Source organism: Bradyrhizobium sp. BR 1432, from assembly GCF_051547705.1.
Classification (GTDB): Bacteria; Pseudomonadota; Alphaproteobacteria; order Rhizobiales; family Xanthobacteraceae; genus Bradyrhizobium; species Bradyrhizobium zhanjiangense.
In genome coordinates, this window is sequence record NZ_JBPUGF010000003.1 from 8,105,656 (window position 1) to 8,496,748 (window position 391,093).

The 391,093-nt window shown below is 64.2% G+C and carries 313 protein-coding genes and 37 pseudogenes (1 of these 350 cut by a window edge); 129 read left to right on the forward strand and 221 right to left on the reverse strand.

What is annotated here, in order from left to right; translation table 11 throughout:
* The 3 genes from ACSKB8_RS39280 to ACSKB8_RS39290 form a co-directional block, all read right to left on the reverse strand.
* A protein-coding gene (locus tag ACSKB8_RS39280) for an efflux RND transporter permease subunit (RefSeq protein ID WP_438109828.1) crosses the window boundary here: on the reverse strand, nt 1-1,096 show its 5' end (the start). The gene continues 2,021 nt to the left of window position 1, outside the view; 1,096 of the gene's 3,117 nt are visible here — the first part of the coding sequence; its start codon is at nt 1,094-1,096; its stop codon lies beyond the left edge, outside the window.
* 28 nt (nt 1,097-1,124) lie between these two features.
* Nucleotides 1,125-2,369 (reverse strand): efflux RND transporter periplasmic adaptor subunit, encoded by a 1,245-nt coding sequence (locus tag ACSKB8_RS39285; protein WP_091890789.1) that lies wholly within the window; start codon nt 2,367-2,369, stop codon nt 1,125-1,127.
* A gap of 145 nt (nt 2,370-2,514) precedes the next feature.
* Nucleotides 2,515-3,927 carry a CoA transferase gene (locus tag ACSKB8_RS39290; protein WP_438109830.1) on the reverse strand — a complete coding sequence of 471 codons (1,413 nt, stop codon included), beginning with the start codon at nt 3,925-3,927 and terminating at the stop codon, nt 2,515-2,517.
* Between the two features lie 57 nt (nt 3,928-3,984).
* Between ACSKB8_RS39290 and ACSKB8_RS39295 the strand changes: the two genes are divergently transcribed.
* Nucleotides 3,985-4,272 (forward strand): hypothetical protein, encoded by a 288-nt coding sequence (locus ACSKB8_RS39295; protein ID WP_091890782.1) that lies wholly within the window; start codon nt 3,985-3,987, stop codon nt 4,270-4,272.
* Between the two features lie 159 nt (nt 4,273-4,431).
* Nucleotides 4,432-5,202 carry an SDR family NAD(P)-dependent oxidoreductase gene (locus ACSKB8_RS39300; protein ID WP_438109832.1) on the forward strand — a complete coding sequence of 257 codons (771 nt, stop codon included), beginning with the start codon at nt 4,432-4,434 and terminating at the stop codon, nt 5,200-5,202.
* 182 nt (nt 5,203-5,384) lie between these two features.
* On the opposite strand, the gene ACSKB8_RS39305 is transcribed toward ACSKB8_RS39300, so the two are convergent.
* Genes ACSKB8_RS39305 through ACSKB8_RS39320 form a run of 4 tightly spaced genes read right to left on the reverse strand, consistent with a single transcriptional unit; the run spans nt 5,385 to nt 11,178 of the window.
* On the reverse strand, nt 5,385-7,274 hold the full coding sequence (locus ACSKB8_RS39305) for an OB-fold nucleic acid binding domain-containing protein (RefSeq protein WP_438109834.1): 1,890 nt from the start codon (nt 7,272-7,274) through the stop codon (nt 5,385-5,387).
* Nucleotides 7,174-8,904 (reverse strand): PHP domain-containing protein, encoded by a 1,731-nt coding sequence (locus tag ACSKB8_RS39310; RefSeq protein WP_438109835.1) that lies wholly within the window; start codon nt 8,902-8,904, stop codon nt 7,174-7,176. The genes ACSKB8_RS39305 and ACSKB8_RS39310 overlap by 101 nt, the downstream gene beginning before the upstream one ends.
* The gene (locus tag ACSKB8_RS39315) at nt 8,901-10,493 is read right to left on the reverse strand and encodes a Y-family DNA polymerase (protein WP_438109837.1); all 1,593 of its coding nucleotides are present in this window, start codon (nt 10,491-10,493) and stop codon (nt 8,901-8,903) included. The genes ACSKB8_RS39310 and ACSKB8_RS39315 overlap by 4 nt, the downstream gene beginning before the upstream one ends.
* On the reverse strand, nt 10,390-11,178 hold the full coding sequence (locus ACSKB8_RS39320) for an ImuA family protein (RefSeq protein WP_438109839.1): 789 nt from the start codon (nt 11,176-11,178) through the stop codon (nt 10,390-10,392). Before ACSKB8_RS39320 ends, ACSKB8_RS39315 begins: the two co-directional genes overlap by 104 nt.
* A 165-nt stretch (nt 11,179-11,343) precedes the next feature.
* Here ACSKB8_RS39320 and ACSKB8_RS39325 point away from each other — a divergent pair, with 165 nt between their 5' ends.
* Both ACSKB8_RS39325 and ACSKB8_RS39330 read left to right on the forward strand, forming a co-directional pair.
* Nucleotides 11,344-12,738 (forward strand): UdgX family uracil-DNA binding protein, encoded by a 1,395-nt coding sequence (locus tag ACSKB8_RS39325; RefSeq protein ID WP_438109841.1) that lies wholly within the window; start codon nt 11,344-11,346, stop codon nt 12,736-12,738.
* A gap of 98 nt (nt 12,739-12,836) precedes the next feature.
* Nucleotides 12,837-14,465 carry an inorganic phosphate transporter gene (locus ACSKB8_RS39330; protein ID WP_128944816.1) on the forward strand — a complete coding sequence of 543 codons (1,629 nt, stop codon included), beginning with the start codon at nt 12,837-12,839 and terminating at the stop codon, nt 14,463-14,465.
* Nucleotides 14,466-14,640: 175 nt separating this feature from the next.
* Here ACSKB8_RS39330 and ACSKB8_RS39335 read toward each other — a convergent pair whose 3' ends face one another.
* Nucleotides 14,641-15,813 carry a M20 aminoacylase family protein gene (locus tag ACSKB8_RS39335; protein ID WP_438109843.1) on the reverse strand — a complete coding sequence of 391 codons (1,173 nt, stop codon included), beginning with the start codon at nt 15,811-15,813 and terminating at the stop codon, nt 14,641-14,643.
* Nucleotides 15,814-16,025: 212 nt separating this feature from the next.
* Here ACSKB8_RS39335 and ACSKB8_RS39340 point away from each other — a divergent pair, with 212 nt between their 5' ends.
* Nucleotides 16,026-17,645 (forward strand): GMC family oxidoreductase, encoded by a 1,620-nt coding sequence (locus tag ACSKB8_RS39340; RefSeq protein ID WP_438109845.1) that lies wholly within the window; start codon nt 16,026-16,028, stop codon nt 17,643-17,645.
* A 12-nt stretch (nt 17,646-17,657) separates the two neighbouring features.
* Nucleotides 17,658-18,545 carry an alpha/beta fold hydrolase gene (locus ACSKB8_RS39345; protein WP_438109847.1) on the forward strand — a complete coding sequence of 296 codons (888 nt, stop codon included), beginning with the start codon at nt 17,658-17,660 and terminating at the stop codon, nt 18,543-18,545.
* A gap of 2 nt (nt 18,546-18,547) precedes the next feature.
* On the opposite strand, the gene ACSKB8_RS39350 is transcribed toward ACSKB8_RS39345, so the two are convergent.
* Nucleotides 18,548-18,781, reverse strand: coding sequence for an L-2-amino-thiazoline-4-carboxylic acid hydrolase (locus tag ACSKB8_RS39350; protein ID WP_438109849.1), 234 nt, complete (start codon nt 18,779-18,781; stop codon nt 18,548-18,550).
* Between ACSKB8_RS39350 and ACSKB8_RS39355 the strand changes: the two genes are divergently transcribed.
* A complete protein-coding gene (locus ACSKB8_RS39355; RefSeq protein WP_438109850.1) occupies nt 18,780-19,100 on the forward strand; it encodes a hypothetical protein in 321 nt (106 codons plus the stop codon). The genes ACSKB8_RS39350 and ACSKB8_RS39355 overlap by 2 nt on opposite strands.
* A 120-nt stretch (nt 19,101-19,220) precedes the next feature.
* Here the strand turns inward: ACSKB8_RS39355 and ACSKB8_RS39360 are convergent, their stop codons facing one another.
* From ACSKB8_RS39360 to ACSKB8_RS39375, 4 genes and pseudogenes are all read right to left on the reverse strand, one after another.
* Complete coding sequence (locus ACSKB8_RS39360; RefSeq protein WP_438109852.1) at nt 19,221-20,732, reverse strand: ABC transporter permease; 1,512 nt, start codon at nt 20,730-20,732, stop codon at nt 19,221-19,223.
* A 43-nt stretch (nt 20,733-20,775) separates the two neighbouring features.
* A pseudogene (locus ACSKB8_RS39365) lies at nt 20,776-21,174 on the reverse strand (ABC transporter ATP-binding protein); the annotation flags it as partial.
* A complete protein-coding gene (locus ACSKB8_RS39370) occupies nt 21,171-22,343 on the reverse strand; it encodes an efflux RND transporter periplasmic adaptor subunit (protein ID WP_438109854.1) in 1,173 nt (390 codons plus the stop codon). The pseudogene ACSKB8_RS39365 and the gene ACSKB8_RS39370, both read right to left, overlap by 4 nt.
* A 188-nt stretch (nt 22,344-22,531) precedes the next feature.
* Nucleotides 22,532-22,915, reverse strand: coding sequence for a hypothetical protein (locus ACSKB8_RS39375; protein ID WP_438109856.1), 384 nt, complete (start codon nt 22,913-22,915; stop codon nt 22,532-22,534).
* Between the two features lie 377 nt (nt 22,916-23,292).
* Here ACSKB8_RS39375 and ACSKB8_RS39380 point away from each other — a divergent pair, with 377 nt between their 5' ends.
* The 4 genes from ACSKB8_RS39380 to ACSKB8_RS39395 all read left to right on the forward strand — a co-directional run bounded on the left by ACSKB8_RS39380 (nt 23,293) and on the right by ACSKB8_RS39395 (nt 26,012).
* Entirely contained in the window at nt 23,293-24,237 is a 945-nt protein-coding gene (locus tag ACSKB8_RS39380; protein WP_438109858.1) for a metallophosphoesterase family protein, read from the forward strand.
* A gap of 14 nt (nt 24,238-24,251) precedes the next feature.
* Nucleotides 24,252-24,587, forward strand: a complete 336-nt coding sequence (locus ACSKB8_RS39385; RefSeq protein WP_438109859.1) for a cupredoxin domain-containing protein — start codon at nt 24,252-24,254, stop codon at nt 24,585-24,587.
* Nucleotides 24,588-24,702: 115 nt separating this feature from the next.
* A complete protein-coding gene (locus ACSKB8_RS39390; protein WP_164939366.1) occupies nt 24,703-25,251 on the forward strand; it encodes a sigma-70 family RNA polymerase sigma factor in 549 nt (182 codons plus the stop codon).
* Nucleotides 25,248-26,012: an anti-sigma factor family protein gene (locus ACSKB8_RS39395; protein WP_438109861.1), complete on the forward strand. Its 765-nt coding sequence runs from the start codon at nt 25,248-25,250 to the stop codon at nt 26,010-26,012. Before ACSKB8_RS39390 ends, ACSKB8_RS39395 begins: the two co-directional genes overlap by 4 nt.
* 124 nt (nt 26,013-26,136) lie before the next feature.
* Here ACSKB8_RS39395 and hpnO read toward each other — a convergent pair whose 3' ends face one another.
* A complete protein-coding gene (gene hpnO / locus ACSKB8_RS39400; RefSeq protein ID WP_091890735.1) occupies nt 26,137-27,528 on the reverse strand; it encodes an aminobacteriohopanetriol synthase HpnO in 1,392 nt (463 codons plus the stop codon).
* A gap of 140 nt (nt 27,529-27,668) precedes the next feature.
* On the opposite strand from hpnO, the pseudogene ACSKB8_RS39405 reads away from it, so the two are divergent.
* Nucleotides 27,669-28,294, forward strand: a pseudogene (locus ACSKB8_RS39405) (DUF2147 domain-containing protein).
* Here ACSKB8_RS39405 and ACSKB8_RS39410 read toward each other — a convergent pair.
* Nucleotides 28,262-30,849 (reverse strand): annotated as a pseudogene (locus ACSKB8_RS39410) (MMPL family transporter). The pseudogenes ACSKB8_RS39405 and ACSKB8_RS39410 overlap by 33 nt on opposite strands.
* A gap of 462 nt (nt 30,850-31,311) precedes the next feature.
* Here ACSKB8_RS39410 and ispH point away from each other — a divergent pair.
* Nucleotides 31,312-32,238, forward strand: coding sequence for a 4-hydroxy-3-methylbut-2-enyl diphosphate reductase (gene ispH, locus ACSKB8_RS39415; protein WP_091890726.1), 927 nt, complete (start codon nt 31,312-31,314; stop codon nt 32,236-32,238).
* A gap of 35 nt (nt 32,239-32,273) precedes the next feature.
* On the forward strand, nt 32,274-33,434 hold the full coding sequence (gene hpnH / locus ACSKB8_RS39420; RefSeq protein WP_091890723.1) for an adenosyl-hopene transferase HpnH: 1,161 nt from the start codon (nt 32,274-32,276) through the stop codon (nt 33,432-33,434).
* Nucleotides 33,435-34,010: 576 nt separating this feature from the next.
* On the opposite strand, the gene ACSKB8_RS39425 is transcribed toward hpnH, so the two are convergent.
* From ACSKB8_RS39425 to ACSKB8_RS39455, 7 genes are all read right to left on the reverse strand, one after another.
* Complete coding sequence (locus ACSKB8_RS39425) at nt 34,011-34,820, reverse strand: hypothetical protein (RefSeq protein ID WP_438109864.1); 810 nt, start codon at nt 34,818-34,820, stop codon at nt 34,011-34,013.
* 168 nt (nt 34,821-34,988) lie between these two features.
* Complete coding sequence (locus ACSKB8_RS39430) at nt 34,989-35,672, reverse strand: phosphorylase (RefSeq protein ID WP_438109866.1); 684 nt, start codon at nt 35,670-35,672, stop codon at nt 34,989-34,991.
* Nucleotides 35,673-35,733: 61 nt separating this feature from the next.
* Nucleotides 35,734-37,701, reverse strand: a complete 1,968-nt coding sequence (shc, locus tag ACSKB8_RS39435) for a squalene--hopene cyclase (protein WP_438109867.1) — start codon at nt 37,699-37,701, stop codon at nt 35,734-35,736.
* Nucleotides 37,702-37,752: 51 nt separating this feature from the next.
* Complete coding sequence (gene hpnE, locus ACSKB8_RS39440; RefSeq protein ID WP_438109869.1) at nt 37,753-39,021, reverse strand: hydroxysqualene dehydroxylase HpnE; 1,269 nt, start codon at nt 39,019-39,021, stop codon at nt 37,753-37,755.
* Nucleotides 39,021-39,860: a presqualene diphosphate synthase HpnD gene (hpnD, locus tag ACSKB8_RS39445; protein WP_370985212.1), complete on the reverse strand. Its 840-nt coding sequence runs from the start codon at nt 39,858-39,860 to the stop codon at nt 39,021-39,023. Before hpnD ends, hpnE begins: the two co-directional genes overlap by 1 nt.
* Complete coding sequence (gene hpnC / locus ACSKB8_RS39450) at nt 39,850-40,734, reverse strand: squalene synthase HpnC (protein WP_438109871.1); 885 nt, start codon at nt 40,732-40,734, stop codon at nt 39,850-39,852. The genes hpnD and hpnC overlap by 11 nt, the downstream gene beginning before the upstream one ends.
* Nucleotides 40,735-40,926: 192 nt before the next feature.
* Nucleotides 40,927-41,160 carry a hypothetical protein gene (locus tag ACSKB8_RS39455; RefSeq protein WP_128935013.1) on the reverse strand — a complete coding sequence of 78 codons (234 nt, stop codon included), beginning with the start codon at nt 41,158-41,160 and terminating at the stop codon, nt 40,927-40,929.
* A gap of 461 nt (nt 41,161-41,621) precedes the next feature.
* Here ACSKB8_RS39455 and ACSKB8_RS39460 point away from each other — a divergent pair, with 461 nt between their 5' ends.
* Nucleotides 41,622-42,119 carry a hypothetical protein gene (locus tag ACSKB8_RS39460; protein ID WP_438109874.1) on the forward strand — a complete coding sequence of 166 codons (498 nt, stop codon included), beginning with the start codon at nt 41,622-41,624 and terminating at the stop codon, nt 42,117-42,119.
* Between the two features lie 77 nt (nt 42,120-42,196).
* Here the strand turns inward: ACSKB8_RS39460 and ACSKB8_RS39465 are convergent, their stop codons facing one another.
* From ACSKB8_RS39465 to ACSKB8_RS39480, 4 genes are all read right to left on the reverse strand, one after another.
* Nucleotides 42,197-44,563, reverse strand: coding sequence for an efflux RND transporter permease subunit (locus tag ACSKB8_RS39465; protein ID WP_438109876.1), 2,367 nt, complete (start codon nt 44,561-44,563; stop codon nt 42,197-42,199).
* 215 nt (nt 44,564-44,778) lie between these two features.
* Nucleotides 44,779-45,564, reverse strand: a complete 786-nt coding sequence (gene eutC, locus ACSKB8_RS39470; protein ID WP_438109878.1) for an ethanolamine ammonia-lyase subunit EutC — start codon at nt 45,562-45,564, stop codon at nt 44,779-44,781.
* Between the two features lie 6 nt (nt 45,565-45,570).
* Nucleotides 45,571-47,157, reverse strand: a complete 1,587-nt coding sequence (locus tag ACSKB8_RS39475; RefSeq protein WP_438109879.1) for a B12-binding domain-containing radical SAM protein — start codon at nt 47,155-47,157, stop codon at nt 45,571-45,573.
* Nucleotides 47,158-47,308: 151 nt separating this feature from the next.
* A complete protein-coding gene (locus ACSKB8_RS39480) occupies nt 47,309-48,691 on the reverse strand; it encodes an ethanolamine ammonia-lyase subunit EutB (RefSeq protein ID WP_438109881.1) in 1,383 nt (460 codons plus the stop codon).
* A gap of 322 nt (nt 48,692-49,013) precedes the next feature.
* Between ACSKB8_RS39480 and ACSKB8_RS39485 the strand changes: the two are divergent.
* Nucleotides 49,014-50,754, forward strand: a pseudogene (locus ACSKB8_RS39485) (methyl-accepting chemotaxis protein).
* A 47-nt stretch (nt 50,755-50,801) separates the two neighbouring features.
* Here ACSKB8_RS39485 and ACSKB8_RS39490 read toward each other — a convergent pair.
* The 16 genes and pseudogenes from ACSKB8_RS39490 to hpaR all read right to left on the reverse strand — a co-directional run bounded on the left by ACSKB8_RS39490 (nt 50,802) and on the right by hpaR (nt 72,542).
* Nucleotides 50,802-52,280: a hypothetical protein gene (locus ACSKB8_RS39490; protein ID WP_438109883.1), complete on the reverse strand. Its 1,479-nt coding sequence runs from the start codon at nt 52,278-52,280 to the stop codon at nt 50,802-50,804.
* 106 nt (nt 52,281-52,386) lie between these two features.
* Nucleotides 52,387-53,619, reverse strand: coding sequence for an acyl-CoA dehydrogenase family protein (locus ACSKB8_RS39495; RefSeq protein WP_438109885.1), 1,233 nt, complete (start codon nt 53,617-53,619; stop codon nt 52,387-52,389).
* Between the two features lie 243 nt (nt 53,620-53,862).
* Nucleotides 53,863-55,071: an ABC transporter substrate-binding protein gene (locus ACSKB8_RS39500; RefSeq protein WP_438109887.1), complete on the reverse strand. Its 1,209-nt coding sequence runs from the start codon at nt 55,069-55,071 to the stop codon at nt 53,863-53,865.
* A gap of 127 nt (nt 55,072-55,198) precedes the next feature.
* On the reverse strand, nt 55,199-55,774 hold the full coding sequence (locus tag ACSKB8_RS39505) for an HdeD family acid-resistance protein (protein WP_128939008.1): 576 nt from the start codon (nt 55,772-55,774) through the stop codon (nt 55,199-55,201).
* Between the two features lie 128 nt (nt 55,775-55,902).
* On the reverse strand, nt 55,903-57,426 hold the full coding sequence (locus tag ACSKB8_RS39510) for an FAD-dependent oxidoreductase (RefSeq protein WP_438109889.1): 1,524 nt from the start codon (nt 57,424-57,426) through the stop codon (nt 55,903-55,905).
* 31 nt (nt 57,427-57,457) lie between these two features.
* Complete coding sequence (folE, locus tag ACSKB8_RS39515; protein ID WP_370985202.1) at nt 57,458-58,084, reverse strand: GTP cyclohydrolase I FolE; 627 nt, start codon at nt 58,082-58,084, stop codon at nt 57,458-57,460.
* A gap of 135 nt (nt 58,085-58,219) precedes the next feature.
* Nucleotides 58,220-59,111, reverse strand: a pseudogene (locus ACSKB8_RS39520) (alpha/beta fold hydrolase).
* A 125-nt stretch (nt 59,112-59,236) separates the two neighbouring features.
* Nucleotides 59,237-60,065: pseudogene (locus tag ACSKB8_RS39525) on the reverse strand (metal-dependent phosphohydrolase).
* A 213-nt stretch (nt 60,066-60,278) separates the two neighbouring features.
* Entirely contained in the window at nt 60,279-61,157 is an 879-nt protein-coding gene (locus ACSKB8_RS39530; RefSeq protein WP_438109891.1) for a transglutaminase family protein, read from the reverse strand.
* Nucleotides 61,154-63,680, reverse strand: a pseudogene (locus ACSKB8_RS39535) (circularly permuted type 2 ATP-grasp protein). Before ACSKB8_RS39535 ends, ACSKB8_RS39530 begins: the two are co-directional and overlap by 4 nt.
* Nucleotides 63,681-63,707: 27 nt before the next feature.
* Nucleotides 63,708-66,977, reverse strand: coding sequence for a DUF2126 domain-containing protein (locus tag ACSKB8_RS39540; protein WP_438109893.1), 3,270 nt, complete (start codon nt 66,975-66,977; stop codon nt 63,708-63,710).
* A gap of 311 nt (nt 66,978-67,288) precedes the next feature.
* On the reverse strand, nt 67,289-68,596 hold the full coding sequence (locus tag ACSKB8_RS39545) for a methyl-accepting chemotaxis protein (protein ID WP_438109894.1): 1,308 nt from the start codon (nt 68,594-68,596) through the stop codon (nt 67,289-67,291).
* Nucleotides 68,574-69,095, reverse strand: a complete 522-nt coding sequence (locus ACSKB8_RS39550) for a PAS domain-containing protein (protein WP_438109896.1) — start codon at nt 69,093-69,095, stop codon at nt 68,574-68,576. Before ACSKB8_RS39550 ends, ACSKB8_RS39545 begins: the two co-directional genes overlap by 23 nt.
* A gap of 186 nt (nt 69,096-69,281) precedes the next feature.
* Nucleotides 69,282-70,805 (reverse strand): UxaA family hydrolase, encoded by a 1,524-nt coding sequence (locus tag ACSKB8_RS39555; RefSeq protein ID WP_091897425.1) that lies wholly within the window; start codon nt 70,803-70,805, stop codon nt 69,282-69,284.
* Between the two features lie 200 nt (nt 70,806-71,005).
* Nucleotides 71,006-71,782 (reverse strand): HpcH/HpaI aldolase family protein, encoded by a 777-nt coding sequence (locus ACSKB8_RS39560; RefSeq protein ID WP_438109898.1) that lies wholly within the window; start codon nt 71,780-71,782, stop codon nt 71,006-71,008.
* Between the two features lie 241 nt (nt 71,783-72,023).
* Nucleotides 72,024-72,542 carry a homoprotocatechuate degradation operon regulator HpaR gene (hpaR, locus tag ACSKB8_RS39565; RefSeq protein WP_438109900.1) on the reverse strand — a complete coding sequence of 173 codons (519 nt, stop codon included), beginning with the start codon at nt 72,540-72,542 and terminating at the stop codon, nt 72,024-72,026.
* A gap of 111 nt (nt 72,543-72,653) precedes the next feature.
* Here hpaR and hpaH point away from each other — a divergent pair, with 111 nt between their 5' ends.
* The 3 genes from hpaH to ACSKB8_RS39580 all read left to right on the forward strand — a co-directional run bounded on the left by hpaH (nt 72,654) and on the right by ACSKB8_RS39580 (nt 75,667).
* Nucleotides 72,654-73,460, forward strand: coding sequence for a 2-oxo-hept-4-ene-1,7-dioate hydratase (hpaH, locus tag ACSKB8_RS39570; RefSeq protein WP_438109902.1), 807 nt, complete (start codon nt 72,654-72,656; stop codon nt 73,458-73,460).
* Between the two features lie 30 nt (nt 73,461-73,490).
* Nucleotides 73,491-73,889, forward strand: a complete 399-nt coding sequence (locus ACSKB8_RS39575; RefSeq protein WP_438109904.1) for a 5-carboxymethyl-2-hydroxymuconate Delta-isomerase — start codon at nt 73,491-73,493, stop codon at nt 73,887-73,889.
* A 149-nt stretch (nt 73,890-74,038) separates the two neighbouring features.
* A complete protein-coding gene (locus tag ACSKB8_RS39580) occupies nt 74,039-75,667 on the forward strand; it encodes a thiamine pyrophosphate-dependent enzyme (protein WP_438109905.1) in 1,629 nt (542 codons plus the stop codon).
* A gap of 52 nt (nt 75,668-75,719) precedes the next feature.
* Here the strand turns inward: ACSKB8_RS39580 and alkB are convergent, their stop codons facing one another.
* The 4 genes from alkB to ACSKB8_RS39600 all read right to left on the reverse strand — a co-directional run bounded on the left by alkB (nt 75,720) and on the right by ACSKB8_RS39600 (nt 79,314).
* Nucleotides 75,720-76,373, reverse strand: a complete 654-nt coding sequence (alkB, locus tag ACSKB8_RS39585; protein ID WP_438109907.1) for a DNA oxidative demethylase AlkB — start codon at nt 76,371-76,373, stop codon at nt 75,720-75,722.
* A gap of 9 nt (nt 76,374-76,382) precedes the next feature.
* On the reverse strand, nt 76,383-77,129 hold the full coding sequence (locus tag ACSKB8_RS39590) for a 2OG-Fe(II) oxygenase (RefSeq protein WP_438109909.1): 747 nt from the start codon (nt 77,127-77,129) through the stop codon (nt 76,383-76,385).
* A gap of 156 nt (nt 77,130-77,285) precedes the next feature.
* Nucleotides 77,286-77,972 carry a DUF2848 domain-containing protein gene (locus ACSKB8_RS39595; protein ID WP_370985187.1) on the reverse strand — a complete coding sequence of 229 codons (687 nt, stop codon included), beginning with the start codon at nt 77,970-77,972 and terminating at the stop codon, nt 77,286-77,288.
* Nucleotides 77,965-79,314 (reverse strand): amidase, encoded by a 1,350-nt coding sequence (locus tag ACSKB8_RS39600; protein WP_438109911.1) that lies wholly within the window; start codon nt 79,312-79,314, stop codon nt 77,965-77,967. The genes ACSKB8_RS39595 and ACSKB8_RS39600 overlap by 8 nt, the downstream gene beginning before the upstream one ends.
* A gap of 178 nt (nt 79,315-79,492) precedes the next feature.
* On the opposite strand from ACSKB8_RS39600, the gene ACSKB8_RS39605 reads away from it, so the two are divergent.
* The 4 genes from ACSKB8_RS39605 to ACSKB8_RS39620 all read left to right on the forward strand — a co-directional run bounded on the left by ACSKB8_RS39605 (nt 79,493) and on the right by ACSKB8_RS39620 (nt 83,145).
* On the forward strand, nt 79,493-79,906 hold the full coding sequence (locus tag ACSKB8_RS39605; RefSeq protein ID WP_091897396.1) for a Zn-ribbon domain-containing OB-fold protein: 414 nt from the start codon (nt 79,493-79,495) through the stop codon (nt 79,904-79,906).
* A 3-nt stretch (nt 79,907-79,909) separates the two neighbouring features.
* Nucleotides 79,910-81,049: a thiolase C-terminal domain-containing protein gene (locus ACSKB8_RS39610; RefSeq protein ID WP_438109914.1), complete on the forward strand. Its 1,140-nt coding sequence runs from the start codon at nt 79,910-79,912 to the stop codon at nt 81,047-81,049.
* Nucleotides 81,050-81,054: 5 nt separating this feature from the next.
* Nucleotides 81,055-81,969 carry an SDR family oxidoreductase gene (locus tag ACSKB8_RS39615; RefSeq protein ID WP_438109916.1) on the forward strand — a complete coding sequence of 305 codons (915 nt, stop codon included), beginning with the start codon at nt 81,055-81,057 and terminating at the stop codon, nt 81,967-81,969.
* Between the two features lie 114 nt (nt 81,970-82,083).
* The gene (locus tag ACSKB8_RS39620; protein ID WP_438109918.1) at nt 82,084-83,145 is read left to right on the forward strand and encodes an SMP-30/gluconolactonase/LRE family protein; all 1,062 of its coding nucleotides are present in this window, start codon (nt 82,084-82,086) and stop codon (nt 83,143-83,145) included.
* Nucleotides 83,146-83,328: 183 nt separating this feature from the next.
* Here ACSKB8_RS39620 and ppc read toward each other — a convergent pair whose 3' ends face one another.
* The 6 genes from ppc to ACSKB8_RS39650 all read right to left on the reverse strand — a co-directional run bounded on the left by ppc (nt 83,329) and on the right by ACSKB8_RS39650 (nt 91,508).
* Entirely contained in the window at nt 83,329-86,127 is a 2,799-nt protein-coding gene (gene ppc, locus ACSKB8_RS39625; RefSeq protein ID WP_438109920.1) for a phosphoenolpyruvate carboxylase, read from the reverse strand.
* An 816-nt stretch (nt 86,128-86,943) separates the two neighbouring features.
* Complete coding sequence (locus ACSKB8_RS39630; protein WP_438109921.1) at nt 86,944-87,303, reverse strand: hypothetical protein; 360 nt, start codon at nt 87,301-87,303, stop codon at nt 86,944-86,946.
* Between the two features lie 327 nt (nt 87,304-87,630).
* Nucleotides 87,631-87,918: a hypothetical protein gene (locus tag ACSKB8_RS39635; RefSeq protein ID WP_438109923.1), complete on the reverse strand. Its 288-nt coding sequence runs from the start codon at nt 87,916-87,918 to the stop codon at nt 87,631-87,633.
* Nucleotides 87,919-88,345: 427 nt separating this feature from the next.
* Nucleotides 88,346-88,750 (reverse strand): YccF domain-containing protein, encoded by a 405-nt coding sequence (locus ACSKB8_RS39640; RefSeq protein WP_370985179.1) that lies wholly within the window; start codon nt 88,748-88,750, stop codon nt 88,346-88,348.
* A gap of 241 nt (nt 88,751-88,991) precedes the next feature.
* The gene (locus tag ACSKB8_RS39645; protein WP_438109925.1) at nt 88,992-90,536 is read right to left on the reverse strand and encodes an acyl-CoA synthetase; all 1,545 of its coding nucleotides are present in this window, start codon (nt 90,534-90,536) and stop codon (nt 88,992-88,994) included.
* 162 nt (nt 90,537-90,698) lie between these two features.
* Nucleotides 90,699-91,508, reverse strand: coding sequence for a crotonase/enoyl-CoA hydratase family protein (locus tag ACSKB8_RS39650; RefSeq protein ID WP_438109927.1), 810 nt, complete (start codon nt 91,506-91,508; stop codon nt 90,699-90,701).
* A 105-nt stretch (nt 91,509-91,613) separates the two neighbouring features.
* Between ACSKB8_RS39650 and ACSKB8_RS39655 the strand changes: the two genes are divergently transcribed.
* The 3 genes from ACSKB8_RS39655 to ACSKB8_RS39665 all read left to right on the forward strand — a co-directional run bounded on the left by ACSKB8_RS39655 (nt 91,614) and on the right by ACSKB8_RS39665 (nt 96,002).
* Nucleotides 91,614-92,486 carry an SDR family oxidoreductase gene (locus ACSKB8_RS39655; protein ID WP_128942983.1) on the forward strand — a complete coding sequence of 291 codons (873 nt, stop codon included), beginning with the start codon at nt 91,614-91,616 and terminating at the stop codon, nt 92,484-92,486.
* 414 nt (nt 92,487-92,900) lie between these two features.
* On the forward strand, nt 92,901-94,478 hold the full coding sequence (locus tag ACSKB8_RS39660) for a fatty acid--CoA ligase (RefSeq protein ID WP_438109929.1): 1,578 nt from the start codon (nt 92,901-92,903) through the stop codon (nt 94,476-94,478).
* 234 nt (nt 94,479-94,712) lie between these two features.
* Nucleotides 94,713-96,002, forward strand: a complete 1,290-nt coding sequence (locus tag ACSKB8_RS39665) for an IS4 family transposase (RefSeq protein WP_438103448.1) — start codon at nt 94,713-94,715, stop codon at nt 96,000-96,002.
* A gap of 138 nt (nt 96,003-96,140) precedes the next feature.
* Here the strand turns inward: ACSKB8_RS39665 and ACSKB8_RS39670 are convergent, their stop codons facing one another.
* Complete coding sequence (locus tag ACSKB8_RS39670) at nt 96,141-97,415, reverse strand: acyl-CoA dehydrogenase family protein (protein WP_438109931.1); 1,275 nt, start codon at nt 97,413-97,415, stop codon at nt 96,141-96,143.
* A 211-nt stretch (nt 97,416-97,626) separates the two neighbouring features.
* On the opposite strand from ACSKB8_RS39670, the gene ACSKB8_RS39675 reads away from it, so the two are divergent.
* Nucleotides 97,627-98,406: an enoyl-CoA hydratase-related protein gene (locus ACSKB8_RS39675; RefSeq protein WP_438109933.1), complete on the forward strand. Its 780-nt coding sequence runs from the start codon at nt 97,627-97,629 to the stop codon at nt 98,404-98,406.
* 341 nt (nt 98,407-98,747) lie between these two features.
* Here ACSKB8_RS39675 and ACSKB8_RS39680 read toward each other — a convergent pair whose 3' ends face one another.
* From ACSKB8_RS39680 to ACSKB8_RS39690, 3 genes are read right to left on the reverse strand one after another with little or no spacing between them, the layout of a single operon-like run.
* Nucleotides 98,748-99,125, reverse strand: coding sequence for a DUF6285 domain-containing protein (locus tag ACSKB8_RS39680; protein WP_438109935.1), 378 nt, complete (start codon nt 99,123-99,125; stop codon nt 98,748-98,750).
* A gap of 2 nt (nt 99,126-99,127) precedes the next feature.
* A complete protein-coding gene (locus ACSKB8_RS39685; RefSeq protein ID WP_438109936.1) occupies nt 99,128-100,114 on the reverse strand; it encodes a phosphotransferase family protein in 987 nt (328 codons plus the stop codon).
* Nucleotides 100,111-100,899 carry an enoyl-CoA hydratase/isomerase gene (locus ACSKB8_RS39690; RefSeq protein WP_438109938.1) on the reverse strand — a complete coding sequence of 263 codons (789 nt, stop codon included), beginning with the start codon at nt 100,897-100,899 and terminating at the stop codon, nt 100,111-100,113. The genes ACSKB8_RS39685 and ACSKB8_RS39690 overlap by 4 nt, the downstream gene beginning before the upstream one ends.
* Before the next feature lie 180 nt (nt 100,900-101,079).
* On the opposite strand from ACSKB8_RS39690, the gene ACSKB8_RS39695 reads away from it, so the two are divergent.
* The 3 genes from ACSKB8_RS39695 (at nt 101,080) to ACSKB8_RS39705 (ending at nt 103,929) form a co-directional block, all read left to right on the forward strand.
* Nucleotides 101,080-101,859 carry an SDR family NAD(P)-dependent oxidoreductase gene (locus tag ACSKB8_RS39695; protein ID WP_438109939.1) on the forward strand — a complete coding sequence of 260 codons (780 nt, stop codon included), beginning with the start codon at nt 101,080-101,082 and terminating at the stop codon, nt 101,857-101,859.
* A 113-nt stretch (nt 101,860-101,972) separates the two neighbouring features.
* Nucleotides 101,973-102,353 (forward strand): VOC family protein, encoded by a 381-nt coding sequence (locus ACSKB8_RS39700; protein WP_091895255.1) that lies wholly within the window; start codon nt 101,973-101,975, stop codon nt 102,351-102,353.
* Nucleotides 102,354-102,651: 298 nt separating this feature from the next.
* Nucleotides 102,652-103,929: an acyl-CoA dehydrogenase family protein gene (locus ACSKB8_RS39705; protein ID WP_176945975.1), complete on the forward strand. Its 1,278-nt coding sequence runs from the start codon at nt 102,652-102,654 to the stop codon at nt 103,927-103,929.
* A gap of 199 nt (nt 103,930-104,128) precedes the next feature.
* Here ACSKB8_RS39705 and yghU read toward each other — a convergent pair whose 3' ends face one another.
* On the reverse strand, nt 104,129-105,001 hold the full coding sequence (gene yghU / locus ACSKB8_RS39710; protein ID WP_438109941.1) for a glutathione-dependent disulfide-bond oxidoreductase: 873 nt from the start codon (nt 104,999-105,001) through the stop codon (nt 104,129-104,131).
* 269 nt (nt 105,002-105,270) lie between these two features.
* On the opposite strand from yghU, the pseudogene ACSKB8_RS39715 reads away from it, so the two are divergent.
* Together ACSKB8_RS39715 and ACSKB8_RS39720 are read left to right on the forward strand one after the other, a co-directional pair.
* A pseudogene (locus ACSKB8_RS39715) lies at nt 105,271-106,405 on the forward strand (nitronate monooxygenase).
* Nucleotides 106,406-106,519: 114 nt separating this feature from the next.
* Nucleotides 106,520-108,037, forward strand: coding sequence for an acetyl-CoA acetyltransferase (locus ACSKB8_RS39720; RefSeq protein ID WP_438109943.1), 1,518 nt, complete (start codon nt 106,520-106,522; stop codon nt 108,035-108,037).
* 105 nt (nt 108,038-108,142) lie between these two features.
* Here the strand turns inward: ACSKB8_RS39720 and ACSKB8_RS39725 are convergent.
* From ACSKB8_RS39725 to ltnD, 7 genes and pseudogenes are all read right to left on the reverse strand, one after another.
* Nucleotides 108,143-109,338 (reverse strand): annotated as a pseudogene (locus ACSKB8_RS39725) (efflux RND transporter periplasmic adaptor subunit).
* Entirely contained in the window at nt 109,325-112,504 is a 3,180-nt protein-coding gene (locus ACSKB8_RS39730) for an efflux RND transporter permease subunit (RefSeq protein WP_438109945.1), read from the reverse strand. Before ACSKB8_RS39730 ends, ACSKB8_RS39725 begins: the two are co-directional and overlap by 14 nt.
* 169 nt (nt 112,505-112,673) lie before the next feature.
* Nucleotides 112,674-114,368 carry a methyl-accepting chemotaxis protein gene (locus tag ACSKB8_RS39735; protein ID WP_438109947.1) on the reverse strand — a complete coding sequence of 565 codons (1,695 nt, stop codon included), beginning with the start codon at nt 114,366-114,368 and terminating at the stop codon, nt 112,674-112,676.
* A gap of 234 nt (nt 114,369-114,602) precedes the next feature.
* Complete coding sequence (locus tag ACSKB8_RS39740; protein WP_438109949.1) at nt 114,603-116,294, reverse strand: methyl-accepting chemotaxis protein; 1,692 nt, start codon at nt 116,292-116,294, stop codon at nt 114,603-114,605.
* A gap of 167 nt (nt 116,295-116,461) precedes the next feature.
* On the reverse strand, nt 116,462-117,739 hold the full coding sequence (gene otnK, locus ACSKB8_RS39745) for a 3-oxo-tetronate kinase (protein ID WP_438109951.1): 1,278 nt from the start codon (nt 117,737-117,739) through the stop codon (nt 116,462-116,464).
* A complete protein-coding gene (gene otnI / locus ACSKB8_RS39750; RefSeq protein ID WP_091895286.1) occupies nt 117,736-118,518 on the reverse strand; it encodes a 2-oxo-tetronate isomerase in 783 nt (260 codons plus the stop codon). Before otnI ends, otnK begins: the two co-directional genes overlap by 4 nt.
* A gap of 15 nt (nt 118,519-118,533) precedes the next feature.
* Nucleotides 118,534-119,451, reverse strand: a complete 918-nt coding sequence (gene ltnD / locus ACSKB8_RS39755) for an L-threonate dehydrogenase (RefSeq protein WP_438109953.1) — start codon at nt 119,449-119,451, stop codon at nt 118,534-118,536.
* A 114-nt stretch (nt 119,452-119,565) separates the two neighbouring features.
* On the opposite strand from ltnD, the gene otnC reads away from it, so the two are divergent.
* Together otnC and ACSKB8_RS39765 are read left to right on the forward strand one after the other, a co-directional pair.
* Nucleotides 119,566-120,231: a 3-oxo-tetronate 4-phosphate decarboxylase gene (otnC, locus tag ACSKB8_RS39760; RefSeq protein ID WP_438109955.1), complete on the forward strand. Its 666-nt coding sequence runs from the start codon at nt 119,566-119,568 to the stop codon at nt 120,229-120,231.
* A gap of 199 nt (nt 120,232-120,430) precedes the next feature.
* Nucleotides 120,431-120,874 carry a hypothetical protein gene (locus tag ACSKB8_RS39765; RefSeq protein ID WP_245471085.1) on the forward strand — a complete coding sequence of 148 codons (444 nt, stop codon included), beginning with the start codon at nt 120,431-120,433 and terminating at the stop codon, nt 120,872-120,874.
* 16 nt (nt 120,875-120,890) lie between these two features.
* On the opposite strand, the gene ACSKB8_RS39770 is transcribed toward ACSKB8_RS39765, so the two are convergent.
* The 6 genes from ACSKB8_RS39770 to ACSKB8_RS39795 all read right to left on the reverse strand — a co-directional run bounded on the left by ACSKB8_RS39770 (nt 120,891) and on the right by ACSKB8_RS39795 (nt 126,547).
* Nucleotides 120,891-121,595 (reverse strand): ABC transporter ATP-binding protein, encoded by a 705-nt coding sequence (locus ACSKB8_RS39770; RefSeq protein WP_438109957.1) that lies wholly within the window; start codon nt 121,593-121,595, stop codon nt 120,891-120,893.
* On the reverse strand, nt 121,579-122,310 hold the full coding sequence (locus ACSKB8_RS39775) for an ABC transporter ATP-binding protein (RefSeq protein WP_438109959.1): 732 nt from the start codon (nt 122,308-122,310) through the stop codon (nt 121,579-121,581). The genes ACSKB8_RS39770 and ACSKB8_RS39775 overlap by 17 nt, the downstream gene beginning before the upstream one ends.
* Nucleotides 122,307-123,290, reverse strand: a complete 984-nt coding sequence (locus ACSKB8_RS39780) for a branched-chain amino acid ABC transporter permease (protein WP_438109961.1) — start codon at nt 123,288-123,290, stop codon at nt 122,307-122,309. Before ACSKB8_RS39780 ends, ACSKB8_RS39775 begins: the two co-directional genes overlap by 4 nt.
* The gene (locus ACSKB8_RS39785) at nt 123,290-124,168 is read right to left on the reverse strand and encodes a branched-chain amino acid ABC transporter permease (RefSeq protein ID WP_438109963.1); all 879 of its coding nucleotides are present in this window, start codon (nt 124,166-124,168) and stop codon (nt 123,290-123,292) included. The genes ACSKB8_RS39780 and ACSKB8_RS39785 overlap by 1 nt, the downstream gene beginning before the upstream one ends.
* A gap of 229 nt (nt 124,169-124,397) precedes the next feature.
* Nucleotides 124,398-125,642 carry an ABC transporter substrate-binding protein gene (locus tag ACSKB8_RS39790; protein ID WP_128935071.1) on the reverse strand — a complete coding sequence of 415 codons (1,245 nt, stop codon included), beginning with the start codon at nt 125,640-125,642 and terminating at the stop codon, nt 124,398-124,400.
* 89 nt (nt 125,643-125,731) lie between these two features.
* A complete protein-coding gene (locus tag ACSKB8_RS39795; protein ID WP_438109965.1) occupies nt 125,732-126,547 on the reverse strand; it encodes a putative hydro-lyase in 816 nt (271 codons plus the stop codon).
* 120 nt (nt 126,548-126,667) lie between these two features.
* Here ACSKB8_RS39795 and ACSKB8_RS39800 point away from each other — a divergent pair, with 120 nt between their 5' ends.
* The 4 genes from ACSKB8_RS39800 (at nt 126,668) to ACSKB8_RS39815 (ending at nt 130,989) form a co-directional block, all read left to right on the forward strand.
* Nucleotides 126,668-127,585 (forward strand): LysR family transcriptional regulator, encoded by a 918-nt coding sequence (locus tag ACSKB8_RS39800; protein ID WP_438109967.1) that lies wholly within the window; start codon nt 126,668-126,670, stop codon nt 127,583-127,585.
* Nucleotides 127,586-127,617: 32 nt separating this feature from the next.
* Nucleotides 127,618-128,868, forward strand: a complete 1,251-nt coding sequence (locus ACSKB8_RS39805) for a Zn-dependent hydrolase (RefSeq protein ID WP_438109969.1) — start codon at nt 127,618-127,620, stop codon at nt 128,866-128,868.
* Nucleotides 128,869-128,880: 12 nt separating this feature from the next.
* Nucleotides 128,881-129,792 carry an NAD(P)-dependent oxidoreductase gene (locus tag ACSKB8_RS39810; protein ID WP_438109971.1) on the forward strand — a complete coding sequence of 304 codons (912 nt, stop codon included), beginning with the start codon at nt 128,881-128,883 and terminating at the stop codon, nt 129,790-129,792.
* 123 nt (nt 129,793-129,915) lie between these two features.
* The gene (locus ACSKB8_RS39815) at nt 129,916-130,989 is read left to right on the forward strand and encodes a malate/lactate/ureidoglycolate dehydrogenase (protein ID WP_438109973.1); all 1,074 of its coding nucleotides are present in this window, start codon (nt 129,916-129,918) and stop codon (nt 130,987-130,989) included.
* 267 nt (nt 130,990-131,256) lie between these two features.
* Here the strand turns inward: ACSKB8_RS39815 and ACSKB8_RS39820 are convergent, their stop codons facing one another.
* Nucleotides 131,257-132,330, reverse strand: a complete 1,074-nt coding sequence (locus tag ACSKB8_RS39820) for a tartrate dehydrogenase (RefSeq protein ID WP_128944873.1) — start codon at nt 132,328-132,330, stop codon at nt 131,257-131,259.
* Here ACSKB8_RS39820 and ACSKB8_RS39825 point away from each other — a divergent pair.
* From ACSKB8_RS39825 to ACSKB8_RS39835, 3 genes are all read left to right on the forward strand, one after another.
* Complete coding sequence (locus tag ACSKB8_RS39825) at nt 132,323-132,457, forward strand: hypothetical protein (RefSeq protein WP_276484778.1); 135 nt, start codon at nt 132,323-132,325, stop codon at nt 132,455-132,457. The two genes, ACSKB8_RS39820 and ACSKB8_RS39825, sit on opposite strands and share 8 nt — an antisense overlap.
* Before the next feature lie 28 nt (nt 132,458-132,485).
* Nucleotides 132,486-133,262 (forward strand): SDR family oxidoreductase, encoded by a 777-nt coding sequence (locus tag ACSKB8_RS39830; RefSeq protein ID WP_438109975.1) that lies wholly within the window; start codon nt 132,486-132,488, stop codon nt 133,260-133,262.
* 121 nt (nt 133,263-133,383) lie between these two features.
* The gene (locus ACSKB8_RS39835) at nt 133,384-134,814 is read left to right on the forward strand and encodes an amidase (RefSeq protein WP_438109977.1); all 1,431 of its coding nucleotides are present in this window, start codon (nt 133,384-133,386) and stop codon (nt 134,812-134,814) included.
* A 216-nt stretch (nt 134,815-135,030) separates the two neighbouring features.
* Here ACSKB8_RS39835 and ACSKB8_RS39840 read toward each other — a convergent pair whose 3' ends face one another.
* Both ACSKB8_RS39840 and ACSKB8_RS39845 read right to left on the reverse strand, forming a co-directional pair.
* Nucleotides 135,031-136,137, reverse strand: coding sequence for an amino acid ABC transporter permease (locus tag ACSKB8_RS39840; RefSeq protein ID WP_438109979.1), 1,107 nt, complete (start codon nt 136,135-136,137; stop codon nt 135,031-135,033).
* 2 nt (nt 136,138-136,139) lie between these two features.
* Nucleotides 136,140-137,327: an amino acid ABC transporter permease gene (locus tag ACSKB8_RS39845; RefSeq protein ID WP_438109980.1), complete on the reverse strand. Its 1,188-nt coding sequence runs from the start codon at nt 137,325-137,327 to the stop codon at nt 136,140-136,142.
* 88 nt (nt 137,328-137,415) lie between these two features.
* On the opposite strand from ACSKB8_RS39845, the gene ACSKB8_RS39850 reads away from it, so the two are divergent.
* The 4 genes from ACSKB8_RS39850 (at nt 137,416) to ACSKB8_RS39865 (ending at nt 141,462) form a co-directional block, all read left to right on the forward strand.
* The gene (locus ACSKB8_RS39850; RefSeq protein ID WP_438109981.1) at nt 137,416-138,288 is read left to right on the forward strand and encodes a MurR/RpiR family transcriptional regulator; all 873 of its coding nucleotides are present in this window, start codon (nt 137,416-137,418) and stop codon (nt 138,286-138,288) included.
* Between the two features lie 3 nt (nt 138,289-138,291).
* Nucleotides 138,292-139,641: an aspartate aminotransferase family protein gene (locus tag ACSKB8_RS39855; RefSeq protein ID WP_438109983.1), complete on the forward strand. Its 1,350-nt coding sequence runs from the start codon at nt 138,292-138,294 to the stop codon at nt 139,639-139,641.
* Between the two features lie 12 nt (nt 139,642-139,653).
* Nucleotides 139,654-140,667: an amino acid ABC transporter substrate-binding protein gene (locus tag ACSKB8_RS39860; RefSeq protein WP_438109985.1), complete on the forward strand. Its 1,014-nt coding sequence runs from the start codon at nt 139,654-139,656 to the stop codon at nt 140,665-140,667.
* A 156-nt stretch (nt 140,668-140,823) separates the two neighbouring features.
* Nucleotides 140,824-141,462 (forward strand): aspartate/glutamate racemase family protein, encoded by a 639-nt coding sequence (locus ACSKB8_RS39865; protein ID WP_438109987.1) that lies wholly within the window; start codon nt 140,824-140,826, stop codon nt 141,460-141,462.
* Here ACSKB8_RS39865 and ACSKB8_RS39870 read toward each other — a convergent pair.
* Nucleotides 141,404-142,102, reverse strand: a complete 699-nt coding sequence (locus tag ACSKB8_RS39870) for a TetR/AcrR family transcriptional regulator (protein ID WP_438109989.1) — start codon at nt 142,100-142,102, stop codon at nt 141,404-141,406. The genes ACSKB8_RS39865 and ACSKB8_RS39870 overlap by 59 nt on opposite strands.
* 133 nt (nt 142,103-142,235) lie before the next feature.
* On the opposite strand from ACSKB8_RS39870, the gene ACSKB8_RS39875 reads away from it, so the two are divergent.
* The 5 genes from ACSKB8_RS39875 to ACSKB8_RS39895 are packed head-to-tail and all read left to right on the forward strand — an operon-like array spanning nt 142,236 to nt 146,994.
* Complete coding sequence (locus ACSKB8_RS39875) at nt 142,236-142,445, forward strand: ferredoxin (protein WP_018648108.1); 210 nt, start codon at nt 142,236-142,238, stop codon at nt 142,443-142,445.
* 56 nt (nt 142,446-142,501) lie between these two features.
* A complete protein-coding gene (locus ACSKB8_RS39880; protein ID WP_438109991.1) occupies nt 142,502-143,722 on the forward strand; it encodes a cytochrome P450 in 1,221 nt (406 codons plus the stop codon).
* A 33-nt stretch (nt 143,723-143,755) separates the two neighbouring features.
* Nucleotides 143,756-145,078, forward strand: a complete 1,323-nt coding sequence (locus ACSKB8_RS39885; protein ID WP_438109993.1) for an MFS transporter — start codon at nt 143,756-143,758, stop codon at nt 145,076-145,078.
* A gap of 3 nt (nt 145,079-145,081) precedes the next feature.
* Nucleotides 145,082-145,744: a sulfite oxidase-like oxidoreductase gene (locus ACSKB8_RS39890; RefSeq protein ID WP_438109995.1), complete on the forward strand. Its 663-nt coding sequence runs from the start codon at nt 145,082-145,084 to the stop codon at nt 145,742-145,744.
* 26 nt (nt 145,745-145,770) lie between these two features.
* Nucleotides 145,771-146,994, forward strand: a complete 1,224-nt coding sequence (locus ACSKB8_RS39895) for a bifunctional alpha/beta hydrolase/OsmC family protein (RefSeq protein ID WP_438109997.1) — start codon at nt 145,771-145,773, stop codon at nt 146,992-146,994.
* A 1-nt stretch (nt 146,995) separates the two neighbouring features.
* On the opposite strand, the gene ACSKB8_RS39900 is transcribed toward ACSKB8_RS39895, so the two are convergent.
* The 16 genes and pseudogenes from ACSKB8_RS39900 to ACSKB8_RS39975 form a co-directional block, all read right to left on the reverse strand.
* The gene (locus ACSKB8_RS39900; protein ID WP_438109998.1) at nt 146,996-148,075 is read right to left on the reverse strand and encodes a YeeE/YedE family protein; all 1,080 of its coding nucleotides are present in this window, start codon (nt 148,073-148,075) and stop codon (nt 146,996-146,998) included.
* Between the two features lie 115 nt (nt 148,076-148,190).
* On the reverse strand, nt 148,191-149,195 hold the full coding sequence (locus tag ACSKB8_RS39905) for a quinone oxidoreductase family protein (protein ID WP_438110000.1): 1,005 nt from the start codon (nt 149,193-149,195) through the stop codon (nt 148,191-148,193).
* Nucleotides 149,196-149,259: 64 nt separating this feature from the next.
* On the reverse strand, nt 149,260-150,591 hold the full coding sequence (gene paaK / locus ACSKB8_RS39910; protein WP_438110002.1) for a phenylacetate--CoA ligase PaaK: 1,332 nt from the start codon (nt 150,589-150,591) through the stop codon (nt 149,260-149,262).
* 42 nt (nt 150,592-150,633) lie between these two features.
* Nucleotides 150,634-151,083 (reverse strand): hydroxyphenylacetyl-CoA thioesterase PaaI, encoded by a 450-nt coding sequence (gene paaI / locus ACSKB8_RS39915; RefSeq protein WP_438110004.1) that lies wholly within the window; start codon nt 151,081-151,083, stop codon nt 150,634-150,636.
* Nucleotides 151,084-151,138: 55 nt separating this feature from the next.
* Entirely contained in the window at nt 151,139-152,221 is a 1,083-nt protein-coding gene (paaE, locus tag ACSKB8_RS39920; RefSeq protein WP_438110005.1) for a 1,2-phenylacetyl-CoA epoxidase subunit PaaE, read from the reverse strand.
* 2 nt (nt 152,222-152,223) lie between these two features.
* The gene (paaD, locus tag ACSKB8_RS39925) at nt 152,224-152,727 is read right to left on the reverse strand and encodes a 1,2-phenylacetyl-CoA epoxidase subunit PaaD (RefSeq protein WP_370985131.1); all 504 of its coding nucleotides are present in this window, start codon (nt 152,725-152,727) and stop codon (nt 152,224-152,226) included.
* Nucleotides 152,721-153,497 carry a 1,2-phenylacetyl-CoA epoxidase subunit PaaC gene (paaC, locus tag ACSKB8_RS39930; protein WP_438110007.1) on the reverse strand — a complete coding sequence of 259 codons (777 nt, stop codon included), beginning with the start codon at nt 153,495-153,497 and terminating at the stop codon, nt 152,721-152,723. Before paaC ends, paaD begins: the two co-directional genes overlap by 7 nt.
* Complete coding sequence (gene paaB, locus ACSKB8_RS39935) at nt 153,497-153,784, reverse strand: 1,2-phenylacetyl-CoA epoxidase subunit PaaB (RefSeq protein ID WP_370985129.1); 288 nt, start codon at nt 153,782-153,784, stop codon at nt 153,497-153,499. The genes paaC and paaB overlap by 1 nt, the downstream gene beginning before the upstream one ends.
* Nucleotides 153,785-153,794: 10 nt before the next feature.
* A pseudogene (paaA, locus tag ACSKB8_RS39940) lies at nt 153,795-154,788 on the reverse strand (1,2-phenylacetyl-CoA epoxidase subunit PaaA).
* Nucleotides 154,789-154,864: 76 nt separating this feature from the next.
* Nucleotides 154,865-155,731 carry a phenylacetic acid degradation operon negative regulatory protein PaaX gene (gene paaX / locus ACSKB8_RS39945; RefSeq protein ID WP_370985127.1) on the reverse strand — a complete coding sequence of 289 codons (867 nt, stop codon included), beginning with the start codon at nt 155,729-155,731 and terminating at the stop codon, nt 154,865-154,867.
* Between the two features lie 244 nt (nt 155,732-155,975).
* Nucleotides 155,976-156,746, reverse strand: a complete 771-nt coding sequence (locus tag ACSKB8_RS39950) for an esterase/lipase family protein (RefSeq protein WP_370985125.1) — start codon at nt 156,744-156,746, stop codon at nt 155,976-155,978.
* A gap of 202 nt (nt 156,747-156,948) precedes the next feature.
* Nucleotides 156,949-158,235 carry a DUF445 domain-containing protein gene (locus tag ACSKB8_RS39955; RefSeq protein ID WP_370985124.1) on the reverse strand — a complete coding sequence of 429 codons (1,287 nt, stop codon included), beginning with the start codon at nt 158,233-158,235 and terminating at the stop codon, nt 156,949-156,951.
* 171 nt (nt 158,236-158,406) lie between these two features.
* Entirely contained in the window at nt 158,407-158,862 is a 456-nt protein-coding gene (locus ACSKB8_RS39960; protein WP_438110010.1) for a phasin, read from the reverse strand.
* Nucleotides 158,863-159,076: 214 nt separating this feature from the next.
* Complete coding sequence (locus tag ACSKB8_RS39965; RefSeq protein WP_176945755.1) at nt 159,077-159,670, reverse strand: GNAT family N-acetyltransferase; 594 nt, start codon at nt 159,668-159,670, stop codon at nt 159,077-159,079.
* Nucleotides 159,667-160,748: pseudogene (locus ACSKB8_RS39970) on the reverse strand (PHA/PHB synthase family protein). Before ACSKB8_RS39970 ends, ACSKB8_RS39965 begins: the two are co-directional and overlap by 4 nt.
* Nucleotides 160,745-161,128 (reverse strand): hypothetical protein, encoded by a 384-nt coding sequence (locus ACSKB8_RS39975; protein ID WP_438110012.1) that lies wholly within the window; start codon nt 161,126-161,128, stop codon nt 160,745-160,747. The pseudogene ACSKB8_RS39970 and the gene ACSKB8_RS39975 overlap by 4 nt, the downstream one beginning before the upstream one ends.
* Nucleotides 161,129-161,292: 164 nt before the next feature.
* Between ACSKB8_RS39975 and ACSKB8_RS39980 the strand changes: the two genes are divergently transcribed.
* Nucleotides 161,293-162,207, forward strand: a complete 915-nt coding sequence (locus ACSKB8_RS39980) for an alpha/beta fold hydrolase (RefSeq protein ID WP_438110014.1) — start codon at nt 161,293-161,295, stop codon at nt 162,205-162,207.
* A gap of 119 nt (nt 162,208-162,326) precedes the next feature.
* Nucleotides 162,327-162,791 carry a nuclear transport factor 2 family protein gene (locus ACSKB8_RS39985; RefSeq protein ID WP_438110016.1) on the forward strand — a complete coding sequence of 155 codons (465 nt, stop codon included), beginning with the start codon at nt 162,327-162,329 and terminating at the stop codon, nt 162,789-162,791.
* A gap of 27 nt (nt 162,792-162,818) precedes the next feature.
* On the opposite strand, the gene ACSKB8_RS39990 is transcribed toward ACSKB8_RS39985, so the two are convergent.
* The 6 genes from ACSKB8_RS39990 to ACSKB8_RS40015 form a co-directional block, all read right to left on the reverse strand.
* A complete protein-coding gene (locus tag ACSKB8_RS39990) occupies nt 162,819-163,493 on the reverse strand; it encodes a spermidine synthase (protein ID WP_438110018.1) in 675 nt (224 codons plus the stop codon).
* A gap of 41 nt (nt 163,494-163,534) precedes the next feature.
* Nucleotides 163,535-166,771 carry a bifunctional cytochrome P450/NADPH--P450 reductase gene (locus ACSKB8_RS39995; protein ID WP_438110020.1) on the reverse strand — a complete coding sequence of 1,079 codons (3,237 nt, stop codon included), beginning with the start codon at nt 166,769-166,771 and terminating at the stop codon, nt 163,535-163,537.
* A gap of 117 nt (nt 166,772-166,888) precedes the next feature.
* On the reverse strand, nt 166,889-167,884 hold the full coding sequence (locus tag ACSKB8_RS40000) for an alpha/beta fold hydrolase (RefSeq protein WP_438110022.1): 996 nt from the start codon (nt 167,882-167,884) through the stop codon (nt 166,889-166,891).
* A 10-nt stretch (nt 167,885-167,894) separates the two neighbouring features.
* Nucleotides 167,895-169,445, reverse strand: coding sequence for a WS/DGAT/MGAT family O-acyltransferase (locus tag ACSKB8_RS40005; RefSeq protein ID WP_438110024.1), 1,551 nt, complete (start codon nt 169,443-169,445; stop codon nt 167,895-167,897).
* 48 nt (nt 169,446-169,493) lie between these two features.
* Nucleotides 169,494-170,294, reverse strand: coding sequence for an esterase/lipase family protein (locus tag ACSKB8_RS40010; RefSeq protein WP_438110026.1), 801 nt, complete (start codon nt 170,292-170,294; stop codon nt 169,494-169,496).
* Nucleotides 170,294-170,551: a DUF6489 family protein gene (locus ACSKB8_RS40015; RefSeq protein WP_438110028.1), complete on the reverse strand. Its 258-nt coding sequence runs from the start codon at nt 170,549-170,551 to the stop codon at nt 170,294-170,296. The genes ACSKB8_RS40010 and ACSKB8_RS40015 overlap by 1 nt, the downstream gene beginning before the upstream one ends.
* Before the next feature lie 307 nt (nt 170,552-170,858).
* Here ACSKB8_RS40015 and ACSKB8_RS40020 point away from each other — a divergent pair, with 307 nt between their 5' ends.
* The 12 genes and pseudogenes from ACSKB8_RS40020 to ACSKB8_RS40075 all read left to right on the forward strand — a co-directional run bounded on the left by ACSKB8_RS40020 (nt 170,859) and on the right by ACSKB8_RS40075 (nt 184,573).
* Nucleotides 170,859-172,454 carry an ABC transporter substrate-binding protein gene (locus ACSKB8_RS40020; RefSeq protein ID WP_438110030.1) on the forward strand — a complete coding sequence of 532 codons (1,596 nt, stop codon included), beginning with the start codon at nt 170,859-170,861 and terminating at the stop codon, nt 172,452-172,454.
* Nucleotides 172,455-172,557: 103 nt separating this feature from the next.
* Entirely contained in the window at nt 172,558-173,538 is a 981-nt protein-coding gene (locus ACSKB8_RS40025; protein ID WP_438110032.1) for an ABC transporter permease, read from the forward strand.
* Nucleotides 173,539-173,548: 10 nt separating this feature from the next.
* Nucleotides 173,549-174,520 carry an ABC transporter permease gene (locus ACSKB8_RS40030; RefSeq protein ID WP_438110034.1) on the forward strand — a complete coding sequence of 324 codons (972 nt, stop codon included), beginning with the start codon at nt 173,549-173,551 and terminating at the stop codon, nt 174,518-174,520.
* Nucleotides 174,521-174,533: 13 nt separating this feature from the next.
* Entirely contained in the window at nt 174,534-175,520 is a 987-nt protein-coding gene (locus tag ACSKB8_RS40035; protein WP_438110036.1) for an ABC transporter ATP-binding protein, read from the forward strand.
* Nucleotides 175,517-176,505: pseudogene (locus tag ACSKB8_RS40040) on the forward strand (ABC transporter ATP-binding protein). Before ACSKB8_RS40035 ends, ACSKB8_RS40040 begins: the two are co-directional and overlap by 4 nt.
* 81 nt (nt 176,506-176,586) lie before the next feature.
* Nucleotides 176,587-178,389 carry a gamma-glutamyltransferase family protein gene (locus ACSKB8_RS40045; protein WP_438110038.1) on the forward strand — a complete coding sequence of 601 codons (1,803 nt, stop codon included), beginning with the start codon at nt 176,587-176,589 and terminating at the stop codon, nt 178,387-178,389.
* Between the two features lie 10 nt (nt 178,390-178,399).
* Nucleotides 178,400-179,108: pseudogene (locus ACSKB8_RS40050) on the forward strand (DUF1028 domain-containing protein).
* Nucleotides 179,105-180,094, forward strand: coding sequence for an ABC transporter ATP-binding protein (locus ACSKB8_RS40055; RefSeq protein WP_438110040.1), 990 nt, complete (start codon nt 179,105-179,107; stop codon nt 180,092-180,094). The pseudogene ACSKB8_RS40050 and the gene ACSKB8_RS40055 overlap by 4 nt, the downstream one beginning before the upstream one ends.
* Nucleotides 180,094-181,200, forward strand: coding sequence for an ABC transporter ATP-binding protein (locus ACSKB8_RS40060; protein ID WP_438110042.1), 1,107 nt, complete (start codon nt 180,094-180,096; stop codon nt 181,198-181,200). The genes ACSKB8_RS40055 and ACSKB8_RS40060 overlap by 1 nt, the downstream gene beginning before the upstream one ends.
* A 22-nt stretch (nt 181,201-181,222) precedes the next feature.
* Complete coding sequence (locus tag ACSKB8_RS40065) at nt 181,223-182,731, forward strand: ABC transporter substrate-binding protein (protein WP_438110043.1); 1,509 nt, start codon at nt 181,223-181,225, stop codon at nt 182,729-182,731.
* 10 nt (nt 182,732-182,741) lie between these two features.
* A complete protein-coding gene (locus ACSKB8_RS40070; RefSeq protein WP_128935124.1) occupies nt 182,742-183,683 on the forward strand; it encodes an ABC transporter permease in 942 nt (313 codons plus the stop codon).
* A 4-nt stretch (nt 183,684-183,687) separates the two neighbouring features.
* Nucleotides 183,688-184,573: pseudogene (locus tag ACSKB8_RS40075) on the forward strand (ABC transporter permease).
* A gap of 201 nt (nt 184,574-184,774) precedes the next feature.
* Here ACSKB8_RS40075 and cnbZ read toward each other — a convergent pair.
* The 10 genes and pseudogenes from cnbZ to ACSKB8_RS40125 all read right to left on the reverse strand — a co-directional run bounded on the left by cnbZ (nt 184,775) and on the right by ACSKB8_RS40125 (nt 196,199).
* Nucleotides 184,775-185,520: pseudogene (cnbZ, locus tag ACSKB8_RS40080) on the reverse strand (2-amino-5-chloromuconate deaminase CnbZ).
* A 9-nt stretch (nt 185,521-185,529) separates the two neighbouring features.
* Nucleotides 185,530-186,779: pseudogene (locus ACSKB8_RS40085) on the reverse strand (adenylate/guanylate cyclase domain-containing protein).
* Complete coding sequence (locus ACSKB8_RS40090; protein WP_018315558.1) at nt 186,776-187,165, reverse strand: response regulator; 390 nt, start codon at nt 187,163-187,165, stop codon at nt 186,776-186,778. Before ACSKB8_RS40090 ends, ACSKB8_RS40085 begins: the two are co-directional and overlap by 4 nt.
* Complete coding sequence (locus ACSKB8_RS40095; RefSeq protein ID WP_438110046.1) at nt 187,162-189,372, reverse strand: ATP-binding protein; 2,211 nt, start codon at nt 189,370-189,372, stop codon at nt 187,162-187,164. The genes ACSKB8_RS40090 and ACSKB8_RS40095 overlap by 4 nt, the downstream gene beginning before the upstream one ends.
* Nucleotides 189,297-189,743, reverse strand: a complete 447-nt coding sequence (locus tag ACSKB8_RS40100; RefSeq protein ID WP_438110048.1) for a hypothetical protein — start codon at nt 189,741-189,743, stop codon at nt 189,297-189,299. Before ACSKB8_RS40100 ends, ACSKB8_RS40095 begins: the two co-directional genes overlap by 76 nt.
* A 136-nt stretch (nt 189,744-189,879) precedes the next feature.
* Nucleotides 189,880-192,979, reverse strand: a pseudogene (locus ACSKB8_RS40105) (MexW/MexI family multidrug efflux RND transporter permease subunit).
* A 69-nt stretch (nt 192,980-193,048) separates the two neighbouring features.
* The gene (locus ACSKB8_RS40110; protein WP_438110050.1) at nt 193,049-194,239 is read right to left on the reverse strand and encodes an efflux RND transporter periplasmic adaptor subunit; all 1,191 of its coding nucleotides are present in this window, start codon (nt 194,237-194,239) and stop codon (nt 193,049-193,051) included.
* A 1-nt stretch (nt 194,240) separates the two neighbouring features.
* Nucleotides 194,241-194,942: a TetR/AcrR family transcriptional regulator gene (locus tag ACSKB8_RS40115; protein WP_438110856.1), complete on the reverse strand. Its 702-nt coding sequence runs from the start codon at nt 194,940-194,942 to the stop codon at nt 194,241-194,243.
* 127 nt (nt 194,943-195,069) lie between these two features.
* Entirely contained in the window at nt 195,070-195,660 is a 591-nt protein-coding gene (locus ACSKB8_RS40120; RefSeq protein ID WP_438110052.1) for a thiamine pyrophosphate-dependent enzyme, read from the reverse strand.
* Nucleotides 195,657-196,199: a phosphonopyruvate decarboxylase gene (locus ACSKB8_RS40125; RefSeq protein WP_438110054.1), complete on the reverse strand. Its 543-nt coding sequence runs from the start codon at nt 196,197-196,199 to the stop codon at nt 195,657-195,659. Before ACSKB8_RS40125 ends, ACSKB8_RS40120 begins: the two co-directional genes overlap by 4 nt.
* A 106-nt stretch (nt 196,200-196,305) precedes the next feature.
* Between ACSKB8_RS40125 and ACSKB8_RS40130 the strand changes: the two are divergent.
* Both ACSKB8_RS40130 and rocD read left to right on the forward strand, forming a co-directional pair.
* A pseudogene (locus ACSKB8_RS40130) lies at nt 196,306-197,539 on the forward strand (cytochrome P450).
* A gap of 228 nt (nt 197,540-197,767) precedes the next feature.
* Nucleotides 197,768-198,982, forward strand: a complete 1,215-nt coding sequence (rocD, locus tag ACSKB8_RS40135) for an ornithine--oxo-acid transaminase (protein ID WP_438110056.1) — start codon at nt 197,768-197,770, stop codon at nt 198,980-198,982.
* 569 nt (nt 198,983-199,551) lie between these two features.
* Here the strand turns inward: rocD and ACSKB8_RS40140 are convergent.
* The gene (locus ACSKB8_RS40140) at nt 199,552-199,986 is read right to left on the reverse strand and encodes a hypothetical protein (RefSeq protein ID WP_438110058.1); all 435 of its coding nucleotides are present in this window, start codon (nt 199,984-199,986) and stop codon (nt 199,552-199,554) included.
* Between the two features lie 90 nt (nt 199,987-200,076).
* On the opposite strand from ACSKB8_RS40140, the gene ACSKB8_RS40145 reads away from it, so the two are divergent.
* On the forward strand, nt 200,077-200,979 hold the full coding sequence (locus ACSKB8_RS40145; protein WP_438110059.1) for a Spy/CpxP family protein refolding chaperone: 903 nt from the start codon (nt 200,077-200,079) through the stop codon (nt 200,977-200,979).
* 121 nt (nt 200,980-201,100) lie between these two features.
* Here the strand turns inward: ACSKB8_RS40145 and ACSKB8_RS40150 are convergent, their stop codons facing one another.
* The 9 genes and pseudogenes from ACSKB8_RS40150 to ACSKB8_RS40190 all read right to left on the reverse strand — a co-directional run bounded on the left by ACSKB8_RS40150 (nt 201,101) and on the right by ACSKB8_RS40190 (nt 211,099).
* Nucleotides 201,101-201,964 (reverse strand): sugar phosphate isomerase/epimerase family protein, encoded by an 864-nt coding sequence (locus ACSKB8_RS40150; RefSeq protein ID WP_438110061.1) that lies wholly within the window; start codon nt 201,962-201,964, stop codon nt 201,101-201,103.
* Nucleotides 201,964-203,169, reverse strand: coding sequence for a dihydrodipicolinate synthase family protein (locus tag ACSKB8_RS40155; protein WP_438110063.1), 1,206 nt, complete (start codon nt 203,167-203,169; stop codon nt 201,964-201,966). The genes ACSKB8_RS40150 and ACSKB8_RS40155 overlap by 1 nt, the downstream gene beginning before the upstream one ends.
* Nucleotides 203,170-203,334: 165 nt before the next feature.
* On the reverse strand, nt 203,335-204,486 hold the full coding sequence (locus ACSKB8_RS40160; protein WP_438110065.1) for a Gfo/Idh/MocA family protein: 1,152 nt from the start codon (nt 204,484-204,486) through the stop codon (nt 203,335-203,337).
* A pseudogene (locus ACSKB8_RS40165) lies at nt 204,483-205,880 on the reverse strand (hypothetical protein). The gene ACSKB8_RS40160 and the pseudogene ACSKB8_RS40165 overlap by 4 nt, the downstream one beginning before the upstream one ends.
* A 205-nt stretch (nt 205,881-206,085) precedes the next feature.
* Nucleotides 206,086-206,916 (reverse strand): ABC transporter ATP-binding protein, encoded by an 831-nt coding sequence (locus ACSKB8_RS40170; protein WP_128937502.1) that lies wholly within the window; start codon nt 206,914-206,916, stop codon nt 206,086-206,088.
* A gap of 14 nt (nt 206,917-206,930) precedes the next feature.
* The gene (locus ACSKB8_RS40175; protein ID WP_438110067.1) at nt 206,931-207,923 is read right to left on the reverse strand and encodes an ABC transporter substrate-binding protein; all 993 of its coding nucleotides are present in this window, start codon (nt 207,921-207,923) and stop codon (nt 206,931-206,933) included.
* A 74-nt stretch (nt 207,924-207,997) separates the two neighbouring features.
* Nucleotides 207,998-208,808: pseudogene (locus ACSKB8_RS40180) on the reverse strand (ABC transporter permease).
* A gap of 487 nt (nt 208,809-209,295) precedes the next feature.
* The gene (locus tag ACSKB8_RS40185) at nt 209,296-210,003 is read right to left on the reverse strand and encodes a TetR/AcrR family transcriptional regulator (RefSeq protein ID WP_438110069.1); all 708 of its coding nucleotides are present in this window, start codon (nt 210,001-210,003) and stop codon (nt 209,296-209,298) included.
* Between the two features lie 247 nt (nt 210,004-210,250).
* The gene (locus ACSKB8_RS40190; RefSeq protein WP_438110070.1) at nt 210,251-211,099 is read right to left on the reverse strand and encodes a VOC family protein; all 849 of its coding nucleotides are present in this window, start codon (nt 211,097-211,099) and stop codon (nt 210,251-210,253) included.
* 219 nt (nt 211,100-211,318) lie between these two features.
* On the opposite strand from ACSKB8_RS40190, the gene ACSKB8_RS40195 reads away from it, so the two are divergent.
* Together ACSKB8_RS40195 and rbsK are read left to right on the forward strand one after the other, a co-directional pair.
* Nucleotides 211,319-212,212 (forward strand): sugar kinase, encoded by an 894-nt coding sequence (locus ACSKB8_RS40195; RefSeq protein ID WP_438110072.1) that lies wholly within the window; start codon nt 211,319-211,321, stop codon nt 212,210-212,212.
* Between the two features lie 14 nt (nt 212,213-212,226).
* On the forward strand, nt 212,227-213,135 hold the full coding sequence (rbsK, locus tag ACSKB8_RS40200) for a ribokinase (RefSeq protein WP_438110074.1): 909 nt from the start codon (nt 212,227-212,229) through the stop codon (nt 213,133-213,135).
* Nucleotides 213,136-213,303: 168 nt separating this feature from the next.
* Here the strand turns inward: rbsK and ACSKB8_RS40205 are convergent, their stop codons facing one another.
* The gene (locus ACSKB8_RS40205) at nt 213,304-214,524 is read right to left on the reverse strand and encodes an NAD(P)/FAD-dependent oxidoreductase (RefSeq protein WP_438110076.1); all 1,221 of its coding nucleotides are present in this window, start codon (nt 214,522-214,524) and stop codon (nt 213,304-213,306) included.
* A gap of 228 nt (nt 214,525-214,752) precedes the next feature.
* Between ACSKB8_RS40205 and ACSKB8_RS40210 the strand changes: the two genes are divergently transcribed.
* Nucleotides 214,753-215,547: an enoyl-CoA hydratase/isomerase family protein gene (locus ACSKB8_RS40210; RefSeq protein WP_438110078.1), complete on the forward strand. Its 795-nt coding sequence runs from the start codon at nt 214,753-214,755 to the stop codon at nt 215,545-215,547.
* Nucleotides 215,548-215,563: 16 nt separating this feature from the next.
* Here the strand turns inward: ACSKB8_RS40210 and ACSKB8_RS40215 are convergent, their stop codons facing one another.
* The 4 genes from ACSKB8_RS40215 to ACSKB8_RS40230 form a co-directional block, all read right to left on the reverse strand.
* Nucleotides 215,564-216,904 (reverse strand): TRAP transporter large permease, encoded by a 1,341-nt coding sequence (locus ACSKB8_RS40215; RefSeq protein ID WP_438110079.1) that lies wholly within the window; start codon nt 216,902-216,904, stop codon nt 215,564-215,566.
* A complete protein-coding gene (locus ACSKB8_RS40220) occupies nt 216,901-217,479 on the reverse strand; it encodes a TRAP transporter small permease (RefSeq protein WP_438110081.1) in 579 nt (192 codons plus the stop codon). Before ACSKB8_RS40220 ends, ACSKB8_RS40215 begins: the two co-directional genes overlap by 4 nt.
* A 210-nt stretch (nt 217,480-217,689) precedes the next feature.
* Nucleotides 217,690-218,697, reverse strand: coding sequence for a TRAP transporter substrate-binding protein (locus ACSKB8_RS40225; RefSeq protein ID WP_438110083.1), 1,008 nt, complete (start codon nt 218,695-218,697; stop codon nt 217,690-217,692).
* 61 nt (nt 218,698-218,758) lie between these two features.
* On the reverse strand, nt 218,759-220,477 hold the full coding sequence (locus ACSKB8_RS40230; protein ID WP_438110085.1) for an IlvD/Edd family dehydratase: 1,719 nt from the start codon (nt 220,475-220,477) through the stop codon (nt 218,759-218,761).
* Nucleotides 220,478-220,653: 176 nt separating this feature from the next.
* Here ACSKB8_RS40230 and ACSKB8_RS40235 point away from each other — a divergent pair, with 176 nt between their 5' ends.
* The 3 genes from ACSKB8_RS40235 to ACSKB8_RS40245 all read left to right on the forward strand — a co-directional run bounded on the left by ACSKB8_RS40235 (nt 220,654) and on the right by ACSKB8_RS40245 (nt 223,308).
* On the forward strand, nt 220,654-221,340 hold the full coding sequence (locus ACSKB8_RS40235; RefSeq protein WP_438110087.1) for a GntR family transcriptional regulator: 687 nt from the start codon (nt 220,654-220,656) through the stop codon (nt 221,338-221,340).
* Nucleotides 221,341-221,524: 184 nt separating this feature from the next.
* Nucleotides 221,525-222,697: a TAXI family TRAP transporter solute-binding subunit gene (locus tag ACSKB8_RS40240; RefSeq protein WP_091891678.1), complete on the forward strand. Its 1,173-nt coding sequence runs from the start codon at nt 221,525-221,527 to the stop codon at nt 222,695-222,697.
* Nucleotides 222,698-222,732: 35 nt separating this feature from the next.
* The gene (locus tag ACSKB8_RS40245) at nt 222,733-223,308 is read left to right on the forward strand and encodes a hypothetical protein (protein WP_438110089.1); all 576 of its coding nucleotides are present in this window, start codon (nt 222,733-222,735) and stop codon (nt 223,306-223,308) included.
* Nucleotides 223,309-223,498: 190 nt separating this feature from the next.
* Here the strand turns inward: ACSKB8_RS40245 and ACSKB8_RS40250 are convergent, their stop codons facing one another.
* From ACSKB8_RS40250 to ACSKB8_RS40260, 3 genes are read right to left on the reverse strand one after another with little or no spacing between them, the layout of a single operon-like run.
* Nucleotides 223,499-224,041, reverse strand: coding sequence for a 4-hydroxylaminobenzoate lyase (locus ACSKB8_RS40250; protein WP_091891737.1), 543 nt, complete (start codon nt 224,039-224,041; stop codon nt 223,499-223,501).
* A 24-nt stretch (nt 224,042-224,065) separates the two neighbouring features.
* Nucleotides 224,066-224,794, reverse strand: a complete 729-nt coding sequence (locus tag ACSKB8_RS40255) for a nitroreductase (protein WP_438110091.1) — start codon at nt 224,792-224,794, stop codon at nt 224,066-224,068.
* Nucleotides 224,770-225,990, reverse strand: coding sequence for an ABC transporter substrate-binding protein (locus tag ACSKB8_RS40260; protein WP_438110093.1), 1,221 nt, complete (start codon nt 225,988-225,990; stop codon nt 224,770-224,772). Before ACSKB8_RS40260 ends, ACSKB8_RS40255 begins: the two co-directional genes overlap by 25 nt.
* A 240-nt stretch (nt 225,991-226,230) precedes the next feature.
* Here ACSKB8_RS40260 and ACSKB8_RS40265 point away from each other — a divergent pair, with 240 nt between their 5' ends.
* Nucleotides 226,231-227,178, forward strand: coding sequence for a LysR family transcriptional regulator (locus ACSKB8_RS40265; protein ID WP_438110858.1), 948 nt, complete (start codon nt 226,231-226,233; stop codon nt 227,176-227,178).
* Between the two features lie 43 nt (nt 227,179-227,221).
* Here ACSKB8_RS40265 and ACSKB8_RS40270 read toward each other — a convergent pair whose 3' ends face one another.
* Complete coding sequence (locus tag ACSKB8_RS40270; protein ID WP_438110095.1) at nt 227,222-228,046, reverse strand: NAD-dependent epimerase/dehydratase family protein; 825 nt, start codon at nt 228,044-228,046, stop codon at nt 227,222-227,224.
* 90 nt (nt 228,047-228,136) lie between these two features.
* Between ACSKB8_RS40270 and ACSKB8_RS40275 the strand changes: the two genes are divergently transcribed.
* Nucleotides 228,137-229,117: an SMP-30/gluconolactonase/LRE family protein gene (locus ACSKB8_RS40275; protein WP_438110096.1), complete on the forward strand. Its 981-nt coding sequence runs from the start codon at nt 228,137-228,139 to the stop codon at nt 229,115-229,117.
* A gap of 159 nt (nt 229,118-229,276) precedes the next feature.
* Here the strand turns inward: ACSKB8_RS40275 and ACSKB8_RS40280 are convergent, their stop codons facing one another.
* Both ACSKB8_RS40280 and ACSKB8_RS40285 read right to left on the reverse strand, forming a co-directional pair.
* The gene (locus tag ACSKB8_RS40280) at nt 229,277-230,707 is read right to left on the reverse strand and encodes an aldehyde dehydrogenase family protein (protein ID WP_438110098.1); all 1,431 of its coding nucleotides are present in this window, start codon (nt 230,705-230,707) and stop codon (nt 229,277-229,279) included.
* A 189-nt stretch (nt 230,708-230,896) separates the two neighbouring features.
* Nucleotides 230,897-233,260: a transketolase gene (locus tag ACSKB8_RS40285; RefSeq protein WP_438110100.1), complete on the reverse strand. Its 2,364-nt coding sequence runs from the start codon at nt 233,258-233,260 to the stop codon at nt 230,897-230,899.
* Nucleotides 233,261-233,395: 135 nt separating this feature from the next.
* Between ACSKB8_RS40285 and ACSKB8_RS40290 the strand changes: the two genes are divergently transcribed.
* Entirely contained in the window at nt 233,396-233,857 is a 462-nt protein-coding gene (locus ACSKB8_RS40290; RefSeq protein ID WP_438110101.1) for an Lrp/AsnC family transcriptional regulator, read from the forward strand.
* Nucleotides 233,858-234,097: 240 nt separating this feature from the next.
* On the opposite strand, the gene ACSKB8_RS40295 is transcribed toward ACSKB8_RS40290, so the two are convergent.
* The 12 genes and pseudogenes from ACSKB8_RS40295 to ACSKB8_RS40350 form a co-directional block, all read right to left on the reverse strand.
* Nucleotides 234,098-235,177, reverse strand: coding sequence for a zinc-binding dehydrogenase (locus ACSKB8_RS40295; protein ID WP_438110103.1), 1,080 nt, complete (start codon nt 235,175-235,177; stop codon nt 234,098-234,100).
* Between the two features lie 59 nt (nt 235,178-235,236).
* On the reverse strand, nt 235,237-236,178 hold the full coding sequence (locus ACSKB8_RS40300; protein ID WP_438110860.1) for a DMT family transporter: 942 nt from the start codon (nt 236,176-236,178) through the stop codon (nt 235,237-235,239).
* Between the two features lie 188 nt (nt 236,179-236,366).
* Nucleotides 236,367-237,206 carry an aldo/keto reductase gene (locus ACSKB8_RS40305; protein WP_438110105.1) on the reverse strand — a complete coding sequence of 280 codons (840 nt, stop codon included), beginning with the start codon at nt 237,204-237,206 and terminating at the stop codon, nt 236,367-236,369.
* Between the two features lie 178 nt (nt 237,207-237,384).
* Nucleotides 237,385-238,281, reverse strand: coding sequence for an SMP-30/gluconolactonase/LRE family protein (locus ACSKB8_RS40310; protein ID WP_438110862.1), 897 nt, complete (start codon nt 238,279-238,281; stop codon nt 237,385-237,387).
* Between the two features lie 264 nt (nt 238,282-238,545).
* Nucleotides 238,546-241,248, reverse strand: a complete 2,703-nt coding sequence (locus ACSKB8_RS40315) for a nitrate reductase (RefSeq protein WP_438110107.1) — start codon at nt 241,246-241,248, stop codon at nt 238,546-238,548.
* Between the two features lie 27 nt (nt 241,249-241,275).
* Nucleotides 241,276-242,493: an NAD(P)/FAD-dependent oxidoreductase gene (locus tag ACSKB8_RS40320; protein ID WP_438110109.1), complete on the reverse strand. Its 1,218-nt coding sequence runs from the start codon at nt 242,491-242,493 to the stop codon at nt 241,276-241,278.
* A 10-nt stretch (nt 242,494-242,503) separates the two neighbouring features.
* Entirely contained in the window at nt 242,504-242,932 is a 429-nt protein-coding gene (locus ACSKB8_RS40325; RefSeq protein ID WP_370985068.1) for a globin family protein, read from the reverse strand.
* Nucleotides 242,933-243,054: 122 nt separating this feature from the next.
* The gene (locus tag ACSKB8_RS40330; RefSeq protein WP_370985067.1) at nt 243,055-244,434 is read right to left on the reverse strand and encodes an MFS transporter; all 1,380 of its coding nucleotides are present in this window, start codon (nt 244,432-244,434) and stop codon (nt 243,055-243,057) included.
* 337 nt (nt 244,435-244,771) lie between these two features.
* Nucleotides 244,772-245,566: pseudogene (locus tag ACSKB8_RS40335) on the reverse strand (ABC transporter ATP-binding protein).
* 12 nt (nt 245,567-245,578) lie between these two features.
* Entirely contained in the window at nt 245,579-246,475 is an 897-nt protein-coding gene (gene ntrB, locus ACSKB8_RS40340) for a nitrate ABC transporter permease (protein WP_438110112.1), read from the reverse strand.
* A 60-nt stretch (nt 246,476-246,535) separates the two neighbouring features.
* A pseudogene (locus tag ACSKB8_RS40345) lies at nt 246,536-247,856 on the reverse strand (ABC transporter substrate-binding protein).
* A gap of 238 nt (nt 247,857-248,094) precedes the next feature.
* Nucleotides 248,095-248,289 (reverse strand): hypothetical protein, encoded by a 195-nt coding sequence (locus tag ACSKB8_RS40350; RefSeq protein ID WP_438110114.1) that lies wholly within the window; start codon nt 248,287-248,289, stop codon nt 248,095-248,097.
* Between the two features lie 239 nt (nt 248,290-248,528).
* On the opposite strand from ACSKB8_RS40350, the pseudogene ACSKB8_RS40355 reads away from it, so the two are divergent.
* Nucleotides 248,529-249,369: pseudogene (locus ACSKB8_RS40355) on the forward strand (formate/nitrite transporter family protein).
* A gap of 60 nt (nt 249,370-249,429) precedes the next feature.
* Nucleotides 249,430-251,165 (forward strand): annotated as a pseudogene (locus ACSKB8_RS40360) (protein kinase domain-containing protein).
* A 129-nt stretch (nt 251,166-251,294) separates the two neighbouring features.
* On the opposite strand, the gene ACSKB8_RS40365 reads toward ACSKB8_RS40360, so the two are convergent.
* Nucleotides 251,295-252,212: an intradiol ring-cleavage dioxygenase gene (locus tag ACSKB8_RS40365; RefSeq protein WP_091892781.1), complete on the reverse strand. Its 918-nt coding sequence runs from the start codon at nt 252,210-252,212 to the stop codon at nt 251,295-251,297.
* Nucleotides 252,213-252,389: 177 nt separating this feature from the next.
* On the opposite strand from ACSKB8_RS40365, the gene ACSKB8_RS40370 reads away from it, so the two are divergent.
* Nucleotides 252,390-253,664, forward strand: coding sequence for a serine hydrolase domain-containing protein (locus ACSKB8_RS40370; protein ID WP_438110116.1), 1,275 nt, complete (start codon nt 252,390-252,392; stop codon nt 253,662-253,664).
* A gap of 65 nt (nt 253,665-253,729) precedes the next feature.
* On the opposite strand, the gene ACSKB8_RS40375 is transcribed toward ACSKB8_RS40370, so the two are convergent.
* The 4 genes from ACSKB8_RS40375 to ACSKB8_RS40390 form a co-directional block, all read right to left on the reverse strand.
* Complete coding sequence (locus ACSKB8_RS40375; protein WP_438110118.1) at nt 253,730-255,049, reverse strand: TRAP transporter large permease; 1,320 nt, start codon at nt 255,047-255,049, stop codon at nt 253,730-253,732.
* A complete protein-coding gene (locus ACSKB8_RS40380) occupies nt 255,046-255,561 on the reverse strand; it encodes a TRAP transporter small permease (RefSeq protein WP_438110120.1) in 516 nt (171 codons plus the stop codon). The genes ACSKB8_RS40375 and ACSKB8_RS40380 overlap by 4 nt, the downstream gene beginning before the upstream one ends.
* Nucleotides 255,562-255,642: 81 nt before the next feature.
* Nucleotides 255,643-256,641 (reverse strand): TRAP transporter substrate-binding protein, encoded by a 999-nt coding sequence (locus tag ACSKB8_RS40385; protein WP_438110122.1) that lies wholly within the window; start codon nt 256,639-256,641, stop codon nt 255,643-255,645.
* A gap of 403 nt (nt 256,642-257,044) precedes the next feature.
* Nucleotides 257,045-257,248 carry a hypothetical protein gene (locus ACSKB8_RS40390; protein WP_438110124.1) on the reverse strand — a complete coding sequence of 68 codons (204 nt, stop codon included), beginning with the start codon at nt 257,246-257,248 and terminating at the stop codon, nt 257,045-257,047.
* Nucleotides 257,249-257,416: 168 nt separating this feature from the next.
* On the opposite strand from ACSKB8_RS40390, the gene ACSKB8_RS40395 reads away from it, so the two are divergent.
* Both ACSKB8_RS40395 and ACSKB8_RS40400 read left to right on the forward strand, forming a co-directional pair.
* Nucleotides 257,417-257,761 carry a DUF1236 domain-containing protein gene (locus ACSKB8_RS40395; protein ID WP_370985059.1) on the forward strand — a complete coding sequence of 115 codons (345 nt, stop codon included), beginning with the start codon at nt 257,417-257,419 and terminating at the stop codon, nt 257,759-257,761.
* 341 nt (nt 257,762-258,102) lie between these two features.
* Nucleotides 258,103-258,291: pseudogene (locus tag ACSKB8_RS40400) on the forward strand (sensor histidine kinase); the annotation flags it as partial.
* Nucleotides 258,292-258,438: 147 nt separating this feature from the next.
* Here the strand turns inward: ACSKB8_RS40400 and ACSKB8_RS40405 are convergent.
* The 3 genes from ACSKB8_RS40405 to ACSKB8_RS40415 form a co-directional block, all read right to left on the reverse strand.
* Nucleotides 258,439-258,903: a DoxX family protein gene (locus tag ACSKB8_RS40405; protein ID WP_438110125.1), complete on the reverse strand. Its 465-nt coding sequence runs from the start codon at nt 258,901-258,903 to the stop codon at nt 258,439-258,441.
* Between the two features lie 67 nt (nt 258,904-258,970).
* On the reverse strand, nt 258,971-260,329 hold the full coding sequence (locus tag ACSKB8_RS40410) for an MFS transporter (protein ID WP_438110127.1): 1,359 nt from the start codon (nt 260,327-260,329) through the stop codon (nt 258,971-258,973).
* Nucleotides 260,298-261,365, reverse strand: a complete 1,068-nt coding sequence (locus tag ACSKB8_RS40415) for an amidohydrolase family protein (RefSeq protein WP_438110129.1) — start codon at nt 261,363-261,365, stop codon at nt 260,298-260,300. Before ACSKB8_RS40415 ends, ACSKB8_RS40410 begins: the two co-directional genes overlap by 32 nt.
* Before the next feature lie 159 nt (nt 261,366-261,524).
* Between ACSKB8_RS40415 and ACSKB8_RS40420 the strand changes: the two genes are divergently transcribed.
* Nucleotides 261,525-262,079: a MarR family winged helix-turn-helix transcriptional regulator gene (locus ACSKB8_RS40420; RefSeq protein WP_438110131.1), complete on the forward strand. Its 555-nt coding sequence runs from the start codon at nt 261,525-261,527 to the stop codon at nt 262,077-262,079.
* A 20-nt stretch (nt 262,080-262,099) separates the two neighbouring features.
* Nucleotides 262,100-263,314, forward strand: coding sequence for a 3-hydroxybenzoate 6-monooxygenase (locus ACSKB8_RS40425; protein WP_438110133.1), 1,215 nt, complete (start codon nt 262,100-262,102; stop codon nt 263,312-263,314).
* 25 nt (nt 263,315-263,339) lie between these two features.
* Here ACSKB8_RS40425 and ACSKB8_RS40430 read toward each other — a convergent pair whose 3' ends face one another.
* The gene (locus ACSKB8_RS40430) at nt 263,340-264,071 is read right to left on the reverse strand and encodes a cytochrome c biogenesis CcdA family protein (RefSeq protein ID WP_091892757.1); all 732 of its coding nucleotides are present in this window, start codon (nt 264,069-264,071) and stop codon (nt 263,340-263,342) included.
* Nucleotides 264,072-264,274: 203 nt separating this feature from the next.
* The gene (locus ACSKB8_RS40435; protein ID WP_244551239.1) at nt 264,275-264,511 is read right to left on the reverse strand and encodes a hypothetical protein; all 237 of its coding nucleotides are present in this window, start codon (nt 264,509-264,511) and stop codon (nt 264,275-264,277) included.
* Between the two features lie 511 nt (nt 264,512-265,022).
* On the opposite strand from ACSKB8_RS40435, the gene ACSKB8_RS40440 reads away from it, so the two are divergent.
* The 4 genes and pseudogenes from ACSKB8_RS40440 (at nt 265,023) to ACSKB8_RS40455 (ending at nt 267,978) form a co-directional block, all read left to right on the forward strand.
* Nucleotides 265,023-266,072, forward strand: a complete 1,050-nt coding sequence (locus ACSKB8_RS40440) for a LysR family transcriptional regulator (protein ID WP_438110135.1) — start codon at nt 265,023-265,025, stop codon at nt 266,070-266,072.
* Nucleotides 266,073-266,098: 26 nt separating this feature from the next.
* Nucleotides 266,099-266,470, forward strand: a complete 372-nt coding sequence (locus ACSKB8_RS40445) for a helix-turn-helix domain-containing protein (protein ID WP_020608151.1) — start codon at nt 266,099-266,101, stop codon at nt 266,468-266,470.
* 348 nt (nt 266,471-266,818) lie between these two features.
* Nucleotides 266,819-267,585: pseudogene (locus tag ACSKB8_RS40450) on the forward strand (enoyl-CoA hydratase).
* 105 nt (nt 267,586-267,690) lie between these two features.
* On the forward strand, nt 267,691-267,978 hold the full coding sequence (locus ACSKB8_RS40455) for a hypothetical protein (protein WP_130213122.1): 288 nt from the start codon (nt 267,691-267,693) through the stop codon (nt 267,976-267,978).
* A gap of 34 nt (nt 267,979-268,012) precedes the next feature.
* Here the strand turns inward: ACSKB8_RS40455 and ACSKB8_RS40460 are convergent, their stop codons facing one another.
* From ACSKB8_RS40460 to ACSKB8_RS40500, 9 genes and pseudogenes are all read right to left on the reverse strand, one after another.
* A complete protein-coding gene (locus ACSKB8_RS40460) occupies nt 268,013-269,092 on the reverse strand; it encodes an isocitrate/isopropylmalate dehydrogenase family protein (RefSeq protein ID WP_438110139.1) in 1,080 nt (359 codons plus the stop codon).
* A gap of 131 nt (nt 269,093-269,223) precedes the next feature.
* Nucleotides 269,224-270,291 carry an alcohol dehydrogenase gene (locus ACSKB8_RS40465; RefSeq protein WP_438110141.1) on the reverse strand — a complete coding sequence of 356 codons (1,068 nt, stop codon included), beginning with the start codon at nt 270,289-270,291 and terminating at the stop codon, nt 269,224-269,226.
* 80 nt (nt 270,292-270,371) lie between these two features.
* The gene (locus tag ACSKB8_RS40470) at nt 270,372-271,343 is read right to left on the reverse strand and encodes an ABC transporter ATP-binding protein (RefSeq protein WP_438110143.1); all 972 of its coding nucleotides are present in this window, start codon (nt 271,341-271,343) and stop codon (nt 270,372-270,374) included.
* Nucleotides 271,340-272,332, reverse strand: a complete 993-nt coding sequence (locus tag ACSKB8_RS40475) for an ABC transporter ATP-binding protein (protein ID WP_438110145.1) — start codon at nt 272,330-272,332, stop codon at nt 271,340-271,342. The genes ACSKB8_RS40470 and ACSKB8_RS40475 overlap by 4 nt, the downstream gene beginning before the upstream one ends.
* Nucleotides 272,329-273,201, reverse strand: coding sequence for an ABC transporter permease (locus ACSKB8_RS40480; RefSeq protein ID WP_438110147.1), 873 nt, complete (start codon nt 273,199-273,201; stop codon nt 272,329-272,331). The genes ACSKB8_RS40475 and ACSKB8_RS40480 overlap by 4 nt, the downstream gene beginning before the upstream one ends.
* Nucleotides 273,188-274,138, reverse strand: coding sequence for an ABC transporter permease (locus ACSKB8_RS40485; protein ID WP_438110149.1), 951 nt, complete (start codon nt 274,136-274,138; stop codon nt 273,188-273,190). The genes ACSKB8_RS40480 and ACSKB8_RS40485 overlap by 14 nt, the downstream gene beginning before the upstream one ends.
* 7 nt (nt 274,139-274,145) lie before the next feature.
* Complete coding sequence (locus ACSKB8_RS40490) at nt 274,146-275,681, reverse strand: ABC transporter substrate-binding protein (protein ID WP_438110151.1); 1,536 nt, start codon at nt 275,679-275,681, stop codon at nt 274,146-274,148.
* A 133-nt stretch (nt 275,682-275,814) separates the two neighbouring features.
* On the reverse strand, nt 275,815-276,960 hold the full coding sequence (locus tag ACSKB8_RS40495; protein ID WP_438110864.1) for a CaiB/BaiF CoA transferase family protein: 1,146 nt from the start codon (nt 276,958-276,960) through the stop codon (nt 275,815-275,817).
* A gap of 61 nt (nt 276,961-277,021) precedes the next feature.
* Nucleotides 277,022-277,757: pseudogene (locus ACSKB8_RS40500) on the reverse strand (IS5 family transposase).
* Between the two features lie 285 nt (nt 277,758-278,042).
* On the opposite strand from ACSKB8_RS40500, the gene glgA reads away from it, so the two are divergent.
* On the forward strand, nt 278,043-279,458 hold the full coding sequence (gene glgA, locus ACSKB8_RS40505; RefSeq protein WP_438110153.1) for a glycogen synthase GlgA: 1,416 nt from the start codon (nt 278,043-278,045) through the stop codon (nt 279,456-279,458).
* A 170-nt stretch (nt 279,459-279,628) separates the two neighbouring features.
* On the opposite strand, the gene ACSKB8_RS40510 is transcribed toward glgA, so the two are convergent.
* From ACSKB8_RS40510 to ACSKB8_RS40520, 3 genes are all read right to left on the reverse strand, one after another.
* A complete protein-coding gene (locus tag ACSKB8_RS40510; protein ID WP_438110154.1) occupies nt 279,629-280,579 on the reverse strand; it encodes an oxygenase MpaB family protein in 951 nt (316 codons plus the stop codon).
* A 91-nt stretch (nt 280,580-280,670) separates the two neighbouring features.
* Entirely contained in the window at nt 280,671-281,819 is a 1,149-nt protein-coding gene (locus ACSKB8_RS40515; RefSeq protein WP_091892815.1) for a patatin-like phospholipase family protein, read from the reverse strand.
* A 70-nt stretch (nt 281,820-281,889) separates the two neighbouring features.
* Nucleotides 281,890-282,714, reverse strand: a complete 825-nt coding sequence (locus ACSKB8_RS40520; protein WP_438110156.1) for a 3-hydroxybutyrate dehydrogenase — start codon at nt 282,712-282,714, stop codon at nt 281,890-281,892.
* Between the two features lie 193 nt (nt 282,715-282,907).
* On the opposite strand from ACSKB8_RS40520, the gene ACSKB8_RS40525 reads away from it, so the two are divergent.
* Nucleotides 282,908-283,795, forward strand: a complete 888-nt coding sequence (locus ACSKB8_RS40525) for a LysR family transcriptional regulator (protein ID WP_091892731.1) — start codon at nt 282,908-282,910, stop codon at nt 283,793-283,795.
* Nucleotides 283,796-283,876: 81 nt separating this feature from the next.
* Nucleotides 283,877-284,612, forward strand: a pseudogene (locus ACSKB8_RS40530) (IS5 family transposase).
* 199 nt (nt 284,613-284,811) lie between these two features.
* On the opposite strand, the gene ACSKB8_RS40535 reads toward ACSKB8_RS40530, so the two are convergent.
* Both ACSKB8_RS40535 and ACSKB8_RS40540 read right to left on the reverse strand, forming a co-directional pair.
* The gene (locus ACSKB8_RS40535) at nt 284,812-285,540 is read right to left on the reverse strand and encodes a peroxiredoxin-like family protein (RefSeq protein ID WP_128943981.1); all 729 of its coding nucleotides are present in this window, start codon (nt 285,538-285,540) and stop codon (nt 284,812-284,814) included.
* 81 nt (nt 285,541-285,621) lie between these two features.
* On the reverse strand, nt 285,622-285,906 hold the full coding sequence (locus tag ACSKB8_RS40540) for a hypothetical protein (protein WP_438110158.1): 285 nt from the start codon (nt 285,904-285,906) through the stop codon (nt 285,622-285,624).
* A gap of 237 nt (nt 285,907-286,143) precedes the next feature.
* On the opposite strand from ACSKB8_RS40540, the gene ACSKB8_RS40545 reads away from it, so the two are divergent.
* Together ACSKB8_RS40545 and ACSKB8_RS40550 are read left to right on the forward strand one after the other, a co-directional pair.
* Nucleotides 286,144-286,623, forward strand: coding sequence for a cupin domain-containing protein (locus ACSKB8_RS40545; protein WP_438110159.1), 480 nt, complete (start codon nt 286,144-286,146; stop codon nt 286,621-286,623).
* An 82-nt stretch (nt 286,624-286,705) separates the two neighbouring features.
* Nucleotides 286,706-287,908 (forward strand): MFS transporter, encoded by a 1,203-nt coding sequence (locus tag ACSKB8_RS40550; protein ID WP_438110160.1) that lies wholly within the window; start codon nt 286,706-286,708, stop codon nt 287,906-287,908.
* Here ACSKB8_RS40550 and ccoS read toward each other — a convergent pair.
* The 10 genes and pseudogenes from ccoS to ACSKB8_RS40600 form a co-directional block, all read right to left on the reverse strand.
* Entirely contained in the window at nt 287,886-288,071 is a 186-nt protein-coding gene (gene ccoS, locus ACSKB8_RS40555) for a cbb3-type cytochrome oxidase assembly protein CcoS (RefSeq protein ID WP_091892724.1), read from the reverse strand. The genes ACSKB8_RS40550 and ccoS overlap by 23 nt on opposite strands.
* Nucleotides 288,071-290,260 (reverse strand): cation-translocating P-type ATPase, encoded by a 2,190-nt coding sequence (locus tag ACSKB8_RS40560; RefSeq protein WP_438110162.1) that lies wholly within the window; start codon nt 290,258-290,260, stop codon nt 288,071-288,073. Before ACSKB8_RS40560 ends, ccoS begins: the two co-directional genes overlap by 1 nt.
* A gap of 12 nt (nt 290,261-290,272) precedes the next feature.
* Nucleotides 290,273-290,758, reverse strand: coding sequence for a FixH family protein (locus tag ACSKB8_RS40565; protein ID WP_438110164.1), 486 nt, complete (start codon nt 290,756-290,758; stop codon nt 290,273-290,275).
* A gap of 16 nt (nt 290,759-290,774) precedes the next feature.
* Nucleotides 290,775-292,242 (reverse strand): annotated as a pseudogene (gene ccoG / locus ACSKB8_RS40570) (cytochrome c oxidase accessory protein CcoG).
* 120 nt (nt 292,243-292,362) lie between these two features.
* Nucleotides 292,363-293,235 (reverse strand): cytochrome-c oxidase, cbb3-type subunit III, encoded by an 873-nt coding sequence (ccoP, locus tag ACSKB8_RS40575; RefSeq protein ID WP_438110166.1) that lies wholly within the window; start codon nt 293,233-293,235, stop codon nt 292,363-292,365.
* Nucleotides 293,236-293,241: 6 nt separating this feature from the next.
* Complete coding sequence (locus ACSKB8_RS40580; protein ID WP_063691463.1) at nt 293,242-293,406, reverse strand: CcoQ/FixQ family Cbb3-type cytochrome c oxidase assembly chaperone; 165 nt, start codon at nt 293,404-293,406, stop codon at nt 293,242-293,244.
* Nucleotides 293,407-293,419: 13 nt separating this feature from the next.
* Entirely contained in the window at nt 293,420-294,154 is a 735-nt protein-coding gene (gene ccoO, locus ACSKB8_RS40585) for a cytochrome-c oxidase, cbb3-type subunit II (protein WP_128943989.1), read from the reverse strand.
* Nucleotides 294,155-294,166: 12 nt separating this feature from the next.
* Nucleotides 294,167-295,816: a cytochrome-c oxidase, cbb3-type subunit I gene (gene ccoN / locus ACSKB8_RS40590; RefSeq protein ID WP_128935213.1), complete on the reverse strand. Its 1,650-nt coding sequence runs from the start codon at nt 295,814-295,816 to the stop codon at nt 294,167-294,169.
* Nucleotides 295,817-296,122: 306 nt separating this feature from the next.
* Nucleotides 296,123-296,549 (reverse strand): annotated as a pseudogene (locus ACSKB8_RS40595) (CBS domain-containing protein).
* Between the two features lie 42 nt (nt 296,550-296,591).
* Nucleotides 296,592-297,425: a universal stress protein gene (locus tag ACSKB8_RS40600; RefSeq protein WP_438110168.1), complete on the reverse strand. Its 834-nt coding sequence runs from the start codon at nt 297,423-297,425 to the stop codon at nt 296,592-296,594.
* A 204-nt stretch (nt 297,426-297,629) separates the two neighbouring features.
* On the opposite strand from ACSKB8_RS40600, the gene fixL reads away from it, so the two are divergent.
* From fixL to ACSKB8_RS40620, 4 genes and pseudogenes are all read left to right on the forward strand, one after another.
* On the forward strand, nt 297,630-299,147 hold the full coding sequence (gene fixL / locus ACSKB8_RS40605) for a sensor protein FixL (protein ID WP_438110170.1): 1,518 nt from the start codon (nt 297,630-297,632) through the stop codon (nt 299,145-299,147).
* Between the two features lie 3 nt (nt 299,148-299,150).
* Nucleotides 299,151-299,769: pseudogene (fixJ, locus tag ACSKB8_RS40610) on the forward strand (response regulator FixJ).
* A gap of 58 nt (nt 299,770-299,827) precedes the next feature.
* The gene (locus tag ACSKB8_RS40615; protein ID WP_438110172.1) at nt 299,828-300,244 is read left to right on the forward strand and encodes a response regulator; all 417 of its coding nucleotides are present in this window, start codon (nt 299,828-299,830) and stop codon (nt 300,242-300,244) included.
* A 103-nt stretch (nt 300,245-300,347) separates the two neighbouring features.
* Nucleotides 300,348-301,046 carry a helix-turn-helix domain-containing protein gene (locus tag ACSKB8_RS40620; protein ID WP_176945822.1) on the forward strand — a complete coding sequence of 233 codons (699 nt, stop codon included), beginning with the start codon at nt 300,348-300,350 and terminating at the stop codon, nt 301,044-301,046.
* A gap of 53 nt (nt 301,047-301,099) precedes the next feature.
* Here the strand turns inward: ACSKB8_RS40620 and ACSKB8_RS40625 are convergent, their stop codons facing one another.
* Genes ACSKB8_RS40625 through ACSKB8_RS40640 form a run of 4 tightly spaced genes read right to left on the reverse strand, consistent with a single transcriptional unit; the run spans nt 301,100 to nt 307,006 of the window.
* The gene (locus ACSKB8_RS40625) at nt 301,100-302,413 is read right to left on the reverse strand and encodes an MFS transporter (RefSeq protein WP_438110174.1); all 1,314 of its coding nucleotides are present in this window, start codon (nt 302,411-302,413) and stop codon (nt 301,100-301,102) included.
* 23 nt (nt 302,414-302,436) lie between these two features.
* Nucleotides 302,437-302,958, reverse strand: a complete 522-nt coding sequence (locus ACSKB8_RS40630; protein WP_165405311.1) for a PRC-barrel domain-containing protein — start codon at nt 302,956-302,958, stop codon at nt 302,437-302,439.
* A 23-nt stretch (nt 302,959-302,981) separates the two neighbouring features.
* Nucleotides 302,982-305,186, reverse strand: coding sequence for an amylo-alpha-1,6-glucosidase (locus ACSKB8_RS40635; protein ID WP_438110176.1), 2,205 nt, complete (start codon nt 305,184-305,186; stop codon nt 302,982-302,984).
* A 56-nt stretch (nt 305,187-305,242) separates the two neighbouring features.
* Nucleotides 305,243-307,006: an ABC transporter ATP-binding protein gene (locus ACSKB8_RS40640; RefSeq protein WP_438110178.1), complete on the reverse strand. Its 1,764-nt coding sequence runs from the start codon at nt 307,004-307,006 to the stop codon at nt 305,243-305,245.
* On the opposite strand from ACSKB8_RS40640, the gene ACSKB8_RS40645 reads away from it, so the two are divergent.
* Entirely contained in the window at nt 306,929-307,126 is a 198-nt protein-coding gene (locus tag ACSKB8_RS40645; RefSeq protein WP_438110927.1) for a hypothetical protein, read from the forward strand. The two genes, ACSKB8_RS40640 and ACSKB8_RS40645, sit on opposite strands and share 78 nt — an antisense overlap.
* Nucleotides 307,127-307,285: 159 nt before the next feature.
* A complete protein-coding gene (locus tag ACSKB8_RS40650; protein WP_091892693.1) occupies nt 307,286-308,356 on the forward strand; it encodes a glycosyltransferase family 4 protein in 1,071 nt (356 codons plus the stop codon).
* A 192-nt stretch (nt 308,357-308,548) separates the two neighbouring features.
* Here ACSKB8_RS40650 and ACSKB8_RS40655 read toward each other — a convergent pair whose 3' ends face one another.
* The 5 genes and pseudogenes from ACSKB8_RS40655 to ACSKB8_RS40675 all read right to left on the reverse strand — a co-directional run bounded on the left by ACSKB8_RS40655 (nt 308,549) and on the right by ACSKB8_RS40675 (nt 314,778).
* Nucleotides 308,549-310,477 (reverse strand): alkyl/aryl-sulfatase, encoded by a 1,929-nt coding sequence (locus ACSKB8_RS40655; RefSeq protein WP_438110180.1) that lies wholly within the window; start codon nt 310,475-310,477, stop codon nt 308,549-308,551.
* 198 nt (nt 310,478-310,675) lie between these two features.
* Entirely contained in the window at nt 310,676-311,956 is a 1,281-nt protein-coding gene (locus tag ACSKB8_RS40660; protein WP_245471180.1) for a TRAP transporter large permease, read from the reverse strand.
* A gap of 219 nt (nt 311,957-312,175) precedes the next feature.
* Nucleotides 312,176-312,652, reverse strand: a pseudogene (locus ACSKB8_RS40665) (TRAP transporter small permease); the annotation flags it as partial.
* Between the two features lie 155 nt (nt 312,653-312,807).
* The gene (locus ACSKB8_RS40670; protein ID WP_438110182.1) at nt 312,808-313,809 is read right to left on the reverse strand and encodes a DctP family TRAP transporter solute-binding subunit; all 1,002 of its coding nucleotides are present in this window, start codon (nt 313,807-313,809) and stop codon (nt 312,808-312,810) included.
* Nucleotides 313,810-314,007: 198 nt separating this feature from the next.
* Nucleotides 314,008-314,778: a methyltransferase domain-containing protein gene (locus ACSKB8_RS40675; RefSeq protein WP_438110184.1), complete on the reverse strand. Its 771-nt coding sequence runs from the start codon at nt 314,776-314,778 to the stop codon at nt 314,008-314,010.
* 143 nt (nt 314,779-314,921) lie between these two features.
* Here ACSKB8_RS40675 and ACSKB8_RS40680 point away from each other — a divergent pair, with 143 nt between their 5' ends.
* The gene (locus tag ACSKB8_RS40680; protein ID WP_438110186.1) at nt 314,922-315,665 is read left to right on the forward strand and encodes an SDR family NAD(P)-dependent oxidoreductase; all 744 of its coding nucleotides are present in this window, start codon (nt 314,922-314,924) and stop codon (nt 315,663-315,665) included.
* Between the two features lie 287 nt (nt 315,666-315,952).
* Here ACSKB8_RS40680 and ACSKB8_RS40685 read toward each other — a convergent pair whose 3' ends face one another.
* The 4 genes from ACSKB8_RS40685 to ACSKB8_RS40700 form a co-directional block, all read right to left on the reverse strand.
* Nucleotides 315,953-316,567, reverse strand: a complete 615-nt coding sequence (locus ACSKB8_RS40685) for a DsrE family protein (protein WP_438110188.1) — start codon at nt 316,565-316,567, stop codon at nt 315,953-315,955.
* Between the two features lie 26 nt (nt 316,568-316,593).
* Complete coding sequence (locus ACSKB8_RS40690; RefSeq protein ID WP_370985022.1) at nt 316,594-317,223, reverse strand: hypothetical protein; 630 nt, start codon at nt 317,221-317,223, stop codon at nt 316,594-316,596.
* Nucleotides 317,220-318,263 carry a TAXI family TRAP transporter solute-binding subunit gene (locus ACSKB8_RS40695; RefSeq protein ID WP_438110190.1) on the reverse strand — a complete coding sequence of 348 codons (1,044 nt, stop codon included), beginning with the start codon at nt 318,261-318,263 and terminating at the stop codon, nt 317,220-317,222. Before ACSKB8_RS40695 ends, ACSKB8_RS40690 begins: the two co-directional genes overlap by 4 nt.
* A gap of 63 nt (nt 318,264-318,326) precedes the next feature.
* On the reverse strand, nt 318,327-319,910 hold the full coding sequence (locus ACSKB8_RS40700; RefSeq protein WP_438110192.1) for a hypothetical protein: 1,584 nt from the start codon (nt 319,908-319,910) through the stop codon (nt 318,327-318,329).
* A 1,014-nt stretch (nt 319,911-320,924) separates the two neighbouring features.
* Here ACSKB8_RS40700 and ACSKB8_RS40705 point away from each other — a divergent pair.
* Entirely contained in the window at nt 320,925-322,313 is a 1,389-nt protein-coding gene (locus ACSKB8_RS40705; RefSeq protein WP_438110194.1) for an MFS transporter, read from the forward strand.
* 16 nt (nt 322,314-322,329) lie between these two features.
* Here ACSKB8_RS40705 and ACSKB8_RS40710 read toward each other — a convergent pair whose 3' ends face one another.
* Entirely contained in the window at nt 322,330-323,934 is a 1,605-nt protein-coding gene (locus ACSKB8_RS40710; protein WP_438110195.1) for a B12-binding domain-containing radical SAM protein, read from the reverse strand.
* Nucleotides 323,935-324,274: 340 nt separating this feature from the next.
* Between ACSKB8_RS40710 and ACSKB8_RS40715 the strand changes: the two genes are divergently transcribed.
* The 7 genes and pseudogenes from ACSKB8_RS40715 (at nt 324,275) to soxA (ending at nt 330,455) form a co-directional block, all read left to right on the forward strand.
* Nucleotides 324,275-324,724, forward strand: coding sequence for a (2Fe-2S)-binding protein (locus tag ACSKB8_RS40715; protein WP_128935233.1), 450 nt, complete (start codon nt 324,275-324,277; stop codon nt 324,722-324,724).
* 11 nt (nt 324,725-324,735) lie between these two features.
* Nucleotides 324,736-326,923 (forward strand): annotated as a pseudogene (locus ACSKB8_RS40720) (molybdopterin cofactor-binding domain-containing protein).
* A gap of 54 nt (nt 326,924-326,977) precedes the next feature.
* Nucleotides 326,978-328,249, forward strand: coding sequence for an FCSD flavin-binding domain-containing protein (locus ACSKB8_RS40725; protein ID WP_438110197.1), 1,272 nt, complete (start codon nt 326,978-326,980; stop codon nt 328,247-328,249).
* Between the two features lie 199 nt (nt 328,250-328,448).
* Complete coding sequence (soxX, locus tag ACSKB8_RS40730) at nt 328,449-328,886, forward strand: sulfur oxidation c-type cytochrome SoxX (RefSeq protein ID WP_438110199.1); 438 nt, start codon at nt 328,449-328,451, stop codon at nt 328,884-328,886.
* Nucleotides 328,887-328,894: 8 nt separating this feature from the next.
* On the forward strand, nt 328,895-329,362 hold the full coding sequence (locus ACSKB8_RS40735) for a SoxY-related AACIE arm protein (protein ID WP_370985015.1): 468 nt from the start codon (nt 328,895-328,897) through the stop codon (nt 329,360-329,362).
* Nucleotides 329,362-329,679: a thiosulfate oxidation carrier complex protein SoxZ gene (soxZ, locus tag ACSKB8_RS40740; RefSeq protein WP_438110201.1), complete on the forward strand. Its 318-nt coding sequence runs from the start codon at nt 329,362-329,364 to the stop codon at nt 329,677-329,679. Before ACSKB8_RS40735 ends, soxZ begins: the two co-directional genes overlap by 1 nt.
* On the forward strand, nt 329,676-330,455 hold the full coding sequence (soxA, locus tag ACSKB8_RS40745; RefSeq protein WP_438110203.1) for a sulfur oxidation c-type cytochrome SoxA: 780 nt from the start codon (nt 329,676-329,678) through the stop codon (nt 330,453-330,455). The genes soxZ and soxA overlap by 4 nt, the downstream gene beginning before the upstream one ends.
* Nucleotides 330,456-330,482: 27 nt before the next feature.
* Here soxA and ACSKB8_RS40750 read toward each other — a convergent pair whose 3' ends face one another.
* Both ACSKB8_RS40750 and ACSKB8_RS40755 read right to left on the reverse strand, forming a co-directional pair.
* Nucleotides 330,483-331,181 carry a cysteine hydrolase family protein gene (locus ACSKB8_RS40750; protein WP_438110205.1) on the reverse strand — a complete coding sequence of 233 codons (699 nt, stop codon included), beginning with the start codon at nt 331,179-331,181 and terminating at the stop codon, nt 330,483-330,485.
* A gap of 65 nt (nt 331,182-331,246) precedes the next feature.
* Nucleotides 331,247-332,200 carry a hypothetical protein gene (locus ACSKB8_RS40755; RefSeq protein WP_438110206.1) on the reverse strand — a complete coding sequence of 318 codons (954 nt, stop codon included), beginning with the start codon at nt 332,198-332,200 and terminating at the stop codon, nt 331,247-331,249.
* A gap of 165 nt (nt 332,201-332,365) precedes the next feature.
* On the opposite strand from ACSKB8_RS40755, the gene ACSKB8_RS40760 reads away from it, so the two are divergent.
* Nucleotides 332,366-335,842, forward strand: a complete 3,477-nt coding sequence (locus tag ACSKB8_RS40760; protein WP_438110208.1) for an indolepyruvate ferredoxin oxidoreductase family protein — start codon at nt 332,366-332,368, stop codon at nt 335,840-335,842.
* 256 nt (nt 335,843-336,098) lie between these two features.
* Here ACSKB8_RS40760 and ACSKB8_RS40765 read toward each other — a convergent pair whose 3' ends face one another.
* The 4 genes from ACSKB8_RS40765 to ACSKB8_RS40780 all read right to left on the reverse strand — a co-directional run bounded on the left by ACSKB8_RS40765 (nt 336,099) and on the right by ACSKB8_RS40780 (nt 341,245).
* The gene (locus ACSKB8_RS40765) at nt 336,099-337,829 is read right to left on the reverse strand and encodes an FAD-dependent oxidoreductase (protein WP_438110210.1); all 1,731 of its coding nucleotides are present in this window, start codon (nt 337,827-337,829) and stop codon (nt 336,099-336,101) included.
* Between the two features lie 58 nt (nt 337,830-337,887).
* Complete coding sequence (locus ACSKB8_RS40770; RefSeq protein ID WP_370985009.1) at nt 337,888-338,907, reverse strand: S1C family serine protease; 1,020 nt, start codon at nt 338,905-338,907, stop codon at nt 337,888-337,890.
* Between the two features lie 82 nt (nt 338,908-338,989).
* On the reverse strand, nt 338,990-339,439 hold the full coding sequence (locus ACSKB8_RS40775; protein WP_438110211.1) for a hypothetical protein: 450 nt from the start codon (nt 339,437-339,439) through the stop codon (nt 338,990-338,992).
* Nucleotides 339,440-339,646: 207 nt separating this feature from the next.
* Complete coding sequence (locus ACSKB8_RS40780) at nt 339,647-341,245, reverse strand: GMC family oxidoreductase (protein WP_438110213.1); 1,599 nt, start codon at nt 341,243-341,245, stop codon at nt 339,647-339,649.
* A 198-nt stretch (nt 341,246-341,443) separates the two neighbouring features.
* Here ACSKB8_RS40780 and ACSKB8_RS40785 point away from each other — a divergent pair, with 198 nt between their 5' ends.
* Nucleotides 341,444-342,232: a thermonuclease family protein gene (locus tag ACSKB8_RS40785; protein WP_438110214.1), complete on the forward strand. Its 789-nt coding sequence runs from the start codon at nt 341,444-341,446 to the stop codon at nt 342,230-342,232.
* Between the two features lie 333 nt (nt 342,233-342,565).
* On the opposite strand, the gene cyoD is transcribed toward ACSKB8_RS40785, so the two are convergent.
* The 4 genes from cyoD to ACSKB8_RS40805 are packed head-to-tail and all read right to left on the reverse strand — an operon-like array spanning nt 342,566 to nt 346,416.
* Nucleotides 342,566-342,955 (reverse strand): cytochrome o ubiquinol oxidase subunit IV, encoded by a 390-nt coding sequence (gene cyoD / locus ACSKB8_RS40790; protein WP_091893731.1) that lies wholly within the window; start codon nt 342,953-342,955, stop codon nt 342,566-342,568.
* A complete protein-coding gene (locus ACSKB8_RS40795) occupies nt 342,952-343,593 on the reverse strand; it encodes a cytochrome (ubi)quinol oxidase subunit III (RefSeq protein ID WP_438110216.1) in 642 nt (213 codons plus the stop codon). Before ACSKB8_RS40795 ends, cyoD begins: the two co-directional genes overlap by 4 nt.
* Nucleotides 343,593-345,593, reverse strand: coding sequence for a cytochrome o ubiquinol oxidase subunit I (cyoB, locus tag ACSKB8_RS40800; protein WP_438110218.1), 2,001 nt, complete (start codon nt 345,591-345,593; stop codon nt 343,593-343,595). The genes ACSKB8_RS40795 and cyoB overlap by 1 nt, the downstream gene beginning before the upstream one ends.
* Nucleotides 345,583-346,416, reverse strand: coding sequence for a cytochrome ubiquinol oxidase subunit II (locus ACSKB8_RS40805; protein ID WP_438110220.1), 834 nt, complete (start codon nt 346,414-346,416; stop codon nt 345,583-345,585). The genes cyoB and ACSKB8_RS40805 overlap by 11 nt, the downstream gene beginning before the upstream one ends.
* Nucleotides 346,417-346,669: 253 nt before the next feature.
* Between ACSKB8_RS40805 and ACSKB8_RS40810 the strand changes: the two genes are divergently transcribed.
* On the forward strand, nt 346,670-347,470 hold the full coding sequence (locus ACSKB8_RS40810; protein ID WP_438110222.1) for an SDR family NAD(P)-dependent oxidoreductase: 801 nt from the start codon (nt 346,670-346,672) through the stop codon (nt 347,468-347,470).
* 185 nt (nt 347,471-347,655) lie between these two features.
* On the opposite strand, the gene ACSKB8_RS40815 is transcribed toward ACSKB8_RS40810, so the two are convergent.
* Entirely contained in the window at nt 347,656-348,993 is a 1,338-nt protein-coding gene (locus ACSKB8_RS40815; protein WP_438110224.1) for a PQQ-dependent sugar dehydrogenase, read from the reverse strand.
* A 225-nt stretch (nt 348,994-349,218) separates the two neighbouring features.
* Between ACSKB8_RS40815 and ACSKB8_RS40820 the strand changes: the two genes are divergently transcribed.
* From ACSKB8_RS40820 to ACSKB8_RS40830, 3 genes are all read left to right on the forward strand, one after another.
* Entirely contained in the window at nt 349,219-350,445 is a 1,227-nt protein-coding gene (locus ACSKB8_RS40820; RefSeq protein ID WP_438110226.1) for a urate hydroxylase PuuD, read from the forward strand.
* A gap of 147 nt (nt 350,446-350,592) precedes the next feature.
* Complete coding sequence (locus tag ACSKB8_RS40825) at nt 350,593-351,450, forward strand: VOC family protein (protein WP_438110227.1); 858 nt, start codon at nt 350,593-350,595, stop codon at nt 351,448-351,450.
* 78 nt (nt 351,451-351,528) lie between these two features.
* Nucleotides 351,529-351,804 (forward strand): hypothetical protein, encoded by a 276-nt coding sequence (locus tag ACSKB8_RS40830; protein ID WP_128935257.1) that lies wholly within the window; start codon nt 351,529-351,531, stop codon nt 351,802-351,804.
* On the opposite strand, the gene ACSKB8_RS40835 is transcribed toward ACSKB8_RS40830, so the two are convergent.
* The gene (locus tag ACSKB8_RS40835) at nt 351,801-352,835 is read right to left on the reverse strand and encodes a L,D-transpeptidase family protein (RefSeq protein WP_438110229.1); all 1,035 of its coding nucleotides are present in this window, start codon (nt 352,833-352,835) and stop codon (nt 351,801-351,803) included. The genes ACSKB8_RS40830 and ACSKB8_RS40835 overlap by 4 nt on opposite strands.
* 182 nt (nt 352,836-353,017) lie before the next feature.
* On the opposite strand from ACSKB8_RS40835, the gene ACSKB8_RS40840 reads away from it, so the two are divergent.
* Both ACSKB8_RS40840 and ACSKB8_RS40845 read left to right on the forward strand, forming a co-directional pair.
* On the forward strand, nt 353,018-353,980 hold the full coding sequence (locus tag ACSKB8_RS40840; RefSeq protein WP_438110231.1) for a transglycosylase SLT domain-containing protein: 963 nt from the start codon (nt 353,018-353,020) through the stop codon (nt 353,978-353,980).
* A gap of 82 nt (nt 353,981-354,062) precedes the next feature.
* Nucleotides 354,063-354,524 (forward strand): NUDIX domain-containing protein, encoded by a 462-nt coding sequence (locus ACSKB8_RS40845; RefSeq protein WP_438110233.1) that lies wholly within the window; start codon nt 354,063-354,065, stop codon nt 354,522-354,524.
* A gap of 41 nt (nt 354,525-354,565) precedes the next feature.
* On the opposite strand, the gene ACSKB8_RS40850 is transcribed toward ACSKB8_RS40845, so the two are convergent.
* Nucleotides 354,566-355,540 carry a Bug family tripartite tricarboxylate transporter substrate binding protein gene (locus tag ACSKB8_RS40850; RefSeq protein ID WP_438110235.1) on the reverse strand — a complete coding sequence of 325 codons (975 nt, stop codon included), beginning with the start codon at nt 355,538-355,540 and terminating at the stop codon, nt 354,566-354,568.
* Nucleotides 355,541-355,985: 445 nt separating this feature from the next.
* On the opposite strand from ACSKB8_RS40850, the gene ACSKB8_RS40855 reads away from it, so the two are divergent.
* The 4 genes from ACSKB8_RS40855 to ACSKB8_RS40870 all read left to right on the forward strand — a co-directional run bounded on the left by ACSKB8_RS40855 (nt 355,986) and on the right by ACSKB8_RS40870 (nt 358,923).
* On the forward strand, nt 355,986-356,648 hold the full coding sequence (locus ACSKB8_RS40855; RefSeq protein WP_438110237.1) for a hypothetical protein: 663 nt from the start codon (nt 355,986-355,988) through the stop codon (nt 356,646-356,648).
* Nucleotides 356,645-356,920, forward strand: a complete 276-nt coding sequence (locus tag ACSKB8_RS40860) for an HGGxSTG domain-containing protein (RefSeq protein WP_438110239.1) — start codon at nt 356,645-356,647, stop codon at nt 356,918-356,920. Before ACSKB8_RS40855 ends, ACSKB8_RS40860 begins: the two co-directional genes overlap by 4 nt.
* 79 nt (nt 356,921-356,999) lie before the next feature.
* Complete coding sequence (locus tag ACSKB8_RS40865) at nt 357,000-358,520, forward strand: CYTH and CHAD domain-containing protein (RefSeq protein ID WP_438110241.1); 1,521 nt, start codon at nt 357,000-357,002, stop codon at nt 358,518-358,520.
* A 10-nt stretch (nt 358,521-358,530) separates the two neighbouring features.
* On the forward strand, nt 358,531-358,923 hold the full coding sequence (locus tag ACSKB8_RS40870) for an avidin/streptavidin family protein (RefSeq protein ID WP_438110243.1): 393 nt from the start codon (nt 358,531-358,533) through the stop codon (nt 358,921-358,923).
* 79 nt (nt 358,924-359,002) lie between these two features.
* Here ACSKB8_RS40870 and ACSKB8_RS40875 read toward each other — a convergent pair whose 3' ends face one another.
* From ACSKB8_RS40875 to ACSKB8_RS40890, 4 genes are all read right to left on the reverse strand, one after another.
* On the reverse strand, nt 359,003-360,910 hold the full coding sequence (locus ACSKB8_RS40875; RefSeq protein ID WP_438110244.1) for an outer membrane protein assembly factor BamB family protein: 1,908 nt from the start codon (nt 360,908-360,910) through the stop codon (nt 359,003-359,005).
* A gap of 324 nt (nt 360,911-361,234) precedes the next feature.
* On the reverse strand, nt 361,235-361,414 hold the full coding sequence (locus ACSKB8_RS40880; protein ID WP_091893701.1) for a hypothetical protein: 180 nt from the start codon (nt 361,412-361,414) through the stop codon (nt 361,235-361,237).
* A gap of 175 nt (nt 361,415-361,589) precedes the next feature.
* The gene (locus tag ACSKB8_RS40885) at nt 361,590-361,814 is read right to left on the reverse strand and encodes a hypothetical protein (RefSeq protein WP_091893699.1); all 225 of its coding nucleotides are present in this window, start codon (nt 361,812-361,814) and stop codon (nt 361,590-361,592) included.
* Between the two features lie 155 nt (nt 361,815-361,969).
* Nucleotides 361,970-363,400: a TAXI family TRAP transporter solute-binding subunit gene (locus ACSKB8_RS40890; protein ID WP_438110246.1), complete on the reverse strand. Its 1,431-nt coding sequence runs from the start codon at nt 363,398-363,400 to the stop codon at nt 361,970-361,972.
* A 306-nt stretch (nt 363,401-363,706) separates the two neighbouring features.
* Between ACSKB8_RS40890 and ACSKB8_RS40895 the strand changes: the two genes are divergently transcribed.
* The 4 genes from ACSKB8_RS40895 to ACSKB8_RS40910 all read left to right on the forward strand — a co-directional run bounded on the left by ACSKB8_RS40895 (nt 363,707) and on the right by ACSKB8_RS40910 (nt 368,879).
* Nucleotides 363,707-364,954: an MFS transporter gene (locus ACSKB8_RS40895; protein ID WP_438110248.1), complete on the forward strand. Its 1,248-nt coding sequence runs from the start codon at nt 363,707-363,709 to the stop codon at nt 364,952-364,954.
* 136 nt (nt 364,955-365,090) lie between these two features.
* Nucleotides 365,091-366,284, forward strand: coding sequence for a M20/M25/M40 family metallo-hydrolase (locus ACSKB8_RS40900; RefSeq protein ID WP_438110250.1), 1,194 nt, complete (start codon nt 365,091-365,093; stop codon nt 366,282-366,284).
* 74 nt (nt 366,285-366,358) lie between these two features.
* Nucleotides 366,359-367,447 carry a mandelate racemase/muconate lactonizing enzyme family protein gene (locus tag ACSKB8_RS40905; RefSeq protein ID WP_438110251.1) on the forward strand — a complete coding sequence of 363 codons (1,089 nt, stop codon included), beginning with the start codon at nt 366,359-366,361 and terminating at the stop codon, nt 367,445-367,447.
* Nucleotides 367,448-367,730: 283 nt separating this feature from the next.
* Complete coding sequence (locus ACSKB8_RS40910) at nt 367,731-368,879, forward strand: amidohydrolase (RefSeq protein ID WP_438110253.1); 1,149 nt, start codon at nt 367,731-367,733, stop codon at nt 368,877-368,879.
* A gap of 6 nt (nt 368,880-368,885) precedes the next feature.
* On the opposite strand, the gene ACSKB8_RS40915 is transcribed toward ACSKB8_RS40910, so the two are convergent.
* The gene (locus ACSKB8_RS40915) at nt 368,886-369,101 is read right to left on the reverse strand and encodes a hypothetical protein (RefSeq protein ID WP_438110255.1); all 216 of its coding nucleotides are present in this window, start codon (nt 369,099-369,101) and stop codon (nt 368,886-368,888) included.
* A gap of 115 nt (nt 369,102-369,216) precedes the next feature.
* Between ACSKB8_RS40915 and ACSKB8_RS40920 the strand changes: the two genes are divergently transcribed.
* From ACSKB8_RS40920 to ACSKB8_RS40935, 4 genes and pseudogenes are all read left to right on the forward strand, one after another.
* Nucleotides 369,217-369,939 (forward strand): DUF72 domain-containing protein, encoded by a 723-nt coding sequence (locus tag ACSKB8_RS40920; protein WP_438110257.1) that lies wholly within the window; start codon nt 369,217-369,219, stop codon nt 369,937-369,939.
* A 235-nt stretch (nt 369,940-370,174) separates the two neighbouring features.
* The gene (locus ACSKB8_RS40925; RefSeq protein WP_438110258.1) at nt 370,175-371,611 is read left to right on the forward strand and encodes a sodium:solute symporter family protein; all 1,437 of its coding nucleotides are present in this window, start codon (nt 370,175-370,177) and stop codon (nt 371,609-371,611) included.
* Nucleotides 371,608-372,802: pseudogene (locus tag ACSKB8_RS40930) on the forward strand (sialidase family protein). Before ACSKB8_RS40925 ends, ACSKB8_RS40930 begins: the two are co-directional and overlap by 4 nt.
* 4 nt (nt 372,803-372,806) lie before the next feature.
* Nucleotides 372,807-373,487, forward strand: coding sequence for an SDR family NAD(P)-dependent oxidoreductase (locus tag ACSKB8_RS40935; protein ID WP_438110260.1), 681 nt, complete (start codon nt 372,807-372,809; stop codon nt 373,485-373,487).
* Nucleotides 373,488-373,521: 34 nt separating this feature from the next.
* On the opposite strand, the gene ACSKB8_RS40940 is transcribed toward ACSKB8_RS40935, so the two are convergent.
* Nucleotides 373,522-374,709, reverse strand: a complete 1,188-nt coding sequence (locus tag ACSKB8_RS40940) for a CaiB/BaiF CoA transferase family protein (protein WP_438110262.1) — start codon at nt 374,707-374,709, stop codon at nt 373,522-373,524.
* A 166-nt stretch (nt 374,710-374,875) separates the two neighbouring features.
* Here ACSKB8_RS40940 and ACSKB8_RS40945 point away from each other — a divergent pair, with 166 nt between their 5' ends.
* Complete coding sequence (locus ACSKB8_RS40945) at nt 374,876-375,763, forward strand: VOC family protein (protein ID WP_438110264.1); 888 nt, start codon at nt 374,876-374,878, stop codon at nt 375,761-375,763.
* 224 nt (nt 375,764-375,987) lie between these two features.
* Here ACSKB8_RS40945 and ACSKB8_RS40950 read toward each other — a convergent pair whose 3' ends face one another.
* The 14 genes and pseudogenes from ACSKB8_RS40950 to ACSKB8_RS41015 form a co-directional block, all read right to left on the reverse strand.
* Complete coding sequence (locus ACSKB8_RS40950; RefSeq protein WP_438110266.1) at nt 375,988-376,365, reverse strand: PRC-barrel domain-containing protein; 378 nt, start codon at nt 376,363-376,365, stop codon at nt 375,988-375,990.
* A gap of 1,397 nt (nt 376,366-377,762) precedes the next feature.
* Nucleotides 377,763-380,171, reverse strand: coding sequence for a non-ribosomal peptide synthetase (locus ACSKB8_RS40955; protein WP_438110866.1), 2,409 nt, complete (start codon nt 380,169-380,171; stop codon nt 377,763-377,765).
* Nucleotides 380,172-380,238: 67 nt separating this feature from the next.
* Nucleotides 380,239-381,144, reverse strand: a pseudogene (locus tag ACSKB8_RS40960) (condensation domain-containing protein); the annotation flags it as partial.
* A complete protein-coding gene (locus tag ACSKB8_RS40965) occupies nt 381,039-381,746 on the reverse strand; it encodes a condensation domain-containing protein (RefSeq protein ID WP_438110268.1) in 708 nt (235 codons plus the stop codon). The pseudogene ACSKB8_RS40960 and the gene ACSKB8_RS40965, both read right to left, overlap by 106 nt.
* A 45-nt stretch (nt 381,747-381,791) precedes the next feature.
* Nucleotides 381,792-382,052, reverse strand: coding sequence for a phosphopantetheine-binding protein (locus tag ACSKB8_RS40970; protein WP_438110269.1), 261 nt, complete (start codon nt 382,050-382,052; stop codon nt 381,792-381,794).
* Nucleotides 382,049-382,300: a hypothetical protein gene (locus ACSKB8_RS40975; protein ID WP_438110271.1), complete on the reverse strand. Its 252-nt coding sequence runs from the start codon at nt 382,298-382,300 to the stop codon at nt 382,049-382,051. The genes ACSKB8_RS40970 and ACSKB8_RS40975 overlap by 4 nt, the downstream gene beginning before the upstream one ends.
* Nucleotides 382,293-382,457 (reverse strand): hypothetical protein, encoded by a 165-nt coding sequence (locus ACSKB8_RS40980; RefSeq protein ID WP_438110273.1) that lies wholly within the window; start codon nt 382,455-382,457, stop codon nt 382,293-382,295. Before ACSKB8_RS40980 ends, ACSKB8_RS40975 begins: the two co-directional genes overlap by 8 nt.
* Nucleotides 382,458-382,486: 29 nt before the next feature.
* Nucleotides 382,487-383,086 carry a hypothetical protein gene (locus tag ACSKB8_RS40985; RefSeq protein WP_438110275.1) on the reverse strand — a complete coding sequence of 200 codons (600 nt, stop codon included), beginning with the start codon at nt 383,084-383,086 and terminating at the stop codon, nt 382,487-382,489.
* Nucleotides 383,083-383,232 (reverse strand): AMP-binding protein, encoded by a 150-nt coding sequence (locus ACSKB8_RS40990; protein WP_438110277.1) that lies wholly within the window; start codon nt 383,230-383,232, stop codon nt 383,083-383,085. Before ACSKB8_RS40990 ends, ACSKB8_RS40985 begins: the two co-directional genes overlap by 4 nt.
* Before the next feature lie 146 nt (nt 383,233-383,378).
* Nucleotides 383,379-386,135: pseudogene (locus tag ACSKB8_RS40995) on the reverse strand (condensation domain-containing protein); the annotation flags it as partial.
* Nucleotides 386,071-386,409, reverse strand: a complete 339-nt coding sequence (locus ACSKB8_RS41000) for a hypothetical protein (protein ID WP_438110279.1) — start codon at nt 386,407-386,409, stop codon at nt 386,071-386,073. The pseudogene ACSKB8_RS40995 and the gene ACSKB8_RS41000, both read right to left, overlap by 65 nt.
* A gap of 39 nt (nt 386,410-386,448) precedes the next feature.
* Nucleotides 386,449-386,727 carry an AMP-binding protein gene (locus tag ACSKB8_RS41005; RefSeq protein WP_438110280.1) on the reverse strand — a complete coding sequence of 93 codons (279 nt, stop codon included), beginning with the start codon at nt 386,725-386,727 and terminating at the stop codon, nt 386,449-386,451.
* 109 nt (nt 386,728-386,836) lie between these two features.
* Nucleotides 386,837-387,703 (reverse strand): annotated as a pseudogene (locus ACSKB8_RS41010) (hypothetical protein); the annotation flags it as partial.
* A gap of 310 nt (nt 387,704-388,013) precedes the next feature.
* Nucleotides 388,014-388,589 carry a formyltransferase family protein gene (locus ACSKB8_RS41015; protein ID WP_438110282.1) on the reverse strand — a complete coding sequence of 192 codons (576 nt, stop codon included), beginning with the start codon at nt 388,587-388,589 and terminating at the stop codon, nt 388,014-388,016.
* A 909-nt stretch (nt 388,590-389,498) separates the two neighbouring features.
* Between ACSKB8_RS41015 and ACSKB8_RS41020 the strand changes: the two genes are divergently transcribed.
* The gene (locus ACSKB8_RS41020; RefSeq protein ID WP_438110284.1) at nt 389,499-390,365 is read left to right on the forward strand and encodes a hypothetical protein; all 867 of its coding nucleotides are present in this window, start codon (nt 389,499-389,501) and stop codon (nt 390,363-390,365) included.
* Between the two features lie 171 nt (nt 390,366-390,536).
* On the opposite strand, the gene ACSKB8_RS41025 is transcribed toward ACSKB8_RS41020, so the two are convergent.
* Complete coding sequence (locus ACSKB8_RS41025) at nt 390,537-390,953, reverse strand: hypothetical protein (RefSeq protein ID WP_438110286.1); 417 nt, start codon at nt 390,951-390,953, stop codon at nt 390,537-390,539.
* Between the last annotated feature and the right edge of the window lie 140 nt (nt 390,954-391,093).

Here is a 391,093-nt window from a genome sequence, read left to right on the forward strand (position 1 = left end):
TGGCGCCGACGATCAGCGCGCTGCGCAAGTCGCCGAGGAAGATCCACTGCAGCAGCACGATGAGCAGAATGCCGACCACCATGTTGTGCAGCACGGTGTGGGTGGTGAGCTCAATCAGGTCCCCGCGGTCGTAGATGCGCTCGATGCGCACGCCGGGCGGCAGGATGCTGGAGTTGTTGATGGTTTGAACGAGTTGGTGGACGCGCTTGATGGTTGGCGAGCTCTGCTCGCCGCGGCGCATCAGGACGATGCCCTGCACGATGTCGTCGGCCTCGTCGATACCGGCAATGCCGAGCCGGGGCTTCTGACCGACGGTTACGGTGGCGACGTCCTTGACCAGCACCGGATTGCCGCCGGACTGTGCCACCATGGTGTTGGCGAGGTCGTCGATCGACCGGATCAGGCCGACGCCGCGCACCACGGCCGATTGCTGGCCGATATTGACGGTGTTGCCGCCGACATTGACGTTGGAATTGCCGACCGCCTGGAGCAATTGCGGCAGCGTCAGGCCGTTGGCGACCAGCTTGTTGAAATCGACCTGGAGCTCGTAGGTCTTGCTCCTGCCGCCCCAGCCGGTGACGTCGATGACGCCGGGTACGGCGCGGAAGCGGCGCTGCAGGATCCAGTCCTGGATGGTCTTGAGGTCGAGCACGCTGTAGTTCGGCGGACCCACCAGACGATACCTGAAGATTTCGCCGATCGGGCTGAGCGGCGAGATCTGCGGCTGCACGTTGCCGGGCAGCGGCGCGAGCTGCGCCAGGCGGTTCAGCACTTGCTGCAGCGCCTCGTCATAGGTGTAGGCGAAGGAGAACTGGAGTTTGATGTCGGAGAGGCCGTAGAGCGAGATGGTGCGGATGGTCGTGAGGTTCTTCAGGCCCGCGACCTGGGTCTCGATCGGGATCGTGATGTAGCGCTCGATCTCCTCGGCCGACAGGCCCGGACTCTGCGTCACGATGTCGACCATCGGCGGGGTCGGATCGGGATAGGCTTCGATGTTGAGCTGGTTGAACGCGATCAGGCCGCCGATCAGGACGGCGACGAACATGCCGACCATTAGGAAGCGCCGGTTGACGGCAAGAGCAACGAGACGATCCATCAGGTCTTCAGTTTTCTTGGGTCGTCGATCAGCTGCCGGACGCCGCGCGGTCGATGAACAGGCTGCCCTTGGTGACGATCTGCTCGCCGGGTTTCAGATTGCCGGTGACCTCGACGAGGTTGCCGTTGATGAGGCCGATCTTGATCTGGCGCAGCTCGACCGATTTGTCTTCGCGAGCGACCCAGATGCGGACCTTGTCGGCTTCATAGATCAAAGCCTGTTTCGGCACCGCCGGCGCGGCACGGTCGCCGGCCGAGTAGATCGTGACGTTGGCAAACATCTCCGGCTTGAGCAGGCCGTCCTTGTTGTCGATGGTGGCGCGGACCAGGAGGCGGCGGGTGTTGGGGTCGATCGCGGCGGCGACGTAGTTGATCCTGGCGGTCAGCGGCCGACCCGGCAGGGCCATCACGTTGACGGTGATGTCCTGACCGATGCACACCGCGGCCGCATCGCTCTCGCGCACGAACGCGGTGAGCCAGACCGTGGAGAGGTCCCCGATCACGAAGACCGGATCGCTGGCACCGGAACTGACATACTGGCCAGGGCCGATCTTGCGCTGCACGACAGTGCCCGCGATCGGCGAATAGATCGTGATTTCCGGATTGATCGCGCCCTTCTCCTGGAACGCCTTGATGGTCTCGTCGGTGAAACCGAGGATGCGCAGCTTGTTGCGCGCGGCTTCCAGCGCCGTCCCCGAGGAGCGCATGTCGTTCTGCGCCTGGACCTGGGTCGCTTCCGCCTGCTGATAGTCCTTCAGCGGAATGGCATGGCCTTCATAGAGGTCCTTGGCGCGCTTGAATTGGATGTCCGAGAGCTCGAGCGCCGACCTCGCCTTGTTCTGCGACGTCATCGCCGCGACGAAATCGTTCTGAGCCTGCACGGTGTCGGCGGCTTCGATCGTGAACAGCGGTTGGCCTTGCTTCAGGGTCTCGCCCGGCTTGGCGAGCAGCTTGGTGACCCGGCCTGCATAGGGCGAGAACACCGGCGTCGAGCGATCCTCGTCCACCGCGACCTTGCCCTCGGTGACATACTCGGCTCGGAAGCTCTTGGCCTTGACCGGCTCGATCGTCAGCGTCGCCCATTCGGACGGTGTCGGCGTGAAGGTCTGCGCATTCCTGCGCGATTGGCTGGAGATGTCGGAGTGCTTCTTTTCCTTGGGCCCCGCCTGGAGGAAGCCGTAGGCCCCGGCACCGACGAGAGCTAGTAAAACTACGGAGGTGATCACCCGTGGTTTTGTAAGCACCTGCAATCGCTTGGTATTTTCAACTACCATTGAGCCCGGTCGTGTCTGCGACGATCTCGGCAAATGACTGCCTCATCGGTCGCGCTAATAGTGCTGAATTCAGATTTCAGACAACCTAAAAAACGCTGGGCGCCTCTTGGTTGGCGTTAAAAATTTGCGACGTGTCAGCTTCATGTCAGCTTCGCGCCGGCCACTGTGCCGGATGACTGCCCAGCGGCATCGCCGGACGGCTCCATTGTGCCGGCGTTGTCGATAGCACCGCCGAATGACGCACCGCCTTCAACGTGCCGAAGCCAGATGACATGCTCTCGATGAACGCAGCATGTACAGCGTCCCCCGTAAGATCCGGGGTGTTCAGTCCGCCGTCAAGGCGGCCGAGATTCCATAGCCAGCGTCCGGTCTGCGCCAGCGATACGCGCACGTGCCAGCTGCCGCCTTCGCGGGCCTGGCGCGCCTTGGCCACCATGGTGCCGAACGCCATCAGATAACCGGTGGCGTGGTCGAGCATCTGCGCCGGCAATTCCTTGGGACCGTCGATGCCGGCGGCCTGCCCCTCCGCCTGGTTGAAGCCGGTCGTGGTCTGCACCAGTGAATCGAAGCCGCGCCGCTCCGCCCAGGGGCCGGCATGGCCATAGGCCGACAGCGTGACATAGACGATGCCGGGACTAATTTGCGCTGCGTCCTCCGGCGCGAAGCCGAGGGCGGCGAGCGCGCGCGGACGATAGCCTTGCGAGAAGACATCGGCGTCTTTCAACAGCGCGCGCAATCGCGCCCTGCCCGCTTCGCTCTTCAGTTCGATGAAGGTCGTGAGCTTGCCGCGGCCGGTGTCGATGGTGAGCCAGGGGATGGCGGGTAGCTCCGGTCCTGAGACGAGCAGCACGTCCGCGCCGTGCGCAGCGAGCGTGCGGCCCGCGACAGGGCCTGCGATGACGCGGGAGAGATCGAGCACGCGGAGGCCCGCGAGCGGACGATCGCTGTTCGACAATCCTTGGGGCCACGGTTTCGCCGGGGCCTCGCCGATCTTCTCGATCGAGACCAGTTGCAGTTCGGCGAGCGCACGCGCCTGCGGCAGCGCCGACCATTCGTCGTAGCTGCGCATCAGGGCGACGACGCCGCCCGCAGCGTAAGCCGCAGTTTCGAAATCCTCGCCTTTCCATTGTATCAGCACCGCCTGCACCTTCTCGCGCTCGGGCAGGCAGCCGAGCACGTTGCAGACGGCGTCGCGGTGATGCGGGAAATTGGTGTGGCAGCGGACGAAGCGGCCATCGCCGGTCCTGTAGACGCCGGCGACGGCGTCCCAGGCCGGGGGCGGCGGCTTGTCGTCGACGCGCAAATAGCGCTCGGATCGGCATTCGACGACCGCGTGACGCATATCGACGGAGACGTCCTGCGCCTCGCCGCTGCGCAGTCGCCAGATTTCGGCGGCGGCGAGGCCGGCGGCAGCGATCGTCGTCTGGCCGGCGACGGCGACGCGAAACGAGGATGGGATCTGCGGCTCCTCGCCCGTCAGCTGCACGCGGCCGAGGGCAGCCGGATCGCCGCCGGCGGAGGTCCAGATGCACTTGAGAATGTCGGCGGAGCTTTGCATGGCCGCTTCTCTCCCTTTAGTTTTCGCGACCATCCCACGTTCAGAGAAAGGATTGCAATGGCCGCCATCGATCCCCTCACCGCGGGCGCCGTGTTCGTCGCAACGGCGGCCACCGACGCGGTCTATGTGATGTTCACTTCGGCCGTGGTCGCGCGCAAGCGCGTACCGGCCGCGACCTGGAGCGCGATCTGGTACCTGCTCTCCTCCTACGCCGTGATCAGCTACACCGAGAACGCCTTCTATGTCGCCTTCGCCGCGATCGGCTCCTGGGCCGGCGCCTACGTCTCGCTGACCTTCCTGCATCGCCCACCCGGCGGCCCGCCGGTGGGGGCGGCGCCGGAGTGAAGATCGTCATTGCGAGCGCAGCGAAGCAATCCAGAATCTTGCCGCAGATGCGGTCTGGATTGCTTCGTCGCAAGAGCTTCTCGCAATGACGATGTGGAGGCTTCTGGGCGTCTCTCGAAACCGCTACACTCGCGACGACCAACAAAAAGGAGCCAAACAATGGATCTCGGTCTCAAAGGCAAGAACGCCATCGTGCTCGGCGGCACGCGCGGCATCGGGCGGGCGATTGCGGTGACCCTCGCCGGTGAAGGCGCCAATGTCGCGGTATGCGCGCGCAACGCCGATCAGGTTGCGGCCACCGTCACTGAACTGAAGGCAAGCGGTGTCAGCGCCATCGGCAGCCCGGTCGACGTCACCGACGGCGCGGCGCTGAAAGCCTGGATCGAGAATGTCGCAAAAGAACTCGGCGGCATCGATTTGCTGTTCTCCAATGCCGGCGCGATGGCGCAGGGCCAGGATGCCGCGTCATGGGAGCAGAATTTTCGGCTCGACGTGCTCGGCGCCGTGCATGCGTTCGATGCCGCGCGGCCATTCCTCGAAGCCAGCGGCGAGAGAAGCGGCGATGCGGCCTTCGTCATCATCTCCTCGATCTCGGCCGCACAGGCTGACCTCGCCAGCTCCTACGGCCCGATCAAGGCGGCGCTGATCCACATGGCCAAGGGACTGGCGCGGCAATATGCGAAGAAGAAGATCCGCGTCAACGTGGTGTCGCCCGGCACCGTCTATTTCAAGGGCGGCGTCTGGAACATGATCGAGCAGAACATGCCCGAGCGCTACAAGGATGCGATGAGCCGCAATCCGACCGGCCGCATGGCCACGCCGCAGGAAATCGCGAGCGCGGCGGTGTTCTTGGCAAGCCCGGTGTCGTCGTTCACGACCGGGTCCAATCTCGTCGTGGACGGCGCGATTTCGAACCGGGTGAATTTTTAGGGGCGACAAGGTTCGTAACCGCCCCGTCATCCTGAGGTGCGAAGCTTGCGATGCAAAGCATCGCAGGCTGAGCCTCGAAGGATGAACGGCCACGATGCAGCCGGGCCGTCGCCCTTCGAGGGCCGCTGAAGAAGCGGCCGCCTCAGGGTGACGGTGAGAGATTGCGCGAGCTGAACAAAACCTCAATGAAAATCCCGCGACGGCGGCAGGATGCGGACGTTGCGGGGATGGCGGATTTTTTGCGCGGGGGTATCGGCATGAGCGCGGGGGTCGTCGTTCAGCGACTCGATCAGATCGGCGCCTGACGGCACCGGATGCTTGCGGCTTAAGGCATCGTTGGCCAATCCGATCAGATCGTGCGAGCGATCGATCATGCGCTGGGCGATGAGATGCGTCACCTTCTCGGGGCTGCTCTGGATATAGCCTTCGACCAGGATGAGGCGCGCGCCCATCACCTCCTTGCGGTATTGCTCCATGATCTTGGGCCACACCACGACATTGGCGATGCCGGTTTCGTCCTCCAGCGTCATGAACACGACGCCGCTGGCGCTACCCGGCCGCTGCCGCACCAGCACGACGCCGGCGCAGCGAACGCGGCGCCGCTCGTTCTCATGGCTGACGTCCTTGCAGGCGATGACGCGCTCGCGCGAGAACATCTCGCGGAGGAACTCCATCGGATGTCCCTTCAGCGACAACCGGATGGTCTGATAGTCGGCGACCACCTGCTCGGCGCGCGGCATCACCGGCAATGGCTGTGCGTGCTCGTCCGGCTGCTCGCGCGCGGTGGCCGCCTCGAACAGTGGCAGCGGCACGTCGTCGGGCAGCCGTCGCACCTGCCATAGCGCCTCGCGGCGGTCGAGTCCGAGCGAGCGGAACGCGTCGGCATCCGCCAGCAGGATCAGCGCGCGCTTGGGCAGGCCGGTATCGCGCGCAAAATCTTCCAGCGAGGTGAAGGGACGGCGGTTGCGGGCGGCGACGATGCGGTCGGCCCAGTCCTGGGCTCTCTCCGTATTGTTCTGAGCTACCTCTCCTTCATCATTCCGGGGCGCGCCACTTGGCGCGAGCCCGGAATCCATTCCTCCTCCAGGCGTACGCGGCCCCATGGATTCCGGGTTCGCGTTTCCGCCTTCGCTCTCAGAGCTTCGGCGGACAAGCCGCGCCCCCCGGAATGACAACTGGGAGCGTTTCAAGCGCTCCTCATCCTCGTCCAACCAGTGGAAGCCATCGATCTGGCGGAAACCGAGGCGCACGGCGCAATATTTGTCTCTTCCCTGCTCCAGCGTGTTCTGCGCAAAGCTGTAGGACACGTCGATGTCGCGCACCTCGACGCCGTTCTTGCGGGCATCGCCGACGATCTGTGCCGGAGCATAAAAGCCCATCGGCTGCGAGTTCAAGAGGCCGCAGCAGAAGGCGTCGGGATGGTAATGCTTCAGCCATGAAGAGATATAGACGAGCTGCGCGAAGCTCGCGGCGTGGCTCTCGGGGAAACCGTAGGAGCCAAAGCCCTTAATCTGGTCGAAGCAGCTTCTGGCGAAGTCGGCATCGTAGCCGCGCGCGACCATGTTGCCGATCAGCTTGTCCTCATATTTACCGATGGTGCCGACATTGCGGAAGGTCGCCATCGAGCGGCGCAGGCCATTGGCTTCCTCGGAGGTGAATTTTGCCGCCTCGATCGCGATGCGCATCGCCTGCTCCTGGAACAGAGGCACGCCCTTGGTCTTATGCAGCACCTTGTAGAGCTCGTCCGCAGGACCATGCTCGGGCGACGGCGAGGGATAACGCACCTCCTCCTGACCGTTCCGCCGTCGTAAATAAGGATGCACCATATCGCCCTGGATCGGCCCCGGACGTACGATCGCGACTTCGATGACGAGATCGTAAAACGTCCGCGGCTTCAGGCGCGGCAACATGTTCATCTGCGCACGGCTTTCGACCTGGAACACGCCGAGCGATTTCCCGTCGCAAAGCATGTCATAGACTTTGGGATCGTCCTGCGGAACGCTCGCCAGCACCCAGCGCTCGCCCTTGTGCTCCGCGATCAAATCGAAACATTTGCGGATACAGGTCAGCATGCCCAGCGCCAGCACGTTCGACCTTCATCATGCTGAGCGCATCGACGTCATCCTTGTCCCATTCGATGAAGGTGCGGTCGTCCATCGCGGCATTGCCGATCGGCACATAAGTGTCGAGCCGGTCCTGCGTCAGCACATAGCCGCCGACATGCTGGGAGAGGTGGCGCGGGAATTCGATCAGCTCGGTTGCGAGCTCGACCGCGAGATTGATCATGGGATTGTTGGGATCGAGTCCGGCCTGCCTGACCTGCATGTCGTTGAGGCCCTTGCCCCAGCTTCCCCAGACGGTATCGGCGAGCGCGGCAGTGACGTCCTCGGTCAGGCCCAGCGCCTTGCCGACGTCGCGAATGGCGCTGCGCGGGCGGTAATGGATGACGGTGGCGATGATCGCGGCGCGGTGGCGGCCGTAGCGGCGGTAGACATATTGCATCACCTCCTCGCGCCGCGAATGCTCGAAATCGACGTCGATGTCAGGCGGTTCCAATCGCTCCTTGGAGATGAAGCGCTCGAACAACAGATCGACCTTGGTCGGATCGACCGAGGTGATGCCGAGCACGTAACACACGGCCGAGTTCGCCGCCGATCCCCGCCCCTGGCACAGGATATTCTGGCTGCGCGCGTAGCGCACGATGTCGTGCACGGTGAGAAAGTAATGTGCGTATTTCAACTCGGCGATCAGCGCGAGCTCCTTGTTCAGGGTCGCGCGCAACTTGTCGTCGATCTTGCCGCCAAAATATTTGTCGACACCCGCCCAGGTCAGGTCCTCCAGATGCCCTTGCGCGGTCTTGCCTGGCGGCACCGGCTCGTCCGGATATTGGTATTTGAGCTGATCGAGCGAGAAGTCGATTGCGTCTGCAAAGCGCATGGTCTCCGTGATCGCCTCGGGGAAATCGCGGAACAGCCGCGACATCTCCCTGGGCGCCTTCAAGAACCGCTCGGCATTGGCTTCCAGCTTCCGTCCGACCGACTCGATCGTGGTCTTTTCCCGGATGCAGGTCAGCACGTCCTGCAAGGGACGACGCGCCGGATGATGATAGAGCACCTCGTTGGTCGCGAGCAGCGGCACTCGTGCTTCTGCCGCGAGATCATCGAGCCGCGCCAGCCGGCGCCGGTCATCGCCACGATAGATCAGGCTCGCCGCCAGCCACACGCCCTCGGCGCGGCTGTCCTTGAGTTTTGCAAGAACATCCAGCGCCTGCGCGGATTCGAAACGATGCGGCAGCGTCGGGACCAGGAGCTGACCTTGCGAAAACGCGAGGAGATCGGCGAAGGTGAGACGGCATTCCCCCTTCTCGATCCGCGTGATGTCGTCGCCGCGCTTACCTTTGGTGAGAAGCTGGCACAGCCGGCCATAGGCCGCGCGGTCGCGCGGATAGACCAGAATATCCGGCGTGCCGTCGACGAAGACGATGCGCGCGCCGATCAGGAGCTTCGGCTTGTGCAGCACCTCGGCATTGTCGAGCTCCTTGTAGGCGCGCACCACGCCGGCGAGCGTGTTATGATCGGCGATGCCGATCGCGGGGATGCCGAGGATGCTGGCCTGATGCACATAGGCGCGCGGATCCGAGCCGCCGCGCAGGAAGGAAAAATTGGTGGTGATGCCAATCTCGGCATAGGCAGGCGTGTTCATGCGAAGAGACCGTGCACATACCAGCTGGGAGGAACGGGCTTGCCGTCGTCATCGAAGCACTCCCCCTCATAAAGACCGTCGCGAAAGATCCAGAAGCGCAGGCCTTCGGCATCCTCGATGCGGAAATAATCTCGCGTGAGCTGCTTGCCGTCCTGCCGCCACCATTCCATGGCGATGCGCTCGGGTCCCTCCACCCGCACCACCGCATGTAGCGCGCGGCGCCAGGTGAACTGATGTGGCGGACCGTCCGGCACGGTCGCGAACGGCACCTTGATCGGCTCCGGCTTGTCGAACAGCCGCAAGGGGCGCAGCGGCGGCTCGCTCTCGGCACGTGCCGGCCATTCGGCCTGCATGGCAGCGGCGAGATGATGCTGCGCCGGCGCGGCCAGCACCGCGCATTCAGGGATATGGGTATCCTGCGGCAGGTGCACGACGACACGCTTGCCGCCGATGCGCGCGGCAATGCGGTCGATCAGTGCGGCGAGCTCGTCATTGTCGTGGACATGAGCGTCGAGATCGCGCTGCTCCTGCACCACGATCTCGGTGCGGCTCGCCGACAGCCGCACCATGTCGAAGCCGAAGCCGGGATCGAGCGGATCAGCGAGTGCGTCGAGGCGCTCGCGAAACAACCGGTCGATGACCGCGCTTCGCGTCACAGGACGCCCGGTCTCGACCGTGATCGCGCGCACCACGCCGTCGGTGCGGAAAAAGGCAGCCTCCAGGCGCCGCGCGCCCTTGCCCTGCTTCTCCATGGACGCGATCAACGTGTCGGCGAGCCGCGACAGCGTCATCGCGATCATTGTGTCGGTCGCGATCGGCTCGGCAAAGCGCTTTTCCACGATGTAGTCGGGCAGCGGCTTGCGCGGGTTGATCGGCGCATCGCCCTGCCCCAGCGCATGCGCCAGCAGCGTGGAGAACCGCGCGCCGAACCGCGCCGTGATCTCGCTCGGCGTGCGCGAGGCGACATCGCCGATGGTCTTCAGCCCCGCGCGGCGCAGGCCGGTGGTGATGATCTCGCCTGCGCCGAGCGCGGATATCGGCAACCGGCTGATCGCCTCCGCCTCCTCGCCATCGGCCACGATGGTGCCCGTGGCCTGCCGCGTCAGCGTGCGCGCGCAGACCGAGGTGCCGGCGATCGCCGCGCTGACGGCAAACCCCTGCCGGGCCAATGCGCGGACCAACGTCCGCAACAACGCGGCCTCACCACCAAACAGATGCGCGCAGCCGGTGATGTCGAGGAACAGCCCGTGCGGCGGATCGAGCGCCACCAGCGGCGTGAAGCGGTCGCACCAGTCCGCGACATCGCTGAGCGTCTTCGCATCGGCCACGACATCGGCGTCGAACACACGCAGGTCCGGACACATCGCCCGCGCATTCGCCAGCGGCTGACCGATATACAGGCCGAGGCGCTCGGCGGCCTCGTCCAGCGCATGGATCACCAGCGCATTGTTGTCCTTGATGACGACGATGCTTGGATCATTGCTCTTATGCAGTCCGACGTTGCCAAAGAACCGCTGAATCCGGTCGATTGGCAGGCGCGGCAGCCACAGGCTGAGGACACGTCGACGGCTCACTGAACTGGCACTCATCACATTTCCATTCCATGATCCACCGGCCACATGGGCCATGACGATTGCGCAAGAGCTCGGCATCGAAGCGCGGCGCCCCCCAGGCACTCCACATCGGGCCCGGCGGTGAATGCGCCGCGCGCAGCATCCATCGTGTTTCCGCGGTCGAGGGCATCGGTTGCGCGGCCATGCGCAGCAAGAGCCCGGTGACGCCGGAAGATTGCGCGGCCAGCGTCAGCTTGCGGCTCGCCACGAGATCGAACTGCCTGATCTCGCCCCAGAGCTCGAGCACCACGGCCCCCAGCGCATCGCAGGCGAGCGCGTCGGCTGAGGTGCGTAGTGCGCTCTCGACATCGACGGCGCGCACCATCACCACGCGGCGCGGGTCGAGGCCGAGTTCGGCGAGCCCGCTCATCGACAGCGCGCCGGTTTCGAGCTCCGAAAAATCCTGCCGCACCCACAGCAGCGGTTTGCGTGCCGTCACGCGGCCCGCAAGCCCCATGACGAAGCCCGTCGCGGCCGTCCCCTGCCGGCCCTCGCAAAACACCTCATGGATCGCCGCGCGCGCGAGCCCGCCCTTCAGCGCGGTATCCGCCTCGCTGTGGCCGAGCGCGACGCGATCGCGATGATGCACGACCTCCGCCGTCTCGATGCGCTCGATTTGGCTGCGCAAGGTCGCAAGCGCGCTGATGCGTGCGCCGCTCATGCTCGCCGCTCCTTCAGAGATTGATGCCGTGGTCCTCAAAAGAAGAACCAACGGCTGGCTCATTTGTTCATGATATGTTCTAATATAAAGCTAACAGCGCCCCGCGAGTCAATCGAATTGGCGCTCAGTCGGATTCATGAGCAGAATCAAGAGGATTCAAGTGCCATGTACCTCATCACTCTCGACAGCCAGACCGATTTCGAGAGCTGGCGCAAAACCGCCCGCGCGCTCGCACTGCATCAGATCGCGCCGGCCGACGTGACCTGGAGCGTGCAGGGCCGCGCGAAAGAGGCGGTGCCGGCCGGTCTATGCGAAGCGCCAGGCCTTCCGCCGATCGAAACCGACGGCACCTTCAGCGTGCCGGCCAATTTCATCGAGCTCGCCCGCATCGCGGCCCTGCACCGCGACGGTGAACGCTTTGCACTGCTCTATCGCCTGCTGTGGCGGTTGCGGACCGACCACGATCTGCTCGAGACCAGAGCCGATCCGGACGTCGCGCAGGCGACAGCGATGGCCGTCAGCGTGCATCGCGACATGCAGCGGATGCGCGATGTCATTCGCTTCCGCGAGATCGGACGCGAGCACAACGCACATTACGCGGCCTGGTTCGTGCCGGAGCATCACATCGTCGAATTCACCGCCCCCTTCTTCGCGCGCCGTTACGCCGACATGCCCTGGTCGATCCTCACGCCCGACATTTGCGCCCATTGGGATGGCCACGCGATCTCATTCACCCCGGGCATCAGCCAGACGGAGATGCCCGCCCCCAACCGGTTGGAGGAAACCTGGCGCCGCCACTTTCCAGACCACCCGATCACGCCGGAAGCGCCGAAGAAGAGTCACAGGAACCTGTCGAAAGCCTCGATACTTGAACCGCTGCTCGCCGATGCCGAACGCTGGACCGGCGGGTGGATCACCCCGCGGCCGGAGGCTCCGATGAAACGCAAGCTAGCTGCCGATGATCTCGACGCGCTCCGTAAGGAGGCCGCGCATTGCCGCGCCTGTCATCTCTACAAGGATGCAACCCAGACCGTGTTCGGCGAAGGCCCGAAGTCCGCCAACATCATGCTGGTCGGCGAGCAGCCCGGCGACAAGGAAGACCTTGCCGGCCATCCCTTCGTCGGCCCGGCCGGCCAGATGCTCGACCGCGCACTGGAGGAGGCCGGCGTCGATCGCAAGAAGGTCTATGTCACCAACGCGGTCAAACACTTCAAATTCGTGCCACGCGGAAAGGTCCGCCTGCACCAGAAGCCGAATACGCCGGAGATCCGGGCGTGCCGGCAATGGTATGAGCGGGAAGTTTCGGCAATCCAACCCGATCTCATCGTGGCGATGGGCGCCACTGCCGCGCAAAGCGTGTTCGGCAAGATCACGCCCATTGGCAAAAACCGAGGCCGGCTGATCGACCTACCCGACGGGCGCAAGGCTTTGGTGACGGTGCATCCGTCTTATCTGCTGCGGCTGCCCGATCCGGAAACCAAGGTGCTGGAATATCAGCGCTTTGTCGACGATTTGAAGATCGCGGCCGGCTTGCAGAAGAAGGCTGCACGGGCTGCCTAATACTGGCAGCAAAAACGGCCTTCACGCCTTAGTTGTCATCCGGCCTTCAAATCCATCGCGGACAATACCCTTACTTGAAAGTTAAGGGGCGTCCAGACATGACCGATGTTGCATTTGACCGCGCGGTAACAGATCCCGCGCCCGTCCAGCCGGCCTCGCGGCCAAATCTCGACAAGGGCTTCAATCCGCTGACGTTGATCCTGTTCTTCGGCATCCTCGCCGCCGGCCTGCTGTTCGTCGCTTACAGCATCTATGTCGACATCAACGCGACCGGCACGCGGGTGACGACCTACCTGCCCTACATCCTCCTGTTCGTCGCGCTCCTGATCGCGCTCGGCTTCGAATTCGTCAACGGCTTCCACGACACCGCCAATGCGGTGGCGACCGTGATCTATACCCATTCGCTGCCAGCCGAAGTCGCGGTGATGTGGTCGGGCTTCTTCAACTTCCTCGGCGTGCTCTTGTCCTCCGGCGCGGTCGCGTTCGGCATCGTCTCGCTGCTGCCGGTCGAGCTGATCCTCCAGGTCGGCTCCAGCGCCGGCTTCGCCATGGTGTTCGCGCTTCTGATCGCCGCGATCCTGTGGAATCTCGGCACCTGGTTCTTCGGCCTGCCGGCCTCCTCCTCGCACACGCTGATCGGCTCGATCATCGGCGTCGGCGTCGCCAACGCCGTCATGCGCGGCCGCGACGGCACCTCGGGCGTGGATTGGAGCAAGGCGACCGAGATCGGCTACGCGCTGCTGTTGTCGCCGCTGTTCGGATTCATCTGCGCCGCCGTGCTGTTGCTGCTGCTCAAGTTCATCGTGCGCAACCCGGCGCTTTATGCCGCGCCCGAAGGCAACAAGGCGCCGCCGCTGTGGATCCGCGGCCTGCTGATCGCAACCTGCACCGGCGTCAGCTTCGCGCACGGCTCGAACGACGGCCAAAAGGGCATGGGCCTGATCATGCTGATCCTGATCGGCACCGTGCCGACGGCTTACGCTCTCAACCGCGCGCTGCCGGAATCCCAGGTCGCCCAGTTCCAGAAGACCTCCGAGGCCGCCTCCAAGGTGATCTCGGCCAAAGGCGCGGGCCACAGCATCATCGGCGATCCTCGTCCGGCGGTGACGCAGTACATCGCCCTGCACGAGCTCAACGACGGTACCTATCCCTCGCTCGCCGTGCTGGTGAAGGACGTCGGCGATCAGGTTGCCCGATACGGCACGCTGAGCAAGGTACCCGCCGAAGCCGTCGGCAACACCCGCAACGACATGTACCTGACGTCGGAAGCGATCCGTTTCCTGATGAAGGACAAGGCGAACGATCTCAACAAGGATGAGATCGCGGTGCTCAACACCTACAAGGGCTCGCTCGATGCCGCCACGAAGTTCATCCCGAACTGGGTGAAGATCGCGGTCGCCATCGCGCTCGGCCTCGGCACCATGATCGGCTGGAAGCGCATCGTCATCACCGTGGGCGAGAAGATCGGCAAGAGCCATCTCACCTACGCGCAGGGCGCCTCGGCCGAGCTCGTGGCTGCCGCCACGATCGGTGCCGCCGACGTGTTCGGCCTGCCGGTCTCGACCACCCACGTGCTGTCGTCCGGCGTCGCCGGTACCATGGCGGCGAACGGTTCGGGCCTGCAATGGTCGACGATCCGCAACCTGCTGATGGCCTGGGTGCTGACCCTGCCCTGCGCGATCATGCTGTCGGCCACGCTCTACGTGATCTTCTCGCGGATGTTCTAAACTTCTTTCCCTCTCCCCGTTCTTACGGGGAGAGGGTTAGGGTGAGGGGCTGCATCCACAATCACGGAGAGGGATGGACTCGCGGAGAGTCCCCTCACCCGATCGCTTACGCGATCGACCTCTCCCCGCATCCGCCTTCGCCGAGGCTTCGGCGGACAAGAGCGGGCGAGGTGAACTACGACGCAGCCAGCGATTCCTCGACCAGCTTGACCCAATAGGACGTGCCGTAGACAATCGCCTCGTCGTTGAAATTATAAGCGGGGTGATGCAGGCCGGCGCTGTCGCCATTGCCACAGAAGATGAAGGCGCCGGGCCGCGCTTCCAGCATGTAGGCGAAATCCTCGCCACCCATCAGCGGCGGCATCTCGTGCACGTTGGCGTCCCCTGCGACCTGCTTGGCGATGCGCCTTGCCACCTCGGTCTCCGCAGCGTGGTTGTTCACCACCGGATAGTTGCGCTTGTAGCGCAGATCGATCTTGGCACCCGTGATCTGCGCCACGCCTGCCACAACCTCGTGCACGCGCTTCTCGACCAGCTTGCGCACCTCCGGCGACAACGTGCGGATGGTGCCCCTCAGCGTCGCCGTCTGCGGAATGACGTTGCGGGCATTGCCGGCGTGGAATTCACAGATCGAGATCACCGCCGATTCCAAGGGATCGACGCTGCGCGCGACGATCGACTGCAAGGCGGTGATCACTTGCGCGCCGACCAGCACGGAGTCCACGCATTTGTGCGGACGCGCGGCATGGCCGCCGACGCCCTCGATCATGATGTCGACCTCGTCGGTCGCCGCCATGATCGGACCCGGCCGGATTGCGAACGAGCCGATGGGGATGCCCGGGCCGTTATGCATGCCGTAGACCTGCTCGATGCCGAAGCGCTCCATCAGCCCGTCCTTGACCATAGCCGCACCGCCCGCGCCGCCCTCCTCGGCCGGCTGGAAGATCACCACGGCATCGCCGGCGAAATTGCGGGTCTCGGCGAGGTAGCGCGCCGCGCCCAGCAGCATCGCGGTGTGGCCGTCATGGCCGCAGGCGTGCATCTTGCCCGGGGTCTTGGAGGCGTAAGGCAGGTTGGTCTGCTCCTCGACCGGCAGCGCGTCCATGTCGGCGCGCAGGCCGATCACCTTGAGCCCCTCGCCGGCCCGCTTGCTGCCCTTGATTACGCCGACCACGCCGGTCTGGCCAAGGCCAGTCACGACCTCATCGCAGCCGAACTCGCGCAAACGCTCCGCAACGAATGCTGCGGTGCGGTGAACGTCGTACAGCAGCTCCGGATGCTGATGGATGTCCCGGCGCCAGGCCTGAATATCGGGTTGGAGGTCGGCGACGCGGTTCACGATGGGCATGGAGGGTCTCAAGCTTTGTTGGGAATACAGGACTGTCTACCATGCAAGCGCCGGTCCACCTAACTGCCGCGGATCGAGGGTAGCCCTGTCCTCTCGTCATGGCCGGGCTTGTAGCGAGCTTGTCTTCGCCATCCACGTCCGACTATTAGGACAGAAAGCGCTGGAGCCCCGGGACAAGCCCCGGGCATGACGCCTGTTTGGGTGGACGCAGAATGCCAAGACGGCTCGAAGGTGAGTTTGACTACATTGTCGTCGGGGCCGGCACGGCGGGCTGTATCCTCGCGAACCGGCTCTCGGCCGATCCGAAGAACCGTGTCCTCATTCTCGAGGCCGGCGGCGACGACAACTGGATCTGGTTCCACATCCCGGTCGGCTATCTCTTTGCCATCGGCAATCCGCGCTCGGATTGGATGTTCAAGACCGAGGCCGAGCCGGGCCTGAACGGCCGCGCGCTCGCCTATCCCCGCGGCAAGGTGATCGGCGGCTGCTCGTCGATCAACGCCATGATCTCGATGCGCGGACAGGCCGCCGACTACGATCACTGGCGCCAGCTTGGCATGACCGGCTGGGGTTATGACGACGTGCTGCCGCTGTTCAAGCGGCTGGAAGATCACTTCCTGGGCGCGAGCGAGCATCACGGCGCCGGCGGCGGCTGGCGCATCGAGGCACCGCGGTTGTCATGGGCGATTCTGGACGCGGTGGGCGACGCCGCCGAGGAGATGGGCATCAAGCGCATCCCGGATTTCAACACCGGCGACAACGAAGGCACCAGCTATTTCCACGTCAACCAGAAGCGTGGCCGGCGCTGGTCATCGGCGCGCGGCTTCCTCAAGCCCGCGCTGAACCGCCCCAATCTGCGGCTCGAGAAGCATGTGCTGGTCGAGCGTGTCATCATCGAGCAGGGCCGCGCCGTCGGCGTGCGCTTCATCCAGAATGGCGAGATCATCGAGGCACGGGCTAAGCGCGAGGTGATCCTCTCGGCCGGCTCGATCGGCTCGGTGCAAGTGCTGCACCGCTCCGGCATCGGCCCCGCCGACTGGCTGTCGCCGCTCGGCATCGACGTCGTCATGGACAAGTCCGGTGTGGGGCGCAACTTACAGGACCATCTGCAGCAGCGCGCGATCTACAAGGTCGAGGGCGTGCGCACGCTGAACGAGACCTATTACAACCTGTTCCGTCGCGGCCTGATGGGCCTCGACTACGCCTTCCGCCGTCGCGGGCCGCTGACCATGGCGCCGTCACAGCTCGGCATCTTCACGCGCTCGGATGCAACGCGCGCACGCGCCAACATTCAGTTCCACGTGCAGCCGCTATCGCTCGACAAGTTCGGCGATCCGCTGCACCGCTTTCCCGCGATCACGGTGAGCGCGTGCAATCTCCAGCCGACCTCGCGCGGCACCGTGCGCCTCCGTTCGGCGAGCCCGGACGAGAAGCCGATCATCGCGCCGAACTATCTGTCGACCGATGACGACCGCCAGGTCGCCGCCGACGCAATCCGCACCACGCGCCGTCTGATGCAGCAGAAGGCACTGGCAAAGTACCGCCCGCGCGAATATCTGCCCGGTCCCTCGATCGGCAACGACGATGCCTCGCTCGCGAAGGCTGCCGGCGATATCGGCACCACCATCTTCCATCCCGTCGGCACCGCGAAGATGGGCGCGGCGAACGATCCGACGGCGGTGGTCGACGAGCGCCTGCGCTTCTACGGCCTCGGCGGTCTTCGCATCGTCGATGCCTCGATCATGCCGACCATCACCTCGGGTAACACCAATACGCCGACCGCGATGATCGCCGAGAAAGGCGCGACGATGATCTTGGAGGATGCGAAGTAGCATCTTGCCACAATGATCGATCCGCACCGCTTTTCCATCGGCCCGGCCGGCTCCGAGATCGCCATGCTGCAGTGGGGCGAGCGCGGCAAACCGCCCGCCCTCCTTCTGCACGGCACCGGTTTCGTCGCCGACGTCTGGGACGAGGTCGCGCGTGAGCTTGCATCGACCTACACCGTCTATGCGCTCGACCGCCGCGGCCACGGCGCCAGCCACAAGCCCGGCGCATATCACTTCCTCGATTACGCCGACGACGTCTGCCGGGTGATCGATGCGCTGGAGTTGCGCGACATCTACGGCATCGGCCACAGCGCCGGTGCGACGGATTTATTGCTCGCAGCGAAACTTCGGCCCGGCCGTTTCACGCGCCTGTTCGTGATGGAGCCGACCGTGATGGATCCGCGCAAGGCACGCGATGCGTCGGCGGGATTGAGCGAATGGGCCATCGCCGGCATGCAAGGCGTGCTGCGGCGCCAGGCCGAGTTCGACAGTTTTGAGGCGGTCTTCAAGCGCTACCGCGCCGCGCCGGCGTTCGCGGATTGGACCGAGACCTCGCTGTGGGCCTATGTGAAGCACGGCTTCGCGCCTCTGGACAATGGCCGGGTGCGGCTCTGCTGCACGCCAGAGATCGAGTCAGCGATCCTGCGGCCGATCTTCGAGGCAATGGACCAGATCTACACCGGCGACGCCCGCGGAAACCCGTTCGCGTGGCTCATCGAGATCGATTGCCAAGTGCGCGTGACGACCGCCGCGACCTCGGGCGCGATCTACAAGGAGATGGCCCTGCGCGCCGTGTCACTCATTCCGCGCGTCAGCACGCAGGCCTTCGCCGGCATCGGCCATTGCGTTGCGCAGGAAGCGCCGGCCGTCGTGGTGCGGGCTGTGCGGGAATTTTCGGCGTAGCGCTACGACCGCTTGCGAAACCTGAAATCGCAGCAGGCTCCGCCCTCCATGATCGTCTGGCTTCGGGACAGTTCGAGTTCGTCGTTGAAGCCGGCCAGCATGGCATGGTCACGATTGCAGTGGACGCGAATGCCGAGATCAGCGAGACCCAGCTCCTTGTAGAACGCGGCGTATTGGCAGCGCGTAACATTGAAATCGAGGTGATCGTCGGACTCCGAGACCACCTCGACGTCCATGCTGCCGCCGCCCGCCCAGGAGCTCCTGCGCCACGGTTCGCAGCGACGCAGTCGTCTTGCCGTAGGTTGCTGCCCATCTCGCGCCGTCCTCGGCGGCGAGCCTGCGTATCGTTTCGTCAACGACTTCGCGCATTGCGCTTTGACCGAACCGGTCACGCAATACCTGAATGAACGGGATCAGCACGCGCCCTTCGATCTTCCGGCGCTGCAGGTGACTGATAGCAACTTCGCTCGCATCAACCATTGTCGCTCACCTGTTTCATGGTTCGGTGGGAGCTTGTTTCACGCCGCCATCCCCGGATCAAACCAGATCTTCTGACGCGTTGACTTAGATTTTCTATGCCATGAAGATTGGCTGGAGTTTGACAGCCGACCCGAATAACCCGGACGAGATCCCCATCGCACCAGCCCGCCAAGAGGGACGAGGAAACTCGTCTCCCTAACCGGACCTTAGTAACGCCGCCGGATCCAAGCGCGCAGCCCGCTCGGCCGGCAGAAGACCGAAGATAATGCCGATGAGACTGGAGCAGGCGACGGCGACCAGCGCCATCCCTGCGTTGAACTCGACGGGCCAGCCCAACGCGGAGGGCACAACGCGCGTGCAGGCGTAGCCGACAACGAGACCCGACAGGCCGCCGATGGTGCAGAGGAGCACCGCTTCCATCAGAAATTGTTTCCGAATATCTTGTGGCCGGGCGCCAAACGCAAGGCGAATGCCGATCTCATTGAACCGTTCGGTCACCGATACGAGCATGATGTTCATCACGCCGATGCCGCCGACCAGGAGCGAGATTCCCGCAAGCGCGGATACCAGCAACGTGAACTGGCGATAGGTCCGATCGCGCGTCTGGGCGATCTGGATCAGGTTCTGAATCCGGAAATCGTCGTCCTTATTTCCCATGATCTTGTGACGCTGCCGCAGGACGCGGGCAATCGCACCTCCCACCGCTGTCATTGACTGGGTGGAATTGGTCTTCACCAGAATTGTATGCACGGCATCCGGATTGGCCTGACTCCGTCCGGTGGCGAAGATTCTTGCGGACGACAGGGGAATGAAGATGACGTCGTCCTGGTCGCGGCCGGTGAAGTCCTGCCCCTTCTCGGCAAGCACCCCAATCACGACATATGAAGTGCGGTCGATACGGATGAAGCGGCCGAGCGGATCGCTATCGCGGAACAGTTCGCGCGCGACCGTACCTCCGATCACCGCGATCTTTGCGACTGATGCAACCTGATCCTGATTGAATAGTTGCCCCTCCCCTATTCGCCACCCACGGGCTTCAAAAAACTCCGGGGTCACGCCGGCAACAAGGGTTGACCAATTCAAGTCTCTCGCGATGACCGTCTTTTGTCCGCCCACGAATGGCGCCGCAATGACAACGTCGGATACCTCGCGAGCAACCGCGAGCGCATCGGTTGTCGTCAGCGACAGGACGGTGCCCGCCTGCTGTCGCACGCCTTGCGCGTTTTGCGCACCGGGCTGCACCAGCAATAGATTCGATCCAAGCGAATTGATCTGTCTCGAAATCTCGGCACGCGCCCCTTCCGCCACGGCGACCACGATCAGCACGGCGGCAATGCCGATGACAATGCCCGTTATCGCGAGAACAGAGCGCAATATGTGCGCACGTATCGACTGAAACGCCAGATAGACGTAGCCGAGCGATCGCATCAAACCTCCGCGATGATCGAAGTTGAGGACGTGCCGAGAGATATCGAGTTCGCCGACGATTGCGCCGTCCCGGAGCCTGATCGTGCGCTGCGCGCGCCCCGCGACTTCGGCGTCGTGGGTTACAAGCATGACCGTGAGGCCGCCACGCCGGAGTTCGGCAAGTATCGAGAGGATAGTATCGCGTGTGCTCGTATCGAGTGCCCCGGTCGGCTCGTCGGCCAAGAGAAGGTCGGGTTCGTTGACGATCGCACGCGCGACGGCGAACTCGCTGCTGCTCACCGCCCGAGAGCTGGCCAGGCATATGCTGCATCCTACTGCCGAGACCGACCCGCTCGAGCGCAACGCGTGCCCTTGCGATCGGATTGCGCAGCCCGTCACGCCGATAGAATAACGGCAACCCTACATTCTCGAGGGCGGTCAGGCGTGGCAACAGATTGAAGTTCTGAAACACAAAGCCGAAGCGCCGGTTTCGCAGTTCGCTCAACCGCCGCCTTGACTGCGCAAGTACATCCTGACCGTGAAGGAAGTATCCTCCGGAGGAGGGTCGATCGAGGCAGCCTATGATCGAAAGCAAGGTGGATTTTCCCGATCCGGACGGGCCCACGACGGCAACGAACTCTCCCGGATCGATTTGCATGGTTATGTCCGACAGCGCGTGAACGCTTTGGCTGCCGAGCCGGTGCCGCTTGTGGATATGGTCCAGGATGACGAGCGATGTCATGGCTTGCTACGATAACCGATGGCGACCCGCTGACCTATTTGGACGTCGTCCGACAGGATCTGGGTCAGAGAGTCGCTGGTGGCGCCCAATGAGACCGAGGCTGGGTCCAGATGGCCGGACTTCGTACGGACCCAGATCACTCCCTGTCCGGGGCCGCGATCGGTTGCGCCGTCCCGCACCGGCCGAAAGCTGAGTGCGGCATTGGGAACAACCATCACATCGTGTTGCTCCTGAACCACGATGCGAACATCAGCCGTCATCCCGGGAAGCAGCAGATCTTCTGGATTGGGCGCCGAAATCATCACGGTGTAGGTCACCACGTTTTGTACCATCCGTGCTGCCTTTCGGACCTCGAGTACGCGGCCCTCGAAGGTCCGTCCCGGATAGGAATCGACACTGAACAGCGCACGCTGGCCGGTTCGCACCGCGCCGATGTCGGCCTCGCTGACGGACGCACTGACGCGCATGTCCGACAGATCCCGCGCGATGGTAAAGAGGGTCGGCGCCTGGAGGCTTGCAGCCACTGTCTGGCCAAGCTCGACGCTGCGCCGGATGACTATTCCATCGATCGGCGACTTGACGGTGCTTCGTTCGAGATCAAGTCGAGCCCGTTCGAGGGAGGCACGCGCAACCATCGCACCGGCCGCGCGTACCTGCACGCGCGCCTGCGCCGCAGACAATTCAGCGCCGAGCGAGCGAGCCGTCATCTGCGCTCGCTCGGCGTCGCGTTGCGAAACACTGCCGTTCTTGCTGAGTGAGCTCTTGACCTGAAGATCGCGCAACGCGTCATCGTAGTGCGCCTGCGCGCCATCGACGGCTGCCTTGGCCTCCTCGTGTTGTGCGAGCGCGACGGTGAGCGCGGCTTCTGCTTCCTTGACCAAGACTTCGAAAGTGGCGCTGTCGAGTGCAGCAAGGGGCTCGCCGGCCCGAACGATGGAATTGTGGTCGGCCATCAGCTTGGCGACCTGCCCCGAAAGCTGCGAGCTGACCTCGACGGTATCAACGGCTTCGAGCGTTCCGGCAGCGGTGATGTTCTGAATGACGTTGTCGCGGGCAATGCTAACATAGCGCAGATCATCATGGTCGCCGCCGGCAGCTGTGAGCGAGCTGTCCGGAGCCCACAAGGGATAGGCAGCGGCAACCACGCAGCCCCCCAATGCTGCGCGCATCAGAAGGCTTCGGGGCGATGTCAATTGATTATCCGTGCGAATGATAATTTCGCCGCATTAGCTCTTGCGGCGCTCCACGCTGAACGTTGCCCCTCGTTGACGATGCCGCAGGCGGCGTGATCAGACCAGAAGAGCTGAGACTGAACGCGCCGCTTCTGGCCCGCCCCGAAGCGATCGCAGTGGCTGGATTAGGGCACCGAAGGGCTGCCCGTCGGCACAGTCTTCGTCCCGCTCTGCGCTGGCGGAGGCGTTTTAAGCAGCTTTACCCCGGTCGTCGTATCCGTTGCCGGGACGGTATGGTCCTCGCCCTGAAATACGCTGCCTTGACCTGGGACTTCGTCACCCGGTCGACCCGGATTGTTGAGTTCATTCAGGAATGGTTGGCTTTCTTGGCCGGGGGTGTTCGACAGTCCGCCCGCAGCCACGGCGGTGAACAGATGGTCTGCTGCATAGCTCGGGCAAGAGACTGCAAGCAGTGATGCGCCTGCCGCAAGGATCGCAAGTGTTCTCATCATCATCAACTCCTCTTCAGTTGCGTTCGCCAAGGCGTCAAACTCGGCAGCCTGCGTCATTGGCGAACCTTGAATGCAGTTGATCTCCAGCTGTTCCTATTCTTGCGATGCGAGCTCACCTTCGAACGAGTTAGTTTCTGACACCGAAGTCAGTCTCGTCGATTCGCGGATGATTGCTGCGACTGAACGCTGCATCCTGATCGTTGCGTAAGCACCAAGAAACGACGGCCCGGCAACGGCTTCCACAGCGCGAGATGGTTGCTCAGCTGCGCCACCATTGGCGTCCGCGGTGCGGAGACCACCTGTTTCGGGGTAAACCGGTTCTCGGAAACGTGATTAGCCGGTCCCGATCCATTTTATCTGGAGTCCGGGAATAAACCCGCCCCTCTCCCGATCACCTCCCGGCAAGCCCAATTCCGGGCCAGAGGAGATGCGCGATGAGCGGACACGACCATGGCGAAGACGGCGTCAGCCGCCGCAAGGTGCTGGAATGCATGACCTGGGCCGGCACCGGGGTGCTCTGGACCATCACCGGCGGGGTGCCGCGCTCGCTGGGCATCATCGATTCGGCGCAAGCCGCGACCGCGGCTGCGCCCGGCATGATCTTCCTCCAGATCAGCGACAGCCATGTCGGCTTCGACAAGCCGGCCAATCCCAACGCGCTCGGCACGCTGGAGGAAGCCGTGGGTAAGATCAACGCAATGCCGGCCAAGCCGTCCTTCATGATCCACACCGGCGACATCACCCATTTGTCGAAGGTCACCGAGTTCGATGACGCCGAGCGCATCATCTCGCAGACCAAGCTCGACGTGCACTACGTGCCGGGTGAGCACGACTTCATCGACGAGGAGGTAAAGCTCTATCGCGAACGCTACGGCCGCGGCACCAAGGGGCACGGCTGGTATTCCTTCGACGCCGGCGGCGTGCACTTCATCGGCCTCGTCAATGTCGTCGACCTCAAGGCTGGCGGCCTCGGCAATCTCGGCGCCGAGCAGCTCGCCTGGCTCGAAGACGATCTGCGCGGCAAGTCGAAATCGACGCCGATCGTGCTGTTCGCCCACATCCCGCTTTGGACCGTCTACCCGCAATGGGGCTGGGGCACCGAGGATGGTGGCCGCGCACTGGAATATGTCAAGGGTTTTGGCTCGGTCACCGTGCTCAACGGGCACATCCATCAGGTGATGCAGAAGGTCGAGGGCAACGTCACCTTCCACACCGCGCGCTCGACCGCCTTCCCGCAGCCGGCGCCGGGGGCCGCTCCCTCGCCCGGGCCGATGAAGGTCGAGGACGCTCGACTCCGGTCCATGCTCGGCGTTGCTAGCATCAACTTCAAGCAGAACGAGCAGCGCCTCGCCATCATCGATACGCCGCTCCAGGGCTGAGAGAAAGGCTGATCATGAAGACACTTAATCGCCGCGACTTCGGTATCGACTTCGGTCTCGCTTTGGTCGCGGCCATCCTGCTGCCCGCAACGGCTGCCCGCGCTGACGAGACGGAGGTGCACATCGACAATTTCGTCTTCCAGCCGGCCGAGCTCAAGATCAAGGTCGGCACCACCGTGACCTGGACCAACCGGGACGACATTCCGCACACCATCGTGTCGGCCGGCAAGTTCAGGTCCAAGACCCTGGACACCGACGACAAGTTCTCGTTCACCTTCACCAATGCGGGCGATTACAAATATTTTTGTTCGTTGCATCCGCACATGACGGGGATGATCAAGGTTGAGTAACATCTCGAGCCGAGACATCAACGTCTTGCCCGGCCGGTGGTCCCACGCCGGCCGGGCTCGGACGTCTTCGATCACGGCAAAAGAAGAAGCAAAGCAAGAGGCAAAGCGAGGAGCGATGCCCGCGACCGACGATTTGCAGAAGGCGCAGCGCTTCCGCGAAGCGGCACTGCCCCATCTTGACGACGTCTACACGCTCGCGCGCTACCTCCTGCGCGATGCCTCCGACGCCGAGGATGCGGTGCAGGAGTGCTATCTGCGCGCGCTGAAGCACTTTGACAGTTATCGCGGACCGGCGATGAAACCCTGGCTGTTCGCGATCCTGCGCAACGTCTGCAACGCAGAATATGCGCGGCGGGCGCACAGGCCCAGCGCGATCGAGGATACACCCGGCGCCGCGGAGCAGACGCCGATCTGGCAGGAGAGCGAGGCAAGCCCGGAAACCGAAGTGCTGCGCAGCCGCGATGCCGGCGCGATCCGCAAGCTGATCGACACGCTCGCCGAACCGTTCAAGGAGACCTTCGTGCTGCGGGAGATCAACAACCTGTCCTATCGTGAAATCGCCGAGACGGTCGGTGCGCCCATCGGCACCGTGATGTCCCGCCTCGCCCGCGCGCGCGCGATGCTGCGGGCGGCCTGGACGGCGGAAGAGGAGCAAGCAAGATGACCTGCGACGAAGCAAGAATCCTGCTTCACGCGCTGCTCGACAATGAGCTCGACGCCGGCCACGCGCGCGAGGTCGAAGCGCACATCGCCAGCTGCCCGACCTGCGCCGCCGAGCTCGCCGCGCAGCGCGAGATGCAGCACGTGCTCGCCGACACCGATTTGCGCTACACCGCGCCCGCGAGCCTCCGCGCTCGGATCGAGGCGTCACTGCCGCAAGCACAGCACCAACCAACTCGCCGCTCCTTGCTGCGCGGCTTTGCAATGGGCTCGGCCGTCTCCGCGCTCGCCGCCTCAGGCGTCGTCGCATTGGTGCTGCGCCAGGACGACCAGCAGCGCATCCTGTCGGAGGTCGTCTCCGCGCATCTGCGCTCGCTCCAGGCCGGCCACCTCACCGACGTGATTTCGACCGACCAGCACACGGTCAAGCCGTGGTTCAACGGCAAGCTCGACGTCGCCCCGCCCGTGATCGATCTCACCGCGCAGGGTTTTACGCTGGTCGGCGGCCGGCTCGACTACATCGACGCGCGCGCCATCGGTGCGGTCGTCTACCGGCGCCGGCAGCACGTCATCAACCTGTTCGTATCGCAGACATCGAACGTGGAATATCGCGCGCCGAAGACCGAGACCATGCAAGGCTTCAACTGCCGCCGCTGGGGCAATCGCGGCCTGAATTTCTGGGCCGTCAGCGATATCGCCGCCGACGAGCTCGCCGAGTTCGTCGACAAGTTCGAGGCGGCGATGAAGGCGAATGCGGAGGGGTAGATTCACCCCGCACCGTCATTGCGAGGAGCGAAGCGACGAAGCAATCCAGACTGCCTCCGCCGAGATAGTCTGGATTGCTTCGCTTCGCTCGCAATGACGAATGCCGAGATGGCTCGGCCAAAAATCAGGCCGACCGTCTCACCGCGTTGTCGACCAGGGTCTTGCCAAGCGACCAGATCGCACCGGGGACCTTGTGGCTGCCGGCGATGACATCATCGAAGGCGCGCTCGATCCAGCTGCAGTCTTCCTCGGTGATGGTGAGCGGCGGCAGCAGCTTGATGGTGTGACTGCCATGGCCGGCGACCTGGGTCAGGATCTTGTGATCCTTGAACAGCGGCACCGTGATGAGCTGGCAGAACAGGCCCTTGTTGGCGGTCTCCAGCACGTTCCAGGAGGCGCGCAGGCGCAGCGATTTCGGCGGGCCGAACTCGATGCCGATCATCAGACCCTTGCCGCGGACTTCCTTCAACAGTTCGTAGCCGGGCACCATGCGCGTCAGCGCCAGGCGCAGCTCGGCGCCGCGCTTGGCGGCGGACTCGATCAGCTTCTCGGACTCCATCACGTCGAGCGTGGCGATGCCCGCAGCCATCGCGAGGTCATTCTTGGAGAAGGTGGAGCCGTGCACCACCGCACGGTCCATCTGGTTGAAGATCTTGTCGAAGATGGCCTTGCGCGTCAGCACCGCGCCAACCGGCACGTGGCCGCCGGACAGCGACTTCGACAGCAGCACAATGTCGGGCTCGACGTTCCAGTGCTCGACCGCAAGGAAGCGGCCGGTGCGGCCCATACCGGTCTGGATCTCGTCGGCGACGAACAGCGTGCCGTATTTCTTGCAGAGCGCTGCCGCGCCGGGCAGGAACTCGTCGGTGGGCATGTTGACGCCCTTGCCCTGGATCGGCTCGACGACGAAGGCCGCGACCTCGCGTGAGGCCAGCGCCTTTTCCAACGCGGCCAGATCGTTGAACGGGATCGGGGTGCAGCCCGGCAGCAACGGCTCGAAACCGGTGCGGAAGTTCGAATCGCCCGTGAGCGACAGCGCACCATAGGTCAGACCGTGATAGCCGTGGGCGCAATAGACGATGCCGGGACGGCCGGTCGCGCCGCGCGCGAATTTGATCGCTGCCTCGACGCATTCAGCGCCGGAATTGGCGAAGAACGCCTTGTCGAGATAGGGGACGTATTTCAGAAGGCGCTCGGCGAGCACGCCGGCGAGCGTCGAGACGTCGAACTGGACGAGGTTCGGCAGGTCGGCATCGAGTACGCTCTTGAGCGCCTCGCGCATAACGGGATGATTTCGCCCGATCGCAAACACGCCGAATCCGGACAACAGGTCGAGATAGCGCGCGCCCTCGCGGTCGTAGAGGTACTGCCCCTGCCCCTTCTGGAAGCCGACATCGTAGCCGATGGTCTTGAGAACCCGAACGAACTGCTCGTTCAGATACCGATTATGCAGGGCGCTGCGCTGGGCCTGACGGTCCGCGAAGAGCTCAGACATGTCTGGATTTGGACTGTGCATCCGCTACATACTTCGGTTGAGGGCCGTCTAGTCAACTGAAAACGGACCGCTATCGAAACGGTCTGTGCGGCCTTTTGCCCTTTTTCGGACCATCTTCGCAAGCACAGCTTTAAACCATGTTGCACTGCCAAGGAACTATCATGCGTTTAGCCCTTTACACCGGAATAATACTGGCTGGCGGTTACACCTGTCTGACCCCCGCGCTCGCCACAGACCCGACCGGCGACTGGCGGGTCGCCGACGGCGTCGCCAACATCCGTGTCGCCCAATGCAGTGGCAGCATGTGGGGTGCCGTCTCTGGGAAAAGCAGCCCGGAGGCCGCGACGAGAATAACCCGGATGTGTCAAAAAAGAACAGGCCGACGCTGGGCATGCCGACCCTGATCGACATGAAGAAGAAGCCCGGCGCCGATCAGTGGGAAGGACAGGTCTACAACGCCAAGGACGGCCAGCTCTACAGCGCGACCATCACGCCGGCCGGGACCGACCAGCTCGAAATCAAGGGCTGTGTGATGGGCTTCCTCTGCGGGGGCGAGACCTGGACCCGGGTTGGTCCGCCGATCCCCTTGAGCTCCGCCAACGCCATGGCCAAGAGCGCGCCGAAGTCCACCGGCGCGGCGCCGAAAGCCCAGGGCACGACGGGCGCCACGGCAGCTGCCCCCGCAGCCCCGAAGGCCGCCGGCGCAGCCAAGCCCGGTCAGAAGGGCGCCGCCGACCCGGTGGGCGACATCTGCCTACTCCCTGAGATTGCGGGGTTTGCCCATTAGGGCCGGCTGGAACAGCAATACGGCGGCAAGCGTCGTCACCAGCGAGAGTGCGAGCAACTTGCCCATGCTGGACGTGCCGGGATGGCTGGACAGCCACAGGCTGCCGAACGCAGTCGCCGTCGTCAGCGCGCTGAAAAAGATCGCGCGTGTCAGGCTGGTCTGGAGCAGATTCGTCCTGCCCGAGCGCCACGCCACGACATAATAGATCTTGAAGGCGACGCCGACGCCGAGCAGCAGCGGAAACGCGACGATGTTGGCGAAGTTGAGCGGCAGGCCGACCAACACGCAGATCTCGAGCGTCACCGCGCCGGCAACCAGGAGCGGCACCAGCGTCATCAGCACGTCGACGAACCGCCGCAACGTGATCCACAGGAGCAGGCCGATCACCAGCAGTGCATAGACGCCGGCATGGATGAACGCCTTCACCACGGTGTCCCCGGATTTCAGGATCGAGACCGGCCCGCCGATCGCGGTCGGCTCAGCCGCGAGCACGGCCGCGGCAAACTTGCGCAACGTGTCGTTGTCATTGGGATCGCCCTTGGGCAGCGCCTCGACGCGGATGACGCCGTCCTTGCTCTTCCAGGCGCTGACGAGATCCGGCGGCAGTGACTTCAGGGTCACCGGCTCGGCCTGCAGCGCGTTTTTGAGCTGGTCGAACACGATCTTCATCGGTGTGACGAACACGTCCTGCGCCTTGTTGCGCGTGGCCTCGTCGGAATTAGCGAGCTTCTCGAGCGCGTCGGCCAGCCGGCGCGAGGCGAGCGCACCCGGTCCCTTCGCATCGCCCGCGGTCCTGCGCAGATTGTCGACCGAGGATTTCAGCGCTTCGACGTTTTCCTGGTCCGACGGCGCCGCGTCGATCTGGTCGGGATTGAGCGCGGATTCAAGACCTTAGCGCCCTGCGCGAGCAGCTTCAGCTTCGGCGGCTGGTCCTGCGGCACGAAGCTGTCGAGTGACATCACCCGCAATACCTCCGGCACCTTCTCCAGCTTCGCCTCGACCTGCTTTGCCTGCTCTTCCGACGTCGTCATCACGTTGATGGCATTGGCGCCGGTGTTGGGATCCTTGCGCAGGTCGAGGAAGGTCGCGATCGATTCGGCATGCGGATTGCGCAGGTTCATCGGGTTGAAGTCGAACTTCATGAAGTAGAGCAGCGGCAGGCCGCCGAGCGCCAGCAGCAGCGTGCCGCCGACGATCAGCACGCGGTGCTTTTCAAGGAAGTGATCGAGCGGCGCCAGGAAGGCGTAACCGACGGGCTCCGGCTCGCCGGGCGGGTTCAACAGCTTCAACAGCGCCGGCAGCACGGTGATCGACGAGAGGAACGCGACCAGCATGCCGACGCCGGCGATCTGGCCGAGCTCGGAGATGCCCTTGTAGTCGGTCGGCATGAAGCAGAGGAAGCCCGCGGCCGTTGCCATCGCCGCGAGCGACAGCGGCACCGCCGAGCGCTTGGCCGCCAGCACCAGCGCGCCCGAGAGATCGTCGTGCTTGTAGCGCTCGGAGCGGTAGCGGACGCTGTACTGGATGCCGAAATCGACGCCGAGGCCGACGAACAGCACCGCAAACGCGATCGACAGCAAATTGAGCGAGCCGACCATCATCAGACCGGCCGCGGTCGTGATCGCAAGACCCACGAAGAGATTGACGAACACCGCGAAGATGATCTTCGCCGAATGCAGCGCCAGCCACAGGATCAGCAGCACGACGAGAACCGTGCCGATGCCGTTGACGACCGCGCCTTCCTGGACGGTCGCGTATTCCTCGTTGGCGATCGGGACTGGGCCGGTCAGCCGCACACGCGCCTGGTATTTGGTCGGAAAATCCAGATCGGCTGCGGCCTTGCGGATCGCGTCGGTGGCGCCCTTGCCCGGCTCCAGCGCGTTGTAGTCGAGGACCGGCTTGAACTCGATGAAGGCGCGCTTGTCCGAATCCTTCAGCGGCTCGTCGCTGACGAGCTCGCGCCAGGAGAAGCTGGCATTGCCCTTGTTGAGCACGGTCTCGACCGTCTGCGCGATCAGGTTGAAAGGCCGCTCCGTGTTGTCGAGCTTGACCTGGCCGCGCTTGACGCCGGCAAGTCCGGTCTCGAGCGCGCCGGTCAGGCCGCGGATCGAGGGGTCGCCCGCCATGATCTCGATCAGGGGCGCTGCCGATTCGAATTGACCGGTAATCTTGCCGACCTCCTCGGTCGGCAAGAACAATAGGCCGTTCTTCTCGAAGAACTCGCCGCTGCCGAGCTGCTGCATCGATTGGAAGTTGGTCTTGTCGTCCTTGAGCTTGGCAAAGAGCGCGTCCGCTGCCGCGCTCGCCATCTCGGGCGTTTTGGCCTCGACGACCGCCGTGATGGTCGCGTCGCGGTCGAAGGCGCGGTCGAACTGCTGGTCGCGCTGGCGCCAGTCCAAATTCTGGGCAATCAGCGAATTGATGTCGGTGTTGATGGCGAAGTGACGCGCAGCGTAATAGCCCGCTCCCACCGACAGCAGGAGCCCGAAAATGACGACGAGGGAGGCAAACCGGGTACAGGCCCTGACGATGGCAACAACGACGCTTTGCAGCACTTCTTTTCTTTCTGCGGTTAACAGCTTGCCGGAAACGCCCGCTGTTTATCGGAGTTCCCGGGCGAAACCTATTGCTGTTTGAGTGGTTCTCGCCGCGACAAGGTTCGAGGTAAACGGCGGAGGACCCATGGCAAAATCATGCGGGGCGGTCGGTATAGCCGGGGAGTTGAGGCGGGAAAGTGACGAAAGAGTGAGCCAAATGTCGCCATGTTGCTCACCGGGCACGACCTACCAAAATACCATCGAACTGCCTTTGTTTGGGAACCCAAGGGTCGTTCGACTTCCCTTGCTGCCGATTTTTTGACACAAAGTATTGCGCCTCCATGCGCCGGAGCCCAAACGGGGGTGGGTGGCTACCGCTGCGCGAGACCAATGGTGCGGATATTGCACCTCATTGGTCGGTATCGAGGTGCTGCCGGGAACTTTGAAGCGGATTGATGCAACTTGCGTGATGGGCGTCCAATGGAAGTTTATCTGGCGCAGCCACGCGGCTTCTGCGCGGGCGTGGTGCGCGCGATCGAGATCGTGGAACGGGCCCTGGAGAAGTACGGCCCGCCCGTCTACGTGCGCCATGAGATCGTGCACAACAAATACGTGGTCGAGAGCCTGAAGAACAAGGGCGCGATCTTCGTCGAGGAATTGTCCGAAGTGCCGCCGAAGGCGGTGACCGTTTTCAGCGCCCATGGCGTCGCCCGCAGCGTCGAGGAAGAGGCCGCCGCGCGCGATCTTCCGGTGCTGAACGCCACCTGCCCCCTGGTCACGAAAGTTCACAATCAGGGGAAGCGCTACATCACCAAGGGCCGCACGCTGATTCTGATCGGCCATGCCGGCCACCCCGAGGTCGAGGGCACGATGGGCCAGGTCCCGGGGCCAGTGCAGCTTGTTCAAAGCGTTGAAGAGGTTAACGCCCTGACGCTGCCGGCGGATACGCCAATGGCCTACATCACCCAGACCACCCTGTCGGTCGACGACACCAAGGACATCATCGCGGCCCTCCAGGCCCGCTTTACAGATATTCAAGGTCCGGATATCCGGGATATCTGCTATGCGACACAGAACCGCCAAACTGCGGTAAGGGATTTGAGCAAGCTGGTCGACGTGATCCTGGTGGTGGGCGCTGCCAACAGCTCGAACTCGAACCGGCTCCGCGAAATCGGCACCGAAGCCGGCGTCGCGAGTTATTTGATTGCCGACGGCAGCGAGCTCAATCCGGCGTGGTTGAAGGATGCCAGGACCGTCGGCGTCACGGCCGGCGCTTCGGCGCCCGAGGTACTCGTGGATGACGTGATTGAAGCGATGCGGCGGATCGGACCAGTGAAGGTCTCGGTGTTGCCGGGCCGCGAGGAAAACATCGAATTCCGGCTTCCGGCCCAATTGGCTGCGAGCTGACTCACCCGAATTCAAAGCCCAGAAAGAAACTTGTAATGGCTATCCCGTTCTTCAAGGAAATGCGTATCGGCGGCTATTTGCTCAAGCAGAAACTGCTTGGCCGCAAACGCTATCCGCTCGTGCTGATGCTGGAGCCGCTGTTTCGCTGCAACCTCGCCTGCGTCGGCTGCGGCAAGATCGATTATCCCGACGCGATCCTCAACCGCCGCATGACGGCGCAGGAGTGCTGGGACGCCGCCGACGAATGCGGCGCGCCGATGGTCGCGATTCCCGGCGGCGAGCCGCTGATCCACAAGGAGATCGGCGAGATCGTGCGCGGCCTCGTCGCGCGCAAGAAGTTCGTCTCGCTCTGCACCAACGCGCTGCTGCTCGAGAAGAAGCTCGATCTGTTCGAGCCCTCGCCCTACCTGTTCTTCTCGGTGCATCTCGACGGCCTGCGTGATCATCACGACAAGGCGGTGTCGCAGAAGGGCGTGTTCGACCGCGCCGTCTCCGCGATCAAGGCGGCCAAGGCGCGCGGCTTCACTGTCAACGTCAACGCCACCATCTTCGACGGCCATCCGGCCGAGGAGATCGCGAAATTCCTCGACCTCACCGTCGAGCTCGGCGTCGGCGTCTCGATGTCGCCGGGCTACGCCTATGAGCGCGCCCCGGACCAGGAGCACTTCCTCAACCGCACCAAGACCAAGAAGCTGTTCCGCGACGTCTTCGCGATGGGCAAGGGCAAGAAGTGGAATTTCATGCATTCCGGCCTGTTCCTGGACTTCCTCGCCGGCAACCAGGAATACGAGTGCACGCCATGGGGCATGCCCGCGCGCAACATTTTTGGCTGGCAGAAGCCCTGCTACCTGCTCGGTGAAGGCTACGCGAAAACCTTCAAGGAGCTGATGGACACTACCGACTGGGACAGCTACGGCACCGGCAAATACGAGAAGTGCGCCGACTGTATGGCCCATTGCGGCTACGAGCCGACGGCGGCCACCGCTGCCCTCCACAACCCGCTGAAGGCGATGTGGGTGTCGCTGCGCGGCATCAAGACCTCTGGTCCCATGGCGCCGGAGATCGACATGTCCAAGCAGCGCCCGGCGCAGTACATCTTCTCGGAGCAGGTCCAGAAGAAGCTCTCGGAGATCCGCAAGGACGAGGCTGCTGCCGCGCAGGCGAAGGCCGCGCAGAAGGCTTCGACCGCCGCGTAAGCGCGCTGGTTGGCACCAACGAAAAAAGGCCCGGTCGCGAATGGCGACCGGGCCTTTTCTTTTGTTCAGCTCAGGCGCCTGGGAAAGAACAGCGCGGTGCGTAGACTGCGCTGCCTCCCCTCGTCACTTGGCCGCCCGGGAGCCCTCCTGCAAAAAAGTGAAAAACAAGCCCATGCACAGTAGAAACGCGGCCGCCGAACGGCACATCGTGTATTCGGCTAAGCCATTGCCGCGCCGAGGAAATCAGCGGCAAAAGGGTGAAGATCGCAGCATTTTGCGACGAGGAGCGATCTTCGCAAAAGCGACGACAGACGATGGCCAATTGGACCAACGCGCAGAAATCGCTCGGGATTACAATTCAAGGCCAGTGCGGATTTCGAATTTTACGAATATTGTTTGACCCGCCGGGCAAAACAGTGGCACTATTCTGGCCCCGTTCGAAAAGCGGCACCAACTAGTCGCCTCTTGCGGCTACAGGTTATCCTCAAGGTGCCCGTCAGAGGAATTGTCGTGTCTCACTTCAGGGGTGCAGTCCAGCAATGTCACCGTAATTACTACGGATGATTGTCTCAGGAGTTATCGCGTCTCGCAATTTCGTAGTGATCCCGCAATGACGTCAAACAGTTCAATGAATGTCTTAGCTCCAAGCAAGAGGTCGTCGCTGTCGAATGTTCGTTTGTATTCGACGACTCCCGGAATCAATCGATCGAAAGTTTCCAAATTTGTGATCTCAAAGGCGAGCTTCGGATCATTCTCACAGTAGATCTTGAAGATTACCGGCGGCCCAATGCAGAAATGATTTCCTCCGGTATCGAGCCCGACTTCAAAAGTCAGGGCGTCATCAGAGTCTGCAACTGTCTTCAGCCATCGATTGCGGCGGCGCGTGAAGCCAAGCGCCCTACAGAACTCATCTGCAAAAGGAGCAAAATCGCGCTTCTTTCCGGACCACGTGACTGGTTTGATACCCAGACGCTCTCTTTCAGGTTCACGTAGACTTCGGAAAAAGGCAGTCTCACCTTCACGAAATGCTGCGTCGAAGTAGATTTTCTTGTAGCGCTCAAACAAGCACGGGACCAACGGTGGCGCTCGAAAGGGTTCTTCAACGACCCTCTTGAGAAAAAGTTCGTCCAGAAGGCGCGAGCGATACCGCGGCTGGACAACGAACTTCCTCGTATCGGGGTCGCCCCGTCCGAGCGATTGCATCGTTTCCAGAGCGACGTCATCCCAATATCGATTGAGAATATCCGTCTGGTCCTCGCCGCAGGAAGCAATGACCCTTTGTTGCCAGGCCCGATGGAGCGAATAACCGCGTGCCTCGAAGGCAAGCTGTGTCGGACGCCGGCCGGACCAGGTTTCCATTCTTCGCAGAAGCCGATGCTCTTCCATGGGCCGGTGTTCCTCCCATTACTCATCTAAATTGGAGGCTCATGGCCGCTCGCGCGATGGTGCGATCGCCGCCGAACAGAACCTCGACCACCGCATGAGTACAAAAGAAAAAAGGCCCGGTTGCTATCGCGACCGGGCCTTTTTCTTTTCTCAGCTCTCCGTCCCCGCTCAGGCCGCCTCGGAGACCAGCGCCTCGCTGCCGACCAGCTCGGTGCCGATCAGGTAGTCGCGGCAGCCGCGAAGCGAGCGCAGGGCGCGGTTGAAGTCGAGGCCGGTCGAGACCAGCGCATGCAGCGTTGCCGGATTGCGCACGATGCCGCGCAGCACGGCCGCAAGGTCGATCTGGCCGTTCGGCTTGATGGCGGCGCGAGCGAGTGCCGGCAGCGCGCGATGGGCGGGGTCGCTGATGACGCGAACCGCGGCAAAGGGCAGCCCGGCCTCGGCGGCGTAGGCGGCCGCGATGTGGCTTTCCATGTCGACGGCAGCTGCCCCGGTCTCCGAATGCAGCGCCGCCTTGCAGGAGCGCCCGGTGACCACTTCCTCGGCACCGGCGAGGCTGCCGCGCACCACACGGCGGCGTCCCGAGGTCAGGCGATCGATCAGGTCGTCGCCGAGCGACAGCCCGGCGGCCCAGCGGGTGTCGCCGGACAGCACCTCGGTCGCCAGCACGACGTCGCCGGAACGCAGCGTCGGGTCGAGCCCGCCGGCCACACCGAACGAGATTACGCCGCGAATCGTCTCGGGATCCACCACCGTCAGCAGCGCCCGCAACTGGGTCGGGCTGCTGGATGAACAGATGACCGCCATTCCCGGCCCGGCTGCAATGCGGGCCTCCTGAACCAGTCCAGTCACGATCAGTATCGGCCGCGGGTCGATGGCATTACCCGCGGTAAAATAGTCCCCGTCCCCAAAGTCACATTCCGACCCCTACCACCCTGCTGTTGGTGTTCCGTAAGTTCCGATACCGCGCCAGCGCCCACAGCGGGAAGAACTTTGGGTAACCATGATACCGTAGATAGAACACGCGGGGGAAGCCTGTGGCGGTGTACCGCTGCTCGTCCCACAGTCCTTTTTTGTTTTGTGTTGCAATCAGGTACTCCACCCCGCGGGCGACGGCCGGGTGATCAACCTCGCCTGCCGCCATCAGGGCAAGCAAAGCCCATGCCGTTTGCGAGGCGGTCGAGGGCGCGGCCTCCCAGCCCTTGTAATCCAGGCGGTAGCTGACGGCGTCCTCGCCCCAGCCGCCGTCCTCGTTCTGGATCGAGGCCAGCCAGGCCGCGGCTTTGCGAATCATGGGGTCCTTGTGATCGACGCCGGCCATGTTGAGCGCACAGAGCACCGACCAGGTGCCATAGATGAAGTTCATGCCCCAGCGGCCGTACCAGGACCCCTCCGGGTGCTGGGTCTTGCGGAGATAGGCAACGCCATCGGCCACGTGCTTGCTGGACTTCTCGGTCTCGCCGAGTTGGGCCAGCATCGAGATGCAGCGCGCGGTGACGTCCTCGGTCGGCGGGTCGAGCAGCGCGCCGTGGTCAGAGAACGGAATGTTGTTCAGGTAATATTCGAGGTTGTTCACGTCGAAGGCGGCCCAGCCGCCGTCGTCGCTCTGCATGCCCTCGATCCACTCCCGCCCGCGGTCGATCGCGGCGTCATAGCCGGTCACCCCGTGCTCCCGGCGCATGCGGTCCATCGACATCACCACGACAGCGGTGTCGTCGAGATCGGGATAATAGGCATTGTTGTACTGGAAGGCCCAGCCGCCCGGACGCACGTCGGGCCGCTTCGCCGCCCAGTCGCCCTTTACCTCGAGCTCCTGCTTCGGGATCAGCCAGTCGAGACCACGCTTGGCGGCCGGCACGGCTTGCGCGTTGCCAGCTTCCAGCAGCGCATGCGCAGTCAACGTCGTATCCCACACCGGCGAAACGCAGGGCTGGCAATAGGCTTCGTCGTCTCTGATTACGAGCAGCTTGTCGATGCCCCGGCGCGTGATCGCGCGCGGCGGATAATTCTCGTCCTTGCCGAGCGCGTCATACATCATCACGATGTTGGCCATGGGCGGATAGATCGCGCCCATGCCGTCCTCGCCGTTGAGCCGCTCCTCGATGAAGGCGAGCGCCGCATCGATCGCGCGCTTGCGCAGGCTCTTGGGAAACATCGGCTCGATCACGCGCAGAATCGCATCGAGCGAGCGAAAGAGCAGGAACCAGGCCATGCTCTGGTGTGGCGCCTTCGCGGTCATGCCGATCGAACGCGGATCCTGCAGGAATAGCTCGTCGATGCCGATCCCTTTCGGATTCTTCGCGCGCGGCTTCAGCGCGGCGATCACCATCAGGGGCACCATCGTGGTGCGTGCCCAATAGGAGATCTTGTTGAGGTGGAACGGCGACCAGAACGGCAGCAGCACGATCTCGATCGGCAGCACCGGCACCGCGCTCCAAGTCACCACGCCGAATGTCGCGAGCAGGAAGCGGGTGAAGACGTTGCTATAAATCGCACCGCCGCGGGCATGAATGGCCTCGCGCGCACGCACCATGTGCGGGGCATCGATGGAATCGCCGATCATCTTCAGCGCGAAATAGGCCTTTACGCTGGCGCTCATGTCGAACTCGCCGTCATGCACCAGCGGCCAGCCGCCATGAGCACCCTGGACGCGGCGCAGATAGTTGCCGATCTTGGCCTCGAGCACCGTGTCGACGGGCTCGGCGAGATAATGGCGCAGCAGGATGTACTCGGCCGGAATCGTGCAGTCGGCCTCGAGCTCGAACACCCAATGGCCGTCCGATTGCTGGAATCCGAGGACACCTTGCGTTGCCGATGCAATGCTCGATTCCAAGCTGCTCGGATCCAGGGCTTCGCGGCTGGTCGCGTTCACGGAATCCATGTCGCTCGATTGCTCCGATAGTCGATTGAAAGTGACCGGGACATTTGCCCGTCAGAGCCGCTGTGCGGCGAGAATCAGATCGGCGGCGCGATCGCCCGATCGGACCGATCCCTCGATGGTTGCAGGCAATCCCGTAGCAGTCCAATCCCCGGCAAGGAACAGGTTTTTCAGCGCAGTGACCGGCGCCGGACGCAAGGCATTCTGCGCCGGCGTCGCGGCAAAAGTGGCGCGGCGCTCACGCACGATCTGCCACGGAGGCAATTGAGGGGGCAGCTCACCGGAGAGGCCGCCGGCCTTGCAGACGTCGTCCCAGATCGCCTGCGCGAGCTCCTCGCGCGGCATGTCGACCAGGCGGTCGCCGTTGCTGATGGTGACGGAAAGCCGGTTCGGAAACGCGAACAGCCATTCCACCACGCCGCCGATCACGCCGAGGATCGGCGCAGAGCCCGGCGGCGGCTCAAAGCGGAAATGCGCGTTCACGATGGCGCGGAATTCGGTCGGCGTCTTCAGGCCGGGCAGCAAGCTCGCGGCAGCGCGCGGCGGCACCGCCATCACGATGACGTCGCCCTCGCTGAGCTGGATCACGTCCTCGCCGCCGAAATTCAGCGCACCAACCTTGCCGTCGCTGGTTGCAAACGAACGCAGCTCATGGCCAAGCTGAACCGTGTGGCCGCGCTCAGCCAAAAATTTCACGGCAGGCTCGATCAGCACGGCGCTGAGGCCGTCGCGCGCGATCAGGGGACGGCAGGCCTGCCCGCCCGCGAGCAGCGTCTCGCGCACGATCGCGCCGGCGAGGCCGGCCGAGCCCTCGGGCGGATCGACGTTGAGCGCCGCGAGCAGCAGCGGCTGCACCAAACGCTGATAGAGGATGCCCTCGCAAGGAATCGACTTGCCGACCAGCGTCTCCTCCGACGCCCAGACCAGCGGCGCCAGCTTGAGATAATCGGTGAGGCCGGTGTCGGGCACGCGGCGGCTTTCGTCGAGAACCCAGGTCGGCAGCCGGCCATCGCCGAGGTCGATCTGCCAGCGCTGCCCGGTCTTGATGTCGACGAAGGGAAACTGCGCGCGCTCGGGGCCGACAAGGCCGGCTTCGGTGCCGATCGCGCGCGCATAGGCGCGCGCATGGCTGTTGCCCGACAGCAGCAGATGATTGCCATTGTCGATGGTGAGATTGGTGGCGCCGTCGAAATAGGACCGGCAGCGGCCGCCGGCCTGATGTGTCGCCTCGTGCACGGCGACCTTGAAGCCGGCATTGGCGAGCCGCACGGCGGCGGAGAGGCCGGAAATTCCAGCACCGATGATGTGAGCTGTCTTTTGCATCAGATGAAAGCGTAACGGAGCAGGATCAGGATGCGTGTGATCTTCGACACACGCACCGGCTCGCGCGGCGCGTTGAAGCCGCGCGCGATCAGGAGGTCCAGAATGGAATGATAATATTTCGACATGATCCGCGGCGCGCGCACGGTGCGGCGCTTGTTGCGGTTCATGATCTCGTCCGACTTCTCGAAATGCGATTTCGCACGCTGCGTCAGCGGCAGGCAGACCTTCGGCAGCGCGCGCTCGGTGATGACGCGGCTGGGATCGTTGGAGGTGATGCCGGCATGCAGCAGCGCCTCGCGCGGCAGATAGAGCCGGCCGAGGCCGGCGTCCTCGTCGATGTCGCGCAGGATGTTGGTGAGCTGGAGCGCGCGGCCGAGATGATGTGCGAGCAGGATGCCGTCTTCTTCCGGCAGGCCGAACACCCGCACCGACAGGCGCCCCACGGCACTGGCGACGCGATCGCAGTAGAGATCGAGCGTCGCCATGTCGGGCGCGCGGATGTCCTGCGGCACGTCCATCTCCATGCCGTCGACGATGGCGAGGAAGTCCTCGCGCTTCAGCCCGAAGGTCTTCACCGAGGCGACATAGTCCTTCAGCCGCGGCGGCGGATTGCCCTGATAGAGCGCATCGATGTCGTTGCGCCACTGCTGAAGCGCGGCGAGCCGCTCCTCGCGCGGGCCGTCGGAATCGGCGATGTCGTCGACCTGGCGGCAGAAGCTGTAGATCTGGAACATGGCTTCGCGCTGGTCATGCGGCAGGATGCGCATCGCGGCGTAGAACGAGCTGCCGGATGCGGTCGAGCCATAATTGGCGCCGGGCGAGGTCGCCTCAAGCGTCATGTGCAGTCCCCGGTCTGGAAATGGCCTTGCGTCCGATCGCGCGGCGGCCGACTTCGCCGATCATGCCGGCGAGGCTGAAGGTGAGCAGCTCGAGCTTGTTCAGATGCACGCGCTCGCGCAGGGGATCGCGTACCTTGAGCAGGCGCACGATGCGATCGGCATAGGCCTGGATCACCGAAATGTCGACGCCGAGACGGAAGTCCCTCACCTCCGCGCTGAGCGACTTGCTCTCGTTCAGCAGCGCTTCGTTGCGCACGGCGAGCGCCTGAAGGCAGGCCAGCATCGCCGGCGGCGACTGCGTCAGCCCGAGCTGTTCGACCGAGGCGCCGCTCGCAGCCAGCGCATCGCGCGGCAGATAGACGCGGTTGAGCTCGCGAAAATCCTTGCCGCAATCCTGGAGGTGATTGTTGATCTGGAGCGCCGCGCAAAGCGCATCCGAGGCAGCCCAGGTCGACGTGCTCTCGCCATGGACATCGAGCATGAAGCGGCCGACCGGCATCGCCGAGTAGCGGCAATAGTGGATGACTTCGTCCCAATTCTCGTAGCGGAGCTTGGTCACGTCCATGCGGAAGGCGATGAGCACGTCGAGCGCATGGCGCGGCGCCATGCCGCGCTCGGCGAGCGCATGGCGCAGGGTGACGGCCTCAGTCTGGGTCTCGCCCTTGCCGAGCAGTTCCGCCTCGAGCAGGTCGAGATAAGCGAGCTTCTCGTCGGGCGGCAGCGTCGCGTGGTCGGCAATGTCGTCGGCGGTGCGGACGAAATTGTAATACGCCAGAATCAGCGCGCGATGACGCGGATGAATGATCCAGGACGCGACGGGAAAATTCTCGTCGCGGTCACCCTTGCCGGATCGCAATTCGCTCGCAGAGGTCATCGAGGGCTGGTTTACAATCGTTTGGACAGGAAGGGCTTTTTCACTCGCGCGGGCTCATGCCGGCAGTGCCGCCGCGGCCCCCATATAGGGGAATACGGCCGCAAAACCAATCCTGTCTCTCGATGGCTGCCCTTCGCGGATCGCACCCGAAAAGGCGGCCCGGGAGCCGCCTTTGTGGGCCAGCGGCCGAGCTTACTGGTTGTGGTTCTTCAGGACCTGGTCGCAGGCCTGCGAGATCTTGGCCCGGTTCTCCTTGAGGCAGGCCAGGACGGTGAAATCGCCCTGGTCGATGACCGGACGGCAGAACTTCTGCACATCGCGCGTGCAGGCCTTCTGCTCGGCGTCCGTGCCACGCCCTTGCTGAGCGAGCGCAGCCGTTGAAAGGGAGGCCGACAGCAGGGTGAGAGCGACGAGAAGCTTACGCATTGTATTCCTTCATTCTGACGACAGAATCGCACCGATCCCGGGCTGCACAGGGCGGATGGCCGGAACGGATCGTTCTGATGGCAAGTCGCCGCGGGAGGTGCGGCCTCAGAGAAGGCACAAGCACTGGCAAATGCGGCCAAATTGGCGCCACACCCACCAAATCAGGTCTTCCCCGCGCCTTCATTGGCAGATGTAAGGGCTTGATACTACGTCATAATTCAGGAACGCCGCATTTTACTGCACGGCTGTTGCAGAGCTGCATCTCTCCGCCCACCGTTTCTGCCAGAAACACACCGAAACACAGGAAATTGCAGGGTCGCACCACGGTGCGAGGACCGGGTGGGACCGCCATCTGAGGCAGTCAGGCGTTGAACCTGACAGGGGCTGGGAACACTAAACTTTCGATGTGGCGAGACGTTCTCAATCGTAAGCGGGCGTCGTTCCAAAACGGGATATTTGAGATGACATTCTTTGGGCGATCTGGACTGGCAATCAAGGCGGCGGGCATCGGGGCTGCGCTGCTCTTCTCGGTGTCGACAAGCCATGCTCAATCGTCCGGACCATTTGCCGGTTTCGACGGCGCGTGGACCGGCACCGGCACGGTGTCGCTGTCCGACGGCTCCACCGAGCGCATCCGCTGCAAGGCCGATTACAAGGTCGCCGGCAGCGGCCTCAGCCTTAAGCAGGCGCTGCACTGCGCGTCCGACAGCTACAAGTTCGACCTCACCAGCGACGTGACGAGCCAGGGCGACCGCATCTCCGGCAACTGGAGCGAGGCCAGCCGCAACATCTTCGGCAACCTCCAGGGCACCGCCGGCGGCGGCCAGATCGAGGTGTTCGTCGAGGCCAACGGCTTTGCCGCCAATTTGTCGCTGCGCACCAACGGCACCAAGCAGACGGTACAAATCTCTTCCAAGGGCGAGATCCGCGGCGTCAACATCACGATGACGAAGGGCTGACGCCCTTTCCGCTCAAGAACAACAAAGCCCCCGGCTCTCGCGAGCCGGGGGCTTTTGCTGTAGCGCTCCCTGCGCGCTCAGATCGCCGGCTTGTCGGGCCCTTGAAGCCTGGCGTGCAGATTGATCAGCCACATCGCCGTTGGCCTGAGAATGAAGAGGTCGGCGACGAGGGCCATCACCATCGAGAAGGCGCTGAGCCAGCCGAACAGCCGCAGCGACGGCAGGTCGGAGAACACGGTGACGACGAGGCCGCAGGCCAGCACCACCGTGGTCAGGATCAGCGCCGGACCGACCAGCACGGTCGCCCGCTCCACCGCCAGCCCCGAGCCGACGCCCGGCTTGCTCTCGAGCCTGAGGCGGTTGAGGAAGTGGATGGTGGCGCTCAAGCCCAGACCGAACGAGACGGTGAGCGCGACGACGCTGGCGAATTGCAGGCCCTCGCCCATCGCCCACAGCACCGTCCCCGACATCACCACCGGGAAGATGCCCGGCAGGATGCAGGCGAACATCACCACCCAGGAGCGGAAGGCGAGGCCGATGAAGATCGCGACCAGCGCGAATTCGACGGTGAGACCGCGGTTCAACTTCTCGATCATGCTGGCCGAGTTGCGCGCGGCAATCGCAGCGAGGCCCGTCACCGCAATCTCGTAGCCCGGATGCTTCTTGCGGATGGTGTCGAGCTCGGTATCGAGCTTGTCGACGATTGGCAGGAGCTGGCTGGAATCCTTGTCCGGCACGCGGCCGGCCACCACGACCGCGTCCTGCTCGGCGTCGATGAAGCGTCGCACCAGATGCTCGGGGATGACGTTGACATATTCCTTGAGCGTCGCGACGTCGGCGCTGCCGGCCTTTTCCGCGAGCCAGCGGCGCAGGGTCTCGAGCGACCAGACGTTGCCGACACCGGCCGCCTTCTCCACGGTCGCATGCACGTCGGCGATGGTCTGGAGCGTCTCCGGCGAATAGAGCGATTCGCCCTTGGGGAACGCGATCAGAACGTTGACCGGATTGGCGCCGGTCAGCTTGGCGTCGAGTCGGTCGCTGGCGGCGACCGCCTGGCGCTTGTCCGGCACCTGGTCGGCAAGGCGGTAGCGCGGCTCCAGATTGGCGTAGATGACGCCGAGGCTGCCGACGAACAGCACCGCGATCAGGCTGAACAGCCCGGGCCGGCCGACCATGCGCACCGCGATCCAGTAGCAGAAATTGCGCAGCGCCTGGACGCCGGCATCGGCGCCCTGGAACTTGACCGCAAAGACCCTCTCATTGCGCACGAACAGCACGCCGAACACCGGCACCAGCGACAGCACCGCGACCAGCGCGATGATAGTGGCGGCGAGCCCCGCCTCGCCGAACTTGCGGATCAGGTCGGAGTCGGAGAATTGCAGGGCGATGAAGGAAATGCCGGCGGTGCCGTGCGTCAGCACGCAGGCCGGGCCCACCACCAGCACCGCGTTCTTGAATGCGGTGAACTTGTCCTGGCCCGCGATCAGCCGGTCGCGCGCGGCGAAGGTGAGCTGCATCGAGTCCGAGAAGCTGATGACCATGATGAGCGGCGTCATCACGTTCAGGAACATGTTGAGATTGAAATTGGCCCAGCCGAGCACACCGAGCGCCAGCAGGATCGCGATCATCGGCGGGAATGCCGCCGCGACCATGAACGAGATCTTGCGGAAGAAGATGATGGCGATGATACAGCCGGCGAGGATGCCGAGGACGTTGTAGGTGAGCCCGTCGCGCTCGACCGCGTTGCGGATCTCGAGCTGCATCACCGGCACGCCGGAGAGCTGCACGTTGAGCCCGGTGTCGCCGAGGTCCTCCTTCATCAAGGCGCGGATGTCGGCGACGGTCTTGGTCAGCTTGCTGGAGGCGACCACTTCCGGATCCAGCGACAGCACAACCAACGCAAGTGTCCCGTCCTCCGACAACAGCTTGCCGCGGATGATCTCGTTGTTCTTGACGGTCTCGATGAACTTGTCATAGGCCGCGCCCTCGGGCAGCTCGGGCGGGAACAGTGCCGCCGGCAGCTTGCCCGGCGCCGGCGCCTGGCGCGCTGAGAACAGCGAAACCAGTCCGCGGGTGCCTTCGACGAGCTGCATATCGGTGATGAAGTCGCGCAGCTTCTCAAGGTTGTCCCGCGCCAGCAGATTCTTGCCCTCAACCACGACGAGAACGTCGAACTCCTCGGCCGGGAACTTCTTGGTCACCTCTTCGTACTGGCGGAATTCGCGGGTGTTGGAGCGGAACAGCTGCGACAGGGAATCATCGATCTTGATCCGCTGGATGCCGAACAGGGCGCCGACGATCAGCGCGAGCAGGACGATGCAGGACACGATCGGGGTCCGGACGGCGATCAGCCCGAGCCGCTCCAGCCCGAAGGCGATCGAGGACGCAGGCCCCTGCTCGACCTTGTCGACGTGAACCTCATTCTCGCTGTGCTTTTCGAGCATGCCTTGTCCAGTTCCTAAATCGTCCTAAATCGGCTCGGTCTTGAGAGCTTATTGCGCGCCGCGAACGGCTTGAAAACGCCATACCAATGGGAGGCTTGCCCGTTGAAAATGCGCGGAAAATCGCCGCGAGGGTTTAGCAGGTCAATCACCCCTCTCGCAAGCCGGCGAAATGTGGCCAAATCGATCAAGATGCGGCGATTTTGCCGGAACGCCCGTCATTCGGGCCAAGCCGTGCCAATTCGACGTGGCGCACGGTCCGCGCTCTCGTCCTTCAGCGCCACGCCGGTAACCTTTCGTGCAAGCCCCTCGCGCACCAGCCAGGCGATCTTAAAGGCTGCCTCGTCATAGCTCAACCCAGCGTGGTGGATGTTGGACACGCAATTGCGCTCGGCATCGGTGCGCCCGGGCTTCGGCGCGAAGGTCAGATAGGCGCCGAGACTGTCAGGCGCCGACAGGCCCGGCCGCTCGCCGATCAGCATCGCGACCATGCGCGCGCCGAGAATCGCCCCGATCTCGTCGCCGAGCGCGACGCGCGCGCCTGAGGCGACGACGACATGGCCGATCGCGACGGCGCCGTCGGCCGCGAGCAGCGGCAGCAGACGTGTCAGCAGCGCCACCGCATGGGCGCGGACCGCTGCTGCCGACAGGCCGTCGCCGATCACGACCGCCAGCTGGCACGGCGCCGACGCACCTCGTGCTAGAAGCTCCGCTGATCCGGCATCAAGCTGTCGTCCGAGGTCCGGCCGCCGCAGATAGTCGCTGCGCTCGACCGCCCGGCTCCTCACCTCGGTCACGACCGGGCCAAGCGCACTGAGATCGGCGACCAGAGCCGGCACATCGAAGGCGGCATGCACGGCATCGCGGGCGCGGGCATGGTCCAGCGTGAAGTCGAGCAGCGCTCTTGTCGGCACGCTTGCGCCGCTGCGGCCCAGCGCAACGCGCGCGGGGGTGAACGCCCGCAGATCGAGCGTCGGACGGCGCGGCGGGGCCGGATCAGACATGTCGCATCATTCGGCGGGAACGGCGGCCTCGCGCAAGCGGATCGAGTAGTTCGAGGCGTTCTGCTTGCCGCTCGAAGCCGCGCGCGCGAAGGTGATGAGGTGATGCGCGATCGTGGCGCAGCCGATCAGGCCTTCGAGATCGCCGCGCCGGATTCGCCCCAAGGCGAACTTCCAGAACACGCGCCTGTAGTCGCCGAGTACCCCGATCTGCCAGAAGATGTTGCGCAGCATGATCAGGCCGCGCTTGATGTTGGGCCAGGTCTTCATCTCCGGTGCCACCGGCACGTTGAGGCGGTTGGCATAGGTGTAGTCGCACTGATGCTGATAGCGCGCATAGACCTTCTCGGGCGCGTAGGCGACCTCCATGCAGTGCTTCCAGGACGAGACGACCTCGTCATAAGGCAGCAGGAATTCGACGTTGGAATCGCGGCCCTCATCGTGGACCAGACGGCCCTCACGCTCCAGCCGGTCCCACAGCGGCGTCTTCGGCAGCGCCTGGAGCAAATTGATGGTGAGCAGCGGAATCTGCAATTCCTCGACGAAAGCGAGCAGCGCGTCCGACGTGTTCGGCTTGTCGGTGTCCAGCCCCATGATGATGCCCGAGACGACCTCCATGCCGTAGGAGTTGATGGTGCGCACGCCCTCCAGGATCGGGACCATCATGTTGTGGTCCTTGTGCATCGCATGCAATGCATCCGGATCCGGCGTCTCGATGCCGCAGAAGATGGTGATGAAAAAGGCCTCGCGCATCTTCTCCAGGATCTCGGGGCGCTTGGCGATGTTGAGCGTCGCCTCGCAGGCGAGCCGCACCACGTAGCCAGTCCGCTTCTGCCACTCGATCAGATGCGGCAACAGGTCCATCGCCGCCTTGCGGTTGCCGATGAAATTGTCGTCGACGAAATAGACCGTGTCGGTCATGCCGCATTCGCGCAGGCGGTCGAGCTCGGCGATGATCTGCTCCGGCGTCTTGATGCGGGGATTGCGCCCGTAGAGGCCGGGGATGTCGCAAAACTCGCACTGATAGGGGCAGCCGCTGGAATATTGGATGCTGCCGAGGAAGTATTTCTTGACGTCGGCAAGCTCGTAGGCCGGGATCGGAAACTCCGTCATCGGCACGCGGTCATTGGTGGCCAGCACCACCTGCTGCTCCGGCCGCGAGGTGTCGCGCGACAAAATCTCGATCAGCTGATTGGTGGCGTCGCCGAGCTCGCCGACATGGAGATAATCGAAGGTCGGATAATAGTCCGGGCAGGCGCTGACCGAGGGACCGCCGAGCGCGACGGGCAGATCGAATTCATGGGCGCGACGGCAGATGTCGTTCATCTGCTGGCGCTGGATGTGCATGCCGCTGACGAAGACCACCTCCGCCCATTCGAATTCTTCCCTGGTCGTGCTGCGAAGGTTCTCGTCGACGAATTTGACCTGCCACTCTTTCGGAAGATAGGCGGAAATCAGCAGCAGCCCCTGCGGCGGCATGAAGGCGCGGACGCCGTCGGTCAGGGGATAGGAATATTCGAACGTCCCGAATGACGAGGTGTAGCGCGGAAACACACAGAGAATCCGCCGGGACGTTCCGTTACTTTCAGCTCGCATCTAAGCTCCCCGCCACGCTCGACCGATGGTGCGGAAATTGCCAGCCAGACACATACCGTAACGCTGCTGCCGGAATTTCTCAATATTGTGGCGTCCACTCAATTCGCGAGGGGCGCCAATAGTTTCCTGGGGAGCTGGCGTTTCCGCCGCCTCACGCGATCAGCCGTGAGGCAAAATCGGGCAATAGGCCTGCATCGCCGGCAAGGCGGAAGTCGGCGCCCGCAATACCGGCCTGCACCAGCCAATCGTCGAATTCCGGCGCGCGGCGCAGGGAGAAGACGTCACGGACATAGAGCGCGTCATGAAAGGACGTCGACTGATAGTTCAGCATGACGTCATCGGCGCCGGGGACGCCCATGATGAAGGTGACGCCGGCGGCGGCGAGCAGCGTCAGGAGATTGTCCATGTCGTCCTGGTCCGCCTCCGCGTGGTTAGTGTAGCAGATGTCGACCCCGAGCGGCAGGCCGAGCAGCTTGCCGCAGAAATGATCCTCCAGCCCGGCCCGGATGATTTCCTTGCCGTCGTAGAGATATTCCGGGCCGATGAAGCCGACCACGCTGTTGACCAGCAGCGGGGCGAAGGCGCGGGCGACCGCATAGGCGCGCGCCTCGCAGGTCTGCTGGTCGACGCCGTGGTGGGCGCCCGCCGACAATGCCGAGCCCTGGCCGGTCTCGAAATACATCACGTTCTGCCCCACCGTGCCGCGCTTCAGCGACAGCCCGGCCTCTTGGGCTTCCCTTAGAAGCGCGAGGTCGACGCCAAAGCTGCGGTTGGCGGCTTCGGTGCCGGCAACCGACTGGAAGACGAGATCGACCGGCACGCCCTGCCCGATCAGCGACAGCGTCGTCGTGACATGGGTGAGCACGCAGCCCTGCGTCGGGATCTTCAGTCGCGCGATGATCTCATCGAGCAGGCGCAGCAATTGCGCGATGACGGCGGGATCGTCGCTGGCCGGGTTGATGCCGATGCAGGCGTCGCCGGCCCCTAACAGGATGCCGTCGAGAATCGAGGCGGTGATGCCCCTGGCATCGTCGAACGGATGGTTGGGCTGGAGCCGCGTGCTCATCCGGCCCTTCAGCCCGATGGTATTGCGGAAAGCGGTGGTGACCTCGCATTTCCGCGCCGCCAGGATCAGGTCCTGGTTGCGCATCAGCTTCGAGACCGCGGCCGCCATTTCCGGTGTGATGCCGGGCGCGAGCATTTTCAATGCCTCGGGCGTGGCGGCGTCCGACAGCAGCCAGTCGCGGAAGGCTCCGACCGTGAGCGAGGCCACCGGCGCAAAGGCCCTTGCGTCGTGGCTGTCGATGACGAGGCGGGTGACCTCGTCGGCCTCATAGGGGATGACGGCTTCCTGGAGGAACTGAGCAAGCGGGACATCGGCGAGCGCCATCCGGGCCGCGATCATCTGCTCGGCGCTGGCGGCGGCGATCCCGGCCAGCCGGTCGCCGGAGCGCGGCGGCGTCGCCTTGGCGAGGAGGTCGCGCAGGTCCGGGAACGTATAGGTCGTGGCGTCGATGGTGTGGCGGTAGACCAAGGGCCTCTCCAGGGGTCATCGGCCAGTGGCCGAGTCCAAACTCAATCTCGAGCGCGATCCCGACGACAAGGGAATACGCTCTTGGCAGCCCCAGTGCACGCCTATGTTTGGGGGCGTCGCGCCGGACCCCGGGCACGATCTGCCGGAGATCGATGAGGCATCCCCAACCAGCTGAAACATTTCGTATTTCCGCCGACCGGCCGGCTCTTCATGGGGCTGCGGCGTTAACGCCGCATCCATCTTCGTTCTGCATAATTTTGCATCAAATTCAAACGACCGCGCTCACCGGCCGCTTCAGGCCATCTCGGGCTCCTTGAACACCATGACATCAGACCGATCTGGGAATGCCGCCGGCCTCGCCGGCCGCTTCACGCTTGCCACCAAGCTCTACGCGATCTTCGCGCTGTTTGCGCTGCTCACGGCGGCGATCGCGATGTTGTCCGACTACAACAGCCGCCGCAGCGCGGAACTGACGAGCGCGATCGAGACGGCCAACGCCGCCGCTCAGAACGTCGAGCGCGTCAACTCGCTGGTCTATGCGGTCGTGATGGAATCGCGCGGCGTCTACATGTCGACCGAGCCCGCCGTGGTGAAGAAATACGGCGAGGGCCTGCTCAAGTTCAACGCGCAGATCCTCGACGTCGTGAAGCGCTGGGAGACCATCGTCAAGGCCGACGATGCCGAGCAGTTTTCCACCTTCAAGAAGCGCATCGAGCAGTTCGTCGAGTTCCGCAAGGAGCTGGTGCGCCGCGGCATCGAGATCAATGCGGCCGCGGGCCGCGAATGGGGCGACAACGATGCCAATCGCAGCGTGCGCTCGGCGCTGAACAAGGATCTCGAAGCGCTCTCCAAGGTCTATGCCGAACGCGCCAGGCAAATCGCCCAGCAGACCGAGACCAATCGTACGCTGTCTTTCGTCCTGACCTGCCTCGGCGGCGTGGCGCTGGCCCTGGTCGTGATCGGCATCGTCATCATCGCCCGCTCGATCGCACGGCCCCTCTCGGCCATCACCGCGACCATCAAGCAGGTCGCAGACGGGACCGAGAACGTCGTGGTGCCATACAGCCGCCGCGCCGACGAGATCGGCGCGCTGGCACGCGCGATCGAGGTCTTCCAGGAGGCGATGGGCCGCAACCGCAATCTCGCCTCCCAGGTCTCGCACAACTCCGCCGCGCGCGAGGAGCGCGCCCGCCATATCGAAAAATCCGTCGAGGCATTTCGCGAAGCGATCGGCGCCATCATGCGCGGCCTCAGCGACAACGCGTCCACCATGCGCGAGACCGCGCAGACCATCACACGCGTCACTGCGGATGCGAATAGTCGCGCCGGCACGGCGGCGAACGCCACCGAGCAGGCTTCGCACAACGTCTCGGCGGTGGCGAGTGCCGCCGAGGAGCTGTCGGCCTCGGTGGAAGAGATCGGCCGCCAGGTGCGGCAATCCGCCGGCGCGGTCGAGCAGACCGGCCAGCGCACCGAGAAGTCGATCTCCGAGATCGAGAAGTCTCGCCGCCGCCACGCAACGCATCGACGGCGTGCTCAACCTGATCCAGGCGATCGCCGAACAGACCAATCTGCTCGCGCTCAACGCCACCATCGAGGCCGCCCGCGCCGGCGATGCCGGCCGCGGCTTTGCCGTCGTCGCCCATGAGGTGAAGGCGCTCGCGGGCCAGACCGCCAAGGCCACCGCCGAGATCGGCGAGAACGTCTCGATGATCCAGGCCTCCACCCGCAATGCGGTCGACGCCGTCCGCGAGATCGGCGGCGCGGTGCGCGAGATCAACGAGGTCACCTCGGCGATCGCCGGCGCCATCGGCCAGCAGGACGCCGCGACACGCGAGATCTCCTCCAACGCGCAAAGCGCCGCGCAGGGCAACGAGACCCTGGTCGCCAACATCACCTCGCTGCGCGATGCCATCGGCGAAACCGACACGGCGGCGACCTCCGTGCTGACGGCGGCGAGCAGCCTGACGGAGACGGCGGACACGCTGTCGCGCGAGGTGGAGAAATTCTTCCAGAACCTGCGCTCAGGCGCAGCGGACAGCCGTATCGCCAAGGCCGGGTGAACGAACGGCAAGTCCCGTTCGCGAAAAAAGTCGAAAACGAGAGCGGACTATCGTTGCAGTGATTGATCGACGAAGATGCGAACGCGGCCGACGTCCCCGACCTCGCGGTAGTGACTGAGCTCCTTTTGCAGTTCGGGATCCGAATTGGCCCAGGCCAACCAGTCAAACTCGAACGTGCTCAGCAAATAGGTATCCACGAGAATGACATTTGGGCGGCCGTTTCGCAGATCCGCCAGCAAATGCCGTCGTTCGAAATTGATGATGCCTTCCAATTTCGCCCGCTCCTCTTCGGTCGGTTGCGAGCTGTTCTCGCGCAGTATTGCGCCGGCCGCCAAAAGCTGCGCACACGAGCTGCCTACCCAAGTGCCGCCGATCTGACGGACGAGCGGATGCCCCAGACCGATGTGGTCGGTGATCGTAAGCAGTCGCGGCTGCTTCACGACGGCCTGGACACGCTCCTGCAGCGGCGGAAACCCCGGAGCCGGTGAGGACAAATAGAGCCCGAGAGCCACAATGGTAGCGAGGCCACCGATCACGATGGGCATTCGCACCGTCTTCGTGCAAACCTGTAGCAACGGCGCCGCAATCGCAAACAGGCAAAGCGCGAAAGCCGTATATGGCCAACCCTTGCCCTGAACAAGGAAACCCGCGGCTCCGCCGATCGCTGCGCCCAGCCAAGGGATTGCACCGCTGCGCATTTCGAGCGTTTCACGGCCAAACAGCCACAGGAAGCCGATGGAAGCGCCTATCACGGCAATTGGAATGGGGAGCAGGCTACCAAATTCCCTTCTGATCGGCAGATAGGCCTCGGCGACCATCGGGGCATAGGTGGAGAGATAGGCGGGGAAGAGCGCTACGACCACCGCCCCGTAGCCGATGACGACAGCGCCGGCCGTGCATGCTTCCGAGGTGAACACAGGCCTGAAAGAGCGCTGGCGGAGCGCGCCAAGGAGGATCGGGAGGCCTGCCACCAGAGCAAAGAAGGGCTTGATACTCATGGCCAGCCCCGCCGCCGCTCCGGCGACGATCGCGACCCATCCAGGATCGAGCCCACGCCAGCGCAGTGCGGTGATGGCGACAAACGGGGTCAGTGCGATGACCGCGATGTGTTCACGCTGTCCGAATATGGCACCCGGTAGAATTGCGAGCAGGAGCGCAAACGACCACGTTGAAATACTTCGCTCCCGGGCTCCCAGCTTTGCGGCCGCAGCTGCTCGGTCCAGCATCAGAAGCGCACCGGCGATCTCGATAATCACGAGGACGATGACGATGAATTCGGGTGCAACGCCGGTCATTCGCGACAGGATCACCGCCGGCATGTACATGTAGACCGACAGGGGCGGGTTGGACTCGAAGAGGTCGATCCCAAGCTTCCGGCCGTCCAGGATTTTTTCGTTTGCAGTCAGGAGCCAGCCCAAATCCGCGTTGAGAACGAGCGGGATTTGAGTGACCAGCGCCGCCAGGAGGATCGCAGCCACGACAATCCAACGTCGTTTTGCGCTGAATTTGTCATCTAGCAGACCCACGGCGCGACCTTCTCTTTCAGAGCAGCCCGTGGAGCCTTAAGCGGACGTCCGAATCCATCGGGCATCTGCGTCTTTAGCGTACGCGCCCTAAAAGAGGGTAACAGCCCTACCCCGCCATCACCCCGCCCCGCCGGATCAGTTCCTTGCCGACCGCGGCCAGATGCACCTGGTCCGGCCCGTCGCCGATGCGGATGAAGCGGGCGTAGACGTAAGCGCGGGCGAGGAACGTGTCCTGCGAGACGCCGGCCGCGCCGTGGATCTGAATGGCGCGGTCGATGACGCGGGCGGCCATGCTGGGCACCACGATCTTGGCGGCCGCGATCAGGTCGCGCGCTATCTTGTTGCCGTCACGGTCCATCTTGTCGGCGGCTTGCAGCGTGAGCAGCCGCGCCTGCGCGATCTCGCAGAAGGAGTGCGCGATGTCCTCGCGCACCGAGCCCTGCTCGGCCAGCGGCTTGCCGAAGGCTGTGCGGGAAACCGCGCGCTGGCACATCAATTCCAGCGCACGCTGGGCGCAGCCAATCAGCCGCATGCAATGGTGGATGCGGCCGGGGCCGAGCCGACCTTGCGCGATCTCGAAGCCGCGGCCCTCGCCGAGCAGGATGTTCTCGGCGGGCACACGGACGTTGTCGTAGACGATCTCGGGATGGCCGACCGGCGCGTCATCGTAGCCGTAGGTCAGCATATCGCGGACGATGCGCACGCCGGGCGTTGCCTTCGGCACCAGGATCATGGATTGCTGGCGATGACGATCGGGATGGTCGGGCGCGGTCTTGCCCATCACGATCAGAATCTCGCAATCCTCGTTCATCGCGCCTGACGTGAACCACTTCCGTCCGTTGATGATGTAGTCGCCGCCGTCGCGCCTGATCTCGCACTGAATGTTGGTGGCGTCGCTAGAGGCAACCTGCGGCTCCGTCATCGAGAAGCCGGAGCGGATACGTCCCTCCAAGAGCGGCTTCAGCCAGCGCTCCTGCTGCGCCGGCGTGCCGTAGTTTGCCAGCACCTCCATGTTGCCGACATCAGGGGCCGAGCAGTTGAAAACTTCGGGCGCCCAGAGGATGCGGCCCATGATCTCCTTCACGGGGGCATATTCGAGATTGGTCAGGCTTGAGTTGGGAAGATCTGGGCCGTGCTCGCCGGAGAGAAACAGGTTCCAGAGCCCCTGCTCCCGCGCCAGCCGCTTCAGGTCCTGAAGCACAGGCGGCGTCTTGTAGCGCGCAGCCTCCGGCTTCACCTGCTCGTAATAGAGCTCCTCGACGGGCTCGACATGCGTCCGCATGAATTGGCGGACGCGGTCCTGGAGCTCGAGCGAACGGGGAGTGTGTTGAAAGTCCATGGTGGCCTCCTCTTCCCTTCTCCCCTTGCGGGAGAAGGTGGCATAGGCGGCCTTCGGCCGCCGTCCTTGAGAACGCCGATGCTCCGCATCGGCTATGGCGCCGGATGAGGGGTATCTCTCCTTGCGTCCAAATAAGAGTTGGACCCGCGGAGACATACCCCTCACCCGGCTCGCCGCTTCGCGGCGATCCACCCTCTCCCGCAAGGGGAGAGGGTGCACCGTCTCTGTGGCGTTCGCCACCGCTCACGTGCCGCGCAGCAGCTCGCTTGCCACGACCCAGTCGTTGCCGTCGAACTGGAGCATGTAGCCGTCCTTGATCGGGCGGAAATCCTGCGGCGTGGTGTTGAGGGTGATGCCGGGCATCAGCAGCGACAGCGGCACGTTCTTCATGTGCGATGCCTGCGCCATGATGTTCTCGCGCGTCAGATTGTCCTTGCACTGCTTCAGCAGCACCACCAGCGCCTCGGCGACGGTGTAGCCGTAGAGGCCGGCGACGTTGTTGACGTCGGCATTGGGCAGGCGTTTCTTCATGAAATCGATATAGGCGGACATCGCCGGATCGTCCTTCGGCTGCTCGACGAAAGGCTTGAGCGCGCCGAGCGACAGCACGCCCTTGCCGGCATCGACGCCCGCCGGCACCATCACGGTCGCCTTGTTGGCGCAGCCGGAGGCGAGGAAGCGCGTCGGCTGCCAGCCGACCTCATGGGCCTTGCGGATCGCCTGCGCGCAGGCGCGCGGCGTCACCGAATAGATCATGAAGACATCGGCCTTGGTATTGGCGAGCGTCAGCACCTGGGAATCGACGGTGGGATCGGCGACCTCGAAGCTCGAGGCCATCGCGATCGCCTTGTCGGCATCGGCACCGAGCGCTTCCTTGACGCCGCGCAGATATTCCTTCCCGGCGTCGTCGTTCTGATAGAGCACCGCAAAGCGCGCATTCGGGTTCTTGGCGCGGGCATAGGCGACATCGATCGCGGCTTCGCTGGTGTAGTTCGGCGCCCAGGGCAGCGCCATCGACCAGGGCATGTTGGCGGGATCGTTCCACTTCGAGGCCGAACTGATCAAGAACAGCTGCGGCACCTTGTTGCTGTTCAGGTATTTTGCGATCGCCGAGCTCGGCGCGGTGCCCATGGTCGCGAAGATGAAGGCGACGCCCTCGCCCTCGACCAGCCGCCGCGCCGCTTCCATGGTCTTCGGCGGGGAGAACGCATCATCGAGCGAGACGAGATTGAGCTTGCGTCCGTTGACACCGCCCTTCTCGTTGACTTCGTCGAAATAGGCCGCGATCACCCTGCCGGTGATGCTGAGCGGAGAAGCCGGCCCGCTATAGGGCATGGTGTTGCCGATCTTGATCTCGGTGTCGCTGACGCCGGGACCGTAGGATTTTTGCGCGGCGGCGGGCGTGGACAGACAGGCAGCCAGCGCTGCGGCCAGGACCAAAGCGGCTTTCATGGTTTCTCCCCGATGATGATCGTCCGCGCGAGGCGGGCGCGCGGCGTGCTGCTGCTTGTCAGCGCGCCAGCTCAGCGGAGTTCCGCAAGATGGTCTTGCGTCGAGTTGCTGATGGCCTCTTCCACAGCTAGCGGCGCCGCTTCAAGCTGAAGCCGAGGCTGATCCAGCCGGCCCCCGCCATGATCAGGTCGATGCCGAGGAACAGGCCGAGGATGTAGACGCTGTTCACCGGCCAGCGCGCCACGATCAAGAGGCCGAGCAGCAGCGTGATGGCACCCGACAGCGCTACCCAAACCCAGGGGCTTTCGCGCTTCATGCTGAAAGCGAGAAACAGCCGGACGACGCCCGAGGCGACCAGCGATGCGCCCAGGAACAGCGTCAGCAGGACTGCCGCGAACAGCGGGTTCTCGAAGGTTAGGAAGCCCGCGATGACATAGAGCACGCCGAGCAAGGCCCAGACCAAAAACTTGCCCCAGCTCTTCATCTGAAATGCGCCGATGATCTCGGCCGCGCCGGCGACGATCATCATAGCGCCGACCACGATCACGCTCGCCACCGTCGCCATCACCACGCTGCCGAGCGCGACGAAGCCGGCGACGAGGTAGATGACACCGAGCGCGACGATCCAGCCCCATTTGGCATGCAGCGCCGCGATGCCCGAGCCAAGGCCAAGACGATGGGAGGTATCCGATGCACTTGTCATGACGCCACTCCTGCATGCGAAGCCCGGAGACACTCGCCAGGATAGCACAGGTCGATCCGGGACGACAGCCAGCAGAGCAGCCGCTGACGGCAACAACATTGACGCAAATCAAGATCGAATGCGGCGCGTCAGGCGCGCGACCGCTCCATCTCGAGCTCGGCCTTGAGGTTGTCGAGGTCGCGGTAAATCGAAGCGACCGCCAGCACCCGGCCGCCCCTGCGGTACTTCAGCAGGCAGTCCCTGCCTTCGATGCTGCCGTCGATCGCGATGTCGTCGAAGCTCTCGGCGTGGCCGACATAGTTGATCGGCACGTCGTAGTGCTGGGACCAGAAGAACGGCACGGCATCGAAGCGTTCGCGCCTGCCAAGCATGTTGCGCGCCGCGGTCTGGCCCTGGCGCTCGGCCACCACCCAATGCTCGACGCGGATGGTTTGCCGGGAATGCGGATCGGGCCAGCGCGCGATGTCGCCGGCGGCGAAAATCCCGGACACGCTGGTTTCGAGATATTCGCTCACGCTCACACCGCGATCGGCGGCAAGGCCCGCCTGCTCGGCGAGCGCGAGGCGCGGCTTGACGCCGATGCCGACCACGACGAGATCGGCCTCGATCACCGCGCCGCTCTTCAGCGTCGCGCGCTTGCCATCGAGCTTTTCCACCGTATCCTTCAAGTGGAAGATCACGCCGTTCTCTTCATGCAGTGACCGGACGAAATCGCCCATCTCGGCGCCGAGCACCTTCTGCATCGGCCGCTCTTCCGGCGCGACCACATGGACTTCCAGCTTGCGCGCGCGCAAGGAAGCCGCGACCTCGAGACCAATGAAGCTCGCGCCGATCACGAGCGCGCGTTTTGCGCTGCCCGCCGCCGTGATGATGGCGCGGCTGTCGGCGACGGATCGCAAGGTGTGGACATGCGGCTGGTCGGCTCCGGGGATCTGGAGCTTCACCGGCTCGGCCCCGGTCGCAAGCAGAAGCCGGTCGAACGGCAGCCTGTCACCATTGCCCAGCGTGACGCTGCGAGATTTGGGATCGATCGCAGAAACATTCGTGTTGAGCCTGAGATCGATACCGGCGTCCCGATAGTAATCCTCGGGCCGTAACGGCAGCCAGTCCTCCGGCGCGTTGCCGGCAAGATAGTCTTTGGAGAGGTTCGGCCGGTCGACCGGCATCGCGCCGTCACTGCTCAGCATGGTGATGGCGCCGGCAAAGCCCTCGCGTCGGAGCGTCTCGGCGGCAGCAAAGCCGGCGGCGCCGCCGCCGACGATCACGAATTTCTCCGGCGTCGGCGCGCTGCGGTGTGCTGCCGACGGTTTCGGTGCCTCGCGCTTGCGCCGAACGACGATGTTGTCCCGATCGCGCGTGACCTCCCACACCGCCAGCGCGTTCAGCGCCGGCGGGCGGGTGGCTTCGCCTGTGCGCAGGGAGAAACAGGCGTGATGCCAGGGACAGCGGATCGTGTCGCCGACCACCAGGCCCTCGGCGAGCGGGCCGTGGTAGTGGCTGCAGGCCGGCTCGATCGCAAAGATCTCGCTGCCGGCCTGCACCAGCAGGACGTCTTCCTCGCCGACATGGCCGAGCAATTTGCCGTCCTTGAAATCGGCAGGCGACACGCCCCTGGTCAGATCGGGTCCGCTCGGCTTGTTGTCCTCGGTCATGGCACCGTCTCCTTGGCTCGCGCCGCGTGGCTCACGTGTCCGAATTGGCTAACCCCAACAACTCCTGTCGTGTCAGCGCATTGTCACGGAACACCCCCAGCATGCGACTGGTGACGAGATCGGTCCCGGGCTTGTACGCGCCGCGCGTGGTCATGCAGTGATGCGTCGCCTTGATGATGACGCCGACGCCTTGAGGCTCCAGCACATCGTTGATGGTGTTGGCGATCTGCGCAGTCATCTTCTCCTGGATCTGGAGGCGCTTGGCATAGATGTCCACGACCCGCGCCAGCTTGGAGATGCCGACCACGCGCCCTTGCGGGATATAGGCGACCCAGGCGCGACCGACGATCGGCGCAATATGGTGCTCGCAATGGCTTTCGAAGCGAACCCCGCGCAGGACGATCATCTCGTCATAGCCTTCGATCTCCTCGAAGGTCTTTTGCAGGATTTCGGTCGGATCCAGCGCATAGCCGGAAAAATATTCTTCGAAGGCACGCGTAACCCGATCCGGCGTGTCGCGCAGACCATCGCGCGCGGGATCATCGCCCGCCCAGCGGATCATGGTCCGGACCGCCTGCTCGACCTCCGCCCGATCAGGCCGTTCGCTTGGCCTCTGCGCCACCGCGACACGTTCCAGCTTGCGCACTTGTGACTTCATCTAGATCCTCCCTGCAACGAGCCGCAGCACAGACGCGGCCCCACAGCTTGGACGGCTGCAATCGCAAAAGGTTCCCAGGATCAGGAAAAATCGGAAGGACGACAGACAAGCCAGCCGCGAGACCAGAAACGGGCTCTATGAGGCCGCTATCCGGACGTCGAGCACGACCTGCGCCCATTCGGCCGGCCGCTCCTGCGGCAGATTATGACCGGCATCGGTGAAGACGCGGCGCTCGAAAAATCCCTCGAACTTGCGGGCGTGATGGGCAGTGCCGGGATTGATGCCGTCGCTATCGCCGTCGATCGCAATGGTCGGGACGCGGATCTGCGGCTGGCCCGCAAGCTTCGCCTCGATTGCCGCATAGGCCGGATCGCCTTCCACCAGCGCGTAGCGGTGGCGGTAGGAGTGGATCACGACATCGACGAAATCAGGATTGTCGAAGGACACCGCGCTTTTCTCGAACGTCGCATCGTCGAACGCCCATTTCGGCGACCACATCGCCCAGAGCTGGCGGGCAAAGCCGCGCCGGTTGCGCTCCAGCGCGCGGCGGCCGCGCTCGTTGTGGAAGAGATATTGATACCAGAGCGCGGCCTCCTCCGGCGGCGAGGCCGGCTCCATGGATCGGGCGATGTTCTGGATGTTGTAGGACTTCTCCGGAGACGAGACCGATCACGCGCTCCGGATGGAGCGCGGCGACGACGCAGGCCGCGCGCCCGCCCCAGTCATAGCCGCAGACGACCGCGCGCTGGATGCCGAGCGCATCCATGAAGGCCAACAGATCGGCGCCAAGCGCCGCCTGCTCGCCGGAGCGCAGCGTCTCGGCCGCACGAAACCGCGTCGGCCCGTAGCCGCGCAGCCAGGGCACCAGCACCCGTGCGCCGGCTTGTGCGATCAACGGCGCGGTTTCCGCGTAGGCGTTCACATCGTAGGGAAAGCCGTGGCCCATGATGCAGGGCCAGCCATCGGGCGCGCCGTAGTCGAGATAGGCGATGTCGAGGATATCGGTGGTGATGGTTTTTTGTTGCATGATTTGCTCACCGATTGACGCGATGTCGTAGCCACTATGGAGCGCAGCGGAATACGGGATTCGTGGACGCAGGCATCCCGCATTCCGCTTCGCTCCATGCGGGCTACAAGAGACGACGAGCCGATCTATCTCTGCGGACCTGACAGCGAGATGTCGCGTTCGGCGCGGAACACGTTGCTATAGAGATTGGCGATCCACTGCCGGCCGATTTCGGTCTTGTTGAGATAGCCGATCTCGGTCTGGATATGCGGTGCGACGCTGTTCCAGTAGAACTGCGGATAGCGGTTGACGATGTCGGCGGGCGAGTTGTAGCCGAGCTGGCGGTTGATGCCGACCTCTTCGAACTCGTAATAGAGCGCGTTGGCCTTGCGCAGATAGTTGGGATCGCCGAGCTGGCCGATGAAATCGGCGGCGCGCAGGATCGAGGCTTCGTCGTCGTACTCCTGGCCCTCGCGGGCCGGAAAGCGCGTGCCCTCGATGGCGCGGGCGATGCGGTCAGGGTCGACTTCGAGGAATATGTCGCAGCCGGCGCGTCACATAAAGCTTCGACCGATCGACGTGATACATCATCAAGCTGGCGTCAGATGCACCGCGCGGCAGGGAGATCTTGGTGTCGGCCGCATCGATCACGAATCCGTCGCCATCATCCTCCTCGAACAGGCCTCGCACATAGCCGATGTCGTGGGCGAGGCAGGCGACCAGGACATGGACGTAATCTTCGGCCGACAGATGGGTATGAAGACTTCGGCCGCTGAGGATCGCCTGGGCTGCCAGCGTCACCAGCATCGTATGCTCGATATTGTGGTAGAGCGCATCGCTGTTGCCGATGCATTCCATCGCGGTGCGCGTGGCGCTCTCGACGATACTGGCAGACGTCTCATCGTACCGGCGGCGCATGAACCTACCGAGCAACTTCTCCAGGGTCTCGGCCGCCAGTCGCGGTAACGTCATCATGGATGCAGCCCCGTCTGTCGATGGTATTCCACGCCAACTCCCGACGTTTCATTCTTGTCCTCGGCGCACCAGTCAGCATAGCCCATCTTGGGCCGAGGGACCAAATCCCGGAACGAGAACGCGAAAATATATTGCAGTTGCGCTCCGCCATATCGCGGTTGCAGCGATGGGGCGACACATCCTAGAGGGGCCGGCGTCCAGACAAGATTGCGGTTATTCGACCGGCAGCACGTCGACGGCGACGCCGAGCTTCTGTTTCGGCGAGCCGACGATGACGCCGTCGACAGGCGAGACGTCGGAAAAGTCGCGTCCGACCGCGAGCACGATGTGGTCGTTGGCGATCAGGAGATCGTTGGTCGGATCGAAATCGACCCAGCCGAGCTCAGCCCCGCACCACAGCGACACCCAGGCGTGGGTGGCATCCGCCCCTTGCAGGCGCGGCTGGCCCGGCGGCGGAATGGTACGTAAGTAGCCGCTGACATAGGCCGCGGGCAGACCGAGCCCGCGCAGCCCTGCGATCATCACATGGGCAAAATCCTGGCAAACGCCGTGACGCTTATCGAAGACCTCGCCGAGCGGCGTCGAAATTACCGTCGCCTTGGGATCGTAGCGAAATTCGCTGCGGATGCGATGCATGAGATCGACCACGCCTTTGAGGATGCCCGCGCCGGGCGCAAAGCTCACCGCCGCATAGGCGCTGACCGGACGCAGCACCGGCACCAGTGGGCTCGCAAAGACATAGCCGACCGGCGAGGACGGCCCGAGGCTCGTCGCCTCGAAGGCCACGTCGCGAATGGTCTCCCAGGGAGGGCTAGCGGCATCGCGCGCCGGCGGCTGTCGCGAGACGGACACACGCGAACGTGAATCGATCCTTAAGTTGCGGTGCGCAGCTTCGATCACCACGCTCTCGGTGAGCGTGCCGAAGAAATCGCGGCGGACATTGCGCTCGGCCGGACGCGGACGGATCTCCACGCTGTGCGAGATCAGCTCCTGGCCATTGCCGCTTCTCGGCTCCAGCCGCAGCGTGCAGCGGGCGAAGTTGACCGGATTCTCATATTCGTAAGTCGTGACGTGGCGGATGTCGTAGATCACGCCAGCCCCGTCAGCTTTTCCGGCCGGCCGGCATTGGGGCCGTGCGGGAAGTAATGCTGCCCGAACGCCTCGGCGAGGCTGAGCAGATCCTGCTCCAGCGCAAACAGCATCTTGACCTCGAGCTTCTCGGCCTCCGCGGTCGCAAGCATCGCCTGCATCGCCACCGCAAGCCGCTGCGGCTGCTCGATCAGGCCGTGCTCCTTCAGGCTTGGCAGCGCGGCGATGTGCTCGTTCAGCGTCGTCACCTGGAACGCCACCGAACGCGGATTGTAGGGATCGAGCACGGCGAGGTCGCGCACCGGCGCCAGGATCGGCGCCAGCAGATAGCGCGAGCGATAGGTGATCTGGCAATCCACCAGCGTCAGCAGGATATCGAGATCCTCGTCGCCGGCCTCGTCATAGGCAAATTGGCGCGTGAAGCGCGTGGTGTTGATGGCGCGCTCGACGCGGCGGCCAACGTCGAGGAAGCGCCAGCCGGCGGCGCGGTTCATGTTCTCCTGCGCGAGGCCTGCGAAGCTCGCAAGCTCCTGCAAGGTCAGCTCGGCCGCGCTCAAGACGCTGTCGTCGTCCTCGACTTCGTAGGCGAGCCGCTCGGTCATCTCGGTGATGACCTGCCAGGCATCGGGCGACAGGCGCTCGCGCAACGAGGTCGCGGTGCGCTGGGCCGCGCGGACCAGCGACAATGCCGAGCCGAAACGCGCCTCGCTCTGCAACGCTTCGGCGACGATAGGTCCGGGCGCCGCGCGCGAGGTCTGCGAGATCGCGCCCCAGGCCACCAGCAGGCGCTGGATGCGTTCGGCCGATTGCAGCGAGGCCGCGGTGCCCTTGTTGGGCCCGCTCGGCGAGCCCAGCGCGCGCACCAGGCGCAGCGTCGCCTCGGCGCGTTCCAGATAACGGCCGAGCCAGAACAGATTGTCGGCGGCGCGGCTCGGCAGCACGCCGGCGATGCGGCGGATGCGCACCTTGTCGGTCGCCGGCAGCAGCGTCGCGGTCGGGACCTGCTTGTCCGAGACGACCCAGACGTCGGCGGCGCGGGCGCCGTCGCCCATCGACACCGCGCGCGCATCGGGCTGCTCGGCGATCCGGCAGAAGCCGCCGGGCATGATCACCCAGCCGTCGGGCGTGGCGGCGGCGAACACGCGCAGCACGAAGGGCCGCGGCGTGAGCTGCCCGTGCTCCCACACCGGCATGGTCGAAAGCCGCACCACCTCCTGGCCGACATAGTCCATGCCGCGCGCGGTGATGGCATCGATCAGGCGCTGGCGGTCGCTCGCATCCAACTCGCTCGCGAGCACCGGCCCCGTGCTGTCGAAGCCGGGAACGCCGCGCCGGTAGGCGCCCTCGATCGCGACCTCGTCGAGCCGCGCCAGCACCTCATCGCGCGCCGCGCGCTGGCCGCACCACCAGGTGGCGATGTGCGGCATCTTCAGCTCCTCGCCGAGCAGGCGGCGGCTCAGCGCCGGCAGGAAGCCGAGCAGCGCCCGCGCTTCCGGCACGCCCGAGCCCGGCATGTTGGCGACGACGACGCCGTCCTTGCGCAGCACGTCGATCAGGCCGGGAACTCCTAACCGCGAGGAGGCATCAAGCTCGAGCGGATCGAGCGAGTTGGAATCGACCCGGCGGAGCAGCACGTCGAGCCGCTTCAGGCCAGCGACGGTGCGGATGTGGATACGGCCGTCGCTGACGGCGAGATCGTCGCCCTCGACCAGGAGGAAGCCGAGATAGCGCGCCAGCGTCGCGTGCTCGAAATAGGTTTCGCTGAAACTACCCGGGGTGAGCACGCCGATGCGCGGCTCGTCGCGGTCGGCGCGCGCGCGCAGAGAGTCGCGAAACGCCTCGAAGAACGGCGCGACGCGCGGCACGTTCATCGACTTGTAGAGGTCGGAGAAAGCGCGCGAGAGCACCAGGCGGTTCTCCAGCGCGTAGCCCGCGCCCGAGGGCGCCTGGGTGCGGTCGCCGAGCACCCACCAGCGGCCGTCGGGCCCGCGGCCGACATCGGCGGCGTAGATCGAGAGATAGCGCCCGCCGGGCGGCGGCACGCCGCAGAGGGGACGGAGATATTCGGGACTGCCGGCGATCGCGGCCGCCGGCAGCGCGCCCTCGGCGACGAGACGGCCTGCGCCATAGATGTCGCGCAGCACGAGCTCGAGCAGCTCGGCGCGCTGGATGATGCCGGCGGAGCAGCTGCTGCCAGTCGGCCTCGTCGATCAAGAGCGGCAGATGGCTGATCGACCACGGCCGGTCGGCACTATCGCCTGGGGCACGATAGGTGACGCCGGCCTCGCGGAGATGGCGGTCGGCCATGCCGAAGCGACGCTCGACCTCGTCCGGCGCGAGCGCGCCGAAGGCGTCGAAGAAGCGGCTCCAGACCGCGCGCGGGGCGCCGTCGGGTCCCAGGAACTCGTCGGGAATGCCGGGCAGGCGGCTATAGTCGCGGACCCATTGCGCCAGGCGGCGCTGGCCGTCACGCTGACCTTGCGCCCTGCCCGCTTGGTCGTCCTGTTCGGCTGCGCCCTCGCCCATGCGCCTCTCCCTGCCCCACCATCATACTCATTGCAGGAGCGGGGTCCGCAAGTCGAGGGTCAGCGGAAACTCATTTGTGCGTTCCTCCGGCGGCGGCTGGACCGGGCCCGGCGTATGGCCGTGGTCCTGGAAGCGCGCCAGCCGCCGCGCCTCGGCCTCATAGGTGTTGACCGGCTTGGTGTCGTAGTTGCGCCCGCCGGGATGGGCGACGTGATAGACGCAGCCGCCGAGCGAGCGGCCGTTCCAGGTGTCGATCAGGTCGAAGGTCAGGGGTGCGTGGACCGGAATGGTCGGGTGCAGGCCGGAGGCCGGCTGCCAGGCCTTGAAGCGGACGCCGGCCACGGCTTCAGTCGAGCGGCCGGTCGATGTCATCGGCAGCCGGCGGCCGTTGCAGGTGACGATGTGGCGGCCCTCGATGAATCCCTCGGCCTTGACCTGAAGCCGCTCGACCGACGAGTCCACATAGCGCACCGTGCCGCCGGCCGAGCCCTCCTCGCCGAGCACGTGCCAAGGCTCCAGCGCCTGCCGCAACTCCAGCGTGACGCCGCCATGATGGACGCGGCCGAAGGCGGGGAAGCGGAATTCGAGCTGGGCCAGATACCATTCCGGCTCGAAGGGATAACCGAACTGCTTCAGCTCGGTGAGCACGTCCTGAAAATCCTCCCAGATGAAATGCGGCAGCATGAAGCGGTCATGCAGCGCGGTGCCCCAGCGCACGAACTTGCCGGCCTGCGGCTCGCGCCAGAATTTTGCGATCAGCGCGCGGATCAGGAGCTGCTGCGCCAGCGACATGCGCGGATCGGGCGGCATTTCGAGCGCGCGGAATTCGACGAGGCCGAGGCGGCCGGTGGGGCCTTCCGGCGAATAGAGCTTGTCGATGCAGATCTCGGCGCGGTGGGTGTTGCCGGTGATGTCGACGAGCAGATGCCGGAACAGCCGGTCCACCAGCCACAGCGGCGTCTGGGTGCCCGGCGGCGGTACATGCGAGAGCGCGATCTCGAGCTCGTAGATGCTGTCGTGCCTGGCTTCGTCGATGCGCGGCGCCTGGCTGGTCGGGCCGATGAACAGGCCGGAGAAGAAATAGGACAGCGCCGGATGGCGTTGCCAATACAGCACGAGGCTCTTCAAGAGATCGGGCCGCCGCAGGAACGGCGAATCCTGCGGTGAGGAGCCGCCGACCACGACGTGATTGCCGCCGCCGGTGCCGGTGTGGCGGCCGTCGACCAGGAAGCGGTTGGCGCCCAGCCGCACCTTCGCAGCATCGTCGTAGAGACCGGTGGTGATCTCGACCGCATCGCGCCAGCTCTTCGCCGGCTGGATGTTGATCTCGACGACACCGGGATCGGGCGTCACCTTGATCACCTCGATGCGCGGATCGAACGGCGGCGGGTAGCCTTCGACATGGACCTGGAGCTGCATCTCCTCGGCGGTGTCTTCCAGCGCCGAGATCAATTCGAGATAGTCTTCGATGCGCTCGACCGGCGGCATGAAGGCGCAGAGCACACCGTCGCGGATTTCCACGGCCATCGCGGTACGCACGGGAATCGCCGTGTTGAGATGCTCGGGGGCGGTCCGCGGCGGCGATGGCGGTCGCGCCATGCGGGTGAACACCGGCAGTCTGTCCCGCGGCTCCATCGGGTCCTGCTCGACGATGTAGGGATATTGGTTCGGCGGGACGTAGCCGAGCGAGCCCATCGGCAGGCGCAGGCCCAAAGGTGAATCACCCGGCGACAGGAACAGGTGATTGCGCCGGAGCGGCCAGCGCTCGCTGCGCCAGCGCGGCGGCGCATTCCAACGCTGGATCGGCAGTACGAAGCCGCGCGGCGTGGTAAGGCCTTGGTCGAACACGCGCGCCATCCGCGCGCGCGCTTCGGGATCGGACAATTTGGAATCGGTGGGGTCGACGTTGATTGGAAGCTCGGCTTCCTTCTGCAGCCAATAGGCGGGGTCCTCATAGGCCGGCATGATGTAGCCGAGATCGAGCCCGAGCCGCGCGGCGGTGCCTTCCATGAAGGCTTCGGCGTCTCTCACTTCCGGGCGCGTGGGATTCTCGATCCTGGCGATGAGATCGGCGTTCTTCCAGATCGACACGCCGTCCTTGCGCCAGTACAGACCAAAGGCCCAGCGCGGCAGGCTCTCGCCCGGATACCATTTGCCCTGGCCGTAATGCAGCAGCCCGCCCGGCGCAAAGCGCGTGCGCAGGCGGCGGATCAAATCGTCGGCGAGCACGCGCTTGGTGGGGCCGACGGCTTCCGTATTCCACTCGCCTGCCTCGAGATCGTCTACCGAGACGAAGGTCGGCTCGCCGCCCATGGTGAGCCGCACGTCCTGCGCGGCGAGGTCACCGTCGACCTCCTCGCCGAGATCGTTGAGCCGCGTCCAGGCTTCGTCGGAGAAAGGCTTTGTGATGCGCGGCGCCTCGCGGATGCGCTTCACGCTCATGTCGAAAGCGAATTCGACCTCGGCAAAGCCGGCGCCGCCGGAGATCGGCGCGGCCGAGCGATAGTGCGGCGTCGCCGCAACCGGGATGTGCCCCTCGCCTGCGAGCATGCCGGAGGTCGCGTCAAAACCGATCCAGCCCGCGCCCGGCAGGTAAACCTCGGCCCAGGCGTGCAGATCGGTGAAGTCGTTCTCCACCTCCGGCGGTCCCTCGATCGGATCGATGTCAGGACGGATCTGAATGAGATAGCCGGAGACGAAGCGCGCGGCGAGCCCGAGATGGCGCAGCGTCTGGATCAAGAGCCAGGCGGAGTCGCGGCACGAGCCGGCGCCGGAGGCGAGCGTCTCCTCCGGCGTCTGCACGCCCGGCTCCATGCGGATAATGTAGCGGATCTTCTTCTGCAGCTCGCGATTGAGCTCGATCAGGAAGTTGACGGTGTTCGGCGCTTCGTGCGGGATCGTATCGAGATATTTCGCAAACAGGCGATCGGGTTTGATGGTCTCGAGATACGGCGCAAGCTCCGTCTTCAGGTCCTTCGGATAGTCGAACGGAAAACTGTCGGCATAGGGCTCGACGAAGAAGTCGAACGGATTGACCACGGTCATCTGCGTCGTGAAATTGACCTCGAATTTCAGCTCGGTCGTCTTCTCCGGAAAGACATAGCGGGCGAGCCAGTTGCCTTGCGGATCCTGCTGCCAGTTCACGAAATGATTGGATGGTGTGACCTTGAGCGAATAGCTCAGGATCGGTGTGCGCGTATGCGGCGCCGGGCGCAGGCGGATGGTCTGCGGGCCGAGATCGATCGGGCGGTCGTATTGGTAGTGCGTGACGTGGTGTAATGCGACGTAGATCGACACGGGGTGCGGTGCTCCGGCAGCTTTTTTGAGCAGAACACCTGATGTCAATGCGATCAAGCACTAACAACGGGCAGACCGTGCCTAGGTAAGGTGCGGAGCGAGTGTTTGTGGGGCGCTATTCGGTACGTCGGCGGCGCCTTCCCTTCTCCCCTTGTGGGAGAAGGTGGCGCGAAGCGCCGGATGAGGGGTATGTCTCCGCTCGCAAGGCCGTTCGTGAGGATAGAAACCCCTCACCCGTCTCGCCGCTTTGCGGCGAGCCACCCTCTCCCACAAGGGGAGAGGGAAAGAGAGCACGTCCTCTTCGAAAATCCCTACGCCGCCGACATCAGCCGCTGCAGGAACTGCGTCACCTCGCGCCGGAGCGTCTCGACCTCGCCATGGACGCGTTCGGAGGCACTGTTGACGCGGCTCGCGACGCGGCCGGTATCGGCGGCGGCTTCGTTGATGCCGGTGACGTTGGAGGACACCTGCGTCGTGCTGGACGAGGCCTCCTGGACGTTGCGGGCGATCTCGCGCGTCGCGGCACCCTGCTGCTCGATCGAAGCAGCAATGCTGGCGGTGATCCCGTCGATCTCTGCGATAGTTTGCGCAATCGCCTCGACCGCCGCGACCGAGTTGGTCGTCGATTGCTGCATCTCGCCGACCTTGGCGCTGATCTCCTCGGTCGCCTTCGCAGTCTGGTTGGCGAGGCTTTTCACCTCGGACGCCACCACCGCGAAGCCGCGGCCGGCTTCGCCCGCCCGCGCCGCCTCGATCGTGGCGTTGAGCGCCAAGAGGTTGGTCTGCTCGGCGATCTCGCTGATCAGCTTGACGACGTCGCCGATCCGCAGCGCCGCGTCCGCGAGCGTGCGGATCTCGCTGCCGGCGCGATTGGCTTCGTTCACCGCCCGCCCCGTGCTCGTGGTCGAGCCGGCCACTTGGCGGCTGATCTCGGCGATCGAGGACGCGAGCTGTTCCGCTGCGCTCGCCACCGTCGCGACGTTGTTCGAGGCTTGGTCGGACGCGCTGCGCATCCCGGACGTCTGGCGGCTGGTCGTCTCGGCCGCCGCGGCCATCTGGCCGGCGTCGGCCTCGAGATCGGTCGCGGCGCTCATCAGGCCGCCGGCGACCTGGTCGAGATGCGTACCGAACTGCTTTGCGAGCTCTGAGATCTCTACGACGCGGCGGCCGAGGCTGTCGGTGCCGGAATTGATCACGGAAGCCGAACGGCGGAACGAGCCGGGCAATCCGCGCGCCAGGATCTTGCGAAAATGCTTGCCGCGGCTCGCATAGTCCATCGACGCCGAAGCTTCGCGGACGAAGGCATCGGTGACGTCGAGCATGTCGTTGACCGATTTCTGAATCATTCCGATGCGGCCGGGTTGCCGATCGCCGAACGCGCGCGCCTCGAGGTCGCCATGGGCGGCCTTGCGGCACACCTCCGCGGCTTCATCGATCGCGGCCAGCGAACGGCGCTGATTCCAGAGCGTGTAGCCGAGCAGCAGCACGATGGCGCCGAGCAGCGCAGCGGCCGGAGCAGCGGTCAATGCGCCCGCGATCGACGATGCGAGGGCAACGACGGCGAGCAGGCAGGCAAGGCCAGCAGCGGCTTGCGCCTTAGAGAGAGAGCACAAATTCATCGTAGGCGACACCGTTTTGCTTGAGCAGGCCGACCATCATCTCGAAGCTCGCGCGCATGCCGTTCTTGGCATTGGCGTGGCGCGCCTCTTCGGCGCACAGCGCCTTGTAGATCGGCTTGATGCGCTCGATCTGCGCAGGATCGGGTTTGCGGCGGTTGGAGTGGTAGCCGATGATATTGCCGCGATCGTCCAGCGTCGGGGTGACGTGAGCAAACACCCAATAATGGCTGCCGTCTTTGGCGAGATTGACGACGTAGGCGAAGATTTCCTGCTTGGCCTCGAGTGTATCCCACAACAGCTTGAAGACGCAGCGCGGCATGTCGGGGTGGCGGATCAGACTATGGGGAGCGCCCATCAGCTCGGCATAGCTGTACTTCGCCATGCGGATGAAAATGTCGTTGGCGTAGGTGATGCGGCCCTTGAGATCAGTCTTCGATACGATCAGCTCCTCCTCCCCGAGGAGATTTTCCACGCCGGTCGGCCGTATCGCACGCGTCATCGTTGACGAATCCTCACGAAGGGCGAATGCCCCGAGTGAGTGGAGCTCGCATTTCTCCAGAACTACGGCGAGAGATGTTAATCAGGCGTGACCACGGGAACCCGCGCGATCACTTGACGCCTCCGTATCATTACCTAGGTGCGTCGCCGTGCAGTGTTTAGCTACCGCCGGCGCACGATGATGGGATTACATCGTCGCCCCTAGCACCCACGGCGCGAACTCGGCGCCGCCGAAATCGAAGCTTTCGCTCTTGGTCGGCTGTCCCGAGGCGGTCTTGAGAATGAGTTCGAAGATGCGCTGGCCGCAACTCTCGACGCTCTCCTCGCCTTCGAGGATGGTGCCGCAATTGACGTCCATGTCCTCTTCCATGCGCTTGTACATGGGCGTGTTGGTGGCGAGCTTGATCGATGGCGCCGGCTTGCAGCCGAACACGCTGCCGCGGCCCGTGGTGAAGCAGACGAGATTGGCGCCGCCTGCCACTTGGCCAGTCGCTGCGACCGGATCGTAGCCGGGCGTGTCCATGAAGACGAAACCCTTCTTGGTGACGGGCTCGGCGTAGCGCAGCACCTCGACGAGATTGGTGGTGCCGGCCTTCGCCATCGCGCCGAGCGACTTTTCCAGGATGGTGGTGAGGCCGCCGGCCTTGTTGCCGGGGCTTGGATTGGCGTTCATCTCCGCGCCTTCGCGCTCGGTGTACGCGTCCCACCAGCGCATGAGATCGACCAGCTTCTCGCCGACCTCGCGGCTGACGGCGCGGCGCGTGAGCAGATGCTCGGCGCCGTAGGTCTCGGGCGTCTCCGAGAGGATCACGGTGCCGCCGTGACGAACGATGAGATCGCTGGCAGCACCGAGCGCGGGATTGGCGGATACGCCGGAATAGCCGTCCGAGCCGCCGCATTGCAGGGCCACGGTGAGCTCGCTTGCCGGTACCGTTTCGCGCTTGACCTTGTTGGCATCACCGAGCGCCTCGCGCACGAAGGCGATGCCCGCCTCCACCGTCTTGCGGGTACCGCCGACCTCCTGGATGTCCATCGCGCGCAAGCGGCCGGCGAGCTTCTGTTCTTCCATCAGGCCGCCGATCTGGTTCACCTCGCAGCCGAGGCCCAGCACGATGACGTGAGAGAAATTGACGTGCCGCGCATAGCCGCCGAGCGTGCGGCGCAGCAGCGCCAGAGGCTCGTTCTGCGTCATGCCACAGCCGGTCTTGTGGGTCAGCGCGACCACGCCATCGACATTGGGGAAGTCAGCGAGCGGGTTGTCGCCGGTGAAGGGATTCTTCTTGAAGACGTCGGCGACGAGGCTAGCGACATGCGCGCTGCAATTCACCGAGGTGAGGATGCCGATATAGTTGCGCGTGGCGACGCGGCCATCGGGGCGGCGGATGCCCTCGAAGGTCGCGGGCAGGTCGAAGTTCGGCGTCGGCTTGACGTCGGCACAATAGGCATAGTCCTTGGCGAAATCGCCCATGCCGCAGTTTTGCGTGTGCACGTGCTGGCCCGGCGCGATGGCTTGGGTGGCAAAGCCGATGATCTGGCCGTAGCGTTTGACCGGTTCGCCCAACGCGATCGGCTTGATCGCGACCTTATGGCCGGAGGGAATGCGGTCGACCGTGGTCACGCCGTCGGCGACCACCGTTCCGGGCGGCAGGCTCGCGCGCGCGATCACCACGCCATCATCGGGATGCAGGCGGATGACGGGGCTGATGGTCATGGGTATCTCCTTCGGTCTTACTTCACCTCTCCCCGCTCTTGCGGGAGAGGTCGGATCGCGTTTGGCGATGCGAAGCATCGTCCAATGCGATCCGGGTGAGGGGCGAGCTGCGCGCTCGATCGTTAGATTAGTCCGTGTTGAGAGAGGCCCCTCACCCTAACCCTCTCCCCGTAAGAACGGGGAGAGGGAAAGGAGAGAGATCAGGCCTTGCCGCCCGACTCCTTGCGGGTCGCATTCACCTGCATCTTGGCGTAGGTCGTCATCAGGCCGACCTCGTTCGAGAGCGTCACCAGCTTGAAGCCCATGTTGATGGCGCGCGCTGCGCCTTCGGCGCCGCTGCAATGGATGCCCGGGTTGAGGCCGCGCTTGCCGCACTCCTTGATGATCTTCTCGTAGATCGCGAGGATCTCCGGCTCGCTGCGGTCGAGCTTGGGCTCGAGGCCGTAGGAGAAGCCGAGATCGGACGGGCCGATATAGACGCCGTCGATGCCTTCGACGTCGAGGATCGCTTCCATGTTCTCGACCGCGGTCCTCGTCTCCATCATCGGCAGCAGCACGATCTCGTCGTTGGCCGTCTTCTGGTAGGAGCCCGCGGTGCCGTACATGCCGGCGCGGATCGGACCGTTGGAGCGAACGCCCTTCGGCGGATACTTCGAATACGAGACGAGGTTCCTGGCTTCCTGCGGCGTGTTGACCATGGGGCAGATCACGCCATAGGCGCCGCCGTCGAGCACCTTGCCGATGATGCCGGGCTCGTTCCAGGGCACGCGGACCATCGGCGTGATCGGATGCTTGTCCATGGCCTGGAAGCACTGGACCATCGACAGATAGTCCTGCACGCCGTGCTGCATGTCGACGGTGACGCTGTCGAAGCCGCATTGCGCGATCATCTCGGCCGAGAAGCCGGAGGGAATCGCGAGCCACGCGTTGACCACGGCCTTGCCCGACTTCCAGATCTCTTTGACTTTGTTCGTCACGTTGCCTTCCTTCTTTGTTGTTTGGACCGTCGTCACCATGACGAGTGCCGCGACAAGGCGATGCCGTTATTACCGCGAACTCGATCGCCGCGCTACGCTCGCGATAACGCAAGATGTCATCCGACAAGAGGGGCGCCATCCGTCCCGGCGCCGACTTTCCAGCGATCGGCTTGGGGGCACTTTGAGCGAAAAAACGCGGCTATGTCCATGGCTGTTGCCGCGCGCTCGCGCATATCTGCTTTCACTCCTCGGCACTTGCCTCATCGCCGGCGCCGAGGCTTGCAAGACTTTGCTCGAGCTCGCCGAGCATGTCCTGCAACTCGGCGAGCTTGCGCGCGCCAAAGCGTCGCGTGATCTCGGTATAGATCGCCTCCGACGTCGGCGCCACGGAGGCCATCAGCTTCACGCCCTCTTTCGAGATCGAGACCATGCTGCGGCGCTGGTCCGCCTTCGCGGTCTTGCGCTCGATCAGATTGCGGGCCTCGAGGTCGCGCAGGATGCGTGACAGGCTCGGCCCGAGCAGGAACGCCGTGCGCGCGAGTTCCGTGACCTCGACCGTCTCGATAGCTGCGAGCGCGCGCAGGATGCGCCATTGCTGCTCGGTCAAGCCGTGCTCGCGCAGCGAAGGGCGGAATTGCCGCATCACCGCCTCCCGCGCCCGTAGCAATGACATCGGCAGCGAGCGCGAGAAGTCGCGCATCGGCACCTGCCGCGCGGCAGGCGCGCTTCCGTTGGCGGGATCAGCGGATTTCTTCGTCATGACGCCCTTTCAAGCCGCAAAATGTTTGCAGTGCAGCAAGCCCGATTTGTGTTTGACGCATTCACTTAACATGTTAAGCATCTCCGGGCACCACGATTTGTAAGATCACAAATGGCGCTTTCCAACGACGATATCCAAGCTTGCGCGAGGCGTCTGCACCAGGCGGAGAAGACCCGCACGCAGATCCGGCAGCTCTCGCAGGATTTCCCTGACATCACCATCGCTGACGCTTACGCGATTCAGAAGGCTTGGGTCGACCTCAAGACCGCCGAGGGGCGCGTCGTCAAGGGCCACAAGATCGGCCTGACCTCGAAGGCGATGCAGAGCGCACTCAATATCGACGAGCCGGATTCCGGCGTGCTGCTCGACGACATGTTCTTTGCTGACGGCGGCCTCGTACCGACCGAGCGCTTCATCGCGACGCGCGTCGAGGCCGAGCTCGCCTTCGTCATGAGCAAGCGCCTTTCAGGACCCGACTGCACGATGTTCGACGCGCTCAACGCCACCGACTTCGTGGTGCCGGCGCTGGAGATTTTGGACACGCGCATCGAGCGCATCGATGCCAAGACCAAGGCGACGCGAAAGATTTTCGACACCATCGCCGACAATGCGGCCAATGCCGGCATCGTGCTCGGTGGACGCCCGATCCGGCCGCTGGAGGCCGATTTGCGTTGGATCGGCGCGCTCTGCTTCAAGAACGGCCAGCTCGAGGAAACCGGCCTTGCCGCCGGCGTGCTCAACCATCCCGCAACTGCGGTGGCCTGGCTCGCCAACAAGATCGCGCCACTTGGGCTAGCGCTGGAGCCCGGACAGGTGGTGCTCGCCGGCTCCTTCATCCGTCCGATCGAGACCCGCAAGGGCGACACAATTCAGGCCGACTATGGCGCCTACGGCTCGGTCAGCTGCTACTTCGCTTAGGCGAACAAGAAGACAGGGAGTGAAACCGCGATGCCGCATTTCACGATCGAATATTCGGCCAATCTCGATGGCCACCTCGACATGGGCCTGGTATGCGAAATCGTGCGCAAGGCGGCGGTCGAGACCGGCATCTTCCCGCTCGGCGGCATCCGCGTTCGCGCGATCAGGTGCGAGCATTACGCGATCGCGGACGCGCGGCAGGAGTACGGCTTCCTCGACATGGTGCTGCGCATCGGCGAGGGCCGCGATCTCAAGACGCGTCAGAAAGCCGGCGAGCACGTCTTCCAGGCGCTCTCAAGACATCTCGATCCCGTCTTCGCGGCCAGCAAGTTTGCCTTGTCGTTCGACATGCAGATCAACGACAAGGAAACGAGCTGGAAGCGCAACAACATCCATGACGCCCTGAAAGCGGGGGCGCAGCCCGGCTGACGTTCCCATTCCCTGCCCTGGCAGCGACATCTCGACCTTTGCCGCACTCGCATTTGGGAAGGTGATCGACGTCGAAGCTGAGGGCATCGGAAGCATGCGCAACTGCCTCGTCGATGAAGCCTGGACAACACTCGAAGTGGAATAGCACCATGACCACCCTCACCGGCGGCGAAGCGATCGTAAACGGGCTCGTTGCTCACGGAGTCGACACCGTATTCGGCCTACCCGGCGCGCAGGTCTACGGCCTCTTCGACGCTTTCCATCAGGCCCAGCTCAAGGTGATCGGCGCGCGGCACGAGCAGGCCTGCGGCTACATGGCCTTCGGCTATGCGCGCTCCAGCGGCAGGCCCGGCGTGTTCAGCGTGGTGCCCGGCCCCGGCGTGCTCAACGCCAGCGCGGCGTTGCTCACCGCCTTCGGCTGCAACGAGCCGGTGCTTTGCGTCACCGGCCAGGTGCCGACGCCATTTTTGGGCAAGGGCCGCGGCCATCTGCACGAGATGCCGGACCAGCTCGCGACCTTGCGCAGCTATGTGAAATGGGCCGATCGCATCGAATATCCCGGCAACGCCCCGACGGTCGTCGCGCGCGCCTTCCAGGAGATGATGTCCGGCCGGCGCGGGCCTGCTTCGGTCGAGATGCCCTGGGACGTCTTCACCCAGCCCGCCGACACCGCGGCTGCACAGCGGCTGGAACCGCTGCCGGCGCCGCAGCCCGATCCTGACCTGATCAAGCAGGCCGCCGCGCTAATCAAGACCAGCAAGGCGCCGATGATCTTCGTCGGCAGCGGCGCGATCGAGGCGCGCGAGGAGATCCTCGAACTCGCCGAGATGATCGATGCGCCCGTCGTTGCCTTCCGCAGCGGCCGCGGCATCGTCTCAAATGCGCACGAGCTCGGGCTCACCATGGCTGCCGCCTACAAGCTGTGGCCCACGACCGATTTGATGATCGCAATCGGCACCCGCGCGGAGCTGCCGGCCTCGGGCTTTCGCTGGCCCTATCAGCCGAAGGGACTGAAATCTGTCAGGATCGACATCGATCCGGCCGAGATGCGCCGGCTCGCTTCCGATACAGCTATTGTCGCCGACGCGAAGGCCGGCACGGCCGATCTCGTCGCGGCCGTGAAGAAGGCCGGCTATGCGAGAAGCCGCGGACGGCGCGGAGACATCCGCGAGGCCACCGCAACCGCGCAAGCGGAGATCCAGCGCATCCAGCCGCAGATGGCCTATCTCAACATCCTGCGCGAGGTGCTGCCGGCGAATGCGATCGTGACAGATGAATTGTCGCAGTTCGGCTTCGCCTCCTGGTACGGCTTTCCGGTCTATGAGCCGCGCACCTTCATCACGTCAGGCTATCAGGGCACGCTCGGCTCCGGCTTTCCGACCGCGCTCGGCGCCAAGGTCGCCAACCCCGACAAGCCGGTGGTGGCGATCACCGGCGACGGCGGCTTCATGTTCGGCGTGCAGGAGCTCTCGACCGCCGTGCAGTTCAACATCGGCGTGGTGACGCTGGTGTTCAACAACAACGCCTACGGCAATGTGCGCCGCGACCAGCGCGAACGCTTTGACGGCCGCGTGGTGGCCTCCGATCTCGTCAATCCGGATTTCGTCAAGCTCGCGGAGTCCTTTGGCGTGGCAGCTGCGCGCGTCACCGCGCCGGACCAGTTCAAGGCGGCGATGGAGAAGGCGCTCGCCCATGGCGGGCCCTATCTGATCTCGGTCGAGGTGACGCGGGACTCCGAAGTCAGTCCGTGGGCGTTCATTCACCCGCCGAAGCCGTAAACGAAGCATCATCGTTTCTGCTTTCCCTTCTCCCCTTGCGGGAGAAGGAAGATTAGCGCGTCCTGCGGAAGGTCAAATTGATCCGCTTCCGTCCGAGCAGCGCATGTTCGCCGTCGGCGAGCGGCGCGACGCCGTGATAGGTGAGCCTGCTAGCGCCGCCCCAGACCACGACGTCGCCATGCACCAGGCGGAAGCGGCGCGGCTTGTCGCTGCGCGCCAGGCCGCCGAACAGGAAGGTCGCGGGCAGGCCGAGCGAGACCGAGACGATCGGGGCCGAATAGTCGAGCTCGTCCTTGTCCTGATGCAGCGACAGCCGCGTGCCGGGCTCGTAGCGATTGACGAGGCAGGCATCGGGCGCAAATCCAGCGAAACCACCCTGCGCCGCCGCGCGGCGGGCGAGAGCCTGAAACACGGGCGGCATCGCCGGCCAGGGTGCGCCGGTTCGCGGATCGATCGGATCATAGCGATAACCGGTGTGATCGGTGATCCAGCCGCGCTCGCCGCAATTGGTCATGGCCACCGACATCTGGTAGCCGCCGGGCGTCGTCATGCGCCGGAACGGCGATTGCGCTACGATGGTGCGCACGGCTTCGATCAGCTCGCTCTCGATCGGCTTGACGAAGCCGCGCAGCAACACGGCGCCGTCGGCGATCTCCTCGCGCGATGGCTGCGCCTCGGCGACGCTGTCGAACAGATCACCCATCAATCGCAGCGCTCATTTGGCATCATGAAAAATCACACCCAGCGTGTGGCGCTGGCCGGACCTGATACGGCTGACGCCGTGACGCAGGTTAACGCGGTAGGTGCCGCGTGTCCCCTGCACCGGTCGGTGACGCACGGCGAAGGCGACGGCGTCGCCCTGCGCCAGCGGCACCACCTCGGCGCGGGACTGCATGCGCGGCCGCTGCTCGGTCAGCACGAACTCGCCGCCGGTGAAATCGCGCCCAGGCTCTGACAGCAGGATCGCGACCTGGATCGGGAACACGTGCTCGCCATAGAGGTCCTGATGCAGGCAATTGTAGTCGCCAGCCTCATATTGCAGCAGTAGCGGCGTCGGCCGGCTCTGGCCGGCCTCGTGGCAGCGCTTCAGGAAAGCTGCGTGCGCGGCGGGATAGCGGATGTCGATCCCCATCGCCTCGTTCCAGCGGTTGGCGACACCCTGAAGATGCGCATAGAGCGCCGGACGCATCTGCGCGATCAAGTCGGGGAGCGGATAGGAGAAATATTTGTACTCGCCGCGGCCAAAGCCGTGGCGGCCCATGACGATGCGGCTGCGGAAGTGCGTGTCGTCGGGATAGAGCGCGGCGACGGCGCGGCATTGGTCCGGCGTGAGCAGGTTCTTCAGGACGGCGCAGCCGTGGCTGTCGAGTTCGTTGGTGATCTGGGGCCAGTCGAGGATGTCGACGTGGCAGGCAATGTCGACGGATAGCTTAGGGGCTGATTTGCGTGCTGTTGCTGTCATGGCTACGACTCTCGCAATATGCCGCCCTCCGCCGCCACCCGATTTCCGACTATCTCCCCGTCATTGCGAGGAGCCCTTGCGACGAAGCAATCCAGAGTCCCACCACGGAACCAGTCTGGATTGCTTCGCTTCGCTCGCAATGACGATGGAGAGCTATCAGCCCCTCACCGGCAACGTCACCACGTCGTAGCCGTGCTTGATCGTGCGCTTCAGCACCGGATCTTCCAGCTCGAATTCGAACCGGCCGGCGGGGCGGATGCCGCCCTTGGCGGCGAAGGTGCCGCCGAACATGGCGCAGCCGTCGGGCAGCTTCCCGCCCGGAAAGCCGCGCGTGATGAGGTCAGGGACCGGGAGCATCGCATCGAGCGTGCCCTCCTGGTAGAGCACGCGCTCGCCCTTGATCCAGGCGTAGGAACGCAAAATCATCCTATCCCAATGGCCGATGACGTCCTCGAGCTCCCACAGTGTGGAGGCGATCGGCTTGTCGCACATCTGCTTTGAGACCGTGACGCTATAGGCCTCGACCTTGCGGTCGGTGTGATCGGAGCCGCAGCCGACGAAGATGCGTCCCTGCCAGCCGATCAGCACGAACTCGACCTCGCCGGACGACTCGCCGCCGGTACATTCGATGCGGTCTTCCATCGTCAGCCGCCGCGCCGAGGCGCGGTAGTAGATCGGCGTCGAGGCTGGCGGGGCGATGCCCATCTCTTGCAGCTCGGCGATGTGCTTGTCGCGCGCGACAGGATCGCGGCCGGTCCAGCCGGCGATGACGACCTGGTCGATCGCCAGCGTCAGCGGCGTCGTGGTGTCCTGGGCGTCGACGGTGAAGGTCAGGTCAAACACGGATCACGGCCTCCATGCCGGCAGCAAGCTCGAAGATACGGCGGTCGGATCCGCCCGCTCCGGCCAGCATCAGACCGACGGGAACGGCGCCCTGACGATGCGCAGGCAGCGAGATGGCGCAGCCGTCGATCATGTTGATCAGGGTGCAATTGCGCAGGGCACGCAGGTTCTGGGTGGTGAACGCCTTGTCGTCGGCGAGATCGGCAATCTTCGGCGGTGTGTTGGCGGTGGTCGGCAGCACCAGGGCGTCATAGGGCGCGATGCGTGCATTGACGCGGGCGATCAGCGAGCGGCGCTCGTTGAGCAGATCGATGTAGTCGGCCGCGCTCTGCGCCTCGCCGCGCATGATGCGGACAGCGACGCGTGGATCGTAGACATCGCCCTTGGACGTGATGAGATAGCGGTGCCAGGCATAGCTCTCGGCCGCGGCAAAGCCGCCCTTGGCGTTCATCGGGCCGATGTCGTGGAATTCTGCCATCTCGATGCGCTCGATGATGGCGCCGTGATCGGCGAGCGCCTTCAGCGCGCGCTCAAACGTCTCGGAGACTTGCACATCGAGGTCGTCGAGCGCGATCGTGGTCGGCACCGCGAGCCGCATGCCCTTTACGGGGCGCGGCTTCACCGCGGTGATCGGCTCGTTGGCGAGCACCGCATCGAGTATGGCACAGCAGCTGACCGATCGCGCCAGCGGGCCGATGCTGTCGAGCGAGAACGACAGCGGCACCGAGCCGTCGAGCGGCACACGGCGCTGCGTCGGCTTGTAGCCGACGATGCCGTTGAAGGCGGCCGGAATCCGACAGGAACCGCCAGTGTCGGTGCCGAGCGCGCCATGCGCCATGCCATCGAGCACGGACACCGCCGCGCCCGAGGACGAGCCGCCGGGCACGTGGCCTTCCGCCCGGTTCCAGACGCCCTTCGGGGTGCCGAAATGCGGATTGATGCCAATGCCGGAATAGGCGAACTCGGTCATGTTGGTGCGCCCGATCACGACGAAGCCGGCGCCGCGCAGCCGCGCAACCGCCGCCGCATCGTGTTCCGCCGGATCGGAATTGTCGAGCGCACGGGAGCCGGCGCGCGTCGTCTGCCCCTTGATGTCGAAGAGATCCTTGATCGAGATCGGAATACCGGCATAGCGCGATGGCGCGGCCTTGACCTTGCGCAAGCCGTCCATCGCGTCCGCCGCTGCGAGCGCGGCGTCCTTGTCGACATGGATGAAGGCGCGCTGGCCCTCGCCGGCGGGATCGGCGATCCTGGCGATGCAAGCCTCGACCAGCTTGCGGGAGGTGGTGCGGCCGCTTTCGAGGTCTTCGGCGAGCTTCGCCAGCGTCGGAAAATCGGGCATGTCTGTCTCACGGAATATTGGCGCGCGCAATCTATAGCGCTGGCTCAGTTCGACACAAGCATTGTGCGCATGATGGCATGCATGCGCATTGCTGGACCGTTGACGCACTATAGTCGATTGTCGCATCAAGATCGAAACAGGCGGGCGCGAAGCCTGTCTCTTGGGAGGAGCTGCCCATATGGCCGAACCGCAGCGCGCGCGACCGAAACCAACGCCGGAAACCCAGCATTTCTGGGACGGCACGAAAGTCGGCGAATTGCGCCTGCAGCGCTGCGACGCCTGCGCGCATGTCTACTTCCCGCCGCGCCCGTTCTGCCCTTCCTGCGCCTCGCGCAAGGTCTCGGTGTTCAAGGCGAGCGGCAAGGGCTTTCTTTACAGCTACGTGATCAACCATCGTCCCGCTGCGCCCGGATTCACGCCGCCGTACGCGATCGCGGTGGTCGAGCTCGCCGAGGGGCCGCGGATGATGAGCAACATCATCGACTGCCCGCAGACGCCGGAGGCACTCGAGCTCGACATGAAGCTCGAGGTCGCCTTTGAGAAACTCGACGACAAGATCACCCTCCCCGTTTTCCGTCCGGCGAAGGGGTAAGCCATGCGCAAGAACCAGGTTGCCGTCGTCGGCGCGGCCGAGACCACCGAGCTCGGTGTCATCCCCAACGCCTCGCAGCTCCAGCTCCACGCCGACGCAGCGCTCAATGCCATCGCCGATGCCGGGCTGAAACTCTCCGACATCGACGGCTTTGCCACCGCGGTCGAAACGCCGCAGCAGGTCTGCCATTATCTCGGCATCAAGCCGACCTGGGTGGACGGCACTTCGGTAGGCGGCTGCTCCTTCATGCTGCACGTCCGCCACGCGGCCGCGGCGATCGAGGCCGGCTTGTGCAATACCGTGCTGATTACCCATGCCGAGAGCGGCAAGTCGATGATCGGCAAATTGCCGCGCTCGACACCGGCAGACAGCCTCAACGGCCAGTTCGAGGCGCCCTATGGGGTCTACGGCCCGCCCAGCATGTTCCCGATCCCCGTGCTGCGCTTCATGAAGACCTATGGCATCACGCATGAACAGCTGGCTTCGGTCGCAGTGGTGCAGCGGGAATGGGCGGCGAAGAATCCGCGCGCGATGATGAAGGACCCGATCACGGTCGCCGATGTCCTCAACTCGCGCATGATCGCCTATCCGTTCCGCCTGCTCCAATGCTGCCTGGTCACCGATGGCGGCGGCGCGCTGATCCTGACCTCGGCGGATCGGGCCAGGGACTTTCCGCGCAAGCCCGTCTACATCATGGGCACCGGCGAGAGCGTGGAAACACCGATGGTCAGCCAGATGGAGACCTTCAACTTCTCGCGCGCGTTCAAGACCGCGGGGCCGCTGGCATTCAAGGAAGCCGGCATCGTGCACGGGGACGTCGACCATCTCATGATCTACGACGCGTTCGCACATCTGCCGCTGTTTGGTCTCGGCGATCTCGGCTTCATGCCCTATGAGGAGACCGGACAGTTCATCGCGGACGGCAACACGCGGCCGGGGGCCAAGCTGCCGCTCAACACCAATGGCGGCGGATTGAGTTACATGCACTCCGGCATGTACGGCATGTACGCGCTTCAGGAGAGCGTGCGCCAGATGCGCGGCATCGCGCCAGCGCAGGTCGCTGGCGCGAAGATTTCGGTGTGTCACGGCGTCGGCGGCATGTTCGCGGCATCAGGCACGATCGTGTTTACGAACGAGAGGTAGTTCACATGAGCAAATCACTGCAGGACAAGGTCATCATCGTCACCGGCGCAGGCCGCGGCATCGGGCGGGAGATCGCGCTGCTGTGCGCCGCGGAAGGTGCCAAGGTCGTCGTCAACGACCCCGGCGGCGCCGCCGACGGCGCCGGCTCGAACGCGGCGCCCGCTGAAGAAGTGGTCGAGGAGATCAAGAAGCGCGGCGGCGCTGCGGTTGCGAACTTCGAGTTGGTGGCCGAAGCGATCCCCGCCAGCAAGATCGTGAAGACCGCGACCGATCATTTCGGCCGGCTCGACGGCGTCGTCAACAATGCCGGCATCTTGCGCGACATGATTTTCCACAAGATGAGCGTGGAAGCGTTCGAGGCCGTCATCAAGGTGCATTTGATGGGCTCGTTCTACGTCTCGCATGCCGCGGCGCGGATCTTCCGCGAGCAGGAGTCGGGCTCCTTCGTGCACTTCACCTCGACCTCCGGCCTCATCGGCAACTTTGGACAAGCCAATTACGCCGCCGCCAAGCTCGGCATCGTCGGGCTTTCCAAATCGATCGCGCTCGACATGGGCCGCTTCAACGTCCGCTCCAACTGCGTCTCGCCGTTCGCCTGGACCCGCATGATCGGCACCATTCCGACCGAGACCGAAGCCGAGAAGGCGCGCGTCGAGAAGATCAAGCAGATGGGGCCGGAGAAGATCGCCCCGCTCTGCGGCTATCTGCTCTCAGATCCCGCCAAGGACGTCACTGGGCAGATCTTTGGCGTGCGCATGAACGAGATCTTCCTGTTCAGCCAGAACCGTCCGATCCGCTCGGTGCAGCGGAGCGAAGGCTGGACGCCGCAGTCGATCGCGGAACACGGCATGCCGGCGCTGAAGGGATCGTTCTACAAGCTCGACCGCTCCGCCGACATCTTCACCTGGGATCCCGTCTAGCGCGTTTCCGGCATCCCTGCCCTGCGATCTCTGGCTGCCTCGGCCAGAGATCGCCCCGTTTTACGCCCGAATGCGGGCGGATGGTGCCCTCCCAACAAACTTTGGGAGGAAACCATGACAAGAATACTGACCAACCCCGACATCTTTGCCACCGGCGGCCTCGGACGCCGCACTCTCCTCAAAGGCACGGCGGCTCTCGCCGCCTCCGCCGTCCTCGCCTCGCGGGCCGACGCGCGCGACTTCGGCGCCAATGCCGAGCCGCAGCGCTATCCCGACCCCGACATCGTCGTCATCGACCCCAAGCGCTTCAAGGCGAAGGTCGGCAACACCGCGATCAAGCGGCTCTACACCGGCTGCCTGTGGGCGGAGGGACCGGCGTGGAATGCGCAGGGGCAATACCTCGTCTGGAGCGACATCCCAGCCAACCGCCAGCTTCGCTATCTCGACGACGACGGTCACATCTCCGAGCAGTTCCACAAGCCGTCGAACGAAGCCAACGGCAACTCGTTCGACACCGAAGGACGCCAGATCAGCGCCGAACGCACCCGCCTCGTCCGCTACGAACACGACGGTTCGGTAACGGCGCTGGCCGAGCAGGCAGGCGGCAAGCCGCTCAACGGCCCGAACGACATGGTGGTGCATCCCAACGACAAGGCGATCTGGTTCACCGATCCCGGTTATGGCGCGATCAGCATCTACGAAGGCAAGCTTGCCAATACCGGATCGCTGCAACCTCATCAAAAGGAAGCCGTCTATCGCTTGGACACGCAGACCGGGCAGGTCGCGAAGGTTGCCGACGAGCCGTTCAAGCCGAACGGCATCGCCTTCAGCCACGACTACAAGAAGCTCTATGTCTGCGACACCGGCATCACGCATTACCCGCAGGCTGAGAACGTGGTGTGGTCCTACGACATCGACGGCGCCAAGCTGTCGAACCCGAAGAAGCTGATCGACATGAAGCTCGACAGCAAGTCAGGCTTCCCTGACGGCTTGCGCGTCGACACCGAAGGCAACATCTGGGTCGGCGCCGGCTGGGTCGGACCCGGCTATGACGGCGTGCAGGTGTTCGCGCCGACCGATGGTGCGCGCATCGGCCAGATCCTGCTGCCCGAGACCTGCGCCAATGTCTGCTTCGGCGGCAAGAAGCGCAACCGCCTGTTCATGACCGCGAGTTAGTCGCTCTATGCGGTGTATGTGGAGACGCAGGGCGCGCATTTCTGTTGATGCGCTCCGCACTCTCACCACGCGTCATGGCCGGGCTTGTCCCGGCCATCCACGCACTGCCGCAAGTGAGGAAAGACGTGGATGCCCGGGTCAAGCCCGGGCATGACGAGCGAGGGTGTGGCGGCTGCGTCGCCCCTATCCCGTGTTCCTCAGCCCCGCCGAGATGCCGTTGATCGTGAGCTGGATCCCGCGCAGCACCTGCTCGTCCGGGTTCTGCGCGCGGTGCTCCTTCAACAGCTCGACCTGCACATGATTGAGCGGGTCGAGATAGGGGAAGCGGTGGCGCACGGAGCGCTCCAGCAGCGGATTGCTCTGAAGCAATCGATCCTGGCCCATGATGTCGAGCAACGTCTCGATGCAGGAATGCCACTCGCGACGGATGCGGCCAAAAATCTTTTCGCGCAGGGCTTCGTCCGGCACGAGCTCGGCATAGCGCGAGGCGATGGCGATCGAGCTTTTCGCCAGCACCATGTCCATGTTCGAGAGCAGCATGCGGAAGAACGGCCATTCCCTGTAGAGCTCTTTCAGGAACGGCATGCCCTGGTCGGGATGATCAGCGATCCACTGCTCGACCGCGCTGCCAAAGCCGTACCAGCCCGGCAGCATCAGGCGGCATTGCGCCCATGAGAACACCCAGGGGATCGCACGCAGATCCTCGATCGCGCGGGTCTTCTTGCGCGAGGCCGGGCGGCTGCCGATGTTGAGCGTTGCGATCTCGTTGATGACGGTGGAGGCCCAGAAATAATCGACGAAGCCGTCGGTCTCGTAGACGAGGCCGCGATAAGCCCTGAAGGCGAGGTTCGACAATTCGTCCATTGCGGTCAGATATTCGCGGCGCGGCGCGCTCTGGCGCGGATTCAGAAGACTCGCCTCCAGCGTCGCCGCGGCGAGGATCTCCAGATTGTTGCGGCCGACCTCGGCGTTGGAATATTTCGACGAGATGATCTCGCCCTGCTCGGTGATGCGGATCTGGCCGTTCACAGCACCGCCGGGCTGCGCGATGATGGCATCATAGCTCGGGCCGCCGCCGCGGCCGACCGAGCCGCCACGGCCGTGGAATAGGCGTAGGCGGACGTGATGCCGCTCGAACACCTCGACGAGCCCGATCTCGGCCTTGTAGAGCTCCCAGCCCGAGGTGACGAAGCCGCCATCCTTGTTGCTGTCGGAATAGCCGAGCATGACCTCCTGCACGCTGCCGCGGCTATCGACGAGCCGGCGGTAATCGTGCAGCGACAGCATGCGGTCCATGATGCCGGCGGAGGCCTGCAAATCCTCGATGGTCTCGAACAGCGGCACGATGTTGATGGCGCTGCGCCCGGAGGGATGGACGAGACCGACCTCCTTCAAGAGCACCGCGACCTCGAGCATGTCCGACATGCCCTTGCACATCGAGATGATGCATTGGGGAATGGCGTCCGAACCGAACTTTGCATGCGCTTCCGCGGCGGCATGGAACACGTTGAGCTCGCCCATCGTCTCGTCGCTGTACTTGACGAAGGGCGACACCAGCGCGCGCGTTGAGCGCAATTCGTTGGTGAGTAGCGAAATGCGGGCATCCTCGCCGAGCGCGAGATAGGACATGCCGGGGTTTGCAGCGTCCATCAGCTCGGCGATGGTGCGCTCATGCACGGCAGAGTTCTGGCGGATGTCGAGCCGCGCCAGATGGAAGCCGAAGCAGTCCACCGCGCGCCGCAAGCGCCGCAACCGGCCGCGGGCGATGACGCGGGCATTGTTGGAAATCAGCGAGCGGTGCAGCACGTCGAGATCGGCTTGCAGCTCCCTGACGCTCTCGTAAGGCTTGCCCTTTCCGACCGGCCGGCGGGTGATCTCGACCTCGAGCTTTTCGGCGGTCGCGGTGAGGCGCGCATAGATGCCGGAAACCGCGAGGCGATAAGGCTCGCCGCTTCGGTGCGGCGAGGTGTCCGGCGAGCGCTCCGCCAGCGTGCGCAGCTCCTCGGAGACATCGGCGAGATGCGCGGCGATCGACAGCTCGGAGCCGAGCACGTGCAGCTCGTTGAGATAGAACTGCATCACGCGGCTCGACTGCAGCCGCAGCGTGCCGCGCATGACGTCGGCGGTGACGAAGGGATTGCCGTCGCGATCGCCGCCGATCCAGCTACCCATGCGCAGGAACGAGGCGAGCTCGCTTGCCGCCTGCTCGCCGCCCTCCTCCAGCCGGTCTTCCAACGCGTTGACCAGGCGCGGCACCTCGCGCAGGAAGGTGTAGTCGTAGAACGACAGGCCATTGGAGACCTCGTCGAGCACGGTGAGCTTGGTCCGGCGCAAGAGATTGGTCTGCCACAGCGTCAGCACCTCGCGGCGGAGCTGCTCGTCACTGGCGGCGGCCTCCTCCGTGGTCAGCGCGACGCGCTCGCGGCGATCGAGCAGGGCTGCAATCTCCATCTCGCGGTCCATGGTGCTCTTGCGGCGGACCTCGGTCGGGTGCGCGGTCAGCACCGGGCTGACCAGCGCGGACTTGAAGAAGTTGCGCAGCGCGTCGGGGCCGATGCCTGCCGCCTTGGCGTGGGCGAGCGTTTCCGCCAGCACGCCGGAGCCGCCGTTTTTGCCCGCGCCGCGGGCGCGCATCTGGCGGATGTTGTTCTGGTCCTCGGCGATGTTGGCGAGGTGGGAGAAATAGCTGAAGGCGCGGACGATCCGCACCGTCTCGGAGGTCGACATGCCGTCGAGGATCTGCTCGAGCTCGCGGCGGGCGAGCCGGTCCTCGTCGCGATGGAACCGGATCGAGGTCTGGCGGATGCGCTCGACCAGGTCGAACACGTCAGCGCCCTCCTGGTCGCGCACGGTATCGCCCAGAATGCGCCCGAGCAGGCGGATGTCATCGCGCAGGCGCGCATCCGCTTCCATCGCCTGGACGTCCTCCGGGCGGTTGGGGCGATGCTCAGTGGCGTCGGATGATATGGTCTGGAGGGACATGGCTCGCTCCCCTTTAAGAGCTCCCTGGCTCCTCGGTCCGGAGGAGTGTGCGATATTTTTCTGCCGCAGTGCAAGATGAACTTGGTGGCGGCGCGGCAGAACGCCGTGCACACGTCCTCGGTCTCGCGGCGCAGGCGCCCGAGCTTTGCTGTCGGTTTCGCCCTCATCGAGAAGAAAGGGCGCAGGGAAGGCCGGGCGCCGGCTGGCACCCAGGGTCCGCACGCGAGAAACGCACGCGGGGTGACCACAGGTGACGCCGGGACATCCCGGCCTTCCCTGCGCAATGGTTTTACGGCTTATGGCGCGCTCTCCCCGGGGAGCGATGCACTATTGCCCCCGTCGCCTTGCGGATGACTGATGCGCGCACCCGGTCGGGCCGCTTCACCACCGCAAGCCTTGACGCACAGACCCCGGGCGTCAGGACCACACGCTTTTGCCGCCGCGGACGTCCCTCCCAAACGTTCGGAAGCTCGCGCGTGCTCGCCCCCGAAGCCGAAAGGAAACGCTGTGACCGCGCCGTGTCGATCGCGCGGATCGCGATGGCTCACAGGCGTAGCCCGCCCTGCCACCCCGTCACGCGCCGGCGCTACCGCGTCCATCGCATCCCGGCCTACGTATCGTGACGATCGCGAAACGTCCCTTTGACGGACCGGGATGCCTTGCGGTTTAACCGAAGGCGTGAATTCGGTCAATCAGAATAATTCGCGCCGGGTCGCTTGACCTTCATGTGGCGTGTTTTGCCCGACGGTAACGCGAGGAATTGGGGGCGAAAGGCGGCGCTCCCTGCGGGCGACCTCCGGCCTTGGCTCAGCGCCTTCAATTGCGCTGTGCGGTCCAGTAGCCTGAACAGCGCGCGTTTCCTGAATGGCCGCTCCACGTCCCGCGGCCAAAATTGCCCGAGAGCCTGCCTGAGCCGGAGGCGAATTTGTCCTGAACTGTCACCGACGCCCGGACTGCGCCGGAACGCGCCACATAGCCTCTGAACCTGACTAAATTCGGATGTGTAACTATTCCGTTGGTGATGTTGACGGTGAAATTATAGGTCGCATCGCAAGGTCCTCTTTGCGTCACGAAAACGAGGTCCCAGGCGCCGTCGAATGCAGAGCGGGCTTGCGCGACGGAGTGGAAGGCGATCAGGCAGCCCACGGTCGCCACACAGGTGAAAAGCTTCTTCATTGTCTGCTCCAAGCTGTCTCCCACACATGGCGAGCGGAGCTGGCGAGTTCAATGCGGCTCGCCGGTGGGCCGGAGAAGTAATGTCGGCTGCGGGTCCGAATGCGAAGAACTCAACCTGAGCAAATCTAATCCGCGATGACTTCCTCAGCGAGCCTTAAGGGGGTGCGCCGCTACTTCGCTGATCGGCCAGAAGCGGACTAGATTAATGCTCTGCATTTCGAGGTTGCGGCGCCAGCGGACGTTTAGGCCGATATGATCTAGCCGCAAAGGAAGACCGACTCGACTTGGCCACGCGCTTTCCAATAGGCTCCTGCTTTCCAATTACAACTAGCGGGCAGCGAAATGGCTGAAAGAATTGATGTCGAGGTTACCGGCAAATCGCAGTTTGAAGTCGCCTACGAAATGGCGAGATTCATTCTCATCAATATGGAAGGTCGTCAGGTGAAAAGCATAAAGCGGCAAGAGTTCTTGCATTTGGTAGCTGACTGCATCGAGGCCTTGCGCGGCATCAAGGCCAAGGAGATTATCAGCTAAAGGCTTGCACTCCTGCAGCGACCGTCCACCCGCATTCTGCAACGCCCGCCGCAAATTTTTGTGGGAGGTCTTGGAGAGCACGGAGGATGGGTTGAGCCCTTGCGAAACCCATCATGCTTCGTCACAGGCGGAGGGATTGATGGGTTTCGCTGGCGCTCTACTCATCGGGCTGCGACCGTGTTCAACGTGTCAAGCCTGTTCAACGAAAGTCCGCCCTGGTCATAAGCCGCCAGTGATGGGCGATTTCCGCTCTGCCGGCGAAGAGCCCGCGTTTGTGGCAGGGCTATCGCATATGCCTTTCGAGCGATCTGAGTGCACGCCTCGTCCTTCGAGACGACCGCTTCGCGGTCCCTCAGGATGAGGCTGAACGGCATCGGCTCCCGCAGAAACTGCTGCCACACACTCCGCCCTCATCCTGAGGGTCCGCCAGGGGCGGGCGTCTCGAAGGATGCGCCGCGGGAAGACCGCCTGAAATGCGATAGTCCTGATCTTTCTGGGTACGCGCGTCCTAAGCCGGCACGATCACCTTGCCGATCGGCCAGAGCGCGATGCCGGCGAGCTTCAGATGGGCCCAGGCGAAGGGGATGCCGATGATGGTGACCGCGAGCACCAGCGCGGTCACGAGGTGACCGAGCGCCAGCCACCAGCCGGCCAGCACGAACCAGATGATGTTGCCGATCACCCCGAGCGGGCCGGTGCCGATATCCTCGACACCCGTGACCTCGTAGCGGCTGACCGCCTTCGAGCCGAACGGCAGCAGCGTGTAGACGGCGATGTTGAACGCCGCCCGCGCCCAGGGCAGGCCTATGATGGTGACGGCCATGATGATCGCAGCGATCAGCCAGCCGAACGCCATCCAGGCGCCGCCGATCAGGATCCAGAGCAGGTTGAGCAGGATGGAAACGGGAGCCATGGGATGATCCGGAAGTGGATGACCACGTCTATATAGGCTCGAAATCTGTCGCCGCTAAGACTGTCCGATCGGCGCAACCGGCTACCGCCCCTCGAATTTCCGGTCGCGCTTCCAATGTTTCCCCATCCGTTATCTCGTAGGGTGGGCAAAGGCGCGTTTGCGCCGTGCCCACGATCAATACCTGCGACCGTCCTGGTGGGCACGCTCCGCTTTGCCCACCCTACGGCACTACCGACTGCGGCTAGATCTTCCGTCCTGCCTGCTCCCAATAGGGATCGCGCAGGCGGCGCTTGAAGATTTTTCCGGAGTCTTCGCGCGGCAATCCCGAGCGGATCTCGATGTGCTTGGGCACCTTGTAATCGGCGAGCGAGGTCTTCAGCCGCGCACGGACGGAAGCTTCATCGAGCGTGACGCCGGATTGCGGCTCGATCACCGCCATCAGCGCCTCACCAAACTCGGCATCGGGGATGCCGAACACCGCGCAATCGTGCACGCCGGGCACCGCGTGCAGCACGGATTCGATCTCGGCCGGGTAGATGTTGACGCCCCCCGAGATCACCATGTCCCGCTTGCGGTCGCAGATGAAGACGTAACCCTCCTCATCGATATAACCGACGTCGCCGGAGGTGATGAAGCCGTCGCGATCGATCTCGGCGCGCTTCTCCGGCTTGTTGTGATAGGTGAAATCGGCCATCCCGGCCATGCGGGAATAGATCTCGCCGATCTCGCCGACGCCGAGCACGCGGCCGTCCTCGCCGAGGAAGCGCAGCTCGGCGCCGGGCGAGATCTTGCCGACCGTGCCGGGCTTCTTCAGCGCGTCCTCGGAGGTTGCGAAGGTGACGGCGCCGGATTCGGTCGAGCCGTAGAATTCGTAGATCACCGGCCCCCACCATTCGATCATGGCGCGCTTGACGTCGGCCGGACATGGCGCGGCGGCATGGATGACGTGGCGCAGCGAGGAGACGTCGTATTTCTTGCGCACCTGCTCCGGCAGCTTCATCAGGCGGATGAACATGGTCGGCACCATGAAGATGGTGTCGATTTTGTAGCGCTCGATCAGCTGCAAAAACTCCTCGGCCTCGAAGCGCGGCAGCAGCACCAGCGCGCCGCCGAGCTTGCCGGCACGGATGCCGAATGAATTCGGTGCGGAGTGATAGAGCGGGCCCGGCAACAGCGCGCGGGCGCCGGGCTTGAGCCCATAGATCATCGCGCGCATGCGTTCGCCGGCGGCCTGCTGCTCAGGCGTCGGCGCAGTGCGGCGTACGCCCTTGGGATGGCCAGTTGTTCCGGAGGTGTAGATCATGTTCATCGGCTGTGGCACGACCGGGCCATCATAAGGCTGGTGCTGCGCGAGCCAGGACTCGAAATCGATCGCAAAGTCCGGCGTCGCCAACTGATCGGGATCAATCCTGTAGTTGGACAGGATCTCCGGCGGCGTCGGCACGCTGAGCACGGTGACGCCGCTTGGGATCGCATCGCGCAAGGCGTGCAGCATGTCGGCATGTCCGATCAGCACGGACGTGCCGGTATCTCCGAGGATGTAGCTGATCTCCTCCGGCTTGAAATGCCAGTTGATCGGCACGCCATAGGCGCCGAGCCGCATCGCGGCATAGGCGGCCTCCAGGAAGACGATGTCGTTGCGCATCAGCATGCAGACGCAATCGCCTGGCTTGACGCCGAGCTTGGCGAGGCCGGAGGCGATGCGGTCGGCACGACTGGCGATTTCGGCGTGGGACCGACGACGGTTGCCGGAGACGATGCCGAGGAATTGGGACGTTTCGCTCATTTTTGTTTTCCGATCTTTCGTCGGGTTAAGAAATGTGGAGGCCACCAGCTCGTCATTCCGGGACGATGCGAAGCATCGAGCCCGGAATCCATTTCACCTCAGAAAATGCGGCTCGATGGATTCCGGGCCTGCGCCTACGGCGCATCCCGGAATGACAAGTTGCTAATCCGCAAACTTCGGCGCGCGCTTCTCCAGATTGGCGCGCACCGCCTCGGTCTGGTTCGCGCTGCCGATCAGCTTCTGCTGCTCGACGGATTCGGCGAGCAGCGCGGGGCCGGGATCGGCCGAGAGATTGTTGAGCAAACGCTTGGCGGCACGGATGGCATCGGAACTCTTGCCGGCGATCTCGCGCGCGATCTCGAATGCGGCGGCACGCGGGTCGTCGCAGATGCGCGTGGCGAGGCCGTAGGTCATCGCCTCCTGCGCCGAGAAGATGCGCCCGGTGTAAGTAAGCTCGCGCAAGATATCGTCGCGCACGAGCGAAGCCAGGATCGGCGTGCCCGCCATATCAGGGACGAGGCCCCATTTGATCTCCATCACCGACATCCGCGCATCCGCCGAGAGAAACCGCATGTCGGCGCCGAGCGCGAGCTGGAAGCCGCCGCCGAAAGCGACGCCGTGCACGGCCGCAATCACCGGCACCGCCAGCTGGCGCCAGCCCCACACCGCCTGTTGCGGGAAGTTCGCCTGGCCATGGGTGCGCTTGGTGAGGTCACGATTTTCGCCACCCGGAATTCCGTTGCCACCCTTCTCCTTCATGGCGGCAAAGCGCCCCATGTCGAGGCCGGCGCAGAAGGCGCGCCCCTCGCCGGACAGCACGACGACGCGTACGCTCTTGTCCTTCGAAAGCCGCTCGGTTGCGGCGACAAGGGCCTCGAACATAGCCTGATCCAGCGCATTCATCTTGTCGGCGCGCATCAGGCGCACGTCGGCGATGCCTTCCGAGATCGAGATCGAGACGCGCTCTTCCATGGATGAATTCTCCCCTGTTCTTGTTCGGTGCCGCTTTACAGGAAGCCGGCGGCCGGATTTAGTCAATCGACCAATTAACTGACAATCCGTACGGGAGAAACAGCCATGTTCAAGGAAAATCTTCTGGCCGGACGGCGCATTCTCGTCACCGGCGGCGGCACTGGGCTTGGCAAGTCGATGGCGGCGCGGTTCCTCCAGCTCGGCGCCGAGGTGCACATCTGCGGCCGGCGCAAGATCGTGTGCGACGAGACCGCGACGGAGCTGATGGATCTCTATGGCGGCCGCGTCACCAGCCACGGCGTCGACATCCGCAACGCGCTCGCGGTCGAGGAGATGATCGAGACCATCTTTCGCGACGGTCCCCTCACCGACCTCATCAACAACGCCGCCGGCAATTTCATCTCGCGCAGCGAGGAGCTCTCGCCGCGCGGCTTCGATGCCGTCGCCAACATCGTCATGCACGGCACGTTCTACGTCACCCATGCGATCGGCAAGCGCTGGATCGCCTTGAAGCAGCCCGGCAACGTCGTCTCGATCACCGTGACCTGGGTGCGCAACGGCTCGCCCTACGTGGTGCCATCGGCGATGAGCAAGTCGGCGATCCACGCCATGACGATGTCGCTCGCAACCGAATGGGGCCGCTACGGCATCCGGCTGAACACGATCGCGCCGGGCGAAATCCCGACCGAAGGCATGAGCAAGCGCATCAAGCCCGGTGATGAAGCCGGTGCGCGGACCAAGGCGATGAACCCGATGGGGCGCGTCGGCACCATGGAGGAACTGCAGAACCTCGCAGTGTTCCTGATCTCCGGCGGCTGCGACTGGATCAACGGCGAGACCATCGCCATGGATGGCGCGCAGGCGCTCGCGATGGGCGGCAATTTCTATCAGCTCCGCGACTGGAGCGACGACGACTGGAAAGCCGCGCGCGAGAGCATCATGGCGCAGAACGAGAAGGACCGGGCGAAGCGGGGGTAGTTATCGTCGTCCCGGCCTAGTGCGCAATTGCGCACGGGGGCCGGGACCCATAGCCACCGAATTGGATTTGGCGAAGATTGGTCATGACCTGTCTTCGCCAAATTGCGCTCGATGGCAATGGGTCCTGGATCGGCGCTCCGCTTCGCTGCGCTTGTCCAGGACAACGAGAATTTTCGATGGTCGTCCCGGCGAAGGCCGGGACCCATACGCACTGAATTTTGCTTGGCGAAGATTGGTCACGACCAGTCTTCGTCAAATTGCGTTCAGTGGTTATGGGTCCCGGCCTTCGTGCGCAATTGCGCACTAGGCCGGGACGACGGCGTTGAGAGAGTTGCGCACTCTCCCTCCACCTTGTCTTCACCCGCGGATGACGCCACACTTCCCCGCATAAAAACAAGACGCGACGGGAGAAACATGACCACACAGCCATTGGCCAATCTCGCCGACATGGTGCGCGAGCGCGCGAGAAGCCGCGGCAACGCCATCGCCTACGAGTTCGAGGGCCGCCTCACCAGCTTTGCAGAGTTCGATATCAAGACGAACCAAGTCGCCAACGCACTGATCGCGATGGGCGTGAAGAAGGGCGACCGCATCGCCTATCTCGGCAAGAACAGCGACTTCTATTTCGAGCTGTTGATGGGCGCGATGAAGGCCGGCGTGGTGATGGCGCCGGTAAATTGGCGGCTCGCGGGACCCGAGGTCGCATTCATCGTGGAGGACTGCAAGGCGCCGGTGCTGTTCGTCGGGCCGGAGTTCATCACGCTCGTCCGCCGGATCAAGGACAAGCTACCGAGCGTACGGACAATCATCACCACCGAGGGCGGCGCGCCGGAATGGCCGGATTTTGCGGCCTGGCGCGATGCGCAGAGCGGTGACGACCCGAAGGTGCCGATCGATGCCAAGGACATCGCGATCCAGCTCTACACGTCGGGCACGACAGGCAAGCCGAAGGGCGCGATGCTGTCGCACGCAAATTTCCTCAACCTGGTGCAATCAGGCAATGCCGAAGACAAACCGGAGTGGAACCGGTGGTCGACCGACGACGTCTCGCTGGTGGCGATGCCGGTCTTCCACATCGGCGGTTCGGGCTGGGGCGTGATGGGGCTCTATCACGGCGCCCGCGGCGTGATCGCGCGCGAGTTCGATCCGGCAAAAGTGCTGGATTTCTTCGAGCAGTCGGGGATCACAAAGCTGTTCATGGTGCCGGCGGCGATGCAGTTCGTGGTGCGGCAGCCACGCGCCAGGACGGTCGATTTCTCGCGACTGAAATACATGCTCTATGGCGCCTCGCCGATACCAGCGGCGCTGCTGAAGGAGTGCATCGAGGTTTTCAAATGCGGCTTCGTGCAGCTATACGGCATGACCGAGACCACGGGCACGATCGTCGCCCTGCCGCCGGAAGACCATGTCGAGGGTCTGGAGCGGATGCGCTCGGCCGGCAAGGCGCTACCGGGCGTCGAAATCGCGATCCTGGACGTGGCCGGCAAGCCACTGCCGCCGCGTGAGGTCGGCGAGATCGCGACGCGCTCCGGCTCGAACATGGCCGGCTATTGGAACCTGCCCGAGGCGACCGCCGCGACGCTTCGTTCCGACGGCTGGCTGCGCACCGGCGATGCCGGCTACATGGACGAGGATGGCTATCTCTACATCCACGACCGCATCAAGGACATGATCATCTCCGGCGGCGAGAACATCTACCCGGCCGAGGTCGAGAGTGCGTTGTGCAATCATCCCGATGTCGCCGAGGCCGCCGTGATCGGCGTGCCCGACGACAAATGGGGCGAGGCGGTGAAGGCCGTGGTGGTGATGAAGCCGGGGAAGCAAGCCACGGCCACAGACATCATCAACTTCACCCGCGAGCGCATCGCCGGCTACAAGACGCCGAAGAGCGTGGAGTTTCTGCCGGCGCTGCCGCGCAATCCATCAGGCAAGATTTTGCGGCGGCAATTGCGCGAGCCGCATTGGGCGGGGAAGGACCGAAGGGTGAATTAGCCACGGCTCTCTCCTATCGTCGTCCCGGCGAAGGCCCTAGGGCATGCACATATCTGGTGCGGCGGATTGACTCGGATCGGCCTGGGAGGATTCCAGAATCAGAGTTCTGTGTGATTCGTATTGCGGCACTCCATGATTTGGACGGGGTGCCGCGATGTTGTCACGGATTGACTGGACGCTGGGCCGGTTCGGGGATCGTCGTCTCGATAAAGGGGGGCGGCGTTCGTCGAACGCATGGTTGTGGGCAAAACTGTCTGCCTTCGGCAGCTCTCCAGGGGGAACCGCGCGCTGGAAGTGCGGTTCAACCGCTTTCTTGGCCATGACAAGGTGACGGTGGAGCGGATCATCGAAAGCTGGAGCGAAAGCACGGTCGCTGCGGTAGAGGGCCGCCACGTGCTGGCCATCCAGGACACCAGCGAGATCCACTTCAACACCACACCGCAACGCCGGCGCGGGCTCGGAGAAATCGGCAAAGGCAATAACCACGGCGTGCTGCTGCATCCGCTGCTGGCTGTGGATGCCGATGACGGCAACTGTCTTGGACTTTTGAGCGGGCAGATATGGACGCGCACAGGTCGCCGCACGACCTCGCACGACGATCGGGAGTTATCGGACAAGGAATCGCAGCGCTGGATATCCACTGCCATGGCGGCCAAGCCGCTCCTCACCAAGGCCACAGCGGTGACGGTGCTGGGTGACCGCGAGAGCGATATTTTTGCCCTTTATGCCAGCTCGGCCGAGCAACACTTCCACGTCATCGCGCGCAGCATGCATGATCGCAAGCTTGCCGACCGCAGCGGCTTGTATGAGGTCAGCGATGCCATGGCCGCGGTGGATCGGCGTGCGATCCAATTGCCTGCGCGCGCCGCGCGGCCCGCCCGCCTGGCTCACCTCGAACTTCGCTTTGGCGCAATCGAGCTCGCCCGCCCACAGAGTAAGTTCCTGCGCCATCTGCCGGAAAGCTTGCCATTGGCGGTGGTCGATGTGCGCGAGATCAATGCCGAAACCGGGGTAGAGCCGCTGCACTGGCGGCTTCTCACCTCTCACGAGGTTACCGGCATCGAGGACGCCTGGCGCATCGTCCAATGGTACAAGCAACGCTGGATCATCGAGCAGTTCTTCCGCATCCTGAAGACACAAGGCTTCAAGCTCGAAGACAGCCAGATCGGAACCGCCGATCGCCTTCTCAAGCTGGTCGCGATTGCCGCTAAGGCGGCCGTCATCACAATCCAACTTCTGCAGGCCCGCAATGGCAGTCGCCAACCCATTCTCGCTGCCTTCGACAACGGCCAAATTAACGTGCTCACCGCCCTCAACCGTCAACTCGAAGCCGGGAGCAAGCGATTAAAGAACCCACATCCGCCCGATAGCCTCGCTTGGGCCGCCTGGATCATTGGTCGCCTCGGCGGCTGGGACGGCTACCCATCGTCCAAGCCGCCGGGCCCGATCACCTTCAAGAACGGCCTCGAATACTTCCACGCCGTCGCAGCAGGATGGAGCCTCAGAGATATGTGCATGCCCTAGGGCGAAGGCCGGGACCCATACCCACCGAACGTGGTTTGGCGAAGACCGGCGGTTGCAATCTCGCCTCAAACTGCGTCCTGGGGTATGGGTCCCGGCCTTCGCCGGGACGACGTTGGAGAGAGAGAGCGCCGCAGGAAGCTAATGCTTCCCCGGCCCCATATAGCCGAACAAAAACCCCGCCACCTTGCGCATTTGAATCTCCTCGCTGCCCTCGGTGATCCGATAGCGCCGGTGGTGGCGGTAGATGTGCTCGAACGGCTTGTGGCGTGAGTAGCCCATGCCGCCGTGAACCTGCATGGCGCGGTCGGCGGATTCGCAGCAGAGGCGGTTTGCCCAGTAGTTGCACATCGAGACGCGATCGGAGAGCGTGCGCTCGATCTGCTCCTCGGTGAGCTGGTCCATCTCCCAGGCGGTCTTGCGGATCAGAAGACGCAGCATCTCGGCTTGCGTGGCGAGCTCAACCAGCGGGAACTGGATCGCCTGGTTTTCGGCGAGCGCCTTGCCGAACGGCTTTCGCTCGCGCGCATACTTCACACTCTCGTTGATGCAGTAGACGGCAGCGCCCAGCGAGCTCGCGGCCTGCCGGATACGGTTCTGATGCACGAAGCACTGCGCCAGCGACAGGCCGCGGCCGACCTCGCCGAACAGCGCATCCTCAGGCACGAACACGTCGGTAAAACTGACGCGGGGATGATCGGTCGGCATGTTGAAGGTCCACATGTATTCCTCGACCTTGACGCCGCGGCTCTTCGCCGGCACCAGGAAACAGGTGATGCCGCGCGCATCGCCGTCATTGCCGCCCGTGCGCGCAAACAGCGCGCAATGCGTGGCGACATGCATGCCGGTGGTCCACATCTTCTCGCCGTTGATGATCCAGCCCTTGACGTTATCGCGGGTCGCCGGCACCGCACGCGTCTCCATATGGGTCGCGTCCGAGCCATGATGCGGCTCGGTCAAGCCAAAGGTGATGCGGTACTTGCCTTTGATCGAGCCGTCGATCATCGCCTTCTGGTCGTCACGGCCGTAGCGATCGAGCATGGTGACGACGGGGAAATTGCCGACGATGGAATGCTCGTTCTGGAGGTCGTTGTGCAGGCCGAGACCCTTTGCGGCAAAGTGCTCGCGGATCACGGCCATCCAGAGGTTGGAGCCGTCCTTGCCGCCATATTGCTTCGGCACCGGAAAGCGCAGGTGGCCGGCAGCGTCCGCAAGGTCCTTGGCCTTGCGCAGCAACGTCTCCCATTCGTGGCGTGGCAGGCCGCCATTCTCGAAATCGGTGCGCGCCCATTCGCGGCGGTGATCGAAGAAGCGGATGTTGTCGTCGGCCTCTTCCAGCGGCTTGATCTCGCGTTCGATGAAACGGTCGAGCTCCCCGAGATAGGCGACGAGATCGGCAGGCAATGAGAAATCCAAGGGCTCTCTCCCGGAATGATTTTTCGTTTTGCGTTAAGGCGCTACGCGCATTCTTGCTTGGCATGATTAAGCGGAGAAGAGCGCATCCAAGTCAAGCAAGCCGAGACGTGTGAGGCGCGCAAGGCGCGCTTGCGCAATTCGATGGTGCTCAGGCGCACCCGCGCGCTACTATGCCGGCAATATTCCTTCACGAGAAAATGCGGGAGCGATCATGGAGCTGAAATTTTCGAAGGTGGAACGCAAGGGCCCGATCACGATCGTCACGCTGTCGCGCCCCGAGGTCTACAACGCGCTGCACACCGATGCGCATTTCGAGCTCAACAAGGTGTTCGACGACTTCTCCGCCGATCCCGAGCAATGGATCGCAATCGTCACGGGTAGTGGCGACAAGGCGTTTTGCGCCGGCAACGATCTGAAGTGGCAGGCGGCTGGCGGCAAGCGCGGCTGGGACAAGGGCGGCTTTGCCGGCCTGACCTCGCGGTTCGACTGCGATAAGCCGATCATCGCAGCGGTGAATGGCGTCGCGATGGGCGGCGGCTTCGAGATCGCGCTGGCCTGCGATCTCGTCATCGCCTCGGAGAATGCCACCTTCGCGCTGCCCGAGCCGCGCGTCGGACTAGCCGCACTCGCCGGCGGCCTGCACCGGCTGCCGCGGCAGATCGGGCTCAAGCGCGCCATGGGCATGATCCTGACCGCACGTCATGTCAGCGCCAAGGAAGGCTATGACCTCGGCTTCGTCAACGAGGTGGTGCCGCAGAGCGAGGCGCTTAGCGCTGCGTTGCGCTGGGCTGAGATGATCACCAAGAATTCGCCGATGTCGATCCGCGCCTCGAAGCAGGCGATCCAGAAGGGGCTTGGCGTCTCGCTGGAACAAGCGATCGAGGAGCAGCGCGAATACCCGGCGGTGAAGGAGATGGCGGCTTCGCAGGATTACATCGAGGGCCCGAAGGCGTTCTCGGAGAAGCGGCCGCCGAAATGGGTGGGGAAGTAGCCCCGCTCGGCGCCGTCATTCCGCGCGCCCTAACATCACCGGTGTCATGCCCCGGCTTGACCGGGGCATCCAGTACGCCGCAGCTTCTCTGTATGTCACTGCCGTCTCTGGAATACTGGATCGCCCGCCTGCGCGGGCGATGACAGCTGAGAGCTTGGATGGCGAGTACCACCGTCATTGCGAGCCAACGGGTCCGCGCGAAGCGCGGCCCGATGACAGGCTCCGCGAAGCAATCCAAGCTGCCTCCGCGGAAGCAGTCTGGATTGCTTCGTCGCATCAGCGCAAAATTGCTCCGCAATTTTGTCGCGGGCTCCTCGCAATGACGGAGCAGGTGGCTACGCCTACCCGCCCCTCGACAGCTCCCGCTTGTATGACGCGTAATTCGGCTGATCGACTGCGAGCTTGTCCATCGTGGTCGCCCAGAGGTGCTCGGCAAGGCCCGGCGTCGCGAGGTCCACCTCGCCCTTGGCGATGCGATCGGCGAGCGTGCGGTTAAGATCAATCAATGAACCTTCCATGCCCAGCAGCGCGCGCAGACGCTCCACCTCCCTTGCATCGCTGCCCTCCTCCCGCGTCAATTGCCGCGTCACGAGGTCGAGGATGTTGATGGCGACGCGCAGCTTGAAGGCCTGGTGGCCGGAGATCAGCAGCGTGATGTCGTTGCGCAAGAAATCTGCGACCGACTTGGTCAGCTCGATCGGTGTGGGTTCGTCCTGCATGGTCAACTCCCGCGCGGCGCGAGCAGCCGCAACAGATCGATCTCGGTCTCGGAGGCACGGCGGCCGATCATGGCGCGCTCCATAGAATGGTCGGGCCCCTCGCGGAACCGCTGCATCATGCCGCCGCACATGATGCCCCAGCGCAGCGTGCCCATGACTTCCCAGAATTTGACGCGCGCGGGATCGACCTTGCGGCCCGCGGCCTCATAACCTGCGAACAGCTCCTCGCGCGAACCAAAGCCGCCGACCGGCTTGTCGATCTCGCCAAAACGCCAGGAGTTGACGCAGACCCAGCCGAGATCCTCCATGGGATCGCCGAGATGGGCGAGTTCCCAATCGAGGACCGCACGGACACCGTCGGCGCCGATGATGAGATTGCCGTTGCGGAAATCGCCATGCACCAGCGTCTCCACGGCCGAGGGGCCGGGATCGCGATCGCGCAGCCAGCGCAGCGCCAGCTCGAACACCGGCTTTGGCCAGTTCAGGCTGCGATAGTCGCGCTCGAACTCGCCGATCTCCTTCGCCGCGGTCATGAGGCGCAGCTCGGGCAGCTTGTCCAGCGGCAGATTGTGCAGCCCGGCGAGCACGCCGCCGATCTGCCGCGGCAGCAGCGGCCGTGCGGCCGCGAACTCGTCATCGCGAAGGATCTTGCGGGCGATGGTCTCGCCCTCGACCCGCTGCATGATGAAGCCGGTGCCGAGATCGTCCTCCGGAGTGAGCACATGCATCACCCGCGGCGACGGCACGCCGGCCTCATAGGCGAGCTGCATCAGCTGCGCTTCAGCGGCAAGACCGGCCGCACGCGTTGGCGCAGCGCCATAGCCCTTCGGCGAGCGGCGCAGGATCGCGCCGATCGGACCATCGGGATGCACGATGTCGAAGCGCCAGGTTTCCTGGCTGGCGCCGCCCGAGAGCTTTGCCGCGCCGGTGACGCCGGTCGCGCCCGGGCACCAGCGCTGGACGCTGCGTGAAAGCTCCGCCTCGATCATTTGCCTTTGAACTGCGCGGACCGCTTCTCCAGGAACGCGCCGACGCCCTCGCGAAAATCCTGGGTGTCGCCGGCGCGGAGCTGGCACTGGAATTCAAGGTTGAGCTGATCCTCGAAGGAATTTTCCGGGCTGTCCCAATAGAGCTTGCGGATCAGCGACAGCGCGACCGTCGGGCCGCTGGCGAGCTCGCGCGCGAGCTTCATCGCCTCCTCCATCAGTACGCTGTCGTCGTAGACGCGGTTGACGAGGCCCCATTCGAGCGCCTTCTCGGCCGGCAGCCGCTCGCCCATCAGCGACAATTCGATCGAGCGCGCCCGGCCGACCAGGCGCGGCAACAGCCAGGTCGAGCCGCAATCCGGCACGAGGCCGATGCGGCGGAAGGCTTGCAGAAAATAGGACGAGCGCGCGCACAGGATCATATCGCCGAGCAGTGCGAAGCTCATGCCGGCGCCGGCGGCCGGGCCGTTGACCGCGGTGATGATCGGACAATGAAGGTTGCGGATGCGGCGCAGGAAGGGATGAAAGCCGGTCTCGAGCGTCAGGCCGGCCTTGGTCTTCTTCGACTGATTGTTGCGGCCCTGGAGATTCGCGCCGGTGCAGAACGCCCGCCCCGCGCCGGTCAGCACGACGCAGCGCACCTCGTCCCTCTTCTCCTCGATGGTATCAAGCGCTTCGGCAAGACCGCCCAGCATGTCCAAGGAGACTGCGTTCATCACCTCCTGATGGTCGAGCTTGAGGATCGCGACCGCGCCATCGAAATCGAGCGTGACGTGTTTGAACTGCATGGTTTCCTCGTCAGTTGCCGGCCTGCGTCAGTTTCGCAGACCGGAATTTATCTTGCCGGGGCGCATATTTGATTTTTGGCGCGGTCTTGTCCATGGTGATCAGAGCATAGCAAGCAATCTTGCGCGCAGCGGCTGATGCGCTGCATGCCAAGATGCCTTGCCCAAAACAGGAAACGCGCCATGGACCTTTTCGACCTCACCGGCCGCGTCGCCGTGATCACCGGCGGCAATGGCGGCATCGGGCTCGGCATCGCGCACGCGCTCGCCGGCCAGGGCTGCAACGTCTCGATCTGGGGCCGCAATCCTGACAAGAACAGCAGCGCTGCCGCGAGCCTGGCCGGCCTTGCCGGCAAGGTCGACACCCGCGTCTGCGACGTCACCGATCCGGCCTCGGTCAATGCCGCGATGAAGGCGACGCTCGACACGTTCGGCCGGGTCGACGGCTGCTTTGCCAATGCCGGTATCGGCGGCGGCGGCCGGCGCTCCTTCATCGAGCGCACCGAGGAGGAATGGCGCACGATGTTTGCGACCAATCTCGACGGCGTGTTTCATGCGTTCCAGGCCGCGGCAAAGCACATGACCGAGCGCGCCAATGCCGGCGATCCCTTCGGCCGGCTGGTTGCCACCTCGAGCCTCGCCTCGATCTTCGGCACCGCGCGCAACGAGCACTATGCGGCGACCAAGGCCGCCATCAACGCGCTGGTGCGCGCGCTCGGCGTCGAGCTGGCGCGTTACGGCGTCACCGCGAACGCGATCCTGCCCGGCTGGATCAAGAGCGACATGACCGCCGGCATCATGGCGAACGAAAAATTCGTCGCCAATGTGATGCCGCGCATTCCGGTGCGGCGCTTCGGCGAGGCATCCGATTTCGGCGGCATCGCCGTGTATCTGATGAGCAAGGCGTCGTCGTATCACACCGCCGATACGTTCGTGATCGACGGCGGCTATACGGCGTTCTGATTTTTCTTTCTCGTAGCCCGGATGGAGCGAAGCGCAATCCGGGACGGCCAAAAGCAAGCAAGACCCGGATTTCGCTACGCTCCATCCGGGCTACAAACTCTGAGGGAGGCAAAATGTTCTCGCACGTCATGATCGGCACCAACGACTTGGACAAGGCCAAGGCGTTCTACGACAAGCTGCTCGGCACGCTCGAGGTGCGGCCGGCCAGGGTCGACGGCCACCGCATCTTCTACATCACCAAGACCGGTGTGTTCTCGGTGTCGAAGCCGATCAACGGCGAACCGGCGACCTGCGCGAATGGCGGCACGATCGGCTTTGCTTGCAATTCGCCGGAGCAGGTCGAGGCTTGGCACGCGGCCGGAGTCGCCGCCGGTGCAAAATCGATCGAGGATCCGCCCGGCATCCGCCAGGGCCCTGGCGGCAAGCTCTACCTCGCCTATTTGCGCGACCTCGACGGCAACAAGATCTGCGCCATGCATCGGATGCCGGCGTGAGCTAGCTACCCCCACCGCTGTCATTCCCCGCGAAAGCGGGGAATCCAGTACGCCGCAGCTTCTCGATTCAATCACTGCGGTCTCTGGAATACTGGATCGCCCGGTCTTCGCCGGGCGATGACAGCGGAGAGTGAGGCGCGCGCCTGCCGCCTCCCGCCCAGCACCATTCAAACAACGTTTCAAACGCCCTTGCGAAATTCCATCGCATGGCATGGCGCGCGCGAAAAATGCGCGCTCGCACTTTGGCCACGCTGCGACTATTCTCCGCCTCAGCAGTCTCAACGATCCGGGAGGAACAATGACAAAACACACCTACATTCCCCGCACCACCAACTACACCCTCAATCCCGGCGACGAGCTCAACGACCTCAGGATGTCGGACCAGGTCCGGCCGCTCTATGATCACGTCAAGAAATTCATCCGCGATACCGTCGAGCCGATGTCGATCGAGTTTGCCAAGGCCGGCGAGAGCAAGGAGGATCGCTGGAGCTTTACGCCGAAGCAGCTCGAGGTGCTGGAGAAGGCCAAGAACAAGGCCAAGCAGGAAGGCCTCTGGAACTTCTTCCTGCCCGATGACGAGACCGGCCAGGGCCTGAAGAATCTCGACTACGCCTATATCGCAGCCGAGCTCGGCAAGAGCCCGCTGGCTTCGGAAACCATGAACTGCTCGGCGCCCGACACCGGCAACATGGAGGTGCTGGAGCGCGTCGGCACCAAGGAGCAGAAGGAGAAATGGCTGAAGCCGCTGCTCAACGGCGAGATCCGCTCGGCCTATGTCATGACCGAGCCGAACGTCGCCTCCTCCGACGCCAAGAACATCTCGACGACGGCCAAGCTCGTCGGCGACGAATGGGTCATCAACGGCGAGAAGTACTACATCTCAGGTCTCGGCGATCCCCGCTGCAAGATCCTCATCGTGATGGTGAAGACCAATCCGGATGCGGCGCCGAGCAAGCAGCAGTCGCAGATCCTGGTGCCGCGCGACACGCCCGGCGTCGAGGTGCTCGGCCCCATGTACGTGTTCGGCCAGGACCACGCCCCGCGCGGTCACATGCATATGCGCTTCAACAATGTGCGGGTGCCAAAGGAGAACATGCTGCTCGGTGAAGGCCGCGGCTTCGAGATCTCGCAGCTCCGCCTCGGCCCCGGCCGCATCCATCATTGCATGCGCACCATCGGCAAGGCCGAGAAGGCGCTCGACCTCATGGTGCAGCGTGGCCTCACCCGCGAGGCCTTCGGCAAGAAGATCGCCCATCTCGGCGGCAACATGCAGATCATCGCGCAGGCGCGCTGCGAGATCGAGGCGATGCGGCTGATGGTGCTGAAGGCGGCGAAGGCGATGGATGTGCTCGGCAACAAGGAAGCCCGCGTCTGGGTCTCCATGGTCAAGGCCATGGTGCCGGAGCGCGCCTGCAAGATCATCGATCAGGCGATCCAGATGCACGGCGCCACCGGCATCTCGCACTGGACCCCGCTGGCCGAGATGTACCAGGACGTCCGTCACCTCCGCTTCGCCGACGGTCCGGACGAGGTGCACTGGATGGTGGTGGGGCGCCACGAGCTGAGCATGGCGTGAGTCCCCTCCCTCTCTTTTTCCCCTCTCCCCGCTTGCGGGGCCGCGACGAGCTTCGCTCGCGCTGAGAGGATCAGGGTGAGGGGGAGCCTCCGCAAGGACGGTGTCAGTCGGACTCGCGGAGAGTCCCCTCACCCGAATTCGATCTACGATCGAATTCGACCTCTCCCCGCAGGCGGGGAGAGGTGAAGGGAGCACCGCCCTACGTCACCGGCGCGAGCTTGTCCTGCGTCTTGGTCTCGAAGTCGCTCGCGTCGTGGCGCTCGTGGAGCTGGCTGGCGGGATCGCCGGAGACGCGGTTGACCATGCGGCCGCGCTTCACGGCCGGGCGCTTGGCGATCTGGTCGGTCCAGCGCTGCACATTCTTGTAGTCCTGCACCGAGAGGAATTCGCCGGCGCCATAGACCAGCCCCTTGGCGAGCGCGCCGTACCAGGGCCACACCGCCATGTCGGCGATAGTGTACTCGCTGCCCGCGAGATATTCGCTGTCGGCGAGCCGCCGATCGAGCACGTCGAGCTGGCGCTTGGTCTCCATCGCGAAGCGATCGATGGCGTATTCGATCTTGGTCGGCGCGTAGGCGTAGAAATGGCCGAAGCCGCCGCCGAGATAGGGCGCGCTGCCCATCTGCCAGAACAGCCAGGACATCGCCTCGGTGCGGGTCTTGACGTCCTTCGGCAGGAAGGCGCCGAACTTCTCGGCGAGATAGAACAGGATCGAGCCGGACTCGAACACGCGGATCGGCTCGGGCCCGGAGCGGTCCATCAGCGCCGGGATCTTGGAGTTCGGATTGATGTCGACAAAGCCGCTGCCGAACTGATCGCCGTTGCCGATCCTGATCAACCAGGCGTCGTATTCGGCGCCCTTCTGGCCGAGCGCCAGAAGCTCCTCCAGCATCACCGTGACCTTCACCCCGTTCGGCGTCGCCAGCGAGTAGAGCTGGAGCGGGTGGCGACCGACCGGCAGCTCCTTGTCGTGGGTGGGCCCGGCGATCGGGCGGTTGATGTTGGCGAACTGCCCGCCATTTTCCTTGTCCCAGGTCCAGACTTTGGGCGGTACGTAGGGGGTGTCGGTCATGAAAATGCTCCGGCGCGGAAGGGCGCGTGCAACGTTAGCTAGCGAGACCGGTAAAATTGACAAGGGCGCCGACATGCATTGCCGGGCGGGGCCGCTCTCCATTTCGTCATGGCACTCGTCCCTGCAACCCGTCCTGCACGTGGCGCCTGCACGCAAGATGCGCCTCAGAATCCGGCGTGGCATCGCCGGTGGTGATGGGCTAGCGTCGGGATGCCTTCGCCCGAGGAAAGCAACAAGAGCAAGCGATGGCCCGCCGCCGGGAGAGAGCCATGAAATCGCCGATCTGCGACATGCTGGGCATCGAGTTCCCGCTGCTCGCCTTCAGCCATTGCCGCGACGTCGTTGCCGCCGTCAGCCGCGCCGGCGGCTTCGGCGTGCTGGGCGCCACTGTGCACACGCCGGATACGCTCGAACGCGAACTGAAGTGGATCGACGATCACGTCGACGGCAAGCCCTACGGCATCGAACGTGCTGATCCCCGAAAACATCTCCACCGCGGGCGAGAAGGACGTCACCTGGAAGAGCCTGGAAGCGCGCGTGCCGCAAGAGCACCGCAACTACACGCGCGACCTCCTGAAGAAATACGATATCGAGCTGACGACCACTGAAGTGGCAGACAATCAGCCGCAGCCGTTCGACGGGAAGACCGCGCTTCAATTGCTCGAGGTCTCCTTCGATCATCCGATTCGCTTGATCGCAAATGCGCTGGGCGTGCCGCCGAAGGCGATGATCGAGATGGGCAAGAAGCATGGCGTGCCCGTTGCCGCGCTTGTCGGCGCCAAGGAGCACGCACTGCGCCAAGTCGCGGCCGGCGTCGACATCCTCGTCGTGCAGGGCACCGAGGCCGGTGGCCATTGCGGCGAGGTCTCGACCATGGTGCTGGTGCCGGAGGTGATCAAGGCGATCAAAAAGATCCGGGACGTGCCGGTGCTGGCGGCCGGCGGCATCATGACCGGACGGCAGATGGCGGCCTGCATGGCGATGGGCGCGGCCGGCGCCTGGACCGGATCGGTGTGGCTGGCCACCGTCGAGGCCGAGACCACGGAGATCTTCCGCGAGAAGATGATCGCGGCGTCCTCGCGCGACGCGGTGCGCTCGAAGGGCCGCACCGGCAAGCCGGCACGTCAGCTCCGCTCGGTCTGGACCGATGCCTGGGACCGCGCGCCGGACAGCCCGGGCGCGCTGCCGATGCCGCTGCAAAGCATCATCAGCCGCGACGCTTTCAACTCCATCGACCGCGCGGCGGCGAGCGGCAACGCCAAGGCGCGCGATCTTGTCAGCTATTTCGTCGGCCAGGGCGTCGGGCTGATCGACAGCGTGAAATCGGCCGGCGCCGTGGTGCAGGAGTTCAAGGAAGAGTTCGCCGAGGCCGTTGAGCACATGAATGCGCTGGTGGCGGAGTAGGCCCTACTCGTCATTGCGAGCGCAGCGAAGCAATCCAGAATCTTTCCGCGGCGGCAGTCTGGATTGCTTCGCTGCGCTCGCAATGACGAAACAACTGACATCGTGAATTGAAGCATGACAGATAAGAACAATATCCCCGAAGACCGCATCCCCGTCATCGTCGGCATCGGCGAGATCGTCGACCGTCCCAAGGAGATCACCGAAGGCCTCGAGCCGCTCGATCTCCTGGAACAGGCGCTGCGGCGCGCGGAAGCAGACGCCGGCGCAAAGCTGCTTGGCGAGGTGCAGTCGCTCGACGTCGTCAACTTCCTGAGTTGGCGCTATCGCGATCCGGAGAGGCTTTTGGCGCAACGGCTCGGCATTTCGCCGTCGCATTGCTACTACGGCCCGGTCGGCGGCGAGAGCCCGATCCGCTACATCCACGAGGCGGCAAAGCGCATCGCGCGCGGTGAATGCACCGTGGCAGCAATCTGCGGCGCCGAGGCGCAATCGACCGCAACCAAGGCTGAGCGCGCCGGCGTCAAGCTGCCGTGGACGCCGTTCGCGCACGACGTTGAGGAGCCCAAGCGCGGCGCAGCGTTCCAGAAGCCGCTCGCTGTGAAGCTTGGCGTGTTCCGGCCCGTCACCGTCTATCCGTTCTATGAGGCGGCCTCCTCCGCGCATTGGGGCCAGACGCCGCGCGAGGCGATGGCGGAATCAGGCACGCTGTGGTCGCGCTATTCGGAAGCTGCCGCGCAGAATCCCAACGCCTGGCTGAAGCGGCGCTATGCGCCTGACGAAATCACGACGCCGACCGCCGACAATCGCCTGATCGCGTGGCCCTACAACAAGCTGATGGTCGCCAATCCCAGCGTCAACATGGGCGGCGCGCTGCTGCTCACGAGCCTCGCCAAGGCGCGGGCGGCCGGGATTGCCGAGGACAGACTGATCTATCCGCTCGGCGGCGCCTCGGCGGAGGAGCCGCGCGACTATCTCCTGCGCGACCAGTTCTACGAGAGCCATCCGCAGAACGCGGTGCTGAAGGCGGTGATGGATCTTGCCGGCGGCGACGGCAAACAGTTCGACGCCATCGAGCTCTACAGCTGCTTCCCGTGCGTGCCCAAGATGGCACGGCGGACGCTGGGCCTGGGCGCCGATGTGCAACCGACCGTGACCGGCGGCCTCACCTTCTTCGGCGCCCCGCTCAACACCTACATGACGCACGCGGCCTGCGCGATGGTCCGCCGTGTGCGCGACGGCGCCAAGCTCGGCCTGCTCTACGGCCAGGGCGGCTTCGTCACCAAGCACCATGCGCTGGTGGTGTCGAAAACGCCGCCGCGCGAGGCGCTGGTGCAGGACACGAGCGTGCAGGCGGTGGCGGACCGCAACAAACGCGCGGTACCGGAATTCGTCACGGAGGCAACTGGCGGGGGCAAGGTCGAGAGCTTTACCGTGCTCTACGGCCGCGGCGGCGATGTCGAGCACGGCGTGGTGATGCTGCGCACGGAGGATGACCGGCGCACGCTGGCGCGGATTCCGGCGAGCGACAGCGCGACGCTAGCGCATCTGCTCAACATGGATCGCACGCCGGTAGGCTCGCGCGGCGAGATCACGATGGCTGCCGACGGGGTGCCGGAGTGGCGGGTGGCGTAGCTCTCGTAGGGTGGGCAAAGCGGAGCGTGCCCACCATCTTGCCACGATGGCGGACGTAATGGTGGGCACGGCGCAAGAGCGCCTTTGCCCACCCTACGAGACTGCCTAGCTCCTTGGCGCCTGCTTCTCCGAAGCCGTCGCCGGCTTGGCCTTGGCGCCAACCACGCGTACCGCATCCCCATCCGACAAGCCGTCCGGCGGTGCCGTGATGACGCGATCATCGGGCGCAATGCCCGAGGCCAGCTCGATCTCGCGGCCGAGGTCACGGGCGATGGTGACGGTCTTGAACAGCACCTTGTCGTCGGGACCGACGGTCGCAACGCGCAGGCCGCTGCCGTTGAAGATCAGCGCGCTGGCGGGGATGCTGAGCGGCGCGGCATCGCGCTGGAGGTTCAGCTTCACGCTGGCATACCCGCCGGGCATCAGCTCGCCCGAGGAATTGTCGAGCCCGAGCTGCATGCGCGTGGTGCCGGAGGCGACGTCGACGGCCTGGAGGAGGCTTCCACTGTCACCTGGAAGGTTCGGTTCGGATATTCCGGCAGGGTGATGGTGGCCTTGGCGCCGATCTTGATCGCCGGCACATAGTTCTGGGGCACGTTGACGTAGACGCGCAGCTTGGTGATGTCGGAGACCACGAACATCGCCGGGCCTGCCCCGCCGCCGGCATTGATCAGCGCGCCGACGTCGGTGTCGCGCGCGGTGACGACGCCATCGAACGGCGCGGTGATCTTCTTGTAGCCGGCCAGCGCTTCCAACCGCTCCACATTGGCCTGGCCCGAATGCACGGCGGCGTTCTTGTTGGAGAGATCGGCGGTGCGCTCGTCGATCTCCTGCGCGGAAACGAAGTTCGAGGCGACCAGAGTCCTGCGCCGGTTCAGCGTTGCCTCCGACAGCCTGGCGCTGGCCTGCTGGCTGGCGAGGTCGGCTCGGGCCTGCAACAGCTGCTGGTCGAGGTCCGGCGCCTCGATCTCGGCAATCACCTGCCCTGCCTTGACGCGGGCGCCGATGTCGGCGTTCCAGCTCTTCAGATAGCCCGACACGCGCGCGAAGATCGGCGCGCGGTAGTAGGCTTCCAGCCGGCCCGGCAGATCGATGGTGGCGTTGAGGACCTTGGCGTTGGGCTGGGTCACCGCAACGCTGGGAACGGCCTGATCATCGGTCCATTCCTTCAGCTTGGAGCCCTGCTCCTCGCGGGCACGGATGCCGGTGCCCACGACGAGGCCAGCCGCGATCAGCGCCACCACGCCGAAGATGCCCAATTTCCGGTGCGACACCGGGGAGCGGGGTTCAGTGGGCGACATGCGGGGTCTCCAATGAGGCGGCGGCTTTGGCGCCTTGTTTCTTGTGTACCATGCTGAACACCACAGGAACAAACATCAGCGTTGCGAAGGTTGCAAAGATCAGGCCGCCGATCACGGCGCGGCCGAGCGGCGCATTCTGCTCGCCGCCCTCGCCGAGCCCCAGGGCCATCGGCGCCATGCCGATGATCATGGCGAGCGCGGTCATCAGCACCGGGCGGAACCGGACGAAGCCGGCTTCGAGCGCAGCGGCGACGGGATCGCCCAGCTCCGCGTAGCGCTCGCGCGCGAAGGAGATCACGAGCACGCTGTTGGCGGTGGCAACGCCCATGCACATGATGGCGCCGGTGAGCGCCGGCACCGACAGCGTCGTCTCCGTCATGAACAGCATCCAGACGATGCCGGCGAGCGCGGCCGGCAGCGCCGTGATGATGACGAAGGGATCGGACCAGGACTGGAAGTTCACGACGATCAGGAAATAGATCAGCACGACGGCGCCAAGCAGGCCGAACAGGAGACCAGTAAAGGCGCTGTTCATGGTCTGCACCTGACCGAGCAGCACCACGGAGGACCCCTTCGGCACCTCCTTGGCGGTGTCGGCAATCAGCTGACGGATATCGGCGGCGACCGCGCCGAGATCGCGGCCCGACGTGGTCGCGAAGATCTGCACCATCGACTGGATGTCGTATTGCGAGACCACGGCGCTCGAGGTCGAGCGCTTGATGTCGGCGATGCCGCCGAGGATCGGCGACTGCGCATTGCCGGCGGCGGTGATCGGCAGCGTCTGCAACGCGCTGAGCGAGTCGATCTGGTATTGTGGCGTCTGCATCACGATCGAGTAGGACACACCGTTGTCGGGGTTGAGGTAGTAGGTCGGCGCCACCTGCGAGGAGCCGGCGAGGTTGACCACGAGGCTGTTGGTGACGTCGCGCTCGGTCAGGCCGACATATTGCGCGCGGGTGCGATCGACATCGATGTTGAAGGTCGGATTGTTCGGCGACTGCTGGATGCGCGCATCGGCAACACCGGGAATCCTGCGGACCTTTGCCAGCAGATTGTTCGCGTAAGCGAAGTTGGCGCTGAGATTGGCGCCGCGGATCTGCAGGTCGATCGGCGCGGGCGCGCCGAAATTCAGGATCTGGCTGACGATATCGGCGGGCAGGAACGCGAAGCTGACGCCGGGGAACAATCGCGGCAGCTGCTCACGCAGCACGCGCACATGTTCTTCGGTCGGCTTGTGGCCTTCTTTCAGCTTGATCTGGATATCGCCGTCCTGCGGGCCGATGACGCCGGTGTTGTTGTAGGTCATGTTGATGCCAGAGATCGGCATGCCGATGTTGTCGGTCATGGTCTCGATCTCGCCCGGGATCAGCTTGCGAACGGCCTTCTGCACGTCGGCGAGCTGGTTGGCGGTCTCCTCGACGCGGGTACCGACCTGGGTGCGGACATGCATCAGGATGTTGCCGGCGTCGACCGCGGGAAAGAAGTTGCGCCCGAGGAACGGCACCAGCGCGAAGGACGCGCCGACGACGCAGAGGAAGCCGATCACGAATACCGCGCGGTGCGCCAGCGCGAGGCCGAGCAAACCACGATAGCCACCGCGAATGCGCTCGAACCCCGCTTCGAAGCCGCGCTGGAGCCAGACGAAGGGATTGCGCGACTTCGGCGGCCCGCCCTCGTGGTGAACATGCGCCTGCAGCAGGTAGTTCGCCATGGTCGGCACCAGCGTACGCGACAGGATGAACGACCAGATCATCGCGAACATCACGGCTTCCGCCATCGGCACGAACAGGAAGCGCGCGACGCCGGTCAGGAAGAACATCGGCACGAACACGATGCAGATGCAGAGCAGCGACACGAAGGCCGGCGTCACGATCTGATTGGCGCCGTCGAGGATCGACTGCTCGACCGGCTTGCCCTGCTCCAGATGGTAATTGATGTTCTCGATCGTCACGGTGGCGTCGTCGACGAGGATGCCGACGGCGAGCGCGAGGCCGCCGAGCGTCATGATGTTGAGCGTCTCGCCGATCGCCGACAGCATGATGATGGCGCCCAGCACCGACAGCGGGATCGAGACCGCGATGATGATGGTCGAGCGCCAGCTGCCGAGGAACAGGAGGATCATGACGCTGGTGAGCAGCGCCGCGATCACGCCCTCGAAGGCGACGCCCTGGATCGCGCCACGGACGAACACCGACTGGTCGCCGATGAAGCCGATCTTCAGCGCGTCAGGCAGCTGGTCCTTGACGTCGATCACCTTCTGCTTGATGCCGGCGATAATATCGAGCGTCGAGGTCGCGCCCGCCTTCAGCACCATCATCAGCACCGAGCGGTTGCCGTCGACATGGACGATATTGGTCTGCGGTGGGTTGCCGTCGCGCACGCTTGCGACGTCGCGCACATAGACCATGGCGCCGTTGACGGTCCTGATCGGCAGATTGCCGAGCTCGTCGATCCGGAGCGGCGAGTTGTTGAGCTGGATGTTGTATTCGAACTGGCCGATCTTCTGGGTGCCGACCGGCGTGATCAGGTTCTGGGCGGCCAGCGCATTGGCGACGTCCTGGCCCGAGAGGCCGCGGGCCTGCAGCGCGGTCGGATCGAGATCGATCTGGACCTGGCGCTGCTTGCCGCCGAACGGGTACGGGATCGCCGCGCCGGGTACTGTGACCAGCGGCGTGCGCAGCTGATTGATGCCGATATCGGCAAGGTTCTGCTCGGTGAGCCCCTCGCCCGACAGTGCCACCTGGATGATCGGAACGGTGGAGGCGGAGTAGTTCAGGATCAAGGGCGGCGTCGCGCCCGGCGGCATCTGCTTCAGCAGCGTCTGCGAGATCGCGGTGACCTGCGCGTTGGCGGTGCGGATATCGACGTTGGGCTGGAAGAAGATCTTGATGATGCCAAAGCCGTTATAGGAATTGGCAGTGATGTGCTCGATGTCGTTGACCGTCGTCGTCAGCGCGCGCTGGAACGGCGTCGTGATGCGGCCGGACATCTGGTCGGGCGGCAGGCCGGTGTACTGCCAGACCACGCCGATCACGGGAATGCGAATGTCCGGGAAGATGTCGGTTGGGGTCCGCAGTGCCGCGAGCGGTCCGATGATCAGCAGCAGCAGCGCGAGCACGACGAAAGTATAGGGCCGGCTCAGGGCAATACGGACCAGAGCAATCATGCGCCAGACAATTCCAGGTCAAACGAGGATGTGGAATCCGCCCCCGGGCGATCCCCATTCCCCCTTTACCCGAGCACCGCCGGAAACGCTAACCTCCGGCGGCCTTCGCGCATTCACTTCCCTGCTACCGCACTGCGAAATCTACATTGCAGCCATGCGGCTGCGTGCTTCACGCGGCGCGGACCGTGTCCAGGAACTTGCCGACCTCGAGCTTGAGGCGGTTGGAGTCGCGCGACAGCATCTGCGCCGCCGACAGCACCTGCGACGAGGCCGAGCCGGTTTCGGAGGCGCCGCGCTGGACGTCGCCGACATTGGACGAGACTTGCTGGGTGCCGTGGGCGGCCTGCTGCACGTTGCGGGCGATCTCCTGGGTTGCCGCGCCCTGCTGCTCCACAGCCGCCGCAATCGCCGAAGCGATCTCCGACAGGCGCGCGATAGTGCCGCTGATCTCGCCGATGGCGCTGACCGAATCCTGCGTCGCCGCCTGGATGCCGCCGACCTGCTGGCCGATCTCGCCGGTGGCCTTCGCCGTCTGCTCGGCGAGCGCCTTGACCTCGGAAGCCACCACCGCGAAGCCGCGACCGGCCTCGCCCGCCCGCGCCGCCTCGATCGTGGCGTTGAGCGCCAGGAGATTGGTCTGGCCGGCGATGGCGTTGATGAGTTCGACGACGTCGCCGATCCGCGATGCCGCTCGCGACAATTCGCTGACACGCTCGGTGGTGGCATGCGCCTGGCTGACCGCCTCGCTCGCGATCCTGGTGGAATCCTGCACCTGGCGGCCGATCTCGCGGACCGAGGATGACATCTCCTCGGCCGCCGTTGCCACCGAATGGACGTTGCTGGAGGCCGCCTCCGAGCCGGATGCGACCGCCGTGGCCAATTCCTGCGCCCGGCCGGCAGTCGAGGACAGGGTCGAAGCCGAAGCCTCGAGCTCGGTCGCGGCCGACGACACGGTCTCGACGATCTCTCCGATCGCGGCCTCGAAGCCGTCGGCGAGTTTGGTCATATCTGTCTTGCGCTGCGCCTCGGCACGGCGCTGCACCGCCTGCACCTCGTCGCGGCTGAAGCGGATGATGGTCTGCACAGTCTGGAGATTGCGAAGCGCCTCGCCGATCTCGTCGTCGCGCTCGATGACGATGCGATTGTCCAGCTTGTCCTGGACGAGGTTGACCAAGGTATCGTTGAGGTGCTGCATCGGCCCCTGGATCGTGCGCATGGTCGCAAATCCAGCGAAGCCGACGACGGTAGCGCCGACCAAAGCCAGCAGCGACAGGACCAGACTGGTCGAACCGCCGGTCGACAGCGCGCCGCTAATGCCGAGCGCAAGAATGAACAGAACCTGGAGCGCCATCGTCGTGACGAGGCGTGCTTTCAGCGTCCCGGTGAAGACGCTGAAGCGGTCGAGCAGCGAGCGACGGCGGATGATGCCGGCATCGATGCGATAGCCATGCGGCTTCTTCTCACGGATCGCGGCGTAAACCTCTTCCGCGAGCCTGCGCTGGTCGGCCGGCAATTTTGTGCGGATCGAGGTGTACCCCGTGACCTGGCCATTTTCCCGGATCGGCGAGGCAGTCGCCAGCACCCAGTAGAAGTCGCCGTTCTTGCGGCGGTTCTTCACCGCGCCGAGCCACGGCTTACCCGCCTTCAGCGTGTCCCAGAGATTGTCGAACGCCTCCGGCGGCATGTCGGGGTGGCGGACGATGTTGTGCGGCTGGCCCATCAGTTCCGCCGACGTGAAGCCGGCGGCGGCGAGGAAGTCCTCGTTGAAATAGGTGAGCTTGCCCTTGAGGTCGGTCCTGGAAACGATCAGCGTCTCGTCGCTGACGGGATATTCGACATCGGTGACGGGAAAATTCTTGCGCATCGGGGCCCCAACGAATTGAAAATGCATTCTTTCCAAACAGGACGCCCCGCTGTTCGAGGCGTCTCCCGCAATTCTCGTAAGGCGAATTTAACTATCGATAAAATGGGCGCCCCGTACGTTTACGGTCAACTCCCCATAATGCTACCTGCAAGCGAGATCATGCTACCGGCGACAAAAGAAAACGAGCGGCGCTTGGCGCCGCTCGTTTCCTGGAGCGATGGACTTTGCGAGGGACTACGCCGCGCGGACGTTGGTCAGGAACTTGCTGACCTCGTTCTTGAGCCGGGTCGAGTCGTTCGACAGCATCTGCGCCGCCGACAGCACCTGCGAGGAGGCCGTGCCGGTCTCGGTCGCGCCGCGCTGCACGTCGGCGATATTGGAGGAGACCTGCTGGGTGCCTTGCGCGGCCTGCTGCACGTTGCGGGCGATCTCCTGGGTCGCTGCGCCCTGCTCTTCCACGGCCGCTGCGATCGCCGAGGAGATTTCCGACAGGCGCTCGATGGTCGAGGAGATCTCCTTGATCGCACCGACCGAATCGTTGGTTGCCGCCTGGATGCCGGAAATCTGCTGACCGATCTCGCCAGTCGCCTTCGCGGTCTGCTCGGCGAGCGCCTTCACCTCGGAGGCGACCACAGCAAAGCCGCGGCCGGCCTCGCCGGCCCGCGCCGCCTCAATGGTCGCGTTCAGCGCCAGCAGGTTGGTCTGGCCGGCGATGGTGTTGATCAGCTCGACGACGTCGCCGATGCGCGAGGCGGCCTTGGAGAGCTCGCTGACGCGCTCGGTGGTGGCCCGCGCCTGGCCGACGGCGTCGCCCGCCATCCGCGCCGATTCCTGCACCTGACGGCTGATCTCGCCGACCGACGAGGCCATCTCCTCGGTCGCAGACGCCACCGACTGCACGTTGGTCGAGGCTTCCTCCGAAGCGCCGGCAACGGTGGTCGCCAGCCGCTGAGAGCGGTCGGCGGTCGACGTCAGCGTCGAGGCGGAGGCTTCGAGCTGGGAAGAGGCCGACGACACGGTCTGGACGATCTCGCCGATCATGGTTTCGAATTCGCGGGTGATGTTGTCGACGCGACGGCCGCGCTCGATCTTGGCTTCGGCGTCGGCCGCGGCGGCTTCGTCCGCGGCCTTCTTGGCAATCAGCGCCTCCTTGAAGATCTGGAGCACGTCGGCCATGGCGCCGATCTCCGTCTTCTCGCCGCGATGCGGGACTTCGGCCGAAAGGTCACCTTTGCCCAGCGCCTGCATCGGTTCGGTGATGGAATTGATACCGTTGGAGACGTCACGGACGAGATAGAAGCTGAGAATAATGCCGATCACGACAGCGGTGCCGAGAATGACCGAAACCAGCATGAAGGCGAAGGAATAGCTGTCGGCCGCGTCCTGAGCAGCCTTGTCGCCGCCCTTGGTGTTGAACTCGATATCCTTGGCCAGGACCTCGTCGGATTTCAGGCCGATCTTGTTGACCGTCTTGGTGTTCAGCTCATGCGCCGCGTGCGGAACCTTGCCTGCCGACATGCGCGACAGCTCCATGACCTCTTCCGCGCCCTTCTGATACTCGCTCCACAGTTTCGACCACTCGGTATAGAGAGCCCGCTCCTCCGGCGAGGTGATCATCGGCTCATAGTCCTTCCGGGACTTGGCCAGCATTTCGGTCACGGCCGCCGCAGTCTTTTCGGCCTCCAACTTGTCGTCCAGCGTCTCGGACAGCATGTGCTCGCGAACCACGTTGCGATAAGTGATGACGGCAGCGCGAAGATCGCCCAGCACACGAACACTCGGCATCCAGCTCGTCGCGATGTCGACGGTGCTGGCGTTGACCGACCGCATCTTTGTGACGGCGAGGAGACCCATGCCGGTCATCGCAACCAGCAGGAACGCCACGACACTGATGATCTTGGCGCGGATGGAGATAGTGGCGAGCATAATCGGGTCTCTTTGTGCTGGAGCCGGCGCGCGTCCGGAATTACGAATCAAGCAAAGGGAGCAGCGCCGACATCCCACACCAGAGCACCTGAGCGGGCGTTAACTACGACTCCGTACGAGTACGGAAGCCAGAAAGAAATGAACGGGCGACTAAGAATGCTCTGCGCTCAGCGCATGAGCCCAAACGCGTCGGAGAAAAACTCCGGACCGCCAAAATTCCCGGATTTCAGAGCGAGCAACATCTCGCCTGCCTGCGCACCGACCGCACGCAGCACCGGGACACCCGCGGCGATTTCCACGCCCACGAGAAACCCGGGAATCCTCAAGCGGTCGACCACGGCGCCGGATGTCTCGCCGCCCGCGACGATCAGGCGCCGGACGCCCGCGTGCACCAGCCCCTCAGCGATGTCGGCCATCGCCTGCTCGATGGCATGCCCGGCCGCGTCGCGGCCGTGACGCGCCTGAACGGCGGCAACGGCCTCCGGTGTCGCACTCGAGGCGATCAGAACAGGACCGTCCGCCAGGCGCGGCCGCGCCCAGGCCAGCGCGCGCTGCGCTTCGCCAGAACCTGTAACGATCTGCTCGGGATCAAGATGTAACACCGGCATGACACGCTCCGCGCTGGCGATCTGCTGAAGCGTCGCCTGCGAGCAGCTCCCGGCAAGGCAGGCCGCCGGGCCACCAACCGCCGCACCAGCGTCGCTGCCCGCCGCGCTCGACCGCACCTTTCCGGTCGACACCAGCGCCCGCGCCAGGCCAAGGCCGATGCCGGAGGCGCCGACCGACAGCCGATGCTCGGCGGCAACGAGGCCGATGGTCTCGAGGTCGCGGTCGAACACGGCGTCGATGATCGCGGCACCGATGCCCTTGCCCGCGAGTTCGGCCAGCCGCGCCCGCACCGCATCTGCCCCGCGCGTGACGGTGGCGAGATCGACGAGGCCGATTTGCGTCCTGCTCTGGCGCGCCAAGACGCGCACCAGGTCGGAATCCCGCATCGGGTTGAGCGGATGGTCCTTCAGCGGGCTCTCGTTCAGCGGCACGGCGCCGACGAAGAGGTTGCCCTGATAGACGGTGCGGCCGGTCTCCGGGAAGGCCGGCGTCACCAGAACGACGCCTTCGCCGCAGTCGGCGCGGAGCGCGTCCATGACGGGGCCGATATTCCCAGCGTCGGTGGAATCGAAGGTCGAGCAGATCTTGAACAGCACGTGGCCCGCGCCGCGTCCGCGCAACCATGCCTCCGCCGCGCGCGAGCGGGACACAGCAAGGCCGGACTCGATCGAGCGGCTCTTCAGTGACACAACGACGGCATCGACCTCGGGCAACGCCAGATCATCGGCAGGCACGCCGATGGTCTGCACGGTGCGCAAGCCGGCGCGCGTCAGCGTGTTGGCGAGATCGGAGGCGCCGGTGTAGTCGTCGGCGATGCAGCCCAACGCAAGTGTCACGGCTTCACTCCAGCGTAAGGCTTGAACCAGGCGAGCCCATCCGTTGTCTTGCCGCGCGGATTGTATTCGCAGCCGACGAAGCCGGCATAGCCGAGCCGGTCGAGCTCTTCGAACAGGAACGGATAGTTCAGCTCCTCGCCGTCGGGCTCGTTGCGCGAGGGAATGCTGGCGATCTGGATGTGGCCGATGATCGGCATCATCTCCCGCAGCCGCATGGTGACGTCGCCATGGATGATCTGACAGTGATAGATGTCGAACTGGAGTTTTAGGTTCGGAAGTCGCAATTCCTGGATCAGGTCGCGGGCGAAACCGAAATCGTTGAGGAAGTAGCCGGGCACGTTGCGTGCATTGATCGGCTCGATCACGATGTCGATGCCGTGCGGTGCGAAGAACTCCGCGGCCCACGCCACTGACTTGTAGAACGCCTCGATCGCGACGCGCTCGCCGCGGTTGGCGATACCAGCCATCAGGTGCAGGCGCTTGACGCCGGTCGCCTTGGCATACGGCAGCGCCGTCTCCAGGCTGGCCTTGAGATCGGAGAAGCGCGCTGGCAACGCCGCAAAACCTTTCTCGCCGGCGTTCCAGTCGCCCGGCGGCAGATTAAACAGCGCCTGGGTCAGCCCGTTACGCTTGAGGCGCTCGCCGACCGCCTCGGCCGGATGCTCGTAGGGAAAGAGAAACTCGACGGCGGTGAAGCCGGCTTGCGCGGCGGCATCGAAGCGGTCGAGGAACGGCACCTCGGTGAACATCATCGAGAGGTTGGCGGCAAAACGGGGCATCGGAATCCTCTCAGTTTACTTGTCGCCGGGCAGCTTGACGCCGGTGACCTGCGCATACATCCGCGCCACCGACGCATCATCGTCGCGGCCCATGCCGGCAGCTGATGTCATCAGAAACATCTGAAGTGCGGCGGCGGAGACCGGCACCGGGAATCTGGCGCTGCGCGCCATGTCCTGGATGATGCCGAGGTCCTTGACGAAGATCTCGACCGCGCTACGCGGCGCGTAGTCGCCGTCGAGCACATGCGGCATCCGGTTCTCGAACATCCAGGAATTGCCGGCGGAGGCCGTGATCACCTCATAGACCTTGCGGATGTCGAGGCCCTGCTTGGCCGCGAACGCCATCGCTTCCGAAGCCGCGGCGATGTGCACACCGGCGAGGAGCTGATTGATCATCTTGAAGGCAGCGCCCTGCCCCGCGGCGTCACCGAGCTCATAGAGCTTTGCGGCCATGGCGTCGAGCGCTGGGCGCGCGCTGACAAAAGCGGCGGAGCTGCCGGAAGCGAGGATGGTCAGCTCACCTTGCGCGGCGCGCTGGGCTCCGCCGGAGATCGGCGCATCCAGATAATGCCGGCCGGTGGCCTCCAACTGCTTGGCAAGGCGCCGCGCGATATCCGGGTCCATGGTCGCCGAGGATATGAAGACGCTGCCCTTCGGCATGGTCTCTGCGGCGCCGTCCTTGCCGAACAGGATGGTTTCGGTCTGGGCGGCGTTGACCACGACGCTGACGACGATATCGGCGTCCTTGGCCGCCTCGGCCGGCGTCCTGGCGCCTGCGCCGCCGTCCTTCACGAAGCGCGCCACCGCATCGGCCGAGACGTCGCAGCCGGTCACGGTATGGCCGGCACGCCTCAGCGAGGTCGCCATGCCAAAGCCCATCGAGCCGAGCCCGATCACGGCGATGCGCTGATTTTGTGACGTGGAGGCGGACATGCAACTAACCCTTGCGAAACGTTTCCCGGACGGCCGCCCTTTGCAGCGGCTCGGCGCACCGATAACACGGCTTGGCCGCGCTGCCAAAGCGTGAGACAAGCAGGCATGACGGCCATGAACAACGAGACACGGCTGCGTGAGGAAATCTGCCGCTTCGGGCGGTCGCTGTTCGAGCGCGGGCTGACACCGGGCTCCTCCGGCAATATCAGCGTCAAGCTGGACGATGACGGCTGGCTGGTGACGCCGACCAACGCCTCGCTCGGCTTTCTCGATCCGGCGCGGCTGTCGCGGCTGGATAGAAGGGGACGGCTGGTTTCCGGCGATGCGCCGACCAAGGAAGTTCCGCTGCACACCGCGCTGTACGACACGCGCGGGAGCGCGCGCGCGATCGTGCACCTCCACTCGACCCATTCGGTCGCGCTCTCGATGCTGCCCGAGATCGACCCGCGCGCCGCGCTGCCGCCGATGACGGCCTACTACCTGATGAAATGCGGCGCCACCGCGCTCGTGCCCTATTACCGCCCGGGCGACCCCGCGGTCGCGGACGCGATCAAGGGCCTGGCGGGGAAATATTCATCGGTGCTGCTCGCCAATCACGGCCCGGTGGTCGCCGGCGATACGCTGGAAGCCGCGGTGTTCGCGACGGAGGAGCTGGAGGAAACGGCCAAGCTGTACCTGCTGCTGCGCGGCATGAACCCGCGGTATCTGTCGCCTGACCAGGTGGCCGATCTGGTGAAGGTGTTCGGGGTGACGTTGCCGGAGCATGGGGATGGGCATTAGCCCGGCTCTAACCCGTCATTGCGAGCGTAGCGAAGCAATCCAGAATCCCTCCGCGGGAAGACTTGGATTGCTTCGCTGCGCTCGCAATGACGGAGGATGTGGTGACGACAGTAGCCCGCATGAGCGGAGCGATATGCGGGACCAGCGGACCGGAATTGATTTGCATCATCGGGATCGCGAGCAGATGATCCCCCTGTAATTGACTGAAGGAGTTGTTTCATCGATCGCTAGGAGAATTGTCATGGATTTCAAAATATCCTGCGCCCTCCTCTCTGCCGCCTGCTTTATTGCCCTGCCACTTTCCGCAAACGCCCAGACGTCCGCGCGCGGCGGCGTCCCCGATCTCAAGGTCGAGGCCAATTGCAAGGCAACTCAGGAGATCGACAAGTCGCTGACCGAGCCGCAGTCCTACGAGGCCTGCATGAGCGACGAGCAAACCGCACAGCAACAGCTCGGGTCCATCTGGACGACAACGCCGGAGACAATTCGCACCCAATGCTACGCCGAGGCCTCCGCCGGTGGCATCGAAAGCTATGTCGACCTTCTCTCCTGCATCCAGATGAATGGCTTCGGGCAACCCTCGGCACCCGCGTCAACGCTGCGCGGCGCAAGCAAGAACCGGAACAAGAAGCAATCAGGATAGGGATCGTAGCGAGCGGCTACAATCCGAGGTACGCCTTCCTGACGTCCGGATTGCCCTTGATCTCCGCAGACGGGCCCTGCATCAGCACGCGACCGGTTTGCAGGATGTAGGCGCGATCGGCGATCTCGAGGCACTCGGCCATGCGCTGCTCGACGATCAGCACGGTCATGCCGGCGTCGCGGATGCGCTTCACCGCCTGAAAAATCTCGTCGACGAGCTTCGGCATGATGCCCTGCGAGGGCTCGTCCAGCATCAACAGCCGCGGGCGTGTCATCAGCGCGCGGCCGATCGCGAGCATCTGCTGCTCACCGCCGCTTAGCGTCTCCGCGCGTTGCTCGAGACGTTCGGACAGACGCGGAAACAGCTGGAAGACGAGATCCAGCGGCCCCTCGCGGTTCGCCTCGCCCCGGTAGAGATAGCTGCCGAGGCGGAGATTGTCGCGCACTGACAGGCGGGGGAACAACCGGCGGTTCTCCGGCACATAGGCGATGCCGGTTGCGGTGATGTGGTGCTGCGCCATGCCGTCGAGGCGCTTGCCGTCGAACGTCACGGAGCCCGAACGCGGGCGCTCGGCGCCGGCGATGGATTTGAGCAGCGTCGACTTGCCCGCACCGTTGGCGCCGGCGACGCAGACGATCTCGCCCTTCTGAACCTCGATCGAGACCGCGGAGATCGCGACCAGGCCCTGATAGGCCGTCGTGACTTCACGCACCGACAGCATGACGATCTCCCAGATATGCGCTGATCACCTCGGGATCGCGGACGACCTCGGTGGGCTTGCCCTCGACCAGCACCTTGCCGAGGTCGAGCACGATGGCGCGATCGACCAGCGGCATCACGATCTCCATGACATGCTCGACCATTAGCACGGTGATGCCGGCATCGCGCACCTTGCGCACCAGCGCCACGCCGGTCTGCGCCTCGGTCGGCGTCAGGCCGGTGAGGACCTCATCGAGCAGCAACAGCTTTGGCTCAGTTGCCAGCGCACGGGCGACTTCGAGGCGGCGCTTCTCGGCCGGCACCAGGTCGCTTGCGAGCACGTCGGCGCGCGCGGCAAGGCCGGTGAACTCCAGCACCTCATGCGCCTTGCGGCGCGCCTCGCGCATCACGGTGTTACGAACCAAAGCGCCGACAATGACGTTGTCGACAACCGTCATGGTCTCAAAGCTCTTGACCACCTGGAAGGTGCGCCCGATGCCGCGCTGGCAGCGCTCGGCCGCCGGCATATGGGTGACATCCTCGCCGTCGAACCAGATCGAGCCTTGCGTCGGCGGCAAGACGCCGGCGATGAGGTTGAACAGCGTCGACTTGCCGGCGCCGTTCGGGCCGATCAGGCCGACGATCTCGCCGCGGCCAACCGAGATCGAGACGTCGCTGTTGGCGACGAGGCCACCAAAACGCTGCCAGACGCCACGGGTTTCAAGGAGCGCGGTCATCGTGTGGCCCCCTTAGCTTTTGCGCGTGAGAAAAGGCTCACCAGACCCTGCGGCAACGCCAGCGAGATCAGAACGATCAGGGCGCCGTAGACGATGAGGTCGACGCCGCGCCCGGAGCCGCCGATATAGGAGCGCGTCAGCTCGGTCATCGGGATCAGGATGGCAGCCCCTAACACCGGCCCCCAGAGGGTACCGATGCCGCCGAGCACGGCCGGCAGCGCCATCAGCAGCGAGAACTGGAAGCCCATCACGCTCTCGGGATCGATATAGGCGAGAAACTGCGCATAGAAGGCGCCGCCGATGGCGACGAGGAAGGCGGAGACGGCTGCCGCGCCCATCTTGGAGTTGAACACGACGACGCCGAGGCTTTCGGCCGCCTCCGGATTGTCCTTCACCGCACGCCACCAAAAGCCCCATTTGGAGTTTTCCAGCCACCAGGTGACGAACCAGGCGAGGCAGCAGAGCGCCAGCGCGAAATAGAAGTACGGCAGCTTGGTGCGCAGGAACTGGAATTTCAGCCAGCTGTCACCCCGGATCGGAATGGTGATGCCCATCGCAGCTCCCGCCCACTCCCAGTTCTGGAACAGCAGCAGACCGATTTCGGCGATGACGATGGTCGCGATCACGAAGTAATGGCCGCGCAGGCGGAAGAAGGGATAGCCGAGGCCCATCGCGATCAGGGCGGCAACCACGCCACCGCCGAGCATGCCGAACCAGGGCAGCACGCCGAACTTGGTGAACAAGAGCTCGGTGGTGTAGGCGCCGATGCCGAAATAGAGCGCGTGGCCCAGCGAGATCTGTCCGCAATAGCCGGAGAGGATGTTCCAGCTCTGCGACAGCGCCGCATACATCAAGGTCAGGATCAGGATGTTCTGGACGTAGACATCCTTGATGAACAGCGGCGCCAGCGCTGCGAGCCCGGCCAGCACCGCGGCGATGATGAGGTCGCGGCGGCGCCGCGCGGCGAAATTCTTGTCCATCACATCGACCCGAACAGGCCACGCGGCCGGATGAAGACGACGAGCAGGTAGACGGCGTAGATGCCGACCGACTTCAGCGACGGCGGCAGCACCAAGGCGGTGACCGCTTCGACGAGACCGACGATGATGCCGCCGGCAAAGGCGCCGAACACGCTGCCGAAGCCGCCCAGCGCCACCGTGACATAAGCGATCAGCGCAAAGGACGCGCCGACATCGGGATAGATGTAGAAGAAGACCGCCATGATGGCGCCGGCCAGACCGACCAGCGCTGCGCCAAGGCCCCAGCCCAGCGCGAACACGCGGTTCTTGTCGATGCCGACGAGAGCCACCGCGCCGGGATCCTCACGCGTCGCTTCCAACGCACGGCCGAAATCGGTGCGATGGATGAAGAAGTAGAGACCGGCAAAGGCGAGAATCGAGACCAGCGCGCCGATCAGCTGCGGCTCCGGCAGGAAGACGCCGGCGACCGAGATGGTTTTGCCGCCGAGCCATGACTGCGGAATGCTGCGATAATCCGGCGTGAAGAAGAACTGCGCCAGGCCGCGCATCACGATGGCGAGGCCAAAGGTGGAGAAGATCTGCACCATGCCGGCATTGGCCTTGGCTCGCACGGCGAACCGTACAATGAGTAGGTAGACCACCGCTCCGAACACGAACAGCGCCGCGGCAACCAATGGCGCCGACAGCAAGGGATCGATGGCGAAGAACGCGAACAGGAAGAAGCTCGCATACATCGCGATCATCAGGAACTCGCCATGGGCGAAGTTCACGACGTCCATCAGGCCGAAGATCAGCGCGAGGCCGACCGCAATCAGTCCGTAGAGCAGACCCATGAGCAGGCCGCTCGCGAGACTCTGGATAATGGCTTGGGCTGTCACTGCTTTGCCTCCACCAGAAAAACGTCACGGTAGGGCTCCGTCATTGCGAGGAGCTCGGGACAAAATTGCGAAGCAATTTTGTGCTGATGCGACGAAGCAATCCAGATTGTCTCCGCGGATGCATTCCTGGATTGCTTCGCTTCGCTCGCAATGACGGAGAATGCGGTTAGCGGCTCGATCTTCTCGGCTCTCACAGTGCTTGATTCCCTGCCCCGGCGCTGCGTCCCGCTTACTTCATCGGCCAGATCGCCTCGGCGATCGCGGCCTGCGGCGGGAAGATGGTGACGAACTTGCCGCCGACATATTGCAGCAGCACCGGATCGGCGTCGTTGTTCTGGCCCGCCTCGTCGAACTTGACGCGCTTCCAGGGCATGATGGTCTGCTCGCCGGGAATGTCGGTCGCGGCCAGCGCGTCGCGGATCTTCTCGCCGTCGGTCGACTTGGCGCGGCTGATGGCGTCGGCGAGGATGATCAGGCCCATGAACTGGCGCGAGGTGAGGTCGTTGAAGTCCTTGCCCGACCGCGCCTTGAACATCGCGTTGATCTTGCCGACCATCGGGCGCTTCTGCGCGAGGTCGAGCGAGAAGGTGCCGCGCGAGATCACGCCTTCGAGCTTGTCGCCGACGGCGTCATAGAGCGCCTTCTCCGAGAAGCCGGCGTCCTGCGCCACGATCGCGTTCGGCTTGTAACCGAGCTCAGCCATGGTCTTGACCAGGAGGATGCCGTCGGTGGTGTAGCTCGAGGGCATCAGCACGTCGGCATTGGCGGTCTTGAGCTGCTGCACCTCGGCGGAGAGCGACGGCGAGTTGGCGCGATACTTGATGTCGGTAACGATCTTGTAGCCGCGCTCGCCGGCGATCTTGGCCTGGGCGTTGCCGGAATCGGTGCCGAAGATGGTGTCCTCGTGGAACAGCGACAGCGTCTCGATCTTGGTGCCCTTCTTCTTCATGGCATCGAAGAAATCGAACATCGCGGCCGAGTACATCTCGTCATGCGGGGCGGCGCGGAAGTAATATTTGAGGCCGCGGCGATGCAGGCTCGGCGAGGAATTGTCGGCGGAGACGAACGGGATCTGGTAGCGCTCGCAGATCTGGCTGACGGTGACGGCGACCGCGCTCTGATAGGTGCCGATGATGGCGGCGACCTTCTCCTGCGTGATCAGGCGCTCGGCCTCGGCGCGGCCCTTCTGCGGATCGGCCTGGTGGTCGGCGAACACGAGGCGCACCTTGGCGCCGCCGAGGCCCGGCAGGCCCTCACCTTTCGCCAGCGGCAGGTCGAAATCGGTGTCCTTGTTGATGACTTCGAGCGCGGTCTCATAGGCTTTCTGGGCATCGACGCCCTGCTGCGCGCTGCCGCCGGAGAACGGATAGATCACGCCGATCACGACTTCCGAAGTCTGTGCGCGCGCGGCCAGCGGCACCAGCGCGGCTGTAGCGGTAGCTCCCAACAACACGTCGCGGCGAGAGATCGTCATGGCAAAGTCCCCTGTTACTGAATTTCGGCTGATCGAATGAAGTGATTGATGGCTGCGGTAAAGCCCGAACAAGCAGCAAACGCTGCCTGCTAAATCACGGCCATGGTCCTGTTCTTGATATCCGTCACCAGCATCAGCCCGGGCGAATGCGTGATCGCGAACGGCAGCTTCGCGGCGTTGATGACGGATTGCGGCGTGACGCCACAGGCCCAGAACACCGGAATCTCATCATCGGCGACCGGCACGGGATCGCCGTAGTCGGGCTTGGCAATGTCCTTGATGCCGATCAGATGCGGATGGCCGAGATGTACGGGCGCGCCGTGCACGGCCGGATAGCGCGAGGTGATCTGCACCGCGCGGATCGCATCCGCCGGCTTGAACGGACGCATCGACACCACCATCGGGCCGGCAAACGGTCCGGCCTCGCCGCAGGCGATGTTGGTGCGATACATCGGCACGCGCACGTTCTTCTCGATGTGGCGGATCGGCATTCCCTCCTCGAGCAGGGCCTCTTCGAACGAGAAGGAGCAGCCGAGCACAAAGGTGACGAGATCGTCGCGCCAATACGACGTCACGTCGGTCGGTTCGTCCACGACCTCGCCGTCGCGCCAGACTCGATAGCGCGGAACGTCGGTGCGGATGTCGAGATCGGCGCCGAGCGAAGGGATGTAAGGGCTGCCGACGTCGGACATGCCGATGATCGGGCACGGCTTGGGATTGAGCTGGCAGAAGCGGTGAAAGGCGCCGGCATATTCCGCCGGCAGGATCGCCAGATTGCCCTGAACGAATCCTGGGGCGACGCCGGCGGTGGAGGCGACCAGCCCGTTGCGATAGGCGAGCCGGGCCTTGCGGCTCGGGAGCATGTCGGGCGTTTCAGTTTGCTGCGCTGCCACCAAAACAGTCATGGGATCGACCTGCCTATAAACTCGACAAAGACAAGCCAACACCAAGCGTGCTATAAAGTCTAATCGTCGTTTCTAATCAATCTCGATAAATCTTATTTATCGACTGGGAAAATCCTTCCAATGCTGGACTTCAGGTCGATCGAGACATTCCTCTGGGTTGTGAAGCTCGGCAGCTTTCGGGGCGCCGCACAACGGCTCAACACCACCCAGCCGGCGATCTCCCAGCGCATCGCCCAGCTCGAGCGCGAGATGGGCGTGAAGCTCCTCAATCGCGATCATCGCGTGGCCTCGCCGACACCGAGCGGCCGGCAGATGATGGTCTATGCGGAGAAGCTGATCGGCCTGCGCGCCGCGATGATGGCGGAGATCGGCGATCGCTCGGCGATGCGCGGCGTCATGCGGCTCGGCGTCGCCGAGACCATCGTGCACACTTGGCTGCCGCGCCTGGTGAAGAGCGTGAACGAGGTCTATCCGAACCTGTCGCTGGAGATCGAGGTCGACATCACGCCGAACCTCACCGCGCGCCTGCTCGCGCAGGAGATCGAGCTTGCGTTTGTGGTGGGACCGCTGTCCACTTCCGGCGTGCACAATCGCGTGCTCGCCGATTATCCGATCGGCTTCCTCGCAAGCCCCTCGCTCGGCCTCGGCCAGGGTCCGGTGACGCCGGCTGAGCTCGCACGATTTCCGATCATCACCTTTCCGCGCAAGACCAAGCCTTACGAGGTCGTGCGCGAAGTGTTCGACCGGCCTGAGCTGCCGCCGATCCGGCTGCACGCCTCCGCCTCGCTGGCCACCGTCATCCACATGGCGGTCGAAGGACTCGGCATCGCCGTGATCCCCGACGCCATCGTCGAGAACGAGCTTGCCGACGGGCGGCTGCAACTGCTCGACACCGATCTCGCGATCGCGCCGCTGACCTTCACCGCGAGCTGGCTCGCCTCGCCCGACGTCGTGGCAGTCGAGCGCGTCGCGGACCTGGCACGGCAAATTGCGCAGAGCAGCCTCGCGGTTGACGCGCCCGCGCTGGCGCGTCATTGAAAAAGGCGCCGGACAATTGAGAGACTGACCGCATGAGCCGAGCCGCCACCAACCTGCAGATCGATTCCGCCCGCCTCTGGGGCTCCATCCACGACACCGCGCAGTTCGGCGCGACGGCCAAGGGTGGCGTGCGGCGGCTGACACTGAGCTCCGAGGACAAGCAGGTCCGCGACTGGTTCCGCAAGGCCTGCGAAGACGCGGGCCTGGAGGTGCATGTCGATGCGCTCGGCTCGATGTTCGGCCTGCGCAAGGGCCGCGACATGTCGAAGCCGCCCGTCGGCATCGGCTCGCATCTCGACACGCAGCCGACCGGCGGCAAGTATGACGGCATTCTGGGTACGCTCGGCGCACTCGAAGTGATCCGCACGCTGAACGATGCCGGCATCGAAACCGAAGCGCCGATCTGCGTCGTCAACTGGACCAACGAGGAAGGCTCGCGCTTCGCACCGGCGATGATGGCCTCCGCGGCTTATGTCGGCGACTTCACCACCGACGACATTTTGTCGCGCAAGGACGCCGAGGGTACGACCGTCGGCCAGGCCCTCGACGGCATCGGCTATCGCGGCGACAAGCCGGTCGGTTTCCAGAAGCTCGGCTGCTTCGTCGAGCTGCACATCGAGCAGGGCCCGATCCTTGAGGCCGAAGGCAAGACCATCGGCGTGGTCGATTCCGGTCAGGGCGTGCTGTGGTACGACGGCAAGATTTCCGGCTTCGAGAGCCATGCGGGATCGACGCCGATGCCGCTGCGGCGTGATGCGCTGGCGACGCTGTCCGAGATCGTGCTGGCAATGGAGGCGATCGCAAAAAGGCACGGACCGAACGCGGTCGGCACCATCGGCGAGGCCGTGATCGCAAACCCCTCACGCAACGTCATTCCCGGCGAGATCGCTTTCACCATGGATTGCCGCAGCGCCGATGGCGCCATCATGGACGCGCTCGATCGCGATTTGCGCGCCGCGATTGCCGAGATCGCCGCGCGCCGCAAGGTCGAGGTCAAGATCGACCTGGTCTGGCGCAAGCCGCCGACGCATTTCGATCCCAAGCTGATTGCGGCGGTCGAGAATGCGGCGAAGACGCTGGGCTATTCGTCTCGCCGCATCACCTCCGGTGCTGGCCACGACGCCTGCAACCTCAACACCATCATGCCGGCGGCGATGGTGTTCGTGCCCTGCAAGGACGGCATCAGCCACAACGAGCTGGAGGACGCCACGCAGCCAGACTGCGCCGCGGGCACCAACGTTCTCATGCATACCGTGCTGGCGATCGCCGGCGTCGCATCCTGACCGGAGAGAACCATGCGCGGAGTTTTCGTCGACGCCAATGAAACGCTTGCCCTGATCATGGAGCGGCTGGAGAAGCTAGGCGATCCCAAGGTCAAGATCCACAAGGACCCCGATATCAAGCCCGAGCAGTACCCTGATATTCTCGACGGCGCCGAGATCGCCATCGTCGATCACACTGCGCTGCCGACCGAGGTCGCGAAGAAGTGCGCCGGGCTGAAGCACGTCGTGTTCCTCGGCACCGGCGCGCGCAGCTACATGAATCCGGAGGAACTGGCCGAACTCGGCATCTCCGTGCATCTGATCAAGGGCTACGGCGACACGGCGGTGGCGGAATCCGCGATCGCGCTGATGTGGGCCTCTGCCCGCGTCATCGCGATGATGGATCGCGAGATGCGCGGCGGCAACTGGCTGCGCGAGGACGGCATGCAGCTCACCGGCAAGACGCTCGGGCTGATCGGCTTCGGCGGTATCGCCGCGGAAGTTGCACGCATTGCGTCCGGCAGCGGCATGAAGGTGATCGCCTGGAACCGCTCGCCAAAGAGCTGTCCTGGCGTGGAATTCACCGATCTCGACACCGTGCTGGCAAGGAGCGACGTCGTGTCGCTGCATCTGCTGCTCAACGATGAGACGCGCGGCATGATCACGCGCGAGAAGATCCTTGCGATGAAGCGCGGCGTCATCCTCATCAACACCGCTCGCGCCGCGATCGTCGACGAAGCCGCGATGATCGACGCGCTGAAGTCGGGCCACATCCGCCATGCCGGTCTCGACGTCTTCAACATCGAGCCGCTGCCCGGCGATCATCCGCTGACAAAATTGCCGAATGTGACACTGTCGGCGCATTCCGCCTTCCGCACCCCGGAAGCGAGCGAAAACCTGATTGAAGCGGCGTGGGAGCACTGCCGCCGAATCGTAAGTTCGTAGGGTGGGTTAGCGAAGCGTAACCCACCACTGTCTATTTCCGCTGGGACAGAAGAGGTGGGTTACGGCTTCGCCTAACCCACCCTACGCCCCCCGCCGGATCGTAAGAGGATAAGAGCAACAACAATGGCCGACTATCGCACCATCAAGGCAGAGCCGCTCACCAACGCCATCCACGCCATCGTCAAGGCCGGCGGCTCCTCGGACCGCGAGGCCGAGCTCGTGTCCACCAACCTCGTCGAGGCCAATCTGAAGGGACATGACTCCCACGGCGTCGGCATGATCCCGCGCTATGTTCAGAGCGTCACGACAGGCGGACTCGCCGTGAACCAGCACGTCAAGATCGTGCTCGACACCGGTCCGCTGCTCACCCTCGACGGCCTGACCGGCTACGGCCAGGTGATCGGCCATGAGGCGATGGAGTTGGCGGCCGAGCGCGCCAAGAAAAATGGCGTGTGCCTCGTCGGCCTCTCGAACTCGCACCATATCGGCCGCATCGGCCACTGGGCCGAGCAATGCATCGACCACGGGCTGGTCTCGATCCACTTCGTCAACGTGATCTCGCGCCCGATCGTGGCGCCCTGGGGCGGCAGCGATGCGCGCCACGGCACCAATCCGTTCTGCGTCGGCATCCCGCGCCGGGGCAAGGACCCCATCGTGCTCGACTTCGCCACCAGCAGGATCGCGCAGGGCAAGACCCGCGTCGCCCACAACAAGGGCGTCGAGCTCGAGCCCAGCACCATCATCGACGATGAAGGCAAGCCCACGGTCAATCCGCGCTACACCGTGATCCCGCCATACGGCGCGATCCTGCCGTTCGGCGAGCACAAGGGTTCGGGGCTCGCGCTGGTGTGCGAAATCCTCGGCGGCGCGCTCTCCGGCGGGCAGGTGGTCAAGGGCCCGTCCGACGGCAAGTACAACGTCCTCAACGGCATGCTCTCGATCGTCATCGACCCTGGCAAGCTCGGCACCGGCGAGAACCTCGCGCGCGAAGTCGAGAGTTTCGTTGCCTGGCACACCGGCTCGCCGCCCGGCCCCGGCGTCGACAAGGTCAGAATCGCCGGCGAGCCCGAGCGCGAGACCAAGAAGAAGCGGCTGGCCGAAGGCATTCCTGTCGATCCGACCACCTGGCAGGAAATTCTGGATGCCGGGAAGCGGTTCGGGCTGGATCAGGCCGCGATCGAGAAGATCGTGGGGTGAGTAATCTGCTGCGCGGGAATGGAAGAGTCACTTTCCGTGCTGCCCTCCCTTTTCCCCTTGTGGGAGAAGGTGGCATAGGCGGCCTTCGGCCGCCGTTCTTGGGAACGCCGATGCTTCGCATCGGCTATGGCGCCGGATGAGGGGTTCGCTCCACGAGCTGTCCTTCAAATGAGAGGCCTGTCTCCGCGGATAGAGACCCCTCACCCGGCCTCGATGCTGCGCATCGAAGCCACCCTCTCCCACAAGGGGAGAGGGTGAAGCACCGAGCTAGTCCACCATCTCCGCGACGGCCTTGCCGCAGGCCGTCGTGTCGGCATTACCGCCGAGGTCCTTGGTCCGGAGCGTGCGTTCGGCGAGCGTGCGCTCGATCGCGTCGACGATCGACTTGCCGGCTTCCTTCTCGCCGAGATGTTCCAACATCATCGCGCCCGACCAGATCATGCCGATCGGGTTGGCGATGCCCTGCCCCGCGATGTCAGGCGCCGAGCCGTGTACCGGCTCGAACACCGAGGGGAAATCGCCCTCGGGATTGATGTTGCCTGACGGCGCGATGCCGATGGTGCCGGTGCAGGCCGGGCCGAGATCGGAGAGGATGTCGCCGAACAGATTGGAGCCGACCACGACGTCGAACCAGTCCGGATGCAGCACGAAGTTCGCGGTCAGGATATCGATGTGGTACTTGTCCCACTTCACGCCCGGGAACTTCTTGGCCATCGCCTCCACGCGTTCGTCCCAATAGGGCATCGTGATGGAGATGCCGTTCGATTTCGTCGCCGACGTCAGGTGCTTCTTCGGCCGCGACTGGGCGAGCTCGAAGGCGAACTTCAGGATGCGGTCGACGCCGATGCGGGTCATCACCGTCTGCTGCGTCACGAATTCACGGTCGGTGTCCGGGAACATGCGGCCGCCGACGGAGGAATATTCGCCTTCGGTGTTCTCGCGCACCACCCAGAAATCGATGTCGCCGGGCTTGCGGTTCGCCAGCGGCGACGGCACGCCGGGCATCAGCCGCACCGGGCGCAGGTTCACATACTGGTCGAACTCGCGGCGAAACTTGATCAACGAGCCCCACAGCGAGACGTGGTCCGGAATCTTGGCCGGCCAACCGACCGCACCGAAATAGATCGCATCGTGCTTGCCGATCTTTTCCTTCCAGTCATCCGGCATCATCTGGCCGTGCTTCTCGTAATAGTCCCAGGACGAGAAGTCGAAATGGTCGAATTGCAGGGACACCCCGTGCTTCTTCGCCGCCGCCTCCAGAACGCGCTGGCCCTCAGGCATCACTTCCTTGCCGATGCCGTCGCCGGGAATGACTGCGATCCGGTATTGTTTCTTGCTCATCGAGAACGTCCTTGATTGGTTCGGCAGCCGCCGCCTTTTGATCGCACTGCAATGGACCAAACGCGGCGGCAGTGCAACGCTGCACTGCAATGTTGACCATGGCGCGACCGAGCGCCTACTGATTTGATCCTGTTCCTATCCTGCGAGTCCCCTTCATGGATCTGCATCTGCGTGGCAAGCGCGTCCTGATCACGGGCGCATCCAAGGGCATCGGCGCGGCCGCCGCCGAGGCGTTTGCCGAGGAAGGCGCGCATCTGCTGCTCGCTGCCCGCAGCGGCGAGCAGCTCAAGGCGCTGGCCGAGCGGTTGCGCTCCGCGCACCAGGTCGATGCCGCGACGAGTGTCGTCGATCTACGCAAATCCGAGGACATCGCGCGGCTCGCCAAGGAAGCTGCGGACATCGACATCCTCGTCAACAACGCCGGCGACATCCCTGGCGGGTCCATCGACAAGATCGACGAGGCGACCTGGCGGCACGCCTGGGAATTGAAAGTGTTCGGCTACATCAACCTCACGCGGCAGATCTATGCGCAGATGAAGGCCAAGGGTGGCGGCGTGATTGTCAACGACATCGGCGCGGCGGGCGAGAAGTTCGATGCTAATTACATCTGCGGCAGCGCCGGCAACGCCGCGCTGATGGCCTTCACCCGCGCGCTCGGTGGAAAAAGTCTCGCCGACAACATCCGCGTGGTCGGCATCAATCCCGGACCTGTCGGCACCGACCGCCACGTCACCCTGCTCAAGACGCGGGCAAAGCACCAGTTCGGTGACGAGACCCGCTACAAGGAATTCCAGAAGAGCCTGCCGCTCGGGCGCCCTGCGCATGCGCGCGAGATCGGCGACCTCATGGCGTTCCTGGCGTCGGACCGCTCGGGCTACACGTCAGGGGTGATCTACACCGTTGATGGCGGCATCAGCGCCGGGTGGGGCTAACTCTATCCCCGTCATTGTGAGCGAAGCGAAGCAATCCAGAAATGCCCCCGCGGTGAAAAGACTGGATTGCTTCGCTTCGCTCGCAATGACGGCACCAAGTACAAGCATAGGAGTAAAATAGTTGTCTCAAGAGCTGATCCGCGAAACCGCGTGCGCCGTCGTCGACAAATTGCGGTCTGGCGACGTCTCGCCGCTTGAACTGCTGGATGTGGTGGAGAAGCGCATCAGCGAAGTCGATGGCAGGGTCAACGCGCTGCCGACGCTGTGCTTCGATCGCGCCCGGGATAACGCCAAGGCGCTGATGCAGAAGCCGGCCGGCGCGCGCGGGCTGCTCGCGGGCCTGCCGGTGCCGATCAAGGATCTGACCGACGTTGCGGGCGTGCTGAACACGCAGGGCTCGCCGATCTTCAAGGACAACATCCCCGCGAAATCCGACCTCATGGTCGAGAACCTCGAGGCCAATGGTGCGGTGGTCTACGCCAAATCCAACACGCCGGAATTCGGCGCCGGCGCCAACACCTTCAACGAGGTGTTCGGTGCGACCCTCAATCCCTGGGATACTTCGAAATCTGCCGCCGGCTCCTCCGGCGGCGCGGCAGTGGCGCTGGCCACCGGCATGGCCTGGCTCGCGCAGGGCTCCGACATGGGCGGCAGCCTGCGCAGTCCGGCAAGTTTCTGCGGCATCGTCGGCATGCGGCCGAGCATCGGCCGCGTCGCGCATACGCCCAAGGCGGGCATCGACCGCAATCTCGGCGTGCAGGGCCCGATGGCCCGCAACGTCGAGGATCTCGCACTGCTGCTGGATGCCATGAGCGGCGACTATGCCGCCGATCCGCTGTCGCTGCCGGCGCCGCTGACGTCGTTCCTGTCGGCTGCCCAGTCCGGCAAGAAGCCGAGGCGTATCGCCTATTCGCCCGATCTCGGCATCACGCCGGTCGATCCCGAGGTCAAGGCGATCACACGCAAGGCGGCTGAACGCTTCGCCGAGGCCGGCGTCACCGTCGAGGAGGCGCATCCGGACTGGCGCGAGGCGCATGAATGCTTCCACGTGCTGCGCGCTTTCGACTTCGCGATCAGCAAGGCGCAACTTCTTCGCACCAAGCGTGACCTGCTCAAGCCGGAGGTGATCTGGAACATCGAGGAAGGCCTCAAGCTCACCGTCGAGCAGCTCGAACGTGCCGAGGCCCAGCGCGTCGGCATGACCGCGCGCGCGGTCGAGTTCTTTAGGACCTACGATCTCCTGCTGGTGCCGACCACGATCGTGCCGCCCTTCCCGGTCGAAAATCGCTATGTCGCCGAATGCGCGGGCAAGCGATTTGACAATTACGTCGAATGGCTCGGCATCGTCTACGCCATCACGCTCGCATGCTGCCCGTCACTGTCGCTGCCCTGCGGTTTCACGGCGTCAGGCCTGCCGGTCGGCGTGCAGGTGGTCGGCGCACCACGTGCGGATGCGCAAGTGATCGCAGGCGCGAAAGTGCTGGAGGATATATTGGGCCTGCGCGGCACGACACCGATCGATCCGAGGGTGAAGCAACAGCGCAATCCATGATGCTAGCGCAGTACCCCTCTCCCCTTGCGGGAGAGGGTGGATCGCCGCATAGCGGCGAGACGGGTGAGGGGTATCTCTCCGCGCGCAAATCTCGTCATGGGAGTTCGCTGAAGCAAACCCCTCATCCGGCGCCATAGCCGATGCGAAGCATCGGCGTTCCCAAGAACGGCGGCCGAAGGCCGCCCATGCCACCTTCCCACAAGGGGAGAAGGAAGATCACCTTCCGCTCGTCGCCTCCAGACTCCGGCTGTAGCGCGACATCGCAAAGCAAAAGACAAAATAGATTGCGGCGACGAAGATATAGACCTCGACGGAAAACTGCTGCCAGGCGGGATCGATGATCGCGGTCTTCGCCGTCGTCAGCAGGTCGAAGATGCCGATGATCAGCACGAGACTGGTGTCCTTGAAGAAGGCGATGAAGGTGTTGACCAGCGGCGGGATGACGTGGCGGATCGCCTGCGGCAGGATGATCAGCCGGTTCTTGCGCCAGTAGGACAGCCCGAGCGCGTCGGCAGCCTCATATTGACCACGCGGCACGGCCTGAAGGCCACCGCGGATGACTTCGGCAAGGTAGGCGCCCGCGAACAGGATGATCGCGATCTGTGCGCGCAGGAGCTTGTCGATGTTGAACCCACTAGGCATGAACAGCGGAAACATCACGCTGGCCATGAACAAGAGGCTCACCAGCGGCACGCCGCGGATCAGCTCGACATAGAGCACACTGAGCGAACGGATCGCTGGAAGCTTTGAACGCCTGCCGAGCGCGACAAGGATGCCGAGTGGAAAGCCGAACGCGAGTCCAAACGTCGCCAGGATCAGTGTCACCGGCAATCCGCCCCAGCGATCCTGCGAGACGAAAGAGAGTCCCAGCACCCCGCCCCACATCAGCACGCTGATTAGCGCGAGCGCACCGATCCAGATGAAAACGAGCTCGCGCCGCCACAGGGCGCGGCGGGTCGAGAGATAGAACAGCGCGATGAACAGCACGACCGACAGCGCCGGCCGCCACTGCTCGTCGAACGGATAGGTGCCGAACAGGATGAAGCGGTACTTTTCAGGAATGACCGCCCAGCAGGCGCCGATGCCGCGCACCGCGCGGCAAGCGCTGGAATCATTCACCGGCGTAAGCCAGACCGCACTAGCAATGCCCCATTGCACGAAGCTGATCACGCCCTTCGCGAGCACCGCCAGCAGCACGATCGTCAGGATGCCGTTCGGGATCGACGAGAACAAGTTGCTGCGCAGCCAGCGCAGCATCGGATTTCCAACCTGTGGGCGGCGAGCGGCACGCGGCACGTCCGGCATATCGCTGATCGCCGTCATTCTCAGCGCTCCACCAGCGCGATGCGCGCATTGTACCAATTCATGAAAAAGCTGATGCCGAGACTGATGGTCAGGAACACCGCCATGATCAACGCGATCGCCTCGATCGCCTGGCCTGTCTGGTTGAGCGTGGTGTTCGCGATCGAGACGACATCCTGGTAGCCGATCGCGACCGCGAGCGAGGAGTTTTTTGTCAGATTGAGATACTGGCTCGTCATCGGCGGCACGATCACGCGTAGCGCCTGCGGCAAGATGATCTGCCGCAGCATGAAGCTGCGGCGCAGACCGAGCGCGTTGGCGGCGTCCCACTGTCCCCGCGGCACGGATTGGATGCCGCTACGCACGATCTCGGCGATGAAGGCCGAGGTGTAGGTGACGAGCGCGATCAGCAGCGCGAAATATTCGGGCGCCAGCGTCAGCCCGCCGACGAAGTTGAAGCCGCGCAGCTGGGGCCATTCGATCCGCCAGGATACGCCGAGCAGCACGGACGCCAGCGCCGGCAACGCAATCATCAGCGCAACCGCAAAGGGCCAAGCTGGCCGTGGCTTGCCATCGCGCATCTGCTGCGCGATCAGCCATCGCCGGACGACATAGAACACCGCGCAACCCAGCACCGCGGTGCCGAGGACCGCCAGCTGGGGCGGGCCGAACGGGATCGCCGGCAGGATCAAGCCGCGATTGGAGAGGAACACACCCTCGACAGGTCGCCACGCGGCGCGTGCAGCCGGCAGTGCCTGCATCAGCACGTACCAGAACAGGAGCTGAAGCAGCAGCGGGATATCGCGAAGCGTCTCGACATAGACCGCGGCGAGCCGTGACAGCAGCCAGTTCGCCGACAATCGCGAGATGCCGATTAGCGTGCCCAAGATCGTCGCGAGCACGATCCCGATCACGGCAACGCGCAAGGTGTTGGCGACGCCGACAACGAACGCCCAGAGGTAAGTGTCTCTCGGACTATAGGCGAGCAGACTGTCGGCGATGGGCATGCCGGCCTCGCGGCCGAGGAAGGCAAAACCGGTGGTGATGCGGCGGGCCGAGAGGTTGGTGACGGTGTTGGACCAGAGGAACGCGATGACCGCAACCGCGATGCCGACGACCAGGACCTGCCAGAACAGGCCCTTCAGCTCGCGGCGCCCGAAGGCGCCGAAGAAGCGGCGGCGCGGCGGCGGTCTCGGTGCATCTGAGGTCACGGCACAAAAATCCTTCTCAAGGGGCAGCGATTTCCGGCAGCGCACGTCAACTGTTGCACCAAACTTCAATTCATGCAACAAATGTTTCATGGCCGAGCCCGCGAAATCCTCGCCGTTGAGCGAGCTGCGTATTGCATTGCCATCGCTCCCGATGCGCTTGCAGGAGGTCGGACGCTTCGTCGCCGCCAACGATTACGACGCCACCACCCGTTCGATGCGCGATCTCGCGGCGGAAGCCGGCGCCGATCCTGCCGCGTTCACGCGGCTTGCGAAGGCGATCGGCTATTCGGGCTGGGAGGAGTTGCGCGCGGCGCTGACCGAGGCGCGGCGGCCGTCGCAGACCGCGCCCTTCTCCGGCCGCGCAAGAGGCCGTCGCCACGGGCCGAACGCCGATGTCGCGCTCGTCACCAACAAGCTTGCGGCCGAGGCCGCCGGCCTTCCGCGGATCCCGGCACACCCGATCGCGGAAGCTGCCCGCGCGCTGCACGATGCCAAGCGGATCTGGATCGCCGGCTATCGCAGCTGCCGCAGCGTCGCGGAATTGCTAAACTACGAGCTGCGACTGTTTCGGCCCGAGCAGGTCCAGCTCGTCGGTGCTTCCGGCCCCGACGACCTCGATCTCGGCGCGTTCCGGCCCGGGGAAGCCGTTATCGTCGTCGGCTTCCTGCCCTACACGCATGCAAGCGTCCGTGTCGCGCAGGCGGCCTATCGCGCCGGCGCGACACTGGTCGCCATCGCGGATAGTCTCTCGGCACCGATGGCCGAGGGCGCCGACCACGTGCTGCTGTTCGAGGCGGCGTCCTCTCCGGGCTTCTTTCCGAGCCTCACCGGCGCGATTGCGATCGCGCAGTCGCTCGCGGCGGTCACGTTCTCGCTCGGCGGCGTTGCCGCGAAGAAGCGTCTGGAAAGTACCGAGGCGCGACTCGCTGCGACCTCCACTTACGTCCCAGAGAAAGGTTGACCCATGGCCGCTCGCACCAGCCGCGTGCTGCACCGCTCGTTGCGCGAAACGCCGCCCAAGGCGATCGGCGGTGAAGGCGTCTATCTCTTTGCCGAGGACGGCCGGCGCATCATCGACGCCTCCGGTGGCGCGGCGGTCTCCTGCCTCGGGCACCAGCACCCGCGCGTGATCGCGGCGATGACAAAGCAGGCTGCGACGCTTGCCTATGCTCATACCGCGTTCTTCTCCTCCGAGCCGGCCGAGGCACTGGCTGAGCTGCTGGTCGGCCATGAGCCCGGCGGTCTCGCCTACGCCTATTTCGTCAGCGGCGGATCGGAGGCGATCGAGGCCAGCATCAAGCTCGCCCGGCAATATTTCATCGAGCGCGGCGAGCCGCAGCGGCAACACTTCATCGCGCGGCGGCAGAGCTATCACGGCAACACGCTCGGCGCGCTTGCCGCCGGCGGCAATGCCTGGCGGCGCGCACCCTATGCACCGCTACTCTCGGCGGCATTCAGCCACGTGACGCCGGCCTTCGCCTATCACGAGAAGCGCGAGGGCGAGTCGGATGCGCAGTTCGTCGCGCGCCTTGCCGCCGAGCTCGAAGCCGAGTTTCAGCGGCTTGGCCCCGACAGCGTGGCGGCGTTCCTCGCCGAGCCCGTCGTCGGCGCCACCGCCGGCGCCGTGACCGCACCGGAGGGCTACTTCAAGGCGGTACGCGAGATCTGCGACCGGCACGGCGCGCTGCTGATCCTCGACGAGGTCATGTGCGGCATGGGCCGCACCGGCACCGCGCATGCCTGGGAGCAGGAAGGTATCGCGCCCGACATCCAGGCCATCGCGAAGGGTCTCGGTGGCGGCTATCAGCCGATCGGCGCGATGCTCGCGAGCGGCAAGATCGTCGACACGATCCGCGCCGGCTCCGGCGCGTTCCAGCACGGTCACACCTATCTGGCGCATCCCCTCGCCTGCGCGGCCGCGCTCACGGTGCAAAACGTGATCCGCGAGGACGGCCTGCTCGATCAAGTCAGAGAGCGCGGGCGGCAACTCGAGCAACGGCTGACCGAACGCTTCGGCAATCACCGCCATGTCGGCGACATCAGGGGTCGCGGGCTGTTCTGGGCTATCGAGCTCGTCGCCGATCGCGCCAGCCGCACCTCGTTCGACCCGGCGCTCAAGCTGCACCAGAAGATCAAGGCGGAGGCGCTCGCCAACGGGCTCGGCTGCTATCCCGGCGGCGGCACCGTAGACGGGGTGCGCGGCGACCACGTGCTGCTGGCGCCGCCCTATATCGCTTCCGCAGACGAGATCGACCTGATCGTCGACAGGCTCGGCACGGCCGTCGACAACGTGTTGCGTAGTGTCAATCACTGAGGGGAGAGTAGCATGATGAGGAAAGTGGTTATCGCAGCGGGCGTGCTCGCAGCATCGACGGTCGTCGCGTCGGCCGCGACGCTCGACACGGTGAAGAGCCGCGGCACGCTGGTGTGCGGCGTCAGCGCCGGCTTTGCCGGCTTCTCCGCGCCGGATTCGCAAGGCAACTACAAGGGTCTCGACGTCGACTATTGCCGCGCCCTCGCGGCCGGCGTGCTCGGTGATCCCAACAAGGTGCGTTACGTCTCGCTGACCGCGCAGAACCGCTTCACCGCGCTGCAATCGGGCGAGATCGACGTGCTCTACCGCAATTCGACCCAGACATACTTGCGCGGCGTAACACTGGGCCTGCGGCAAGGTCCGATCAACTTCTACGACGGCCAGGGTTTTGTCGTGAGGAAAGACCTCGGCGTGAAGGAGCTGAAGGACCTCAAGGGCGCCACCGTCTGCGTGGCTCAAGGCACCACGCATGAGGTCACGCTGGGTGATTACGGCCGCGCCAACGGCATCGACTGGAAGCCGCTGGTGTTCGACCGCATCGACACCATGTACCAGACCTTCTTCGGCGGCCGCTGCGATGCCATGACCCAGGACGCCTCTGCGCTCGCGGGTGCCGTGACGACCGCGGCGCCGAACCCGGTCGACTACGTCGTGCTGTCGCAGACCATCAGCAAGGAGCCACTCGGCCCCTTCACCCGCAACGGCGACGAGGTCTGGAGCGACATCATCACCTGGCTGCATTACGGTCTGATAGAGGCCGAAGAACTCGGCGTCACCCAAGCCAATGTCGACGAGATGGCGAAGTCGCAGACGCCTGCGATCCAGCGGCTCCTCGGTGCCTCCGGCGACCTCGGCTCGCGGCTTGGGCTCGACAACAAATGGCTGGTCACGGCGATCAAGGCCACCGGCAATTATGGCGAGATCTATGAGCGCAACGTCGGCAAGGCCAGCACGCTCAAGCTCGATCGCGGCCTCAACGGCCTCTGGAGCAAGGGCGGCTTGATGTACGCGCTGCCGTTCAAGTAGACGGTGCTTCACCTCTCCCCGCCTGCGGGGAGAGGTCGACCGCGCAGCGGTCGGGTGAGGGGGAGCTTCCGCAAGTCCAACTCTCACCGTCCCCGCGGAGACTTCCCCTCACCCCACCCTCTCCCCGCAAGCGGGGCGAGGGAGACGAGACATCCCATGCGCATCGCCCTCATCCACGCCCTCAAGCATTCCATCGCGCCGATCGAGGCGGCGTTCGCGCAGGCGTGGCCCGAGGCGCGGCTGATGAACCTGCTCGACGACAGCCTATCGGCGGATCTGGCGCGCGACGGTGCGCTTACCGACACGATGACCGAGCGCTTCCTGGCGCTCGGCGATTACGCGGCGGCAACAGGGGCGGACGGGATCTTGTTCACCTGTTCGGCCTTCGGTCCCTGCATCGAGGCGGTCGCGCGGGCGCATGCGCCGATGCCGGTGCTGAAGCCGAACGAGGCGATGATCGAACGTGCCGTGACCATGGGTAAGCGCATCGGCCTGCTCTCGACCTTCCCGCCGACCCTGGTCTCGATGCCGCCGGAATTTCCTGCTTCCGTCCAAATCGTGCCGAAACTTGCCGAGGGCGCGCTGGCTGCGCTCGATCGCGGCGACCGCGCCACGCACAACCGGCTGATTACGGAGGCCTCACGCGATTTGCGCGATTGCGATGTCATCGCGCTCGCGCAGTTCAGCATCGCGGCAACGGCGCCGCTGGTTGCGGAAGCCACCGGCCGCCCTGTCGTCACCACACCGGACAGCGCGGTCGACAAGCTGATGAGCCTGCTGAAGGCGAAGACTTAAGCGCCGTTCTTTTTCGCCGGGCATCCTTGATCGCGACCGCGAGCGCGGCCTTCGTTTCGCTCACGAAATCCTGGACGAGATCCTCGCGCGTGGCATGAGCGGCCTCGCCGGTGAACAGGCCCTGCTCCGCCAGCATCACCACGCCGTGCAGCGCCGCCCAGATCTTGAGGGCCTGTCGTTCGCGCAAATAGCCGACGGCAGACACCTCCAGGGCCTCGATCACGAGCGCAAACGTCTCGCGCGTGGCCTCATGCAGCTCGCTGCCCTTGGCGGCGCGGGACACTGTGCGGGACGCGAACATCAGGCGATAGATGCCGTTGCGGCGCAATCCGAAGTCGAGCATTGCCTGCGCCAGCCGCGACAGCTTCGACTGCTCCGACGGTTTCGCCATCGCCGCCCGAAAGGTTGCACTGAGCTGCCGGAACGCCTCTGCCGTCACCGTCGCAAGCAAGGCGTCGCGGTCGGCAAAATGCCGGTATGGCGCCGGCTGCGAGACGCCGAGCTGCTTGGCCAGCGCCTTGATGCTGATCGCCTCGGCGCCGCCGCGTTCCGCTTCGCGCAGCGCGGCCTTGATCAAGGCATCGCGAAGATCGCCATGGTGGTAGGTCTTCTCGGGCTTGCGGGCGAGTTGTGAGCGCATGTCGCGGCGAGACTATAAGTTTGCGCTTGACAGGGGAAGCCTGTCGCGAATGTAATAGGATATAACTTATAGAACGCAGATGAGGAAACGCGCCGCCTTCGGGCCTCGCGCGCACACGACCGAGGAAGCCGCAATGGCAGAGCGACTGAAGGTTCACGTCGATCCCGACAAATGCCAGGGCCACGCCCGCTGCAAGGCGCTCGCGCCGGAGCTGTTCGAGCTCGACGAATACGGCAACGCCCATGAAGCCGGAGACGGCACCGTCCCGCCGGGACTGGAAGACAAAGCCTGGCTTGCCAAGTCCAATTGTCCGGAGATCGCAATCGATGTGATCGAGGAGTAGCGTGCTTTCCGCGTTGTGGGTGCCTTCCGCGAACACGAGCCCCTGGGGATTCCGAGATGTCCGACGTCAGCCAACCCGCCGCTCATCCGCCCGTGACCGACTGGGTCCATGATTTCGACCACACCGATCCGCAATGGACGGACGATCCCTTCCCGATCTGGGACGAACTGCGCGCCGCAAGCCCGGTCGTGCACACAGAACGCTTCCTTGGCTGCTATCTGCCGACGACCTATGCAGCCGTGCGCGAGATCGCCAACGACACCGAGCATTTCTCCTCCCGCCGCATCATCGTCCGCGACGTGCGCCCGGAGATCGCCAGGAATGCGGCCCCGCCGATCACCTCCGATCCGCCCGTGCACAAGCCGGCCAAGCAATTGCTGCTGCCGCCGTTCACGCCGGACGCGATGAAGAAGCTCGAGCCAAGGGTCCGCGCCATCTGCAACGAGCTGATCGACGACTTCATCGCCGAGAAGAGCGTGGACGCCGCGGCGCGCTACACGAAGCACATTCCGGTGCGCGCGATCGCGCACATGCTCGGCATTCCCGAAAGCGACAGCGACCTCTTCGTCAACTGGATCCACATGATCCTGGAGCTCGGCATCAAGGACGAGAGCAAGCTGCTCCAGGCCGTCCAGGAGATGAGCGCCTATTTCAGCAGTCATATCGAGGCGCGCAAGACGAAGCCGACCGACGACCTGATCTCCTACCTGATGAACGCCAGGGACAAGGACGGCAATCCGCTCGAGGACTCCCACGTGCTGGGCTCGCTGCGCCTGCTCCTGATCGCCGGCATCGACACCACTTGGAGCGCGATCGGCTCCTCGCTCTGGCATCTTGCGAAAACGCCGACCGATCGCGAACGGCTGATCGCCGAGCCAGGGTTGATTCCAACCGCGGTGGAAGAACTGCTGCGCGCCTATTCCCCGGTGACGATGGCGCGCGAGGTGGTCAAGGACACATCAATTTCGGGCTGCCCGGTGAAAGCAGGCAACATGGTGCTGCTGTCCTTCCCCGCCGCGAACCGCGATCCCAAGATGTTTCCGGACGCTGACAAAGTCGTGATCGACCGTCGCGAGAACCGCCATGCTGCCTTCGGCCTCGGCATCCATCGCTGCGTCGGTTCCAACCTTGCGCGCATGGAAATGCAGGTTGCACTGGAGGAATGGCTGAAGCGGATTCCGGATTTTGCTCTTGACCCGGCAGGCACCGTGACCTGGTCGCAAGGCACGGTGAGAGGGCCCCGCCAGTTGCCATTTCTGCTTGGAAAGGCGATGTAGGCCTCTCCAAACAACGATACGGAGAGGCCGGACGTGACAGAGCAAGCAACCAACCCGGCCTCTGCGTATTTTGACCTCGCCGACGCCGAGCGGCGGATCAAGGCGATCTTCATCGGCTCGATCGGCAATCTCGTCGAGTGGTACGATTTCTACGCCTATACGGCGTTTGCGCTCTACTTCGCTCCCGCGTTCTTCCCCGGTAACGACCCCGTCGTCCAGCAATTGAACGTCGCCGTCGTATTCGCGGCGACCTTCCTGATGCGGCCTCTCGGCGGCTGGTTCTTCGGCTATATCGCCGACCATTTCGGCCGCCGCATCTCGCTCACTCTGTCTGTCGTCTTCATGTGCTTCGGCTCGCTGATCATTGCGCTGACGCCGACCTATGCCACGATCGGCTTTGCGGCGCCGGTGATCCTGGCGCTCGCCCGCGTCATCGAGGGCTTGAGCCTCGGCGGCGAATATGGCGCCAGTGCCACTTACCTCAGCGAAGTCGCCGACCCCAAGCACCGCGGCTTCTATTCCAGCTTTCAGTACGTGACGCTGATCGGCGGCCAGCTCACCGCAATCATCGTGCTGCTGCTCCTGCAAAAGGTCTTCCTCACGCCGGCGGAGCTGAAGGACTGGGGTTGGCGTATCCCCTTTGCGATCGGCGCGGCGCTTGCGATCTTTGCCGCGGTGATGCGGCGTGGCCTGCACGAGACCGAGGCGTTCGAGGAGGCCAAGAAGGTGGTGAAGCCGACCGGATCGATCACCAACCTGCTGCGTTATCCGCGCGAGCTCTTGCTGGTCGTCGGCCTCACCGCCGGCGGCACCGCCGCTTTCTACACGTTCACCACCTACATGCAGACCTTCGTCAAGCTTTCGGTCGGGCTGACCGAGGACCAGACCACTTTCGTGATCTTCGGCACTTTGATTTTCGCGACCATCCTCCAGCCGATCTACGGCGCGATCTCCGACAGGATCGGACGCAAGCCGCTGCTGATCTTCTTCGGCGTCGCCGGCACGCTCGCGACCGTGCCGCTGCTGATGACGCTGAAGGAGACCAAGTCGCCCTTCATCGCGTTCATCCTGATCTGCGCCGCTTGGCTGTTCGTCGCCGGCTACACCTCGATCAATGCGGTGGTGAAGGCCGAGTTGTTCCCGACCAATGTCCGCGCGCTCGGCGTCGGTCTGCCCTATGCCATTACGGTCTCGATCTTCGGCGGCACGGCGCCGGCGATCGCGCTCTATTTCAAGAGCATCGGGCACGAGGAATGGTTCTATTTCTATCTTGCCAGCATCATCTGCCTGTCGCTGATCATCTATGCTACCATGCGCGACACCAAGCACGCCTCCGCAATGCATCGGCACGAGTAAGCCATGGCTGACGACAACGAGCCGCCCGACAGCAAGCTGACGCGCACCAAGGAGAAATGGGCGCGCGAGGGCCGCTTCCTCACCGGGAAGATCACGCGGCCGGAGGACCAAAGGCTGCCGCCCGGCCAGCACCTCACCAAGGATTGGCCGGTGCTCGATCTCGGCGTCGTGCCGCCTGTGTCGCGCGAGCGCTGGCGGCTCGACGTCTATGGCGCGGTCGATGCCCCCGTGTTCTGGACCTTTGCCGAATTCACCGCGCAGAAGCAGGCGCGGTTCACCTCCGACATTCACTGCGTGACGACCTGGTCGCGCTATGACAATGAGTGGAACGGGCTCGCGACGCGTGAGCTGCTCGCGGCCTGCCAGCCGCGCGAGGATGCTCGCTTCGTCGTGCTGCATTCCTATGATGGCTATACCACCAATCTCGCGCTGGAAGACTTCGCCGCCGAGGACGCTCTGCTCGCCCATAGCTGGTCGGGTCAGCCGCTGTCGGCCGAGCATGGCGGACCAGTGCGGCTGGTCGTGCCGCATCTGTACTTTTGGAAGAGTGCCAAATGGCTCCAGGCCATCGAATTCCGGACTGAGGACGCGCCGGGCTTCTGGGAAGTCCGCGGCTATCACAACCGCGGCGATCCCTGGGCCGAGCAGCGCTATTCAGGCGATTAGGTTCAACAAAGGACGGGGGAAGTCCAATGCCGACGGAACGCTTTCAATTCACCGGTGAAGGCGGCCATCAGCTTTCGGCCGCGCTCGAGCTGCCGGACGGTGAGCCCGCAGCTTTCGCGCTGTTCGCGCATTGCTTCACCTGCGGCAAGGATACGCTGGCCGCCAAGCGCATCTCCGTTGCGCTCGCGGCCAAGGGCATTGCAGTGCTGCGGTTCGACTTCACCGGGCTCGGCTCCAGCGAGGGCGATTTCGCCAACTCCACGTTCTCCTCCAATGTGACCGATCTCGTGCGCGCCGCCGATCATCTGCGCGCAACGCGCAAGGCGCCGTCCGTCCTGATCGGCCATAGCCTCGGCGGTGCCGCGATCCTCGCGGCAGCAGGACATATCCCTGAAGCCAAGGCGGTTGCGACCATCGCGGCGCCGTCCGATCCCGCCCACGTCACCGGGCTATTCAAAGAGCACATCAATAACATCCGCGCGCAGGGCGAAGTGGAAGTCTCGCTGGCGGGCCGCCCGTTTCGGATCAGACGTGAATTCCTCGACGACATCATCGAGCATGAGTTGATGAAGGACGTCACCGGCCTGCACAAGGCGCTTCTGGTGATGCACTCCCCGGTCGACGACACCGTCGGCATCGACAATGCGACCAAGATCTTCGTGTCGGCGAAGCACTCCAAGAGCTTCGTCTCCCTCGACCACGCCGACCATCTGCTGACGGCGCCTGCTGACGCTCTCTACGCGGCCGATGTGATCGCGGCCTGGGCCAGCCGCTACATCGACACCGCAAAGCCCGCGAAGGCGATGGATCTCCCCGAGACGCCGCGCCAGGTCGTGGTGCAGGAGACCCGCAAGAGCAAGTTCAACCAGATCATCTCGGTCGGTCCGCACCGTCTGGTGGCGGACGAGCCTGTGGCTGCCGGCGGCGAGGACGCTGGTCCCGGGCCCTATGATTTCCTGCTCGCAGGCCTCGGCGCCTGCACCTCCATGACCATGCGCCTCTATGCCGACCGCAAATCGTTGCCGCTCGACCGCGTCACCGTCACGCTGAAGCATTCCAAGATCTACGCCAAGGACTGTGCGGAGTGCGAGACGCGCGAGGGCATGCTCGACCAGATCGAGCGCGACATTGCGATCGAGGGCGCGCTCGATGCCGAGCAGCGCAAGAGGCTGATGGAGATCGCCGACAAGTGCCCGGTGCACCGGACGCTGACATCGGAGATTCGCATCGTGACGAAGGCCGTGGAGTAATTCAAGCGGCCGGCGAACCTACCCCGGTTGCCGCCTCGAAGGGTTGGACCCGCAGCGCACCGCGCAGACCCGCCGTCGTGCCAAGCAGAATGCCGGCAACAGCGATGAACGAGCCCAGCGCCAGCGTCGACATGCCGGTGAGCCCCTGCCCTATCGAGCAGCCGAACGCCATTACGCCGCCGATCCCCATCAGCGCCGCGCCGGTGCCCGAGCGCAGCATGTGGCGCGGCGAAGAATAGCCTTCGAGCTTGAAGCGCCCCGTGACGAGCGCAGTGACCAGGCTCCCGGCGAAGACGCCCGCGACCGTCGCGATGCCGAAATTGAGGGTCAGGCCGGTCGAGAGCATGGCGTATTGCAGGCTATCAGCAATCGGCGCGATGAAAGTGAGCGAAGTCACCGGCACCGGATTGAAATCGTCGGCGCCGAGAGAGCCGGTAGCGAACCAGCCGGCGGCGACGAGCAGGCCGACGACGACGCCCGCGGCGATTTGGCCCGGCGAGCGACGAAATGCCGGATGCGCGAATGCAAACAGGATCAGCCCGACGACGAGCGCGGCAGCGGCCAGCGCGCGCGAAAGAGCTTCAGCCGGGCCAAGCGTTGCCAGCAGCGCCGGCAGCGAATTGGCGTTGACGGTGGTTTGAGAAGCCTGAACCAGCGCGATACGCGCCGGTGCAATCAGGCCCTTGAGCGTCATCTGCGCGGCAATCGCAAGCACGATCACGACGACGAAGGAACGGAGATTACCGCGGCCGAGCAGCACTAGCGCCCGCGAGCCACAGCCGTTCGACAGCACCATGCCGTAGCCGAACAGCAGGCCGCCGAGGAACAGCACCGGCACCGAAAACGTCTGTTGCAGATAGATCGACTTGCCGAGATCGACCATGCCACTACCGGCGAAGAACTGGCTGGTGGCAATCGCAACGGCAATCGCCAGCGCATAGGTGCGCACCAGCCGCCCGTCGCCCCGCGCCAGAAAACCGCGCATGCTGCTCATCAGGCAGAAGCCGCTGAGCAGGCCGACGGCGCCATAAATCAGGCCGATGACGAGGCCGGCGAGGATGACGAGTTGCGTGGATTCCATCGGTTGTTCTCAGAACTCTCGCCAATCTCCGTCATTGCGAGCGCAGCGAAGCAATCCAGTCTGTCTCCGCGGGTGCATTTCTGGATTGCTTCGCTGCGCTCGCAATGACGGTGTGTTACGGCTTCAGGATCACTCGGTCGCGCGACGAGCCAGCGACAGCGACATAAGCATCCCTGGCGCGCTCCAGCGGATAGACGGCGCTCGCCTTGATCGGGAACGGTTTCAGATGCCCACTCGCAAAGCCCGGACCGAGATCACGAAGCACCGCACCGGTCGCCGCCGACGAAAGGCCGAGCGTGTCGATACCGACATAGGTATGCTGGCCCCGGTAGAACTCCAGAATGTTGAACTGGACGATGCGGTCGATCGCGGCGATCAGGATCTGGCGGCCGCGCAGAGCAAGTGACTTGTGCGCCGCCGGGAAGTAGGGGTCGCCGACCGTGTTGAAGACGATGTCCGCGCCTTTGCCGCCGGTCAAATCGCGCACGCGCGTGGCGACATCGGTCGTGGAAGCATCGATCAGCTCGACCGGCGCGTTGGTGTGGCCTTCATAGGTCTCCGCCTTGCGCACCACGCCGATCACGCGCGCGCCCTGCCAAGTCGCGATCTGCACGGCGGCCTGGCCGACCTTGCCGTTGACGCCGAAGACCAGCACCATTTCGCCGGGCTTCGGCACGCCGGCGCGACGAAAGCCTTCCATGGCCGTGACGAAGGGCACGCCGATGCCGGCGGCTTCCTCCCAGGACACCGTCTTCGGCTTCTCCACCACGGCATCGGCTTCGACCACGAGATGGGTTGCGTGAGTGCCGTCGCGGCGGATGCCGAGATCGCCGGAGGAGCCAAACACCTCGCGACCGACCGTCCCAGCCGGCCCGTCGATCACCACGCCTGCGTAGTCCCGGCCGGGCGTACGCGGAAAGACGGCATAAGGCATCAACCCCGTTGCGGCCTTGACGTCGGATGGATTGACCGCGGCAGCTTTCACCTCGATCAGGAGATCGTTCGGACCAGGCCTGAGCGTCTGAGGCTCGATCACCGGCGCAAGTGCCGCGGCGTTCTCCGCCTTGGCATTGAGGCGGACGCAACGCGCTTCGACGGTTTTGGTATCGGCTGGCGACATCGAAAGACCCGTGATTTCTTGCGGGCCTTGTCGCCTTTGGGGCCGGTCAAGTCAATCCGTCAAGTCAGTCCTTGGGCCGCTTGTCGTAGAGCCGCTTGGCCTTGCCGAGCGAGCGCTCCAGCGTGGCCGGCGCGACCACCTGAACCTTGGAGCTGATCCCGATCGTGTTCTTGATGTGGGTCGATACCCTGTCGGCGTGATCGACGAGACCGCGGCCGTCCCAGCTTTCGGGACGCGCTTCGGCGATGATCGTCAGCTCGTCCATCCGGCCTTCGCGGGTGAGTTCCAGGATGAAGTGGCCGCCGCACCAATCGGTCGCGAGCAACACCTCCTCGATCTGGGTCGGGAACAGATTGACCCCGCGCAGGATGATCATGTCATCCGAGCGCCCCGTTACCTTCTCCATGCGCCGCATGCCCGGCCGCGCCGTGCCCGGCAACAGCCGCGTCAGGTCGCGGGTGCGATAGCGGATCACCGGAAACGCCTCTTTGGTCAGCGAGGTGAAGACCAATTCGCCCTTCTCGCCGTCGGGCAGCACTGCGCCGGTCTCGGGGTCGATCACTTCAGGGTAGAAATGATCCTCCCAAATATGGAGCCCGTCCTTGGTCTCGATGCATTCCTGCGCCACGCCGGGACCGATCACCTCGGAGAGACCATAGATGTCGGTCGCATCCATGTCGAAGGCGTCCTCGATCTCGCCGCGCATGGCGTTGGTCCAGGGCTCGGCGCCGAAGATGCCGACCTTGAGCGAGCATTGGCGCGGATCGAGCTTCTGACGCTTGAACTCGTCGAGGATCGCCAGCATGTAGCTCGGCGTCACCGTGATGATATCGGGCCGGAAATCGTTGATGAGCTGCACCTGCCGTTCGGTCATGCCGCCGGAGATCGGCACCACGGTGCAGCCGAGCTTCTCGGCGCCGTAGTGCACACCGAGGCCGCCGGTGAAGAGACCATAGCCGTAGGCATTGTGAATGATCATGCCGGTGCGACCACCGGCGGCACGGATCGAGCGCGCCATCACGTCCGACCAGGTGCCGATGTCGCGTTGGGTATAACCGACTACGATCGGCTTGCCCGTCGTGCCGGAGGAGGCATGCACCCGCACCAGTTTTTCACGCGGCACGGCGAACATGTTGAAAGGATAATTGTCGCGGAGGTCCGTCTTCACGGTGAACGGGAATTTGGCGAGATCGGACAGCTCGCGAAAATCGGACGGATGCACGCCGGCCTTGTCGAAGGCGTTGCGATAATGCGCGACGTTGTCGTAGGCGTGCTTCAACGACCAGGCCAGCCGCTGCTTTTGCAGCGCCATGATCTCGTCGCGCGAGGCGCGCTCCTGCGCGTCCATCTCGGCGCTATAGGTGTTGCCACCTTCCTTGCGTCTCGTCAGAGCCATCCTCGTTTCCCCACATTGTCGTTTGTTCTTTTCTTTGGTCTCTTATTGATCCTGCGCCGGCAGCCACGTGCCGGGAATGACACGCGAATGCCCGCGGAATTCCGCGATGACGGTATCGCCTACAGTGACACGCACGTCGTAGATGCCGGAGCGGCCGCCACGGGTGATCTCTCTTGCCATCGCAACCAGGCGATCGCCAAGCTTGCCCGGCCTGATGAACGAGATCTGCCCCTGCGTCGCAACGACGCGCTCATTGTGCGAGTTGCAGGCAAATGCGAAGGCGGAATCGGCGAGCGTGAAGATGAAGCCGCCGTGGGCGATACGCTGGCCATTGACCATGTCCGGCCGCACCAACATCGCCAGCGTCGCAAAGCCCGGGCCGATCTCGACGATCTCCATGCCGAGTCCCTTGGAGGCATCGTCCTCCGCCCACATTGCATCGGCGCAGGCCCGCGCGATATCCTCGGGCGACAAGGTGGCTTTGACGTTCACGCGCTTCTCCCGGGCAAATGTCTATCCATCATGCTCTGCTGCTTGGCCAAAACTGTCAAACATGGTCGTAATCGACCATGACCCGCTCCGACGACGGCTTCGCCTGACAGGTCAGGATAAAGCCGGCCTTCAGCTCCCAGGGTTCCAGAGAGTAATTGATGTCCATCGGCGCCTCGCCCTCGACCAGCTTGGCACGGCAGGTCGAGCACATGCCGCCCTTGCAGGCGAAGGGCAGATCGACGCCGGCGCGCAGCGCGGCATCGAGTATCGCCTCGTCCTCGGCAACAGGCACGTCGCGGCGCTTGCCGTCGATGATCAGGGACGCGACCGCCTTCGGCGGCGCGTCGGGCGCAACGGCTTTCTTCGGCCGCGGCTTGCCGCCGAATTCGGAGACAAAGCGCTCGACATGGATACGCTCTTCCGCAATCCCGAGGTCGCGGCAGGTCGCCTCGATGTCTTCGCTCATGCCTGATGGACCGCAGATGAAGACATGATCGACGCTCTCCGCCGGCACTAGTGAACGCAAGAGCACCCTCACCTTGTCGCCGTCGAGCCGGCCATGCAGGATCGGGATATCCTGTTCCTCACCGGAGATGACGTGGAAGATCGAGAGGCGGTCGATGAAGCGGTCCTTCAGCTCCTCCAGCTCTTCGAGAAACATGATGTTGTCGGTGGCGCGGTTGCCGTAGAACAGAAAGAAGCGACTGTCGGGCTCGCGCACGAGCGTGCCTTTCACGATCGAGAGAATGGGCGTGATGCCGGAGCCCGCGGCAAAGCCGACATGGATACGGCCGGTCTCCGCTGATGGGACCAGGCCGAAGCGCCCCGTCGGCGTCATCACGTCGAGCTCGTCGCCGCATTTCAGCTCGTCCGCCGCCCAGCTCGAAAACGCGCCGCCGTCGACCTTCTTCACGGCGATGCGGATCTCGCCGTCGTCGGGTCCGGAACAGATGGAATAGGAACGGCGCACTTCTTCGCCATCGAGAGTGGTGCGGAGCGTCAGGTATTGGCCGGGCGTGAAGGCATAATCACTGGCGAGTTCGCCGGGAATGGCGAAGGTCATCGAGATGGCATCCGAGGCCTCGCGGCGGAGGTCGTTGACGGCCAAGCGATGGAAGCGCGGTGCGACTGCTGACATGATCAATGACACTTGAAATAATCGAAGGGTTCACGGCAGGCCTTGCACCGCCAGAGCGCCTTGCAGGAGGTCGAGCCGAATTCGGACAAGAGTTCGGTCTTGTCAGAGCCGCATTGCGGACACGCGACGGCCTGTCCGCCGAATAGCGCGCGGCGCGAGCTTGAGGCCTGCGGCGGCGCGATGCCGTAGGCGCGCAGCTTCCGGCGGCCCTCCTCGCTCATCCAGTCGGTGGTCCAGGCCGGCGACAACACCGTGCGCACCTCCGGACGACGGAAGCCGGCGCGCTCCAGTGCAAGCTCGATCTCGAGTGCAATCATGTTCATGGCCGGGCAGCCCGAATAGGTCGGCGTGATCGCGACCTCGACGCGATCGCCGTCCAGAACGACGTCACGGAGCACGCCGAGATCGGCGATGGTCAGCACCGGAATCTCGGGATCGACCACGCTCGCCGCGGCATCCCAGGCCCGCCGGCGTAGCTCGCTATCGCGCTCCAGCACCGTCACCATGTCGACCCCGGGAAGGTGCGCTGCATCGATTGCAGCTCGGACAGGAGATGGCCGAGATGCTCGCTGTGCCGGCCAGAGCGGCCACTCTGCTGCATCCAGTCGTTCTGCGGCAGCTCAAGTGTCGCCTCTCTGACAATATCAGACAACGTCGTCAACCAACGACCGCGCAAGCTCGCCGGATCGATGGCAATATCGGCATGGATCAGGGCGCGCTCGGCTTCGTCCACGGCAAACATCTCACCGGTGAACGCCCAGAGATGATCGATCGCGGCCTGCGCGCGGGCCCTGCTTTCGTCCGTGCCGTCGCCGAGCCGGATGATCCACTCGGAGGCATGGCGCAGATGATAGGCGCTCTCTTTCTCCGACTTGGCCGCAATGGCGGCAAGCGTCGTATCGCGCGAGGTCATCATCGCGCGCCAATAGAGGTCGGCGAAGGCGGAATAGAAGAACTGCCGCACCAGCGTCTGGGCGAAATCGCCGTTCGGCTGTTCGACCAGCAGAAGGTTACGGTATTGCCTGACGTCGCGCAGATAGGCGAGTTTGTCCTCGTCGTTGTCGTTGCCTTCGACCTTGGCGGCGTAAGTGTAGAGCTCGCGCGCCTGGCCGATCAGGTCGAGCGCGATGTTGGACAGCGCCATGTCCTCTTCCAGCATCGGCGAGTGACCGCACCATTCCGACAACCGGTGGCCGAGGATCAGCGCGTCATCGGCGCGGCGCAGCGCGTACAGCACTAGCGGCGTTTCGGAGACCTGGATGTTGGCGACCGGCATCACATGTGCCCCACTTCTTCGGGCACCTCATAAAAGGTCGGGTGCCGATAGATCTTCGATTCCGCCGGTTCGAACATCATGCCCTTGTCGGCCGGATCGCTCGCGGTGATCGCGATGGAGGGCACGACCCAGATCGACAGGCCCTCGCCGCGACGGGTGTAAATGTCCCGAGCAGCTTGCAGCGCCATCGTCGCGTCGCTCGCATGCAGCGAGCCGACATGTTTGTGCGCAAGCCCGTTGCGGCTGCGAATGAAGACTTCCCACAGCGGCGTGTTCGGCGTGGCCATCGTGATCTCCCTATTCCGCGGCTTGTGCGGTCTGACGCTGCGCGCGCTTTGCCGCGTAAGCGGCTGCCGCCTCACGCACCCAGGCGCCCTCCTCGTGCGCCTTGCGGCGCGCGGCCATGCGATCGCGATTGCACGGGCCGTTGCCGGCGAGCACCTGCTTGAATTCGGTCCAGTCGATCTCGCTGTAGCGCCAGTGCCCGTCCACATCCTGCGTCATGGCAGGATCTGGAATGGTGAGGCCGAGATATTGCGCCTGCGGCACCGTCAGCATCGACGAATTTCTGGCGCAGCTCGTCATTGGAGAAGCGCTTGATCTTCCACTTCGTCGAGGTGTCGCTGTGCTGGCTCGTCGCATCCGGCGGGCCGAACATCATCAGCACCGGCCACCACCAGCGGTTCAACGCATCCTGCGCCATCGCCTTCTGCTCCTCCGAGCCGCGGCACAGCGTCAGCATGATCTCGTAGCCCTGGCGCTGGTGAAATGACTCCTCCTTGCAGACGCGGATCATCGCGCGCGCATAGGGGCCATAGGAGCAGCGGCACAGTGGGATCTGGTTCATGATCGCGGCGCCGTCGACCAGCCAGCCGATGGTGCCGATGTCGGCCCAGGTCAGCGTCGGATAATTGAAGATCGAGGAATATTTGGCTTTGCCCGCGAGCATCGCGTCGACCAGTTCTTCGCGCGAGGTCCCTAACGTCTCGGCGGCGGCATAGAGATAGAGCCCGTGGCCGCATTCGTCCTGCACCTTGGCGAGCAGCGCGGCCTTGCGGCGCAGCGTCGGCGCGCGCGTGATCCAGTTGCCCTCGGGCAGCATGCCGACGATCTCGGAATGGGCGTGCTGGGAGATCTGGCGGGTGAGCGTCTTGCGGTAGGCCGCCGGCATCCAGTCGTTCGGCTCGATGCGCTCCTCGGCATCGATGCGGCCCTGGAATTGCGCAGCCCTGGCCGCGTCCTCAAGACCGCGATCGTCGGTCTCGGCCGTGTTCAGCGCCTGGGTGTACATGCGCATCCTCCCGATTTGTTGGGAGGAAATATATAACAGAATTTAGTTCATGCAAGATATTTCTGTAACATATAGATCAAACGCCGAACCTCCGTTCCAGAAGCTTCCGCGCCGCGGGCAAGGGTCCCCTCTCGTTGGTTCCATGGCTGTCGAGCCATTGTTCCGACGGAGCCAGCAGTGCGCGATAAATCTCGCCGCAAAGCGCACGCGCCGCCCTGCCCGGCCAATCCGACGGCAACAGGCTTTCGGGCAACAGCGGATCGCGCAGCACCACGCGGCGGTAATAGTGGATCAGGAGGATGCGCGCGGTGAAGGCGTCAGCCTCGGATAAATCCGTGCCGCGCGCGATCGCGGCACGGAGCGGCTCGAACGTCTTCATGAATTTCAGATACGCATCCGCAGTGCGGTCCAGCGGCCAGCTCGCGCTGAGCAGGCGGCGGCCGCTGTCATCCTCCGCCGAGACTTCGAGACGGATCGCGCCCACGGCCTCGTCGGGCACCGGTACGCCCGACGGCGCGACCCATACGCCCGGCAGCGGACTGCCGAAGCCGGCATTGCGGAGTGCCTCGCGCGAGGCGTCGCGGTCCTCGCCGTTGCCGATCAGGAGCAGCTCGAAGCGACCGGTCCAGTCGGACGGCGGCGGATCGTAGATGTGGCGCGTCGCGGCCTCGAAAGTCTGGCGTCCCTTTTCGGCCAGCCGATAGAAGCTGTTGCGGCCGACCTTTTCGCGGGTCAGCCAGCCATCGGCCGCAAGGCGCGACATCGCGGTGCGCACCACGCCACTGTCGATGTCGAGGCTTTCGAAGAATTCCAACAGCGTGCCGAGCCACACCACACCGCCGCGCGGCACGATGGCGTCACCGAACACGGTGATGACGATGGAGCCGGTGCGCGACGGCTCGCGCTTGAGCTGGTCGATGATACGGGACAACGGATGCGCCATCCGCGAGGCATAGCGCGTTTGGTGCGGGCGCGACAATGGACGGGAGCGACGAGGCGAGAGCCAGGCTCGATCCTTCGAGACGGCGCGTCCTCTTCTCCCTCTCCCCGTTCCTACGGGGAGAGGGTTGGGGTGAGGGGCTGTATCAGCAAACTCAGTAGCAGACGGACTCGCGGAGATTCCCCCTCACCCGCCACGCTCCGCGTGTCGGCCTCTCCCCGCAAGCGGGGAGAGGCGAAGGAAGCAATCACCTGTGCGGATCGGGATAGGCCAGGCTGCGCCAGCCGCTGCGATCGAACGGCCGCCACTGGCCTTCTTTCTGCGCGAGGCGGTCGGCCACGGCATAGACCACGGCGGGATGATGACCCATGCCGCAATGGCTGCTTTCGACCTCGATGCTCTCGGTCTGCGCTCCCGATTTCTCCATGCAGCCCTGCCAGGCGCAGACGCCGTCGGTGCGGCTGAAGATGGCGGTGGTCGGCACCGGCGGCGGGAGGGCTAGCTCGCCGCCGAAACGCGGATCGACCTCGTCGGCCTTGCGCCCGCTCGCCCATTCATAGACGCGCCAGGCGTTGGTCGAGCGCGGATCGCCGGCAAAGGGGCTGCCGAGCGTGATCACCTGGCGTACGCGCTCCGGCATCATCTTGGCGAGCTGGCGCGCATAGAGGCCGCCGAGGCTCCAGCCGACCAGGCTGATCTTGCGGCCATGCGTGTCGCTGAGCTCCTGGACCAGATCGACCATCGCGTGCTGGACGCCGGGACGCAGTCCGTAGTTGCGACCCTGGCGCCAGCCGCTCACCGCATAGCCTTTGCTGGCCAGAAACGCGCGCAGCGCGCGCGTGGACGTATCGGAGGCCACGAGGCCCGGCAGTACCAGCACCGGATGCCCATCGCCGCGGGGCGCAAGGCTCAGCAGCGGCAGCGCGCCGAGGAATGCGCCGAACTCATGAATCGCACGCCCCTCCAGAAACATCAGGGTGCGGGACGGCGGACGCAGCGTCTGGGCAGTTGCGGTCATCAATTTTTCCCCTGGGACGAATTCCTGGAAAGGCCGCCGGCTGCGATGCCGGCAAACGGGCGTGAATTCCAATACGCCGGCTTCTTGATCGTTCCGCAGCGCAACATGAATCAGCTAGGCGGCCGGTTCCCGACATTCAAGCGGGAGAGGCGCAAGGCGACAATAGGCCCACGCGTTAATGCTAACGGCCGTGACGCAAAAGTCACAGCAATCGGAGCAGGAATTCTACGGAGTAGAGCGCAAGTCCCGCGAGGCCGCCGATCAACGAACCGTTGAAGCGGATGTATTGCAGGTCGCGTCCGATGTTGATTTCGATCAGCGAAATCAACTGCGTCATATTCCACGCCTTGACCTGGTCGGAGATGAAGGTCGAGACGCCGCCCTTCTGATCGGCGACGACGCTGCGCAGCACGGTCACCAAGCCCTTGTTGATCTCCCCGCGCAGTTCGGCATCGCCGGCGAGCGCTTCGCCCGCGGCGACGAACATGCCGGCGAGATGATGCTGGAGCACTTGCGTCTCGCCGCTTGCGCTGCGCTCGATGAAGGAGCGCGTGTTGGCCCAGACGGTGCGGGCGAGATCGGCAAGCTCCGGCCGCGCCAGCAGATCGCGCTTCAGGCCGTCGATGCGGTCGATATAGGCCCGATCGGTGCCGAGCTGGTCGACGAAGTTCAACACCATGCGATCGAACTCGCCGCGGAACGGATGTTTGGGGTCGCTGCGCACTTCATTGAAGAAAGCGGTGGCGGACGCCACGATCTTGTTCACCAGAAACTTGTCGGCGCGATAGAGCCGCAGCAACGTCGGCAATTCCGCGCGCACCTTCTCGCGGATCATCGCCATCGTCTCCTTCTGATTCAGCGTGTCGTGCATCACGCGCAGGAGATCGTCGAACAGAATCTGGTGCCGCCCTTCCGCGACGAAGCCGCGCAGCGTGCCCGCGGCGAGCGGCGCAAGGTCGATCGCCTGGAGCTGGGAAGACATGCGGCGGATGATGAAGGTCATCAGGCCCGAGCTTTCCGTCGCTGAGAACGCCTCCGGCAGCAGGCGCAGCGCAAAGCGCGCGAGATCGTCGCTGCGCTTGCGGTCACGCAGCCAGTCGGCGACGAAGGAGCCGAAATCGATTTCCTTCAGCTTGGCCTCGACGGGACCGGTCTCGAGGAAATGCACCTGGATGAATTCGCCGAGCTTGTCGGCGATGCGGGCCTGGTTGCTCTGGATGATCGCGGTATGCGGGATCGGCAGGCCGAGCGGCCGTTTGAAGAGCGCGACCACGGCATACCAGTCGGCGAGCCCGCCGATGGTCGCGGCTTCCGCGAAGGCCGCGATGAAGCCGAACACGGGATGCACGTTCAGCAGGAGTTTTGCGACAGTGAACAGAGCGAGCGTCGAGGCCAACACCAGCGTCGCCAGCGCTTTCACGCGCCGCAGCTCCGCCGCGCGTTCGGCGTCGCCGGGGGTGTCGAAGGAAAAGGTGGCGGGTGCGTTCATGACTGCATCACCCTACCCGTCATTGCGAGCGAAGCGAAGCAATCCAGTCTGCCTCCGTGGAAAGACTCTGGATTGCTTCGTCGCTTCGCTCCTCGCAACGACGACTGCGGCAGCGCAAAACAAAGGCCCGCCGAAGCGGGCCTCAAATTCAGTTGCTACTCAGGCGCCAAATCAGGCGGTCTTGTTGTAGACCTTGGCAAAGTTGTCCTGAGCGGACTTCGCACCGTTGGCGGCGAGCTTGCCGAGATAGTCGGCGGTCGCCTTTGCACGCGAGACGAACGCTTCGCCGCGGGCGCGGAGCAGGCTCGACTGGATCTCGACGGCCTCGCTGATCGACTTGGCGGACGCGAGCTTGTCGATGCCCGAGAAGAACGCCTCGGCGTCCTCATAGATCGCCTGCTGGATATTGCGGCTGATCTTGCCGGCCTCGGCGACGGATTCGGTCACCGCGTTCTCGACGGCGGCGGTCACCCGCTCGGAGCCGGCGAAAGCTTCGGCGGCACGGTCCTTGGCGGTGTTGGCGGTCTTCTTGACGAACTCGCGGGCGGCCTCGGGAACTTCCAGATTCTGGATGTTCTTGAAAGCGTCCTTGAAGCCCTCGAAAGCGGTGTTGGTTTCAGTGGTCATGGGGTTCTCTCCATCCTCATTGGTCTGAGCTATGGCTCACCCCGTCCGCATTGGCCCGGGGCATGGCTTATATGGCGTAGTAAATTGTGCGATGCAATATTCGTATTGCAGTGCGATATCACGAAATCGTGAACAGCCTTAACACAAGGCGCCACAGTGCCCTAGTTGGAGGCCGTCTCGGACGAATTAGGTCCGTACCGGCCCGATCTTCGGCTTAATGCTGGACGGCGCCTGGCAATCCATAGGCCTCCATCTGCGCCTGAACCTGCGCGATGTTGTGCCCCAGCACGACAATGTCATGGGTCTTGCCATCGATATCCCGCACGTGGTCGCGCAGCAGCGCCTCGGCCTTGAACCCGAGGCCTTCGAAAAGCGCGATCGCCGCCTGCTGGTCGACCGTCATCTGCACCGAGAGCTTTTCCAGGCCAGCCCCGAGCGCAAGTGCAAAGGTCTCCTGTGAGAGCGCCTTCCCCACACCCTGCCCGCGCACGTCGGACGAGACCACCATGCGGATCTCGCCGACATGAGGCGACCAGGAATGCGGATCACGCACCAGCGTGCCGCAGCCGACGACCTTGCCGTCCCTCACCGCGAGCAGGCTCGTGATTGCGCCGCGCTCGATCTCCTTGACCCAGGCGGAGAGCACCTTCGGCTCGCTGATATTGCGTGGCAGGAACAACAGATCGTGGGACGGAAGACCTTGGCCGAAGGCGAGCACCGCGGCTTCGTCTCCGGGCGACATCAGGCGGATCTCGATATCACCAGCATCGGTCTTGATGTGACGCGGATAGGAACGCTGCTCACTCATGTCGATCTCTTTCCCAGCCAGGAGTCCAATTTTGGCCACAGCCGCTTCACCGCGTTGGCACCGGCGACGAGGGAGACGTGGCCGCCCTTCAACATCACCTCTTCCTTGTCCTCGGAGCCGATCTTCGCGATCAGGTGCTTTGCGGCGTCATAAGGCACGATGTGATCGTGCTCGGCGACGGCATGAAGGATCGGCACCTTGATGTTTTCGAGCTTCGCCGCGCGGCCGCCGACCGACATGGTGTCGTTGAATAGCTTGTTGTCCCACATCAGGTCCTTGGTGATGGTGCGGAAATACTCGCCCGCCAGCGGCAGCGTGTCGGTCGCCCAGCGGTCGAACATGCGGTAAGACTTGACGAACTCGTCGTTCCAGATGTTTTCCCAGAGCTGGATTTGGCTCACCGTGCGCGAGGCCGGACGCAGCATCTCGAACGAGGACAGGATCATCTCCGGCGGCACGTTGCCGACGCTGTCGACGAGATGGTCGACATCGAAATAGCGGCGGTCGGAGAAATTCGAGAACAGCTTCATCTCGCGGAAGTCGATCGGCGTGGTGAAGCAGATCAGATTCTTCATCGGCCCGTCCTTGTGGATCGAGCCGTAGAGCAGCGACAGCACGCCGCCGAAGCAATAGCCGATGACGGAAACGTCCTGCTCGCCGGAATCGGCTTGCACGCGGCGGACGCAATCCGGGATGAAGTCGAGGACATAGTCCTCCATCCGCAGGCTCTTCTCCTCCGGCCTCGGCGCGCTCCAGTCGAGCATATAGACGTCGTAACCGCGCTTGAGCAGGAACTCGATGAAGCTCTGGCCGGGGACGAGGTCGAGAATGTAGCCGCGATTGGTCGTCGCCATCACGATCAGCACCGGGATGCGGTAGATCTCGTCCGACATCGGCCGGTAGTGGTAGAGGCTCATCGTGCCGCGCGAATGCAGCACGTCCTTCGGTGTCGAGCCGAGCGTGGGGCCGGAGGTCGAGAATATTCGACACCCTTGATGCTGCGCTGGATCGCGCGCTGCACCTCGGTCTGGATGCGCTCCGGGATAGATGCGAAATCAAGTCCCGTCGGCGCATTCATTTCTGCTCTCCGTTTTCGGAGGGCGGACGCTTCGTCCGCGGCGGCCGTGGCGTCCCATCGGAGCCTTGCGAGATGCCCGAGCTCGCCGCCATTTGGCTCAGTATCGACTTCATCTCGTCGAGCTGGACTTCAATGGACTGGAGCCGCTCCGCAAGACCCGTGACCTGCTCGCGGCTCGGCAGGTTCATTGCGACGAGGTATTTCTCCACGAGCTCGCCGAGCTGCTTCTGAGCACCTGCAGCAACTCCTCCCGCACGGTTCATCGCCTGTGAAAACTCGGGCGATGACATGGCCTGGTTGGCGAAGGAGTTGAACCCCTTCTCCATCTCGCCCACCATCTTCTGCCATAAGGCGACGGGGTCGTTGGTCTTGTCGGTCATCGGCGTCCTCCTGGTATCGAGAGCTTCGACGCCCTTCTTTTTGGCCATACCACACCGTTGCGAGGGGCCGGTCAACCGGCAAGCGACCCGGTGCCGCACACACGGCTTCTTTGCCGCGGGAAACCGTGCAATACAGCATTGGTCAGCAGCAAGGGAAAGCGACCGTGACCGTCCATCAGCCGCCCCAGACCGTCCGCGCCAATGGCATCGACATCTGTTACGAGATTTTCGGCAACGGCAACGCTGAGCCGCTGCTGCTGATCATGGGGCTCGGGGCGCAGATGATCCATTGGGACGATGCGTTCTGCGAGCAGCTCGCCGCGCGCGGCTTTCGCGTGATCCGCTTCGACAATCGCGATATCGGCAAGTCGAGCCATCTGACGGGCGGCAAGCGGCTAACGCCGCTCGAGCTGTTGAAGCTGCGCTTCCTCAGGATTCCCGTGGCAGCGACCTACAAGCTGATCGACATGGCCAGGGACACGGTCGGGCTGATGGACGCGCTCGGCATCAAGTCGGCGCATCTGGTCGGCGCCTCGATGGGCGGCATGATCGCGCAGGAAGTGACGCTGTCGTTCCCCGAGCGCGTGCGTTCGCTGACCTCGATCATGTCAACGACAGGCAATCCGCGCGTGCCGCCGCCGACACGCGAGGCGGCCGCCATGCTGATGGCGCCGCCGCCGCGCAGCAAGGAGGAATTCATGGTCCGCTTCGGCCAGACCTGGAAGGTGCTGCGCGTCGGGCATTTTCCCGAGGAGGAAGCGCTCGACCCCGGTCGTGCCGAGCGGGTGTTCGCGCGCGGACTTAATCCGGCCGGTGTCGGCCGGCAGCTCCGCGCCGTGCTCGCCTCCGGCAGCCGCAAGGAACGGCTTCATGGCATGAGGACGCCGACGCTGGTCATTCACGGCACCGTCGATCCCCTGGTCCATCCCGAGGGTGGCAAGGACACGGCAGCGTCAATTCCAGGCGCCAAGCTATTGATGATCGAGGGCATGGGCCACGCGCTGCCGATGCGGTTCTGGCCGGAGATCATCGGCGCGATCGACAAGCACGCGCATGGGGCGGCGGCGCAGGCGGCGTAGACCGCCGGTCTCCTTACGGTGACCATGTGAGTGGCTGGTTACTCTCTTAACGAAAGCCGGCGCGAAAGCTATACAGGCCTTCCTCAATCGCAAAGAAGCTGCGGCCTCTCGGAGCTCACATGCATTCGATCGTCCGACCAGGCGCAATGATCACTGCTGCAATTCTCATGCTCTCGCTCGCCAGTAGCGCTGCGATGGCCGGTAGCGCGCAAGAAGAAGCCAATCGCAAAACCTTACTGGCCTTCTACGAGAAGGGTCTCAATCAGAAGGACGCTGATGCGGCGCTTACCCATGTCGGCGACCGCTACGTCCAGCACAATCCAAACGCGGCCGATGGACCGGATGGCTTCCGAAAATTCATCGGCTTCCTGCGCGAAAAGTTTCCGAACTCGCATAGCGAGATCAAGCGCAGCTTCGTGGATGGCGACTTTGTGATCCTACACGTTCACTCCGTTCGCGAGCCCGGCAGCAAGGGGCGCGCAATCGTGGATATCTTCAAGCTGGAAAACGGCAAGATCGTCGAACACTGGGACGTCGTTCAGGACATTCCTGAAAATCCCGCAAACGGCAACACGATGTTCTGACGGATAGAACAGCGGCTGAGGAACGGCCTAACTTTTCCGCGCAATCCAGATCACGTGGCGCGCGCCGCCGCCTCTGCCGGTGGCACGGACGTTGACTTCATTGACATCGAAGCCGGCACGGCCGAGGCGCTTGGTGAAGGCGGGGTTGGGTCCTGAAGACCAGACAGCGAGCACGCCGCCCGGCCGCAGCGCCATCTTCGCCGCCGTGAGCCCGCGCGCATCGTAGAGCGCGTCGTTGCCCTTCCGGGTCAGCCCTTCCGGCCCGTTGTCGACGTCGAGGAGAATGGCGTCGAAGGCGGACCGCTGCGCCCGGATGATTTCGCCAACGTCGGTCTGCCGGATGCTCACCCTGGGATCATCGAGGCTGTCGCCGAAGACCTGCGCCATCGGGCCGCGCGCCCAGGCCGCCACCGCAGGCACGAGTTCGGCGACCACGATCCTCGCGTTGCTTCCGAGCACGGCAAGCGCCGCACGCAGCGTAAAGCCCATGCCGAGGCCACCGATGAGGACGACGGGCTTTAAGACATTCTCGATCTGCTTTGCCGCCAGCGTCGCAAGCGCCGCCTCCGAGCCCGACAAGCGGCTGTTCATCAGCTCGTTGCTGCCGAGCTTGATGGAGAACTCGTTGCCGCGCCGCATCAGGCGCAGCTCACCGTCGGAACCGGGGATTTGCGCGGTGTCGATCTTTTCCCAGGGAATCATGCCTGACGTTTAGCACGATTAGCCCGGATGGAGCGCCCGCCCTATCCGCCCGCCCAGACGTCCAGCACATAGCGGTTCTTCGCGCCCATCTCCTCGATCCAGCATGCGCTGGCCGCGGCATCGCTGCCGCTCTTCTCGCGGTGGATCGCGACGAGCGCGGCCTTCACGTCGGGCTCCATCTTGCCGCCGTCGCCGCAGACATAGATGATGGCGCCTTGCTGGATCAGCGGCCAGACCTTGTCCTTCTGCGCGGCAAGTACGTGCTGCACATAGGTCTTGGGTCCGTCCGCGCGCGAGAACGCCGTGAAGAGCTCGGCGATGCCGCTTGCCGCCAGCGCCTTCAATTCGTCCGCGTAGAGAAAGTCCTGGTCGGGGTGGCGGCAGCCGAAGAACAGCATGGCCGGACCGAGCGTGGCCCCCTTCGCCTTGCGCGCGGCGCGCTCCTGAAGGAAGCCGCGGAATGGGGCAAGTCCCGTGCCCGGCCCGATCATGATGATCGGCACCGATGAATCATCGGGAAGCCGGAAACCGGCCTTGGTCTCGCGCACCGTCGCGTAGATCGCATCGCCCGCGCGACGGTTGGCGAGATAATTCGAGCAGATGCCTTTATAGGTGCCGCTACCGGAGGCTGCCGGACCTTCGACCACGCCGACGGTGACGCTGCATCGCGCCGAGTCGACCGACGGCGAGGACGAGATCGAGTAGTAGCGCGGCGCCAACAGCGAGAGCATTTCCAGATAGACGTGAAACGGCAATTCGCAGGCCGGATATTCGAGCAGCAGGTCGAACACCGATTTGCGCTTGGCCAGGATCTCGCTGCGGTAGCGCTCGGCCGGCTCTGCTTCCTCGCCGACGAAGGCCAACAGCTTCGGTTTGGTGACCGGACAGCGGGTGTGCTCGGCCATGATCTGGATTTGCTTGCGCGTCGCCACCTGCTGCAGCTCGACGAACTCGCTGAGCAGGCGGCCGACCGATACGGCCTCGCCAACCGGCAATTGCGCGCGCCGGCCTTCGGCCACCTGAAGCCTGATCTGGTCGGCCGGCAGGAAGCCGAAACGGCGGGCGACCGAGTCCACCAGCGTTGGATCGTTGCGCGGGACGACGCTTGAGTGATCCCCGACGCGGTAGGTGATGTTGGACGGCAGCTGCACCTCGATGTGGCGCGTCGAACGCTCCGAGGGATTTGACCCTTCCTTGTTCTGGAGCTCGTCATTGACCAGCACCTTCATCGCCACCGCGCCGCCCTGGGCGACGATGGTGTTGACGGCGGTCACCGCGACGGGCTCGATCGCGTAAAGCGGATCGTCCTCCGCGGTGCGGGTGAAATTCCAGTCGATGCCGAATTCCTTGGTCGCGACCTGGGCAGCCGCCGGGAACCATTTCTGAAACTGGCCGTCGAGATCGCTGCGCGCATCGCCTTCGCCGCGCGGGAAGACGGCGCGCCCGCCATGCGCCGACAATTGCTCGTCGATGAAGCGCGGCACCGACTGATAGGTCGCCGCCCAGTCGCTGTTGCCGCAGCCGAACACGGCGTAGCGCACATTGGCAAAGGCATCCGTCGGCAAGTCGCTGCCGAGCCATTTGACGAACTGCGTCGCGTTATCAGGCGCCGCACCGTTATAGGAGGCGCAGATGATGAGCACGCCGCCCTCCTGCGGCAGCTTGCCGACGTAATCGTCGAGCGGGCCAAGGTGAACGGCGAAACCGTTGATCTCGGCGAGATCGGCCATGCGCGTCGCCAGTTCCTCGGCGGTGCCGAGATTGGAGCCGTACAGCACCAGCATCGGTGTGTTGTGGCCGGGCCGCGCGGTCGGCTGGCGTGGCGCCCTCGGTGCCGAGGCCACAGCCGCGATGGGACCGCCATAGGCACCGCGCTCGCGGTCGGCACGCGGGCGCACCTTGATCTTGAAGCCTTCCGGCTTCATCGTCAGCGTTTCCTTCAGGTGCATTTGATAGCGCTGGTGATCGATCAGCTTGAAGCGCTGCAGGATCATGCCGAGCGCAAGCGCAGCCTCGTGCATGGCAAAGCCGCGGCCGATGCAGGCGCGCTGGCCGTTGCCGAACGGCTTCCAGGCATTGATCGGCCGCTTGGCTTCCGCTTCGCGGCTGAAATTCTCGGGATCGAACGCATCCGGGTTCGGTCCCCAGACGCTGGGATCGCGATGCAACGCCGTCACTAAGATGGTCGTGAACGTGCCCTTCCTGAGTTTGTACTTGCCACCGCCAATGGTCTCGTCGTTGAGCGGCGAGATGCCGTAGGCCGGCGCCGGCGGCCACAGCCGCAGTGCCTCTTTCAGGATTTGCGTGATGTAGGTGAGCTGCGTCACCTGCTGATAGGTCGGTTTCGCATTGACGTCGGGGCCGAAGACGCGGTCGACCTCGTCATAGGCCTTCTTGAGAATGTCCGGATGCTTGAGCAGCGCATAGAGCGTGTAGGACAACAGGCCGCTGGTGGTCTCGTGACCCGCGATCAGGAAGGTGTTGATCTGGTAGCGAATGTTGACGTCATCGAGCTGCTCGCCGGTCGGGCGGTCGACGCCGGTCATCATCGCGGCCAGCATGTCCTTCTTGTCGTCGATCCCGTCCGCACTCTTGCGGCGCTCCGCGATGATCTCGTCGACCATCTTGTTCATGAAGGCGACGTCTTCGGCCAAGGTCTTGCGCCGCTTCTGCATCCAGAGCTGCTCGAACGGCAAGCCGCGCGTCATCATGATGGTTTCGAGCGAGCGCACCAGCGACTCGACGAAGGGGTGGTAGTCGCGCCGGTAGAACGAGTTGAAGCGATAATCGAAGCCGCACAGGCCGATCGTATCAAGCGTTAGCGCGGTCATGTCGTGGACGACGTCGATCTCGTCGTCGGCGTTGAGCCGCTCCCATTTGTGGACGAGTTGCTCGGCGATATCGACCATGCTCGGATGATAGGACTGCATGGCGCGGTTGCCGAACGGCTGGAGCAGAATGTTGTGCGCCTTGCTCCAGTTCGGCTCCTTGGTATCGGCCGTGAACAGGCCATCACCGCCAACCGCACGCACACGCCGCAGCGCGCCCCGCACCGTCTTGTCGAAGCGCTTCTCGTTGGAGAGTTCGTCGACGAGATCGTGGCCGGAGACGACGACGATCGGCGAGCCCATCATGTCGAGCCAGAAAATCGGACCGAGCTCCTTGGCAAGCCGCGTCAGGTGCTGCACGGGGGCGGCCGAGTCCAGCGACAACATGTTGCCGACCACCGGCTTGGTCGGCGGATGCGGGATCGGGTCGAGTCGGTTCTTGGCTGACATGAAAAGCGTTTCCCCCTCAGTAACCCTCGTCATTGCGAGGAGCTCTTGCGACGACGCAATCCAGAGTCTCTCCGCGGATACATTCCTGGATTGCTTCGCTTCGCTCGCAATGACGGCCTAGCCAAACCGCCTTCTACGCCATTCGATCAGCTTGGCGCTGACCTCCTCCGGCTTCTCCTGCTGCGTCCAATGGCCGCTATCCTTGACGAGATACTTCTCGAGATCGGGAATCAGCTTGTCCATGCCATCAGCGGAGGATGGCGGCAACACCGCGTCATTCTCGGCCATGATCATCAGCGACGGTACGCGGACCGTATGATCGAGCCCTTCGGCACGCGTCCAGTTGCGCGACATGTTGCGGTACCAGTTGATGCCGCCGGTGAAGCCGGTTCTGGTGAAGGCATCGACGAAGACTTTCTTCTCTTCCGGCGACAGGATCGGCGTACGCGGATCGTGCTTCGCGTCATAGGCGGCAATCATCTGCGGAAATGCCAGATTGAGCCGCGGCGAAGCACCGACACCGGCAACCACCTCCTCCGGCGGCGCGTCGGCCGGGCGCGGCACCGGCTTACGCATGAACGCATCGAAGGTCTGTTCGACACGGCTGCCGAAAATCCTGTCCGGCTCGCGCGCCGGATCCTGGAACTGCACGATGTACATCTTGTCGCCGAAGCGTGCGCGCAACAGCTCGATCGGATCGGCCCAGGCGCGATTGGTGTGGGGCGTGTTGATGCCGACCACGCCGGCGACCCGGTCGATATGCCGCAACGGCATCTGCCAGACGACGAAGCCGCCCCAGTCGTGACCGACGAAGATCGCCTGGTCGATCTGCAGATGATCGAGCAGTCCGACGAGATCGCCGGTCAGGTTCTCGATGTCGTAGGCCTCGACCGGCTCGGGCCGGTCGGTCGCACCGTAGCCGCGCTGGTCCGGCGCGATCACGCGGATGCCGGCCTCGCTCAACGCCTTGATCTGGTGCCGCCAAGAAAAGGCGAGCTCGGGCCAGCCGTGGCACAGCACGACCGGCGGCTTGTCATCGGCCGGGCCAGCCTCGTAATAGCCCATGCGGATTCCGTTCGTCGTCGCGAACTTGAGCGGTGGCATTTCAATCATGGCGAACTTCCTACTCCGCAGCACCCTTGATATCGGCCGCGGGCGGCGCATAGGCCGCCTCTAGTGCGGTGAACTCTTCCGGCAGCATGTCGCACATCACCTGCACATGCGGAATGATGTTGGCGCCGACGATGAAGCCGAAATCGAGCTGGTCCCGATAGCTCTGCACGGTGATGTTGAGCGCCTGCCCATGCGTCGCGATCGACACCGGGAAGATGTGCAGAAGCTCGGCCCCTGCGGCATAGAGCGTCTGTCGCGGTCCGGGCACGTTGGATACCGTGATGTTGGCGGCCGGCGGCAGCACGTCCGACAGGTTGGAGCGGCTGTAGAGCAGCGCCAGGATCTGCACCATGATCGGTGCGCCCAGCATCGAGATATTGGAGACCTGCGGCATCAGTGCCCGCAGCGGATGCGACATCTCCTTGGACTTGGTCGATTGCGCGATGATCGCTTCGAGCCGCGCCTTTGGATCGGCGATGTTGGTCGCGATCGAGCAGATCATGCCGAACACCTGGTTGTTGGCCTCGGTGTTGCCCTCCTCGCGCAGCGAGATCGGCACGGCGGCGGTGAGGGATTTCGCCGGCAGCGTGCCATATTGCTGCAGATAGCGGCGGACCACGCCTGAGGCGAGCGCCAGCACCACGTCGTTGAGCTTGCCGCCGGCCTGCTTGGCCAGCGCCTTCGCCCGTGACAGTGAAATCGATACGCCGGCGAAACTGCGCTCCGACGAGATGGTCTTGTTGAGCATGGTCGGCGGCGACACCATGCTGGCGAGGCTCTCGCGCGACTTCGGATCGGCGACCTTACCGAGCACGTCGGAGACGCTCTTGAGCACGGTCGGGATGTTGCCAGCGAAGCGTACCGCACTCTCGATCTGGTACATCGCATTGTCGAACAGGATCGAACCGATGTCACTCTTGCCGGTGCGCGGCAATTGAAGGTTCTTCGCGGCCGCCGATGCATCGAGCGGCTGGCTGAAGAGCTGCTGATAGGAATCGAGCAGGTTGGCGGCGATGTCGCGCGGCTCCTGTCCGGGCTTGGCCCCTGCCGTCGGAGGATCGACCTTCCGCGGGATCGGCGAGATGTCGTAGATCATGTTGGTCAGGGCCGCACCGGCGCCGCCGTCGATGGCGGCATGATGCATCTTGGAATAAAGCCCGACCTCGTTGTCCTTCATGCCCTCGAACACGTAGAACTCCCAGAGCGGACGGGCCCGGTTCAGGAGCTTGGCATGCATCCAGCCGACGATGCGTTCGAGCGTGGCGCGGTCGCGCGGCTGCGGCAGGCTGGCGCGGAAAATGTGGCGGTCGATGTCGAACTGGTCGTCCTCGACCCAGGAGGGGTGATCAATGTCGAGCGGCGCCTTCTCCAGCCGCGCCTTCAGGATCGGCGCGATGTGCAGGCGCGAGACGATCATCGCCTTGAAGTCTTCGAAGAAGTCGCCCTTGTAATCGTCAGGCAGGCGAAAGATAGCCATGCTGCCGACATGCATCGGCATTTCCGGCGTTTCCAGATAGAGAAACGACGCGTCCAGCGACGACAGCTTCTTACCGTCAGCCATAGTTCCCTCCCGCAAGATTTCGACGGGCGCCTTGGTCTGCGCTTCTCGTCAGGCCGATACTGCCTGTTCCGGCGGGGCATATGCAATGGCAAACGGCCCGGCCCGGTCAAATGGCCAGAATTCCCCCTCCGGTTGCGCCAGGCGGTCCGCCACGGCCCATAGCGCCGCGGGGTTGACCCCGAGCCCGATATGGCTCGCCAGGTGCACCTCGATGTTTTCGGCACGGTCGGAAGGACGCAGCAGACAGGTCCGCCAGTTCACGACACCGTCGGCGCGCGAATAGATCGAGCTCGTGGGCACCGGCAGATCGCCGGCGATCGCCTCGCGCTGTTCGGCAAAATCCTCGACCCGCTCGCCGGACAGCGCCTCGTACAGCCGCGTGGCGTTGGTCGCCCGCACGTCGTTGGCAAAAGGGCTGCCGAGCGTGACGACATAGCGGACCATTTCCGGCGCCTGAAGTGCGAGATCACGGGCATAGACGCCGCCGAGGCTCCATCCGACCAGGCTGACCTTGCGTCCGGACGCGGCATGGATTTCGCCCAGACGAACGCGCAAGGCGTCCCGCATCCGTCCGAGCCCGCCGAGATTGCGGCCCATCCGCCAGGCATGTGCCTCATAACCGAGCTCGCTGAGATAGCGCCGCATCGGCGCCATCGAGAGATCGCTGGCGAGGAAGCCCGGCAGCGCCAGCACCGGATGGCCGTCGCCCCTCGGCGCGCGCATCAGCAGCGGCGACAGCAGCAGGCTCGCATTGAGTTCGAACAGGCCCCGAGCCTCGGCAAGCAGCAGTCCGACACCCGGCGGACGAAGCCGGCCTGAATCCAGCGTCCCGTCCGGCCCTGACGCCACTATTTCTTCTTGTCGCTACTGCGCGTGCCGCCGAGGCCGGCCATCGCGACGAACATATCCTGAAACCGCTCGGCGAGCTTGGGATCGTACGTAAACCAGCTCTGGACCAACGATTCGGGCGAGACCTTGTCGATGCTGCTCAAGACCTGCTGCTGTAGCTTGTCCATCACCGCCGTCTGCATCGGCGACACATCGGGCAATCCAAAGAACTGGCGGGCCTCGAGGGGGGTGCAGTCGATTTCGATGTTAACTTTCATATCCCCTCCTGATGAGATTCGAGCGGCCTGCCGGCAGTATCGCCGCGAGTTGTGGTGCGACGCAAGCGACCTGATGTCGGCGGCGGGACGCCGGCTTCCGCCATCGGCGGGTATGGTCAATCAAATTGCTCGCACCCGCGTCCATCCGCCGGCCAATGCTGGTCAGCATTGCTGCACAGCGGTGCAAGTTGGCGCGTTCCTTGCTGGAATGACGCTTGCACGGGTCGAGAACTCTGGGCAACATGGATTGATCGGCCGGCCGAACAAATCAAAAATCACCGGCACGGCGGTGTGGAGAGGGTCAAGAATGTCAGTAGGTCGAAGTCTGTTTGCGGTGGCGCTCGCCGGTACGGTTGCGTTGACGGTCTCGCCGGCGTTGAGCCAGACGTTGCGCTATGCCAACCAGGGCGACCTGAAGTCGCTTGATCCCTATACCCTCAACGAGAGCACCACCCATGCCCATCTCGGTCACGTCTATCAAGGCCTGACTGCGCGGGACAAGGACCTCAAGATCATTCCGGCACTGGCGGAAAGCTGGGAAACTCCGGAGCCGACCCGCTGGCGCTTCCATTTGCGCAAGGGCGTGAAGTTCCACAACGGCGATCCCTTCACCGCCGACGATGTGCTGTTCTCCGCCGATCGGGTCCGCAAGAAGGGGTCCAATATGCAGACCCGCCTTGCGGCCGACGTCAAGGTCGTGAAGGTCGACGACTACACCGTCGATTTCGTTCTGCCCTCGCCCAATCCCATCCTGCATTCGTCGTGGGATGTCTGGTACATCATGGACAAGAAATGGGCCGAGGAGAACAATGTCGTCGATCCGACGCCGGTGGCGGCGACCACGCCGAGCTACGCCTCGCTGCACGAGAATGGCACCGGCCCCTTCATCATCGAAAGCCACCAGCCCGGCGTGAAGACGGTGTTCAAAGCCAACCCCAATTACTGGGGCAAGATGGAAGGTAACCTGAAGGAGATCATCTTCACCCCGATCGCCTCCGATGCCACCCGCGTCGCCGCGCTGCTCTCGGGCGAAGTCGATGTCATCGAGCCGGTGCCGATCCAGGACATTTCCCGCGTCGATTCCAGCCCGAATGCACAGGTGCTGAAAGGGCCGGAGCTACGCACCATCTTCATCGGCTTCGACCAGACCCGTGACGAGCTGCTCTACTCCAACATCAAGGGCAAGAACCCGTTCAAGGACGTCCGTGTCCGCGAGGCCTTCTACAAGGCGATTGATATCGAGCTCATCAAGACGCGCGTCATGCGTGGACTGTCGACGCCGTCAGCTCTGATGATTGCGCCGGAATTGTTTGTGCTGTCCAAGGAGTTCACGCGGCCGAAATTCGACCCTGATGGCGCCAAGAAGCTTCTGACCGCGGCCGGTTACCCCGATGGCTTCGAGGTCACCATGGATTGCCCGAACGATCGTTACGTCAACGACGCCGCGATCTGCCAGGCCGTCGTCGGCATGCTCGCCCGCATCGGCGTCAAGATCAATCTCCTGGCGCAGCCGAAGGCGCAGTACTTCGCCAAGGTGCTCAAGCAAGGCGGCTACCAGACCTCGTTCTACCTCCTGGGCTGGACGCCGAGCACGATGGATTCCCACAACGTGCTCTATGACATCATGGGTTGCCGCGACGATGCGAAATCCTCGCGCGGTGAGGCCAATCTCGGCGGCTACTGCAACAAGGAGTTCGACGCCATCACCGACAAGGTGCTGGTCGAAACCGACACTGCCAAGCGCAACCAGCTGATCAAGCAGGCCTACGAAATCGCCAACAAGGACTGGGCCTACATCCCGCTGCACCAGCAGGCTCTGGCCTGGGGCGTATCGAAAAAGGTCAACCTGCCGCAGCGTGCCGACAATCTCGTCATGTTCCACTGGGCAACCAAGAAGGAATAGCGTCAGTTGAACACGAGGTCCCGGCAGCGTCAGACTTCCGGGACCTTTCCTTTCCGGCCGACAAGGACGTCGGCCGTACGCACACCCAAGGAAAGTGGAAGGCATGCTCGCTTTCACGCTTCGCCGCGCCGTTCAGGCCATCGGCGTCATGTTCGCCGTCGGCATCATCGCCTTCTCGATGTTCCGCTTCGCCGGCGACCCCGTCAACCAGATCGTCTCGATCGACACGTCGGCGGCCGAACGCGAGGTCGTGCGCAAGTCGCTCGGCCTGGACGATCCCGTGCCGTTGCAATTCGTGCGCTATTTCGCCGATGCCGCGCAGTTCAAGTTCGGCGTCTCCTATCAGTTCCGCCAGCCGGTCTCGACGCTGTTGATGGAGCGCATGCCCGCGACGCTGGAACTTGCGATCTGCGCGACCGTCTTTGCAATGGTGCTCGGCATCCTGATGGGCGTCTATTCGGCGCTCAGGCGGGATACCGTGCTCGCCAAATTATTCCAGGCGGTTTCGCTGATCGGCATCTCGCTGCCAACTTTCCTGATCGGCATTCTTCTGATCTATCTGTTCGCGGTGACATTGGGCTGGCTGCCCTCCTTCGGCCGCGGCGAGGTGGTCAAGCTCGGCTGGTGGACCACGGGCCTGCTCACGCTGTCGGGCCTGAAGGCGCTGATCATGCCCGCGATCACGCTCGGCCTGTTCCAGATGACCCTGATCATGCGGCTGGTGCGCGCGGAGATGCTGGAAGTGCTGCGGACTGACTATATCCGCTTCGCCCGCGCGAGGGGGCTGACCACCCGTGCCATTCATTTCGGCCACGCGCTGAAGAACACGCTGATTCCCGTGATCACGGTCGCCGGACTTCAGTTTGGCTCGGTTATTGCCTTTTCGATCATCACCGAAACCGTGTTCCAATGGCCGGGCATGGGACTTCTGTTCGTGCAGGCCGTGCAAAATGTCGATATCCCGATCATGGCCGCCTACCTGCTGATGGTCTCGCTGATTTTCGTCACTATCAATTTGGTGGTCGACATCCTCTACACCGTGGTCGATCCGCGCTTGCGCGCGACCGTCGGCCGCGCCGCATAAGGCAGCCTGCATGTCCGACGCAGTCGTCTCCAATTCCGACAAGCAGAGCGCGCAGCCGACGCATGCCGCCCACAGCTGGTTCAGCCGCGCGCTCGACAGCGACCTCTTTTATTCGTTCCGGCGCTCCAAGCTCACCATGGTGGCGGCGGCCATCACGGTCTTGTTCTTCCTGCTTGCGATCTTTGCCTCCTGGCTCGCGGTGCAGAACCCGTTCGATCCGGCGCAACTGCAATTGATGAATTCGCGGATTTCGCCGCTGTGGACCGCAGACGGCCAGAGTCCGTTCCTGCTCGGCACCGACGAGCAGGGCCGCGACGTGTTCTCCGCCATTCTCTACGGGATGCGCATCTCGCTCGCCGTCGGCGTGGCCGGCGTGATCTTCGCCGGCGCGCTCGGCATCGCGCTCGGCCTGATCGCCGGCTATTTCGGCGGCGCGGTTGACGGCGTGATCATGCGGATCGCCGACGTGCAGCTCACCTTCCCCGCCATCCTGATCGCGCTGCTGGTCAATGGCATCGCGAAATCGATCCTGGGCAACCGCCTGGATGCCAACAGCATGCTGGTGGTGCTGGTGATCTCGATCGGCCTGAGCTTCTGGGTGGGCTATGCCCGCACGGTGCGCGGTTCCGTCATGGTCGAGAAGAACAAGGACTATGTGGCTGCGGCGCAGCTGATCGGCCTGCCCGCACCAAAGATCATGCTGCGGCATGTGCTGCCGAACACGATGGGCCCGATCCTGGTCATCGCCACCATCAACCTCGCGCTGGCCATCATCACCGAGGCGACGCTGTCCTTCCTCGGCGTCGGCCTGCCCGACACCATGCCCTCGCTGGGGACGCTGATCCGGATCGGCAACAACTACCTGTTCGCCGGCGAATGGTGGATCGTCGCCTTCCCCGGGCTTGCGCTGGCAGCGCTGATCCTCTCGATCAATCTGCTCGGCGACTGGCTGCGCAACGCGCTGAACCCGAAGCTCAGATGAGTACGGCTCGCCCATGACCGAACCTGTTCTCTCCGTGCGTAATCTTCATGTGGAGTTCGCCTCCCGCCGCGGCACGCTGCGCGCCATCGACGGCGTGTCCTTCGACATCGCCAAGGGCGAGGTGCTCGGCGTGGTCGGCAAATCCGGCGCCGGCAAGTCCGTCACCGGCCTCTCGGTGATCGGCTTGATCGATCCGCCCGGCCGCATCGCCGGCGGCGAGATTCATCTCGCGGGCCTGCGCATCGACAATCTGCCACCGGAGGAGATGCGCCGCATCCGGGGCAAGCGCATCGGCATGATCTTCCAGGATCCCCTCACCTCGCTCAATCCGCTCTACCGGGTCGGCGACCAGATCGTGGAGACGATCCGGACCCACCTCAATCTCTCCGAACAAGCGGCGCGCCGCCGCGCCATCGACCTCTTGGCCGAAGTCGGCATTCCCGCGCCGGAAAAGCGCATCGACGGCTATCCCCACGAATTCTCCGGCGGCATGCGCCAGCGCGTGGTCATTGCGCTGGCGATCTGCGCCGAGCCGGAACTGATCATCGCCGACGAGCCGACCACCGCGCTCGATGTCTCCGTGCAGGCGCAGATCATCTCGCTGATCAAACGGCTCGGACGCGACCACGGCACGGCGGTGATGCTGGTGACGCACGACATGGGCGTGATCGCGGAGACGTCGGACCGGGTCGCGGTAATGTATGCCGGCCGCATCGCCGAGATCGGGCCGGTACAGGATGTCGTGAAGAATCCGCTGCACCCCTACGCCAGGGGGCTGATGGGCGCGATCCCGACGCTGGCCGGAGACGACAAGCGTCTCGTGCAGATTCCCGGATCCATGCCGCGCCTGTCGGCGATTCCGCCGGGCTGCTCGTTCAATCCGCGCTGCGCGTTCGCCTTCGACCGCTGCCGGGTGGACCGGCCGGAGCCGCTCCCACGTGGCGCGCAGTCGGTTGCCTGCCACCTCTATGACAATGTGCCCGCGGAGAGCGCGGCATGAGCGCTCCCTTCGTCCAGGCTACAAATCTACGCCGCGTCTTCGACGTCTCGAAGCCATGGCTCAACCGCGTGCTCGAAGGTGGGCATCTCGAATACCTCAAGGCGGTCGATCACGTTAGCTTCGAGATCAGGAAGGGCGAGACGTTCGCCCTGGTCGGCGAATCCGGTTCCGGCAAGACCACGGTGGCGCGCATGGTCGTCGGCCTGTTGCCGCCGAGTTCTGGCGATGTGCTGATCGACGGCGTGTCGATGACCGATCCGCGACAGGCGTCGGCGCGGCGGAAGCTGCGCCGCCGTATCCAGATGATCTTCCAGGACCCCTATGCCAGCCTGAACCCTCGCTTCCGGGTCGATGCCATCATCTCCGAGCCGATCCGCGCCTTCGACCTGATCCAGGGCGAGCGTGATATCCAGGCCCGCGTCGGCGAGCTGCTCAGCCTCGTCGGCCTGCATCCAGACGACCGGCTGAAATTTCCGCACGAATTCTCCGGCGGCCAGCGCCAGCGCATCGCGATCGCGCGCGCGCTCGCATCGGACGCCGAGTTCATCGTCTGCGACGAGCCGACCTCGGCCCTCGACGTCTCCGTGCAGGCCCAGATCCTGAATCTGATGCGCGATCTCCAGGACAAGTTCGGCCTGACCTACATGTTCATCAGCCACAACCTCGCCGTGGTCCGCCACATGGCGAGCCGGGTCGGCGTGATGTATCTCGGTCGCATCGTCGAGATCGCGGAAGGACGCGAGCTGTTCGCCCGTCCGCGCATGCCCTACACCAAGATGCTGCTGGGTGCCGTGCCAGATCTCGCCATGAGCGGCCGCCAACGCATTCCGGTCAAGGGCGAGATCCCGAACCCGATCCATCCCCCTCCGGCTGCGCCTTCAACCCGCGCTGTCCGCTGGCGTTCGATCTCTGTCGCAAGGACACGCCGGAACTGATCGACGGCGTCGCCTGCCACGCGGTCAACACCGCGCCGGTCCCGGCGTGACGCGCGCGTGCCATGCAGCCTGCGCATTTGGCGGCGGCGTGGCCCTGTGATCAATTGCGCGCGTCGCAAATGAGGTAGCCCATGGCCAGCAAAATCAATCCCGATCCGTTCACGACGAGGCCGGAGATCGAAGGCACCTTCGGGGTCGTCGCCACCACGCATTGGATTGCGACCGCCGTTGGCATGGGCATTCTGGAGAAGGGCGGCAACGCCTTCGACGCCGGTGTCGCCACCGCCTTCACGCTCCAGGTGGTCGAGCCGCATCTGAACGGCCCCGGCGGCGACGTGCCTGTCATCGTCCATGACGTCAAGCGCGGCCGCACCGAAGTGATCTGCGGTCAAGGCCCGGCACCGGCACGCGCCACCATCGCGCACTACAAGAGCGAAGGCCTCGACATGGTGCCCGGCACCGGCCTGCTCGCCGCCTGCGTTCCCGGGACCTTCGAATCCTGGATGATGCTGCTGCGCGACTACGGCACGATGCGTGTGCGCGATGTGCTGGAGCCCGCGATCTCCTATGCGCGCGACGGCTATCCGCTGGTCGAGCGCGCCTGCGCCACGATCCAGACCGTCGAGCAGCTGTTCCGCAAGCATTGGCCGACCTCGGCCGCCGTCTACCTGCCGAATGGCGAGGTGCCGAGGCCCGGAACGCTGTTCACCAACAAGACGCTGGCTGCGACCTATACCCGCATTCTCAGCGAGGCCGAGAGCGGCGGCGGCCGCGACGCCGAGATCGAGCGCGCGCGAAAAGCCTGGTCGCAAGGCTTCGTTGCGGAAGCCATCGACAAATTCTGCCGCACCCAGGAGGTCATGGACGTCAGCGGTACGCCGCATCGCGGCGTCCTCTCGGCCGACGACATGGCGCGCTGGCAGCCGACGATCGAGGCGCCGCTCACCTACGATTATGGCCGCTACACCGTCTGCAAGGCCGGCGTCTGGAGCCAAGGCCCGGTGACGCTCCAGCAGCTCGCTCTGTTGAAAGGCTTTGCGCTCGACGGGCTCGATCCGACCGGGCCGGAGTTCATCCATCTCCAGATCGAATGCGCCAAACTGGCATTCGCCGACCGCGAAAAGTTCTACGGCGACCCCAAATTCAACGAGATCCCGATCGCGACGTTGCTGTCGGATGCCTATAATGACGAGCGCCGCAAGCTCGTCACCGACAAGGCCTCGCTCGACTTCCGCCCCGGCTCGGTCGAGGGCTTTGGCGGCGTGGTCAAGCTTCGCCGCGCCGAGGGCCAGCGCGAGGCGGTCGGCGCGCTCGGGGCCGGCGAGCCGACCGTGGGCCGCTTCGGCGAAGTGCGCGGCGACACCGTGCATTTCGACATCATCGACAAGGCCGGCAACATGGTGTCCTCGACGCCGTCGGGCGGATGGCTGCAATCCTCGCCGATCATTCCCGAGCTCGGCTTTTGTCTCGGCAGCCGCGCGCAGATGTTCTGGCTCGAGGAGGACCATCCTGCCGCGCTCGCGCCGGGCAAGCGGCCACGCACCACGCTGTCGCCGACCATGGCGCTGCGCGATGGCGAGCCGTACTTAGCCTGGGGCTCGCCCGGCGGCGATCAGCAGGACCAGTGGATCACGCAGTTCTTCCTGCGCCACGTCCATTGCAACCTCAATCTCCAGGAGGCGATCGACGCGCCGGCCTGGCACTCCGAACACTTCCCGATCTCGTTCTGGCCGCGCACCGCGCGACCGGGCGTGCTCGTGGTCGAGAACCGCGTGCCGAAGGCCACGATCGAGAACCTTCGCGAGCGCGGGCACGTCGTCGAGGTCGGTCCCGACTGGTCGGAAGGCCGCCTCACCGCGGCCTCGCGCGTCGGCGTGCGCCGGCGCGCTGCCGCAAATCCCCGCGGCATGCAGGGCTACGCCGTAGGACGCTGATGGGCAGAAAATGACCTGGTCGATCATCGCGCGAGATCCTGCCACCGGCCAGTTCGGCATTGCCGTTGCGACGCGTTTCTTCGCGGTCGGCGCGCGTGTCCCGTACATTGCCGCTGGAACTCGGGGCAATCGCCACGCAGGCCTTGGTCAATCCCTATTACGGCATCGACGGCGTCAAGCTTCTGCGCGAAGGCCTCAATGCACACGACGTGCTTGCCGCGCTGCTCGCTGCCGACGACGGCCGCGAAAGCCGCCAGATCCACATCATGGACGCGAGCGGCGAGATCGCCGCGCATACCGGGCGCGATTGTATCGACTGGTGCGGACACATCGCGGGCAGCGGCTTCTCCATCGCCGGCAACATGCTTGCGGGCGCCGACGTGCTCGACGAGACCGCAAAGACCTACATCGCCAATGATAGCCTGCCCTTCCCGCGCCGTCTGCTCGCGGCCATGCGCGCAGGCGAAGCCGCCGGCGGTGACAAGCGCGGCAAGCAGTCGGCGGCGCTGCTGATCCATGGTGAGGAGGAATGGCCGGCGTTGGACATTCGCGCCGACGATCATCCCGATCCGCTCGGGGAGCTCGAACGGCTCGAGCGGGTCAGCCAGGAGCTCTGGGTGCACTTCCGCGCCTCCATGCCGACGCGGCAGAACCCGGCCGGCAATACCGATCGCAGCGTCATCGACGCCAGCATCGCCGCAGCCCGAAGACGGTCATGAGCGCGAACTCTCTCATCGAGATCGAAGATTTGCGCATCCGCTTTCACGGCGACGATGGCCGTATCACCCATGCGGTCGACAGCGTCGATCTCAGCGTCGCCAATGGCGCCACGCTCGGCCTCGTCGGCGAATCCGGCTGCGGCAAGAGCGTGACGTCGCTGGCGATCATGGGCCTGCTGCCGAAGCAGAGCGCGGAGATATCGGGCACGATCCGCTTCGAGGGCCTCGACCTGTTGCAGACGCCGGACCAGACCCTGCGCGACCTGCGCGGCAACCGTCTGGCGATGATCTTCCAGGAGCCGATGACCTCGCTCAACCCGAGCCTGACCATCGGCGACCAGATCATCGAAACCATCCTGCGCCATCGCGGCGGTTCGCAGCGCAATGCGCGCGAGCGGGCGATCGAGCTCCTGCGCCGCGTCCACATCCCCTCACCCGAGCGACGGATCGACGAATATCCGCACAAGCTCTCCGGCGGAATGCGCCAGCGCGTGATGATCGCCATGGCGCTGGCCTGCGATCCGCGCCTCTTGATTGCTGACGAGCCGACCACGGCGCTCGATGTCACCTTGCAAGCCCAGATTCTGGAGCTGATGCGGGAGTTGAAGGCGGCGAGCGGTGCCGCCATCATCCTGATCACGCATGATCTCGGCGTCGTCGCCGAGGTCTGCGACGATGTCGCGGTGATGTATGCCGGTGAGATCGTCGAGCGCGCGCCGGTGGATGAATTGTTCTCGGCACCGCAGCATCCCTACACCGTTGGCCTGCTCGGCTCGATCCCGCGGCTCGACCATCGCGCCGAGCGACTTGCCACGATCGAAGGCATGGTGCCGAACATGGCGCAACCGCCCGCCGGCTGTCGCTTCGCCGCGCGCTGTCCGTTCGTGCTGGATGCCTGCACCAAGGCGCCGCCGCCATTGATCGAAGTCAGCCCCGGTCACCTCTCGCGCTGCATCCGCGCGCCGCTCGAACGTCTGGTGTCGTGATGGCACTGCTCGAGGTCGAAGGCCTGGTCAAGCATTTCGTCGCCGAACGCTCGCTGTTCGGCCGCGCTCGGGCGCATGTCAAGGCGGTCGATGGCGTCAGCTTCTCGCTCGAAGCCGGCAAGACGCTGGCCCTGGTCGGCGAATCCGGTTGCGGCAAATCCACCGTCAGCCGTCTGGTGCTGCGGCTGATCGAGCCGGATGCGGGTACGGTGCGCTTTGACGGCCGTGATCTTCTCTCCCTCGACGCCAATGCACTCCGCGCCTTCCGCCGCGAAGCCCAAATCATCTTCCAGGACCCCTACGCCTCGCTCAACCCGCGCATGACGGTCGGCCAGATCCTGACCGAGCCGCTGGCGCTACACGATCTGGTACGGCCGAAGCAACGGCGCGAGCGGGTCGCCGAACTGCTGCGGCTGGTCGGATTGGAGCCGCGGCTGGCGCAGCGCTATCCGCATGAATTCTCCGGCGGTCAGCGCCAGCGCATTGCCATCGCCCGTGCGCTCGCGGTCGAGCCGAAGCTGATCATCTGCGACGAGCCGGTCTCCGCGCTGGACGTCTCGATCCGCTCGCAGATCCTTAATCTGCTGCGCGAGCTCCAGGACCGGCTCGGCCTCGCCTACATCTTCGTCTCGCATGACCTCGCCGTGGTCAAGCACATCGCCGACCACGTGGCGGTGATGAATCTCGGCCAGATCGTCGAGACCGCGGAGGCCGACGCGCTCTTCGCAGCACCGCGACATCCCTATAGCCGGGCGCTGTTGTCCGCGATCCCCCTGCCCCAGCCGAAAGCGAAGCGAACGGCGGTCCTATTGACGGGCGAGATCCCGAGCGCGCTCAACCCGCCGGCCGGCTGCCGCTTCCACACCCGCTGCCCCTTCGTTATCGAGCGCTGTCGCACCGAGGCGCCGGAGCTCGTGGCCGACCGCGCGGGCCACGCCGCCGCCTGTCACCGCGTGAGCGAGCTGCCGTCTGCCGACGCCATCCTGCCGGCGGCCGGCGGGTTTTCGCCGGCACTTGCAAAATTGGTCGCGGCCTTCAGCCGAAAGACGGAAGGCGAAGCCGTCTCCGGGGTTGGTATACAAGACACCGCACCCACAACGACGTAGTCGAAGCAATGGGGACTGTCCGATGAAGATGTTTCGCCTGGCCGCAACGGCCACTGCCTTCCTGCTGTCGGTGGTAACAGCGCAAGCCCAGACCACGCTGCACATCGGTCTTGCCGAGGATCCCGACATCCTCGATCCCTCGATGGCACGCACCTATGTCGGCCGCATCGTGTTCTCCGCGTTCTGCGACAAGCTGTTCGACGTCGACGAGAAGCTCAACATCGTGCCGCAGCTCGCGCTGTCCAGCGAAACGGCCGATGACGGCAAAGCGCTCGTCATCAAGCTCCGCCCCGGCGTGAAATTCCACGACGGCGAGCCGTTCGATGCCGAGGCCGCAAAATTCTCGCTGGAGCGCCACCTGACCTTCCCGGGCTCCTTCCGCAAGCCGGAGCTGGCCTCGGTCGACCACATCGATGTCGTCGATCCCCTCACCATCAAGCTGGTGCTGAAGTCGCCGTTCTCGCCGCTGCTCGCGCAGCTCACCGATCGTGCCGGCATGATGATGTCGCCGAAGGCGGCGAAGGAAGCCGGCGATAAGTTCGGCCTGCGTCCGGTCTGCGCCGGCCCCTACAAATTCGTCGAGCGCGTGCAGCAGGACCGCATCGTGTTCGAGAGGTTCGCCGACTATTGGAACAAGGACAACGTCTTCATCGACCGCATCGTGTTCCAGCCGATCGTCGATGCCACGGTGCGGCTCGCGAACCTGAAGTCCGGCGGACTCGACCTGATCGAGCGGGTGCTCGCCACCGACCTCAAGGAGGTTCGCGCGGATTCGCGGCTGAAGGTCGCGACCGCCGTCGAGCTGGGCTATCAGGGGGTCACCCTCAACATCGGCAAGGACAAGGCCAAAGGGCCGCTCAGCCAGTCCGCCAAGGTGCGACAGGCGCTCGATCTCGCCATCGACCGCGAGGCGATCAACCAGGTCGTGTTCAACGGCGAGTTTCAGGTTGGCAATCAATGGGTCAATCCTGATCATCCCGATTATCAGAAATCCCTTCCGGTCCGTCCCCGCAATGTCGAGAAAGCCAAGGCGCTGCTGAAGGAAGCCGGTGTGACGCCGCCGGTCAGCGTCGACTTCCTGGTGCCGAAAGGCGCCGAGACGGAGACGCCGGCGCAGGTGATCCAGTCGATGGCGGCCGAGGCCGGCTTCGACATGAAGATCCGCCTCACCGAATTCGCGACCGGGCTGAAGCAGGCCGAGGCCGGCGACTACCAGGCCTACATGCTCGCCTGGAGCGGCCGCGTCGATCCCGACGGCAACACCTACGTCTTCCTACACAGCGGCGCGCCGCAGAATTACGGCGCGTGGAACAATGCACAGGCCGACAAGGCGCTGGAGGATGCGCGAGCGGTGACCGATCCCACCAAGCGCAAGGCCAGTTACGAAGCTCTGGCGAAACTGGTCCAGGAGGAAGAGCCCCTCCTTTACCTCTATCATCGCCGCATCATCATCGCGCACACGACCAAGCTCGAAGGCTACAGGCAGATGCCCGACGGCCTCGTGCGCGTGATCGGCCTCAAGCTGAAGTGACGCCGAAGGGATGCTGAACTTTCTCGCCCGCCGCCTTGTGCAGATCGTGCCGACGCTGTTCTTCGTGTCGGTGCTGATCTTCTCGCTGCAGCAATTGCTGCCGGGCGATCCGGCGCTGGTGATGGCGGGCGAAGAGCGCGATCCTGCGGTGATCGAGCAGATTCGGCATCAGTACCGGCTCGATCAGCCGGTTCCCGTGCAGTATGCCTACTGGATCAAGGGCGTCCTGTCGGGCGACTTTGGCGAGTCGCTGCGCAACAAGATGCCGGTGCGCGAGCTGATCGCGCAGAAGCTGCCGGTGACGCTGCAGCTCGGTTCCATGGCGATCCTGATCGCATTCTGCATCGGCATTCCCGCCGGCATCGTCGCGGCCGTGAAGAAAGGCACCGCCTGGGACTACGGCGCCAATTTCTTCGCGCTGTGGGGCATCTCCACGCCGAATTTCTGGCTCGGCATCATGTTGATCTTCCTGTTCTCGATCGAGCTCGGCTGGCTGCCGGCCTCGGGCTATGTGCCGCTCACCGAAAACTGGCGCGCGAGCCTGGCGGCCACCATCATGCCGGCCTTCGTGCTGGGCAACGCGATTGCCGCGATCCTGATGCGGCATACGCGCAGTGCCATGCTGCAGGTGCTGGAGAGCGACTATGTCCGCACCGCGCGCGCCAAGGGACTGTCGGAACGCTCGGTCATCCTCAAGCACGCGATGCGTAACGCACTGACGCCCATCATCACGCTCGGCGCGCTTGAGCTTGGCACACTGCTGTCGGGCGCGGTGCTGACCGAGCAGATCTTCTCCATCCCCGGCTTCGGCAAGCTGATCGTGGATGCCGTGTTCAACCGCGACTATGCGGTCGTGCAGGGCGTGGTGCTGGTGACGGCCACGGTCTACATCACGCTGAATCTCATTGCGGACGTCGCCTATATCCTCGTCAATCCGCGGCTACGGGGCTAGTGCCATGACCGACACGGCGCTCGCCAGCCCCGTCACGCAAGCTCACGAGCCGGACAGCCCGGCACGCCGCGCGCGGCGGCGTCTGTTCAAGCGCAAGGCCGCTGTATTTGGCCTCATCGTGATCATCGCGTTCATTCTTCTTGCGGTGCTTGCACCGATCGTCGTTCCCTATGATCCCGTCGCGAACGAGCTGGAGCCTGGTGCGCAAGCCGCCGACCGCCGCGCACTGGTTCGGCACCGACGAGCTCGGCCGCGACATCCTGAGCCGCGTCATCTACGGCGCGCGAGCCTCGCTGCTCGCAGGCTTGATCTCGGTCGCGATCGCGCTCGGCATCGGCCTGCCGCTGGGCCTGCTCGCCGGCTATCGCGGCGGCTTCACCGATGCGCTGATCAGCCGGATCACCGACGCAATGCTCGCCTGCCCGTTCCTGATCCTGGCGATTGCGCTGGCGGCATTCCTCGGTCCGAGCCTCGGCAATGCCATGATCGCGATCGGCATCTCGGCGACCCCGATCTTCATCCGCCTGACCCGCGGCCAGGTTCTCAGCGTCAAGGCCGAAGACTATGTCGAGGCCGCGCGCGCGCTCGGTAATCCGCCGTGGCGGATCGCGTTCTCGCATATCCTGCCGAACATCCTGCCGGCGCTGCTGGTGCAGGCGACGCTATCGATCGCGGCGGCCATCATCGCCGAAGCCGCGTTGTCCTTCCTCGGCCTCGGCCAGCAGCCGCCGGCGCCATCATGGGGCAGCATGCTCAATGCCGCACAGCGCTTCCTGACCCAGGCGCCCTGGATGGCGATCTGGCCGGGCCTTGCGATCTTCCTGGTGGTGCTGTCGCTGAACCTGCTCGGCGACGGCCTGCGCGACGCACTCGACCCGCGCCAGCGCTGAGTTTGGATCAACGTTGCCGCCCTACACCTCTCCCCTTCGGGGAGAGGTCGGATTGCGCCTGGCGATGCAAAGCATCGTCCAGTGCAATCCGGGTGAGGGGCCGCAGCATTCAGTGAGACTGAAACCCCTCACCCGGATCGCATCTTTGATGCGATCCGACCTCTCCCTACGGGAGAGGTGAAGATCACCAGCCGATAGACCTCAAATCACCACCTCCCGCATCACGCGGCGGCAATCCATCTCATATTCGAGATCGACCACGGGAGGCCGGGCAAAATGCCAGGTCAGGCCGGAGCGCAGCGCGCCGCGACGGACCAGCTCGTCGACCAGCGCGTGGTGGAAGTCGTGCACCGAATAAGCCTGCACGCCGGTCGTGTCCTTCCAGCCGAAGCCGAAGGCCCCCATCCGGTTCTCCATCTGCGACGTCGTGGTGAAGCGCACCTTCTCCCGCAGCCCTTCCGGGCTGAGATCGCGGTAGCGCACGGTGCGCTCGACATAGGTCCCGCTGCCCTCGCGTGCCTCGGCGCCGCCGGCGATCACGAAGCTCGGCGCTGTCGAGCGGGTTGGGCGCGTGAAGGAGAACGCGTAGAATGACGGCTCGGACGGCGGATCGATCTCGGGCAGACATTGCTGCGTGCCACCGGATTGGTGGTGCCGTCGAAGATGCCCCATTCCGACAGCGTCTTCACATAGTGCAGGTTGAACGCCCGAAAACCTTCCTCGCTGAAAGCCGCCGGCGAGCGCAATTCGCAGGCACAGAATGCCGTCAGCGGGCGCCCGGCCTGCTGGATGAACTTCGCCGCCAGCGCAAATCCTTCCGCAAGCGGCACCAGGCGGTCGAACCGAACGCGCTCGATCTCGTAGCCATCATCTGCGGCGGCACCCGCCGAGTACTGGAACACGGACGGAATGAAACGATAATTGCCGGCAGAGAACTCACGGATCATGACGGACTCCTATTCCAGTTGCATGCGAATGCCCTTGGCGCCGTTGAGCAGGCGTCTTAGGTGAAAGCCGGCCAGGGGATCGTCGGCGTGCATGCCGACCAGCGCAGCAAAGGCAGGCATGGCGGCGGCATCGCCGGCCTCCATCTTGGCAAACGCCTCCGAATATAGCGCCGTTTCCGGCGCTTCGAATTTGGCCTGCGGCAGCGGTTCGAACGCGCGCAGCGGCTCGCTGCGTCCGCGCAGCATCAGCTCGCCTATGGGGCGGCCTTGGAAGTTTTCGGCCGACTTGGCGACGCTGGCGCTGACGCAAATGCGCGTTCCCAGATGCTTGTTGGCAGCCTCCAGCCGCGCCGCGATATTGATCGTGTCGCCGTAGGCGGTGTAGTCGAAGAAGCGATTGCCGCCGAAATTGCCGACCAGCGCCGGGCCCGCATGCACGCCGATCCGGGTCGTCCCGAAATTCACGCCTCTCGCCCTCCAACGCGCCGAGAAACCCTCCGCCCAGGCGTCGAGATCATGGGCGCAGGCGACCGCACGCGTCGCATAATCCGGCTGGTCCCCGGCGCGTTGAAGAGCACCTGGATCGCATCGCCGATGATTTTCGTGACCGTTCCCTCATGCGCGAAGACGATCTCGGTCATGCCGCCGACATATTCATTGAGGAGCTCGCCGAGCATCTGGGGCGCCGCGCTCTCCACCAGCGACGTGAAGCCGGTGATGTCGGTGAAGATGGTCGCGACCTCGCGCCACTGCACCTCCATGCCGTCGCCGGCGACATCCGCCGCCAGGCGCCTGGCGATCTCCGGCGAGAAGAAGCGCGACAGCGAGGCGTGGGCGCGCTCGGCCTCCAGCTGGCGCCGCCGCACCTCGCGCAGCATCTCGACGTGGCGAATGGTTTTATCGATCGTGGCCTCCAGGTCGGCGAAATCGATCGGCTTGGTCAGGAAGTCGAATGCGCCGCGATTCATGGCGGTGCGGATGTTGCTCATGTCGCCATAGGCGGAGACGATAATGGTCGACTTCTTGTCCTCGGCCTCCTGGAGCTTCGCGAGCAGCGACAGTCCGTCCATCCTCGGCATGTTGATGTCGGAGACCACCATGTCGACATGCGGATTCTGCTCGAGCGATTGCAGCGCCTCGAGGCCGTCGCGCGCGAACATGATATCGATGCGCCCCTCCCGGATCTGCCTGCGGAATTTTTGCAGGATCAGCGCCTCGAGATCCGGCTCGTCATCGACGAAGAGGATGGTCGCAGTCATGCGGCTTGCTCGAGCCTCGTGTCGATCTCCTGCCGCAGCAGTGCAAAGTCGATCGGCTTGGTCAGGAGCCCGACGGCGCCGCGCTCGATCGCCTTGCGGCGCGTTTCGGCGTCGCCATAGGCAGTGATCATGATGACGGGAACGTCCGGATGCGCGGCACGTACCTTCGGCAGCATGTCGAGCCCGCTCATGCCGGGCATGTTGATGTCCGATAGAATCAGGATCAGCGAGGGATCGCGAACCTCGGCGGCGCGCTTGAGTGCATCGGGCGCAGAGGACGCAAATTCCATCTGGAAGCGTCCCGCGCGCAGCTCCCGCCGGAACTGCTGCCGGAACAGCGCCTCGACGTCGGGCTCGTCATCGACGACCAGGATGTAAACGTTCAAGTCTCGTCTCCAGTAGTTCCGCCTGCCGCCATCGTGCGCGGCAGCGTGATGATGAATTCGGTGAATACACCGGGCTCGGTGTTCACGTCGATCGTGCCGCCGTGCTGCTTCACGACGATGTCATGGCTCATGGAAAGGCCGAGCCCTGTACCCTCGCCGGCCGGCTTGGTGGTGAAGAAGGGATTGAACATCTTCTGCTTCACCTCGGGCGGAATCCCAGTGCCGTTGTCGCGGATCCGGATCTCGACCCTGTCGCCGAGGTTCTTCGTTGCCGCGCGCAAGGTCGGCTCGAACGCCTCGCCCGCGCTGTCCTTGCGCTTGGCAGTGGCATAGAAGCCGTTGGAGATCAGGTTGAGGAAGACGCGCGTGATCTCCTGCGGATAGATATCGACCATACCGGCGGCCGGATCGAGCTCGCGCTGGAGTGTGACGTTGAAGGCCGGCCTTTCGGCGCGCGCGCCGTGGTAGGCCAGATTGAGGCTCTCCTCCACGACTGCATTGATATCCACCGCGCGATGCTCGCCGGAGCCCTCGCGCGAATGCAGCAGCATGTTCCTGACGATGGAATCGGCGCGTTTGCCGTGCTGCACCACCTTCTCGAGATTGGCCCTGAGCATGCCGGTCAGCTCGTCGACCTCCTCCTTCGTCTTGCCATCGAGCGCGGTCGACTGCAGGGTCTCCTTGAGCTCGTCGATCAGCTCGGTCGACACCGCGGAGAAGTTGTTGACGAAATTGAGCGGGTTCTTGATCTCATGGGCGATGCCCGCCGTGAGCTGGCCGAGGGACGCGAGCTTCTCGGTCTGGATCAGGCGGTCCTGGGCAGCGCGCAGGTCGTCGAGCGACTGCGACAACTCTCTGGTACGTTCCTGGACCTCCTCGAACAATCGGACATTCTCGATCGCGATAAGGGCCTGGTCTGCGAAGGTCGTGGCGAGTTCGATCTGCTTCGCGCTGAACGGCCGCACCTCGTGTCGCGTCAGAACGAATACCCCGATAGGTGCCCCCTCTCGAAGCAGGGGCACACCCAGCATCGTACGCACGTTGGCGCGCCTTCGGGCGGACGAGGGCGCATATTCCGGGTCGGCCTGCACATCCGGGACATGAACCGTCTTGCCATCGAGCAGCGTGCGGCCGACCATACTTCCCCGTTCAGGTACAGAGGCGAATGTCCGAAGCTTGTTTTCCTGTTCCGCGTCGAGTCCGCAGCTTGCCGCCAAATAGAAAACGCCGTCGTTGGGCCGGAAAATCGTCCCCTCGTCCGCGTCACACAGGCGAGCTGCCGAGCCAACAAGCGTGTTCAGCACGGCTTGCAGGTCGAACGCCGAACGGCTGATGACTTTCAACACGTCGGCGGTCGCAGTCTGCTGCTGCAGGGACTCGCTCAATTCCGCTGTGCGCCGTTCGACCTTGTTTTCGAGGTCGGCATAAGATTCCTGCAAGCGCGCGCCCATCTCGTTGAACTGGTTGGCGAGACCTTCGAGCTCGTCGCCGGTTTTGATCGAGATGCGCTGGGAGAAGTCGCCGCCGCCGATCCGCTCTGCGCCGCTGCGCAGCGCCTGGATCGGCCCGACCATGCGGCGCGCGAGAAAGATCCCCGCAAGCACCGCGAAGATCGAAGCCGCCAGCAGCACGATCGCGAGCCGCTGCAACGAGGCATAAAGCGCGGCATAGGCCTCCTCGACAGGAAGCTCTACGAACATGGTCCAGCCCAGCGGCGCGATCGGGGCCGATGCGGTCAACACCTTCTGCCCCTGGATATTGCGCGCTTCGGGAAGCGCGTCGGAGGTGGGGCCACTGCCGGCCTGCGCGGCGCGCACTTGTGCGAGACCCGACATGTCGGTGTTGCGTAGGACCAGGCTGATATCGGGATGCGCGATCAGGCGCCCCTCGGGGCCAACCACATAGGCGTGTCCGCGCTCGCCGACCTTGATTTGCGACACGACGTCCCAGATCAGCTTGAGATTGACCTCCGCGATGCTGACGCCGGCATCTTTGCGCGCGCCGCCTAGCGCCAACGTCATGTAGGGCTCGGACTCCCGGCGGAAATAGACCGGCCCGTAATAGATCTTGTGTGCGAGTGCCTCGGTGAATTTCGGATCGTTCGACAGGTCGATCCCGCTGTCGATCGCATTCATCGCCAGCCGCGAGACCCGCAGCCGCTCCTTGCCGGTCGAATCAACCTGGGCGAGCTCGGTGACGGCAGGCACTTGGCGGAGCAGCCGCAGCGCGTCGAAGCGGCGCTGCTCGATCGAGCCCCCGACCAGGGCAGTTGCGTGGTCCAGCCGAGCTGGCTCTCGATCTCCTTGACGAACTGGCCGATCTTTGCCGCGGCTGCCTCGGCCTGCTCGTGCTGGACCCGGATCAGCGAGGCCTTGTGCTCACGATAATAGAAGAAGACCTCGAACAGGCCGTTGGCGAGCAGCGCGACGGCGACCACGGCCACGAACAGCGCGACATATTTGGTGAACAGCCGGATCCTGATCCCGCGGCCCGCCGCTTCGCCGGACGCGCCCTCCCCCGGCGCCGCGCTCGGCAGCGTCCTGGCTTGCGGGGTGTCGGGATGGAGGGAAAGGCTCATCCCTCGGAACCTAGCAAGAAGACCGGACCTTGTCTCTCGCAAGCGCGGGAACGGACTCTTTGCTGGAGCCGAGAACGAAAAAGGGCGGCAATGGAGGTTAACCCATTGCCGCCCTCTGGATTCGCTCGGATGGGCCTCAGGTCGGCCGCAGGGCCTTGTCGGAGCCGAGGTCGAGATCGGCCACCTGCTTGTTCCGCTCCGAATCGGCCGCCGCGCGATGGTCGGTCGCCAGCACCACATAGACCGCCGGCAGCACGAACAGCGTGAACAGCGTGCCGATCGACATGCCGGCGACGACGACCAGACCGATCGAGAAGCGGCTGGCCGCGCCCGCGCCGGTCGCGGTCAGGAGCGGGATCAGGCCCGTCACCATCGCTGCCGTGGTCATCAGGATCGGCCGCAGGCGGATGCGGGCCGACATCTCGATGGCCGAGCGGCGGTCGAGCCGCTCGTTGACCTGGAGCTCATTGGCGAACTCCACCATCAGGATGCCGTGCTTGGTGATCAGGCCGACCAGGGTGAGCAGACCGACCTGGGTGTAGATGTTCATCGTCGCCGCGCCGAAGAACAGCGGGATCAGCGCACCGACGATCGCCATCGGCACCGAGATCATGATCACCAGCGGGTCGCGCAAACTCTCGAACTGCGCCGCCAGCACCAGGAAGATGATGATCAGCGCGAAGCCGAAGGTGATGGCGAGTTGGTTGCCTTCCTGCACGTATTGCCTGCTATCGGCCAAATAGTCGTGGCTAAAACCTTGCGGCAGCTTCTTGGCCTCGCCTTCGAGGAAGTCGACCGCCGCACCAACGGTCACGCCGGGCATCGGCACGGCCGAGAACGTCGCCGAATTGAGCTGGTTATAGTGCGTCAGCGAATTCGGGTCGGTCTTGGTCTCGATCGACACCACCGTCGACAGCGGGAGCTGCTGACCGGTGTTGGTCGTCACATAGTAGCCGCCGAGCGATTCCGGCGACAGACGCTTGCCGCGCGGCACCTGCGGGATCACCTGGTAGGAGCGGCCCTCGAGGTTGAAGCGGTTGATGTAATTGCCGCCAAGCAGCACCGCGAGCGTAGAGCCGAGGTTCTGCATGTTGACGCCGAGGTCCTGCGCCTTGGTGCGGTCGATCGTGACTTTCACGTTCGGCTGGTTGTAGGCGAGGTCGCTGTCGGAGACGATGAACATGCCGCTCTTGCGCGCGGCGTCCTTCAGCTTCTCCATCTGCTCATAGACCGTCTGGAACCCGGCGGTGGAGTTGATCACCATCTGGATCGGAAGACCACCCGGTCCGCCCGGCAGCGGCGGCAGGTTGAAGGCGAAAGCCTGCACGCCCTCGATCTTGGAGAGCTCGGCCTGCACCAGCGGCTTGAGCTGGATCGACGAACGCTTGCGCTCGTCCCAGGGCTTCAAGAGCATGCCGGCGATGCCGCCCTGCGGGCCGTTGATGCCGTTCAGCACGAAACGCAGGTCGGTCTCGGGGAATTTCTGGAATTCCTTGTCGAGCTTCTCGCCATAGAAATCGACATAGTCGATGTTGGCGTATTTCGGCGCCTTGGTCACCGCGAACACGATGCCCTGGTCTTCCTCAGGCGCCAGCTCCTTCGAGGTGTGCATGTAAAGGAAGCCGACCAGGCCGAGGATCGTCACCGCGAACAGGCCGGTGATCGCCTTGTAGTCCAGCGAGCGATCGAGCTTGCGCCCGTACCACCGCGTGATCGCACCGAACACCCGGTTCACGAGCTTGGCGAAGCGGCCCTCTTCGGTGTTCTTCAGCAGCACCGAGCACATCATCGGCGACAGCGTCAGCGCGATTACGCCCGACACGATCACCGAGCCCGCGAGGGTGAACGCGAATTCGCGGAACAGCGAACCGGTGAGACCGCCAAGGAAGCCGATCGGAGCGTACACGGCGGCGAGCGTGATGGTCATCGAGATGACGGGGCCGACGATTTCGCGCGCGCCTTGTAGCGACGCCTGAACCGGCGTCTTGCCCTCCTCAAGGTGGCGGTGGATGTTCTCCACCACGACGATGGCGTCGTCAACCACGAGGCCGATCGCGAGCACCATCGCGAGCAGGGTCAGGAGGTTGAAGCTGAAGCCCAGCGCCAGCATCAGGGTGCAGACGCCGATCATCGACAGCGGGATGGTGACGACGGGAATGATGACCGAGCGGAGCGAGGCGAGGAACAGGAAGATGACCACGATCACGATGATCACGGCTTCGCCCAACGTCTTCTCCACCTCGTCGATCGAGGATTGGATGAACTTGGTCGAGTCGTAGGCGACCTTCATCTTCATCGACGGAGGCAGATTGCGTTCGAGCTCGGGGAACAGCGCGCGCACGCCCTTGACCAGCGTCAGCGGATTGCCCTGCGGCGTCGCCTGCACGCCGATGAAGATCGCGTGCTCGCCGTTGAAGGCAACGCTCGCGTCGGTGCTTTGGGCCGCAAGTTCGACGGTGGCGATGTCCTCCATCCGCACGAAGCCGCCGTCCTTGGCCTTGACGATCATCTTCTTGAACTGGTTGACGTCAGTCAGGCCCGTATTCGTCGAGACGTTCGAGACGATGAGATAGCCCTTGGCCTGGCCCGCCGCAGACTGGAAGTTGTTGGCAGTGATCGCGGCGGCGACGTCGGCCGGCGACACGTTGCGGCCGGCCATCTTCACGGGATCAAGCCACAGCCGCATCGCAAAGGTCTGACCGCCCAAAATGTCGGCCGAGGCCACGCCGTCGACGGTCGACAGCACCGGCTGCACCACGCGCGTCAGATAATCCGAAATCGCCGAGCCCGATAGCTCCTCGGACGAGAAGCCGAGATACATCACGGCCGTGGTCTGGCCCGTGGTCTTGGTGACGATCGGGTCGTTCGAATTCCTTCGGGATCAGGTATTTGACCGAGTTGGTCTTGGCCAGCACCTCGGTGAGCGCCTGGTTCGGATCGAAGTTCAGCTTGATGTAGACCTGGATCGTCGAGGTGCCGAGCACCGAGGACGAGGTGATGTAGTCGACGCCCTCGGCGGAAGCGACCGCCTGCTCGATCGGCGTCGTGATGAAGCCCTGGATCAGGTCCGCGGATGCGCCGGGATAGACGGTCGTGATGTTGATGACCGTGTTCGACAGCTTGGGATATTGCCGGATCGGCAGCACCATCGCCGCGCGCAAGCCGATCAGCAGGATCAGCAGGCTAACGACGACCGACAGGACCGGTCGCTTGATGAAAATGTCGGTAAAGGCCATCGCGGCGATCTCGATTTCTATGTCTCAAGAAGCGTGATCCGGCCGAGCCGGATCACGTGAATGTATTTGTCAGTAGCGCGGCGGCTGCGCCGGGATTGCCGGGGCCGGATCGGTCGAGATCGACACCGGCGCGCCCGATTGCAGCTTGAGCTGGCCCACGGCGACGACCTTGTCGCCCGGCTTCAGGCCCTTGACGATCTCGACGCGGCCTTCGACCCGATTGCCGGTCTGCACGAAGGTGCGCACCGCGGAGAGGCTGGTCTTGCCGTCCTCTTCCTTCTTCTCGGTGATCACGAACACCGAGTCGCCGTACAGCGTGTAGTCGACCGCCGTCTCCGGCACGGTGATCACGGCCGGCTTGTCCGGCAGCACCACCGTGGTGGTCACGAACATGCCCGGCTTCAGGATCCTCTCCGGATTGGCAATCGTCGCCTGCACGCGGATGTTGCGGGTGTCGGTCGAGATTTGCGGCTCGATCGTGGTGATCTTGCCCTCGAAGGTGCGCCCCGGATAGGCGTCGACCTTCAACCGCACGGCCTGTCCAACCTTGAGGCTGCCGGAATCCTTTTCCGTCACCGTGAAGTTGGCCCACAGCTCTGACAGATCGGTCAGCGACACGATGGCGGTGCCGGCCGTCAGATATTGGCCAACCTCGACCTTGCGCATGCCGAGATCGCCGGAAAACGGCGCGCGCACCAGCTTCTGCGAGATCAGCGCCTCGGTCTTGGCGATGCCCGCCTGCGCCTGGTCGTAGGCGGCCTGCGCCTGGTCGACGGTCGCCTGCGGCCCGAACTGACGCGAGGCCAGCTGCTTGGCGCGGTCGAGCGACAGCTGAGCGACAGTCGCCTGCGCCTTGTAGTTGGCGAGATCGCCCTGCTCGGGCGTGTCGAACAGCTGCACCAGCGGCGTGCCGGCCTCGACACGCGTACCCGGCTCGAACTTGATCTCGGTGACGCGACCGTTGACGTCGGCGGAGACGTCGACCTGGTGCACGGCGGCAAGGCCGCCGACCGCGGTGAGCAGGTTCGGCACCACCTCCGACTTCGCCTCGGCGGCGCTGACGGCGACCGGCGGCGGCTTGTTGTTGGCGAAGAACTGCTTGATCATCTGGCCGCGGAAATAATTGAACCAGACGAGACCACCGACGAGCACGGCCAGAAGCATGCCGACGATGATGAACCAACGCACCGGCCTGACCGGACGCTTCGGCGCTTTGTCGATCGGTTCGCCCGAAATCTTGTGTTCGGCTACGATGTTCATGTCATGCACTTTCTGCAATTGCCGTCTTGCCGGCACCGGCCGCCTGATTGCGGCCCAGATGCGAAGCAATTGCGGCGTCGTTAAGTCCGATACCCCTCAGGAGAAATTCACAGAGCTGCCGCTCCAGATCGTTTGCCTTGCCGTAAACGAGACAGGGCGCGGCCGGCAGCCTGGTCAGCGCCGCGGTCATCACCGAATGATGCGAGAACCAGAACAGGTTGAGCGGATCGCCAGTGCACGGCCGCGCGTCCCCGGCCGCAATCGCGCGCTCGAGCGACGTGACGAAGACAGCCCCGATCAGCGTCTCGATCTTGGCATATAGCAAACGGGCGAATTCGCCATCATCCAAATGGCTCGTGGCCATCAGCCGTAGGCGCTGCGCCTCTTCCTGGTCGGGCCCGTCCGCGATCGCGAGGAAATGCTGGACCATGCCGCGGATCAGCTCGACCAGGGTAGCCGTCGACGGCTCCCGTTCGAGCAGATCCATCAGGGCCGGATCGGCCTCGCATTCGTCGCTCAGGATCTCGGCGTAGAGCGCCGCCTTGGACGGGAAATGCTTGAACAGCAGCGCCTCGGAAATGGCAGCGGCGGCCGCCACGCTCTTGGTCGTGGTGCCGTTATAGCCGTGTCGGGCAAAGCAGCGTTTCGCGGCACCGAGGATCAACTGACGCCTCAGGTCGCTCGTCATACGCAATGAGCTCATGCTAGTGAGTAAGCACTCACCCACGCAGAAGTCAAGCAATATGTTGCATCGCAACCTCTGGATTCAGTAGAAACTGGCTAGAGTACACGGCGCACGAGCAGGATGGGGGGGCCGGGCAAGGCTGGCCCTAGATCGGCTGGAAGCCCAGGTCGCCACGGATCCGGTTGACGATGTAGGTCCCATCCCGGGTCGGCAAGATCCGCTCGACGCTGGCGCTGTCGATCTTCACATTGGCAAAGCGGGGGCCCCCGGGGACGTCGTGGACGGCCTTTGCGAGGGCCTCGACCTCGGCCATGGTCGTGACGGCCCGGCTGTCCTCGATGCCGCAGGCCCTGGCGATGCCGACGAGGTCGGCGGCCGCGGAGGTGTGGCTGGTCTGACCGCCGGTCTCGCCATAGGCCTCGTTGTCGAGCACGACGATGGAGAGATTGGCCGGCTTTTGCAGGCCGATGGTGGCGAGGCTGCCCATCCCCATCAGCATCTCGCCATCGCCGGTGATGACCAGCACCGGCAGCTTTGGCTGCGCCAGTGCGAGCCCGAGCCCGATCATCGCAGCGCCACCCATGCCGCCCCAGAGATAGAAGTTGCGCGCGTGGTCGCCGGCCGCGCACATGTCGTTGGTGGAGGCACCTAAGCCGCCGATCGCAACGACGTCCTTGCGGTCCGCGAGCAGCGTGGACACCACCTGGCGGCGGTCGAGGAGATTGGCCTTGCTCATTTGGTGAAAACCTTGGCGCCGATCAGGCGCTGCGACAACAGGACGGCGGTGGGGGTGAGCGCGTTGTAGGCCTGCGCTGCAGCCGCCTCCAACACAGCCGGCACCTCGGCCGCGTTCGAGGCGCGCAGCACCTTGACGCCGGAGAGCTCGAACACGCCCTGCGTGGTCGATCCCATCGGCACCTGCCACGGATTGAACTCGCCCCACTCGCCGCGCATGGTGACGAGCGTGAGGAAGGGAAAGCGCAGGATCGGGATCAGCGACAGCATGTTGATGCAATTGCCGACGCCGCTCGACTGCATCAGCAACACGCCGCGCTGTCCGCCCGCCCAAGCGCCAGCGAGAAGTGCCACGCCCTCCTCCTCCGTCGTCAGCGCAATGCCGCGCATCGTGGAGGAGGCCAGCACGCGCTGGATCAGCTTCGAGTGACCGGCATCGGGCACGTACGGCACCTGCCGGACGTCGAAGCGCTGCAAGGTCGCGAAAATATCGTCGGGCCAATTCGGGGCCGTATCGGGAACGTCAGCGCGCGCGTGCATTTTCCTGTCCGGTCGGCTAGCAAAGACGGCGCGACTGTAGACGCATGCGTGCGTCGATCAGAACAACAAAAACGGCATATCGGCTTTAACCGGCGAGTATAACGGGATGAACGCAGATGCGAAGGAGCTGGCGGCAAGCTTCGATCTCGAGAAGCTGACGCCTGAGTTCTATGACAACCCCTATCCGACCTATCGTGCACTGCGGGAGAACGAGCCGGTCAAGCGCCTGCCGAACGGCACCGTGTTCCTGACCCGCTATGACGATCTCGTCACCACCTACAAGAACACCAAATCGTTCAGCTCGGACAAGAAGCGCGAGTTCGCGCCGAAATACGGCGACAGCCTGCTCTACGAGCACCACACCACGAGCCTCGTCTTCAACGATCCGCCCTCCCACACCCGCGTGCGCCGCCTGATCATGGGCGCGCTGTCGCCGCGCGCCATCGCCGGAATGGAGGGCGACCTCATCAAGCTGGTCGACGGGCTGCTCGACGCCATCGCTGCCAAAGGGGCTTGCGAGCTGATCGAGGACTTTGCCGCCTCCATTCCGATCGAGGTGATCGGCAATCTGCTCGACGTGCCTCACGAGGAACGCGCGCCGCTGCGCGACTGGTCGCTGGCGATCCTGGGCGCGCTTGAACCGGTGGTGACGCCCGAAGCGGCTGCGCGCGGCAACAAGGCGGTACAGGACTTCCTCGCCTATCTCGAGACGCTGGTCGCGCGCCGGCGCCAAAAGCCCGGCAATCCCGAGCGCGAACGTGCTGACGCGCCTGATCCAAGGAGAAGGGAGCGGCGAGGAGAACGGCGAGCGGCTGACCGAGAAGGAGCTGCTGCACAATTGCATCTTCCTGCTCAATGCCGGTCACGAGACCACCACCAACCTGATCGGCAACGGCCTCGTCGCGCTGCATCGGAACCCGGATCAGAAGCAGCGCCTGATCGACAACCCCGACATGATCAAGACCGCCGTGGAGGAGATGCTGCGCTACGAGAGCTCCAATCAGCTCGGCAACCGCATGACAACCGAACGGGTCGAGCTCGGCGGCGTCGTGCTCGCGGCCGGCACGTCGGTGACGCTGTGTATTGGGGCGGCCAACCGCGACCCCGCGCAGTTTCCGGACCCCGAACGCTTCGACATCGCGCGCACGCCGAACCGGCACCTCGCCTTCGCCACCGGCGCGCATCAATGCGCCGGCATGGCGCTGGCGCGGCTGGAAGGCGCGATCGCGATCTCGCGCTTCCTGGCGCGATTCCCGAATTATGCCGTGAGCGGGCAGCCGGTGCGGGGCGGACGGGTCCGGTTTCGCGGCTTTTTGAGCGTGCCCTGCACGATCGGGTGAGTCCTCCAAACAAAAATGACGAAAACAACCCCATGCACAGTAGAGCCTGGGTCGGCGAACCATGCCCTGATGCTCCGCAGAACTACCTGACATTTCAGGAAAATCAGGCAGCGGCACGCAATCGGCCGCACGAAGGCTTCCAAGGCGGCAGTCCGATCCCCAGATCAAGCTGAAGGCCGCCGGTGCAGTCGGTTGACGCCCCCGCGCGCAGCAATGGAGTGACGGCAGATGAGCGCGTCGGTCATTGATTTCATCGCAACGGAAGCACGCTTTGGGGCCCGTAATTACGAGCCGATCGGGGTCGTCCTGTCGCGCGGCGAGGGTGTCTGGGTCTGGGATACCGAAGGCAACCGTTATCTCGATTGCCTGTCGGCCTATTCGGCTGTCAGCCAGGGCCACTGCCACCCCAAGATCCTGGCGGCGATGGTCGAACAGGCACACAGGCTGACGCTCACCTCGCGCGCCTTCCACAACGACCAGCTCGCCTTGTTCTACGAGGAGATCGCGGCGCTCACCGGCTCCCACAAGGTGCTGCCGATGAACAGCGGCGCCGAGGCGGTCGAAAGCGCGATCAAGTCGGTCCGCAAATGGGGCTATGAGGTGAAGGGCGTGCCGGACGGCCAGGCCGAAATCATCGTCTGTGCCAACAATTTCCACGGACGCACGCTGGGCATCGTCGGCTTTTCAACCGACCCCGAGACGCGCACACACTTCGGTCCGTTCGCGCCTGGCTTCAGGATCATCCCGTTCGGCGACGCCGCGGCGCTGGAAGGGGCCATCACGCCAAACACCGTCGCCTTCCTGGTCGAGCCGATCCAGGGCGAAGCCGGTGTCGTCATTCCTCCAGCCGGCTATTTCACTGAGGTGCGGGAGCTCTGCACCGCCAATAACGTGATGCTGGTGCTCGACGAGATCCAGACCGGGCTCGGCCGCACCGGCAAGCTGCTCGCCGAAGAGCACGAGGGAATCGAGGCGGACGTGACGCTGCTCGGCAAGGCCTTGTCCGGCGGCTTCTATCCGGTGTCGGCCGTGCTCTCGAACAACGACGTGCTCGGCACATTGAGACCCGGGCAGCATGGCTCGACCTTTGGTGGCAACCCGCTTGCCTGCGCGGTGGCGCGCGCGGCGATCCGCGTGCTGGTCGAGGAAGGCATGATCGACAACGCGGCCAGGCAGGGCGCGCGCTTTCTGGAAGGCTTGAAGGACATTCGTGCCAACACAATCCGCGAGGTGCGCGGACGCGGCTTGATGCTGGCGGTCGAGCTGCATCCCGAGGCCGGCCGCGCACGCCGCTACTGCGAGGCGCTTCAGGCCAAGGGCATCCTTGCCAAGGATACCCACGAGCAGACGATCCGCATCGCCCCGCCGCTGGTGATCACCAGCGACCAGGTCGACTGGGCGCTGGAGCGGCTCGCCACCACCCTGACGCAGGATTTCTCTTGAGGCTGCCTGCGTCGGAAGATCGCAATGCCTGAAGCGGCCAACAACGAACAATTCCGCCAGCTGCGCGTTGAAACGTCGTGGGCGATTACGAGCTGGGAGCTACAATCATGCTTCCGCGTGGCGTTTGCCTTTCGGCTGTTTTAGTTGGTGTCTCGATCTTGTCGGCGAGCCTCAGTGCGTTCGCCCAAGGACCCGGCCAGGGACACGGAAGGGGCGGACCACCCGGTGCAGGCGCAGCGCCGGCAGCTCGGCCGGCAGCACCACCGGCCATGGCCCGTCCGGCGGCGCCGCCAGCCATGGCGCGTCCCGCCGCGCCGGCATTCCATCCCCCGGCCATGTCGCAACGACCGGCCATGCCGCAACATTCGGCGCCGCATATCGCCTCACCGCCATCGCGCCCGACCCCGCATTTCGCTGCACCGCCGTCCCGCCCGACACCACATTTCGCTGCACCTCCGTCGCGGGCGGCCCCGCACGTGGCGGCTCCGCGGCCTGAAATTCATCGGGCGCCGGCAGCAATGCAGCGTCCGGCCATGGCACCCCAGCGGACGCCGCATATCGCAGCCCCCTCACGCCCCAGCGCGCCGCCGGCCGCGAGCGAGCGGCTGTCGCGGCGGGATCAGATTGAACAGCGCGGGCAGCAGCGCCAGCAGCAGATCCAGCAGCGCCAGCAGATGGTGCAGCAGCGGCAGCGCGAGATGCTGTCGCGCCAGAGCACAGAACGGCAGAGCCGCATCGATCGCATGCAGCAGCGCGTCCAGCAACTGCAGTCGCAGAAGCCGGAAGGCCTGCGGGCGCAACGCGCGCAGGAGCGGACGCTGCAGACGCAGAACCGGCTGCTGCAGCGCGAACAGCGCTTGCAGCAAAGTGATCAGGCGCGCCTGCAGCGGTTGGGACCTGAGCCGACGACAGTTGGGCGAGCCGCCACGGCCGCCGCTGTGCAGGCCGCCGAGCGCGGGCGGTTTGCGGAGCGCTTCCGTGAGCAGGCCGCTCCGCAGACCCAAGCCGCCCTCCTCACTCGCCAGAGCGGCTGGGCTCCCCGGCAGGCCTGGCGTCACCGTCATCCCGCGGTGTTCGTGGCGTGGCTTGGGCCGGTGTTTTGGCCATACGCTTACTCCGACATTTTTGACTACACGTTCTGGTCCTATGCTTATGAGCCCGGCTATTGGGCGTACGCGTATGACGACTTCGTCGACACCGTGTTCTGGGGCGGTGACGGCCCCTATTCCGCCTTTGCCAGCACCAACCCGTATGACTATCCGCAAGCCGGCGGCGGCGGCCGCGCGCGTCCGCGCGCCAGCGTGAGCCCGCAGACGCTACAGCAATTGTGCGGCACGCCGGACAAGGGCGTCACCGCTTGGCCGCTTGCCGATATCGCGAAAGCAGTGCAGCCCACGCCGGAGCAACGCGCGCTGCTCGACGAGTTGAAGACTGCGGCGGCCGACGCTGCCGGTGTGTTCAAGGATTCCTGCGCGGAGACTTATGCCCTGACGCCGCCCGGCCGCTTGCGCGCGATGATGAACCGCATCAGCGCGACGCTGGAAGCCGTCAAGATCGTGCGACCGGCCCTGGAGAAGTTCTACAACTCGCTCAGTGACGAACAGCAGGCCCGCTTCAACGCGCTCGGCCCCAATGTCGGCGACCGCTCGTCACAGCAGCAGCAAGCCAGTGCCGAGGGCTGCGGTGATCCCAAGTCCAGCCTGACCCAGTTGCCGATCCAGAGGATCGAGGCCGTGCTTCACCCCGCAGGCAAGCAGAAGGACGCGCTCGACCGCCTCGGCGAAGCGACGGCGAAGGGCGTTCAGGACTTGCAGGCGGCCTGCCCGAACGATGTGCCGCTGACGCCGGTCGGACGGCTGGAGGCGATGCAGCGCCGGCTCGAGGCCATGCTGACGGCCGCCAAGCTGGTCGAACCTGCGCTGGACGAGTTCTACGCCACGCTGAGCAGCGAGCAGAAGGCGCGCTTCAACACGCTACAACAGGTCGCAAGCCCGTGAGGTCAGCGCGCGCGTGACCTAGAGCACTATCGGTTCTGATTGAATCAGAACCGACGCTCTAGATTTTTGTTTTGACGCGTTTTCTTCACGCGAACCGGTATCCACTTCGCTCGAAAACGCTTTACACCACCGTCTTATGCCGCGCGATGCAGGTGCGCAGTACCTCGTCCATCGGCTTGGCCCACCAGTCATTGGAGAAGATTTCGATCTCCGAATAGCCGGCAAAGCCCTGCGCTTCGACCGCTTGACGCACCGATTTGATGTCGATGACGCCGTCGCCCATCATGCCGCGGTCGTTGAGGATGTCCTTGGTCGGCACCATCCAATCGCAGACGTGGAAGGCGAGCAGGCGATCTTGGCCGGCGCGCGCGATCTGCCCCATCAGCTCCGGGTCCCACCAGATGTGATAGACGTCGAGCGCGACGCCGAGCATGCCGCTGCGGCCGGGGTCGAGCCGGTCGCAGATGTCGAGCGCCTGCTTCGTGGTGTTCACGCAGGCGCGGTCGGCTGCATAGGCCGGATGCAACGGCTCGATCGCCAGCGGCAGGTCTGCCTGTCTGGCGTAGTCGAGCATCTCGGTGAGCGCTTCCTCGACCTGCCCCCGCGCTGCAGCGATGTCCTTCGACGCCTCGCTGCCCGGCCGCGAATATTGCGGCAGGCCGCCGACGACAAGCACGATGCAGGGCGCGCCGAGCGCCTTGGCCTCGTCCACACAGCGCCGGTTGTCGTCGCGCACTTCGCTCCGGCGCGACGCATCCGAAGTGAACATACCGCCGCGGCAATAGCCCGACAGATCAAGGCCGGCATCGCGCACCGCGCGTGCGGCACGGTCGAGACCGACGGCGGCGACCTGGTCGCGCCAGGGATCGATGGCGCGAATGCCGTGACGCGCACAGGCCTCGATGATCTCGACGAGGTCACCCTGCTTGCGGACCGTCGCCGTGTTCAGCGACAGCCAGCGGTGGTCGGACGAGAAATCACGCATCAGGATTCGATCCCGTGGGTGGCGAGGACGGTCTTCATCCGCTGCGTCGCGAGTTCAGGGTTGGCGAGCAGGCCGGCCTTGTCGGCCAGACGGAACAACTCGGCCAAGTGCAGCGTGGAGCGCGTACTCTCCTGGCCGCCGACCATGGTGAAGTGGTCCTGGTGGCCGTTGAGATACGCCATGAACACCACGCCGGTCTTATAGAACCGCGTCGGCGCCTTGAAGATGTGGCGCGACAGCGGCACCGTCGGTCCAAGCACGTCGTGGAAGCCGGCGTCGTCGCCGGCCGCCAGCCGCGACAGCGCGTAGGAGGCTGCCGGCGCGATCGCATCGAAGATGCCGAGCAGCGCATGGGAAAAGCCTTGGCTATCGCCGGCGATCAGCTCCGCATAGTTGAAATCGTCGCCGGTGTACATCTTGATGCGCTTGTCGAGCCGGCGGCGCATGTCGATCTCACGCTGCTTGTCGAGCAGCGAGACCTTGACGCCGTCAACCTTGGCGGCGTTGCCGTTGATGATGGCAACCGCGGTATCCATCGCCTTGTCGAGATCCCCGGTGCCCCAATATCCCGTCAGCGCCGGATCGAACATGTCGCCGAGCCAGTGGATGATCACGGGCTCGCGGACCTGCGACAGCACACGGTCGTAGACTTTTGCGTAATCGTCGGCGTTGCGGCCGAGTTTGGCGAGCGCCCGCGACGCCATCAGGATGATGCGGCCGCCGATCTTCTCGACCGCCGAGATCTGCTCCTCATAGGCGCGGATCACGTCGTCGATGGTCTTGGCATCCTCGACCGCGAGATGGTCCGTGCCGGCTCCCGAGAACACCAGCGCGTTGCGGCGCTTGGCGGCACCGACCGAGCGCGTGATCAGCTCCAGCGAGGTCGGCCAGTCCAGCCCCATGCCGCGCTGCGCGGTATCCATCGCTTCGGCGACGCCAAGGCCGAGGTCCCAGACGTGCTCGCGGAAGGCGATGGTCTTGTCCCAGTCGACAGCGACCGAAAGCCAGGGATCATTGTCCGCGAAGGGATCGGCCACCGTATGCACGGCCGAGAAGGCGATGCGGTTCAGCGGCCCTTCGAGCTTCGCCGGAAAGGTGCGTGAAGCCGCGAGCCGGTAGGTCTCGATCGAGCGATCGGCCTTCGGCAGTTTTAGCGACAATGACGACATTGAAGGGACAGGCTTGGGCTGTACGGGCTTGTTCATGACTTCGAACCTCTCCTCGTCATTGCGAGCGAAGCGAAGCAATCCAGGATGCCTCCGCGGCAACAGTCTGGATTGCTTCGTCGCCAGCGCAAAATTGCTTCGCAATTTTGTCGCGGGCTCCTCGCAATGACGGCTTAGTAGACATCGGGGCTTATCCAATAGACGTCAGGCCTTGATCGGGGCGACGTCGATCCAGCGCCGCTCCTTCCAGCTCTTCAGCGCGCATTCGGCGAGCTGCACGCCCTTGGCGCCTTCGAGCAGCGTGAACTTGTAGGGCGCATCCTCATAGACGTGCCGGATGAACATCTCCCACTGCTCCTTGAAACCGTTGTCGTAGGAGACGTTGTCGGGCATCTTCTGCCAGTCGCCGTAAAAATCGTGCAGCCGCTTCTCGTCGGGATTCCACACCGGACGGGGCGTCGCCTGCCGCGCCTGGATCATGCAGTCGGAGAGCCCTGCGACCGCCGAGCCCAGCGTGCCGTCGACCTGGAAGGTGACGAGGTCGTCGCGATAGACCCGCGTTACCCAGGACATGTTGATGTGAGCGATGACACCGCCCTTGAGCTGGAACGTCGCGTAAGCCGAGTCGTCCGCGGTCGCCTTGTACTTCTTGCCCTGCTCGTCGTAGCGCTCGGGGATGTCGGTGTTGCCGATGCAGCTCACGCTCTCGACTTCTCCGAACAGGTTGTCGAGCACGTAGCGCCAGTGGCAGACCATGTCCAAAATGATGCCGCCGCCGTCCTCGTCGCGGTAGTTCCAGGACGGCCGCTGCGCCTCCTGCCAGCCGCCTTCGAACACCCAATAGCCGAACTCGCCGCGCACCGAGAGGATGCGGCCGAAGAAGCCGGAGTCGCGCAGGAAGGCGATCTTCTTCAGGCCGGGCAGGAACAGCTTGTCCTGCACCGTGCCGTGCTTGACGCTCTTGGCATTGGCGAGCTTCACGACCTCGACAGCCTCCTCGAAATTCGTCGCGATCGGCTTCTCGCAATAGACGTGCTTGCCGGCATTGATGGCCTGGGTCAGGAGGCCGGGGCGGGCCTGCGTGGTCGCGGCATCGAAGAACATGGTGTCGTTCTTGTCGGCAAGCGCGGCATCCAGATCAGTGGTCCAGCGCGTGATGTTGTAGCGCTTGGCGAGGGCCTCGATCTTCTCGGCGCTGCGCCCGACCAGGATGGGATCTGGCATCACGCGGTCGCCGTTCTTCAGGCGGACGCCGCCCTGGTCGCGGATCGCGACGATCGAGCGGATCAGATGCTGGTTGAGCCCCATGCGGCCGGTGATGCCGTTCATGATGAGGCCGAGGCGCTGGGTGGTCATGGCAATTGCTCCTGAAGTGATTTTGGCTGTTCGAGCGGGCGGAGCGCCGACCAATCCGGATGGACCGAGGTGGCGAAGCCCGCAGCATGAAGCGATTCCGTCAAGAGATCGCCGTCGTGGATGGAGAGGCGAATACCTTGCCCGGCATCGGCATAGAGATCGGGATGCGCGGCCGCGAAGGCCGCCGCTTCGGCAGCCGGCGTCTCGCCAAAACCGTCGACATAGTGATGGCCGTTGCGCTCCGCGTGGGTGACGCCAACCAGGGCACCGAGCGCGAGGTCCTGCTGCACGGCAAGCCCGGCCTGACAGGTCAAATCCTCGCCGGTCACGAAGAAGGTCTCGCCTTCCGCGCTCCATTTCGCCGCGCGCGTGGCATTGACGATGGACTTGTAGAGGCCCTTGCAGGATTTCGATGAGATGCCGCGATAGCCGAGCGCCCGCGCTGCCGGGAAGGCGTCATAGGAATCATCCGCTTCGTCGATGATGAAGCCACGTGTGGCCAGCGAGCCCAGCGGCGACTGCCTTGTGATGTCGCGCGGCATCGGCTGCTCGACATAGAGCAGGCGCGTGGCGATCGGCCGCAACGCTGCATCATGATCGAGCCGAGCCATCAGCGCCTGCAACGCGGCGAGATCGGCGTATTGCTCGTTGGCGTCGAGCGTCACCTTGTAATCCTGTCCCAGCCTATCGAGCTCCTTGCCGATCTGCGCCAGCCGCGCCGCATCGGCCGCGGGATTGCCCGACAGCTTGAGCTTGAAATAGCGAGCACCGGCGTTCTCGCGTGGATCGGCAACACCGCCCTCGCCTTCCACCGCATCATCGAGGCCGACGGTGTGCCTGATGGCAACACGCTCCAGCCGCGTCCGGCCGGAGAGAACGTCCTGATGTCCCTTTCGCTCAGGTCAGGCGAAAGCCGCGCATCGATGCCGGCAATGTTGCCGGCCATCCCATCGAAAAAGCTGGTCTCGGCGGCGCGGAGCAGCGCATCGAGGATCGCCTTGTCGATCTCGGCTGGACCGTAAGCCGCTGCAAGCGCCGGAATGTTCTTCTTCGCACAGGTCGCAACCTGGGCGCCGATGCACGCGGCATGCAGATCGAACGCCGTCAGATATCCAGTCCGCGCCAGGTAAAGACCGCGTGCGATCTGGAGCGAGCGGCGTAGGCCGTCGACCGTCTGCGCCGGCGACAGCTCCGGCCGCTTGTCGAACCACTTTCGGCACCAGCAGCTCGGCACTGGCGCCGACCGCAACGCCCCTGCCCTCGACCTCGATCTCGACGCGCACGAACAGCTGGGGCGTCACGTTGATGGTAATCGCGCCAAAGCGGAACGGCCGCGCGAAATGTACGGGACGTTCGAAGAAGGCGATGTCTCGCAGCTTCAGGCGCGGCGCCATGGTGCTACTTGGCTCCGGAGGTGTGGCCGCAGGCGCGGTGCACCTCTCCCGCTTGCGGGAGAGGTCGGCGCGCAGCGTCGGGTGAGGGTTCTCTCCTCTTTGGGGTTTCCCACTGCGGAGACACCCTCTCCCCAACCCTTCCCCGCAGGCGGGGGAGGGAGCGCACCGTCGCCGCGGTTACAGCCCGAACTCAATCGCATTGCCCTTAGTCCAATGCACCTTGCGAGAAGAAATGCTTGCGGATGCGCTGCACGAGCTCGGTGAAGACAGGGTCAGCCATCACGTCGAGCGAGCGCGGGCGCGGCAGCGGCACGTCGTAGATCGCGGCGACCGCACCGGGGCGCTCGGTCATGACCAGCACGCGGTCGGCGAGGAACACGGCCTCCGGAATCGAATGCGTGATCAGCAGCACCGTCTTCTTCGTCTCGCGCTGGATCCGCATCAGCTCGACGTTCATGCGTTCGCGCGTCAGCGCATCGAGTGCGCCGAACGGCTCATCCATCAGCATGATCTTGGGATCGTGCACCAGCGCGCGGCAGATCGAGGCGCGCTGCTGCATGCCGCCGGAGAGCTGCCAAGGCAGCTTCTTCTCGAAGCCTTCGAGCCCGACCAGCTTCAGCAGCGACTTGGCGCGATCGAGATATTGCTGCCGCGGCAGCCGCTTCATGTCGATCGGCAGCATCACGTTGTTGAGGATGTTGCGCCAGGGCAGCAGCAACGCGTTCTGGAACACGATGCCGACATTGCCATGCGGCTTCGTCACCTTCTCGCCCTCGACCAGGACCTCGCCCGTGGTCGGCGGCAGCAATCCCGAGATCAGCTTGAGCAGCGTGGACTTGCCGCAGCCGCTTGGGCCGACCACGACGAAGAACTCGCCGTCATTGATGTGGAAGTCGAGCGGCCGCAGCGACGGCACATCGCCGTCGCGCGTCCGGTAGGTCTTGGACACGCCGGACAGTTTGATGCCCGACGCATCGCCGGCAGCCCGGTCGCTCACCAGTCTCAGATGCGCGGCCGGCTGGACGGTTTCGCTCATTACTGTCGCAGATTTCACGAGCCACTCTTCGGCAGATAGTCGTTGGTGTAGAACGCCTTCGGGTTCTCCTTGGCCTTGGCGTCGAGGCCGCCATATTCGACCAGCAGATTGACGGTCTCGGTCATGTTCTGATCGGTGACCTGGAACGGCCGCTTGCTCTTGGTCTCCGCGGCCCGGTAGAGCGGGATGGTCAGCTCAAAACCCTGGGTCAGCGTATCGATCTTGCCGCCCTTCGGGTTGGCATCGAGGATCGACTGCGCCGCGGCCTTCGGCTCCTTCTCGGCCGCTTCGACCGCCTTGGTCGTCGCCGACATGAAGCGGCGGACCAGATCGGCATTGGCCTTCACATAGTCGGTGTTGGCGATGATGCCTGACGAAACCATGTTGATGCCGTAGTCGGCGAACTTGATCGGATAGACGTCCTTGCCGGTGGCGTCCTTGATCTTCATCGACTGGTCCATGACGTAGCCGAGCAGGAGATCAGCCTGGCCATTGATGACGGCGTTGAGCTTGGTCTGGCCGTCTCCGGCGACTGTTTTGAAGTCGCTCTCCTTCAAGCCGGTCTTCTTCAGGAACAGCGGCCAGATCTGGGTCATGGAATTGGCTGGCGTGATCGCTACCGTCTTGCCCTTGATGTCCTCGGGCTTCTTGATGTTCTTGTCGATGAAGCCCATGGCGGACATCGGGCTGGTCTGGAGCAGCACGCCGGTCGCAACCACAGGCGCGCCCTTGATCGCGGCACGCATCATGGTGGGAACGTCGACATAGCCGAAATCCGCAGTCTTAGCGGCGACGGCCTGCGTGGTCGCAGCCGAGCCGCGGCCTTCCTGGATCTCGAGGTCGATGCCCTCGGCTGCGTAAATGCCCTTGGCCTTGCCGTAATAGAACGGCGCGTGCTCGCCATAGACGTACCAGTTCAGCATCAGCACGACCTTGTCGGCCGCCTGCGCCGGCATCGCCGCAAACACCATCAGCGCCGCCGAGACGACTCCTATCCACCGCTTCATTGCCACTCTCCCTTGCCCTTATTGCGTCGACCGTTGGCGGCCGCTCGTTGCTTCACTTCAGAACCTGAAAATACTTAAGAGGCGAAAATCACGTCTTCGCGCTGGCTGACATGCCAGGGGATGATCAGCTTCTCGATGCGGTCCACGACCCAGAACAGGACCACGCCGAGCAGCGCCAGGATCACGAGGGCCGCGAACATCGTCGGCAGATCGAAGGTGCCGATCGAGCGCTGCATGACATAGCCGATGCCGGAATTGGAGCCGACGAACTCGCCGACGACGGCGCCGACCACGGCAAGGGTCACCGAGACTTTGAGACCGGAGAAGATCGCGGGCAGCGCATGCGGCAGGTTCACCGCTCGGAACACCTGGAAGCGGCTGCCCTGCATGGCGCGGGCGAGATCGACCATATCAGGATCGACCGACTTGAAGCCCTGCACGGCAGACACCACCACCGGGAAGAAGCCGAGCAGGAAGGCCGAGATCACTTTCGGGATGATGCCGAAGCCGAACCACACCACGAACAGCGGTGCGATCGCGATCTTCGGCACGGACTGCGAGAACACCAACAGCGGATAGACATAGCTCTCCACCGTCTTCGACCCCGCGATCAGCATCGCGACGGGAATGCCGAACAACGCCGACAGCAGGAAGCCGCACACGGTCGCATAAGTGGTCGGCCACGACTGGCGCAGCAGTTCCGGCCATTCAGTGCGCAGCACGGCGACGACATCGGCCGGCGACGGAATCTGGTAGGCGGGAAATCTTGAACAGCCGGATCGCGAGATCCCAGGCAACCACGATGAAGACCAGGAACAAAAACGGCCGAACCCAGGCCGCATTCAGCATCTTGGACACCGCACTCTGCGGCTTCAACTCAGCCACGTCTCACTCCCGGCATTCTTCTTCGTTGCGGAGAGAAATTAACCCGTTGGATAAATACTGTCCAGCCCTTTCCCTGTGACGTTTTGCGGCGGGTTCCGGGCGTTTGGGATCATGCAGCTCGCCAAACCAACAGTGTCGTCCCGGCCTAGTGCGCAATTGCGCACGGGGGCCGGGACCCATAGCCACAGGGGGAAATTTGGCGAAAGCTGGTCCTTCGGGATTGGCACTAAACACAGCCGAGAGTTCACGCGGTATGGGTCCCGGCCTTCGCCGGGACGACGATGAGGAGGCACATTCGCGCCGCACTCTCGGTGTCATTCCCGGGAAAGCGGGGAATCCAGTACGCCGCGGCTTATCGATTCAATCTCAACCGCCTCTGGAATACTGGATTGCCCGCCCCAGTGCGCAACAGCGCACAAGGCGGGCAATGACGGCGGAGATTGAGGAAACAGCGGGCGCGACGTCGACCAGCGCGCGAACCGCAGCGCTAAATCGTCTGCACCACGCTCGCGCGCGACTTCGGCGCCTTGGCGAGCTCGAACAGCGCGGCGGACTGCCCCGTCAGGGCGGCGAGCACGAGGCCGACCATGTGCGCGAGGCGCTCGTCCTTGGCGTCCTTGGCGAGCAGATCGCGGCCGAAGATCACGCTGAGCGTCGCCGAGTTGGAGAGGTAGAAGAAGCAGAGCCCCGCGATCGAGATGTAGAGCTGCACCGGATCGACCGCGACCTGGAAGTCGCCGCTGTCGACGCCGCGGCGCACCACGGTGCGGATCATCTCGACGAAGGGCGAGTGCATCGACTTGACCTTGGTCGAGCGCTTCAGGTGCTTTGCACGCGCGAGGTTCTCGGTCTGCAGCAGCGACAGGAATTCTGGATTGCGCAGGAAGTAATTCCAGGTGAACTCGATCAGGCGGCGGATCGCCTCGGGCGGATCGAGATGTTCGAGGTCGAGCCCCCGCTCCTCGCTGCGGATCTTGTCGTAGGCGCCTTCGAGCACGGTGAGATAGAGCTCGTCCTTGTTGCCGACGTGGTAGTACAGCATGCGCTTGTTGGCGCCGGCCTTGGCGGCGATGCGGTCGACGCGCGCGCCGGCGAGGCCATGGGCGGAGAATTCCTGCTTGGCGGCTTCGAGAATGCGCAGCCGCATCCCCTCGGGGTCGCGCTGCCATTTCAGAGTTCGTTTCGCCTTCGCCAAACCGGTTGCTCGCTGGGTGCTGAAGGTATGCATGTAACACGCGGGCGGCCCGCCGCATAGTTTCGTCATTGCGAGTGAAGAGCGACGGCGAAAGCGAAGCAGGCCAGCTTCGTAGGGTGGGCAAAGGCGCGTTTGCGCCGTGCCCACGTCTTCTCATCAAGTCACCAAAACGTGGGCACGCTTCGCTTTGCCCACCCTACGGAAGTCTTCGTCGCATCCGCACAATGACGACGGAAAGATCGCCGCCCTACTCCACCGGCTTCGGCGAACGCTCCAGCAGCACGGTCTGGATGCCGCAGGTGCCGTTCCGCACCGTCATCACTCTCGTGCCCGGCTTGCGGCCGTTGCGGACCTCGGAGACGTCGAGGCCGCCAGCGATCAGGCGGGCGCGGGTGGCGTCGATGTCGGCGACGCGCCAGCTCAGGCCCCAGAGCCGGTCATGCGCGGGATCGCCGCCCGCCACCGGGCGGCGCACCACCTCGACGATGAGATCGCCGCAGCGGAAGAACATCAGCTGGCCCCAATCCTGGTGGGAGCGGTCGAGCGCCAGATCGAGCCCGAGCCGCGCGCCATAGAGCGCGGCGGCGCGCTCGGAATCCTCCGTCGTGATCACGACGTGATCGAGCGCGTCGATCGGTGCGATGTCGGTCGCAACCGACTTGGGACGCTCGTCGGCGAGCTCTAGGAAGAACATGCGCACGCCGCGCGTGAGCTCCGTGGCGGCACGCGTGCGCTTCCAGTGCAGCACCGCATCGGATGCGGCATCGCTGCTTTCGACCTCCGCGACCGGATCCGGCCTCAACGCCACCCGCTCCAGCCGGCGGCGCATCTTGCCCATGTCTGCGACACGAAAGCACAGGCTGGCGAGCATGCCCTCCTGGTCATCGAGCAGCGCGCGCATGCGGTCGGCGCTGACGCTGAAGCCGCTCGGCGCCATCAATTCGATCGTCATGTTGTCGAGGGTGAACAGCACCCGGTCAGCGCCCTCGCCGGAATTCTGCCAGGCCGGCGCGCGTCCCAAGAGCGTCTGATAGGCCGCCTTGGCCGCACCGATATCTCTGACCAGAGCGACGACATGATCGAGGCCGGTGATCATCTTCCCCCTTTTTGACCGCCCCTTGTCGACCCGGAACCAAGGGCCGAAAAACGGCGTTTGTCCGGGCTTGGCATTTCCCTGTCATGGTCGTATTCCCCCACCATGCTGACCTCAAGCGCTTCGGGCGGCAGTCTTGCGAATATTTTCAGCGATCCCTCGGCGGAACCGGTGTTAGAGTAGGCGTGCCGGCCGGGACCACAAGCGCATCACGGACAAGCAATGCAGGCTCTCTTCATCGGACAGACCTATATCGACGTCGTCTTCATCACCGACCACATGCCGACCGGCGACGAGAAGCACGTGGCTTCGGACTACGCGGTTTCCTTCGGCGGCAACGCGGTGACGGCGGCGTTCTGCTGCGCCAAGCTCGGCATCGTGCCCGACCTCATCGCCACCGCCGCCAATGACTGGCTGGGGCGGATGTTCCAGGACATGTGTGCAAAATACGCGATCTCGCTGCATGCGCGGAAGGTGAAGCAATCTTCGCTCTCCTTCATCATGCCGAAGGACGGCAAGCGTGCCATCGTCCGTTGCCGCGACGACGAGCACATTCATCCGTTCCCGATGCTCAATCTCGGCGGCTGCCGCGCGCTGCACGTCGACGGCCACCAGCCGGATGCGGCGATCCACTATGCCAAGGTCTGCCGCGAGGCCGGCATTTTGACCTCGCTCGACGGCGGCGGCCTGCGCACCAACACTCACGAGCTGCTGGAATATATCGACGTCGCCATCGTCGCCGAGCGGCTGTGCGAGCAGATGGATCTGACGCCGGAGAAAATGCTCGATTACCTCAAGAGCCGCGGCTGCAAGATCGGCGGCGTCACCATGGGCGAGAAGGGCCTGCTCTGGTACGACGAGACCGGGACGGTGCAGGTGATGCCGGCGATGCCGATCCCGCGCGAGCGCGTGATCGACACCAACGGCGCCGGCGACGTCTTTCACGGCGCCTATGTCTATTCCTACCTCGCCCATCCCGGCAAAAGCTGGCGCGAGCATTTTGATTTTGCCCGCGCCGCATCGACTTACAAGATCCAGCGCCTCGGCAACGAGGCCGGCCTGCCGACGCTCGTCGACATCGCCAAGGTCAGGCACGAATTCGAGGTCAGGGTCTAGCGGAAGGGTGTGTCATGGGGCGCGTGTTCGTCGCCGGCAGCATCAACATGGATGTGGTGGCGACGGCCGATCGCCATCCCAAGGTCGGCGAGACCGTCGCCGGCCGCCAGGTGCTGTATTTCCCGGGCGGCAAGGGCGCGAACCAGGCGGTGGCGGCGTCGCGGCTCGGCGCCAGGACCACGCTGATCGGGCGGCTGGGGAAGGACTCCTTCGGAGCTGAGCTTAAGGTTTTCCTGCGCAGTCAGGGGATCGATCTCGGCTATCTCCAGGAGGCGACTGACGCGCACACCGGCACGGCCATCATCACGGTGGCGGAGGCCGACAACACCATCGTCGTCATCCCCGGCGCCAACGCGTTGGTCGACGCCGATGACGTCAGCGTCGTGCCGCTGCTGGAGGGCGACGTCGCGGTCAGCCAGTTCGAAATTCCGCTGCCGGCGATTGCCGCGTTCTTCCAGCGCGCACGCGCCGCCGGAGCCACGACGCTGCTCAACCCGGCGCCGGCGCAAAGCATGCCCGGCGAGCTGCTCGCGCTGGTCGACATCCTCGTGCTGAACGAGACCGAGCTCGGCTTCCTCGCCGGCACCGAGCTCTCCGACGGCGACGAGGCCGCGCGGATCATCGAGGTGGCACGGCAGCTTCAGGCGCGGCCGGATCAGACCATCTGCGTCACGCTCGGCAGGCGCGGCGTGCTCGCGCTGGCAGGGCGCGAGGAGATTTCGGTGCCGGGGCGCGCGGTGCAGGCGGTCGACACCACCGGCGCCGGCGACTGCTTCGTCGGCGCGCTCGCGGCGCGCCTCGCCGATGGCACGGCCTTGCACGACGCGCTCACCTTTGCCAACGCCGCCGCTTCGATCAGCGTGCAGCGCATGGGCGCCGGGCCGTCGATGCCGACGGCAAAGGAAGTGGCTGCGGTCTTGTAAGACGGAGCGCTTTCTTCACCTCGCCCCGCTTGCGGGGAGAGGTCGGATTGCATGGAAGATGCAATCCGGGTGAGGGGGAATCTCCGCGAGCCCCGGCTATCACCGTCCCCGCGGAAAGTCCCCCTCACCCCGACCCTCTCCCCGCAAGCGGGGCGAGGGAGAAGAGACTCAAGCCAGCGCGCTCTTTAGGTCAAAGCTCTCGTCGGCGGCCTGCTCCGGCGTGATCGAGCGATCCATCGCCTGCAAGCGGCGGCCGAACATGTGGTCGCCGGCGCGGTTGATCGATTCGATGCCGAGCAGCTTGTCGCCGTGGTAGCAGAACGCCGAGAACGCCTTCTTGGCGGGATCGCCGCGCAGCACGACGCGGTCGTAGCCGGTGGTGAGGCCCGCAATCTGGAGCTTGTCCTCGCCCTGGTCGCTCCAGAACCAGGGATGGCCGTCATAGGGCGTTCGGTCGCCGGTCAACCGCGCCGCGAGGCAGCGGGCGTGATCGGTGGCGTTTTGCACCGATTCCAGCCGCAGCGAGCCGCCGAAGCGCGGGCTTGCGAACAGCGCGCAATCACCGATCGCGGAGATATTGGGATCAGCCGTCACAAGATATTCGTCGACGATGATGCCGGCGGCAACCGGCAGCCCCGCTTCCGCGGCAAGCTCGATGTTCGGCAGCACGCCGACGCCGACCACGACGAGATCGGCGGGCAGATGCCGTCCGTCGCTCAAGGAGACGCCGGTGACCTTGCCGCCCTCCGCCTCGATGCTGGTTGCCTGCACACCGAGGTGAATGCGGATGCCGGCCTCGCGATGCCGCGCCTGAAAATACTCCGAGACCTCCGCCGTCACCGCGCGCGCCATGACGCGCGGGGCGAGCTCGAGCACGTCGACCTCGAGGCCCTTGATCCGCGCGGTGGCGGCGAATTCGAGGCCGATGAAGCCGGCGCCGATCACCACGACGCGCGTCTTCGAAGGGATGATCTGGCGCAGCGCCTCGCTCTCGTCGAGGATGCGCAAGTATTTCACGTCGGGCAGATTGGCGTTGGGCAGGTCGAGCAGGCGGTTGCGCGCGCCCGTGGCCAGCACGAGGTGGCCGTAAGGCAGTGTCTCGCCCGAGGCGAGATGCAGCTTGCGGCCGGCGCGGTCGATCGACACCGCGCGGCCAGCGATCAGCTCGATGGTCTGGTCGTGGTAAAACTTCTCGGGGCGGAACATCAGGCTCTCCGGCCCGGCCGAGCCCTTGATGTAGGCCTTGGACAGCGGCGGCCGCTGATACGGCAGATGCGCCTCGTCATTGATCAGGCAGATGCGCTGCGAAAAGCCCGCCTGGCGCAGGGATGCCGCAACCTGGTAGCCGCCATGGCCGGCACCGACAATGATCACCGGACCATCCGTCATTGCAACAGCCCACTTCCGGAGACACGAGCGTGACCCATGTCGTCTCCTCTCTCGCTGATTTTGATTTGCTGGCCTTACGAGGAGCCGGCGCTCGTGTCCGTCCCTTGGCGAAGGCGGGCCCATTTGAGCCTATCGTTCCGCCCAGCGCAAGAGCGGCGGACGGGGATTGTCACCCCTCGCCTTCTGCGATTTAGTTGCAGCAACGAACCTCTTGCCGGGGATTTCAAGATGCCAGCTCCCGTCTCCCAGCCCGATGATCCTGCCCTGCTGCGGATCGATGGCCCGATCGCGACCATCACACTCAACCGCCCCGCCGCGTTCAATTCCATCAACCTCGCCATCGCGCAGAGGCTCGAACAGCTCGCGTCCCAAATCGAAGACGACGCCAGCATCCGCGTCGTCGTCCTCGAAGGTGAAGGCCGTGCCTTCAGCGCCGGCGGCGATTTGCAGACGATCGGTGCTGCCGCCGAAGCGGGCACGGTGACACCCGTGGTCGGCGAACTGCTCAAGCATTATCATGCCTTCATCGAGATCCTCCGCCGTATGCCAAAGATCTCGCTGTCGAGCGTCCACGGTTCGGCCGCCGGCGCCGGCATGGGCCTCGCTTTCGTCACCGATCTCTGCATCGCCGCAGACGACGCCAAGTTCACGCCGGCCTATGCCAAGATCGGGGTGTCGCCGGACGGCGGCTCGACGGTCGGCATCGTCGGCACGGTCGGCTCCCGCCGCGCGCTGCAAATCTTCCTGGCCGAGGATAATTTTACCGCGCAGCAGGCCCACGACTGGGGTCTGGTCGCCAAGATCGTTCCTGCCGCGGAGCTGAAGGCGGCGACGCGGCAACTCGCCGAGCGGCTGGCGCAGAACCCGCCGGCGGCGATCGCCGGCACAAAGTCCCTGGTCTACCAGGCCGCGACCACGCCGGTGAAGCAGCAGTTAGATGCCGAGGAGCACAAGATCATCATGGCGATGAACACGGAGGCGTTCCGCACCGCCGTGAAGAAGTTCACCAGCAAGAGCAAGTAGCGCTCACTCAAGAGGCCTACTGCGGACAGATATAGCCCGTGCCGCCGGGCGATTTGAAGCAGCCGACCGACTCGGGGAGCACGTGCCGCGGCAGCCACAGCACCACGCTCGGGAAATAGATCGCAAACGCGATGGTCGCCAGGAACACCAGATAGATCGGCAACGCCGCCCGCAAGGCCTTGGCAAAACTGATGCCGACGAATTTCGACGCCATCAGCAGCACCAGCCCATAAGGCGGCGTGATCAGGCCGAAGGCGAGCGTCGCGATCAGCACCACACCCATATGCACGGCGTTGATCTCGCCGGCCTCCGTCAGCGCATTGACCAGCGGCATGAAGATGATGATGGTCGGCACCGGCTCGATGAAGTCCCCGACGATGGTGAAGAGCAGCACCATCAACAGCATGATTAAATGCGGATCGTTCCCGGCGATCGAGGTGATCCACTCGGCGATGTAGGTCGCCCCGCGCAAATAGGCCAGCATCCAGCCGAAGGCGTTGGCAGCGCCGATCGTGATCAGCGGCAGCGAGAAGATCAGGCCGGCCAGGCAGAAATCGTAGGGGATTTTCCTGAAGTGCCCGCGGTTGAGCGCGGGGATCACGACCAGGACGATCCAGACCACGGCGACGACGCCGGCTTCCGTCGGCGTGAACCAGCCGGTCAGGATGCCGCCGAGCAGGATCACGGGGATCATCAGCGGCAAGGCGGCATCGCCGGCGGCGAACACCACCTGTCGCAGCGGCGCACGCGGCTTGCGCAGGCCGGAGGGGCCGAAGAAGTAGCAGTAGATCATCAGGCCAAAGCCAATCGTCAGGCCCGGCACCACGCCCGCCATGAACAGGCCGGCGATCGAGACGTTGCCAACCGCGCCATAGACCACCGCGGTGATGCTCGGCGGCACTAAGGCGGCGATAGTCGAGGCAGAGGCAATGATGGCGGCGATGAAGGCGGGCTCATAGCCCTCGCGTTTCATCGGCCCACCCAGCGCGCGGCTCATCACGGCGACGTCGGCCGTGGTCGAGCCCGACATCTCCGAGAAGAACATGCTGAAGACCACCACGACTTGCGACAGCCCACCCCTGATATGCCCGACCAGCGACACCGAAAGATTGGCTATTCGCACCACCACATTGGCCGAGCTCATGAGCTCGCCGACCAGCAGGAAGAACGGGATCGCCAGCAGCGCCTCGGAATCGACGCCGTCAAAGATCTTCTGGATGATCGCGGCGAGCGACACGTCCGACAGGAGCGCGCCGATGAAGACGCCGGCCATCAGCGAGAACGGCACCGGCACGCCGAGATAGCCGAAGGACAGAAAGCAGACCGTCATCAAGGCCAGGACGATGGGTGCGCTCACGGCTGCGCCCTCATCTGTGCGGCAGCGGCGATCGGCTCCGCATCCTCATCCGGCGGCTCGGGGTGATCGAAGCCGTTGCGCAGGCCATTGACGAGCTGCTCGATGGTAAACAGGCCGATCAGCACGCCCGACAGTGGAATGATCGCATAGAGCGAGGCGATCGGCGTGCCCGACGGCAGACGAAAGCTGCCGAAGCCGCGCAGATAATTCTGGTAGCCGTACCAGATCAGGCAGAAGGCGACGCCGAGCACGACGAGGCGGATGATCACCTCGACGATGAGCCGCGAGGTGCCGTGCATCGCCTCGGAGATCGCAGTGAGATAGAGGTGGTCGTTGCGCCGGGTCGCAGCCGCCGTGCCGATGAAGATCGCGTAGATGAACAGCGTCGACGTCACCTCCTGCAGCCACAGCCAGGGATGTCCGATGGTGCGGGTGATGATGTCGGCGGTCACCGACAGCGAGAAGCCGAAGCACAGCAGGCCGCAGAGGATCATCAGCGCAAGCTCGAGCCAGTCGAGCCCGCGCCATTTCAGGTGGCGTTGGCGTTGAACGAGCAGTTTGTCGGCGATAGCCATTCAATGTCCCCCGTCGTTCCGACGTGGTCCGGAATGATTTAGTTGAGTCGGTGGCTGTGGGTTGTCTGAACCTCTCCCGCTTGCGGGAGAGGTCGGCGCGGAGCGCCGGGTGAGGGCTCTCGCCTCATTGGGAGTCTCTCCGAGGAGACACCCTCTCCCCTACCCTCTCCCGCAAGCGGGAGAGGGAGCGCACCGTCTTCCGGCACCACATCAATTAATCGACCGGATCAAATCCTTGATCTTCTCGGCATGCGGGCCGAGCTCCTTGGCGAGCTTGTCGAGATAGGGATCGGCGACCGCCGTAAAGCTCTTCTTGTCGACGTCCTGGACGAGCTTGACGCCCATCTTCTTCAGCTTCTCAGCCGCGGTTCGCTCAAGCTCGAACGCTTTCGCCGGCTCCTTGGTGCTGATCTCGTTGGCCGCCGTCTGCACCCACCCCTTCTGCTCGGCCGACAGGCTCTGCCAGAGCTTGTCGGAGACGAACACCAGCGCGTTGTTGGCCTCGTGCTCGGTGATGTTGAGGACGGGCGCGACCTCGTAATGCTTGTTGACGAGGTAGACGTTGATGCTGTTCTCGGCGGCGTCGACCACGCCGGTTTGCAAGCTCGTGTAGACGCTGCCGAACGGCATGTGCACGGTCTGGGCGCCATAGGCGGGGAACATGGTGTCCTCGGTCGCGGTGGCCTGCACCCGGACCTTCAGGTTCTTGACGTCGCCGACGTTGTGGATCTCTTTCTTGGAGTACATATGGCGCACACCCTGCGATCCCGTCGCGATGACGTGCAGGCCCTGCGTGGTCTCGTCGATCATGGCCCTGAGCGCTTCGAACACGCGGGGATCGGCCAGCCCCTTGATCACGTGCTTCTCGTCGCGGAATAAATAATGCAGCGACATCACGCCGGCCTGCGGCGAGATCGTCGCGGTGTTGGCCGAGGAGATGATCGAGAATTCGACGTCTCCGGCCTTCACGAGCTGGAGCACCTGCGGCTCCTGCCCGAGCTGGGCGCCCGGATATTGATCGATGATCATGGTGCCTTTGCTCGATTCCTTGAGCTTCTCGGCAAAGAGGTCGCCCGCGATGGAATAGCCGGTGTTGCGGGGCTGGTCATAGGCGAAGCGATAATGCTTCACCTCCTGTGCCCCGGCCCCCGTGACGAACAGCACGGCGGCCATGGCCGCCAACCCATGTAAGAATCTTGGCATGGATCGCGCAATCATCGTTTCCCCCCTGTTTTATCGCCCGCCGCTTGTGCGGTCTGAGCGCTCGTTCGAGTCTTGATCAGCCCTTCTCGGTCTTCTTCCCAGTCCTTTGCATGAAATCGAAGTCGCAGCCCTCGTCGGCCTGCATGATGGTCTCGTTGAACAGCCAGGCGTAGCCGCGCCTTGCCTCTTCCGGCGCTGCGGCCGGCTTCAACGCGGCGCGGCGCCGCTCCAGCTCGGCCGCATCGACCAGCAGCTCGATGCTGCGCTTGGCCACATCGAGGCGGATCATGTCGCCGTTCTGCACCAGCGCCAGCGGCCCGCCGACGGCGGATTCGGGTGTGATGTGCAGCACGATGGTGCCGAACGCGGTGCCGCTCATGCGCGCATCCGAAATGCGCACCATGTCCTTGGTGCCGCCGCGCGCCAGCTTCTTCGGGATCGGCAGATAGCCCGCCTCGGGCATGCCCGGCGCACCCTTGGGGCCGGCATTGCGCAGCACCAGCACGTCGTCGGAGTTCACGTCGAGATCGGGATCGTCGACGCGCAGGGTCATGTCCTCGACGGATTCGAACACCACCGCGCGCCCGGTATGCTGCAGCAGTTTTGGACTGGCGGCCGACTGCTTGATCACTGCACCGCGCGGCGCGAGATTGCCGTGCAGGACGGCAAGGCCGCCCTCTTTCTTGATCGGATTGTCGCGCGGACGGATCGCGTCCTGGCCGGGCACATCCTCCGCATTCGCCGCGATATCGCGCAGCGTCTGGCCGGTGATTGTCCTGGCGTCGAGATCGACGAGATCGCCAAGCTGGGCCAGCAATTTCGGCACGCCACCGGCGTGATGGAAATGCTCCATGTAATGTTCGCCGGACGGCTTGAGATCGACCAGCACCGGCACCTCGCGGCCGATCTGGTCGAACACTTCGAGATCGAGCCGGTGCGGCGAGCGATGCGCCATCGCGGTCAGATGGATCAGGCCGTTGGTCGAGCCGCCGATCGCCTGAAGCACGACCTGCGCGTTCCTGAAGGACGCCGGCGTCAGCAACTCGCTCGGCTTCGGCCCCTTGGTCTTCGCCATCTCGGCGGCCACCTTGCCGCTCGCCTCCGCCAGACGGAAACGCTCGGCATGCGGCGCCGGAATCGTCGCGCTCATCGGCAACGACAAGCCCATCGCCTCGATCATGCAGGCCATGGTCGAGGCCGTGCCCATCACCATGCAGGTGCCGACCGACGGCGCGAGGCGCCCGTTCACCGCCTCGATCTCGGCATCGTCCATGTCGCCGGCGCGATATTTTGCCCACAGCCGGCGGCAGTCGGTGCAGGCGCCCAGCACTTCACCCCTGTGATGGCCGACCACCATGGGGCCGACCGGAATGACCACCGTCGGCAAATCGGCGCTGATCGCCGCCATCACCTGCGCTGGCAGCGTCTTGTCGCAGCCGCCGATCACGATGACCGCATCCATCGGCTGGGCGCGGATCATCTCCTCGGTGTCCATCGCCATCAGATTGCGCAAGTACATCGAGGTCGGATGCGCAAAGCTCTCGGCAATCGAGATGGTGGGGAATACGAATGGCATCGCGCCCGACAGCATCACGCCGCGCTTGGCGGCTTCGATGATCTGCGGGACGTTGCCGTGGCAGGGATTGTAGTCGCTATAGGTGTTGGTGATGCCGACGATCGGGCGCTCCAGCGCGTCGTCGGAATAGCCCATGGCCTTGATGAACGCCTTGCGCAGGAACAGCGAGAAGCCGGCATCGCCATAGCTCGTCAGACCCTTGCGCAAACCACTCGTCATCGTGCCGCTCCATTCACCTTGCCATTGTGGTACAGGCTGCCCCTCGATTGTCAATAAGATTGGCCAATACTGTCGCACTTTCTGGCTTTTCGCATCGCTTGCGGCACAAATTATTGACAATCCAGGCTTCCCCTGCTCCACAGGGCGAACCGGCCAACCGCCGGGAGGCCGAGGGCATGTCCGACATTCGCACTGCAGACAGCATGCCGGTCCGGCGCGACGATCCGGACGACGTCGTCGCGCGCCTGGAGGAGGACATCATCTTCGGCCGCCTCGCACCGGGCGCGCGCCTCACCGAGGACGCGCTGATGTCGCGCTACGGCACCTCCAGGCACTTCGTGCGCCAGGCGCTGGTGGATGCCGAGCGGCGCGGCATCGTCCGCCGCGAGAAGAACGTCGGCGCCACCGTAAGGTTCTACTCGGCGGAGGAAGTCCGGCAGATCTACGAGGTGCGGGAGATGCTGACGCGGCAGGCCGCGCTGATGATCCCCCTGCCCGCACCGAAATCCCTGATCGACGAACTCTCCGCGCTGCAACGGCAATATTGCGCGAAGGCGGATGTGCAGGATCTGCGCGGCATTCACGAAGCCAACGACGCCTTCCACCTTGCGCTGTTCTCGGCCTGCGGCAATCCGTATCTGGTGCGCTCACTCCAGGACTACATGAACCTGACGCTACCGATGCGCGCAAAGAATCTCGCCGACCGCGACGGCCTCGCTCAATCGCGCCGCCAGCACGAGCTGATGATCGAGCTGCTCAAGGGCCGCGACAGCTGGGCGTTGGCGCAGCTGTGTGTCGACCACATGCAGTTCAGCAAGTCGGATTATCTCAAGCGCATCGCTGAGGATAAGGCCGGGCTCTAGGTGAGGGCTTCCCGCCACGAAACGAGCCTTATTCGCTCCCCGGAACGTCGCAAGCCCCGGCGCGTTGGAAGGCTCGAGCGAGCTTCATTCGCCCGTCATGCTTTGGACGTGGCCGGGTGACGATCGATCAGCATGTTGGCCCAAGGGAGGGCCGGCTATTTGAACAATGAGGGTCTGCGGAGCGATGCGGGCCGGTTTGTTCATCGCTTTGATTGCAGCGGCCTGGCTCGGCGGACAGGTCCAGGAGTCCCTCGCACAAAAGCGGCTGCCCGCGTCTCCGAGCGAAACCGGGAAAGCTCTGCGAAAAGAAAGCACCCCGCGGAAGGAAACGGGACGATCTGCGGACCCGTATACGGTGGGATTCGTAACCGGTACACCGCAATGCACTGAATTCGCGATCGCTCAGGACATTGCAACCACGCTCGCCGGCGGCCAAGAGACCGGCCCTCGTGGCGAGGTCGCCTTGCGGGTCCTGCCCATCGTGGGAAACGGCGGTATCCGCAACGTCCTTGATGTGCTCACCCTCGCAGGCGCCGACGTGGCGATCGCGCCCGTCGTCCTGGTCGACCGGCTCCGGGAGACAAGGACCTTCGGAGATATCTCTGACAAGCTGACCTACATTGCCCCGCTCCATATCGAAGAGTTCCATCTTCTCGCGCGGCTGGAGATCAGAAGTCTGTCGGAGCTGTCGGGAAAGAGGGTCAATCTCGGGGACGACGGCAGTGCCGGCGCCATACTCGGCCGCGAAGTGTTGAACCGTCTGGGCGTCAAGGTCAGCGAGTCGAACTTGGGACCGGAGGCCGCGCTGGATGGTCTGAGGAAGGGAGATCTCTCCGCCGCTCTGTTGGTCTCAGGAAAACCGGTCAACTTCCTGACGCAGGTCTCGCAGCTCGATGATATTCACCTCCTGCCCATCCCCTACTCCAAAGAGCTACTGCAACAAGACTATCTACCATCGACGCTTCGCCATCAGGACTACCCGAACATCATCGCGGCCGAAGCAAGTGTCGACACGATCGCGATCAAATCCGCTCTCTTCGCCTACAACTGGCCAAGCGGCAACGAGCGATTTCGGTTGCTGGAATTCTTCGTCCAGACATTGTTCGCGCGCTTTCCCGAATTTCTCGGCGACGCACATCACCCAAAATGGCGCGAGGTGAACCTGGCCGCGCTGCTCCCGGGATGGCAACGATTCCGACCGGCAGAGCGCTGGCTCCAGCAGCAATCCGGGGGCGAGGCCGCGCTTCGCAAGGCGTTCGGCCGGTTCCTCGAGGGAAAGCCAACCGCCAATCCGCCAGACCGCGAAGAATTGTTCCGGGACTTCCTGCGCTGGCGAGAACGCAATCCGGATAAGTGAGCAAAATTTGGCAGGCAAATCCGGGGGAGGTGTCGATGCGCAACGCGCTTATGAAGGCAGCCCTGGTTGCGTTGCTCGCCTTGATCGCCGACGTAAGGCGTCCTGCCGCCCAATTTGCTCCCTTCTTTCCGCCAGCGCCGCAGACGCTCGCGCCAGCCACCGCGCCGCCGGCCGCCAAGGTCGATCAAACCAGGACAGCCCCTCACCGAGGCAGCAAGGCGCACAGGAAGCACGAAGAGAAGCCCGAAGTCGTTCGTCGGCCGCCAAATCAGCGGAAGGTCGCCGAAAAAAACGGATATAAGCGGGTCAGCGATCTCGTGAACTTCCCGAAATTCTTTCCGGGCCTCGGCATCATCTTCGTCAAGCCCGACACTTTGCCGCTGGGGCCGTTCCTGTGCTTCGATCGCAGGGATCGCTTGGTGGCGACCGTGTACATGGTCCCGAACAAGGACATCGACGATCACAAGTCATTGGAGGGGGCTGGGTCCGCGGCACCAGTTGACCACGTCAGCCTCTACTTCAACGCGGGTCATCCCGGCGTGGATGTACCGCATTACCATGTGGTGCTCTGGCATGTGACCAAGAAACAGGAAGCGCGCGTTGCAAAATGACGTGCGACAGCTCGTGCGATCAAAGGGGCCCGCTTGTTCGAACACGTCACGGACGATCTGCGCGCGGCGCTCGCGGAGATGCGGTGATCGACGACAATTGCCCGGCTTGAGCCGCAAGCCGGGCGCTTGCCCGGCCGCAGCAATTGTCAGGAATTGACGAGAGCGCACCCGAGCGCTTCGCGTCGCGCAATCATCCGGCCGGCGCCTTGAAATCGTATGAGATGCGCCCAGCCGGCAGATAGAACAGTGCAATGACCGCGCCGCCCCTGACTTCAGGATAGTGCCTGCTGCCTGGATCAGGCGCCGTCCAGCCGGCTCCCTGCCACCCCTGTAATCCCTTCAACTCCGCGCCCTTGTTCAAGGGCACCACAAGGTTGAGCTCGCCGTAGGGATGGCCGTGATATTGTCCCCGCAACACGTCGTGATCGTCCTCGTCCTTGAAGCGGCGCGGATCGGCGCTGTTCATGTACACAGCAGTGATGCTGAACTGGAACGTGTCAGCCGTCGGCTCCAGGATGCGGCTGCGCCGGTAGTTTGGGCCGTCCACCTCCTGGTTTGCGGCCCATCCTTCCTCGACCCCAACCTTGATCAGGCGAGCGAGATCCTGATAGAGCGCGCTCTCTTCCCCATATGTCTCGTTGAGCCAACGCTCCATCTCAGCTCCTGGGGTCATGTCCTTGACCTCCCGAAGAAACGGAATGCTGCACTGGATCAGTTCTTCTCGGCTTTGCATCGTGATCTCCTCTTCGACCAACCTTCAATCTTCGAAACCAAGGAACGTCGCGAACTCATCGATGTCCGCCCGAGGCATCAATCTGTCCTGCCCCTGAAGCTTGGCCTTGCCGACCGAGATGCCGCACACCACCATCTGCTCCGCCGGAATCGACAGCAGCGGGCGCAACACCCGGTGGTATTTTGCGAACGTTTCTTGCGGGCACGATTGAAGCCCGTGTCCTGCCGCCGCGAGCATTATGTTCTGCACGAACATGCCGAGGTCGAGCCAGCTACCGACTTCCAGGCGACGGTCGATGGTCACGATCAATCCCACGGGCGCGCCGAAGAATGTGTAGTTCTTCGCGGTCTGTCTGCTCCTCCCCTCGGAATCGGCTTGATGAATGCCGAGCGAGCCATAGAACAGCCGGCCGAACTCCTGCCGCCGTTTGAGATACAGACCGGGTAAATCACTGGCGTAGTATTTGTACTCTGAGACGTGTTCGTCACGAGAGGTCTCGTGCGCCTCCAGCAGCGCCGCCGACACCTTGCCCTTGACCTCGCCCGTCAGCACGTAGACATGCCAGGGCTGGATGTTCGCACCGCTGGGCGCGAATCGCGCGACACGGAGGATCTGCTCGATCGTTGGTCGGGCGACGGGAGCGTTGCAGAACTCGCGGCATGCAAACCGGCCGGTCAGGATCGCGTCGATGGGGCTCTGCGCAACGACACGCGCCTCATCTCCGGCCATCACGGCTTCTTCAGGAGCGGGCATCCTCCGTCCTCCATCGGCCTGAAGGCCTCTTCTCCGGGAATGGTCGCGAGCAGCTCATAGTAGTCGAACTTATGTTTCGATTCCTGCGGTGACTTGACCCGGAAGAGATACATGTCCCGGATCAATCTGCCGTCTTGGCGGATCCGGCCATTCTTCGTCATGAAATCATTCACCGGCATCTCGCGCATCTTGGCGGCAACGGCAGGTCCATCGAGCGTGCCCGCCGCTTCGGCCGCCTTGAGATAGTGCATCACCGCGCCGTAAGTGCCGGCATGGATCATGGTCGGGACCTTCTGGGTCTTCTCGATGAAGCGCTTCGCCCATGCACGCGTGTCGTCGTTCATATCCCAGTAGAATGCCGAGCTGAGCATCAAGCCTTGAGCACTCTGCAATCCCAGACTGTGAATGTCCGCGATGAAAACGATCAGACCGGCAAGCTTTTGCCCGCGCGTGATCCCGAACTCGCCGGCCTGCTTGACCGCATTGATGAAATCACCGCCAGCATCGGCCAGTGCGATCACATCCGCCTTCGAAGATTGCGCCTGCAGCAGGAAGGAGGAGAAATCCGGCGTGTTGATCGGGTGCTTGACCGCGCCCACGACCTTGCCACCGGTCGCGCCGATGACCCGGCGGCTATCGGCCTCGAGCTGTGCGCCGAGCGAATAATCAGCGGAGAGGAAGAACCAAGTCTTTGCGCCAAGGCGGGCGATCGCTTTGGTTGTGCCCTGCGACAAAGCAAAGGTATCGTAGGTCCAGTGAATGCCGGTCAGCGAGCATTCGTCGCCGGTGAGACGCGAAGTGGCGGCGCCAGTGGCGAGAAACAGCTTCTTCTTGTCACGGGCAATGCCTTGTACAGCCAACGCGACGGCCGAATTGGGGACATCGAGAATCACCTCGACACCCTCGTTCTCGATCCAGCGCCGTACAATCACCGATCCTACGTCAGCCTTGTTCTGGTGGTCGCCGGCAATGATCTGGACGGGACGCCCCAAAACCCTGCCCTTGAAATCGTCAACGGCCATTTGCGCCGCGACCACTGACCCTTGCCCGCCATTGTCGGCATAAAGCGAGGACATGTCGGTCAGCACCCCGAGCTTGATCGGTGCCTCGTCGGCAATCGCGGCGGTCGTGAGCATCAGCGAAATCAACGTCGCAACAACCGCCTTACCGGTACCTGTCGTCGCGGTCGATCGCATCGCTCACCTCCTCCGAACACAGCGATTGAATAATGCCGGGATCGGTCTCTTGCGGAAGTGAAACTCTTGCAGATTGATCCTGAACCGCCTTCAGTTTGCCCGGGACTCAAGGCTTGGTTCGATCGTTTGCACCGGTTGCATCTACGGCGCCCCTGACCTTAACTGGTCGCCGTCGCGGCGCGCCGTCAGCCATCAACTGGATCCTCATCGTGTCGGTTTCATTCAAGACATTGGACCTGAATCTGCTCAAAGTGTTCGACGCCGTCATGGAGGAAAGGAGCGTATTGCGCGCCAGCCAGAAAGTTCGCACTCAGCCAGTCCGCCGTAAGCCACTCGCTCGCCCGGCTTCGAGAGATGCTGGAAGACGAACTGTTCGTGCGCACGGCCGCGGGCATGCAACCGACGGCGCGGGCCTTGACGATGGCCCCCCAAATTCGCGAGGCGCTACGCGTGCTCGAGGCAGCTGTGGAACTGCCGACCTTCGTTCCTGCGACGTCAACCAAGCAGTTTACGCTGGCTGCCAATGACTTCGCCACGATGGTGCTGGCGTCGCCTCTCTTGAAGATACTCGGGCGCGAGGCGCCCCACATTGACCTGACGATCAAGCCGGTCACGCGGATCGACCTTGCCGAGCAGATCGACCTCGGTCGCATCGACGTTGCGATCGGCGTCTTCTCGCTCCCGCCGAGCCGTTTCCGCACGTCGCTGCTATTCGAATATGACGACGTGCTGATTGTCGGCAAAAAGCGCAAGCTTGGCCGGCTGGACAAGGCGATGCTTGCACGGCTGCCGCTGGTGGTGGTCTCCTTCGGTGGAGAGCAGGAGGGCGCGATCGGCGGCTTCATCTCCGAACGCGGCCTGGCGCGGCGCTCGGAAATGTACGACCGCGATGCGCTCGAGCGGGCACTCGCCGAGAGCGACCAGCCGCCGCGAATGGCGGTGTCATTGCCGCATTTTCTTGCCGTCCCAGCGCTGCTTCGGGATTCCGAACTGGCAGCCATCGTCCCGCGCCCGCTCGCGCAAGCACTGGAGCAGAACTATCCGATCGCGATCTACGAGCTTCCCTACACAGCGACTCCGCTGGAGGTCCGGCTGCTATGGCACGAGCGTGTCGACGGCGAGCCCTCGCACGAATGGCTCCATGACGTCCTTAGACGCGCTGCCGAGAACCTCAGACGCGGAGGCTAGGACGGCGAGCTTACGGAAGTACTGAACAAGATTATCAACATCCCTACCGCTTATTCCAGTCGATGATGCGGCTCGCATCACCGTCGAACTCGCTGCTGCAGAAGGCGCCGCCCTGGTAGTGGTCGCCGATCGGATCGGGCATGAGCTTGGCCTGCTCGGCCATGGCGTGCGCCACATGATCCTCGGAGCGGCCGGTGGGGCGGTAGCCGAGCTCGTAGGCACGGTGGTTGTCCCACCAGGCGCGGTCGTTCAGGGACACGCCGTAGAAGATCTCGAAATGGATGTCGGGATGCTCGAGCCCGATCTGGCAGAGCTGCACGAGGTCGTCGGGCTTGAGCCAGATCGCGAGCCGGCGCTGGTCGAGCGGCATGTCGCCGAAATTGCCGATGCGCAGGCAAGTCACCTTCAGCCCATGCTTGTCGGCGTAGAGCGCGCCGACGGCCTCGCCGAACACCTTGCTGACGCCATAGCGGCCGTCGGGGCGCGGGGTGACGTCGGTGCCGATCTTGTGGTGGCGCGGATAGAAGCCGACGGCGTGGTTCGACGAGGCGAACACCACGCGCTTGACGCCCTTGCGGTACGCGGCCTCGAACAGATTGTAGCAGCCGATGATGTTGGCCTGAAGGATGTCGTCCCAGGGGCCTTCGACCGAATAGCCGCCGAAATGGATGATGCCGTCGACGCCCTCGCAGATCGCCTCGACCTGCGCCATGTCGGACAGGTCCGCCGCTTTGAACTGCTCGTCAGGGCCGAGATCAGCCGGCTTGCGGATGTCGCTCAGCAGCAGGTCCGGATAGATCGGAGGCAGCAGTTTCCGCAGGCGCGTTCCAATTCCGCCCGAAGCTCCCGTCATCAAGATGCGCGGCATGTCTTTCCTCATAAGTAGCGACCGATTTGCGGCCGTAGATATCTGATGCTAGCAGACTTGCACAGAGGGAACGCAACAACGAGACTGCACATGAACGATGCATCGTCCCACACCCAAGAACGGCCGCAAGGCTGGCGGCCGGCGACCTGTTACCCCGATCCGGCGATACGTGCACTCGATCCCCGCTTCGAAAAATACTGGCTGAAACTGTCGGCGGTGGAGCGGCTGACGACCGGCCTGCGCTGGGCCGAGGGGCCGGTGTGGTTCGGCGACGGGCGCTATCTGCTGTGCAGCGACATCCCGAACCAGCGCATCATCAAGTGGGAGGAGGAAACCGGCGCCGTCAGCGTGTTCCGCAAGCCGTCGAATTTCGCCAACGGCAACACCAGGGATCGCCATGGCCGGCTCGTCACCTGCGAGCATGGCGGCCGGCGCGTGGTGCGCACCGAATATGACGGCAGCATCACCGTGCTGATGGATCAATTCAACGGCAAGAGGTTGAACTCACCGAACGATGTCGTTGTTAAATCGGACGGCTCGATCTGGTTCACCGATCCGACCTTCGGCCTGCTCGGCAATTACGAGGGCTACAAGGCCGAGCCCGAGATCGAGCCGAACGTCTACCGGCTCGATCCCGCGACCGGCAAGGCGACGATCGTCGCAGAAGGCGTGTTAGGGCCGAACGGGCTGTGCTTCTCGCCGGACGAGAAGATTCTGTACGTCGTGGAATCGCGTGGGCAACCGAACCGAAAGATCCTCGCCTATGATGTCTCGCCTGATGGCACCACGATCTCGGGCAAGCGCGTACACATCGATGCAGGTCCCGGCACGCCGGACGGCATGCGCTGCGACATCGATGGCAATCTCTGGTGCGGCTGGGGCATGGGCGATCCCGAGCTTGACGGCGTCGTGGTGTTCGCGCCCGACGGCGTCATGATCGGCCGCATCGCGCTGCCCGAGCGCTGCGCCAATCTCTGCTTCGGCGGCGTCAAGCGCAACCGCCTGTTCATGGCGGCGAGCCAGTCGATCTACGCGCTGTATGTGAATACGCAAGGCGCGGTTGGGGGATGAGGTCTCTCCACCGTCATTGCGAGGAGCACTTGCGACGAAGCAATCCAGACTATCTCCGCGGAACGATGCTGGATTGCTTCGCTTCGCTCGCAATGACGAAAACAAAAAACGCCGGAGCGGTTTCCCGCTCCGGCGTCGTGTTCATTCAGACGATAAAGCTTACGCCGCGTTGAAGCCGGCGACGGCCTTCACTTCGAGGAAGTCCTCGAGGCCGTACTTGCCCCACTCACGGCCGTTGCCGGACTGCTTGTAGCCGCCGAACGGCGCGGTGCGGTCGTTGGGCGCGCCCTGGAGGTTGACGTTGCCGGCGCGGATCTGGCGGGCAACGCGCTTGGCGCTTTCCACCGTGTCGGCCGAAACGTAGCCGGCAAGACCATACGGCGTGTCGTTGGCGATCTTCACCGCGTCGGCCTCGTCCTTGGCGCCGATGATGGTCAGCACCGGTCCGAAGATTTCCTCACGGGCGATCGTCATGTCAGGGGTGACGTCGGCGAAGATGGTCGGGCGGACATAGAAGCCCTTGTTGACGCCTTCGGGCAGGCCCGGGCCGCCGGCGACGAGCGTTGCGCCCTCGTCGATGCCCTTCTTGATCAGCGCCTGGATCTTGTCCCACTGGCCGCGGTTGACGACCGGGCCGATGGTGGTGCCTTCGCCGCGGGGATCACCGGCCTTGGTCTTGTCGGCGACGGCCTTCGCGATCGCGGCGACTTCCTTCATCTTCGAGGCCGGCACGATCATGCGCGAGGGCGCGTTGCAGGACTGGCCGGAGTTGTTGAACATGTGCATCACGCCCCCGGTCACCGCCTTCGTGAGGTCGGCGCCTTCCAGGATGACGTTCGGCGACTTGCCGCCGAGCTCCTGGCTGACGCGCTTCACGGTCGGCGCCGCGCGCTTCGCCACGTCGATGCCGGCACGGGTCGAGCCGGTGAAGGAGATCATGTCGATATCGGGGTGCTCGCTCATGGCCGCGCCGACCTCGGGGCCGAGGCCGTTGACGAGGTTGAACACGCCCTTCGGCACGCCGGCGTCATGGAGGATTTCCGCGAAGATCAGCGCCGAGGTCGGCGTGAACTCCGACGGCTTCAGGATCATGGTGCAGCCGGCGGCGAGCGCGGGCGCGACCTTGCAGGCGATCTGGTTGAGCGGCCAGTTCCAGGGCGTGATCATGCCGACCACCCCGATCGGCTCGCGCAGCACCATGGCGGTGCCAACCGGCTCCTCGAAATGATAGCTCTTGAGCACGTCGAGCGTGGTCATGAGATGGCCGAGGCCGGCGCCGGCCTGGAGCTTCTCCGCCATCGGCAGCGGCGCGCCCATCTCATCGGAGACGGCAGCGCCGATCTCCTTGAGCCGGCCCTTGTAGATCTCGATGATCTTGGAGAACAGCGCGACGCGCTCTTCGCGGCTGGTCTGGGAGAACGTCGCAAAGGCGCGCTTGGCAGCGGCCACGGCCTTGTCCACGTCGGCCTTGGAGCCCAGCGCAACCTCGTACATCGCCTCTTCCGTCGCCGGATTGACCACGGCGGTGGACTTCTTGACGGCGGGATCGACCCAGGCGCCGTCGATGTAGAATTGCATGCGATTGACCATCGTTAACCTCTTCTTGGGGGCTTGGAGGGGGCGTTTCGGCAGGCATCCTTGCACGAAAGCGCCAGCAATTGAACCCGCCATATGCGGGGCCAGCGTTGCGGCGGACGGAGATTATATGAGCCGGCGGCGGGAGCGAGGCAAGGTCTCAACTGCGGTCGTCCTGGCGAAGGCCAGGACGACGACGGAGACTTACACCGCCATCTTCCGATGCAGCACCGGCGCACCGGTGGTGAGGCTTTCGGCCGCATCGATGATGGCGTTGGCATCCAGGCCGTAGTAACGGTGGAGGTCCGCTATCGTGCCGGTCTGGCCGAACTGCTCGACGCCGAGCGCCTCGACGCGGTGGCCACGGACGCTGCCGAGCCAGCCGAGCGCGGAGGGATGGCCGTCGATCACGGTCACGATGCCGCAGTCGCGCGGCAACGGCGCCAGCAGTTTTTCGATGGGGCTGAGGTGCTGCAGGCCGCGGCGGTCGCGGCGCAATTTTCGCGCGGCAGTCCAGCCTGCGTGGAGGCGGTCGGCCGAGGTGATCGCGAGCAGGCCGACGTCGCGGCGGCTCTCGCCGATGAAGCCGGTCGCCTCGATCGCCTCCGGCGCGACCGCGCCGGTATAGGCGATCACGACTTCGGCATTCGGCCCCGGCTTGCGCAGCCAATAGGCGCCGTCGGTGATGCCCTGCCTCAGCTCCGGCGTCATGATGCGCTGCGCCTGCTCAATGCTGCGCGTGGAAAGCCTTAAGTAAACCGAGCCGCCCTCGCCGGCTTCGCGCTGCATGTGCTCGAAACCGAAAGCCATGATCACGGCGAGCTCGTCGACGAAGGCCGGCTCGAACGAGGCCAGGCCATCCTGCGCCATGCCGATCAACGGCGTTGCGATCGACTGGTGCGCGCCGCCTTCGGGCGCGAGCGTGATGCCCGATGGCGTCGCCGCCACCATGAAGCGCGCGTCCTGGTAGCAGGCATAGTTCAGCGCATCGAGCCCGCGCTCGATGAAGGGATCGTAGAGCGTGCCGACCGGCAGCAGCCGCTCGCCGTTGATCTGGTGCGACAGGCCGAGCGCCGAGAGCATGATGAACAGGTTCATCTCGGCGATGCCGAGCTCGAGATGCTGCCCCTTGGGGGAAGCATCCCAATTGTAGGTCGAGGGAATTTTCTCGCTGCGGAATAAGTCCGCCTTCTCGGCGCGCGCGAACAGGCCGCGGCGATTGACCCAGGGGCCGAGATTGGTCGAGACGGTGACATCAGGCGAGGTCGTGACGATGCGCCTCGCGAGCTCGCTGTCGCTGCGTGCGATCTCGTTCAGCACGAGACCAAAACCCTGCTGGGTCGACATCTGCGGCGACGGCTTGAACGCGAGCTGCTGCGGCACCTCGACGACAGGCGCGCTCAACCGGCGGCCGTCCTGGTTGAACGGCACGCGCGCGAGGAAAGCCTCGAGCTCGGCCGCATCCTGCACGAGGCCCTCGAACTTGTCCCATTCGTGCCCGGGACGGATGTTCTGGCTGTCGCGATATTTCTCCATCTGCGCGACGGTCATCAGGCCGGCGTGGTTGTCCTTGTGGCCCTGGAACGGCAGGCCGACGCCTTTGATGGTGTAGGCGATGAAGCAGACCGGGCGATCGTGGTCGATGGACTCGAACGCCTCCAGCATGCTCGCCATGTCGTGGCCGCCGAGATTCGACATCAGCGCCAGCAGCTCGTCGTCGTTGCGCTTGTCGATCAGTTTGGTGATCGGGCCCTGATCGCCGATCTCGTCATGCAGATGCTTGCGAAACGCCGCACCGCCCTGGAAGCACAGCGCGGCGTAGAGCGCGTTCGGACAATTGTCGATCCAGCGCTTCAGCGCCTCGCCGCCGGGCTCGGCAAAGGCCTCGCGCATCAGCCGGCCGTATTTCACGATCACCACGTCCCAGCCGAAATTGCGGAACATGGTCTCGAACTTTTCCCAGAGCCCTTCGCGCACGACGGCGTCGAGCGACTGGCGGTTGTAGTCGACTACCCACCAGGTGTTGCGCAGGCCGTGCTTCCAGCCTTCTGCAAGGGCTTCGAAGATGTTGCCCTCGTCCATCTCGGCGTCGCCGACGAGTGCAATCATCCGCCCCTCGCGGCGATCCTTCATCCAGCCATGCGCCTTGACGTAGTCCTGCACGAGCGAAGAGAACAGCGTCTGCGCGACGCCGAGGCCGACCGAGCCGGTGGAGAAATCGACGTCGTCGACGTCCTTGGTGCGCGAGGGATAGGACTGCGCGCCCTTGAAGCCGCGAAAATTCTCCAGCTTCTCGCGGGTCTGCCGGCCGAACAGATATTGGATGGCATGGAACACCGGGCTCGCATGCGGCTTCACCGCGACGCGATCCTCAGGGCGCAACACATGGAAGTACAGCGCCGACATGATCGTGGCGAGCGAGGCGGATGAGGCCTGATGGCCGCCGACCTTGAGCCCGTCCGCATTGGCGCGGATGTGGTTGGCGTGGTGGATGGTCCAGGACGACAGCCACAGCGCCTTGCGGCTAAGAGCGGTCAATGTGTCAAGACGAGCGGAATCAACGGGCATGGCAATGCTCCCGGGAAACAGACGCTGCGATGATACGCCTGCGGGCGGCGCCAAACTTCTCAATTTTTCGCGCCATACCTCCAGATATTGGGATATTTTACCAAGGTAGCCCGACTAAGGACAGGTTCCATTCCAATGCCCGAGCTCGACGCCATCGACCGCAAGATCCTCGCTTTGCTCCAGACCGACAGCCGCATGACCATGCAGGAACTCGCCGACAAGGTCGGGCTCTCGGTCTCGCCCTGCCATCGCCGCGTCAAGCTCCTGGAAGATCGTGGCGTCATCTCGCGCTACGTTGCGACCGTCGACCAGAAGGCGCTTGGCCTGCATGTCAGCGTCTTCATCTCGATCAAGCTGGCGCGGCAGAAGGAGGAGGACCTCAACCGCTTCGCCCGCGCGATCTCGAAATGGGACGAGGTGCTGGAATGCTATCTGATGACCGGCAACCGCGACTATCTGCTGCGCGTCGTGGCGGCCGACCTCGCCTCCTATGAGACGTTTCTCAAGACCAAGCTGACCCGGCTCGACGGCATCGCCTCGATCGAGTCCAGCTTCGCGCTGAGTCAGGTGAAGTATTCAATCGCGCTGCCGGTGTGATGGTTGTGGCCACCTCTCCCGCTCCTGTCCGCCGAAGCCTTGGCGGAGGCGGATGCGGGAGAGGCGTAGGCCGCCTCCGGCGGCCGTCATCTCAAAAGACGCCGAGGCAAAGCCTCGGCTATGGCGCAGCGCCGGGTGAGGGTTCTTTCCTCTAGGGGGTTGTCCCGATGCGGATGCACCCTCTCCCCAACCCTCCCCCGCAGGCGGGGGAGGGAGCGCACTGCCGTCGCGGCTAGATGGTCACCGCCACGGCTGCACGATGATCTTGGTGTGCGCCTCCGGATTGGCGAGATCGGCGAAGGCCTTTGCGACGCCGTCGATACCCACCTCCGCAGTCACCATCGCCGCGGCATCCACCCGCCCTTCCGCGATCAGGCGCAACGACGCTGCGAATTCGTCCGGCGTGTAGCCGAGCACATACTGGACATTGAGCTCCTTCATGATGCCCAGCATCGGCTCGCTTGTGTCGGTTTCCATGCAGACACCGACCACGACAATGCGCGCGTCACGCGGCGCGCCTTCGAACACCTGCTGCAACAGGCCAGGCACGCCGACACATTCGAAGATGATCGCAGGCTTCAACGCCGGCAGCATGGCCTGGAACGGCGGCCGCGCCGCTTTCTCCGCGCCCGACATCTGTGCGTGCGCGGCCCAGGCCGTATAAGGCTGCGACACCTTGGGGTCGACGACGATATCGGCGCCGAGCCTCGCCGCAAGCGCACGCCGCGCCGGCGAATAGTCGGCGGCGACAATCGGATGCAAGCCCTTGAGCTTCAGCGCTGCGATCACCGCGAGGCCGACCGGGCCGCAGCCGATCACGAGCGGCACCTCGTCACCACGGATATTGGCTTTTGCGACGGCGTGAACCCCGACCGCGAGCGGTTCAGTCAGCGCGGCATGTTCCGGCGCAAGACCGTTGGGCACCTCGAGCAGCAGCGCTTCGCTGAGCAGCATCGCCTCGGAATAACCGCCGATATTGTCATTGGAATAGCCGATGCCTTCGATTCCCGCAGGCGTCACCAGCGCCGGCAGCGAGCAGACGCGCGTGCCCGGCTTGAGCTTGCGCGCGGTGCCTGGACCGTAGTCGACGATCTCGCAGCAGAACTCATGACCGAACACGACGTCGCGGCTGAGGTCCATCGGCTTGCGCCCGGTCTTCCGCGCCATCTCCACCATGCGGTGGGCGTGCTGGCGCGCGTGCAGATCGGAACCGCAAATGCCGCAGGCGAGCGTCTTGACCAGAACCTGACCGGGACCCGGCGTCGGCTCCGCCATCCGGTCGACGACAATCTCACCGTTCCTGAAAATCGCAGCGCGCATCCGGCTCCTCCCCTGGTGTTGGAGCCGTTGATAGCACGACGCGGGACGCCGATCTTGCGTCAGGGGTTCGGGGAACGCTCTTCCAGCACCAGGAGCTGGGCGCGGCGCACCCGCTCGCGATGGGCGATGTAGAGGCCGCTCGCGACGATGAAGGCCGCGCCGATGATGGTCCAGAGATCAGGCACCTCACCAAAGATGAAGAAGCCCAAAATGCTGACCCAGAGCAGCTGGGTGTAGGAGAACGGCGCCAGCACCGAGGCATCGCCGTAGCGGTAGGCGAGCACGATGATCCACTGGCCGACGGTGGAGGCAACGCCGATCACAATGCCGAGCCCGATCGCGGTCCAGTTCGGCGTGACCCAGACGAACGGCACCATCACGGAAAGGATCGCAACGCCCGTCAGCGCGGAATAGGCCATGGTGGTGAGCACGGCCTCGCGACCGCTCATCATACGCGTCAGGATCAGCGCGGCAGCCCAGCAGAACGCCGAGATGATCGGGAAGAACGCGGCGGCATGAAACGCGCTGGAGCCGGGGCGCAGGATGATCATCACGCCGGTCAGACCGATCGCGGTGGCGATCCAGCGGCGCAGGCCGACCTTTTCGCTCAGGAAGATAATCGACAGCGCGGTGACGAACAGCGGCGAGACGAAGCCGGTGGCAGAGGCTTCCGCAATGGGGAGGAACCGCAGACCGGTGATGAAGAACAGCGAGGAGCCAAGCAGCGCGGCGCCGCGCATTAGCTGCAGGCCGATCCGCTCGGTGCGCATCGCATGCAGCGGTGAGCCCGGCAGCATCACCGGCGTGAACATCAGCGCGAAGGTGACGAAGCGGATCCAGGTGATCTCGATCGAAGGCAGACTGGTCGAGAGATATTTCGCGGTCACGTCGGAGGTGCCGAGAAACACCGTCGACAGCAGCACCAGCGCAATGCCCTTGAAGGGATGATCGACGCGCGCGGGCGCACGGCGAGCCGCCTGCTTCTTCTCCGGCACGGGCATGGGAATATTGTCGAGCCTTGCGGCTGCGGCGGGCGGCGGTGTCACGGCTGGAACCCGGAAATAATGCGAATCGAGAACGCTCGTAAAAAACGACAAATGCGCCGCGTTCACAACTTCCGAAAACAGGATGCCGATATGCGCTGACGTCCGCGCGCGTCAATATTCCATTAATAATGGGTGTTTTTGTACTACAACATGGGCAGGCTGCGCGGCTTCGGCCCGCGCGGAAACGCCGCATCGAGCGCCGCAATCTCCTCTTTCGTCAGCACGAGATCGCCGGCGGCCGCATTTTCGGCGGCATGTTCCGCGCATGAGGCTTTCGGAATCGCGAACACCGTAGTTGCACGGGTGAGGAAGCTCAGCACGACCTGACGCGGTGTCGCGCGACGCGTCTCCGCGATCTTCACCAGCACGGCGCCGCCCTTGCTGCGCACATCCGGAAAATCATCGTGACCGAACGGCGAATAGGCGACCACGGCGACACCATGCCGCTCACACCAGGGAATCACGGCATGCTCGATCGCGCGTTCCTTGAGATGATAGAGCACCTGATTGCATGCGATCCGTCCCTCGCCCGCAACGTCGAGAATGTCGTCGAGATCGTCGGCATCGAAGTTGGAGACGCCCCAGGACTTGATCTTGCCCGCTTTCACCAGCTCCTCGAACGCAGCGACGGTGTCCTCGAGCGGATAGGAGCCGCGCCAGTGCAACAGATAGCAGTCGAGCCGATCGGTCTTCAGCCGCTGCAGCGAACGCTCACACGCCGTGATCGTGCCGCGGCGCGAGGCGTTGCTCGGCAGCACTTTTGAAACTAGGAACACCTCATCGCGCCGGCCGGCAATCGCATCCGCAATGACGAGCTCGGCGTCACCGTACATCTCCGCGGTGTCGATGTGGGTCATGCCGAGATCGAGCCCACGCTGAAGCGCGGCAATGGCGCGCTTGCGGTCGCCGTGGTCGAGGTACCAGGTGCCCTGCCCGATGACGGAGACGTTGGCGCCGGTCTTGCCGAAAGGGTTTGTGTTCATGTTCTTTTCCGATCTCCGCTCTGTTCTCTCCCTCTCCCCGTTCTTACGGGGAGAGGGTTGGGGTGAGGGGCTGCCTCCGCCAATTCGCTAGCAGTTGGACTCGCGAGACTTCCCCTCACCCGCCGCGCTTCGCGCGTCGGCCTCTCCCCGCAAGCGGGGCGAGGCGAAGAGCCACGCGCTACAGACCGCTGATGTCAGCGACTAGTACGCTCCCGGTCGAGGACTCCGTGATATAGAGACGATCCTTCCTTTCGCCACCGATCGCGACATTCGTGCAATTCGGCCCCGCGCACGACTTGATCCGCGCAATCAATTCGCCGTTGGGCGCGAATACGAAGACGTGACCGAGCGAAGCGTGGCCGACGAACAGGCGACCTTTGGCATCCATGGTCAGGCCATCGGGGCCGCTGGTGCCGAACAGCGAGCAGAAGCGGCCGACCTTCGACACGCTGCCATCCTTCATGAACGGCAGCCGCCACACCGCATTATCGCGCGTCATTGCGACGAACAGGACGGTCTCGGTCGGATCGAGCACGAGGCCGTTCGGGCTGATGCCGGTGTTGATCAGGCAGTCGAGCCGGCCACTCGATGCCAGCCGATAGACCCGACCACTCGGATCGTGCAGGCCGGTCTGGCCCTGATCGGTGAAATAGATGTCACCGTTGGACGCGAGATGCAGATCGTTGCAGCCGCGAAACGATTTTGAATTGCGCGCGGTCAGGACCGGCGTGACGCGGCCGGCTTTGGCATCGAGCTCCATGATGCCATGCATGTAATCGGCAATCAGGATGCGGCCGTCGGATGCGATCTTCAGCCCGTTCGGCCAGCCCTCATATTCGGCGACCTGCGACCACGCGCCGTCAGGCGCAATACGGAAGATGCGGCCGAAGGGAATATCGACGATGTAGAGATTGCCTTCCTTGTCGAAGGATGGCCCCTCGATGAAGCTATCGGTCGGCACGCCCGGACGGTTGGCGTCGGCCCAATCCGTCCGCACGCCCTTGCGGCGGAACTTGTCAGGCATGGTGGAGAAGATTCTTGTTTCGATCAGGCGCGGCGGCGTTTCCAGGTACATCATTGTTGTTGTGTGTGTCGAGCTGGCGGGATGCGGAGCAGCATAGGGCACAACGACAGGGCCGTCGATTGGAGCGCACGTCGTCGTGCCGCTGGCACAACCGGCCACTCACACTCCGCCGTCGTCCCGGCGAAGGCCGGGACCCACAGCCACAGGGAGATATTTGGCGAAGACTGGTCGTCCGGTACTGCCACCGGCTACGACGGACAGATCCCGCGGTATGGGTCCCGGCCTTCGCCAGGACGACATTTGAGAGTGCCGAAACTACCCCGCCGCGCCCGCGAGCTTGGCCTGCTTCGCCGGCGCTTCCGTCGTCGCGATCAGCCGCTTCAGTTCGGGGATGCAGGAGCCGCAATTGGTGCCGGCCTTGAGCTTGGCGCCGATCTCGGCCGCGGTGCGTGCGCCAGCGGCGATGGTGTCGCAGATGGTGCCGCGGCCGACACCGAAGCAGGCGCAGACGATTGGCCCGGTCGAGGCCGTTCCCTCCGTCGACTTGCCTGACAGCAGCACGCGGCGCTGCTCGTCGGTGACGTGATCGGCCGCAAAGGCAGTTCTGATCACTTCCCAATCGCCGGCGTCATGCCCGGGGCCGACGAACAGACAGGCCTCGATGCGATCGCCAGCGAACGAGGCAGCGCGATAGATGCCGCCGCCGAAATCGCGATATTCGGCGATGTCCTCGCCGACAACGCCGTCGAGCCAAGCCGGCCAGCGCGACAGATCCGCGTTGTCGGCGAACAGATAGCCGAAACCGCCGGCAACCGTGACGCGGGTCCACAACAGGTTCGACGGCAGATCGAGCTGCTGTCGCGACAGCGCAAAACCGCGGAAGACGAATTCGTAAGGCGCGATCGCGGCCGGCGTCGCCTTGGACTCGGGCTGGCCCGAGAACGGATCGGTAAACGACTGCACCAGCGCCCCGACGCGGCCATGCGAGGCGTTCATCGCGCTCCAGTGGATCGGCGCGAACAGCGTGCCGCGCTGCTGGCGCTCGCTGACGACGACTTTCAGGATGCACTGGCCGTAATCGGTGGTGATGCGGGCATAGCCGTCGTGAGCGAGGCCGTATTTGCTGGCGTCATCGGGATGGATCTCGACGAAAGGCTCGGGCAGATGTGCGCCGAGCCGCTGGCTAAGGCCCGTGCGCGTCATGGTGTGCCACTGGTCGCGGATGCGTCCGGTATTGAGCCTGAGGGGGCGCGAGGCGCCGGTCTCGCTGCGCAACGACGGCACTTCCGGCGCGACGAAGCGGCCCTTGCCGTCATTGGTGAAGAAACCGCCTTCCGCAAAGAAGCGCGCGCGAGGCGCCTCGCCTTGGCGCGCCGGCCACTGCACCGGCTTGAGCGCATCGAAGGCTTCGTTCGACAGCGAGGTCAGCGCGCCGATGTCGAAATCACGGCTGCCGTCGTTCTCGAAGGCCGAGAGCGCCGCGTGCTCGCGAAAAATCTCGGCGGCCGATTTGTAGTTGAAGCTGTCGCCGAAGCCGAGACGTTTTGCGGTCTCGCTTAGGATCCACCAATCGGGGCGCGCCTCGCCCGGCGCCGGCAGGAACGAGCGCTGGCGCGAGATGCGGCGTTCGGAGTTGGTCACCGTGCCCGACTTCTCGCCCCAGGCGAGCGCCGGCAGCAGCACATGCGGCCCGGCCGCGACCGTGTCGTTGGAGAGCACGTTCTCGGACACCACGAACAGCTCGAGCTTCTTCAGCGCCTCGCGCACCAAGTCGGCATCGGGCAGCGACACCGCCGGGTTGGTCCCCATCACCCAGAGCGCTTTGACCTCACCGCGGTTGATCGCCTCGAACAACTGCACCGCCTTCAATCCCTCATGGGTGGCGATGCGCGGTGCCTTCCAGAACCGCTTGACGCGATCGATGTCGGGCGGCGTGAAGCCCATGTGGGCGGCAAGCATATTGGCGAGGCCGCCGACCTCGCGACCGCCCATCGCGTTGGGCTGGCCGGTGAGCGAGAACGGCGAGGCGCCCGGCTTGCCGATGCGCCCGGTGGCGAGATGGCAGTTCAGGATCGCATTGACCTTGTCGGTGCCCTGCGCCGACTGGTTGACGCCCTGCGAATAGAGCGTGACGACGCGCGGCGTGTCGCGGAACATCTGGAAGAAGGTCGCAACGTCCCGCTCAGACAGGCCCGTGGCCAGCGCGGTCGCGCTGACGCTGCCGGCAATGTTGCGCGCGCGAGCCAGCGCGTCGTCGAAGCCGGACGTGTTGTTCGCGACGTAGTCCTTGTCCAACGCTCCGCTATCGACGAGATCAACGAAGAGCCCGGAGAACAGCGCGGTGTCGGTGCCGGGCTTGAGCCCGAGGAACAGATCGACGTCATCAGCGGTGTCGGTGCGGCGCGGATCGATCACGATCATGCGTGCGCCACGCTCCTGCCGATTCCTGAGCATACGCTGGAACAGAATGGGATGGCACCAGGCGGCGTTCGAGCCGACGAAGACCAGCAGATCCGCCTGGTCGAGATCCTCATAGCAGCCGGGCACGGTGTCGGCGCCGAAGGCGCGGCGGTGGCCGGCGACCGAGGACGACATGCAGAGTCGTGAATTGGTGTCGACATTGGCAGTGCCGACAAAGCCCTTCATCAGCTTGTTGGCGACGTAATAATCCTCGGTCAGCAGCTGACCGGAGAGATAGAATGCAACCGCGTCGGCGCCATCGCGTGCCACGATATGCTGCATGCGATGGGCGACATGATCGAGCGCATCGCTCCAGGCGACGCGCTCCAGCACGCCCTTGCAGCGGATCATCGGATAGAGCAGACGGCCTTCGAGCCCGACGGTCTCGCCGAGCGCCGAGCCTTTCGAGCACAGCCGGCCGAAATTGGCGGGATGATCAGGGTCGCCCGCGATCGCCGCGCCACCCTTGCCGTCGGGTGTCGCCAGCACGCCGCAGCCGACGCCGCAATAGGGACAGGTCGTCTTGGTGGCGCGGAGCGTGGGGTCGATCGCCGTCATATCGAGCTGCCTTATCAAGCTGTCTGGTCAAGCCGCCTTGGAGGGATACGCCAGCGCGCGGCCGAACATCATGTCGGTGCGGATCGCCGCCACCTTGTCGCCATTGCGGATCAGCTCGAGGTACCAGAGCGCATCGACGGTATCGCCGATCAGCACGGCGCCGGTGAGCCGGCCGTCGGCGATCACGAGCTTCTTGTAGGTGCCGCGCCTGCGGTCGGTGAGAACGAGGCTCTCGCTGCCCTCGCCGCCCATGAAGTCGCCGGCCGAGAACACGCTGACGCCGGAGACCTTCAGATTGGTCGAGACCACGCTGCCCTGATAGGCGGCGGGACGGCCGGCCAGATGCCGCGCCAGCACCCGCGCCTGCTCATAGGCCGGCTCGACCAGGCCATAGCAGGTGCCGCGATGCTCGGCGCATTCGCCGAGGGCGAAGATGTCGGGCGAAGCCGTCTGCATCACGTCGTTGACGACGACGCCGCGGTTCACCGCGATGCCGGCCTCTTTGGCCAGCGTCACGTTGGGCCTGATGCCGGCGGCAAAAATCACGGCGTCGGCCTCGATGCGGCTGCCGTCGGCAAGCTCGACGGCCTCGACGTGACCCTCGCCATGAATGCGGGTGGTGGAGGCATTGAGCAGGATGCGGATGCCCTTGCGCTCGACCAGCATCTTGAGCAGATCGGCGGCCGGTCCGTCGAGCTGACGCTCCATCAGTCGGTCCATCAGATGCAGCAGCGTCACCGGCGCGCCGGCCTTGGCGAGTCCATACGCCGCTTCGAGACCGAGCAGGCCGCCGCCGACCACGACGACGCGCTTCTTCGCCGCAGCCAGCGTCAGCAGCAGATCGACGTCGCGGGTGTCGCGGAAGGTGTGCACGCCGGCGAGATCGGCGCCCGGCACGTTGAGCCGCAGCGGCGTCGAGCCGGTGGCGAGCACCAGCTTGGAATATTCCATGCTCTCTTCGCCGGCGATCTTGAGCTCGCGGCGGCCGGTGTCGATCTCGGTGACGCGATAGCCGTAGCGCACGGTGACGCCGCGATGGCGCCACCAGTCGGCCGGCCGGAGCTCGATCTCGTGCGAGCCGGTCTCGCCGGCCAGTACGGATGAGAGCAGCACGCGGTTGTAAGCGAGCCGCGGCTCTTCGCCGATCACGGCGACCGCGTAGCGGCCGAGCGCGGTCTTGGCGAGCTCGTCGACCAGACGCGCGGCCGCCATACCGTTACCGACGATGACCAGCGGTTCACTCACGAGGCATCTCCTATTCAGCGGCCTGCGGCCGGGCGCCGTAGGCTTCGGACATCATGTAGCCGGACAGCACGCCATAGGCGTCGGTCCAGGCTTTTGCCAGTTCGGGCGTCCATGCTTCGCCAAGACCCTTCTCCAGGGTCCACAGCAGGGTCGCGCCGACCACGGGATAGTGCTCGGCCATCGCACCGTAAGCGACGTGACGCTTGGCGAGCGCGGAGGCCGCGGGAAGAATTGAGTCCAGGTTCGACAGGCCGCCGACGACGGCAGCGAGCATGCCCATCAGCTTCTTGCGCTGCTCGGTCATGTCCTCAGGAAACATCGCGCGCACGGACGGCGCCACCTCGAACAGACGATCGTAGAACAGCACCGCGGCCTGCTCCGATATCGGCGCGACCTTGGCGAAGCTCTGTTGGATGAGAGTGATCTGTTCGGGCGTCATGTGGTTCTCCTGTCTGTTTCAGTTTGCCTTGGTGCGCGCCGTTGCGAACAAGGTTCATGGGTCAAACGTCATCAGAGAGTTCTCTCCCCGCGTACGGGGAGAAGCGAGATTCGTACCAAGTATTAGACCCTTGCTTCGGCGAGGCTTGCCGCGCCTTCGCCCTGCGGGCTGCGACGCAGGTAGAACCACCAGGTCAAAGCGAGGCAGGAGGCGTAGAAGGCGAGATAGATCGCGAGCGCGAGCTGCGGCCCACCGGTCATGGCAATCGACTTGCCGAAGCCGGTCGGGATCAGATAGCCGCCGACAGCGCCGATCGCGCCGATGAAGCCGACCGCCGCGCCGCTCTCGATGCTCGCCGTCTTCAACGCGAGCGCGCGCGCCGCATCGCCCTTGCCTCGCACCTTGAACAGGTTCTCCTCGCGGAAGATCGAGGGGATCATGCGATAGGTCGAGCCGTTGCCGATGCCCGTCGTCACGAACAGGATCAGGAACATCGACAGGAAGCCGATGAAATCCTTCTGTCCGACGAAGTAGAGCACGCCAACCGTGGCGCCCGCCATCGCGATGAAATTCCAGAAGGTGATGATCGAGCCGCCGAGCCTGTCGGCCAGCCAGCCGCCGAGCGGACGCGAGAGCGAGCCGACCAGCGGTCCCAGGAACGCGATCGAGATCGTCACGGCCGGGAATTGCGTCTTGATCAGCAGCGGAAACGCGGCGGAGTAGCCGATGAAAGATCCGAACGTGCCGATATAGAGGTACGCCATGATCCAGGTGTGCTTGCGCTTGACGATCGCGAGCTGGTTCTTCACCGACGATTTCGCCGAGGTGAGGTTATTCATGAAGAACACCGCGCCGAACACCGCGATCGCGATCGGCAGCACCCACATCAAGCCGGCATTCTGCAGGAAGATGCCGTCGACGGCCGTGGCCTGGAACAGGTTGAAGACTGCGAGCGTCATCAGGATCGGGGTCAAGAGCTGCACGCTGGAGACGCCGATATTGCCGCCGGCGGCGTTCAACCCCAGCGCCCATCCCTTCATCCGATCGGGGAAGAAGAAGGAGATGTTGGTCATGCTGGAGGCGAAATTGCCGCCGCCGAGACCCGCGGTCGAGGCGACCAGCAGCATCAGCCAGAACGGCGTGTCGGGATGGCTCACGAAATAGGCAAGCGACAGCGTCGGAATGAACAGGATCGCCGCACTGAAGATCGTCCAGTTGCGGCCGCCAAACGTCGTCACTGCGAAGGTGTAGGGAAAACGGATCAAAGCGCCGATCAGGCCCGGCACGGCAATCAGCTGGAACAACTGATCGGTGGTGTAGTGGAAGCCTGCCTGCGGCAGCTTGGTGGTGACGATGCTCCAGATCAGCCAGACCGAGAAGCCGATATGCTCGGCCACGATCGACCAGATCAGGTTGCGTCGCGCGATAGTCTTGCCAGTCGCATTCCAGAACGCCTCATCTTCGGGGCGCCAGTCTGAAATCCAAGTAGGATTTTTCGTCATTGAGTATCCCTTCCAGGCTCACCGCTGCGTCGTTGCAGGCTCAGCCTCCGACCACGGAGGCACGCTCCAAGGCTTCACCCCGGTGGCGAGTCACGATGCTGATTGATGATGTTGAGGGACGTCGTCGTTGGCGTCGCGCAAAGACACTTCAATTTCCGTGCCAGTTGCGCGCATGCTGGAAATATAGGGATTTCAGCACGTTATTCGTATTACCCGAATTTCCTGCAGGCTTTTTCGCACGCTAAATTTGCGATTCGCTCAATCCTTGTGCGGCGCACAAGGATTGAGCGGGATGTCGATTATTTAGGCGCGGACGTTTCGCGCATTAACCTTTGGTTTATGCGGCTTCTACGAAGCGATGACGCTCGTAGAGAAATTCGAGCACGCGCTGCCGGCACTTCAAGTATGTGGCGCTGGTCGCAAGCTCGAGCCGCTTGCGCGGGCGCGCCAGCGGCACCTCCAGCACCTCGCCGATGCGCGCGGAGGGCCCGTTGGTCATCATCACGATGCGGTCGGACAAGAGCACGGCCTCGTCGACGTCGTGAGTGATCATCAAAATGGTGTTGCCGAGCTTCTGATGCAGCGCCATCACGGAATCCTGGAGATGCGCTCGGGCTCAGCGCGTTGAGCGCGCCAAACGGCTCATCCAGCAGCAGCACCTTCGGCTCCATCGCCAGCGCTCGCGCGATGCCGACGCGCTGCTTCATGCCGCCGGAGATTTCGGAAGGACGCTTGTCCCTGGCGTGAGCCATCTGCACCAGGTTGAGATTGTGCATCACCCAGGCGTCGCGTTCGGCACGGGACTTGGTCCTGGAGAAGACCTTGTCGACGCCGAGCCTGACGTTCTCGTACACGGTCAGCCACGGCAGCAGGCTGTGGTTCTGGAACACCACGGCGCGATCGGTTCCGGCGAGTTGACCTCGCGGTTCTCCAGCAGCACGCCGCCGATGGTGGCATTGGTCAGGCCCGCGATGATGTTGAGCAGGGTCGACTTGCCGCAGCCGGAATGGCCGATGATCGAGACGTATTCGCCTTTCTCGATCGTAAGATTGATGTCCTTCAGCACCTCCGTGGTGGCGGCGCCGCGGGTGAAGATCTTGTCGATGTGGTCGAGCTTCAGATAGGCGGTCATGTGCCCCTCCTCTCAATTCTGCGCGGTGCCGCGGGTGACGAACTTGCCGAGGCCCGCGATCAGGCGGTCCAGCACGAAGCCGACGATGCCAACATAGAACAGCGCCAGGATGATCTCGCTGATATGCGAGGAGTTCCAGGCGTCCCAGATGAAGAAGCCGATACCGACGCCGCCGATCAGCATTTCGGCGGCGACGATCGCGAGCCACGACAGGCCGATGCCGATGCGCAAGCCCGTGAAGATGTAGGGCGCTGCCGCCGGGATCATGATCTTGGAGAAGAATTCGAGCGGATTGAGCTGCACCACCGCGGCGACGTTGCGATAGTCCTGCGGGATGTTGCGGATGCCGACCGCGGTGTTGATGATGATCGGCCAGATCGAGGTGATGAAGATAACGAAGATCGCCGAGGGCTGGCCGTCGCGAAACGCGGCGAGCGAGAGCGGCAACCAGGCCAGCGGCGGGATGGTGCGCAGCACCTGGAACAGCGGATCGAGCCCGCGCATCGCCCAGACCGACTGTCCGACCAGAACGCCGAGCGCGATGCCGGCGACCGCGGACAGCGAATAGCCGAACGCAACGCGCTGGAGACTGGCGGACAGATGCCAGAACAGACCTTTGTCGATGCCGCCATGGTCGAAGAACGGATCGAGGATCAGCTCCTTTGTGTCATTGAACACTTTTGACGGTGGCGGCAGCGCCGAGCCGGCACGGCGGCAGACCAGCTCCCACACCAGCGTCAGCAGCGCGATCACGACCAGCGGCGGGATCACGCGCACGGCCGTCTCCCGTGCCATGCGTGCGTAAGCTTCGGTGCGCGGGGGACGCTTTGGCGTCATCGCGACGACGGGCGCGGCGGTGATCGCAGGCGTCGCGGTCTCAATATCAATCTTGGCGGCAGACATATTCATTGCAATCTCTCTCGGGCTTCAAAAGACGATGCGGCCGCCCGAAGGCGGCCGCTGGCTCCATCAGACTTCGACACGCTTGATCGCGAGCGACTTCAGATAGGCAGCCGGATTTTCCGGATCGAACACCTTGCCGTCGAAGAAGGTCTCCTTGCCGCGCGAGGTGGAGACCGGGATCTCGGAGGCCGCGACACCGAGCGTCTTGGCAGCGTCGCGCCACAGATCCTCGCGGTTGACCTTGGCGACCAGCGCCTTGGTGTCGAAATTCGCCTCGTATTTGCCCCAGCGGATGTCCTCGGTGAGGAACCAGAGATCGTGGCTCTGGAAGGGGTAAGAGGCGAAGTCGCGCCAGTACTTCATGATGTGTGGGGAATTCTCGACCACCTTGCCGGGGATGCCGTAGTCGAACTTGCCGGCGGTGCGGTCGAGCACGTCCTCGACCGGGCAATTCATCCACTGCCGCTTGCCCATGATGGCGGCGAGCTCGGCCTTGTTCTCGGCCTTGTCGGACCACTGCTGGGCTTCCATCACGGCCATCAGCAGCGCCTTTGCCGCCTTCGGATATTTGTCGACGAAGGCCGCGCGCATGCCGAAGGATTTCTCCGGATGCTTGTTCCAGAGTTCGCCGGTGGTGACGGCGGTATAGCCAATCTTCTGGTGGATGAGCTGCAGGTTCCAGGGCTCGCCGACGCAGAAGCAGTCCATGGTACCGACCTTCATGTTGGCCACCATCTGCGGCGGCGGCACCACGATGGTCTCGATGTCCTTGTCGGGATCGATGCCGCCGGCGGCGAGCCAATAGCGGATCCAGAGGTCGTGGGTGCCGCCGGGGAAGGTCATCGCGGCCTTCACGGCCTTGCCGGAGGCCTTCTTCTTCTCCAGCGCCGCCTTGAAGGGCGATGGCATCGACGCCGAGCTTGAGGTCGGCGTATTCGTTCGCGACGGAGATGCACTGGCTGTCGAGATTGAGCCGGGCCAGGATGTACATCGGCGTCGGCTGGTTGTTTTGCGTCACCTTGCCGGCCGAGATCAGATACGGCATCGGGGTGAGGATATGCGCGCCGTCGATGCCGTTGCCTTCGGAGCCGAGCACGAGATTGTCGCGCGTCGTGCCCCAGGAGGCCTGCTTCTGTACATCGGTGTCGGGCATGCCATATTTGGCGAACAGGCCCTTGTCCTTGGCGACGAAGAGCGGCCCGGCGTCGCTGAGCGCGATGAAGCCGAGCTTGGCGCCCTTGACCTCGGGGCCCGCCTCCTGCGCGAAGGCGCCGGCGGGGAAATTCAGCTTTGCGGCGGCGAGGAGTGCGGCGGTAGAGCCTGCGGCCTTCAACAATTGGCGGCGGCTGAGCCCGTTATCCGAGGGCCGGCGGGTGCGCTTCGTCATAGGCAGTGTCGTCCTTTGCGTCGTTGCAGAATTGATTGGCGTCAGTGCACACGAGCAGCCCGTCCGTCCGGTGGCGCCGTCTTTGGCGCGTGCGAACGCACGACGGGGAGACCCCCGTCTGGTGGCGTCAGCAAATCGGATGAGAAGTCTCGCGGGACGGCTTCAATGGCGTCGGCCTGGAACTATTCAAGCTTCATGCCAAGCCCGACGACTTAGAAAGGATTGAATAATCAATATGTTATGGAGGTCGCGACAGGCCGCCGCAGGACCGCTCCGCATGTGAAACTTGCGGGCTGCTCGAATCCTTGAGCGCCGCACAAAGTTTGTGCAACAGCTCAAGCACAATGCCGGCGGCGCGGTTGGAGAGAATCAGGAAGCAGACTATCGTATTGATGTTGCTTTCATTTTCCTGACGCACCCAGACGGCACGCAACTTGCTTATCCCTAAGCGTCAACGAAGACTGCGGCTTGCCGCATTGTTGCAGCCTCTGGCGGCTGCATTCCGGAAGCTCAACTGCTTCGCGGCCCTCTGGGCCGTCGTGACGCGATTCCCAAGGCTTCCAATCTCCATAGCCCTCGTGCGCGGCAGGCCAGCCCGCACGGCCCAAGACGTTCAGCCGCGCTCTCCAAAAGGGTGTGTCGATCTCACTTACGAAGCAAAAGGAACCATTGATGTCGTATCTCGCGCCTTCGGAATTCGTCACCAAGATGGTGGATGCAGGCGAAGTCCAAGATCTTCATGTCCACCCGGGATACCATCATCCGCGCCTACATGGCCGGCGCGATCCTCACGCTCGCCGCATGGTTCGCCGTCACGATCAACGTGAACACGGGCCAGCCGCTGCTCGGTGCGCTGCTGTTTCCGGTCGGATTCGTCATGCTCTATCTGCTGGGCTTCGACCTCCTGACCGGCGTATTCGTGCTCTCGCCGCTTGCGCTGATCGACAAGCGCCCGGGCGTCACTCTTGGCGGTGTGCTCCGCAACTGGGGCCTGGTCTTCGTCGGCAATTTCGCCGGCGCCTTCACCGTGGCCTTCATGATGGCCTTCGTGACAACGTTCGGCTTCACGCAGGCCCCCGACAAGGTCGGCGCCGCCATCGGCATCATCGGCGAAAGCCGGACGCTCGGCTACGCCGCGCATGGTGCGGCCGGCATGGCGACGCTGTTCATGCGCGGCATGCTCTGCAACTGGATGGTCTCGACCGGCGTCGTCGGTGCCATGATCTCGACCTCGGTCCCCGGCAAGGTCATCGCGATGTGGATGCCGATCCTGGTGTTCTTCTACATGGTGTTCGAACATTCCGTCGTGAACATGTTCCTGTTCCCGTCCGGGCTGCTGCTCGGCGCAAAATTCTCGATCCTGGACTATCTGATCTGGAACGAGATCCCGACCGTGCTCGGCAATCTCGTCGGCGGCCTCGCCTTCACCGGCATGACCCTCTATGCCACGCACGTCATGACCCTGCCGAAGCGCCAGGCCGACAAGGCCATAAAGCCCCGCGTCGCGGCCTGATCAAAGCGACTTCGACAGGAGAGCCTCACCCGCGCAGGGTGAGGCTCCCCTCTTCCGGTGATGACGATGACCCCCGGTCTCCTGATTTCGGTCGGCCAGCATTCCGACAAGGGTCGCAAGCCCATCAACCAGGATTTCACGGCGTCCTGATTCCGGAGGAGCCGCTCCTCAGCCTGAAGGGCATCGCCGCCGTCCTCGCCGACGGCATCTCGAGCAGCACGGTGAGCCAGATCGCCAGCGAGTTGGCGGTCAAGAGCTTCCTGATGGACTATTACTGCACGTCGGAATCCTGGACGGTGAAGACGTCCGCCCGCCGCGTGCTGGACGCCACCAATTCCTGGCTGCATGCGCAGACGCGCAAGAGCCAATACGCCTATGACCGCGACAAGGGCTATGTCTGCACGCTGAGCGCCATGGTCATCAAGGCGACCACCGCGCACATCTTCCATGTCGGCGATTGTCGCATCTACCGCGTGGCCGGCAAGGCGCTCGAGCAGCTGACCGACGATCACCGCATCATCGTGTCGTCGGAGCAGACCTATCTCGGCCGCGCGCTCGGCATCAACCCGCAACTCGAGATTGACTATCAGGCCTTCGAGATCGAAGCGGGCGACACCTTTCTGCTGGCGACCGACGGCGCCTACGAATTCGTCGACGCGCGCTTCGTCACGAGCGCGCTGAACGAGCATGCAGGCGAGCTCGACGGGGCGGCGAAGGCCATCGTCGAGGAAGCCTACCGGCGCGGCAGCGACGACAACATCACGGTTCAGATCCTGCGCATCGACGCAGTGCCCCAGCGTGAGCCGTCCGGCATCTTCAATCAGACCTCACAGCTGCCGCTGCCTCCGCTGCCGGAGCCACGCGCGCTCTTCGACGGCTACAGGATCGTCCGCGAGATTCACGGCAGCAGCCGCAGTCATATCTATCTTGCCGTCGACACCGAGACCGAGGAGCCGGTCGCGCTCAAGCTGCCGTCAGTCGACCTGCGCGACAATGCTGCCTATCTCAAGCGCTTCCTGATGGAGGAATGGATCGCGCGCCGGATCGACAGCCCGCACGTGCTGAAGCCGCTGTCACAGTCGAGACGGCGCAGCTATCTCTACGTCGCGACCGAATTCGTCGAAGGCCAGACCTTGAAGCAGTGGATGACCGACAATCCGCGCCCCGATCTCGAAACCGTCCGTGGCCTCATCGAGCAGATCGCCGCCGGCCTGCGCGCCTTCCACCGCATGGAGATGCTGCATCAGGACCTCAGGCCGGACAACGTCCTGATCGACAAGACCGGCACCGCGAAGATCATCGACTTTGGGTCAGTCAGGGTCGCCGGCGTCGCGGAAGCCGCGCCGCCGGACGAAGCCGACGAAATCCTGGGAACGGTCCAGTACACGGCACCGGAGTATTTTCTTGGGCAGGGCGGCTCGCCGCGCTCCGACATGTTTTCGCTGGCCGTGATCTGCTACCAGATGCTGACGGGAAAGCTTCCCTATGGCGCTCAGGTCGCCAAGATCCGGCGCAAGGCGGACGTGCGGAGACTTCAGTATCGCCCAGCCGACGACGATCGCAACGTGCCGGCCTGGGTCGACGGCGCGCTCAGGCGCGCGCTGCATCCCGACCCGTACAAGCGGCACGAGGATCTGTCCGAATTCGTCTTCGAGCTTCGCACGCCCAATCCGGCCTATCTCAACACGCGGATCACGCCCCTGTTGGAGCGCAGCCCGCTGATGTTCTGGAAATTGACCTCGGCGGCGCTCGCCTGCGCGGTCGTCGTGCTGCTGGCACTGCTACACGCGCGTTAGAGCATGATCCGGACCCGAAGGGCCGCGTTAGCGCAAAGTGTGCAGCGGTTTTCCGAAAAGATCATGCTCAAACAATAACTAACCTAAAGCGCGATGACGATTCATCCTAATCTCATCGCGCGCTAGTCGTCAGGCCGGCTGGGCCGCCTTCGTCCCCAGCGGCTTCGGCGCCATGCCGCCGCCGGGCTTGAGGTGGAATTCGTAGCTCATCAGGTGCCACTTCCCATTCGCCTTACTGCCGTCGGGCATTGCCGGATCGTTGCGCGGCTCGACCTTGGCGATGAGGTCGTCTTTCACGCCGAACACGACGTCGGTATCCAGATATTTGTCGCCGTCCATGAAAACATGGGTGATCAGCGGCTCATAACCCTTCGCATTGACCAGGAAATGCACATGCGCCGGCCGCATCGGATGACGCTTGGTCTGCGTAATCATCTCGCCGACCGGGCCGTCGGTCGGAATCGGGTAGCTGCACGGCAGGATGGTGCGGAAGAAGAAGCGGCCGTCGTCGTCGGTGATGAAGCGCGCCCGCGCCGAGGCGCCGACCTCGTCATAGTTGGCCTTTTGTGAATCGTAGAAGCCGTCATCATCGGCATGCCAGACGTCGACGGGGACGTTCGCGAGCGGCTTGCCCTTCAGATCCGTGACTCGGCTCTGCACGAACATCCGCTCGCCGGTCTGGTTGTTGGGGGAGATATCGGTGCCGTGCGCGGTGACCTTGTGCTCGCCGACATAGAACGGACCGAGCACGGTGGTCTCCGTCGCGCCCTCGCGGTCACGGTGGTTGACGGCATCGACCAGCATGGAAACGCCGAGCACGTCGGACAGGAGAATGAACTCCTGGCGGGTGTCGGTGCACTTCTGGCCGGTGCGGGTCAGGAAGTCGATGGCATATTCCCATTCCGCGAAGGTGAGATCGGTCTTGCTCACGTAATCGTGCAGGGACTTCACCAATTCCTGGAGCAGGAATTTCGCACGCGGGTTCGGTGTGCTGTCGAAGCTCCTGACGACGGCTTCGGTGAGTTCGGTCTCGTTGAACTGGGTCATGGTGAGTTTTGCCCTGGGTTTTTCTCGTTGGCCCCCTGAGAGGCCCTTGGGGCTCCCTGGAGGCGTTCCAGGCTGCAGCCTACACCAGCAGGCCTGCTCCCGTTAAGCGCGCCGCCCTTGGAATGAGGCCGGCATTTCGGCTATCAACTGACGGACAAAACTGCCCCGGAGGAACTGATGCTCGCGCCCACCCCTGCCTCGCCCGAATCCGTCGGCATGTCCAAGACTGCACTCGACCGCGTGGATGCGCATCTGAAGAGCCGGTACATCGATGCCGGCCGGTTCCCGGGCGCGCATCTTCTCGTCTTCCGCCGTGGCAAGGTCGCACACAGCTCGGTTCAGGGCCTTGCCGACGTCGAGCGCAAGCTGCCGGTCAAGGACGACACCATCTACCGCATCTATTCCATGACCAAGCCGCTCACCAGCGTCGCCTTCATGATGCTGGTCGAGGCCGGCCTCGTCGCCATCGACGAACCCGTCGCCAAATACATTCCGGAATGGAAGGATCTCGGCGTGTTCGTCGCCGGCACCTATCCGGCCTTCCTGACCCGGCCGCCGTCCCGGCCGATGCTGATCGTCGACCTCCTGCGTCATACCTCCGGCCTCACCTATGGCTTCCAGCAGCGCTCCAATGTCGATGCCGCCTATCGCGCCGAGAAGATCGGCGAGGTCGAGAAGTCTGGCACGCTCCAGACCATGATCGAGGGCCTGGCAAAGATCCCGCTGGAGTTCTCGCCGGGCGAGGCCTGGAACTACTCGGTCGCGACCGACGTGCTCGGCTATCTCGTTGGCAAGATCTCAGGCATGCCGTTCGAACAGTTTCTGAAGGCACGCATCCTCGATCCGCTCGGCATGAGCGACACCGATTTCCATGTGCCGGCCTCGAAGGCCCATCGTTTCGCCGCCTGCTACTCGGCAGACCCCGGCGGCGGCATGACCTTCCATGCCGGCCAGCGGCGCGAGGGCCTGACGCTCCAGGACGATCCGGCAACCAGCTCGTTCTTGTCGCCGCCCTCCTTCATCTCCGGCGGCGGCGGGCTGTGCTCGACGGTCGCCGATTATCTCACCTTCTGCCGCGCGTTGCTCAATGGTGGCGAGCTCGGCGGCGTCAGGCTGATCGGGCCCAAGACGCTGGCGCTGATGGCCACCAATCACATTCCGGGCGGACGATTCCTGCCCGAGGTGTCACGCTCGCTGTTCTCGGAAGCCGCCTATAACGGCATCGGCTTCGGTCTCGGTTTCGCCGTGACCATGCGCCCGGCGGAAACACTGATCGCCGGCAGCCCCGGCGAATATAATTGGGGCGGCGCGGCCACGACCTCGTTCTGGATCGATCCGGCCGAAGAACTGATCACCATCTTCATGACGCAGGTGTTGCCGTCGAGCGCCTACCCGATCCGGCGCGAGCTGCGGAGCATGGTCTACGCCGCGATCACCGAGAGCAATCTGTAGCCATTGAATCGATCCCGCGGCCGTCGGCCGCGGGACTGCACTCTCAGAAGCTCATTTGCAGACGCTCATCTGAGCATCTCCGGCACGATCAGGCGCGGCAGGAACAGCGACACGCTCGGCCAAATGATGACTGCCGCCAGTACGAGCAGCATCGGAACCAGCATGATCACCGTATCCTTCAGAGCATAGCGCAGCCGTACACCGGCGATCGAACAGGCGATCATCAGGCATAAGCCATAGGGTGGCGTCACCAGTCCGAAGGCCAGCGATACGATGGAAATGATCGCGAACTGGACCGGATGGAGATCGACGGACTTTGCCAGCGGCTCCAGCACCGTGCCGACGATGATGATGGCCGGAATGGCGTCGAGGAAGCAGCCCACCACCAGAAAGCAGAAGGAAATGAAGAAGCCGGCGGTGACGGTGCCCATGCCCCATGTCGAGACATTGGCCAGCAGCTCTTGCGGAATCCTATAGTAGGCGAGCAGCCAGCCAAACGCACTTGCGGTGCCGACACAAAACAGCGCCACGCCGGCAAGGCGCCCGGTGTCGAGCAAGGCCTTGTACAATTCGCGTGGACCTGTCTCGCGGTAGAAGAACGCCGAGAGCGCGATAGAATAGAGCACCGCGACGCAGGCAGACTCGGTCGCGGTGAACCACCCGAGCAGAATGCCGCCAACGATGATGAGCGGCGTCATCAGCGCCGGTAACGACTGCCAAATGGCGCATCGCATCTCGACCCAGGTCGCCTTCGGATAGGTCGGGTAGCCGCGGCGCACCGCATAGACGTGCACCGTCGCCATCTGCGCGCCGGCAATCAGCAGGCCCGGCACGATGCCGGCCAGATACATCGCCGCAATCGAGGTCGAGATCAGCCCGCCCCACACGATCATAAGGATCGACGGCGGGATGATGACCGCTAGCACTGCCGACACCGCCGTGATGGCGATCGAAAATGAGAGATCGTAGCCCTCCTTGGTCTGTGCATCGATGAAGATCTTGGACTGGCTCGCCGCATCGGCCGTGGAGGAGCCTGAGATGCCGGCAAAGAACACCGACAGCACGACGTTGATCTGCGCCAGCGATCCCGGCCAGTGCCCGACCATCGAGCGCGACAGCGCCACCAGGCGGTCGGTGATGCCGCCGATGCTCATCAGGTTCGCCGTCAACAGGAAGAACGGCACCGCCAGCAGGATGAATGAATTGTATGCATTGAAGGTCTCCTGCGCGAGCGTCATCAGCGACAGACGCGGCTCGATCAGCAGGATCGGCACGCAGGCAAGGCCGAGCGCGAAAGCGACCGGCACGCGCACGATGAGCAGGCCGATGAAAACCCCGAACAGCACCATCGCGGACTGTCCGGCAGAGAGCACATTGCCGCTCATCGCCCTGCCCCAACCAGAACGCGCATCTCATCAACGATCTGTTCACCGGCAAAGACGATCCACGTCGCGCCGGTCACAGGCCAGGCAACGTGAATCAGCCAAAGCGGCAGATCTGCCAGTTCCGAAGTTCTGTTCCAGCCAAAGCGGGTGAACTCCATGCCGGCCGATACGAACACCAGCGCCAGAGCCAGTACGCCGAGACGCGCAAGGATCCGCACCGCGGCCTCCGATCGCCGCGACAGATTGGGCCACACGTCGACCTCGAAATGCTGCGCTTCCCGCACACCGACCATGGCACCGATCATGATCGTCCAGATGAACAGGAACCGCGCCATTTCCTCCGTCCAGATGTAGGAGGGAATGAAGGGCGTGTAGCGCGAGATGATTTGCAGCGTGACCGGAACAATCAGGACGCCGACACAGGCGGCCAACAGGAACTCCAGCAACTTCGCATAGGCCGCGGTGACGCGACGCCACAGCGACCGTGTGGACAAGTCGGGCGTTTCAGACATTGGGGCTCCGTGCGGCAGCTCATCCGCCTTCCGGGCAAGAAGCGGGGCCTGCCCGGACTATTGTCGGCGGACGCAGCGACCTCAGACGACGTTGATCTTCTCGAAAATGCCTTCCGCGCCAATTTCCTTGGCGTAGGTGGCCATCACGGGATCGGCGAGCTTCTTCATCGCGTCCCGCTCCTCGAAGGGAACGCGCTTGAGCTTGCCGGCTTTCTCGAGCGTGTCGAGCTTCACGACCTCTTCGCTCGATTCGAGCTGACGGCCGTAGTCGCCTGCCTCCTTGCCGGCCTTCATGATCGCGTCCTGCAAATCCTTCGGCAAGGTCTTCAGCGTCTTCACCGAGAAGCAGATCGGCCGGATCGACACGGCGTGCTGGGTCAGGCTGAGATGCGGGGCCACTTCGTAGAACTTCATCGCCTCGACGCCGGCCGCCTCGTTTTCGCCGGCCGAGATCACCCCGTTCTGGATCGCGTTGTAGATTTCGTTATAGGCGATCACCGTCGGGCTCATGCCGACTGCCGCAAAGGTCTTCGACCAGATCGGCGCTCCCTGCACGCGAACCTTGAGACCCCTGAGATCGGCGAGATTCTCGAGCGGCTTGTTCGCGAAGATGTTGCGGATGCCACCGCCGGCATAACCGATCAGAACGACCTCGGCCTTCGCCGCGACCTCGTCGGCGATCGGCGCCAGGATATTGGCCTCGACGACCTTGTTCATGTGCTCGATGCCCTTGAACACGAAGGGCGCATCGATGAACGGGGCCGCCTTGGCGAAGGTTGACATATGGGCCGGCGAGACGATGCCGTAATCGACCGCCTTGCCCTGCGACATGTACTCGAAATACTGCTTTTCGAGGCCGAGCGAGGAGTTCTTGTGCAGCGTGAAATTGACGGGCTTGCCGTAGTACTTCTTCACCAGCTCCTCGAACCGGATCAGCGCGCGGTTGAAGGCATGGTCGTCGTTGAACTGGACCGCGCCGTTCAGCGTGATCGGCGCTTGCGCCCTGAGGATCGACGGCATGCCAATCGCAGCTGCCGCAGTGGTCGCACCGATACCGGCGAGAAATGATCTTCGCTTCATCGTCTCCCCTCCCATTGATGCCCCGCCCCTGTCGCCGGGGCGTGAGCGCAGCCGGTTAACGGCCAGCGTTCGGGGAGCGTATGAAAAACGACGGCGGGACGGAAGTCATTTCGCGTAACCTGGAGGCACTCTTCGTCGCAGAGCGACACCTCCACGACCTGTTGCACTGCAACTCGCACTCCTGCTGGCGTGCGGGGCCGCATGGGCGACCTCCCGCTCTCGTAGAAACGGCAGACTTGCGGACCTTTGCGCTGCACGCAGAGGCCCGCTCGCCTCCCTCGACAGGCCTAGTGCATGTGACCAATCAGATAGATGCCGCCGCCGATCACAATGATCGCTGGCACGGCCCAGAGAATAAATACGGGGATCACGGGCATCACATTCTTCCTAATTGGATGTCTTCCTAATTGGATGTGCAGACCTTGACGGTCTTCATGCCGCTCTCAGCCTCGGTGAGCGTCTTGTAGATCGTGCCCGACGGGCTGACCACGGTCATGGAGGCGTCTGTCGGCTTCTTGTCGACGATGGTGCACTTCTTGGTCTTGACGTCCTGGACCACGTAGAACTCGTCGGCCGCGAACGCCGGCAAGGACAATGCAGCAACCATCAGCGCTGCACTCGCTATTCTCAGCGTCCCTTTCTTCTCCTCAATTTCCCGAGCTTCCGGGCCCGGTCGATTCAGAAACGGGAAAAAATAGCAATTTGTTCCTACGCGGGAGGAACGCGGCGCATGGTGAGATGTTGTTGCGGCGCATATTCCTGTGAGGAGGACAAGATGAAAAAGCTGTTCCTGCTGTCCGCCGCAGCCGTCCTGATTTCGACCGGCGCGTTCGCGCAGTCCACCGTGGTGACCACCACTGGAACCGGTCATGCGGCGGCAGTTCAGATCGAGCCGGAGTACCGCACCAAGATCAAATCCTACATCACCGAGCACCGCGTTCGTCCGGTGGTGACGAAGGAAAAGATCATCGTCGGTGCGACGGTGCCGACCGACGTCGAGCTTGAGGCCGTTCCGGCGGATTGGGGCCCGTCACTGACGAAGTATCGCTACGTTTATTCCAGCGATCGCGTGATGCTGGTGGATCCGGGCTCGCGCGTGGTCATTCAGGAAATCGATTGATCGCGACGCGACCTCCGGGCGGCTGCTCCCCAACGGCGGCCGCCGACCTGGAGTTGAGCGTATGAAATCGCATCGAGAGGCCCGGATCGTCGGGCTCAGTCTGGCGGCTGTCTACGCCACGTGTCTGCTATTGACCGCGATCACGATGATCTGACCCGGCCCCCGACTGCATCGCAAAATCTTCTCCCCGCTCGCAGATGCGAAAATCGTGGCGCCGGGCAAGTGCTGCCCTTATGGTCTTGCCAAAACCATAATCCGGTGCCGCTGCGCCGGAATCGGGACGCCCGCGCTTGTCAAAGCTTACGCTGCCGGTCCGGCTCGCTCTCCTGGTCGCTGGAACGATGTTGCCGCTGATCATCTTCGCGGTCGGCATCGCTGTCTACAATTACAAGCAGGATCGAAGTGACGCGACCAGCCGCGTGCTGGAGAACGTGCGCAGTATGCGCCTTGTGCTGGACTCCGAAGTGCAGCGGATGACCGGCGGCCTGCAGGTTCTGGCGCTGACGAACTCGCTGCGCAACGGCGACTTCCTGCCGCGCGGCGTCGTCTGCACAGTGACGTGCGTACTGGACGAGACGCGTTGAACGGACGAAAAGGATATCGGCGATGAAGATCACTCATGTGGACCGCAAGGCGCTGGCGCGCTTCGCGGTCAGCTCATCGGCGTAGCTAAAGGATCACGAGAGCTCGGGAGCACCTTTGGAGCCGGGCTTGATGGCCGCTTGCACGGCATGGGCGCCCGGCCCGTAAGAGGCGATGAGCGCAAGGGCGCCCAGCAGGCCGAGATTCTTCAGGAAGTTGATGGTCTGCATCACGACCTGCGCTTCGGGCGCGGCCCAGAAATTGTGAAACATCAGCGTGGCGGCGATGGTGAACGGGATCAGGACCGCCGCCGCCGGGCGCGCAAACAGGCCTAGCAGCAGGGCCGTGCCGCCTCCGAGTTCGACTGCAATCGCGCCAGCGGCCAGCACCGCGCCGAATCCCTCGGCGCCGCCGGGAAGCCGGCCCGCGGTCGTGGCAAATGCCATCACCTTTCCGATGCCGCTGTAGAGAAATAGCGGCGCAATCGCGACGCGTGCGAACAGAAGTACCCAGGCGTCGAGCGGCCCTGCGGTCGCAGCGGAACGAGTGGATGTGGACATTTCGGATCTCCTTTGGTGAAGCTGGCCAGTCAAGGCGCGGCCGGTGATTGTCGATCGGCCCGCCTCATCACTCCGCGGGTGCGATATCGGCGCGCGGCAGACGATTTGCTGCGGCAGCACTGAGCGATCCGATCGCCAGCGCACCGACCATGGACGCGCCGCCGATCGCCCAGAACACGGCGTCGGGGCCTCCGGTCGCCTGCTGCAACAGACCGATGACATAGGGGCCGAGGATCGCTCCCACCCGGCCGATGCCCAATTCCATTCCGACGCCGCTGGCGCGGAAACAGGTCTCGTATGACCCGGCGGTGAAATTGTTGAGCACGTGCTGGGCGCCGATGATGCAGAAGCCCGCAACGGCGACGATGGCGAGATTGACGCCATGACCGCTGACGAAGACGAGCGCCAGCACGGCAATGCCGCCGGTCAGCCACCAGGTCGCGAGATAACGTGGCGTCAGCAAGAAATTGCGATCGGCCAGCATTGCGAGCGTGAGGCCGCCGATGAACGACATCGCCTGCATCAAGGCACCGAAGCCGAATGATGCCGCGAAGGTCTCGCCGCGCTTGAGCATGACCGTCGGAATCCACCCGGTGAGACCGAAGATCGCGAACAGGCTGAGAAACGCCGTGATCCAGATGGTCAGCGAAACGCGGCGATAGCGCGGGCTCAGCAACGCTCCAATCGTGCTCTGCGGCCGCGTACCGTCATCCGATGCGAACGTCGCATTCTGGTAGACGGCGGCCCGCTCGGGCCGCAGCCGTGCCAGCAGCGCACGCAACTCCGGGATCCGCGATCGGGTCGCCAGGAATTGCGGACTTTCCGGCAGGATGGCGTGTGCCACGAAAGTCAGCGGGATCGACAGCGCGCCAACGTAGTAGAGGATCTGCCAACCGTGCTGCGGCGTCAGGAATACGCCGACGAGACCGGCGCAGACGCCGCCGAGCGACCAGCCCAGCGTCACGCCCCACAGCGAAAACGTGTTGCTGACACGCTTGGGCGCGAGCTCGTTGATGAAGGTCGTGCCGAGCGGCAGCAGCACGCCGAGACCGAGCCCGGTGACGAAGCGAAGAGCGCAGTAGCTCCAGAAATCGTACGCCAGCACGGCGGTCAGCAATGTGAAGACGTTGACGACCCACAATCCTGCGAGCAGCGTGCCACGCCGGCCGAAACGGTCGGCTACGCTGCCGTGACCAATCGCGCCGAACAGAAAGCCGACGAGACCCGAGCTCACCAGAAACCCCGCTTGGCTTGGCTGGAGTCCCCAGGGCTGGACCACGTAGTGGATGACATAGGCGGGATTGAAGGTGTCATAGCCGTCGAACAGCGTGATGAGCGTGATCAGGATGCCGAGCAGCTTGTGGAACGGGCCGATCGGAGCGCCGGACAATTCCTCATGCACGTCGATTTCGGACGAGATGCTCACGGGTTTCCTCCATTGAGATTGCTGACACGTTCTGCTCTGCGGCAGATTGGGTCGTTGCTTTGCCGAGCCCGAACAGGGCACGCGCATTGTCGCGGCCGATCTTGATGCGATCGCCTTCGGAAATCGCCGCGCTATCGAACCAGTCGGCGGCATGATCGATGTTCTCGAACGGCCAGTCGGCCGAGAAGAGAATGCGGTCGGCACCGATCTCCAGGATTGCGTCGATCAGCGCCTGGGTGCGGAAGTTGCCCGACGTGGTGATGTAGAAATTCTCTCGGAAATAGTCGGCGATCTTGCGCCGCGCGGGATAGGCATTCTGGCTCCGCATCCACTTGTTGTGGTTGTCGACCCGCCACATCGAGTACGGCAGCCCCTCCCCCATGTGCCCGAGAATGATCTGGAGCCGCGGATGCGCGTCGAACAGTCCGGAGCCCATCAGGCGCAGGGCATGGACCGCAGTCTCCTGCCCAAACGCCCAGGTCGGTCCCAGCAGCCAGCGATGCCCTTCATAGATCGCCGAGTTCTTCGGCAGCGGATTGCGTGGGTGCAGATAGAAGGGAACGCCGAGGCGTTCGACTTCCGACCAGAACGGCCAGAACTCCTTGCGGTCATAGTAAATCGCATGATCGGTGCCGGCGAGCTCGCTGAAGCCGTTGACGAGCGCCCCGCGAAATCCAAGCGTGCCGACGCTGCGATCGAGCTCGCGCGCGGCCGCGTCGGGATCCTGCATCGGCAGCGCTGCAAGGCCCTGGAAGCGATCCGGCCGCTTGGCGACCTGCTCGGCGAGGAAGTCGTTGGCACGGCGCGACAGCTCCAGTGCACGGCTGCGGTCGGGAATGGCCTGGACGGCCGGCGCGTTCAGCGACAGCAGCATCATCTCGATTCCGTGACCGTCCATCTCCGCGAGGCGGCGGTCGTGAATGTCGAGCAGCCGCGCTTCCAGCTCGCGCCAGTCGTCGGTCGGCGCGAAGCCCGCGCTGTCCTGAACAGTCTCCCGAAGCGCGAAGTGCTCCTCGAGCGCGATCTTTTCCTGCATGGCGTCGTCCCTTCAACTCTGGCGTTGACAAAGCAAAGCACCGGGCGCAAATAGTTGTCAATGATAAAGTTGCAAATGCAAATGATTGAAACGCAAATATTGCACGTGCGAAGGTTGACCCTTATTCCGGGCGGAGTTCTCCCGCCAGGATCCAAGTCCATGTATCGATTTTCGAATTCGCTGCCCTATCTGCTCGCCCGGCTCGGCGTTCGCATGGGCGACCTTTTCGCGCGCGTGATCCGTCACGAGAAGTTGACGCTTCCGATGTACCGCGTGCTGGCCGCACTGTCAGAGCAGGGCCATCCGTTGCGCCTTGGAGAGATCGCCGAACTGACGTCGGCCGACGTGTCTACCCTGTCGCGCATCGTCGCGGAGATGAGCCGCGCCGGCCTCTTGACGCGCGACCGGCCTGAGAACGATCAGCGCAGCCTCCAGGTCGTCTTGACGCCCAAAGGTGCTGAGCTGGCAGGGCGGCTCATGCCGCTCGCCGCCTATTATGAAGAAGTCGCAACCGGCAGCATGTCCGCCAAGGAAGCGGCGGAGCTCAAGCGCGTGCTGGTCGAGCTCTACAAGAATATCGATCGGCTCGAGCAGGAAGTCGAAGCCGGATTGATCAAGGTGCCTCCGCCGGCGCGGCCGCAGGACGTTCTTGACGAGCAGCCGGAGGCACGCAGCAAGGCGAGGCAGCCGCGTACCAGGACATCGAGAAAATAGCAAACCACCGAGGAGAGGACATGCGACAGGATCCCATCATCATTGTCGGCGGCGGCATCGGCGGACTTGCGGCCGCGATCGCGCTGGCACGGAAGGGTTTTCAGGTCACCGTCCTGGAACGCGCGCCGCGCTATCAGGAGATCGGCGCCGGCATCCAGCTTGGTCCCAACGCATTCCACGCCTTCGACCGACTCGCACTCGGTGATGTCGCACGATCGATCGCCGTCTTCATCGACCAGCTCCGGCTAATGGACGCGATCTCGGCGGAAGAGATCACCAGCATCGATCTGACCAGCTATTTCCGGCAACGCTTTGGCAATCCCTATGCCGTGGTCCATCGCGGCGATCTTCACGGCATCTTCGTGCGCGCCTGCGAGGCGCACCCCCACGTCACGCTGCGGTCCGATTGCGATGTCGTCGGCTACGAGCAGAACGATGCTTCGGCAACGGCACTGCTCAAGTCTGGTGAGCGTGTCACCGGGTGCCTCGTGGTTGGCGCGGACGGACTTCGCTCCCGCATTCGCCAGCAGATGGTCGCCGACGGCGCGCCGCGGGTCGCGGGCCACACCACCTATCGTTCAGTCATCCCGACCGAGCAGATGCCGGAGGATCTGCGCTGGAACGCCGCGACATTGTGGGCCGGCGCCAAGTGCCATCTAGTGCATTATCCGCTCTCGGGCTGGAAGGTGTTCAATCTCGCAATCACCTGCCATAACGATCCCGTCGAGGCGTTTGCGGCAAGGCCCGTGACCCACGAGGAGGTGCTCGAAGGTTTTCAGGACGTGCACCCTCGCGCCAAGGCGATCATCCATCATGGAAGGGACTGGAAGGCGTGGGTGACCTGCGATCGCGATCCGACCGATCGCTGGATCGACCGGCGCGTCGTTCTCCTGGGCGATGCCGCGCATCCGATGCTGCAATATTTCGCGCAAGGGGCCTGCATGGCGCTGGAAGATGCCGTCTGTCTCGCGGACGAACTCGACGAGACGGAAGGCGATGTCGCCCACGCGCTGGACCAATACAGGAATGCCCGGATGCTGCGTACTGCGCGGGTCCAGCTTCAGGCCCGGGAACTCGGCGATCACGTCTATCATCCGGCCGGAGTCCACGCGCTGCTGCGCAATCAGCTGATACGCGAGACAAGCCTGGAGCGCTTCTGCGAGAATCTCGCCTGGCTTTATCAATCCCCGTTCCCGGAACGGCGCCGGCTGAGTGAAAGACCCGGGCGGTTCTGAGCCGGTGCAGCTCGCCGATTCCGCCCTACCCGATCGTCTGCAACGCCGGAAACGTCTCCAGCAGCCAGATGCTCACATTCGAGACCGCGCCGGTGAGGAAGCCGATGCCGGTGATCACCATCAACACGCCCATGGCGCGCTCGACGTTGACGAGCTGGCCCTTCATCCGCGCGAACAGCGCGGAGAACTGCTCGATCATCAGGGCGGCGATCAGGAAGGGAATGCCGAGGCCCGCGGAATAGACGGCGAGCAGGCCCGCGCCCTTGGTGACCGTCGCTTCCGCTGCGGCGATCGACAGGATCGCGGCGAGGATCGGGCCGATGCAGGGCGTCCAGCCGAACGCAAAGGCAAGCCCCATGATGTAGGCGCCCCAGAGCCCGACGGGCTTGGGGATCGGCAGCCGGCCCTCGCGCATCAACAGACCGATCCGGGTCAGTCCCAGGAAGTGCAGGCCCATGATGATGATGACGATGCCGGCGAGGATCGACAGCTCGGCCGACCAGGCGCGGATCAGGCCGCCGATCAGCGAGGCACTGGCGCCGAGCGCCACGAACACGGTGGAGAAGCCGAGCACGAACAAGAGCGCCGACATCAAGATCGCGCGCTTGGAGGCCGCGGCCGGCTCGTCGCTCTCGACATGCTCGATCGTGGCCCCTGTGAGGTAGATCAGATAGGGCGGAACCAAAGGCAGGACGCAGGGCGAGAGGAAGCTGACGAGGCCGGCAATCAGCGCCGCCGGGATCGAAACATTTTGCATGATGCAATCGGAGCCATCTCAGGCCCGACACGACGCGCGGGGAGCGCGCGGACCGGAGCCGAACCGGCTCTGGTGTAACCGATGGCTCGGAATGCGCAACAGAGGCGCGCGAAACCAGGGCTCCTCCCGATGCCGTCCGTGATCACAGATGCGGCATCGGGACGCGCACAAATCTCGCCAAAAAGCGAGACTCGGCGGCGCGGCTACTTCACCACGCGGAGCAGCGGACGCCGGGGCTGGTCCTGCGTCTGCTTGGAAGGGGACCGCGGTTCGCTCGCAGCGCTCCGCAGCATTTCGTCGCACAATGCCTTGAGATCGGCATCGTCAATTCCTTTGAGCTTCATCCTGACGTCGAGGATGACCATGGACAGCAGCTCGGCCGAGTCGCGGCTGTTGCTCGCATTGAGAACCCTGCGGCACTCCTCGAGCGTTTCCAGCACCGACTGCAACTGTTCGTCTGAATGCGACACAAGCGTTCTTTCCGTTAATTCGGCCTGCGAGAATTGTCTGTGACGACCCCTGCGGCCCCCGTGGAGCGCCAAAGATAGCACGAGGCCGCTGAGCCTCTGAACATGATTTCAGTGTGTTTCTGCGATGAAACCGCGGTTCCCGCCAACATCGTGCCACGACGCCACTGGCAATCGTCGGAGCGATTCGGGACAAGACGCTTCGTGCGCTGCGATTGCTCCATCCGGGACCACGGCAACCGCTGTTGCGCAGGAATGTCCACTGCGGACAGCGCCGACAATCCCGCAGCCATCTCGAGGCTTGCAACGGAACTCACGCGATACCCCTCAAACGGGCAACAGGCTGCCCGATCCCAGCCCTGGCAGCACTCAAATACCGCTCGCGCCGCAGTAAGGATGACGTTCAAAACTCATCACCCCCGCAACCCGCCGTGGTTGTAGTTTGCGCCAGATTCTGCCAGTTTAGCAAACCAAAGGGAATTGTATGCACTCCTTGGCGGAAAGGGGCGTTCCGTTGGAAGAACGCCCGAAGATAAATATCAGCGGCCTCTCCGATTGGGACGCGGCCCGCATATTCCTGGAAGTCGTCCGATGTGGAAGTTTCCGCTCGGCGGCCGAACGTCTGTCCCTGTCGATCAACGCCGTCCGTCGCCGGATCGATGATTTCGAGCGTCAGACCGGCACCACCCTGTTCACCCGCGACGTCCACGGCACTTATCTGACCGATGAAGGCGCGATCGTGGTCTCTGCCGTCGAGCGCATGGAGGCGGCGGCCTTCGACGTGATGCGGACCAGCGATTCGACGGTCAACGCCCTGTCCGGCGAAGTCCGCGTCGCCGTCACCGAGGGACTTGGGACGTTCTGGCTTGCCCCGCGGCTGGTCGAATTCCAGCAAGCCTATCCGAAGATCCTGGTCGACCTGCATTGCGCGATGCGCTCGGCCGATGTCTCCCGCCACGAGGCCGACGTCGCTATCCATCTGTCACGTCCCTCGGCGCTCGACGTCAAGCTGGTGCGGCTCGGCCGCATGCATCTGATGTTCTGGGCCTCGGAGAAATACATCGCAAAACATGGCGCGCCGCGCTCGGCAGCGGAATTGATCAAGCATCGCCTGGTGCTGCAATTCGCCGACCAGCTCGCCGCCAAGGAATCTTTCGAGAGCTTCTTCCCGGGCGTTTCGGAACGTGACCTTCTGGTCATGAAAACCAACGTCTCGAGCGCCAACTACTGGGCGGTCGCGAATGGCGCCGGAATCGGCGTATTCCCGAGCTACGCCATTGCGCTTGGCGGGAAGTTGATTCCACTGGAGGTCGAGCTGAACCGACCGCTGGATATCTGGCTGTCCTACCATCCCGGTAGCGGACGGATTCCGCGCGTGCGGCACATGATTGACTGGCTGATCGAGGCTTTCAATCCGGCTCGCTTCCCGTGGTTTAAGGAGGAGTTCGTGCATCCGCATGAATTCAAGGACTCGTATATGGGCGAACCCCTGACCCAGCTCTTCGGGGGATTTTCAACCGAAGAACAACGGTGAGAAGTATGAAAGCAGCGGCGAAGAGAATGAAGCAGCGCAGTGCCGGCAAGCCGGACATTGAGCTTGGCAAGCGGATTCGTTTGCGGCGGGTCGAGATGAAGATCTCGCAGGCCGAACTGGGCGAGAAGCTGGGCGTCAGCTTCCAGCAGGTGCAGAAATACGAGAAGGGCGTCAATCGCGTCGGCGCGGCCAGGCTTCAGCAGATCGCCTCCGCCCTCGATGTGCCTGTGACCTTCTTCTATGACGGCGACAACAAGGCGCGCGAAGTGGAGAGCCTGCTCTTCCTCGACAGCGCCTTCAGCCTCCGTCTGCTGCGCGCCTACAGCAAGATCAAGGACCAGACGGTGCAGCGTCAGCTCGTCTCGCTGATGGAATCGATTGCAGCGAACGAAAGCTGAGATCGATCGACGGTCCGGCCTTTGCGGCCGACGTTCAATCCGCCGCGTCGCGGGGGCGCGGCCGGATTGGACGAGACCGGACGAGAAGATATGTCTGCGCCGGCGCGCTTGCGCGCGGTCTTTCTCGGGGCGGTCTAGTCGCCCCTTTTCTTGGCGGTCTGCTGCCATGCGCCGAACTTCGCGCGCGCCATGCAATCGCAGCACAGGCGGATGCAAGCTCGCCTACCCCGGCCCCGGTTGACCGCGGTGGCGCCCGCGCCGCACATTGCCTCGCCAACGATCAGCGAGCGCGCGATGTCCGATATGTCCAGCACGACCGAAACGGCTTACGCCGACGGCAATATCCTCATGCACGCGGCCGGCGGCGTCGGCGTGATCACCTTCAACAATCCCGACAAGCGCAACGCGATGTCGCTGGAGATGTGGGAGGGATTTGGCGAGGCACTGATCAGCCTGCGCGACGACGAGACGGTGCGGGTCGTAATCCTGCGCGGCGCCGGCGGCAAGGCGTTCGTCTCGGGCGCCGACATCAGCCAGTTCGCGAAGGTCAGGCACAATGCAGCGGCGTCCGAGGAGTACGCCAAGCGCAGCGCCGCCCAGCGCGCGCTGCTCGCCGACTATCCCAAGCCGACCATCGCCTGCATCCAGGGTTTTTGCCTCGGCGGCGGCATGCAAGTCGCGATGCTTGCCGACATCCGCATCGCTTCGCACGACAGCCAGTTCGGCATTCCCGCCGCCAGGCTCGGCATCGCCTATGGCTATGACGGCTTGCGTCATCTGGTGTCGCTGGTCGGCCCGTCCTGGGCGCGCCTGTTGATGTACACGGGCATGCGCATCGATTCCTCTGAGGCGCTGCGCATTGGCCTCGTTGAGCGCGTGATCCCCGACGATCAACTCTGGGCGAGACCATGGGAATCGCGCAAACCATTTCCGAAAACGCGCCGCTCGCCATCAAGGCCGCCAAGATCACCATCGCGCAGGTTCTGAAGGACGAGAGCCAGCGCGACATGGACACGATCAAGGCGATCGGCAACGCCTGCATGGACTCTCAGGATTTCCGCGAGGGCCGGCAGGCCTTCATGGAAAAGCGCAGACCCAAGTTCCAGGGGCGCTGAAACTGAACCTTCGTTCAGGAAGATTAAATTTCCCGCGCGCACGCACCGCGATAGCAACCAGTTGATCTGTCGAAAGTTCTCTCGCCACCAACGAGGGAGATTGCGATGAAACTCAAATTTGCTGTTCTCGGTCTGGCTGCCTTGGGCGGTGCGGCGCTCGCCTCGGGTCCCGCTCTCGCGGCAATGCCGAACGGCATCCCGCAGGCGGACAAGATTGCAGGCGGTCCCGCCGCCGATGTCGATCAGGTGCGCTGGGTCTGTAACCCCTGGGGCCGCTGCTGGTGGCGTCCGAACTACTACGGCGCCTACGGCTATTATGGCGGCCCGCGACGCTTCTACGGCCCGCGTCCGTGGGGCTGGGGTCACCGCTACCACCACTGGCGCCGCTGGTGAACGACAGGGGGCCTGCGGGCCCCTTTTTCCTTGACTACAGCGCCGCGAGCACCGCTTTCGTGATGTCCGCCGTGCCGTTGTTGCCGCCGAACTCCATCGGCTTGATGCCGCCGGCGTAGACCTTGTCTACCGCACGCTCGATCGTCTCGCCGGCCTCCGTCGCGCTCTCGACGCCATGCTTGTCGGCGAGCCAGTCCAGCATCAGCGCCGCCGACAGGATCATGCCGGTGGGATTGGCCTTGCCCTGCCCCATGATGTCGGGCGCGGTGCCGTGGCACGGCTGAAACACCGCATACTTGTCGCCAATGTCGGCCGACGGCGCCATGCCGAGGCCGCCGATCAGGCTCGCGGTGATGTCGGAGACGATATCGCCGAACATGTTCTCCATCACCATCACGTCGAAATCCCAGGGCCGCTTCACCAGCATCGCCGAGCAGGCATCGACATAGAGCCAGTTGGTCTTCACCTCCGGATGCTTTTTGGCGATCTCGTCGAAGATGCCGCGGAAGAAGGCGAAGGCCTTGAACACGTTCGCCTTGTCGACGCAGGTGAGCGCACCGGGCTTGCCGCGCGCCTTGCGCCGCTCGGCAAGGCGAAACGAGAACTCGAACAGGCGCTCGGACGTGTTGCGCGTGATCACCATGGTCTCGCGCGCATCCTCATGGGTGACGACGCCCTTGCCCATCGAGGCGAACAGGCCTTCGGTGGACTCCCTGATCACGACAAGATCGATGCCGCGCCGGTCGGCGCCGACGATCGGGCTCGGCACGCCCGGAATGAGCCGCGCCGGACGCACGCCGGCATAGAGATCGAAGATGAAGCGCAGTTCGATCTGCGGCGCGATCTCGGTGTTGTCGGGGTAGCGCACCGAAGGCAGGCCGCAGGCACCTAACAGGATCGCATCCGCCTCCTCGCATAGCTTGATCGTGGTATCAGGCATCGACTTGCCGGTGGCGAGATAATTGTTGGCGCCGGCCGGGGCCTCGGTGAAGCGGAAGCGCAAATCCGATTTCTGTTCGATCTTGCGCAGCACCTCGATCGCCGGCGCCATGACTTCGGGACCGATGCCGTCACCGGCGAGCACGGCAATGTGGAAGGCGTTATTTGCGGACATAAGAGCCTCAAGGAAGGAGTTAGCCAAGTCGTCATTGCGAGCGAAGCGAAGCAATCCAGGATCTTTCCGCTGAGGCGGTCTGGATTGCTTCGCCGCTTTGCTTCTCGCAATGACGGAGGAGAGAGCGTTCGTTACGGCGTCAGCACGGTGCGTCCGACCACCGCGCCCTGCTGCAACTGCAGCAGCGCGTCGTTGGCCCTGGCGAGCGGTACCGTCGTCACCGGGATCGGCGGCACCTTCTTCGCTCGCACCAGATCGAGCAATTCCTGCGTCTCACGCAAATTGCCGACATAGCTGCCCTGGATCGTCACGGCCTTGATCGGAATCAGCGGCAGCGCCCAGGTCGCACCGCCGCCAAACAGGCCGACGATGACGAGCTTGCCGCCCTTGGTCAGGCAGTCGAAACCGAGCTGCGTCGTCGCGGCATTGCCGACGAGGTCGATCACGGCGCGGATCGGCCCGCCCGCCTTCTTCGCGAGCTGCTCCAGCGCATCCGGCGCCTTGGGATCGACCGTCGCGAGTGCGCCGGCCTTATCCGCCGCTTCGCGCTTCTTCGCATCGATATCGACCATGATCGCGCCCTTGCCGCCCATCGCTTTCAGCAGCGACAGCGCCATCAGGCCGAGGCCGCCCGCGCCGAACATCACGATCGGCGTGTCGAAATGCTGCTCGACCTTTTTCAGCGCGCTGTAGGTGGTGACGCCCGAGCAGGCGTAAGGCGCGGTCGTCGCGGGATCGAGCCCTCTCAGATTGAGCAGATAGCGCGGATGCGGCACCAGCATGTGGTCGGCATAACCGCCGTCGCAATAGACGCCGAGCGAGCGCGGCGTCAGGCACATGTTCTCGTCGCCGCCAAGACATGTGGCGCATTTGCCGCAGCCGATCCAGGGATAGACCAGGCCGACATCGCCGAGCTTGAGGTCGCCCTGGTCGGTCGGCTTCACGTCGGGACCGAAGGCGAGGACTTCGCCGACCGTCTCGTGGCCCATGGTCAGCGGCAAATTGATGCCGCGGTCCTTCAGCGACAGCGGCTTGCGGCCGTGACCGAGATCGTAGCCGCCTTCCCAGATGTGGAGGTCGCTGTGGCAGACGCCAGCCGCCTTCACCTTGATCAGAACCTGGGTGCCCGAGGGCTGCGGCGTGGCCTCGTCGACCTCCTGCAGCGGCGCCTTGAAATCGGCGACCTTGAAGCTCTTCATCGACATCCTCCCGGCATGTTCTTGTTGTCGCGCCAGCATGCCACGACCGGCGAGGCGAGACAAACCCCGACCGTCTTAGTTTAGGCCAGCGGATAATGGCAAGCCGCGAACTGGCCGGGCGCGATTTCACGCAACTCCGGTATCTCCGCGCTGCATCGCTGATCGGCCCGCGGACAGCGGGTGCGGAAGCGGCAGCCGGACGGCGGCGCAATCGGCGATGGCGGCTCGCCGGTCGCTACACTCTCTACGGGACGCACATCCGGATCGGGCACCGGGATCGCCTGCAACAGTAACCCGGTATAGGGATGCGCCGGCTTTGCGAACAATTGCTCCGACGGCCCGACCTCGCAGAGCCGGCCGAGATACATCACCGCGACGCGGTCGCTGACCGCTTTGACCACCGCGAGATCATGCGCGATGAACAGCAGCGTCAGGCCGAAGCGCGCCTTCATCTCCTCGAGCAGATTGAGAATCTGCGCGCGGATGGAGACGTCGAGCGCCGACACCGGCTCGTCGCAGACGATGAACTCAGGATTGAGCACCAGCGAACGCGCGATGCAGATGCGCTGGCACTGCCCGCCGGAGAATTCATGTGGCAGACGACCCGCCACGATATCAGGGTCGAGCCCGACCGCGGAAAGCACCTCGTGAACCCGCCGCTTGCGCTCGGCGGCGTCCTTGACGCCGGCGATGATCAGCGGCTCGGCGACGATATCGCCGATGCGCCGGCGCGGATTGAGCGAGGCGATCGGATCCTGGAAGATCAGCTGCACGCGGCGGCGCATCTTGCGCAGCGCCTCGCCCTCCATCGCTGTCAAATCCTCGCCGTCGAACATCACCCGCCCGGATTTGGCGCGGCGCAACTGCAGGACCGCGCGCCCCAGCGTCGACTTGCCGCAGCCGGATTCGCCGACCAGCCCCAGCGTCTCGCCGCGTGCGACCTGAAGGCTGACACCGGAGACGGCATGCACTGTCTTGTTGCCGAGACCATATTCGACGACGAGATTGTCGACATTCAGCAGCGGCTCGGGGCGCACGGCAAGCTGCATCATGCGCCGATCCCCTCGGCCATCTGGATCGGATGGAAGCAGGCATAGAGATGCCTCGGCACCTCCGCGCTCTTCAGCTCGGGCTTGGCCTCGTGACAGCGCCCCGCGGCATAGCGGCAGCGCGGCGCAAAGGAGCAGCCACGCAGCGGCCGCGTCGGATCGGGCGGGCGGCCGGAGATCGCAGGCAGCGGCGTATGCGGCGCGGTCTCAAGCTTCGGGATCGCCGCCAGCAGCGCCTCGGTGTAAGGCATGTGCATGCGCTTGAACAGCGCCGGCGTCGGCGCGCGCTCGACCACCCTGCCCGCATACATCACGGCGACCTCGTCGGCGCGGCCGGCGACGACGCCGAGATCATGGGTGATGATGATCATCGCCATGTGGCGGCGCCGCTGCTCGCGCGCCAGGAGATCGAGAATCTGCGCCTGGATGGTGACGTCGAGCGCCGTCGTCGGCTCGTCCGCGATCAGCAGTTTCGGCTCGCAGGACAGCGCGATCGCGATCGCGATGCGCTGGCGCATGCCGCCGGAGCATTGATGCGGGTATTGTGCGAGCCGCTGCTCTGGTGCCGGAATGCCAACGGCCGCCAGCAGCCCGATGCTGCGCTTCCTGGCCGCCGGGGCATCCAGCTCGAGATGCTCCTGGATCGTCTCCGTCAATTGGGTGCCGATGGTGAGCACGGGATTGAGCGAGGTCATGGGATCCTGGAACACGACCGCGAGATCGCGCCCGCGCAGGCGCCGCAGCCGTCCCGCATCGAGCCGCACCAGATCCTCGCCGTCGAACATCACCCGGCCCGTCAGCTTCGCCTTCTTCGGCAGGAGCTGAAGCACTGCGCGCGACAGCATGGTCTTGCCGCAGCCGGATTCGCCGACGATGCCGAGTGTGCGGCCGGCCGCCAGCGACAGGTCGACGTGATCCACCGCGCGCAAATTGCCGCGCGGTGTCGGCAGCTCGACCGCAACGTCTTCGATGGTCAAGAGCGGCGCGCTCACAATGCCCCCTGACGCGGGTCGGTCAGCGCCCGCAAGGTATCGCCGACCAGGTTGAAGGCCAGCACGGTCAGGAACAGCGCCGCCGCCGGCAGGAAGGCGAGCCGCGGCGCGACGTCGAGGCTCTCACGTCCCTCGCCGATCATACTGCCCCAGCTCGCCATCGGCGGCGGCACGCCGAGACCGAGAAAGGACAGCGCCCCCTCGACCACGATGGTGACGGCGACGCCGAGCAGGAAGAAGGCGAGCAGCGGCAGGATCACGTTCGGCAGCAGTTCGCGCAAGATGATGCGCGCATGGCTGGCGCCGAGCGCCTCGGCGGCAATCACGAATTCCCGCCGCGCCAGCGTCAGCGTCGCCGCACGCGCCACCCGCATGAAGGCGGGAATGCCGAGCACGCCGAGGATCAAGGTCAGATTGGGGACGGATTGGCCGAGATAGGCAGTCACGGCGAGCGCGAAGATCAGCGGCGGAAAGGCCAGCAGCACGTCCATGCTGCCGACCACCAGGGTCTCGAACCGGCCGCGGAAATAGCCGGCGAGCAGGCCGAGTGCGCCACCGAAAACGAGGCTGATCATCGGCGCGATCAGCCCGACCGTCAGCGACACCCGCGCGCCGAAAATCAGGCGGGCGAGTTCGTCGCGGCCGAGCCCGTCGGTGCCGAGCCAGTGCTCTCCAGAGAATGCCGCGCGGCGTTCCAGCATGTCCATGTCGGTCGGGTTCTGCAGCGGCAACACCGGCGCCAGGATTGCGAGCGCGAGAATGATGGCAAGCCAGCCGCTTGCGAGCCAGAACAGCAGGCCGAGCTTGCGCCTGCCGCGAACGGGCGCGACCGCCGCCTCATCCTGAATCGAGAGCTCAAGCGTGGCCATGGCGGATCCTGGGGTCGAGCACGGCATAGAGCATGTCGACGATGAAGTTGACGAGCACGAAGCCGCAGGCGACCAGCAGCACCACGCCCTGCAGGATGACGAGGTCGCGGGTGTAGATCGCGCCGACCAGCAGCCGGCCGATCCCGGGCAGTGCAAAGATCGATTCCACGATCAGCGTGCCGCCGAGCAGGCGGCCGATATTGATCCCGGTCACCGTCACCAGGGTCAGCGACGAGGGCTTGAGCGCATGCACGAACAGGATGCGCGCCGGCTTGAGGCCCTTGGCCTTGGCGAGCGCGATATAATCCTCCTGCAAGGTGGCGATCATGTCGGAGCGCAGCACCCGCATGATGCCCGGCCATTCCGCCAGCGCCAATGTCAGCGCCGGCAGCACGAAGAAGCGCAGATTGGCCAGCGGCGCCTCGGTGAACGGCACATAGCCGGTCGCGGGCAGCCAGTGCAGCTCGACCGCGAACAGATAGATCAGGAGGATCGCGGTCAGGAAGGACGGCATCGACAGCATGGCGAAAGCGCTGCCGGTCATGAAGCGGTCGAAGGCGCCGCCGGCGCGCGCGGCGCAGGCGATCGCAAGCGGCACGCCGATCACGAGCCCGATGAACTCGGCCATCAGCATCAGCTGGAGCGAGACCGGAATGCGCTCGGCCACCGCCTGGAGCACCGTCTGCCCGGTGCGGAAGGAGCGGCCGAGATCGCCCTGCAGGACATGGCCGAGCCAGCTCAGGTAACGCCACCACAGCGGATGGTCGAGCCCCATGTCACGGCGCAGCGCTGCGACATTATCCGGCGTTGCCTGGTCGCCGAGGATGACCAAGGCGAGATCGCCCGGCAGCAGCGAGGCAATCAGGAAGGTCAGCAGCGAAACGGCCAGCAGGACCGGCAGGATGGCAAGGAGCCGCCGAACGACGAAGTTCAGCATCGCGCTTTCATTCCAGCCAGGTGTTCGAGACGTCGATCACACCGTTGTAGATTTTCGGAAAGCCCTTCAGCTTGGCGCTCGACAGCGCGTAATAGGTGTTCTGGAAGGTCCAGAACCAGATCGCCTGCTTGTTGATCAGGCGGCTGATCGCGCAATAATCCTCGGTCCGTTGGCCGAGGTCGGCCGTGACGCGGGCATGGTCGAGCAGCCGGTCGAGCTCCGGATCGGCGTAGTTGGACAGCGCGAGCGGGCTGCCGCTGCGGAAGTTCGCATACATCTGTGGATCGGGATCGGCGAGATCGACGATACGCCACGGCGTCAACTGGAACTGGCGGGTGAAGGCGCGCGACGGGATGGTGGCCTGATCGACCTGCTCGATCTCCATGTTGCCGCCGACGCGCTTCCAGAACTGCTGGAGCACCTGGCCGATCATGCGGCCACGCGGCGTCGCGGTCACCAGCATCTTAAACTCGACCGGCTTGCCGTAATCCTTGATCAGCGCCTTGGCCTTGTCGATGTCGAACGGCCGCGCGCCGTCGTCCTTGCACTTGACCCAGGAGCCGTCGCCGTACGGATTGGTCGCGGGCCGGCTCAGGCCGTTGCTGATCGCCTGCGACATTTTTGGACGGTCGATCGCCATCACCAGCGCCTGCCGCACGCGAACGTCGTCGAACGGCGCGACCTTGGTGTTGAAGGCGTAGACCTGCGCGCCCGAGCCCTTGTAGGTGTGCACGGTGAGCTTGGAGTCCTTCTGCGCCCTCATGATGTTGTCGGCGTCGTTCTCGTCGTCCCAGATGATATCGGCCTCGCCCGATTGCAGCGAGGCAAAGCGCGACTGCGCGTCGGGCAGCGGCTTTAAGATGATGCGGTCGAGATGGGGACGGCCCTTGTCCCAGTAGTCCGGGTTCTTCTCCAGCACCATGCGGTCGCCCGCAGTCCAGGATTTCAGAATGTAGGGGCCGGTGCCGACGGGATTGCGATTATAGTCGTCGCCCTTGGTCTTCCAGGCCGTCGGCGAATGAATGGCGTTGTTGGAGCTCTGGATGGTGATCACCGCCGGCAGGTTCACGGAGGGATCGGTGAGATTGTAGACGATGGTGTATTCGTCCGGCGCCAGCACCTCCTTGACGTTGGTGATGTAGAAGGCGCAGCGGCACTTGTTGGCGGGATCCTTCTGCCGGTCAAAGTTTTCCTTGAAAGCCTGCGCGTTGAACGGCGTGCCGTCGTGGAATTTCACGCCCTCGCGCAGCTTGAATGTCCAGCTCATGTAGTCGTCGGAATGGGTCCAGGACACTGCGAGTTTTGGCGCCGCCTCGCCTTTCTCGTCGAGCGTCGTCAGCGTGTCGAAGATCGCAGCGGCGGCGGTGAAGGTGGAGGTGTCGTAGACGCCGACCTTGAGCGGATCGAAACCTACAATCTCCAGCTCCTGACCGACGGTGATGCTGCCGCCCGATTTCTGCGCCTGCGCCGGCGCTGCCAGTGCAAATGCCGCAACAAGGAAAATCGGCACGCACTTGCGTGCCACGGCAGCCGCATTCGTCATGGTTCCTCCCGGGGTCCCTCGTCCGATGTTTCGGATCGTTGAATGACTCGGGGAGCGAGATTGGCGACAAATGTCCGCCACGGCAAGAGGAACGCACGAGGGTTCGAGCGCCGCATACCGCGGCGCGATGCGTTCAGCGCGTCGCGGCCGTTTTGCCTGACGGAATTGGCGCCTCGTCCGCAAGACCGATCTCATCGCGTAGCGCATCCGTGTGTTCGCCGAGCACGGCCATCGTCTTGGCCGGCGTGGTGTCGGCGCCCGACATTCGGAACGGCAGATTGAGGACCTGGAATGAACCGCCTCCGTCCCGCACCTCGGACAGCGCCTGCCGGTGCGCGAGCTGCGGATCGGCCAGCGCTTCTGACACGGTGCGATAGGCCGAGGCCGGGACGCCGGCTCCGCCGAGCGCGGCAAGGCATGCATCGGTCGAGAGCTGCCGTGACCAGGCTTCGACCCCGTCCATCATGTCGGCCCAGTTCTCGCGACGCGCGGCGTAAGTCGAGAAGCGCGGATCGGAGATCCATGCGGGGCGCCCGATCACCCCCATCAAACCCTGAAACGTCTTCTCGCTGGCGATTGTGATCATGACATAGCCGTTTTCCGTCTCGGTCGGCCCGAACATCGGGCGCGGCGGCGGCTTCACGGCGAATTGCGAGCTCTGCAACTCGGTCAGCGTCAGCGACAGCATGGTTTCGAGCATGGAGACGTCGATGTGCTGGCCAAGGCCTGTCACGGTGCGCTGATAGAGCGCGGACGCGATCGCGCCGAAGCCGTAGGTGCCGGTGACGACGTCGGCATGATAGATGCCGCAATAGTCGGGGCGGTGACGGCCGGGCTGATAGGCGAGATGCGCCATGTCGTAGCCCGAGGCCGCATGGATCACCGGGGCATAGGCCGGCAGCTCGGCCGAGGGGCCGGTCTGGCCGTAGCCCGAGATCGAGCAGTAGATCAGCTTTTGGTTGACCTGACGCATGCTGTCGTAGTCGAGCCGCAGCCGGTGCATCACCCCCGGGCGGAAGTTCTCGACCAGGATGTCTGATGTCGCGGCCAGCCGGCGCACCGCCTCCAGGCCGTCCTCGGATTTGAGGTCGAGCACCACGCTCTTCTTGCCGACATTGAGCTGGCCGAACGTGGTGCTGCACCCCTTGCGCAGCGGCGGCCGGGTCCGCATCGTCTCGCCGCCGTCGGTCTCGATCTTGATCACCTCGGCGCCCATGTCGGCGAGCATGCGCGTGCAGTGGGGACCGGCAATCGTGGTCGAAAAATCCAGGACCCGCAGGCCGGCGAAGGCCTTTGTCGTCGTCCCCTCATGCTTATCTGCTAAGGCCTGTTTACAGTCGCTAGTTTGCGAGGAAAGCCGCGACGAGATTGAGGAGGCCGGCAAAGCAGGCGTCTGTCTTTTCGTAGCGAGTTGCGATGCGGCGGAATGCCTTGAGCTGGCAGAAGAAGTTCTCGACCAGGTGGCGCCATTTGTACATTTCGGCGTCGTGCGGGATGCGCCCGGCGCGGTCGGCCTTGGACGGGATGACCGCTGCGGCGCCGCGTTGGTTCAGATTGGCGCGCAGCCAGTTATTATCGAAGGCCTTGTCGCCGATCAGCGCTTCAAAATCGAGGCCAGTGATCAAAGGCTCGACGCCAATGCTGTCGTGACGCTGGCCGGGCAGCAGGACGAAGCGAATGAGATTGCCGAGTGCGTCGACCAGAGCCATGATTTTGGTAGTCAGGCCACCACGCGAGCGGCCTATGGCCTGATTTTGAGTCCCCCTTTGCCCCGGTGCCATGTTGGTGGACCCGGACGAGTGTGCCGTCGATCAGGACATATTCGAAATCGGGATCGTCACAGAGAGCTTTGAAGACCCGCTCCCAGACCCCCTTCTGCGCCCAGCGCCAGAAGCGCGTATACACTGTGAACCACTTGCCGAACGCTTCCGGCAGATCTCGCCACGGCGAGCCCGTGCGCGCAATCCAAAGAACTGCTTCGATAAAGAGCCGGTTGTTACGCCCGGTGCCGCCGGGATCACCGGCTTTGCCAGACAATTCCGGCGCAATCCGCTCCCACTGCGCATCGCTCAACATCAATCGAATCAAGGCTGATCTCCAATTTTCAGCCTTGAATCAATTTTCTACTGATTTGGGAATCCTGTCTGTAAACAGGCCTTAGCTGCATGCCTGCCCACGTCCTTGGGTGTCTTAGGAACTTATCGAAGTTCTCTGTTGTTGATGCGGCGACCCTAGAGGGCGGCGGCTGAGTAGGAAAGTGTTTACCGAACCGACGCGCCGCATGGGCGGGCTTGGGAATTCCGGAACAACTGGACCCGTTCTTGCATAGCAGCGAACGGGATCGGCAGAGGGCGGCTGTTCTTGAGGGTCTTGTTCGTCACGACAGAGATGGACGACTTCGTCCGCGTCGGCGGACTTGGAGCCGTTTCTGCCGCCCTTCCCCGCGCCCTTCGCTCCTTTGCCGATATCCGGATCATGCTGCCCGGCTATCGCGACATCATCGAACAACTCACGCACATTCAAATCGTTGGCCGCTGTCCGGCATTCGCGGAGATGCCAGCCTGCTCGCTCGGGCGGGCCGCGACCAAGGACGGCCTGCCGGTCTACGTGCTGTTGTGCTCACAGCTCTATGACCGGCCCGGCAATCCCTATGGCGACGAATCCGGGCGCGATTGGCCGGACAACGACATCCGCTTCGCACGCCTTGCCTCGGCCGCCGCTGAGCTGGCCATGGGCACGCTGGACAAGAATTGGGCAGCAGACCTGATCCATGCCAATGACTGGCAGGCCTCGCTCGTGCCGGCCTATCTCGCCTGGCGCGGCGCCAAGCTGCCGTCGATCCTGACCATCCACAACCTCGCCTATCAGGGCCTCTTCCCAAAGGAATCGCTGCGGCGGATCGGCGCGCCGGAGAGCTCGTTCCATATCGACGGCGTCGAATTCTACGACCAGGTCTCCTTCCTCAAGGCCGGGCTGGTGTATGCCTCGCACCTCACCACGGTCAGCGGCACCTATGCGCGCGAGATCACGACAACCGAATTCGGCTGCGGCCTCGAAGGCCTGCTTCGCGTCCGCTCCGACGCGGCCGAGCTCACCGGCATCCTCAACGGGATCGACGAGAGCTGGGATCCACGCTCCTGCGCACAGCTCGCCCAGCAATTCGGCGCCGGCGACTGGGTCGGCAAGAAAGCGAATGCGGACTACGTGCGCAAGCAGTTCGGGCTTGCGGTGTCACGCGGGCCGATGTTCGGCATCGTTGCCCGCCTCGTGCACCAGAAGGGCATCGACCTCGTGCTGTCGGCCGCCGACGAGATCGTCGATGCCGGCGGCCAGATCGTGATCACCGGTTCCGGCGAGCCGGCGCTCGAGCAGGCCGTGATCGATGCGCATCGCCGCCGCCCCGATGCCATCGGGGTCGTGATCGGCTTCAACGACGCCCAGGCGCGCCGCATTTTCGCCGGCAGCGATTTCACCCTGATGCCCTCGCGCTTCGAACCGTGCGGGCTCAGCCAGATGTACGCCCAGCGCTTCGGCTCGCTGCCGATCGGACACCAGACCGGCGGCCTTGCCGAGACCATCACCGACGGCGAGACCGGCTTCCTGTTCGCAAGACCCTCGCGCGAATCCTTCATCGGCGGCGTCCGCCGCGCGTTCGAGGCGTTCATGGCGCAGGACCAGCTCGATACCATGCGCCGCAGTGCGATGGGACGATCATTCTCCTGGAGCATCTCTGCCGGCTGCTACAGCGCGCTGTACCGGAAGCTGGCGTCGGTGTGAGCCTGAGGCGTTTCCTCACATCCGTCATTGCGAGCCAACGGGTCCGCGCGAAGCGCGGCCCGATGACAGGCTCCGCGAAGCAATCCAGACTATCTACGCGGAGGCAGTCTGGATTGCTTCGTCGCAAGGGCTCCTCGCAATGACGGAAGCTGTGGCAGCAGCGGAGGACTTCACCCCTTCCCGCGCACGTCCATCTGCGGCCGCCCGATCCAGGCGCGGTTGAGGCACCGGATCATCCAGTCGGGCTGCGGCTCGCCCCGCAGGCGCGCCTGCGCCTCCTGATAGGGGCCGACATAGCGCAGCCGGTCAGGCAGTTTCGGATAGACGCGCCTGATCCAGGTCAGCGCATTGTCGGCAGCTCTGATGTCGCGCGCGTCAAGCACAAGGCCGAACCCGGCGCGCAGTCGCTCCGGCAGCATCCGCGCCGCGAGCGCGCGGTACCATCGCGGTGGCCGCAACCAGGGGCGGGCGCCGCTGAAAATCTGCTCGGCGATCTCGCGCGCCGCCGGGCTGACGGTCAGCGTATCCGACTGCGCCATCGCCGCATTGTAGGCTGCGAAGCCCGACCAGTCCGCCGGCAAATCATCCCCCGTCAGTCCGAACAGGGCGCCGTACAGCCGGGCCTCGCTCCAATAGCGCTCGCGCTCCTCCGCCGAGAGCGGCGGCAGCACCAGATCATGCACCATCAGCGCGGTCTCGACCAGCGTCGCATGGACCCAGCGCAGCGAGGGAATGTCGTTGGCGCAGTAGCGCGAGCCGGCCGCGAACGGACCGACGGTCTCAGGCATCTCGCCAATGATCATGCTGTGGCGCCGGTACAGTTGCCGGGACGACAGCAGCGCTCGGTCCAGCGAGCCGAACACCATGGTAAAGACGATGTCGAACGTGCGATGGAAGCGGCCGATCGGGTCGGCAAGGGTACTCGAATGCTCGGCGATCGCCGCCGCCACCCATGGGTGCGCCAGTTGCAGCAACAGCGCACGGCCGGCGCCGAGGAAGATCACGGCCTCCCGGTCGATCCGCCAGGTCAGCGAGGACGGACCGAACACGCCGGCGACCGGTCCCGCCGCGTTCGCACGCAGCGTTTCGAGCGATGCCTCCAGATCTTTCTCACCGACCAATTGCAAGCCTCGCGACGAAGACACGGCGACAATACCCCGGACCGCGCCCCTGCGAAATCATCATCACGTAAAACAATGACGAACAAGGCCCTCACTCCGCCGCAATCGGCAGCACGTCCATATGCTCGTGCAGCACCACGCCGGCGAGCGGATCGAATTCACCGATCCACGGCTTTCGCGCAAGCACGGATCTCGTGTGGGCATAGCCTGCATCCCAGCGCTGCATGATGCCTGACGGACTGAAATCGATATCCTTGGTGTGACTCTCGCGGTCCAGCTGCGGGGCGAGCAGGCGCACGACGTGCATGCGCGTCGGGCAGCCATGGCTCGTGAGCTCACGCACCGCCGGATCGCTGCGCTCGCGCTCGGGCAGTCGCGCGGCGAGCTGGTTGATGACGTGGCGCAGGCGATGGGCCTGCTGCTGGCGCGCGATCTGGCTGGCGATCCGGCTGGAATATTGCACGTCCTTGTGACGGTTCAGCACCTCCGCCATCGTGGTCGGCTCGGCTCCGACCGGATTCCACAGATGCACCGCGAAGATCAGCGAGTCCTTGCGCGGATTGTCGTCGAACACCGCCTCTGTCGGCGTGTTGGACAGGATGCCGCCGTCCCAATAGAGCTCACCGTCGATGCGCACCGCCGGGAAAGCCGGCGGCAGCGCGCCCGAGGCCATGACGTGCTTCACCGTGAGATCACCGTCGCGGCTGTCGAAATAACGCATCTGGCTGGTGCGGACATGAGCCGCGCCGACCGTCAGGCGCGGCGAGCAGCGGTTGACGAGGCTGAAATCAACGAGTTCGAGCAGCGTCTTCTCCAGCGGCGCAGTCGAATAGAAGCCGGCGTGGTCGGCGCCGAGCGGAAAGGAATCCCCCGCATGCGCCAGCGGATTGGGCCGGAAGAAGCCGGGAATGCCGTTGGTGACCGTCGACCAATAGGTCAGCTTCTCGTTGAACCCGGGGAACGCGGTGCGCAAATTCCAGATCGGATTCTGCTCCATCCGTTTCCAGAACTCCCTCAGACGCGCGAGTCGCTGCCGAGGCGCGTTGCCCGCAATGAGGCTCGCATTGATGGCGCCGATCGAGGTGCCGATGATCCAGTCAGGTTCGATGCCGGCCTCGTGCAGCGCCTGGTACACGCCGGCCTGATAGGACCCGAGTGCGCCGCCGCCCTGAAGCACCAGGACGACCTGGCCCGGCAGGTCCGTACCATTGTTCTGCGCGTTGTCCTGCATGCCGTTCATGTCTCGCTCCTCATGCGCTTGCGCCGATCGAATGTTCGCAGTCCGCCGCAGCTTGTTGCGCCGACCCATGTCAATGCGCGGTCCAGCCGCCATCGACCGGAAGTGCAATGCCGGTGATGGAAGCGGCCGCTTCCGTCGCCAGGAAGACCGTGAGCGCACCAAGCTCCTCGACCGTGGCAAAACGCTTGTTCGGCTGCTGCGCGAGCAGCACGTCGCGGATCACCTGATCGCGGGAGACGCCGTGCGCCTTGGCCTGTCCGTCGATCTGCGCCTCGACCAGCGGTGTGTAGACGTAGCCCGGGCAGACGGCATTACACGTGATGTCCTCCTCCGCGGTCTCGAGCGCCGTCACCTTGGTGAGACCGACGATCCCATGCTTGGCGGCGACATAGGCCGCCTTGAACGGCGAGCCGACCAGACCATGCGCAGAGGCGATGTTGATGATCCGGCCAAAACCGTTCCGGCGCATCGCCGGTAGCGCGAGCCGCGTGGTGTGGAAGGCCGACGTCAGATTGATCGCGAGGATCTGGTCCCATTTCTCGACTGGAAACTGGTCGAGCGGCGCGACATGCTGGATGCCGGCATTGTTGACGAGGATGTCGAGCCGGCCGGATTGGGCGATGGTGGCCGCGATCATCTCGGCGATCGATTTGGGCCTCGTCATGTCTGCGGCCGAGTAGCTCGCCTTGATGCCGAACTCGGCGGCGATGTGCTCGCGCGTCCGGCCAATCTCGCTCGCGACACCGAGGCCATTGAGCACGATGTCGGCACCCGCGGCGGCCAGCGCCCGTGCGATGCCGAGCCCAATGCCGCTGGTCGAGCCCGTGACCAGCGCAACCTTTCCGGCCAGCGCGCGCGCAGGTTGAGACGTCTGTGGCTTCAGCGATATGTTCATGCGAGATCCTCCATTGGCGATCGCTGGGCTTGGCCCCGGCGCCCGCTTTCGCAGGACCATGAGGCGGCGCCGGCCCGAATGGAAATGCCGCCTGGCTTCCGAAACCATACGCGCCCGCTATTGCGGCCGGGATGTCATTCCCTGCCCCGATCGGCTAGAGTTTTGCTGCCCGATCCTGCTGGGGAGCCGATCCATGGAAATGCATCAGGTCCGCTATTTCCTCGCGGTGGCGCAGCTGTTGAACTTCACGCGTGCCGCCGAGGAGTGCAACGTGACGCAGCCGTCGTTGACGCGCGCGATCAAGCAGCTCGAGGCCGAGCTCGGCGGCGACCTGTTTCGTCGCGAGCGGCCCGCTGCGCAGCTGACCGAGCTCGGCCAGCGCATGCATCCGCTCTTGAAGCAGTGCTATGACGCCGCCGTCGGCGCGCGTTCCCTCGCCTCCTCCTTCAAGAGCGGCGAGATCGGCGCGCTCCGCATTGCGCTGACACATTCGATCGATCTGTCGCTGCTCATTCCCCATCTCAACCAGATCAGGCGGCAGTTCAATCGGCTCGAATTCCGCTTCCTGCGCGGGACGAGCCGCGAGGTCGGCGAATTCCTGAAGAAGGGCGAGGCCGAGCTCGGGATTGCCGCCGAGATCGACGAGGCCTGGGAGCGGCTCGACGTCTGGCCCCTCTTCACGGAAACTTTTGAGCTCGTCGTCGGCGATGGCCATCGGCTGGCCGGCCGCAGCTCGGTCGAACTGGAGGACTTGCGATCGGAGCAGCTTCTGAGCCGGACGTTCTGCGAGCATTCCGGCCGGATCTCTGCGAGCCTACGCGAACACGGCATCGACATCGAACATGGCCACGAAGTCTCGAACGAGCGCGATCTGATCGAGCTGGTCGAAGCCGACATGGGCATCGCCATGCTGCCGCACACCTCGCCCGTGCCGGAACGGCTGACACGCGCCGCCGTGACGGGGCTGGACGCCCGCCGTACTGTCAGCCTTTACGGGGTGGCCGGCCGGCAGCGCACGGCAGTGGGCAATGCCGTGATGCGCATGCTGCGCGGCGCGGACTGGCGAGAGCTGGCGGGCTAAGGCCTGTTTACAGACAGGATTCCCAAATCAGTAGAAAATTGATTCAAGGCTGAAAATTGGAGATCAGCCTTGATTCGATTGATGTTGAGCGATGCGCAGTGGGAGCGGATTGCGCCGGAATTGTCTGGCAAAGCCGGTGATCCCGGCGGCACCGGGCGTAACAACCGGCTCTTTATCGAAGCAGTTCTTTGGATTGCGCGCACGGGCTCGCCGTGGCGAGATCTGCCGGAAGCGTTCGGCAAGTGGTTCACAGTGTATACGCGCTTCTGGCGCTGGGCGCAGAAGGGGGTCTGGGAGCGGGTCTTCAAAGCTCTCTGTGACGATCCCGATTTCGAATATGTCCTGATCGACGGCACACTCGTCCGGGTCCACCAACATGGCACCGGGGCAAAAGGGGACTCAAAATCAGGCCATAGGCCGCTCGCGTGGTGGCCTGACTACCAAAATCATGGCTCTGGTCGACGCACTCGGCAATCTCATTCGCTTCACCCTGCTGCCCGGCCAGCGTCACGACAGCATTGGCGTCGAGCCTTTGATCACTGGCCTCGATTTTGAAGCGCTGATCGGCGACAAGGCCTTCGATAATAACTGGCTGCGCGCCAATCTGAACCAACGCGGCGCCGCAGCGGTCATCCCGTCCAAGGCCGACCGCGCCGGGCGCATCCCGCACGACGCCGAAATGTACAAATGGCGCCACCTGGTCGAGAACTTCTTCTGCCAGCTCAAGGCATTCCGCCGCATCGCAACTCGCTACGAAAAGACAGACGCCTGCTTTGCCGGCCTCCTCAATCTCGTCGCGGCTTTCCTCGCAAACTAGCGACTGTAAACAGGCCTTAGTGCGGACGCTCTTTCTTCCCCTCTCCCCTTGCGGGAGAGGGTGGCTCGCCGCGACAGCGGCGAGACGGGTGAGGGGTTGTCTCAGCGCGCTAGTCTTTTGCATCGAGGGCGCAGAGAGAACCCCTCATCCGGCGCTTCGCGCCACCTTCTCCCACAAGGGGAGAAGGGAAGAAAGCGCGTTATGCGAAGCTCAGCTTTCCCCTGCGTGCATCCTCCAGCGCGGCCAAGAGATCATCGATCTCCATGCGCTTGCGGAAATCGGGATCGACGAAGCGGGCCTTCACGAGGCCGTCGCGTCCGACCACGAACACGGCCGGGATCGGCAGCACCCAGCCGTCATTGCCGTGGAATTTCGCCATGTCCTGATAGGACAATAGATGCTGGATCTCGGCGCCGAGCCAGATCGCGAGATTGAGCGAGAGCGCGTAGCCGTTGTCGAGATCAGTCAAGATTGGAAACGGCGCACCGGCATCTGACTTGAGCTGCCGCGTATATTCCTGAGTCTCCGGCACGATTGCGACGACCTGTGCCCCTATCGCCTTGATGCGGCCGAGTGCCTGGACTACCGCGCGGACATTGAGCCGGCAATACGGGCACCAATGACCGCGGAAGAACATCACCGCAACCGGGCCGCTCTCCAACAGCGCATTCAGCGCGACGAGACGTCCACTCTCGTCGGGCAGCATGAACGGCGGCATCGCATCGCCCGGACGCGGCGCCGTCTCACCACCCCCGTTTCCGTTTAACCGCGCGACCAGGCGATCGACCGCCTCGCCATAGGCGGGGAACACCTTGCGGCTGGCGTCGGCATAGGCGCGGAGTTGGTCGTTCAGCGTACCATCCATGTCACGGCAGCGCTGGAAGGCAAGCCTGAGCTGTTCGGCGTCGGCGGGCGAGAGAGACGTCATCTTCTGCTCCGGCGTTCAGGGGACGAATATTAGTTGCGTGGTCGGGCCGCCCGCAAGGGGGCGGCCGTCCTGCGCACGTGATCAGTTCACGTAGAAATTGCCGGTCGGATCCAGCCGCCCCGATGTGGAGTACAGCGTACCCTTGTCCGTGAAGAAGACGGTATTGTCGGGAACCTTCTTCGCGTTCTTCATCATGGCGTCGTGGTTCTTCTCGGCCGGCGCCATGGCCATCGCCGACATCTTGCCAGGTCCGCCATAGACGTAAGCCATGCCAGCCTTGAAGTCCCAGGCGGCCTCCGAGAAAGCCGACGTGGCGATCACCGCGAAGGCCGCGGTAAAGATCAGGGTTTTGGACACTTTCGTCATGAGATGCTCCTCCGGATTGACGTGAACGCCCGCCAATCGGGCGCCCTGTCATCGGACGCCAGATCCCCCGGAGGCGGAAATGCCGATGCCCAATCGGTTCGATAGCCGCGGCGCATCAACATAGCGCCGGGCTATCGCATCGAAAGCGAGCCGGCATTTCAACATCGACGCGGTCTCGACGAAGCTCCTGCCATAGCCGGCGACCACCACGGTTGCGGCCAACACAGGAGAGTTCCCATGTCTAGGCATCACATCGTGTCGCGCGTGGTTTGGACAGGCGTTGCCGTTCTCGGGGCGCTGACATTTGCGACACCGGTTTTCGCCGGCGCGTGCCCCGCCGACAAGATCAAGCCGAACGCCCAGCAGATGGTCGACTACAAGCCGGTCGGCGTCACCGACGTCACGCTCGGCGCGATCGACCTCGGCAAGCAGCCGGCCCATATCGAGGGCCGCGAGCTTCGCTTCCGCAAGCTGACGATCGCGCCCGGCGGCATCGTGCCCTGGCACAGCCATGACGACCGCCCCGCTTTGATCTTCGTGCAGCAGGGCGAGATCGTCGAATACGCCTCCAACTGCGCCGATCCGATCGTGCACAAGGCCGGCGACATCCGTCCCGAAGTCTTCGGCACCTCGCACTGGTGGAAGAACCTCGGCAAGGAGACCGTCATTCTCTATGTCGGCGACGTCCGCAAGGACCCGAACGACCACCACATGTAGCTCGGCCCCCGGCGCATTCGTCACCCGATGTGGTGCCCGGATCTCATGCCGGGCGCCACGTCCCTCACAGGACAAGCGTGCCATGATCGATCTTTCCACCCCGATCAAACCGGGCGCGGTGCCCATGGATGGGCTTTCCGCAGATCTCGCGCTGCGTTCGCTCGTTATCGGCCTCACCGCATTCCTGACCGTCGTCGACCTGTTCGCGACGCAAGCGATCCTACCCTCGCTGACGCGCCACTATGGCGTCACGCCGGCGGCGATGGGCTTCGCGGTCAATGCCAGCACCTTCGGCATGGCCGTCGCGAGCCTCGTCGTTGGCTTCTTCAGCCCACATATCAATCGTCGGAACGGCATCCTGCTCAGCCTGGCACTTCTTGCGATTCCGACGAGCCTCCTGGCGTCCGCACCCAATCTTGCCGTCTTTACCGCCTTACGCGTTGCTCAGGGCCTCTGCATGGCATCCGCCTTCGCGTTGACGCTCGCCTATCTCGGCGAGCAATGCAGCGCGATGGACGCCGGCGGCGCGTTTGCCGCCTATATCACCGGAAACGTCGCCAGCAATCTCGTCGGCCGGCTGATCTCGGCGGCCGTCGCCGATGGCCTCGGCCTCGCGTGGAATTTCTACGTTTTCGCTGCCCTCAATCTCGCCGGCGCGGCGCTGGTCTATTTCACCATCAAGCACGTCCAGCCGATGCATGCGATGAGCGCGACGGAATCGCCGCTCGCCGCGATGTTCGCACATTGGCGCGACCCGCGATTGCGCGCCGCCTACGGCATCGGCTTCTGCATCCTGTTCGCCTTCATCGGCACCTTCACTTTCGTCAATTTCGTTCTGGTGCGGCCGCCGCTATCGCTCGGCATGATGGGTCTGGGCTTCGTCTATGTCGTCTTCCTGCCCTCGGTGCTCACGACATTGCTAGCGGGCAGAATAGCATCGCGCCTCGGACCACGGCCCACGATCTGGGGCTCGCTCGCCGTCGCCGGGATAGGTTTGCCGTTGATGCTGACGCCGCATCTGAGCGCGGTGCTCGCGGGGATGGTCCTGGTCGGCGTCGGCACGTTCTTCGCGCAAGCGACCGCCACCGGGTTCGTCGGACAGGCGGCCACCGACGGCCGCGGCATCGCCAGCGGCACCTATCTCGCCTGCTATTTCTGCGGCGGGCTCGTCGGCACGGCCGTGCTCGGACGGCTGTTCGACGCCTTCGGCTGGCAGGCTTGCGTGGCCGGCGTGGGTCTGGCTCTCGCGGCCGCAGCTCTGCTTACGATTGACTTGAAGCGCTAGCGCTAGTCGGCGCCTGCTGCGGAGGCTCGTCGTCGGCAATCGCGCGCCAGGCAGCGCCGTCGAGATCGTCGTATTGGCCGCTCCGCAGCGACCAGAGGAAAGCTATGAGACCGGCACCGCCGAGGGCCAGCGCCAGCGGGACCAGAATGACCAGGATCTCCATCACACGATCTCCCGCGAGGCGCTGCGCGCCCGCAACGAATTGAGCATCACCAGGATCGACGATCCGCTCATGGCGGCCGCCGCGATCAGGGGGGTCACGACACCGCTGATCGCAACCGGAACAGCAAGCACATTGTATCCGATCGCAAGCCAGAGGTTCTGCCGCATCAAATGCAGCGCCTTGCGCGCGGAGTCGATGGCGGCGACGACTGGAGCGAGCGGCCGGCCGAGGAAGACGAGATCGGCGGTGGCTTGGCTCAGATGCGCGGCGGAGATCGGCGACATCGAGACATGGGCCGCCGCCAGCGACGGCGCATCATTCATGCCGTCGCCGACCATCAGCACTTTTGCGCCGCGCCGCTTCAACTCCTCGATCCGCGCGATCTTGTCGGCCGGCGTGACGCCGGCGCGCCATTCGGGAATGCCGAGCGCGTGCGCCGCCGCCTTCACCGCTGGCTCACGGTCGCCGGAAAGGATCTCGATGCCGATGTTGCGCGCCTTCAGCGCCGTGATCACGCCTTGCGCGTCGGGGCGCAGGCCCTGGCGGACGGAAAGGATGAACTTTTCGTTGCCCTTGCTGAATGCCACGATCGAGGCTTCGGGATCGAGCGTGGCGCCGCCGACCAGCGTCTCGGCACCGCAGAACGACGGACGGCCAAGGCGAAGCTCGACGCCGTCGACGGTCGCGCGGACGCCCTGACCGGATTCCTCGACAGCGCCGACGATCGGAGACTTCGCACCGGCAGCCTGCGCAACTGCGGCTGCGACCGGATGATGGCTCGACAGCGCGAGGCGGCCGGCGAGCGCGAAGATATCGGCAGGGATGTCGGCGGCATTCATGACTTCGAGATCGGGCAGCGTCAGCGTGCCGGTCTTGTCGAAGATGACATGGTCGGCTTCGGCCAGCCGCTCGATTGCGTCGCCCGCATTGAGCAGCACCCCCGCCTTGAACATCGCGCCCGAGGCCACCGTCTGCACCGTCGGGATCGCGAGCCCGAGCGCGCAGGGACAGGTGATGATCAGCACGGCGACGCCGGTCACGATCGCATCATGCCAGCTCGCGCCGGCGATGACCCAGCCGAGGATGGTCAGGAGCGCAGTCGCATGCACGACAGGCGCGTAGAGGCGCGAGGCGCGGTCGGCGAGCCGCATGTAGCGCGAGCGCGCCTGGAGCGCGTTGTCGAGCAGCCGCGTGATCTCGGCGAGCAGCGTCGCCTCCGACGCCGCCGAGACCCGCACCCGCAGCGTGCCGGAGATGTTCATCGACCCCGCATAGACCGGCGTGCCCTGCTCGGCCGTGACATAGAGCGTCTCGCCGGTGATCAGGCTCTGGTCGATCTCGGAACGCCCCTCGATCACGGTGCCGTCGACCGCGCAGCGTTCGCCGGGCCGCAAGAGCACGATGTCGCCGGGATGGATCGCGGCGACCGGCACCTGCGAGATCTCGTCGGGACCAATGAACTTCGCGGCTGTCTCCGCCTTCAGCGCCGCGAGATTGCCGGCGACCGCACGGGTCCGCCGCCGCATGTTCTGGTCGAGGAAACGGCCGACCAGGAGGAACGTCAGCAGCATGATCGCGGCGTCGAAATAGGCGTGCTCGGCGTGGTGGACGGTCTCGACCACGGACATGCCGAGCGCGAGGATCACGCCGATCGAGATCGGCACGTCCATGTTGGTGGTCTTCGCTGCAAGCGCCCGCCAGGCCGAACGGAAGAACGGCTGACCGGCATAGGCCGCCGCCGGCAAGGCGATCAGCGCCGAGAGCCAGTGGAAGAAGTCGCGCTGCTCGGGCAGCATGTCGGAGACGTTGCCCGACCATACCGGGATCGACAGCATCATCACGTTCATGGTGGCGAACGCGGCGACGCCGAGGCAGCGCAGCAGGAAGCGAGATTCGGCGACCTCGGTTGCCTCCGCGCTCTCGGTCTCGAACGGATAGGCCTTGTAGCCGAGCTCTTCGAGCCGATCGATGAATCGGCCAGGATCGAGCGTGCCGGCCTTCCATTCCAGCGCGACGCGGCGGTCGGTGAGGTTCACCCGCGCCAGGGTGACATCAGGGATGGCGGACAGCCCGCGCTCGATCTTGGCCATGCAGCCGGCGCAATGGACGCCTTCAACGGCGAGATCGATGTGCTGGAGGCCCTCGCCCGCGGTCCGGACGTAGTGCGAAAAATCCCGCGTGACCTGCATGACGAAATCCCTTCAGTTCAGGATCACGCGGTTGCGCGACAGGAACACACGTGCCCCCCGCGCCTCGCCCTCGATCACCAGATCCCACTGGCCGGGCGCGACGGCGGCGGCATGGCCGCGATAGATGCCGATGCCGGCTTCCGTGAGCTCGACGGCGAGATCGGCGCGCTTGTCGGTCGGCCGCTCCAGGCGGCCGCCGAACTTCAGTCCGGCGATCGGCTGGCCGCCCGCATCGCGTGCTTCGACCTGAAGCACGGCGCCGCCGTCGCTGCGGCGCTCGATATGGGCGTTGACCTTCCATTTGCGCAGCGCCTGGTCCTGCGCCGCCGAGATCTCGCGGTCATAGGTGAGGCCCGCGGCATAGGGGCTGTCGACGTCGGTGCCGGGCAGCGTCGCGATCGCGAGCTTCATCATGGTCACGTTGACGCCGATCACGAGACCGAAGAAGGCGACCAACATCAGGAACACCTTGGTTCCGGTCAGCGGCTTGGAAGCCATGGCTGTCTCCTGATCCTTAAGGCGAGACGAAATTGTCGGTGGCGCTCGCGGCGACGCCCAGTCCGATGTCCATGACGTGGAAGCGGACCGGAATCGACTTCTCCGGATTATTTTCGGCCGGTGCGGTGACGAGCAGCCGCAGCTCGCTGGTGGAGTCGCGCGGAATCACGATGATCGGGCGGTCCGGCGTCACCGAATCGACGCCGACGACGTGCATCGTCGGGTTGACTGGCCCCTCCACGTCGATGGCGATGACGCGGTCGTAGCCGCTCTTGTTCAGCAGCCGCACCGTGTAGGCGTTACGGATCGAGCCGTCGCTGAGCTTGACCGCGACCGGATTGCGGTCGTGCAGGACGTTGACGTCGAGCAGGCTGCGGGTCGCGAGCGTATAGATCATGATGCCGCCGACCGCCGCGATGATCGCGCTGTAGACGACCGTGCGGGCACGGACGATGCGGTAGATCGGCGCCTTGCCTTCCTGACGGCGCTGGATGTTGATGTCGTTGTCGTAGCCGATCAGCCGCTTCGGCCGGCCGATCTTGGTCATCACGTTGTCGCAGGCGTCGATGCAGAGCCCGCACTGGATGCATTCGAGCTGCGGCCCGTTGCGGATATCGATGCCGGTCGGACAAACCGCGACGCATTGATAGCAGTCGACGCAGTCGCCGACTTGCTGGCCGAGGGCGCGCAGCTCGGCGGCCTTCTTCACCGAGGTGCGCTTCTCGCCGCGGTCGTAGCGATAGGTGACGTTGAGCGCCCATTCGTCGGTCAGCGCCGCCTGGATCCGCGGCCAGGGGCACATATAGGTGCAGACCTGCTCGCGCATGAAGCCGGCGAGGACATAGGTCGATGCGGTGAGGATGCCGATCCAGACATAGGCGATCATCGGCGCCTGGAAGGTGACGAGCTCTTTGACCAGCGTCGGCGCGTCGTTGAAATAGAGCACCCAGGCGCCGCCGGTCCACCAAGCGATCAGCAGCCAGATCGAGTGCTTGAGCACGATCTCGGAGATGCGCTCAAGCTTCAGCGGGTTCGGACGATTTGTCCTTCCTCATCCGCTCGCGCCGGTCGCCCTCGACGAGACGCTCGACGGCATAGAACAGGTCGGTCCACACCGTCTGCGGACAGAGGTAGCCGCACCAGATCCGGCCGCCGATGGAGTTCATCAGGAACAGCGCGACCGCGGCGACGATCAACAGGCCGGTGAAGTAGTAGACCTCCTGCGGCCACAGCTCGATGAAGAAGAAGTAGAAGCGGCTGTTGGGGAGATCGATCAGCACGGCCTGGCTGGGGGCGCCGAGGCCGCGGTTCCAGCGCACGAACGGAAGGAGATAATAGACGCCGAGGCAGAACGCCATCAGGCCCCATTTGATCCGGCGGAATGTGCCGGAGACGCTCTGGGGATAGACTTTCTTGCGGGCTGCATAGAGCGGCGCGTTGTCGTCGGCCGGCTTGAGTTCGTTCGGATTGACGGTCTTGTTCATCGCGGAATCTTCTCAAGAGGTGCGATCAAACCTAAACTCGGCGCCGGCACGTCCCTTGATCCAACGCAAACGGGGGCGCTTTTCTTCGCCCCCGCCGGAAGTCGTTGGCCGTGGATCGGCTTATTTGCCGCCGCCGAGCGAATGAACGTAGACCGCCATCGCCTTGATGGTGGCGGGATCGAGCCGCCCTTCCCAGGCCGGCATGACGCCGGCGCGGCCCTGGCTGATGGTCTCGATCAGGCTCGCCTCGTCCGAGCCGTAAAGCCAGATCTTGTCGGTCAGGTTCGGTGCGCCCATCTCCTGGTTGCCCTTGCCGCCGTCGCCGTGGCAGGCGACGCAATTCTCCGCGAAGATCTTCTCGCCTTTGGCGGCATCAAAGCCCTTGCGGGTCGAGAGGCCCGACAGCGACCGCACATAGTTGGCGACCGTGACGATCTCGTCGCCCTTCAGCACGCCGTCCTTGCCGAAGGCGAGCATCTGGCCTTCATGCGTCTTGGCATGGCCGGAACGCGCGCCGTACTGGATAGTCTGCATGATCTGATCGAGCGTGCCGCCCCACAGCCAGTCGTCGTCGTTCAGGTTCGGGAAGCCCTTGGCGCCGGCGCCGCCGGAGCCGTGGCACGGCGCGCAATTGTCGCCGAACACGGTTTTGCCCTTGGCACGGGCGAGCGCGAGCAGCGCGGGGTCCTTCTCGATGTCGGCCAGCGAGGCGGCGCCCAGCGCCAACATCTTGTCACCGCGGATCTTCTCGAGATTGGCGAGCTCGACCGCGACGTCGGCGCGCGACGAATAGCCGAACACGCCCGTGGTGTTGCTGGCGATCAGCGGCCAGGCCGGATAGACGATCCAGTAGCCGATCGCCCAGACGATGGTGAGATAGAAGGCGATCACCCACCAGCGCGGCAGCGGCGTGTTGAGCTCCTTGATGCCGTCCCATTCGTGTCCTGTCGTGGACTTGCCGGTGACGGTATCGACTTCGCTATGATCGGTCATGGTCTCTCACTCCTCCCGCAACGGCAGGTGTGCTGCTTCGTCGAACGCAGCCTTGTTACGGGGCCAAAATGCGTAGGCGATGATCGCGAGAAAGATCGCGACGAACACCGGCGTCCAGATCGTCGTCACCAGCTCGGACGCGAGATTATGGACTGTCAGGATAGCTTTCATCGTTGATGCCTTCTCAGCGAAGATTGGCTTTCTCGTTGTAGAGCTTGAAGTCGACCAGCGTGCCGAGCATCTGCAAGTAGGCGATCAGCGCGTCCATTTCGGTCGGCGTGCCGGTCTTGCCGTCGAAGTTGCGCACGACGGCCTTGGCGTAGCGCTTGCTGAAGGCATCGCCGCCGGCATTGTCCGGATCGGCCTGGGCCTTCAGGTCGGCGCCTGCGCTCGCGATCTGGTCGTCGGTGTAGGGCACGCCCACGGCCTTCAAGGTGCGCATGTGGTCGGCGATCGTGTCCGGATCGACCTCGGTGTGGCTCAGGAACGGATAGCCCGGCATCACCGATTGCGGCACGATGGCGCGCGGGTTGGTCAGATGGGTGACGTGCCAGTCGTCGGAATATTTCGCTCCGACACGGGCAAGGTCGGGACCGGTGCGCTTCGAGCCCCACTGGAACGGATGGTCGAACATGCTCTCGGCGGCGAGCGAGAAGTGGCCGTAGCGCTCGACCTCGTCACGCAAGGGGCGGATCATCTGCGAATGGCAGAGATAGCAGCCTTCGCGGACGTAGACGTTGCGCCCCGCCAATTCCAGCGGCGTGTAAGGCCTGACGCCGTCGACCGCCTCGATCGTGCTCTTGAGGTAGAACAGCGGAGTGATCTCGACGAGACCGCCGATCGCAACCACGAGCAGAATGCCGACGACCAGGATGATCGAGTTCTTTTCAAAGACTTGATGGCGTGTCCAGAATGACATTGCTTGAGCTCCTCATTCCGCCGGCTGAAGAGCGACGGGCATCTGGACTTCCTGCTCGCCGACGCGGACGGTCATCCAGAGATTGTAGGCCATGATCAGCGCGCCGATCAGGAACAGGCCGCCGCCGGCGGCGCGGATGATGTAGAAGGGATGCATCGCCTCGACGGTCTCGATGAAGGAATATTCGAGGAAGCCGAGCGAGGTGTAGGCGCGCCACATCAGGCCCTGGAGGATGCCGGACACCCACATCGCCGAGATGTAGAGAACGATGCCGAGGGTGGCGATCCAGAAGTGCCAGTTGACGAGCTTCAGGCTGTAGAGGCCCTTGCGATTCCAGGCCCACGGCACCAGGCAGTAGAGCGCGCCGAAGGAGACGAAGCCGACCCAGCCGAGCGCGCCGGAATGCACGTGGCCGATGGTCCAGTCGGTGTAGTGGCTGAGCGAGTTGACCACCTTGATCGACATCATCGGACCTTCGAAGGTCGACATGCCGTAAAAGGCGACGGAGACCACGAGCATGCGCAGCACGGGATCGGTGCGCAGCTTGTCCCAGGCGCCCGACAGCGTCATCAGGCCGTTGATCATGCCGCCCCAGGAGGGCATCCACAGCATGATCGAGAAGGTCATGCCGAGCGTCTGCGTCCAGTCCGGCAGTGCCGTGTAGTGCAGGTGGTGGGGACCTGCCCAGATGTAGAGGAAGATCAGCGCCCAGAAGTGGATGATCGACAGCCGGTAGGAATAGACCGGCCGCTCGGCGCGCTTCGGAATGAAGTAGTACATGATGGCGAGGAAGCCGGCGGTCAGGAAGAAGCCGACCGCGTTATGGCCGTACCACCATTGGAACATGGCGTCCTGGATGCCGCCCCAGGCGACATAGGACTTCGAGCCGAACACCGAGACCGGGAGCGCCGGATTGTTGCCGAGATGCAGGACCGCGATCGTCACGATGAAGGCGAGATAGAACCAGTTCGCGACGAAGATGTGCGGCTCCTTGCGCTTGAAGATGGTGGCGAGGAAGACCAGCAGGTAGGCGACCCAGACGATGGTCAGCCAGAGGTCGGCATACCATTCCGGCTCGGCATATTCCTTCGACTGGGTGACACCGAGCAGATAGCCGGTGCCGGCGATCAGGATGAAGAAGTTGTAGCCGATCACGACGAACCAGGGCGCGAGATCGCCGGCCAGGCGCGCGCGGCAGGACTTCTGCACGACGTAGAACGACGTGCCGATCAGCACGTTGCCGCCGAAGGCGAAGATCACCGCGGAGGTGTGCAGCGGCCGCAGACGGCCGAAGCTGGTCCAGGGCAGGTCGAAATTCAGCGCGGGCCAGGCCAGCTGCGAGGCGATGATGAGGCCGACGAGGAAGCCCGCGATGCCCCAGAACATCGCCATGAAGGCGGTGAACTTGATCGGCCCCATGTTGTAGTTGGGCCGGCCATTGATCTCCGCCGGCGGCAGCGTGGCCGGCCGTTCGAAATAGCGGTTCACGATAAAGAACACCGCAGCCAGGCTCGCCGCCGCGCTGAGCGCAGCATGGAAGGCAAAGGGCGCATCGAGCGCCTTGGCCGCAGCGATCACGCAGAGGAAGGCGGCGACTGCAAACACGACAGACAGGCCGCTTTCGCCGATGGTCATGGATTTGGAGATGGAGGGCTGGCTCATGCGGATTCTCTCGAAAGAACACGATGCCAGAAACCACATTCACCCTCGCGGGGAATTGATTGAAATCAAGATGGCCTTGGAGGTTAGCCGTAGCCGACGAATATTTTCTGGGTTCCTCCGTATTTTTTCGGTACGGCCAGTTGAAGTGCCCTCTCCCCTTGTGGGAGAGGGCAGCGAGGACAGCGCGGCAAACTCGCTTGGGTGAGGGGTTGGTGCGGCGGGGAACGGTGTCTCTGTGGAGACATACCCCTCATCCGGCGCTTCGCGCCACCTTCTCCCACAGGGGAGAAGGGGAAAGGCATCGCGTCAGTCCCGCGCCGTCGCCTTGAGCGCCGCGATGACGTCCTCGCGGGCGATAATTCCGGCCAGATTCTGCGCGCCGTCGAGCACGATGATGCTCCTGATGCGATGCTCGACCATGATCTGGAGCACGCGCGTCAGCCGCGTCTCGGGGCCGACATAGATGAACTCGGGTGTCATGACGTCGCCGATCTTGCGAACTCATCAAGTCGGGATAGCGCGGCAGCATCTGGCTCGGCGTGAAGGCGAAGCACTTCAGGATGTCGAACTTGGTGACGATGCCGACCACCTGGCCGTCATCCACGACCGGATACGAGTTGAAGTCGTCGGTCTCGAACATCTCGCTGAGCTCGAGCAAGTCGCGGTCGCGCTGCACCGTTTTTACGTTGCGTGTCATGTAGCGGTCGACGGTTTGTTCGAGAAATCTGTACATGGCGCGTCCTCCTCGAGTCGCTACTGGCCGGGCGGCCGGCCCTCAGTGCGACAGCAGCACGCTGCGGGCAGATTGTGTGACCAGATACTGGGTGACGCCGCCCAGGATCAGTTCACGAAATCTCGAATGACCATAGGCGCCCGCAACGATCAGGCCGGCGCCAACATCGCCGGCGACCTTGTCCAATTGCGCGGCAGCGCTTTCGTTCCGCCCCGCCTCCGAGACGCGCGCTGTCGCGGTGACCCCGTGACGGGCGAGCCAGGCGGCCACGTCGCTGACGCCGGCCATCACGACCGAGCGGTTGTCGCCCTGCTCCGGAATTTCGACGATGGTGACGTCCCTCGCCTTGCGCAGCATCGGCAACGCGTCGACGACTGCCCGCCGCGCCTCCGGCGTGTCCTTCCACGCCACCAGCACGCTGCGCAGATCGAGCCAATTGGCGTTATCGGGAACGACCAAAAGCGGCCTGCCAGCCTGCATCACCAGGTCCTTGGCGCTTGCGAGCGCAAAGGCGTCAGAGAAGGCGGGGCTCTGTCCGCCGCTGATGACGATGTCGGCGCAGCGCGCCTGCTCCAGGACAAAACGCGTCGGAAAATCCATGGCGCTGCGCCACTCCGCGTGTCCGCCGCGATTCCTGGTGGCGGCGCGGAACTGCGCCTCGAGACCGGCGAGCCGCCGCTTGACGGAGGCTTCGCCATCCTCGATCAGCACTTGTGCTTCAGCGCCGTCGGCGAAATAAAGCGGCGGCGCGAACTGAGCCGCGGCAACGCCGACGATGGCCGCCTCGAATCGCTCGGCGAGCTCGCCCGCGACCTGAAGGCGCGCCTCGTTGGACTGATCGAGCGCCAGGCTGACCATCACGGTCGCGTATGTCATCGGGATTCTCCGGCAGGCAATGAACTGCCGCGAAATCTAGCCTCGCCGACGCAAGGCAGGATGAGATAGATCAAATCGCCGGCCGTCATGTCGCAGGAATTCCGCCAATGAATTCAATCCGGCTTGCCTCCGAACGAACCTTGAGCGACATTGTCATGAGCGGTAAGCGCATCCTGCCGACCGCGCTTTAGCGAGGAGTGAAGTTTGGCGCCGACCCGCGTAACCCATCCGGCAGACGATGGTCGGGGCGAGCATTTCCGGCTCCGCATCGAAGGATTCGGGGTTGGCACCTGGGATCTCGATTTGCGAACTCGGGACCTTGAATGGTCCGAGATGTCCAAGCGGCTGTTTGGCCTCGAGGGGGATGATGCCATCAGCCACGATCTCTTTCTGTCGCTGCTGGCCCCCAGCGATCGGGACCGCGTCTTGCAGGGAATCGAGCGCAGCTCGGAGAGCGGCGCAGGATTCGACGTGTCCTTCAAGGTTGGCGGTCCTGCGGGGAAGGGCCAATGGATCCGGGCCAGGGCCGGCGTGATCCGAGACGATTCCGGCTCGCCACGTCACCTCAGCGGGATATTCCTCGACATCAACGAGGAAAGACATCTGGAAGAGGCCCTGCGCTCTCAGGAGAATCATCTTCGCTCGATTCTCGAAACGGTGCCAGACGCGATGATCGTGATCGATTCGCGCGGCATCATGCAGCTCTTCAGCAGCGCCGCGGAGCGGCTGTTCGGCTACAGCAGGCAGGAAGCCATTGGTCGGAACGTCAGCATTCTGATGCCGGAGCCTGATCAATCGCGTCACGACAGCTATATCGTGCGTTACCTCAAGACCAACGATCCCCACATCATCGGCATCGGCCGCATCGTGACCGGCAAGCGCCGCGACGGCACGACGTTCCCGATGCACCTTTCGGTCGGGCAGACGCAACGGGGCGGCGAGCTCTATTTCACCGGCTTCGTGCGCGATCTCACCGAACATCAGCAGACCCAGGCGCGGCTTCAGCAGCTGCAGTCGGAGCTCGTCCACGTTTCGCGGCTGACCGCGATGGGCGAGATGGCCTCGGCGCTCGCCCACGAGCTCAACCAGCCGCTGGCGGCGATCAGCAACTACATGAAGGGATCGCGGCGCCTGCTTGCCGGCAGTGTTGACCCGAATACGACGAAGATCGAAAGCGCGCTGGACCGCGCCTCGGAGCAGGCCTTGCGCGCCGGCCAGATCATCCGCCGCTTGCGCGACTTCGTCTCCCGCGGCGAGTCGGAGAAGCGGATTGAGAGCCTGTCCAAGCTGATCGAGGAGGCCGGCGCGCTCGGGCTCGCCGGCGCGCGCGAGCAGAATGTCCAGCTCCGCTTCAATCTCGATCCGAAGGCGGACCTCGTGTTGGCCGACCGCGTGCAGGTCCAGCAGGTCTTGGTCAACCTGTTCCGCAACGCGCTGGAAGCGATGGCACAGTCGCCGCGGCGAGAGCTCGTGGTGGCCAACAAGCCCGTTGCCGACGACATGATCGAGGTCGAGGTTTCCGACACCGGCTCCGGCTTCCAGGACGACGTCATTCCAAACCTGTTTCAAACTTTCTTCACCACCAAGGAAACCGGCATGGGCGTAGGGCTGTCGATCAGCCGTTCGATCATCGAGGCTCACGGCGGCCGCATGTGGGCCGAGAGCAACGCATCGGGCGGGGCGACATTCCGCTTCACCTTGCCAGCAGCCGACGAGAACTGATTCATGACCAACAAGGGACATGTCTACGTCATCGACGACGACGCTGCGATGCGGGAACTCGCTGAACTTCCTGCTGGATTCTTCCGGCTTCGGCGTCACGCTGTTCGACAATGCGAAAGATTTCATCGACACCCTGCCCGGCCTCGCCTTCGGCTGCGTCGTCTCCGACGTGCGCATGCCGGGCCTTGACGGGATCGAGCTTCTGAAGCGCATGAAGGCGCAGAACAGCCCATTTCCAATCCTGATCATGACCGGGCATGGCGACGTGCCGCTCGCGGTCGAGGCAATGAAGCTTGGGGCGGTCGACTTCCTGGAGAAACCCTTCGAGGACGATCGTCTCATCACCATGATCGAGACGGCGATCCGCCAGGCCGAGCCGGCGGCCAAGAGTGAGGCCATTTCGCAGGACATCGCCGCCCGCGTCGCCTCCTTGAGCCCGAGGGAGCGCCAGGTCATGGAGGGACTGATCGCAGGCCTTTCCAACAAGCTGATCGCCCGCGAATACGACATCAGCCCGCGGACCATCGAGGTGTACCGGGCCAATGTGATGACCAAGATGCAGGCGGGCAGCCTCTCGGAGCTGGTCCGCATGGCGATGCGCGCCGGCATGCTCAACGATTGAGCCAGGTCGCCTTGAGGCAGGTCAAGGCCCTTGGCGAGACCCGTGCTAGTCAAGCAGCATGATCGAGGTCAGCTCACACCATGCGCGGCCGTCGTCTCCCACAAAACCCACCGTCTATGTGGTCGACGACGATGCCGCCGTCCTGGGATCCCTGCGGTTCCTACTGGAGACCGACGGCTTTGCCGTGCGGACCTTCAGGAGCGGCACGGCCCTGCTCAACGCGAGCGGTGCTCCGGGCGCGGACTGCTACGTGATCGACTACAAGATGCCCGACATCAACGGCATCGAGCTCGCCGGCCGGCTGCGCCAGTCCGACAGCGAGACCCCCGTGATCCTGATCACCGGCTATCCGGACGAGAACATCTCGGCCCGGGCGGCCGCGGCGGGGGTGAAAGACGTGGTCCTGAAGCCGCTTCTCGACGAAAACCTGCTCAAGCGCATCCGCCGCGCCATCCAGGACCACCCCCGCGCCTGACCTACGGGATTCTACGTAAGGCAACCCCCTTAAGATATCGCTCGAAATTTTCGAAGCCCCCGATACCGCGTACCAATGCGTCATCACAACGGAGATGGCGCAGATGCTGACCCAGACGATCAACACCAAGGCAATCAATACCCAGATTGGTGGCAAGATTGCTCCTGCCCATCCCGTCACCGACCAGTTCGGCGCGATCACGGGCCATGTCGGCCTCGTCGCCACGGAGTTCTCCTACCGCAAGGACGAGGAGATCTATGGCGAGGACGAGCCGGCCGAATATGTCTATCAGGTCATCACCGGCGCGGTGCGCAGCTACAAGCTTCTCTCCGACGGCCGCCGCCAGATCGGCGCCTTCCATCTTCCCGGCGACGTGTTCGGGCTCGAATCCGGCGCCAGTCACCGCCTCGCCGCCGAAGCCATCATCGACACCACCGTGCGCCTCGTGAAGCGCGCCAGCCTCGAGAAGGCCGCCGGCATCGACGTCCAGGTCGCCCGCAAGCTCTGGGCCATGACGGCTTCCGAGCTGCGCCACGCCGAGGACCACATGCTGCTGCTGGGGCGCAAGACCGCGATGGAGCGCGTTGCGACCTTCCTGCTCGAAATGGACCGCCGCCTCGCCGTTGCTGGCATGATGGCGCTGCCGATGTGCCGCCGCGACATCGGCGACTATCTCGGCCTCACGCTCGAGACCGTGTCGCGTGCGCTGTCGCAGCTTCACACCCAGGGCATCCTGGGCTTCTCGGGCGCGCGCCAAATCGTGCTGCGCAACCGCCAGCGCCTGCACAATCTGGACGCCTGATTTCGACGACCTCCTCCCCACCCACTCGACTTTTCCTTGGCCGGCTGAATTCGTCAGCCGGCCATCTCTTTGGCCGCGATCATACCCGCGCGCCGCGTCTCGGGCATCACGAACAGAATCAGCAGAAGCCCCATCGCGGCGATGCCGGACAGTCCGATGAAGGCGGTGGCGTTGCCGAACTTGTCGCTGACATAGCCGCCAAGCGCGGTGCTCAAGGACGCACCGATGCCGGTCGCCGTGCCGACGATGCCCTGCGCCAGGTTGAAGTGACCGCTGCCGAAGGCGACGTCGGCGACGATCAGCGGAATCATCACCGCGAACACGGCCGCGGTGAGGCCGTCGAACACCTGCACCAGCACGAGCAGATAGGGATCGCGCACGGTTGCGAACAACAGGCCGCGAATCGTCAGCGCGCCGAATCCGATCAGGAGCAGCGGCCGCCGGCCCCAGAGTTGCGCCTTGCGCCCGATGGTCGGCGACAGCAGCGCCACGATCGCTTGCGGAACGACGATGCAAAAGGCGACGAGCACCGTCGCCCACTGGCTCGACCGCGCCGTCACCGCGCTCGCCATCAGCGGCATCATTGCGGCGTTCGCGAGCTGCAACAAGAGCACGCTCAGCGCGAACACGATCAGCGGACGCTGCCGGATCAGGTGCCAGACATTGGTGTCGCCGCGATCGGCGGCCTCAGGCGGCATCTCGCCGTGACAGCGTCTAATGTCGACCTCGTGCTCGCGGATGCGCGAAAGCGCGATCAGGGTCGGGATCGCGAGCAGGAAGGTGACCAGGAAGACCGAGCGGCTCGAGAGCAGGTACCCGGCAGTGCCCATCACCGCCGCCGCAACGCCGTTGCCGAGCGAGGCAAAGCGGGCATTGCGGCCGAGGCGCTCGCCGATCGCGAGCGGGCCGACCAGGCCGAGGCTGATCGCGGCAATCGCCGGCCCCAGCACGCAACTCGCCATCGCATGCAGGGTGGCGGCGGTCACCACGACGGGGAAGATCGGCATCGCGGCGTAGGCAAGCGCGCAGCAGCCGATGGTGGCAATCGCAAGGGCGGCCACCAGCCGTTCCGATTTTGCCGCATCGATGATCGCGCCGCCCGGCATCTGCCCGATCAGGGCGACGATGCCACCGATCGACAGCACGAGGCCGATCTCGACCTGGGTCCATTTCTGCGTCGTCAGATAAACCGCGATGAACGGACCGAATCCGGTCTGCACATCGGCAAGGAAGAAGACGAACCAGTCGAGCCCGCGCAGGCTCTGGCGCGACGGTGCCGGAAGGCCTGCAGCCGGCGACGCGGCGACGTTGTTCTGCTCAACGCGGCCGTCGCGATCTGCATGTTTCGGCTTTCTCGACAACAGCACAGGCGGTCAGCCCTCCGGGCACCTCACTGAATCGCTTGCAGCGGTTGAAGGCTGCCGGACGCGCCGAGCACGACGATCGGCGTGTCTTCCTTGTATTCCGGCGCCGCCGCGACCTGCGCCTTGGTCAATTCCAGCGTGATGCTGTCCTTCTTGTTGGCGATCTTGCCGAAGCGCAGCGCGTTCCAGTCCACCACGATCTTGCGGCTGCCGACGCCGAGGAAGCCGCCGAAATCGATCGCCGCCGCGCGCACATGGCCGGTGCGATCGACGATGACGTCGACGATGCGGCCCATGTCTTCGCCGGCGGCGCTGCGCACGTCGCGGCCGAGGACGCCATGCGCCTCGCTTGCGCCGATGATGGTCACCGAGGGCGGCGGGGCGGCATCCTTGGGGGTGACCGGAACGGTCGAGGCCGGCGGCTGTGCCGTCGGCGGCGCATTCGCTTCGCTCGCGCCCGCGGGCTGATCCTCCGCGGCGCGCGAGGTCGCCACCGCCAGGCCCGAGACGATGGCTATGCCCAGGATCAGTGCTCCGATCGCACGCATCGCACCCTCCTCACGGCGCGCCGCTAGCGCGCCAGCACGATCGAGACCTGGATCTGGCCGCGCGTGCGCAACACCTCCAGCGCCACGTCGTCGCCGTGGCGGCTGACGCGCAGATCCACGCTGGACCCGCCCAGACGCAGATCGCGCAGGATCACCTCGTTCAGGAACGTCGGCAGATGCGGATTGCGCAGGCGAATCTCACAGCGTGCCACGTCGAACTCGATGCCCAGCGCCGCCTCCAGCAGCGTGAACGGCGTCGCGCTGGCCCAGGCCTGCGGTGCGCAGGCGACCGGATAGAGCGTCGGGCCGCGCCGCTTCTCGCGCCGGAAGCCGCAGAACAATTCGGGCAGCCGGCGCAGGTCCATATAGGTCGCCGCGTCGAACAGCCCCTTGAAGACATGCGCCACCGAATGCTTGAGGCCGTAGCGCGCGAGCCCGAGCGCGATCAGCGCGTTGTCGTGCGGCCAGATCGAGCCGTCATGATAGGACATCGGGTTGTAGCGCACCTCGCTCTGCGCGACGGTGCGGATGCCCCAGCCCGAGTAGAAATGCGGCCGCATCAGATCGGCGGCGACGAGACGGGCGCGATCCTCGCGGATCATGCCGCTGAACAGCACCTGCCCGGCATTCGAGGTCCGCACCTTGCAGGGGCGCTTCCTGCCGTCGAGGGCGAGCGCATAGGTGCCGAGCTCCTCGCACCAGAACGCCTTCTCGAAGCGCTCGGCCAGCGCCTTGGCTTCGGCCTCGAGCTGGCGCACGCGGTCCGGCTTGCCGAGCCGCAGCGCGCAGCGCGCGGCGAGCTGCTTGGCCGCGTAGACGTAGCCCTGGACCTCGGCGAGCGCGATGTTGCCTTCCGCGAGCTGGCCGTCGGCATGGAAGATCGCGTCGTAGGAATCCTTCCAGCCCTGGTTGGCCAGCCCCTTCTCCGTCGCGCGCTGGTATTCGACGAAGCCGTCCTGATCGGGATCGCCAGGACCGTCGATCCAGGCGAGGCCCGCTTCGATCGCCGGCCACAGCTCGATCAACGTGGCCTCGTCTCCAGTGCGCTCGAAATAGCTTCCGGCGAGCAGGACGAACAGCGCGGTCGAATCGACGCTGCCGTAATATTGGGAGAACGGCACCTCGCCCAGCGCCGCCATCTCGCCGCCGCGCATCTCGTGCAGGATCTTTCCGGGCGCGGCGTCGGCGAGCGGATCGATCGCCTTCGCCTGGAAATGCGCGAGCCGTCTGAGCACGCCCCTGGCGACGCGCGGATCGACCCAGAGCATCTGTAGCGCAGTGATCAGGCCGTCGCGGCCGAAAGTCGTCGAGTACCAGGGTATGCCGGCATAGGGATAACGCCCCTGCGGGGTCTCCGTCATCAGCATGTTGAGGTCGGCCATGGCCTGGCACAGCACCTCGTTGAAGATGTTGTTGGAGGTCTCGATGCTTGCGGCGCCCATGGTCGACCGCCGCATCTCGCGGCGGTGCGCCAGGAGGCCCTGGAAGAACCGCGCCGGCTTTTCCGTCACCGGCCGGTTGCAGGAGACGGCGACGAACAGCGATCTCGCCTCGTGCGGGTCGAGCTCGAGCTGCCATGTCGCGGCATTGACTGACAGCCGCGTCGGGCGCGGGTCGAAATGCAGGCCGGTGGTGCGCTCGGCGTCGTCGAGGCCGCGATACCCGAACAACACGTCGGTCGGGCCTAGCAGCCGGCTCGTGCCCGTCCCGCGGCGCGGGCGCCGCTCGCCGCGGACCTCGAACAGGTCGGCGAAGTCGTTGTCGAACAGCAGCGTCAACTCGAAGCTGGCGCGCGCGTCGCCGTGGTTCTGCACGCCGATGCGTTGATAGGCGGCACCGCGCCACAGGAAGATCGTGCGCACGATGTGCAGCAGATCCTTTTGGAACACGAGGCGGCCCTGACGGTAGATGTCGGGATTGGTCAGATCGACTGTCAACGCCGAATTGTCGTCGCGCAGATTCGAGCCGAGCAGCAGCGGCTGGAGATCGTCGAGCACGAGCTCCAGCCGCGCCAGATAGCGCGTGTCGTGGTGAAACAGCCCGTCCGGCCCGCCCGCCGAAGCGCCGATGTCGCCATGGCTGTCGAGAACGATGAAGGTATCGTCGTGCTTGAGGGACCGCCGCGGCCGGGCGGCGGGTCCCGTCATCGGAATGTAGAACGTCTGCTCCGCGACGGCTTCGGCCGTCTGCGATATCGAAATGATCTGGGTTACGGTTTCGGCTGCCATGAGCTGCTCCCCTGCGCCTTGATTCGAAACGCAACCAACGAACGCGACTGCTGGATCTACGCGGCGAACTTCGAGAGCCGGCTCATCTCCTGCGTCACCAGTTCACGGTAGGGACCGTGAGCCTGCATCAGCCGGTCGGGCGCGCCGTCCTCGATGATCTTACCGGCCTTGAGCACCACCACGCGATCAAAATTGCGCAGCGTCGCCAGACGGTGCGCAATCGCAATCACCGTGCGGCCGCGCATCAGCCGCGACAGCGCCTCGCGGATCGCCTCCTCGGATTCGCTGTCAAGCGCTGCGGTCGCCTCGTCGAGCAGCAGGATCGGCGCGTCCTTGAGGAAGGCGCGCGCAATCGCGATGCGTTGGCGCTGGCCGCCCGACATCTTCACACCGCGGTCGCCGACCATGGTGTCGAGGCCGTCGGGCAGGCTCTCGACGAAATCGCAGCGCGCCGCGATCGCCGCGCGCAACACCTCGTCATCGGTCGCGTTCGGGCGACCATAGCGGATATTCTCGCGGATGGAACGATGAAACAAGGAGATATCCTGCGGCACGACCGAGATCGCCTCGCGCAGGCTCAGCTGCGTCACCTTCGAGATGTCCTGTCCGTCGATGGTGATGCTGCCCTCGTCGGTATCGTAGAAGCGCTGGAGCAGCGTGAACAGCGTCGATTTGCCGCCGCCGGACTGGCCGACCAGACCGACGCGCTGGCCGGGCTGCAGGCGCAGGCTGAACCGCTCAAAGATCTTCTCGCCGCCGGGATAGCCGAAGGTGACGTTGTTGTACGCGATCGCGGCGCCGCTCTTGACGAGGGGCTCGGCCTCGGGGTGATCGCGCAGTTCGTGCGGCACCAGCAGCGTGGCGATCGCCTCGGTCAGCCGCGCGACGTGCTGGGTGACGTCGACCAGCGCCACCGCGAGGTCGCGCGTGGCATTGAGAATGGATAGGCCAAGGGTGCAGACCAGCACGACGTCGCCGGTGGTCGCCTCACCCCGCTGCCACAACGTGATCGCCCAGGCCATCAGCGCCACCGTCAGCACGACGGTCACGCCGGCATGCGTGAGCCGCAGCTTCTCCAGATAGCGCAGGCTGCGGCCGCGCGCGGTGAGCTCCCGGTTCACCGTCGCATCGAAGCGCTCATGCTCGTGGCTGATGCCGCAGAAAGCGCGCACCAGCGGCATGTTGCTGATCACGTCGATCATCTCGCCGTCGACCACCGCGGCCTTGTCGGCGAAATCGTCATGCAGCGGCTTGCCGGCGGCGGCCAGGTGGAACATCGCGATCACCATGCCACCCGCGATCACGATCAGGCCGAGCGCCATATAGGGACTCACGGTTCCAATCAGCATGATTGCCGCAACTGTGGCAATGCAGGGCGGCAGCACGTTCCAGACGAACATGTTCTCGACCGTGAACACCGCGTTCGAGGTCGCCGTGATGCGGCTCGTCAGCATGCCCGGCATGCGATCGGAGAAGTAGCTCGGCGCGTGACCGGTCAGATGACGAAATATGTCACGGCGTAAATCACCCGTGACCCGGACGAAGGTGAAGCTCGCCGTCCAGCTCGCGACCCGCCACAGGAAGTTGTCGGCGGTGATCAGCGACATGAGTAAAATGAATGCCAGCCATACGCTGCCACCATGTGATGGTCCGGCGGACAGACTATCGACCAGGGATTTGACGCCATACTGCGTGCCCACGGAGCAGGCAACGGCTGCCACGACAGCGGTCAGGATCACCAGATGCGACGCAAGACGACGCCGGAGATAGCGCAGGACAAAAGCAAATGGCCTGCGCGCGTATCCAGAAAGCTGATCCATGTGGCTACCGACCCCGTCGTGATGATTTTCGGATGTTGTTTACTGATCGAACTGAACATCGACCGCTTCGCCTCGGTTCCCGGGCGGGGCGATCACGACATGCGGATGCGGACGATCTGAGAAGATGTGATGGCAGCATCGAGACAGCCCCGGACGTGTCGAATATGTAACGTTTGGAGGAAGGAACTTCGCAAGTGCGGGAACGTTCCCTTGTCTGGCATTGCCGGTGCCGTACTGGCGGGGGCTCTTCGATCATGATCGCACAAAGGAGATGGTGAGATGCGCATCGCGCAGGTTGCTCCGTTGACGGAGGCTGTTCCACCCAAGCTGTATGGCGGCACCGAGCGGGTGGTGCATTGGTTGACGGAAGAGCTGGTGGCCCTTGGACACGATGTGACGCTGTTCGCCAGCGGCGACTCGCAAACCTCGGGAAAGCTGGATGCGTTATGGCCGCGGGCGCTCCGTCTCGACGGTTCCGTGCGCGATCCCAATGCGCTGCACATGGTGCTCCTGGAGCGGGTGCGGCAGAAATGTGACGATGAGGAGTTCGACTTCCTCCACTTCCATCTGGACTATTACCCGTGGTCGCTCTTCCACCGGCAGCCGACGCCGTTCGTGACCACGCTGCACGGCCGGCTGGACCTGCCGGAGCACCAGCCGGTCTTCAACACCTTCACCAAGATGCCCGTCATTTCGATCTCCAATGCGCAGCGCCGCCCGGTGCCGCAGGCAAGCTGGGTGACGACGATCCACCACGGCCTGCCGGAGAACCTGCTGACGCCGAAGCCGGCTCGCCAAGAATATCTCGCCGTGCTCGGCCGCATCGCGCCGGAGAAAGGTGTCGACCGCGCCATCAAGATCGCGACCCATTGCGGCATCCCGCTGAAGATCGCCGCCAAGGTCGATCGCGCCGACCAGGATTACTATGACGAGCTGATCCGGCCGATGATCGAGAACAATCCCCTGGTGGAGTTCATCGGCGAGATCAGCGATCACGAGAAATCGGACTTCCTGAGCGGCGCGCTCGGCCTCTTGCTGCCGATCGACTGGCCGGAGCCGTTCGGCCTCGTGATGATCGAAGCCATGGCCTGCGGAACGCCGGTCGTCGCCTTCAACCGCGGCTCGGTGCCGGAGATCATCGACGAAGGCTTGACCGGCTTCGTGGTCGAGGACGTCATCAGCGCGGCAGGCGTGATCAAGCGCCTGCCGCAGCTCGACCGCGCCGCGATCCGCAAGCAGTTCGAGACGCGCTTCACGGCGCGGCGCATGGCACTGGACTATCTCGCGGCGTATCGCAGCCTGACCGAGGAACAAGCACCGCGGATCAAGCTGGTGAGCAGCGCGGAGTAGATTTTCTACACCGCCAGTGGAAGTGCCCTCTCCCCTTGTGGGAGAGGGCTCGAGAACCAAGCGGCACAGTCGCTTGGGTGAGGGGTTGCTTCCGCATAGAAAAGTTTCTCCGTGGAAAGAGACCCCTCATCCGGCGCTTCGCGCCACCTTCTCCCACAAGGGGATAAGGGAAGAAGCCGACACCGCGCTTCCCTACACCACGCCCGTCCGCTTCGGCTCGACGATCTCGAACATGCGCGGGAATTCGTCCATCAGGCCCATCAGCTCGGCGAGCCGCATCGGATTGCCTGAGAGCTTGATCTTGCCGGCGGCGACCGCCTCCGGAAAGCTGGTCTGTTTCGCGATGACCTCGTCGAGCGTCGAGCGCGCCAGCGTGAAGCTGGCATCGGCGCCGTCCGCCTGCACGCCCTCGGTGTAGGTCAGCGCAGAGTTCTCCAGATTGAGAACGAAGGTCTCGCCGGTGTCGGAAAAACTCCAGTTCAGCACGATGTGCTTGCCTTCCGCTTTCGGGCCGTTGAGGCGAATGCCGAGCACGTCCCAGAGCTGCGAGGTGCGCAATGCGGCCAGCGTCTCGCGCGGCATCGGCGGGCGCGCCGACACCTTCGGCATGCCCTGGCGCAATTCCTGGGCGCCGAACAGATAGGCGTTGCGCCAGGTCGCGCTTTCGGCGGCATAACCGAGCTGCTCGAGCGTATCCGCCAGCAACGCGCGCGCCGCCTGATTGTCCGGCTCGGCGAAGACGAGATGGCCGAGCGCTTGCGCGATGAAACGAAACTCGCCCTTGTCGAAATCCGTCCGCGCCCGCGCCAGAATGGCATCCGCGCCACCCATGTACTCGACATACTTCCTGCCTGATTCAACCGGCGGCAGCGGGTCGAGATTGACCGGATTGGCGTCGTACCAGCCGAGATATTTCTGGTAGATCGCCTTCACGTTATGCCGGATGTGGCCGTAATAGCCGCGGCCGTGCCAGGCGGCTTCCAGGCTCTTCGGCAGCTGGATCGTTTCGGCGATCTCGGCGGCGGTGAGGCCGTGGTTCATCAGGCGGATGGTCTGGTCGTGCGCGAATTTGTAGAGGTCGCGCTGCTGCCGGATCATGGTGCCGATCCGATCCCTCCCCCACACCGGCCAGTGATGCTGGCCGCACATCGCCTCGGCCTTGCCGTCCCAGAGCAGCAGGGCCTCGCCCAGATATTTCGACCAGGCCAGCGCGTCGCGCACATCGGCGCCGCGGAACGGCAGCAGATTGTGGAAATTGTGGGTGCAGTTCTCGGCGAGGTTCAGAAGCCTGTAGCGCGGGACGAAGAAATGCATCTCCGCCGGCGCTTCGCTGTTGGGCGCCATCTGGAATTCGAACTCGACGCCGTCGATGACGCGCGTCTCGCCGGTGGCCATGATCAAATCGGTCGGGCGCAGCAGCGCGACCGAGCCTGCCGCCATTGACTTGCCGAGGCCGCAATCCACCTGCCCGCGCGCGCCCTTGGCGAGGAACGGTCCGAACTGGTACTGCGCCCGGCGCAGCATCGCCGGTCCCGCGATGATGTTCTCGGAGACGGCGTGCTCCATGAACAGGTTCGGCGCGATGACCGGCACGCGGCTGGTCGCCAGCGCATCCTCCTCCAGCACGCCGCGCGCGCCGCCCCAATGATCGGTGTGGGTGTGCGTGAAGATGACGGCCGCGACCGGGCGCTCGCCACGATGCCTGAAGTAGAGATCGAGCGCAGCGCGCGCGCCCTCGATCGAGGTCAGAGTATCCACGACGATGACGCCACTGTCGCCCTCGATCAGCGTCATGTTGGCGATGTCGAGCCCGCGCACCTGATAGACGCCGGGCACGACCTCGAACAGACCGTGATGCATGTTGAGCCGCGATTGTCGCCACAGGCTCGGATTGACCGTGGGCGGCGCTTCTTGCTCGGCGAGGAAGCCATAGGGCGCAAGGCTCCAGACCGTCCGCCCCTGCGGATGTGTGACCGTCGCGTTCTCGATCGTGCCGAGAAAGCCGCGCGCCGCGTCGTCGAAATCCCGCATGTCGGAAAACGGCAGCGCGTTCAGCATGGCCTCGTGTTGCGCGATGACGGACGGCGTTGCGCTCTTCGGCTCGCTGCTGTGTTCTGTCATTTCTGTTCTCCGGCCTGTCGCGGCCATCTAACCGCATCTCGCGGTTGATTGCCATCGGAGGAAAGAGCGAACCGAAGCCCGGATGGAGCGAAGCGCAATCCGGGGTTTCGATCCAGACGCGGGAAAGTCCCGGATTACGCTTGCGCTCCATCCAGGCTACGATTTGCCCTCTCCCCAGAACGAGACGGGGTTAAGCCGCTACATCCCCAGCAGCGTCGGCAGCCACAACGACAGGCCGGGCCAATAAGTCACGATCACCAGGAACGTCAGCATGGTCAGGAGCCACGGCCACACCGCGACCGTGAGCTCGGTGATGCCCATCTTGGCGATGCCTGAGGCGACGTAGAGATTGAGGCCGACGGGCGGATGGCACAGCCCGACCTCCATGTTGACCGTCATCAGGATGCCGAAATGGATCGGATCGATGCCGAGCTTGACCGCGACCGGAAACAGGATCGGCGCCATGATCAGGATGATCGAGGACGGCTCCATCACGTTGCCCGCCAGCAGCAGCAGCAGGTTGACGACGAGCAGGAAGCCGATCCACCCCAAGCCCTGGTCGATCATCCATTGCGCCAGCGCCTGCGGCACGTTCTCGTAGGTCATCAGGAACGAGAACAGCACGGCGTTGGTGATGATGTAGAGCAGCATCGCCGAAAGGTTCGCCGATGACAGCAGCACCCGCGGCACGTCGCGCAGCTTCAGATCCTTGTAGATGAACACTGCGACGATGAAGGCGTAGACCGCGCTGACGGCGGCAGCTTCGGTCGGCGTGAACAAGCCGCTGTAGATGCCGCCGATCACGATCACGATCAGCAGGATGCCCCAGATCGACTTGCGGAACGCATCCAGACGCTGGAGGAACGTGGCCTTCGGCATCCGCGGATAGTCGTTGCGCCAGGCACGATAGAACGTCGTGGCGCCGAGCAGCGTGGCGAGGACGAATCCCGGCACGATGCCGGCGATGAAGAGCTTGCCGACCGAGCTGTTGGTGGAGACGGCGTAGAGAACCATCGGGATCGACGGCGGAATGAGAATGCCGAGCGAGCCTGATGTCGTGATCACCCCCGCCCCGAACCGCTTCGGAAACCCTTGCGCGACCATCGCAGGCAGGATCACCGAACCGATCGCCACCACGGTCGCCGGCGAGGAGCCGGAAATTGCCGCGAACAGCGCGCAAGCGACCACGCCCGACAAAGCGAGACCGCCGTACCAATGGCCGACCAGCGCGGTCGCGAACGTGATCATCCGGCGCGCCACGCCGCCATGAGTTAGGAAGTTGCCGGCAAGGATGAAGAACGGGATCGCCATGATCTCGAAATTCTCGATGCCGGTGAACAGCTTCAGCGCCACCGATTCCGTTCGCACATCGGTCAGCGTGAACATGAAGCTGAGCACGGTCAGGCCCAGCGCGATCGAGATCGGCATGCCCGTCAGCATCAACGAGAGTAGAAGTGCGAACACGATGACGACGCGCAGGCCATGCGGCAGCGTGATGACGTGGCCGGCATGCGCAAAGCACAGGGCGACGATCAGGACCGGCAGCAGCATCAGGATCCAGCCGAGCGGGCTGCGCTCGTCCCGGACGACCTGGCTGGGTGTGACCGGGGCCGGATGCACCGGGTCCGCCTCGACGCCCTCGACGCCCGCCATGTCGTGATGCGGCAGCTCGCCGGTGCGGTAGAACGACCACGCGACCTGGAGGAAGCGGAAGCACATCAAGCCGGAGCCGAGCGGGATGGTGAGATACACCACCCACATCGGCGCTTCGAGATCGTTGGACTGCTGGCCGGTCTGCCACATCTGGCTGACGAACGCGGCACCGAAATAGCTCACGATGGCGGTGAAGAGCGCGCCGCACAACAGCCCGAAGGTGATGACGCGGCGGCGCGATCCGCCCGGAAGGATGTTGACGAGCACGTCGACGCCGACATGGATGCCGGTGCGCACGCCGTAGGCGGCGCCGAACTTCGCCATCCAGATGAACATGTAGATGCAGAGCTCTTGCGCCCAGGACAGGTCGAGCGAGGCAAGCCAGCTGAACGTCGCGCGCGCGGGAACGGCGAGGAAGGCCAGATTGCGGGCCTCCGCCCATCTGGCGATATCGATCGACAGGCCGGCGCCGTAACGATGCAGCACCGCGACGAAGATGAGCGACGTCGCAGCCGCGATCATCGTCGCGATCAGCCATTCCTCGAGATGATCGAGCACTCGATTCAGCACACGCAGCAACTTGGTCCCCCCAGCATTGGCTCGTCCATTCAAGAGCGAAACGGCCGGGAGTGCGATCACCCCCGACCGTTGTTATTGTTCTTAGTAGGGCGCGGCCGTCAGTTCATCTTGACGTCGAGTTCCTTGGCGAGGAGATCGAGCACCTCCTGCCCGACCCGTCCCTTCGCCCATTTGTAGGTCGGCTGCATCGCCTCCTGCCACGCCTTGCGATCGGCGTCGGTGAGATAATGCAGATTGGTCTTGCCGAGCTTCTTGATCTCGGCCAGCGCGTCCTCGTTCTCCTGACGCGCGATCGAGTTGGTGTAGTCGGTCGCCTCCGCCATCGCCTTGTCAAGCTGGGTGCGGATGTCGGGCGGCAGGCCCGACCAGAATTTCGCGTTGACGATGACGGCATATTGCAGATGCGCGTGATAGGACACGGTAATGTCCTTCTGCACCTCGTAGAACTTCTGCGTCAGGTAGTTGGACGCCGTGTTCTCGCAGCCGTCGACCACGCCCGTCTGCAGCGCCTGGTAGACTTCGGAGAACGCCATGATCTGCGGGATCGAACCCATGATGCGAAGATATTGGTCGGCGATCTTCGATCCGGAGATGCGGAATTTAAGCCCCTGGAAATCGGTCGGCTTCAGCAAGGGGCGGTTGGCGGAGAGCATGTGGAAGCCGTTGTCCCAATAAGCGAGCCCGGTGATGCCCTTGGCCTCGAGCTTCTGGAACAGCCATTTGCCGACCGTGCCCTTCATCGCGTTGGCGTAGGTCTGGTCATCCCTGAACAGCCATGGCAGGTCGAGCGCCTCGAACTCCTTGACGCCGAGCGGCGCGAATTTCGCGGTCGACGGCGCGAGCATCTGCACCGAACCGAGCTGAAGCGCCTCGATCTCCTCCTTGTCCTTGTAGAGCGTGGAGTTCGGGTAGACTTCGACCTTGACCTTGCCGTCGGTGTACTTCTCGGCGAGCTCCTTGAACTTCAGCGCGCCCTTGCCCTTCGGGGTGTCATTGGCGACGACGTGGCTGAACTTGATGACGATGGGATTCTGGGCCTGGGCGAAGGCAGGGACCAACAGAATAGCCGTGGCGGCGACTGCAAGAAGCAGCTTGCGCATGAAGTAACCTCCCAACAACCTGTTTAAACTGGGTCTTTTTGTTTTTCAGGTCAGTAGTGGCAGCAATCCGCCACCCGAACAACTAGACCTAAGCCCAATTTGCCGCAGCCAAGCTAACTTGACCGCTGCCGGATGCGCAACCCGGCGCCCGCTTCAGTCCAAGGAAACGAGCGCTTTTGCCGCATTGCGGCAGTGCCATCAGTTTTTGCGCTGGGCGACTATGAAGAGGCGCCGGAACGGGAACAGCGTCTGCCCCGCCGCATTCTTCGGGTAGGCCTTTGCGACCCGCATCCCATAGGCGGCTTCGAACGCAGCCTTTTCATCACCCTGCAAGACATCGAGATAGCGCGTCAACCAGGTCCCCTTGGTCCACTCCTTCACCGGGTTCTCGCCTTCGAGTACTTGCAGATATTCAGTTTCCCAGATGTCGATATTCTGCGAGAGCGGCGCGAGCAGGTCGTGATAGAAGGCCGGCCCTTCGACCGGCGGCGGGGTGACGAGATGCTCGACCTTGGACCGCCAGGGACCGTTCAGCGCGGTCTCTCCGATCAGCACATGCGACGGCGCGGTAAAATTGCGCGGCATCTGCACCGCAAGCATGCCCCCACGCGTCACCTTCTCCATCACCGACGGAAACAGTGCCGCATGATTGGGCAGCCAGTGCAGTGCGGCATTGGAATAGATCAGGTCATACTGCTTCGCTGGACGCCAATGGCCGAGGTCTTCATGTGACCATTCCACGTCGGGCGCGGCCTTGCGGCCGGCCGCGACCATCTCGGCCGAACCCTCGACCCCGGTCACGGTGGCATCCGGCCAGCGCTCCCTGATCAGTTTTGTCACGTTGCCGGCGCCGGCGCCAAGATCGGCGATCGCGCGTGGGCCGAAATTCGGAATCCGCATCAACAGGTCGACGGCGGGCCGGAGCCGGTGGCCGGAGAATTTCAGATATTGCTGCGGGTCCCAGACCATCACTCGCGCCTTTTCTTTTTCGTGTTTCCTTCGCCGAAGCTCTTGGTTACCACTGCTCGTCCCGGTCGGGCAATTCGCAAAGCTCACAGGACGCGGCAGGAAACGAAAGCAACAGCCAAGAAACAACAAGAGAGCGTGTCACCATGGACCTCGGGCTCAAATCGAAAACCGCAGTCGTCACGGGCGCAAGCATCGGCATCGGCCGCGCCATCGCCAAGGGCCTTGCTGCCGAAGGCGTGCGCGTCGTTGGCGTCGCGCGGCGGACCGATCTGCTCGCCGAGCTGGTGAAAGAGGTCGGCGGCGGGCTGATAACGCCGTTCGAGCAGGACGTGATGGCGAAGGACGCGGCCGAGAGGATCGCGGCGTTTGCAATCAAGGAGCTCGGCCATGTCGACATCCTCGTCAACAATGCCGGCGGCAGCCGTCCCCTCCCCGTCGATGCGCCCGACAGCAAATGGGACGAGGCGATCGCGCTGAATTTCACCAGCTACCGCCGCATCGCACATGCGCTGCTGCCGCAGATGATCGAACGCAAATGGGGCCGCATCGTCAACATCACCGGCAAGTCCGAGCCGGAAGGCCTCAACGCCGCCTTCGCCGCGAAAGCCGCCGTGCACGCCTGGGCCAAGGGCCTGTCGCGCGAGATCGGCGCGCACGGCGTCACCATCAACTGCATCCCGCCCGGCCGCATCATGAGCGAGCAGATCCGCCGCAACTACCCGCCGGATTATCGCGAGCGCTTCGCGGAGGAAGAGATCCCGGTCGGCTATTGGGGCGAGCCGGAGGATCTCGCGGCGCTCGCAGTGTTCCTGGCCTCACCGGTGGCGCGCTACATCACGGGCACGGTGATCCCGGTGGATGGAGGCTTGCGGAGATACCAGTTTTAGAGGTGGTCTCCTGAACCCGCTCGGCCCGCGAACGCATGCCATGTCCGATTTGCCGGCATGGCTATCGCGTATGATCTCTTGGAGCCGCCTGAGCAAGCGCCTCGTCCTTCGAGACGACCGCTTCCAGCGGTCTCCTCAGGATGAGGCGAGTTGGCATCGAGGCCGTTGAAACTGCTTCCGCACACTCCGCCCTCATCCTGAGGAGCCCGCCAAAGCGGGCGTCTCGAAGGATGGGCCGCAGGGAATCCGCTTCCCATATGCGATTGCCCTGGGTTTGCCGCCGGACCTCACGGTTTGACGTAGCTCCAGCCCTGCTCCTGCAGCTCCATGACGCGGACGACACCGGATTTGACGACCGTGGCCTGTGGAATCAGGTTGATGTCCTTGTTCTCCGCCTTGCGCATGTTTTCCTGGGTGTTGCCGCAAGCTTTGAAGGAGATTTCGGGATGGCTCATCGCGAGCACCTCGATGCGCGGCTTTACCGGCGAGGTGTCATCGCGCAGCATGTGAAGGCCAGGACCGAAAGTGACGACCTCGATCGACACTGGTTCACCGAGATCGCGGTAGTATTGCGCGACGTTGGTCGCATTGTTGAGTGTGAGGTTCATCATCGCAGGTTCGTTGGAATTGACCTGCAGTATCAGCCGATGCGGCTTCCTGGCGCTCTCGGCTTTCGTCGCCAGAGCCATCTTCGTGTTGTTCGCACGATCCTGCTTGATCGCCTGATTCTGCGCCGGCTTGCTCACCTGCTTCTGTCGAGCCGGATGCTTCTGGTTGCTCGCTTGGCTCTTCTCACGCACCTGCGGAATCAACTGGTTGTCCTGCTGCGCCGCGCTTGGTCCGATCAGAAGCAGCATCGCCAGGCCGCTGATGACTGCCATCGCCCATTTTGGATTGATCATCTTGTATCTCCCATTTTCCCTGCCCATCACCTTCCTGGTCTGGCGACGGCATGGGGCCATTTGCATGCAGCCGCCATTTTCTTGCGCACATTTTCGAATCCGCTGAGCAGGAATTGTCCGTCTTGCACCGGACCAGCGCGGGTGAAAAGGCGCACAACGATGTGACCGTCGTCGGGTAGCGAGCTTAGCAACTTTACGACGTCGCCCCCGAAAGCGACGCCGGAGCCGAATGAGGGCGACGATGCCGTGAGTTGCATTGGCGTATCCGCATTCAGCCGAAAAGAGATGACGTATTCGTTGGCACTGCGTGACAGCGCCGGTCCGGTGACCACGACTTCCGTGCGGCCTCTGCGGCAGTGGATTGCGAGTTGCATCGCGGCGCCATCAGAGCCGCTAACGGATGAGGTGGTGGCGGTGACGATCGGCAGATAATCCACCGGCGAAGTGGTCTCGCTGACCAGCCAGCCGTCATCTGCCCCCCGCCGACTTGGCGGAGGGATCTTACGTGATAAGTCTTGCAGACATTCCAGCCGGGCTTGCCCCTCCATCGCCGAACAAGCCCGAAGTGTTTCCATGGGATCGCCAGTGTTTTGCGCGTAAGCGATTCCGCAGGCGACATTCAAGGCGACGGCGAGCCGAGGAGCGGCAGTCTTCATGGCCCCGCCTGTACGCTGCGCGCCTTGCGATCCAGCCATTCCTGCGCGGCTTGGAAGCGGGTGAGCCCGGGAACGGATGCCGCGAGATTGATCGACCGCCATTTCGGATCGAAGCCCGGAGCCTGCAGGCGGTCGATTCGCGAGAACAGGTACTCGACAAGGCGTGCCACACGTTGATAGCGATTGGAGCGTGGCGGCCAGTTGAACGCAACGAGCGCCGTCGGCACCGCGATGGTCGAGACCCGCTCGCCTTGCTTGATCAGATTGGGATACTCATTGGGGTCCAAGGTCGCAGGCAGATAATAGTCCTCGAACTTCCTATCGTACTGCACCGGGAGGAACTTGAATCCAGCCTCCCAGCGGCCCTTTACGAAGGCGTCGACGGGTTTCGACGTGATGAACACGACGGCCGACATCTCGCCTTTGCGCATCTGCTCCAGGGCCACCTGATGCGGAATGAATGTCTTGTCGACATCGATGCCGAGACGGCTGAAGATCAGTGGTCCTGAATAGGCAGCTGCGGTGCCCAGGGTATTGAAGTTCACCTTCTTGCCGGCAAGATCCTGCAGGCTCGCGATTTCCGGTCGCACGAAAATGTGCAGCTCGGATGGGAAGAGATTGAGCAGATACGTGATGCGGCTTCGGATCTGCGGTGCCTGAGCCTGATATTCTTCGAGCGCGTCGGAATTGATGATGGCGGTATCGACGCCACGCAAATAGAGCAGCGCATTCAGATTGTCGGTGGCGCCCCGGGTGACGATCGGCAGGAGATGCAGGTCTGCTCCATCGTCGACGACCCGGGCCATTTCTGCGGCGAGGCGGATCGGCGCGCCCTCGAGCAGGCCGCCGGCGAGCCCGACCGTCCAGGCGTTCATCCGGTCCTTTTCATTCTCTTGCGGGAGCGGCCGTCGGACGAGCTGAGCATCGGCCCTGGTATTTCTCGCGGTTTGCGCTTCCAAGCAGGCCGTTTGAAGCATCATCGCAACCGGCACCAACCAGGTGAGCAGGAGCAACGAGAGTGACTTTGGCGCCTTGTTCATGTCGTTCCCTTCTGAATCAGCCACCACAACCTTTCGTCCCTTCGAAATGCAACGAGCCCATTCTCAGCGCTGCAGCGCATCCAGCCGTTCCTTCGCTTCGCGAATACCGCCCCGGTATGCCCTGGCGTAGAGCTCTCGCGCCTTGGCCGCTTCGCCGCGCGTTCCATAGGTACCCCAGGCGGCCAGAACCGCCGGATCATAGGTCTCCGCGAGCATGAAACTTGCCTGCGCAATGTCCTTCTCGGCCGCGAGCTCGAGGACGATGCGCGCTGCACCGATATTACCCTGATCGAGCAACGCCCTGGCGCGCGGGATCAATCGGGCATCCGCGTCGTTTTGGTTTGCGGCTGTCGGCGGCTCCGCTGCGGTCACTTCCACGTTCTGCGTCGCCGGCAAGATCGGGGCTTCATTCGCTTGCTCCACCGGAAGGCGCGCATCGGTCGGGGCCCATGCCGATGCGCGGTCTCTTTGCTTGGCTTCGGTCGCGCTCCGCTCCTGTTGCAGCGACTGCCGCAGTTCAGCAATCTCTCGGTCTGCGGCCTGTCTCTGCTGCGAGGCCGCATCGTTCGCCTCGCGCAATTGCACGTTCCGGGTTTCGATCTCACGGCGCGTTTCAGCGAGTTCTCTTTCCAGCGTGGCGGCGTGCGCCTGGGCCTCTTCGAGAGCGCGACGTTGTTGTTCGGCATTGGCCATTGCCGCCTTCGCCGCTTTGGCCTCGGCGACAAGGTCGGCGTTCTTCCGCTGCTCATCTTGCAAAGACTGCCGCAGCTCCCGCTCCGTCGCCTCCGTTTGTTCCGCGGCCGCAGCTTCCGCCATGAGCGATCCGCGAGGAATTCCGGCGAGTTCGCTCGCGAGTGCGGCGGCGCGTGCCTGAGCCTCGTGGCGTTCTTGCTCCGCGCTCGCCGCTGCTGCCTGCGCGGTGTTCGCCTGCTTCACGAGGAGGCCGCTTCTTTGCCGCTCCTGTTGTAGGGACTGCTGCAGTTCTGCGATCTCTCCCGCCGCCGCCTCTCTCTGCTGCCCGGCCACATCGTCCGCGTTGCGGGATTGTGCCTTACCGGCATCGATCTCGCGGCGGGCTCCGGCAAGTTCGTTCGCGAGCTCGGCGCTGTGGGCTTGCTCCTGTTGAAGTGATTTCCGCAGCTCCTCACCGGCGAGTTCCGCCGTCTGCGTGCGCTGGACTGCCTCGTCGAGCTCTCTGTTCGCCTCGGCCAGCTCGTTGGCGAGCGCTTCAATGCGCGGAGCCTCTTCCTCCAGCCGCGGCTGTGGTCGCACCACGCTTGCCGGCTCCGCCTGCATCAGAGCTCCGGCCGTTTCGCGCCGAAGGAGAGCTAGCGATCCGGCCGTGATTTCCGGCCGCTGATTGAGGCTGAGGGCGCTCTCGTCGCCGGCGCGAGTCATGTCCGGAAAGGGTTGCGCGTGGAATGGCTCGAACACCCCGAGCAAGGAAGCCCCAACGAGGATGACGGGAACAAAAATTGCCACCGTCACAAGCCAACTGCCCGATCGTTCCTCCTCTGGATCGACATCCTCGATCACGGGACACCAATGGGTCGGCGCAGGATTGATTGGAGAGCCGTCCTGCCAGACCCATTTACCCGCCTCTGATGACCAATGGCCGACCTCAACAGCCCCGGTCGCACCTTCCACCCAGATGCCTTCTCCGTTCCTCGGTGCAGTCTCAATTGGTCGGCGCATGGATCACGCCTCTCTCGACAGCAACTCCAATGGAGCAAATGGCCCGGCCTGTTCGCATGGTTACAGTCCTCGATCAGAACACGCTTAGATCGAAATAACTGTCTATAATGATTAAATAATTAAATATATTAACTATATAATTTTGACCCTGCGCAAAAGTCAAATTAAATCAACCGGTACGGCATGGCCGGCACCAGAGCATCGGCCGAAGCACGTCTGGTCCATCCCGACGGAACTCCAGATCGAAGGCCGCGCCGCGGTCTGGCGCGCTGTTCAACGTCGCCATCAACAGATGAATGCGCGCTCTATCTTCCCGTTAGGGAAGAGGTCCCCTTTCCTGGCGCGGTCGTGCGAATTCATAGGCTGATGGCGAAGTAGATGTGTCGTCCGCTGGCCACATCGCAGTCGAGACAACAGGCAGGCCCACACCTCGCGTGATCGCGGCGGCATCGACCGCAGACTAGTGACGATTTGCGATCAGGTTCGGCGCCGATGCTGCCCTGGACTACACCGGCGAGAGGTGGCGCGATAAGCTCGAACGAGCTGACGTTGTCCGGATCAGTTGACGACAGCGAGCATCCGGTCAGTTGGGCGCGCGGCGATGAGATGAGCGGATGCGCTGAACTTGCTCGCGAAGCGGACATCGCGCATTCAAGCGAACCTATGCGGGCCTTGTGACCCCTCGTTGGCAGCATAGCATTTTGCCGGTGTTTTGCCCGACGTGTCAACGTCGCGGCGACGACGGGTGTCATCCCAGCGCAGTTTGAAAATCCCTTATCGATCAAGCCCATCTCTACTGTGCATGGGGTTGTTTTCGCACTTTTTGTCTGAGCGCACAGCCGCGGACGGCGCGCATACACCGCATGCGTGCTTGTCTCTGTGGCAGGCCGCCCGGCCGTAGTACATGCCGAAAGCCCCTTTTGGCCACGCCGCCGGAGCAACGCGCCAGGCAATGACAATAAGAGAATGACAATCACGTTACCTGCCGCCGCGCGCGAGCCCGACCACACCATGTCCGATGGCCTGCCGGCCGCGCAGCGGCGCTGGGCCATCGCGGCGATCTTCACCGCGCTGGCGATGGCTTCGCTCGACACCGCGATCGCCAACATCGCCCTGCCCGCCATCGCCGCCGACCTGCATGTCACGCCGGAGCAATCGGTCTGGGTCGTCAACGTCTATCAGATCGCGCTGGTGGCGACGCTGTTGCCGCTCGGGGCGCTCGGCGAGATCGTCGGGCACCAGCGCATCTATCTCGGCGGCCTGATCCTGTTCACCGTCGCCTCACTGCTCTGCGCGGTGGCGTGGTCGCTGGACAGCCTGCTCCTCGCGCGCACGCTGCAGGGCTTGGGGGCCAGCGGCATCATGAGCGTCAACACGGCGCTGGTGCGCTTCGTCTATCCGGGCCGGATGCTGGGCCGCGGTTTCGGCCACAACGCGCTGGTGGTCGCGACCGCCTTCACCTTCGGACCCTCGATCGCCTCCGCCATCCTCGCGCTCGGGCCGTGGCCGTGGCTGTTCGCCGTCAACATCCCGTTCGGCCTCGTCGCGATCGGCATCGGCTTTGCGATGCTGCCGAAGACACCGCGCGCCGATCACGGTTTTGATTTTATCGGCGCGATCCTGGCGTCGGCCTGCCTCGGCCTGTTCATCACCGGCATTGGCAGCGCCGCCCACAATTTGTCGCCGGTGGCCGTGGGAATCGAGTTGGTCTCGGCCCTCGCCTTCGGCTTCATCCTGACGCGCCGCCACGCCGACCATCCCGCGCCGATGTTGCCGATCGACTTATTCAGCCGGCCGATGTTCGCGCTGTCGGCGGCGACGGCGGTGTGCTCCTTTGCCGTGCAGGGCCTCGCCTTCGTCTCGCTGCCGTTCTACTTCGAGGACGTGCTCGGGCGCTCGCAGGTCGAGACCGGCTTCTTCATGACGCCGTGGCCGCTGGTGGTCGGCATCATGGCGCCGATCGCCGGACGCCTGTCCGACCGCCATGCGGTCGGCCTGCTCGGCGGCATCGGCCTCGTGCTGCTCGGCCTCGGCATGGCGCTGCTCGCGATGCTGCCGGCCAATCCCGCCATTGCCGACATCATCTGGCGGATGGTGATCTGCGGCATGGGGTTCGGCTTCTTCCAGGCGCCGAACATGAAGGCGGTGATGTCGAGCGCGCCGCCGCATCGCAGCGGGAGCGCCTCCGGCATCGTCGCCACCGCGCGCCTGACCGGCCAGACCACGGGCGCCGCGCTCGCCGCGGCCTGCTTCGCACTCGCGGGCCACGACGGCGCGACATTGGCGCTGGCGCTCGGCGCAGGCTTTGCCGCGCTCGGCAGCGTGATGAGCTTCCTGCGACTGGCGGTGAAGTAAGCTCTCAAGCCAGACGTCAGGCCGCCGTCACGTCGACAGTCGCCGGAGCGACGGTTTCGTTGTCCAGCGCCGCCAAGCGCGCATCGATGGCAGCGATGACCTTGCGCGAAAACGGTCCGAGATGGGCGTAGGCGGCGATCATCTGCACGGCGATGCGCGCCGATGACGTGTCGCGCTTGGCGCAGTTCATGAAGGTCTGCCACAGCGGTCCGCGCGCCTCGGGAAGGGCGCTGACCACACGATGCACCGTCTCCATCGCGCCGAGCTTGGCGCGGATGTCGCCTTCCGCGAGCTCGTGGCGCTGCCGCGAGCGGTCGAGCAGCGTCATCAAGCGGTCGACGCGTCCTGCATAGGCTGCCGGGCTGTAGATGTGCTCGAGCACCCGCTTGTAGTCCATCAGGATGTCGCGCAGCGGGCGCACCGGATCGAAATTGATCCCGGCCGTGCACTGATCGGCGCCGATGGTCGGCGCCACGTCGTGGCCCTGGTGGAGCCGGCCTTCGCGCTCGAGGCGGCGCGTCAGCTGCGTGTTCGGCAAGGCATAGAGCAGGCCGACCATGCTGACGGGGATCGACGCCTCCTCGATGAACTCGATCATGGACTCCGCCATCGAGACCTTCTCGTTGTCGAAGCCGACGATGAAACCCGCGGTGACGAGAATGCCGGCAGCGTAGATCTTGTGAATGCTCTCGGCGATGTTACGCCGCGTGTTCTGCTTCTTCCGCATCGCGACCAGGGTCGCCGGATCCGGACTTTCGATGCCGACGAAGATGCCGAAGAAATTGGCCGCCCCCATCAGCTCCAAGAGTTCCGGATCGTCGGCGAGGTTGACCGAGGCTTCGGTGGAGAATTCGAACGGATAGCCGTGGGCGCGCTGCCATTCGGCGAGCTGGGGCAGGAACAGCCGCAGCGATTTCTTGTTGCCGATGAAATTGTCGTCGACGAAGTCGAGATGGCCGCGATAGCCCATTTGGTAGAGCGTATCGAGCTCGCGCAGGATCTGCTCGTTCGTCTTGGTCCGTGGGACGCGTCCATAGAGCTCGATGATGTCGCAGAACTCGCAGGTGAACGGACATCCGCGGGAATACTGCACACCGAGATAGAGGTAGTCGTCGAACTTGAGCAGGTCGAAACGCGGCACCGGCGTCTTGGTGACGTCGGCCTGGAACTTCGGCGCGGTGAAGACGCCGGACCGCGCGCCGCTGTCCCAGGCCGCGATGAACTGGTCGATGACGCTCTCGGCCTCGCCGAGCACCCGGAAGTCGGCCCGCTCGTAGATGTGGGGGCTCGAGGTGGGATCGGGACCGCCGACCACCACCGGCTTGCCAGCCGCGCGGCAGAGCTCGATCAGGCGCAGCGTGTCGGCCTGCTGAGGCAGCATTCCGCCGGTGAAGACGACGTCGGCCCAGGCGAGGTCGTCGTCGCTGAGCGGCGCCGTGTTGCAGTCGATCAGCCGGACCGTCCAGCTCTCGGGCAGCATCGCGGCAACGGTGATCAGCCCCAAAGGGGCGGCAGGGCGCTTGACGCCCAACACTTTGCAGGATTCGCCAAAGGTCCAGAAGGACTCCGCCGAGAACAGCGGGTAGAGCATCAGCACGTTGCAGGGACTCGGCACGTTCATGGAACTCCTGTTGGCGGCGGCGCAGTGTATCAAAGCGCCTGCGTCTTGCACCCCGGCAAAAGGGACAAACTGTCGCCGCTGTGCAGCGGCGATCCGGCCCGGAACCGGCGTTCACGGCCGGACGTCGCCTCAAGCCGTGGATTGGCGCCCGCGGAAGAGGCGCCAACCCGAATCGATTGAGAAGGGGATGAGGCAAAACAACGCTCCGGTCCATACTTTCAAGCAGGAGGGCCATGCATCCCGGCCACCCCGCGGACTGTTGATTTGAACAGTTCCAGTTTGCCGGACACATTCCGCCGCTGAGTTCAATCGGTGGATTGGGCCAATCAGGGGACTTGCGATGGCAAACCTAACAATCAACGGAAAAACCTTCACACTCGACGTGGAGCCGGATACGCCGCTGCTCTGGGCGATCCGCGAGAATGCCGGCCTGACCGGCACCAAATATGGTTGCGGCATCGCACAATGCGGCGCCTGCACGATTCACATCGATGGCGTGGCGATGCGCTCCTGCGGCGTTTCGGTCAGCGAGGCCGAGGGCAAGAAGATCACAACGATCGAAGGGCTCGCATCCGGAAATTCGCTGCACAAGGTGCAGGAAGCCTGGATCGCCCAGGACGTGCCGCAATGCGGCTATTGCCAAAGCGGCATGATCATGGCGGTCGCGGCGCTCTTGAACGAGAAGCCGAAGCCGACCGACGCCGACATCGACGAGGCCATCACCAACATCTGCCGCTGCGGCACCTTCCAGCAGGTGCGCGAGGCGATCCACACGATCGCAAGCGCGTAAGGAAATCCCACATGAACAAGCATGTTTCGCCGCGGCTCAACCGCCGCGCCTTCGTCATCGGCACGGCCGCGGTCGGTGCCGGTCTCGCAATCGGCTTTGACATTCCTTTCGGCGGCCCCGCCATGGTCCGCGCCGCCGACGGCTCGCCCGAGATCGGAGCCTGGGTCGTGGTCCGGCCCGACGACACCATCGTGATCCGCATCGCCCGCTCCGAGATGGGCCAGGGCTCGCTGACCGGCCTCGCCCAGCTCGTCGCCGAGGAGCTCGAATGCGACTGGACCAAGGTCACGACCGAATATCCGACGCCCGGCCAGAGCGTCGCCCGCAAGCGTGTCTGGGGCGATTTCTCGACCGGCGGCAGCCGCGGCATCCGCTCCTCGCAGGACTATGTCCGCAAGGGCGGCGCCACCGCGCGCGTGATGCTGATCCAGGCCGCCGCCGATGCGTGGAAAGTGCCGGCATCCGAATGCACGGCCGCGAACAGCGTCATCACCCATACGCCTTCGGGCAAGACCACGACCTACGGCAAGGTGGCCGAGGCTGCGGCGAAGCTGACGCCGCCGGCGGACGTCAAGCTGAAGGATCCGAAGGACTGGAAGCTGATCGGCAAGGGCGTGAACCGGCTCGACACCGCCGACAAGACCACCGGCGCCATGACCTACGGCATCGACGTCAAGCTGCCGGGCATGCTGAATGCCGCGATCAAGGACTGCCCGGTGTTCGGCGGCAAGCTGAAGAGTTTTGACGAGGCCAAGATCTCCGGCATGAAGGGCGTCAAGAAGGTCGTCAAGGTCGGGGACACCGCGGTCGCCGTCGTTGCCGACACATGGTGGCACGCCAAGACCGCGCTGGAGGCGCTGCCGATCGTCTGGGATGAGGGCGACAACGCCAAGGTCTCCAGCGAGTTCGATTGCGAAATGGCTGACTGAAGGCCTCGACGACGCGCAGCCGGCCTATGTCGGCAACAAGAACGGCGACGCGAAGGCCGCGATCGCCGGTGCCGCCAAGAAGATCGAGGCGGTCTACAGCTATCCCTACCAGAACCACGCCACGATGGAGCCGATGAACGCCACCGCGCTCTACACGGCGGACAAATGCGAGGTCTGGTGCGGCACGCAGAATGGCGAGGCGGCCTTCGCGGCGGTGCTGGAGGCGTCGGGCTTGCCGGCGGAAAAGTGCGACGTGCACAAAGTGATGCTCGGCGGCGGCTTCGGCCGGCGCGGCCAGACCGACTATGTCCGTCAGGCGGTCATGATCGCCAAGCAAATGCCGGGCACACCGATCAAGCTGTTGTGGTCGCGCGAAGAGGACATGGCGCACGGCCGGTATCACCCGATCACCCAGTGCAAGATGACCGGCGCGTTCGACGCCAACAACAATCTGGTCGCGCTGCACTACCGCCTGTCCGGGCAGTCGATCCTGTTCTCGCTGCGCCCCGAAGCGCTGCAGAACGGCATGGATCCGGCGGCATTCCAGGGCGTCGCTCAATCCGGCGAGGCCGCGTTCGGCTATTCGGTGCCGAACCTGTTGATCGAGCATGCGATGCGTAACCCGCACGTTCCGCCCGGCTTCTGGCGCGGCGTCAACGTCAATCACAACGCCATCTACATGGAATGCTTCATGGACGAGCTGGCCCAGGCCGCTGGCCAGGACCCGCTCGAATTCCGCCGCAATCTGATGGGCAATCACCCCAAACACCTCGCGGTGCTCGATGCCGTGGCCGAGAAGATCGGCTGGACCACGCCGGCGCCGCAGGGCGTGTATCGTGGCATCGCGCAGGTCATGGGCTATGGCAGCTACGTCGCCGGCGCCGCCGAAATCTCGGTGACCGACGGCAGCAAGATCAAGGTGCATCGCATCGTCGCCTCCACCGATCCCGGCTATATTGTCAATCCGGCGCAGGTGGAGCGGCAGATCGCGGGCTCCTTCGTCTATGGCCTCTCGGCGCTGTTCTACGGCGGCTGCACAGTCAAGGATGGCAAGATCGAGCAAACCAACTTCGACACCTACAACTCGATGCGCATCAACGAGATGCCGAAAGTGGAGACGGTGATGGTGCCGAGCGGCGGGTTCTGGGGCGGCGTCGGCGAGCCGACCATCGGCGTCGCGGCGCCCGCGGTGCTCAACGCCTACTTCGCGGCGACGGGCAAGCGCATCCGCTCGGTGCGACTGCGCGACCAGAACATCACCTTCGCCTAAGAGAGCGCTGCGGCTGCCACAACGGCAGCCGCGGCATTTTTCCGGACAAGTCTCATGAATGCGCCGGTGACACGGCGGAATGCCGTCCTCGGCATCACCGCCGCGGCCACATCGCTCGCCGCACCTTCGATCCTGCGCGCGCAATCGGCGGGCCGCATTGTCGTGGTCGGCGGCGGCTTTGGCGGCGCGGCCTGCGCCCGCGCACTCAAGCGCGCTGACGCGAAATTGCAGATGACCCTGATCGAGCCGAACAAGACCTTCATCTCCTGTCCCCTCAGCAACGAGGTGATCGCGGGCCTGCGCGATATGGAAGCGCAGCAGTTCGGTTACGACAAGCTCGCCGCCGAGGGCATCAGCGTCGTCGCTCAGGCTGCGACGACCATCGACACGCAAAAGCGCAGCGTGACGGCCGCCGACGGCGAAGCGTTTGGTTATGACCGTCTCGTGCTCTCGCCCGGCATTGACTTCCATGTCGAAGCTCTGCCCGGCTACGACGACGCTGCGTCGGAAAAGATGCCCCACGCCTGGAAAGCTGGTCCGCAGACACTGCTGCTGCGCAGGCAATTGGAGGCGATGGCGGACGGTGGCACGGTCGCGATTGCGATCCCGGCCAATCCCTCGCGTTGCCCGCCGGCACCTTACGAGCGCGCCAGCCTGATCGCGCATTATCTCAAGACCACGAAGCCACGCTCGAAAGTCCTGATCCTCGATGCCAAGGACGCCTTCTCCCAGCAGCGGCTATTCGAGAGAGCTTGGAAAGAGCTCTACGGCGACATGATCGAGCGGGTCGCGCTGTCGCAAGGCGGCCGCGTCACCTCGGTCTATGCGGCGAGCAGGACCATCGTCACCGAGTTCGGCAACTACACCCCTGACGTTGCCAACGTCATTCCGCCGCAGCGCGCAGGGCGCATTGCCGAGATCGCGGGCGCCGCGGATGCCACCGGCTGGTGCCCGATTGATCCCGTCACTTTCGAATCGAAGCTCGTCAAAGACATCCACGTCATCGGCGACGCCTGCCTTGGCGGCGGCATTCCCAAATCGGCTTCCGCTGCAAGCGCACAAGGCAAGGCTTGCGCCGCCGCGATCATCGCTTTGCTCGCGGGCCGCACGCCGGAAGCGCCGCGACTGACAGGCGTCTGCTACACCACCGTCGCACCCGGCTACGGCTTTTCGCTTGCCGGCAACTACCAGCCGAAAGGTGACATCTTCGCCGAGGTCGAAGGCGGCGCGACCAGCCCGGTCGATGCCCCGCGCGAGCTGCGCGTCCGGGAGGCGGCCGAGGCGGAGCACTGGTTTCAAACCATCACGGCGGATTGTTTTGGCTAATGCAATGGTGAGACGAAGCTGTCACCACCAATCCGGTGCGCTCCCTCCCCCGCCTGCGGGGGAGGGCTGGGGAGAGGGTGTCTCCGCACGCGAGAACCCCCAAGAGGAAAGAGCCCTCACCCGCGCCTTCGGCGCGACCTCTCCCGCAAGCGGGAGAGGTAAGTGGAGCTCGCGGCTAGATTTCTCGTCACACAACCGATTGATTGTCGCTGCGCTGGTCGCAGCAAATCTTACACTTGGGGGTGGTGCGACTGCCGAAGACCTAGTGCCTTACAAAATCGTCGGCGACGGCATTCCGGCTTCCCTCACCGGCTCGCTGGGCGATGCCGCGCGCGGACGCGCGCTGGTGCTGGCGCGCACGACGACCTGCATCCTCTGCCACTCCGGTCCCTTCCCGGAAACGCGTTTCCAAGGTGATCTTGCGCCCGATCTCACCGGCGCCGGGAACCGGTGGACGGCGAGCCAGTTACGGCTTCGGCTGGTCGATGCGTCGCGCTTCAACGCGGAGACCATCATGCCCTCGTATTATCGCAAGGATGACCTCGTGCGTGTTGGACGCAGTTTCGCCGGCAAGCCGATATTATCGGCTGCGGAGATCGAGGACATCGTGGCCTTTCTTGCAACGCTTCGGGACTAGGACTGATCATGCCGACCACGCGACGCCAATTCTTGAGCCTTGCCGGCAGCGTGACGGTCGCCGGCGCGATCCCGATCGTCACGCTGCGACCGGTCGAGGCGACGCCGGCGATGCTCACCACCGCGATCCGCAACATCGTCGGTGAAGCGCAGATTCGCACCGGCAGGGTGAAGCTCGACATTCCGCCGCTGGTCGAAAACGGCAACACGGTGCCGATGACGGTCAGCGTCGCAAGCCCGATGACCGCGGACGATTACGTCAAGAGCATCCACGTCTTCAACGAGAAGAACCCGCAGCCGAACATCGGCAATTTCCATCTCGGCCCCGCCTCCGGCCGGGCCCAGGTCTCGACCCGGATCCGGCTCGCCGACAGCCAGAAGGTGGTGGCGATCGCGCGCCTGTCCGACGACAGCTTCTGGCAGGTCGCCGCCGACGTCGTCGTGACGCTGGCCGCCTGCACCGAGGAGATGAACTGATGGCCGCCCTCATCAATGTTCCCTCGAAGGCCAAGCGCGGCGAGATCATCGAGATCCGCACGCTGACCTCGCACATCATGGAGACCGGCTTCCGCCACACTACGGACGGCAAGCTGGTGCCGCGTGACATCATCACGAGCTTCAGCTGTCGCTACAACGGCGCCGAGATCTTTCGCGCCGATCTGTTTCCGGCGATCGCCGCGAATCCATATTTGTCCTTTTTCACGGTCGCCGAGGAGAGCGGCAAGTTCGAGTTCGAATGGATCGGCGACAACGGCTATTCGTCCACCGCATCGGCATCGATCATCGTCGAATGAAGTCTTGGCGCGCGATAGTGGTGGCGGCGCTGACCGCCACGGCCCCTGCCCTCCTCGCAGGTGAAATCCCGCCCGAGGCGCGCCGCTCCGGCTATTCCTTGATGGGACCCGACACGCGCGCGATGCAGGATGATGATACGTCCAATCCGGGCATGCTGTTCGTGCTCGACGGTCAGGCACTGTGGGGAAAGAAGACCGGCGGTGCGGAGAAATCCTGCGCAGATTGCCATGGCGATGCACGTAGCAGCATGAAGGGCGTCGCGGCGCGCTATCCGGCTTTCGACAAGGCGCTCGGCCGTCCCGTCACGCTCGACCAGCGCATCAACCTCTGCCGCGGCAATCACCAGCAGGCGACGCCGCTGCCCTATGAGAGCCGCGATCTGCTGGCGTTGTCCGCCTTCGTCGCTCATCAATCGCGCGGCGTTCCGATCACCGCTGGCGATGATCCGCAGGTAAAACCCTTCATCGAACAGGGCCGCGACCTGTTCATGCAGCGCGAGGGCCAGCTCAATCTCGCCTGCGCCAATTGCCATGACGACAATTTCGACAAACGCCTTGCCGGCGCGCCGATCACGCAGGGACAGCCGACCGGCTATCCGCTCTACCGCCTGGAATGGCAGACGCTGGGTTCGCTGGAGCGGCGGTTGCGCAGCTGCATGACCGGGGTGCGCGCTCAGGCTTATGATTACGGTTCGCCCGAGCTTGTCGCGCTCGAGCTTTATCTGATGTCGCGGGCGCGCGGCCTGCCGATCGAGACGCCCGCGGTGCGGCCGTAGGCGATAACGGCCTGGACTGGCCGTCGTCTAAGCCGTCGAAGCCTTCATCGCCTCCAGGACTGCGGCCGAGCTAGCCACCCAGCCGAAGATGCCGCCTTGGGCCTTGATCATCTTCAGGCCCATCTCGTGAAACTCGGGAAAGTAGGATGCGCAGCCGTCGGAGATGACGACGCAGCGATAGCCACGGTCATTGGCCTCGCGCACGGTGGTGTTGACGCAGACTTCCGTGGTGACGCCGCACACCAGCAAATTCTCGATGCCGTATTTTTCCAAGACGTTGCCGAGCTCGGTGGCGTAGAACGCGCCCTTGCCCGGCTTGTCGATCACGATCTCACTGTCGAGCGGATAGAGCTCAGGAATGATGTCGTGGCCGGCCTCGCCGCGGATGAGGATGCGGCCCATCGGGCCGAGATCGCCGATGCGCAAGGACGGCGCACCGCGCTCGACCTTCGCCGGCGGCGCGTCGGAGAGGTCAGGCAGATGGCCCTCCCGGGTGTGGATCACCAGCATGCCGGTGTCGCGCGCGGCCTTCAGCACCGCGCCGATCGGCTTCACCGCGCGCCCGAGCTGGCTGACGTCATTGCCCAGCGTCTCGCCGAAGCCGCCTGGCTCGAGAAAATCGCGCTGCATGTCGATGATGAGAAGCGCGGTGGCGGGCCAGTCGAGCCTGATCGGCTCGGGCTCGGCGCTGATGACGCTCCCTGGCGGCTTGGTTGAGTTCAGCATGATGCCAATCCTTGCGAGAACACCCTTTGCCGGAACTTCTGCAAGCGCCGTGCCACCGCTCGCCCCTACCGCCCCGCCCCGTACAGCCGCCGATACTCGTCCTCATACGGCGCATACGACTCCTTCAGCGTCGCCATGTTCAGCAGCATGGTCGCGACCAGCAGATTCGCCTTGTCGAACACGCGCGTCTTGGCCCAGGCGCTTTCGGTGCGACGGCTGCCGGAGAGCGCGACCACCTCGCGCTCCACTTCGTAATCCTCGTCGACGAAGAGCGGCCCCTGCACCAGCCTGATCTCCTGATCGGCGAACAGGCCGACCGCCGGTCCCTTGGCCGGCAGCGGATCGTCCTTGGAGCGGTACTGGAGCAGCACGCTCAGCATCTCCGTCGGGATGATGGGCTTGCGCCACGGATTATCGGCGCCGGAATAGTACGGCGAGTTTTCGGTAATCACGGCGAGCTTCTGCCGGAGAGAGAACGGATAGAGGTCGCCCATGATCTGGTCGAACACCATCCGCACCGTCTGCCGCCTGCTCGTCTGCGCCACCTTCACGTCACGCAGGATCACGGGATCGGTGAGCGGCTTGAGCTCGGCAAGACGCGCCTCGAGCGCGGTCGCTGCGTGCGGCTCGCCGACCGAGGCCGTGCCGCGCAGCACCTCGGTGCCATCGCGCTTGACCATCTGGATCTGGCACTGGCGGGTAGCAGGCAGCGGCTTCGACAGGATCGCCTGCACCTCCTCACCCTCGTAGCAGACGCTGCGGTAATGCGCGGAGAGGCACCCCGTTTCGAACCAGGCGCGTCCCCACAGCCGTTCGCCAAGCGGTGCGAACTGACTGAAATGCGTCGGCCCCTCGATGGTGCCGCCCTTGAAGCCGAGCTTCCGCGCGGTGGCGTCGTCATGAATCGAGGCGTGCGCGTCGTAAGTTTGCGCTTGCAGCATCTGGCGCGGCCGGCGCCACGGCCCGATCAGGGCCTCGACCGTCTCAGTGATCTCGGTGTCGAATGCGTTTGCAGCCATGGTGTTCTCCACAAGCAGCCATGACTAGCAGGAGCGCCACGGATGCGGCCAGCGATATTGACTTCGCCTGTGCATGCTTTTGACTGTCACAATTCGCGCCGCGCTGCCGCAATCCTTCCCGCGGCGCAAACCCCACGCCCCAACGAAAGCCCGAGGACTTCCGAAATGACGCTGATGCAGGTCGAGCTGGACGATAAATACCGGCTCGAATCGAAGCGGATCTTCCTGTCCGGCACCCAGGCTCTGGTCCGGTTGCCGATGCTGCAGCGCGAACGCGACCGGCTTCAGGGGCTCAACACCGGCGGCTTCATCTCGGGCTATCGCGGTTCCCCGCTCGGCATGTACGACCACGCGTTGTGGCGCGCGAAGTCTTTCCTCCAGCAGCATGACATAGCCTTCGTCCCCGGCCTGAACGAGGATCTGGCCGCGACCGCCGTCTGGGGCAGCCAGCAGGTCGGCCTGTTTCCCGGCGCCAAGGTCGATGGCGTGTTCGGCATCTGGTACGGCAAGGGGCCGGGCGTCGATCGCTCGGTCGATGCGCTCAAGCACGCCAACGCAGCGGGTAGCTCGCTCAATGGCGGTGTGCTGGCGCTGGCCGGTGACGATCACGGCTGCCAGTCCTCAACGCTGGCGCATCAGAGCGAGCAGGTGTTCGCGGCAGCGCTGATCCCCGTGATCAATCCCGCCACGCTCCAGGATTATCTCGACCTCGGCCTCTACGGTTTTGCGCTGTCGCGTTTCTCCGGCTGCTGGGTCGGCTTCAAGGCGATCAGCGAAACCGTCGAGAGCTCGGCGTCCATCTACAGCGATCCCGAACGCATCAAGATCGTGCTCCCCGACGATTTCGAGATGCCGCCCGGCGGTCTCAACATCCGCTGGCCGGATCCGCCGCTGGAGGCCGAGAGGCGCCTGTTCGGACCGAAGATGGAAGCGGTGCAGGCCTTCGCCCGCGCCAACCAGCTCGACCGCATCGTGCTCGATTCCAAGCCCGCGCGGCTCGGCATCGTCGCCACCGGAAAGGCCTATCTCGACCTGCGCCAGGCGCTCGCCGACTTGGGGATCACCGACAAGGACGCGCAGGACCTCGGCCTGCGCATCTACAAGGTCGCGATGACCTGGCCGCTGGAGGAAAGCGGCGCGAAGCGTTTCGCAGAAGGCCTTCAGGATGTGCTGGTGGTCGAGGAGAAGCGCGGCTTCATCGAAGACCAGCTGATGCGCATCCTCTACAACATCGATGCGTCCAGGCGCCCGACCGTCACGGGCAAGCGCGACGAGCGCGGCGCACCGCTGCTGCCGAGCGAGGGCGAGCTGACGCCGACCATCGTCGCCTCTGCGCTGGTAGCGCGCTTACGTAAGCTCGGTCACCACAGCCCGGTGCTGGAGCAGCGCCTGGCGCGGCTCGAGGCGTTCGACAACCCTGTCACCACCAGCACGCCAATCAAGCTCGCGCGCACGCCGTTCTTCTGCTCGGGCTGCCCGCACAACTCCTCGACGCGCGTGCCCGAAGGAAGCCGCGCCATGGCCGGCATCGGCTGCCACGGCATGGCCCTGAGCATGCCGACCCGCCGCACCGATCTGATCTCGCATATGGGCGCCGAAGGTGTGAACTGGATCGGGCAATCGCCCTTCACCACCGAGAAGCACATCTTCCAGAACCTCGGCGACGGCACCTACACCCATTCCGGCCTTCTCGCCCTCCGTGCCGCCTCGGCCGCCGGCATCAACATCACCTACAAGATCCTCTACAATGATGCCGTCGCCATGACTGGCGGCCAGCCGGCCGAAGGCAGCTTCAACGTCGCGCAGATCGCGCATCAGGTCTGGGCCGAAGGCGTCAAGCGGCTCGCAATCGTTTCGGACGATCCGAGCAAATATCCGCAAGAAAATTACTTCCCGCACGACGCGACCATCCACCACCGCCGCGAGCTCGACGCCGTGCAGCGCGAGCTGCGCGACATCAAGGGTCTCACGGTCATCATCTACGACCAAACCTGCGCCGCCGAAAAACGCCGCCGCCGCAAGCGCGGGCTCTATCCCGATCCCGCCAAACGCGCCTTCATCAACGAGCTCGTCTGCGAAGGCTGCGGCGATTGCTCTCAGGCCTCCAACTGCGTCTCGGTACAACCGCTGGAGACCGAGTTCGGCCGCAAGCGTCAGATCGACCAGTCGAACTGCAACAAGGACTTTTCCTGCGTCGAAGGCTTTTGCCCGAGTTTTGTCACCGTGCATGGCGGCAGCCTGAAGCGCATGAAGAGGTCAGCGGTCGATTCCGGCCAGCTGTTCGCCGACCTGCCGCTACCGCCGGCGCGCGAGCTGGACAGTCCCTACAACATCCTCGTTACGGGCATCGGTGGCACCGGCGTCATCACCATCGGCGCCCTGCTTGGCATGGCCGCTCATGTCGATGGTCGCGGCTGCTCGGCGCTCGACTTCACCGGCCTGTCGCAGAAAAACGGCGCCGTGATGAGCCATGTCCGCATCGCGCCGAATCCGGAAGACATCTCCGCCGTCCGCATCACCACCGGCGGCGCCGACGTCATTCTCGGCTGCGACATGATCGTCTCGGCCGGTCCCACTGCGCTGAGCCGCGCCGAGCGCGGCGTGACCAGGGCCTACATCAACGCCGACCTGCAGCCGACCGCGAGCTTCGTGCAAAACCCCGATCTCGATTTCGAGATGGGCGCGATGCAAACCGTGCTGCGCGACGCGATCGGCGACAAGAACCTCGACATCATCGACGCGACAGGCATTGCCGCCGCGCTGATGGGCGATAGCATCGCCACCAACCCCTTCATGCTCGGCTTCGCCTTCCAGAAGGGCGCGATCCCGCTGTCGCTGGAAGCCCTGCTCCGCGCCATAGAGATCAACGGCGCCGCAATCGAGATGAACAAGCTCGCTTTCACCTGGGGCCGTCTCGCCGCCCACGACATGTCGCGGGTGCGCAGCGTGCTCCAGTTCAAGAACAGAGCGGCCGCGCCGACGAAGTCACTCGACGATGTCATTGCGACCCGCGCCGAGTTCCTGACTGGCTATCAGGACAAGGCCTATGCCGAGCGCTACCTCGCAGCTGTCGCCAAGGTGCGCAAGGCGGAGAGCGCGGCCTCGCCGCGCTCCACGGAACTGACGCAGGCCGTCGCAAAGAACCTGTTCAAGCTGATGTCCTATAAGGACGAGTATGAGGTGGCGCGGCTCTACACCGACGGCAGCTTTGCCAAGAAGGTGTCGGAAAAATTCGACGGCGACTTCACGCTGAAGTACCACCTGGCACCGCCAATCTTTGCGAAGCGCGACAAGGCGACGGGCCGGCTCCAGAAGCAGGAGTTCGGCGGCTGGATGATCCACGCCTTCCGCGTTCTCGCGAGGCTCAAATTCCTGCGGGGCACCGCGTTCGATCCGTTCGGCCGTACCGAGGAGCGCAAGACAGAGCGCAAGCTGATCGAGGATTATCTCGGCATGATCAATCAGCGGATTGCGAGACTGAAGGCCGAGCAGATCCCGCTGCTGGCACAGCTTGCGCGCGTGCCGGAGACGATCCGCGGCTTCGGTCACGTCAAGGAAGCCAACATCAAGCAGGCGGCGGCCGAGACGGCGCGGCTGGAAGCGGAGCTGGAGAACAGCCGCTTTGCGGCGGCTGCGGAATGACGGATAGCCGCGCACTCTCTACGCGTCATTGCGTGGAGCGAAGCGACGAAGCAATCCAGAGTGCCTCCGCAGAGGCAGCCTGGATTGCTTCGCTACGCTCGCAATGACGAGATTGTGGAATGCGCTCGCCACACACTCGGTGTCATCGCCAGGCTTGACCGGGCGATCCAGTACTCCGAGACAGTTGTGTTTAAGCCGATAAGCCGCGGCGTACTGGATGCCCCGCCTCCGCGGAGCATGACTGCGGTGGAGATGGCTAGACCGACGTCGTGGCAACGCTTGATGCGACCGACGCCACATGCCCCTCCGCCAAATGCCGCCCCGCGATGTACCCGAATGTCAGCGCTGGCCCCAGCGTGATGCCCGGGCCCGGACAGTTGCCGTTCATGATCGAGGCCATGTCGTTGCCGCAGGCATAGAGGCCGGCGATCGGCGTGCTATCCGCGCGCAGCACGCGGGCCTGCGCATCGACCTTCACGCCGATCGCGGTTCCGAGATCGGTTGGATGGATGCGCATCGCGAAGAATGGCGCGCGGATAATTGGCGCGACGCAAGGATTAGGCTTGTGAGCGGCATCGCCGAGATGACGCTGGTAGATGGTGCTGCCGCGGCCGAATTCGGGATCGCGGCCCTCTTTCGCACCGGCATTGTAGGCCGCGATCGTCGCCGCGAGCGGGGACGGCTTGATGCCGATCTTTGCCGCGAGCTGCGCAACGTCAGAACCCTCGGTCAACTCGCCGCTCGCCACATAACGCCGATAATTGCGCGTGAACGGCTTGATGCGGCCGAGACCGTAGCTCCACAGGAACTGGCGGTCGCAGATGAGGTAGAACGGCCGGTCCGGCTCACCATTGCCATCACGCAACATGGCGAGCACGAATTCGTGGTAGGACAGCGCCTCGTTGACGAAGCGCCGGCCTGCGGCATTGACGGCGATCACACCGGGCTTGGCGCGGTCAGTCACCGTGTGCGGAAAGACGCCACGACTGCCGTCGGCACGGCGGAACAGCGAGGCCGGCACCCAATAGGCCGGGCTGGTCGCGTCCGTGTTGAGCGCGGCACCGGCGGCAGCCGCAAGCCGAAGCCCGTCGCCTGTCCCTGATGGGTTGGTGGCGGAGACAAAACCGGTAGCGGCCGGGAAGAAGCGTTTGCGCAAGCGCGCATCGTGCGAGAAGCCGCCGGTCGCGAGTACCACGCCGCGACGCGCCGCGATCAGGCGGTCGCGGGCGCCGTGTCGGATCACCACACCAGCCACGCGATCGCCTTGCATCGACAAGTCCTCGACATCGGCGCTGAAGAGAATTTCGACCTGCCGTGCAAGAAGCGAGGCATACAGCCGCGCGGCGAGCGCATTGCCGAGATGCAACGTGGTGCCGCGCGGCGCGCGCAAGCGCTGCCACGCATACGCTGAAACCAGCCGCGCTGTGCGTAACGTCGATCGCAGTGATTTTCCGACCTGGCGCAGATGCGAAATGTCGAGACCGTTGACCATCATCCCGCCGAACAGCGTGAATTCCGGCAGCGGCGGCCGTAAGCGCGCAAAAGCCTTGCCAAGCCGCGTGCCGTCGAACGCCACCGGCTCCAGCACGCGCCCGCCGGACGTCGCACCCAGCCGCTCCGGATAATAGTCCGGATAGGCTTTCACCGGCCGGAGGCGCAATTCGGTGTTGGCTTCGAGATAGGCGATAGCTTCCGGTCCGCGCGCGAGGAAGGCGGCGCGCAGGCCGGCATTGGCCGGCTCGGGCACCGTGCTCGACAGATACTGCACGGCGTCCGCGACGCTGTCGGACAGCCCCGCCTCCTTCATCTTGGGATTGGCGGGGATCCAGACCATGCCGCCGGACCATGCGGTGGTGCCGCCGACGAAGGCGGTCTTCTCGATCACCAGCACCCGCAGCCCTTCGGCGGCCGCAACGGCCGCCGCCGTCATGCCGCCGGCACCGGCGCCGATGACAACGACATCGTAGGTCTCATGCGCCGGCATCATGCGGCAAGGTTCCGGGAGCGAGGCATGACACCGTCATACCTCGCTCACCGGCCCGCAGCTAGCGCGCCTTCTTGCGCTCGACCGGGTCGATGTCGATCGCCCGCAGGCGGCCGAGCCGCAACACGTCCATGGCCAGCCGCCGGCCGATGCGGTCGCGGTCGAGCACGCGGATCAGGTCGTCGACGCCGTTGATCTCGACACCGTCGAGCCTGACGACGACATCGCCGGGCAACAGGCCCGCTTTCGCGGCCGGGCCGTCCGGCTCGATCTGCATCAAGAGCGCGCCCATCTTGTTCTCGACGCCGGCCAGCACGGCATGCCGCCGCGGGACCGGCGCGGTTTGCCCGGCAACGCCGATATAGGCGCGGCGGACGTAACCGTGGCGGATGATCTCCGACAGCACGAATTGCGCGGTGTTGCTGGCGACCGCAAAGCAGATGCCTTGCGCACCGTTGATGATGGCGGTGTTGATGCCGATCACCTCGGCATTCGACGACACCAGCGGGCCGCCGGAATTGCCCGGATTGAGCGCGGCATCGGTCTGGATCACGTCCTCGATGGTGCGCCCGCTGACCGAGCGGATCGAGCGGCCGAGCGCCGAGACCACGCCGGCGGTCACGGTCGATTCGAAGCCGAGCGGATTGCCGATCGCGATCACGAGCTGACCGCGCCGCAGGTTCTTGGAATTGCCGAGCGCAGCATAGGGCAAATGGCGCACGCCATTGGCGCGCAGCAGCGCAAGGTCAGTGTCGGGATCGACGCCGAGCACCTGGGCATCGCCGACATGGCCCTCGACGTCCCGCAGCCGGATCTCCTTGGAGGAGCCGACCACATGGCTGTTGGTGAGGACGAGTCCGTCCGGCGAGATCACGATGCCCGAACCGAGCCCGCCGCGCTCGCGGCCGTTTGGCACTTTTGGCCCGGTCTCGACCCGCACGACCGCAGGGCCGACGCGATCGGTCACGTCGATCACGGCATTGGAATAGGCGTCCAGCAAGGCCCGGTCATCGACCGGGGCAGACGCCGTCGTTCGCGATGACGATGCATCACCGGCGATATCTGAGGTGAAGTCCAACATGGCAAGAGTCCTTGAGGCTCACACAGATGGTGGCCTGTTCCCTCCAGCGCAAGTGGCCCAACCGGGGCGCAGGGCTGGGCTGCTAGGGTACCCGCCTCAGCGAGCCGCCTCTTGCCTTGACCGGATCGAGCAGCGACCAGTCTCCATCCGGGAGCACATGGCCCTTGGGAAACGGCGCGCGCAGCTCGAGCCCGAGCGAGCCCAGCACGCGGTCGTCGCGGTAGTAGCATTGCAGCACGACGCGGACGAGCGTTGCAGCGGCGACGTCTCCGTGCTTGCGAAACTCCTGCGCCACCGCATCGCGCTTGGCAACATCGAGCGCGGCGAGCGGCGCTCCGGCGAGCCGCGCCAGATGATCCAGCGCCGCCGCCACCAATTTGGTGTCGCGGCCGAGGGTTGTCAGCATGTCGGCCTGGATTGCGGAGTCGTCGGCGCCGGGAACACGATATTCCTCGCTCGCGGGAATGATCATCGCGGCGATGGTGCGCAGGTCCTGGCGCTGCCGAGGCGTGAGGGTGAGCTGATCAGTCATTGGGGCCTCGCGTCGGAACGTTGCGGCTAAGGTGACGGTGCGCTCCCTCCCCCGCTTGCGGGGGAGGGTTGGGGAGAGGGTGCATCCACAGAGGGACTCCCCAAGAGGAAAGAGCCCTCACCCGCCGCGCTCTTCGAGCGCGTCGACCTCTCCCGCACGCGGGAGAGGTGCAGCGAGTTCGTGGCGAGCTGCGTGCAATCATCATCTCTAGTCGAACAAATTGGCGAGGCGCTGCTTCATCTGATCGGCGATGTAGAGCGCGAGGGCCTGGATGGTGGACGTCGGGTTCACCCCACCCGAGGTCACGAAGATGCTGCCGTCGACGATGAAGAGGTTCTTCACGTCGTGCGAACGGCCCCATTCGTTGACGACGGAGCGTTCGGGATCGGTGCCCATCCGCGCGGTGCCGAGCAGGTGCCAGCCGCCCCACGGAATCGGCGAATTGATGCAGATGTCGGTCGCCCCCGCCGTTTCGAGAACCTCGCGGCCGCGAGCCAGCGCATGCTCCATCATCTTCCGGCTGTTCTCGCTGATCGTATAGTCGATCTTCGGCGCGGGAATGCCGTGGCTGTCCTTCAGGACGGGATCGAGCGTGACGCGGTTGTGCTCCTCGGGCAGGTCCTCGCAGATCGCGGAGAAACCCAGCCGATGGCCGTTGAGCTTGCGGAACACGCGGTGATGGTCGGCGCCCCAGGGCAGAATGCCCTTCTGCTCGCTGACGACGGCCTCGAACACCGGCCCTGCCCCGCGTACGAACTGCACGCCGTAGCCGCGCACGAAGCCGCGCGAGAGGTCCGTGTCGTACCACTGCTTGCTCCACAGGCAGGTCGGCGGCGCGCGGTTGGAATCCGTCGGCTCCTTCACATAGCCGTAGATCTGCGCATAGGGGTGGAACATCAGGTTCTTGCCGACGAGGCCCGACGAATTGGCAAGTCCGTTCGGGAAGCGCCCCGAGGCCGAGTTCAGCAGCAGTCGCGGCGTGCCGACGCCATTGCAGGCGATGATGACGACGTGGGCGGGCTGAAACTGCTCGACGCCGTCCTTGTCGTAATAGACCATGCCCGAGGCCATGCCGTTCTCGTCGGTGGTGATCTCACGCACCCGGCAATGGGTGCGCAGCTCAACGCCGGCGCGGATCGCATGCGGCCAATAAGTGATGTCGGTGGAAGACTTTGCACCTTGCGCGCAGGCCGGCGTGCAATGGCCAAGATTGATGCAGCGCGCCCGCCCCTCGTAGTCCATGGTCGCGACCGTCGTGTCGGACGGCCACCAGTGCCAGCCGCGATCGTTCATGGCCTTGGCGATGATGGCGCCGGATAATCCGAGCGGCTGTTGCGGCATCGGCGGATGCGTCAGCGGCGAAAGCGGATCGCCTGACAGGCCCGACGTACCCATCATCCGGTCGTTCTCCTCGAAGAACGGGGCCAGCGCGTCGTAGTCGATCGGCCAGTCGTCGGCAACGCCGTCGAGCGTCTTCACCTTGAAATCGGAGGGATGCAGCCGCGGCCAGTGCGCAGTGTACATCACCGTCGAGCCGCCGACCGCGTTGTAGTTGACGACCTTGATCGGCGAATTGTCGTCATTGATCGGGTAGTCCTCGGGCCGGCCGCGAACGTTGGGGCTCGACGACCATTCGCCGTAGAACTTGGCCTCCCAGTCGCGGCCCGTGCTGGGATATTCCGCCGGGTTCATCCAGCCGCCCTGCTCCAGGCAGAGAATGTGCATCTTGGTCTCGGCCAGCGACCACGCCACCGCCGCGCCGGAAGCGCCGGCGCCGATGATCAGGACGTCCACGGGGTCTTTCATTGCAACCTTGTCCTCCCCCTCGCCGCTTCCGGGCGATTCGGCCTCTGCAGTCCGCAAGGCCTGCGAACGATAAGATCAGAGCAATGGCTGAGTAAAGCCGCGAGGCCGGAATGTCGCACTTCGCAGGGCGCAGACCATTGGTATCGCCACATCCGGATGCTAGGAACAGGGCGCACGAGCCATCGATAGCGAGATCGTATGTCCTTCCGAAATTTCTTTGCCCCCGCCTGCGCTTTTGCGCTCGTTTCGTTTTTCGCCTTGTCCGGATTTCTGGCCTCGTCGGGGCCGGTCTCCGCGCTGACTGCCGCCGCGACGGTCCGCGACGGCAACTCCGTCCAGCTCGGCGACGTCACCTACCGGCTCGACGGCGTCGACGCGCCCGAGCTGGACCAGGTCTGCATCGACGATCACGCCAATTCCTGGACCTGCGGCATCGAGGCCCGTGACCAACTGACGAAGCTGATCGGCAAACGGACGGTGCGCTGCGACGACGTCGGACCGGAGAAGAGTTTTGGCAAGCGGCACCGCGCCATCTGCACGGCCGAGGGCGACAAGGCCAGCTTGAACGAGCAGCTGATCAAGCTCGGCTTTGCCCTCGCGCGCGAGCCGATCAAGGCCAACGTCAAGCCCGCGGCCACCGAGGCCAAGACGGCGGCGGTCGGGATCTGGAAGGGCTGCTTTGTTGCACCGCAAGATTTTCGTAGCGGCAAGAAGGACGGCGCGCTCCTCGGCGCCGCGTGCCGCCCAGACCGCGACAAGGAAATCCGCGCCGTGCTGTTCCCGGAGGAGCTGACGATGCCGCCGAGTTGCAGCATCAAGGGCAAGCTCGCAGTGCGCGCACGCGTCACCGGCAATATCGGCATCTATCATTTGCGGGGCTGCCCGAGCTATCCGGCGACCACCAAGCCCGACCGCTGGTTCTGCTCGGAGGACGACGCGCAGGCCGCCGGCTTCCGCAGGGCCTATAATTGCCGTCGGCCGAAGTGAAAAATTCCTTCACACATCCGTGAGTGGTAGTCCGAGACCGTATTGATCCGGAATTGAACTCGATCGGGGGTTGCGTCATTTGTATTGGTACGCAAGCGCCTTGCGCGAGCGTTTCCTTGGCAGCAATCCGGCTTCGGCCCGATTGCCTTGCTCGGGCGTTTCCTCCCTAGACTTGGGCCGCTTGTCATCACAAGCGGCTCTTCTTTTGGAGCGACGCCAAAGCAGGATGAGCCTTGGTTAAATCGATGCGAGCTCCGGGTTCACCTCTCCCGCAAGAGAGGTGACCCCCGGCAACCGGTCGAGCCAAATTCAGTAAGGCGATAGCGCCCTAGACTAACCGCGCATCTGCATGATCTGGTCCATCGGCGGCATGTTGGCGTTCAGATGCGCCATGATCCAGACGGTGCCGCCGACCACCAGGAAGACGACCAGGAGGCCGAAGGCGAGAGCCAGCACGTTGTTGGTATTGTCGGGGCCGGTGGTGATGTGCAGGAAGAACACGAGATGCACGCCCATCTGCGCGATCGCGAGCACGATCAGCGCCACCGGGATAGACGGCTGCCAGACCAGATCGGTGCCGGCGATGAAGAACGACGTCGCCGTGAGCAGCAGGGCCAGGACAAGACCGACGACGTAACCGAGGATGCGGACGCCGACACTGTGTTGCTCTTCCTCGCCGGGCGCGAGGTCGTGTTTGACCAACTCATGCGTCTGATCGCTCATGGCGCACTCCCAAGCAGGTAGACCACGGAAAACACGGCGACCCAGATGATGTCGAGCGCGTGCCAGAACAGCGCAAAGCACATCATCCGCCGCTGGATGTCGGCACGAAAGCCCTTGGCGAACACCTGCGCCATCATGGTGAGCAGCCACAACACGCCGGCCGAGACGTGGAGGCCATGGCATCCGACCAGCGAGAAGAACGCGGTCAGGAACGCGCTACGCGAGGGGCCATAGCCACGGGCGACGAGGCCGGCGAATTCGCGGAACTCGATGGTGAGGAATATGAGGCCGAGCACGCAGGTCACGGCCATACCGAGATAGAACCAAAACCGGTTGCGCACGTCGGCGGCAATGCTGGCCATGCCGCAGGTAAAGCTCGACAGCAACAGGCAGACCGTCTCGATCGCGACGTTCTTCTGGTCGAAGATCTCCGAGCCCTTCGGGCCGCCGGCGGTCTGGCCGGCCAGCACGGCGTAGGCCGCAAAGAAGCAGGAGAACATCACGATGTCGGAGAGCAGGAAGATCCAGAAGCCGTACGCGGTCACGATCCGCTTCGGCGCGGGTCCGGTATGCTCGATGACGACACCGATGTGATGGGGATCGGCATGGGCGTGGCCAGCGGTCGCGGTCATCGACATCAAACTGCCCCCGCCATGCTGACGAGCCTGCGCCGTTCCTCCAGATTGACGCGGTCGATACGGGCAACCCGATCGGCCGGGATGACGTATTCGTCATGGTCGCGCCAGGCGAACACGACGAAGGTCGCGAAGGCACCTAAGCCGCCCAAAATCACCATCCACCAGATGTGCCAGATCAACGCAAAGCCCATGATGCTGGCGAAGAACGCGCAGACAAAGCCGGTCGGCGAATTCCGGGGCATCTCGATGTCCTGATATTCCGGCTCTTCGTGCTCGAGCAGCTGCTGCTTGGCATGGGCCTTCATCTCCCAATAAGCGTCCTCGCCACGAACATCCGGATTGAAAGCGAAATTGAACACCGGCGGCGGCGACGAGGTCGCCCATTCCAGCGAGCGGCCGTCCCAGGGATCGCCGGTGCGGTCGCGCAGGGCCTCGCGGTCGCGGATGCTGACGACGAGTTGCATGATCTGGCAGATCACGCCGATCGTCAGCACCGCCATGCCGACCGCCGCCACCAGCATCCAGGGCCGCCAGGCCGCGACGTCATAATGCTGCATGCGCCGCGTCATGCCGAGCATGCCGGCGACATAGAGCGGCATGAAGGTGATGAAGAAGCCGAGGAAGGTGAACCAGAACGCAGCCTTGCCCCAGCGTTCGTCGAGGCGGAAACCGAACGCTTTCGGAAACCAATATTCGAAGCCGGCGAAAGCGCCGAACAGCACGCCGCCGATGATGACATTGTGGAAGTGCGCTACCAGGAACATGCTGTTGTGAAGCATGAAATCGGCCGGCGGCACCGCGAGCAGGACGCCCGTCAATCCGCCGACGATGAATGTCACCATGAAGCCGACCGCCCACAGCATCGGCGTCGCGAAGCGAATGCGGCCGCCATACATCGTGAATAGCCAGTTGTAGATCTTCACCCCCGTCGGCACCGCAATGATCATGCTGGCGATGCCGAAGATGGCGTTGACGTCGGGCCCCGCTCCCATCGTGAAGAAATGATGCAGCCACACCATGAAGGAGATGACGCAGATCGCCATGGTGGCCAGCACCATCGAGCGATAGCCGAACAGTGCCTTTCCGGAGAAGGTCGAGACCACCTCGGAGAAGATGCCGAAGGCCGGCAGCACCAGGATGTAGACCTCGGGATGGCCCCAGGCCCAGATCAAATTCATGAACATCATGACGTTGCCGCCGGCCTCGTTGGTGAAGAAGTGGAAGCCGAGGTAGCGGTCGAGCAGCAGCATCGCCAGCGTAGCGGTGAGGATCGGGAACGCCGCGACAATGAGGAGATTCGAGGCCAGCGTGGTCCAGCAGAACATCGGCATGCGCAGATAGTTCATGCCTTTGGTGCGCAGCTTCAGCACGGTGGTGACGAGATTGATGCCGGCGACCAGCGTGCCGACGCCGGAGATCTGCAGCGACCAGGCGTAGTAATCGACGCCGACGCCGGGCGAGTAGGACAATTCCGAGAGCGGTGGAAAGGCGAGCCAGCCGGTGCGCGCGAATTCGCCGACCACGAGTGAGATATTGACCAGCAGCGCACCGGTCGCGGCCAGCCAGAAGCCGACGGAATTGAGCGTCGGGAACGCGACATCGCGCACGCCGAGCTGGAGCGGCACGATCAGGTTCATCAGCCCGATCACGAACGGCATCGCCACGAAGAAGATCATGATGGTGCCGTGCGCGGAAAAAATCTGGTTGTAGTGCTCGGGCGGCAGATAGCCCTGCGACTGGTAGGCGACGGCCTGCTGGATTCGCATCATAATGGCGTCGCTGCCGCCGCGCAGCAGCATCACCGAGGCCAGCAGCACATACATGACGCCGATGCGCTTGTGGTCGACGCTGGTGATCCATTCGCGCCAGAGATAGGGCAGATGACCCTTGATCACGACCCAGGCCAGCACGCCCAGGATTGCGACCAGCACCACCGCGCCCGCGACGAGCGGAATCGGCTGATCGAACGGAATGGCGGACCAGTCGAGCTTACCGAGCATCGTGGCCTCCACTGTGCGACCGGCCCGCTTCGGATGCGAGCTCCGGTCCAGGACCCGGCGGAATATGCTGGGTCGCGATCAGATCGAACAGACGCGGATCTTCGAGCCGATAGGTCGGCCGCCCCGTCTCGACGCCTTGCTGCATCAGCTTTGTGTAACTGTCCGCATTCAGCACGGCGTCCGTCTTCGCCGTGGTCGCCACCCACTCCGGAAAGGCGAGCGGCGAGATCACGTTGACGTCGAACATCATGTCGGGGAAGCCGTCGCCGGAGAAATGCGCCGACAGGCCCTGCAGCTTGCCCTCGTTGTCGGCGCGCAGGTTCAGCTTCGTCACCATGCCGTTCATGGTGTAGATCATGCTGCCCAGCTGCGGGATGAAGAACGTGTTCATCACGCTCGACGACGTCAGCTGGAAATTTAGCTCGGCGCCGGCCGGTACGGTCAGCGTATTGACCGTGGCGATGCGCTGATCCGGATAGATGAACAGCCATTTCCAGTCGAGCGAGACGGCCTGGATCCGCACCGGGCTGCCGGTGCCCGGCACGGGCGCTGCGGGATCGAGCTGGTGCGAGCCGATCCAGGCGACGCCGCCGAGCAGGATGACGGTGAGCGCAGGGATCGCCCACACCACCATCTCGACGCGGCCCGAATAGACGAAGTCGGGCTGGAAACGTGCTTTCGGATTGGACGCGCGAAACCAGAACGCGAAGCCGAGGATCGCGAATATGGTCGGCACCACGATCACGAGCATGATGAAGACGGAATCGATCAGGATGGTGCTGTTGGCCGCAGCCACAGGCCCTTGCGGATCGAACAGATTCATCGGCGAGCCACTGGCGGTTGGGAAGCCCCGGGACAGAGCCTAGCGCGGGAAAGGCTCCGCAACAAACGCGATTGCCTGAAAACGGTTCCTGAACCGCGAAGGGTCAGCTATGCGCGATGGGCCGGGCGCAACATGCAATTCCATGTGATCTCAATGACATGAACGCAGAGACGCGCCCTTCTCTCCGATTGGAGCGATTGCTAATCTGCACGAAAATACCGAATGAACAGACCGAGCCTGGGAGTGAACCGAGATGCGCTTGAAGGACAAGGTTGCGATCGTCGTCGGCGCCGGCCAGAGCCCCGGCGAGGGCATGGGCAATGGCCGCGCCACCGCGCTCACCTTCGCTCGCGAGGGTGCCAAGGTCTTGTGCGTCGATCACCAGCTGGAGTCGGCGCAGGAAACGGTTGCAATGATCACGGCGAAGCAGGGCACGGCCGCAGCCTTCAAGGCTGACGTGACCAAAGCCGCCGACATCAAGGCGATGGTCGCGGACGCGCAATCGCGCTGGGGCCGGATCGACGTGCTGCACAACAATGTTGGCGTCAGTCTCTCGGGCGGCGATGCCGAATTGCTGCAGCTGACCGAAGAGGCATTCGACCGCGTCGTCGCCATCAACCTGAAGAGCTGCATTCTCGCCGCGAAAGAGGTGATCCCGATCATGCGCGCGCAGAGAGGCGGCGCCATCATCAACATCTCCTCGATGGCCGCGATCACGACCTATCCTTATGTCGCCTACAAGGCGACGAAGTCGGCAATGATCGCCTTCACCGAACAGCTCGCCTACCAGAATGCCGAATACGGCATCCGCGCCAACGTCATCCTGCCCGGCCTGATGAACACACCGATGGCGGTCGATACCCGCGCCCGCGAATGGCACAAGACCCGCGCCGAAGTCGAAGCCGAACGCGACAGCAAGGTGCCACTGCGCAAGAAGATGGGCACCGGATGGGATGTCGCGAATGCCGCGCTGTTCCTGGCATCAGATGAAGCGAACTTCATCACCGGCGTGACGCTGCCCGTGGATGGCGGGGCGAGTGTGCGGCGGGGGTAGGTCCAGGCGAGCGCCTCTCTTACCCTCCCCTGGAGGGGCAGGGTCGCTGTGCATGCAGCGAAGCGAAATGCGCAGCGGGGTGGGGTGATCTCTCCCCACGGGCACCGCCTCAATGGATAGACTGTCACCCCACCCCGCTCGCGCTGCGCGCGATCGACCCTCCCCCTCCAGGGGAGGGTGCAGCGTCATTGCGGCACGTGCGTCACCCGCCAGATCGTGCCGTTGCCGTCCTCCGACACCAGCAGCGATCCATCCTTCGCCACGGTCACTCCCACCGGCCGTCCCCACACCTCGGTATCGCTCACCACGAACCCCGTGACGAAATCCTCGTACTCCCCGGTCGGCTTGCCGTCCTTCATCTTGATGCGGATCACCTTGTAGCCGGTGCGTTTCGATCTGTTCCAGGAGCCGTGCTGGGCGGCGAAGGCGTCGCCCTGGTACTCGGGCGGAAACTGCGCGCCCTGGTAGAAGGTCATTCCGAGCGAGGCCGAGTGCGGCTGGATCAGCACATCCGGCATCGTCACCTTGTCCTTGAGGTCCGGCCGCGCGCCGGCCTGGCGCGGGTCTTCGTTGCCGCCGATATAGAACCAGGGCCAGCCGTAGAAGCCACCCTCCTTCACGCTGGTCACGTAATCGGGCACCAGATCGTCGCCGAGACCGTCGCGCTCATTGGTCGAGCACCAGGGCAGACCGGTCTGCGGCTGGATCGCGAGGCCGACGCAGTTGCGGAGGCCGGTGGCGTAGATCTTCCGCTCCTTGCCGTCAGGATTGAAGACCAGCACGGCGGCGCGCTCGGTCTCGCTGGCCCAGGCCGCGCCAAGCGGTTGCGCTTTTGACCACGCCTCCATCCCGCCCGGCGGCGTGCCCATGCCCTCGGCGACGTTGCTGAGCGAGCCGACCGACACCAGCATGCGCTTGTTGTCCGGCGTGAACACGATGTCGCGGGTGGAATGGCCGCCATCATGCGGCAGGCTTGCCACGATCGTTTCCGCCTTGCCGCGCGCCTTGAGATCGCCGGCCTGATAGGGAAAGCGAACGACGCTGTCGGTGTTGGCGACATAGACCCATTGCGGGTTGTCGCCGTTCGGAAAAAAGGCGATGCCGAACGGCTGCCTCAGTCCACTGGCAAACACGTCGTTGGTCACCTTGCCGCCATCGCCCGCGCGCAGCACGCGGATGTTGCCGGCCCGCGTCTCCGCGACGAAAACATCGCCATTCGGCGCGACCCGCACGACGCGTGGCGTTCGCAAGCCTTCGGCGAACAGCTCGATCTTGAATCCGGCCGGCACCTGGAGCGCAGCCTCGGGCGGACGCGGCACCACACGCGACGAGCTCGCGACCGACCGCGTCGCCCCGGGCCTGATCAGATCCTGTGGCCGGATGAACCTGACCGTGCCAGGCTTGTCGGCCCGCCAGTCGCCATAGGCGTCCTTGCCCTGCAGCACCGGCTCACCTCGTGCGCCGGTCACAGCCGCGACCAGCCATCCCGCGGACATCGCAACGGACCATATCCTGTTCTTCACGTCTTCCTCCCGGCCTGCGCGTCTCAAACGTCAATATGCGACGACCCGCAAACGTTCTGCGGCAGGTCATGCTGCCGAATTCCACGTCAGCTCATGCCCGTACGATGGGCATCAGCCGCGGCCCATCGTACTGGAAAATGCGGCTGATCGGTGCGACACATTGGCGGGGCGCGACCGGCGGTTGTTCAAAGCTGCGGCATTGGTGTCGCGAGTGATGGGGTGATCATGTGGGGATCCGTCATATCGGAATGGGCGAGCCTGCTGCTGCGCTGGCTGCACGTGGTTGCCGCGATCGCCTGGATTGGCAGTTCCTTCTATTTCATCGCCCTCGATCTCACCCTCAGGCCCAAGGACGACCTACCGAGCGACCTACCGGGCGACCTACCGGGCGACCTGCCTGATGGCGTGCAGGGCGAGGCCTGGCAGGTCCATGGCGGCGGCTTCTACCGGATCATGAAATATCTGGTCGCACCGAGCCAGATGCCGGACGAGCTGACCTGGTTCAAATGGGAGGCCTACACCACCTGGCTCTCCGGCTTCGCGCTGATGGTGGTGGTGTATTATCTCGAGGCCGATTTGTTCCTGGTCGACAAGTCCATCCTCGACCTGACGCCATTCCAGGCCGGCCTGTTCAGCTTCCTTAGCCTCGCTCTGGCATGGCTGCTTTATGAGGCCGCGTGCCGCTCTGGGCTTGCGCAGCGCGAGCTGCCCTTCGCCATCGGCGGCTATCTGTTCCTGGTCGCGCTGACCTACGCCTTCACCCATGTGCTGAGCGGTCGTGGCGCCTTCAACCAGATCGGCGCGATCATCGGCACCATCATGGTCGCCAACGTCTTCGCGCTGATCATCCCGAACCAGAAGAAGATCGTGGCCAGCCTGATCGCGGGACAGGCGCCCGACCCGAAGCTCGGCAAGGCCAGCAAGGAACGCTCGGTCCACAACAACTATCTGACCTTGCCCGTGGTCGTGCTGATGATCAGCAACCACTATCCCCTGCTCTACGCCACGCGCTTCAACTGGATCATCGTCGCGATCATCCTGGCGCTCGGCCCCGTGATCCGCCATTTCTTCAACGCGCGGCATGCGGGGCGCAAATCGCCGTGGTGGGTGTGGGGCGTCGCAGCGCTCGGCGTGATTGCGATCCTCTTCCTCTCCGCCGCCGGACCGCGCGACGTCAAGATCAGCGCGCTGCCGGCGCAGCCGACGCTCGCCAATGTCGAGGAGATCGTGATGTCCCGCTGCAGCATGTGCCACGCGGCCGAGCCGGTCTGGGCCGGCATCGTCACTGCGCCGAAAGGCATATTGCTTGACGCGCCCGAGCACATCCATCGCAACATCCGCCTGATCGGGCGTGTCGCGGCCTGGTCCAATGCGATGCCGCCGGGCAATGTCACCGAGATGACCAGCGAGGAGCGCGCCATGCTCGCCGCCTATATCGAGCAGGCGAATTGATGCCGTCCCGCGTCGGCACAGCATTTCGCGGAATGAAATTCCCGCATCTCCCACTGAATTGAAAATGACTCGACCGTCTATCCGGCGTAGACAGGAGCCGTGGCCGCTGCCGCGGCCAAAGTCAGTTGCATGCGCGGGGAAAGAACAGTGGCTCTCAACAACGTCATCGGCATCGACCACGCCGTGGTCATGGTGAAGGACCTCGACCAGGCTGCCGAGAATTACCGGCAGCTCGGCTTCACCGTCTCCCCGCGCGGCACCCACAGCATCCATATGGGCACCGGCAACTACACCATCATGTTCGACCCCGACTATATGGAGCTGCTCGGCGTGCTCGCTGCGACAGAGCTCGATGCCCCGGCGCGCGCTTTCCTCGACAAGCACGGCGAAGGCATCGAGCGCATCGCCTTCACCGCAATCGATTCCGCCGCCGGCGCCGAGGAGATCCGCGCACGCGGCCTGACGCCGATCGGCCCGACCGATTTCGAACGGCCGGTGACGCTGCCTGATGGCACGGTCTCGGCGGCAAAGTTCCGCACCTTCATGTGGCCGACCGCGGAAGCGCCCGGCGGCGTGCGTATCTTCGCCTGCCAGCACAAGACTCGCGAGACCGTGTGGATTCCGGAATTGATGAGACACGCTAATGCGGCCAGGCGGATCAAGCAGACGTTGATCGCAACGCCCGAGCCCGCGAAGGAGGCCGCGCATCTCGGCCGGCTGATCGACCGCGAGCCGAAAACGGCTGCCGACGGCGCGGTCACCGTGCCCTCCGGCGGCGACCGTGCCGACTTCGTCTATCTGACGCTGGACCAGCTCAGCAAACGCTATCCCGGCGTGCAGCTCGCGGGCCTCTCCGAGCGCGGCGGTGCGGCGCTGGTGCTCCTCAGTGGCGATCTCACTGCTACCGAAAAGGCGCTCGGTTCGGCTGCTGTGCGCAGCGGGGCTGCGATCTGCGTGCCGCCGGCCAAGGCCAACGGCACCCTGCTCGCCTTCATTGCCGGCTGATTTGAACTAATTCTTTAACGCGTATTTACCCGGCGGCTTTCAGGATTTCCGGCAGTCCAAGCCGCCGGAGCCAAACGCATGTTCAAAGAGGGATCGCCGATCGCCTATGACGCGCCGGCCGAGCTGAAGAAGTGGCCATCGCTGAAGGGACAGAGGCAGAAGGACCGAGGCCCGCCCTATCTCGTCTACAACGGCACGCTCGCTGACTGTGTCCGCGAGCTGATGGGCAAGCCGATCAAAGGTATTTCGCTCTACGACATCATGACGAAGCCGCAACCGGCCTTCGACCAGACCGTGCTGTCGCCCGGCGATGCCGCCGAGATCGCGATGCGCAAGGATTTTCCGAAAGACTAATTCGAGGCGCGGCTGCCGGCCGTCTTGCCCTGCTGCCTCGAGGAGGTATCCGTCGGCGCATCGAGAAACACGACGGGCGTGCCGCGCTTCACGTTCTCGCCGAGCACACGCGCGTCCCAATTGGTAAGCCTGATGCAGCCGTGAGACGCGGACTTGCTGACCCTGTCGGGCTCTGCCGTTCCATGAATGCCATAGTCCTGCGCCGACAAGCCGATCCAGTACGAACCTACCGGATTGTTCGGCCCCGGCTTGATGTCGAACGGCCTCTTGGATTTGACACTCTTGAACTTGTACTCGGGATTGTAGTGATAGGTCGGCTGCTCGTGGGTGCCGGTCACCCTCAGCGTCCCCATCGGCGTCGGACGATCCGGACTGCCGATTGTCGCCGGGTAGAACGCGATGAGACGACCGGAGCCGTCGAACGCCTTCAACGTCGCTCGCGTCTTGTCGATCTCGACCCGCGCAATGCGCGGAAGCTCCCGTCGCGCCGGAACGTTCGCCACGACGATCGTCTCGCTGGCTTTGTCGAAGGCCTTCCTTGGATTGAGAGTCTTCAACAGTTCTTCGCTCATGTGGAATTTTTCCGCGAGTCCTTCGAGCGGACTGGTGTAGCTCAGCGCCTGCAGTGACTTCATCTCGTCGAGCTTGGCCGGCAGCCTCTTGAGGAACGGCCCCTTCACGTCTGCGTCGGTGATCGTGTAGTCGACGACGGCAGGGCCTTCGCTCGCTGCGTTCAGCTGGTCCCACAGTTCGGGGGCAATCGTCTTGTCGGGGGCGATCCCGTTCTGCTCAGCGAACGCCTTCATCGCCTTCTGCGCGTTCTCGCCGAACTTGCCGTCGATCTGGCCGGGCGAGAATTGCGCACGATCGAGCAGGATCTGAAGCTTCGTCACCGAAGCGTTGAGCTTGTCGGTCGCCGGCTGCTTTTCGGGACGCGCAGCATCATTCACCGCCACTGCATCGAGATTGCCCGCGAGTGCCGGGCAGAAAAACCAGAGCGACATCACCGCGCCAAGCATCCATCGCATCATGATCGCTCGTCCCAATTCGCAAAGTGATCCGCAAAACCGCGGAGAGTTTCCCTTTGGGAACACCGTAGTAACACCGACGGAACCCATGAGACCGCAGCTTTGCCGCAATCGCGCGGTTAAGAACTCCTTATCGCCGGCGCATCGCCGGCCGTTCATCCCACAGTTCGAGGTTGCCCCAGCAAATGCGATTTGTCGTCGCGGCTTGCGCCGCGTTCATGATTTTGATGTGCGACCTCGATCCGCCGGCGTCCCGGCAAACATCAGCATTCGACACCACTACTCTCCAGAACAATCATGCCTCGCCACTTGTTCCGGTGGTCGAACTCTTCCTCGCCAGCGTGCAGGCCATCGAGCTCGCCAATGCACACGCGGCCCTTGAGGAGAAAAGCGAGCCGCCGCGCGCGGCCGAAACCGTCGCCGAGGGTCCGGTTTCGCCGACTGAACGATTCTGCCATGCACTTCGCGAAGCCGCCGAGGCCAGCGGCATTCCGGTGCCGTTCTTCGCGCGCCTGATCTGGCAGGAAAGCCGCTTCAAGTCCAACGAGGTCAGCCACGCCGGCGCCCAGGGCGTTGCGCAATTCATGCCGGAAACAGCCGCCGAGGTCGGGCTCGACGATCCCTTCGATCCGATGAAGGCGCTGCCGGCATCGGCAAAATTCCTGCGCAAGCTTCGCGACGATTTCGGCAATCTCGGCCTCGCCGCCGCCGCCTACAACGCCGGCCCCGGCCGCATCCAGAAGTGGCTGGCCAAGGAGAGCGAGCTGCCGCGCGAGACGCGCGACTATGTCCGCATCATCACCGGCACCAAGGCCGAGGACTGGACCGAGCGCGCGGAAGCGCTTGCGATCCGGATCGACCTGCCGCGCGAAGCCCCGTGCGAAGGCATCGGCAGCCTCTCGAAAGCCAAGGAAGTCGCCTGGGTTCCGGTCAACCTGACGCCATCGGTCACGACCATCATTCGCAAGGCGGAGCAGCTCGCCACACGCTTGGCGGAGAACCGCGCCCGCAAGCGGTTCGCAACCTTGCTCCGGAAGAATGCGTCGGCTCACGGCAAGGCGCGCAGCATGATTGCAGCACGCGCGGCCGGCAAGAGTGCGAAAGCCCGCGCCGTTCGCTTCGCATCACGCGAACGGCCGTCCGGCTAGTTTTGGAGCTGCCCGAGCGCTAAAATGCTCCGTTCCGCTTTCCCGACAGAGGGGTGGACCCTGTGTCTGCACGGAACCTGCGATGCCATTGAAGAGTGCCGGGATCATCGCCTATCGGAAGCGCCGCAGGCTCGAGGTTCTCCTCGTTCATCCCGGAGGGCCGTTCTGGCGCAACAAGGATCTCGGCGCATGGTCGATCCCGAAGGGCGAATATGCGGAAGAAGAAGATGCGGAAATCGCCGCGCGGCGGGAGTTTGCCGAAGAGCTTGGGCTTGAGCTGTCCGTGCCGCTGATCGCGCTTGGAGAGGTCAAGCAGCGCGGCGGCAAGCTCGTCACCGCGTTTGCTGCCGAGCTCGACATCGATACGAGCAGCATTCGCAGCAACACGTTCGAGATCGAATGGCCGCCACGCAGCGGCAAACGGCAGACCTTCCCGGAGGTCGATCGCGCCGAATGGTTCACGCTCAAAGAGGCGCAGGAGAGGATCAATGCAGGACAACGCCCGCTGCTTGATCGGCTAGAGCGACTGGCCAGCGGCGAGTAGGCGCGTCGCGATGACGGCTATTCCGAGCAAAGCAGACTTTCCTACTCCGCCTTGATGTTCGCGGCGGCCACGACCTCGGCAAGCTCCTTCGTTTCCTTCGCGATCTTGGCGGCGTACTCAGTCGGGCTGAGCACGCTGACCACGCCCTGCGAGCCGAGCTTCTCCTCAACAGCCGGATCCTTGGCAGCGGTGACGATCTCCCGGTGAAGCGTCTCCAGGATCGGCGCCGGCGTCGCCTTCGGCATGAAGAAGCCGACCCAGAACGAGATGTCGAAGCCGGGATAGCCGGCTTCCGCGACGGTGGGCACATCGGGCAGCGCCGGCAGCCGCTCGGCTGACGACACCGCCAGCGCGCGCAGCTTGCCGGCCTTGACCAGCGGCACGGCGGAGAGCGGATCGAACACCGCCAGCACCTCCTGCGCGAGCAGGCCGACCTCGGACGCCGAACCGCCGCGATAGGGCACGTGGATCATCTTGATGCCAGCCTTCTGGCTGAGCAGCTCCATGGCGAGATGAGCGAGGTTGCCGTTGCCGCCCGAGCCATAAGCGAGCGCGCCGGGTGCGGCCTTCGCCGCGGCGACAAGATCGGCGACAGTCTTGATGCCGGCGGTCTTGCGATTCTCCGGATTGACCACGAGCACCAGCGGCGCCGAGACTACGGTCGTGAGCGGCGCAAAGTCCTTCTCCGGATCGTAGCGGATATCTTTGAACAGCGTCTTGTTGAGCGTGATCGTGGACGAGTTGCAGGCGAGAATGGTGTAGCCATCGCCTTCCGCACGCGCGACGCCTTCGGCGGCGATCATGCCATTGGCGCCGGCGCGGTTCTCGACCACGAAGGGCTGGCCGAGCTTGTTGCTTAAGCGATCGCCGATGATGCGCGCGACCACGTCGACCGGGCCGCCGGCGCTGAAGCCGACCGCGATCTTGATGGGCCGCGCCGGATATTTCTGCGCGAGCGCCTGTGTCGTCACGCACAATCCGGCGACAATCGCCATCAGGCGAAGCGTTCGTTGCATTCGTTCCCTCCCCAGACCTGATCGCGCCGCTTGTGCATGTTGGCGCGGCGCGCTCGAGGGACATGATGAGCGGCGGCGCCGAAATTCGCAATCGCGTCTGCGCGCCGGCATTCCGCCGCGCGGCACGAGAGAGCAGCTCCGCAACAAAAAATGCGAAAACAACCCCATGCACAGTAGCCGACCGTTGTCGAAACAACGACTTGGGCAGGACAAAGCAGATTTCTGGTATTACGAATTCGAGTTGACACGTCGGGCAAAACACCGGCATAATGGCATGATCGCAACGGCCGTGAGCGCCAAGGCCATTTCAGCCCTGCGCGGCTCGAGCTGGTTGCACGTAAGCCCCCTTCATCGACATCTGAAAATCGCAATCACCGCGCGGCACGCGCGCGACCGGCCTCGCGCCGCAAGCGCTCGCGCCAGCGCCAGCAAAGGACCTTAGGACATGACGCCATCTCCCCATCGCACCAGCATGTCACCGATCGCGGCAACGGATCGCAGCAGACCCACGCCCCGGATCAAGCTCACCCGACGACGCCTGGAGATCCAACATCCCGACGCGCAAACTGGCGAACGGCTGCTGGCCGAGGCGCTCGGCGCAGTCGATCGCGACGCGCTGCACGGCATCCTCAAGCAATTGCTCAAGGCGAGCGTGATCGAGCAGAAGCCCAATGAGGCCAACCTCGCCTTCATGATCTCGATGATGAAGAGCATCGCACCCAGGGATTCCGTCGAGGCCATGCTGGTGGCGCAGATGGTGTCCGTCCACGTCGCGGCGATGCGCTCCGCCTGCCGCCTCGCCTTCACCGACCATCTTCAGCAGCAGGAAGGGATCACCCGCGCATTGACCCGGCTGGCCCGCACTTTTGCAGCCCAGATCGAGGCGCTCAGTCGCCACCGCAGCAGCGGCGAGCGCGCCATCACGGTGCAGAATGTGTCGGTGCAGGACGGCGGCAGCGCGATCGTGGGCAACGTCACGCAGCATGCGAGCGTCATCGTGGCGGAAGCGAGCGCGGCGGATACGGCGGCGAATGCAGAAACGGCCGCGAGCAGCGAGGACCAACGCGGAAAAGACGAGCTCTGCGAAGAGAGCGGCGCCAGCGCATGAGCCGCGATCACGTCCGTAACACGGATGCCATGCAGTCGAGCCCGCGCTGCGGCGCACGGATGCGCGGGGGTACCGTCTGCCGCGCACCGGCGCTGCACGGCAAGGCCCGCTGCCGCATGCACGGCGGCGCGTGGGGATCGGGCGCGCCGAGGGGAAATCAGAATGCACGGAAGCATGGCGCATTCGCGCAGGACGGACTAGCGGAGCAGCGCGCGATCCGGGTGCTGCTGGGTGAGACGAGGAAGCTGCTGGCCGAGCTGAAGTCAGGTTAGCGTCCGGATTCAAATGCTCGCGGCCTCGGAACTTCCCGCACTGGCATCGCTTTGAATTCGGCAAATGGAAGAATTTGCCATGACCTCCGAAACGGAACTGAAATTCCGCGTTGCGCCGCGAAACTTGTCGTCAGTGTTGCGGAACGGCCGTTTGAGCGGGCGGCGCGGCGACCAGTGCGAACAGTCGCTCGCGTCGACCTACTACGATACGACCAAGCATAAGCTCAAACGCCATGGCGTGACGTTACGCGTCCGCAAGATCGAGGGCCGCTACGTGCAGACCGTGAAAGCCGGCGGCGCGGGCAGCGTGACGCGGGGCGAATGGGAGCACGAGGTTTCCGGTGCAAACCCCGACCTGAGCAAGACGAGGCATACGCCGCTCCAGGAGCTTGCGACCCGAAAGCTTCCGCGCAAGCTGAAGCCGGTCTTCCAGACCGACATTCATCGCATGGCGCAGGCGCGACGCGTCCGGAAGAGCCAGATTGAACTTGCGGTCGACCGCGGTCGCATCAGCGCCGGACGCCATTCGCGGCCGGTTGCCGAGCTGGAGCTGGAACTGAAGTCCGGCCATGTTGCAGACCTGTTCCGCCTTGCCCGAGATCTCGAGCGCAGAACTGGGGCAGAGCTCGATCTGCGCTCGAAGGCCGAGCGAGGTTATCTGCTCGTCGCGGGTGGTGGCGGCGGCGCGCAACGCGCCGAACCGATCGCGCTGAAGGCTGGGCTGTCGCCGCGCGAGGCCTTCCGAATCATCGCGCATTCGACGCTGCGTCAGGTCACGGCGAATGCCGATCCGGTGCGTGACATGGACGCCGAAGGGGTCCATCAGATGCGCGTCGGCCTGCGGCGCCTGCGTGCGGCCATCTCGTTGTTCGCCGATATCATGCCGCGCGCGAGCACTGCGCGGATCAAGGCCGAGCTGAAATGGCTCACGGGCGAACTGGCGCCTGCGCGTGAAATCGACGTGTTCCTGAACGAGAGCATCCGGCCGATCACCGAGCAGGACGTGCCGCGACGCGGTGCCCGCGCGATCCGCAAGAGGTTCTCCGGGCAACGACAGGCGGCATTCGAGCGCGCACGCGAGGCGGTGATGTCGGGGCGTTACCGCCGCCTGCTGATCGACGTGATCGAGTGGATCGAAGGCGGACGGCCTCACACCGATGACGACCGCACGATCCCCGCCTACGCTGCGGAGATTCTCGATCGGCGCATCCGGAAGGCGCGCAAGCAGGGTAATCGACTGAACGATCTCGATCCGATGCAGCGTCACAAGCTGCGGATCAAGATCAAGAAGATTCGCTACGCCGTGGATTTCTTCGAGAGCCTCTACAGCGATGGCGACCAGAACGAGCTCGCAGCCCTGTCCGACCGGCTGAAGCAGATTCAATCCGCGCTGGGATCGCTGAACGACTTCATGGCGCATCGCGAGCTGGCGACGGAGGCTGCATTGACGGCGCCGCCTGCGCACCGCCGCGCTCAGGCTTTCGCGGCGGGCATCATCGTCGGTGCGGAACGCAAGGCCGCGGACGGCCTGATGCAGGACGCAGCAAACGAGCTGCATCGGTTGCGCCGGCTGCGCGCGGCGCCGAATGGACGAGCGTAGGAGCACCGACATGGGATCCGACATGGCTTGGGTCGGCAATTGGCGAAATCAATTCGGCTCCATCTTGCGCATCACTGATGATGCGAACGGCCGCATCGCGGGGAATTTCGAGACCGCGCTCGAAGACAGCGGTTTTTACGGGCAGGCGGTGCCGATCACCGGGTTTCACAAGGGCAATTGCATCGCCTTTGTCGCGGTGGGCTCATCTGCGACGGGCGACCGGGCCGTCTCCTATACCGGACTGCTGCGCCACGGAAAGATGGAGACCGCCTGGTTCGTGATCGCAGACCAAGCGCTGAGCGCGGCCAGGGAGGGTGAGCCGGCGAAGCTGAAACCACAGAATTGGTGGCGCGCCGTGACCTCGAACGTCGATACGTTCGAACGGAGCTACGGCCACTCATAAATCGTGTCCGCTTCGCTCTGCTTACGGCGCACAGCGGACTTTCTCGTGAATTCCAACCGCGTTGCGCGAAAACTCCCGCCTACTGTCCGTCCACGGAGAAGGCGAGCAGCACGTTGCCGGGCGCGGTACCATAATTGGTGTAGCCCGAGTTGACGTAGAGGATGCCCCCGGCGATCACCGGTCCCGGCCCATCGAGCGAGCCGCCATGCGCCGACACGCCGTTTACGGTCGCATAGTCCCGCATGGTGTCGACGTCCCAGATGATCTCGCCGCTCTTGGCGGCATAGGCCCGCAGGTGGCCGTCCAGTCCGCCGGAGAACACCACACCAGGAATGGCGGTTACCGCAGCCGACTGCGCAGGGCTGCATCCCGGCCGATCTCCGCAGCCCGGATGTGCCGCGTGCCAGACGATCTCGCCCGTCGCCTGGGTCATCGCATACAGCCCGCCGCCCTGACTTGGATCGAGCTTCATGGGTATCCCGAAGACCGATTTCTGCGCGCCGGGGGCGGCCGGCGGCACGGCCTTCATGCCGACATCCGACACCGCGACATAGACGTTCGCATCATCCGCAGCCGAGCCCCATTGCACGCCGCCGAGTGTGCTGCCGAGTCCCACCCGGCGCTGCCAGATGATGGCACCATCGCGGTCCGGATCGAGCGCGTACACCATGCCGGATTTCTGGCCGGCAATGAGCGCACGACGTCCGTCAAGTAGATCGACCAGCATCGGAGAGGAGCCGAAATCGAAATCGGGACCCTTGGTGCCGGGGCAGTTAGCGCGATACTGGCTGCTGCACGCGACGTTGTAGGCATCACCCTCGGTCAGCTGCCGCGACCAGACGAGCCGTCCGGTGCCCAGATCGAAGGCCACAAACGCGTCGGAGGTCGTGGAAGCCGGGTCCAGATAACTGTCGCCCGTCGTCGCATAGATCCGACTTGTCTTGAGGTCGACGGTCGGCGACGACCAGATCGCGCCGCCAGAGGGTCCGAAGAGTTGGACACCGATCTCGTTGAGGCGGATTGGCCGGGCCGGCGGGCTGACATAGCCGCGCCACAGCACCTCGCCGGTCCTGGCGTCGAGCGCGGCGATCAGACCGCGGAAGGTGCAGCAAGAATAGTGTGGATCGATCGCCAATACCTCTTCGACGGAGGAGACTGGCACATAAAGCACATTATTGGCCAATGTCGGCGCGCCCGTGATCACGGCTCCCGCATGCGCATCGACACGTCGCCTCCACAGCAGCTTTCCGCTCTCGGCATCGAGCGCATAAGTTTCACCGCGTTGATCGCCGAAATAGGCGGTCGTGCCCCGCTCATCCTCGCCGATGGTGATCGCGGTGCGTACGCCAAAGCCGGCGTCGAACACCCAGCGCTGGCAGCCAAGTCTGGCATCCAGCGCATAGACCTTGCCCCCCGCACTGCCCACGAAGACCCGGCCGCCCCAAACCGTCGGCTGCGCGTAGGCTCTGGTATCGCCGGGAAAGCCGAACGCCCATTTGAGCTTCAGACGCGGAACATCGTCCGGCGAAAGCTGGGCCATGGCAGCGGGTTGAAACCGGTGTTGAGCGATGTCGACGCCCCAGCCGTTCCAGCGCGGCAACGAAGCGTCCGCTACCGCGGGGCCCCGCACATCGCACGTGGAATCCGGCAGTGCTTGCTGCTGCTCCGGCGCTGTCCCGACGAGATAGCGAACGATGGCCTGAATTTCGCGTTGGCTCAGGTCGCGCCCCTGCTGGCTCATCATGCCGAACATCAAGGCAAAGCTCATGCGCTCAGGCCTGAATTGCCGCAGCGCGTTGGCGTCAGGCGCACGTGCCACGCCACCCTCGTGGCACGATGCGCAGCGGGTGCGGTAGAGCACCTCGCCACGCGAGTTTAGCGCCTCCTCCGCATGAACCGGAAGCACGCCAGTGAGCAATATGCCCACTCCAAGCAGGAGGCGTGCGGAGAGCGTGCATCCAGAGCGGCGCCTGGCCGTACTCGTCATTCTCGCCTCCCTCGCATAACTGAAGCGTGCTTCGGCAACAGAAGATCAGCGCGCGCGGTCGTCAACGCGTACCACGAATAAACAACCAAAGCGAGCTTGAGGGATCCAGGATTACCGGTGGCGGTCATCTCGCGATACGGTCCTGTGACGGGCCGCCTGCGCCGCGGCTTATCCGCTTGCGCGGCGTCTGCCTCGTAGGCGCCTCGGGAAGGACCCGAAACGGCAGTTCTCGGGCGCAAACGGGACGTTGGCAGGAAGGGTGAGGGTCCGCAGAGAGCCAATTTCGGCGGATTCATCGGGACTTTAGGCGGATTGATGTCCGCGCTAGCGCGGCGTGATCTCATTGACGGCAGCAATCTGCAGCCCAGCCTCGTTCAGGGCTTCAGTGATCTGCTTGGCCAGCAGCTTGGCTTCTTCGGTTCCGATTTGGACGTCAGGATGTCCTTTGAAGAACGCGCAAACCGTCGTGGCGATGATGGTATTCACCTGGTGCGGATCATCCATTTTCTGCACGCGAAATTGCGAATGACTTCACCGGATCGGCGGTGCGTCAGCCTGCGGGACCGAGACGATCATCGCAAGCCAAAGAACGAAAGAATGGCCGCGATCACAACGACGAGCCCTATGAGGTAATCAGGCCGTTCTTCGCAATTCTCCTCTTCGACTTGATGACTTGAATTTATTCGAGGGTCGTGGGCGTATCCTTGGCATTACACTGCTGAACGGTCAGCTTCTCGATCTCCACTTCCTTCTCTATGGCCGTTAGTGAGTTGCCGATCTTGTCGACGATCCTGACCAGATCGGTATTGGAGATGCGAAGCCGCCTGCGTACGGACTTGACCTGCACTGCGTTCGCAAGATCGAGCGTTGTGCGGATGGGCCGTGGCGGTCTTGAGGACAGCATGAGTAGATCTCCTGACCGAGGTAAGAGCGACGATGTCTTTTTTGTTCCTATCGTCCGCCGACCGAAGGCCCCCGAACGGAGATGAGTACGGCGAGGCGGCTGGCAGCCGTCGCGGGCACCGCGGAGCCAGCTGCGACAGGTTCAGATGGCCGCCCTCATCCGCGCGGCGTAGCGCCATGGCCCGCTACCGCGCCGCGAACGGTTTCGATTGTGGCGCGTTGCAACGCGGCTCGCCTCTCGGCAATGGCATTGCCCAAGAGGTCGAGCACCAGCCCAAATGCCGCCAGCTCCTCCCCCTCGATAGCGCCGTCATCGTAGCACTCGAGCGTTTCAGCGATGATGGCGTCGGCCTCGCGCTGCAGGGCCAGAAGTTCCTGATTGGATTCCACGGTGCGCGCGCTGGAAACCATGGCCAGGATTCTCTTGCGATGGCTGGTGTTGTCCTCCCTTTCGTCGCGGTTCAAATAGCGACGCAACCAGGCGCCGGCCGAGCCGATTCCGGAGAGAAGCAGGAGCCCGAACCAGAAGTAATCGCCATACCGGTCGAGGAAGGTGCGTTCATTGCCGTCGATGACGGCCGCCGCTCCCCGATGGACCTGCAGCTCGGTGTCCTTCTCGAGGTCCGGCTTGGTGATGTGCGCAGCGCCGGGGGCCAGCCGCGCAATCGTCTGGCGAATGGCAAAGAGCTGCCGGAAAAAGGCGGCGACCGTCGTTTCGGACAAGGTCTTTCTCGCCACGATGAGATGGCTGACGCTGACTGTCTCAACTTTGTCATCCGGCCAGGCTGGATCCGCATTGAAGACGCTGGGCGGAATCTCCTCGGATTCATAGCGGGGATACTTCAGGGCGATCGCTTCCGATGTCTCGATGGCGAGAAACTTCGGCTCGCCGCGTGCCCGCGCCGTTGCGACGACGGCCTCCGCTGTAATTTTGCTGTCGAGCGGCCCGACCGCCATGAATGCATCGAGGGTGCGATCGCGCGCCAGCTCCTGGATCTGTTCAGTGCCAAAGTGCGTCACCGCGACCTTGTCCGCCTGCACTCCGGCGGCGCTCAGGATGACGCGCAGCAACGCGGCGTTCGCCGGGGCCCGCCCGATCACGCCGACACGGCGCCCTGCGAGATCGGCGACCTCCTTGATTTTCGGCGGGCTCCTTCTTTTCGAACTCTTGCCGGCAAGTCCAGACGGCGCCCACAGCACAACGAAGTTCTTGCGCAAGACGGCGACGGTTTGCGCCGCGGCGGGCATTTCCAGGTCGCCGCGGCCGACGGCAAGGTCCGCCTTGCCAGCCCCAAGCAGAGCGAGAGACTCCACCGCCCCTTCGGTTTTGATCGGAGCCAGCCTGATAGTTCGGCTTTCGCTGCCGAAGGCATCGGCCATCGCCTGAATGACTTTGTAGTCGTCGCTGCCCGGCGGTCCAACGGCGATCCGGAGAATGTCCGGCCGCAACGCATAATAGAGTGCACCCGTTGCGGCGCCGAAAACAAGAAATCCAACGGCGAGGACCAACAGTAAGGAATTGCTCCTTCTCCGCTCTCGGCGGGCCGCGTCACTGGTCGTCTGACTTGGACTCTCGGACGAGGACATTGCCGCTGCCGCCGCAGATCAAGGCGCCTCCCGCTTGGCAGGATACCACGTTTTCCCGAGCATAACGTCTTGGCGGCCGTCCTGGTTCACAACCGTCCGAGGCCGCCTGAACGCCTGCCAAGCGCGCCGTCGTGACGGCCGGCACTCGGCAAGGGTCATGCTGATTGCCGGCTGCCTGCACACCTGGTCTTTCGCGCGGTGATCCAGAGAAGCCACATTCCGGAATGAGGGGGTCCCGCTGCCGCCATTGGCGCCCGCCCCGCGATCATGTACGCCGATCCGAAATCTTCTCGGGACGGGACGCCCATGACGACCGCTGCCACGAAAGACGCGGGAGATGGCACCCGCGCGCTGATCTTTGCGCTGCTCGCGCTGGCCTGCGGCCACATGCTCTCGACCCTGCTGCGCACCATTCCGGCCGTCAGCCTTGACCTGATGGCGGCGGATTTCGACATGGAGCCGCAGGCGCTCGCCAGCCTCACCTCGGTCTATCCCTTCGCCTTTGCCGCGGCGCAGATCCCGGTCGGCGCGGCGATGGATCGCTTCGGCGTGCGGCCGGTGGCGCTCAGCCTGCTCGCGGGAACCGTGATCGGTGCCATCGCGTCGGGGTTTGCGACCCGGCCTGCGAGCTTTGCAGTCGGGCAGGTGCTGCTCGGCGTTGCCACCTCGGGCATGCTGATGTGCCCGATGACTCTTGCCGCCAAGCAATTGTCGGCCGGCCGCTTCGGGCTATGGTCGGGCGCGATCCTCTCGATCGGCAATATCGGCATGCTGCTGTCGTCGAGCCCGCTCGCCTTTGTAGTCGACAATTGGGGCTGGCGCGCCGGGTTCTGGATCTCCGCAGCTGGCGGCGTCGCGGTGGCGCTCGCCGTGTTCGCGCTGGTGCCGCACCAGGCGGCCGAGCACAAGGACGATTCCTCGCCGCTATCGCAGATGATCGAGGTGCTCCGGCTCGGACTGTCGCGGCCCTTGCGCGGCCTGATCGCGTTGGCGCTGGTATCGCTCGCGAGCTCGCTGGTGCTGCGCGGCCTGTGGGGCGGACCGTGGCTGATGCAGGTCAAGGACCTGTCGCGGGTCGAGGCCGGCAACCAGCTCGGCGCGTTCACGCTGGCGATGATCGCCGGCCCGCTGTGCATCGGCATGATCGACCGGAGGCTGGGCCGCCGCCGCGCGCTGGTGGCGGCCTCGCATATGGTCGGGGCGCTGCTCCTGGCGCTGATGGCGTTGGGGGCGCCGCATTACCCGGTCTCCGTGCTGTTCGGCCTGCCATCGATGCCGCCACAATACGACCTTGTGCTGTTCGTGCTCATTGGCCTTGCGACCTCCGCGCAGCCGTTGCTGTTCGGCATGTCCCGGCAGCTGGTCGATGCGCAAACCGCGGGCAAGGCGCTCGCGGCCGTGAACCTCGCATTCTTTCTCGGCGCGGCCTTGATGCAGTCGGTCACCGGTGCGGTGGCGGCGCTCGCCGGCCTGCCGGCGGTGCTGCTGTTCATGGCTGCCATGCTGGCATTCGGCGTGCTGATCTTCTTGGCTTACACCTCGCCAAGCCCATAAAGCGCGATGAGATCAGAATGAATCGTCATCGCGCTTTTAGGTTATTTGTTTGAGCATGATCTTTTCGGAAAACCGCTGCACACTTTTCCGGATCATGCTCTAGGATGACGCGCCCCGCCCGCCAAAGGAATCGCTCATGCCCGTCGACACCAAAGCCGCCACCGACCGCCTCATGCGCTTCCTCTCCGTCGAGGGCGTGACGGGACAGGAGGCGGCGATCGGGCGAGAGCTCACGGCCGCGCTGAAGGAATGCGGCGTGCCGGCCAAGGCGATCCGGCTCGACGATGCCAACACCCGCATTCCCGTGCCGACCGAGACCGGCAACCTCATCGTCGACCTGCCCGGCCGCGGCGCGCTGCACAACCAGCCGCGCATCATGTTCATGACCCACATGGACACCGTGCCGCTCTGCGCCGGCGCGAAGCCGAAGAAATCAGGCCGCAAGATCGTCAACGCGGCCAAGACCGCGCTCGGCGGCGACAATCGCTGCGGCTGCGGCGTGCTGGTGACGCTGGCCGCAGAGCTTGCGAAGCAGAAGCTCGATCATCCGCCGATCACGCTCTTGTTCTGCGTGCGCGAGGAGAGCGGGCTCTATGGCGCGCGCCACGTCAAGCTCGACGAGCTCGGCGCGCCGGTGATGGCCTTCAACTATGACGGCGGCTCGGCCTCCAACGTCGTCATCGGCGCGGTCGGCGCCGACCGCTGGACCGTCGAGATCTTCGGCCGCGCCTCCCACGCCGGCGTGGCGCCGGAGCGCGGCATCTCCTCGACCATGATCATGGCGCTGGCGCTCGCCGAGGTGAAGGCGGGCGGCTGGTTCGGCAAGGTGGTGAAGGGCAAGCAGCAAGGCACCAGCAATGTCGGTCCCGTCACCGGCGGCGAGGGCCGCCCGGCGGGCGATGCCACCAATGTCGTCACCGACTACGTGCATGTGCGCGGCGAATGCCGCAGCCATGACGGAAAGTTCTTCAAGGAGATCACCAAGGCCTACAAGGCCGCGTTCGAGAAGGCCGCCAAGAAAGTCACCAACGCGCAAGGCAAATCCGGCAAGGTCAAGTTCAAGGCGCAGACCGACTATTATCCGTTCCGCATGAAGGAGAGCCTGCCCGTGGTCAAACGCGCGATCGCGGCGGTCTCTGCCGTGGGCGGAACTCCGAACGTGCGCGCCGCCAATGGCGGCTTGGATGCCAACTGGATGGTCCGCCACGGCATTCCGACCGTGACCTTCGGCGCCGGACAGAACGAGGCGCACACGATCGACGAATGGATCAATCTCGACGAATACGACCGCGCCTGCGCGCTGGCGCTGCAGCTCGCGACGATGCGGTGAGCCGCCCTGCACGGTGCGCGCTTGCCCGCCGGTGCGCACCGTCCTAGCCTGCAAAGAAAACGCAGGAAGGAACCATGGCGCGTATCACAACGACCGAGACCGGACTCTACCGGATCCCCCTCCCCATCACGCTCTCCGACTCCACCCATGGCGAGATCGCCGCGTTCGAGCTGATCACCTGCCGCATCCGTGATGCCGACGGCGCCGAGGGTGTCGGCTACACCTACACTGTCGGGCGCAACGGCGGCGCCGCGGCCGACATCCTCACGCGCGAGATCCCCGCGCTGATCGAGGGACGCGAGGCCGACGACACCGAAGCGATCTGGCATCACCTCTGGTGGGCGCTGCATTATGGCGGCCGCGGCGGGCCGGTGGTGCTGGCGCTGTCCGCGCTCGATATCGCGCTGTGGGACCTGAAGGCGCGGCGCGCCAAGCTGCCGCTGTTCCGCCTGCTCGGCGGTTTCGACGCGGCCGTGCCGTGTTATGCCGGCGGCATCGACCTCGATCTTTCCGTCGATGCGCTGCTCAAGCAGACCGACGGCAATCTCGCCAAGGGATTTCGCGCCATCAAGATGAAGGTCGGCCGGCCCGACCTGAAATCCGACGTCGCCCGTGTCTCCGCGATGCGGCAGCATCTCGGCGACGGTTTTCCGCTGATGGCGGACGCCAACATGAAATGGACGGTCGAGGAGGCGATCCGCGCCGCGCGTGCTTTCGTTCCCTACGACCTCACTTGGCTCGAGGAGCCGATCATCCCCGATGACGTCGCAGGCCACGCACGGATCATGCAGGCCGGTGGCGTGCCGATCGCGGCCGGCGAGAATTTGCGCTCGCTGTGGGAGTTCAAGAACTACATCGCCAGTGGCGCGGTGTCCTATCCCGAACCCGACGTCACCAATTGCGGCGGCGTGAGTGCGTTCATGAAGATCGCGCGGCTGGCCGAGGCCTTCAACCTGCCGGTCACCAGCCACGGTGCGCACGACATCACCGTGCATCTGCTCGCGGCCTGTCCGAACCGCTCCTATCTGGAGGCGCATGGTTTCGGGCTGGACAAATATATCGAGCATCCGCTGGTGCTGAAGGACGGCATGGCGCTGGCGCCGGACCGGCCCGGCCACGGCATCGGTTTTGACTGGAAGGGGCTGGCGAAGCTGGCGGGGTAGCGGGCGGTGCGCTTAACCTCTCCCGCTTGCGGGAGAGGTCGTATCGCATCGAAAGATGCGATACGGGTGAGGGTTCTTTCCTCTTGGGGAATCCCATTGCGGAGCCAACCCTCTCCCCACCCCTCCCGCGCAAGCGGGGGAGGGAGCACACCTTGCCCGAAGTTCGCACCGAGCTGACGGCGAGCGACGTTGCTGCACGCGAGGCATTCCAACGTGCTGGATGCAGTGCACGGATATTGCCGCTATGGGTGCCGCCGCCAATACCTTGCGAGAGTCACCCATCTTGACACCCGAGCTGCACCAGAAACTGACCGCGTGGCGCCAGCACCTGCATGCGCATCCCGAATTGTCCCTCCAGGAGAACGCCACCGCCGCTTTCGTGCAGGATAGGCTCACCGAGCTCGGCATCCCCTTCGTCTCAGACATCGGCGGGCACGGCATCGTCGCGACCTTGATGCGCGGGCATGCGCAGAGGCGCGTCGGCCTGCGCGCCGACATGGATGCGTTGCCGATCACCGAGGACACCGGCCTGCCCTACGCCTCAAAAACGCCCGGCGTGATGCATGCCTGCGGCCATGACGGGCACACCGCCTCGCTGCTCGGCGCGGCGGCGCTGCTCGCCGCCGACACCGATTGGAGCGGCACGGTCGATTTCATCTTCCAGCCGGCCGAGGAAGGTTTTGGCGGCTCGCGCGCGATGGTCGCGGCCGGGCTGTTCGACCGCTTTCCGATGGAGCGGGTGTTCGGCTTTCACAACTGGCCGGGCCTTGCCGCCGGCACCATCGCGGTCCATGACGGCGTCGTCATGGCCTCCGGCGGACGCATCACCATCACCATCGAGGGCCATGCCGGGCATGCCGGCATGCCGCATCTGACGCGCGATCCGGTGATGGCGGCCGGCCATCTGATCGTGGCACTGCAATCGATCGTGGCGCGCGGCGTCGATCCGCTCGACACCGCCGTGCTCTCGCTGTGCACGATCGAAGGCGGCACCGCGCCGAACCAGATCGCCGGACGCGTCGTGATCCGCGGCACGCTGCGATACCACCGCGATGCGGTCAAGGACACCATCCTCGACGGGATCGAGCGCACGTGCGCTGGCATCGCGACCAGCTTTGGCGTCAAGGTCACGCCCGAGATCGTCATGGGTGTGGGCGTGGTGATCAACACGCCGGCGGAAGCGGGCCTCGCCCGCATCGCTGCGGAGAAGGTGCAGGCTCCCGTGCGGCGCGACCTCGCGCCCAGCATGGCCGGCGAGGATTTTGCGTTCTACCTCCAGCAGCGGCCGGGCGCCTTCGTCTGGATCGGCAATGGGGACTTGCGCGACGGCGCGGAGCTACACGGCCCGCGCTATGATTTCAACGACGCGATCCTCCCGGTCGCGTCGAGCTGGATGGCCGAGGTCGCCAAGACGGCGTTGGCGTCGAACTAGGCCTGCTCAGGAAATCTCGCGCGGCAGCTTCCAGTCCGGCAGCGGCTCGCAAACCTCGTCAACCCGCTCGACGTGATAACCGGCGGGCAAAAGATGGCCGCCCTCCTCGTCCGCGACGGGAACGTCGGTCACCAGTCCCTCGATCAAGGCGGCTTCCCACACCTCTTTCTCGGTGGGAAAGGGACTGCCGATCTGCTTGTTGCCTTCGAACAGCGCGTACATCGGTTCCGGTCCTGCGTTGGCTAGAGCATTATCGAAAACGCTCTAAGTTCACGAGCAACGTATCGGCCGCACGGACGTTCCCTTCCGGCAAATGGCAACGGATGGCACGCAAAAGATGGCGCGCGTTCTGATCGGCACCTCCGGCTGGCACTACGCCTCCTGGCGAGGCCCGTTCTTTCCCAAGGGCGTGACGCTGAAAGAGCAGCTTCGCTACTACGCCGGACAATTCGACACCACCGAGCTGAACGGCGTGTTCTACCGCACGCCGACGCCGGAGGCGGTGAAAGGGTGGCGGGAGCAGACCGGGCGTGATTTCGTCTTCGCCTGGAAGGCGTCGAAATTCATCACGCACTGGAAGCGCCTGTCGGGCCGCTCCGTCAACAGCCTCGAGCTGCTGGAGGATCGCATCTCACGGCTGGGCGGCAAGGCCGGCCCGATCCTGTTCCAGCTCCCGCCGCAATTCGAGGCGGACGCCGACCGCCTCGCCGCCTTCTTCAAGCTGTTGTCGCGGAGGCGACGCTACAGCTTCGAATTCCGTCATCCGAGCTGGTATCAACCGCGCATTCTGCGAATGCTGGCCGACGAGAACATCTCGCTGTGCCTGTCCGACCATCACGATGCGCCGGCACCATGGAAGCGCACGGCGGATTTCGTCTATGTGCGCGGACACGGCCCGAGCGGGCGCTATCACGGGCACTATACCAAAGCCACGCTCGCGCAATGGGCGCGACGGATCAAGTCGTGGAAGCGGCAGGGCTGTGACGTCTATGTCTATTTCGACAACGACCAGAAGAGCGCGGCACCGGCCGATGCACGGGCGTTGAAGCAGTTGCTGTAGCAGGCGGACGCCGGCTCGCCCCGCATAGCTCGACCTCTTGATTCCCGCCGTGGACGAAGGGAACGGGCACCCGCTTCCCCGCGCGTTCCGCGCCTCGCGGCGCGCCCGTGCGCTTGACGCAAGGCGTCTTGAGAGGTCTAATAGTCACTGACAACAATTGTTCGCATTCCGAACATTTTGCTCGGACCAGAGCGGGCTCACAACACCGCGTCCGTCACCAGAGGAAACGCCAACGATGCAAGCCATCCTCAACGGCGAGAGCACGCTCATCATCACGATGATCGTCGCCTATATCGCCTTCACGTCCTGGCTCACGCTGAAACTGCGCAGCCGAACCAGCGAGCAGTTCATGACCGGCGCGCGCGCAATGCCGGCCGTCGTCGTCGGCGTGCTGATGATGTCCGAATTCGTTGGGGCCAAGTCGACCGTCGGCACGGCGCAGGAGGCCTTCCAGTCGGGCATCGCGGCAGGCTGGGCCGTGCTCGGCGCCTCGATCGGCTTCTTGCTGTTCGGGCTGTTGATGGTGAAGAAGCTCTACAATTCCGGCGAGTACACCATCTCGGCCGCGATCGCGCAGAAATACGGCAAGTCGACCATGCTCACGGTATCGGTGATCATGATCTACGCCCTGCTGCTGGTGAATGTCGGCAATTACGTCAGCGGGGCAGCCGCAATCGCCACGGCGCTGCATGTCAGCCTGCCGATCGCGATGTGCGTCATTGCTGTCGTCAGCACCTTCTACTACGTGTTCGGCGGGCTGAAGGGCGTCGCCTGGGTGACGATCCTGCACAGCGCCTTCAAGGTCGTCGGCATCCTCATCATCTTTGCGGTGGCGATGTCGCTGACCGGCGGGATTGCGCCGATGCAGGCCAAGCTGCCGGCGCACTATTTCAGCTGGGACGGCAAGATCGGCTTTGCGACCATCTTCGCCTGGACCTTCGGCACGGTCGGCGCGATCTTTTCGACGCAGTTCATTGTCCAGGCGATCTCCTCGACGCCGAGCGCCGACGACGCCCGCAAGGCGACCTTCTATGCCGCCGCGTTCTGCCTGCCGCTCGGCATCCTCCTCGCACTGATCGGTGTCGCCGCGAAATTCCTCTACCCTGACATGAACAGTCTCTACGCCCTGCCGGTGTTCCTCGAGAAGATGCCGCCGCTGGCCTCGGCCTTCGTGACCACCTCGCTCGTCGCCTCGATCTTCGTCAGCGTCTGCACGGTGGCGCTCGCGATCGCCTCGCTCGTGGTGCGCGACTTCTACGTTCCATACTGGAAGCCGACGCCGGAGCGCGAGCTGAAGATGACCCGCGTGTTCTCGGTGCTGATCGGCATCGTGCCGCTGGTCTTCGTCTTCTTCGTTCCGGAGATCCTCAAGCTGTCGTTCTTCACGCGCGCACTGCGCCTGTCGATCACGATGGTGGCGATGATGGGCTTCTATCTGCCGCTGTTTGCCAGCAACCGCGGCGCCACGGCCGGGCTGATCGGCGCGGCGGTGTCGACCACGGTCTGGTACCTGCTGGGCAACCCGTTCGGCATCGACAACATGTACGTCGCCGCCGTGACGCCGTTGATCGTGATGGCGATCGAGCGCCTGGTGCTGAGCCGCTCGCCCACCGCCCCGGCGACGCCCCAGGCGGCGCAACCAAACGCCCTGATGGAAAGGACCTCGACATGATCGCCGACATGGAGATCGTTGCCGATGGCATCGTCCGCCCGGCGGCCGGTGATCCCGAGCGGTTCGACGCCTTCATTCCCTCGCCTTGCGTGCAGAACCACGCCGCCAATCTCATGCCGCTCGCGGGCGGCGATCTGGCTTGCGTCTGGTTCGGCGGCACGCAGGAGGGTATGTCGGATATCTCCATCTACTTTTCACGCCTACCCCGTGGCGCGACGCAGTGGTCGCCGGCTGAAAAGCTCTCCGATGACAAGGGACGTTCGGAGCAGAACCCGGTGCTGTTTCCCGCTCCCGACGGCACGCTGTGGCTGATGTGGACGGCTCAGCTCGCCGGAAACCAGGACACCGCGCTGATCCGCCGCCGTCTCTCGCGTGACAATGGCAAGAGCTGGGGCCCGATCGAGACGCTGTTCCCGGAGCAGCGCGGCCGCGGCACCTTCATCCGCCAGCCGGTCGTCGTGCTCGACAATGGCGACTGGCTGCTGCCCGTGTTCTATTGCCACAGCACGCCGGGCCGGAAATGGAACGGCGACGAGGACACCAGCGCGGTGAAGATCTCGTCGGATGCCGGCGCGACCTGGCGAGACGTCGACGTCCCCGGCAGCCGCGGCTGCGTGCATATGTGCATCGCGCGCCTCGACGACGGCTCGTTGCTCGCGCTGTATCGCAGCCGCTGGGCCGACAACATCTATCAGAGCAGATCCGCGGATCACGGCCGCACCTGGTCGGCGCCGGTTGCGACCGCGCTTCCCAACAACAACTCATCTATCCAGTTTACGCGGCTCGTGAACGGCCATCTCGCACTCGTGTTCGACGAACTCGAGCGCCAATGACGCAACCGGGCGTCGGCTCTCGCTCTATGACGAAATCGAAGATGATCTGCCACCGGTTCTCGCCGCCGACGGCAGCACGGCGAACGGACGCACCGCATTCTGGGGCGCGCCGCGGGCACCGATGACGCTGGCGGTCTCGGCCGACGGTGGACGGAGCTGGACCAGGCGCAACGTCGAGACCGGCGACGGCTATTGCATGACCAACAATTCGCGCGAGCAAAGCAATCGCGAGCTATCCTATCCTTCCGTCAAAGAGACCGCCGACGGCGCGCTCCACATGGCGTTCACCTTCCACCGCCGCGCGATCAAATATGTGCGCGTGAGGGAGCCATGGGTGATGCGCGGCGCCCGGGACTGAGATCGTGGACAAGCGGCCTCACGCCCTCGTCACCGGCGCCAGTTCGGGGATTGGCGCTGCGATCGTCGAGCGGCTGCTGCGCGACGGCTGGCGCGTCACCGGGATCAGCCGGCGGGCCGCGCCATTCGACCATCCGGCTTTCGAGCATGTGTCGCTCGACCTTGCCGACGTCGAGGCCATCGCGGACGCCGTCGCGGGCATCGCGCCGACCGCGCTGGTTCATGCCGCCGGCATGCTGAGGGTCGGCCAGCTCGGAACGCTCAGCCATGAGGACGGCGCGGCGATGTGGCGGCTGCATGTCGAGGTTGCCGAGCGCCTCGCCAACGCGCTGGCACCGCGCCTGCCGAAAGGAGGGCGCATCGTCTTCATCGGCAGCCGCACCGCATCGGGTGCATCTGGCCGCGGGCAATATGCCGCGACGAAGGCGGCGCTGGTGGCGCTCACGCGGTCCTGGGCAATCGAGCTCGCACCTCGCGGTATCACCGTCAATGTCGTTGCGCCGGCTGCGACCGAGACGCCGATGTTGAAGGATCCCTCGCGCGCTGATGTTGCGCCAAAACTGCCGCCAATCGGCCGTTACATCCGCCCCGAGGAAGTTGCCGGCGCAGTCGCCTTCCTGCTCTCGGCGGAAGCCGCCGCCATCACCGGACAGCAGCTGGTCATCTGCGGCGGCAGCTCGCTTTGAATGCTCCGCCATCCCGGAGCTTGCAGCATGATAGCTAGATGATGCCGCCCTGCCGGAGCGCCGCGATCGCGGCCTCGTCGTAGCCGAGCTCAGCCAGGACGAGAGCGGTGTGCTCGCCAAGGGTCGGCGGGCGCGTTGCGATGTCGCCCGGCGTCTCCGACAGCCGCACCGCGGCGCGGGCGACCGGCGCCGGTTTCGGCAGGCCGGGATAATCGACGTCCTGCATGAAGCCGGCGGCACGGATGTGCGGATGGTCCAGCGCCTGTTGCGGGCTGAGGACAGGTCCGGTCGGAATCATCGCTCGTCCCAGCATGTCGACGGCCTCCTGCGTGGTGCGCTCGGCGCACCAGCGCGCCATCCGCTCGCTGATGATGGGGCCGTTGTTGCCGCGGCTGATGTCGTCGGCAAAGCGCGGATCGTTCAGCCACTGCTCTTCCTCGCCCATCAGCCTCGCCCAACGCTTGAACAGCGGATGACCGGTGACCTGGCACAGCACCCAGCCGTCTTGGGTGCGGTAGATGTCGGCTGGAGCCGCGGTCTGGCCGAGATTGCCTGTCGGCACGCGGTTGACTGATATGACCGCCTGCTCGATCAGCGTGGCATTGGTGAAGGACAAGGCGGTTGCGAGCAGCGCGCCCTCGACGATCTGCCCGCGCCCGGATTTGCCGCGCTCGATCAGCGCGGCGAGCGTTCCGAACGCGCAGTGCAGCGCCGTGCCGAAATCGACCCAGTTCACCGCGGCCCGATACGGCGGATCGCCCGCGCCCGTCATGTACACCGAGCCCGACATGACCTGCCCGACGCCGTCGAAGCCGACGCGGTCGGACCAGGGCCCCGGCCCGCCAAACGCGGTGGCCGTGGTCAGGATGATGTCGGGCTTGACCGCCTTCAAAGATTCGTAATCGAGCTTCATCGCGCGCAGGGTCTGCGGCGGCAGATTGGCGACGACCACGTCGGCGGTGGCAACCAGGCGGCGCATCACCTCCTGCCCCTCCACCTTCATCGGATCGAGCGTGATGCACTTCTTGTTGCGATTGACCTGGAGGAACAGCGCGCCTTCGCCATCCTCGCCCACCGGCGCCACGAAGCGATCCTCGCTGCCGTCGCGCTTTTCGACGCGAATGACCTCGGCGCTGAATTCGGCCAACAATGTCGCGCAATAGGGACCTGCGATATAGCGCCCGAAATCGAGAACACGGACGCCTTCGAGAACTCCTCCCATCGATCCCTTCCCCAATGTTTTCGTCAGATTACAGGGACTGCCCACCACAGCAAGGCGGCAATGGACATGATGCCCAGCTCGTAAGATGTGAACGGCGACCAGTTTCGGCGGACGGAAATTCTGCTCTAGTATTGCCGCTAGATCCCCCAGCCGGAAGCAAATATCCATGCCGCAGCCATTCGATCGATCAGCCGAAGATCTCGGGAATGCGATCCATTTCGAGCACGTCAACGTCCAGGTCCCGGATCAGCGCCTGGCGACCCTGTTCTACGTCACGGGCCTCGGGCTGACCCGCGATCCCTATCTGATGGTGTCCGACACCAACATGTGGATCAATGCCGGGCGAAGCCAGTTTCATTTGCCGAGCGGCAGGCCGCAGGTGCTGCGCGGCCATATCGGGCTGGTCATCGCGAGCCGCGAGGCGCTGCTGGCGCGGCTGGCATCGGTCGCGAAGAAACTCGAGGGCACGGCCTTCGCATTCGCCGAGCGCAACGACCATGTCGAGGCGACCTGCCCGTGGGGCAACCGCCTGCGCTGCTACGAGCCGGACGCTGCGCGCTTCGGGCGCATCGCGCTCGGCATTCCCTATGTCGAATTCGACGTGCCCTTGGGCTCCGCGGCCGGCATCTGCGCGTTCTATCCCGAAGTCATGGGCATGCCCGCCGACTTGCGGAACGGCGACGGCAAGGTTGCCGCAGTGAAGACGGGCCGCGACCAGCATTTATTGTTCCGCGAGACCGATCGGCCGCAGGGCGACTATGACGGCCATCATGTGCAGATGTACATCACCGATTTCTCCGGCCCGTACCGCAAGCTGCTGGCGCGCGGCCTGATCTCCCGCGAGGACAATCAATACCAGTACCGGTTCTGCGACATCGTCGACCTCGACAGCGGCAAGCACCTCTTCACTGTCGAGCACGAGGTGCGCAGCGCCACCCATCCGATGTTCATGCGCCCGATGGTCAATCGCAATCCGGCGCTGACCAACCGGAATTATGCGTACGGGCACGACGAGGCGGCCTGGGCAATGGGGCCGGATCAGTATGAGGGATAGGGATAGGGAGCGCTGGCTGAACGTTTGAGCATGATCCCCGCGCAAACGCGTTCGGCGTTTGTCGCGAGGAAAACCGCTGCACACTTTGCGCTAACGCGGCCCTTCGGGTCCGGATCATGCTCTAGCGTCAGTCGGCAGGATCAAATCCGACAGCATCCAATGAGGGCCGGCCGATCAATTCAGCTGGCACTCACGATTGGAAATTTCCGACGCGCCGCCTGGCGTTATAGGCCACCCCGCCCTTCCCAATAGGTGGGCATCCCATAATAGCGGTGAGTTCGCGTTTCCCAGTCTCGATCCTGCCAGGAGTCATCGCTGAACTCAGGCGCATCCTTCAGCTGTTGCTCGGTGATGTTGGTTCGAAAACCTTCAAGCGACGTATCATATGTCAGAGCGCCCCAGGGAATGGGGTAGTGGCTATGACCCAAGCCAACAAATCCGCCGAAGCTCATGACCGCATAAGCCACGCGGCCTGACACCTTGTCGATGATGAGGTGATCAATCTCACCGATATTCTTTCCATCTGCACCGTACACCTCGGTTCCCTGAACATCTTCGCTCGAGATGCATTGATGATTCGGATGTGCTGTTGCGCGGGCCATGACCTTGTCTCCTTCACAAGTGGTTTTGTCGGCCTAACGCGGCCGCTCCGAGGGCGTTCCTGTCTTGGGAGAACATGTCGCAGCGCCGATCACCAACTTGTCGTCGCTGACACCGACTGTAACAACCCAGCCCTGGTCGCTCCGAGGAGGCACGCACACATGGCGACAAGAGCCGGGGCGACAGGCCGACAAAGAAGCTACGAAAGGACGCCCAACGAGGACGATGCAGGCACGCTCCACGTCGCGGGCTTCGTCGGTCTGCCACGACACTTTCGAGCGACAGCGCGCATCGCGCTGAGACCCGGACGGGCGGTCGCGCTCCGATGCGACTTCACTACGTGACGAGGCCGCGCCAGACCCAGCAGCTCCCCAGCCAGGCTGATTTCGGGAGTGGTCTCAGGCTGAGCGGGAGATCTGGCTGCGGCGGGAGGGATCGAACCCTGCAATAATCCATTGCCAAACAAGGATTTTTCTATTCCGGCCCGCCCGTTTGATTCCATCTTTTGATTCAAAAGCAAAGTCCTCACCGGAATGACCGACGACGAGGTGGCCTACATCGAGGCCAAGGGCTGGAAAGCGAGCGTCGTTCCCGAGCTGAGCATCATCCACCACTTCGCGAACTTCTGTGGATGAAACGCCGGAGCTTTGAGGTCCGCCGTATCGCTGGGAGCGTTGGTGCCCAGCGATGGAATCATACGCAACCACCGACACGACGGACCGCTGTTTGTGGCAGCGTGCAGCGCTTGGGGCGAATAGAAACAGAAGTCGTACAGCAATCTGGCCCTGGGACATCCGACCACAAAAGCGTCGCACGAGACCGTTTTGTTTTCGGCGAGCGCCCATAACTTATTGGAGAAGAAGACTCTTTCCTTCGTGGCCGCACCCGCGCTCGAGCTTGGGACCCGCTGATTAAGAGACAGCCCCGGGTTGAGAACAATCAATGACTTACTGGTCGCATCACTGGGTTTATCCGGCCGAAATGGGCGTTCGTCGCATGATCATCGTCATTGCGCTGCCTGATATCTGAACACGCGCTACTCTGACTTTACGGGTCAACCGCGATTACAAGAGGATCGACCGATAGGTTCAAATCGGGGACACGCAACACCCGATTCTTGCGATTGGTCGAGAGAGCTATTCCTCGATTGGCGGCGTAGCGTTCGCCCGCAACACGCGGCTGCTCGCCATGATCGCGGACGAAGTGACGGCGGCCCGGGCTACGGCCGAGAAGACCGATCAACCCGCACGCCGCTTCAAGGACTTTCAGTGGAGCTTCAAATGAACGCCTTCTGGGCGCCCGAAAACTTCGAGCCTTCATCGTCTTCTTCGCTCCTCCCGGCCGGGGAAATCGCGAAAAACTCTAACCAAAAATGGTCCAGTTCGCCGGCGGCCTCAGATCACGTCGGTGAGCTATTTAAGGCTCTTGATAACGAGCGTGCCAGGACTTTGCGGTTTTCTGGAGTGTTCATCATCGTCGCGTGATTGCCTGGAATCGGTGTGGTATCAATGGCTGCTGCACTCAAAACCCTGTCCCAGCCTCGCATCGGCGAGCTCATCTCTGGAGCTATTGAGCTCTTGTCTAGTCGTGCGCAACAACTTAGGGAAGAATCCGTCGCGTAAAACTGATGTACCTCAATTGGCAGCGACGGAGCCCGATATAGCTGCAGCGCCCTTTGAAACTGCTCAATTCTCTCGTACATCAAAGCATCATTGTGATCCGGAGGTATAGCTCCTATTTGATGAGCCTTCTCAAGCAGTTGAGCGATTGAACTGTGCCGTGCAAAGCGCTTTAATAGTTTAAAGTGCTCGTCCTCAAGGGGTTCAAGAGTTTCCAGCACCACTTCGCATACCATCTGGGTGGGCGTCATGCCGGCTGGCTTTGCGGGTAGGGTAACATCAATGAACGCCATAAATGAGACAGTTTCATTGAGGCTCAGTAACTGCTCGGCTATGGCGTAAGCCAATATTCCGCCTGATGAGTATCCAGCAAATCGATATGGACCCCGGGACCGTATCTCCCTGATCGCCGGAATGACTTGCGAGGCTATCGCTTCAAGAGTTGGTGAACAAACTTCACTGAAAGAAGGCCACGGTAGACCATAGATTGGACAGTCCGCGTCCATTTCCTCCACCAAGTTGAGGATATAGGAACAATCTCCTAAGCCTGTGGGAACAAAGAACAGCGGCGGCTGCGATCCGGTTGCGCGAACACAAATCACTCCCGGACTACTGGGCTGTGGCTCCAAATGAACCTTCAATGCAAGTTCCTTCAGAACAGGAGCTTGGAAGAGATCGGCGGCGGTAAACTTGAACCCGGCATCGAGCGCTCGACTGAGAAGCCGCACCGCTAGCAGTGAGTGCCCGCCCAGTTCGAAGAAGTCGTCGTGGCGTCCGACCCGCTCCACACCGAGCAGCTCGGCCCAGATCTGTGCCAGCGTGATCTCGATCTCGCCTTGCGGCGGCTCATAGGCGCGATGCGCATACGCCTCATCGTCCGGCGCAGCCAGCGCCTTGCGGTCCAGCTTGCCATTCACCGTCAGCGGCAGCGCCGCCAGCCGCACCAACGCCGATGGCACCATGTACTCCGGCAGGTGTGCGCTTATGTGGGCGCGCAAGGCGCCGGCAAGCTCGCTTCCCTCCAGCCCGTCCGAAGCTGCTTCCGGCGACACCACATAGGCGACAAGACGCTGCTCGCCGCCGGGGCCCTCGTGCGCCACCACCACCGCCTCGCGCACGAACGGGTGCTCGCAAAGCCGCGCCGCGATCTCGCCCGGCTCGATCCGGAAGCCGCGGATCTTCACCTGGTCGTCGTTGCGGCCCAAAAACTCCAGATTGCCGTCCGGCAGATAGCGCGCCAGATCGCCGGTGCGGTACAGCCGGTCGCCGTCCACAAAGGGACTGGCGATGAACCGCTCCGCGGTCAGCTCGGGCCGGTTCAGGTAGCCGCGCGCCACCCCCGCCCCGCCGATGCAGAGCTCCCCGACCGCACCGAACGGCACCAGCCCGCCATGATCATCCAGCAGATACACACGCGTGTTCGCAATCGGGCGGCCAATCGGGACAATGGCCCCATCAAACCCATCGGGGCAACTCCAGGTCGCCGCACAAACTGTTGCTTCGGTAGGTCCATAAGCATTGATAATGGATGCTGGAGCCAGACTCCGGATGAGTTCTGCCTTCGGCAGCTCTCCAGCAAGAATGAGAACTTGCGATCCCAAGCCTTCCAGCTTCTGGCTTCCCTGAAGCAAGGCTGGAGGCAGCGTCGCGTGCGTGATGGCTTCGCTTCGCAGATAATCCGATAGCTTGTTACTCGCTTGACGGAGCTGATCCGCAGGCAAATGCAATGCGGCTCCCGAACCAAACGCCATAACAAGCTCCGAGGCGCTTGCATCAAAACCGAAGGAGGCGAACTGCACCACGCGGCTGTTGCAACAAACGCCAAAAAGCCCGATCTGAGCCAAGCTGAGATTGACCAAGCCGCGATGCTCGACCATGACCCCCTTGGGGGTGCCTGTGGATCCGGAGGTGTAGATCACATAGGCGAGATGGCGTGAGGTCAGGCCGAGCGCACGCGGGTCCGGATCCGACGCCGGCAGATTTGCCCATTCCGGCGTCGCCGCCAGATCCACCACCGCCAGATCGCGTAGCGCATCGTCGCCCAGCGCCGATCGCCCCGCTGCATCGGCCAGCAGCACTCGCGGCGCCGCATCGTCGAGAACCTGCCGCAGCCGCGCCGGCGGATAGGCCGGGTCCAGCGGCAGGTACGCCCCGCCCGCCTTGAGGATCGCCAAAAGCCCGACCACCATCGCCAGCGCTGCGCGCAACGCAGATCGCCACCGGCTGATCCGGCTTCACCCCGAGCCCGATCAGATGATGCGCCAGCTGGTTGGCATGCGCATTGAGCTCGCCATAGCTGACGCGCTGGTCCTGATAGACCACCGCCACCGCCTCCGGCGCTTTTTGCACCTGCGCCTCGAACAGCTCATGGATGCACTGCTGCTCAGGATACGTCACCGCCGTCCGGTTCAGTTCCTCCAGCAGATACGCGCGCTCGTCGGCTGGCAGCAGCTCGATCCGGCCGACCGCTTGCTGCGCATCGGCAACCATCGCCCGCAGCAGCGCCAGCAGATAACCACGCTGCCGCTCGATGGTCGCGCGATCGAACAGCGCCGTGGCATAACCCAGCGTGCCAGCGATCACCTCACCCTGCTCGCCAAGGCTCAGCTCTAGATCGAACTTGACCTGATCGAAGCCGTCTGCCGCCGCCTCCACCATCAGCCCAGGAAGGTCGAACGTCCCAGCGGCGTTGTTCTGCCAGGCCAGCATCACCTGGAACAACGGCGTGTGATCAAGAGCCCGGGGCGGCTGCACGATCTCCACCACCTGCTCGAACGGCAGGTCCTGGTGCTCCTGCGCTCCCAAGACCGTGCGCCGCGTCCGCTCCAACAGCTCCGACACGCTCGGCTCGCCCGACAGGTCCAGCCGCAGCACCAGGGTGTTGACGAAGAAGCCGATCAGCTCTTCGATCTCGCGGCGACCGCGATTAGCGCTCGGCACGCCAATCGCAAGATCGTCCTGTCCCGACAGACACGACAGCACCGCAGCCCACCCCGCCAGCACCGTCATGAACAACGTCGTGCCTTGCTGCAGGCCCAGCCGCTTCAGCTCCCGCGTCAGCTCCGCATCAATAACGATCGGGACCGTCGCCCCGGCAAACGACTGCTGCGCCGGCCGCGGCCGGTCCGTCGGCAGCGCCAGACGGGCTGGCGCGCCAGACAGGGTCGCTGCGCCAATACTGCGCCTGGCGCTGCAGCCGCGCGCCCGACAGCCACTGCCGTTGCCAGGCGGCATAGTCCGGATACTGGATTCGCAAGCGGCGGCAGCGGATCGCCTTCTCCGGCCACGAACGCCCGGTACAGCTGACTGAGTTCATGCGCCAACACGCCCAGCGACCAACCATCCGAGACAATGTGATGCTGGGTCAGCAGCAAGACGTGCTCCTCATCCGAGATCCGGATCAGCCGGCCACGGATCAGCGGGCCACGCGCCAGATCGAACGGCGTGCACGCCTCTTCTCTGCACAGACCCAATAGCGCCTCGTCCGCATCCGGCCTGTCCCGCAGATCGTGCTCCACAACCGGCAGCCCCGCATCCTCCGGCAGCACCTCCACCCAGGGCTTGCCCTCCGGCGCGACAAACACGCTGCGCAGCGCCTCATGGCGCGCCAACACACGGTCCAGGCTACGCTGCCAGGCGCTGCGGTCGAGCCCACCCTTGAGCCGCCACCCGAGCGGAATGTGATAGTTCGTGCTGCCTCTGATCCAGCTGCGCCAAAAACCACAGCCGCTGCTGCGCAAACGACAGCACAAGCGGCGCGTCACGCGACACCGGCGCAATGGCTGGCAGGTCTTGCGCGCCGGAGCGGCTCAACTGCATCCATGATACTCGCGGCCAGATCGGCCAGCACCGGTTTGGCAAACAGCGTGGTCAGCGGCAGTGTGAAGCCGATGGCCTGCCAGACACCGGCTCAACAGCTGCACCGCCACCAGCGAGTGCCCGCCGAGCGCAAAGAAGTGGTCGTGGCGTCCGACCCGCTCAACACCGAGAAGCTCGGCCCAGATCTGTCGCCAGCGTGGTCTCGATCTCGCCTTGCGGCGGCTCATAGGCACGATGCGCATACGCCTCATCGTCCGGCGCCGGCAGCGCCTTGCGGTCCAGCTTGCCGTTCACCGTCAGCGGCAGCGCCGCCAGTCGCACGAACGCCGATGGCACCATGTACTCCGGCAGGTGCGCACTTGATGTGTGCGCGCAAGGTGCCGGCAAGGTCGCCGCCATCCTGTCCGTTCGAAGCTGCCTCGGGCGCACACACCACATAGCCGACAAGGCGCTTGTCGCCGCAGCCATCCTCGCGCGCCACCACCACCGCATCACGCACCGCCGGATGCTCGCAGGAGCCGCGCCGCGATCTCGCCCGGCTCGATCCGGAAGCCGCGGATCTTCACCTGCTCGTCGTTGCGGCCCAAAAACTCCAGATTGCCGTCCGGCAGGTAGCGCGCCAGGTCGCCGGTCCGGTACAGCCGGTCGCCGTCCACAAAGGGACTGGCGATGAACCGCTCCGCTGTCAGCTCAGGGCCGGTTCAGATAGCCGCGCGCCACCCCGCCCCGCCAATGTAGAGCTCCCCACCGCACCGAACGGCACCGGTGCCCCATGACCATCCAGCAGATACACCCGCGTGTTCGCAATCGGACGGCCAATCGGGACAATGGCGCCATCAAACTCAGCCGGACAACTCCACGCTGTCACGTACGATCGCGGCTTTCGGTCGGACCGTACAGATTGTGCAGGCCCGTCCGAGGCAAGAGTCGCCGAACCTTGATGCACACTGGCGGCGGAAGCGCCTCGCCGCTGCATAAAACTCGTCCAGCGATGCGCAGCGGTCAGCACTCTTCGCATCCATAAAGCTGACCAGGCATGGATGGCACGAAGCGAACCGTCGTGATTCGCTCGTTGATAATCCAAGTCGACCAATGCGTCGGGATCTCTGTGCGCACCGGGCAAGCGCCAGCACCAGGGTTGCCCCTTCAAGCAAGCGTCCAGAACAACTCCCAGGCCGAGACATCGAAGCTGAATGGCGTCGTTCTGCAACACGACATCAGTTGCGTTGAGACCATAGGCGTTCTGCATCCAGATCAGCGCGATTAACGATAGCCCGATGCTCATTCTGTGACGCCCTTGGGCGTGCCTGTTGAGCCCGAGGTGTAGATCACATAGGCGAGATGGCGTGAGGTGAGGCCGAGCGCACGCGGGTCCGGATCCGACGCCGGCAGGCTGGCCCACGCCGGTGCCGCCGCATCGAGATCCACCACCGCTCAGCATCGACGTAGCGCCATCGTCGCCCAAGGCGGCGATCGCCCGGCTGCATCGGCCAGCAGCAGGCGCGGTGCCGCATCGCTCGAGCACCTGCGCGCAGCCGCGCCGACGGATAGGCCGGGTCCAGCGGCAGATAGGCGCCCCCCGCCTTGAGGATCGCCAGCAGCCCGACCACCATCGCCACGCTGCGCGCAACGCAGATCGCCACCGGCTGATCCGGCTTCACCCCAATTGCGATCAGATGATGCGCCAGGCGGTTGGCCCGCGCATTGAGCTCGCCATAGCTTACGCGCTGGTCCTGATAGACCACCGCCACCGCATTCGGCGCCTGGCGCACCTGGGCCTCGAACAGCTCATGGATGCACTGCTCCACAGGATACGGCGCCGCCGTCCGGTTCAGCTCCTCCAGGAGATAGGTGCGCTCGTCCGCTGGCAGGATGTCCAGCTCCCGCACTGGCATGTCCGGCGCCCGCTCCAGCGCCTCCGCCAGCTGCGCCAGCGTCTGCTGCATGTAGCCGCAGATCCGATCCGCCGAGATTGGCTCCGCCACCTGCACCGTCAGCCCGAGCGCCTCGCCAAAATCCTCCACCGACAAGGTCAGCGGATAGTTGGTGCGCTCCTCCTCGCCCAGCCATTCCACGCCGGACAGCGCATCATCGGCTGCGGAGGCGGTGACCGCCGCCGGCGTGTTGTGGCGGTAGTTCAACAGCGCGCTGAACAGCGGCGCCGGCGCCGCAACGCCGCTGCAGCGTTGCGCCAGCGCCAGCGAGGCATGCTCGTGCGCCAAGAGCTCGACCAGCCGGGCATGCGTGGTTCGCACGCTCGCCTCGACCGCGGTGCCATCAAGATCAAGCCGCAGCGGCAGTGTGTTGATGAACAGCCCCATCGCGCGGTCGGCGCCCGCCCCGCCATGCATGCGGCCGAACAGCACCGTGCCGAACACCACCTGCTCGCGGCCGCTGCTGCGCGCCACCACCTGACCCCAGGCCAGATGGCACAGGCTGGCCAGGCTCACCCCCAGCCGCCGCGCCTGTTCCCGCAGCCGCGCATGGAGCGCCTGCGGCAGCATCCGCTGCGCCTCTCGAACCCCGCTGCCGTCGCCGCGCACCTCGCTCAAGCCGAACGGCGTGCTCGGCTCGTCGATGTCTGCCAGCCACCCCCGGAAGAACGCTTCATCCGCCTTGGCATCAGCGCCGAGATGCGCCTGCGCCACCAGATTGCGGAACGGCTGTGGCGCGGTCAGCTCGTGCTCGCGTCCCTCCAGCACAGCCTGGACCTCGGCACGCATCACCTCCAGTGTCGTGTGATCCCCGATCAGATGATGCTGCAGCTCCAACAGCAGCCAGCGCCCGCTGCCGGGCTCGCGCGCGATCACAAACCGCAACAAGGGCGCTCGGCCAAGATCGATGCGGTGCTGGCGCGGATCAAACCGATCCTTAAGCTGCGCGGCGCCAGGACCAGCAGACCCGTCCAGCTCGACCTCGCTCACCTCCAGCGATGCGTGGCGCCACACCACCTGCGCCGGGCGCGACAGCCCCTCCCAGACGAACGAGGTGCGCAGAATGTCGTGCCGGTCCACCACCCGCTGGACCGCAGCAAGATAGCGGTCCAACACGCCACGGTCGGCAAACGCCATCTGCGATACCAGCAGGTACGGATCGCCCTTTGTCGCCAACAGATGATGGAACAGGATGCCGTCCTGCAGCGGCGACAAGCCATAAATGTCCTGGATGTTGCCGACCCCGCCGGACACTGTGGCGATGATCCGGTCGATCTCGCCCTGCGCCAGCTCAATGAGCGGCAACATCTGCGGCGTGATCGCCGGACTCTGTTCGCTGATCCGATTGGCCGGGACCGCCACCTCCTGATGACTGCCCAGGCTTGCGGCCTGATCGGCCAGCACCGGCCTGGCGAACAGCGTGCGCACCTCAACCCCCAGCGACCGCCGCCGCAAACGCTCGATCAGTTGCACCGCCAAGAGCGAGTGCCCGCCGAGCGCAAAGAAGTGGTCGTGGCGTCCGACCCGCTCCACACCGAGAAGCTCGGCCCAGATCTGTGCCAGCGTGATCTCGATCTCGCCCTGCGGCGGCTCATAGGCGCGATGCGCATACGCCTCATCGTCCGGCGCAGCCAGCGCCTTGCGGTCCAGCTTGCCGTTCACCGTCAGCGGCAGCGCCGCCAGCCGCACGAACGCCGATGGCACCATGTACTCCGGCAGGTGTGCACTTATGTGGGCGCGCAAGGCGCCGGCAAGCTCGCTTCCCTCCAGCCCGTTCGAAGCTGCTTCCGGCGCGCACACCACATAGGCGACAAGACGCTGCTCGCCGCCGGGGACCTCGTGCGCCACCACCACCGCCTCGCGCACGAACGGGTGCTCGCAAAGCCGCGCCGCGATCTCGCCCGGCTCGATCCGGAAGCCGCGGATCTTCACCTGGTCGTCGTTGCGGCCCAAAAACTCCAGATTGCCGTCCGGTAGGTAGCGCGCCAGATCGCCGGTGCGGTACAGCCGGTCGCCGTCCACAAAGGGACTGGCGATGAACCGCTCCGCGGTCAGCTCGGGCCGGTTCAGGTAGCCGCGCGCCACCCCCGCCCCGCCGACGTAGAGCTCCCCGACCGCGCCGAACGGCACCGGCGCGCCATGACCGTCCAGCAGATAGACCACGCGAATTCGCGGATTGGATCGTCCCAGTCGGCACCACGTTGCTGGCCATCGAAGCCAGCAGGCACCGGGTAGCAGAGACTGAAGGTGGTGTTCTCGGTCAGGCGCGTAGCCATTTGAAATCTCCAGCGACCGGATGTCGCTTGCTGACATGCTTCTCGATCGGAACTGGCCGTCAGACCTCTTCGCCCCCGACCAGCAGTTGCTGCAGCCCACTGGTGCTCCGCCCCTCCCCGACATAGACGTCGAACAACCGCGCAGTCATCCAAGCGATAGTGATGCCTTGGTCTATGAGATGATCCAGGGACCAGCGTCGCCGTCGAGCGATAGCGCATTCAGGATAAGGCACAACACTGGCGCCGTTCGCCAAAGCTCGCCAGACTTCGAAGGTGGTCGCATCGAATGCTCGGCGAGGAAGCGTTGAGACAAACAGTCCTGCGGCGAGATCTCGATGCCGTAAATCGTCGCTGCTCCAATGCCACCAGACGCACCGTACTCCGCGATGCTCGACCATGACGCCCTTGGGGCGTGCCTGTTGATCCGGAGGTGTAGATCACATAGGCGAGATGGCGTGAGGTGAGGCCGAGCGCACGCGGGTCCGGATCCGACGCCGGCAGGTTTGCCCACTCCGGCGTGGCCGTCTCCAGATCCACCACGCGTCAGATCGCGCCAGCGCATCGTCGCCCAGCGCCGATCGGCCGGCTGCATCGGCCAGCAGCAGCCGCGGCGCCGCATCGTCGAGAACCTGCCGCAGCCGCGCCGGCGGATAGGCCGGGTCCAGCGGCAGATAGGCGCCGCCCGCCTTGAGGATCGCCAGCAGCCCGACCACCATCGCCACGCTGCGCGCAACGCAGATCGCCACCGGCTGGTCCGGCTTGACCCCGAATCGCGATCAGATGATGCGCCAGGCGGTTGGCCCGCGCATTCAGCTCGCCATAGCTTAGCCGCTCCTCCTCATGGACCACCGCCACCGCGTCCGGCGCCTGGCGCACCTGTGCCTCGAACAGCTCGTGGATGCACACGTCCGACGGATAGGCCGATGCCGTCCGGTTCAGCTCCTCCAGCAGATACGCACGCTCAGCGGATGACGAAGTTCGATCCGCCACGGGCTGCCGCGGATCTGCCTTCACAGCACATAGCAAATTTTGCAAATGCTGGGTCATACGGTCGATATGCTTGGGCTCCAAGCGACTTGCATCAAAGTGCCATCGAAAGCTCCCATCTAGAGCGCAAACCTCAAATGTTAACGCCTCACCGGGCAGGGCTGCCTCAGAAGTCGGGCTCGAAGCTAGGTCACCAGTGGCAAACTCGCCACTTACAGTAAGCATAACGCCAACGGGCCAGGGCCGGCGCAATCGTAACGCCTCCATACCGAGCAACGTTGGGCAGCGCGCAATAAGATCTCGCGCGAAGCTATCCTGCTCCTTCAGCTGAGCGAATTCGGCCGCCACCACCGTGCGCGCCTCTGCAAAATCATTGTCGAGATCGATGGTAATTGCCATCGGCACAACAGAAGCGACAAGCACCTCGAGCGCTTTCAAGCCCGCTCGCGATCCACTCGGCGCGGGAGTCCATCCCAATTGAAGCTCTAATTCTCCCGTGATGCGGGCTAGGTAGATCAGCCAAGCCGTTAGCAAGAATTCCGTGCGATTACTGGGAGACAGCTCAGCCAAAGCACCTGGAATTCGCCATGAACTCAACTGCCATTGAGGTGCAGCCAAAGCTACTGAAGACGACAAAAAGGAAAGCTGGGATGTTTTGAACTGTTCAAGCCGCCGTCGCCAAAAACTCTCACGAGGCGCCAACATTTCATGCGCAACCGTCTATGCTCCGCGCCTCGTCATCGCTGCAGAATCGGGAGGCGGTCGCCTACATGGGAATCAGAACGCCTCGCGAGTGCCCGCGCATCCAGAGCCTTACCATCCAAGCTGCTAAGCCAAACATCAACATCCTCTGTCCCTGTCGCCACACGCCAGTGGCTGGGGTGGATCTCAACTAAAGACCCCGCAGCAAAGCCCGAGCGCCGAGCCGTCACCTCCAAGCGCCTGACGACGACAACGTCATCGCCTAAGAGAGCCTTGGACAACCCCAATGGATTGGTATGATACGGGCCAAAGTCTAGGCGCGCGTCATCGCTTCCAGATCTTGTGCGGATCGATCCCATCGCAGACAGCCCGCAGCATCTGGGCGTCGACCTTTCGGGAAAAAGCTTCGGTCCGCTAGCGCTTGCGGACGAGCACTAAGCTCTCCATTTGTTAAGCCAGTTAGAAGCTCGCGGAAGCCATCGATAGCAGCCTCATAACATTTGAGATTCAGCGTCAGCGCAGTATCGCTCGTCGGAATCAACACTTGGCGTTGGACGACCAGCTCACCAGTACCAACACCGTGATCGATACGATGCCACGTGATGCCATGTTCGGTCTCACGGGCAAGAAGCGCCCAAGACGTCGCATGAGTTCCGGCATATCGCGGCAACGGACCGTCGTGGTAATTGAAAGCGCCTCTACGCGCTTTCCCAAACACATCTGCTGGCAATATGAACGGATTGGCAACGGAAAATATCCACTCGACTGGCTCGGCGTTGAGCAGCGCAGATAGCTCTTCAATGCTCGTCACACACAAGATATCGGCGAGAGCGGCCCAATCGCGGAATATGGCGTCGGCACACAGCGCCGCCCGGATCACGTGGCCCATCTCCATCACTAGCTGAGCACATCTAACAGCTAGCGTACCACCACCAACAAAGATGCAAGAGCCAACCGGTGTAGCAAGTTTCATCTGAACTCTTAGACAGGGGTTACGATGAAGGCCGTAACGGATCACCCCGCATTTCAAGCAATCGACATACCAATTCAAGCAATCGACATACCAATGAGGTACTGCGAGCGTTTCCTGAAGAAACAACGCGCGCCTCGCTCGGAATGCCGCCGTCGGACTTGGGACATCGACGTCCTGAACCAGACACAGCTCAGCACAACAATACGGACGTCATTGGCGACGATCACCGCATGGGCGGTCCGCAAAGTCGTCGGAAGCTCTGCAACAGCCGCCGTCATCGCCGCGCGTACAGCAGAATCTCCTTGGCGCTCACGTTAAGTAACGGACGCGCCAATGACCTTCTGCGAGCTCATTCTGAAGAAAACAATTCGCTTCTCGCCGGTTGCCGTCATGCCGTCGGGCTTGGGACATTAACGCCTTGAACCGAACAGAGCTCAACACAACAGCACGCGCCGTCAACAGCGACGACCACTCAAGATCGGGCGCCCGCCCCTTGCCCGAATTGCCTTTGCGAGCCAAAATGCTCGCCGCTGCTTTCTCCAGGTGGTCTGCTCGTCGAGTGAGAGAGGGTCCTGCGGCAGGGATTCCGCTCGATGTTGCAAAGTTCGCCACGCATCGCGTTTTCGCAGATTGGCCGGGGCTCGGCACTAGAGTAGCGTTTTCGCTTAATGCCCGCTGACGTCTGTGGCACGGCCCTTGCTCGTGAGGCGACGAAAGCGACGAAGAACGGGTCCACGGCGAATGTCGCAACCACAACTAACTCCTGATCTCTCACATCGGCGCATGCTGTTGGCCCTTGGGTGCAGCGGCTTGGATGTGACTTGCGTGATCGAGGCACTCAGTCGAGACTGTGTCATTTTGATTCGTAATGTCTCACCGAGCGAGGCGGACGGCCTCGTACATCAAATTGCCGGTGAACTGGGATTGCAAAAAAAGCTAGAGCTGGAGGCCGGCTTTTCCGATTTTCTTGGTCACCGACGGCGGATCAACAAATACTTCATGAGCGTTAATTCCCGAGATGATTATCAGCTTGTCACCCCGCATTCCGAAGGAGATAGAATATCTAATATGCAGTTGTCGTGCTTTTATTGTTTCGAGAATAGTAAAGACGGAGGAGAAACAATCCTATTGAACATCGACGACACAAGTGAGGCATGGGGACTTTTACGAGAAAAAACGACAAAAATATTACCTGGATCAAAACCATTGTCTCGGGGCATGATCACTCGTGCAAAAGCACTTTATCGTCTGAGCTCGCCGGATGACTATTTGGTACCAGATGACCAAATAGTAGCCGAGGTTAAATCCGAGATCCCGGGCCTTTTGCTGGCGATTGTTATGGCAAGGCCGAAAAGAAGCTTTTCCCTTCTCCTAGGGCGCGATGTGAATGTCCTTTGGGATAACATTGGTAGTGTTGACCAAAGCTGTCTTCACTTTTTCGTTCGGATGTTGCAGGAGCGCGAACTTCTCAAGCTCCCGCCGGACGGTTTTGAGTTGCACCAACTGGACCCCGTTAATGCAGGACGGAGCTGGTGTTCAGGCGCCGATTACGAGAAACTTTTTTGTGACGAGATTATTCTCAAGCTAAAACCAGGGGACCTTGTTATTCTGAACAACCTAACTTGGGCGCATGCGGTGAACAATTGGACATCGCTACCCGGCACTCGAAGGATAGCCGTGGCATTGGCCTAAGCGCGTGTCGCATTGTCAAATGTCGAGTGATCCCCAAACCAGCCGTGTAAAGCCATCACCTTATTTGGGCCGTGTCCGAAGCTCGCGTAATCAAGCATGGGTTCCTCTCCGCTTAGAAGCTCAGTGCGAGCATGGATGGCTCTCGTTCAATCGTTTTCGGGACGACTTTTTCTACTGCTGCGGCTTGCAGTCAGGATTGGTTGTCGCTCCGCGATAGGCCCGTTGTACCAATCTATGAACTCCTCGATTCGATGGCCTCAGCGGCATTGATTGGAGCAGGTCTATGGACGGCACCAGCACGAACAGAATTACGCTGCTCAACAGCAACAAGGACGCCAGGCCATAGAGCGCGGCATCGGGATGTCCCGAGGTGTGCATCAGCCATCCAATGATTGTGGGACTCGCGAAGCTTCCGAGTTGACCCAGGCTGCTGATCACGGCGATGCCGCCGGCAGCCCCGGTTGCCTTCAGATAGTCCTTGAACGCTGTCTTGTCGATCTCGCGCTCCGTCCAATGTTCGACGGCACTTTCATCACCATCATCCGGGCCGGCCGAGCAACGACACGCCGCTCCGCTTGAACACATCAAGGCACCTCGCCGTCGCGATTCAGGTGCCCGACAATGAATCACAAGCGATTCATCCGATTCAAGATTTTTCGATCAGGACTACCGCCATCGAATCAAGCATTTGTGGGTAATTGAAAGCTTTGGCGGAGGGATACGCCGCA

Coding starts and splice junctions, on each gene's coding strand:
- ACSKB8_RS39285 (WP_091890789.1), bottom strand. CDS start 2,369: ATGGTAGTTGAAAATACCAAGCGATTGCAGGTGCTTACAAAACCACGG.
- ACSKB8_RS39290 (WP_438109830.1), bottom strand. CDS start 3,927: ATGCAAAGCTCCGCCGACATTCTCAAGTGCATCTGGACCTCCGCCGGC.
- ACSKB8_RS39295 (WP_091890782.1), top strand. CDS start 3,985: ATGGCCGCCATCGATCCCCTCACCGCGGGCGCCGTGTTCGTCGCAACG.
- ACSKB8_RS39300 (WP_438109832.1), top strand. CDS start 4,432: ATGGATCTCGGTCTCAAAGGCAAGAACGCCATCGTGCTCGGCGGCACG.
- ACSKB8_RS39305 (WP_438109834.1), bottom strand. CDS start 7,274: ATGCTGACCTGTATCCGCAAATGTTTCGATTTGATCGCGGAGCACAAG.
- ACSKB8_RS39310 (WP_438109835.1), bottom strand. CDS start 8,904: ATGAACACGCCTGCCTATGCCGAGATTGGCATCACCACCAATTTTTCC.
- ACSKB8_RS39315 (WP_438109837.1), bottom strand. CDS start 10,493: ATGAGTGCCAGTTCAGTGAGCCGTCGACGTGTCCTCAGCCTGTGGCTG.
- ACSKB8_RS39320 (WP_438109839.1), bottom strand. CDS start 11,178: ATGAGCGGCGCACGCATCAGCGCGCTTGCGACCTTGCGCAGCCAAATC.
- ACSKB8_RS39325 (WP_438109841.1), top strand. CDS start 11,344: ATGTACCTCATCACTCTCGACAGCCAGACCGATTTCGAGAGCTGGCGC.
- ACSKB8_RS39330 (WP_128944816.1), top strand. CDS start 12,837: ATGACCGATGTTGCATTTGACCGCGCGGTAACAGATCCCGCGCCCGTC.
- ACSKB8_RS39335 (WP_438109843.1), bottom strand. CDS start 15,813: ATGCCCATCGTGAACCGCGTCGCCGACCTCCAACCCGATATTCAGGCC.
- ACSKB8_RS39340 (WP_438109845.1), top strand. CDS start 16,026: ATGCCAAGACGGCTCGAAGGTGAGTTTGACTACATTGTCGTCGGGGCC.
- ACSKB8_RS39345 (WP_438109847.1), top strand. CDS start 17,658: ATGATCGATCCGCACCGCTTTTCCATCGGCCCGGCCGGCTCCGAGATC.
- ACSKB8_RS39355 (WP_438109850.1), top strand. CDS start 18,780: ATGCTGCCGCCGCCCGCCCAGGAGCTCCTGCGCCACGGTTCGCAGCGA.
- ACSKB8_RS39350 (WP_438109849.1), bottom strand. CDS start 18,781: ATGGACGTCGAGGTGGTCTCGGAGTCCGACGATCACCTCGATTTCAAT.
- ACSKB8_RS39370 (WP_438109854.1), bottom strand. CDS start 22,343: ATGCGCGCAGCATTGGGGGGCTGCGTGGTTGCCGCTGCCTATCCCTTG.
- ACSKB8_RS39375 (WP_438109856.1), bottom strand. CDS start 22,915: ATGACGCAGGCTGCCGAGTTTGACGCCTTGGCGAACGCAACTGAAGAG.
- ACSKB8_RS39380 (WP_438109858.1), top strand. CDS start 23,293: ATGAGCGGACACGACCATGGCGAAGACGGCGTCAGCCGCCGCAAGGTG.
- ACSKB8_RS39385 (WP_438109859.1), top strand. CDS start 24,252: ATGAAGACACTTAATCGCCGCGACTTCGGTATCGACTTCGGTCTCGCT.
- ACSKB8_RS39390 (WP_164939366.1), top strand. CDS start 24,703: ATGCCCGCGACCGACGATTTGCAGAAGGCGCAGCGCTTCCGCGAAGCG.
- ACSKB8_RS39395 (WP_438109861.1), top strand. CDS start 25,248: ATGACCTGCGACGAAGCAAGAATCCTGCTTCACGCGCTGCTCGACAAT.
- hpnO (WP_091890735.1), bottom strand. CDS start 27,528: ATGCACAGTCCAAATCCAGACATGTCTGAGCTCTTCGCGGACCGTCAG.
- ispH (WP_091890726.1), top strand. CDS start 31,312: ATGGAAGTTTATCTGGCGCAGCCACGCGGCTTCTGCGCGGGCGTGGTG.
- hpnH (WP_091890723.1), top strand. CDS start 32,274: ATGGCTATCCCGTTCTTCAAGGAAATGCGTATCGGCGGCTATTTGCTC.
- ACSKB8_RS39425 (WP_438109864.1), bottom strand. CDS start 34,820: ATGGAAGAGCATCGGCTTCTGCGAAGAATGGAAACCTGGTCCGGCCGG.
- shc (WP_438109867.1), bottom strand. CDS start 37,701: ATGGATTCCGTGAACGCGACCAGCCGCGAAGCCCTGGATCCGAGCAGC.
- hpnE (WP_438109869.1), bottom strand. CDS start 39,021: ATGCAAAAGACAGCTCACATCATCGGTGCTGGAATTTCCGGCCTCTCC.
- hpnD (WP_370985212.1), bottom strand. CDS start 39,860: ATGACGCTTGAGGCGACCTCGCCCGGCGCCAATTATGGCTCGACCGCA.
- hpnC (WP_438109871.1), bottom strand. CDS start 40,734: ATGACCTCTGCGAGCGAATTGCGATCCGGCAAGGGTGACCGCGACGAG.
- ACSKB8_RS39455 (WP_128935013.1), bottom strand. CDS start 41,160: ATGCGTAAGCTTCTCGTCGCTCTCACCCTGCTGTCGGCCTCCCTTTCA.
- ACSKB8_RS39460 (WP_438109874.1), top strand. CDS start 41,622: ATGACATTCTTTGGGCGATCTGGACTGGCAATCAAGGCGGCGGGCATC.
- ACSKB8_RS39465 (WP_438109876.1), bottom strand. CDS start 44,563: ATGCTCGAAAAGCACAGCGAGAATGAGGTTCACGTCGACAAGGTCGAG.
- eutC (WP_438109878.1), bottom strand. CDS start 45,564: ATGTCTGATCCGGCCCCGCCGCGCCGTCCGACGCTCGATCTGCGGGCG.
- ACSKB8_RS39475 (WP_438109879.1), bottom strand. CDS start 47,157: ATGCGAGCTGAAAGTAACGGAACGTCCCGGCGGATTCTCTGTGTGTTT.
- ACSKB8_RS39495 (WP_438109885.1), bottom strand. CDS start 53,619: ATGGACTTTCAACACACTCCCCGTTCGCTCGAGCTCCAGGACCGCGTC.
- ACSKB8_RS39500 (WP_438109887.1), bottom strand. CDS start 55,071: ATGAAAGCCGCTTTGGTCCTGGCCGCAGCGCTGGCTGCCTGTCTGTCC.
- ACSKB8_RS39505 (WP_128939008.1), bottom strand. CDS start 55,774: ATGACAAGTGCATCGGATACCTCCCATCGTCTTGGCCTTGGCTCGGGC.
- ACSKB8_RS39510 (WP_438109889.1), bottom strand. CDS start 57,426: ATGACCGAGGACAACAAGCCGAGCGGACCCGATCTGACCAGGGGCGTG.
- folE (WP_370985202.1), bottom strand. CDS start 58,084: ATGAAGTCACAAGTGCGCAAGCTGGAACGTGTCGCGGTGGCGCAGAGG.
- ACSKB8_RS39545 (WP_438109894.1), bottom strand. CDS start 68,596: ATGAATTTGTGCTCTCTCTCTAAGGCGCAAGCCGCTGCTGGCCTTGCC.
- ACSKB8_RS39550 (WP_438109896.1), bottom strand. CDS start 69,095: ATGACGCGTGCGATACGGCCGACCGGCGTGGAAAATCTCCTCGGGGAG.
- ACSKB8_RS39555 (WP_091897425.1), bottom strand. CDS start 70,805: ATGACCATCAGCCCCGTCATCCGCCTGCATCCCGATGATGGCGTGGTG.
- hpaR (WP_438109900.1), bottom strand. CDS start 72,542: ATGACGAAGAAATCCGCTGATCCCGCCAACGGAAGCGCGCCTGCCGCG.
- hpaH (WP_438109902.1), top strand. CDS start 72,654: ATGGCGCTTTCCAACGACGATATCCAAGCTTGCGCGAGGCGTCTGCAC.
- ACSKB8_RS39575 (WP_438109904.1), top strand. CDS start 73,491: ATGCCGCATTTCACGATCGAATATTCGGCCAATCTCGATGGCCACCTC.
- ACSKB8_RS39580 (WP_438109905.1), top strand. CDS start 74,039: ATGACCACCCTCACCGGCGGCGAAGCGATCGTAAACGGGCTCGTTGCT.
- ACSKB8_RS39590 (WP_438109909.1), bottom strand. CDS start 77,129: ATGACAGCAACAGCACGCAAATCAGCCCCTAAGCTATCCGTCGACATT.
- ACSKB8_RS39600 (WP_438109911.1), bottom strand. CDS start 79,314: ATGCCCGATTTTCCGACGCTGGCGAAGCTCGCCGAAGACCTCGAAAGC.
- ACSKB8_RS39605 (WP_091897396.1), top strand. CDS start 79,493: ATGGCCGAACCGCAGCGCGCGCGACCGAAACCAACGCCGGAAACCCAG.
- ACSKB8_RS39610 (WP_438109914.1), top strand. CDS start 79,910: ATGCGCAAGAACCAGGTTGCCGTCGTCGGCGCGGCCGAGACCACCGAG.
- ACSKB8_RS39615 (WP_438109916.1), top strand. CDS start 81,055: ATGAGCAAATCACTGCAGGACAAGGTCATCATCGTCACCGGCGCAGGC.
- ACSKB8_RS39620 (WP_438109918.1), top strand. CDS start 82,084: ATGACAAGAATACTGACCAACCCCGACATCTTTGCCACCGGCGGCCTC.
- ppc (WP_438109920.1), bottom strand. CDS start 86,127: ATGTCCCTCCAGACCATATCATCCGACGCCACTGAGCATCGCCCCAAC.
- ACSKB8_RS39630 (WP_438109921.1), bottom strand. CDS start 87,303: ATGAAGAAGCTTTTCACCTGTGTGGCGACCGTGGGCTGCCTGATCGCC.
- ACSKB8_RS39640 (WP_370985179.1), bottom strand. CDS start 88,750: ATGGCTCCCGTTTCCATCCTGCTCAACCTGCTCTGGATCCTGATCGGC.
- ACSKB8_RS39645 (WP_438109925.1), bottom strand. CDS start 90,536: ATGAGCGAAACGTCCCAATTCCTCGGCATCGTCTCCGGCAACCGTCGT.
- ACSKB8_RS39650 (WP_438109927.1), bottom strand. CDS start 91,508: ATGGAAGAGCGCGTCTCGATCTCGATCTCGGAAGGCATCGCCGACGTG.
- ACSKB8_RS39655 (WP_128942983.1), top strand. CDS start 91,614: ATGTTCAAGGAAAATCTTCTGGCCGGACGGCGCATTCTCGTCACCGGC.
- ACSKB8_RS39660 (WP_438109929.1), top strand. CDS start 92,901: ATGACCACACAGCCATTGGCCAATCTCGCCGACATGGTGCGCGAGCGC.
- ACSKB8_RS39665 (WP_438103448.1), top strand. CDS start 94,713: ATGGTTGTGGGCAAAACTGTCTGCCTTCGGCAGCTCTCCAGGGGGAAC.
- ACSKB8_RS39675 (WP_438109933.1), top strand. CDS start 97,627: ATGGAGCTGAAATTTTCGAAGGTGGAACGCAAGGGCCCGATCACGATC.
- ACSKB8_RS39680 (WP_438109935.1), bottom strand. CDS start 99,125: ATGCAGGACGAACCCACACCGATCGAGCTGACCAAGTCGGTCGCAGAT.
- ACSKB8_RS39685 (WP_438109936.1), bottom strand. CDS start 100,114: ATGATCGAGGCGGAGCTTTCACGCAGCGTCCAGCGCTGGTGCCCGGGC.
- ACSKB8_RS39690 (WP_438109938.1), bottom strand. CDS start 100,899: ATGCAGTTCAAACACGTCACGCTCGATTTCGATGGCGCGGTCGCGATC.
- ACSKB8_RS39695 (WP_438109939.1), top strand. CDS start 101,080: ATGGACCTTTTCGACCTCACCGGCCGCGTCGCCGTGATCACCGGCGGC.
- ACSKB8_RS39700 (WP_091895255.1), top strand. CDS start 101,973: ATGTTCTCGCACGTCATGATCGGCACCAACGACTTGGACAAGGCCAAG.
- ACSKB8_RS39705 (WP_176945975.1), top strand. CDS start 102,652: ATGACAAAACACACCTACATTCCCCGCACCACCAACTACACCCTCAAT.
- yghU (WP_438109941.1), bottom strand. CDS start 105,001: ATGACCGACACCCCCTACGTACCGCCCAAAGTCTGGACCTGGGACAAG.
- ACSKB8_RS39720 (WP_438109943.1), top strand. CDS start 106,520: ATGACAGATAAGAACAATATCCCCGAAGACCGCATCCCCGTCATCGTC.
- ACSKB8_RS39730 (WP_438109945.1), bottom strand. CDS start 112,504: ATGATTGCTCTGGTCCGTATTGCCCTGAGCCGGCCCTATACTTTCGTC.
- ACSKB8_RS39735 (WP_438109947.1), bottom strand. CDS start 114,368: ATGCGCAAGAATTTTCCCGTCACCGATGTCGAATATCCCGTCAGCGAC.
- ACSKB8_RS39740 (WP_438109949.1), bottom strand. CDS start 116,294: ATGCTCGCCACTATCTCCATCCGCGCCAAGATCATCAGTGTCGTGGCG.
- otnI (WP_091895286.1), bottom strand. CDS start 118,518: ATGCCCCGTTTTGCCGCCAACCTCTCGATGATGTTCACCGAGGTGCCG.
- ltnD (WP_438109953.1), bottom strand. CDS start 119,451: ATGTCCGCCTCCACGTCACAAAATCAGCGCATCGCCGTGATCGGGCTC.
- otnC (WP_438109955.1), top strand. CDS start 119,566: ATGAACAACGAGACACGGCTGCGTGAGGAAATCTGCCGCTTCGGGCGG.
- ACSKB8_RS39770 (WP_438109957.1), bottom strand. CDS start 121,595: ATGCTGTCGGTGCGTGAAGTCACGACGGCCTATCAGGGCCTGGTCGCG.
- ACSKB8_RS39775 (WP_438109959.1), bottom strand. CDS start 122,310: ATGACCGCGCTCCTTGAAACCCGTGGCGTCTGGCAGCGTTTTGGTGGC.
- ACSKB8_RS39780 (WP_438109961.1), bottom strand. CDS start 123,290: ATGGACAAGAATTTCGCCGCGCGGCGCCGCCGCGACCTCATCATCGCC.
- ACSKB8_RS39790 (WP_128935071.1), bottom strand. CDS start 125,642: ATGACGATCTCTCGCCGCGACGTGTTGTTGGGAGCTACCGCTACAGCC.
- ACSKB8_RS39795 (WP_438109965.1), bottom strand. CDS start 126,547: ATGACTGTTTTGGTGGCAGCGCAGCAAACTGAAACGCCCGACATGCTC.
- ACSKB8_RS39800 (WP_438109967.1), top strand. CDS start 126,668: ATGCTGGACTTCAGGTCGATCGAGACATTCCTCTGGGTTGTGAAGCTC.
- ACSKB8_RS39805 (WP_438109969.1), top strand. CDS start 127,618: ATGAGCCGAGCCGCCACCAACCTGCAGATCGATTCCGCCCGCCTCTGG.
- ACSKB8_RS39810 (WP_438109971.1), top strand. CDS start 128,881: ATGCGCGGAGTTTTCGTCGACGCCAATGAAACGCTTGCCCTGATCATG.
- ACSKB8_RS39815 (WP_438109973.1), top strand. CDS start 129,916: ATGGCCGACTATCGCACCATCAAGGCAGAGCCGCTCACCAACGCCATC.
- ACSKB8_RS39820 (WP_128944873.1), bottom strand. CDS start 132,330: ATGAGCAAGAAACAATACCGGATCGCAGTCATTCCCGGCGACGGCATC.
- ACSKB8_RS39830 (WP_438109975.1), top strand. CDS start 132,486: ATGGATCTGCATCTGCGTGGCAAGCGCGTCCTGATCACGGGCGCATCC.
- ACSKB8_RS39840 (WP_438109979.1), bottom strand. CDS start 136,137: ATGACGGCGATCAGCGATATGCCGGACGTGCCGCGTGCCGCTCGCCGC.
- ACSKB8_RS39850 (WP_438109981.1), top strand. CDS start 137,416: ATGGCCGAGCCCGCGAAATCCTCGCCGTTGAGCGAGCTGCGTATTGCA.
- ACSKB8_RS39855 (WP_438109983.1), top strand. CDS start 138,292: ATGGCCGCTCGCACCAGCCGCGTGCTGCACCGCTCGTTGCGCGAAACG.
- ACSKB8_RS39860 (WP_438109985.1), top strand. CDS start 139,654: ATGATGAGGAAAGTGGTTATCGCAGCGGGCGTGCTCGCAGCATCGACG.
- ACSKB8_RS39865 (WP_438109987.1), top strand. CDS start 140,824: ATGCGCATCGCCCTCATCCACGCCCTCAAGCATTCCATCGCGCCGATC.
- ACSKB8_RS39870 (WP_438109989.1), bottom strand. CDS start 142,102: ATGCGCTCACAACTCGCCCGCAAGCCCGAGAAGACCTACCACCATGGC.
- ACSKB8_RS39875 (WP_018648108.1), top strand. CDS start 142,236: ATGGCAGAGCGACTGAAGGTTCACGTCGATCCCGACAAATGCCAGGGC.
- ACSKB8_RS39880 (WP_438109991.1), top strand. CDS start 142,502: ATGTCCGACGTCAGCCAACCCGCCGCTCATCCGCCCGTGACCGACTGG.
- ACSKB8_RS39890 (WP_438109995.1), top strand. CDS start 145,082: ATGGCTGACGACAACGAGCCGCCCGACAGCAAGCTGACGCGCACCAAG.
- ACSKB8_RS39895 (WP_438109997.1), top strand. CDS start 145,771: ATGCCGACGGAACGCTTTCAATTCACCGGTGAAGGCGGCCATCAGCTT.
- ACSKB8_RS39900 (WP_438109998.1), bottom strand. CDS start 148,075: ATGGAATCCACGCAACTCGTCATCCTCGCCGGCCTCGTCATCGGCCTG.
- ACSKB8_RS39905 (WP_438110000.1), bottom strand. CDS start 149,195: ATGTCGCCAGCCGATACCAAAACCGTCGAAGCGCGTTGCGTCCGCCTC.
- paaK (WP_438110002.1), bottom strand. CDS start 150,591: ATGGCTCTGACGAGACGCAAGGAAGGTGGCAACACCTATAGCGCCGAG.
- paaE (WP_438110005.1), bottom strand. CDS start 152,221: ATGTCAGCAGTCGCACCGCGCTTCCATCGCTTGGCCGTCAACGACCTC.
- paaD (WP_370985131.1), bottom strand. CDS start 152,727: ATGGTGACGGTGCTGGAGCGCGATAGCGAGCTACGCCGGCGGGCCTGG.
- paaC (WP_438110007.1), bottom strand. CDS start 153,497: ATGCCGGTCGCCAACATCCAGGTCTCCGAAACGCCGCTAGTGCTGTAC.
- paaB (WP_370985129.1), bottom strand. CDS start 153,784: ATGGCCACGCCGAACACGCCGCTGTGGGAAGTCTTCATTCGCAGCCGC.
- paaX (WP_370985127.1), bottom strand. CDS start 155,731: ATGGCGCATCCGTTGTCCCGTATCATCGACCAGCTCAAGCGCGAGCCG.
- ACSKB8_RS39950 (WP_370985125.1), bottom strand. CDS start 156,746: ATGACCGCAACTGCCCAGACGCTGCGTCCGCCGTCCCGCACCCTGATG.
- ACSKB8_RS39955 (WP_370985124.1), bottom strand. CDS start 158,235: ATGAACGCACCCGCCACCTTTTCCTTCGACACCCCCGGCGACGCCGAA.
- ACSKB8_RS39960 (WP_438110010.1), bottom strand. CDS start 158,862: ATGACCACTGAAACCAACACCGCTTTCGAGGGCTTCAAGGACGCTTTC.
- ACSKB8_RS39965 (WP_176945755.1), bottom strand. CDS start 159,670: ATGAGTGAGCAGCGTTCCTATCCGCGTCACATCAAGACCGATGCTGGT.
- ACSKB8_RS39975 (WP_438110012.1), bottom strand. CDS start 161,128: ATGACCGACAAGACCAACGACCCCGTCGCCTTATGGCAGAAGATGGTG.
- ACSKB8_RS39985 (WP_438110016.1), top strand. CDS start 162,327: ATGCATTCGATCGTCCGACCAGGCGCAATGATCACTGCTGCAATTCTC.
- ACSKB8_RS39990 (WP_438110018.1), bottom strand. CDS start 163,493: ATGATTCCCTGGGAAAAGATCGACACCGCGCAAATCCCCGGTTCCGAC.
- ACSKB8_RS39995 (WP_438110020.1), bottom strand. CDS start 166,771: ATGTCAGCCAAGAACCGACTCGACCCGATCCCGCATCCGCCGACCAAG.
- ACSKB8_RS40000 (WP_438110022.1), bottom strand. CDS start 167,884: ATGATTGAAATGCCACCGCTCAAGTTCGCGACGACGAACGGAATCCGC.
- ACSKB8_RS40005 (WP_438110024.1), bottom strand. CDS start 169,445: ATGGCTGACGGTAAGAAGCTGTCGTCGCTGGACGCGTCGTTTCTCTAT.
- ACSKB8_RS40015 (WP_438110028.1), bottom strand. CDS start 170,551: ATGAAAGTTAACATCGAAATCGACTGCACCCCCCTCGAGGCCCGCCAG.
- ACSKB8_RS40020 (WP_438110030.1), top strand. CDS start 170,859: ATGTCAGTAGGTCGAAGTCTGTTTGCGGTGGCGCTCGCCGGTACGGTT.
- ACSKB8_RS40025 (WP_438110032.1), top strand. CDS start 172,558: ATGCTCGCTTTCACGCTTCGCCGCGCCGTTCAGGCCATCGGCGTCATG.
- ACSKB8_RS40030 (WP_438110034.1), top strand. CDS start 173,549: ATGTCCGACGCAGTCGTCTCCAATTCCGACAAGCAGAGCGCGCAGCCG.
- ACSKB8_RS40035 (WP_438110036.1), top strand. CDS start 174,534: ATGACCGAACCTGTTCTCTCCGTGCGTAATCTTCATGTGGAGTTCGCC.
- ACSKB8_RS40045 (WP_438110038.1), top strand. CDS start 176,587: ATGGCCAGCAAAATCAATCCCGATCCGTTCACGACGAGGCCGGAGATC.
- ACSKB8_RS40055 (WP_438110040.1), top strand. CDS start 179,105: ATGAGCGCGAACTCTCTCATCGAGATCGAAGATTTGCGCATCCGCTTT.
- ACSKB8_RS40060 (WP_438110042.1), top strand. CDS start 180,094: ATGGCACTGCTCGAGGTCGAAGGCCTGGTCAAGCATTTCGTCGCCGAA.
- ACSKB8_RS40065 (WP_438110043.1), top strand. CDS start 181,223: ATGAAGATGTTTCGCCTGGCCGCAACGGCCACTGCCTTCCTGCTGTCG.
- ACSKB8_RS40070 (WP_128935124.1), top strand. CDS start 182,742: ATGCTGAACTTTCTCGCCCGCCGCCTTGTGCAGATCGTGCCGACGCTG.
- ACSKB8_RS40100 (WP_438110048.1), bottom strand. CDS start 189,743: ATGAGCCTTTCCCTCCATCCCGACACCCCGCAAGCCAGGACGCTGCCG.
- ACSKB8_RS40110 (WP_438110050.1), bottom strand. CDS start 194,239: ATGAACATCGTAGCCGAACACAAGATTTCGGGCGAACCGATCGACAAA.
- ACSKB8_RS40115 (WP_438110856.1), bottom strand. CDS start 194,942: ATGAGCTCATTGCGTATGACGAGCGACCTGAGGCGTCAGTTGATCCTC.
- ACSKB8_RS40120 (WP_438110052.1), bottom strand. CDS start 195,660: ATGAGCAAGGCCAATCTCCTCGACCGCCGCCAGGTGGTGTCCACGCTG.
- ACSKB8_RS40125 (WP_438110054.1), bottom strand. CDS start 196,199: ATGCACGCGCGCGCTGACGTTCCCGATACGGCCCCGAATTGGCCCGAC.
- rocD (WP_438110056.1), top strand. CDS start 197,768: ATGAGCGCGTCGGTCATTGATTTCATCGCAACGGAAGCACGCTTTGGG.
- ACSKB8_RS40150 (WP_438110061.1), bottom strand. CDS start 201,964: ATGCGTGATTTCTCGTCCGACCACCGCTGGCTGTCGCTGAACACGGCG.
- ACSKB8_RS40155 (WP_438110063.1), bottom strand. CDS start 203,169: ATGAACAAGCCCGTACAGCCCAAGCCTGTCCCTTCAATGTCGTCATTG.
- ACSKB8_RS40160 (WP_438110065.1), bottom strand. CDS start 204,486: ATGACCACCCAGCGCCTCGGCCTCATCATGAACGGCATCACCGGCCGC.
- ACSKB8_RS40170 (WP_128937502.1), bottom strand. CDS start 206,916: ATGAGCGAAACCGTCCAGCCGGCCGCGCATCTGAGACTGGTGAGCGAC.
- ACSKB8_RS40175 (WP_438110067.1), bottom strand. CDS start 207,923: ATGAAGCGGTGGATAGGAGTCGTCTCGGCGGCGCTGATGGTGTTTGCG.
- ACSKB8_RS40190 (WP_438110070.1), bottom strand. CDS start 211,099: ATGATCACCGGCCTCGATCATGTCGTCGCTCTGGTCAGAGATATCGGT.
- ACSKB8_RS40195 (WP_438110072.1), top strand. CDS start 211,319: ATGCAGGCTCTCTTCATCGGACAGACCTATATCGACGTCGTCTTCATC.
- rbsK (WP_438110074.1), top strand. CDS start 212,227: ATGGGGCGCGTGTTCGTCGCCGGCAGCATCAACATGGATGTGGTGGCG.
- ACSKB8_RS40205 (WP_438110076.1), bottom strand. CDS start 214,524: ATGACGGATGGTCCGGTGATCATTGTCGGTGCCGGCCATGGCGGCTAC.
- ACSKB8_RS40210 (WP_438110078.1), top strand. CDS start 214,753: ATGCCAGCTCCCGTCTCCCAGCCCGATGATCCTGCCCTGCTGCGGATC.
- ACSKB8_RS40220 (WP_438110081.1), bottom strand. CDS start 217,479: ATGGCTATCGCCGACAAACTGCTCGTTCAACGCCAACGCCACCTGAAA.
- ACSKB8_RS40225 (WP_438110083.1), bottom strand. CDS start 218,697: ATGATTGCGCGATCCATGCCAAGATTCTTACATGGGTTGGCGGCCATG.
- ACSKB8_RS40230 (WP_438110085.1), bottom strand. CDS start 220,477: ATGACGAGTGGTTTGCGCAAGGGTCTGACGAGCTATGGCGATGCCGGC.
- ACSKB8_RS40235 (WP_438110087.1), top strand. CDS start 220,654: ATGTCCGACATTCGCACTGCAGACAGCATGCCGGTCCGGCGCGACGAT.
- ACSKB8_RS40240 (WP_091891678.1), top strand. CDS start 221,525: ATGCGGGCCGGTTTGTTCATCGCTTTGATTGCAGCGGCCTGGCTCGGC.
- ACSKB8_RS40245 (WP_438110089.1), top strand. CDS start 222,733: ATGCGCAACGCGCTTATGAAGGCAGCCCTGGTTGCGTTGCTCGCCTTG.
- ACSKB8_RS40250 (WP_091891737.1), bottom strand. CDS start 224,041: ATGCAAAGCCGAGAAGAACTGATCCAGTGCAGCATTCCGTTTCTTCGG.
- ACSKB8_RS40255 (WP_438110091.1), bottom strand. CDS start 224,794: ATGCCCGCTCCTGAAGAAGCCGTGATGGCCGGAGATGAGGCGCGTGTC.
- ACSKB8_RS40260 (WP_438110093.1), bottom strand. CDS start 225,990: ATGCGATCGACCGCGACGACAGGTACCGGTAAGGCGGTTGTTGCGACG.
- ACSKB8_RS40270 (WP_438110095.1), bottom strand. CDS start 228,046: ATGCCGCGCATCTTGATGACGGGAGCTTCGGGCGGAATTGGAACGCGC.
- ACSKB8_RS40275 (WP_438110096.1), top strand. CDS start 228,137: ATGAACGATGCATCGTCCCACACCCAAGAACGGCCGCAAGGCTGGCGG.
- ACSKB8_RS40280 (WP_438110098.1), bottom strand. CDS start 230,707: ATGGTCAATCGCATGCAATTCTACATCGACGGCGCCTGGGTCGATCCC.
- ACSKB8_RS40285 (WP_438110100.1), bottom strand. CDS start 233,260: ATGCCCGTTGATTCCGCTCGTCTTGACACATTGACCGCTCTTAGCCGC.
- ACSKB8_RS40290 (WP_438110101.1), top strand. CDS start 233,396: ATGCCCGAGCTCGACGCCATCGACCGCAAGATCCTCGCTTTGCTCCAG.
- ACSKB8_RS40295 (WP_438110103.1), bottom strand. CDS start 235,177: ATGCGCGCTGCGATTTTCAGGAACGGTGAGATTGTCGTCGACCGGATG.
- ACSKB8_RS40300 (WP_438110860.1), bottom strand. CDS start 236,178: ATGCCCGTGCCGGAGAAGAAGCAGGCGGCTCGCCGTGCGCCCGCGCGC.
- ACSKB8_RS40305 (WP_438110105.1), bottom strand. CDS start 237,206: ATGAACACAAACCCTTTCGGCAAGACCGGCGCCAACGTCTCCGTCATC.
- ACSKB8_RS40310 (WP_438110862.1), bottom strand. CDS start 238,281: ATGTACCTGGAAACGCCGCCGCGCCTGATCGAAACAAGAATCTTCTCC.
- ACSKB8_RS40315 (WP_438110107.1), bottom strand. CDS start 241,248: ATGACGGCGATCGACCCCACGCTCCGCGCCACCAAGACGACCTGTCCC.
- ACSKB8_RS40325 (WP_370985068.1), bottom strand. CDS start 242,932: ATGACGCCCGAACAGATCACTCTCATCCAACAGAGCTTCGCCAAGGTC.
- ACSKB8_RS40330 (WP_370985067.1), bottom strand. CDS start 244,434: ATGACGAAAAATCCTACTTGGATTTCAGACTGGCGCCCCGAAGATGAG.
- ntrB (WP_438110112.1), bottom strand. CDS start 246,475: ATGAATATGTCTGCCGCCAAGATTGATATTGAGACCGCGACGCCTGCG.
- ACSKB8_RS40365 (WP_091892781.1), bottom strand. CDS start 252,212: ATGACCCAGTTCAACGAGACCGAACTCACCGAAGCCGTCGTCAGGAGC.
- ACSKB8_RS40370 (WP_438110116.1), top strand. CDS start 252,390: ATGCTCGCGCCCACCCCTGCCTCGCCCGAATCCGTCGGCATGTCCAAG.
- ACSKB8_RS40375 (WP_438110118.1), bottom strand. CDS start 255,049: ATGAGCGGCAATGTGCTCTCTGCCGGACAGTCCGCGATGGTGCTGTTC.
- ACSKB8_RS40380 (WP_438110120.1), bottom strand. CDS start 255,561: ATGTCTGAAACGCCCGACTTGTCCACACGGTCGCTGTGGCGTCGCGTC.
- ACSKB8_RS40385 (WP_438110122.1), bottom strand. CDS start 256,641: ATGAAGCGAAGATCATTTCTCGCCGGTATCGGTGCGACCACTGCGGCA.
- ACSKB8_RS40390 (WP_438110124.1), bottom strand. CDS start 257,248: ATGGTTGCTGCATTGTCCTTGCCGGCGTTCGCGGCCGACGAGTTCTAC.
- ACSKB8_RS40395 (WP_370985059.1), top strand. CDS start 257,417: ATGAAAAAGCTGTTCCTGCTGTCCGCCGCAGCCGTCCTGATTTCGACC.
- ACSKB8_RS40405 (WP_438110125.1), bottom strand. CDS start 258,903: ATGTCCACATCCACTCGTTCCGCTGCGACCGCAGGGCCGCTCGACGCC.
- ACSKB8_RS40415 (WP_438110129.1), bottom strand. CDS start 261,365: ATGCAGGAAAAGATCGCGCTCGAGGAGCACTTCGCGCTTCGGGAGACT.
- ACSKB8_RS40420 (WP_438110131.1), top strand. CDS start 261,525: ATGTATCGATTTTCGAATTCGCTGCCCTATCTGCTCGCCCGGCTCGGC.
- ACSKB8_RS40425 (WP_438110133.1), top strand. CDS start 262,100: ATGCGACAGGATCCCATCATCATTGTCGGCGGCGGCATCGGCGGACTT.
- ACSKB8_RS40430 (WP_091892757.1), bottom strand. CDS start 264,071: ATGCAAAATGTTTCGATCCCGGCGGCGCTGATTGCCGGCCTCGTCAGC.
- ACSKB8_RS40440 (WP_438110135.1), top strand. CDS start 265,023: ATGCACTCCTTGGCGGAAAGGGGCGTTCCGTTGGAAGAACGCCCGAAG.
- ACSKB8_RS40445 (WP_020608151.1), top strand. CDS start 266,099: ATGAAGCAGCGCAGTGCCGGCAAGCCGGACATTGAGCTTGGCAAGCGG.
- ACSKB8_RS40455 (WP_130213122.1), top strand. CDS start 267,691: ATGAAACTCAAATTTGCTGTTCTCGGTCTGGCTGCCTTGGGCGGTGCG.
- ACSKB8_RS40460 (WP_438110139.1), bottom strand. CDS start 269,092: ATGTCCGCAAATAACGCCTTCCACATTGCCGTGCTCGCCGGTGACGGC.
- ACSKB8_RS40465 (WP_438110141.1), bottom strand. CDS start 270,291: ATGAAGAGCTTCAAGGTCGCCGATTTCAAGGCGCCGCTGCAGGAGGTC.
- ACSKB8_RS40470 (WP_438110143.1), bottom strand. CDS start 271,343: ATGATGCAGCTTGCCGTGCGCCCCGAGCCGCTGCTGAATGTCGACAAT.
- ACSKB8_RS40480 (WP_438110147.1), bottom strand. CDS start 273,201: ATGGCCACGCTTGAGCTCTCGATTCAGGATGAGGCGGCGGTCGCGCCC.
- ACSKB8_RS40485 (WP_438110149.1), bottom strand. CDS start 274,138: ATGCTGAACTTCGTCGTTCGGCGGCTCCTTGCCATCCTGCCGGTCCTG.
- ACSKB8_RS40490 (WP_438110151.1), bottom strand. CDS start 275,681: ATGACGAATGCGGCTGCCGTGGCACGCAAGTGCGTGCCGATTTTCCTT.
- ACSKB8_RS40515 (WP_091892815.1), bottom strand. CDS start 281,819: ATGAACGGCATGCAGGACAACGCGCAGAACAATGGTACGGACCTGCCG.
- ACSKB8_RS40520 (WP_438110156.1), bottom strand. CDS start 282,714: ATGAACATATCGCTGAAGCCACAGACGTCTCAACCTGCGCGCGCGCTG.
- ACSKB8_RS40525 (WP_091892731.1), top strand. CDS start 282,908: ATGGAAATGCATCAGGTCCGCTATTTCCTCGCGGTGGCGCAGCTGTTG.
- ACSKB8_RS40535 (WP_128943981.1), bottom strand. CDS start 285,540: ATGACGTCTCTCTCGCCCGCCGACGCCGAACAGCTCAGGCTTGCCTTC.
- ACSKB8_RS40540 (WP_438110158.1), bottom strand. CDS start 285,906: ATGACGAAAGTGTCCAAAACCCTGATCTTTACCGCGGCCTTCGCGGTG.
- ACSKB8_RS40545 (WP_438110159.1), top strand. CDS start 286,144: ATGTCTAGGCATCACATCGTGTCGCGCGTGGTTTGGACAGGCGTTGCC.
- ACSKB8_RS40550 (WP_438110160.1), top strand. CDS start 286,706: ATGATCGATCTTTCCACCCCGATCAAACCGGGCGCGGTGCCCATGGAT.
- ccoS (WP_091892724.1), bottom strand. CDS start 288,071: ATGGAGATCCTGGTCATTCTGGTCCCGCTGGCGCTGGCCCTCGGCGGT.
- ACSKB8_RS40560 (WP_438110162.1), bottom strand. CDS start 290,260: ATGCAGGTCACGCGGGATTTTTCGCACTACGTCCGGACCGCGGGCGAG.
- ACSKB8_RS40565 (WP_438110164.1), bottom strand. CDS start 290,758: ATGGCTTCCAAGCCGCTGACCGGAACCAAGGTGTTCCTGATGTTGGTC.
- ccoP (WP_438110166.1), bottom strand. CDS start 293,235: ATGACCGATCATAGCGAAGTCGATACCGTCACCGGCAAGTCCACGACA.
- ACSKB8_RS40580 (WP_063691463.1), bottom strand. CDS start 293,406: ATGAAAGCTATCCTGACAGTCCATAATCTCGCGTCCGAGCTGGTGACG.
- ccoO (WP_128943989.1), bottom strand. CDS start 294,154: ATGTCATTCTGGACACGCCATCAAGTCTTTGAAAAGAACTCGATCATC.
- ccoN (WP_128935213.1), bottom strand. CDS start 295,816: ATGAGCCAGCCCTCCATCTCCAAATCCATGACCATCGGCGAAAGCGGC.
- ACSKB8_RS40600 (WP_438110168.1), bottom strand. CDS start 297,425: ATGACATACGCGACCGTGATGGTCAGCCTGGCGCTCGATCAGTCCAAC.
- ACSKB8_RS40615 (WP_438110172.1), top strand. CDS start 299,828: ATGATCGAGGTCAGCTCACACCATGCGCGGCCGTCGTCTCCCACAAAA.
- ACSKB8_RS40620 (WP_176945822.1), top strand. CDS start 300,348: ATGCTGACCCAGACGATCAACACCAAGGCAATCAATACCCAGATTGGT.
- ACSKB8_RS40630 (WP_165405311.1), bottom strand. CDS start 302,958: ATGCGTGCGATCGGAGCACTGATCCTGGGCATAGCCATCGTCTCGGGC.
- ACSKB8_RS40635 (WP_438110176.1), bottom strand. CDS start 305,186: ATGGCAGCCGAAACCGTAACCCAGATCATTTCGATATCGCAGACGGCC.
- ACSKB8_RS40645 (WP_438110927.1), top strand. CDS start 306,929: ATGCGACGCAAGACGACGCCGGAGATAGCGCAGGACAAAAGCAAATGG.
- ACSKB8_RS40640 (WP_438110178.1), bottom strand. CDS start 307,006: ATGGATCAGCTTTCTGGATACGCGCGCAGGCCATTTGCTTTTGTCCTG.
- ACSKB8_RS40650 (WP_091892693.1), top strand. CDS start 307,286: ATGCGCATCGCGCAGGTTGCTCCGTTGACGGAGGCTGTTCCACCCAAG.
- ACSKB8_RS40655 (WP_438110180.1), bottom strand. CDS start 310,477: ATGACAGAACACAGCAGCGAGCCGAAGAGCGCAACGCCGTCCGTCATC.
- ACSKB8_RS40670 (WP_438110182.1), bottom strand. CDS start 313,809: ATGCGCAAGCTGCTTCTTGCAGTCGCCGCCACGGCTATTCTGTTGGTC.
- ACSKB8_RS40675 (WP_438110184.1), bottom strand. CDS start 314,778: ATGGTCTGGGACCCGCAGCAATATCTGAAATTCTCCGGCCACCGGCTC.
- ACSKB8_RS40680 (WP_438110186.1), top strand. CDS start 314,922: ATGGACCTCGGGCTCAAATCGAAAACCGCAGTCGTCACGGGCGCAAGC.
- ACSKB8_RS40685 (WP_438110188.1), bottom strand. CDS start 316,567: ATGATCAATCCAAAATGGGCGATGGCAGTCATCAGCGGCCTGGCGATG.
- ACSKB8_RS40690 (WP_370985022.1), bottom strand. CDS start 317,223: ATGAAGACTGCCGCTCCTCGGCTCGCCGTCGCCTTGAATGTCGCCTGC.
- ACSKB8_RS40695 (WP_438110190.1), bottom strand. CDS start 318,263: ATGAACAAGGCGCCAAAGTCACTCTCGTTGCTCCTGCTCACCTGGTTG.
- ACSKB8_RS40705 (WP_438110194.1), top strand. CDS start 320,925: ATGACAATCACGTTACCTGCCGCCGCGCGCGAGCCCGACCACACCATG.
- ACSKB8_RS40710 (WP_438110195.1), bottom strand. CDS start 323,934: ATGAACGTGCCGAGTCCCTGCAACGTGCTGATGCTCTACCCGCTGTTC.
- ACSKB8_RS40715 (WP_128935233.1), top strand. CDS start 324,275: ATGGCAAACCTAACAATCAACGGAAAAACCTTCACACTCGACGTGGAG.
- ACSKB8_RS40725 (WP_438110197.1), top strand. CDS start 326,978: ATGAATGCGCCGGTGACACGGCGGAATGCCGTCCTCGGCATCACCGCC.
- ACSKB8_RS40735 (WP_370985015.1), top strand. CDS start 328,895: ATGCCGACCACGCGACGCCAATTCTTGAGCCTTGCCGGCAGCGTGACG.
- soxZ (WP_438110201.1), top strand. CDS start 329,362: ATGGCCGCCCTCATCAATGTTCCCTCGAAGGCCAAGCGCGGCGAGATC.
- soxA (WP_438110203.1), top strand. CDS start 329,676: ATGAAGTCTTGGCGCGCGATAGTGGTGGCGGCGCTGACCGCCACGGCC.
- ACSKB8_RS40750 (WP_438110205.1), bottom strand. CDS start 331,181: ATGCTGAACTCAACCAAGCCGCCAGGGAGCGTCATCAGCGCCGAGCCC.
- ACSKB8_RS40755 (WP_438110206.1), bottom strand. CDS start 332,200: ATGGCTGCAAACGCATTCGACACCGAGATCACTGAGACGGTCGAGGCC.
- ACSKB8_RS40760 (WP_438110208.1), top strand. CDS start 332,366: ATGACGCTGATGCAGGTCGAGCTGGACGATAAATACCGGCTCGAATCG.
- ACSKB8_RS40765 (WP_438110210.1), bottom strand. CDS start 337,829: ATGATGCCGGCGCATGAGACCTACGATGTCGTTGTCATCGGCGCCGGT.
- ACSKB8_RS40770 (WP_370985009.1), bottom strand. CDS start 338,907: ATGTTGGACTTCACCTCAGATATCGCCGGTGATGCATCGTCATCGCGA.
- ACSKB8_RS40775 (WP_438110211.1), bottom strand. CDS start 339,439: ATGACTGATCAGCTCACCCTCACGCCTCGGCAGCGCCAGGACCTGCGC.
- ACSKB8_RS40780 (WP_438110213.1), bottom strand. CDS start 341,245: ATGAAAGACCCCGTGGACGTCCTGATCATCGGCGCCGGCGCTTCCGGC.
- ACSKB8_RS40785 (WP_438110214.1), top strand. CDS start 341,444: ATGTCCTTCCGAAATTTCTTTGCCCCCGCCTGCGCTTTTGCGCTCGTT.
- cyoD (WP_091893731.1), bottom strand. CDS start 342,955: ATGAGCGATCAGACGCATGAGTTGGTCAAACACGACCTCGCGCCCGGC.
- ACSKB8_RS40795 (WP_438110216.1), bottom strand. CDS start 343,593: ATGTCGATGACCGCGACCGCTGGCCACGCCCATGCCGATCCCCATCAC.
- cyoB (WP_438110218.1), bottom strand. CDS start 345,593: ATGCTCGGTAAGCTCGACTGGTCCGCCATTCCGTTCGATCAGCCGATT.
- ACSKB8_RS40805 (WP_438110220.1), bottom strand. CDS start 346,416: ATGAATCTGTTCGATCCGCAAGGGCCTGTGGCTGCGGCCAACAGCACC.
- ACSKB8_RS40810 (WP_438110222.1), top strand. CDS start 346,670: ATGCGCTTGAAGGACAAGGTTGCGATCGTCGTCGGCGCCGGCCAGAGC.
- ACSKB8_RS40820 (WP_438110226.1), top strand. CDS start 349,219: ATGTGGGGATCCGTCATATCGGAATGGGCGAGCCTGCTGCTGCGCTGG.
- ACSKB8_RS40830 (WP_128935257.1), top strand. CDS start 351,529: ATGTTCAAAGAGGGATCGCCGATCGCCTATGACGCGCCGGCCGAGCTG.
- ACSKB8_RS40835 (WP_438110229.1), bottom strand. CDS start 352,835: ATGATGCGATGGATGCTTGGCGCGGTGATGTCGCTCTGGTTTTTCTGC.
- ACSKB8_RS40840 (WP_438110231.1), top strand. CDS start 353,018: ATGCGATTTGTCGTCGCGGCTTGCGCCGCGTTCATGATTTTGATGTGC.
- ACSKB8_RS40845 (WP_438110233.1), top strand. CDS start 354,063: ATGCCATTGAAGAGTGCCGGGATCATCGCCTATCGGAAGCGCCGCAGG.
- ACSKB8_RS40850 (WP_438110235.1), bottom strand. CDS start 355,540: ATGCAACGAACGCTTCGCCTGATGGCGATTGTCGCCGGATTGTGCGTG.
- ACSKB8_RS40855 (WP_438110237.1), top strand. CDS start 355,986: ATGACGCCATCTCCCCATCGCACCAGCATGTCACCGATCGCGGCAACG.
- ACSKB8_RS40860 (WP_438110239.1), top strand. CDS start 356,645: ATGAGCCGCGATCACGTCCGTAACACGGATGCCATGCAGTCGAGCCCG.
- ACSKB8_RS40865 (WP_438110241.1), top strand. CDS start 357,000: ATGACCTCCGAAACGGAACTGAAATTCCGCGTTGCGCCGCGAAACTTG.
- ACSKB8_RS40870 (WP_438110243.1), top strand. CDS start 358,531: ATGGGATCCGACATGGCTTGGGTCGGCAATTGGCGAAATCAATTCGGC.
- ACSKB8_RS40875 (WP_438110244.1), bottom strand. CDS start 360,910: ATGACGAGTACGGCCAGGCGCCGCTCTGGATGCACGCTCTCCGCACGC.
- ACSKB8_RS40880 (WP_091893701.1), bottom strand. CDS start 361,414: ATGGATGATCCGCACCAGGTGAATACCATCATCGCCACGACGGTTTGC.
- ACSKB8_RS40885 (WP_091893699.1), bottom strand. CDS start 361,814: ATGCTGTCCTCAAGACCGCCACGGCCCATCCGCACAACGCTCGATCTT.
- ACSKB8_RS40890 (WP_438110246.1), bottom strand. CDS start 363,400: ATGTCCTCGTCCGAGAGTCCAAGTCAGACGACCAGTGACGCGGCCCGC.
- ACSKB8_RS40895 (WP_438110248.1), top strand. CDS start 363,707: ATGACGACCGCTGCCACGAAAGACGCGGGAGATGGCACCCGCGCGCTG.
- ACSKB8_RS40900 (WP_438110250.1), top strand. CDS start 365,091: ATGCCCGTCGACACCAAAGCCGCCACCGACCGCCTCATGCGCTTCCTC.
- ACSKB8_RS40905 (WP_438110251.1), top strand. CDS start 366,359: ATGGCGCGTATCACAACGACCGAGACCGGACTCTACCGGATCCCCCTC.
- ACSKB8_RS40915 (WP_438110255.1), bottom strand. CDS start 369,101: ATGTACGCGCTGTTCGAAGGCAACAAGCAGATCGGCAGTCCCTTTCCC.
- ACSKB8_RS40920 (WP_438110257.1), top strand. CDS start 369,217: ATGGCGCGCGTTCTGATCGGCACCTCCGGCTGGCACTACGCCTCCTGG.
- ACSKB8_RS40925 (WP_438110258.1), top strand. CDS start 370,175: ATGCAAGCCATCCTCAACGGCGAGAGCACGCTCATCATCACGATGATC.
- ACSKB8_RS40940 (WP_438110262.1), bottom strand. CDS start 374,709: ATGGGAGGAGTTCTCGAAGGCGTCCGTGTTCTCGATTTCGGGCGCTAT.
- ACSKB8_RS40945 (WP_438110264.1), top strand. CDS start 374,876: ATGCCGCAGCCATTCGATCGATCAGCCGAAGATCTCGGGAATGCGATC.
- ACSKB8_RS40950 (WP_438110266.1), bottom strand. CDS start 376,365: ATGGCCCGCGCAACAGCACATCCGAATCATCAATGCATCTCGAGCGAA.
- ACSKB8_RS40955 (WP_438110866.1), bottom strand. CDS start 380,171: ATGGTGGTCGGGCTTTTGGCGATCCTCAAGGCGGGCGGGGCGTACCTG.
- ACSKB8_RS40970 (WP_438110269.1), bottom strand. CDS start 382,052: ATGAGGCGTATGCGCATCGTGCCTATGAGCCGCCGCAAGGCGAGATCG.
- ACSKB8_RS40985 (WP_438110275.1), bottom strand. CDS start 383,086: ATGAGCATCGGGCTATCGTTAATCGCGCTGATCTGGATGCAGAACGCC.
- ACSKB8_RS41000 (WP_438110279.1), bottom strand. CDS start 386,409: ATGGTCGAGCATCGCGGAGTACGGTGCGTCTGGTGGCATTGGAGCAGC.
- ACSKB8_RS41005 (WP_438110280.1), bottom strand. CDS start 386,727: ATGGTGGTCGGGCTGCTGGCGATCCTCAAGGCGGGCGGCGCCTATCTG.
- ACSKB8_RS41015 (WP_438110282.1), bottom strand. CDS start 388,589: ATGGGCCACGTGATCCGGGCGGCGCTGTGTGCCGACGCCATATTCCGC.